This window comes from Pseudothermotoga sp. U03pept (assembly GCF_051235805.1).
Classification (GTDB): Bacteria; Thermotogota; Thermotogae; order Thermotogales; family DSM-5069; genus Pseudothermotoga_B.
In genome coordinates this window covers 575,542-1,036,914 of the sequence record NZ_JBPNXV010000001.1, presented here as the reverse complement: position 1 = coordinate 1,036,914, position 461,373 = coordinate 575,542, and the positions used below count along the sequence as shown (strand labels likewise).

General features: G+C 42.9%; 424 protein-coding genes, 6 tRNA genes, 1 other RNA gene, 6 pseudogenes and 1 riboswitch (1 of these 438 only partly in view). Of the genes and pseudogenes, 242 read left to right on the top strand and 195 right to left on the bottom strand.

What is annotated here, in order from left to right:
- The first annotated feature begins 466 nt into the window (after positions 1-466).
- The 13 genes from ACSFC1_RS05055 to ACSFC1_RS04995 all read left to right on the top strand — a co-directional run bounded on the left by ACSFC1_RS05055 (position 467) and on the right by ACSFC1_RS04995 (position 18,976).
- Positions 467-1,684, top strand: a complete 1,218-nt coding sequence (locus ACSFC1_RS05055) for an extracellular solute-binding protein (protein ID WP_435565031.1) — start codon at positions 467-469, stop codon at positions 1,682-1,684.
- 27 nt (positions 1,685-1,711) lie between these two features.
- Positions 1,712-2,617, top strand: a complete 906-nt coding sequence (locus ACSFC1_RS05050) for a carbohydrate ABC transporter permease (protein ID WP_435565030.1) — start codon at positions 1,712-1,714, stop codon at positions 2,615-2,617.
- Between the two features lies 1 nt (position 2,618).
- Positions 2,619-3,482, top strand: a complete 864-nt coding sequence (locus tag ACSFC1_RS05045; RefSeq protein ID WP_435565029.1) for a carbohydrate ABC transporter permease — start codon at positions 2,619-2,621, stop codon at positions 3,480-3,482.
- Positions 3,483-3,507: 25 nt separating this feature from the next.
- On the top strand, positions 3,508-4,896 hold the full coding sequence (locus ACSFC1_RS05040; protein WP_435565028.1) for an endo-1,4-beta-xylanase: 1,389 nt from the start codon (positions 3,508-3,510) through the stop codon (positions 4,894-4,896).
- Positions 4,893-7,331 carry an alpha-L-arabinofuranosidase C-terminal domain-containing protein gene (locus ACSFC1_RS05035; protein ID WP_435565027.1) on the top strand — a complete coding sequence of 813 codons (2,439 nt, stop codon included), beginning with the start codon at positions 4,893-4,895 and terminating at the stop codon, positions 7,329-7,331. The genes ACSFC1_RS05040 and ACSFC1_RS05035 overlap by 4 nt, the downstream gene beginning before the upstream one ends.
- A gap of 894 nt (positions 7,332-8,225) precedes the next feature.
- Positions 8,226-9,212 carry an ABC transporter ATP-binding protein gene (locus ACSFC1_RS05030; RefSeq protein ID WP_435565026.1) on the top strand — a complete coding sequence of 329 codons (987 nt, stop codon included), beginning with the start codon at positions 8,226-8,228 and terminating at the stop codon, positions 9,210-9,212.
- A gap of 1 nt (position 9,213) precedes the next feature.
- Positions 9,214-11,133: an ABC transporter substrate-binding protein gene (locus tag ACSFC1_RS05025; protein ID WP_435565025.1), complete on the top strand. Its 1,920-nt coding sequence runs from the start codon at positions 9,214-9,216 to the stop codon at positions 11,131-11,133.
- A gap of 77 nt (positions 11,134-11,210) precedes the next feature.
- Positions 11,211-12,239, top strand: a complete 1,029-nt coding sequence (locus tag ACSFC1_RS05020; RefSeq protein ID WP_435565024.1) for an ABC transporter permease — start codon at positions 11,211-11,213, stop codon at positions 12,237-12,239.
- 36 nt (positions 12,240-12,275) lie between these two features.
- Entirely contained in the window at positions 12,276-13,151 is an 876-nt protein-coding gene (locus ACSFC1_RS05015) for an ABC transporter permease (protein ID WP_435565023.1), read from the top strand.
- On the top strand, positions 13,148-14,113 hold the full coding sequence (locus ACSFC1_RS05010; protein WP_435565022.1) for an ABC transporter ATP-binding protein: 966 nt from the start codon (positions 13,148-13,150) through the stop codon (positions 14,111-14,113). Before ACSFC1_RS05015 ends, ACSFC1_RS05010 begins: the two co-directional genes overlap by 4 nt.
- Positions 14,114-14,369: 256 nt before the next feature.
- The gene (locus tag ACSFC1_RS05005) at positions 14,370-15,854 is read left to right on the top strand and encodes an alpha-N-arabinofuranosidase (RefSeq protein ID WP_435565021.1); all 1,485 of its coding nucleotides are present in this window, start codon (positions 14,370-14,372) and stop codon (positions 15,852-15,854) included.
- A 148-nt stretch (positions 15,855-16,002) separates the two neighbouring features.
- Positions 16,003-17,430 carry an L-fucose/L-arabinose isomerase family protein gene (locus tag ACSFC1_RS05000; RefSeq protein ID WP_435565020.1) on the top strand — a complete coding sequence of 476 codons (1,428 nt, stop codon included), beginning with the start codon at positions 16,003-16,005 and terminating at the stop codon, positions 17,428-17,430.
- 25 nt (positions 17,431-17,455) lie between these two features.
- Complete coding sequence (locus ACSFC1_RS04995) at positions 17,456-18,976, top strand: FGGY-family carbohydrate kinase (protein ID WP_435565019.1); 1,521 nt, start codon at positions 17,456-17,458, stop codon at positions 18,974-18,976.
- A gap of 29 nt (positions 18,977-19,005) precedes the next feature.
- On the opposite strand, the gene gndA is transcribed toward ACSFC1_RS04995, so the two are convergent.
- The 6 genes from gndA to ACSFC1_RS04965 all read right to left on the bottom strand — a co-directional run bounded on the left by gndA (position 19,006) and on the right by ACSFC1_RS04965 (position 25,452).
- Complete coding sequence (gndA, locus tag ACSFC1_RS04990) at positions 19,006-20,412, bottom strand: NADP-dependent phosphogluconate dehydrogenase (protein ID WP_435565018.1); 1,407 nt, start codon at positions 20,410-20,412, stop codon at positions 19,006-19,008.
- 503 nt (positions 20,413-20,915) lie between these two features.
- A complete protein-coding gene (locus tag ACSFC1_RS04985; protein WP_435565017.1) occupies positions 20,916-21,620 on the bottom strand; it encodes an ABC transporter ATP-binding protein in 705 nt (234 codons plus the stop codon).
- Positions 21,586-22,341 carry an ABC transporter ATP-binding protein gene (locus tag ACSFC1_RS04980; RefSeq protein WP_435565016.1) on the bottom strand — a complete coding sequence of 252 codons (756 nt, stop codon included), beginning with the start codon at positions 22,339-22,341 and terminating at the stop codon, positions 21,586-21,588. Before ACSFC1_RS04980 ends, ACSFC1_RS04985 begins: the two co-directional genes overlap by 35 nt.
- On the bottom strand, positions 22,322-23,290 hold the full coding sequence (locus ACSFC1_RS04975; protein ID WP_435565015.1) for a branched-chain amino acid ABC transporter permease: 969 nt from the start codon (positions 23,288-23,290) through the stop codon (positions 22,322-22,324). Before ACSFC1_RS04975 ends, ACSFC1_RS04980 begins: the two co-directional genes overlap by 20 nt.
- A gap of 8 nt (positions 23,291-23,298) precedes the next feature.
- Positions 23,299-24,153 (bottom strand): branched-chain amino acid ABC transporter permease, encoded by an 855-nt coding sequence (locus ACSFC1_RS04970; protein ID WP_435565014.1) that lies wholly within the window; start codon positions 24,151-24,153, stop codon positions 23,299-23,301.
- Positions 24,154-24,207: 54 nt separating this feature from the next.
- Positions 24,208-25,452 (bottom strand): ABC transporter substrate-binding protein, encoded by a 1,245-nt coding sequence (locus tag ACSFC1_RS04965; RefSeq protein ID WP_435565013.1) that lies wholly within the window; start codon positions 25,450-25,452, stop codon positions 24,208-24,210.
- Between the two features lie 246 nt (positions 25,453-25,698).
- On the opposite strand from ACSFC1_RS04965, the gene ACSFC1_RS04960 reads away from it, so the two are divergent.
- Positions 25,699-26,388, top strand: coding sequence for a rhomboid family intramembrane serine protease (locus ACSFC1_RS04960; RefSeq protein WP_435565012.1), 690 nt, complete (start codon positions 25,699-25,701; stop codon positions 26,386-26,388).
- A gap of 29 nt (positions 26,389-26,417) precedes the next feature.
- Here the strand turns inward: ACSFC1_RS04960 and ACSFC1_RS04955 are convergent, their stop codons facing one another.
- From ACSFC1_RS04955 to ACSFC1_RS04945, 3 genes are all read right to left on the bottom strand, one after another.
- Positions 26,418-28,136, bottom strand: coding sequence for a hypothetical protein (locus ACSFC1_RS04955; RefSeq protein ID WP_435565011.1), 1,719 nt, complete (start codon positions 28,134-28,136; stop codon positions 26,418-26,420).
- Between the two features lie 128 nt (positions 28,137-28,264).
- Positions 28,265-28,780, bottom strand: coding sequence for a hypothetical protein (locus ACSFC1_RS04950; RefSeq protein WP_435565010.1), 516 nt, complete (start codon positions 28,778-28,780; stop codon positions 28,265-28,267).
- Between the two features lie 13 nt (positions 28,781-28,793).
- Entirely contained in the window at positions 28,794-30,815 is a 2,022-nt protein-coding gene (locus ACSFC1_RS04945; protein WP_435565009.1) for an HD domain-containing phosphohydrolase, read from the bottom strand.
- A gap of 74 nt (positions 30,816-30,889) precedes the next feature.
- Between ACSFC1_RS04945 and mnmA the strand changes: the two genes are divergently transcribed.
- The 11 genes from mnmA to ACSFC1_RS04890 are packed head-to-tail and all read left to right on the top strand — an operon-like array spanning position 30,890 to position 45,881.
- Complete coding sequence (gene mnmA / locus ACSFC1_RS04940) at positions 30,890-31,939, top strand: tRNA 2-thiouridine(34) synthase MnmA (RefSeq protein ID WP_435565007.1); 1,050 nt, start codon at positions 30,890-30,892, stop codon at positions 31,937-31,939.
- Positions 31,940-31,982: 43 nt separating this feature from the next.
- On the top strand, positions 31,983-32,678 hold the full coding sequence (locus ACSFC1_RS04935; RefSeq protein WP_435565989.1) for a rhomboid family intramembrane serine protease: 696 nt from the start codon (positions 31,983-31,985) through the stop codon (positions 32,676-32,678).
- A 27-nt stretch (positions 32,679-32,705) separates the two neighbouring features.
- Positions 32,706-34,100, top strand: coding sequence for an Asp-tRNA(Asn)/Glu-tRNA(Gln) amidotransferase subunit GatA (gene gatA, locus ACSFC1_RS04930; protein ID WP_435565988.1), 1,395 nt, complete (start codon positions 32,706-32,708; stop codon positions 34,098-34,100).
- A complete protein-coding gene (gene gatB, locus ACSFC1_RS04925) occupies positions 34,097-35,536 on the top strand; it encodes an Asp-tRNA(Asn)/Glu-tRNA(Gln) amidotransferase subunit GatB (RefSeq protein ID WP_435565006.1) in 1,440 nt (479 codons plus the stop codon). The genes gatA and gatB overlap by 4 nt, the downstream gene beginning before the upstream one ends.
- A gap of 2 nt (positions 35,537-35,538) precedes the next feature.
- Positions 35,539-36,297, top strand: a complete 759-nt coding sequence (locus ACSFC1_RS04920; protein WP_435565005.1) for a hypothetical protein — start codon at positions 35,539-35,541, stop codon at positions 36,295-36,297.
- A complete protein-coding gene (gene hemW, locus ACSFC1_RS04915; protein WP_435565004.1) occupies positions 36,248-37,405 on the top strand; it encodes a radical SAM family heme chaperone HemW in 1,158 nt (385 codons plus the stop codon). The genes ACSFC1_RS04920 and hemW overlap by 50 nt, the downstream gene beginning before the upstream one ends.
- Position 37,406: 1 nt before the next feature.
- On the top strand, positions 37,407-37,988 hold the full coding sequence (locus ACSFC1_RS04910; RefSeq protein ID WP_435565003.1) for a flavin reductase family protein: 582 nt from the start codon (positions 37,407-37,409) through the stop codon (positions 37,986-37,988).
- Between the two features lie 3 nt (positions 37,989-37,991).
- Positions 37,992-38,981 (top strand): DHH family phosphoesterase, encoded by a 990-nt coding sequence (locus ACSFC1_RS04905; RefSeq protein WP_435565002.1) that lies wholly within the window; start codon positions 37,992-37,994, stop codon positions 38,979-38,981.
- Positions 38,959-43,017: a diguanylate cyclase gene (locus tag ACSFC1_RS04900; RefSeq protein ID WP_435565001.1), complete on the top strand. Its 4,059-nt coding sequence runs from the start codon at positions 38,959-38,961 to the stop codon at positions 43,015-43,017. The genes ACSFC1_RS04905 and ACSFC1_RS04900 overlap by 23 nt, the downstream gene beginning before the upstream one ends.
- A gap of 1 nt (position 43,018) precedes the next feature.
- A complete protein-coding gene (gene rnr, locus ACSFC1_RS04895; RefSeq protein WP_435565987.1) occupies positions 43,019-45,154 on the top strand; it encodes a ribonuclease R in 2,136 nt (711 codons plus the stop codon).
- Entirely contained in the window at positions 45,129-45,881 is a 753-nt protein-coding gene (locus tag ACSFC1_RS04890; protein ID WP_435564999.1) for a lysophospholipase, read from the top strand. The genes rnr and ACSFC1_RS04890 overlap by 26 nt, the downstream gene beginning before the upstream one ends.
- On the opposite strand, the gene ACSFC1_RS04885 is transcribed toward ACSFC1_RS04890, so the two are convergent.
- The 6 genes from ACSFC1_RS04885 to ACSFC1_RS04860 are packed head-to-tail and all read right to left on the bottom strand — an operon-like array spanning position 45,882 to position 50,115.
- Positions 45,882-46,700, bottom strand: a complete 819-nt coding sequence (locus tag ACSFC1_RS04885) for a peptidoglycan DD-metalloendopeptidase family protein (protein ID WP_435564998.1) — start codon at positions 46,698-46,700, stop codon at positions 45,882-45,884.
- A 13-nt stretch (positions 46,701-46,713) separates the two neighbouring features.
- Complete coding sequence (locus ACSFC1_RS04880; protein ID WP_435565986.1) at positions 46,714-47,706, bottom strand: protein-glutamate methylesterase/protein-glutamine glutaminase; 993 nt, start codon at positions 47,704-47,706, stop codon at positions 46,714-46,716.
- Positions 47,707-47,734: 28 nt separating this feature from the next.
- Positions 47,735-48,193: a diacylglycerol kinase family protein gene (locus tag ACSFC1_RS04875; RefSeq protein WP_435564997.1), complete on the bottom strand. Its 459-nt coding sequence runs from the start codon at positions 48,191-48,193 to the stop codon at positions 47,735-47,737.
- Positions 48,180-48,779 carry a 2-oxoacid:acceptor oxidoreductase family protein gene (locus tag ACSFC1_RS04870; protein ID WP_435564996.1) on the bottom strand — a complete coding sequence of 200 codons (600 nt, stop codon included), beginning with the start codon at positions 48,777-48,779 and terminating at the stop codon, positions 48,180-48,182. Before ACSFC1_RS04870 ends, ACSFC1_RS04875 begins: the two co-directional genes overlap by 14 nt.
- A 3-nt stretch (positions 48,780-48,782) precedes the next feature.
- Entirely contained in the window at positions 48,783-49,598 is an 816-nt protein-coding gene (locus ACSFC1_RS04865) for a 2-oxoacid:ferredoxin oxidoreductase subunit beta (RefSeq protein ID WP_435564995.1), read from the bottom strand.
- On the bottom strand, positions 49,588-50,115 hold the full coding sequence (locus ACSFC1_RS04860; RefSeq protein WP_435565985.1) for a deoxycytidylate deaminase: 528 nt from the start codon (positions 50,113-50,115) through the stop codon (positions 49,588-49,590). Before ACSFC1_RS04860 ends, ACSFC1_RS04865 begins: the two co-directional genes overlap by 11 nt.
- Positions 50,116-50,405: 290 nt before the next feature.
- On the opposite strand from ACSFC1_RS04860, the gene ACSFC1_RS04855 reads away from it, so the two are divergent.
- The 10 genes from ACSFC1_RS04855 to hisS are packed head-to-tail and all read left to right on the top strand — an operon-like array spanning position 50,406 to position 58,242.
- Entirely contained in the window at positions 50,406-50,939 is a 534-nt protein-coding gene (locus ACSFC1_RS04855) for a cupin domain-containing protein (protein ID WP_435564994.1), read from the top strand.
- Between the two features lie 16 nt (positions 50,940-50,955).
- Positions 50,956-51,369, top strand: coding sequence for an adenosylmethionine decarboxylase (gene speD / locus ACSFC1_RS04850; RefSeq protein ID WP_435564993.1), 414 nt, complete (start codon positions 50,956-50,958; stop codon positions 51,367-51,369).
- Positions 51,362-52,234 carry a polyamine aminopropyltransferase gene (gene speE / locus ACSFC1_RS04845; RefSeq protein ID WP_435564992.1) on the top strand — a complete coding sequence of 291 codons (873 nt, stop codon included), beginning with the start codon at positions 51,362-51,364 and terminating at the stop codon, positions 52,232-52,234. Before speD ends, speE begins: the two co-directional genes overlap by 8 nt.
- A complete protein-coding gene (locus ACSFC1_RS04840) occupies positions 52,234-53,040 on the top strand; it encodes a 50S ribosomal protein L11 methyltransferase (protein WP_435564991.1) in 807 nt (268 codons plus the stop codon). Before speE ends, ACSFC1_RS04840 begins: the two co-directional genes overlap by 1 nt.
- A gap of 35 nt (positions 53,041-53,075) precedes the next feature.
- Complete coding sequence (locus ACSFC1_RS04835; RefSeq protein WP_435564990.1) at positions 53,076-53,513, top strand: DUF501 domain-containing protein; 438 nt, start codon at positions 53,076-53,078, stop codon at positions 53,511-53,513.
- Positions 53,514-53,553: 40 nt separating this feature from the next.
- Complete coding sequence (locus ACSFC1_RS04830) at positions 53,554-54,108, top strand: RNA polymerase sigma factor (RefSeq protein WP_435564989.1); 555 nt, start codon at positions 53,554-53,556, stop codon at positions 54,106-54,108.
- Positions 54,105-54,458: a hypothetical protein gene (locus ACSFC1_RS04825; protein ID WP_435564988.1), complete on the top strand. Its 354-nt coding sequence runs from the start codon at positions 54,105-54,107 to the stop codon at positions 54,456-54,458. The genes ACSFC1_RS04830 and ACSFC1_RS04825 overlap by 4 nt, the downstream gene beginning before the upstream one ends.
- A 24-nt stretch (positions 54,459-54,482) precedes the next feature.
- On the top strand, positions 54,483-55,295 hold the full coding sequence (locus ACSFC1_RS04820; protein ID WP_435564987.1) for a hypothetical protein: 813 nt from the start codon (positions 54,483-54,485) through the stop codon (positions 55,293-55,295).
- A 3-nt stretch (positions 55,296-55,298) separates the two neighbouring features.
- Positions 55,299-56,945, top strand: a complete 1,647-nt coding sequence (locus tag ACSFC1_RS04815; RefSeq protein WP_435564986.1) for a radical SAM protein — start codon at positions 55,299-55,301, stop codon at positions 56,943-56,945.
- 19 nt (positions 56,946-56,964) lie between these two features.
- Entirely contained in the window at positions 56,965-58,242 is a 1,278-nt protein-coding gene (gene hisS, locus ACSFC1_RS04810) for a histidine--tRNA ligase (RefSeq protein WP_435565984.1), read from the top strand.
- 69 nt (positions 58,243-58,311) lie between these two features.
- Here the strand turns inward: hisS and glyA are convergent, their stop codons facing one another.
- From glyA to ACSFC1_RS04790, 4 genes are read right to left on the bottom strand one after another with little or no spacing between them, the layout of a single operon-like run.
- Positions 58,312-59,577, bottom strand: a complete 1,266-nt coding sequence (gene glyA / locus ACSFC1_RS04805; RefSeq protein WP_435564985.1) for a serine hydroxymethyltransferase — start codon at positions 59,575-59,577, stop codon at positions 58,312-58,314.
- A gap of 3 nt (positions 59,578-59,580) precedes the next feature.
- The gene (gene cysS / locus ACSFC1_RS04800; protein ID WP_435564984.1) at positions 59,581-60,975 is read right to left on the bottom strand and encodes a cysteine--tRNA ligase; all 1,395 of its coding nucleotides are present in this window, start codon (positions 60,973-60,975) and stop codon (positions 59,581-59,583) included.
- Positions 60,976-60,977: 2 nt separating this feature from the next.
- On the bottom strand, positions 60,978-62,393 hold the full coding sequence (gltX, locus tag ACSFC1_RS04795) for a glutamate--tRNA ligase (RefSeq protein ID WP_435564983.1): 1,416 nt from the start codon (positions 62,391-62,393) through the stop codon (positions 60,978-60,980).
- 16 nt (positions 62,394-62,409) lie between these two features.
- Positions 62,410-63,027: an N-glycosylase/DNA lyase gene (locus tag ACSFC1_RS04790; protein ID WP_435565983.1), complete on the bottom strand. Its 618-nt coding sequence runs from the start codon at positions 63,025-63,027 to the stop codon at positions 62,410-62,412.
- A gap of 89 nt (positions 63,028-63,116) precedes the next feature.
- Here ACSFC1_RS04790 and ACSFC1_RS04785 point away from each other — a divergent pair, with 89 nt between their 5' ends.
- On the top strand, positions 63,117-63,527 hold the full coding sequence (locus ACSFC1_RS04785; protein WP_435564982.1) for a Fur family transcriptional regulator: 411 nt from the start codon (positions 63,117-63,119) through the stop codon (positions 63,525-63,527).
- Here the strand turns inward: ACSFC1_RS04785 and infB are convergent.
- Positions 63,524-65,545 carry a translation initiation factor IF-2 gene (infB, locus tag ACSFC1_RS04780; RefSeq protein ID WP_435564981.1) on the bottom strand — a complete coding sequence of 674 codons (2,022 nt, stop codon included), beginning with the start codon at positions 65,543-65,545 and terminating at the stop codon, positions 63,524-63,526. The two genes, ACSFC1_RS04785 and infB, sit on opposite strands and share 4 nt — an antisense overlap.
- Before the next feature lie 124 nt (positions 65,546-65,669).
- Here infB and ACSFC1_RS04775 point away from each other — a divergent pair, with 124 nt between their 5' ends.
- Positions 65,670-66,677 carry an SIS domain-containing protein gene (locus ACSFC1_RS04775; protein WP_435564979.1) on the top strand — a complete coding sequence of 336 codons (1,008 nt, stop codon included), beginning with the start codon at positions 65,670-65,672 and terminating at the stop codon, positions 66,675-66,677.
- 4 nt (positions 66,678-66,681) lie between these two features.
- Here the strand turns inward: ACSFC1_RS04775 and ACSFC1_RS04770 are convergent, their stop codons facing one another.
- Positions 66,682-68,007: a B12-binding domain-containing radical SAM protein gene (locus tag ACSFC1_RS04770; protein ID WP_435564978.1), complete on the bottom strand. Its 1,326-nt coding sequence runs from the start codon at positions 68,005-68,007 to the stop codon at positions 66,682-66,684.
- Positions 67,989-68,756 carry a type III pantothenate kinase gene (locus ACSFC1_RS04765; RefSeq protein WP_435564977.1) on the bottom strand — a complete coding sequence of 256 codons (768 nt, stop codon included), beginning with the start codon at positions 68,754-68,756 and terminating at the stop codon, positions 67,989-67,991. Before ACSFC1_RS04765 ends, ACSFC1_RS04770 begins: the two co-directional genes overlap by 19 nt.
- Positions 68,757-68,794: 38 nt before the next feature.
- Between ACSFC1_RS04765 and ACSFC1_RS04760 the strand changes: the two genes are divergently transcribed.
- The 24 genes from ACSFC1_RS04760 (at position 68,795) to jag (ending at position 93,548) form a co-directional block, all read left to right on the top strand.
- A complete protein-coding gene (locus ACSFC1_RS04760; protein WP_435564976.1) occupies positions 68,795-69,481 on the top strand; it encodes a DUF554 domain-containing protein in 687 nt (228 codons plus the stop codon).
- Positions 69,478-70,386 carry a glycosyltransferase family 4 protein gene (locus ACSFC1_RS04755; protein WP_435564975.1) on the top strand — a complete coding sequence of 303 codons (909 nt, stop codon included), beginning with the start codon at positions 69,478-69,480 and terminating at the stop codon, positions 70,384-70,386. The genes ACSFC1_RS04760 and ACSFC1_RS04755 overlap by 4 nt, the downstream gene beginning before the upstream one ends.
- A complete protein-coding gene (locus tag ACSFC1_RS04750; protein ID WP_435564974.1) occupies positions 70,379-73,483 on the top strand; it encodes an O-antigen ligase family protein in 3,105 nt (1,034 codons plus the stop codon). The genes ACSFC1_RS04755 and ACSFC1_RS04750 overlap by 8 nt, the downstream gene beginning before the upstream one ends.
- An 11-nt stretch (positions 73,484-73,494) precedes the next feature.
- Positions 73,495-74,025 carry an ATP-dependent protease subunit HslV gene (gene hslV, locus ACSFC1_RS04745; protein ID WP_435564973.1) on the top strand — a complete coding sequence of 177 codons (531 nt, stop codon included), beginning with the start codon at positions 73,495-73,497 and terminating at the stop codon, positions 74,023-74,025.
- Between the two features lie 14 nt (positions 74,026-74,039).
- Positions 74,040-75,425: an ATP-dependent protease ATPase subunit HslU gene (gene hslU, locus ACSFC1_RS04740; RefSeq protein ID WP_435564972.1), complete on the top strand. Its 1,386-nt coding sequence runs from the start codon at positions 74,040-74,042 to the stop codon at positions 75,423-75,425.
- Between the two features lie 13 nt (positions 75,426-75,438).
- On the top strand, positions 75,439-76,683 hold the full coding sequence (locus tag ACSFC1_RS04735) for a carbohydrate ABC transporter permease (RefSeq protein WP_435564971.1): 1,245 nt from the start codon (positions 75,439-75,441) through the stop codon (positions 76,681-76,683).
- A 10-nt stretch (positions 76,684-76,693) separates the two neighbouring features.
- Complete coding sequence (locus tag ACSFC1_RS04730; RefSeq protein ID WP_435564970.1) at positions 76,694-78,940, top strand: ABC transporter permease subunit; 2,247 nt, start codon at positions 76,694-76,696, stop codon at positions 78,938-78,940.
- A 261-nt stretch (positions 78,941-79,201) separates the two neighbouring features.
- Positions 79,202-79,972 carry a class I SAM-dependent methyltransferase gene (locus tag ACSFC1_RS04725; RefSeq protein ID WP_435564969.1) on the top strand — a complete coding sequence of 257 codons (771 nt, stop codon included), beginning with the start codon at positions 79,202-79,204 and terminating at the stop codon, positions 79,970-79,972.
- A complete protein-coding gene (miaA, locus tag ACSFC1_RS04720; RefSeq protein ID WP_435564968.1) occupies positions 79,969-80,898 on the top strand; it encodes a tRNA (adenosine(37)-N6)-dimethylallyltransferase MiaA in 930 nt (309 codons plus the stop codon). Before ACSFC1_RS04725 ends, miaA begins: the two co-directional genes overlap by 4 nt.
- Before the next feature lies 1 nt (position 80,899).
- Complete coding sequence (hfq, locus tag ACSFC1_RS04715) at positions 80,900-81,172, top strand: RNA chaperone Hfq (protein ID WP_435564967.1); 273 nt, start codon at positions 80,900-80,902, stop codon at positions 81,170-81,172.
- Complete coding sequence (gene hflX / locus ACSFC1_RS04710) at positions 81,165-82,433, top strand: GTPase HflX (RefSeq protein ID WP_435564966.1); 1,269 nt, start codon at positions 81,165-81,167, stop codon at positions 82,431-82,433. Before hfq ends, hflX begins: the two co-directional genes overlap by 8 nt.
- Positions 82,430-83,407, top strand: a complete 978-nt coding sequence (locus tag ACSFC1_RS04705; RefSeq protein WP_435564965.1) for a M23 family metallopeptidase — start codon at positions 82,430-82,432, stop codon at positions 83,405-83,407. The genes hflX and ACSFC1_RS04705 overlap by 4 nt, the downstream gene beginning before the upstream one ends.
- Positions 83,408-83,412: 5 nt before the next feature.
- Complete coding sequence (locus tag ACSFC1_RS04700; RefSeq protein WP_435564964.1) at positions 83,413-83,754, top strand: hypothetical protein; 342 nt, start codon at positions 83,413-83,415, stop codon at positions 83,752-83,754.
- Positions 83,751-84,941: a methionine adenosyltransferase gene (metK, locus tag ACSFC1_RS04695; RefSeq protein WP_435564963.1), complete on the top strand. Its 1,191-nt coding sequence runs from the start codon at positions 83,751-83,753 to the stop codon at positions 84,939-84,941. Before ACSFC1_RS04700 ends, metK begins: the two co-directional genes overlap by 4 nt.
- Positions 84,942-84,955: 14 nt before the next feature.
- Positions 84,956-85,222 carry a 30S ribosomal protein S20 gene (rpsT, locus tag ACSFC1_RS04690; RefSeq protein WP_435564962.1) on the top strand — a complete coding sequence of 89 codons (267 nt, stop codon included), beginning with the start codon at positions 84,956-84,958 and terminating at the stop codon, positions 85,220-85,222.
- Positions 85,223-85,333: 111 nt separating this feature from the next.
- Positions 85,334-85,912: a lysostaphin resistance A-like protein gene (locus ACSFC1_RS04685; protein WP_435564961.1), complete on the top strand. Its 579-nt coding sequence runs from the start codon at positions 85,334-85,336 to the stop codon at positions 85,910-85,912.
- Between the two features lie 13 nt (positions 85,913-85,925).
- On the top strand, positions 85,926-88,376 hold the full coding sequence (locus tag ACSFC1_RS04680; protein ID WP_435564960.1) for an ATP-dependent Clp protease ATP-binding subunit: 2,451 nt from the start codon (positions 85,926-85,928) through the stop codon (positions 88,374-88,376).
- Complete coding sequence (radA, locus tag ACSFC1_RS04675) at positions 88,373-89,689, top strand: DNA repair protein RadA (protein ID WP_435564959.1); 1,317 nt, start codon at positions 88,373-88,375, stop codon at positions 89,687-89,689. The genes ACSFC1_RS04680 and radA overlap by 4 nt, the downstream gene beginning before the upstream one ends.
- Position 89,690: 1 nt before the next feature.
- On the top strand, positions 89,691-90,743 hold the full coding sequence (gene disA / locus ACSFC1_RS04670; protein WP_435564958.1) for a DNA integrity scanning diadenylate cyclase DisA: 1,053 nt from the start codon (positions 89,691-89,693) through the stop codon (positions 90,741-90,743).
- A gap of 66 nt (positions 90,744-90,809) precedes the next feature.
- Positions 90,810-90,944, top strand: coding sequence for a 50S ribosomal protein L34 (gene rpmH / locus ACSFC1_RS04665; protein WP_435564957.1), 135 nt, complete (start codon positions 90,810-90,812; stop codon positions 90,942-90,944).
- Positions 90,926-91,297 (top strand): ribonuclease P protein component, encoded by a 372-nt coding sequence (rnpA, locus tag ACSFC1_RS04660; RefSeq protein ID WP_435564956.1) that lies wholly within the window; start codon positions 90,926-90,928, stop codon positions 91,295-91,297. Before rpmH ends, rnpA begins: the two co-directional genes overlap by 19 nt.
- Positions 91,294-91,533 carry a membrane protein insertion efficiency factor YidD gene (gene yidD / locus ACSFC1_RS04655; RefSeq protein WP_435564955.1) on the top strand — a complete coding sequence of 80 codons (240 nt, stop codon included), beginning with the start codon at positions 91,294-91,296 and terminating at the stop codon, positions 91,531-91,533. Before rnpA ends, yidD begins: the two co-directional genes overlap by 4 nt.
- A complete protein-coding gene (yidC, locus tag ACSFC1_RS04650; protein ID WP_435565982.1) occupies positions 91,524-92,861 on the top strand; it encodes a membrane protein insertase YidC in 1,338 nt (445 codons plus the stop codon). The genes yidD and yidC overlap by 10 nt, the downstream gene beginning before the upstream one ends.
- A gap of 6 nt (positions 92,862-92,867) precedes the next feature.
- Positions 92,868-93,548: an RNA-binding cell elongation regulator Jag/EloR gene (gene jag / locus ACSFC1_RS04645; protein WP_435564954.1), complete on the top strand. Its 681-nt coding sequence runs from the start codon at positions 92,868-92,870 to the stop codon at positions 93,546-93,548.
- Here jag and ACSFC1_RS04640 read toward each other — a convergent pair.
- Positions 93,495-94,091: a hypothetical protein gene (locus tag ACSFC1_RS04640; protein WP_435564953.1), complete on the bottom strand. Its 597-nt coding sequence runs from the start codon at positions 94,089-94,091 to the stop codon at positions 93,495-93,497. The genes jag and ACSFC1_RS04640 overlap by 54 nt on opposite strands.
- Positions 94,092-94,135: 44 nt before the next feature.
- On the opposite strand from ACSFC1_RS04640, the gene ACSFC1_RS04635 reads away from it, so the two are divergent.
- From ACSFC1_RS04635 to ssrA, 12 genes are all read left to right on the top strand, one after another.
- Positions 94,136-94,804 (top strand): IspD/TarI family cytidylyltransferase, encoded by a 669-nt coding sequence (locus tag ACSFC1_RS04635; RefSeq protein ID WP_435564952.1) that lies wholly within the window; start codon positions 94,136-94,138, stop codon positions 94,802-94,804.
- 821 nt (positions 94,805-95,625) lie between these two features.
- Positions 95,626-96,990, top strand: coding sequence for a CehA/McbA family metallohydrolase (locus ACSFC1_RS04630; RefSeq protein ID WP_435564951.1), 1,365 nt, complete (start codon positions 95,626-95,628; stop codon positions 96,988-96,990).
- A gap of 341 nt (positions 96,991-97,331) precedes the next feature.
- Positions 97,332-98,459 (top strand): ABC transporter substrate-binding protein, encoded by a 1,128-nt coding sequence (locus ACSFC1_RS04625; protein WP_435564950.1) that lies wholly within the window; start codon positions 97,332-97,334, stop codon positions 98,457-98,459.
- Between the two features lie 46 nt (positions 98,460-98,505).
- A complete protein-coding gene (locus tag ACSFC1_RS04620) occupies positions 98,506-99,414 on the top strand; it encodes a branched-chain amino acid ABC transporter permease (RefSeq protein WP_435564949.1) in 909 nt (302 codons plus the stop codon).
- A 4-nt stretch (positions 99,415-99,418) separates the two neighbouring features.
- On the top strand, positions 99,419-100,489 hold the full coding sequence (locus ACSFC1_RS04615; RefSeq protein ID WP_435564948.1) for a branched-chain amino acid ABC transporter permease: 1,071 nt from the start codon (positions 99,419-99,421) through the stop codon (positions 100,487-100,489).
- Positions 100,482-101,261, top strand: coding sequence for an ABC transporter ATP-binding protein (locus tag ACSFC1_RS04610; protein ID WP_435564947.1), 780 nt, complete (start codon positions 100,482-100,484; stop codon positions 101,259-101,261). The genes ACSFC1_RS04615 and ACSFC1_RS04610 overlap by 8 nt, the downstream gene beginning before the upstream one ends.
- On the top strand, positions 101,258-101,983 hold the full coding sequence (locus tag ACSFC1_RS04605; RefSeq protein WP_435564946.1) for an ABC transporter ATP-binding protein: 726 nt from the start codon (positions 101,258-101,260) through the stop codon (positions 101,981-101,983). The genes ACSFC1_RS04610 and ACSFC1_RS04605 overlap by 4 nt, the downstream gene beginning before the upstream one ends.
- Before the next feature lie 14 nt (positions 101,984-101,997).
- A complete protein-coding gene (locus ACSFC1_RS04600) occupies positions 101,998-103,929 on the top strand; it encodes a methyl-accepting chemotaxis protein (protein ID WP_435564945.1) in 1,932 nt (643 codons plus the stop codon).
- A gap of 13 nt (positions 103,930-103,942) precedes the next feature.
- Complete coding sequence (locus ACSFC1_RS04595) at positions 103,943-104,806, top strand: DegV family protein (protein ID WP_435564944.1); 864 nt, start codon at positions 103,943-103,945, stop codon at positions 104,804-104,806.
- A complete protein-coding gene (locus ACSFC1_RS04590; RefSeq protein ID WP_435564943.1) occupies positions 104,803-105,801 on the top strand; it encodes a hypothetical protein in 999 nt (332 codons plus the stop codon). The genes ACSFC1_RS04595 and ACSFC1_RS04590 overlap by 4 nt, the downstream gene beginning before the upstream one ends.
- Complete coding sequence (locus ACSFC1_RS04585; RefSeq protein ID WP_435564942.1) at positions 105,798-107,327, top strand: HD-GYP domain-containing protein; 1,530 nt, start codon at positions 105,798-105,800, stop codon at positions 107,325-107,327. Before ACSFC1_RS04590 ends, ACSFC1_RS04585 begins: the two co-directional genes overlap by 4 nt.
- 39 nt (positions 107,328-107,366) lie before the next feature.
- Positions 107,367-107,720, top strand: a transfer-messenger RNA (tmRNA) gene (gene ssrA / locus ACSFC1_RS04580).
- A gap of 11 nt (positions 107,721-107,731) precedes the next feature.
- On the opposite strand, the gene ACSFC1_RS04575 is transcribed toward ssrA, so the two are convergent.
- From ACSFC1_RS04575 to ACSFC1_RS04535, 9 genes are all read right to left on the bottom strand, one after another.
- Positions 107,732-108,931 (bottom strand): ABC transporter permease, encoded by a 1,200-nt coding sequence (locus ACSFC1_RS04575; RefSeq protein WP_435565981.1) that lies wholly within the window; start codon positions 108,929-108,931, stop codon positions 107,732-107,734.
- Positions 108,924-109,616, bottom strand: coding sequence for an ABC transporter ATP-binding protein (locus ACSFC1_RS04570; protein ID WP_435565980.1), 693 nt, complete (start codon positions 109,614-109,616; stop codon positions 108,924-108,926). Before ACSFC1_RS04570 ends, ACSFC1_RS04575 begins: the two co-directional genes overlap by 8 nt.
- A gap of 25 nt (positions 109,617-109,641) precedes the next feature.
- Positions 109,642-110,763 (bottom strand): efflux RND transporter periplasmic adaptor subunit, encoded by a 1,122-nt coding sequence (locus tag ACSFC1_RS04565; RefSeq protein WP_435564941.1) that lies wholly within the window; start codon positions 110,761-110,763, stop codon positions 109,642-109,644.
- 1 nt (position 110,764) lies between these two features.
- A complete protein-coding gene (locus ACSFC1_RS04560; RefSeq protein ID WP_435564940.1) occupies positions 110,765-112,066 on the bottom strand; it encodes a TolC family protein in 1,302 nt (433 codons plus the stop codon).
- Positions 112,067-112,072: 6 nt separating this feature from the next.
- Positions 112,073-113,080, bottom strand: coding sequence for a TolC family protein (locus tag ACSFC1_RS04555; RefSeq protein ID WP_435564939.1), 1,008 nt, complete (start codon positions 113,078-113,080; stop codon positions 112,073-112,075).
- 95 nt (positions 113,081-113,175) lie between these two features.
- Complete coding sequence (locus tag ACSFC1_RS04550; RefSeq protein WP_435564938.1) at positions 113,176-114,939, bottom strand: DUF2207 family protein; 1,764 nt, start codon at positions 114,937-114,939, stop codon at positions 113,176-113,178.
- A 38-nt stretch (positions 114,940-114,977) separates the two neighbouring features.
- Positions 114,978-115,763: a DUF4097 family beta strand repeat-containing protein gene (locus tag ACSFC1_RS04545; protein WP_435564937.1), complete on the bottom strand. Its 786-nt coding sequence runs from the start codon at positions 115,761-115,763 to the stop codon at positions 114,978-114,980.
- 12 nt (positions 115,764-115,775) lie between these two features.
- Entirely contained in the window at positions 115,776-116,000 is a 225-nt protein-coding gene (locus ACSFC1_RS04540; RefSeq protein WP_435564936.1) for a hypothetical protein, read from the bottom strand.
- A complete protein-coding gene (locus ACSFC1_RS04535; protein WP_435564935.1) occupies positions 115,997-116,371 on the bottom strand; it encodes a DUF2089 domain-containing protein in 375 nt (124 codons plus the stop codon). The genes ACSFC1_RS04540 and ACSFC1_RS04535 overlap by 4 nt, the downstream gene beginning before the upstream one ends.
- Positions 116,372-116,515: 144 nt before the next feature.
- On the opposite strand from ACSFC1_RS04535, the gene pyrH reads away from it, so the two are divergent.
- From pyrH to ACSFC1_RS04495, 8 genes are all read left to right on the top strand, one after another.
- Entirely contained in the window at positions 116,516-117,217 is a 702-nt protein-coding gene (gene pyrH, locus ACSFC1_RS04530; protein WP_435564934.1) for a UMP kinase, read from the top strand.
- 11 nt (positions 117,218-117,228) lie between these two features.
- Positions 117,229-118,515: a phosphopyruvate hydratase gene (gene eno / locus ACSFC1_RS04525; protein WP_435564933.1), complete on the top strand. Its 1,287-nt coding sequence runs from the start codon at positions 117,229-117,231 to the stop codon at positions 118,513-118,515.
- A gap of 87 nt (positions 118,516-118,602) precedes the next feature.
- Positions 118,603-119,532: a cation diffusion facilitator family transporter gene (locus tag ACSFC1_RS04520; protein WP_435564932.1), complete on the top strand. Its 930-nt coding sequence runs from the start codon at positions 118,603-118,605 to the stop codon at positions 119,530-119,532.
- Positions 119,529-120,065, top strand: a complete 537-nt coding sequence (locus ACSFC1_RS04515) for a GNAT family N-acetyltransferase (RefSeq protein ID WP_435564931.1) — start codon at positions 119,529-119,531, stop codon at positions 120,063-120,065. Before ACSFC1_RS04520 ends, ACSFC1_RS04515 begins: the two co-directional genes overlap by 4 nt.
- 59 nt (positions 120,066-120,124) lie before the next feature.
- A complete protein-coding gene (locus tag ACSFC1_RS04510; protein ID WP_435564930.1) occupies positions 120,125-120,892 on the top strand; it encodes an alpha/beta hydrolase in 768 nt (255 codons plus the stop codon).
- Positions 120,893-120,919: 27 nt separating this feature from the next.
- Positions 120,920-121,915 (top strand): threonine ammonia-lyase, encoded by a 996-nt coding sequence (locus ACSFC1_RS04505; protein WP_435564929.1) that lies wholly within the window; start codon positions 120,920-120,922, stop codon positions 121,913-121,915.
- Positions 121,896-122,333: a C-GCAxxG-C-C family protein gene (locus tag ACSFC1_RS04500; protein WP_435564928.1), complete on the top strand. Its 438-nt coding sequence runs from the start codon at positions 121,896-121,898 to the stop codon at positions 122,331-122,333. Before ACSFC1_RS04505 ends, ACSFC1_RS04500 begins: the two co-directional genes overlap by 20 nt.
- Positions 122,334-122,337: 4 nt before the next feature.
- Positions 122,338-122,886 (top strand): GNAT family N-acetyltransferase, encoded by a 549-nt coding sequence (locus ACSFC1_RS04495; RefSeq protein ID WP_435564927.1) that lies wholly within the window; start codon positions 122,338-122,340, stop codon positions 122,884-122,886.
- A gap of 139 nt (positions 122,887-123,025) precedes the next feature.
- On the opposite strand, the gene ACSFC1_RS04490 is transcribed toward ACSFC1_RS04495, so the two are convergent.
- On the bottom strand, positions 123,026-124,102 hold the full coding sequence (locus ACSFC1_RS04490; RefSeq protein WP_435564926.1) for a radical SAM/SPASM domain-containing protein: 1,077 nt from the start codon (positions 124,100-124,102) through the stop codon (positions 123,026-123,028).
- 212 nt (positions 124,103-124,314) lie between these two features.
- On the opposite strand from ACSFC1_RS04490, the gene ACSFC1_RS04485 reads away from it, so the two are divergent.
- The 7 genes from ACSFC1_RS04485 (at position 124,315) to ACSFC1_RS04455 (ending at position 130,515) form a co-directional block, all read left to right on the top strand.
- Positions 124,315-124,467 (top strand): hypothetical protein, encoded by a 153-nt coding sequence (locus ACSFC1_RS04485; protein ID WP_435564925.1) that lies wholly within the window; start codon positions 124,315-124,317, stop codon positions 124,465-124,467.
- Between the two features lie 59 nt (positions 124,468-124,526).
- Positions 124,527-125,252, top strand: a complete 726-nt coding sequence (locus tag ACSFC1_RS04480; RefSeq protein WP_435564924.1) for an SDR family oxidoreductase — start codon at positions 124,527-124,529, stop codon at positions 125,250-125,252.
- A 63-nt stretch (positions 125,253-125,315) separates the two neighbouring features.
- Complete coding sequence (locus ACSFC1_RS04475) at positions 125,316-126,086, top strand: helical backbone metal receptor (protein ID WP_435564923.1); 771 nt, start codon at positions 125,316-125,318, stop codon at positions 126,084-126,086.
- Between the two features lie 230 nt (positions 126,087-126,316).
- Positions 126,317-127,570, top strand: coding sequence for an extracellular solute-binding protein (locus ACSFC1_RS04470; RefSeq protein WP_435564922.1), 1,254 nt, complete (start codon positions 126,317-126,319; stop codon positions 127,568-127,570).
- Positions 127,571-127,627: 57 nt separating this feature from the next.
- Positions 127,628-128,512 carry a carbohydrate ABC transporter permease gene (locus tag ACSFC1_RS04465; RefSeq protein ID WP_435564921.1) on the top strand — a complete coding sequence of 295 codons (885 nt, stop codon included), beginning with the start codon at positions 127,628-127,630 and terminating at the stop codon, positions 128,510-128,512.
- A 2-nt stretch (positions 128,513-128,514) separates the two neighbouring features.
- The gene (locus ACSFC1_RS04460; RefSeq protein ID WP_435564920.1) at positions 128,515-129,363 is read left to right on the top strand and encodes a carbohydrate ABC transporter permease; all 849 of its coding nucleotides are present in this window, start codon (positions 128,515-128,517) and stop codon (positions 129,361-129,363) included.
- A gap of 33 nt (positions 129,364-129,396) precedes the next feature.
- Positions 129,397-130,515 carry an ROK family transcriptional regulator gene (locus ACSFC1_RS04455; protein ID WP_435564919.1) on the top strand — a complete coding sequence of 373 codons (1,119 nt, stop codon included), beginning with the start codon at positions 129,397-129,399 and terminating at the stop codon, positions 130,513-130,515.
- A 235-nt stretch (positions 130,516-130,750) separates the two neighbouring features.
- Here the strand turns inward: ACSFC1_RS04455 and xylB are convergent, their stop codons facing one another.
- The 9 genes from xylB to ACSFC1_RS04410 are packed head-to-tail and all read right to left on the bottom strand — an operon-like array spanning position 130,751 to position 142,458.
- The gene (xylB, locus tag ACSFC1_RS04450; RefSeq protein WP_435564918.1) at positions 130,751-132,235 is read right to left on the bottom strand and encodes a xylulokinase; all 1,485 of its coding nucleotides are present in this window, start codon (positions 132,233-132,235) and stop codon (positions 130,751-130,753) included.
- Positions 132,236-132,245: 10 nt separating this feature from the next.
- A complete protein-coding gene (locus ACSFC1_RS04445) occupies positions 132,246-133,385 on the bottom strand; it encodes an ROK family transcriptional regulator (protein ID WP_435564917.1) in 1,140 nt (379 codons plus the stop codon).
- Between the two features lie 3 nt (positions 133,386-133,388).
- Positions 133,389-134,369, bottom strand: a complete 981-nt coding sequence (locus ACSFC1_RS04440; protein ID WP_435564916.1) for an acetylxylan esterase — start codon at positions 134,367-134,369, stop codon at positions 133,389-133,391.
- Positions 134,370-136,685, bottom strand: a complete 2,316-nt coding sequence (locus tag ACSFC1_RS04435; RefSeq protein WP_435564915.1) for a glycoside hydrolase family 3 N-terminal domain-containing protein — start codon at positions 136,683-136,685, stop codon at positions 134,370-134,372.
- Positions 136,686-136,699: 14 nt separating this feature from the next.
- Positions 136,700-137,659, bottom strand: coding sequence for an ABC transporter ATP-binding protein (locus ACSFC1_RS04430; protein ID WP_435564914.1), 960 nt, complete (start codon positions 137,657-137,659; stop codon positions 136,700-136,702).
- 3 nt (positions 137,660-137,662) lie between these two features.
- Positions 137,663-138,646, bottom strand: a complete 984-nt coding sequence (locus tag ACSFC1_RS04425) for an ABC transporter ATP-binding protein (protein WP_435564913.1) — start codon at positions 138,644-138,646, stop codon at positions 137,663-137,665.
- A gap of 10 nt (positions 138,647-138,656) precedes the next feature.
- Positions 138,657-139,511: an ABC transporter permease gene (locus tag ACSFC1_RS04420; protein WP_435564912.1), complete on the bottom strand. Its 855-nt coding sequence runs from the start codon at positions 139,509-139,511 to the stop codon at positions 138,657-138,659.
- A 10-nt stretch (positions 139,512-139,521) separates the two neighbouring features.
- Entirely contained in the window at positions 139,522-140,529 is a 1,008-nt protein-coding gene (locus ACSFC1_RS04415) for an ABC transporter permease (protein WP_435564911.1), read from the bottom strand.
- Between the two features lie 54 nt (positions 140,530-140,583).
- Positions 140,584-142,458 carry an ABC transporter substrate-binding protein gene (locus tag ACSFC1_RS04410; protein WP_435564910.1) on the bottom strand — a complete coding sequence of 625 codons (1,875 nt, stop codon included), beginning with the start codon at positions 142,456-142,458 and terminating at the stop codon, positions 140,584-140,586.
- A gap of 232 nt (positions 142,459-142,690) precedes the next feature.
- Here ACSFC1_RS04410 and ACSFC1_RS04405 point away from each other — a divergent pair, with 232 nt between their 5' ends.
- From ACSFC1_RS04405 to ACSFC1_RS04320, 18 genes are all read left to right on the top strand, one after another.
- Positions 142,691-143,734 carry an endo-1,4-beta-xylanase gene (locus ACSFC1_RS04405; RefSeq protein WP_435564909.1) on the top strand — a complete coding sequence of 348 codons (1,044 nt, stop codon included), beginning with the start codon at positions 142,691-142,693 and terminating at the stop codon, positions 143,732-143,734.
- A 401-nt stretch (positions 143,735-144,135) separates the two neighbouring features.
- Complete coding sequence (locus ACSFC1_RS04400; RefSeq protein ID WP_435564908.1) at positions 144,136-145,452, top strand: hypothetical protein; 1,317 nt, start codon at positions 144,136-144,138, stop codon at positions 145,450-145,452.
- Positions 145,453-145,530: 78 nt separating this feature from the next.
- Positions 145,531-145,764, top strand: coding sequence for a hypothetical protein (locus tag ACSFC1_RS04395; protein WP_435564907.1), 234 nt, complete (start codon positions 145,531-145,533; stop codon positions 145,762-145,764).
- Between the two features lie 116 nt (positions 145,765-145,880).
- Positions 145,881-146,369, top strand: a complete 489-nt coding sequence (locus ACSFC1_RS04390) for a hypothetical protein (RefSeq protein ID WP_435564906.1) — start codon at positions 145,881-145,883, stop codon at positions 146,367-146,369.
- A gap of 1,072 nt (positions 146,370-147,441) precedes the next feature.
- The gene (locus ACSFC1_RS04385; RefSeq protein ID WP_435564905.1) at positions 147,442-148,677 is read left to right on the top strand and encodes a sugar transferase; all 1,236 of its coding nucleotides are present in this window, start codon (positions 147,442-147,444) and stop codon (positions 148,675-148,677) included.
- A 25-nt stretch (positions 148,678-148,702) separates the two neighbouring features.
- Entirely contained in the window at positions 148,703-149,401 is a 699-nt protein-coding gene (locus ACSFC1_RS04380) for a glycosyltransferase (RefSeq protein ID WP_435564904.1), read from the top strand.
- Positions 149,402-149,508: 107 nt separating this feature from the next.
- On the top strand, positions 149,509-150,420 hold the full coding sequence (locus ACSFC1_RS04375; RefSeq protein WP_435564903.1) for a glycosyltransferase: 912 nt from the start codon (positions 149,509-149,511) through the stop codon (positions 150,418-150,420).
- On the top strand, positions 150,417-151,532 hold the full coding sequence (locus tag ACSFC1_RS04370; protein WP_435564902.1) for a glycosyltransferase: 1,116 nt from the start codon (positions 150,417-150,419) through the stop codon (positions 151,530-151,532). The genes ACSFC1_RS04375 and ACSFC1_RS04370 overlap by 4 nt, the downstream gene beginning before the upstream one ends.
- 2 nt (positions 151,533-151,534) lie before the next feature.
- Positions 151,535-152,707 carry a hypothetical protein gene (locus ACSFC1_RS04365; RefSeq protein WP_435564901.1) on the top strand — a complete coding sequence of 391 codons (1,173 nt, stop codon included), beginning with the start codon at positions 151,535-151,537 and terminating at the stop codon, positions 152,705-152,707.
- 114 nt (positions 152,708-152,821) lie between these two features.
- Positions 152,822-153,838, top strand: coding sequence for a glycosyltransferase family 2 protein (locus ACSFC1_RS04360; RefSeq protein WP_435564900.1), 1,017 nt, complete (start codon positions 152,822-152,824; stop codon positions 153,836-153,838).
- Positions 153,839-154,109: 271 nt separating this feature from the next.
- A complete protein-coding gene (locus ACSFC1_RS04355) occupies positions 154,110-155,153 on the top strand; it encodes a glycosyltransferase family 2 protein (RefSeq protein WP_435564899.1) in 1,044 nt (347 codons plus the stop codon).
- 52 nt (positions 155,154-155,205) lie between these two features.
- A complete protein-coding gene (locus ACSFC1_RS04350; protein ID WP_435564898.1) occupies positions 155,206-157,620 on the top strand; it encodes a polysaccharide pyruvyl transferase family protein in 2,415 nt (804 codons plus the stop codon).
- 7 nt (positions 157,621-157,627) lie between these two features.
- Positions 157,628-159,043 (top strand): lipopolysaccharide biosynthesis protein, encoded by a 1,416-nt coding sequence (locus tag ACSFC1_RS04345; protein ID WP_435564897.1) that lies wholly within the window; start codon positions 157,628-157,630, stop codon positions 159,041-159,043.
- Positions 159,044-159,153: 110 nt separating this feature from the next.
- The gene (locus ACSFC1_RS04340; RefSeq protein WP_435564896.1) at positions 159,154-159,372 is read left to right on the top strand and encodes a hypothetical protein; all 219 of its coding nucleotides are present in this window, start codon (positions 159,154-159,156) and stop codon (positions 159,370-159,372) included.
- Positions 159,373-159,714: 342 nt separating this feature from the next.
- On the top strand, positions 159,715-159,867 hold the full coding sequence (locus tag ACSFC1_RS04335) for a GDP-mannose 4,6-dehydratase (protein WP_435565979.1): 153 nt from the start codon (positions 159,715-159,717) through the stop codon (positions 159,865-159,867).
- A 314-nt stretch (positions 159,868-160,181) separates the two neighbouring features.
- On the top strand, positions 160,182-161,141 hold the full coding sequence (locus ACSFC1_RS04330) for a Fic family protein (RefSeq protein ID WP_435564895.1): 960 nt from the start codon (positions 160,182-160,184) through the stop codon (positions 161,139-161,141).
- A gap of 710 nt (positions 161,142-161,851) precedes the next feature.
- Positions 161,852-162,892, top strand: coding sequence for a glycosyltransferase (locus tag ACSFC1_RS04325; RefSeq protein WP_435564894.1), 1,041 nt, complete (start codon positions 161,852-161,854; stop codon positions 162,890-162,892).
- 219 nt (positions 162,893-163,111) lie between these two features.
- Complete coding sequence (locus ACSFC1_RS04320; protein WP_435564893.1) at positions 163,112-164,206, top strand: glycosyl transferase family 1; 1,095 nt, start codon at positions 163,112-163,114, stop codon at positions 164,204-164,206.
- Between the two features lie 571 nt (positions 164,207-164,777).
- On the opposite strand, the gene ACSFC1_RS04315 is transcribed toward ACSFC1_RS04320, so the two are convergent.
- From ACSFC1_RS04315 to ACSFC1_RS04305, 3 genes are read right to left on the bottom strand one after another with little or no spacing between them, the layout of a single operon-like run.
- Positions 164,778-165,425, bottom strand: coding sequence for an HAD family hydrolase (locus ACSFC1_RS04315; protein WP_435564892.1), 648 nt, complete (start codon positions 165,423-165,425; stop codon positions 164,778-164,780).
- A gap of 6 nt (positions 165,426-165,431) precedes the next feature.
- Positions 165,432-166,310: an ATP-grasp domain-containing protein gene (locus ACSFC1_RS04310; protein ID WP_435564891.1), complete on the bottom strand. Its 879-nt coding sequence runs from the start codon at positions 166,308-166,310 to the stop codon at positions 165,432-165,434.
- On the bottom strand, positions 166,288-166,410 hold the full coding sequence (locus tag ACSFC1_RS04305; RefSeq protein ID WP_435564890.1) for a hypothetical protein: 123 nt from the start codon (positions 166,408-166,410) through the stop codon (positions 166,288-166,290). Before ACSFC1_RS04305 ends, ACSFC1_RS04310 begins: the two co-directional genes overlap by 23 nt.
- A 335-nt stretch (positions 166,411-166,745) precedes the next feature.
- Here ACSFC1_RS04305 and ACSFC1_RS04300 point away from each other — a divergent pair, with 335 nt between their 5' ends.
- Both ACSFC1_RS04300 and ACSFC1_RS04295 read left to right on the top strand, forming a co-directional pair.
- Positions 166,746-167,153, top strand: a complete 408-nt coding sequence (locus ACSFC1_RS04300; protein ID WP_435564889.1) for a HEPN domain-containing protein — start codon at positions 166,746-166,748, stop codon at positions 167,151-167,153.
- Positions 167,128-167,484, top strand: coding sequence for a nucleotidyltransferase domain-containing protein (locus ACSFC1_RS04295; protein WP_435564888.1), 357 nt, complete (start codon positions 167,128-167,130; stop codon positions 167,482-167,484). Before ACSFC1_RS04300 ends, ACSFC1_RS04295 begins: the two co-directional genes overlap by 26 nt.
- Positions 167,485-167,800: 316 nt before the next feature.
- Here ACSFC1_RS04295 and ACSFC1_RS04290 read toward each other — a convergent pair whose 3' ends face one another.
- Positions 167,801-168,535, bottom strand: coding sequence for a tetratricopeptide repeat protein (locus ACSFC1_RS04290; RefSeq protein ID WP_435564887.1), 735 nt, complete (start codon positions 168,533-168,535; stop codon positions 167,801-167,803).
- Between the two features lie 241 nt (positions 168,536-168,776).
- On the opposite strand from ACSFC1_RS04290, the gene ACSFC1_RS04285 reads away from it, so the two are divergent.
- On the top strand, positions 168,777-168,920 hold the full coding sequence (locus ACSFC1_RS04285) for a zinc ribbon domain-containing protein (protein WP_435565978.1): 144 nt from the start codon (positions 168,777-168,779) through the stop codon (positions 168,918-168,920).
- 200 nt (positions 168,921-169,120) lie between these two features.
- Here the strand turns inward: ACSFC1_RS04285 and ACSFC1_RS04280 are convergent, their stop codons facing one another.
- The 4 genes from ACSFC1_RS04280 to ACSFC1_RS04265 are packed head-to-tail and all read right to left on the bottom strand — an operon-like array spanning position 169,121 to position 170,161.
- Positions 169,121-169,462: a sigma factor gene (locus ACSFC1_RS04280; protein ID WP_435564886.1), complete on the bottom strand. Its 342-nt coding sequence runs from the start codon at positions 169,460-169,462 to the stop codon at positions 169,121-169,123.
- A 20-nt stretch (positions 169,463-169,482) separates the two neighbouring features.
- Positions 169,483-169,728 carry a hypothetical protein gene (locus ACSFC1_RS04275; RefSeq protein ID WP_435564885.1) on the bottom strand — a complete coding sequence of 82 codons (246 nt, stop codon included), beginning with the start codon at positions 169,726-169,728 and terminating at the stop codon, positions 169,483-169,485.
- A gap of 11 nt (positions 169,729-169,739) precedes the next feature.
- Positions 169,740-169,949: a DUF2922 domain-containing protein gene (locus tag ACSFC1_RS04270; protein ID WP_435564884.1), complete on the bottom strand. Its 210-nt coding sequence runs from the start codon at positions 169,947-169,949 to the stop codon at positions 169,740-169,742.
- Between the two features lie 17 nt (positions 169,950-169,966).
- On the bottom strand, positions 169,967-170,161 hold the full coding sequence (locus ACSFC1_RS04265) for a hypothetical protein (protein ID WP_435564883.1): 195 nt from the start codon (positions 170,159-170,161) through the stop codon (positions 169,967-169,969).
- Positions 170,162-170,696: 535 nt separating this feature from the next.
- On the opposite strand from ACSFC1_RS04265, the gene ACSFC1_RS04260 reads away from it, so the two are divergent.
- From ACSFC1_RS04260 to ACSFC1_RS04225, 8 genes and pseudogenes are all read left to right on the top strand, one after another.
- Positions 170,697-171,635, top strand: coding sequence for a zinc ribbon domain-containing protein (locus ACSFC1_RS04260; RefSeq protein ID WP_435564882.1), 939 nt, complete (start codon positions 170,697-170,699; stop codon positions 171,633-171,635).
- 192 nt (positions 171,636-171,827) lie between these two features.
- A pseudogene (locus ACSFC1_RS04255) lies at positions 171,828-172,766 on the top strand (alpha-glucosidase AglA); the annotation flags it as partial.
- Between the two features lie 527 nt (positions 172,767-173,293).
- Positions 173,294-174,313, top strand: a complete 1,020-nt coding sequence (locus tag ACSFC1_RS04250; protein ID WP_435564881.1) for an ABC transporter substrate-binding protein — start codon at positions 173,294-173,296, stop codon at positions 174,311-174,313.
- Position 174,314: 1 nt separating this feature from the next.
- The gene (locus ACSFC1_RS04245; protein ID WP_435564880.1) at positions 174,315-175,133 is read left to right on the top strand and encodes an ABC transporter permease; all 819 of its coding nucleotides are present in this window, start codon (positions 174,315-174,317) and stop codon (positions 175,131-175,133) included.
- Positions 175,130-175,909 (top strand): ABC transporter permease, encoded by a 780-nt coding sequence (locus ACSFC1_RS04240; RefSeq protein WP_435564879.1) that lies wholly within the window; start codon positions 175,130-175,132, stop codon positions 175,907-175,909. The genes ACSFC1_RS04245 and ACSFC1_RS04240 overlap by 4 nt, the downstream gene beginning before the upstream one ends.
- Positions 175,910-175,919: 10 nt before the next feature.
- Positions 175,920-176,978 (top strand): ABC transporter ATP-binding protein, encoded by a 1,059-nt coding sequence (locus ACSFC1_RS04235; RefSeq protein WP_435564878.1) that lies wholly within the window; start codon positions 175,920-175,922, stop codon positions 176,976-176,978.
- A gap of 2 nt (positions 176,979-176,980) precedes the next feature.
- On the top strand, positions 176,981-177,742 hold the full coding sequence (locus ACSFC1_RS04230; protein ID WP_435564877.1) for a nucleoside phosphorylase: 762 nt from the start codon (positions 176,981-176,983) through the stop codon (positions 177,740-177,742).
- Positions 177,712-179,361, top strand: a complete 1,650-nt coding sequence (locus ACSFC1_RS04225; protein ID WP_435564876.1) for an adenine deaminase C-terminal domain-containing protein — start codon at positions 177,712-177,714, stop codon at positions 179,359-179,361. Before ACSFC1_RS04230 ends, ACSFC1_RS04225 begins: the two co-directional genes overlap by 31 nt.
- Here the strand turns inward: ACSFC1_RS04225 and ACSFC1_RS04220 are convergent.
- From ACSFC1_RS04220 to ACSFC1_RS04165, 12 genes are all read right to left on the bottom strand, one after another.
- On the bottom strand, positions 179,348-180,562 hold the full coding sequence (locus ACSFC1_RS04220) for a M48 family metallopeptidase (RefSeq protein ID WP_435564875.1): 1,215 nt from the start codon (positions 180,560-180,562) through the stop codon (positions 179,348-179,350). The genes ACSFC1_RS04225 and ACSFC1_RS04220 overlap by 14 nt on opposite strands.
- 124 nt (positions 180,563-180,686) lie before the next feature.
- Positions 180,687-182,852: a glycoside hydrolase family 3 C-terminal domain-containing protein gene (locus tag ACSFC1_RS04215; RefSeq protein WP_435564874.1), complete on the bottom strand. Its 2,166-nt coding sequence runs from the start codon at positions 182,850-182,852 to the stop codon at positions 180,687-180,689.
- Positions 182,836-183,036, bottom strand: a complete 201-nt coding sequence (locus tag ACSFC1_RS04210) for a TM0026 family membrane protein (protein ID WP_435564873.1) — start codon at positions 183,034-183,036, stop codon at positions 182,836-182,838. The genes ACSFC1_RS04215 and ACSFC1_RS04210 overlap by 17 nt, the downstream gene beginning before the upstream one ends.
- Before the next feature lies 1 nt (position 183,037).
- Positions 183,038-183,844, bottom strand: coding sequence for an ABC transporter ATP-binding protein (locus ACSFC1_RS04205; protein WP_435564872.1), 807 nt, complete (start codon positions 183,842-183,844; stop codon positions 183,038-183,040).
- A complete protein-coding gene (locus ACSFC1_RS04200) occupies positions 183,841-184,833 on the bottom strand; it encodes an ABC transporter ATP-binding protein (protein WP_435564871.1) in 993 nt (330 codons plus the stop codon). The genes ACSFC1_RS04205 and ACSFC1_RS04200 overlap by 4 nt, the downstream gene beginning before the upstream one ends.
- A 3-nt stretch (positions 184,834-184,836) precedes the next feature.
- Positions 184,837-185,679: an ABC transporter permease gene (locus ACSFC1_RS04195; protein ID WP_435564870.1), complete on the bottom strand. Its 843-nt coding sequence runs from the start codon at positions 185,677-185,679 to the stop codon at positions 184,837-184,839.
- Between the two features lie 2 nt (positions 185,680-185,681).
- Positions 185,682-186,698: an ABC transporter permease gene (locus ACSFC1_RS04190; protein WP_435564869.1), complete on the bottom strand. Its 1,017-nt coding sequence runs from the start codon at positions 186,696-186,698 to the stop codon at positions 185,682-185,684.
- 63 nt (positions 186,699-186,761) lie between these two features.
- Positions 186,762-188,570: an ABC transporter substrate-binding protein gene (locus ACSFC1_RS04185; protein WP_435564868.1), complete on the bottom strand. Its 1,809-nt coding sequence runs from the start codon at positions 188,568-188,570 to the stop codon at positions 186,762-186,764.
- 32 nt (positions 188,571-188,602) lie between these two features.
- Positions 188,603-189,745 (bottom strand): ROK family transcriptional regulator, encoded by a 1,143-nt coding sequence (locus ACSFC1_RS04180; protein WP_435564867.1) that lies wholly within the window; start codon positions 189,743-189,745, stop codon positions 188,603-188,605.
- 354 nt (positions 189,746-190,099) lie between these two features.
- Complete coding sequence (locus ACSFC1_RS04175; RefSeq protein ID WP_435564866.1) at positions 190,100-191,074, bottom strand: GGDEF domain-containing protein; 975 nt, start codon at positions 191,072-191,074, stop codon at positions 190,100-190,102.
- Between the two features lie 5 nt (positions 191,075-191,079).
- Positions 191,080-192,102: a cobalamin B12-binding domain-containing protein gene (locus tag ACSFC1_RS04170; RefSeq protein WP_435564865.1), complete on the bottom strand. Its 1,023-nt coding sequence runs from the start codon at positions 192,100-192,102 to the stop codon at positions 191,080-191,082.
- Positions 192,103-192,353: 251 nt separating this feature from the next.
- Positions 192,354-193,487: an aldo/keto reductase gene (locus tag ACSFC1_RS04165; protein ID WP_435564864.1), complete on the bottom strand. Its 1,134-nt coding sequence runs from the start codon at positions 193,485-193,487 to the stop codon at positions 192,354-192,356.
- A gap of 459 nt (positions 193,488-193,946) precedes the next feature.
- Here ACSFC1_RS04165 and ACSFC1_RS04160 point away from each other — a divergent pair, with 459 nt between their 5' ends.
- Complete coding sequence (locus ACSFC1_RS04160) at positions 193,947-194,927, top strand: Rieske 2Fe-2S domain-containing protein (RefSeq protein ID WP_435564863.1); 981 nt, start codon at positions 193,947-193,949, stop codon at positions 194,925-194,927.
- Positions 194,928-195,311: 384 nt separating this feature from the next.
- Here ACSFC1_RS04160 and ACSFC1_RS04155 read toward each other — a convergent pair whose 3' ends face one another.
- From ACSFC1_RS04155 to ACSFC1_RS04140, 4 genes are all read right to left on the bottom strand, one after another.
- On the bottom strand, positions 195,312-195,677 hold the full coding sequence (locus ACSFC1_RS04155) for a hypothetical protein (protein ID WP_435564862.1): 366 nt from the start codon (positions 195,675-195,677) through the stop codon (positions 195,312-195,314).
- Complete coding sequence (locus ACSFC1_RS04150) at positions 195,674-196,639, bottom strand: cytochrome b5 domain-containing protein (protein ID WP_435564861.1); 966 nt, start codon at positions 196,637-196,639, stop codon at positions 195,674-195,676. Before ACSFC1_RS04150 ends, ACSFC1_RS04155 begins: the two co-directional genes overlap by 4 nt.
- A 111-nt stretch (positions 196,640-196,750) precedes the next feature.
- The gene (gene rmuC / locus ACSFC1_RS04145) at positions 196,751-197,929 is read right to left on the bottom strand and encodes a DNA recombination protein RmuC (protein WP_435564860.1); all 1,179 of its coding nucleotides are present in this window, start codon (positions 197,927-197,929) and stop codon (positions 196,751-196,753) included.
- Positions 197,930-197,940: 11 nt separating this feature from the next.
- Entirely contained in the window at positions 197,941-198,693 is a 753-nt protein-coding gene (locus ACSFC1_RS04140) for a DapH/DapD/GlmU-related protein (protein WP_435564859.1), read from the bottom strand.
- 271 nt (positions 198,694-198,964) lie between these two features.
- Here ACSFC1_RS04140 and ACSFC1_RS04135 point away from each other — a divergent pair, with 271 nt between their 5' ends.
- The 7 genes from ACSFC1_RS04135 (at position 198,965) to ACSFC1_RS04105 (ending at position 211,314) form a co-directional block, all read left to right on the top strand.
- The gene (locus ACSFC1_RS04135; protein WP_435564858.1) at positions 198,965-199,465 is read left to right on the top strand and encodes a hypothetical protein; all 501 of its coding nucleotides are present in this window, start codon (positions 198,965-198,967) and stop codon (positions 199,463-199,465) included.
- A 224-nt stretch (positions 199,466-199,689) separates the two neighbouring features.
- The gene (locus ACSFC1_RS04130) at positions 199,690-200,655 is read left to right on the top strand and encodes a hypothetical protein (RefSeq protein WP_435564857.1); all 966 of its coding nucleotides are present in this window, start codon (positions 199,690-199,692) and stop codon (positions 200,653-200,655) included.
- Positions 200,656-200,709: 54 nt separating this feature from the next.
- Complete coding sequence (gene pulA, locus ACSFC1_RS04125; protein WP_435564856.1) at positions 200,710-203,244, top strand: type I pullulanase; 2,535 nt, start codon at positions 200,710-200,712, stop codon at positions 203,242-203,244.
- A gap of 85 nt (positions 203,245-203,329) precedes the next feature.
- Positions 203,330-203,941, top strand: a complete 612-nt coding sequence (locus ACSFC1_RS04120; protein WP_435564855.1) for an HAD family hydrolase — start codon at positions 203,330-203,332, stop codon at positions 203,939-203,941.
- A 127-nt stretch (positions 203,942-204,068) separates the two neighbouring features.
- Entirely contained in the window at positions 204,069-206,651 is a 2,583-nt protein-coding gene (locus ACSFC1_RS04115; protein ID WP_435564854.1) for a DEAD/DEAH box helicase, read from the top strand.
- Between the two features lie 320 nt (positions 206,652-206,971).
- Positions 206,972-210,658, top strand: coding sequence for a RecQ family ATP-dependent DNA helicase (locus ACSFC1_RS04110; protein ID WP_435564853.1), 3,687 nt, complete (start codon positions 206,972-206,974; stop codon positions 210,656-210,658).
- Between the two features lie 2 nt (positions 210,659-210,660).
- Positions 210,661-211,314 (top strand): hypothetical protein, encoded by a 654-nt coding sequence (locus tag ACSFC1_RS04105; RefSeq protein WP_435564852.1) that lies wholly within the window; start codon positions 210,661-210,663, stop codon positions 211,312-211,314.
- Between the two features lie 190 nt (positions 211,315-211,504).
- On the opposite strand, the pseudogene ACSFC1_RS04100 reads toward ACSFC1_RS04105, so the two are convergent.
- The 3 genes and pseudogenes from ACSFC1_RS04100 to ACSFC1_RS04090 all read right to left on the bottom strand — a co-directional run.
- Positions 211,505-211,696: pseudogene (locus ACSFC1_RS04100) on the bottom strand (putative immunity protein); the annotation flags it as partial.
- A 228-nt stretch (positions 211,697-211,924) separates the two neighbouring features.
- Positions 211,925-212,605, bottom strand: a complete 681-nt coding sequence (locus tag ACSFC1_RS04095) for an ABC transporter ATP-binding protein (protein ID WP_435564851.1) — start codon at positions 212,603-212,605, stop codon at positions 211,925-211,927.
- Positions 212,606-212,639: 34 nt separating this feature from the next.
- Positions 212,640-215,243, bottom strand: coding sequence for an FtsX-like permease family protein (locus ACSFC1_RS04090; protein WP_435564850.1), 2,604 nt, complete (start codon positions 215,241-215,243; stop codon positions 212,640-212,642).
- A 349-nt stretch (positions 215,244-215,592) separates the two neighbouring features.
- Between ACSFC1_RS04090 and ACSFC1_RS04085 the strand changes: the two genes are divergently transcribed.
- The 13 genes from ACSFC1_RS04085 (at position 215,593) to hisIE (ending at position 224,664) form a co-directional block, all read left to right on the top strand.
- Entirely contained in the window at positions 215,593-215,964 is a 372-nt protein-coding gene (locus tag ACSFC1_RS04085) for a PadR family transcriptional regulator (RefSeq protein WP_435564849.1), read from the top strand.
- A 3-nt stretch (positions 215,965-215,967) separates the two neighbouring features.
- A complete protein-coding gene (locus tag ACSFC1_RS04080; protein WP_435564848.1) occupies positions 215,968-216,186 on the top strand; it encodes a DUF5320 domain-containing protein in 219 nt (72 codons plus the stop codon).
- A 24-nt stretch (positions 216,187-216,210) separates the two neighbouring features.
- Positions 216,211-216,582, top strand: a complete 372-nt coding sequence (locus ACSFC1_RS04075) for a NifB/NifX family molybdenum-iron cluster-binding protein (RefSeq protein WP_435564847.1) — start codon at positions 216,211-216,213, stop codon at positions 216,580-216,582.
- Positions 216,560-217,336: an MBL fold metallo-hydrolase gene (locus ACSFC1_RS04070; RefSeq protein WP_435564846.1), complete on the top strand. Its 777-nt coding sequence runs from the start codon at positions 216,560-216,562 to the stop codon at positions 217,334-217,336. The genes ACSFC1_RS04075 and ACSFC1_RS04070 overlap by 23 nt, the downstream gene beginning before the upstream one ends.
- A 393-nt stretch (positions 217,337-217,729) precedes the next feature.
- Positions 217,730-218,554 carry an ATP phosphoribosyltransferase regulatory subunit gene (locus tag ACSFC1_RS04065; protein ID WP_435564845.1) on the top strand — a complete coding sequence of 275 codons (825 nt, stop codon included), beginning with the start codon at positions 217,730-217,732 and terminating at the stop codon, positions 218,552-218,554.
- A complete protein-coding gene (gene hisG, locus ACSFC1_RS04060; protein ID WP_435564844.1) occupies positions 218,548-219,177 on the top strand; it encodes an ATP phosphoribosyltransferase in 630 nt (209 codons plus the stop codon). The genes ACSFC1_RS04065 and hisG overlap by 7 nt, the downstream gene beginning before the upstream one ends.
- On the top strand, positions 219,146-220,432 hold the full coding sequence (gene hisD, locus ACSFC1_RS04055) for a histidinol dehydrogenase (RefSeq protein ID WP_435564843.1): 1,287 nt from the start codon (positions 219,146-219,148) through the stop codon (positions 220,430-220,432). Before hisG ends, hisD begins: the two co-directional genes overlap by 32 nt.
- Positions 220,429-221,436, top strand: coding sequence for a histidinol-phosphate transaminase (gene hisC, locus ACSFC1_RS04050; RefSeq protein ID WP_435564842.1), 1,008 nt, complete (start codon positions 220,429-220,431; stop codon positions 221,434-221,436). Before hisD ends, hisC begins: the two co-directional genes overlap by 4 nt.
- Complete coding sequence (gene hisB, locus ACSFC1_RS04045) at positions 221,433-222,020, top strand: imidazoleglycerol-phosphate dehydratase (protein ID WP_435564841.1); 588 nt, start codon at positions 221,433-221,435, stop codon at positions 222,018-222,020. The genes hisC and hisB overlap by 4 nt, the downstream gene beginning before the upstream one ends.
- Positions 222,017-222,619: an imidazole glycerol phosphate synthase subunit HisH gene (hisH, locus tag ACSFC1_RS04040; protein ID WP_435564840.1), complete on the top strand. Its 603-nt coding sequence runs from the start codon at positions 222,017-222,019 to the stop codon at positions 222,617-222,619. The genes hisB and hisH overlap by 4 nt, the downstream gene beginning before the upstream one ends.
- Positions 222,598-223,323 carry a 1-(5-phosphoribosyl)-5-((5-phosphoribosylamino)methylideneamino)imidazole-4-carboxamide isomerase gene (gene hisA, locus ACSFC1_RS04035; RefSeq protein ID WP_435564839.1) on the top strand — a complete coding sequence of 242 codons (726 nt, stop codon included), beginning with the start codon at positions 222,598-222,600 and terminating at the stop codon, positions 223,321-223,323. The genes hisH and hisA overlap by 22 nt, the downstream gene beginning before the upstream one ends.
- A complete protein-coding gene (hisF, locus tag ACSFC1_RS04030; protein ID WP_435564838.1) occupies positions 223,313-224,074 on the top strand; it encodes an imidazole glycerol phosphate synthase subunit HisF in 762 nt (253 codons plus the stop codon). Before hisA ends, hisF begins: the two co-directional genes overlap by 11 nt.
- A complete protein-coding gene (gene hisIE / locus ACSFC1_RS04025) occupies positions 224,074-224,664 on the top strand; it encodes a bifunctional phosphoribosyl-AMP cyclohydrolase/phosphoribosyl-ATP diphosphatase HisIE (RefSeq protein WP_435564837.1) in 591 nt (196 codons plus the stop codon). Before hisF ends, hisIE begins: the two co-directional genes overlap by 1 nt.
- Positions 224,665-224,793: 129 nt before the next feature.
- Here hisIE and ACSFC1_RS04020 read toward each other — a convergent pair whose 3' ends face one another.
- From ACSFC1_RS04020 to ACSFC1_RS04010, 3 genes are read right to left on the bottom strand one after another with little or no spacing between them, the layout of a single operon-like run.
- Positions 224,794-225,036 (bottom strand): thioredoxin family protein, encoded by a 243-nt coding sequence (locus ACSFC1_RS04020; protein WP_435564836.1) that lies wholly within the window; start codon positions 225,034-225,036, stop codon positions 224,794-224,796.
- Positions 225,037-225,051: 15 nt separating this feature from the next.
- Positions 225,052-226,146 (bottom strand): permease, encoded by a 1,095-nt coding sequence (locus tag ACSFC1_RS04015; protein ID WP_435564835.1) that lies wholly within the window; start codon positions 226,144-226,146, stop codon positions 225,052-225,054.
- 13 nt (positions 226,147-226,159) lie between these two features.
- Positions 226,160-226,465 (bottom strand): ArsR/SmtB family transcription factor, encoded by a 306-nt coding sequence (locus tag ACSFC1_RS04010; RefSeq protein ID WP_435564834.1) that lies wholly within the window; start codon positions 226,463-226,465, stop codon positions 226,160-226,162.
- 260 nt (positions 226,466-226,725) lie between these two features.
- On the opposite strand from ACSFC1_RS04010, the gene ACSFC1_RS04005 reads away from it, so the two are divergent.
- The 10 genes from ACSFC1_RS04005 to ACSFC1_RS03960 all read left to right on the top strand — a co-directional run bounded on the left by ACSFC1_RS04005 (position 226,726) and on the right by ACSFC1_RS03960 (position 237,685).
- Complete coding sequence (locus tag ACSFC1_RS04005) at positions 226,726-228,099, top strand: S41 family peptidase (protein ID WP_435564833.1); 1,374 nt, start codon at positions 226,726-226,728, stop codon at positions 228,097-228,099.
- Between the two features lie 16 nt (positions 228,100-228,115).
- A complete protein-coding gene (locus ACSFC1_RS04000; RefSeq protein ID WP_435564832.1) occupies positions 228,116-229,723 on the top strand; it encodes a CRISPR-associated DxTHG motif protein in 1,608 nt (535 codons plus the stop codon).
- A 708-nt stretch (positions 229,724-230,431) separates the two neighbouring features.
- Complete coding sequence (locus ACSFC1_RS03995; RefSeq protein ID WP_435564831.1) at positions 230,432-230,674, top strand: hypothetical protein; 243 nt, start codon at positions 230,432-230,434, stop codon at positions 230,672-230,674.
- A gap of 54 nt (positions 230,675-230,728) precedes the next feature.
- Entirely contained in the window at positions 230,729-232,021 is a 1,293-nt protein-coding gene (locus tag ACSFC1_RS03990) for an RNA-guided endonuclease InsQ/TnpB family protein (protein ID WP_435564830.1), read from the top strand.
- 464 nt (positions 232,022-232,485) lie between these two features.
- Positions 232,486-232,866, top strand: coding sequence for a Fur family transcriptional regulator (locus tag ACSFC1_RS03985; protein WP_435564829.1), 381 nt, complete (start codon positions 232,486-232,488; stop codon positions 232,864-232,866).
- Positions 232,863-233,723, top strand: a complete 861-nt coding sequence (locus ACSFC1_RS03980; RefSeq protein ID WP_435564828.1) for a metal ABC transporter substrate-binding protein — start codon at positions 232,863-232,865, stop codon at positions 233,721-233,723. The genes ACSFC1_RS03985 and ACSFC1_RS03980 overlap by 4 nt, the downstream gene beginning before the upstream one ends.
- Positions 233,713-234,450 (top strand): metal ABC transporter ATP-binding protein, encoded by a 738-nt coding sequence (locus ACSFC1_RS03975; protein WP_435564827.1) that lies wholly within the window; start codon positions 233,713-233,715, stop codon positions 234,448-234,450. The genes ACSFC1_RS03980 and ACSFC1_RS03975 overlap by 11 nt, the downstream gene beginning before the upstream one ends.
- Positions 234,434-235,276, top strand: a complete 843-nt coding sequence (locus tag ACSFC1_RS03970; RefSeq protein ID WP_435564826.1) for a metal ABC transporter permease — start codon at positions 234,434-234,436, stop codon at positions 235,274-235,276. The genes ACSFC1_RS03975 and ACSFC1_RS03970 overlap by 17 nt, the downstream gene beginning before the upstream one ends.
- Positions 235,277-235,522: 246 nt before the next feature.
- Positions 235,523-237,148 (top strand): hypothetical protein, encoded by a 1,626-nt coding sequence (locus tag ACSFC1_RS03965; RefSeq protein WP_435564825.1) that lies wholly within the window; start codon positions 235,523-235,525, stop codon positions 237,146-237,148.
- 180 nt (positions 237,149-237,328) lie between these two features.
- Positions 237,329-237,685, top strand: coding sequence for an MscL family protein (locus ACSFC1_RS03960; RefSeq protein WP_435564824.1), 357 nt, complete (start codon positions 237,329-237,331; stop codon positions 237,683-237,685).
- Positions 237,686-237,719: 34 nt separating this feature from the next.
- Here the strand turns inward: ACSFC1_RS03960 and ACSFC1_RS03955 are convergent, their stop codons facing one another.
- A complete protein-coding gene (locus ACSFC1_RS03955) occupies positions 237,720-238,229 on the bottom strand; it encodes a reverse transcriptase-like protein (RefSeq protein ID WP_435564823.1) in 510 nt (169 codons plus the stop codon).
- 516 nt (positions 238,230-238,745) lie between these two features.
- Between ACSFC1_RS03955 and ACSFC1_RS03950 the strand changes: the two genes are divergently transcribed.
- Entirely contained in the window at positions 238,746-238,895 is a 150-nt protein-coding gene (locus ACSFC1_RS03950; RefSeq protein WP_435564822.1) for a hypothetical protein, read from the top strand.
- A 299-nt stretch (positions 238,896-239,194) separates the two neighbouring features.
- Here ACSFC1_RS03950 and ACSFC1_RS03945 read toward each other — a convergent pair whose 3' ends face one another.
- Together ACSFC1_RS03945 and ACSFC1_RS03940 are read right to left on the bottom strand one after the other, a co-directional pair.
- Positions 239,195-240,766 (bottom strand): RNA-binding domain-containing protein, encoded by a 1,572-nt coding sequence (locus ACSFC1_RS03945; RefSeq protein WP_435564821.1) that lies wholly within the window; start codon positions 240,764-240,766, stop codon positions 239,195-239,197.
- A 1,191-nt stretch (positions 240,767-241,957) separates the two neighbouring features.
- A complete protein-coding gene (locus tag ACSFC1_RS03940) occupies positions 241,958-242,419 on the bottom strand; it encodes an AAA family ATPase (protein ID WP_435564820.1) in 462 nt (153 codons plus the stop codon).
- 113 nt (positions 242,420-242,532) lie between these two features.
- On the opposite strand from ACSFC1_RS03940, the gene cmr1 reads away from it, so the two are divergent.
- From cmr1 to ACSFC1_RS03910, 6 genes are read left to right on the top strand one after another with little or no spacing between them, the layout of a single operon-like run.
- Positions 242,533-243,699, top strand: coding sequence for a type III-B CRISPR module RAMP protein Cmr1 (gene cmr1, locus ACSFC1_RS03935; protein WP_435564819.1), 1,167 nt, complete (start codon positions 242,533-242,535; stop codon positions 243,697-243,699).
- Complete coding sequence (locus ACSFC1_RS03930) at positions 243,696-244,787, top strand: RAMP superfamily CRISPR-associated protein (protein WP_435564818.1); 1,092 nt, start codon at positions 243,696-243,698, stop codon at positions 244,785-244,787. The genes cmr1 and ACSFC1_RS03930 overlap by 4 nt, the downstream gene beginning before the upstream one ends.
- Positions 244,774-247,581, top strand: coding sequence for a CRISPR-associated protein Csx11 (locus ACSFC1_RS03925; protein WP_435564817.1), 2,808 nt, complete (start codon positions 244,774-244,776; stop codon positions 247,579-247,581). The genes ACSFC1_RS03930 and ACSFC1_RS03925 overlap by 14 nt, the downstream gene beginning before the upstream one ends.
- Complete coding sequence (gene cmr4, locus ACSFC1_RS03920; protein ID WP_435564816.1) at positions 247,565-248,554, top strand: type III-B CRISPR module RAMP protein Cmr4; 990 nt, start codon at positions 247,565-247,567, stop codon at positions 248,552-248,554. The genes ACSFC1_RS03925 and cmr4 overlap by 17 nt, the downstream gene beginning before the upstream one ends.
- Positions 248,547-248,942 (top strand): hypothetical protein, encoded by a 396-nt coding sequence (locus ACSFC1_RS03915; RefSeq protein WP_435564815.1) that lies wholly within the window; start codon positions 248,547-248,549, stop codon positions 248,940-248,942. Before cmr4 ends, ACSFC1_RS03915 begins: the two co-directional genes overlap by 8 nt.
- Entirely contained in the window at positions 248,942-249,856 is a 915-nt protein-coding gene (locus tag ACSFC1_RS03910; protein ID WP_435564814.1) for an RAMP superfamily CRISPR-associated protein, read from the top strand. Before ACSFC1_RS03915 ends, ACSFC1_RS03910 begins: the two co-directional genes overlap by 1 nt.
- 518 nt (positions 249,857-250,374) lie before the next feature.
- Here the strand turns inward: ACSFC1_RS03910 and ACSFC1_RS03905 are convergent.
- Both ACSFC1_RS03905 and ACSFC1_RS03900 read right to left on the bottom strand, forming a co-directional pair.
- A pseudogene (locus tag ACSFC1_RS03905) lies at positions 250,375-250,644 on the bottom strand (AAA family ATPase); the annotation flags it as partial.
- 13 nt (positions 250,645-250,657) lie between these two features.
- Positions 250,658-250,804: a hypothetical protein gene (locus ACSFC1_RS03900; RefSeq protein ID WP_435564813.1), complete on the bottom strand. Its 147-nt coding sequence runs from the start codon at positions 250,802-250,804 to the stop codon at positions 250,658-250,660.
- 836 nt (positions 250,805-251,640) lie between these two features.
- Here ACSFC1_RS03900 and ACSFC1_RS03895 point away from each other — a divergent pair.
- Positions 251,641-251,906: pseudogene (locus tag ACSFC1_RS03895) on the top strand (N-acetyltransferase); the annotation flags it as partial.
- Between the two features lie 1,665 nt (positions 251,907-253,571).
- The gene (locus ACSFC1_RS03890; protein ID WP_435564812.1) at positions 253,572-253,775 is read left to right on the top strand and encodes a hypothetical protein; all 204 of its coding nucleotides are present in this window, start codon (positions 253,572-253,574) and stop codon (positions 253,773-253,775) included.
- Positions 253,776-253,814: 39 nt separating this feature from the next.
- On the opposite strand, the gene ACSFC1_RS03885 is transcribed toward ACSFC1_RS03890, so the two are convergent.
- The 14 genes from ACSFC1_RS03885 to ACSFC1_RS03820 all read right to left on the bottom strand — a co-directional run bounded on the left by ACSFC1_RS03885 (position 253,815) and on the right by ACSFC1_RS03820 (position 271,638).
- Positions 253,815-255,206: a TRAP transporter large permease gene (locus ACSFC1_RS03885; protein WP_435564811.1), complete on the bottom strand. Its 1,392-nt coding sequence runs from the start codon at positions 255,204-255,206 to the stop codon at positions 253,815-253,817.
- Positions 255,203-255,694: a TRAP transporter small permease gene (locus ACSFC1_RS03880; RefSeq protein ID WP_435564810.1), complete on the bottom strand. Its 492-nt coding sequence runs from the start codon at positions 255,692-255,694 to the stop codon at positions 255,203-255,205. Before ACSFC1_RS03880 ends, ACSFC1_RS03885 begins: the two co-directional genes overlap by 4 nt.
- A gap of 49 nt (positions 255,695-255,743) precedes the next feature.
- A complete protein-coding gene (locus ACSFC1_RS03875) occupies positions 255,744-256,694 on the bottom strand; it encodes a TRAP transporter substrate-binding protein (protein ID WP_435564809.1) in 951 nt (316 codons plus the stop codon).
- A gap of 12 nt (positions 256,695-256,706) precedes the next feature.
- Positions 256,707-257,045, bottom strand: coding sequence for a cupin domain-containing protein (locus ACSFC1_RS03870; RefSeq protein ID WP_435564808.1), 339 nt, complete (start codon positions 257,043-257,045; stop codon positions 256,707-256,709).
- Positions 257,042-257,803, bottom strand: coding sequence for a 2-dehydro-3-deoxy-D-gluconate 5-dehydrogenase KduD (kduD, locus tag ACSFC1_RS03865; protein WP_435565977.1), 762 nt, complete (start codon positions 257,801-257,803; stop codon positions 257,042-257,044). The genes ACSFC1_RS03870 and kduD overlap by 4 nt, the downstream gene beginning before the upstream one ends.
- Before the next feature lie 19 nt (positions 257,804-257,822).
- The gene (iolB, locus tag ACSFC1_RS03860; protein WP_435564807.1) at positions 257,823-258,653 is read right to left on the bottom strand and encodes a 5-deoxy-glucuronate isomerase; all 831 of its coding nucleotides are present in this window, start codon (positions 258,651-258,653) and stop codon (positions 257,823-257,825) included.
- A gap of 895 nt (positions 258,654-259,548) precedes the next feature.
- Positions 259,549-261,576 (bottom strand): hypothetical protein, encoded by a 2,028-nt coding sequence (locus tag ACSFC1_RS03855; RefSeq protein WP_435564806.1) that lies wholly within the window; start codon positions 261,574-261,576, stop codon positions 259,549-259,551.
- A 446-nt stretch (positions 261,577-262,022) separates the two neighbouring features.
- Positions 262,023-262,160 carry a hypothetical protein gene (locus ACSFC1_RS03850; RefSeq protein WP_435564805.1) on the bottom strand — a complete coding sequence of 46 codons (138 nt, stop codon included), beginning with the start codon at positions 262,158-262,160 and terminating at the stop codon, positions 262,023-262,025.
- Between the two features lie 81 nt (positions 262,161-262,241).
- A complete protein-coding gene (locus ACSFC1_RS03845) occupies positions 262,242-262,868 on the bottom strand; it encodes a M48 family metallopeptidase (protein WP_435564804.1) in 627 nt (208 codons plus the stop codon).
- 49 nt (positions 262,869-262,917) lie between these two features.
- Positions 262,918-266,133: a type I restriction endonuclease subunit R gene (locus ACSFC1_RS03840; RefSeq protein WP_435564803.1), complete on the bottom strand. Its 3,216-nt coding sequence runs from the start codon at positions 266,131-266,133 to the stop codon at positions 262,918-262,920.
- Positions 266,134-266,170: 37 nt separating this feature from the next.
- Positions 266,171-266,461 carry a nucleotidyltransferase family protein gene (locus tag ACSFC1_RS03835; protein ID WP_435564802.1) on the bottom strand — a complete coding sequence of 97 codons (291 nt, stop codon included), beginning with the start codon at positions 266,459-266,461 and terminating at the stop codon, positions 266,171-266,173.
- A complete protein-coding gene (locus ACSFC1_RS03830) occupies positions 266,451-267,743 on the bottom strand; it encodes a restriction endonuclease subunit S (RefSeq protein WP_435564801.1) in 1,293 nt (430 codons plus the stop codon). Before ACSFC1_RS03830 ends, ACSFC1_RS03835 begins: the two co-directional genes overlap by 11 nt.
- A complete protein-coding gene (locus tag ACSFC1_RS03825) occupies positions 267,740-270,220 on the bottom strand; it encodes a type I restriction-modification system subunit M (protein WP_435564800.1) in 2,481 nt (826 codons plus the stop codon). The genes ACSFC1_RS03830 and ACSFC1_RS03825 overlap by 4 nt, the downstream gene beginning before the upstream one ends.
- Before the next feature lie 302 nt (positions 270,221-270,522).
- Positions 270,523-271,638: an AAA family ATPase gene (locus ACSFC1_RS03820; protein WP_435564799.1), complete on the bottom strand. Its 1,116-nt coding sequence runs from the start codon at positions 271,636-271,638 to the stop codon at positions 270,523-270,525.
- 256 nt (positions 271,639-271,894) lie between these two features.
- Here ACSFC1_RS03820 and wecB point away from each other — a divergent pair, with 256 nt between their 5' ends.
- Positions 271,895-272,956 (top strand): non-hydrolyzing UDP-N-acetylglucosamine 2-epimerase, encoded by a 1,062-nt coding sequence (gene wecB, locus ACSFC1_RS03815; protein ID WP_435564798.1) that lies wholly within the window; start codon positions 271,895-271,897, stop codon positions 272,954-272,956.
- 6 nt (positions 272,957-272,962) lie between these two features.
- Here wecB and ACSFC1_RS03810 read toward each other — a convergent pair whose 3' ends face one another.
- Positions 272,963-273,103 (bottom strand): hypothetical protein, encoded by a 141-nt coding sequence (locus tag ACSFC1_RS03810; RefSeq protein WP_435564797.1) that lies wholly within the window; start codon positions 273,101-273,103, stop codon positions 272,963-272,965.
- A gap of 447 nt (positions 273,104-273,550) precedes the next feature.
- Positions 273,551-273,754: a hypothetical protein gene (locus ACSFC1_RS03805; RefSeq protein ID WP_435564796.1), complete on the bottom strand. Its 204-nt coding sequence runs from the start codon at positions 273,752-273,754 to the stop codon at positions 273,551-273,553.
- Between the two features lie 423 nt (positions 273,755-274,177).
- Between ACSFC1_RS03805 and ACSFC1_RS03800 the strand changes: the two genes are divergently transcribed.
- Positions 274,178-274,729 (top strand): YkgJ family cysteine cluster protein, encoded by a 552-nt coding sequence (locus tag ACSFC1_RS03800; RefSeq protein ID WP_435564795.1) that lies wholly within the window; start codon positions 274,178-274,180, stop codon positions 274,727-274,729.
- A 6-nt stretch (positions 274,730-274,735) separates the two neighbouring features.
- Here ACSFC1_RS03800 and ACSFC1_RS03795 read toward each other — a convergent pair whose 3' ends face one another.
- A complete protein-coding gene (locus ACSFC1_RS03795; protein ID WP_435564794.1) occupies positions 274,736-274,888 on the bottom strand; it encodes a hypothetical protein in 153 nt (50 codons plus the stop codon).
- Between the two features lie 792 nt (positions 274,889-275,680).
- On the opposite strand from ACSFC1_RS03795, the pseudogene ACSFC1_RS03790 reads away from it, so the two are divergent.
- Positions 275,681-276,322, top strand: a pseudogene (locus ACSFC1_RS03790) (IS256 family transposase); the annotation flags it as partial.
- Here the strand turns inward: ACSFC1_RS03790 and ACSFC1_RS03785 are convergent.
- The 3 genes from ACSFC1_RS03785 to ACSFC1_RS03775 are packed head-to-tail and all read right to left on the bottom strand — an operon-like array spanning position 276,296 to position 277,563.
- Positions 276,296-276,988, bottom strand: coding sequence for a radical SAM protein (locus ACSFC1_RS03785; RefSeq protein WP_435564793.1), 693 nt, complete (start codon positions 276,986-276,988; stop codon positions 276,296-276,298). The pseudogene ACSFC1_RS03790 and the gene ACSFC1_RS03785 overlap by 27 nt on opposite strands.
- An 18-nt stretch (positions 276,989-277,006) precedes the next feature.
- Positions 277,007-277,219 carry a hypothetical protein gene (locus ACSFC1_RS03780; RefSeq protein ID WP_435565976.1) on the bottom strand — a complete coding sequence of 71 codons (213 nt, stop codon included), beginning with the start codon at positions 277,217-277,219 and terminating at the stop codon, positions 277,007-277,009.
- On the bottom strand, positions 277,186-277,563 hold the full coding sequence (locus tag ACSFC1_RS03775) for a B3/B4 domain-containing protein (RefSeq protein ID WP_435564792.1): 378 nt from the start codon (positions 277,561-277,563) through the stop codon (positions 277,186-277,188). Before ACSFC1_RS03775 ends, ACSFC1_RS03780 begins: the two co-directional genes overlap by 34 nt.
- 219 nt (positions 277,564-277,782) lie before the next feature.
- Here ACSFC1_RS03775 and ACSFC1_RS03770 point away from each other — a divergent pair, with 219 nt between their 5' ends.
- Complete coding sequence (locus ACSFC1_RS03770; RefSeq protein ID WP_435564791.1) at positions 277,783-278,358, top strand: pyruvate kinase alpha/beta domain-containing protein; 576 nt, start codon at positions 277,783-277,785, stop codon at positions 278,356-278,358.
- Here the strand turns inward: ACSFC1_RS03770 and ACSFC1_RS03765 are convergent.
- The 11 genes from ACSFC1_RS03765 to ftcD form a co-directional block, all read right to left on the bottom strand.
- Entirely contained in the window at positions 278,344-278,511 is a 168-nt protein-coding gene (locus ACSFC1_RS03765) for a hypothetical protein (RefSeq protein ID WP_435564790.1), read from the bottom strand. The genes ACSFC1_RS03770 and ACSFC1_RS03765 overlap by 15 nt on opposite strands.
- Before the next feature lie 346 nt (positions 278,512-278,857).
- Positions 278,858-279,253, bottom strand: a complete 396-nt coding sequence (locus tag ACSFC1_RS03760) for a glycerol-3-phosphate acyltransferase (RefSeq protein WP_435564789.1) — start codon at positions 279,251-279,253, stop codon at positions 278,858-278,860.
- A gap of 142 nt (positions 279,254-279,395) precedes the next feature.
- The gene (locus tag ACSFC1_RS03755; protein WP_435564788.1) at positions 279,396-279,551 is read right to left on the bottom strand and encodes a hypothetical protein; all 156 of its coding nucleotides are present in this window, start codon (positions 279,549-279,551) and stop codon (positions 279,396-279,398) included.
- A gap of 24 nt (positions 279,552-279,575) precedes the next feature.
- The gene (gene uxaC / locus ACSFC1_RS03750; protein ID WP_435564787.1) at positions 279,576-280,937 is read right to left on the bottom strand and encodes a glucuronate isomerase; all 1,362 of its coding nucleotides are present in this window, start codon (positions 280,935-280,937) and stop codon (positions 279,576-279,578) included.
- Between the two features lie 2 nt (positions 280,938-280,939).
- Complete coding sequence (locus ACSFC1_RS03745) at positions 280,940-282,013, bottom strand: alanine/ornithine racemase family PLP-dependent enzyme (RefSeq protein WP_435564786.1); 1,074 nt, start codon at positions 282,011-282,013, stop codon at positions 280,940-280,942.
- Between the two features lie 2 nt (positions 282,014-282,015).
- Positions 282,016-282,912, bottom strand: coding sequence for a GTPase Era (gene era, locus ACSFC1_RS03740; RefSeq protein ID WP_435564785.1), 897 nt, complete (start codon positions 282,910-282,912; stop codon positions 282,016-282,018).
- 5 nt (positions 282,913-282,917) lie between these two features.
- Positions 282,918-283,316, bottom strand: coding sequence for a cytidine deaminase (locus tag ACSFC1_RS03735; RefSeq protein ID WP_435564784.1), 399 nt, complete (start codon positions 283,314-283,316; stop codon positions 282,918-282,920).
- Entirely contained in the window at positions 283,291-284,583 is a 1,293-nt protein-coding gene (locus ACSFC1_RS03730; protein WP_435564783.1) for a hemolysin family protein, read from the bottom strand. The genes ACSFC1_RS03735 and ACSFC1_RS03730 overlap by 26 nt, the downstream gene beginning before the upstream one ends.
- A 15-nt stretch (positions 284,584-284,598) precedes the next feature.
- Positions 284,599-285,057, bottom strand: a complete 459-nt coding sequence (locus ACSFC1_RS03725) for a 23S rRNA (pseudouridine(1915)-N(3))-methyltransferase RlmH (RefSeq protein ID WP_435564782.1) — start codon at positions 285,055-285,057, stop codon at positions 284,599-284,601.
- Positions 285,047-286,246 carry an imidazolonepropionase gene (hutI, locus tag ACSFC1_RS03720; protein WP_435564781.1) on the bottom strand — a complete coding sequence of 400 codons (1,200 nt, stop codon included), beginning with the start codon at positions 286,244-286,246 and terminating at the stop codon, positions 285,047-285,049. Before hutI ends, ACSFC1_RS03725 begins: the two co-directional genes overlap by 11 nt.
- Positions 286,243-287,166, bottom strand: a complete 924-nt coding sequence (gene ftcD / locus ACSFC1_RS03715; protein WP_435564780.1) for a glutamate formimidoyltransferase — start codon at positions 287,164-287,166, stop codon at positions 286,243-286,245. Before ftcD ends, hutI begins: the two co-directional genes overlap by 4 nt.
- A 111-nt stretch (positions 287,167-287,277) precedes the next feature.
- Here ftcD and ACSFC1_RS03710 point away from each other — a divergent pair, with 111 nt between their 5' ends.
- The 9 genes from ACSFC1_RS03710 (at position 287,278) to ACSFC1_RS03670 (ending at position 295,174) form a co-directional block, all read left to right on the top strand.
- Positions 287,278-287,544, top strand: coding sequence for a type II toxin-antitoxin system Phd/YefM family antitoxin (locus tag ACSFC1_RS03710; protein ID WP_435564779.1), 267 nt, complete (start codon positions 287,278-287,280; stop codon positions 287,542-287,544).
- A 2-nt stretch (positions 287,545-287,546) separates the two neighbouring features.
- Positions 287,547-288,650 (top strand): ABC transporter ATP-binding protein, encoded by a 1,104-nt coding sequence (locus tag ACSFC1_RS03705; RefSeq protein WP_435564778.1) that lies wholly within the window; start codon positions 287,547-287,549, stop codon positions 288,648-288,650.
- 85 nt (positions 288,651-288,735) lie between these two features.
- On the top strand, positions 288,736-289,608 hold the full coding sequence (locus tag ACSFC1_RS03700) for a decaprenyl-phosphate phosphoribosyltransferase (RefSeq protein ID WP_435565975.1): 873 nt from the start codon (positions 288,736-288,738) through the stop codon (positions 289,606-289,608).
- Positions 289,608-289,961: a DMT family transporter gene (locus ACSFC1_RS03695; protein WP_435564777.1), complete on the top strand. Its 354-nt coding sequence runs from the start codon at positions 289,608-289,610 to the stop codon at positions 289,959-289,961. Before ACSFC1_RS03700 ends, ACSFC1_RS03695 begins: the two co-directional genes overlap by 1 nt.
- A 10-nt stretch (positions 289,962-289,971) precedes the next feature.
- On the top strand, positions 289,972-291,057 hold the full coding sequence (locus ACSFC1_RS03690; RefSeq protein ID WP_435564776.1) for a DUF362 domain-containing protein: 1,086 nt from the start codon (positions 289,972-289,974) through the stop codon (positions 291,055-291,057).
- Positions 291,054-292,298 carry a hypothetical protein gene (locus tag ACSFC1_RS03685; protein ID WP_435564775.1) on the top strand — a complete coding sequence of 415 codons (1,245 nt, stop codon included), beginning with the start codon at positions 291,054-291,056 and terminating at the stop codon, positions 292,296-292,298. Before ACSFC1_RS03690 ends, ACSFC1_RS03685 begins: the two co-directional genes overlap by 4 nt.
- A riboswitch (cobalamin riboswitch) is annotated at positions 292,298-292,473 on the top strand. Its footprint overlaps the gene before it by 1 nt.
- Before the next feature lie 53 nt (positions 292,474-292,526).
- Positions 292,527-293,420, top strand: coding sequence for an ABC transporter substrate-binding protein (locus tag ACSFC1_RS03680; protein WP_435564774.1), 894 nt, complete (start codon positions 292,527-292,529; stop codon positions 293,418-293,420).
- 1 nt (position 293,421) lies between these two features.
- Positions 293,422-294,408 (top strand): FecCD family ABC transporter permease, encoded by a 987-nt coding sequence (locus ACSFC1_RS03675; RefSeq protein ID WP_435564773.1) that lies wholly within the window; start codon positions 293,422-293,424, stop codon positions 294,406-294,408.
- Positions 294,401-295,174 (top strand): ABC transporter ATP-binding protein, encoded by a 774-nt coding sequence (locus ACSFC1_RS03670; protein ID WP_435564772.1) that lies wholly within the window; start codon positions 294,401-294,403, stop codon positions 295,172-295,174. Before ACSFC1_RS03675 ends, ACSFC1_RS03670 begins: the two co-directional genes overlap by 8 nt.
- Here ACSFC1_RS03670 and ACSFC1_RS03665 read toward each other — a convergent pair.
- Together ACSFC1_RS03665 and ACSFC1_RS03660 are read right to left on the bottom strand one after the other, a co-directional pair.
- Complete coding sequence (locus ACSFC1_RS03665) at positions 295,171-295,491, bottom strand: hypothetical protein (RefSeq protein WP_435564771.1); 321 nt, start codon at positions 295,489-295,491, stop codon at positions 295,171-295,173. The genes ACSFC1_RS03670 and ACSFC1_RS03665 overlap by 4 nt on opposite strands.
- A gap of 204 nt (positions 295,492-295,695) precedes the next feature.
- Positions 295,696-296,673 (bottom strand): AfsR/SARP family transcriptional regulator, encoded by a 978-nt coding sequence (locus ACSFC1_RS03660; RefSeq protein ID WP_435564770.1) that lies wholly within the window; start codon positions 296,671-296,673, stop codon positions 295,696-295,698.
- Positions 296,674-296,858: 185 nt separating this feature from the next.
- Between ACSFC1_RS03660 and ACSFC1_RS03655 the strand changes: the two genes are divergently transcribed.
- Genes ACSFC1_RS03655 through ACSFC1_RS03630 form a run of 6 tightly spaced genes read left to right on the top strand, consistent with a single transcriptional unit; the run spans position 296,859 to position 303,994 of the window.
- Entirely contained in the window at positions 296,859-298,781 is a 1,923-nt protein-coding gene (locus ACSFC1_RS03655; RefSeq protein WP_435564769.1) for a hypothetical protein, read from the top strand.
- Entirely contained in the window at positions 298,778-299,860 is a 1,083-nt protein-coding gene (locus tag ACSFC1_RS03650) for a BMP family lipoprotein (RefSeq protein WP_435564768.1), read from the top strand. Before ACSFC1_RS03655 ends, ACSFC1_RS03650 begins: the two co-directional genes overlap by 4 nt.
- A 46-nt stretch (positions 299,861-299,906) precedes the next feature.
- Positions 299,907-301,433 carry an ABC transporter ATP-binding protein gene (locus ACSFC1_RS03645; protein WP_435564767.1) on the top strand — a complete coding sequence of 509 codons (1,527 nt, stop codon included), beginning with the start codon at positions 299,907-299,909 and terminating at the stop codon, positions 301,431-301,433.
- Between the two features lie 3 nt (positions 301,434-301,436).
- A complete protein-coding gene (locus tag ACSFC1_RS03640) occupies positions 301,437-302,477 on the top strand; it encodes an ABC transporter permease (protein ID WP_435564766.1) in 1,041 nt (346 codons plus the stop codon).
- Positions 302,474-303,427 carry an ABC transporter permease gene (locus ACSFC1_RS03635; protein ID WP_435564765.1) on the top strand — a complete coding sequence of 318 codons (954 nt, stop codon included), beginning with the start codon at positions 302,474-302,476 and terminating at the stop codon, positions 303,425-303,427. The genes ACSFC1_RS03640 and ACSFC1_RS03635 overlap by 4 nt, the downstream gene beginning before the upstream one ends.
- A 9-nt stretch (positions 303,428-303,436) precedes the next feature.
- The gene (locus ACSFC1_RS03630) at positions 303,437-303,994 is read left to right on the top strand and encodes a hypothetical protein (protein WP_435564764.1); all 558 of its coding nucleotides are present in this window, start codon (positions 303,437-303,439) and stop codon (positions 303,992-303,994) included.
- Here ACSFC1_RS03630 and ACSFC1_RS03625 read toward each other — a convergent pair.
- The 14 genes from ACSFC1_RS03625 to ACSFC1_RS03560 are packed head-to-tail and all read right to left on the bottom strand — an operon-like array spanning position 303,966 to position 320,552.
- A complete protein-coding gene (locus ACSFC1_RS03625; protein WP_435564763.1) occupies positions 303,966-306,035 on the bottom strand; it encodes a cell division protein FtsA in 2,070 nt (689 codons plus the stop codon). The genes ACSFC1_RS03630 and ACSFC1_RS03625 overlap by 29 nt on opposite strands.
- Positions 306,032-308,365, bottom strand: a complete 2,334-nt coding sequence (locus tag ACSFC1_RS03620; RefSeq protein WP_435564762.1) for an endonuclease MutS2 — start codon at positions 308,363-308,365, stop codon at positions 306,032-306,034. Before ACSFC1_RS03620 ends, ACSFC1_RS03625 begins: the two co-directional genes overlap by 4 nt.
- Positions 308,366-308,386: 21 nt before the next feature.
- Positions 308,387-309,586, bottom strand: a complete 1,200-nt coding sequence (locus ACSFC1_RS03615) for a hypothetical protein (RefSeq protein ID WP_435564761.1) — start codon at positions 309,584-309,586, stop codon at positions 308,387-308,389.
- Positions 309,583-311,277: a GspE/PulE family protein gene (locus ACSFC1_RS03610; protein WP_435564760.1), complete on the bottom strand. Its 1,695-nt coding sequence runs from the start codon at positions 311,275-311,277 to the stop codon at positions 309,583-309,585. Before ACSFC1_RS03610 ends, ACSFC1_RS03615 begins: the two co-directional genes overlap by 4 nt.
- Positions 311,267-312,328, bottom strand: a complete 1,062-nt coding sequence (ftsZ, locus tag ACSFC1_RS03605; protein ID WP_435564759.1) for a cell division protein FtsZ — start codon at positions 312,326-312,328, stop codon at positions 311,267-311,269. The genes ACSFC1_RS03610 and ftsZ overlap by 11 nt, the downstream gene beginning before the upstream one ends.
- A 20-nt stretch (positions 312,329-312,348) precedes the next feature.
- The gene (gene ftsA, locus ACSFC1_RS03600; RefSeq protein ID WP_435564758.1) at positions 312,349-313,608 is read right to left on the bottom strand and encodes a cell division protein FtsA; all 1,260 of its coding nucleotides are present in this window, start codon (positions 313,606-313,608) and stop codon (positions 312,349-312,351) included.
- On the bottom strand, positions 313,595-314,101 hold the full coding sequence (locus ACSFC1_RS03595; protein WP_435564757.1) for a DUF4894 domain-containing protein: 507 nt from the start codon (positions 314,099-314,101) through the stop codon (positions 313,595-313,597). Before ACSFC1_RS03595 ends, ftsA begins: the two co-directional genes overlap by 14 nt.
- Positions 314,094-315,989 carry a DNA topoisomerase (ATP-hydrolyzing) subunit B gene (gyrB, locus tag ACSFC1_RS03590; protein ID WP_435564756.1) on the bottom strand — a complete coding sequence of 632 codons (1,896 nt, stop codon included), beginning with the start codon at positions 315,987-315,989 and terminating at the stop codon, positions 314,094-314,096. The genes ACSFC1_RS03595 and gyrB overlap by 8 nt, the downstream gene beginning before the upstream one ends.
- The gene (locus ACSFC1_RS03585; protein ID WP_435564755.1) at positions 315,986-316,273 is read right to left on the bottom strand and encodes a DUF721 domain-containing protein; all 288 of its coding nucleotides are present in this window, start codon (positions 316,271-316,273) and stop codon (positions 315,986-315,988) included. Before ACSFC1_RS03585 ends, gyrB begins: the two co-directional genes overlap by 4 nt.
- Positions 316,270-317,106 carry an aminotransferase class IV gene (locus ACSFC1_RS03580; RefSeq protein WP_435564754.1) on the bottom strand — a complete coding sequence of 279 codons (837 nt, stop codon included), beginning with the start codon at positions 317,104-317,106 and terminating at the stop codon, positions 316,270-316,272. Before ACSFC1_RS03580 ends, ACSFC1_RS03585 begins: the two co-directional genes overlap by 4 nt.
- On the bottom strand, positions 317,069-318,379 hold the full coding sequence (gene mtaB, locus ACSFC1_RS03575; protein ID WP_435564753.1) for a tRNA (N(6)-L-threonylcarbamoyladenosine(37)-C(2))-methylthiotransferase MtaB: 1,311 nt from the start codon (positions 318,377-318,379) through the stop codon (positions 317,069-317,071). Before mtaB ends, ACSFC1_RS03580 begins: the two co-directional genes overlap by 38 nt.
- Positions 318,380-318,826, bottom strand: coding sequence for a CBS domain-containing protein (locus ACSFC1_RS03570; protein ID WP_435564752.1), 447 nt, complete (start codon positions 318,824-318,826; stop codon positions 318,380-318,382). It lies immediately after the preceding gene.
- A 9-nt stretch (positions 318,827-318,835) separates the two neighbouring features.
- Positions 318,836-319,798: a 1-phosphofructokinase family hexose kinase gene (locus ACSFC1_RS03565; RefSeq protein ID WP_435564751.1), complete on the bottom strand. Its 963-nt coding sequence runs from the start codon at positions 319,796-319,798 to the stop codon at positions 318,836-318,838.
- A 4-nt stretch (positions 319,799-319,802) separates the two neighbouring features.
- A complete protein-coding gene (locus tag ACSFC1_RS03560) occupies positions 319,803-320,552 on the bottom strand; it encodes an ATP-binding cassette domain-containing protein (RefSeq protein ID WP_435564750.1) in 750 nt (249 codons plus the stop codon).
- 330 nt (positions 320,553-320,882) lie between these two features.
- On the opposite strand from ACSFC1_RS03560, the gene ACSFC1_RS03555 reads away from it, so the two are divergent.
- The 19 genes from ACSFC1_RS03555 (at position 320,883) to ACSFC1_RS03465 (ending at position 339,830) form a co-directional block, all read left to right on the top strand.
- Positions 320,883-321,290, top strand: a complete 408-nt coding sequence (locus tag ACSFC1_RS03555; protein ID WP_435564749.1) for a MaoC family dehydratase — start codon at positions 320,883-320,885, stop codon at positions 321,288-321,290.
- Positions 321,287-322,033 (top strand): 16S rRNA (adenine(1518)-N(6)/adenine(1519)-N(6))-dimethyltransferase RsmA, encoded by a 747-nt coding sequence (gene rsmA, locus ACSFC1_RS03550; protein ID WP_435564748.1) that lies wholly within the window; start codon positions 321,287-321,289, stop codon positions 322,031-322,033. Before ACSFC1_RS03555 ends, rsmA begins: the two co-directional genes overlap by 4 nt.
- Positions 322,011-323,717 (top strand): sigma 54-interacting transcriptional regulator, encoded by a 1,707-nt coding sequence (locus ACSFC1_RS03545; protein WP_435564747.1) that lies wholly within the window; start codon positions 322,011-322,013, stop codon positions 323,715-323,717. The genes rsmA and ACSFC1_RS03545 overlap by 23 nt, the downstream gene beginning before the upstream one ends.
- A 34-nt stretch (positions 323,718-323,751) precedes the next feature.
- A complete protein-coding gene (locus ACSFC1_RS03540) occupies positions 323,752-324,981 on the top strand; it encodes a TetR/AcrR family transcriptional regulator (protein WP_435564746.1) in 1,230 nt (409 codons plus the stop codon).
- Positions 324,982-325,104: 123 nt separating this feature from the next.
- Complete coding sequence (locus tag ACSFC1_RS03535) at positions 325,105-326,121, top strand: 3-oxoacyl-ACP synthase (protein WP_435564745.1); 1,017 nt, start codon at positions 325,105-325,107, stop codon at positions 326,119-326,121.
- Between the two features lie 22 nt (positions 326,122-326,143).
- Positions 326,144-327,445: an acetyl-CoA hydrolase/transferase family protein gene (locus ACSFC1_RS03530; RefSeq protein WP_435564744.1), complete on the top strand. Its 1,302-nt coding sequence runs from the start codon at positions 326,144-326,146 to the stop codon at positions 327,443-327,445.
- Between the two features lie 21 nt (positions 327,446-327,466).
- The gene (locus ACSFC1_RS03525; protein WP_435564743.1) at positions 327,467-328,696 is read left to right on the top strand and encodes an ABC transporter substrate-binding protein; all 1,230 of its coding nucleotides are present in this window, start codon (positions 327,467-327,469) and stop codon (positions 328,694-328,696) included.
- A 50-nt stretch (positions 328,697-328,746) separates the two neighbouring features.
- Positions 328,747-329,661, top strand: a complete 915-nt coding sequence (locus ACSFC1_RS03520) for a branched-chain amino acid ABC transporter permease (RefSeq protein WP_435564742.1) — start codon at positions 328,747-328,749, stop codon at positions 329,659-329,661.
- Positions 329,658-330,569, top strand: a complete 912-nt coding sequence (locus ACSFC1_RS03515) for a branched-chain amino acid ABC transporter permease (protein ID WP_435564741.1) — start codon at positions 329,658-329,660, stop codon at positions 330,567-330,569. Before ACSFC1_RS03520 ends, ACSFC1_RS03515 begins: the two co-directional genes overlap by 4 nt.
- A 14-nt stretch (positions 330,570-330,583) precedes the next feature.
- Entirely contained in the window at positions 330,584-331,300 is a 717-nt protein-coding gene (locus ACSFC1_RS03510) for an ABC transporter ATP-binding protein (RefSeq protein ID WP_435564740.1), read from the top strand.
- Positions 331,300-332,004, top strand: coding sequence for an ABC transporter ATP-binding protein (locus ACSFC1_RS03505; protein ID WP_435564739.1), 705 nt, complete (start codon positions 331,300-331,302; stop codon positions 332,002-332,004). Before ACSFC1_RS03510 ends, ACSFC1_RS03505 begins: the two co-directional genes overlap by 1 nt.
- 15 nt (positions 332,005-332,019) lie before the next feature.
- Positions 332,020-332,766 carry a 3-oxoacyl-[acyl-carrier-protein] reductase gene (fabG, locus tag ACSFC1_RS03500; protein ID WP_435564738.1) on the top strand — a complete coding sequence of 249 codons (747 nt, stop codon included), beginning with the start codon at positions 332,020-332,022 and terminating at the stop codon, positions 332,764-332,766.
- A gap of 14 nt (positions 332,767-332,780) precedes the next feature.
- Entirely contained in the window at positions 332,781-333,944 is a 1,164-nt protein-coding gene (locus tag ACSFC1_RS03495; protein WP_435564737.1) for an ABC transporter substrate-binding protein, read from the top strand.
- 60 nt (positions 333,945-334,004) lie between these two features.
- The gene (locus ACSFC1_RS03490) at positions 334,005-334,772 is read left to right on the top strand and encodes an ABC transporter ATP-binding protein (protein WP_435564736.1); all 768 of its coding nucleotides are present in this window, start codon (positions 334,005-334,007) and stop codon (positions 334,770-334,772) included.
- On the top strand, positions 334,765-335,463 hold the full coding sequence (locus tag ACSFC1_RS03485) for an ABC transporter ATP-binding protein (RefSeq protein ID WP_435564735.1): 699 nt from the start codon (positions 334,765-334,767) through the stop codon (positions 335,461-335,463). The genes ACSFC1_RS03490 and ACSFC1_RS03485 overlap by 8 nt, the downstream gene beginning before the upstream one ends.
- 2 nt (positions 335,464-335,465) lie before the next feature.
- Positions 335,466-336,344, top strand: a complete 879-nt coding sequence (locus ACSFC1_RS03480; protein ID WP_435564734.1) for a branched-chain amino acid ABC transporter permease — start codon at positions 335,466-335,468, stop codon at positions 336,342-336,344.
- 2 nt (positions 336,345-336,346) lie between these two features.
- Positions 336,347-338,038: an alpha/beta fold hydrolase gene (locus tag ACSFC1_RS03475; protein ID WP_435564733.1), complete on the top strand. Its 1,692-nt coding sequence runs from the start codon at positions 336,347-336,349 to the stop codon at positions 338,036-338,038.
- A gap of 11 nt (positions 338,039-338,049) precedes the next feature.
- Entirely contained in the window at positions 338,050-339,033 is a 984-nt protein-coding gene (locus ACSFC1_RS03470) for a 3-oxoacyl-ACP synthase III family protein (protein ID WP_435564732.1), read from the top strand.
- Positions 339,034-339,035: 2 nt separating this feature from the next.
- Positions 339,036-339,830 carry an alpha/beta fold hydrolase gene (locus ACSFC1_RS03465; RefSeq protein ID WP_435564731.1) on the top strand — a complete coding sequence of 265 codons (795 nt, stop codon included), beginning with the start codon at positions 339,036-339,038 and terminating at the stop codon, positions 339,828-339,830.
- Between the two features lie 45 nt (positions 339,831-339,875).
- Here the strand turns inward: ACSFC1_RS03465 and cutA are convergent, their stop codons facing one another.
- From cutA to ACSFC1_RS03450, 3 genes are read right to left on the bottom strand one after another with little or no spacing between them, the layout of a single operon-like run.
- On the bottom strand, positions 339,876-340,187 hold the full coding sequence (gene cutA, locus ACSFC1_RS03460) for a divalent-cation tolerance protein CutA (protein WP_435564730.1): 312 nt from the start codon (positions 340,185-340,187) through the stop codon (positions 339,876-339,878).
- A 4-nt stretch (positions 340,188-340,191) separates the two neighbouring features.
- Entirely contained in the window at positions 340,192-341,490 is a 1,299-nt protein-coding gene (locus ACSFC1_RS03455; protein ID WP_435564729.1) for a M20/M25/M40 family metallo-hydrolase, read from the bottom strand.
- 12 nt (positions 341,491-341,502) lie between these two features.
- Complete coding sequence (locus ACSFC1_RS03450) at positions 341,503-342,906, bottom strand: hypothetical protein (protein ID WP_435564728.1); 1,404 nt, start codon at positions 342,904-342,906, stop codon at positions 341,503-341,505.
- An 83-nt stretch (positions 342,907-342,989) separates the two neighbouring features.
- Here ACSFC1_RS03450 and ACSFC1_RS03445 point away from each other — a divergent pair, with 83 nt between their 5' ends.
- Positions 342,990-343,409 carry a secondary thiamine-phosphate synthase enzyme YjbQ gene (locus ACSFC1_RS03445; RefSeq protein WP_435564727.1) on the top strand — a complete coding sequence of 140 codons (420 nt, stop codon included), beginning with the start codon at positions 342,990-342,992 and terminating at the stop codon, positions 343,407-343,409.
- Positions 343,410-343,411: 2 nt separating this feature from the next.
- On the opposite strand, the gene ACSFC1_RS03440 is transcribed toward ACSFC1_RS03445, so the two are convergent.
- Genes ACSFC1_RS03440 through ACSFC1_RS03410 form a run of 7 tightly spaced genes read right to left on the bottom strand, consistent with a single transcriptional unit; the run spans position 343,412 to position 348,541 of the window.
- Positions 343,412-344,920, bottom strand: coding sequence for a YifB family Mg chelatase-like AAA ATPase (locus tag ACSFC1_RS03440; protein WP_435564726.1), 1,509 nt, complete (start codon positions 344,918-344,920; stop codon positions 343,412-343,414).
- A gap of 4 nt (positions 344,921-344,924) precedes the next feature.
- Positions 344,925-345,305 carry a divergent PAP2 family protein gene (locus ACSFC1_RS03435; RefSeq protein WP_435564725.1) on the bottom strand — a complete coding sequence of 127 codons (381 nt, stop codon included), beginning with the start codon at positions 345,303-345,305 and terminating at the stop codon, positions 344,925-344,927.
- Positions 345,277-346,362, bottom strand: coding sequence for a redox-regulated ATPase YchF (ychF, locus tag ACSFC1_RS03430; RefSeq protein ID WP_435564724.1), 1,086 nt, complete (start codon positions 346,360-346,362; stop codon positions 345,277-345,279). The genes ACSFC1_RS03435 and ychF overlap by 29 nt, the downstream gene beginning before the upstream one ends.
- Complete coding sequence (locus ACSFC1_RS03425; protein WP_435564723.1) at positions 346,359-346,652, bottom strand: DUF1844 domain-containing protein; 294 nt, start codon at positions 346,650-346,652, stop codon at positions 346,359-346,361. The genes ychF and ACSFC1_RS03425 overlap by 4 nt, the downstream gene beginning before the upstream one ends.
- A gap of 5 nt (positions 346,653-346,657) precedes the next feature.
- Entirely contained in the window at positions 346,658-347,212 is a 555-nt protein-coding gene (locus ACSFC1_RS03420; protein WP_435564722.1) for a macro domain-containing protein, read from the bottom strand.
- Positions 347,213-347,221: 9 nt separating this feature from the next.
- Entirely contained in the window at positions 347,222-347,635 is a 414-nt protein-coding gene (locus ACSFC1_RS03415) for an OsmC family protein (protein ID WP_435564721.1), read from the bottom strand.
- A 39-nt stretch (positions 347,636-347,674) separates the two neighbouring features.
- Positions 347,675-348,541 (bottom strand): histidine phosphatase family protein, encoded by an 867-nt coding sequence (locus tag ACSFC1_RS03410; RefSeq protein ID WP_435564720.1) that lies wholly within the window; start codon positions 348,539-348,541, stop codon positions 347,675-347,677.
- A 107-nt stretch (positions 348,542-348,648) separates the two neighbouring features.
- Here ACSFC1_RS03410 and ACSFC1_RS03405 point away from each other — a divergent pair, with 107 nt between their 5' ends.
- The 3 genes from ACSFC1_RS03405 to ACSFC1_RS03395 are packed head-to-tail and all read left to right on the top strand — an operon-like array spanning position 348,649 to position 351,168.
- Positions 348,649-350,181 (top strand): L-lactate permease, encoded by a 1,533-nt coding sequence (locus ACSFC1_RS03405; RefSeq protein ID WP_435564719.1) that lies wholly within the window; start codon positions 348,649-348,651, stop codon positions 350,179-350,181.
- Between the two features lie 11 nt (positions 350,182-350,192).
- The gene (locus ACSFC1_RS03400) at positions 350,193-350,594 is read left to right on the top strand and encodes an FMN-binding protein (RefSeq protein WP_435564718.1); all 402 of its coding nucleotides are present in this window, start codon (positions 350,193-350,195) and stop codon (positions 350,592-350,594) included.
- A gap of 22 nt (positions 350,595-350,616) precedes the next feature.
- On the top strand, positions 350,617-351,168 hold the full coding sequence (locus ACSFC1_RS03395; protein ID WP_435564717.1) for a VanZ family protein: 552 nt from the start codon (positions 350,617-350,619) through the stop codon (positions 351,166-351,168).
- Here the strand turns inward: ACSFC1_RS03395 and ACSFC1_RS03390 are convergent.
- Complete coding sequence (locus tag ACSFC1_RS03390; protein WP_435564716.1) at positions 351,153-352,529, bottom strand: MATE family efflux transporter; 1,377 nt, start codon at positions 352,527-352,529, stop codon at positions 351,153-351,155. The genes ACSFC1_RS03395 and ACSFC1_RS03390 overlap by 16 nt on opposite strands.
- A gap of 72 nt (positions 352,530-352,601) precedes the next feature.
- Here ACSFC1_RS03390 and ACSFC1_RS03385 point away from each other — a divergent pair, with 72 nt between their 5' ends.
- Positions 352,602-352,730, top strand: a complete 129-nt coding sequence (locus ACSFC1_RS03385; protein ID WP_435564715.1) for a hypothetical protein — start codon at positions 352,602-352,604, stop codon at positions 352,728-352,730.
- Between the two features lie 577 nt (positions 352,731-353,307).
- Here the strand turns inward: ACSFC1_RS03385 and ACSFC1_RS03380 are convergent.
- Positions 353,308-353,379 (bottom strand): 4Fe-4S binding protein, encoded by a 72-nt coding sequence (locus ACSFC1_RS03380; protein WP_435565974.1) that lies wholly within the window; start codon positions 353,377-353,379, stop codon positions 353,308-353,310.
- Between the two features lie 680 nt (positions 353,380-354,059).
- Between ACSFC1_RS03380 and ACSFC1_RS03375 the strand changes: the two genes are divergently transcribed.
- Positions 354,060-356,564, top strand: a complete 2,505-nt coding sequence (locus tag ACSFC1_RS03375; RefSeq protein WP_435564714.1) for a site-specific DNA-methyltransferase — start codon at positions 354,060-354,062, stop codon at positions 356,562-356,564.
- Between the two features lie 4 nt (positions 356,565-356,568).
- Positions 356,569-359,535 carry a DEAD/DEAH box helicase family protein gene (locus ACSFC1_RS03370; RefSeq protein ID WP_435564713.1) on the top strand — a complete coding sequence of 989 codons (2,967 nt, stop codon included), beginning with the start codon at positions 356,569-356,571 and terminating at the stop codon, positions 359,533-359,535.
- A 47-nt stretch (positions 359,536-359,582) separates the two neighbouring features.
- Here ACSFC1_RS03370 and ACSFC1_RS03365 read toward each other — a convergent pair whose 3' ends face one another.
- Positions 359,583-360,284, bottom strand: a complete 702-nt coding sequence (locus tag ACSFC1_RS03365) for a hypothetical protein (protein ID WP_435564712.1) — start codon at positions 360,282-360,284, stop codon at positions 359,583-359,585.
- 978 nt (positions 360,285-361,262) lie between these two features.
- Here ACSFC1_RS03365 and ACSFC1_RS03360 point away from each other — a divergent pair.
- Positions 361,263-361,463 carry a hypothetical protein gene (locus ACSFC1_RS03360; protein WP_435564711.1) on the top strand — a complete coding sequence of 67 codons (201 nt, stop codon included), beginning with the start codon at positions 361,263-361,265 and terminating at the stop codon, positions 361,461-361,463.
- 146 nt (positions 361,464-361,609) lie between these two features.
- Here the strand turns inward: ACSFC1_RS03360 and ACSFC1_RS03355 are convergent, their stop codons facing one another.
- From ACSFC1_RS03355 to ACSFC1_RS03320, 8 genes are all read right to left on the bottom strand, one after another.
- Positions 361,610-362,107 carry a hypothetical protein gene (locus tag ACSFC1_RS03355; protein WP_435564710.1) on the bottom strand — a complete coding sequence of 166 codons (498 nt, stop codon included), beginning with the start codon at positions 362,105-362,107 and terminating at the stop codon, positions 361,610-361,612.
- Positions 362,104-363,279: a hypothetical protein gene (locus ACSFC1_RS03350; RefSeq protein ID WP_435564709.1), complete on the bottom strand. Its 1,176-nt coding sequence runs from the start codon at positions 363,277-363,279 to the stop codon at positions 362,104-362,106. Before ACSFC1_RS03350 ends, ACSFC1_RS03355 begins: the two co-directional genes overlap by 4 nt.
- Positions 363,280-363,514: 235 nt before the next feature.
- Positions 363,515-364,129, bottom strand: a complete 615-nt coding sequence (locus ACSFC1_RS03345) for a TetR/AcrR family transcriptional regulator (RefSeq protein WP_435564708.1) — start codon at positions 364,127-364,129, stop codon at positions 363,515-363,517.
- Positions 364,130-364,141: 12 nt separating this feature from the next.
- Positions 364,142-364,942 carry an ABC transporter permease subunit gene (locus ACSFC1_RS03340; protein ID WP_435564707.1) on the bottom strand — a complete coding sequence of 267 codons (801 nt, stop codon included), beginning with the start codon at positions 364,940-364,942 and terminating at the stop codon, positions 364,142-364,144.
- Positions 364,939-365,820 carry an ABC transporter ATP-binding protein gene (locus tag ACSFC1_RS03335; RefSeq protein ID WP_435564706.1) on the bottom strand — a complete coding sequence of 294 codons (882 nt, stop codon included), beginning with the start codon at positions 365,818-365,820 and terminating at the stop codon, positions 364,939-364,941. The genes ACSFC1_RS03340 and ACSFC1_RS03335 overlap by 4 nt, the downstream gene beginning before the upstream one ends.
- Positions 365,821-365,926: 106 nt before the next feature.
- Positions 365,927-366,310 carry a hypothetical protein gene (locus ACSFC1_RS03330; RefSeq protein ID WP_435564705.1) on the bottom strand — a complete coding sequence of 128 codons (384 nt, stop codon included), beginning with the start codon at positions 366,308-366,310 and terminating at the stop codon, positions 365,927-365,929.
- Entirely contained in the window at positions 366,310-367,992 is a 1,683-nt protein-coding gene (locus ACSFC1_RS03325) for a hypothetical protein (RefSeq protein WP_435564704.1), read from the bottom strand. Before ACSFC1_RS03325 ends, ACSFC1_RS03330 begins: the two co-directional genes overlap by 1 nt.
- A 6-nt stretch (positions 367,993-367,998) precedes the next feature.
- Positions 367,999-368,499: a PulJ/GspJ family protein gene (locus ACSFC1_RS03320; protein WP_435564703.1), complete on the bottom strand. Its 501-nt coding sequence runs from the start codon at positions 368,497-368,499 to the stop codon at positions 367,999-368,001.
- Positions 368,500-368,768: 269 nt separating this feature from the next.
- Between ACSFC1_RS03320 and ACSFC1_RS03315 the strand changes: the two genes are divergently transcribed.
- The gene (locus tag ACSFC1_RS03315; RefSeq protein WP_435564702.1) at positions 368,769-370,109 is read left to right on the top strand and encodes a cyclic 2,3-diphosphoglycerate synthase; all 1,341 of its coding nucleotides are present in this window, start codon (positions 368,769-368,771) and stop codon (positions 370,107-370,109) included.
- Between the two features lie 223 nt (positions 370,110-370,332).
- Here the strand turns inward: ACSFC1_RS03315 and miaB are convergent, their stop codons facing one another.
- Complete coding sequence (miaB, locus tag ACSFC1_RS03310) at positions 370,333-371,643, bottom strand: tRNA (N6-isopentenyl adenosine(37)-C2)-methylthiotransferase MiaB (protein WP_435564701.1); 1,311 nt, start codon at positions 371,641-371,643, stop codon at positions 370,333-370,335.
- A 28-nt stretch (positions 371,644-371,671) separates the two neighbouring features.
- Positions 371,672-372,481: a 30S ribosomal protein S2 gene (rpsB, locus tag ACSFC1_RS03305; protein ID WP_435564700.1), complete on the bottom strand. Its 810-nt coding sequence runs from the start codon at positions 372,479-372,481 to the stop codon at positions 371,672-371,674.
- Positions 372,482-372,649: 168 nt separating this feature from the next.
- On the opposite strand from rpsB, the gene udk reads away from it, so the two are divergent.
- From udk to mnmE, 13 genes are all read left to right on the top strand, one after another.
- A complete protein-coding gene (gene udk / locus ACSFC1_RS03300; RefSeq protein WP_435565973.1) occupies positions 372,650-373,282 on the top strand; it encodes a uridine kinase in 633 nt (210 codons plus the stop codon).
- Positions 373,283-373,287: 5 nt separating this feature from the next.
- A complete protein-coding gene (locus ACSFC1_RS03295; protein WP_435564699.1) occupies positions 373,288-375,750 on the top strand; it encodes a hypothetical protein in 2,463 nt (820 codons plus the stop codon).
- 15 nt (positions 375,751-375,765) lie between these two features.
- On the top strand, positions 375,766-377,226 hold the full coding sequence (locus ACSFC1_RS03290) for a glycogen synthase (protein ID WP_435564698.1): 1,461 nt from the start codon (positions 375,766-375,768) through the stop codon (positions 377,224-377,226).
- 13 nt (positions 377,227-377,239) lie between these two features.
- Complete coding sequence (gene galT / locus ACSFC1_RS03285) at positions 377,240-378,241, top strand: galactose-1-phosphate uridylyltransferase (protein WP_435564697.1); 1,002 nt, start codon at positions 377,240-377,242, stop codon at positions 378,239-378,241.
- Positions 378,242-378,293: 52 nt separating this feature from the next.
- Positions 378,294-378,566, top strand: coding sequence for a stage V sporulation protein S (locus tag ACSFC1_RS03280; RefSeq protein ID WP_435564696.1), 273 nt, complete (start codon positions 378,294-378,296; stop codon positions 378,564-378,566).
- Positions 378,567-378,570: 4 nt separating this feature from the next.
- Positions 378,571-378,819, top strand: coding sequence for a hypothetical protein (locus ACSFC1_RS03275; RefSeq protein ID WP_435564695.1), 249 nt, complete (start codon positions 378,571-378,573; stop codon positions 378,817-378,819).
- A gap of 52 nt (positions 378,820-378,871) precedes the next feature.
- A tRNA-Gly gene (locus ACSFC1_RS03270) sits at positions 378,872-378,946 on the top strand.
- A gap of 68 nt (positions 378,947-379,014) precedes the next feature.
- Positions 379,015-379,278: a 30S ribosomal protein S15 gene (gene rpsO / locus ACSFC1_RS03265; RefSeq protein WP_435564694.1), complete on the top strand. Its 264-nt coding sequence runs from the start codon at positions 379,015-379,017 to the stop codon at positions 379,276-379,278.
- A 68-nt stretch (positions 379,279-379,346) separates the two neighbouring features.
- Entirely contained in the window at positions 379,347-381,476 is a 2,130-nt protein-coding gene (locus ACSFC1_RS03260; RefSeq protein ID WP_435564693.1) for a polyribonucleotide nucleotidyltransferase, read from the top strand.
- Positions 381,477-381,536: 60 nt separating this feature from the next.
- Positions 381,537-382,766 (top strand): M16 family metallopeptidase, encoded by a 1,230-nt coding sequence (locus ACSFC1_RS03255; RefSeq protein ID WP_435564692.1) that lies wholly within the window; start codon positions 381,537-381,539, stop codon positions 382,764-382,766.
- 53 nt (positions 382,767-382,819) lie between these two features.
- A complete protein-coding gene (locus tag ACSFC1_RS03250; RefSeq protein ID WP_435564691.1) occupies positions 382,820-383,809 on the top strand; it encodes an HD-GYP domain-containing protein in 990 nt (329 codons plus the stop codon).
- A 493-nt stretch (positions 383,810-384,302) separates the two neighbouring features.
- Complete coding sequence (locus ACSFC1_RS03245) at positions 384,303-384,749, top strand: GatB/YqeY domain-containing protein (RefSeq protein ID WP_435564690.1); 447 nt, start codon at positions 384,303-384,305, stop codon at positions 384,747-384,749.
- Between the two features lie 4 nt (positions 384,750-384,753).
- On the top strand, positions 384,754-386,106 hold the full coding sequence (gene mnmE, locus ACSFC1_RS03240; RefSeq protein ID WP_435564689.1) for a tRNA uridine-5-carboxymethylaminomethyl(34) synthesis GTPase MnmE: 1,353 nt from the start codon (positions 384,754-384,756) through the stop codon (positions 386,104-386,106).
- A gap of 30 nt (positions 386,107-386,136) precedes the next feature.
- Here the strand turns inward: mnmE and hup are convergent, their stop codons facing one another.
- Positions 386,137-386,409 carry a DNA-binding protein HU gene (hup, locus tag ACSFC1_RS03235; RefSeq protein WP_435564688.1) on the bottom strand — a complete coding sequence of 91 codons (273 nt, stop codon included), beginning with the start codon at positions 386,407-386,409 and terminating at the stop codon, positions 386,137-386,139.
- A 269-nt stretch (positions 386,410-386,678) separates the two neighbouring features.
- Between hup and ACSFC1_RS03230 the strand changes: the two genes are divergently transcribed.
- The 5 genes from ACSFC1_RS03230 to ACSFC1_RS03210 are packed head-to-tail and all read left to right on the top strand — an operon-like array spanning position 386,679 to position 392,645.
- Positions 386,679-387,977 (top strand): hypothetical protein, encoded by a 1,299-nt coding sequence (locus ACSFC1_RS03230; protein WP_435564687.1) that lies wholly within the window; start codon positions 386,679-386,681, stop codon positions 387,975-387,977.
- Between the two features lie 12 nt (positions 387,978-387,989).
- A complete protein-coding gene (gene ppdK / locus ACSFC1_RS03225; protein ID WP_435564686.1) occupies positions 387,990-390,650 on the top strand; it encodes a pyruvate, phosphate dikinase in 2,661 nt (886 codons plus the stop codon).
- A 43-nt stretch (positions 390,651-390,693) separates the two neighbouring features.
- Positions 390,694-391,308 (top strand): class I SAM-dependent methyltransferase, encoded by a 615-nt coding sequence (locus ACSFC1_RS03220; protein ID WP_435564685.1) that lies wholly within the window; start codon positions 390,694-390,696, stop codon positions 391,306-391,308.
- Positions 391,292-391,978: an energy-coupling factor ABC transporter ATP-binding protein gene (locus tag ACSFC1_RS03215; RefSeq protein WP_435564684.1), complete on the top strand. Its 687-nt coding sequence runs from the start codon at positions 391,292-391,294 to the stop codon at positions 391,976-391,978. Before ACSFC1_RS03220 ends, ACSFC1_RS03215 begins: the two co-directional genes overlap by 17 nt.
- Entirely contained in the window at positions 391,965-392,645 is a 681-nt protein-coding gene (locus ACSFC1_RS03210) for an ABC transporter ATP-binding protein (RefSeq protein WP_435564683.1), read from the top strand. Before ACSFC1_RS03215 ends, ACSFC1_RS03210 begins: the two co-directional genes overlap by 14 nt.
- Before the next feature lie 699 nt (positions 392,646-393,344).
- On the opposite strand, the gene ACSFC1_RS03205 is transcribed toward ACSFC1_RS03210, so the two are convergent.
- The 7 genes from ACSFC1_RS03205 to ACSFC1_RS03175 form a co-directional block, all read right to left on the bottom strand.
- The gene (locus ACSFC1_RS03205) at positions 393,345-394,319 is read right to left on the bottom strand and encodes an ABC transporter ATP-binding protein (RefSeq protein ID WP_435564682.1); all 975 of its coding nucleotides are present in this window, start codon (positions 394,317-394,319) and stop codon (positions 393,345-393,347) included.
- 4 nt (positions 394,320-394,323) lie between these two features.
- Entirely contained in the window at positions 394,324-395,307 is a 984-nt protein-coding gene (locus ACSFC1_RS03200; RefSeq protein ID WP_435564681.1) for an ABC transporter ATP-binding protein, read from the bottom strand.
- Between the two features lie 13 nt (positions 395,308-395,320).
- On the bottom strand, positions 395,321-396,451 hold the full coding sequence (locus ACSFC1_RS03195) for an NlpC/P60 family protein (protein WP_435564680.1): 1,131 nt from the start codon (positions 396,449-396,451) through the stop codon (positions 395,321-395,323).
- A gap of 11 nt (positions 396,452-396,462) precedes the next feature.
- The gene (locus tag ACSFC1_RS03190; RefSeq protein WP_435564679.1) at positions 396,463-397,344 is read right to left on the bottom strand and encodes an ABC transporter permease; all 882 of its coding nucleotides are present in this window, start codon (positions 397,342-397,344) and stop codon (positions 396,463-396,465) included.
- Positions 397,345-397,355: 11 nt separating this feature from the next.
- Positions 397,356-398,276, bottom strand: coding sequence for an ABC transporter permease (locus ACSFC1_RS03185; protein WP_435564678.1), 921 nt, complete (start codon positions 398,274-398,276; stop codon positions 397,356-397,358).
- A 45-nt stretch (positions 398,277-398,321) separates the two neighbouring features.
- Positions 398,322-399,875: an ABC transporter substrate-binding protein gene (locus tag ACSFC1_RS03180; RefSeq protein ID WP_435564677.1), complete on the bottom strand. Its 1,554-nt coding sequence runs from the start codon at positions 399,873-399,875 to the stop codon at positions 398,322-398,324.
- 173 nt (positions 399,876-400,048) lie between these two features.
- On the bottom strand, positions 400,049-401,668 hold the full coding sequence (locus tag ACSFC1_RS03175) for a DUF4910 domain-containing protein (RefSeq protein ID WP_435564676.1): 1,620 nt from the start codon (positions 401,666-401,668) through the stop codon (positions 400,049-400,051).
- A 151-nt stretch (positions 401,669-401,819) separates the two neighbouring features.
- On the opposite strand from ACSFC1_RS03175, the gene ACSFC1_RS03170 reads away from it, so the two are divergent.
- Entirely contained in the window at positions 401,820-402,401 is a 582-nt protein-coding gene (locus ACSFC1_RS03170; RefSeq protein ID WP_435564675.1) for a hypothetical protein, read from the top strand.
- Positions 402,402-402,448: 47 nt separating this feature from the next.
- Here the strand turns inward: ACSFC1_RS03170 and ACSFC1_RS03165 are convergent, their stop codons facing one another.
- A complete protein-coding gene (locus ACSFC1_RS03165; RefSeq protein WP_435564674.1) occupies positions 402,449-403,345 on the bottom strand; it encodes a radical SAM protein in 897 nt (298 codons plus the stop codon).
- A 187-nt stretch (positions 403,346-403,532) separates the two neighbouring features.
- Between ACSFC1_RS03165 and ACSFC1_RS03160 the strand changes: the two genes are divergently transcribed.
- The 9 genes from ACSFC1_RS03160 to ispE all read left to right on the top strand — a co-directional run bounded on the left by ACSFC1_RS03160 (position 403,533) and on the right by ispE (position 412,176).
- Positions 403,533-404,294, top strand: a complete 762-nt coding sequence (locus tag ACSFC1_RS03160) for an FMN-binding protein (RefSeq protein WP_435564673.1) — start codon at positions 403,533-403,535, stop codon at positions 404,292-404,294.
- Between the two features lie 130 nt (positions 404,295-404,424).
- Positions 404,425-406,350: a molybdopterin biosynthesis protein gene (locus ACSFC1_RS03155; RefSeq protein ID WP_435564672.1), complete on the top strand. Its 1,926-nt coding sequence runs from the start codon at positions 404,425-404,427 to the stop codon at positions 406,348-406,350.
- Positions 406,343-406,861 (top strand): MogA/MoaB family molybdenum cofactor biosynthesis protein, encoded by a 519-nt coding sequence (locus ACSFC1_RS03150; protein WP_435564671.1) that lies wholly within the window; start codon positions 406,343-406,345, stop codon positions 406,859-406,861. The genes ACSFC1_RS03155 and ACSFC1_RS03150 overlap by 8 nt, the downstream gene beginning before the upstream one ends.
- The gene (locus tag ACSFC1_RS03145; RefSeq protein WP_435564670.1) at positions 406,851-408,083 is read left to right on the top strand and encodes a molybdopterin molybdotransferase MoeA; all 1,233 of its coding nucleotides are present in this window, start codon (positions 406,851-406,853) and stop codon (positions 408,081-408,083) included. Before ACSFC1_RS03150 ends, ACSFC1_RS03145 begins: the two co-directional genes overlap by 11 nt.
- A gap of 19 nt (positions 408,084-408,102) precedes the next feature.
- A complete protein-coding gene (locus ACSFC1_RS03140; protein WP_435564669.1) occupies positions 408,103-409,377 on the top strand; it encodes an SLC13 family permease in 1,275 nt (424 codons plus the stop codon).
- A 4-nt stretch (positions 409,378-409,381) separates the two neighbouring features.
- The gene (gene xerA / locus ACSFC1_RS03135) at positions 409,382-410,245 is read left to right on the top strand and encodes a site-specific tyrosine recombinase/integron integrase (protein WP_435564668.1); all 864 of its coding nucleotides are present in this window, start codon (positions 409,382-409,384) and stop codon (positions 410,243-410,245) included.
- A gap of 2 nt (positions 410,246-410,247) precedes the next feature.
- Positions 410,248-410,808, top strand: a complete 561-nt coding sequence (locus ACSFC1_RS03130) for a thymidine kinase (protein ID WP_435564667.1) — start codon at positions 410,248-410,250, stop codon at positions 410,806-410,808.
- A 13-nt stretch (positions 410,809-410,821) separates the two neighbouring features.
- Positions 410,822-411,412, top strand: coding sequence for an NUDIX domain-containing protein (locus ACSFC1_RS03125; protein WP_435564666.1), 591 nt, complete (start codon positions 410,822-410,824; stop codon positions 411,410-411,412).
- Positions 411,364-412,176, top strand: a complete 813-nt coding sequence (ispE, locus tag ACSFC1_RS03120; RefSeq protein ID WP_435564665.1) for a 4-(cytidine 5'-diphospho)-2-C-methyl-D-erythritol kinase — start codon at positions 411,364-411,366, stop codon at positions 412,174-412,176. Before ACSFC1_RS03125 ends, ispE begins: the two co-directional genes overlap by 49 nt.
- Here the strand turns inward: ispE and ACSFC1_RS03115 are convergent.
- Together ACSFC1_RS03115 and ACSFC1_RS03110 are read right to left on the bottom strand one after the other, a co-directional pair.
- Complete coding sequence (locus ACSFC1_RS03115; RefSeq protein WP_435564664.1) at positions 412,160-413,851, bottom strand: acyl-CoA dehydratase activase; 1,692 nt, start codon at positions 413,849-413,851, stop codon at positions 412,160-412,162. The two genes, ispE and ACSFC1_RS03115, sit on opposite strands and share 17 nt — an antisense overlap.
- Positions 413,848-415,089 carry a 2-hydroxyacyl-CoA dehydratase subunit D gene (locus tag ACSFC1_RS03110; RefSeq protein WP_435564663.1) on the bottom strand — a complete coding sequence of 414 codons (1,242 nt, stop codon included), beginning with the start codon at positions 415,087-415,089 and terminating at the stop codon, positions 413,848-413,850. Before ACSFC1_RS03110 ends, ACSFC1_RS03115 begins: the two co-directional genes overlap by 4 nt.
- Before the next feature lie 68 nt (positions 415,090-415,157).
- Here ACSFC1_RS03110 and glmS point away from each other — a divergent pair, with 68 nt between their 5' ends.
- The 4 genes from glmS (at position 415,158) to ACSFC1_RS03090 (ending at position 420,521) form a co-directional block, all read left to right on the top strand.
- Positions 415,158-416,954, top strand: coding sequence for a glutamine--fructose-6-phosphate transaminase (isomerizing) (gene glmS, locus ACSFC1_RS03105; protein WP_435564662.1), 1,797 nt, complete (start codon positions 415,158-415,160; stop codon positions 416,952-416,954).
- Between the two features lie 33 nt (positions 416,955-416,987).
- On the top strand, positions 416,988-417,857 hold the full coding sequence (locus ACSFC1_RS03100) for a 4Fe-4S binding protein (RefSeq protein WP_435564661.1): 870 nt from the start codon (positions 416,988-416,990) through the stop codon (positions 417,855-417,857).
- A 74-nt stretch (positions 417,858-417,931) separates the two neighbouring features.
- Positions 417,932-418,135, top strand: coding sequence for an FmdB family zinc ribbon protein (locus ACSFC1_RS03095; RefSeq protein ID WP_435564660.1), 204 nt, complete (start codon positions 417,932-417,934; stop codon positions 418,133-418,135).
- Between the two features lie 13 nt (positions 418,136-418,148).
- Positions 418,149-420,521, top strand: a complete 2,373-nt coding sequence (locus tag ACSFC1_RS03090) for a Lon protease family protein (RefSeq protein WP_435564659.1) — start codon at positions 418,149-418,151, stop codon at positions 420,519-420,521.
- A gap of 3 nt (positions 420,522-420,524) precedes the next feature.
- Here ACSFC1_RS03090 and tsaB read toward each other — a convergent pair whose 3' ends face one another.
- The 7 genes from tsaB to ACSFC1_RS03055 all read right to left on the bottom strand — a co-directional run bounded on the left by tsaB (position 420,525) and on the right by ACSFC1_RS03055 (position 427,028).
- The gene (gene tsaB, locus ACSFC1_RS03085) at positions 420,525-421,184 is read right to left on the bottom strand and encodes a tRNA (adenosine(37)-N6)-threonylcarbamoyltransferase complex dimerization subunit type 1 TsaB (RefSeq protein ID WP_435564658.1); all 660 of its coding nucleotides are present in this window, start codon (positions 421,182-421,184) and stop codon (positions 420,525-420,527) included.
- Positions 421,181-422,899, bottom strand: coding sequence for a CehA/McbA family metallohydrolase (locus tag ACSFC1_RS03080; RefSeq protein ID WP_435564657.1), 1,719 nt, complete (start codon positions 422,897-422,899; stop codon positions 421,181-421,183). The genes tsaB and ACSFC1_RS03080 overlap by 4 nt, the downstream gene beginning before the upstream one ends.
- Before the next feature lie 10 nt (positions 422,900-422,909).
- Complete coding sequence (gene uvrA, locus ACSFC1_RS03075; RefSeq protein ID WP_435565972.1) at positions 422,910-425,675, bottom strand: excinuclease ABC subunit UvrA; 2,766 nt, start codon at positions 425,673-425,675, stop codon at positions 422,910-422,912.
- A 52-nt stretch (positions 425,676-425,727) separates the two neighbouring features.
- A tRNA-Gly gene (locus ACSFC1_RS03070) sits at positions 425,728-425,802 on the bottom strand.
- A 4-nt stretch (positions 425,803-425,806) separates the two neighbouring features.
- A tRNA-Leu gene (locus ACSFC1_RS03065) sits at positions 425,807-425,894 on the bottom strand.
- A 2-nt stretch (positions 425,895-425,896) separates the two neighbouring features.
- A tRNA-Lys gene (locus ACSFC1_RS03060) sits at positions 425,897-425,972 on the bottom strand.
- A 63-nt stretch (positions 425,973-426,035) separates the two neighbouring features.
- Positions 426,036-427,028, bottom strand: a complete 993-nt coding sequence (locus ACSFC1_RS03055) for a polysaccharide pyruvyl transferase family protein (protein WP_435564656.1) — start codon at positions 427,026-427,028, stop codon at positions 426,036-426,038.
- 60 nt (positions 427,029-427,088) lie between these two features.
- Here ACSFC1_RS03055 and ACSFC1_RS03050 point away from each other — a divergent pair, with 60 nt between their 5' ends.
- Positions 427,089-427,826, top strand: a complete 738-nt coding sequence (locus ACSFC1_RS03050) for an MBL fold metallo-hydrolase (protein WP_435564655.1) — start codon at positions 427,089-427,091, stop codon at positions 427,824-427,826.
- Here the strand turns inward: ACSFC1_RS03050 and ACSFC1_RS03045 are convergent.
- The 19 genes from ACSFC1_RS03045 to ACSFC1_RS02955 form a co-directional block, all read right to left on the bottom strand.
- On the bottom strand, positions 427,820-428,419 hold the full coding sequence (locus ACSFC1_RS03045) for a hypothetical protein (protein ID WP_435564654.1): 600 nt from the start codon (positions 428,417-428,419) through the stop codon (positions 427,820-427,822). The two genes, ACSFC1_RS03050 and ACSFC1_RS03045, sit on opposite strands and share 7 nt — an antisense overlap.
- On the bottom strand, positions 428,419-429,453 hold the full coding sequence (gene fliN / locus ACSFC1_RS03040; RefSeq protein WP_435564653.1) for a flagellar motor switch protein FliN: 1,035 nt from the start codon (positions 429,451-429,453) through the stop codon (positions 428,419-428,421). The genes ACSFC1_RS03045 and fliN overlap by 1 nt, the downstream gene beginning before the upstream one ends.
- Entirely contained in the window at positions 429,443-430,435 is a 993-nt protein-coding gene (gene fliM / locus ACSFC1_RS03035; protein WP_435564652.1) for a flagellar motor switch protein FliM, read from the bottom strand. Before fliM ends, fliN begins: the two co-directional genes overlap by 11 nt.
- 11 nt (positions 430,436-430,446) lie before the next feature.
- On the bottom strand, positions 430,447-430,941 hold the full coding sequence (locus tag ACSFC1_RS03030) for a flagellar basal body-associated FliL family protein (RefSeq protein ID WP_435564651.1): 495 nt from the start codon (positions 430,939-430,941) through the stop codon (positions 430,447-430,449).
- Positions 430,942-430,949: 8 nt separating this feature from the next.
- Positions 430,950-431,819: a flagellar motor protein MotB gene (locus tag ACSFC1_RS03025; protein ID WP_435564650.1), complete on the bottom strand. Its 870-nt coding sequence runs from the start codon at positions 431,817-431,819 to the stop codon at positions 430,950-430,952.
- Entirely contained in the window at positions 431,819-432,607 is a 789-nt protein-coding gene (locus tag ACSFC1_RS03020) for a motility protein A (RefSeq protein WP_435564649.1), read from the bottom strand. The genes ACSFC1_RS03025 and ACSFC1_RS03020 overlap by 1 nt, the downstream gene beginning before the upstream one ends.
- A 15-nt stretch (positions 432,608-432,622) precedes the next feature.
- On the bottom strand, positions 432,623-432,835 hold the full coding sequence (locus ACSFC1_RS03015) for a flagellar FlbD family protein (protein WP_435564648.1): 213 nt from the start codon (positions 432,833-432,835) through the stop codon (positions 432,623-432,625).
- A gap of 11 nt (positions 432,836-432,846) precedes the next feature.
- Complete coding sequence (locus ACSFC1_RS03010) at positions 432,847-434,736, bottom strand: flagellar hook protein FlgE (RefSeq protein ID WP_435564647.1); 1,890 nt, start codon at positions 434,734-434,736, stop codon at positions 432,847-432,849.
- Positions 434,733-435,401 (bottom strand): flagellar hook assembly protein FlgD, encoded by a 669-nt coding sequence (locus ACSFC1_RS03005; RefSeq protein WP_435564646.1) that lies wholly within the window; start codon positions 435,399-435,401, stop codon positions 434,733-434,735. The genes ACSFC1_RS03010 and ACSFC1_RS03005 overlap by 4 nt, the downstream gene beginning before the upstream one ends.
- Positions 435,385-437,481, bottom strand: coding sequence for a flagellar hook-length control protein FliK (locus ACSFC1_RS03000; RefSeq protein WP_435564645.1), 2,097 nt, complete (start codon positions 437,479-437,481; stop codon positions 435,385-435,387). The genes ACSFC1_RS03005 and ACSFC1_RS03000 overlap by 17 nt, the downstream gene beginning before the upstream one ends.
- A gap of 74 nt (positions 437,482-437,555) precedes the next feature.
- The gene (locus ACSFC1_RS02995) at positions 437,556-438,512 is read right to left on the bottom strand and encodes a hypothetical protein (RefSeq protein ID WP_435564644.1); all 957 of its coding nucleotides are present in this window, start codon (positions 438,510-438,512) and stop codon (positions 437,556-437,558) included.
- Between the two features lie 178 nt (positions 438,513-438,690).
- Positions 438,691-439,167: a pyridoxamine 5'-phosphate oxidase family protein gene (locus ACSFC1_RS02990; RefSeq protein WP_435564643.1), complete on the bottom strand. Its 477-nt coding sequence runs from the start codon at positions 439,165-439,167 to the stop codon at positions 438,691-438,693.
- A 78-nt stretch (positions 439,168-439,245) separates the two neighbouring features.
- Entirely contained in the window at positions 439,246-441,141 is a 1,896-nt protein-coding gene (locus ACSFC1_RS02985; protein ID WP_435564642.1) for a carboxypeptidase-like regulatory domain-containing protein, read from the bottom strand.
- A 255-nt stretch (positions 441,142-441,396) separates the two neighbouring features.
- Entirely contained in the window at positions 441,397-441,951 is a 555-nt protein-coding gene (locus ACSFC1_RS02980) for a hypothetical protein (RefSeq protein ID WP_435564641.1), read from the bottom strand.
- A 9-nt stretch (positions 441,952-441,960) separates the two neighbouring features.
- Positions 441,961-442,866, bottom strand: a complete 906-nt coding sequence (locus ACSFC1_RS02975) for a hypothetical protein (protein ID WP_435564640.1) — start codon at positions 442,864-442,866, stop codon at positions 441,961-441,963.
- An 11-nt stretch (positions 442,867-442,877) separates the two neighbouring features.
- Positions 442,878-445,643, bottom strand: coding sequence for a hypothetical protein (locus tag ACSFC1_RS02970; protein ID WP_435564639.1), 2,766 nt, complete (start codon positions 445,641-445,643; stop codon positions 442,878-442,880).
- Positions 445,644-445,654: 11 nt separating this feature from the next.
- Positions 445,655-446,203, bottom strand: a complete 549-nt coding sequence (locus ACSFC1_RS02965) for a YIP1 family protein (RefSeq protein ID WP_435564638.1) — start codon at positions 446,201-446,203, stop codon at positions 445,655-445,657.
- A gap of 9 nt (positions 446,204-446,212) precedes the next feature.
- Positions 446,213-446,782: a hypothetical protein gene (locus tag ACSFC1_RS02960; protein ID WP_435564637.1), complete on the bottom strand. Its 570-nt coding sequence runs from the start codon at positions 446,780-446,782 to the stop codon at positions 446,213-446,215.
- A gap of 13 nt (positions 446,783-446,795) precedes the next feature.
- Positions 446,796-447,143 (bottom strand): hypothetical protein, encoded by a 348-nt coding sequence (locus ACSFC1_RS02955; protein ID WP_435564636.1) that lies wholly within the window; start codon positions 447,141-447,143, stop codon positions 446,796-446,798.
- Positions 447,144-447,408: 265 nt separating this feature from the next.
- Between ACSFC1_RS02955 and ACSFC1_RS02950 the strand changes: the two genes are divergently transcribed.
- The 3 genes and pseudogenes from ACSFC1_RS02950 to ACSFC1_RS02940 form a co-directional block, all read left to right on the top strand.
- Positions 447,409-448,926 (top strand): helix-turn-helix domain-containing protein, encoded by a 1,518-nt coding sequence (locus ACSFC1_RS02950; RefSeq protein WP_435564635.1) that lies wholly within the window; start codon positions 447,409-447,411, stop codon positions 448,924-448,926.
- Positions 448,926-449,777, top strand: coding sequence for a Ppx/GppA phosphatase family protein (locus tag ACSFC1_RS02945; RefSeq protein WP_435564634.1), 852 nt, complete (start codon positions 448,926-448,928; stop codon positions 449,775-449,777). The genes ACSFC1_RS02950 and ACSFC1_RS02945 overlap by 1 nt, the downstream gene beginning before the upstream one ends.
- A 121-nt stretch (positions 449,778-449,898) precedes the next feature.
- Positions 449,899-450,237, top strand: a pseudogene (locus ACSFC1_RS02940) (ATP-binding protein); the annotation flags it as partial.
- A gap of 76 nt (positions 450,238-450,313) precedes the next feature.
- On the opposite strand, the gene ACSFC1_RS02935 reads toward ACSFC1_RS02940, so the two are convergent.
- From ACSFC1_RS02935 to ACSFC1_RS02925, 3 genes are all read right to left on the bottom strand, one after another.
- A tRNA-Arg gene (locus tag ACSFC1_RS02935) sits at positions 450,314-450,390 on the bottom strand.
- Positions 450,391-450,394: 4 nt separating this feature from the next.
- Positions 450,395-450,486: transfer RNA gene (locus ACSFC1_RS02930), tRNA-Ser, on the bottom strand.
- A 76-nt stretch (positions 450,487-450,562) separates the two neighbouring features.
- Positions 450,563-451,291 (bottom strand): class I SAM-dependent methyltransferase, encoded by a 729-nt coding sequence (locus tag ACSFC1_RS02925; protein WP_435564633.1) that lies wholly within the window; start codon positions 451,289-451,291, stop codon positions 450,563-450,565.
- Positions 451,292-451,579: 288 nt separating this feature from the next.
- Here ACSFC1_RS02925 and crcB point away from each other — a divergent pair, with 288 nt between their 5' ends.
- On the top strand, positions 451,580-451,978 hold the full coding sequence (gene crcB / locus ACSFC1_RS02920; protein ID WP_435564632.1) for a fluoride efflux transporter CrcB: 399 nt from the start codon (positions 451,580-451,582) through the stop codon (positions 451,976-451,978).
- A gap of 42 nt (positions 451,979-452,020) precedes the next feature.
- Entirely contained in the window at positions 452,021-452,356 is a 336-nt protein-coding gene (locus ACSFC1_RS02915) for a DUF190 domain-containing protein (protein ID WP_435564631.1), read from the top strand.
- An 87-nt stretch (positions 452,357-452,443) separates the two neighbouring features.
- Here the strand turns inward: ACSFC1_RS02915 and alaS are convergent, their stop codons facing one another.
- From alaS to ACSFC1_RS02875, 8 genes are all read right to left on the bottom strand, one after another.
- Positions 452,444-455,011 carry an alanine--tRNA ligase gene (gene alaS / locus ACSFC1_RS02910; RefSeq protein WP_435564630.1) on the bottom strand — a complete coding sequence of 856 codons (2,568 nt, stop codon included), beginning with the start codon at positions 455,009-455,011 and terminating at the stop codon, positions 452,444-452,446.
- Between the two features lie 12 nt (positions 455,012-455,023).
- Positions 455,024-455,839, bottom strand: a complete 816-nt coding sequence (locus tag ACSFC1_RS02905) for a phosphatidate cytidylyltransferase (protein ID WP_435564629.1) — start codon at positions 455,837-455,839, stop codon at positions 455,024-455,026.
- Complete coding sequence (gene uppS, locus ACSFC1_RS02900; RefSeq protein WP_435564628.1) at positions 455,839-456,516, bottom strand: polyprenyl diphosphate synthase; 678 nt, start codon at positions 456,514-456,516, stop codon at positions 455,839-455,841. Before uppS ends, ACSFC1_RS02905 begins: the two co-directional genes overlap by 1 nt.
- Positions 456,513-457,070 carry a ribosome recycling factor gene (frr, locus tag ACSFC1_RS02895; protein ID WP_435564627.1) on the bottom strand — a complete coding sequence of 186 codons (558 nt, stop codon included), beginning with the start codon at positions 457,068-457,070 and terminating at the stop codon, positions 456,513-456,515. The genes uppS and frr overlap by 4 nt, the downstream gene beginning before the upstream one ends.
- Positions 457,071-457,115: 45 nt before the next feature.
- Positions 457,116-458,054, bottom strand: a complete 939-nt coding sequence (locus ACSFC1_RS02890) for an ABC transporter ATP-binding protein (RefSeq protein ID WP_435564626.1) — start codon at positions 458,052-458,054, stop codon at positions 457,116-457,118.
- 10 nt (positions 458,055-458,064) lie between these two features.
- Entirely contained in the window at positions 458,065-458,832 is a 768-nt protein-coding gene (locus ACSFC1_RS02885) for an ABC transporter permease (RefSeq protein ID WP_435564625.1), read from the bottom strand.
- A 218-nt stretch (positions 458,833-459,050) separates the two neighbouring features.
- Positions 459,051-460,724, bottom strand: a complete 1,674-nt coding sequence (locus ACSFC1_RS02880) for an Rqc2 family fibronectin-binding protein (protein ID WP_435564624.1) — start codon at positions 460,722-460,724, stop codon at positions 459,051-459,053.
- Positions 460,725-461,373, bottom strand: partial view of a deoxyribonuclease IV gene (locus tag ACSFC1_RS02875; protein ID WP_435564623.1) — the 3' portion only. Its footprint extends 200 nt past the window's final position; the window shows 649 of its 849 coding nt (coding positions 201-849); its start codon lies off the right edge, out of view; its stop codon occupies positions 460,725-460,727.

Here is a 461,373-nt window from a genome sequence, read left to right as displayed (position 1 = left end):
ATCAGAATACTTGTTTCTGTCCACTTGACGCTCGTACATGGTCTTGTAAAAATAATTCAACGTGAAAAACATACAAGTAGCGAGAAATTCAAAGATATACTGAACAAGATCCAGCATTTTGCTGCTAATTGCCTCAGAAGCTTGCGAATAGCCTTCTTCGAGACCTCCTCATAATTTGACAAAAAAGACATTATTCTTGATAATACCAATGTACGTACATATACTGATAGTCTTTGAGTTCGCTGAGCCTTCCATGTCAGTGCAATGTTACCTTCCAGGTTTGGTAAACATTTCTCAAAATATCTGAGCAAAATGGGGGTGATAATGATGAGATGTCTCAAGCAACAAACAGGGTTTACTTGATCTTGCGTTCATTTCACAGATTTTCAAGTGACATTCAGTGGTGAACTACTGTGGGGTTAAAACTCAAGGAGGTGAAATTCATGGGTATGAGAAGGATTCTTTTTTGATTCTTGCGTTGCTATTTGCAGCTTCATTTGTGAATGTGAAGGTTACTTTGACTTTCATGACACCTCTTGCAGGAGAAGACGGCGCATACATGGACAAGATCATTCAAAAATTCAACGCTCAACACCCAGACATTGAGGTTGTGCACCTGGTATTGGTCAATGACCTTGAGTACAAGATGAAGTTGTCCACTGGTGTTGCAACAAAACAAGCACCACAGGTTTTGTTCACAAGAAAATACGTACTGCCAGCATTTAAAGACTTGCTCAAGACATTTACAGTCGAGGAACTCAAGCAATATGGAATCGATGTTGCCGATATCTACCCAGGTTTGATTGAAGGACTTATCGAGGGTGGCAAGGTTTTTGGAATACCTCTCGACTACTGGATATTCTACATGGCTTACAATCGTGGTAATTTCGTGAAAGCTGGTCTTGATCCTGACAGACCACCAACAAACCGAGAAGAGTTTTCCGCGGCATTGGAAGCCTTGAAGAAGGTTACGCCTCAGGGGGTAACACCATACTATGAAAATCCATCCTGGAGTTGGTTGTGGGTACACTACATGTTGCAGTTCGGCGGTGATTTGCTCACATCCGACTTCAAAGAACCAGCCTTCATGGAAGCTGGAGCAAAAGCACTGAGATTCATGATGGAGCTGCAAGAGAAGGGGTATCTGCTAAAAGCCAGTGTTGACCCCGGTCCAGTTTTCCTTGGAGGGCAATCTACCTTCTTGATAACGGGCATCTGGACGGCAGCAGCGTTCAAAGAAGCCTTGGGAGAGAATTTCGGTGCAGCACCTGCCCCACAGCTTGGTACGCACAATGCTGTCTTTGGTGGTTCTCATGTTCTGGCTTTAACAAAGGTTATGGTTGAGGATCCGCAAGTTCTTAAAGCAGCTATGACTTGGGTCAAGTATCTGTGGGACCACGCCATAGAATGGTACGCAGCCGGTCAAACACCTGCGAGAATATCTATTGCGCAGAGTCAAGAATTGAAAGAGAAGCTTCCTCATATATACACCGTTGCACAGCAATTACCGTACGTCAAGACGTTCCAAATGTTTCCAATACTCTCAGAAGTCTTGGATGCTGTGGCAGTGCATCTTGAAGATGTCCTTGTCACTCGAAAGTTGACACCAGAGAAAGCCATGCAGACAGCGGCAGATGAGGTAAGAGATATCTTGGAAGACTACTGGTCTGGTCAGAAGAAATAAAGCAGATTGGGGAGGAGGTGTGAACTCATGGTACGACCACTGTCTAAACGCATCAGAACGGGGGTTGGAGCCTACATCTTCCTCCTCCCCCACATGTTCTTCTTCACACTGTTTGTCGCTGCACCGCTGATTTACGGCTTAATAATGAGTTTCCACGATTGGCGTCTGCTGGGAGAACCAAGATTCATTGGATTTGACAATTTCTCTCGTGTTTGGCGGGATTCACGCTTCTGGGATACAGTGAAAAATACTGTCTTTTTTTCGGCAATAAGCGTTCCCCTGACAGTAGCCTTAGGGGTTGTCTTGGCATTAGTTTTGAATCAGAAGATGTATGGAAAGTTGTGGCCAATGGTCGCTTTTGTTTCTCCGGCATTCTTTGGTTCAATCGGGATCTTGTTCTCTTGGGACTGGATACTTGGTTCACAACCTGCCGCTCTGGCGAACTACTATCTGCAGAAAATCGGTTTTATTAATGACCCAATGTCTTGGTTCAAAAGCGCGACTTTGGCTTGGACTTGGATAATTGCCATAACTGCCTGGTGGATAGTTGGCTTCAGTGTCCTTTTATACATAGGTGCTTTGCAGAGAATTCCACCAGAACAATATGAGGCTGCAAAGATAGATGGTGCTGGACCTTGGAAAAGATTCATACATGTGACACTACCTTGGATAAGAAATGTAATGTTCTTTGATATAGCGAGGCATGTGCTGCTGGCTTTTGGTTTGTTTGATCAGGTTTACATCTTGACTGCAGGAGGACCTGCGGGCAGTACCCGTACGATGGTTTACTATCTGTACATGGTTGGTTTTGAGAGACAACAACTTGGTCGCGCCGCAGCGATCTCTTGGTACATTTTTCTGATCGTGATTGTCTTCGGCTTGATACAATTGGCCCTCTTAACGCAGTCAGTTAGGTCAGCGGAGGTGGAATAGAATGACTCAGCTGAGAAGAATCAAGAGATCTGTTGTGAAGAGAGCAATATACTCGGTACTGATATGGTTGTTGTCTTTCCTGTGGTTTGTGCCAATTTTCTGGATGCTGACCACATCTCTAAAACCAACAACAGTTGCTGTGACAGAGAACCCTCCTCGGTGGATACCAAATCCAATGACTTTTGAAAACTACGCAGCTGTTGCAAGAGCAGCAGGAGGTATCAACGTTGGAAGATCAGTTTGGAACAGTGTGATCGTCGCTGCGATCGCAACAGTCGCCGGCTTATTAGTTGCAGTACCAGCTGCTTATGCACTCGCAAGACTTCGATTTCCTGGGCAGCGAATCATCTTCTGGACATATGTTGCAATATTGGCGTTTCCATCTGTGCTATTCTTGGTGCCAAATTTCTTTATAATCAACCGCTTAGGATTGATGAACAGCTTCGCGGCTTTGATTTTACCGGGTTTGGGTGGTACTTTTGGTGTTTTTATGTTACGTCAGTATATGCTTGGGATTCCCAGAGAACTTGAAGAAGCAGCCTTGATAGATGGTTGCTCGCGCCTACGCATCCTGACAAGAATAGTTGTTCCGTTGATTAGACCAGCGCTCGTAACACTTGGAATAATGACCTTCCTGGGGTCTTGGAACAGCTTTCTCTGGCCGCTAATCGTACTGACTTCATCGAGCAAGTTCACTTTACCAATTGCTTTGGTTCGTTTCAGTGCAGGATGGGGTGATCCATATAGAGGTATAGGTGCATCAATGGCTGCAGCATTCATCTCCGTTGCGCCAGTACTTGTAATTTTCGTAGCATTTCACAAGTATCTAATGCGTGGTGTTTCACTTGGCTCCATTGGGAAGTGATATTACCAACGGGAGTTGATCAGAGATGAGTCAGAAATTCATTTACTTCTTGACTATTATCTTGCTTATCCTTTCTGTTCTCGGTGGTGAAACAAAAGTGTTTGCCCAAACAATTTCTCTCAATGTGAATCTTGAGAAGTATAATGATTTAATTGAAAACAGAAAGATACCTGTGAGGATAACTATCATCAATGAATCTGGCAAACCTCTCAGCGGCGTGAGCGTCAAATGTACACAGCTTTCTCACGAATTTTATTTTGGAAATGCACCCGAGTACTTGTTGTTTGCTTACGCACCGTACAGTTACAGAAGGGGCAATAGATTTGGAACAAGACCACTTAATGAAAGTCAGTTAGAAGAATATAAAAGACTCTACATTGAGCTGTTCAATTATGCGACTGTACCGGCTTTCTACTGGGCGGATTACGAACCGGTAATTGATTTCATACCACTAATTGAGGCAACAAATAAGATTGTACAATGGTTAAATGAGAATAAAATCCCCGTAAAAGGACATACACTAGTATGGGGAAATCCACCGGGTGTCGGTGTACCAGGATGGGTGGTAGCAAAAGGGGCAGTTGGAGAATGGGAAGATGTTCTTAATCTCCTGTATAAGAGAATAAGCCGCGAAGTGAACCAGTTCAAAGGCAAGATACAGATGTGGGATGTTGTGAATGAGCCTGTCGTTCAAAGGTGGTTTGATAACCTTCCAGAAGATTACATTGGCAAGGCTTACCGGTTGGTAAAAGAAATTGATCCAGCTGCAGAGTTGGTTTTGAACGAGTTTGGGGTTCTGATGAATGATGAAACGCGTCACAAGTTCATCGATCTGGCTCGCAGACTGATTGAAGAGAATGTTCCAGTCGACGTAATAGGTGTCGAAGCACATATCTTCGACGCAAGAGATCTGAAAGCCCAACTGGCGAACCTTGAGGGGATTTACAAAGCTCTTGACGAGATTGCAGCTCTTGGAAAACCCATTCACATTACTGAGTTTCAGATTCCTCTTACAGCGGTTTTGGAAGCCTTCAGTGTGGATCTTGAGACAGCTGAAAAACTTCAAGCGGAGATTGCAAAGATCTTTTACACAGTCTTTTTCAGCCATCCTGCTGTTGAGGCGATTGTGTATTGGAATTTCTACCGAGCTTGGCAACAAGGTAGCGGTTTCTTGAGAGATGATCTCACAGTAAAGCCAATCTACTTTGTTCTCAAAGATTTGGTTCATCGACAGTGGAAAACATCTGTGAACCTACGGACAGATGATCAAGGTGAGGTGAATTTTAAGGGATTTGCCGGAATATATCAAGTAATGGTAAAACATCATGGTCAAGAGACGCTGTTCACCATTACGGCTTGCAGGAAAAAGGCGAATGATTTTGCTATTGTCTTCAATGAAGGTGATGATAGATGAACAGACCGTTTCTCATAACGATTTCTTTGATAGTTTTATGCTTATCCAAACACATTGCTGCCGAAAATATCTACAAACTGACTATAGATTTGAGCCGAAAGTTGCACAGTGTTCCCCCAACACTCTTTGGTATTTTTCTCGAAGACATAAACCACACCATAGACGGAGGGTTATACGCCCAGTTAGTGAGAAACGGTTCATTCGAGCATACGAATTCCTTGGAAGGTTGGTCTGTGGATAAAAGCAGTGGTGTGCAGATAGGTGTAGAACAGGTAGATCCACTGAACCAGAACAACAAAAATTACTTGAGAGCTTGTCTGGAGAAACCACAGCACGTTGTGAGAATAGTTAACAAAGGTTATGATGGTATCTATCTGGAAAGAAACAAAGAATATCTTTTCTCGATTTGTGCCAAAGCGAAGCAACAACAAGCACAACTAAACGTTTCCATACAAGACTCGACTGGTCAATCATATTTTACTAAGGCATTGACGATAGCTTCAGCAGACTGGCAAAAACACCAATTTACCATACAGACTTCTGATAATATCTCAAACGGGGCAGTGGTTTTGACAATTCACGGACCAGCCGATGTTGCCTTGGATATGATTTCCTTGATTCCCAATGATTCCTTCATGGGCGTGATGAGAAATGATCTTGTCAAAATGCTGTCAGATCTGCAACCAGGATTTGTTCGATTCCCAGGAGGATGCTTGGTTGAAGGCTACAGCTTAGAAAACGCGTACAGATGGAAAGACACAATCGGATCACCAGAAAACAGGAAAGCCAAGCCGAATCTCTGGGGTTATCATCAGTCATACGGAATAGGATTCGACGAATACTTCTCACTGAGTAGATCTCTGGGAGCAGAACCAGTACCGATATTTAATGCAGGCATTTCGTGTCAAGTGAGAGGTGCGCAGATCGCCTCGCTGGATCAAATGGATTGTTGGATTCAAGACGCAATCGATTTGATAGAGTATGCCAATGGTGATTCAAAAACAACTTGGGGAGCGAAAAGAATTGAAAATGGTTTGATCGATCCAGTAAATTTGAAATACGTTGGAATTGGTAACGAGAATTGGGGTAGTGATTATCGAGAACATTTCAAATTGTTCCAAAGAAAGATCAAGGAAAGGTATCCTCAGATAAAGCTCATCTTCAGCTGTCCTCCCAACTATGAAGGACCTTCCTTTGACGAAGCTTGGCTTTGGGCAAGGAACAACGGTGTAGATATTGTAGACGAACACATCTATGCATCTTACGAATGGTTTCTTGCGAATGCCAATCGTTATGACGAATATGATAGATCTGGACCAAAGGTAATGGTGGGAGAATATGCAGTGCACACCATTGGAAAGAGGAACAATCTTCAAGCAGCTCTGGGTGAAGCTGCATTTATGACAGGTTTAGAGAGAAATAGCGATGTAGTTATCATGGCTGCGTATGCACCTTTGCTTAATCGTGTTGGATGGTCTCAGTGGATACCTGATCTAATCTGGTTCAACGGTTTGCAAGTCTATGTCACGCCGAGTTATTATGTGCAGAAACTCTTCATGAACAACCTACCAGACGTCATCTTGTTCTCAAGTCTTGAAGAGGATGAATTGGACGATAGAATAACTGGCAAGGTTGGTCTGGGAACGTGGAAAACCATTAGTGAATTTGACTATATAAGGGTCTGGGATCGCGATGGGAACGTCCTTTTGTCTGATGATTTCGACGGTAATGCAAAAAGCTGGCAGACGTATCGTGGCAATTGGAGTACGACGAACGGTTTACTCATCCAAACAAGCACCGCTCAGGACAGACGAATTTATCTGGGGCAAGCAGATCGCTCAGATTACACAATCGAAGTAAGAGCAAGAAAGAAGGAAGGATCTGAGGGGTTTCTGATCCTCTTTGGTGTGAAGGACAACAACAACTACTACTGGTGGAATGTTGGCGGCTTTCAAAATACTTCTTCGGTGATTGAGAAAGCACTGAATGGTAATCGAATGCTCATCTGTTCAACGGTCCCAAGAACAGTAATCTCAGGTGAGTGGTACACACTCAAAGTTGAAGTGAGTGGCAAGAGAATCAAATGCTATTTGAACGGTGAACTGGTGCACGATGTGATCGATGAGGCAAATTACAGAGGTTTGTATTACTCAGCTGGTTATGATTTTGAATCAGAAGAAATAGTTCTCAAAGTTGTCAACCCACGGCCTGAAGGCAAGAAAGTGATTGTTGATATTCTAAACGCAGAGTTGGTACATCAAGTGAAAACCACAATATTGACGGCAGAAAGTGTGGATTTGGAGAATTCCTTCACCAATCCATTGAGAGTCTGCCCAGTTGAAGAGAAGCAGTCAATTCAAGATAACCGATTCGAATTTTTCTTCGAAAGGAATTCCTTTACTATCCTGAGAATAAAAAGCAATTCGGTTGAATGATTTCGTGCAGACAGTGATCTATTGGCAAAAGCCTTCCGACAGGGTTACACATTTTACAGAAGATGAAAGGAACACTTCATGAATGGTTCAAATGATTAGCGCAAAGGAATCATTTCCACGTTGCAACCACACTCAACCTGAAAGATGCAAGAAACAATGATATAAAATGAAATATCCGGTGGTTTGATCCACACAATTTATTATGATTTGCTCGGAATAATCCTCAAAAGCGAGAAGAATAAACTCTTACACTCGAGCGTGAGACACTGAATCAGTTAAGAAGTTCTCAGTGTGGCTCTTGTGTGCCCTTCCAAAAGTTTGCATTTGCTTTTCACGCAATCCAGTCATAAACAGATTCTTGAAACTGTCTTCAAGGATTATACTCAAAAGTCTGAAGCATTCTACTCATTTGATGCCCAGAACTATTTCTGTAAGGGCGGAGAACTGTAGAGGTGGGAGTAGAAAAACATGCATGTCCTTGTTGGTATTTGCAAGATGAGGAACAGCGTTGGTGACCAAGCAGTAGTGTTAACAAGAATCCATCACGAAAGCGATAGAAGAGAAAGAGCACTCAGTGCGGTTCAATCTGCAAAACAGCGAGTATACATCTTTGGATCAGCTATTGTTAACTCAATATGAAACAACGAGAAAAATGAAGAAACACAAAGAAAAAAAGATGAAAGGTACTATCAACGGTAGTTCAATGTACTTATATATCTGTAATAACAGTCTTTTGGTTCTTATCAAAGTTGTTGTATAATCCGCTGATGAGTTATGATATTACTGCAGGTGTATATGTACATACATATAATGATCTTTGTGACACTGTGTTTTTTAGAATCATTTTCTGATAATCCTTGTCATTGAATCTTACAGCTTTGGGGGTATAACAAGGTGAAAAACGTTCTGCTGCGTTTCGAAAAAGTACACAAAAGCTTTCGTGTAGGGCATTTCTTTTCAAGAAATGTGATACATGCTGTGTGTGACGCGAACTTTGAGATAGAAGACAGACCCGCTGTCTTCACTCTTGTAGGTGAAAGTGGTAGTGGGAAAACGACGATTGCAAATCTCTTGCTGAGGACTATTAATCCGACAAGCGGTACCATCTGGTTGATGAACAAGAACATAAAAGATTTTCGAAAGGCAGATTTGATAAAGTTAATTCAGCCTATTTTCCAAGATCCTTTTGAGACGTTCAATCCATTGAAAAAAGTAGAAGCGTACTTCCATTTGATGTTAAGAAAAACATCGGTTTCAAAGAGAAAGACCAATGATTATTACGTACTCGAAAGAGTTCTCAATGAAGTCGGTCTGGCAATTGAAGACATAAAAGGTAGGTACCCACACGAGTTGTCAGGTGGACAATTACAAAGGTTGTCGATAGCCAGATCACTACTGGTAAATCCCAAAATCCTCGTCGCTGACGAACCTGTTTCAATGTTGGATGCGTCTTTGCGAATATCTATGTTGAACCTCTTCAGGAAATTGCGCGATGAGAAGGTACTCCATATTTTTTACATAACTCACGACCTTGCAACCGCGTACTACATAAGTGACCACATAGCAGTTATTCTCAAGGGAAACATTGTTGAGACAGGACCAGCAGACAAAGTTTTGATTTGTCCATTGCATCCTTATACACAGCTGTTGAAAGAATCTGTGCCGAAGATCACAGAAGACAAGAAACAGAGAACTCACAAACGAGAAATCTGGAAAAACACAGAATCTGTACCAGGACACTCAGAGTACCTATGCAAGTTTGTCTACAGATGCCCTCACAGAAGAGATGTATGTGAAAAGGAAGCCCCACCTAAATGCACCGTAGATGGTGTCATTGTTAGGTGTTGGCTTTATCATAACCCTTCCGAGGGAGGTGTATAGCATGTCTTTAAGGCATGGTAAGTGGCTTGTTTTAATGGTCCTGGTAGTAGTGGGGATAACGGGTTTTGCAGCAGAAGTCCTTCCGGGTGTACCTCGTGATGAGGTCATCATTATCGAAGATCCATCAGGTCGTTCGCTGAATCCCACCAGATTCAACCTTTGGGGAGGTGGTGTATCGAGTTGGTCTACGGGTATTCAGCAGTTGTGCTTGGGAGCTCTCTGGTATATAGACCCAGATGCGGGAATAGAAGGAGATACCTGGATCAATTTGTTGGCGGCAGATGCTCCCATATATAACAGCAACAATACGGAAATGACCGTGAAGTTGAGAAAAGGAATCTATTGGAGCGATGGGACACCATTCACTGCAGATGATTTGGTCTTTACCGTTGAAACATTGAAGAACCACCCAGAGATGACTTGGGGTGCGTACATGCAGGTGAATGTAAAGGAAGTCAACAAAATCGATGATTACACAGTAGTCTTCAAACTCGTGAAGCCCAACGGGAGATTTCACACTGTTTTCACTGTAAGATGGTCTGCGTGTTACATTATGCCAAAACACATTTTTGAAAAGATTCAAGACCCTGTTGCTTTCGATTTCTATCCTCCTGTTGGAACTGGACCATATGTGCTGAAATCATATGATCCGAATGGTTACTGGTTCTTGTGGGAACTCAGACAAGACTGGGAAAGGTCAGATCTGGGCGTAGCATTTGGTAAAAAACCAGGTCCGAAATATGTTTTGTACAAGGGAGTAGCTTCCCCAGAGAAAAAAGTCATGGACCAGATGGCTCATGAACTTGATATAATTCATGATTTGCCACCTGAGGGAGCAATAACTCTTTCTCAGAACAACCCATACTGTGTTACTTGGTTTGATGGTTGGCCATGGGCGCATCCAGACCCAACACTACCATCCTTGATCATGAACCATGAACAATTCCCGTACAACTTGAAAGAAGTTCGCTGGGCTTTGACGCTATCCATCGATATCGTTCAAGTCGTACTGCAGTCTTACAGTGGATGTGCAACTATATCACCCATTCATGTTCCACCAACAGGAAAAGATCCAGAATGGTATTTTGACAAGGTGGAACAATGGTTGAAGGAATTTACAATAAAGGTTGGTTCTGAGACCTTCAAACCATATGATCCAACTATACCTTCCAAAATCGCTGATGCTGTGAAGTATGCCTATGGTTACAAAGTTCCTGAGGATTTCGATCAAATAAAGAAGATGGTCGGCTATGGTTGGTGGAAGTATTCACCTGATGTAGCTGAAAAACTTTTGAAGAGCGTAGGATTCAAGAAAGAAAGAGGAAAGTGGCTGTTACCTGACGGCAAACCTTGGAAGATATCCATCTTGTGTGAAGCTTCGACCAGATCGGTCATGACAAGAGCAGCAGCCGCTGTTGCCGAACAGTGGAGAAAGTTTGGAATAGATGCCCAGATAGAAGCTGTAGAAGCATCTATGTTGTGGACAAGAATGAACTACGGAGAAGACAAGGACACGGTCTACTGGGCTTGGTGCATCGAAACATGGGGTGGACATCCTGATTTGTTCTGGTTCCTTGAATCCTGGCACTCTGACTATTACAGACCAACTGGACAGACTGTCGTAGCAAAGAATCCCATGAGGTACAAGAGCGAAAAGATCGATAAAATCATCGATGCTCTGAGAGCAACAGATTTCTTCAAAGACACAGAGAAGATGATCGATCTTGGTTTGGAATACGTAAAAACCTGTGTTGAGGACATGCCTATAATCCCGATGTTCTCGTACAACGTGTTCACAGTTTGTGATGGATACTACTGGACGGGTTATCCTACGTCGGACGATCCTTATACAAATCCTGTTCCTAACTGGGGTAACACAAGGTTTATGTTCATAAAACTGCAACCAACAGGTAGGAAGTAACTGTGATGCTCTTTTAGCTGTCGTTTGATAAGGTAGTGCTTTTTCTCGATTTTTCGCAGTTCACGGGAGGAATTCGTGTGAAGGATTTTGTGAGATTTCTTACTAAGTATCTGATAACGAGATTGTTGATCAGTCTACTTGTGATCTTCATAGGTGTTTCGATTATTTTCTTGATACCCAGACTCGTTCCAGGTGCAAATCCAGCAGAGATGGCGATTAGACGACTGCAGATGTCGGGGGCGTACCTGCCTGCAGAAAGTATTGAGAAAATGAGGCAAGCTTTGCTGAAATTGTACGGACTGGAAGGGTCACTTCTCAGACAGTATATTAACTTTTGGAGAGAATTGTTGAAGGGTAACCTTGGACCATCATTTGCATCGTTTCCCACTCCTGTTATAACACTTATATCTCGATCCCTCCCGTGGACTGTTGGATTGCTTGCTTTAACGGCACTGTTATCGTGGATCGTTGGAACAATTCTTGGAGGAATTGCCGGCTACAGAAACAAAGGAATGTGGGTAAGAGTTGTTGAGATCATTTCGAATGCAGTGCGACCTGTCCCATACTATATTCTTGCTCTGCTTTTGTTGATACTGTTTGCCTACGTGTTACACTGGTTCCCAACCGGTGGTGCATACCAAATAGGATTGACCCCAACTTTGAGTTGGGGTTTCATCAGAAGTGTTGTGAAATATGGTTTTCTTCCAGCGATTTCACTAATAATAGTTGGTGTAGGTGCATGGTTCCTAAACATGCGTAATTTGGTATCGAACGTAACAGGTGAGTACTTTGTAAATTTCGCGCGTCAGATGAAACTAAAGGATTCAATAATACTCAGGAGTTATGTTATAAGGTTGGCAATGCCTGCACAACTAACTGGGCTCGGCTTGCAGCTTGGATTCATCTTCAACGGCACGATAATAACCGAAATAGTCTTCAATTATCCAGGATTAGGTACTTTGATCTATACGGCTATAATGCAGTCCGATTACAACCTGGTCATGGGGACCACCGTATTTTCCATTGTGGCTGTCGCAGTTGCAACTTTGCTTGTGGATCTCATGTTGCCCTTTATTGATCCCAGAATTCAATATGTGTCTGGTTAACGATAACTGGTTTCGGCAGGAAGGAGAATCGAGAGGATGAAAACTCTTGCCAACACCGTGAGGAAACTTTTCAGAACCGATATGCGATTCAGATTTGGTCTGATTGTTCTTGGACTTTTACTTCTTTTTGTCGTCCTGTCCTTTTTTTCACCTTATGATCCACGTTCAAGTTATTATGCACCTATCAGTCGTCCACCATCGCTGAAACATATATTTGGAACCAATGGTAGAGGGCAGGATCTTTTTTGGTTGCTGACATTTGCACTGAAGAACTCGTTAGTATTTGGTTTAGAAGTCGCACTTCTGTCACGTATCTTAGCGATAGTCATTGGTGTCATTGCGGGGTACAAAGGTGGTGCCATAATCGATAATGTCTTGATGCTTTTTTGTGATACTTTTGTTGTTCTCCCCATTTTCCCAATTTTGGTTTTTCTACGCCTCATTGCACGTAGTATGAGTTTTTCTACCTTAGCTATTGTCTTGGCATCGTTCGGCTGGCCGTGGGATGCAAGACTTATCAGAGCTCAAGTTCTCAGTTTGAGAGAGCAAAAGTACACTTTGACTGCAGTATTCTCTGGTAGAGGCATTCTTGGTTTGATCTTTTCAGAATATTTTCCACATCTACTGCCTATAATTCTTGCCACAACAATCAACAACATGCTCTGGTCTTTGGGTTTGGAAATAACTTTATCAATTTTAGGGTTAGCACCCTTAGATATTCCGACCATGGGAACGGTGACCTACTGGGCTATACAACAGCAAGCGATGGTTACCGGTGCATGGTGGTGGATATTTTTTCCAATACTTTTCATTGTCCTCCTCTTTACTTCTTTATATTTGCTCTTCACCAGCATAACGTCTTTCATCAACCCAAGATTGAGAAACGTTGGCGCAGGGGAGGTCAGTAGATGATTCTCGTACAGATTGACGGCCTAAAGGCATATTACACTGTTGAACAAGATGGACAGTTCAGGAATATTAGAGCTGTGGATGATGTGTCTCTGGAGATAGAAGAAAACGATTTCCTGGCTATAGTTGGCGAGTCCGGATGCGGTAAGAGCACCTTGGCAAAAGTACTTTATGGTGCTTTGGATCCAGCACTGAAGATTGTTGATGGGAATGTGCGCCTTGCATTTGGTGACTACAAGTATGAGATATCTCCCAAGGGGAATACTTTACCAGAAGCTTGGTGGGAAAGGATTTCTTATATTCCTCAAGGATCACTCAGTGCATTGAACCCTGTGAGAAAGATTGACCAGATCTTTCGTGACTTGTTATTATCACATAATTTGCCTTTTGATATCAAGAGTATAGAAGAGCATTTGAATTTGCTCAATCTATCGAGGCAAGTCTTGAAAATGTATCCCTTTGAACTGTCTGGAGGTATGAAACAAAGAGTTGTGATCGCGTTGGCAACCTTTTTGAATCCTAAGATAATAATCGCAGATGAGCCAACATCCGCTCTTGATGTTGTTACTCAGAATGATATCCTCGAACTTCTTAGTTTACTCCATAATTCAAAGAAGATCTGTTTTGTTTTCATCACTCATGACATCTCTTTGATACCGAATTTGGCAAATATGATGGTTGTGATGTATTGTGGAAACTTTGTTGAATCTGGTACGGTGGATGAATTGTTTTCCAATCCGTTGCATCCGTACACCAGATTTCTACTGTCTTCGATTCCAAAGATAGGTGACAAAACTGAGAAAAAACCGATACCCGGTTCGATTGTTAGTTTGATCAATCCACCGTCTGGTTGCAAATTTCATTCAAGATGCCCGTACAAGAGCGATCTTTGTGGAAATTCCAAACCTCCTATGATTAAAGTTGGCTCCAATAAGCATGAAGTAGCTTGTTGGTTGTACCGATAGATTTCGTTTTTGTGATTATGAGTAGGTATTACTACGAGCGAGTATTCAAAAACCATAGATCAAATCAAGTCAAGTACTTTTTGAGAAAGAACGTTGCACAAATCGTTATTTTGATTACTCTATAAGTAGGTTTCTTCATTAAAGTGGCAGTTATGGAAGAATTAAACATAGAAATGAACTCAGCGCTGACAGTTTAAGCTTGTTCATTTAATCTTTTTAAGAACAAGCCCAAGTGGAAGTTGAGGAGGGAAGGAGAATGGACGGTTATGTAAAGGTATGGAAAGCAAAAGCTGGAAGAATTGACGAGAAAATCTATGGACATTTCATCGAACATTTGGGTAGATGTATCTATGGAGGCATCTATGAAAGAAACTCACCATTGTCAGACCAAAGAGGCTTCAGAAAAGACGTTCTTGCCGCTGTAAAGAAGATCAGATGTCCAATCCTCAGATGGCCAGGTGGAAACTTTGCCTCAGCTTATCATTGGGAAGATGGCATTGGTCCTGTAGAGAAAAGACCGAAATTACTCAACTACATTTGGGGAGGTATTGAAACAAATGAATTTGGAACTGACGAATTCGTTCAATACTGTAAAGATATAGGAACCGAACCATATCTTGCAGTGAGTCTGGGAACAGGTACGCTCGATGAAGCCATTCATTGGTTGGAGTACTGTAACCTTGACACTCCGACCAAATACGCATCTCTCAGAAAACAATTTGGTCATGATCAACCTTACAAGGTCAAGTACTGGGGCATTGGGAATGAGGTGTATGGACCTTGGCAAGTTGGTCACTGCAGTGCGAGTGAATATGCAGAAAAACTCAGACAGTTTGCCCAGTTCATGAAGGCTGTTGACCCATCGATAAAGATCATTGCTGTCGGCGCAGACAACCCTGAATGGGATATGACAGTTCTCAAGCATGCAGGTGCACTCATAGATTACATATCGATTCACCAGTACCATGGTTCGGAAGATCACTACGAGACTATCTCAGCTGCATACTACGTGCAGGAACGACTGAAGTTGCTCGAGAGTGAGATCAAACATCTCAAGCTCGATCACGTGAAGATAGCGTTGGATGAATGGAATGTATGGTATCAAGTCGTTCCGGAAAAGGAGGCAAGTGAAAAGGGTATCGTTCTATTGGAAGAGCCATACACCTTGAAAGACGCACTCTTTGCCGCTGGCATTTTCTTCACTCTGCACAGGATGTCTGAAACAGTACAGATGGCAAATCTGGCACAGATGGTCAACGCATTGGGAATGATTAAGACAAACAAAGAAGGATTGGTCTTGACACCACTATATCATGTTTTTGACATCTTTGTAAACCACACTGGTAGGACACGCCTCGGTATGGACATCAACTCGGACACCTACTCCATAAAGGCTAAGAGCTTTTTTGAAGGCAGATTATCTTTCCAACTCAACGATGTTCCGTACATAGATGGGTCGGCAACTTACGACAACAGCCGAGGTCTTATTTGTTTAGCATTAGCTAATTACTATAAGGACAAAGATGCTGAAGTGGAGGTCGATCTATCGGAGTTTGAGTTTTCAAAAGAGATCGATATTGTTGAACTAAATGCAGACGACGTTCTTGCGGGGAACGACTTTGACAATCCAAATCGTGTTCAGCCAGTGGTCAAGAGGATGTCGGTACCTGGTCCTGTGTCAAGTGTGAAATTACCAGCGCATTCTTTAATTGTTATGAAGATTCCCGTTGAAGAGATCTAATTGGTTGTCCCAAGCTGAACTTCAAACTGCTTGAAAAATTCACAATTATTGAAAGACTCCGAACCGAAAGAACTTTGCATAAATTTGGCTCAGAAGGTGTAGGATTTTAGAGAGAAGCTTATAGACAAAGAGAGGAGGAAAACAAGCGATGAATGCCGACAAGATGGTGATCGGTTTGATTGTAGGCAACAGGGGTTTTTTCCCTGGCTCCCTGGTAGAAGAAGGGCGTAAACGTGTTCTCTCTGTCTTTGAACAAATGGGAATTGAGGTAGTAACACTGTCTACACAGGACACAAAGTATGGAGCAGTTGAAAACCTTGAAGATGCGGAAAAGTGTGCTCGTCTCTTTAAGGAGCACGAAGACAAAATCGATGGTATTGTTGTCACTCTGCCGAACTTTGGCGATGAACGTTCAGCCGCAACTGCGATAAGACTTTCTGGCTTAGATGTGCCAGTTTTGGTTCACGCTTTTTCAGATGATCTGAATAAACTTGGGATTGAAAGCAGAAGAGATTCGTTCTGCGGGAAGATATCTCTTTGCAACAACCTTGTGCAGTACGGTATATTGTTCTCGGATACCACAGAACACGTTGAAGATCCAGAGAGTAATGAATTCAAAGAGGATATACAACGCTTCTTGACTGTCTGCAGAATAGTAAAGGGTCTTAAGAATGTCAAAATCGGAGCTATTGGCGCAAGACCAGCAGCTTTTAACACCGTGCGCTTTAGTGAGAAGATTTTGGAAAAGTATGGAATAACAGTTGAAACGATCGATCTTTCAGAAATAATCGCTCGTGCACGCAGCTTTGATTCAAAGTCATCTGAAGTATCCCAAGAACTTGAGAAGCTCAAGGACACCTTCAAACCACGTGGCATTCCATCTGATGCCCTTGACAGAATGGCTCGTCTGGCTGCTGCAGTCAGAGGATGGATGAAAGAAAACAAAATCAACGCAATGGCATTTCAGTGTTGGACAGCATTGGAAGCTATCTATGGCATCGTACCGTGTGCCGTGATGAGTCTTTTCTCTGAATCGCTCATACCCAGTGCGTGTGAGATGGATGTCATGGGTGCGTTGTCTATGTATGTTCTGCAGCTTGCATCCAACAGCCCATCTGCTCTTATGGACTGGAACAATAATTACGGCAACGATCCAGAAAAGGCTATCATGTTCCACTGCAGCAACTTTCCAAAATCCTTCTTCAAGAGTTGTCAAATGTCCTATCAAGCTATCATCGCCGGCACCGTTGGAAAGGAGAACGCCTATGGCACATGTACCGGGAAGATCGCAGCGGGTCCAGCAACATTCTTAAGGCTTTCCTCTTTCGACAACGAAGGTACCATCGCCGGTGTGATAGCAGAAGGTGAATTCACAAATGACAATCTAAAGACCTTCGGAGGTTATGGTGTGGCTCATATACCACAGCTAAGATCTTTGCTCAGAATCATAACTCAGTACGGTTTTGAGCATCATGTTGCTGTTAGCAAGAGTTTGGTGAAGGACGCAATAATTGAGGCTCTTGAAAAATACAAAGGCTGGGAGATCTTCACAGTGAGTTCCTGTAGTTGTCACTGATTGAAGATCAAGGGAGGCATAAACGATGTATCTGATAGGCAGTGATATTGGTACTCAGGGAACGAAAACTGTGATGGTCGATGAATTTGGCAATGTCATTGGGGAAGCTTCAGTGGAATACGATGTCATCAAACCCAAACCTAATTGGGCTGAACAGTGGCCCGATGTCTGGGTTAAAGCAGTTTTTGAAACCACGAGGCAGATAATTGATAAATCTAAAGTCGACAGGAAGAAGATCGCTGGCATGGCAATCAGTGGATTGTTCGGCGGCGCTGGCATTCCTGTTGACAGAAATGTACAGCCCTTATACCCTTGTCTGATCTGGATGGATCGCCGCGCGGTGGAGGAAACAGAATGGGTTAAGAAAAACATTCCTAAAGAAGAGATCTTTCAGATAACTGGGAATTATGTCGATTCATACTTTGGTTTTCCAAAGATGATGTGGATAAGAAACAATGAACCTGAGATCTGGAAAAAGATCTACAAATTCCTCACTCCAAAAGACTACGTGATCTACCAAATGACCGGACAGCTTGCCATAGACTACTCCTCAGCTGGGAATATCGGAGGTTTGTTCGATATTCGCAAACTCAATTGGTCCGATCACATGTGTAAAGTGCTCGGTATCCCAATTGATTATCTACCTGAGAAAATTGTGAAATCTTCAGAAGTAGTAGGAAGAATCACAAAGCAGGCTGCCTCACTCTGTGGTTTGTTGGAAGGTACACCGATCATCGCAGGAGGCATTGATGCACCGGTTGCACAGTTTTCAGCAGGCGCACTTGAAGAGGGCGAACACGTTGCAATGGTTGGAACATCGACGTGTTGGGGTACTGTTCACGATGGGAGCAAACTTGCCTTTGGTTTGGTGAGCTACCCATATGTAGTTTACGACACAGAACGTATATACACCTTTGGTGGTTCAGCCACGACCGGAGCACTCGCAAGATGGTTCAAAGAACAGTTCGGCGAATCTGAAAATGTAGTTGCTGAGAGAATTAACACATCAGTGTATCAGCTTTTCGATAGAGAAGCAGAACAAGTAGCACCCGGAAGCGAAGGTATTGTGGTTCTTCCATACTTCATGGGCGAGAGATCACCGATCTGGGATCCGTTTGCAAAAGGTGTTGTCTTTGGGCTGAGCCTCTATCACAGCCGAGCCCACGTGTACAGGGCTTTTATGGAAGGAGCTGCCTACGCCCTCAGGCACAACATTGAAGAAGGATTGAAAGCTGGCTTGAAGCTCAACGACGAATGTTGGATCGTCGGTGGTGTAGCGAAATCAAATCTGTGGGTGAGGATCTTTGCTGATGTCACTGGCTTTAAGATGCGTCAAGTTGCGAGTTTGGTAGAAGCACCTTTTGGCGACGCGTTCTTAGCAGGTCTTGGAACCGGTGTGATAGACAAACCCGAGAGAATTAAAAGCTGGGTGAAGTACAAAGAAGCCGTTGAGCCAGACCCAGAGTCGAGAAAAATCTACGACAGGTACTACGAGATCTTCTTAGAACTGTACACAAGCACATCGTCATTGATGAAAAAGCTTTAAAGGTGAGGCAGATGCCTCACCTTTTTTATTCATTCCAATTCTTGCCACTCAACGTGGAAGGTTCCCTCTTTGTCGATCCTCTCGAAGGTATGAGCGCCAAAGAAATCTCTCTGTGCTTGTATGAGATTTGCGGGAAGATTCTCTTCTGTTAGACTGAACAGATAATCAATACAGCTGCTCAGAACAGGCATAGGCAAAGATGCTTCTCTCGCAACTGAACTGACTTTCAAGACAGAAGGAAGTTTTTCTTTGAGAAAGTTCATAGCAGTCTCGCTAGCGAGCAAGTTGACGTTTTGCGGATTTTCTTTCAGAATCCTTCGCAGAAAGTCTAAGAGTTTTGCCCTTATGATGCAGCCACCTTTCCAGATCCGCAGAACTTCTAACAGATCTATGTTGTAGTTGTAAGCGACCGATGCCTCACTGATGAGCCATAAGCCTTGCGAGAAAGAAAGAAAGACGGCAAAGAGCAATGATTTCTCAAGATCCTGCAAAAGTGATTTGTCGGCATTGACTTTGTGCTTTTCCCCGAAAATCTTTGACAACTGTTCTCTTTGCTCTTTGAAATGAGAGATGGTTCTTGCGAAGACAGCAGTACTCAAAGAGGGCGTTGGAACACCAAGATCAAGGGCTGTCTGAGCGGTCCATTTACCAGTTCCTTTCTGCTCTGCTTTATCGAGTATTAACTCAACCAAAGGTTTGTTTGTTTCTTCGTCTATTCTTCTCATAATCTTGTAGGTTATCTCAACGAGAAAAGATGAAAGCTCACCATTATTCCATCGCTCAAAGACCTGTCCGATTTCTTCGCTGTTCATCTTCAAAACTTTTCTCATCAGATCGTAGATCTCAGAGATCGCTTGCATTATCGCATATTCAATGCCGTTGTGCACCATCTTCACAAAATGCCCTGCTGATCGATTACCAACATAAGTGCAACATGGTCCATCCTCTGTTTTCGCGGCGATCTTCAAAAAGACATCTTCCACCAATTTGTAGGCTTGCAAAGTCCCGCCAGGCATTATCGACGGACCATGCAATGCGCCATACTCTCCACCAGAGACACCTGTACCAAGGTAAAGAATACCGTGCTCAGAAAGCTTATCCAATCTTCTGTTGGTATCCGCATAGTGTGAATTTCCGGCATCTATCAGTAGATCTCCTCTCTCCAGAAACGGCAAAAGCTCTTCGATCATTTCGTCGACCGGAGTACCTGCTTTAACCATGAGGATTATCTTTCTTGGCCTTTCGATAGATTGAACAAAGTGTTGAAGATCATAAGAAGGCAATATTTTCTCGGCTTTCACTCTCTCTTCGACGAACTTCTTAGTCCTCTCTGCTGTCCTGTTGTACACAGCCACACTGTAACCATTTCTCGCGATATTCAAAGCCAGATTCTGCCCCATTACGGCAAGCCCTACAACTCCAATCTGAGCCTTCATGTTCATCGCCTCCACCACTCAGTCTACGTTATATTTTACACAGATTCAGCCAGAAAGCATACCCCCTTCAGAAAATTGTGATGAATAGCTGATTTCTATTCCTGTATCATGAATCAGCGGTTGAAAGCAAGGACATCTTTCAAAGTCAATCCAAATACATTCTCTGTCTGTCAGCTTAAAACCAGTCTTAAACCTTAATGTCTGTGTGACCAGACGATTAGTATCCCAACTCAGTACAAGACCAGACTACAACACGCAGAAAATCAACTTAACAGATGCCTACAGAACTTATACAGTCAAGGCAGAGATTTGTACATGTCAAGCCAATAGTAATGCTTATGAGAGAGGAAATTCTGAATACAGAACTTTCTGAAGATAGGCTAAAGCAGATGAGATGTGACTATGAAGACTTTAAAAGAATTAGAAGAAAAGCAGCGCTAATTTGGAAACGACAGATCAAGAAAGGGGATAAAACTTTATCCCCTTCATAGAATTGAGAGAGATCAGATTCCAAGGTATGCCTTCTTGACCAGTTCGTTTTCGAGTAGCTCTCGCCCGGTTCCTTCTGCAATTATCCTCCCAGTTTGAAGAATATAACCTCTATCTGCTATCTCCAAGGCTTCCTGCACCTTTTGTTCAACCATCAATACTGCTACACCTTTTCTGTTTATCTCTTTGAGAACCTCTAAGACTCTGTCAACCATTATGGGCATCAGTCCCAAGGACATCTCATCGACCAAGATAAGCTTTGGTTTCGCCATAAGAGCTCTTCCAATTGCGAGCATCTGTTGTTCACCGCCAGAGAGAGTTTCTGCTTTCTGATACTCTCTTTCTTTCAACCTTGGGAAGAGCTCAAAGACTTCTGCCAGGAATTTTTGCACTTGTGATTGGTCGTTTATCGTGTAAGCTCCCATCAACAGATTGTCCTTCACCGACATCTTGCCAAATACATGCCTACCTTCGGGAACATGTGCGATTCCCATTTTGACGATCTCATGCGCTGGGAGCTGATCGATTCTCTTGCCCATGAACTCAATCTTTCCTGAGAAAGGTTTCAGCAACCCAGATACGGTTTTTAAAATAGTGGATTTACCTGCTCCGTTCGAACCAACTACTGAAACCAGTTCTCCTTCATTTACGCTGAAAGAAACCTCGAAGATAACAGGTACGCTGTCATATCCCACGGTTAGTTTGTCTACTCTTAGCATAATATCTCTCCCCCAGATATGCCTTTATGACCTCTTCGTTGTTTGTAACCTCTTCTGGAGTTCCTTCGGTGATCTTCTTTCCAGCGTTCAGAACAACAACCCTGTTTGAAATGGGCATGATAGCTTCCATAACATGTTCAACTATCAAAAGTGTGATACCACTCTTGTTCAGAGCGACACACAACTCCATCGCTTCCTTAACTTCTGTTCTGTTCAAGCCTGCCATTGTCTCGTCTAACATGATCATCCTTGGTTTCGTAGCAAGGACCTTTGCGATTTCAAGCCTTTTCTTGTCCGCTATCGTCAAACTGCCTGCTGGCATATCTCTCTTCTCCCATAAGTGAGTCATCTGCAAAACTTGCTCGGCAACAAGCTCAGCCTCTTTCTTATTTTGCGCGTGTAAAAAGGCTCCTGTTAATACGTTTTCTTTTACCGTCATCTCCTTCAGAGGTTTGACTATCTGAAAGGTTCTGGTAAGACCCATCAAAGTGATCTCGTGCGTTGTTTTTCCAGTTATGTCCTTCCCGTCGAAGAAGACCTTTCCTGCGAAAGGCTTGTAGAACCCACTTATGCAGCTGAAAAGTGTTGTCTTTCCAGCGCCATTGGGTCCTATCAGGCTCACTATCTCCCCTTCGTTCACGAAAAAAGAAACATTGTCATTTGCAATGAGATTGCCAAACTTCATCGTCAAATTTTGAACCTCAAGCAGCGGTCTTGACATATTGTGCACCTCTCTTTTTGGATCTCTTGAAAAGTCCAAGTATACCTCGTGGTTCAAAGCATGCGACTACAACTATGAGTGCACCGTAAATCATTAGATCTATGCCCTTTCCAGTTCCTCCCAAGAAGGCACGTGTGTATTCTGAAAGTGGTATCAATATACCAGCTCCGACAACAGGTCCATAGACATTGCCAATTCCACCGAGAACTGTTAGCAAGACTATCTTCATCGATATATCGAGTCCGAAAACCATGAATGGGTCTATGTACAAAATGTACTGTGCATACAGTGAGCCAAATAGGGCTGTGATTGCGGAGCTTATCATCATTGCGTACAGTTTGTACCTGGTGGTGTTTATGCCCAACGCCTCGGCAGCTTCATGGCTTTCGCGTATCGCCTTCAGGTAATATCCCATCTTGTTTCTCTCAATGAGGACAGCAACAGTCAGGGCAATCACAAAAAGAATATACGCGATGAGAAAGTAAGGTATCTTCGATTTGTGAAATTGCATGAGCCAGAAACTATCTGGCTTGACGGGTATCGATATTCCTGTAGCACCTTCCACGTAGTCCCAACTCACAAACAGTTGTTTGATGATCTCTGCAACGGCAAGTGTAGCGATGGCGAAGTAATGGCCTTTCAATCTGAAACACGGATAACTCACTACAGCTGCCACAACTGCAGCAAAGATCGCACCTAATATCATACCAAGCCACGGCGATACGCTGAATTTGTAAAAAAAGACCGTTGAGGTATATGCACCGATACCAAAAAAGGCTGCATGACCAAAGGAAGTCTGCCCAGCAAAACCCGTTATGATATTCCAGCTCTCACCAAGCCCGGCGAAGATCAAAAACATTATCAGAACGTGCTGAAAATTCACATTCTGAAAAGCAAATGGAAGAATCAGTATTGCCAACAAGATCCCATAGAGCATACGATTTTTCATCTGTAGGATCACCACCCGAACAAGCCCTTAGGCCTGAACTGAAGAACCAACAGGTATATTAAGAATGCCAAGGCGTACTTGAATTGAGTTCCCAGATAAAAGCCACCCAGCGCTTCTGTCAGACCAATCAAGATGCCCGCGTAGAACGCACCCCAGATGTTTCCGAAGCCACCCAATGCAACTATTACAAAGGCGAGCAATCCGTACATCGCACCAGACTCTGGATAAACGGGGAAGATGCCAGAGAGAAGTGTACCCGCTACACCAACACATATTCCTGACAAGGCAAAGGTTAGCGCATATATCTTTTCTGTGTTAACACCCATTAGCTCCGCTATGTCTCTGCTTTGAGCGGTTGCTTGAATTGCCTTTCCAGTCTTTGTTCTTTTTATAAACAAGGCTATCAAAAGGGTCATGGCAATGCTTCCAAGCGCTGCTACTAACTGTGGAAGCCCTATTACCAGATCAGCCAAGAGAATTCTCTTGCCTGAGAGAATTGATTCCCCAACAAATCTGTAGTTTGGAGACCAAAGAAATTGAGCAAGGTTTCTAATGAACAGACTCAGACCAAAGGTGGCGAGCAACGCCATCAAACCCGGTGCATTAACCACGCGTTTGATCACAAATTTGTAGATCAAGATGCCAAGCAGTGCAGTGAGACCAGCTGCGATCGGTAAAGAAACAAACGGGTCAAAGTTCAGAAGTGTGTACAGCCAGAAGACCGTGTACATTGAGATCATCATCAGATCACCGTGTGCAAAGTTTATGATATCCATAAGTCCCCACACGAGTGTCAGACCAACGGCGACAAGAGAATACACAGAACCTATGAGCACACCTGTCAGAAGAATCTGAAGGAACATAGCTCATCCCCTCTTTGTGCTAAATCTTTAAAGGGGGCTTTCGCCCCCCTTTATTTATCTCTTATTCCACTCTGGAAATTGAGGTGCTGGTTCTTTTGTTTGGTATTGTTCTGGCCAAACAGCTTCATAGACACCGTTAAAGATTTGAGTCATAACAGAGGCAGAGTAAATATTCTGCCCATCGGGACCAAATTTTATTCTTCCCGAAACAAAGTATGGAGCCATGAAGGCTGTGGTCTTTAGAACGTTCAGTATCTTCTGTGGGTCGGTTGATCCAGCCAGGTTGATTGCCTCAGCAATCACGATTGCCGAAGCGAAATCTTCCAAGGTAGGACCGTCGATGTCCACTCCAGATTTTGCTCTGTAAAGCTCGTTGATTTTCGCAAGAATGGGCATCTTCTTGAAGAGCGCAGATGTAGTGGCATTCGGTCCGGCAAAGTAATCTGCATCTTTTCCAAGGTTAACGACAAACTGTGGATCTTGATAACCACCGCAGTACGAGAGAACAACTTTCGGGACAACATTGAACTCTTTGTATTTCTTGACAAACATGGTCATATCACCAATGTAGGATGCGTGGAAAATTGCGTCTGGTTTGGCTCCTTTGATCTTTTGGACCTCGATGTCCACATTCGTCGCATTCGCCGGATATTTCACATCTGCCACCAATGAAAAGCCATCTGCCTGATAGTCCTTTATCTTTTCCTTCACCATCTGTGCTGCGTGAACACCATATTCGTTATCGATGTAGACAACGGCAACTTTCTTTATGTTTGCGTTGTACTTCTGATTGAGATACTTCAAATACTCAAAGAAAAAGACCGTTTCCATACCGTCATGAGGAGCTATTCTGAAAAACCATTGAAGCCCTCTTTCGGTAAGCGCAGCAGAACTCGACGAACCAGCTATGAATGGTATTCCATACTTTTCTGCCACCTGGCTTGCTGGTTTTGTGGCTGACGAGTGATAACAACCTATCAAAGCTACTACACCTTCGTTCCTGATGAGTCTTTCTGCTTCAGCCATCGCAAGTTCTGGGTTTGCTTGATGATCTGCAAAGACAAACTGAATCTTGGCTCCGCCTAAATTCGGCAAACCAGCCGTCTTACCAAGTAATAACTCGATCTCAGGATATTCGTTGTTGATGATTTCCTGGGCTACCTCGACTGCATACTTGATCTTCACACCCGTAGCTGCTGCCGGACCTGTCAGTGGAAATATTGCACCGATTTTGATGACTTGTTGTGCAAAGGCTACAAAGACAAGACATACAAAGAATGCCACCAGCAACTTTTTCACCTGCACCGCCTCCTTCACAAAGGATGGTTGTTGATATTTAGGTAACTAAATCTATCTCTTGGAAACATTTTTCTTACATAATCAGTGAATTTTTTCTCAACTTTTTCAATTATATCATCTGTGTTGCATCATGTCAACAAAACTGGTGCAGGAACTGTCTGACAGGGCTACTTTCAGCTCGGGGTTGCACTTTGGCTTCTGATAACTTGCTCTTCATGTCTTATAATCAAGAAGGAGGTGTGAGGATTGAGATCTCTGAAAGCTACGTATGTGATCTTGGTGATAAACGCAGTAGTTGCAATCTTGATGTTTTTTGTTGAGAGTTTCACAGGTGTTAGAACTCAGGCTTATCTGTTCATTCGATTCGGTGCACAATACGGTCCACTGGTAGCCAATGGTGAATGGTATAGAATGGTCACAGCCATCTTTGTTCACGGTGGACTACTGCATTTGTTGTTCAATTCTTATGCGCTGTTCTACTTCGGGAATATCGTTGAATCCGTATATGGTGTTGAAAAATTCATCTTTGTGTACTTGATCACCGGTGTTGCGGGTAATGTTGCGACACATTTTCTTTACTACAAAGCCATTTCAGTCGGAGCAAGTGGCTCAATCTTTGGACTTGTAGGAGTACTCTTTGCACTTGGCTTTCGACGTGACACACCGTTCTTCATGAGACAGTTCACCGGTTATGCACTTTTGCCCATGATATTGTTCAACATCATCTATGGCTTCATACCTGGGAGTGGCATAAACAACGCAGCACATGTGGGCGGCTTTGCCACTGGCATGTTGCTTGGGTATTTTCTCACACCACGGCCTGCGTATGCCTTCTGGAAGAGATCAGCTACCATTATCTGGAGAACAATTGCCCTTAGTTGTGCTTTGCTGGTAGTACTATCGTTTGTCCTTTTAGCTGGTTTCTCTGCGAAGTAGAGCTCAGCTCAATGTCGAGTGGATTCTTTCTAACTCTGCTCGATCACCTTCAAGAGGGCTTTAGCTGCGAGCATAGTTCCCTCTTTCTCGTATCCCTCAACACCGAGCATTGTTCTTATCTCTCCAACCTTGACGCCTGTTTCAAACATTTTCTTCATGAATTGTTCTGCAATCCTGTGATGTTCCTTCTGCCTCTGTACGGCTCCAAATGGATTGGCAAAATAAGAAGTAGTCAGACCAGTTTCAGAGGTGGTACCCTTACTCATTCTTTTACCCTCTGAAAAGACCTTCAAAGCGTCTTCAATGTTGTCAAAGAAAATTATTCGCTCTTCATCCTTAGTCACTTCGGTGTAGTTGTTGGCATACAAGAAGAAGTCTATATGAGTTGGTGTTATCACTTCACCGTAATTGTTGAAAGGTACGATCACCCGCGCATTGACCTGATCTGGATTCATGAAGATGCTCCTGTCCATTGTGGAATACGCAAAGCCAGGTGGAAGGTCATCCAATCGAACAAAGGCTCCTGTTTCTGTACCCAAGGCAACAACGTGACCGTCCTTTATAGAGAGACTTCCCATGTCATCGATGATCGTATCGATCTGCGAGATTTCTTCAAGTCTGTTGAGTGCATCGAGTGTTTCACTTTTTCCAGCACCGCTGTCACCAACAAACATCGCTACAACACTCTTGCCGCTCTTCAAGGTAATTCTTGCCATCGAACCGTGTATAGGCAGTCTGCCATGATCGATTTTTATCAAATTGTGAATCGTCAAAGTCGTTTTCTTCATGTACCCAAAGTAATCGTTTTCGTCGAGTGCTGGTATCACACCCACGTAAAGTTTCCTGTCTTTGAAGATCACACCGTTACGCCATTTGTCGCTGTAGTTGGGAATTCTGTTTGTCGGAAGACCAAATATGAGCATTCCATCAGGTTCTCTGTGTTTCAAATCCTTTGGAGTAGCAAGTTCAAAGAGATTGGCAAGCCCAGCGCCATGTGCCAAATACTCAGCATGTACAAAGTTGTAGAATAGAAGGTCTCCAACAAGGATCGTAAAACGATACCATTCAGAAGGATCGAGGGTTATTTTATCCAGTATCGTTTCGTCTATTACTGGTAAGACTCCCTTTCTCTTGTTGGATCTTGTGTAGAATATAGCCGGTGGGTCGAAGATGGCACCCCAGACCGTCGGGATCTTCATCATCCATGGATGTTCCTGATATTTTTCACCGTTTGGTTCCTCAACCAAAAACATGACTTGTGCACCACTTGGAAGTTGTCTCATCACTGTGGGAAATGTATTCGAGACGTTCATCATCACTTCTCTGTAAAGATTTTTTATGACAGCTTTGAACTGGTCTCCTACCATCGTCATCGTGTACTCTATACTCGCACGCCTGTTGTGATCTTCGACGTACTTTTCTTGACGAACCATGAATCTGTGTTTGGAACGCCAGAAGGTGTAAAAGGCTTCTACGAATCTCTCCAAATCCTTCGGGTTTACATAGTATATGATATTTGTGATCTCTTTGATGTTTCTCATAGTCAAAAGATGTAGATATTCAGCAAATCTGTGAATGTCATAGTCGCTGTTGACCTTGAAGGCACTTAAGGCGTTCAGTAATGGACTTCCCCTGTCTTTTAGAATGTCCACAAATTCCTTCAGAAGCTGCTCGAATTTCTTTTGTCCCACGATCTGACTGTAGTTTGTGTAGATGATAGAGCCATCTATGATCACGCTTCGACCCACTCGATCGCCTCCTAAGAAATTTCTTTCTACTTTTATATCACGTCAATGAATAGAAAAAAAGAAGCTCTCAGCACAAAAGCTTTGCATGAATGTGAAGAAAAGGTTAGATTCACCAGCAGTACCAGACTCTAAGGTACCAAAGGCTTTGGAAAGATCTTAACCTCATCACCTGCTTTGTATATCACCGAAAGATATATCTTGTCTTTTTCACCTTGAAGTGTTATGAACGGTAAGACAAATGTCTTTTTTGAAATAATGGTGTCCCCTTGAGTTTCGAAAAACAAAACGTCCATTAGATACAAATTCTCAACCGAGTATGGTCTGTCGGTGTAAAGATCAAAGGAGTACACAGGCGTTGAAACCTTTGTCTCGCGTATACCCAAAAACTCTACTTTGTTTCCAAGTGTCAGAAAAGTTTGTTTGAGAGTATCCAAATACTCCTGTTTTTTACTTGCCAGCTGCTGGTCTTGAACCGTTGTCTTAACATAATTTGAAATCGTGCTGAGATCGTTCTTCATCAACTTCTCAACAGCATCTACAAGACCTTTTGCAAGATCTTCGGTTGTTGGTACAGTTGATTGAGTCTCGCTACAAGCAGACAAAACCATCAGAAAAACAATCAAGACGAGCGTAAATCTTTTCACACCTTCACCTCCATCACTCTTTTTCACACAAGAGTATTTCAGTAAAAACCTTAACCACATCGGGGTTGAACTGAGTAGCCGAACAGTTCTCAATCTCTTTGATTGCTTCTTCAACACTCATGGGTGTTTTTCTGTAAGGTCTTGGTGTTGTCATGGCATCAAAACTATCGGCGACGAAGATCACCTGAGATTCGACGGGTATCTCGCCGTCTTTCAAACCTACAGGATAGCCCTTACCATCATATCGCTCGTGGTGATATAAAACGATCTTAGCGATTTTTTCCATACCGTTTATCGAACTGATCAGTTCAAATCCTTTAACTGGGTGTTGTTTCACCAGTTCAAATTCTTCTTTGGTCAAGTGCCCTTCTTTGTTCAGAACACCTTGAGGAATGCAGATCTTGCCAACATCGTGCAAGAGTGCGGCAAGTTCCAGATCAGATTCAGACAATCCCATTCTTTGTGCTATCTTTACGCAGAGTTGTGCAACTCTCTGTGAGTGTCCTTGGGTATATCTGTCATAGTATTCAAGAGCTTTCACAAGCATTGAAACTATCTCTCTGCTCATCCTTTTCTGTAATGTTACGAATCTTCTCACAACGAAAAAGGAGGTAACAATTCTCGCCATTGCGCTGGCTATCATCAAATCGTGTTCTGTGAAGGCGCAATTTGACTCTTGTGTTGTTTCCAGGACTATGGCACCCACAGTCTGTTCACCGACCCTCATCGGCAGTATCATAGTGTTCAAAGGTCTTGGTATGATGCGCTCTATCTCACTGAAAATCTCGCCCGACATTCTCTTTTTATCAAGCTCTCTGATCTCTTTGATTAGAACTGGTTCATTCGGTATGTAGAGCTGGCTCGATGGTATTTTGAGTGCGTTGATTGAATTCTTATCAAACCCCTTGCCTTCGATTACCTTCCAAGTCTGGTTATCAAACAAGGATATGTTTGCAAGGTCGATGTTTGGAAACATATCGATCATCACATCAAAAGCCTTCTTCAGGAATTTTTCACCGTCTTCCTGCAAATCAAAAGCATCGTTGATGAGCTTCAGCGTGTTCACAAACCTCTGATTTGTCTTGTCAAGTTCGTTGATCGTTCTTTCGAGTTCCTCGTTCATCGCTTTGATCTCTTCTGACTGCGCTTCAAGTTCTTCATTATAGCTTTTCAATTGTTCATTGTTGCGTTCTAACTCCGCCGTTGCCCTTTTCACCATCATTTTCAAGATTCTGTTAAACAAAAGCAGAACAAAAATAGAACCAGACAAGATGGCTATGGTCAACCACAGAAATCGCAGGACAGATGGGTCAATACCGGCGGAAGGTATCATAGAATCAACGATCTGGCTGATCTCTTTGGGTGAAATCTTCTGCAGACCATTATCCAAAAGATTGAGTACAGCCTCTTTGCCTTTTGGTACAGCCCAGTGCAGATTGTTTTCTGTGAATGGGGGTGACTTTTTCACTCGATACACCAGATCGTAGCGGTGAAGGTAATACTGTGCCGGAATGTCGTCCATCAAAACAACTTCTACTTCGTGGTTCTCCAAAGCGAGAAACAGTTCACCGTAGGTGTTGTAAAACCTGAACTGTATCTTTGGATTTTCGTTCTTAGCTATTTCATAAAGTGCGTCGCCTTTTTTCACGCCAACAACATAAGGAGTGAGATCTTGGAGATCTTTCAGGGTTGGTAGATTCTCATCGTAGTAAATACTGCTCGTTAATTTGTAAACAGAGATTGAGTAATCTAAGAATTTTCTTCTTTCTTCCGTGACAAAGATTAGATCTATCACGTCGGTCTTTTTCTCTCGAGCCATTTCTATGGCGTCTTGCCAGTTCATTGGAATGAGCTCAACCTCAACACCGGTTCTCTGTGAAAACAGTTCCCAGATCTTGACACTGATCCCAACAAGTTTGCCTTCTTGATCTATGTAAGTAAATGGAGGATAATCTATATCGGTGACTACTGTCAACTTTACCGCAAAAGTAATCAAGGCTGTGAGTAACAAGATCAACGAAGCATTCTTTCTCATCTTTACTCCTCCTTGCGGTAAGAGGTTGGAAACAAAATAATTCTATCATAACATTACAGTTTGGAGGGACGTAATTGAGAATAGCAGTTTTGTTGAGTGGAGGTGTAGACAGTGCTGTTGCACTCTACACACTCAAAGAGCAAGGACACGACGTAGTGGCATACCACATGAAAACGATGTATGATGAGTTTTACGTGCAACGACAGATAAAACGCAAGGTATGTTGTTCGCCTTCAGATACCTATGATGCACAGCTTATAGCCAACCAAATTGGTGTAGAGTTGAGAGTTTTGCATCTCGAAGAACTTTTCAGGAGTTCAGTAATCGAGTATTTCCTAAGGGAATACAAGTGTGGAAAAACACCAAATCCATGTTATAGGTGCAATCGCTTGATAAAATTCGGTTACATGATGGATTTGATGATCAAAGAGGGTGCAGATCTTATCGCAAGCGGACATTATGCGAGAGTTGTGAATGGCAAGTTGTACAAAGCCTTGAGCAAAGAGAAGGATCAATCATATTTTTTGGCATCAATAGAAAGAGAAAGATTGAAAAAAATCGTTTTCCCAAACGGGGATAAAACCAAAGAACAGATAAGAGAGATAGCCAGAAAAGCAGGAATTCACGTGCACAACAAAGACGAATCTCAAGATCTCTGCTTCATACCAGACGGAGATCAAAGATCCTTTTTCAAAGAAAACGGTTTAGTTGCAGAGGAAGGGCCCATTCTTGATCTACAGGGTAATCAGATCGGCAGACACAACGGCTTGACAAATTACACAATTGGCCAGAGGAAGGTAGGGATTTCTACAGGTGAAAAGAAATACGTGGTAAGGATTGATCCAGAAAGGAATGCCATAGTGGTCGGTACACAAAGAGACGTCTATGCAAAGGTTTTTTCGGTGAAAGAACCGAATTGGTTGACAGATGTCGACAAGGTCTTTGAGGCAACGGTGAAAGTGAGAAAGAACTCCCAAGAGGTGAACTGCCAAGTAATGCTCAAAAATGACGCCGTTTACGTAGAAAGTGTAGAACCAATCTTCGCCATAACTCCTGGACAGATAGCTGTTTTCTATAAAGACGAAATGGTTGTAGGTTCTGGAACAATCGACGAAGTTTTGTGATAAAATTAAAAAATAAAAGTATTTATGCAAAGGAAGTGATTCTCTGTTTCCACTACATGATACTATTATGAGCAGAAGAAAACCCTATGTAGTATATTTTTTGATCGCAATAAACGTAGTTATCTTCATATATCAACAGACTCTCTCTAGACGGGAACTCATAGAGTTTTTGTACAACTTTGGCTTTGTTCCTGCTCGCTTTACTTCACAACGCTGGAGTCAGATATGGCAACTCAGAACGAATCTGGATCTGTATTCACCAAAATGGTTGCCACTCTTCAGCCATATGTTCCTTCACGGCGGGTGGTCTCATCTGATTGGAAATATGTGGTTTTTAGGTGTCTTTGGAGATAATGTGGAAGACAGCATGGGACATCTTCTTTTCAGTGTCTTCTACATCTCGAGCGGTTTTCTCGCTGCTATGACACACTTTCTGCTGAGTTTTAACTCACAAGTGCCAATGGTAGGTGCTTCAGGTGCTATCTCAGCTGTTATGGGAGCTTATTTCGTTCTCTTTCCTTATTCGCGTGTGATTTCTTTTGTTCCGCTCTTCTTCGTTCCGCTTTTGGTTGCGATACCGGCTACCGTTTATCTCTTCATGTGGTTCATCTTTCAAATCATCAGCGGATTGCTTGACAGTGTTGTGAGTTCTGGTGTTGCCTATTGGGCACACGCAGGAGGTTTCGTAGTGGGGATGTTGTGGGGATTTATCCTCAGGAGAAAGAGATATCGCTGGTAAAAGGAGGAGTTGCCCTTGTTTGAAAAGATGACGATAGAGGATTGCCTGAACTCTGATAGAGAGAGATTGATTGAGGAATCTCTCGAAAGGATAAAAACCATAGATCCGTTGATCAAAAGCTTTATCACAGTGGCACAAGAAGTAGCGCTAAAAGAAGGTCCCTATAAAGGGATACCGATTGCCGTCAAGGATAACATAACGACCAAAGGTTTGAGAACAACCTGCGCCTCCAAGATACTCGAAAACTACATACCGCCATATGATGCAACATGTGTCAAGAGACTGAAAGACTATGGTTTTGCCATCGTTGGTAAAACCAATATGGATGAGTTCGCAATGGGTTCGAGTACAGAGAGATCGGCCTTCTTCACAACAAGAAATCCTTGGAATACCCAATGCGTGCCAGGTGGAAGTAGCGGGGGTTCTGCTGCAGCAGTTGCTAGTGGTCAGGTCATAGCAGCTCTTGGAAGCGATACGGGTGGCTCTGTAAGGCAACCTGCTTCTTTCTGCGGGGTAGTCGGTTTCAAGCCAACCTATGGTTTGGTGTCAAGATACGGCTTGATTGCCTTTGCATCGTCCTTGGATCAGGTAGGACCGATAACGAAATCTGTCAGAGATGCCGCTTTGATAATGGATATAATTGCGGGAAGAGATCCATTTGATTCAACGACTGTCCGTAGAAAAATCGATTTCCTAAGTCAGTTAGAAGAAGATATAGCTGGAATGAGATTTGCCATTCCTGAAGAAGTCTATGAGTATGAACAGCTCGATGAAGAAGTTGCTCAAAGGTTTGATGAGGCGATAAAACTCGCTGAAAAGCTGGGAGCCATAGTACAGAGAGTGCGTATTCCTACGATGAGATTTGCCGTGGCAACCTACTATGTGATAGCGCCGGCCGAAGCAAGCTCAAATCTTGCAAGGTATGACGGAGTGAAGTACGGCTTGAGGGTGGAGGAAAATGGGCTCAAAGGTACCTATATGAAAACAAGGAACATAGGTTTTGGCGAGGAGGTACGTCGCAGGATAGTCCTTGGTACCTTCACACTGAGCGCAGCTTATTACGAGGCATACTTCAACAAAGCTCAGAAAGTGAGAATGCTTCTCTCGAAAGATGTAAATCAGGTCCTTGAGAAATTCGATGCTATTCTCACACCGACTTCGCCAGTACCGGCATTCAAAATAGGCTCGGTCTCGGATCCGCTCACCTATTATTTGATGGATGTCTTCACGGTACCTGCGAACTTGGTCGGTATTCCTGCAATAAGCATTCCATTTGGATTTGCTCACGATTTACCTGTAGGACTACAGATAATGGGTAAGAGGTTTGAGGATGCAAAGGTACTCAGAATTGCGAGGAGTTTTGAGAAAAAGTCTTCATATAATGAGAATGGGAGAATTCCCATACCGGTGGTGAGAATATGAGTTATAGAACCGTAGTGGGACTTGAAATACACGTTCAACTGATGACCAAAACAAAGGCATTTTGTTCGTGCAGGGCAGATGTCTTCGAATTGCCGCCTAACACGGCAATATGCCCTGTTTGCACCGGACAACCTGGAGCCTTGCCAATTGTGAACTCATCAATGATCGATTATGCCGTAAAGATAGCACTCGCGTTGAACTGTGTGATCCACGAATATTCGAGGTTCGACAGAAAGAACTACTTTTATCCAGATTTGCCGAAAGGCTATCAGATAACACAATATTTTTATCCCGTTGCCACAGATGGTTATCTCAATATTGATGTAGATGGGCAGATAAAGAAAATCAGAATTAGGAGACTTCACATTGAAGAAGATGCAGGCAAGTTGATCCACGAAGGCGACTCGATAACACAGGCTCAGTATTCTCTGGTCGACATGAATCGTTGCGGAATACCGTTAGTGGAAATAGTCACCGAGCCGGATCTCTCATCACCAAGGGAGGCAAGAATCTTCGTTGAAAAACTTCGCTCGATACTCAGATACTTAGATGTGAGCAGTGGAGATATGGAAAAAGGTGCACTCAGATGTGATGCGAATATCTCTGTTGTTGATGAACTGAAAGGAATTCAGAGCAACAGAGTAGAGGTTAAAAACATGAATTCCTTCAGATTCATCGAAAAGGCACTTGAGTATGAAGAACAAAGGATAATAGAGGTTCTGAAAAGCGGTGGTACTGTTGAGAAAGAAACAAGAGGCTGGGATCTTGCGACGAAGACAACCGTTTCTATGCGAGGTAAAGAAGAGGAAAGCGATTATAGATACTTCCCAGAGCCAGATATACCTCCGATAATCATTTCACAAGACAGAATTGATCAGATCAGATCCGCACTCGTAGAACTCCCTGATCAGAAAATAGACAGGTTCGTGACACAGTACAGGATCCCCAAATACGATGCAACTGTCTTGGCGGCAAATAAGGAAATTGCAGATTTTTACGAGGAATGTGTAAAACTCATCGACAAGCCAAAAGAGGTGAGCAACTGGATCATGACTGAGATGCTCAGAGAAATGAAGCAACTCGAAACAGAGCAGATAAACATATCTCCAGCGCATCTGGTTGAACTTTTCTTCCTGATGGAGAAAGGTGAAATCTCTATCAAAATGGCGAAGGAAATCTTTCCAGAGATCTTCAAGACGGGGAAGATGCCAAAGCAGATTATCGAAGAAAAGGGTATGAGGCAAATCAGTGACGAGAAAGTGATAGAAGAAATCATAAAAAAGGCGATGACGCAGAATCCAAAGGCTGTGGAACAATATAAATCTGGAAAGACAAACATCTTAGGATACTTTGTTGGGCAAGTGATGAAGGAGACAAAAGGTTCTGCTAACCCGCAGATTGTGAACGAGATTGCAAGGCGTTTGCTGGAGGGATAGTCTTGAAAAAAACGGCGATGATTTTCATCTTGCTTATAGCATCTATCTGTCTTGCAACGCAGTTGAACCTTTCAAATGATATCTATAACTCAATAGAGGTAGCTAATCTTTTGATAAATCTCAAGAAGGACGATTTGCAGATCGGCTTTCTCTACAAAGACAGCAAATCTACTTATACGAAACTTGGGTTTCTTAGAGTGAAATCGTCAGATGCGGCGATATCTGTTGGTGGAACAGTTGGTCGCTCATGGACAGCCCAGATGAAGATCGAGGCAAATACCTATGGACTTACACCAGGTCATTATTACTTTGATTTTGTCATCAGCCCAGAAAAGAGTTATAGTACTTTCAAGATCAGTCAGAAGGTATTCTTTGGCAACAACGTTTTGAATTTCAGCGATTATGAAAGAATAGGAGATCTTTCAACAGGTTTTACAAGGGTGTACGCACGTTTTCAAAACAGGGAAATAGGCGCATACAGGCTCAATGAAGGCATCTTTGCAGGTTTCTTTCCATACACGATTGGTCAAACAGGTGAGGAAGGCTTTTTCATGGGTGCCGGTTGGATGAATGGCTTCTCGGGCTTCTTCGCTTTCAGAAGTAGATGGGTTTTGGGCAGTTCTTCTGTTTTTGTGGATCCTTTCGTGATCATTAAGACTGATTCAGCCGTCTTTGGAATAAGAGCTGAGATAATAGGTCCTGTTCTCAAAGGTGATCTGCTGTTCACGGGCAGGCAGGTGTTTTTCAGTGTCTCGTTCTGAGGATTTTGGTCTTTACGTACATATACCTTTTTGTAAGAATCGCTGTTCATACTGCGATTTTGTTTCGTTCACAGATTTTTCGCATCTGGATAAGTACTTTGAATGTCTTTGCCGTGAACTGGTTATGTGGTCCAAGTCTCTGAACAAACCGGTTGTAGACACAGTTTACATAGGTGGTGGCACTCCGAGCGATGTGCCCATTGAATATCTTCATAGGTTGTTCGTTGTGATCGAGAAAAGCTTCAACTTAACCAATCCTGAGATAACAATAGAAGTGAATCCAAAGGCTATGCAGTTTAATGAGTTCAGGATTCTTGGAGTAAACAGATTGAGCATAGGATTACAAGCTGCTGACGACGAAGTTTTGAAAACTGTGAACAGAAGACACACCTTTCTGGATTTTCAGAGAACATTTGACGAAGCTTGTTGTTATTTTGAAAACATAAACATTGATTTCATATTAGGCCTGCCAAAAGAAACCGATAAAACTCTGGAAAATGATCTTAGAGTGATCGAGAATTACAAGCCAAAACATGTGTCTGTTTATATTTTGGAGACTGATTCCGAGAAGAATAGGAACCTGAGGATAGATGAAGATCTCACAGCCATGCATCACGAGATTTTTACGAGTGAACTTCAGAAGATGGGTTATGTGAGATATGAAATATCCAATTTCTCTTTGCCCGCTTACAGGTGTAGACACAATGTGAAATACTGGAACAATGAAAACTATATCGGTGTCGGTGCTTCTGCCGGTGGGCATATTGGCTTGAAAAGATACGTGAACAGTTCCAATCTCTTGGAGTACTTTCATCAGATAGAACAGGGTGAGAACCCTTTTGAATACTTTTCAGAAAATACGCCATATGAAGAACTGCGAGAGACACTTTTCATGGGTTTGAGGCTTTGTGAAGGCGTCGAGTTGGAGAAACTGGAGAAACTAAAACCAGGAATAGATTTCAGAACTTTAGTTGAGAAATTTCCAACCGAGCTAATCTTGGAGCACGGTAGATTGAGACTGTCCAAGAAGGGCATGGATTTTTCACATACGCTTTTGTCTGAAATAATGCACGAGAGTGTCCTTTCGGGCGCGACTGGGGGTGAGTGAGATGATTTTTGTGGAAAGCTTGGAGAAGTACAATCTCCACTACCCGGCAAATGTTGCAGTCATTTGCTGTAAACACGAAGAAAGAACCAATCTGATGAGTGCCGCGTGGCACACACAACTTTCTCACGATCCACCGTTGTACGGTGTGTCAATCTCTCCGAAGAGATTTACACACGATTTGGTGCTTGTTTCAAAGGAATTCACTGTGAATTTTCTGAGATTTGATCAGAGCCGTCTGGCTGCATTTGTTGGTAAAACATCAGGGAGAGACATCGACAAGATGAATGTTTTTGAGATAGATCTCTTTGACGGGAGAAATGTCAAAGTACCTGTGTTGAAGAGTGCTTACGCAGCCTACGAATGTAAACTCATCGATTTTCGCAAGACTGGTGATCACACCTTTTTCATCGGTAAGATAGTTGGAGTTCATTACGATCCCAATGCTTTCTCACCTTCTCTGAATGTTTTCCCAACTCTTTATCTGGGGTCTGACCTCTACGTTACCTTTGACCCAACGATGAAACGTATACATGACGAGAAACAAGTTAAGGAATATCTTTCAAGATGGGTTCAGGGTGGGTGAAGAATGAGCAAGATCAAATCAATACTTTCTCAAGTAACTGAATCACAGAATATACTGATACTGGGTCACGTAATGCCAGATGGAGATGACATAAGTAGTGTTGCATCTTTGACTTTGGGTTTGAAACAGCTGGACAAGAATTGCCTTGGTGCAATCGATTCGCCAATTCCGGAGTACTACAAGGTTTTCCATGGTGTTGACCAATTGATTTCTTATGAAGAGTACTCTGATTTTTCGCCTGATCTGGTTGTTGTTTTAGATTGCTCGTCACCTGACAGGGTCGGGCGCTTTGAAAGTATGCTATCACAGTGCAAAACCATTGTGATAGACCATCATGCGACAAATACGTTCTTTGGCGGTACAAATTGGGTTGATAGTTCCTATGCAGCTACCGCTCAGATGGTGTATACTTTGAACAAGGCACTTGGTGTGGTTTATGACTCTCGACTTGCAACTGTCAATTACCTTGGTATGGCAACCGATACAGGTTTCTTCAGGTTTTCGAATACAGATGAAAGAGTTTTCAAAGATGCTGCTGAACTTGTTAAGCTCGGTGCGAAACCACATTTTGTTGCAACGACGATTTTGGAAAACAAGCGTATCGAACAGCTGAAGCTTTTCTGTGTGATGGTCGATCATATGATAGTGGAAGATTCCTTAGCTTACTCTTGGCTGAGTTATGAGAATTATGTCGAAAACGGCTGTGCTGATGATGACAGCACAGGTTTTGTTGGCGAAATGAGATCTTTGAGAAATATCGAAGTAGCGATTTTGGTTACAGAATATCCAAAAGGTGAGGTACACGTCAGTTTGAGGTCAAAGAACTGGTTTGATGTCAGTAAGGTTGCTGCAGTCTTGGGAGGAGGAGGACATGCAAGGGCTGCGGGGTGTTCTTTCAAGAACACAAGACTTGAGAAAGTTCTGAATGAGATTGTTAGTACAGTGAAAGACCATTTGTGGGGGGAACGAAGTGAAACTGGTGAAGTTTCTTAGAGAAACATATGTAGGCGATGAACATCTGATTATCGACAACAATGTCTATAAGAGGTTGAAAATATTAAACCCAGAAGTAATAGGTAGCAAAATGCATGAACTAACTACGTTCTTGGCGCTTTTTTCTCTGCTCAAACATCCATCGATACTTGTTCCAGAAAGATACGATTTAAGAGAGATTCCAAAGATCTATCTCCCATACCTTGAAGGAAGACCCATCAACTTGACAGACAAAGCAGAAAGAGAAAACTTCGCACTGTTTTTGTTTGGTCTGCTCCGCGAGCTCTTGCACCTGGGAATCGCAATACCTGTAATTTCTGTTGAAGATTTTCTCATCTCAGAGAACTTCTTCATGCTTCCACCTTGTTGGTTTAATTCAGAGGTTGTACCAAAAGGGGAATACGTCTTTGTAGCACCAGAGTTCTTGAAAGAAGGAAAGAGTTCCATAGCCTCGACGGTCTATGTTTTTGGGAAGCTCATAGATTCACTAACAGATAGAAAAGAACTCAAGGAACTTGTCATCGGTTTCACAGCGCAGGATCCTGCCAAAAGAAAAACACATTTCCCTGCAGCATTTCATTTGCTCCAAGGGAAAATCTCTCCTACAGGTCTCATGGGATTACGTTTGGCGACAGTTCACAGGCAAGAGGAAGAGGAAGTAATACGAGTTATCAAAAGTAATGAGAAATCTTTGAACACCATTCTCGTCTATGGACCTCAGCGGGTCGGAAAAACTACACTCTTGAGTGTTCTCAGTGATGAACTGCGAAATGAAGGCATACCTGTGATATGGGCAACAGATTTACAAGCTCTGGTTATAGGATTGCTTCAGTTTGTCGATGACAGTCTATTATCTCGACTCGATGAACAAGATCGAAAAAAGATAGAAGATCTAACAAATTCTGGAAAAATAAAGGCTTCCGACGTTGTTTTAACCGTTGGAAAGATCCTGTCAAATCTTGATCCCATAGTGATCATCGTTGATGACGCTCATGAAATGGATCTGTCACTGAAGGCTGTTCTCGAACAATTGCAGAGTTATAAGTTTTCGAAGGGACATACACTTCTTTTAGCATCTTATCAAAGGCAGATCTCCCTTTCTCATGATGTGTCTGTTGAACTGAAACCTTTCGATTTTGAGAAAACTGCAGAAATGATATCAACAATGATAATGGCAAGGCAGGAGAATATCGACGAACTGGTCAAATGGGCTTATGTGGTAACTCAAGGTCTACCGGGACAGATTGTTGAGCTGATGAGAACTTTAGTCAAGAACAATGCATTGAGACTCGACAAAGACAAGATCGGTGTCGAGCAGGAGATTCTCAAGAGAACAGACCTCATAGAAATAGTTAAGCCAACATTGAAACAGATGGCTGAATCGGGTGCACATCTGATAGCCATATGCGGTGAAAGGTTTGAGAAAAGTGAATTTGAAGCTCTCATTTCGATATCATCACTCAGCTCTCAGAGAATGAACGAATATTTGTCGATTCTGATCGACAATGGATTGCTTTATTGGGAAAACGGAAAGTACAGATTCGCATTCTTTGAAATATGGAGATCGCTTTATGATCTCATAGAACCAGAGGTAAGAGTTGAACTACACACCAATCTGTCACTTCACCTACGTGAACCATCAAAGAAAGCATGGCATCTGAAGATGCTCGGGCAAAAAGTCTCTGCGGCAGTTCTTTATCTGTTAACTGCAAAGAAGGAGTTGGAAAACTACCAAGACGTTACCACAGCAGTTTCGATGATTGAAGAAGCGGAGAAACTCTTAGAAAACAGGGGCAGTTACGCGCTCAATTCTTTGAAACTCAGAGCTCTACAGATCAAGCAAGATTCGAATGCGTTAGAGAGGTTTGCACTGAGTTTGAGTAAGAAATATGATTTTCTCATCTACAGTGCGCTTGTTCACGCATCAAAAGCAAATCTTGCCAAAGAAATGGAACAAGAGGAAGATCTCTTCAAAGCGAGGACAGCCTATAGCAGATTGAGAAAGTTGTGCTGCAAGATGAGAAGAATGCTGATTTCAGGAGAGAAAATAAGTCAAGGTCTGATGCAAGAAGTCGAGATTCTCCTTGCGCGTCTTAAGGATATACCACCGCATAGAAAATTGAAGGCTCTAACGTTGCTCTTGATAGCCCAGCACACAAGAATATCGAGAGTCAGAGATCTCGACCTTCTCAACCAAGCCAAACAGATAGCTGAAAGCAATGGTTTTCTCGATATTCTGGCCACAATTCTCAACGAGATGGGCATTAGAATGGCAGCCAGCCACGAGGCAGAAAGATTGTTCGAGAATGTAATCGAAATTGCACACAAGATAGGTTCAGAAGGCCTTGCGATGACTGCCTTATCAAATATGATCTGGACAAATCTTTACCGAGGCAATGTACAGCAGATGTTTCAAGATCTGGGGCGCTTGAGACAATTAGTCAGCTTGACTGGCAACATACAGCTCGAAGCTTACAGTTATTTCGTCGAAGCGAACTTTCACATGTACAACAGAGAACTGAATGAAGCATTAGAAGATCTTTCAAGAGAACTTTCGATCGAAAGATATCTTGGCATAGAGGAACGTGCTTTAAGGGGTCTTGTGTGTGCATATGCCTTGGCAGAAGATGTGGAAAAGGCAAAGCGAGTAATATTAGAGAACATAGAAAACCCAGCTATTAGCAGTCGTACTTTTGCTCCTTTCAGAGATTTATTCTTGGCTGAAAATGATGAAGAGCTCTTGCAAGCTTGGCAGAGATTTCTGAAAAAGGACACCCCTTATTGGAGTGAAGAAGCTTGCCAGATCTTTGCACAAAGGTTGATCAAATGTGACACAGAAGGTTTTATCAAATTCGCAAAAAGACTCGAATTAGATGCGATAAAAAGTGGGGCATTTTTGTCTCTTGCACAGATCTACGAAAGCCTTGCTCTGGGTTACAAAGCTATTGAGTCAACTCCATTAGCCATCAACTATGCCGAAAGGGCAATCTCGATCTACCAAACTAGATCCTTTGTAAACGCCGCAGCTTGGCTCGAAAAGAAGATTGAATTTTCTTCCGATGAAAGCTTGATCGAGCAACTTAACGAGTTGAAACTGAAACTAGAAGAGCCTTTCAGACAGCCCTTGGCAGCAATTCAGGAACAACTCGAAAGAACGATGAGAAACTCTGTTTTCTTGCAACACATAATCGACATCCTGAAGGTCACAAATCCACAAGAAGAGGTACACACTACCTTAGAATTTCTCGTTTCAAAGATGATGAATCTGCTACCTATCTTGTCTGCAGCAATAATAGTCATGGATTCGCGAGGCAAAGTTCTGGAATCTGCCACTCTGAATACCAGAAAAATCCCAAAAGAAACAAAAGTTTCGTACGAACCGTTTGAAATGTGCACTGAGATCGAGATCTACGACGGTTTCAAGGTACTTCTCTATGTCGCTAACCAGTCGCTTTACATGGACCAAATAACTGGGTACCAACTGGTCAAATCTGTCTTAAACTTGCAAGAAGTCATCGTCTACACACTCAAGAATATCATAGCCTACCATCGCAGTGTAACGGATCCACTCACCGGGCTTCACACACGTTGGTACTTCATAACAAGATTGCACGAAGAGTTCGAGAGGTCCAAGAGGTATAACGATAGCTTTTCGGTGATAATGGCTGACATAGATGATTTCAAAAAGATAAACGATACTTATGGACATCGAATAGGTGATGAAGTGCTCAAGTTCATAGCTTCTGTGCTGAGAAGCAGCACAAGAGCGAGTGATATCGTCGGTAGGTATGGTGGTGAGGAATTCATCGTGATACTTCCGAGCACAACTAAGGAAAACGCAGCAAAGGTTGCAGAGAAGATACTATATCAGATCGTTGAGACCAATCCTTTCGAGTTTCGCGTCACGATGAGTTTTGGGGTTTCAGGTTACCCGCAAGATGATGTCTTAGAACCCGAGGATCTAATCGCTCTCGCAGATAAGGCAACCTATGTGTCCAAAGAGAGGGGTAAGGCTTGTGTCACAATCATCAGTTGACATGAAAAGAACCCTTGAGCTTGTCATCTCCAACAACGATAAGTTAACCTTGAAGGAGATCCTCAGACTACTCGAGGTAAAAGGTAAAGCACAGAAGAAATTGATCAAGAATGTCCTCAATGAACTAGTTGAAGCTGGAAAGGTATTTCGAGATGGTAAAGGCAGATACAGGAAATTGTCCGAAGATTTGGCAATAGGTGCGATCGAGTTTACCAGAAGGGGTAACATGGCTTTTGTGGCAACCGAAGATGGCAGAGAGATGGCAGTTCCGCTGGAATACACTAATGGTGCTATTCATGGTGACAAAGTGTTAGTGGAGATCGTGGGTAAGTGGAAGAACTTACCAATGGGTCGAGTGGCGAAGGTATTGAAACGCGGTACAGATAAAATAGTTGGTGTTTTTCAACTGAAGAGAACACACGGATATGTTGTGCCAGACGATTCGAAGATAGTTTATGACTTTTTCGTACCAATCGAATTCATTCGTGGTGCAAAACCAGGTCAAAAGGTCATTGCCAAGATTACGAGATGGCCTTCTCATGGTAATCTCCCACAGGCTGAAATCATCAGCGTGCTTGGTGATATCGACGACCCCAAGGTCGATATCCCGAGTGTGATCGCCAAGCACGGTCTTAGAGAAGATTTCCCACCTGAGGTTCTGGAAGAAATACGAAGGCTCCCAGATGAGATTGACGAGAGAGATTTGAAAGATCGAAAGGACTTCAGAGACCAGATAGTATTCACAATAGATGGAGAGGATGCTAAAGACTTCGACGATGCCGTTTCGATAAAGAAACTCTCAAAGAACAAATATCTTTTGTCCGTTCACATCGCTGATGTTTCTCACTACGTGCGTGAAGGATCAGAGATAGACAAAGAAGCTTACTCAAGAGGTACAAGCGTCTATCTGCTCGATAAGGTAATACCCATGCTACCTTTCAAACTCTCGGATCACTTGTGCAGTTTAGTCGAAGGTGAGGATAGACTCACCTTCACAGTCCAAATGTTGATTGACCGCCAAGGAAACACCTTGGACTACACAGTGACTCCCAGTGTAATAAGAAGCAAGAAACGTCTTACTTACACCTTAGTGAACGAGTATTTATCGGGCGAAGAAAGAGCTCGAAAACTTTTGGGCAAGAAGATATGCCACTCGCTCGATCAGATGCTTGAGCTGTCAAAGATTCTCAGAGAGAACAGAAGGCGTAGAGGCGCGATCCTCGACATAGAGGGAGGAGAAGTTGAGATAACAACCGATCAGCGCGGAAGGGTTGTAGACATAGTACCTCGAAAAAGAGGAGAGGCAGAGATTCTAATCGAAGAATTCATGATCAAGGCAAATGAGACCGTCGCTGAGATTTTTCACAACTCAGGCTTACCTTTTGTCTACAGAGTTCATGAACAGCCAGATCCAGAGTTTTTAGTTCAGCTGCGAGAGTATGTCGAAGCGTTGGGACTGAAAATGAAATTTCCAAAGATGATAAATTCTGGAATTCTTCAAAAGATTCTCGAAGCCGTGAAAGATCATCCACTTAAGTCAAGTGTTGAAAAACTGCTAACTCGATCGATGAAGAGGGCAATTTATTCCGCATCGAATGTAGGACACTTTGGTCTCGCTTCCTTTGCTTACACGCATTTCACGTCGCCTATAAGGCGTTATCCAGATCTGATTGTCCACAGACTTCTGAAAATTTACCTTGAGCAAGGGGGCAAATTCACACCAAAGCAGATCGAATCTTATTCGCAGATATTACCCAAGGTAGCAGAACATTGCAGCAAACGCGAGAGAATCGCAGACGAGGCAGAGTGGGATCTCATCGCTTTGAAGAAAGTAGAATATATAAGCAGATATATTGGAAAGACCTTTGATGTAGTGGTGACCAATGTCACAAGGTTTGGCCTCTTTGTAGAGATACCAGACAAACTCATATCTGGTTTGATCCACATTTCGACTCTTGATGACTATTACATCTACGATGAGAGGAAAAACATCCTGATTGGTGAAAAGACTGGCAGAATCTTCAGAATAGGTGATGTTGTGAAGGCAAAGGTGGTAAATGCCAACAAGATATCAGGAGAGATCGATTTCGAGCTCGTGGAGGGGAAAGATAATGTGGATCAAAGAATTCAAAGGTGAAAAGCCTTTCTTAATATTGGTTCACGGACTTGGCGAACATTCAAAGAGATATTCCTGGCTGTGTGAACTACTACAAAGAGAAGGTTACGGGTTGGTCCTCTTCGACTTACCTGGTCACGGTGAAAGCCCTGGAAAGAGGGGGCACACATCTTTCAAAGAAGTTTTCGAAGTTCTTGATAAGCTGACAGAATCACATCCTAATTCCTTTCTCATGGGCCATAGCCTCGGTGGTTTGATCGCGATTCGCTATGCAGAAACAAGAGATAGAATCCGCGGTTTAATAGTCACGTCACCTGCTTTAAGAATATCAAAGGACAATCTCCTGCTCAGATCTGTTGCCGCAATTTTTTCACTCATTTTTCCAAGATTCAGCTTTGATAACGGCATAAATCCTGAGCACCTTTCGCCGAACGCAGAAGCGGTGAAAAAATATGTCCAAGATCCCTTGGTTCACAGAAAGATCAGTGCAAGGCTTGCTCACGACATGTTGCACAATTCAAGTGCGGCTTTGAAAGATGCCAAAAAGATAAATTTGCCTTGTTTTGTGGCTGTCGGCGAAATGGACAAAATCACGCTCCCGAACGGCGCTGAAGAGTTTTTCAACTCACTTGCCTCCTCTGATAAGATCATGAAAGTATACAAAGGTGGGTATCATGAACTCTTCGAAGACCAGCAAAACTCCAAAGTTTTTATGAACGACTTACTGAATTGGCTGAACAGCCACTGATCATTCCCCACCTGCAGCCTCAACGCCATCTTTCAATACATAGACTTTGTTCGAAGATGGTAGAAGGGCCAGAGGATTCACCGTTTTTGAGTTGACAATTACCTCGAAATGCAGATGAGGTCCTGTGCTAATACCTGTGTTACCCACCCTACCTATGAGAGTACCTCTTTCAACTCCTTGACCTTCGTAAACTGTTATCTTCGAAAGATGTCCATATCTAACGATACTGTTGTTCGATTTCACTTCCACCATCAAACCATAACCTGATTTCTCACCTGCAAAGACAACAACACCGGATGTTGATGAGAAAACAGGAGTGCCCTCGGGTGCGGCTATATCTATTCCTGAATGAAAGGACATCTGTCTTGTAATAGGATGAACTCGTGAACCATAGGGTGAAGAAAGTACACCATAGACTGGCCATATATAACCTTTTTCAGTGTTAAAAGCCTTCCCAACAATCTTCTGAGGAATGAACAACTTCTGGCCGGGTTTAATCAGTTCAGAGTTCAGATCATTTGCAATCAAAATGTCGCTGACACTTGTGAAAAAAGCCCTTGCGATTGAGTAAAGACTGTCTCCTTGTTTAACAACGTAGAGATATCCTTCCGGTTGTGGAACTACAATCTGCTGACCAGCTTTCAATTTCAGCGGATTTGCCAGGTTGTTCCAATCAAGAATAGTCGATGGAGAGATTCTGAATTTCTTGGCAATGTTGTACAGGTTATCCCCTGATTGAACTACATACGATACTGTTAAATACCCCCCAAGGAGCGTTATACAAAACCAAAGAGAAAATGCAATGAACAATCTTTTCACGTCATTTCCCCCTTCAAATCATCTCTACCAATTTCTCAGGAACTGCATATGCGGGTAACACAAAATCAGCGTAACCCTCTTCCACCACAGCCTTTGGCATACCGTAAACAACACAAGTTGATTCATCTTCGGCAATGACTTTCCCCGAATAGTATTTTACCTTAAATGCTCCCTTAGCACCATCTCTGCCCATACCAGTTAGTATAACAGCTATGGTGTTGGCTTTGTAAATCTCTGCAACCTTCATCAGAGTGAAGTCAACCGCTGGTCTAACGTTGTTTATCTTCTCTGATTTGTCCAGGAATATCTTAACAACTCCTCCTTCTGCCTTCACACCCATGTGAAAATCGCCGGGTGCAACGTAGACGGTACCCTTCTTGACGACATCACCGTCTTCAGCCTCTTTAACCTCGAGATTTGACAGTGAGTTCAAGCGCATCGCAAGAGATTTTGTGAACATTGGAGGCATATGCTGAACCAAAAAAATAGGCGCTGGAAAATCTTTTGGCAGCGCCGGGATTATTTGATCAAGCGATCTTGGTCCACCTGTAGATGCACCGATCACAACCGCTTTTTCGAATACAAATAACTTGCGTGTACCTACTGATACCTTTACAGACGAAGGTTTTGTTATCAGTTTTGATGGGTTAACGGACATTGCAGACCTTATTTTCTGAACCAAAACATCTGCTACTTCTCTGAAACTCAGTGAAGTGGAACCAGAAGGTTTGGTCAAGAAGTCAACAGCGCCTATCGAAAGGGCAGTGATTGTGATGTCCGCTCCCTCTTCTGTCAAACTGCTCACCATGATCACACGAGTGGGAAACTTAGCCATTATGTTCTTCAATGTTTCAATACCATTCATCTTCGGCATTTCCACATCCATTGTTACAACATCTGGCTTTTTCGACTGTATGATTTCAAGTGCTTCCATGCCGTCTTTTGCCACACCAACAACTTGCATATCTGGTTGACCGTCAACGATGTCTTTAAGAACCATTCGCATGAAAGCCGAGTCATCCACGATGACTACGTTAATCTTTCCGCCTACCACGCCTACTCAACCCTCCAACGATCAAAAGCAATGGAAAGAGAACAACATACAAAAGTGCAAAGACTCCACCCAAATCTGGCTTCCAATGGAACAAAGCACGTCCTAAAACGATCAATCCTACAACTGTTGCAAATAGAGAATACCACAAAACAATCCCAGCTGCAACATCTTTGACAAATCTGATTCGTGGATCGTGATTTTCACTGTAAATATCCATGATTCCTTCTATCATGGTATTCACAAGTTCCATGCCTATGACAGAAAAGACTGCGAAAACAAGCCACAGAAGCTCACCACTTGAAAGATCAAGAAAATAGGAACTCACCAGTACGCAAATTCCTATTAAAAAGTGTATCTTCAAGTTCTTTTCCTGCTTCAGAGCCTCTGTAAGTCCCACTACTGCGTTCCTAAAGGATTTGAACAAGTTATTCGAAGCCAATCGTACGTATCCTCTGCTCGGTCTTGATTCTGAACTCTCTCTTAACGGCTTCGTAACCATAAGTGATCGCCTCTGTATTCATCTTCACATATTTCTCCGAGATCAATTCATCGACAGCCTTCATCAGTGACTCTATCGTCACAACTTGAGTTGCCTTGACCAAAGCTCCCAAGCCTATCATGTTGCTGACCATAGAAGTCTTGAATTTTTCAAGCGCCATTCTCTCAAGAGGAAGCATCAGAATCTTTTTGGTTCGGTGAAAAGTTGATGGCAGAGTTTCGAGAAAGGTTGAATCGATCAAGAGGACGCCATTTGGTCTGAGAAGTTTCTGATAGGCTTTGAAAGCATCTGAATGCATTATGTACATTATGTCAAAGTGGGATGCCTCTGGAAAATCTATCCAATCATCGCAGATTATCACATCGCAATGGCTGATTCCACCTCTGACTTGTGCTCCGTAAAGTTGAGTTTGAATGACATGTTTACCATCGAAAACTGCCGCTTGTGCAAGCAGCTTACCAGCGAGTATGTTCCCTTGGCCTCCTATTCCGGCAACTCTTACACTCAGAGGTTCTTGAATTCTCAAAGATCATACCCCCTCACTGTGAACAGCACTTTTGTACAAATCATAAAAGGTTGGTCTTTCCTCTCGGTGAAATTCTCCAATGACTATTTTGTTCTTGAGTTCTTCAGCCGACATCTCCTTGGCTTTATCGAGCATAACACTGTTTTTCTTGAAATAATCTATCATCTCTGGAGCATCCCCAATTCTGTTGTATCTACCGTAATATGTGTGACAGTTTGTAACGGCTTCTACAACAGCTGTACCTTTATGGCTCAAAGCATTTGTGATGTACTTTACCAACAAAGGATAGTGATAGACGGTTGCTCTTGCCACATAGGTTGCCCCGGCAGCAATCGCCATCTTCACTGCGTCAAAAGGCATTTCGATATTACCATAAGGTGTTGTAGAAGCGATTTTCTCGAAAGGTGTTGTGGGTGAATTCTGACCACCAGTCATACCGTAAATCATATTGTTGAAGATGATAATCGTGATATCTATATTCCTCCTACAGGCATGAATAAAATGATTACCACCGATAGCAAGAATATCTCCATCTCCACCGAGAACAGCTACTTGGAAATCTGGTTTCGCCAGTTTAACACCTGTCGCAAATGCCACAGCTCTTCCGTGAAGTGTGTGAAGTGTGTTGAAGTCTATATAGCCAGTAGCCCTTGATGAACAACCTATTCCTGAAACGACAGCCATACGCTCCTGTTTGATACCAAGATTGTCAACGGCTTGCAAGAAGGCTTTCAAAATGATACCGTTCCCGCAACCAGGACACCATATGGTGGGCCAGTGATCCTCACGCAGATAAGATGTCAATTTCTCAACTTTCAAAAACTTCACCTCCATTAGAACGAAACAACTCCACTCTGATTTTACACATACTGAAGAAATAATCTGTTAACGAGTCTGGATATTCTTCAAGGTAAACAACTCGGACTATACCGGCATTTATTATGAGCCTTGCACATATTGAGCAAGGTTTTGCTGTTACATAAATTGTCGCCCCATTCGTCGATATTCCAAACCTGGCCGCCTGCATCAAAGCATTCTGTTCTGCATGAAGACCATAGCAGATTTCCTGATTTCTGCCAGACGGTATTCTCAGATCATCTCTTACGCACCCTATCAAATCACAATGTGGGAATCCAGAAGGTGGTTGGTTGTACCCCGTTGCCAATATTCGGTTCTCCCTAACGATAACTGCGCCAACCTTTCTGTGGGTGCAAGTAGATCTTTCACTGACAAGCATACAGATTCTCATGAAATACTCGTCCCATGAGATTCTGCTATCTACAGTCTCTCTCAACTTGATACTTGAAAGATATCTTTTCAGTTCATCCTCATTCATGCCAAAGATAATATACAACAAACCACCCCAGTCAACAAAATGGGAACCTTCAACCAATGACAGTTTCCAAATGTCAACAATAGTTGACACAATGCGATCACTATTCAAGACAACGCCGAAAAGAAGTGTAATTCTGCTTTTGAATGACTATTGTAAACTTTTCTTAATATCCTCTTAGTACTTTTTCGGTTCAAATGTGCCTATAATGACAACGTAAGTTGACCTACTGCGAGCAGTAAACTAAACAAGTGTTCTGAATGTATGTTCAAAAGCGAAGTTGAGGTGTTTTTGTGGATATAGGAGAAAAGATCAAAAGACTCAGAATGTCCAGAGGGTTAACACAAGAAGAGTTGGCTATGCGTACCGATCTTTCAAGGAGTTTCATATCGCAGCTGGAAAGCAACAAAACGTCTATTTCGGTAGACACCTTAGAAAAGATACTGCGTGCTCTGGGTAGTGATTTGAGGGCATTTTTTTCAGAACAAGAAGAGAGCAAAGTTGTTTTCAAAAGGGAAGATAGGATTCCTGTTTACGATGAGCCCGAAGGAGTCACTTCGCAGCTTTTGATGAGCTACGTTGAAACGAAAAAGATGGATCCAATGTTAGTGACTTTGAAGCCCGGTGCACAAACAGAAGAAGAGGATTACCATGAAGGTGATGAATTCGGTTATGTCTTGCAGGGGAAAATTGATTTGTGGCTTGATGATGTCAGATACAGGCTGTCAGAGGGAGATTGTTTTTATTACAGAGCCGACAAGAAACACTTTCTGAAGAATCCGAGCAAAAAGAAAGAGGCAGTTGTTCTTTGGATAGAAATCGACTGACGGGGAGGGATTAACGATGAAAAAGAGTTTGGGAAGACACTTGATCGCGGAGTTCTACGATTGTGATCAACAGATTCTTGACGATGTAGTTCTCGTTGAGCAAAAGATGAAAGACGCCGCTATCATTGCCGGAGCAACGATAGTTGGTAGCTCGTTCCATAGGTTCCTCCCCTACGGAGTGAGCGGTGTAGTTGTGATCTCTGAATCACACCTTACAATTCACACCTGGCCAGAGTATGGCTATGCCGCGATCGATCTCTTTACCTGTGGAGAAGACACCGATCCGTGGAAGGCTTTTGACTACTTAAAGGATGTCTTCAAAGCAAAGAGAACCCAAGTCTTTGAACACACGCGTGGTGATTACAGGACTATAGGCATACCAATGAATGCCCCTCACAAGGCAGTCAAAGGAGGAGTTTGCAATGCATGAAAGGATCATACCAGGAAAACACCTGTGGTTCTTCGACTATTTCTCTGGTGGAGATGTTGGCTTGGTGATGAGAATAAGTCGAATAGTTCACTCAGAACAAACTCCATATCAAAGAATAGATGTTTTCGATAACCCAACACTCGGCAGAGTCTTTGCGTTAGATGGTATCACCATGACAACAGATGTTGACGAGTTCATGTATCACGAAATGCTCGCACATGTTGCATTATTTTCCCATCCAGAGCCGAAATCCGTTCTGGTGATCGGTGGCGGGGATGGTGGAACAGTACGCGAGGTACTGCGGCATCCTCAGATACAGAAGGTCGTACTGTGTGAGATCGATCAGCGCGTTGTGGAAATCTCTAAGCAGTTTCTAAAAACCGGTAGTGCTTTGAGTGACGAGAAGGTGGAATTAGTCTTCCAAAACGGTGCTGATTATATCAAGAATGTCAAGAATCAATTCGATGTGATAATAATTGATTCGACAGATCCAACTGCCGGTGAAGGAGGTCATCTTTTCACTCAGGATTTCTACAAATCATGCTATGATGCGCTCAAAGACAACGGTGTAATGACTGCTGAAGCAGAGAATCCTTTGTACGACTTTGGATGGTTTAAGATAGCCTACAGAAGAACGAGAAATGCTTTTCCACTGGTCAGAGCTTATCAAGGGTTCATGCCAACCTATCCATCAGGATACTGGTTGTACATCTTTGCATCCAAGGGCATAGACCCGGTCACCGATCTTAGAGTTCAAGATGCAAAGCAAATGGAAGAACAGTTAAAGTACTACAATGTTGAGATACACAAAGCATCCTTCATGCTGCCGAATTTCATAAAACGCGAACTTGAAGGAAAATCGTGATGTTCAAAGAGATCATCGAGTGGCATCTGTTGCCGTCTTCCGCTGAATCTCTCGAGAACGAGTTACTCTCGAGAGATTTCTTCAATTATGCCCTTGAGGCGACTGACAATGGAACAAAGCTGATTCTTTACACAGATGACGAAGCTTTCGTCAAAGAGATCTTAGAACTTACCCAAAGTCAGCTACTCGAAAAGAAAAGCTCTCGGGTTGAGCAATGGTTCAAGTACATGAAACTCGAACCATTTGAGATCACCAATGGTGTTTGGATAGATCCAACGGGAAAGTTGAAAAAACCTGGTGCGACAGTTGTCAAGATGAGACCATCGGCTGCCTTTGGCAGTGGCGATCATGCCACCACTGCTTTGGCTGCAAAGCTCTTAGTACATCATATCAAGAGATCTTATTCTGTTTTGGATGTAGGCTGTGGTACAGCCGTACTGTCGATAATCGCAAAGAAGATGGGCGCAAAAAAGGTTCTGGCGATTGACAACGACCCAGTCGCGATAGACGTTGCGAGAGAGTTTGTACGAAAGAACCGCGTTAAGGTAGATGTTATTCTCTCTGATCTATTGGCTGACGTGCATGGTAAGTATGATCTGGTAGTCGCAAATATACTGACACCTGTGATCATCAAGTTGATCGATCAAATCGAAAAGGTGACACACACTGGTTCTACACTCGTTGTATCTGGAATACCAACCAAGGATGACGAAACAATCAAAGCCAAGTTTACCGAGAAAGGTTTTATAATACTCTCTGAGGGTGAGATGCAAAATTGGAAAGCTTATGCAGTGAGGATTTGTTGATACTAAAGCGACAATTGGGTCGTTTACCCAGAGGTGTGAGTAGAATTGTCACAAGGTGTGAGTATGGTTATCCTGTTTTGCTTGAAAGTTGTCCATATGTCGACGGCAAACCTTTTCCAACGCTTTACTGGCTGGTCTGTCCATATTTGGTAAAGCAGATCTCACATCTGGAGTCACAAGGTTGGATACGCAGATTTGAAGAGTTAATAGCGAAAGATGATCTGTTCAGGGAGAGATATATTAAAGCCCACTTTGTAATAAGAGAATTAAGGGCAAAGCTTGTAGAAGATGAAGTTGTAAGGACAAAATTGAATGATGTTGGAACTGGCGGTATCAGAGACCTTCGGAGGGTTAAGTGTTTGCATCTGCACGTTTCAGATTATCTTGCCGGTGTCGATAATCCTATAGGTGAAGCTGTCCTGAAACAGATTGATAGAATCACATGTGAACGAAACAGAGTGCTTTGCAAGTGAACCTTTGAGCTTCTTTCCATGTCAAATTAGGAGGAAAAAGATGCAAGATGAGGAACTTCTAAGAGGACTCAGACATGGCGAAGACTGGGCATATAGACTGCTTTATAGAGAATATGCTGGTAAGATCGGAAGTGTAGCCAGAACGTACCTTGGAGCAGACGATGTTGACGACGTCGTGCAGGAAGTGATGTTGAGGATATTCAAGGGTGTCAAGAGATTCAAAGGCGATTCAAAGCTCTCCACTTGGATATACAGAATAGCGATAAATGTGTGCAAAGACTACCTTACAAAATACAGGAAAAGAAATGAAGTACTCACTGACTTTGCAGAGGATGAAGAGGGTTCAGTGCCACATCCAGTATCAGAAACTGATACAATATTGCAGGCAGCTGGAGAAATCACATATGAAAGAATCATGAGCGCGATAGAAAAATTGTCGGCTGATGACAGGCTGTTGATCAAATTGAGAGATGTAGATGGTCTGAGTTATGAAGAGATCAGCCAGATTGTAGATAAGCCGGTGGGGAGTGTTAAGAGCAGCCTTCATTATGCGAGGAAAAGACTTCAGAAGTTGCTTGAGGAGGCGAAGGAATGAACGAGGAGAGTTTTCAAAAATTCCTCGACGGGGAACTGTCAAAAGAGCAAGTTGACGAAAAGACAAGAGAAAAGGTAAAAGTCTACACAACCGCTCTACAGTTGATGAAAGCGCGATACGAGTACAGACCCAGTGACGCCTTTGAGAAGCGCATATTCACAAAAGTTCGTCGTAAAAAAGAAATGTTCTCCGAGGTGCTCATAGCTGTCTCTGTAGTAGCTGCACTTTTTCTCTTGACTCTCAACGTTATACCAAGCAGAATTCAGTTTACAACGAAGCCACAGCAAGCATCGGTGAGTGAGGTGTTCGATTATCTTAGCTTGGTGAAATTGGTGGGAGATGGTTTCTGAGCCATTTTAGGAGAGATGGATGAAATGAAGAGAATTCTGATACTCTTTTGTATCTCAGCATTTGTTGTAGCTGTTTTTTCGCAATCTTTTCTCGACCTTTTCCTCAGCAACTCCTATTTTGGAAGAAGAGTTGTAACTGAGCGTGGTGCCAGCAGTAAGAGCAGAATTGAACTGGTGTACCGATGGCCCGACGAGAAGATCGTTCAAGTTCTGTCGCCTTTGATGATGATCTGGGCAAAGCACTCAGGATCTTTCTTCATGGGAGAACCAAACAATTTTAGAGTCTCTCCGCTTGAAATACTTGATTTGGAAGACTTGTTCATCAGGCAGTTAAGACAAGTTGGTATATCAAAGACGGAGAGATCGGATGGTAAGTACAAGGTTGTGGTTGACTCTCCATCCGGCCTCTTCACCGCGATAATAACCGACAAGGGATATCCAGAGAGAATTACACGCATCTTGCAGGGTGTCACCACGGAGTTGGTCTACGAAGAAGTCAAGCCTCTCTCGGAGGGATTCGACGAAATTGCGAAAAAGTACAATATCCGTTTGAGTGAAGCACCGATAACTTTCCCTGCCGAAATCAAAGAAGTCTTGCAGACTGTTTCCTGGTACACTATTTCACGTCTCAAGATAGGTGAGGAGCAAGTTGTTCTGATAATGGCTAATCATAAATCTGGCTCGATCCTCAAGATGGTGTACTCTTCGAAAGAAGTCAACATAAACACCGAACAGAATGAGAAGATGCTGCATTGTACTGGCCAAGGTTATCACGTTTATGTCATAACACAGGACGAAGAGGTCCTGAAACAAGTGAAAGAGATGTTAGAAAAATAACAGATGAAAGCGCTCATCCTCGATGGATACGTTGACGAACCAGCAGCTCTTGGAGTACCTCCATATGTGAGCCACTATGTTCGCTATGCAGCCGGTGTCCTGGCGATGAAAGATTTCGACATCACCTATTACTCGATAGACCAAATCCGCAGAGAAAACCTTTGGCATACTCTTTATGAATTTGATCTTGTGCTTGTCATTGGTGGTGTAACTGTTCCGGGAAAATACGTTGGTGGAGAACCAATTTCTTTTGCTGAACTCAAGAGAGTTCTCGAGATATGCAGAAAAAGCATTCGTCTGATCGCTGGACCGTTTGCATCTTTCCAAGCTCGTTTTGGTGGGACGACCGCCTTTAAGTCTGATCTTGAGGTCGACTCGATCATTGGTCCAGATATAACGGTGGAACTCTACAACTATCTGTTTGACTCCAATCAGCACAAAGACAACTGGGACCTTGTTAGAGAGGCTTCAATACTCGGTGCGCCGATTATCAAACAGCACCCCAGATACCCAGATATCATATGTGAAATCGAGCTCTCTCGTGGATGTGAAAGAAGAACACACTGCAGTTTCTGCGCAGAACCAGTTTTCTATTCTTCATTCAAGTCGAGACCAGTCGATCATGTCTTAGACGAAATCTTTGAATTGTACAAGAATGGTTGTACAGCATTCAGATTTGGCAGAGCAGCCAACGTTCTGGCATATTATTTTGACAGAGACAAAAAGCCGTGTCCAGCTGTCTTTGAAGATCTCTACAAAGGCATCTGGCAGAGATGTCCACAGATAATTGTACTGCATCACGACAATGCAAATCCATCATTCATAGTAGATCACGAAGATGAGTGTAAGAAGATCCTCGAATTGATGGCTCAATGGAATACACCTGGTGATGTTCTATCCTTTGGCGTAGAGAGTTTCGATGTGAAGGTTATCAAGAAGAACAACATCATGAACGATCCTGAAAAGGTTCTCAGAGCAGTAGAGTTAATGAACGAAATCGGTGGCAAGAGGACTGACGGCATACCAAAATTGTTACCTGGAATAAATCTACTTTACGGCTTGATCGGAGAGAGTGAAGGGACTTACGAAGAAAACTTCAAGTGGTTAAAATTCATTCTGAACAAGGGACTGTTGCTCAGAAGGATCAACATCAGACAGGTCATTGTGGAGCCTGGGACATGGCTGTACAAATTCACTCAAATCAGAAAACTCAAGTTCAACCGAGAACTCTTCAGGATATATAAAGATAGGATCAGGAACGAGATCGACCTACCCATGATTCAAAAGGTCTTTCCAATTGGATCTGTCTTGCGAAGAGTTTATCCGGAGTACAAGGAGGGAAAGATCACCTTCGCCAGACAGCTGGGTAGCTATCCTGTTCTAGTCGGTGTGGTTGGAGATCTTAAAGAACCAGCTGACGTTGTAATAGTCGATCATGGTCCAAGGTCCATAACTGGATTGCGTCTGCCTTTGAATTTGAACAGAGCTTCATACGATGAACTCATGCACATACCAACGATCGGTGAAAGGAGGGCAAAAAGAATACTCCTTTCAAGACCTTTCAGATCTTTCAATGAAGTAATGGAAGTTTTGGAGAATGATCCAAACTGTCTTCAAGCACTCACACAGATCAACGCTGTGGTATCATGAATTTGAGGAGGGTTGGATTCTGAAGTACGAACGCATCAAAGGTACAAACGATATCTTTGGTCCAGAGATTTCCTACTGGAATTTCATTGAAACAAAAGCCAGAAAGACTTCTGAGCTTTTTGGTTATGGCGAGATAAGAACACCTATCTTTGAGTCAACAGAGTTGTTCATCAGAAGTGTTGGCGAGGAAACAGACATCGTTCAGAAGGAGATGTACACCTTCGTCGACAAGGGTGGTAGAAGCCTCACCTTGAGGCCTGAGGGAACGGCTCCAACCATTAGGGCATTTATAGAGAATTCGATGATCAACAGTGGGTTACCCCAAAGGTTTTATTACATAGGACCCATGTTTCGCTATGAAAGACCTCAAGCGGGAAGACTCAGACAGTTTCACCAGTTTGGCGTAGAGTTAGTGGGCTCTGCAGAACCTTCAGCCGATGCAGAAGTTTTGCAACTCGCAAAAGCCTTTCTCGATTCATTGAATCTGAGAAAGTACAAGATATACGTGAACTCAATAGGATGTCAGAAATGTAGAGCGCATTATAAAAGTGCATTGAAACAGTATTATGCCGAGCACTATGAAGAAATATGCGATGACTGTAAGAGACGTTTCGAGACCAATCTGATGAGATTGCTCGATTGCAAGAAAGACTTCGAGATAGCCCAGAGAGCTCCGAAGACTTTAGAGTATCTGTGCGACGATTGTAAGAGACACTACGATCAATTCAAATCAATCCTCGTTGCTTTGAAAGTTTCCTTTGAAGAGGATGGAAATTTGGTGAGAGGTTTGGACTACTACAACCGCACAGTCTTCGAAGTGAAGCACGAACTACTTGGTGCGCAGAGTACGATTCTCGCGGGTGGGAGATACGATGGTCTTTGCAGAGAGCTTGGTGGTGCAGATATACCAGCTCTTGGTTTTGCATCCGGCATTGAAAGACTCCTACTGGCTATGAAATCAGAGGAGCTTCAAGTTCCACAACAGTCGCAATGCGATGTTTACGCCGTAGTTTTAGAATCAAACGCACTCGTCAGAGCATTTGAGATTGCAACTACACTGAGGAATCACGGTGTGGTAGTTGTTACGGAAATCAACTCAAGACCAGTCAAAGTACAGCTTAAACATGCCAACAGGTTGAAGGCGCTTGTGGCAGTGATCATAGGTGAAGATGAACTTTCAAAAGGAACGGTGCAAGTAAAGGATCTGGTGAATCAGAATCAATCTGAAGTTGAGTTCGAGTATGCTTCAGATTACGTGTTAGATCTGCTGAGAGCAAATGGTCGCAAAAACCAATAATCGTGTAAAAAGGGCGCAGATTGACGCGCCCTTAAAATCATTCCTCACTTTCAAACTCAACGGTTTTTATCAAGCCAAGCGATAAAGTGGAAATCTGTTGCATAATTCTCTGACACTCGCTTGAACTTCTGATTGAACTGTTTGTGGTATCGTTCCTTCTTCATCGAGCACATTTTTCAAAACTTTGACTATGAGAGAGGCTATTTCTCTCATTTCCTTTTCTTTCATTCCCCTGGTTGTGACAGCAGGGGTACCGATTCTGATGCCACTCGCCACGAAGGGTGAACGTGTTTCGTTGGGAATGGTGTTCTTATTGACTGTGATCCCACATCTTTCGAGAGCCTTTTCTGCGGCCTTGCCAGTGACGTTCAACGGATTCAAATCGACCAACATCAGATGGGTATCGGTACCACCTGAGACAATTCTCAAACCCAGTACAGACAATTCTTGAGCGAGAGCCTTTGCATTCGCAACGATCTGCTTTTGGTATTCGACAAAGGCTGGAGTCATCGCTTCCTTGAAACAGACTGCTTTTGCAGCTATGATGTGCATCAAAGGACCACCTTGTGTACCAGGAAAGACAGTTTTATTTATTGCCTTGTAGATTTCTTGATCGTTGGTGAGTATGAGACCTCCACGTGGTCCTCTGAGCGTTTTGTGAGTTGTTGATGTGACTATATGTGCGTACTCGGCTGGATTTGGGTATATGTCAGCAGCAACTAAACCTGCAAAGTGTGCCATGTCGACAACCAAATAGGCACCAACTTCGTCGGCGATCTCGCGAAATCTCTTGAAATCTATCGTTCTCGAATAAGCACTTCCGCCAGCAACTATGATCTTTGGTTTGTACTCAATTGCAAGCTGTCTGACCTGATCGTAGTCTATAACCTCCGTTTTCGGATCCACTCCGTACTGAACAGTTCTGAAAAGTTTTCCAGAGAAATTCACATTTGCACCATGGGTGAGATGCCCACCGTGAGACAAGCTCATTCCCATCAGCACATCTCCTGGTTCAGCGACAGCAAGGTAAGCAGCCATATTTGCTTGTGAACCAGAGTGAGGCTGTACATTGGCATACTGAACTTTGAATAGCTGCTTCGCTCTTTCTCTCGCAAGTTCTTCTACTTTGTCAACCCATTCACAGCCTCCATAGTAACGCTTGGAAGGATAGCCTTCGGCATATTTGTTGGTCAAAACGCTTCCCATTGCTTCCATCACAGCCACGGAGACAAAGTTTTCTGAGGCGATCAGCTCCAAACCATATTCTTCTCTTTTCAGTTCCCCAATTATTGCTTCGTAGATCTCCGGGTCTGTTGACTTGACGTGCTGCCACACAATTCACACCTCCTCAGTGAAGAAGTAATCAGTTCCATCAGGTTTGTCTTTCAATTCGATTCCTCTTTCTTTCAGTTCAAGACGAATCCTGTCTGACAGATCGTACATCTTGAGAGATCTGAGTTGTCTTCTCACATCGATCAAAATCTGCAGCACTTCATCGATCGACTTCTTACCCATCTGAGATGGAACCTCGAAAAGTCCCAAGACAGGGCAGAACTCTCTCCTCAAAAGATGGTATATCTTCAAAGCCTTTTCTTCATCACCATCATCCATCGATCTATTCAAATCGTTCACCAAATCGAAGATCAACGCAACTGCCTTTGGTGTGTTGAAATCATCGTCGAGTGATTCACAGAATTCTGCCCTTCTTTCTTCAAGCCAGTGATCATTTTTCGGTACAGAGATCAATGGATACTTAGACTCAAACCTCATGAAGGCTTCACTGGCTCTTCTAGCCGCTTTTGTCCAACTTGAGACCACCTCATCTGAAAAATCTATAGGACTTCTGTAATGTTTTGAGAGAAAGAAAAGTTTGAGGGCATCTGCACCAAATCTTTTCAGCGCCTCCCGTAATAAAAAGATGTTACCAATCGACTTGCTCATTTTGTCTCCTGAAAACCTGATCATCGCGTTGTGCATCCAGTATTTGACAAAAGGTTCACCGGTGAGAGCCTCACTCTGAGCTTTTTCATTCTCATGATGCGGAAAGATCAAATCTTCTCCGCCTGCGTGTATGTCGAGAGTTGAACCGAGCAACTCCGTTGACATGATGGTGCACTCTATGTGCCAACCAGGTCTGCCGTTACCCCAAGGGCTTGTCCAGAATGGTTCATTTGGTTTCGCAGCCTTCCAAAGTGCAAAATCCAATGGATTACGCTTCTTTTCGTTAATCTCCACTCTTGCCCCCGATATCATCTCGCTGGTCGATCTGTGCGATAACTCCCCATACTTAGGAAAACTTGTAACATCAAAATAGACATCACCATCCACTGCATATGCATATCCCTTTGAAATGAGTTTCTCAACAGATGAAATTATCTGCGGCACAAAATCGGAGGTCTTTGGTGCAAAGTTAGGAGCCCTTACACCGAGTGCAGTTGCATCACGCCAGTACTCCGAAATGAAGGTTTCTGCAACATCTCTGAAGTCAACGCCAAATTCGTTCGCTCGATTTATGATCTTGTCATCTATATCTGTGAAATTCTGAACCATGATGACACGATATCCCTTGTACTCAAGATATCTTCGCAATGCATCGAAGACCACCATTGGTCTTGCATTTCCAATATGAATCAGCCCGTAGACCGTTGGACCACAGACGTACATCCTCACCACACCAGGATCCTTAGGCTGAAACTCCTCCAATTTGCCACTCAGTGTGTTTCGTATGCGCACAGCTATCCCTCCAGACTTTCTCTAATCCTTGCTGCCGTCTCCTGTGCACCCAAAAGATAGACGACATCAACGAGTTCAGGTCCCTCTTTTCTGCCTGTTAATACCTCTCTTAAAACTGTGTAGAACTCTTTGGCATTCACCTTTGTACTCTTCACAACCGTTCTGATCACATTCACAAGCTGACTCTTATCACTTTGAGGTGAACTCTCAAGCTGCTGAGCACATAACAGCAAAGCACTTTTTAGATCTTCATTCACAGATAGACTTACCTTTGGTCTAACGAAGAAAAACTCTGCGGCATTTTGAAAATCCTTCAAAGTATGCATTCTGTCTTTGACAGTCTGTAAGACTTCTTCGAGCCATTGGCTGTCTCTCGGTGTGAAATTCCACTTTGCGAGAAAAGGTTGTACGATTTGTGAGAGTCTTTTCTGATCTATGTTTCTTATGTAATATCCATTCATCCAGTTCAGTTTCACAGGATCAAAGATCGCTGGATTCTTGCTCACTCTGTCAATGGAGAACTTCGAGATCATTTCCTCCATTGACATGATCTCTTTCGCATCTGCCGAAGACCACCCCAAAAGTGCAAGGTAATTCACGACAGCCTCTGGCAAGTATCCCTGGGCTTGATATTCCTCGATCGAAGTGGCTCCATGTCTCTTGCTGAGCTTTTTACCATCTGGTCCAAGGATTGTCGAAACATGGCCTATCTTTGGAGTTGTTGCACCAAAGGCTTCATAGATTGCAAGTTGTTTCACAGTGTTTGGTAAATGATCATCTCCTCGTATGACATGGGTTATCTCCATGAGCATATCGTCAACGACACACGCAAAGTTGTAAGTTGGCACACCATTACTCCTCAATAGTGCGAAATCTCCTACAGAACCCTCTGAAAAGACTACGGTACCCTTCACTAAATCTTCATGGACTATGGTTTTTCGAGGCATTGAAAAGTAAATCGCCGGTCTGAGACCCTTTTCTTCATATTCTCTTTTTCGTTGAGTTGTGCCAAAAGGTTCGAATAGTTCTCTCGTGTAATGTGGCGCTTGATCTTTTGAAAGAAGCTGCTCTCTGATCTGCTCAATTTCCTCTGGGTAGGCATAGACCTCATATGCTTTTCCAAGACGAACTAATCTGTCCGCATACTCTCTGTAAATACTCAGTCTTTCGCTTTGCCTATAAGGTCCATATGGGCCACCAATATCTGGTCCTTCGTCCCAGTTCAAACCTAACCACCGAAGAGTTTTCATAAGGTTTTCTTCGAAGATTTTCTCGGAACGTGCGATATCGGTGTCCTCTATTCTCAGGACAAATTTTCCGTCATGGTGTCTTGCGAAAAGATAATTGAACAAAGCCGTTCGAGCACCTCCAACGTGTAGATAACCTGTGGGACTCGGAGCAAATCGCACTCTGACCAACTCAAAACACCTCCTGTTATTTTTCAACCTTTTTCTTTATGAAGTACCATAAATACAGATCGAACTTTCCGAGAGATTCACCAAAAGTTCTTGCGAGATCTCTCAACAGATTCTCGTAGTTCAGATAGCGTTGTCTCGTTAGTGCTTTTGGAACTTGATTGATGATCTCATACTGCTGCATTAATGAAAGAACATGTCTGTCAAGGATAGCAAGGCTATCAATACCTACATTCCTCAAAAAATGGCTTGCCTCTTTATAACCAATACCGAGTGCATTTTTCACAAGCCATTCTCTTGCAACACATGGATCCAGTTTCAAAATAGAGCGTAAACTACCCACAAGGCTACGGTTTTTGACTATATACGCCGCCCTGGCTTTAGGATATCTGTGCCCTACCTTAGCCAACCATCTTTCAAGCTCGTCTTCAGAAAAAGTCAAAAACCCGTTCTTTCCGATTTCCTGCTGGGCTCTGATGCCTCCTTGTGCACTCCAATTTGCTGTCAAAACACAGAAGGAAAGCTCTGCAAAGAGATCCTCTTCTGTACCGTTCTGACCCAGCAGTACGAATTCTTGAAACCTCTTCTCCACAAGTTCTCTTGCCTGATCTCTTATCTTGTTCAGATCTTCTAACAGCGAAACCTTAATCTCCTCCCACAATGATTATAAATCAACTAATTCGTATCGGTGGTATAATAGTTGTGAGTTAAATTGGAGGTTGAGAGATGTCTGTGAGCCAGATTATGGAACTGTTGAAAAATCATGGCCTGAAGATCACACCACAGAGAGTTGAGATTCTGAGGTTCCTGCAAAGCAACAGAATACACCCAACGGCACAGCAGATCTACGAGCATGTTCTCTCCAAAGTGGGCAGTGTTTCTTTCACTACAGTCTATAACACCTTGCACACCCTTGAGGAGATTGGCTATCTGAAGAAGATATCCATCAACGAAACCACAACGATATACGATGTGGACACATCCAACCACGGTCACTTTGTCTGCAGGATCTGCGGGAACGTCTACGATATAAACTACAGAGCAACAGTTAACGTGGCTGGCATAGTCGAAAGGACTGAACTGATTGTCTATGGTGTGTGCACGCAGTGCAGTGATTATCTTCAGCGCAAGGGCTAAAGTTTCTTTCGAATCTCCCTTTTCTGGTAGAATTCCAACTCGTCGCCTTCTTTGATCTCTGAACTTCCTTTGAGCTTAATCCCGCATTCTTGGGGTGCATCCACTCTATCAGCGTCCTGTTTGTAATGCTTCAAAGTCTCTATTTCATCACTGAACACAAAGGTTCCATTTCTGAAGATCTTCACAGTGCAACTCTTTGTCACATAACCTTCTAAGAGTTGAACCCCTGCAATCGTACCGACTTTCTTTATATCGAAAATCTTTCTAATCTCACCACGTCCTACCAATTCTTCCACGATTTCTGGTTTCAGCATACCTTCAAGGGCGAGCTTCAAGTTGTCGAGCAAGTCATATATGATCTCATAGGTTTTGATTTGCACACCTTCACTTTCTGCTGTCTTTCTCGCTTGCAAATCGACCTTTACTCTGAAACCGATTATGATTCCATTACTCGCAGAGGCGAGCATCACATCACTGTTGTTAATCGCTCCAATCGATGAATGTACTATATTTACCTTTATTTCCTCGCTCTTGATCGAGTTTATAGCATTCTGTAGGGCGCTCAGCGAGCCGAATGTATCGGCTTTGAGCACTATGTTCAGTTCTTTCTTTTCGCTTTCTTCCATCAGTTTGAGGAGTTCTTCCAACTTGATCTTTCTTTTTGTGGCTCTCTCTTTATCGAATCTCTCCTTGAGTTGTTCTGTTACAATCCTTGCAGTTTGAAGATCTGCTACAGCGTACACCATATATCTGATATCTGGTACCTCTTCAAATCCAACTATCATGACTGGTTGTGACGGCTCGGCATTCTTGATCGATCTACCCTTGTCGTCTATGAGTGTTCTGACTTTACAATACACGGGCCCGGAAACCAAGTAATCTCCCACACTCAGTACTCCGTCTTTCACTATCACATTTGCCACCGGTCCAAGTGCCCTGTCCAATCTGGACTCTATGATCACACACCTGGCTGGTCCTTTTGGAAAACACTTTATCTCTTTCATTTCTGCAACTAACAAGATCATCTCGAGTAACTCGTCTATGCCAGCACCAGTTCTTGCAGAGATCGGCACAACGATGGCATCTCCGCCCCAATCTTCAGGGATCAGATTCAAGCTATCCACCAATTGACGCTTGGTTAATTCAACGTTTGCATTTGGTTTGTCTATTTTGTTTATTGCCACAATAACTGGTACACCAGCTGTTTTGGCATGATTGTATGCCTCCACCGTCTGAGGCATAACGCCGTCGTCTGCAGCAACGACAAGCACAACAATATCTGTGGCTTGCACTCCTTTGGCACGCATTTCGGTGAATAGCTCATGCCCTGGGGTGTCTATAAAGGTAATCTTCTTACCATTATGAACTACCTGATAAGCTCCTATGGACTGTGTGATACCACCTATCTCTTGCTCTGCTATTCTTGTCTTTCTGATTCTGTCTAAGAGAGTCGTTTTACCATGGTCGACATGACCCATCACCGTGACAACGGGTGGACGAGTTGTCAATTCATTTCTGTGGACTGTGTAAAGTGTCTCGAAATATCTCTCGAGTTTCTCCAGTTCATTCTCGATGATCTCTTCTTGCTCTACCTTTTCAACGTCTTGCTGGAATCTCACACGATATCCATACATACGAGCTATTTCTTTGGCGAGCTTCTCATCAAGTTGTTGCATCGGCTTTAAAACAATTCCCTTGGCAAACATGTCTTGTATGATTCTGTTCAGCGCAATGCCTATCTTCACGGCAAAGGTGTTCAACTGCATTTCTTCTGGCTTTAGGAGAACCTCTTGTGCAACCTCTTCTTCCTCTTCTTTCTCTTTTTTCGGTTTGGATACCTTTGCTTTTACAGCTGTTTCCTCTTCTTCGAAAATCTCAAGAATGAGACTCACAGTCTCTTCATCTATATAGCTCATATGGTTCTTCACGTCTAAACCGAGTTCTTCAAGTTCTTGAAGAAGCTCCTTCGCCGACATGTTCAACTTCTTGGCGAGTTCGTACACTCTGAGTCTTGGCATGTTTCACACTCCCTTTCAAGTACCCTTTGTGTATTTTACACGATTTGTTTGCCTTTTGTCTGAAGAGTTTTTAAAATCTTATGTTATAAACTTAATCGAGTATACGGTGAGGAGGTTATAGCAGATGAAATCGATGTTCCTGCAAGATGTTCTTGAGCAACCAAAGGCTCTTAGAGAACTTTTGAAGCAAAAAGGCACCTTGGTGAGAATGGCAAAAACACTTCGCCATGATAGTGTACTTTTTCTTGGAATGGGTGCGTCATACTACGCCTCTCTCTACGCGACTATATACCTGCGCTCTCATGGAATAGATGCGCAGTGCAGAGAACTGTCTGAGTTCATATGGTATGACAGTGAGAAGTTGCTTGAAAGATATGAAACGATCTTTCTGGTCAGTCAATCAGGTGAAACAGCAGAATTGACACGTTTTCTTGACTTGTATGCAGGAAAGATTAATAACTGTGTTCTCGTCACAAACAATCCCCAGTCTTCGAACGCGAAGGTTTTCACCGATTCAAGAGTTTTTCCAGTCTTTGCGGGTATCGAAAGAGCCATGGGTTCATCGAAAACCTTTCTGAACACCATAGTCACACTACTCATTGTTGCCTCGGCATGGATTGGTGAAGAACTCAACTACGAAAGATTAATTGAGTACGTTGAGAATGCCTTGACTCTGAAGATTGAACTCTTCACACAGGACTTGCTCAAGAAGGAAAATTCCATTTTAGTTGCAAGAGGTTTTGCAATACCCATTATGAGAATGGCTCAACTCACGCTCGCAGAGATATCAAAGGTCAACTCCGTTGTATACAGCGGTGCAGGCTTTAGACATGGGCCCATGGAATTGATGGTCACCAATCCACTCGTTGTTGTCACTGCGCTTCACGGCAAGACATTTGGACTGACCTTAGATCTTCTTGGAGATCTTTCATCATACGAAAATGTTTGGTGCATAACCGATTACGATAGACCTATAGAAAGATCTATCGTCATAAAGGAAGGGCTTGAAGAACCTTTGTCATCGATACCTGTTATGGTGATCCTTCAAAAAGCCGCTGATGATTTAGCAGTTGCGAAAGGCTATGAACCAGGTGTTGGCATGATCGCTTCAAAGGTCACAAGAAAAGAATAAGCTTTCATCGTCGAGCCAAAGTCTTTAGCATCTGAACAGTCTCAAAACTCATACCGGCTCTGAACCAATATGGTAAAACCGTGTTGTTGAGAAGTGCTGGATCTGTTTCTTCATCCAGCACTCCTCTTTGTACAAGCATGTGCCAGTCTTCAGATCCATAAATTGGTGTGTATTCGTTTACCGATACAGAGATACCTTCATTTTTGCACACCTCTACTGCTTTGAGGACGTCCTCGGCTTTCTGAAAGGGCATGTTTACCATCACGTATGCCTGTATTTCTTCCTTAGTGAAACCGGCTTTACGCAGAATTCTTGCAGCCCTTACCAAGTCCTCATCGTAGACCTTCCCACCAGTGGTTCTCTGCAGATAACCGGATGTTTCATAGCCGAGTTTTATCGTCTTGAAGCCGGCTTCTTTCAAAAGGAATGCAAGCTCCTCGTCGACAAGCCTGGCGTGTATCCCATTTGGCAGATGGTAGTTAACACCAAAGTCTCTCTCGATCAACAGCTTGAGCAGAGGTTTGAAGTGATCTTCTGTGTTGATCAATATCGCATCATCAAAGAATACAACATCTTTCACCTTGAAAAGATCAAGGTATCTCTCAACACTGTTGACAACAGTATGAGGTTTTCTTTGGGTGAATCTCCTCCACAACTTTGGTGAGACACAATAGGTACAACGATATGGGCAACCAAGTGATGTCAGAAAAACCAAATACCCAACCTTTTCATACAGTTCATAGGCTGGGTCTAAGATTTCAAACCAATTCTCAAAGTCAAAGTTCAAGTTTCTTTTAAATAAGTCATTCATCACCTGGTTGATCTGCGATAACTCCCCGCTGAAGACATAATCTGCCTTTGTGTTCTTTACAGCGTGTGCTGGGTACAATCTTGCATACAGGCCTCCGAGCACAACTGGTACAGCTGGCATAATTTCTTTGATAACCCTTATCGTTTCAGCAACACCAGGCCACCAGTATGTCAAAGAGGAACTCACGAACACTGCATCCGGTTTACCCGCATCTTTCAACTGTGTGATGAAATACTCTAAGGGTGCACCGTAACACTTGTACCTGCGTGGAATGTTTTTCAAAAAAGGTGGCTTTTCGACCTCTCTTTCAACAAATTTGCCCGTCCCGAACTTTTTGTCTGGCTTGAGCTTGGCGAACTCTGCCAATTTGGGATCATGTCGATTCAAAAGGTCAATCAATCTGACCTCAAAGCCTACATTTTTGAGAAATGCACCTACATACAATATACCCAAAGGCTTGAGCCAAAAATCGTATGCGGCGAAATCATAGATCCAAGGGTTTACAAGCAAGATGTACATTTTTTCTGCCAGTATCTATACATCCCCTTCAGAGTCAAATCTGGATCTTTAATGTCATACCGAACGAGTTTCTCTAAGATCTTACTCTGTCCTCCTGTGAGAAAGATCTTTGGTTCATCAGAAAAACATCTTTTCACTTCCTCGACTAGCCCATTGAGTGCATGTGCGGTTCCCTTGACAATACCGATTCTTATATTCTCGGCGGTATCCTTGCCGACACAGTTGCCTGGTGTATGCAAGTCCACCTGTGGAAGTTTTGCAGTTTTTTCGAACAATGAATATGCAGCAGTCATCAAACCCGGCAAGATCGCACCACCCTCGTAGGAATTCGACATCAAAACATCTACCGTTATCGCCGTACCTGAATCAACTATTATTGCATCTTCGCAGATATCAGCAGCTCCAATGACGTTGGCGACTCTGTCAGCACCGATCTCTGATGGATTTTTCACATTCCACTTTATGCCAAGTCCATCACAAGCTTCAACCCAAAAGTTCTTGACACCGAGATACTTGCCGCAAAATCTATGGAATATGTAGTTCACCGATGGGACGACCGAGGCGATGACCACCGAGTCAATTTCAGAGGAGGTTATCCCCGTATTGTCAAGCAAGGTTTTGAGCATCACGAAGAGCTCATCTTCCGTTTCAAATCTGTGAGTTGACAACCTCCATTTCATGAAATCTTTCCCATCTTTTGTGATACCGGCTACTGTGTGTGTGTTTCCGACGTCAAAAAGTAAGAGCACAGATTCACCTCCGAATATATAATATAACCTAAAAGGAGGTGTTCAAAATACACGGTTCAGTGATTGTAAACAGTCTGGCAGTTCTCGCCGGTGCAACTTTGGGTTTGATTCTGGGAAAGTCAATACCAGATACCTTGAGGAAGGTTTTGTTTCAAGCCGTAGGCTTGACCACCATCGGAATAGGTATCAAGATGACCCTCGAGACATCAGATTTTATCGTAGTTTTACTCTCAGTTGCTATGGGGGTGATAGTTGGGGAACTTTTGAAGATAGAGGACAGAATAGCCGCCGTCGGAAAGATCTCGAAAGATTCGAGCAGGTTTGCAAAGGGTTTTGTGACCGCCGTAACCCTTTTTCTTGTCGGACCTATGACGATAGTTGGCTCCGTGAGGGCCGGCTTAGTCAAAGATGGTACACTCATCTACATAAAATCGGTGCTTGATTTCATCTCTTCGATAATTCTTGCTTCTCTGTATGGCTTAAGTGTTCTTGTGACATCGATTGTGGTGCTATTGGTTCAGGGGCTGTTGGTTGCTTTCTCTTCACAGCTTGTCTTTTTGACCGACAAGGCTTACTTAGCCAACTTCACCGGTGCCGGTGGGTTGATCGTGATAGCGATAGGTATAAGGTTACTCGAAATCAAAGAGATAAAGGTTGGTAATTTCTTGCCGGCACTTTTCTTCACTCCAGTAGTTGATCTTGTGGCAAGGATGATATCCAAATGATCTCGCATGTTATTCTTTCTTTCGTTATTTCCTTATCGATAACACCGCTTGCCATTTACCTTGGCAAGAACTTTGGAATCGTCGACAGACCAGATGGTAAACTCAAAACACATCAAAAGATCACCCCATATCTCGGAGGATTGGCTATCTACGCGGGTGTCCTACCTTTTGTTGCAAGAGATATCAAAATCTTGATACTGCTGAGTGTTATGTTTCTCCTCGGCCTTCTCGACGACACAAAACAACTTCCGTGGTATTTCAGATTAATCGTGGAGTTCGCAGTTGGGGTTTTTCTTTCTACCACTTTTACAAGCCAGATCTTTCAAGTTTTTCTCTTCACCTTCTTATTTGTTTTGATAGTAAATGCGACAAACATGATCGATGGCATGGATGGGATATGTGCCACACTGACAATTGTTGGAATGATTTTTTCAGCAGAGCCAACCCTTCGCTGGGCACTCTTGGGTTCAGTTGGAGGCTTTTTAGTGTTCAACTTTCCCCCTGCGAAGATCTTCATGGGTGATGCTGGCAGTTATGTGATAGGATTTTCGATAAGCTGTGTGATTTTCTCAAATCTCAGAGACTCTCTTCATCTATCGCCTTTTCTGCCTTTTTGGGTTTTCTTTCTTGACATCTTCGGTACTGTGATAAGAAGACTGCTCGCTCAGCGATCGCCTTTCTATGGTGACAGGGATCACATATACGACAAAATTCCCCGCAGAGTTAGAGGATCCAAACTGGTAAAAGATCGTAAAACGCTCTTGCTCGTCAACATTCTGGCAGTATTCTTCGGCTTGCTTAGATATCTCAGATATGGCATCTTCATAGCACTAATTGCATCTGTTGTGGTACTCTTATTCTTGAGGATCTTTTGGTATGACGAAGGAGGAAAAATAGATGACTAAGGTGGAAGAGATTCTGATTCACATAACAGTTATAGTAGTTGCTCTCTTTGCGAATAAATTTGTGACCTATGAGTTCAGTGTGCCAAAGTACGCAATATTAACTGCATTCGTGCTGATTATTGCAGCGATCTTGAGTTATCGTGTTTACAAAGAAAGAGAATTGAAACTGTATCTTTCAATGGCAAACCTCAGCTGGTTTCTCTTTTCAGTTGCTTCTCTCTTGTCTACGATCACAGTCTACAGAGAGAACCGTATGTATTTCAATTATTCGATAGACATAGCCATCTTCATTCTCTTAACAGCACTCATAGGTTTATACATATCGAACAGATTCACAAACAAAGAGCACATCACAAGAATACTCTTGACATTCGTTGGTACAGGAACCATCGTGGCAATCGACGCCATTCTGAACTTTTACACCGGCAAGAGTATCTTTTTGGGAACAGTCGGTGAACCCTTTTCAAGGGCATCGATCAAGAGTACCATTGGAAACACAATCTTTGTGTCGAATTATATGACGATGCTTTTTATGATCTCCCTCTATTTTATCTTCAGTTTCGACTTTGGTTGGAGAAAATACACTTACAAGAATACTTTCTTGATAAAAACCTTTTCTCTCGTAACTGTACTTTTGGCTTTGATAACCATAATTGTGAGCCAGACGAGATCAGAGTACATATCTTTAATACTTTCGACGATCATTTTGATTTGTTTCTACCTCATTTACTCGAAAAAGACGCAGTTGAATATTGACAACGAACAGGTTCAGAAAGATCTTCCGAGGTTGCGTAAGCTCAACAGGCTGTTGTTGCTGATCTTATGTATAGGTATCGTGGGCATTCTAATCGTTTACAACACCGATAATCCTTTGACAGGCAAAGGACAGTTGTCAATAACGAGCAGGTTTTCAGCGATGGCAAGCGTATCGAGTAGAGATGAACGCTTCTTAGCATGGCTTGGTTCTATATACCAGTGGAAAGACAACAAGATTCTGGGGGACGGCATTGGAACCTACCAGGTGAAAGCCATAGACGCGCTTGAAGAGGCAATGAAAGATCATCCAGAGCTCTTGTATGGCTGGAATAACTTCAAGCGTACACACAACGACTATCTCCAGGTTCTTGGTGAAACAGGGATTCTGGGTTTCGCAAGTGTAGTACTGCTCGCAGTTGTTCTGATCGTCTATGCTTTTAGATATCTCAGTTCTGTTACCAACAGAGACGATCTGTCGTTGTTTTTGATTTTCGCCTGCGCCTTTGTTAGTTTCATGGTTCAGAGTTTTTTCAGTTTCCCAGGACATCTGTTGCCAAATTCCCTGTTAGCGTTGTTCGTCGCGGCAGCGGCAACAGGCAGATATTTCAACGAGAAGAAGATCATGGCTTGGGAGATAAAGTTGAAGGGAATTAGTCTTGCCTTCTGTCTCCTTTTGGTAATGGCAATAACATCTGCTTCAACTTATCTCAAATGGAATTACTTCATCAGTGAGGTCTCCTTCAAAAACGGCAACAACTACTACAACGGTTTGATCAATATATCGAACGACAAAAACCTGTTCCAGCGGTATGAAAAAATGTATGAGCAGAAACTCCAAGAGCTCAACACACTCACAGGTGAATTCACGTATTTAAGACCAGAGAACTACAAGTATTCAAATCTCTCGGGCGCCGACTTAGAAAAACAGAGAATAAAACAAATCGCCACGATCAGAGCGGAACTTGAGAAAAACCTGGCGACTATTCGTAATAACTTGAAAAAGGCAGAAGAACTCGAGAAGACCTATACACAGAAAGCCGAGGAAGCCTTGTTTAAAGCACTAAAGTTGAACCATATCTACGGAAAGGCATACTTCTATCTTGCCTCGCTTTCTTTAAGACCGTTGAGGATCGAAAAACTTGTTAACACGCTCAGCAAAAAAGACTATTCTGTCCTCAGACAGGAGTTCGATCTCTATCAAAAATACATTGCGAGACAATATAAAGCTACAGACCTTTTGTTCGCAACTCAATTGCTCGAGAAAAAGCCTGAGTTGGCTCAAGTGATTGCTACTATGCAGGCAATACTTGATTCCTGTGGACTTTTCAAGACTTCACTGCTGTCTTTCAATGAACGAAATACCTACAAGGGTTTAACAGCCAGATACCATTCTCTCTGCGATGCCATCAATCAGTTGGTTGATGAACTGCAGTCTTCAAAGGACGATCCTGTGGTTCAAAAGGCAATAGATGAGTTGAGAGAACTGAGAGAAAGGTATATTGAGGAGTTCATAAGATACGCAAAGGCTACCGTTGATAAATTACCAGGCGGATGGAACAGATTTCCAGATTGGAAGAACATGAATCTCTACAGGGCAATCTCAGGCGAAGACATTTACAGATTAACAGCAACTCTTGCAGTTTCAATCGATTCTGTAACCAATCCAAAGATCTTCGATTTGATCGAGTACTTGGCACAAAAAGAAAGCTGGGCTTGTGAGGGTATGGCATCCAAGGGTGTCTGGGCTGTGCCGGATGGTGTGGCTGAGTATCTATGGGCAGCTGCCGCTCAATTCGAGAAATCTGACCCAGAAAGGGCTAAAGATCTTTACAGAAAAATGATGCAACTTTACCAATCAGCATACAATAGAATCAGCGAAGAGATCAAGAAACTCGATGTAGAAAAGATCACACAGAAATATCTCGACGGTATAGCAGAAATGCTGACGAATATTCTTCTCGAAAATGGAGTTTCCACAGACAGAATCGAAGCTGCAAGAGGAACTGTTAAGGAATTTACCCCACAGATTCAGAGATATCTCAGAAGCATCGATTGGGAAGCTATAGTGAGAGCTGAGCTCAACTCTGTTGTCTATGACAAGAAGTACAATCAGAAATTCACCTTGTCTAACAGCATACCAAATGCATTGAAAAATGAGGTGCTCAATCTCGTCGCTCTCGTGATCAAAGATCAGGCTAAAGTTTCGCAAGCCTTGGACAAAGTTTCCTCTGGGATAGTCAATTTACCCAACGAACTCCTTCTCTGGGAGAGAGAAAGTCGCTTTTTGGCTTTCTATCAACTGCTTTCCTTGAAGCAAAAAGATTTTGCCATGGTCAAGTAGGAGGTGAAATAATGATTTGGAGAAGCACAACAATACTCGTTGTCTCTAAAGACGGCAAGACGGTAATGGCAGGAGATGGGCAGGTAACCTATGGTAGCACCGTTATGAAACACGGTGCAAGAAAGATCCGAAAGATAGCAGACGGACAAGTCTTGGCAGGTTTTGCAGGTTCCGTTGCAGATGCCATGGCTCTTTTCGATAGATTTGAGTCAAAGCTCAGGGAATGGGGTGGTAATCTGGCAAAGGCGGCTGTTGAGCTTGCAAAAGATTGGAGAACCGATCGTGTCCTTAGAAGGCTTGAAGCACTGTTGCTCGTAGCAGACAAAAACAATGTGTTCATCATATCGGGAACAGGAGAGGTCATCCAACCTGATGACAACGTCGCGGCGATTGGTTCTGGTGCACCTTATGCGATCGCTGCTGCCCGTGCATTGGCGAGAAACACAAACCTCGACGCCAGAACAATCGTTGAAAAGTCTATGGAAATAGCCAGTGAGATATGCATTTACACCAACAAGAACATAACAGTTGAGGAAATTTGAGGGAGTGAAGAGGCATGAACTTCGATGAACTGACACCGAAAGAGATCGTCAAGGAATTGGACAGGTACATAATCGGCCAGCATCAGGCGAAAAGAGCTGTTGCAATAGCTATCAGAAACAGGATTCGCAGGCAGAAATTGCCTGAAAACTGGCAAAAAGAGGTTCTCCCTAAGAACATACTGATGATAGGGCCAACAGGAGTCGGTAAAACAGAGATTGCAAGAAGACTGGCACAACTATCTGGTTCTCCTTTCCTCAAGGTGGAAGCAACGAGATTCACAGAAGTTGGCTACGTCGGTAAGAACGTAGACTCGATGATAAGAGATCTCGTTGAGATCAGCGTCAATATGGTTAAAAGAGAGAGAATCGAGCAAGTAAAGGAAAGGGCAGAGCAGATGGTAGAGGAAAGAATACTCGACGCACTCGTTCCTGAAACCCGAAAGCCCCAAAGCATAGGTATAATGGGCATCTTTGGTGGCGCGCAACAACAGCAACCATCACCAGATGAAAGAAAAACTTTGAGACAAAAAAGGGAAGAGATGCGACAAAAACTCAGAAACGGTGAACTCGAAGAAGAACTCATCGAAGTCGAGATAGAAAAAGAGGCTTCGCCGTTTATGGGAGTGCTCGGCCAGGGAGAGTTGGAAGATCTTGGAATTGACTTGAGTAGCATGCTTGGTAGCCTGATGCCCAAGTCTCGTCAGAGAAAGCGAATGACGATTGCAGAGGCTCGAAAGGTTTTGTTGCCGATTGAGGCGGAGAAGCTCATAGACATGGACAAAGCCACTCAAGAAGCTATAGAAAGGGCACAAAATCGGGGAATCATCTTCATAGACGAGCTGGACAAAATTGCAATGAAATCTTCAGGTGCTGGCCCTGATGTCTCAAGGCAAGGTGTTCAAAGAGATCTACTTCCCATCGTGGAAGGTACTACGATAATGACCAAATATGGTCCAGTGAAAACCGATTACATTCTCTTCATCGGTTCTGGAGCCTTTCACATGAGCAAACCATCTGATTTGATACCGGAGTTGCAAGGTCGTTTTCCAATAAGAGTGGAGCTTTCTTCGCTCACTCGTGAAGACTTTATCAGGATATTAACCGAGCCGGAAAATGCCATAACAAAGCAATATCAAGCACTCCTATCAACCGAAGGAATTGAGCTGATTTTTTCGCGTGAAGGTGTTGAAGAGATCGCAAGAATCGCATATGATTTGAATCAAAAACTCGAGAACATAGGTGCCCGAAGGTTATACACCGTGGTAGAGAAGGTTTTGGAAGACATTTCTTACGAGGCACCAGAGCTTCCTGAGAACAAGGTCATAATAGACGCAAAGTATGTCAGAGAGAAGCTCGGTACAATTGTCGCCGATGAAGATGTGAGTTCATACATACTGTGAGAGGTGTTGCTGGATGAATAGGAAGGTGAGAGAGGCTATCTTGGCATATCTCTTCTTGCTGCCTTCCTTTTTCATCCTTGGTACCTTTGTATTCTGGCCTGTGGGTTTTTCTTTCGTCTTGAGCTTTTTCCGATGGGATTTCAAAAACATGAAAAACCCGGTCTTCGCAGGTTTTGAAAACTACGCTGAAATCTTCCGATTTCACAGCCCGCCAACCCACTCTTTCCTCAGTTCTCTATTTCAGACAGTAGTGGTTGTAACCGTGAGTTTTGCAATAACCATATCGATCTTCCATATAACAAAGAAGCCCAAACTCTCCTTTCTACTCCTTCTGTGCTCTGCGATCTGTGCACTTTTCGCAAGAAATCTTTTGTTTTCTGTAGTTACAACATCTGTATTGCTTATCATGATTTCTTTGCACATCAAAGGCTTACAGAGTTCTTTCAAACCATTCAGAACGATTCTCACCACGGCTTTTCTTTCAGTGCTTTGGATCCTTCTTGACGAGAGATTGTACACAGTTGTGAATTTTTTCCTTGAAAGTCGCGACAAAAATCTCTTCATCAAGGCAATTTACAATACTCTCTATTACGTTGTTCTGAGTGTACCAACTACCGTTGCACTCGCTTTGGTAATAGCTTTGCTCTTGAATACGAACATAAAGCTTAGAGCTTTCTTTAGGACAGCGTATTTCATTCCATTTGTCACCTCAGCAGTGGCAATATCCCTTGTCTGGCGCTGGATCTTTGACGATGCTTATGGTTTGCTGAACTATCTGCTTTCCTTCTTGAAGATCGGGAAGATACTGTGGTTGAAAGACGAACGCTGGACGATTCCGACGATAGCCATCGTGTCCATATGGAAAACGGTTGGCTACGATGCAGTGATCTTGCTCGCAGGACTTCAGAATATCGACAAATCTTATTACGAAGCAGCGGAGGTTGACGGTGCTACAAACTGGCACAAATTCATCTATATAACCTGGCCATTGCTCACACCTACAACCTTTTTCTTACTGGTAGTTTCGTTGATAAGTTCTTTCAAAGTTTTCACCGAGATATATGTCTTATACAGCGGACTTCCAGGTCCTTACAACAACAGCGGTATGACCATGGTCTACTACGTTTTTGACAGATTCTACGTTCAACAGAGGATGGGTATAGCGTGTGCGGCTGCTTACGTACTCTTTGCGGTCATACTGATCATCACAGCCTTGCAGTTCTGGGTTGGTCGCAAGACCGTTGAGTACACTTCCTGAGGTGAGGTATATGAAAAGAGTCATTTTCTCACTGATAATATACATTCTTGTTATCACTGGTGCAGTACTCATGCTCCTTCCCTTTGCTTGGATGGTTTCGACCTCCTTCAAAGCGAGAAGTGAAGTCGAAACATGGCCACCTCAATGGGGCTCGAAGAATTTCTCAAAGTCCTGGAATCTGAAAGTAAAGGTTTCGAGAAGCTCAGCAGGTGGAATCGACTGGAAAGGTTTGACCTTGAGAGAAGCACTGATTTTAAGAGAAAGCCAGCAGTTGAGCAACGTGCTTTCAATTCAAATAGACGGTGATCCAGTCTACAGAGGAACGATAACGATCTCTTTGCCAGATCAGTTCAGTTACTTACCCGGGAGCCTTAGTAGCGAAGAATTTGCGAGTTTTGCAAATCGGCTCAAGACTATCTCACAGAACAAAGATGTTATCGCCTTAATAGATTCATCCAAGAGTGCTGAAGAATTTTTCTCGGGCTTCTTCGTGCTTTACGAACAAGGAATGAATGCACTTCTGGATAGAAGAAACTACATCGCGGCCTTTGAGCAAACAGCAATGAACCTTTTGAATCAACTTGATATCTTCGAAAGATACACCAACAGAATCGATGAAAACTACAGAGAGAAATATCTTTTGATGATATCAAATGCGAAGAGAAAACTGAACGAGACGTCCTCTAACGTGACGATTTTCAAGAAAGGAATCAATCCTCTGCTGCAAGAAGATGAGATCGAAAAGGTAAGTCAGGCGATCAATGAATGCATCGAAGAAGCTTCTTCAAACTCTCTTTTAGAAGAACTGAGAGACAACGCTGTTATCAGACTCTATCTGGCAAGAGTCGTAGAACCTTTGAAAAACGTGGCTAACGTCCTCGAGACCTACACCTTTGTCAAAGACTATTTCAAATCTGTTCAGTTGAGAAACACCGACACCAACAAGATCGTCTTCACTTTCTTATCTGAAGCCGAGAAGAACAAAGAGCTTTTAGAACAGCTCTCACAGATGAACCTGCCTGAGAGGGTTGCAAGAATCGTGAAAGAGGAGATAAAGCATTCCACAAAATCCTTCCCAGAACAAGTTGACAAGAGATTAGACGAGCAACTGTACAGCAGCTTTCAAAGTCTGAATGTGGATAACCTGAGAATCTATCTTCAGCAGTTGAAACAACCGCTCTCAGCTCTCGCTACGCCGATCAAAAGCATAGGGCTAAGAGGCATTTCGGAGTTTCAATCCTTTGACGAAATGATTCAAAAGATGACCGAATTTGGTTCTATGAACCAAGCACTTCAAATCAATCTGGAGAAACTTGAGAGTCTCTCAAAGATAGTGGAAAACCAAGAACTCTTCTGGCAGATGGTGATTCAGATCTATGAAAACATCGAAATCGTCACCCAGTTGAGAAAGATATATAACCAAGTTCAATCTGCGATGAGGATTATCGAGGCTCCAGAGTTCGTCAGCAGAATCAGATTGAACCGAAATCAGAATATAGAGATAGAGCTCAAAGGCGTTCACCCAGTGTATTTGGAGGACGAGAGGTACTCCGTTCGTGTTGATTACTCTGCCGGCGAAGTATTCGCGAATATCTTTCAGAACTATGTCATGTCATGGAAGAGTGCGCCATTTGGCATTTATTATTTGAACACAGCCTTCGTCTCCACGGTGACCACGGCCTTAGAAGTCATTCTCGCCGCAATGGCAGCCTATGCGTTCGCGATGATGAATTTTCCAGGGAAGAATCTCATCTTCGGTTTGTTCCTCGCAACGATGATGATTCCAGGTGAAGTACTGCTCGTGCCGAACTTCATAACCATATCGAAACTCGGCTGGATCGACACATATTATGCGTTGATTATACCCTGGATCGTCAGTGTTTTTGCGATATTCTTGATGCGCCAACATTTCTTAACCCTTCCACTGGAGTTGAAAGACGCAGCGTGGATAGACGGTTGTTCTCACTTCAGGTTTCTCTGGGCCATCGTCGTACCACTCTCAAAACCTGTTATAATCACCAGTGCATTGCTCAAATTCGTTGGCAGCTGGAACGCCTTTCTATGGGTTCTGATCGTCACAAACAAGGATAAATACAGAACATTGCCCGTCGGACTTCAGACCTTCAGCACCGACGTAGGAACGGTGTACAATCAATTGATGGCGGCGGCAACTTTTTCAATCTTGCCAGTTGTCGTGCTCTTTTTGTTCACTCAGAAGTACTTCATACGTGGAGTGGCTCGTACGGGTTTAAAATAATTTGGGGTGAAAATCAATGCGTGGTGCAAGAATCAGATCCCTAAAAGTTCATCGAAGATCAGAACATCAATTCATCCGGTTCTTTGCCTTCTTTGTTCTGGCTTTCGTGTGTTTTACGTTCTTGATCACCTTCATACGATATAGGCAATGCCTTCTGAAAAATCATGAGTTGAAGTCCACCTATGAACAACTGGTGGAAAAGGCGAAGGAACTCGAGTACAGCAAAAGCAGAATTTCTCCAAAAGGAGCGACTGACCAGCAGTGATATTCGTAACCACCTCTCATGATCCAGATGAGAAACAAGTGCAGAGAGCCTTAGAACTTGCCAAAGAATTGAATCTACCATATTTGCCGAGAAAGGACCACCCGAATCTCTCAACAGCAACTTGTGGTGAATATTGCTATGTTGTTGAAAAAGAAAGAATTGTCGTCAAGTACGACAAAGGAGAATTTTTCTTCCACCCATCGATGGCAAAGGTGAGGATGAAGAACATACAAAAGGGCTTAAAGGACCATCTGATAGATTGTCTCAAACTGACCGGCACTGAGATCATTCTCGACACCACCTTTGGACTCGGCACCGAAGCCATCTTGATGGCTGCCTTCCTCAGTTCTGGTAAGGTTGTTGGACTAGAAGCCTCAGCTGAAATCTTTGTTGTTGTGAGAGACGGACTGAGAAATTACCGCGCAAAGGAAAGATGGATAAACGATGCGATGAAGAAGATAGAGCTCTTTCGGGCTGATTTCAGAGAGTTTCTCCATTCTTCTAATCCTGAATCGTATGACGTGGTCTACTGTGATCCTATGTTTGAGAACCCCGTTTTTGAATCATCGTCAATGAACCCACTTAGGCCTTTTGCAGTCTACGGTACGCTCGATGCGAACGATGTCGAACTCATGCTCAAGGTAGCAAAGAAAAAGGTGGTTCTGAAAGCTCATGCGAAAGACACTCTCTTCAAGCGCATACTCGTTGATAAGATCTTTGGCAGTAAAAAGAGCCAAGTGCTTTACGGAGTGATCGAGAAGAAATGATAATCATCGCTGGTCCAACTGCGGTGGGTAAAACAGATCTGGCAATACAGTTGTGCCAGAAGGTTCAGGGTGAGATCATATCAGTCGACTCAAGACAGATCTACAGATACATGGACATTGGGACAGCAAAACCTTCCGTGGAAGAAAGGAAATTGGTGAAGCACCACCTTATTGACATAGTAAATCCCGATGAATACTACAGTGCCTATCAGTTCAAGAACGACGCAAACCAAGTTGTGAGGACAATCACAGAGCAAGGGAAGATTCCAATCTTCGTTGGAGGAACGGGGTTATACATAGATACATTACTTAAGGGGATCTTCGAAGGTGTTCCGAGAGATGAAAAACTTCGTTCAGAATTGCAGAAGATTGAGAAAGAAAATCCGGGTGCTCTGCGAGAGATGCTACAAAGATACGATCCGCAAGCAGCATCAAAGATCCATCGGAACGATTTGAAGAGAACCATCAGAGCCCTTGAAGTTTGTATAAAAAGTGGCAGAAAATTCTCAGAAATGCAAAAACAGATTAAATCTGCTGACAAGTACACTTTAGTGATTCTGCTGCGAGACAGAACTGAACTTTATGATAGAATAAACTCAAGAGTCGATATGATGATAAGAAATGGACTAATTGAAGAAGTGAAGTCACTCCTGCAGAGGGGTTACACAAAGGAATTGAATTCAATGAAGACCATTGGCTATCAGGAGGTAATAGGGTACCTGGAGGGGAGTTTAGGTTACGAAGAGATGGTCGAAGCAATAAAGAGAAATACAAGGCACTTTGCGAGAAGACAGATGATTTGGTTTAGGAGATACAAAGAAGCTTTGATCTTCAATCTTTCCAAAGATGAGGAAATATTGGAAAAGATATCACAAATCGTGCTTGAAAAAACACAGCACGGTTTGTATTCTGATGGGGGGTTATAGAATGGTTGAAAAGTTCAATCTTCAAGACAGATTTTTGAACGCGTTGAGGTTGAACAAGGTAGAAGTGAAGGTATATCTCGTAAATGGTTTTCAGACTAAAGGTATTATTCGTTCCTTTGACAGCTACACAATCTTGCTTGAGAATGAAAACCAGCAGAACTTGATCTACAAACACGCAATAAGTACGATCATGCCATCGAGTTTTGTTGTTCTCATGAAAGCGGAACAGAAAGAAGAACAGAAAGAAGAACAAAAAGAAGAGCAAAATGGTTAAAGCAAAGGTGTCACAGAATACAGTGACTTCTCTCAAAAATGCGATCGTTGTTAGCGCAAGAGATGATTATACAACTGCTGAAGAGCTTCGACAACTTCTTGAGACGCTTGGAATAAGAGTTGTAGAGACCATCTACCAGAGAAGAGACGTACCAGATCAACGTTACTATCTGGGCTATGGTAAGGTGGAGAAACTCAAGGACTTAGTGGAGTTTGCACAAATTGATCTTCTGGCAATCGATGATGAGATAACACCGTTGCAAGCCAAAAATCTTGGAAAGATGCTCACCATCGAGGTGAAAGACAGAACACAAGTGATACTCGAAATCTTTGCTCGCCACGCCACCACAGAAGAGGGGAAATTGCAGGTGGAACTTGCCAAACTGCAGTATGAACTACCCAGATTGATTGGACGGGGGAAAGAACTTTCAAGGCTCGGCGGAGGCATAGGAACACGCGGACCAGGAGAGCAAGAGATAGAAGAGAAAAGGCGTAAGATAAGGGAGCGAATTAACAACCTTAGGCAGAGATTAGACCAGTTGAAAGAAAACAGGCAGCAACAGAGAAAATTGAGATTCAAAAGCGAGCTTCCGATGATTTCGGTGGTGGGCTACACAAATGCCGGAAAATCGAGTTTGATAAGAACGCTGAGTAAGGACGAGATCTTCGTGGCAGACAAGCTGTTTAGCACCCTGTCTCCAGTTATAAGAAGAGTGAAATTGCCGACAAATAGAGTAGCTCTTTTCAAAGATACCGTAGGTTTCATCAGAAATATCCCTCACACATTGGTAGAAGCCTTCAAGTCTACGCTCGAGGAGATACTCTTTTCAGACTTGATCGTCTTGGTGGTAGATATATCCGATGAAAATTTCAACGACAAATTGAACGCTTCTTTGAAAGTCTTGGAGGAACTCGGTGCCCAAGAGATTAAACGCATTCTGGTTTTCAACAAAATTGATCTTCTCGCTCCCGCAATGCTCAGAACACTCTGTAATGCTTATCCGGACGCGCTTTTTGTGAGCGCTGTAAAAGGAACTGGGATACAAGAGTTTTTGAAACGTATTTGCGATGAGATCGAAAAAAATGAATGCGAAGATTTATTTGCAATAAAGGTTGAAAAATTACCGTTGTTGATAAAAGAACAGGAGAGGATAACCATACTCGAACAGGTGTATGAAAACGACCTGGTTACTGTACGCGTCAAAGGACGCCCTAGTGTCCTACGCAGATTGAAAAAAATAACAGGAGGGATGAGTTCGTGAAAAGGTACTTTGCACTGTTCTTGCTTCTTGTGACAGTAATTCTTCAAGCTGTGAATTTCATTTCGCCCGTTGCCGGTACTGCCCTCATCACATCAAGCTTTGGTGAATTCAGAGGTAGTGGCAACAGAGGACCTCACTTTCATATGGGTATTGATCTGTCAACGAATATGAGAAGTGGCGTGCCTATTTTGGCTGCAGCCGACGGTTGGTTGGTCAGAGTTGAAATCGACGATGATGACATATACGGCAATGTTGTTGTACTCGAACACGAAGATACTACTAGAACACTTTATGCACACCTGAGCAAGTTTTCACCGAAGATCGATAGCTTGATCAATTCTGTGATTTCGGAGTTTGGCAAGAAGCGAATAGTTGTGAATTTCCCTGCTAAGACGTTCTTTTTCAAGGCTGGTGAAGCGGTGGGTTACTCGGGCCAAACTGGTGAAGCAGCCCAGCCTCATTGTCACTTCGAAATTCGGAATGCAGATGAAACTTTCTGTTACGATCCAGCGAATTTCATTGAGATTCCCAGACCAAGAGAAGCATCTTTTACAGTTAAATCTCTGGTGATTGATTCAGAGAGATATACATATGTTGAGGGAAAAACATATCCATTCAAAGATCCTTATCCAAAGATAATGTTGAATGTAGCGACGGCGCTTAACAAAAATGTAATTGGTTTGAAGGAATTGAAGATGTATTTCAACGAGATTCTTGTGTATGATATTAACTTTGGTGAGATACCCATCGAGGAGTTCAACAATGTCTGGAGTGTTTATTCAAATGATTCTATTTCAGATGGCTACAGCTATAACGCATGGTACAAACTGTATCCAGACAGGGGAACGTCACTCGTTAAGACGAATAAGTTCCCAGAATTGGGGAGATTACCTGCAAGGGTGAACGTGAAGATCGTCTGCACCGATATGTGGAACGACGAATTTGTGATCAGATTCGTAGTTGAAAGAAGGTAGGGATTATGTGGTTTTTCAAGAGAAAAAGGACCGATCATGACTTACAGACGAATCCATTTTACAAAGAAGGCAATCTGTTAGTTGTTTATCTGAAGTGTGATCGCTGTGGCGAATACTTTAGAAGTCATCTGAGGATAGGCTACGATTTCATAAACGACTACGACAATCCTTCTTCACCCTACAAAATAGATAAAATCTATGTGGGTTCAAAATGCCCAAATAAAATACATCTTTTAGCTTCATTCACAGGGTCGTACAAGGTCAGAACAGTCAGTTTGGAAGGTGGAAGGTTCGTTACAAAAGAAGAATATGAGAAGATGGTTCAGAAGAAGGAGGAGGAGAAATGAAAAAACTCTTCACAAGCGAGAGTGTTACAGAGGGACACCCCGATAAGGTGGCAGATCAAATCTCAGATGCGATTTTGGATGCGATCATCGAACAAGATCCAGATGCGAGAGTTGCCGTTGAAACGCTTGTGACAACCGGCATCGCTGTTGTTGCAGGTGAAGTCACGACCGAGGCTTACGTTGATGTCCAAGACATCGTTAGAAAGACGATCCTTGAGGTTGGATACACTAGAGCGAAATACGGTTTCGACGGCGAAACCTGTGGCGTTCTAACATCGATACACAGTCAATCTCCAGATATCGCTTTAGGAGTCAATAAGGCTCTCGAGGCACGAGAGAAGAACAATGATTCAGATGATTACGATAAAGTCGGCGCAGGAGATCAGGGAATGATGTTTGGTTATGCGACAAACGAGACTCCTGAATTCATGCCACTCCCGATAGTACTCGCTCATAAGCTTGCAATGAGGCTGGCAAAGGTTAGAAAGGAAAAGTTGGTCCCATTCCTCAGACCCGATGGAAAGACACAAGTTACAGTCGAATACGACGATAATGGGAAGCCAATAAGAGTCGACACAATCTTGATATCAGCGCAGCATGATCCCGATGTGACAATCAATGATTTGCGAGAGTCTCTACTGCAGTACGTTATAAAGCCGACCGTACCCGAGCAATATTGGGATGACAATGTCAAAGTGCTGGTGAATCCCACGGGCAGATTTGTGTTGGGTGGACCCTCAGCAGATACAGGTTTGACTGGTAGAAAGATCATTGTAGACACTTATGGCGGTTGGGTTCCACACGGTGGAGGCGCCTTTAGTGGCAAAGATCCAACAAAGGTTGATAGATCTGCTCATTACATGGCTCGCTATGTTGCTAAGAATGTCGTTGCCGCTGGTTTAGCAGATAAATTTATGTTGCAGGTTTCATACGCGATAGGTAAGGCAAGACCAGTCTCATTGATGATAGAAACCTTTGGCACTGCCAAAGTCGATGAAGCAAAGCTAAGCGATGTTATTCTGAAGGTCTTTGATTTCAGACCACTTGCGATAATTAACAAGCTCAACCTGAGAAGACCGATATACAAGAAGACAGCCGCATACGGACATTTCGGTAGAAATGAACCAGAGTTCACCTGGGAAAAACTTGATGCCGTCGCGGAATTGAAACGGGCATTCAATTTGTAAAGGAGGAAGGTCGAATGGCAAAAAAGGTCAGCAAATCAGTGGTGAAGAGGGCTGAGCAAGCTGTCGTGAGAAATCTGAGAAACAAAGCTTGTAAGACGAGAATGAAAAACGCTGTTAGAAAGGTACTCGATGCTGTCAAAACAAAGGAGCCCAAAGAGAACATAGATCAACTGCTCAAAGCAGCAATATCTGCGATAGACAAAGCAGCTACTAAAGGAGTCATTCACAGAAACCAGGCAGCACGAAGAAAATCTCGCCTTCTGAAAACTGTAAGGTCCTAACTGTAAAAGCTCTCGTAAAAAGGTTTAAAGTTTTTTCTGATCTGTTCCAGCGCCTGCGAAAAGGTGCTGGGTTTTGTTATTGTGATAGAATTTTAATGAGGAGATGTCCAAGTGAATAAGTCGATCTTGCGATTCTTGATATTCATCACGATGCTCTGGATAGGTACCTTATTGGCATACTATTTCTCAAGTATGTGGTTTGTAGCAACTTGGTATGCCTCTCTGTTCGCGCTGAGTTTGTACTTCACCTTGAAGACTGGTGAGAGCTTTGCAACTCTTTTTAGATTCAACCGTAGATGGATTTTGAAAAGTATTCTCTGCTTACCCCTTGTGTACCTCTTAGTGGCAGTTGTCAGTTTCCTCTTCCCAACAGTTCAACAGACAACACAACTTACGAAGATTGACACAGCAACCGCGATTGTCGTGGCTTTTTTGGGACCTATCTCTGAGGAAATGGCTTTCAGAGGATACGCACAAGGAATTGTACGCAGAAAGCTGAGCGTGAATTCAACGATAATGATCAGCGCACTCTTTTTCTCATTGTTTCATTCGTTCGAGGTTTTCCCCCAAATCTTTGTGATGTCGCTTGTACTGAGTGCAGTCAGAGAAGTCTCCGGTTCGATTGTGCCTTCTATGATAATACACTGCCTCAACAACACCATTGCTCTATTAGTGAACTTCTTTGTTTGAAAGGGGTGATACGATGTTCGATAGATTTTCCGAAAGATCAGCACAGGTTTTTGTGGAAGCTCAGAATGAAGCGAAAGAAATGGGTCATTCTTATGTTGGCACAGAACACATACTCCTGGCAATATTAAAACAAGATCTGCCAGTTGTAGAAGCGCTTGCCGAAATGGGTATAACCTATGCTCGCACTAAGAATGAAGTGATATCCATGGTTGGTATGGGTATGCGAGGCTTTGCCAGCTCGCCTCAAATGACACCACGTGCCAAGAGAGTTATAGAACTTGCATACGAAGAGGCGAAGTACTTAGGAAGCGATAAGATTCATCCAGAACACATTCTACTCGGAATAATAAGAGAAGGAGAAGGAATAGCAGTACACGTGCTCAGAAAGATGGGAATCGACTTAGGTACTGTCAGAAGGATAATCGTGGAAAACTCCTCACCAAAGAGTGTGGAGTTTGAAGGTGACAGAACTATTGAGAACGCCTCCGTAAGGCACTTGGAAGGATTTGGAATAGATTTGACAGCCCTCGCGACGAAGAATCAGTTGGATCCAGTCATAGGAAGAGAAGAGGAAATCGAAAGAGTGATGCAAGTTCTCGTAAGAAGAAAGAAGAATAACCCTGTGTTGATTGGTGAACCAGGAATCGGTAAAACAGCTATTGTAGAGGGATTGGCACAGAGAATCGTTGCTGGCGAGGTACCAGAACCTTTGAAACGCAAGACAATCTTTTCACTTGATGTGGCAGCTCTTGTTGCGGGCACGAAGTACCGAGGTGAATTCGAAAAGAGGATGAAGAAACTATTACAGGTAGTTACAAAGGATCCAAATATAATCCTCTTCATCGATGAAGTTCACACCATAGTAGGTGCTGGTTCTGCTGAAGGGGCGGTTGATGCAGCGAATATACTGAAACCGGCTCTCGCACGCGGAGAACTCAGGTGTATAGGTGCCACTACACCGGATGAATACAGAAAGTACATCGAAAAGGATGCAGCACTTGAAAGAAGGTTCCAAAAAATATACATCAAAGAGCCTACTACAGAAGAAACTCTTGATATACTCAGAGGCCTCAGATACAAGTATGAATCACACCATAGGGTCAAATACACAGACAGTGCACTTGAAGCTGCTGTTTATCTGTCAAAGAGGTACATAACAGATCATTTTCTGCCAGACAAGGCTATAGATGTCATCGATGAAGCAGCGGCAAGGGCAAGACTGAAGAGTTTTGTCATACCTTCGGAGTTACAGCAGCTGAAAAAACAGCTTGAGGAAATCAAAGCGAACAAAGAACTAGCGGTGTTGAATCAGGACTACGAGAAGGCTGCAGAGCTGAAGGAGAAAGAAAAAACACTGAGCCAGCAGTACACAGATAGATACGAACAATGGCGCAAGTCTGTCGAATCTTCGATAGTGAGTGTTGATGTTGATCAAGTAGCTGAAGTCGTCTCTGGTTGGACTGGAATACCTTTGATGAAATTGGAAGAAAGCGAGAGCATGAAGCTATTGAGCTTGGAAAAAGCACTGCACCAGAGAATCGTGGGACAAGAAGAAGCCATAAAGGCAATAGCAAAAGCAATAAGAAGGGCGAGAAGTGGATTGAAAGACCCCAGACGTCCAATAGGAGTCTTTCTGTTCTTGGGACCCACAGGCGTCGGAAAGACCGAACTCACAAAGGTTCTTGCCGCACACCTCTTTGGTGATGAGAAGGCATTGCTCAGATTTGACATGAGCGAATACATGGAAAGATTCTCTGTTTCAAGGTTGATCGGTGCTCCTCCAGGATATGTTGGTTACGAAGAAGGAGGTACTTTGACCGAAAAGGTCAGGAGAAGACCATTCTCAGTCATTTTGTTCGACGAGATAGAAAAAGCACATCCGGATGTTTTCAACATCCTTCTGCAGATAATGGATGATGGAAGATTAACAGATTCACAGGGAAGAGAAGTTGATTTTAAGAACACGATAGTTGTTATGACGAGCAACATTGGAGGTACTTTGATAAACAAATCCAAGAAAACGATGGGTTTTGTATCTGCTGAAGATGCTCAGAAAGACTATCAAGAGATGAAGAATTTGGTCTTAGAAGAAGTCAAAAAGACCTTCAGGCCGGAGTTTCTCAACAGAATCGATGAGGTAATCGTGTTCCATTCGTTGACACGTGAACATGTTGAAAAGATAATAGATATACTCATCTCAGACGTTCAAGAGAGGTTGCAGAGCAAAGGACTATCTATCAGGCTCACCAAAGAAGCAAAAGATTTCTTGATTGAAAAAGGGTATGACCCAATCTTCGGCGCAAGGCCTCTGAAAAGAGCTATTCAACAATATCTCGAAGACCCACTTGCCGAAGAGATACTCAGAGGCAAATTTGGTCCTTCAGATACTGTGATCTGCAAAGCAACCGAAAATGGTCTGAAGTTTTCGAAGAAAAAGCACAGAACAGGTGTACTGAAAAGATGAAAGAAAAGAGTTATTTCGTCTGTAGCAACTGTGGTTACGAATCCATAAAATGGTTCGGAAAATGTCCTCAGTGCGGCGAATGGAACACCGCAACTGAGTTCAATGTAGGACTTTCAAGTAAAACAAGCCCAACTGTACTCACCTTGAACGAAGCCCTGAAAACTACCAAATTCGATAGATTGAGTACAGGATTCACTGAACTCGATGCTGCCCTTGGTGGAGGAGTTCTACCGGGGCAGGTCATTCTGCTTGGCGGTGAACCCGGTGTCGGGAAAAGTACCTTGGCTTTAGAGATCTGCGAGAGCTTTTCAAGAAACAAACTCAAAACTCTATATGTAGCTGCAGAAGAATCTGCTGACCAGATTGCCCTTAGGGCGCAACGTTTGCTCTGTCAAGGTCTTGATCAGATAATGATCTGTTCTAATAATGAATTGGAACACGTTCTTGAGATCTTGAATGATAATTACTCTCTACTTGTGGTCGATTCCCTACAGACGATGTACTCACCAGAGGTTGGTACCTACCCTGGTAGTATAGTACAAATACGCACCTGTGCCGAGAAGATCATTGAAAGATGTAAGCAACTATCAGTTCCAAGCATTTTGATAGCCCACATAACAAAGAGTGGCGAGATATCTGGGCCTAAGTTAGTCGAACACTTGGTAGATACAGTCGTCTACTTTGAGGGTGAGAGAAATACCGAGCTGAGGATTCTGAGGACGATGAAAAATCGTTTTGGTCCGTCCGGTGAAATTGCAGTCTTCGAGATGGCTGAAAACGGCCTAAAACAAGTGATCAACCCCGCTTTCTACGAAACGCAAGATCAGTTGCCGGGAAATTGCTTAGCCTGTGCTGTTGAAGGATCTCGAACCTTTGTTGTGCAAGTTCAAGCACTTGTTTCAAGAACAAAGAGTACTCTTCCAAGGCGTGTGAGTAATGGTTTTGACATGACAAGACTACTTTTACTCATCGCAGTTATTGGTAGGCATATGCAGTTGCCCATAGAATCGCATGATATTTACGTCAACATCTTGGGAGGGCTGAAGATAACCGACCCAGGTATAGATGCTGCGGTTGTAGGGGCACTTCTTTCATCGATGTTGGACAAACGACTTGGAAAGACTGCTCTAATCGGAGAAGTGAGTTTAGATGGCTCATTGAGACGTGTTCACCGCATGAAATCGAGGATCGAGGCTCTGAGGAAAATAGGGATTGAGAAAATAATTGCACCAAAAGTGGGCGAATTCAAAGAAGAGAACATTCAAGTTATAGACTCGGTAAAAGAACTTGGTAGAATATTCGAGGTGAAATGATTTGATACCAGATGCACTGCTCGAGAAGATAGCGCTTCTTTCTCCTGGTACGTCTTTGAGAAAGGCTTTGGACGACATAATATCGGCAAACCTTGGTGCTTTGCTTTTTTTCGTCGACGATCCGCAGAAGTACGAAGATCTCATCCAAGGTGGATTCGATATAGACTGTGCGTTCAGTGCAGAGAAATTGTATGAACTTGCCAAGATGGACGGTGCGATAGTTGTCTCGAACGATCTATCGAAGATACTCTTTGCAAATGTTCATCTGGTACCTGATCCATTGATACCCACCTTTGAAACAGGCATGCGTCATCGAACAGCAGAAAGAGTTGCAAAGCAGACTGGTCAGATGGTTGTTGCCATATCCAAGAGGAGGAATGTCATTTCTCTTTACTATGGAGAACACAAGTATGTAATGAACGATGTACGTGTTTTGATCTCCAGAGTTTCACAAGCTGTGAACACTCTGGAAAGGTACAGGACGAACTTTGATAAGCTGATCTCTGAGATAGAGGTTAAGGAACTTCATTCTGCTCCTACAATCTACGAAGTCGCTCGGGCAATTGAAAAGGCTTTTGCAATAATCAAGACCTATGAGGAGACATATCCTTATGTGGTCGAACTTGGTGAGGAAGGCAGATTGATGAACATGCAGATCGAAGAGATCATGGAGGACATATACGATATAACCTACTTACTTGTAATGGATTATTCCCAGAAGGACATAGACATAGATCAGGCGCGCGGGATTCTACAAGATCTTAAAGGAGATGAGGAAATCAGCTTGATCAGAATAATTCGAGCCCTTGGAATAGATGTGCAGAACTTAGCTCAAGCTGGTGAATTTGTCTCTTATTCTCGTGGTTACAGAGTTCTCAGATACACTGCCAAAATCCCTATGACAGTCTGCGCAAAGGTTGTCAAGGCTTTCAAGAATCTGAAGACGTTGAGTGAGGCAACTGTAGATTCTCTTCAATCTGTTGATGGTATAGGTGAAAAAAGGGCATTGGCAATTCTTTCGGCAATTGGTATGATTAAGAACAGAGTTCGTTGATCACAAATCGTGTGCTTGTGGTAGAATGACAAAGGCTGAGAAAAGACACAAAAGGAGGATCAGAAAATGAAGAGGACCTATCAACCAAATCGCAGAAAAAGGCAGAAGACTCATGGTTTCTTGGTGAGATCAAGAACGCCATCTGGCAGAAAGGTTCTTGCTCGAAGACGTGCAAGAGGCAGATGGAGAATCGCAGTCTGACAGATCTTTCGCTCCCGCGTCATGAACGTTTGCGGCTGAGAAGAGACTTCGACAGGGTCTTCCGAGATGGAAAGGTTTTTCAGAGTGATCTCTTAACCGTTATGTATGTTAAAAATGGGCTGACCTACAATAGAATTGCGGTGGTCGTGAGGAAAAAATTCGGTAAGGCTCATGATAGGAACAAGATTAGACGCTGGCTTAAAGAAGCATATAGACACATGAAAAGCGATATAGCAAAAGGGTATGATATTGTGATCTTTCCACGGAAAGCCCTGTCGGAGATCTTTAGAAGGATGTCTTATCATTCAATTGGAAGTGAACTTTTGAGTTTATTGAAGAGGATCGAAGCATGAAAAAGGTTTTGATCTCGTTGATTCGTTTTTACCAAAGATATATCTCTCCATTGAAACCACCTTCGTGCAGGTTTACTCCAACTTGTTCAACTTATGCTCTGCAAGCAATAGAGCGCTTTGGAGTTCTAAAGGGTGGATACCTTGTATTGAGAAGAATTATTCGATGCAACCCCCTTAACCCCGGTGGGGACGACCCTGTGCCGGAAAAATTCACACTGAGGAGGAGATCGACTTGAGAAAACTTCTTACCTTTGTTATACTCATCACTTCTGTGATTTTCGCTTTTTCCAAAAATGAGGTCATGGTGACAAACCTCGAAAAAGGGCTGAAGGTCACCACGCGCTTCAGTGAATTTGAACTGAACGACAAAGGTGATCTTATCAACGTTTATCTGATGATGGATAGAAAGATGCATGTCTTTCAAGCCGATGGCGACGGACTGGAACTGTTCTCGCCGGAGGGCTCACCTTTGAATGTAGTCGGTTATTCGCTCAAGGGGACGACAGTGGCACCCAATACGTACTCTGGAGACCTATCCTTGGTGTACGAGTATGAAAACGGCGTGAAGAAAACTATAACATTCAAGAATCTTCCAGAATATGTGACCATAGTCGAGATTCAGTCTGTTAACCCTGTTGTGATAACACTTCCAAGGGTTTGGTACGAAGACAACGACCGTATCATGAAAGATTACTTCATTTCTTTTGCTCCAAAAAATAGGGTAATCTCGCTCTCCAAAACAGGTGAAGGGAAGCTTGTATCTAACAAATTGTACCTTCAGAATTACGGAAAGATAACCGTTCATATGGCTCCTTACAAGAGAATTTTCCTGAAAAAGCTTTTCAGCGACGATTATGCACAACTGCTTTCAACGATCAAGGGCATAAGCGGTAGTTCCGCATGGTATGATCCTGTTTTCTATCCACTCGTTTGGTTCTTCTGGTGGTTGTTTGAAGTGACCAAGAATTTCGGTTGGACGATCATCATCTTCACGATCATCATAAGGTTTGTACTGTACCCACTTTACCATGCACAGACTAAATCGATGATCAGAATGAGAAAGCTTCAACCGAAGATCGAAGAGATAAGAAAGAGATACAAAGATCCCACGAAGCAACAAGAGGAACTTATGAAAGTGTACAAAGAAGAAGGTGTAAATCCAGCAAGTGGCTGTCTGATGTTGCTCGTACAATTACCAATCTTCTTCTTGCTGTACGCCGTGATCAGATACTTTCAGGAAGAATTTGCATTCGGCAGCAGGTTTCTCTTCTGGAATGATCTTTCCGCCGGTGGCTTTGGTCCGAATGCTTTGTTCATCATCATCACAATAGTAGCGAGCTACTACAACACTCTAATCACAAGCCAAGACTCGAGAAGCGCTTGGCAAGGCATACTCATGTCTGTTATCTTTCCATTCCTGTTTGTCGGTTTACCGAGTGGTTTGTTCTTGTACTACACCCTCAACACGGTCATTCAGCTTCTGATAACCTACTACATATACAAACGCTACAAAATAAAAGGCTTAACGACCAGAGAACTGCTTGGATTAAGACCCAAGGGGTGAGATTTGGTGAAGAAGTTTCTCATTAGCGCGAGTACTGTTTCACAAGCCATCGAAAAGGCTAAACAGGAGCATGGCTTGAAGGACGAGGATTTTCAATATTCTGTCGTTGAAAAGGGGTCCAAGGGGTTTTTTGGAATCATGGCTAAGGATGCCGTGATCGAAATTACACTGACCAGTGAGTTCTACAAGCGCAAACTCGAAGAGTTTATGAATCACATTCTCGGCAGTTATGGAGACATAAGCGTCAAAATTCAGTGCCTTGGCAAGAGATTCTTCGTCGAACTCAAAGGTGCAGATCTCGGAAGATTGATCGGTAAGCACGGAAAGACCCTTGCAGCGCTTCAGCATATCTCGATGATCTACCTCAATCGTCTGAGCAACACGAGGTTGTCAGTGATAATCGATGCAGGTGCTTACAGAGAGAGAAGGAGCAAGAAGCTTGAGGAAATGGTAAGACAAGCGATCGAACGCGCTAAGCAGCAGAAATCCAAGGTAGTTCTTGATCCGATGTTCGCCTTTGAAAGGCGCTTAGTACACGAGATTGTAAAAAGGTACGCAAATGTCAAAAGTTATTCTATAGGCGTCGAGCCGTACCGAAAGGTTGTTATCGAGTATTCGCCAAATGGCAAAGATCTACTGAAATCTGACCAAGACTTCAAGAGCGGCATTTGCGGCAGCCAAAAGTGAATCTCTATTGAGCTCCGCACTGCCGATCAAACTGGTTTCCAAGTTGCCGTCAACCTTTGTTATGTGACAGAGCAAAAATTCCTTGCCAGCGAGTGTTATTATGCGAACATCATCAACAGAATAGATGCTGTCACTGAACTCATCGAGTGCATTGATGACTGCATTTGCTGCAGTTTTGAGTTTCTGAATACTGGTCTTTGGACCTTCGGCGACTCCTTCGAACTCCTCGTCGCCGTGTTCGATGTTCACGATCACACGAAGATTCTTACCAAGGTCTTCAGTTCTGAGTGATTTGACAGCATAAGCGAGTTTGCTCTGTACCTCTCCAGTCATCTGAGCGACGCTTATTATCTTTCTGTCTATTCTCAAACCGGTCGAGGCAAGTATCGCAGTCTCCACGTCACGAACTATCTGCTTCGGGTTCTTCGCAGAGTCAGCTATCACATGTATCTCTCTCAAATTATCCCCATCAGGCACAACGCGTGCAGCTGTGACACCGGATATCTGCGAAATGATACTCTCAAGTTTCTTAGCATCTACCACAAAACACTCCCCCTTTTGGTATTCTAACATATGGTGGTGAAAGAATGACAATAGGCATATTAATGGCTGCAGGCAAAAGTACTCGCACTAATACAACTATACCAAAACAATTTCACAAAATTTGTGACCGTCCGATACTGTTGTATTCCTTGACGACCTTTGAAAGATCACAGTTAGTCGATCTATGCCTTTTGATGGTACCTCAGGAATGGAAAACAACTGCCGAACAGATGGTCGGTGATTTCAAAAAGGTGAAGTGGGTTCTGCCAGGAGGCAGTACAAGACATGAAACTTCACTCATAGCAATCGATTTTCTCAGGAACCTGAAGCCTTCATTAGTCGTTTTCCACGATGCAGCAAGACCCTTCTTAAGCTTGAGACTGCTCGAAACGGTTATCAAGGAAGCAAAAGGCTTCGGTGCTGCCACAGCGGCAATACCAGTTACAGACAGCGTCGGTTATTGTGAAGATGGATTTCTGAGCTCGTATGCATCAAGAGAATCTCTCTACAGAATTCAAACACCACAAGCTTTCCACTATGAGATCATCGACGATGCGCTCAGAAAATTTCAAGCTGACGATGGCACCAAACCGGTCTTTCTTCTTGGAAAGAGAGTCAAGATTGTAGAAGGTGATCCATATTGTTTCAAAATCACCACATCGAAGGATCTTGAACTTGCACACCTACTCTGCCGATTTTTTAAGGAAGAATGAGCTCCGTTGGTCTGCAGATTTCAACGCTCTTGAACTTCCGTCAGCACAAAATGTTCTTTTCTGACTCAAAAGATCATCTTTTGCAGTTGTATACAATCTTGTGTGAATTTGTGATCTATTTCACTATCGTATAATATATATTGGAAACAACCAGACAAGCTTGTCGAGACAGATCGCACCATAAATTGGTATAGGTCTAAGCTGTTAGCAAACGAGGCACTTAGCTGCCCAAAAGGGGCATTTTAAAAGAGATTTGTCTGTTGTTCGCAGAATGTGAAACATGAGATCGATGATAAGAAATCCTATCGAGTTTTCAGTCTCAAAGATCTTGGCACCGCACAATGGAAGAAATTGAAAGATCAGTATGGTGCAACCTTCTAATATTCCTAATTCTCTACCCACGCTAAAGAGTCAGCAAATTCCTCATCGATGTTCTACCAGAAGACTGCATCTCAAACAACATGGAAAAAAATCAGCTCATGGCAAGAAGATTGGCGGAATACAAACTCCGCCATCTTGTTTTTACATATGATTTGCAAAGTTCCAACGCCAAGACTGAGCGCACTTTGGGATATCCTGATCATCTTCCAGCAGTTGATCATCGCCTTCGCCATGAGTAGAGAGCAACATAAGCTTCATTTGTCTTCGAAACACTGTAAAACTCCGCCAAAGTTTTGCATTAGCTTGCTTTTGGAAAAAACTCACAAGTTGATCACATATTCTCACGTTCATAAGTACAATTTCTACTTCCTTTCACATATGTCAGAAAGATTCTTAAATCCCGACAAGTAAGATTTCAAACAAAAGGAGGTAGATACCGGATGATGAAAGCTTTTACTACTTTGCTTCTCTTTCTTTGGTGCTTTATTCTTTATGCAGCCGTGATCAGTGGAATAGTGATCGACGAGAGAGATCAACCCCTCGTGACTCGGCTCAGGTTTCTCAGTCCAGAAAGTGCCGTTCTCTTGACAAGTTATACAAACTGGTTTGGGAGGTTTGAACAACAACTGCCAGCAGGAAGATACATCGTTGAGATCAGCAAGGGACCTGAATACGAAATCAAGAGTTTTTCAATCGAACTATCTCAAGACGAGAAAAAAGAGGTCCATGTCACTCTCAAGAGGCTTTATGATCTTGCTAGTATCGGTTGGTTCTCTGGTGATGCCCATCTGCACACCATTTACAGTGATGGAAATCAAGATGTTGAGACAGTTGCACGAGCATGTATAGCCAATGGTCTATCTTGGGCTGTATTAACGGATCACAACACTATCAAAGGCGAAACAGAATGGATGATTGCTTCCAGATACGGATTATTACCCATACTCGGGGAAGAAGTGACAACGCCTCTTGGGCATTTTAATGCAATTGGAGTCAGTGGAATCGTCGATTGGAAAGTCGATGACAAAGATGACTTGGCAAGAATCTTTAGTGACATATCAAAACAGTCAGCAGTGTCCCAGATAAATCACCCATTCGACATGAAAGACTATTTTGTTGACTGGGATATCAAAGGGTTCAACGTCATAGAAATCTGGAACGGTGGTTCTGCACCGAATCTTAACGGGATGGGCAATCAGGAAGCAAAACTCTTTTGGTTTGAGATCTTAAACAACGGCACTCGTATTCATGCAACTGCTAACAGTGACTGTCACGATGTGTACAGTGGTTATTCACTACTTGCTTTCCTGCCAACTGATAAAGTTCTTTCACTGTTACAGAAAGAGTTTCCAGAACCCGCAATGAAAGATTTCATAAAGAATAACGAGAACCTTCTGAGAAACTGGGTCAAATATGGATTACATCCCGGTACACCTCGCACTTACGTGAGATTAGAAGAACTAACATCCTCTGCCGTTTTGAAAGCGCTTGTAGAAGGAAAGAGTTTCATGACAAATGGACCACTGGTACTTGCACAAGTGGATGGTAAAGGACCTGGGGAAACTGTAGATACGCTGAGTAAAGAATCCCTCGTCTTGAGCCTGAAAGTGTTGTCAAATATTGCTCTAGAAAAGGTTGTAGTCATTCAAGCCGGCAGAATTATTCAGCAACTCGATATAACTGGCCAGAGAGAGTGTATTTCGTCTACAAAAATAAATCCAAAAGATGGTTCTTGGATAATTGTGGAAGTGTATGGACCATATCCTGTTTATGCGATCACCAACCCAATCTATCTATCTAACTAATTCGCAATGATCAGAATACGATGCCCAGTTTGTAAAATGACTAACGGCACAATCGAGAGAATTCTTACGATTTTGGTTAAATGAAGAAATTCTTGCAAACCCAAATTTCCTTGATAAGACACTGTATGATCTTCTAAACATCGTGTTTCGAGGGGGCGATAAGCCCCCCTATTTTTTGTTCTATGGTCACTTTGTAGGTGGGATAAAGCTCGAGAGAATTGTACGGTTTTAGAAGATTGAAGATCAGATGTGTACGCCACTTGACGACTCAAAGATTTGGTGTGGTATAATATCGGCAACCTGAGAAGCTCAGGTATTCCTTTCAAAAGGGGGTTTGAAGGATGAAGAAGGTCTACGTGGTCATCGCTTTGGTAATTGCTTTCACCTACGTCTTTGCAGCGGAAATCACAGAGGTGAAAATCGGAGCAGGCTGGGAGATGACTGGTCCCATTGCGGGATTTGGTCAGATGTCGTGGGATGGTGTGAAACTTGCGATGAAACTCAGACCCACTGTGAGAATTGGCGGCAAAGATGTACCAGTTAAAGTGGTCTTGCTCGATAACAAAGGTGACAAAGCCGAGGCAGCCAATGTCGTCAAAAGACTCATCGATGTTGAAAAAGTCGTTGCTATTCTTGGCCCATGCACCAGCTCCTGTGCCTTGGCTGCAGGTGCGATCGCCGAGCAAAAACAGGTGGCAATGGTTGTCAATACAGCCACGAACCCACTCGTTACCCAGAACAGAAGGTTTATCTTCAGAGCTTGCTTCATCGATCCAATGCAGGGAGAGTTGCTCGCGAAATTTGCCTGGGAAAACCTTAAGTCCAAGAACGTCGCCATTATGGTCGATGTGGCACAAGACTACGTCGTCGGTCTTGCGAATTACTTCAAGAAAAAGTTCGCTCAGCTTGGTGGGAAGTTCTTCGAAGAGTATTACAACACCGGCGATCAAGACTTCACTGCACAGTTGACCGATGCCCTCTCACGCAATCCAGACACGATCTTTTTACCTGGCTACTACTCAGAGATCGCTTTGATCTGTAAACAAGCTCGCGAATTGGGATTCAAGGGTAACTTCTTAGCGGGCGATGGAGCAGATGCACCAGAACTTATACAGATAGGTGGTAAGTTTGTTGAAGGCTTGTTCTACACCACATACTTCCATCAAGACGCGGATCTTTCACCGGCAACAAAACCGTTCGTGGAAGCCTATGTGAAGGAATACAACAGAAGACCAGACGCCTTTGGAGCCCTTGCTTTTGACGCCTACAACCTTGTTCTCGACGCCATAGAGAGAGCCCAGTCCCTTGATCCAGTTGCAATAAGAGATGCTATCGCAGCAACAAAGGACTTTCAAGGTGTGGGTGGAGCCATCACCTTCCCAGAAGGTTCCGGCGACCCAATCAAACCTGCTGTCATAAACACCGTCAAGAACGGCCAGTTCACGCTCATGACCGTTGTACGTCCATGAATGAAGCCCCCGAAGAGGGGGCTTTTACAAAAGTGGGGGTGATTCTTTGAACTTTGCAGCCTTCTTGCAGCATCTCATCAACGCGCTTTCCCTTGGAGGTATATACGCCCTAATAGCCATTGGTTATACGATGGTCTATGGCATATTGAGATTGATCAACTTTGCGCACGGCGATGTCTTCACCTATGGTATCTACCTTGCTTTTTATGGCGTGGTGTTGTTCTTAATGCCTTGGTGGATAGCTTTCATCTTTTCAATCTTTGCGACAGCCTTTCTTGGTGCACTCATTGAAAGAATTGCATACAAACCTCTCAGAAATGCCCCAAGAATCTCCGCATTGATAACAGCTATCGGCGTTTCGTTTTTTCTGCAGAATTTTGCAACAGTTGTCTTTGGTGGTAGAGCCAAGTCTTTCAACCCACAGACGGGCATCTATCCTACAAGTTTTCTCGCTATGATTGAGATCGGCGCTGTGAAGATACCCGTTCTTACACTCCTAACACTCTCGATAGCCATCGTGTCAATGATTCTGCTGATGTGGATTGTCTACAAGACTAAAGTTGGCATGGCGATGAGGGCGATATCGAAGGACATTCCAGCGACAAGATTAATGGGTGTTAATGCTGATAGAATCATTACTTTCACCTTTATACTTGGTTCGGGTCTTGCAGCCATAGGAGGAATTCTCTGGGCTATGAAGTATCCACAGGTGTACCCATACACGGGGATGATCCCTGGACTAAAAGCTTTCATAGCTGCAGTTGTTGGTGGTATAGGCAGTATTCAAGGGGCGATGGTTGGCGGTTTCATCTTGGGAGTAAGCGAGATCATGATCGTTGCATTTGTACCTTCCTTAGCCGGCTACAGAGATGCTTTTGCCTACGCGATTTTGTTGTTTGTTTTGCTCGTCAAGCCAACGGGGATATTAGGTGTAGAAGTATCGGAAAAGGTGTGATGATATGGGTAAGATGCTTTCAAATGGTGTGAAGTTTCTACTCACCACTCTCTTAATCATTGCCATGGGTTTTCTTCTTTTTGTAGCGAACAAAACGGCGAGTGAGTATGTGATATTGATACTCAACCTTATGGCGATAAACATAATCTTCGCTGTCTCACTGACCCTTATCAACGGCATAACTGGAATTTTCTCACTCGGTCATGCTGGATTCATCGCTATAGGTGCTTATGTGTCGACACTGTTGACTTTGCCAGTTGCCCAGAAAGAGATGACCTTTCTCATAAAACCTTTGATCTATCCACTCAACCAGATTCAGCTTCCTTTCTTGCCTGCCACGATCATAGCTGGACTCATCGCAGCGGGTTTTGGTTATGTTGTCGCAGCACCTTCACTTAGACTCATAGGTGATTATCTTGCCATTGCCACGTTGGGCTTGGGGGAAACCATACGCATCATAGCGAACAACGCTTGGTCGATAACCAACGGTGCTCTGGGTTTGAAGGCAATTCCACCATACACGAACATATACTGGTCTTGGGGATGGGCATTTGTCACAGTTTTTGTGATAGCGAGTCTGGTTAAGAGTAGTTACGGTAGGGCTCTGAAGGCGATCAGAGAAGACTCGATAGCCGCCAAGGCAATGGGGATAAATGTCTTTTCACACCAAGTCATGAGTTTTGTACTTGGTTCTTTCTTTGCGGGTGTTGGAGGGGCGTTGTGGGCTCATCTGATCACCACGATCGATCCGAAGTCCTTTGCTTTCACCAAGACTTTTGAGATACTTATCATGGTCGTACTTGGTGGCTTGGGCAGTATAAGTGGTGCTATCATAGGAGCTTCGATATACACCGTTGGACTCGAGTTTCTCAGAGTACTCGAAAGCCCATTCAAGTTCGGATTCATAAACTTTCCAGGTATTCCCGGCATGAGAATGGTTGTTCTGTCTGTTTTACTGATAATTCTCATGCTCTTTTGGCAACGCGGCATTATGGGTAGAAATGAGCTTTCTTGGGATTTGCTCTATGGTTTTGTGACAAAGAGACTGAAAAAAAGAGGTGGCAAGAATGACTGAGGTCCTCCGCGTAGAAAACGTCACAAAACGTTTCGGTGGGCTTGTCGCAGTTGATCACTTTGTTGGGTATGCAAGACAAGGTGAACTTTTGGGTCTGATCGGACCCAACGGTGCCGGCAAGACAACGCTTTTCAATGTGATAACGGGGATGTACGCTCCAGATGAGGGTAGAATCGTTTTTCTTGGTAAAGATATCTCTGGCCACAAACCTTATGAAATAACGCGCACTGGCATAGCGAGAACTTTTCAGAATATTAGATTGTTTTCTGACATGACCGTTTTGGAGAATGTAATGGTCTCACAGCATTTGAAGTTGAGAAATTGGTTATGGCTTTTCAGAAGTATAGCCAAAACTCCGGGCAGTATTCGCATGGAGAAGCAGATGCACAAAGAGGCAATCAAACTTCTCGAGAGAGTTGGACTTGAAACCTTCGCCAGTGAAAAGGCTAGTTCACTACCGTATGGTCTCCAGAGAAAACTCGAGATAGCACGAGCACTCGCTACCAATCCCAAGTTGCTGCTACTCGATGAGCCTGCCGCTGGTATGAATCCACAAGAGACTTACGAGCTCATGGGGTTCATAAAGAAGGTGAGAGATGATTTCTCTTTGACGATCATGGTTATCGAGCACGATATGAAGGTGATAATGGGCATCTGTGAGCGTATCTATGTCATGGACTACGGGAAACTCATTGCCGAGGGAAATCCCAGACAGATTCAGTCCAATCCAGCAGTGATCAAGGCTTACCTCGGTGAGGAGGTGCTGTTGTGAGCGAAGAGGTGTTGAAGATAGAGAATCTGCATGTCTACTATGGAAGCATTCACGCACTGAAAGGCATCTCTTTGAAGGTGGAGAAAGGTCAGATTGTCACACTGATTGGAGCCAATGGAGCCGGCAAAACAACCACACTTCAAGCGATTACAAACCTTGTGAGAAAGAGAGAGGGAAGGGTTTTTTTAAACGGTAAGGACATCACGCACATGCCTACTCATGGGATTGTGAACAACGGGGTTGCCCTTGTGCCAGAAGGTAGAAGAATCTTCCCAAATCTCACTGTCTACGAGAATTTGATGATGGGAGCTTATGCGAGGACAGATCAAGATGGTTTGAAAAGTGACCTTGAATGGGTACTGACGCTCTTTCCAAGGCTCAGAGAGAGACTGAAACAACTGGGTGGGACGCTTTCTGGTGGCGAACAACAAATGCTTGCAGTTGCACGTGGATTGATGTCCAAACCAAAATTGCTCATGCTCGATGAACCATCGCTTGGTCTTGCACCGTTGCTTGTTAAAGAAGTTTTCGAGATAATTCAGAAGATACGACAAGAAGGTGTGACAATACTACTTGTAGAACAGAATGCTTTTGCCGCCCTGAAAATAGCTGATTATGGCTATGTCTTAGAAACAGGACGTATTGTGCTTGAAGATGCAGGGTCAAGTCTACTGGGAAATGACAACGTGAGAAAAGCCTATCTCGGCATCGCTACAGAGTGAAGGGAGAAAGTATCATGAGCAAGATTGGAACAAAACTGATCCTCATCTTACTTCCTTTTGTCACCGTTGTCTTGCTCGTGGGAAATCTTGTCACGTACAGTCTGGTCAAAAGAGATCTGCAAGAGATAGTGCTTTCGAATATTCAAAACTTGGCAAGCTCTCATGCTCAGATTCTTTCCTCAGAAATAAATTCCTTCATAAGTTATGCCAAATCACTTGCAAGTACACCCTTGCTGAAACCTGTTCTGAAATTGGACTTCGAAATGGCGGCAAAAACCTTACCGAACATCTTGACAACTGAAAAATCAAAAATGCCTGTTGAGATCACAAAATGTTTCTTAATGATTGCCGATGGACGTTTTGCTACCAACGATTCTGAAGGAGAAACTCACCACTCAGGTGAACTGCTTGAAAGAGTTGATCCCAAGGCTGAGAGAATTTTTGTGGCGCAGATTAGAGACATTGCAGAAAAACCTTCTATCTTAATCACTTCCCCCATTTCTGAACGAGAAACCTTCATCGGCATTGCTGGTATAACTCTCGATCTGAGTTCTTTAGGGACAGTGCTCAGCAAGATACGTGCTGAGAAAATTGATTGCTACATCGTGGATGAAAATGGCACAGTACTTGCAAGCACTGTTGCTCAAAAAACTCTCAAGCCCTTTGAAATGGATCACGACATAAGGGGAATAAGAAAACTCTCTTCAGTGTATTTGATGGGCCAACAAATTCCATCAACTGATTGGACTCTGTTCTTGAGTGTACCTGTGGAATATGTTCAACATCCTGTAAATTCACTGATGATGATTACTTTTTTGACGGCGATAGTGACTTTGATTTCTCTGGCGTTACTGATTTTGTTTGTCGCACGCAATCTTGGCAAGCGTATTCACTCTTTCATACCTGTTATGCAGGCTTTGAAAGAGGGAGATCTGAGAAACAAACTCACCGTTGACCAGAAAGACGAGCTTGCACAAATCTGCGTGTACCTGAACGATGTAATTGATAGCTTAAGAGAGTTGCTCTCGATTACCAAGGAAGCAACAGAGACCGTGCACAACATGTCACAGGTTATCGATGGATACACAGATAACGAGAAGAAGCAGAGTGATGCTCTGCAGGAGAGCTTTGCTAAAATGGACGACAAGATGCGCAATCTTGCGTCGACCTTTGAACAGATCAATGCTTCAGTCGAGAACATCAAGAACTGCATGCATGATGTTGCAGAGAGCTCAAAGAATCTTGGTGATATATCACAAAGAATGAGGAGAAAGATTGTCGAGGGTGAGAGATCAGCTGCGCGCATAAAACAGATCGTGAAAACAGCTATGCAGTTGAGCCAACAAACGGTACAGCTCATAGAGAAGCTCGAACGGTCTTCACAGAACATCTCAAGCATAACTGAGACAATTGAAATGATCTCTGAACAAACAGATCTATTGGCATTAAATGCAGCTATTGAGGCAGCGAGAGCGGGCGAAGCCGGCAGGGGTTTTGCCGTCGTAGCCGATGAAATCAGAAAGCTAGCTACTCAGACCAAAGAATCAGCAAGGCGCATAGAGGAATTACTCAACGAGATTGGCAGTGAGATAACAAATACCGTAGACTCCACCACGAAGGTTGAAGACATAGTTAAGGAGGTCGACTTAGAGCACGAGAAGATCTCCGAATTTCTCACCACCACACTTGTGGATCTGAACAAAATGGTTGACTCTTTCAATGAAATTGTTTCAACAATACAACAACAGAGCCATTCAGTTACTCAAGTCTCCTCAGCAACAGACAATGTCTCCATGACAGCCCTGCAGGCAAGTGAAGAGCTATCAAGTTTATCGAAATTTGTACGGCAACGGTCTGACAAGATCAACGAACTGGCTGAAATCGTTGATGATTTGCTAAAATCTATTGGTGATCTTCAAATGCATATTGACAGATTCAAGACGTGAAGGAGGTGTTCTTGTGAAAAGGTTGAAAATAGTCTTGGACAGTACATCGGATGTTTCTAAAGAGTGGATTAACAAATATGATCTCTCTGTTATACCTTTACACGTCAACTGGCCCGATGGAACACAAGAGGACGACACAAGAGATATTGAACAGATAAGAGATTTCTACAGTAGAGTCTCGAAGGCTTCAGCACTACCAAAGAGCTCACAACCTTCAGTCGGCGAGTTCGTCCAACTCTATCAGAGTCTTCAGAAGGAAGGGTATGAAGAGATCTTGGTTATTTGCATCTCAACAAAGCTTTCTGGCACCTATGACTCGGCACTTGCAGCATCGAAAGAGGTCACGATCCCTGTCTATGTGGTTGATAGTAAACTAGCATCTGCAGCAATGCCATTACCAGCAAGAAGAGCAAGAGAACTTGAGGCGAAAGGTCTGACCACACAGCAAATTTACGAAACGCTTTTGAAAGATGTCGAACAGACAAGATACAAGGCTATCTTCTATGTGTCGAACTTCGATTTCTTGGTCAAAGGTGGAAGGGTATCGCGAATGCAAGGTTTTTTTGGCTCTTTGCTTAACATTCATGTTGGACTGTGGATCGATCCGGAGGGGAAGCTTGTTCCCTTTGAAAAAGCAAGAGGTACTAAGAGAGCTCAAGAAATGCTCATCAAGAAGATTTTGAGTCTTGTTCCAAAAGGTTCAAAGGTTAGGGTGATCATGGTTGATGCAGATGCAAGAGAAAGCACTAAGATCATACTGGAGATGTTGAGACAACAATACAATATTCTCGATGCGTCTTTCACCGAGATGGGAAAAGTAATCACAACACACGTTGGGCCAGGAACCGCTGGCTTTAGCCTGGAGGTCGTTGAATGAAACAGGGTGTCTTAGTGGTTGCACTCATCGCAGTTGTAGCCCTGCTCATGTTGATCGTATCATTCAAGACACCAAAGGCTGTCGTTCTCATTTTAGAGGATGGTCAGGCAGAGTTTCGCGAAGGTGTTGAAAAATACGCTCAACAGAATAATCTGAAAGTCGATTTTGTAACAGTGAGAATTGATCAAGATACCGAGCAAATTGACAAGATATTACGAAGATACAGTGGTAGTTACGCAATTGGACCAAGGTTGAGTTCTGAAGCACTTGCTTTGATCCCTCACCTTGAAAAATATCAAATCTTTTCAATTGCTCCCTTGGTCACCTCACCAAAAGTAGTCGGAAAGAGTAGATACCTGATGACCTTAAGCGTCTCAGATACTGTGCAGGCAAGACAACTGGCAGAGAGAATTCTAAATGACTCGAACAGAGAGATATTTGTGGTGTGTGACAAGGGCAATTTGGTGTACACTGAGACCTTCTTTCAGATCATGAAAGAAACCGTCGCACTTGATCTTGAATGTCGTTACATCGACTCTGTTGATGAACTTCTGGATTTAGATTTTTCGATCTATGACTCGATTGTCTTGATCGTAGATGGAAGAGTTGCTGGGATGATCGCACAGGTCGCGAGGAAGAAAGGATTCAACGGCAAGATCTATGGTTCTGACTATGTTTATACAGATGCTCTGATAACAACTGGTTCTTGGGCAGTCGAAGGAATTTCAATATATGGGCTTTTCGATCTTCCCCAAATGATGAACTATGGTTACACAGAACTTGGACCTGCTGGTGGTTACGATGCCTTGATGGTGGTATGGAATCTAATCAGTGCAAAGGTGAAAACAAACGAAGCATACGACTACCTACAAGGCAAGACCTTCAAAGGTGCGAGTGGCACTTTCACTGTGAGGGATGATCTATCTGTTGAAAGGCTGACCAACTTTGTCACCATCAGGAATGGGAAATTTGTTGTAGATGAGGTGAAAAGATGAAGCTTTCAGCGGCGGTAAGAGGTTTGGCAAGATATGGATTATTCTTGATTTTCACACTTTCGTGCATCTTCATTATCGGCTCTGTGATATTTCTTCGCAATGTCCACAAGTATTACTCTCAAACTTATTTGAAAGCCGAAAAGCAGATTTTGTGGAATACACTCGACAACGCAATGAAGGGAAAGGAACAACTCGATGTCGTTAGAAGAATTCTCACTCGCGATCTTGTGGATTTGCAGACTGGCATCGATCTTTCAAAAGTCCTCGCATATGAGAAGTTGCCCTGGCTCGTTGCTGACTCAAAAGGATTATTCTTTGCTTCAAACACTGCGAAATTCTTGCTTGACAACGGTGATACCCTACTTTTTGTCGAATTGCCACAGACTCTGTTCAACAGTTTTCTCACAAGTGAGTTGGCCGATGTACTTCTTGTCACAGAGAATGGTCAAATCATTCTTTCAACAAGATCTGAGATGTCTGGCATAATCACTAAGAACAAAAGCGGTTTTGCAAAACTCAATGACACAGTTGGCTATTTGCACTTTGAAGATCTTCAAATCTCAAATGCGAGAGCTGGTGTTTTCATACCCATTTACAGCTACCTTGCTATACTCTTTCCTTATCTGCTCATATCTTCAGCGGCTATGATAGGAGTCATAACGTGGATGATCTTCTTTTGGCGATTTGAAACACGACTTATCGGAGCAGTTAAAACTGTTATCGACAGTGTAAGCAGCAGCACAGAGCAGATTACCAAGAGCAAAGATGTGAACTATGTACCGATCAGGACAAACATAGAAGAATTGAACGAACTGCAGGATTCAATTGCCAAACTCCTTGAGATGGAAAAGGCTTCACAGTCAGAAATGCACGCAATGATGAATAGTCTACAAGATACAGTAAACGAACTTGAAGAAATGCAGAGGATCTTACAAGAGAGGAACACACAGATAATAGCAACACTCGCTGAAGCGATCGAGATAAAAGACACCAGCACCTATGGCCATTCTGGCAGAGTAGTTAGTCTTGCACTGGATTTGGCTAAGGAACTGGGCTTAACTGATCCAGCTGACTTAGAAGCGATTAAATTTGGCGCACTTTTACACGATATTGGGAAGATAGGCATACCCGAACACATCTTGAACAAACCTGGTAGACTGACCCTCGACGAATTTGAAATCATGAAGAATCATCCAATATACGGAGAAAAGATTATTCGCAACATCTCGGGCTGGGATCTCGTTGCCGACATCGTTAGACATCATCATGAAAACATAGACGGTTCAGGTTACCCAGATGGTCTCACGGCTGATCAAATAACTCTGAGGGCTCAAATAGTCTCCATCGTTGATGTCTTCACGGCGCTAATAGAGGAAAGACCATACCGTCCCGCACTGAGGATTGATGAAGCACTTAGAATAATGGAAAGAGAGATGGTGGGGACAAAGTTTCATCCAGATCTGTACAGGGCATTTCTGAAAGTCTTGAATAGGCGCATCTCTGAGTTTGACACGCATACACAGTGAGTTGCAAAGTGTAACCTTTTGTGCTAACATTTCAAATAGGGGGGCGAACGGTTTCGACGGGTTTGAGCCTCCCCGGGAAGCGAGTCGAGGTCTCCACCTCCTCGAAAATAAGGTGGAACAACAAATAGGTGCCAACGAAGAACTTGCACTTGCTGCTTAATAGATAAGCAGCCGTTCCTACCGAGTCTGGCTGGTGCTCGGATAGGGGCGTGAGATAGCCAGCCTACCTTTGAGCAGTCCTCCCTTCGCTGCTTGAAGGGAAAGTTAGAAGGGATATAGTTTGCAGAGCGTGCCTGTGGGCGCTGCAAACTGAATATAAAACACAGGCTGCACTCGGAGATGCCCGGGGGTCCTCACTCTCGGACGGGGGTTCAATTCCCCCCGCCTCCACCAGTGAGTTGTTACTACTCGTATCTGAGAGCCTCAACAGGGTTGAGTTTTGCAGCTTTCATCGCAGGAAAAACACCGAAAGTCACGCCGACGGCAATCGACACAGAAACTGCTATTATTATTACCAACGGTGTCACGGCAGTTTGAATCGAGCCGACCAGTGCGATTGTTCTGGAGAGTGCAAAACCCACTCCCACACCGATGATTCCAGCCACAAAGGTTAAGATGATCGACTCGAGCAGAAACTGCGTCAAGATGTGTCTTCTGCTCGCACCAACTGCCTTTCTTACGCCAATTTCTCGGGTTCTTTCGGTCACCGTCACGAGCATGATGTTCATTATGCCGATGCCACCAACCAACAAGGAAATACCGGCAATGCTACCGAGCATAAAACTCAACAATGCCATCGTCTGGTTTATCGTCTGTAGCATTGCATCCTGACTCACTATTCTGTATCTCTCTGTGTCTTGAAATTTGCTGTAGAGCACCGCATCGATCTCGGTAACTGCTTGAGCTGCGAGTTGTTCAGATTGTGCTTGGGCGACGATCGATGAAACATACGATCTTCGAAAGACGCGTTGCTCAGCCGAAGAAAACGGTATGATGATCGATCTGTCTGGGTTCAAGAAGAGCAAGTTTCCACTTTTTTCAAGAACGCCTATGACTTTAAAGTTCTGTCTGGTGTTTTGGCTGGTGATTCTGATCGTTTTTCCCACCGCATCACCATCTGGAAAAAGAGCGTCAGCGATCTCTGTGCCTATTATGGCAACCCTTCTTCTGGCTATCTCATCTTCCTCGGTGAAGTAATCACCATCGAGCAAATTCAGATTCATCATCTTGAATATCGTTGAATAGGCTGCCAAGACCGTTGACATGGTGTTTTGTCTTTCGTACTGAACGATGAAATTCCCCTGCTGTAGGGGTGTCACATAGGCGACTGACGGGCTCATCTGAGCAATTCTTTGTGCGTCATCTTCTGTGAGAAGATCACTCAAGGCTGTTGAGACCCGACCACCACCACCTCTTGTAAAACCAGGACTGATCAAAATCAGATTTGAACCAATCGTAGACAGTTGTTGTTTTATGCTCTGACTTGTACCTTCTGCGACAGAAACCACAGCGATCACGGCAGCAACACCTATGATTATGCCTATCATTGACAGGGCAGTTCTCAACTTATTGGCTGCGATAGATCTGAAAGCTTCTTTAAGCATTTCCAACACTTGCCCTCACCTCTTGAGAAACGATCCTTCCATCTTTCATGTGAATGACGCGTTCTCCCAGTTCTGCAATCTCTGGATCGTGGGTCACCACGATTATCGTCAAACCATTGCTGTGAAGCTCTGAAAAGATTTTCAATACCTCTTGACCGCTCTTGCTGTCAAGGTTGCCGGTAGGTTCGTCAGCCAGAATGATTTGAGGCTCGTTTGCCAGAGCCCGAGCGATGGCAACTCTCTGCATTTGACCACCAGAAAGCTGAGTTGGTCTATGGTGTGTCCTCTCAGCCAGTCCAACCAACGTGAGTAGTTCCTTCGCTCGTTTCTTTCTCACTTCTCTTGGTACTTTTGCGTATATCATCGGTAGTTCTACATTTTCAAGTGCAGTCAGACGGGGCAAAAGATTGAATTGCTGAAAAACAAATCCTATCATCTTGCTTCTCACTCTGGCAAGCTGTGCATCATTCAACTTTGATACTGCTACGTCTCCTATGTAGATCTCACCAGCTGTAGGTTTATCAAGACACCCCATCAAGTGCATCAGTGTGCTTTTGCCACTGCCAGAAGGTCCCATGATCACCAGATACTCGCCTTCAAAGACGTTCAAGTTCACACCATCAACGGCTTTTACAAGATTATCACCCATTTTGTACACCTTCTGAAGATTTTCGGCTCTTATCACCGTCTTCAAGACACACACCTACCTCTCATCGTGGCGGGGCAAAACCAGGTATGTTCATCTGCACTCCACGATTGGTCGAACTGCTTGAAGTCTTATTCACCACTACTACTTCTCCTTCATTCAGTCCACTGATGATCTCGTACCCACCTGATGTCCTCTCCCCAACGGTGACTTCTCTCTTCTCTGTTGTCGTGCCGCTCTTGACGTTCACGTAAGCCTTTCCTCCTTCAAAACTAACAGCAGCCGTTGGAATGATCATAACGTCGTTCTTGGCGAGCACAATTATCTGAACCTCACAAGAAAGTCCAGGAATGATTTTCTTAAGCAGCTCGTTTCTTTGTGCTGCTGATTGCCCGACAAAACCTTGTGCCATACTCTGTGCATCCTCTGATGTACCTTGAGTTCCAGAGGAAGTTCTCGCTGTAGTCATTTGAAGATTTTGCACCACCAGTTTTAGTTTTATCGGAATTGTCACAATACCACTCGAACTCTGTGCTTCGCTTCCAACATACGTAACCTGTGCTGGAAAGTTAACACCTTCGAAGGCATCAAATGCCAAGGTCGCCATCTGTCCAACCTTGACCTTCGAGTAGTCTACTTCTTCGACAGCGGCAGACACGTAAAGATTGTCCAAGCTTATGACCTTTGCAACAACATCAACACTTGTACCTTTTGAAACATAATCACCCACTTTGACATTCAAGGCGGTGACAACACCATCAACTGGCGAAGTGATCTTGCATCTATCAAGATCTCTCTTAGCGATCTCAAGTTCCAACTGACGTTGCTCTACCAAGAGCCTCGAACCAGAGTTTTTCGCCGTCTCATAATTTTGAAGAGCCTTCAGATAAGAAAGTCTGTAATCTGAGTCATCCAGTTCGACTAAGACATCGCCCGCCTTCACCGTGTCACCTTCTTGAACGTTGATCTTCTTCACAACACCACTCACGAGTGCCTTGATCTCGGCAGAACTCTCTGCCATGATCTTTCCAGAGACAGAGACCGTGTCGGTTAGATTGGTTTTTTTCACTGTGTACTCAATCGTGGATGAATTTGTAGTCACGCTTTGCTGCGCCGATCTGTTGCAAGACCAAAACAAAAGCATGATAGACATGATTATCATCGCAAACAGTATGTATTTTCTCATCTCACTTACCTCCTGCGAGTTCAACCAAATCGTAACCACAAGCCTGAAGCAGACTTAATTTTCCAATCAACAGATTGTAAGTGGCCTTTAACAGCTCAGCCTCTGCGTCTTGTAGATCTAACTTTGCACTCTCAAGATCGCTCTGTGAAACAAATGCAGAAGCACTCAGGAGCCTCTCGTACTCCATTTTCTTCAGCTGTAAGTCCAATTCAGCCACTCTCTTGCTCGATTCACCGATTTTTATAGAAAGGTATGCCTTCTGCACCGATTTCTTCATATTGTCAAGTTGTTCATCTGCCAAACGTTGCTGCAAGGTGTAATTGTTCTTTGCATAGTTGTAGTTGTAATCTCTCTCGCCACGATCAACAATGTTGTAACCAAAGGCAAAACCAAGCGAAAGGGAAAAACCTTTGTCTGAGTTCTCATCTTGTTTTACTGAAAAACTGAAAGTCGGATTCGGCAACCATTGCTGGTATGACCTTTCACTTTCACGCCTCGCAATCTCAACACTCATCAATTGTGCCTTCAGATCAAGTCTATTCAGAATGAATTTTTCTGCTTCTTGTTGTGAAAGCAGATTCGAGGTAATGCGTTCAAGACAAGCAAACATTGTGTTCAATGTATCTGTGGAGTATTCCGTCAGAGCGCTCATGAGATTCTGACTGATCTGGTCAAGTTGATTTGTCATCTGATAGATGTTGCTCTGCACCTGCATAATATCTTCTTTCGATGCTGTGCCAGCTTCGTATGCCCTCTGCAAAGACTCGAACTGTTCCTGCAAGATCTCTATCTTGCGTTTGGTGATCTCCAATTTTCTGGTGTAATAATGATAATTGAAGACATCGTTTGCGAGATTCACAAAGACTTTGTTTCGGGCATCGGTTAAGCTCCATATGGCAGAGATATAATCTTTCTCGTTTTCGAGCTCGGTGATATCAAAATTCGAGAAAAGCTGTCTTGAGATCGTCAAAGCCCATCCACTTTCATCCCACTGATCTGTCTTACTCAGATAATTCCAAGTGTTTGAGATGGTCAAATCAAAACCAGCGATATTTTCAAAAGTGATCGACAGCGGAATCGAAAGCGAATAGTTCTCAAAATCTGTTTCCAAGGAGAGTGCTTTCGTACCAACATATGGAATAAAGAAGTTCTTGTTCTTTGCCCTTGTGAATTCGGCACTCTTGTACTTTATCACAGCCGAAAGGTATGAACTGTCTTTTTCAAGTTGTGCTTGCACCAAATCCAGAAAACTCGCATAAGCCAAAAATGGTACAAGCAAGACGAACAGAACGATTCTTCTCATATCAGATCACCCACCAAAGACTTCGGTGAGCAACTGCTGATAATCCCATGCTGCATCGATGTACAAAGAACACAAGTTTTTCAAGAAAGATCTAACATAGCCCAAGAGCGCCTTCTGAGCGGTGAGGTAGGTGTTTCTTGCGCTCAGCAGATCTTTCTCTGAAGCAACTCCCACCTTGTAATTGTTTTCAGCGCTGTCAAGCTGAGCCTTCGCCACACTCACTGTCTCCCTTTGAGCCTGTATGGTCTTTTTCAAATTTTCTGTAGTGAGCAAGAGAGACTGGTAAGACTTCTTCGTGCTGTTCTGCGTGTCTTTCAGGGCATTCTGAGCGATCTTCAATGTTCTTTCGTATTTTTCCTTCGTGTACTGTGATGGATTCACAAGACTTTCATAATCCATTTGCGCAACTTGAACATCGATCTGTGAAATCTGTATTGCAAGCGATTTCTCGAGCAACTCGCTGATGGAAGGAACTCTGACATCGATCTTGATTGCCGATGGGTCTAATGGCTGTACTTCCTTACCCAACAAGATGAGCAAATCTTCTTTTGACTGATCAAGATTCAATTTAGCTTCATCGAGGCTTGCTTGAGATTCAAGTCTTGTCGAACTTGCACTTTGAAGATCTTGTAGCGTTGCAGCACCCGTTTTGTACAGCTCTTGCGTCTGCTTAAAGTCAATTTCAGCTATCTGCAATTTGTTTTGAGCGATCTGAAGCTGAAGCGTGTTTTCCAGAACGCCAATGTAGGTGTCGAAAAACTCGCCGTAGAAACTCTTCATAGACTGGTTGTAGGTCTGCTGAGCACTGAGCCAGCTCTTTTGCGCGACAAGTTGTTGTCTTTTGTTCTTTGCCTCGATCATAGCTTTGTCGTAATCGTTCTTTGCCTGGTCAAAGTTCAGAACAGCCTTCAGATAGGTCACGCTATTTTGTTTTGCGAGTTCAACAACATCAACGATACCAGCATAAACAAAGATGACAAAACAGATAAGGACAACTGCAAGCAATTTTCTCACAACACAACCCTCCATTCTACGTTGATCCTGAACAAATTATAATGCCAAAATCTCAAACAGTTCCTCAACTCTAATTATTTTCTAATATTCTGTGTTCACCGTGCGCCAACGCGGCTTCCGCCACCACCGCCACCAATTCTCGAGCCACCTGAACCAGAGGAACTCGAGCTCACGGTCGAGGCTGCTACAGATCTAAGACTCGAAATCTCGCCGATAACGACGGGGTACCTGTAAACAGTGCCTGTAACCGGTGACGAAGGAGGCTCAGGATACAGCTTCTGCAAGTTTTCGATGACTCGTTTTGCCACGCCCAAAGCCGTTGCGTAGACGATGTACTCATCCCATATCGCGACAGACTGCGGCGGGTAAGTGGAGAGTGCGGAAAAGTCTTGAATGAACTTCTCAAAATTTTTCCACTTCAAATAGTAGAGTAAACCATCTCGATTCCAGCGTGAAAAGACACTCTTTTTCATGAGTAAAACGACCACACCTACACCTGCACAAGCAGCCATTAGCATAGTGCCATATCTGGCTAAGATCGAGTAAGTCGGACCCATGTTGTTTAAAAGAATCATTATCAAAAGCGGGACGAAGAGACCAAAGACTGCAGCAAATACCTTCGCGGCAGTATCTCCAGTTTCATCCAAATAATTCCTCTTTTTCACGTTGTTCAGAACACTTCTTCTCCAGTTGCTGACCTTCTCGAGAAACTCTTGGGCTTTGTTGGTCTTCTTCAATTCCTTTTTCATCGTCTTGAAATCTACTACTCCGTTGGTTGCAAAATCTGCGAAAGCGCTAAAAAGTTCTCTTCTTTCTTCACTCACGTTCAGTATCTTCAAACCAACTATTTCACCTTTCTCGTTTTCTACAAACTGGCACTCACCCTTTCTCACACCATCTAAGACCGCTGCAGCTATCGCATCATCGTCTGGTCTTGAGCAAGATTTCTTTACAACAGAGTTCACAAATTCAGGTAAGTCCTTATACGGTAACTCTCGTTCGTACTCCGCATTGTACTCTATTGACATCTCTCTTCCATACTTTCTGTAAATCTGTATTGGAACAACTAAAACAAAAAGTGTGTAAGCTATTACACCAAGAACAATCAAAGTTGTGCGAATCAAATATCCTCGCTCGGCTTTCTCAATCTCAGACAGTTTCAAATCCTTGTTGAGAAAACGTGTGCCAGTGCCTGTCAAACCCGGAAAGACAAATCTCCCTTCTATGAAACTGCTCGCCGGAATCCTTGCAAAGGAAAATTCATAAGTTCTTCCCAAGATGTTCTTGTCTTTCGTCTGAATTCCCCATGGATGGTGGTAAACCAGTGGCTTTGGAAAACTCTCAGGAAACACAACGTGCACATCCAAATGCTTCGTACCGACATCGTTGTTTTCGCCGATGTACTTGATGAACAACTGTGTGAAGTCAGCACCCTCTTCAAGAACATCAGTCAATTTATACTTGAAGGCAACTTTGACGATCTGCCCACCCTTTGGTACAGGCACATAGACATCCATTGACTGGCTGAAACGAATCTCAACATCGATCTTTCTCTCGGTCTTCTGATTGTAATAGATTCCACCCTGTAAGGGTGGACCTTCGAGAATCTCTATTTCAAAATCCTCGATCGTCGTTGGATAATCAAAATCAATCGCCCAGCTCACCAATCGAAATGGCTTGTTAAGTTTGTAGGTGATCGTTTCAACAACATTTGCTGTGCCATCTTCATTGAGCATCAATGAATACGATCTGTGAGGCAGTTCCAACAACCCAAAAGAACCATAGACAAGCCCAACGATGATACCAAAGGCGACAAAGCTTAAAAAGGTCACAACAAGAACGATCCGAAAGACTTTCATTAGGAGCACACCTCCTGTGTGCTCCATGATACCACAACTCAGCTCAGTTCGTCGAGGATTTGCTTTGCTTGTTCGTAGGTTAACTTGCCACTCGCTACAAGCCTAAGAATCTTCTTTTCTATGCCTTCTGATCTCTCAGCCCTGTTTGTTGCTTTAACCTGCACATCTCCCGAGGTTGTGTTTGCAGTTATTCTCATTCTCCCGTCACCAAAGAGATAATCTCGACCCTGGCGTGTGTAACCTACGTTTGTATTTAAATCTCCACTGGCTGTACGCATTGTTAATCTCATATTCGGTATGCCAACTGTTTCAAAGCTTATATCACCACTGGTAGTTGTGATAATCCATTCGCTGTCGCAAGTTACGAGATTTTTCATTGTCAGATCACCACTAACACTCGAAAAGACCAACTTCTCAATGGCTGGCGAATCAAATGTCATGTCACCAGATACCGTTTTCATCTGACAATCACTACAAACCACATCTTCGAGCAGGACATCGCCAGAAACGGTTCTTACCATCAATCTCTCAGTTCTTATCGAGCGTATCGTCACATCTGAGGAAACACAGCCAACCGATATTTCTTTCATATCAACAGGTATCGCAAGCTCCAATCTTCCTTCTGAGTGTGAAAAACCGAAGTTCAGAAAATGCTGATCTCTTGAACTCACCACCAAGGTGTCATCTTTGTACTCCAAAGATGGTTCTTGAGATTCGTAGGCAACGTAATTCTCTGACGATTGACCGAAGATCTTGATGTTGGCACTGACGACCTTCACCACGAGTTTCTTGATTTTGGCAAAGTCAATCAATTGTTTTTCCATCTTTTTCGCCTCCTAAAAACCCATGAAGATCACAATGACCCATATGACAACCAGTTCACCCGCAAGGTACACGATTATTGGAACTATATTTCCAACGATCAAAAGCAAGGCGTACAGACCAACGAAAAACGAATATACCAAGGTCACAGATTTCACTTTCATCTGCAACAATTTTGAGCCAATATAAATCAACAACAAGGCACCTATCACTCCACTAACCAGCAGGGCAATCTTCATTCTTCTCTCAGCCTCCTGATCTTCTCCAGAGCCTCCTGTGCTGAAATCTCTCCTTTTTCGAGTCTATCCAAGAGTTCGTCAACTTGCTTTTCTTCAGTCACTTCTTGCGCCTCGTAACCCAATGTTTTGACGATTCCTTCAAGCCTCGATCGCGCCGTTGGGTAGGATATGCCCAGTTCCTTTTGCAGGTCACTCAAATTTCCCCTTGCCTTTATGAATACTCTCAAGAAATTGAGTTGATCTGGTGTCAGTCTGAAAAACTCTTCTAACTCAAACCTCCCCTTTATAACAGTTCCACATGATTGACAGCTGAGTTCGGTTACAATCAGATTCGATCCACAGATTGGACATTTCGAGATGACACGAGCCATTTAAATCTCTCCTTTCATATTTTTAAGTTTACCTTTAACATATTGTACTCTTGCTTTCAATTTTTGTCAAGCTCACAAAGGAGTAACACAAAACTTCTTTTCAATGAGATCGACTCTGATAAAATCTGTTGGGAGGGATTTGTCTTGTATCAAAAGGTTCTGATAAAACTGAGCGGCGAGGTGATGTGTGGTGAAGGCTCCAGAGGCTTTGACAGAGAAAACATTGAATATCTTGTAAAACAGATCTCCAAGGTGGTAGACTATGGTGCAAATGTTGGCATCGTCATAGGTGCAGGCAACATATTCAGAGGTGAAGAGCTTTCAGAAGTTCCTCATTCCTTGGCAGATCAAATAGGCATGCTTGGAACTGTGATAAACGGCTTGTACTTGAAGGGTGCACTTCAAAGCCATGGAGTCAAATGTGTTGTTGTTTCACAGATATCGAACCTGCCTTCGATCAGACCCATACACTACGACGACATAAATCTGTATTTTGATGCCGGATATGTGGTTGTCTTTGCCGGCGGCACCAGTAATCCGTTCTTTACGACCGATACCGCAGCAGCGCTGAGGGCTGTTGAGATGGGTGCGAATCTTTTGATAAAGGCGACTAAGGTGGACGGTGTGTACGACTCCGATCCAAAAAGATGCAAAAGTGCTCACAAGTTCGAAAAAATATCTTACCAAGATGCCATCAAGCTGGGTTTGAAAGTAATGGACATGGAAGCTTTTTCCATCTGTGGAAGGTACAAATTGCCGATAGTCGTTTTGAATTTCTTTGAAGATGGTGCTATTTTGAAAGCTGTGCGCGGTGAGCAAATTGGTAGTATTATATTACCTGATTAGGAGGTGAACAGATGTACAACGAGATCATTGACATCAGGGCAAGAGAGGTTCTCGATTCAAGAGGAAATCCAACAGTCGAGGTGGAAGTTTTTCTGGAAGACGGAACTTTCGCTTCAGCAATAGTTCCATCTGGAGCATCCACTGGGAAGTTCGAGGCACTTGAACTTAGGGACAAAGGAAAAAGGTACATGGGTAAAGGCGTTCAAAGTGCAGTGAGAAACGTGAACGAAACGATAGCACCGAAGATCATCGGAATGAATGTCTATGACCAACCAGTGATTGACAGAGTTATGATTGAACTCGATGGAACTGAGAACAAATCGAAACTCGGTGCAAACGCAATTTTGGGAGTTTCAATGGCTGTTGCACGTGCGGCGGCTACAAGTCTGAATCTACCGCTTTACAAATACTTGGGTGGTCCCAATGCAAAGGTTCTACCGGTACCATTCATGAACGTGATAAACGGTGGAAAACATGCAGACAACAGCCTTGATATTCAAGAGTTCATGATAGTTCCAGCCGGTGCACCTTGTTTTGCTGAAGCACTCAGATATGGAGCTGAAGTCTTTCACAGCCTCAAGAAGATTTTGCACGACGCTGGACACGTCACCAGCGTTGGTGACGAAGGTGGTTTTGCTCCAAATCTATCCTCGAACGAGGAAGCAATAAAAGTCTTGATCGAAGCGATAAAGGCAGCAGGGTACGAACCAGGTAAAGATATCTTCATTGCCTTGGACAGCGCCGCATCTTCTTTCTACGACAGTGAAACGAAAACATACCAGATCGATAAAACACAAAAGACTACAAAACAGTTGGTTGAATACTACGTCTCTTTGGTGGAGAAATACCCAATCATAAGCCTGGAAGATCCTTTGGATGAAGAAGATTGGGAAGGCTTTGCTCAGCTCACTGCAAAGATAGGAAACAGAGTTCAGATAGTCGGTGACGATATCTATGTTACAAACATAAACAGGCTCAAGAAAGGTGTAAAAGAAAAGGCATCTAATTCCATCTTGATAAAACTCAACCAGATTGGAACGGTCACCGAGACACTCGACACCATAGAATACGCGAAAGAACACGGCATGACTTGTGTTATATCTCACAGATCTGGTGAAACCGAAGACACCTTCATAGCTGATCTGGCAATTGCGACAAATTGCGGAATGATAAAGACTGGCTCACTTTCCAGAAGCGAAAGGATTGCGAAATACAACAGACTGCTCAGAATCGAAGAAGAACTTGGCACTGCTCCACAGTACAAAGGTGTGGAAGCCTTTTACAGTATCAGTAGATGAAAACAGAGAAATTAGGTGTATAATTTTAGGCAACTCTCAGTGAACTTTGCGCGGCAAACAGCCGCGCTTTCTCTAACTGGTGATAGCATGAACGAAAGAAGCAGCATTTCTTCAAGAGCAGCTTGGATTGGAGTTTTTGCAAACGCAGGCTTGGCACTGGCAAAGATCTTGATAGGATGGATTTTCAAAAGTGCTGCGGTACTTGCAGATGGAATTGACACTGGCACAGACATCTTTACCTCTCTCACAACGGTCGTCTCGAGCAAGATATCGAGCCGTCCACCTGACGAAACCCATCCCTATGGTCACGAGAGGGCAGAAACAGTCGCAGCCAAGGTTGTTTCCTTTGTCATATTTTATGCTGGGGTCAGTCTACTCATCTCTTCACTCAAAAGGATCTTCACAGGTGAACACGTGCTCATCGCAGGTTTTCTGCCGCTCTTGGTGTCAGCAATCTCTGTTGCTGTGAAGAGCTGGCTGTTTGTCTATAAATACAGAGTTGGCAAGAAGATAAACAGCTATGCGTTCATAGCAGACGCTCTGAATATGAGAAACGACATATTTATCTCGTCAACAGTCTTTTTGGGTGTGGTGCTCAACAAAGTGGGACTTCTGTGGATAGATGGTATTGTTGCACTGATCATCTCTGTGATGATCATCAAGACCGCCTTTGAAATCTTCAAAGAGACCACCTACGAGTTGATGGATGGCATGACAGATCTTCAGATATACAACCAGATCTTCAAGGCGATCGAAACGGTCACGAAAGCCAGTAACCCTCATAAGGTTCGTGTACGTCAGGTGGGGTACAAGTACTTCGTCGACATCGATATAGAGGTCGATGGAAAGATCTCGGTGCAAGAAGGTCATGAAGTGGCAACTATGGTAAAGAACGCCATAATAAAACAGAACGACAGAATTGCCGATGTCATGGTTCACGTAGAACCAATTGGGAACATCGAACGTGAAGCCTACGGGCTGAATGAAAAGCAGACGAATGGAGGTGCAAAGAGATGATTCTCAAAGGTGAGAAAACCATTCTCAGACCAGTTGAACTCTCTGATATTGACCAATTGTTGAACATCAACGACTTGGAAGTTCGAGAAAACTTACTTTCGGTTTTCCCGTTGAATCACATCCGCGAAGAAGAATGGGTGAGAAAACTGTATTCCACTCAAAGTGACGTGGTTTTCGCGATCGTCCCGATCGAAGAAGAAAAACTTGTGGGTACAACAGGTTTACATGGCATTGATTGGGTGAACAGAGTTGCAGAGTTTGGAATCGCAGTAACAGACAAACAGTATTGGAACAAAGGCCTCGGAAGCGAAGCGGTTTTACTCACGCTGAAATACGGTTTCGAATACCTCAATTTGCACAGAATAGCTTTGAGAGTCTATGAGTACAACACAAGGGGCATTCACGTTTACGAGAAGTGTGGATTTGTACATGAAGGTAGGTTGAGACAGGCAAGATACATCAAAGGCAAATACCACGATGTTCTCATCATGAGTGTACTCAGCGATGAATACTTTGCAAGATCAAAAGGCTGAGAATCATTAAGAGAGTAATTTCAATTCAAAATTGTTATAATCTTTGCGGGGGTGTTTTCGTGAATCTGAAGATCTACAATGAGAAGATTCGTCTTCTTGATCCCATATGTTTGCCTATCTTTAAAAAGAACGGCAGCACAGGAGTCTTGTTAATCCACGGTTTTACAGGCAGTCCGCACGACATGAACTATTTGGCTGACAGACTTTATCAATCTGGTTTCACCGTTTCTGTACCGCGGCTTCCAGGACACGGCACCAGCCACAAAGACTTTTTGAACAGCAAATGGAAGGACTGGCTACGTCGTTCGATCGACGCGTACATTGATTTGACCATTCACTGTGATAAGATTTACGTTGTGGGACTTTCGATGGGGGCACTGCTTGCGACGATAGTCGCAGCGAGGTTCAAGTCGCCAAAACTGGTGCTCGCAGCTCCTGCCTTCCAAGTGACAGACAAACGATTGCCACTCACCCCATTGATGAGTCTTTTTGTCAGTTATACAAGAAAAGAACCCCCCAACTTTGAAGATGCCTCGCTCAACAAACTTGCACAAGAGTACTGGAACAAGATCTTCATAAAGCCTGCTGCCCAGTTGTACAGACTACAAAGAACTGCTATTGAACACCTTGAAATGGTACAATCTGAAACTCTTGTGATCGTCACTCAGAAAGACAACAGCGTACCCATGTCGGTCTTAGACATCATAAGATCGCGTTTGAAAAACCAGTTCAAAACAGTTGTCTTAGAAAAGAGTGCCCATCCCGTGACCAACGATATAGAGAAAGAACTCGTCGCTGAGAAGATCTTGGAATTCTTTGCTCAGTGACAGTCCAGAGTCAAAGGAGAGTTAAAGATGATAAAACTCACAGACGTAAAGAATGCAATGCAAAAGATATCAAAATGGTCTCATAGAACACCTCTTTTCACTTCTCAAACACTGAATGAACTTTCCAACAACTTCGTCTATTTGAAGGCTGAGAATCTCCAAAAGAGTGGTTCTTTCAAATTCCGTGGAGCTATGAATTTTCTCATGTCTATGAGCGAAGAAGAGCGCAGAAAAGGTGTTGTAACAGGCTCTTCAGGTAACCACGGTCAAGCTCTTGCCTGCGCTGGAAGATTGCTCGGAGTAGATGTCACCGTCGTTGTTCCTGAGGATGTCTCAAAGGCAAAACTCTCTGCGATGCTCAATTATGGAGCAACGATAGAGCGATGTGGCAAGACATCGAAAGAAAGGCTCAAACGTGCAGAAGAGATCTGTGTGCAAACTGGAAAGGTCTTCGTGCCACCCTTTGACCATCCCTGGATCATGGCTGGTCAAGGAACGATAGGTCTTGAGCTTGTAGAAGAATTAGGACACTTCGACGCAGTCTTGGTGCCGTGTGGCGGCTGTGGCTTGATAAGCGGCATCTCGGTTGCAGTGAAAGAACAACTTTCAAATGTGAAGATCTATGGTGTGGAGCCAGAACAGAGCAACAGCACCTATCTTTCCTTCAAAGCAGGTCAGCTGGTTGAACTTCACAAAATCGACACCATAGCCGATGGTTTGAGAACCACATCCCCAGGAAAACTCACCTTTCCATTGGTTCAAAAGTATGTCGAAGACATTTTACTTGTGACCGAAGAAGATATCAAGAGAGCTGTTCTCTTCTTACTCGAACGATTGAAATTGCTTGTAGAACCTTCTGGTGCTGTCACCGTTGCCGCCCTGTTAGCGAACAAAGTACCTCTTAAGAACAAGAGAGTAGTGGCAATACTCTCTGGTGGCAACGTTGATTTGATTGCCTTGTCTGAATGGATCAGAGAGATCAAGAAAAAAGAAGGTGATCAAAGTGAAACAGCGAGCCATTGAGTTGTTTGAAAGCAATTTGAGCTGTGCTCAGTCAGTCTTTGCCGCCTACGCTCCAGAGTTTGGCATAGATGAAAAAACAGCCGCGAAGATCTCGTGTGCCTTCGGTGGTGGAATGGCTCGATTGGCAGATGTATGTGGTGCCGTCACAGGTGCTTTTATGATAATCGGTTTGAGATATGGTGGCTCTGAACCTCAGTCGAAAGAAAAGACGTATCTTTTAGCCAGAGAGTTTGCTTCACATTTCAAATCACTGAATGGCTCGATTTACTGCAAGGAACTTCTTGGATGTGATATAAGCAATGCAGAAGAACTCGAACTGGCAAGAAGAAAGAACTTGTTCAAAACACTCTGCCCAAAGTATGTAAGAGATTCTTGTGAAATTTTGGAGAGTTTATTGCAATCTCAATCACACAGGTGATTCAATGAAGATTATTGAACTTGACAAGGAAAGCTGGAAAGATTTCAAGCTCCATTTCAAATGGTTCAGCAAGACTTACTATGCTTTGAATGTGAGATGCTCTGAAGATAATTGGACCATCGAACTGAAGCGGCACGAAAGCGAAAGGCTGATCTCAAAAGACTATTACGAACCTCTTTGGCAACAGTGGATGGACGATGAGAGCGATGGTACGTCGCAGATCTTTGGTGTCGAGATAGATGGACAGATCATCGCCTGGATGACCATTGCCAAAGAAAGTTGGAACAACAGATTGAGAATACACGAATTGCTCGTACTTGAAGAATACCGCGGCAAAGGTGTTGGCAAGATGCTCGTCGAAAAAGCCAAACAAATTGCACGAGAGCTGAACTGTCGTGCAGTTGTTTTAGAAACACAAACCAACAACAGCGCAATCGAATTCTACAAAAAGCAAGGCTTTGAATTCAACGGTTGTGATTTAACAGCCTATTCAAATGATGACATCGCCAAAGCCGAAGTGAGAATCGACATGGTTTACAAGATAGAGTGCTAAGACCTTGCAAATCAATGCACAAAATCTTGCACAATTCATTGACTAAGATGCGACATCTCATAGACAGCAAAATATGAAAAGTTCTGCAGTCGCCATAGTTGAAGATTTTATTGCTCGGTAAAAGTTTTGCATCTTGTGATCAAGCTTGTGATTTCACTTTTTGTAGGATCTGAAGAACCTCTGCTTGATGAAAAATCAGAGAACATGGACCTTTACCATCTTCAAGCAACCTGTTCTCTCGAATTTCCTTGAGTAATTCACCGCTTAGCGCTTCCTTCAGTGTGGTTCTCTTGAGATTGTGGGTACTGACTGTACTGACAGGACAAGGTGTCAGATCTCCAAACGCATTCACGTGTACGAATCCTCTTCCTGCGGAAACGCATCCACCGAAAGGTTGTTCATCACCTGGAGAATGAACAAAGAAGATTGGTTTTTCCTCTTTGTAACGCAAAACCTTTTCTCTGAAGATCTTGTGTTGTTCATCGCTGAGCATTTTTATATCCTGTTCGGCAGCAATATACTCGATGAAGAAACACAGTTTCACGCCGAGTGTTGTAAGCTTGTCTATATTTTCATCCTTGATCCAGTAAGTGAAGTTATCGCTGGTTATGGTTATGGAAACGCCACTGAGCACGCCTCTTTTCGAGAGCTTCTGTAGAACTCTTATCGCTTTTTCATAAACACCCATACCTCTTCGTTCATCTGTCAATTTTTCGTCTCCTTCCAAGCTCACAACGACAACTGTGTTAGAGGTTGCCTGTAACTGTCTCAAATTCTCATCATCGACAACTGTGGCATTCGTGAAAACAGCAAAGACACGATCTTGGTTAGAATAAATCAGATCGAGCAGACCATCGACTAAGAATGGCTCTCCACCTGCTATGAGAAAGGCAAAGACCCCGAGTTCCTTAGCCTGTGCTACAACGTTATGCCAGTCTGAGATTGTCATTTGTCTGCCGTAGATCCTCTCGACAAAACAGCCGCTGCACTGCAAATTGCAGTCGTTTGTAACACTCAATATCATCACGGGAGGCACTAACAATTTTTCTTTGCGAAGTAGCTGCTCGCGTTTTGAATTACATTCACGGAAGCTTTTGATCAAAACGAGTGACTGACGCAGGTATCTTGGATTTTTTAAGATCCATGGAATGAGAACTCTTGAAAACCTCGGGCTCACCGAGTTCGTAGCATCTGAAAGACCATCAAGAAAACTCAAAAGAATTCCTCCTTTTAGTCTTCTCAGTATAGCATTCGAAATCACAATAATATGAACAATTCTATGACAAGATGCGTAGATAATGTTCTTTCTACAATTACGGAGTCAGGCTTTCACTTTGTTGGATCTAATCTCTGAGATAACAAGCGACACAGCATATGAAATCATAAAACAAAGGCGATACAGCTCTTGCTGCTGGTGTTGCGACAACAGTGTTGATTAAAACCATGTACGAAGATGAAGAGTGCATCTGGACGGTTTCAATAGTGAAAGATGACCTGCAGGCTGGTCTTTCTGCTATTCTTGGAAAAAGTGGTGCTACCATTGAATTGAATGAGCGAGAGGACTTTGAAAGATCGAAGTGAATCATCAACAATTATACAAATATTGTGTGTGAAATTTAAAATAATCGGGGGTGATCTCGATGCAACAAGAAAGAGTGATGGTCATAACCGGTGGAGCAAAGAACATAGGTAAGGGAATCGCTTTAGAGTTTTTAAACAACGGTTGGAAGGTGGGTATCATCGATTTGGACGAGCAAGGGCTGAAAGAGTTTCCTATCAGCGAAGATCTCCTGACTTACTGGGGTGATGTTTCTGACGAATGTGCAGTCAAAGATTTCTATGGAAAGGTGAAATCGAGATTTGGCAGACTCGATGTGCTCATCAACAACGCAGCCATTGGGGGTTTTAAAGATTTTCTTCAACTGAGTGTTGCAGAATGGTCTCGTGTGATTCAGGTCAATCTAACTGGTTATTTTCTCATGGCACGATTTGGTGTTCCACTCATCTTAGAAAACCCGGGCACAGGTGCGATCATAAACATTTCTTCAACAAGAGCTTTGATGTCTGAACCTGGTAACGAAGCCTACAGTGCCTCGAAGGCAGGTATCTTAGGTTTGACTCACGCTTTGGCAAACTCGCTTGGTCCAAAGATCAGAGTGAACGCCGTTTGCCCAGGTTGGATCTTGCATGAAGATGAAATCATAAGTGAAAAAGAACATTCACAGCACTTGGTTGGCAGAGCCGGCACGATAAAAGATATCGCGCAGTTAGTATTCTTCTTGGCAGACGAGGAAAAAAGTGGTTTCATAACCGGGCAGCACTTTGTCATCGATGGTGGTATGACAAAAAAGATGATCTATCTGTAATAATCAGTCTTTCCTCTGCCTGCTTGTGCTCTAAGTTTATCAATGATCTTGGAGGTGTACTCTTTGAGGATAGTCAGTTTAGTTTCTGGTTTTACAGAAACCTTGTTCGAGATAGATGCCAAAGATCAAGTAGTCGGTGTCTCAACTTATTGTTCTCGTTATGTCAAAGATCTTCAAGCTGTAGTTGTGGGAGATTATCTGAGCGTCGACAAGCAACAACTTCGAACTCTTAAGCCAGATCTTGTTTTGCTCACCACCGGTGTCCAAGAAAAGCTTGCAGCTCAACTGAAGAGGGAAGGTTTTACAATCTTTGTCTTACCATTGGCAAAGTCCATCAGCGGCATTTGGGAGAACATCATCACCTTGGGTGGACTGACAGGCAAATTGAAGGAAGCCAAAGAACTCGTTCACAAACAACAAATGAAACTGTGTAACTTACAAGAACAGAATGACTTCAACCACGAACCTATTTATGTTGAACTTTGGCTTGGCAGGTATCTTAGAACCATAGGTGGCTTGAGCTTCATAGACGATCTTGTCTACTTTGCTGGTGGAAAGAACATCTTCTCAGATCTCTGTGAAAGCTACATAACACCAGATCTGAAAGCTGTTGAAATGCTCAAGCCCAAGACGGCGATATTCTTTCAAGAACCTGATTTTCCCATAGATCCTTCAGAAATTCTTCGCTCACGCAAATGGAATTGGTTTCAAAAGATCATACACTCAGGGATAACAAAGGGCAGAAACATCATTCATGACGGTCCTTCCATACTCGACACGATCTTTTGGTTGAGTGAACAACTCCATGAAACTCAAACACAAAGGCTATGTTAAGCAAGAAGCACTGAGTGTTAACTTTGAGTTCAAGAGCACAAAATCAGGAGAAAAAACTCCAACAATGAAGAAAAAGAGACCTGCATGTCTTTTTTTCATCAAATCTCCGCTCGATAGCCGATAATGACTGTTCATTGCGTTTGACAATCTCTAAGAAAGTAGTACGATGAGGTTAGTAATTCACCTTAACTAACCTAAAAGAACCACAATTCCTTTGGGGAGGGGTTGGCATGAAAAAGGTCGTTGCTTCACTGTTTCTGTGCTTTGCAATCGTCACACTCATGGCAAGCACGATCGATCTGAACACCATCTTTGGACCAGAAGACCTTGGCTACTACATTCAGCGAAACCAGATGTTCTACGACAAAACAGGCGTGCGTGTGAACATCACCGTCGTTCCCTATGGAAGAGATCAAAACATCAAACTCATCGCCTCGATGCTTGCCGGCGGCTCACAGTATGACATTTTCATCATCGACTGTGTAGAGGTACCTATGTACGTTGAGTCAGGCTGGGTGTTACCAGTCGACGAATGGCTCACCGAGGACTTGAAAAATGACGCAGTTCCATTTGCGCTCAGCGGCATGGCATACAAAGGTCATTGGTACGGTTTGCCGTGGGTTTCTGAATGGAAATCCTTCGTCTACAACCGAGAGCTCATCAAAAAAGTCGGTTACACGGAGTTCCCGAAAACCTGGGACGGTGTGGTCGAGCTTTCAAAGAAGCTACAGCAAGCAGGGCTTGTGAAGTATGCCACCGCCTGGTCTTGGGCGCAAAAGGAATCACTGATATGTGACTTTGTAGCGATTCTTTCAAGCTTTGGCGGCAAATTCTTCGATGAGAATCTCAATCCTGTATTCAACGATGAGAAGGGCGTTCAGGCAGTGCAGTTCATGGTCGATATGATCTACAAACATCAAATTGTGAATCCAGAATCGCTTGCCTGGACTGAGACAGAAGTGTACAAAGCAATCTACAACAAAGACATCGCCTTTGGCATGATGTGGGGTCTGCCACTCATAGATTTGGATAACCCAGAGATATCGAACGGTCCTGGTGAGTGGGAGATAGGATTAATGCCGTCTGTTGATGGCAAGCACCCATACAGTGTCTCTGGACCAATGGGTTGGGCGATCTCTTACGGCACGAAAAATCCAAAGGAAGCCTTCGAGTACATAAAGTTCCTCGCTGGTCCAGAGGGATCTCTTGATGCGGCGTTAAAGGCTGGAATCGTCCCTGGTTGGAAATCGGTGTGGGAAAATCCAGAGTTTCAAAAGACCGTCAGAGGTTTAGACAAAATGTATGAACAGGCGATGTACATCGTCCACAGACCACAGGTGCCTTGGTACTTAGAATTCTCTTCTGCCCTACAAGAAGAGCTCCACAATGCACTGACTCGCAGAAAGTCTCCTCAAGCTGCTTTAAACGACGCTGCAAAAGCTGCCATCAACATTCGTGACGAGTGGCAAAAAAAGAATAAGTAAGACAAGGCGGGCTAACCCCCGCCTTTCTTAAGCAAGACCAGAGGGGGTTAACAGACTTTGGAAAGAAGAAAAAAAAGACTTGGTTATTTGATAATCCTACCCGCTGTCTTGATATTAATCTTGGTTCTTTTGTTTCCTCTTTCGTATGCCTTTTATCTGAGTCTCTTCGATGTGAGATTTCTTCGCGGAAAGATATCTTTTTCTTTTGTTGGGCTAAGAAATTACCTCGACGTATTCATCGACAAAACGTGGTGGCGTTCTTTCTTGAACACCAGCTATTTTGTGATCGTCGATGTGACTGTGGGCATCTTTCTTGGTTTTGTGGGTGCCTTGATTTTGAACAAAAGACTTCCATTGAAGTCTTTGTGGATCTCCTTGGTTCTTCTGCCTTACGTACTACCTCCAATTGTTCATGCTTTGATATGGAAGTGGGCTTTTAACGCCAGTTATGGTTTTGTAAATCAAACCCTCATTCTACTTGGCATCATCGACAAACCTATCTACTGGCTCACAAACCCAAAGTGGGCTCTGCCTTCTTTGCTCATTGCAAATCTTTGGCAGGGTACTGCCTTTGCAACGATCATATATCTTGGAGGAATGAAATCAATTCCAGATGAGCTTTACGAAGCCGCCAAGATAGATGGTGCGCGCGGCATTCAATCTGTTTGGTATATAACAGTTCCACTGCTCAAGCCGTTTACTCAACTCCTTCTGGTGATGAAAACTATCTTGACTTTTAAACTTTTCGAACTGGTCTATGCAGTGACAGGTGGTGGACCAGCCGGACTCACCAGAGTAGTCTCTTACGAGATCTACAGAACCGCCTTTGAGGCATACAAATTTGGCAGAGCTTCAGCAATGTCTTACATCTTACTTGGCATAGTTTCTCTGCTGGTGATCTTCTATCGAAAGCTACTGTTCACCTACGCTGGGGAGGAATAACTGTGCGCATACTCTACAAGATACTGCTGATCGTCGGCTTGCTCTTATTAGTCATAGCCTCAGTCATTCCAATATATTGGACCTTCGCCACGAGTCTTTCAAAGGATCGTGATCTGTCAAAAACATCGCGCAGCTGGTTTCCTCCACATCCAACATGGGAGAATTACAGGAATGTTTTGGGACTGAAAAAAGATGTCTACAGTGTCGGTTATCAATTCAGAAGAACGATTTTGAACAGCATTGTTGTCTCTGTTTTTGTGACCTTCGTCACACTTTTTCTCGCAATATTGGCTGCGTATGCCATCGAAAGGCTGCAGGTACCGCTGAGAGAGTACATCAGTTTCTTTGTCGTTTTAACACAAATGCTTCCGCCTGCGATCTTGGTGATCCCAATCTACCTGATACTCTCGCGTTTCAATCTTCTTGACAATAAACTCTCTCTATCGATTGTCTATGTTGCATTGAACCTGCCGTTCGCGATGTGGATAGTTGGTTCGTATTTCAGAAGAATTCCTGCCTCCATGGAGGAAGCTGCGATAATAGATGGCTGTAGTTACCTCAAAGCACTCTGGAAGATCCTGCTTCCCATCTCCAAACCTGCTCTTTTCACATCAAGCATCTTTGTCTTTTTGGCGGCTTGGAACGAATTCATCATGGCGTTAGTTCTCACAACAAGCCTGAATGCAAAGACGATGCCCATCAGTGTTGCTGAGTTCATGGGAAGATTCTACACCAGCTACCCGCTCATGACCGCAGCAGGAGTCATATCGATGATTCCACCGATCGTCTTTGCTATCGCCTTCCAACCGTTCTTGGTTGAAGGTCTTGCCAAAGGTGCTGTGAAAGAGTGAAAATTACAATTATTATAGAGGGAGCTGAATAAGTTGAAAAACTCACAGATGCTTGTTCTCAAATTCATAAGAAAAAACTCCTTAGTCTCGCGGGCGAAGATAGCAAAGTCTGTCGGACTGAGCAAGCCGGCTGTGTCTGAGGCAGTGGATCATCTGCTCAAGCTCGGTGTCATCAAGGAAGTGAAGAAGGGTGAAAGCTCAAAACGTGGTGGCAAGAGACCCATACTTTTGGAGTTCAATCCACAGTTCCGCTTTGTAGTCGGCGTAGATCTTGGTGGAACAAATCTGCGCGTTGCATTGACAGATCTCAATGGAAAGATCTTACACAGAAATGATTTTTCTTCCAAAGGTATCTCTTCACCCGAGCTTCTGCTCGATAGAATAGTCGATGCGATCAAATCTTTGAACTTTGAGCCAAAGTCAGTTCTTGGGATTGGTGTTGGAGTACCTGGCACCGTGGATCCAAAGAGTGGTCTGGTCAGGTACATGCCCGCCTTTGGCATCAAAGATTTCCCCTTGAAAGAGGCTCTGCAAAATACATTTAAGAAACCAGTACTTTTGGGTAACGATGTGACTTTGAACGCGCTGGGTGAAATGTGGAAAGGTTCTGCTAAGGGAAAGAAAAATCTCTTACTGGTTTCTCTCGGCACCGGTACAGGCATGGGAATCATCATAAATGGTGAACTGTACGAAGGATCAAACGGAATGGCTGGTGAATTGGGTTACACAATCACAGATTGGAGCAGAGAAAAGGATCACAACTTTCCATTTGGAAGGCTCGAAAGATGGTTCTCTGGATATGCCTTCGAAAAGATCCTGCTGAAAGATTCTGCCCACACTTCTGTCAAAGATTTCTTCGAGTTGGCACAGAAAGATTCAGTCTTGGCGAGTTTCTTAGAAGAAGCCTGTGGACATCTTGCGTTGGCAATCTCTAACGCAGTTTGTCTCTTTGATCCTGAGATCGTTGTTCTCGGTGGAGCAATAGGCTACAACCAGTATGAAATAATCACAAGCAAAGTCATGCCGATTCTCAAGAGTACAGTACCGAATGAAATACTCGAACACATTTCATTTGAAAGAGCATCTCTCGGTGACAGTGGTGTATTACTCGGTGCTGTGAACTTAGTTCAGCGTGAGATCTTTGTCGTTTGAAAAATAATCTACAGCCTTACGTGGAGTGTCAAAGTGCAGATTCTTCACAGACTGGGTTCTGCAGATCCGCTTGTTCAAGCTCCTGTCATACCACACCAAAAACTTGCTGAGAACATTCACCGTTGATATCTTCATTTGCATCAAGGTGGCAACACTGCAGAAAACTTATGCACCTTGAAGAGCATACAAAAGGACAGCAATACATTCATCGACAAGAAAAGGTAAGCCAGCGCCTTCAGTTGTGTCCTTCCCGAAAGGTTTCTTTCAAGACACCATACAGCTTCCTGAATCTGGCATAGACTTTCTCATAGAGTTCTCCATTCTCTTGTCTTGGAATCGTTGTTTCTCTTAGTTTGAACCAATCTCTTGATATCTTTCTCACATCGAGATTGAAATAACCAGAGCACGCCAGCATTGCCGCACCGTAAGATGCTCCTTCATTCACAAGAGGTTTTTGTATCTCAACACCGAGTACATCTGCCAACATCTGATTCCACACCTTACTCTTTGAGCCTCCTCCAGCGATGCGGACTGCCTTCACTTCCAGACCAAGTTCCTTGAGAATCTCAAAGGAATCTTTTATTCCAAAGCTTACCCCCTCGAATATTGCTCTTACAACATCCCACTTCGAATGAAAAGAAGAAAGCCCAAAGAATACTCCTCTTGCGTATGGATCTCTGTGTGGTGTTCTTTCACCGTTCAGATAAGGCAGAAAAAGAATTCCACTTGAACCAATTGGTACCTTCGCCACAGACTCGTTTATTTCATCATACTCTTCATACAAGAACCGCTCTTTAAACCATTCAAGAGAGTACGTAGCAGTGAGCATCACACCCATGTGGTACCTCATCTTGGGAACCGTGTGTGCAAAGAAGTGAACTCTACCTTTCGGATCGTACGAACCAGTGTACGTTGGTGCCACCACCGTCCCTGAGGTGCCAAGACTCACCATCACATCGCCCGGCTCAGTCACATTGACACCGAGCGCCGCACATGCGTTATCGGCACCTCCCGCGACAACTATTACCTCGTCAAAATTAAGCTCTCTTGCGATCTCATCTTTGACCTTCCCCACGATCCCGTTCGACGGCAAGATCTCGGGAAGGATCTCTTTCGACAGCTTCAGTGCTTTGAGAATGTCCTCACTCCAACACATCTTCGAGAGATCGTAGATCGTTGTTCCAGAAGCGTCTGAATGCTCCGTTTTTATGCTGCCTGTGAGCATGTAGTTAATGAAATCCTTTGGAAGCATTATCTTGTAGATCTTTTCGTACACCTCAGGCTCGTTTTTTCTCAACCAAAGCAGCTTTGGCAGTGTGAAACCAGTCAGGATTGGATTACCGACCATCTTCAAGACCTGCTCTTCTTTTCCGAGCAAGTTAGTCGCTTCCTCGCACTCAGTGTAAGTTCTCTGATCACACCAGAGTATTGCATCTCGAAGCACATGACCTTCCTTGTCAATGACCACCAGGCTGTGCATTTGTCCACTCGTCGCAAGAGCTCTTATCGTTCCTCCAATTCTCGTCGCATGGTCTGAAAGTGCTTTCAAAACCTTGAATGCTGCGGTCCACCACTCGTTGGGATCTTGTTCTGCCCAAGCAGGCTTCGGGGTCGACAGAGAAAGCTTTTCGCCGTGCACTGCAAGGAGTTTTCCATTTTGATCAACAAGAATTCCTTTCACTCCAGTTGTTCCGAGGTCTAAACCTACGAGCAGTTCCACAAATATCACCTCACATCACGTTCTCGATGATGTTGTCAACAGCGAGAACAGCAGCACCTACCAGATTTGAACTTATGGTTCTGAAGATCGAAGGTCTTATCTTCAATCCACTTGCGGCATCCTTCAATGCCCTCTGTTTGACCTCTTCTTCTATGATCTGGTAGAAGTACTCCCCAAGATCTTGAACCTCTCCGCCCAGTATCACTATCTCTGGATTTAGGATATTCACGACGTTCACAATACCGATTGCGATGTTCTGTGCCAATTTCTCTAAGACCTTTCTACTGTCCTTCTTCTTTTTCAAGGCTGCAAACTTCTCTATCGCGTTCTTGCCTTCCAGTTTGCCATCGTAGTGTTCTATTGCCCAGTTAATTGAAGCATAGAATTCCCAGCAACCTTTGTTCAAACAATGACAGCGCCTGTCGGAGTTCATGTCCACCGTCATGTGTCCAGCCTCACCGGCTGTGTACGTTGGACCTCGGTACAGCTTTCCATCGATGAGAACACCCGTGCCAACACCTTCTCTCACTACGATGAAAACTGCCTCTTTCACTTCTTTCATGTCCGCCGAGTGATATTTTTCTGCGAAGACCGAAAGATTGGCTTCGTTGTCTGCGAGTATCGGAACATCCAAATGCAGAAACTCACCTATGGACACATCACGCCAGCCCAGGTTCGGTGCCATCAATATTCGATTTTCTTCCATGTTCACCATACCTGGTACGGAAAAAGAAACGCGACTGATTTTATTGTTGGCAGAATACTTTTCATAGATCTCTCTCACCTTTGCGAAAAATTCTTCAGGCACTTTGGGCGTGCCGAACGAGCCACCGAGTACCACTATGCCATCGAAGTACCCCAGCCCGTAAGTAGTGACGTTCACACCAACGTCGAAGACAAGACTGAGGAACGCTTCGTTCTTTATGTCGAGCAAGATTCGGCGCCGTCCCGGAGAATTCTTTCCCTCTGAACCTATCTCCTGTACGAAACCTTCGTCGATCAGTTCTTTTGTGATCCGTGTTACACTGCTCGGTGTCAATCCAGTGATTTCAGAGATCTCCGAGCGTGACAAAGGTCGACTCTCGTGTACGATCTTCAAAATATTTCTCTTGTTCAGCACTTTGATCCACGGTGAGTTGTATTTTTTCAAAATTCATACCTCCCGCGATGAAAAAATCTCTTGCAGAAATTTTATCTTGTTTTGGATGTGATACGACCCTCCTCCTTCGTGACCCGCGAAAGGATAAACTTCGATTTGCTTCGCTCCAGCGTAATGATTGTATGCGGCGAAGACCGTAGAAGGTGGACATATGTCGTCCATCAGTGCCACAGAGAACAAGGCAGAAGCTCTTGCTCTCGCGGCAAAGTTCACCCCATCGAAGTAAGACAAAGTCCTGAAGACTGTTTCGGTCTGATCTGGATGAATCTTACAATATCTACTGATCTCAGCGTACGGCGTGCTGTCCACCAGTTCCACTGCGCGCTCAAAATGGCACAAAAAGGGTACATCACAGATCAAAGCTTTCACTTTTCTTGAAAGAGCCGCGGTGGCGATCGCAATACCACCACCTTGGCTCGTTCCCCCCACGGCCATTCTCTCTGCGTCGACGTAGGGAAGATGCATGACAGACTCAACAGCCATAACCGCGTCGGTGAAGACTCTTCTATAGTAATAAGTTTGTGGATCAAGTATGCCCCTCGTCATGAAGCCAGGATACTGTGGTCCTTGAGAAGATTCGTAGTCTGGAGTGTCGCCCTTGAGCCAACTGCTGCCTTGACCGCGTGTGTCCATGACAAAGTGTGCATAGTTTGCACAAGCGTATATCAACCAGTCGTGTGGAAAACCTCTGCCTCCACCGTAACCAACGAACTCGACCACACACGGTAGATTCTCTTTAGTACCTTTCGGAACGATGAACCACGCCTTGATCTTCTGCCCCATGTATCCACTGAAGGTCACATCATAAGTTCTCAGCACCTTCAAACCAACGTCCACTTCATTGAAGATTGGTGGTTCAAATCTCTCTAAACTCTGTTGTATCGTTTCACGCCAAAACTCGCCAAAGTCTGGCTCTTCTCTTCTCTCGGGAAGATACTGCCTCAGCTGTTCCAGCGGCAGATCGTACTGTGCCACTCAGAATACCTCCGTTTCACTGAAGAATCTTCTCGAGGTTGGAACTTTTCTTTCTTCACCAACCAGTTCCACCTCTTCACAGAACTTGATATCGGCAGATGAAGCACCCACCATGAACTTGTAGATGCCCGGCTCAACGACAAGCTCCATCCTCCGATTGTAATAAGCCAGAACATCGGTGTGTACTCTGAACTGTACTGTTCTGCTTTGACCTGGCTCGAGCTGCACTCTCACAAACCCTTTCAGTTCCTTCACAGGTCTTGTCACCGAACCATTCTCTCGACCGACATAAAGCTGAACAACTTCTTCTCCTGCCACCTCTCCAACGTTCTTCAGATCAACCTTCACGATGATCTCACCGGCTGTTGGAACTTGCTTAGATTCTATACAAAAGTTCGAATACTCAAACTTTGTGTAAGAAAGACCATGCCCAAATGGATAGAGTGGTTCGACAGGTTCATCCACGTAGTCCTTGTGCCAGTGTGATCTTCCACCAGAAGGTTTCACATAATGGAAAACAGGAAGCTGTCCAGCGCTCCTTGGAAAACTGATCGGAAGTTTTCCAGATGGATTGACCTTGCCAAGCAGTACATCGACAATCGCTTGTCCACCAGCCTCTGCTGGCAACCATGCCTCCACGATTGCGTTCATCTTGTCCTCAACAATCTCTAAGGCATATGGTCTACCTGTCACAAGCACCAACACGATGGGCTTTTTCACCTTTGCGAGTTCCAAGAGCAGTTTCTCTTGAAGACCTGGTAGTCTCAAATTCGCACTGTCTCTTGATTCACCAGAGGTGCAATCTTTCGTTAAACCAGATCTATCACCCATCACTGCTATGATCACATCACACTTCTCTGCCAAAGTCACTGCTTCACGTATAGCTTGTTCATCTCCTTCGAGCACACCACAGCCTTCAGCCCATTCAAGATCAATACCTTCATTTTTCAGAAGATCGTACACATCTCTAACGTGCTGCAGTTCGTTGTTGACGACCTCCTCCACCTTTTTCAAATTGAAGGTTGGTGCGTTGACCGCTGCCAAGTTGACAGTATCAAGTAGAGCCTTTATGTGAGTGTAGTAAGAGTAGTCACCAAACATATTTCGCACGTTCCTTGAGTTTGGTCCAACCAGCGCTACTTTTAGCCCTTTCTTCAAAGGCAGTATTCCATCGTTCTTCAAAAGAACGATCGATTTTCTTGCAACTTCCAGTGCGAGATCGCCGTGCTTTGGCAGTTGCTCACACTCTTCAACGTACGGTCTTTCAAAGAGTCCAAGCTTGAACTTCATCAGTAACACTCTGAAGACCGCTTCATCCAGAACACTCTCGGAAAGTTGACCGCTCTCAACAAGCTTCTTCAACTCGTAGTAGCAATCCATCTTGGGAAGTTCTATGTCTATGCCTGCCTCAAGTGCCAGCTTTGCCGCCTGAGCTTTGTCTTTTGCGATCTTGTGATAGCTCCTCAAATTGTCGACAGCGAAATAATCAGAAACAACAATGCCCTTGAATCCCCATTCTTTTCTGAGCATTCTGTCCAAGAGTTCCTCTGAACAAGCACATGGAACACCATCGATCTCGCTGTAGGAGTTCATTACCGATAGAACATTTGCGCACTTCACAGCAGCCTCAAAAGGAAACATGAAAACTTCTCGCAACTCTCTTGGTGCGACGTTGCTCGGTGCCCAGTTCTTACCGCCTTCAGCAGCTCCGTACGCCACGTAGTGTTTCGTTGTCGCTATGACTCCGTTTTTCTGAATCCCTTCGATGTATCTAACTCCCATGCGCGCCACAAGATAAGGCGATTCACCAAAGCTTTCTTCGGTCCTTCCCCATCTGGGATCTCTGACCACATCCACCACGGGTGCAAGTCCTTGGTGCGCACCTATTTTTTTCATATCGCTTCCAATAGCACGTCCAACGCGATGGATAAGATCTGGATCCCACGTACTCGCCATCGCTATGGGTTGTGGAAAATTCGTTGCACCCAAGCCCATATATCCAGCAAGGCATTCTTCGTGAATGAGCGCTGGAATGCCGAGTCTGGTCTTCTCAATCAGATATTTTTGAATCTGGTTTACGAACTTGACCACCTCAGCTGGTTCCAAATTCGTTGCGCCACCTGGTCGCGTTATCTGTCCCATACCGTGTTTTAACAACTCATTGGCTTTCTTTTCAAGGAATCGCCCTTCTTCATCGAGCAGTTCATATCCCCACACTGAACCCAGTTGTGATATCTTCTCATCTAAAGTCATCTTCGAGAGCAAATCCTTTGCCCTGATCTCTGCAGATACCTTTGAATTCTTGTAAAGTTCCACATTATCAACCTCCTTTATTTGTACAGAAAGCACCTCACTTTTACCCCATCGACCTCGTAATAATCTGGCGATTCTCTCTTGCAGATTTCCATAGCAGTTGGGCATCTCCCAGCGAACTTGCATCCTGTCCTCAAATATTCCTCGTGTTCCTGTTCTGCGAGTACTACCTTTGAGGTCCAGCGTTTGGAAGGATCGGGCTCCGGCACAGATTCTCTGAGCAATCGAGTGTACGGATGCTTAGGTTCTTGAAGAACCTTATCGGCACGACCGAGTTCGACGATCTCACCGCGGAACATTACTGCCATTCGGTCGCTAACATAGTACGCCGTGGCAAGATCGTGCGTTATGTACAAAACACTGACACCAAACTTGTCGCGCAGATCTTTGAAAAGGTTCACGATGGACATTCTGAGCGAAGCATCAACCATCGACACCGGCTCGTCTGCGATGATCAAAGTTGGATTGGTCAGCAGCGCCCGAGCTATGGAGATTCGCTGAAGCTGTCCTCCAGAGAACTCACCCGGATACTTCTCACAAAACTCCTCATATGCCACGCCAACGGCATCAAGTTTTTCTTTTATGATTCTCACAACATCACTTTCTTGCTCGGTGATTTCGAAATTTCGAAGTGCTTCAAAGAAGTACCTGTCTACCTTTCTCAATGGATTGAAGGTGGAAAAAGGATTCTGAAAGATCGTTTGAATCTCTTTTCTGAGTTTGAATCTCTCTTTTGGCTTAATGTTATCTATCCTACGACCATTGTATTCGATGATTCCTTCCGTAGGATGCTCAAAGCCAAGCAAAATCTTTGCGATCGTCGTCTTGCCACAACCACTCTCGCCTGCAAGCGTGAAGACTTCTGCTCTGTTCACACCAAACGATACGTTATTCACGGCGACGATTTTAGTCCTAGAAAAAATACTGCCAATCGTGAATATCTTCGTTAGGTTCGAAACTCTCAGTATCTCAGTCAACTGTCATCCCTCCGCGAGCCAACATGCAACCTTGTGTGATTCGCTCACTTTAAAGGTGGTAGGTTGTTCCTTTTCACACTTTTGCATCTTGAACGGGCATCGCGGATGAAACGCGCACCCGCTCGGCAGATTCAAGAGCGATGGCGGACTGCCCGGAGGACTCTCCCTTTTTGATCTGTCACCGAATCTTGGCAACGACTTGATGAGGTATTGAGTGTAGGGATGTTTGGGATTGTCGAATAACTCTTCAGTCCTTCCTTCTTCTATTACTTTTCCTGCGTACATGACGCTCAACAAGTTCGTAATGTTAGCGTGCACACCCATGTCGTGGGTGACTAAAACAAGGGCACTGTGCTGCCACGTTTGTATGTCCTTCAACAGCTGAATGACAGCTCGCTGTGTCACCACATCCAGTGCGGTGGTGGCTTCATCGGCAATGATCACCTTGGGCTTCAAGACCGTCGCAAGCGCTATGGTCACTCTTTGTCTCATACCGCCAGAAAGCTGGTGCGGGTAAGCATCCAAAATCTTGAATGGCAGCCCCAGCTCCTTGAGGTGCTCTTTCGCCATCTCGTACGCTTCGTTCTTATTCTTTCCTTTTAGATGGCTTGAGATGAAGTCTCTGAAAGTGTCCTTTATCTTCAGCACTGGGTTGAGTACACTCATCGAGCCTTGGGGCACATATGAAGCAAAGGACCATCTAAACCTCTTTCTTTCAGATTCCTCAACCGAGTACAGATCGATCGCTTTAGTGCCATCCACGTAGTACACTTTTCCATCGACCATTCTCAAAGGTGGTTCAACAGCTGCGAAGAGAACCTTAAGAAAGGTGGTTTTGCCACAACCACTCTCACCAGCGATTCCGTGTATTGAGCCTTCCAGAACATCCAGATCAACTTCGTCTACCGCCCTGACGGTCCTCTGCTTACCAAAGATTTCAAGAACATAGTACGCTTTGACCTTCTTCGCTTCGATCAACGTCTTCATCGGCAACACCTCAAGCTCTACCTACTCTTTGAATTCTCATTCTCGGATCGAGGTATTCACTAATGCTCACAGACATCAGATACAGAGCGATGAACAAGAAGACACTCGTCGTCACTGGCGTGAGGATCCACCACCAATAACCTAAGAGAATCGATTGATAGTTGATTGCCCAGTATAGCATTGTGCCGATCATCGGTGTTTCAAGATTCAAAACACCAAGGATCGCCAGGACGATCTCCATCCCGATTGCCCAAGACATATTACCAATGAGTGTTGCAAAGATCAAAGGAATCAAGAATGGCATATACTCTTTAAAGACTATTGAGAGCGTGGAAGAACCCGAAAGAACGGCAGTGTAAATGAAATCTCTTTCACGCAGGCTCAGCACCTGAGATCTTATCACTCTGGCGTCCCAAGCCCAACCGAACATACCAAGCAACAACCCAAGCCCAGCCAAGTTCATCCTTCCTTTAACCATCACAGCAAACATGATTATGATCAAGAGCAAAGGGATGATCAAAAAAGAATCACTGAGGAACATGAGAATCTTATCGACCTTGCCCCCCTTGTGACCAGCCGTCAGACCGATAATGATAGCTATGACGCGCGATATCATACTGGCGATCAAAGACATAGTCAGAGAGTTACGCACGGCAAAGGTGAGCAGCCAAAAGATGTCTTGGCCTGTGGAAGTCGTGCCCAGTACGTGTGGCCACTGGGGTGGAAGATCACGCTGCACAACGTTCCATCTGTAGGGATCGTAAGGCGAAAAGAAGCTCAGCACAGACAAAATCAAAAGAACCAAACACACCGCGAAAGCGAACTTGAATCTACCATCTCTCAGAAGATCTCTCAGTGTTTTCATCGCATCCACCTCATCTGTATCTGACTCTCGGGTCGAAGATCGGATAGAGCAAATCTATCACAAGGATGCTCGTCGTTATGACGAAGATTGACATGCTCATTATGCCCATGAGCAGGTTGTAATCGCCCGTGAAGATCGCATTGTAAAGCAGTGTGCCCAGCCCCGGGTAAGAGAAGACGATCTCTGTGATCAATGCACCACTGAAGATCTGACCCAATGAGAGTGCTAACCCCGTGATCTGTGGCAGCATCGCATTTCTCATAACATACCTTCTCACGATCTTCGACTGGCTCAAACCTCCAAGTTTCGCGTAAGAAACGAAATCTTCATTTTTAACACTCTGAACAACGAGTTTCATGGCTTGAAACCACAGAAAGACACCTAAGAGTATCAAGGACATAGCCGGCAGAAAAGCATGCTTCAGCAGTATCAAAATACTGCGAAGATCAAAGCCTATCCTTCCACCTATGAGAAACCCTCCACCCAAAGGAAAGATCGGGATGAAATATGCAAAAAGCAAGAGCAACGACAGAGCCAGAACATAATATGGCATCGGTCTTATCACCATGGAAAGAACATCCAGAATCTTTGCCCAACTTTTTTGAGGAAAGTAACCTCCCAACGCTCCCAAGACGTTACCAAAGATCCAAGAAACCAATGTCGTTGTGAGCAAAAGCCCGAGTGTCCACGGCAAAGACTGTCTTATCAAAGACATGACCGGTACAGGGAACTGAAAGTATGACGGTCCAAAATCACCTCTGAACAATCTTTTCCAAAAAGCCCAGTACTGCTCCCAGAGAGAACCCTTCAAGCCGTACAACTCTTTGAGCGTCTCGATCATATAATTCATTGCCTTTGGGTCCAGATAAGCTCCAGTTGATGTTATCTGTCCTATCATTTGTTGAATGGGGTCCATCGGAAGCAATCTTGGAATTACAAAAACGATAGTGACTCCAACAACAATTACAAGAAGGTAGATAAGGATCCTGGGGAGAAAGTAAGTCCTAAAGAATCTCAAAGCTTCGACCTCCTTTGAAAAATATGCCGGGGCGCGTAAACGCCCCAGCTTGCATCATTTCTTACCTGTTGGTTTCAAGAATGGCAGCATGTACTTAAGGTTTGGCCAGTGGTGATACGGTTGAGAGTACATGTTCTCGGCACCTGGATAGTTCGTCCAGTAGTATTCATCCCATGCCACAACACCTGGATAGTTGAAGGTTGGAATACCGGCCATCTCCTTGATCAACAATTTGAGTCCTTCCAAGCCAACAGTGACGATGCCTTCAGTGTCGTTCCAATCAGTTTCCTTGAGTTTGGCGATGACAGCATCCATCTCTGGGTTAGTCCATCGTCCATAGTTCCCCCACGGTGCATTTTCTCCAATGGGTACCAGATACTGTGAGTTGTACGGATCAAAGACTCTGAAGAGATCTGGGTGACCTCCCCACGGCTCTGCGGCGGGCCAGTCCGTAGTGATCTCGAACTCTCCGCGCTGCCCCAGTGTTGCCAGAGCATCGCTGGTCATGACGGTAACATCGATTCCAAACTTCTTCCATGCTTGTGATGCAGCAAAACCGTTTCTATAACTTGGGTGTGCTGGGTTCGTAGTCGTCAAAATCGTGATCGTCCATGGCTTACCATCTGGTAGCAGCCACTTACCCGTCTTGGGATCTCTCTTGAATCCGTTCTTGATCAGCAGTTTTTCTGCTACATCTGGTGCGTACTTGTACCAACCTGGTCCGAAGACCTTCTTGATCTCCTCTGGATCGGTTGGAACTTTGTAACCTCTCTTCTTGGCATACTCAGCGAGCCTTTCACCTGCAGTTGGATCGTATGGTTTGAACTTCTGTCCATCACCAAGATCAAGTTCAAAGGATTTGAGCCATTCTTCGATGCGTGTGAAGTACCAATTGTAATAGGCGCTCGTAAGCGGTAAGTGAATTGGGCTGAGCGTCACGGCACCATCGAATGCGTTTCCTGCGTATTCAACAATGTCTATAGCCAGTGTCAGAGCCCATCTTACCTCTGGATTGTTGTACGGTTCGATCGCGGTGTTCAGATGCAATCCTGTGACACATGGGTCTATGTTGACGCTCCATGGAAAGTCTCTTCTCCATGCCCTTGCGGTGTTAACTCTCTGAAGTACTGCTCTGAGACCTTCCATCGTCAAGTCTGCTGCATCCAGTTCATGTCTTGCCATTGCGAGCACTTGTTGTTCTGCGGTGCCGAAGGTTTGAATCAAAACGTACTTTGGTGCAGGTTTGCCGTAGAGCATTCCCGTGGGTGTTCTCTGCCAATCTTCTCTGAGCTCCCACAAAGTCCAGTATCCACCTGGATCGTACCCTTTCAGTACGTAAGGTCCTGTACCGACTGGTGGATTGAACTCGAAGGTCATCGGGTCTGCGGCTTTCTCAAAGACATGTTTTGGAAGAATTCTGAGCGCGCCCCATCTGTCAAGGAAATGCGTGTGGAATCTCGAGTTTGGTTCGGTGAGTTTCACCACGACGGTGTAATCATCGAGCTTTTTCACCTCTGCGACTTGTTGCAGCTGGGCGTTGTAGCTCATACCCGGCACACTCTTGCACAACTCGATCGTGTACACCACGTCGTCAGCGGTGAACGGCACACCGTCGCTCCAGTAGACGCCCTTTCTCAGTTTGATCGTCAGTTCTGTAAAATCAGAGTTGTAGATTGGTGGTTCTGCCGCCAAGGCGTTGATGATCTCACCAGTAGCGTACTCTACACACCACACCGACTCGAGCAACAGGTTCTGAATGCCTCTGTCTTGCCAGCGCCAACCTGCCCAGAGGTTGAAATTCCCTGGTGTTCCTACGCGTCCCGTGAGTTGGTTTGCAATGAATGTTTCGTTCCTCGGAACATCGGCTGCGAGCTGTGCCATGACTAAGCAGGCGAAGAGTAGTGAAACTACTAACAGCACTTTCCTCATAGATACACCCCCTTACATTGATTGCTTGCTGGAAAAATTATAATCTACACGCATTACCAAGTTCAAACGTCATTTGAGCTGGTCTGTCTGGAGAAATCCCAAGCTGTTTCTAATTTTTTCTCTCCAGCTTCTATTTTCATTCGTTATCTCGTTTTTTCTCCTTTTGCCTCTCTCATACTTGCGAAGCTATAATTAGCTGCGGGAAATTTGAAGCTTGCACGGAGGTGGCACCATGAAGAGGTTGTTCATTATGACGGCACTGTTGCTTTCTGTAAGTTGTTTTACATCGACTGAGTGTGGAGAAGAATCTTTAAGATCAATAGCCGACAAAGTAGGAATCTACATTGGCTATGCCTCTGCGAACAGTTTTTGGTTTCTACCTGATGCCAGCAAATACACAGAGGTGGCAAAAAGAGAGTTCAACATACTCACACCGGAAAACCAAATGAAATGGGACAGCATTCATCCAGAGCGTGACAGATATAACTTCAGTTACGCAGACCGTCATGTCCAGTTCGCTTTGGAGAACAACATGCTCGTTCACGGTCATACTCTGGTCTGGCACAATCAACTTCCGTTCTGGCTGAGCACTCAATGGACCAAAGATGAACTTCTTAAAGTCCTCGAGGACCACATCAAAACGGTTGTCAGTCATTTCAAAGGTAAAGTTAAAATCTGGGACGTGGTGAACGAGGCAGTCAGCGATACAGGCACTTACAGACAAACCATCTGGTACAAGACAATAGGACCAGAGTACATCGAAAAGGCTTTCATTTGGGCAAGAGAAGCAGACCCAGAAGCGATACTAATATACAATGATTACAACATAGAAACGATCAATCCCAAATCGAATTTCACCTACCAGTTGATCAAAGAACTGAAAGAAAATGATGTACCGATCGACGGTGTTGGCTTTCAAATGCACATAGATATCAATGGAGTAAACTATGAGAGCTTCAGAAACAATCTTAAGAGATTCGCCGATCTTGGATTGAAGATCTACATCACAGAGATGGATGTAAGAATACCCAAAAATGCGACTCACCAAGATCTGCAGAAGCAAGCCGAAATCTACGCAAAGATCTTCGAAATCTGTCTGGAAAATCCCGCAGTCCAAGCCATACAGCTCTGGGGTTTTACTGACAAGTACTCTTGGGTGCCTGGTTTTTTCACTGGTTATGATCATCCCCTGATCTTTGACAGAGATTACAACCCCAAACCTGCATATTTCGCGATAAAAGAAGTACTCAAAAAGAGAATAACCCAGGGTAATTGATCGCTCAGGTTTTGCAGTGTTCACAGCTATTTTCAATCTATTCTCTTCAAAGTGAAAAACTCAAAGGAAAGCTCTTGAGATTGCTGAAAGACAACGCAACTGCTGAGAAGTTGCCAAAAAATATGTATCAACTTTCACGGTGCTTGCAAAAATTCTCATCTTCGTTAGAGATTTCTTCGAGGCTGCAGAGAGATCATCTTTCGACCCAGTACCCTCTCATTCATTTTTAATTTTTTTTAACAACTCTCTGGCAGGGTTTGAAAGTAGACGCGTCATTTCACTGTTCTCTAAGATCACCAACTTAAATCTTTAAGTGCTGCAAAGAGATGTGAGGTTCTTTCTCTTTGTGATTTTTCAGCTGAAGGTTTTAGAACTGGTTCACACGAATGGGGGGATATGGCATGTTCAAAAGATTTCTGTTTATCGCCATTGTGTTGATCTCAATCGCTCTGAACGCTGAGCAGTTCAGAAGAATCATCGAAGAGCGCATAGAAGTCAACTACGATGGTTCAGCGATTATCACCAGAACCGAATCAATTGAAGGACCAGCGTTCTCAAAGCTTTACAACATTTATTTTCAGCAGTTTCAGAAAGACAAGACGCTCTTTAAGAATCTTTACTATGAACTGACGAAAGAGTATTACTTCCTTTATGGCACAACACCTTCCTTCACAGCCAATGATTTTGAAATCTCCTTTGGCGACCACTTCAAATGGACTGTGAAGATGAAAGCCGACGGTTTCTTGAGCTACGAAAACAAGCAATTTGTCTTGAGACGGAAGGGATTCAACGGCGATGAAAAGCTGGCTGCATTACTCTTACCTAAGTACTTTGAAAATGAGCTGGATGAAAAACTCTTTATCTCAGCATTTCTTGGTTCTGAGAAGAACTATTTGGAAACTACAAGAGTAACAGAGGTAATCCTGCCCGAAGGCTCTAATATTGAGAAACTAGCCCCTGCACTCCCAACGCAAAAAGAAACTGGAAACACATGGCGTGTAGATTTTGGTGGGCAAAACAGCTACAAAGCCACTCTGGAAAAGACAAGCAGAGGTTATGTGTTGAAACAGATCATTTACATAACCGGTGGTGCACCAAAGAATTTGCTAGATCAAAAACAGAGCATTAATGTACTCAGTGAGCTTCGAGATTATGCAGCTTTTCAATGTGTTTTTTTCAACGAAAAGATCAAACCTGATACTTTGACCAAACCGCTGGAGCATAAAGTGAAGAATGACTTTTCTGGTAGCTGGGGCTTCAGTGTTTCCTCAGGTGAGCTTTTCTCATACACCTTCACCTATGGAACGCTCTCTGTGACACCAAAGACAACCGTTACACTCACCTTCAATGTTTCACTTCTTTGGGAACACGAGTGGGTTAAGACAGGATGGTTCAGCTGGAGCTATAGGTTCAAAAAATTCGAAACGGTTGTATCATTCTCACCTTCTCTGAAACCTTCACTGGAGGTTTCTTCAGGTGGCTCAATAGAAAAAAGCTGGTCCAAGAACCTTGCCACCAAAACAAAGACCGTCACCCTTTGGGTTAGTGGTGTTCCAGTAGTACTGGTCTTGGAAGCAAAGCTTGATGCCGAAGCGATGGCAAAGATCTATGGTTCGATAGGCTTCAACCTCTCGGCAACTTATACCTTCAACACTTCTTTAGGGGTCACATACGAAAACGGCAGCTGGAGACAAACACCATCTTACAGCACAAAGTAGTCAGGTGTCAGCTTTCAAGCCAATGCCAAGGTTGGAGCTCAAGCAACCGGCAAACTGCCGTTCACACTGAGTGCGTACGTGTATTACGTCGCCGGACCATTTGTCAGACTCACACCTTGGATAGAAGCTCAAACAAGTGCCTCTGTTGGATCTTCAAACCAAGTTGGTTATTCGATAACAGGTGGTCTAACAGCATCTGGTGGAGTTCAGACGGCTGGATGGCTCCAAGGTCTGTGCGGTGGTATTCCATCGATTAGCTATGATTTCTGGAGTTGGCAAAAGACACTTGCAAGTGGTACGTATACCTTTTAAGTTTGTCATTTCAAAATCTTCTTCACAGAGCTTTTAATGAATTTCTAATACCGAGATTTTACTCTTTAGACAAACGCCCATCTCAGTGAATGGGCTGTCGTAAGGGGGGATTGAAGATGGTCAAGAAACTGATCCTGATCGCAGTGATAGTTTTCGCAGTACTTTTCACAGGCGGTGCTACCTTCAAAAACAAAGAATGGGGGACAGACTTCCCCTACATCGGCGCGTTCTTCCAACACAACGATGACTATGTACGATTCACCTGCACCGAGGATATGCATCGCTTCTACTACATGACAGCAAAGAATGCAGATGCATACGTGGAGTTCTACATCGATGGGAAAAGGCAAGGAGTAGTGAACGTACTGCCAAAGAACCAATGGAATTCGAGGCACTTTTCCATCGCAAACTGGGCATACTTTGATTTAGGAGGAGGTTTCATCGGACATGAAGTCGAGATTCACTTTAGAGAAAACACTACAGTTAACGGCAAATACTGTCCAGAGAATGACATAATGATCAAGCTACAAGAAAACAGTTTTGCAATTAAGTGGAAAGGTGTTGATTCAACAACCTACTGCGACTTAGATCTCTTTGCAAAATGAAAAAGGCTGCCCTAAGGCAGCCTTTTTCACAGTCTTCAAGTCATACAATCAAGCTGAAAGCTTTCTCATATCCAAATTTGTACAACAAAAATCTGCGTGCCTTTCTCAAAGCTTTCGCAGATACTTTGAGTAACATCGTTGAACTGTAAGCCTTTCTGACCATTCAACTGTGAAGTTCAACCATCCCAGGTGATGAAAAATTCTCTTTAAACTGATATCTTTTCCTGTTCTTGACCCTCGCCAGCAAGAATCGCTGCGTTTGTATTAGTTCACCGAATCTATCACTCGCATCTAAATTTGATCCAGATACAGTTTTTACCCCGTGTTTTTGTTTTCATCTGCACACACGAACCTTTGCCTGAAACAATTTGCACCGCCAATCACAGATCATCTGAGTTATTAACATTAGCTCGTTTTGAGAGAGTTTTGATCACTCCGTTAACTGTTTCTCACTCAAGAGAACATTTAGCTGTGCATCTCTTAAATTCCTCAGCTTTTGGACTACTTTTGAGCACTATTTTTTGCATGAACGCTGTATCCACAGAAGATGTCTAAGATTATGAAGTCTACAAAAGAGCAAGCTGGCTTCAAGATGCAAAGTAACCAGCACAGGCAAAATGAGGTAAAGTCCCCAAAAAGACGCTCTTTGCGTTGTACTGTGCTATAGTTAGCATTTTCTATTAGAAAGAAGATCTACAGATTCCCTTAAGATCGCATATCTCTCTTGCTAAGACTCTCACACTTCTAAACATAGTACCGCTTGTACACAAGCCATGAGCTAAAAAATCTATTTATTGAAAATAGATTCGCAGCTAAGAAGTTGCAGGTGAATCAAACTCTTGTTAGAGATATCAATTTCTTGTTAAAACGACAGAGTCAGACCTTGGTTAGTCTTGATTTACGTTATAATAATATAATAGTCTGGGCGATTGCAGAAGTGATGGAAATCAGAACGCAAAAGTGTATATTCAAAACAGACATGATTTAAGAACATTGAAAAGTTCACAGTCAGAGATTCAAAAAAGAACGCTCTAAACCTGTGAACACCTAAGATGAACAATGGGGGCATTTGGTGAGTTTTTTAACGTTTCTGGATTATGTGATTGTAGTAGTTCCAAGTATTTTTTTAACAAGCAGAATATCAGAGTCTTTGATCTATTCAGCAGTCATAATCTGTGCTCTGTACGCATTCAGGTTATACGACTACACTGAAAATCTTATCAATTCACTGACAAGATCTCTTTTCGGAGTAGCCTTTGGCTCAATTTTTCTGTTTGTTATCTGCAAGTTGTTTAGAAGTTCTTTCTTTTCCATCAAGGTATTCTTTATGTTCCTTGCACTGGTTTTTGTCTTTCCCATCGTTAATTACGCACTGGGCAAGCTGGTTTCAAAAAACATTAAAACCATCAGGTACTTAGTCATCGGCAGGGACGATGAGTTATCTAAAGTACTGAAAGAAATCGAAGAAAAGTCGAACAAAAGGTATCGCTTTGTCGAGTATATGAACCCTTCACCTGTTGTTCTACGTCAAAAAATCTCACATTACGATCGTCTTCTGATAGCCGATCCACAGCTTGAGAAGAGTATAGAAGAAGAACTCATAAATATTAAGCAAAACCACAAAGTTGAATACCTACCAAATTTGGCAGAAAGAGTACTCAAAAGAATACCAATCGAGGTGGTCGAAAAATTTGAAGATTACTACAAAGTCTGCTTTGATAACATAAAAGAATCACCAGCAAAGAGAATTCTCGACGTTGTATTGGCATTGGTAGGGCTAATTCTCTACTCACCCTTTATACTTCTTTCTTCATTCTTCATTCTGCTGGAAGATGGAAGACCTGTTGTCTTCAAACAGCTCCGAGTTGGAAAAGACAAAAAAGAATACTTAATGCTGAAACTGAGAAGCATGAAAGAACAACTTCGCGAAACTGTGAAATTCGCAGATGACGAAAATCACAGAATACTGAAGATAGGAAGAATCATACGCGCAACACGAATAGACGAATCACTCCAATTCATAAACGTACTCAAAGGCGATATGAGCATCGTTGGTCCAAGACCAGAACAAGCACCTTTTTCAAGATTCTTCGAAGACACCATCCCCTGTTACTCTCTTCGGTACAAAGTAAAACCTGGCATAACTGGCTGGGCACAGATATGCTACAAATATTCATCAACGGTTGAAGAAACGAAAGTGAAACTCAGCTATGACTTGTACTACGTAAAAAACAGAAACATACTTTTAGATTTCAAAATACTTCTGCTCACCTTGGAAACAATAATATTCGGGAAAGGGGCAAAATGAGAATTTGCAAAAGGAAAACGGTAAAATGAGCAAAAAGAAGATCTTGCAAATCATAACTCGCTCCGATTGGGCAGGCGGACAGAAGGTTCTTTTTGCCTTGGTTTATGGATTGAAACAGTATTATTCTGAAGAATATGACGTAGAAGTTGCCTGTGGAAAATTTGACGGACAGCTGATACCAGAACTTGAAAAGATAGGTATAAAGGTTCACCTAATCGAGAACCTCATTAGGGAGATATCGCCTCTGAAGGACATTAAAGCGTTTTTCGAGATCAAGAAACTTATAATAAATGGTCATTACGATGTAGTGCATCTCCACTCTTCGAAAGCTGGTTTTTTGGGCAGAATAGCTGCGAAGATGTTGAAAGTTCCCCTCGTTGTTTACACAGTCCACGGCTGGTGGCCAATAGAACAATACAAAGGCTTGAAGCGCAAGTTTATAATCCTCATAGAAAGATTCGCTGCAAGATACTGCGACAAGATAGTTCTTCTGTGTCAAAGAGATCTTCAGAAAGCAAAAAGCTGGAAAATAGGAAAGGAAGATCAGTATGTCATCATTCCTAATGCTATAATACCAGAACCACCCGCAGAGAAAGGAACACTGAGAAAAGAACTTGGAATATCCGACAATGTAAAAATCGTTGGTAACGTTGCAAGGCTTGATCCACGAGATGTTATCTTTCTGTTTTCACGTTATATGAGCATTGCTTCGAGGACAACATAGTATAAATTAGATTAGAAAGATAACCTGAAAAACTTGGATCACCGCAGCGATGCATTATGATCTCTTGAGGTAACGGTTGCATCGGTGATCGAGGAGGTACATCAAATATGGAAAAGAAAAAGGAATGCGGAGCCCTGAATGACGTGAAAGCGAGTTCTCCACAACTTCTAATTGAAGGCACAAGGGTAAAGAACTTTACTGTATTGATGTCTGTGTATCATAAGGAAAAGCCACAATATCTTAAGGAAGCAGTTTTGAGCGTGATGAAAAATACAATTTTGCCAAATGAGGTAATAATCGTTGAAGATGGTCCGCTCACGAATGAGCTTTATTCCATTTTAGACGAAATGCAAAGAAATTTCTCTTGCATAAAACGCATCAAGTTATCGGAAAACGTAGGACTTGCGAAAGCTCTCAACACAGGAATTAACGTAGCCTCCAACGAACTTATTGCTAGGATGGATACAGATGACATATGTGTTCCTGACAGATTTGAACGACAGCTAAAGTTCTTGTCAATGAACAGCAATGTGGACGTACTCGGTGGTCAAATAATAGAATTCGACGAGTCTATGAGCAAAGGCATTACTCGCCGGTTCGTGCCTAAGTCTCATGAAGAAATCGTCTCTTTTGCGGAGAGAAGGAATCCAATTAATCATATGACAGTGGTGTATAAAAAATCAGTAATTGAGTCTGTCGGTGGCTACAGGCCTATCCATTATTTCGAGGACTATGATCTATGGGTTAGACTCATCTTGCATGGAGCTACTTTTGCAAACTTGCCTGATGTGCTTGTACACGTAAGGGCAGGCGATAGTCTGTTCAGTAGACGTGGCGGACTCAAATACGCGCGTTGCGAAATCAATTTTCTGATCGAGTTGTATCGTCTTGGTTTTCTGTCATTTGCGGACCTCTTTGTAGGTATACTTTCCAGAACTGCAATAAGACTTATGCCAAACCGCGTAAGGAAATTGTTCTACAAAACATTCTTGCGGAAGAAGGAGAATATTGTGGTATGAAGAGGATAAAGCTTCTTTACTTAATCTCGAATCTAAGGAGAACGGGACCTGTACTTCAGTTGTACAATATAGTTAAGTATCTTGACAGAAGCATTTTTGATCCGATGGTTTTGACTATAAGCCCAGAGGAAGAAAGCAGTTTAATCAATGAGTTCCTCGAGCTCAACCTTCCCGTTATGTCACTTAACTGGCAGAAGGGTTCACTCCCTCCAAGGAAGCTTTATGTTGAGAGGATTAATGAGCTATCCCCGGACATAGTACACAGTCATGGCATACGGGCTGATGTCATAGCTAAATCTCTCCGTGAGACCGGATATGTAAGGTTCTCGACTATTCATTGCGACCCCCTTGAAGACTATCCGAGATTGTACAGATTAAAAGGGGTACTTGCAGCGATTGCTCATATATTCACGCTGAGAGGCATCGATAATCTGGTAGCTTGCTCCGGTTCTCTTGCAGAAGGGATTTATCATAAGTACGGCCTTCGTGCATGTGTTATACTGAATTCGGCAGATATTAGTGATAGACTATACAGCACAGTTGTTTCCGAGCAAATTAGGACGCTGAAGCGGAAACCGGACGATTTTATATTTATCTACGTTGGTGAGTTAATAAAGCGAAAGAATCTAAATTTACTTGTGAATGGCTTTAAGAGGGTACCAGAAAATCTAAAGCTTGTCATTGCTGGAGATGGACCTGAGAGAAAAAATTTGGAAGTCGACGCTCCTTCAAATGTAACTTTCGTTGGCAGACAAAAGGACGTTGTCTCGTTTCTATTTGGTGCTGATGCTTACGTTTCGGCGAGCCTGTCCGAGGGATTACCAACAGCCGTCTTAGAAGCACTTGCTATGGGTTTGCCTGTGTTGCTATCCGATATACCTTCGCATGTAGAAATATTTTCACTTGCCAGAAAAGCTGGTGCTAGCATCGGGAGTTTGTTTAAAAACCGTGACCTCAATGATTTTGTTCAAAAAATACTATCATTCCCGAATTTAACTTTTGACAAGGCAGAGATAATTAAGTTCTTTAATATCTTCTTCTCACCTGAAAAGATGAGTAAAGAGTATCAAGAGCTATACCTTCAGAAAATCAAGGGAAGGTCGGTGAGGTAGCATTGTTATCCGAAGCAAGCAGCGTATCTGTTAGGAAAATTCTATTCGACGGTTTCTTCTTTTTTTCCTCTCTCTATCTAGTTGGTATAAGACCACCTGTGCTTAAAGAATATGGCTTAAATGCTAGTCCAATATACTTCTGGGCTGTTTTCGGAGCGGTTGGATTGCTTTTGTATATAATAGCTTCCGCTGGTCGGATTCGCCTGAACAGGGTTTCCATATCTTCCTTGAGCATGTTGATTTATTTGCTCTTCACACAACCCTTGCTGAGACCTCAGATCAATGCTTTTGTTCATTTGTTAATGACATACTTTTTTACCTTTGTCGCTTCTATTCTGATCAAAGAAGAACCAGGTGATGGTGAGAAATTAGCTAAGATATATCTGTATACCAACACAATACTTCTAACAGCTGATTCGATTTATCGGCTTGGTTCGTTTGAAAAGTTACAAGTTGCTTTCTTATCTTTGATCACTGGAAGTCTTGAATTCTATAAAGCGAAGATAGGCAGCTTGATTTTCGGAGACAGTAACGCGGTGGGTTTCTTAGCAGCATCTCTGTATGTATTCACTGGATACCTCAATTCCAAAAATGGGTTCAAAAAAATATTCTTCAAAGTGGTGTTTTTCGTCTTCGCATTACTTTCTTTCTCAAGGGCGATTTATGTGGCTGTGTTTATAATTCTGATGGTAGATATTCTTTCACGATCTGCAAAGAGAACCGCTCAACTTGTCGGTTGGCTTTCCTTCATCTTTTTGCTTACATTTACACTCGCACCAGAATGGTTCAACAACATCTTTAGCGATGGAAGCTTCCAAACTAAGATTTATATAGCCCAACGTACCAGGGATTTTATGCTAAAGTGGAATTCGTACATTTCGCTATTCGGATTGGGTGCAGGAAACGCCATGATTTCACCTGAGTTCGGGATTGGGACACATAATCTTCTTTCTACCTATATTGTAGAGACTGGATATATTGGTTTCTGTCTTTTCTTGTGGTTCCTTTGGTCAATTTTCAAGCACACAAGAGCTCAGTTTGCTAAATTCTTTATCCTTTTGTTCACATCAGGGGCTTCCTTTGTTCCACACGGAGTTCCCTACTTTTATTTTATGATGATGTATCTAAATTCGCCTACTAAAAGTAAGGAAGCTATGGAACTCGTCAAACAGTGAGAGATAGGAAAGTCTGGATGCTTAAACTACTAAACTAGCGAAACTGTCTTTCTATAGCACATAATTATTGCGTGCCTCGTGGTTGTGTAGCATCATTGACTGAGAGGTGACAACATGCGACTTGCAGTTGGTATTCCAACTCTTAATAGACCGGAGGATCTAAAGAGAACAATAATGAGCATTTTAAAGAATAGTGTTCTACCCGATGCAATATTCGTGGCTGATCAGAGTGACGATGATACAACAATGAGGGTTTGTGAGCAATTGGAAAAAGAAGCACAAGGTGTAAAACTTGTTTACTTAAGAATGGATAGAAAGGGATTAACCCGCGCACGGAATAAGATCTTGGACGAAACCATCCCAAAGTACGACATTATAGCCTTCTTAGATGACGATGTAGTACTTGATAAGGAGTATATTTCAGAAATCAGAAAAACATTTCTTCATGATGATGACGTAACAGGTGTGACTGGCAGAATGATCCAGAAGGTGAGAAAGTTCGGTCTGAAGCTTGATTACAACATTTACCTCTTTTTGAGCTACCTTAGAGCGTTTCTACGCGGTTATTTTTCAGTAGCAGCAGGTATCTTTCTTCCACCGAGGGTTAACGAATATCTTGTCAACACTTTTCCGGTAGTAAACCCTCTGCGTAGGAATTTGATTGAAAACGCACAGTGGTTATATGGTGGTCTCATGAGCTATCGTACCAGAGATCTGAGATACAAGAGATTTGACGAACAACTCATACTTTATGGCTTTGCCGAGGATCTAATTTTTTCGTATAGCCTATGGTTGGAAGGTAAAAAACTTGTTGTTAACCCTAGGGCATTGGTACAGCATGTAGAATCACCAGCGTCGAGGTTGAACCAAGACGCGAGAACTCTTATGATGATAGGTTATAGACTCTATGCGTTGGCAAAGTTTAGACCAAAAAGTGTGGTAGAGAAGCTTTCGACAAAACTGGTGAATTTTTACTTACCTATTATGAAATTGAGCAAAGAACAAAAAGAGGAAATCCTAAGGGTGATTGAGAAACACAAAGACGAAATTTTTTCAGGTAACTTGGAGAACCTGAATGCAGAAATTATACGCAGATTAACTCGCGGAACCCGTATCGATCAGTTGTATTAGCATAACGTGTGAAAGTCGAGAATTGAAGATGAAAATGTATTTAGGTTAGGTTCTCAGTGAATTGCCACTGAAAGTTTTGATTCTCTACTGTAGGTTAAAGAGAAGACAAGACTGAGAAAGTTCCATTGGGAACCAACTCTACTTTCTTAGAACGTTGGCCTTCAAATTATTCGTTTAGTCACCTTGTGAAGATTTGCAAAGCTTGTAGGAAGGGTATAGTTATCTCTGAAATATGTGGCTGAGAGAAATAATATCTTGAGGAGGTACACTCATGCAACCGGCAATTTCGATAGTGATACCTGCGTACAACGTCGAAGATTACATTCGCTCAACTTTGGAATCGGTAAAAAGACAGACTTACAAGAACATAGAGGTCATAGTTGTGAACGATGGATCTAAAGACAACACATCAGAAGTTGCAAGACAAAAACTTGCAGATGCCGAATTTCCATGGATGGTGATAGACCAAGAAAACCAAGGTGTGAGTGTTGCAAGAAATGTTGGACTATCAAAAGCATCTGGTGAGTATGTTCTTTTCCTGGATGGTGATGACAGAATATCTGAACTCTATGTGGAGAAGATGTACAAAAAGGCGAAAGAATTGGATTGTGATATTGTTTTCTGTAAGTTCAGTAGAATTTCAGACCAGGGTAATGGAATTAGGACAATAGAGGCTTACGACGATCTTTACAGTCCCAAAGTTCATACAAAATTCGAGAATGGTGGAAGCGGTTTGCAAGTCCTGGGAGATGCGTTGAGGTTGAGAGTTTGGGTATGGACAGCTAGTGCTATTTATAGACGTAGTTTTCTAATTAACAATTGTTTACTCTTTTCTCCAAAGTACTGGGTAGCTGAGGATATTGACTTTGAATTCAAGGCTCTGTTTGCAGCCAAAGCAGTCGCGTCGGTTAGTGACACTCTGGCATTTTACCTTGAGAGACCAGGATCTGTGACGCAACAAAAAAATCGATTGTGGGAAAAGATGTTGATGGTAAAAGAAGTATTTGAGGGTTTAGCGAAATTCTTCGATGAAGCAGGTGCTGATGAAAAAACAAAGTCATTGTTTGAAAATTATTCAAGAATCCACTTGTGGGGGTATGTTAGGCAGGTTTACGCGCTTAATTCCATTAAGGACGTTAACATGTTCGGAGAGATGTTTGCATACGCAAAGAAATTCAAGCCTGTGTCAATTTTCAAGTGGAGAGTTCTGTTTGCTGAACGAATCTTGTTGGGCTTGCTTCCTGGTGAATTGTCGTTGAAATGCATCAGTTTTTTGATTTCTATTAAGGAGAATATGAAGTTAAGGAAAGTCTAAGAAGCCTACGTCACCATATTGCGATGCGATCATATACGGTTTATAATTTTTTATGACAGGAGGGCTTAATGTGAAGATTTCGCTCATAACACTTTTGGGTCGCAGATATAACGATAACTATGGTGCTGTTTTGCAATGCTTGGCTCTTCAGGAGTTCCTCAGAAAGCATGGTTATGATATACAAGTCCTTGATTTTGATCCGACTCGGATTCAGTCACAATCTCCTTTTTTGGTAAGAGTCCTTAAATTCTTAAAGAAAGAGCATGTCTTCAGGAGAAGCTTGGCATATCTTAAGCAGTTTTATCATAGTAGGTTATTCTCCAACCAAAATCGGCAACGTTCTGAAGTGTTTAATCAGTTTAGAAACGAATACATTAGATTTACAGACCAGTCGTGCCACTCATTTGAGCAGGTTTTCAGAGATTGGCAGAGTTTACACAAAAGGTATGAATTATTTCTTGTAGGATCCGATCAAGTATGGAACAGTAGATTTCATAATACTAATTCACTGAAAGTTTACCTTCTCAACTTTGTAAACTACGGTGTGAAGATCTCATATGCATCGAGTGTTGCTGCAAACATTCCGGACGAACTTGTGAGTTTGTACAGAAACAGCTTATCAAGTTTTTTTAGAATCTCCGTTAGGGAAGAAGGAAGCGCAGTTGAACTCTCGAAAATACTTGGCTCTAAACCAACCGTTGTTTTAGATCCAACTTTTCTGTTATCCGCAGAAGACTGGGCAAGCTATGCTGAATCTCCTGCAAAAAGCGTTAATCCTCAATTCGTTTTCGTCTATGATCTTTATAGAAGCAAAAACATTATCCCGGTTGTCGAGCGGATAACTAATAGGTATGGCATCAAGTACGTGAATTATGATCCAGCTATTCTTCTTCTTCGGAAATACAAAGGCAGCAACCTTTTGCTTAATTTTTATACATATGGACCAAAGGAATTCTTGTGGTTGATTAAAAATTCAAAGTTTGTTGTAACTTCGTCCTTTCATGGTATGGTTTTCGCGATTATATTTGGTAAACCATTCTATGTGATTTTGTGGGACGATAAAGGAAAGATCAAGCAAAATGACAGAGTCACAGACGTTTTGTCAAAACTCGGACTCCAAGACAGAGCTTTCACTGACCCCAAAGAGATTTTGAGACGTGGGCTGGATGAAAGCATAGACTGGGAGCAAGTTTATGAGAAACTCGAAAAGTTGAAACAAGAGTCAGCTGAATGGCTACTGAATGCCATCTCTGAAGCACTAAAGGAGAGGGAAAACCCAAGAAAATACGAGAACGTTTCAACTGTGCACGATTGCTACGGCTGTTTTGCGTGCTACAACGTTTGTCCGCATGGAGCAGTAGAGATGGTTTTCAACGAAGAGGGATTTTACTTCCCAAAGGTTGATAACGATCTTTGCACAAAGTGTGGCCTATGTGTACAAGTCTGTCCTGCGCTTAAGTTCCCAGAGAACGAAAACCTTGAAAAGCCGCGAACGTATGTTGCATGGTCGCTGGACGAACCGACAAGGCTGGCGTCTGCATCTGGTGGAATCTATCCGGAATTGGCAAAGGCGATAATAGAAAAAGGAGGCACTGTATTTGCAGTAGGTTGGAATAAAGAGTGGCTTCCAGAACACATGGAGATAAGCACTACTAACGATATTTCCAAAACAGTGAGCTCTAAGTATCTGCAAAGTTACGTCGGAAAGTCGTATGAAAAAATCCTTAAGGATGCTAAAGAAGGAAGAAAAGTATTATTCGTCGGAACCCCATGCCAAGTTGCCGGCTTAAAGAATATTATCCGTAAAACGCTCGAACCGGAGGAAATGAGGAATGTTCTTTTGATTGATCTTGTGTGCCACGGTGTGAATTCCTCACTGCTTTTCAAAAAGTATCTGGGCGAAGTCTTTCGTGCCGAGGAAATTTCAGAGATAAACTTCAGAAGTAAGGACACTGGCTGGAGCAGATTCTCATTCAAGGTTCTCAAAAAGAATGGAAAATCAGTATTGAAACCCCATTACAAGGACGCATTTTTCTACGGTTTTCTTAAAAACTTGTACCTTCGCAGAAGTTGCTACGAATGCCCATTTAGCACTCTTCCAAGGCAGGGCGACTTAACACTGGGAGACTTTTGGGGTGTGCCAGAAAAGTACAAAGATGAGGGAGGTGTATCGGTGGTTCTTGTAAACAATGAAAAAGGTATGGATGCATTTCAAGAACTCATCAAAGACAGCAGAATATTTGCCGAGGAAGTACCGCTTGAAATGGCTACGAAAAGCAACCCCAGAATTTACTCTGGTTATATGGAAGTACCATTGGAACGCGAGAAAATCTTAAAAGAATACAGACACAAAAGCTGGAGGTATATCGAGAAAAACTACATAAAGCCACCCAAGGGTATCAGAGGTCTTGCACGAAGAGCGATGAGCTTATCAAAACGTGTAGTACGCAAGTTGTTGAAGAGGTGAACTCGTCTTGAATCAGTACAAAAAGTTGGCTTTCAATACAGTTATCTTTGCAGTAGGAAACACTGCTTCTAAAAGTATTTCCTTCTTGCTGCTTCCTGTTTTTACAAGGTACATGGCGCCGTCGGATTTTGGAAAGCTCGATGTCATAAATACAACAATTTCTTTACTCTTACCAATATTATCTCTTCAACTGATAGAAGCAGTTTTTAGATACGCAGTGGATTTTCGAGACGAAGAACACAGTAGAAAGGTTTTGTCAAGTATCGCAACATTCACTTTTTTCTCGCTTCTCTTTGCATTGGCTTTGTATCCTTTGTTGAATAGAATTGATGTTTTTTCACAGTACTGCATTTATTTCTACAGTCTGTACTTTGTTACCGTACTAAACGGAGTAATAAAACAATTCGTTCGTGGCCTTGGTTTGGTTAAGTTGTATGCAGTAAGTGATATACTCTTCTCAGCTGCTTTTGCGGTTTCAAACGTTATCCTTTTAGTAGGTTTTGGTCTAGGTATCAAGGCGTACTTGCTCTCCAATGTTTTTGCTCAGATAATGTCCATAATGTTTCTCTTTTTTACAGCTTCTCTTTGGAAGTATTTGATGTTCAAAGTCGATATACAGCTGCTCAAAAGCATGCTAGCCTATTCGATTCCTCTGATTCCTAATGGAGTTATGTGGTGGTTAATTACGGCGGCTGACCGGTATTTCTTGAGCTACTTTCTCAGTTATGAAGCGACTGGTATTTACGCGGTTGCAGCAAGGTTTCCAGCATTGTTGACAACTGTTCTAACCATTTTCTTTCAAGCATGGCAATTATCTGCTGCAGAGGAGTACGGCAAAGAAGGTTACAGTCGGTTTTTTAAGAACATCTTTGGCATCTTTTCAGGCGTAGTGTTTTTGGTATCCTCGGTATTGTTTCTTGTAATAAAGCCATTCATGCAATTCTATGTAGGAGAAAGCTTTCACGAAAGTTGGAGGTACACGGTGCTACTTTTCTTGGGAGCAGTATTTCACTCTTTCTCAAGCTTCTATGGGGTTAATTACACCGCATCAAAGAAAACCATAGGAGCTTTTAGTACTTCAGTCTTTGCAGCAACAACAAAAATTACAGTGCTGTTGTTATCGATACAAACAATGAAGATACAAGCTGCAAGTTTATCATCGTTCCTTGCGTACTTAACGATGTGGGTTGCGAGAATTTTTCACACGAGAAGATTAGTGCACGTGGAGTTGGATAAAAAACACATTGTTTACTCGACGATCATGGTGCTTGCTCAAGCAGTTTTGTTGCTCACATTGGAAGGTGGCATGTTGCTTTATCTTGCTCAGCTCTTTCTTGTAGGCACTGTTTTCTCTCTTCAATGGAAGTATCTGTCACGTGGGATGAAGTTTGCTAAGGAGTTTATTGGTGTACGGAAGCTATAGGTTCTGGGAACTCATCTTGATTATCGTACAAAGGTAGAGTCAAGAAGATGCTTTGTAGAAAAACTGAATGACACTTCTATACACATCCCTTCTTGGAGAAGACCGTTTCCGTGAAGCTCTATCCAGTGAAGTACAAGTTCAAAAGAGCGTATCTTTCTATTGTTATTTTTTCAATTGTCGCTGCAATGAACAGTTTCATCAAAAGAGTAAGTGTAGGTGTTTTGAGCAGTGTTATTGGCTTGGTGATAGTGATTATTCTTTACAAAGATGTGTTCAAACAACTGGTGAAGGATTTTTTGGAACTGTGGATTTTGGTTGCTCGCAGATAAACCTTCCAACATTACGACAGTCTAACATTGGGTTACTCAATGACTGAGACAAACTGACGTGGTTCAAAGCGTTAATGTTCTACTTTGAGCAAAACATACAAGTAGCCATCTTTGGTTACTCTTCTCACTTCTATTCTTCCTTTCTTCAACTTCATCTGCTTCGAGTATGATCATATGGCGTTTTCTGATACGCTGACCTTTATAATATGTCTGGATGAACCACAAAACTGTGATTCCCATCTACAATATTTGACGAGAGAAGCAGCAGTTTTGAATGAAAGTTGCCATAATTACTGCAAGATGCTGACATCTCGTTGAAACAGGGTTACACGGAAATTAGGTATTCATCACAGGCAAGATGGTTCAAATTTCTCAAGATGTTCTCACAGAGATCATCTACAAGTCCAATCAGACGAGATATACAACCTCGGCGCACAGTCGCACGTCAAAGTCCCTTTCGATAAGCCCAAGTATAGAAACAACATAACTGGGTAGAATCGAATATTCAAATCAAAGTTTTCTCAAGCTTCTTCGTTAGGGATCTTTGGTTCTGCACCAACGAAAGAATGCCTTTTTATCCAAGGAGTTGTGATAGCATAATCATAACTGGAGTGCTCGTAGCTCGAATCAGTCAGTTTCATTAACCGAATCTTGCTATCTTATTGCTTGCAGGCAACTATTCGTCCAGATATGGGTTTTCATAGCGAAACAGGACAAATCGGGTATTGATGTAAATGACTCAGCAAGGGAGTTTTTAGATGTTAGCGCAGTTGATCTTGTGAAAGCAGGACAGATTAGGGGATATAATTATGAATAAAATGTTAACCAAACTAATTGAATGGAGAAGGACTGTTTTTAAGCCAGCTTTTATTCAAATACCAAATAAAGAATGGTTGTACATGTTGAAAGAAGAAACCAGGAATTCTCTGATGATAGAAGGTATTTTCACTGATGAAGATGAACTGGATAAGGTAATGAGTGGTACATATAAATCAGGGAATGAGGTCGTGAATTATTTTAGAACAGCGAAGTTTTTCTACAGTTTGGCTTTTGAATACGCAAAGACACAGGAAAAGCTCCAGAGCCTTGCTTTGGTAAGAACATGCCACAGAATGCTGTTTGAAGGTATTATCCAAAATGAAAGCAAGCTTGGGAATTTCAGATATGGACCAATAAAAATAACTGGTGCCAAAATTAAACCACCTGAATATGATGTTTCCGATTGGGTCAAATTGTGGCTGAAGTATGTAGAGTATGCTTATCAAAATCATCCAGTGCAAGAAGCCACAGCAAGAGCACATGTGCTTTTTGAAAGTATTCATCCTTTCGAAGATGGTAATGGCAGAATAGGGCGAATCTTGATGAATACGTTCTTGATCTATTTTGGATATTTGAATATAGTAATCAAAGGTGTTGAAGATGAAGAGCGTAAGGAATATATTAAAGCATTAGAAAGTGCAGAAAGAGGAATTAGGAAATTGTTTGAAGAAGATGTTCAAGAACAATCTTTAGAGAAGATAGATGGTATGTTTTCAGGAAAAGACACTGAAGCACTTTCAAATTTGATAGGGTACAGACTGATCGAAGCTTTCGATAGGCAAATTTGTTTTGTGAATAAAGATAAGCTTGTTCGTGCAGATGAATTTGCGAAACAGATTGGAAAGAGTACAGATGCTGTAAGGAAGATGATAGAGCGCAAACAGCTCATTGCGATAAAACCAGAAGGTAGATGGTTAGTCTATCCGCAAATGTGCCCGCAGTCTCTTTAAGAATAATCTGTACTCTTGGTCCTATCTGGTGGGGTTGGTTAAGTTTTTCATGTGATGTTTGAAGTATTCATTGATGCAAAATAAACGAACTCCAATGGTAATCATAAATGTTGTTGTAAGAGTGTTACTGTACGTATATGCATTTGGTTTCCTGAAAACAGGACAAAAATTGAGGCGAAAACACAAATATTAGATTAACAAAACTGATTGAATAGCACAGATGGATCTTTCAAGTACCCATCTGACTGAATATGTCAATGACAGACTTGAACGAATTTTAATGAACTCTTGCTCGATCTGCTGTGGCGAACATGACAATCTAAGGGATAGAAGATAAGGATCAGATTGAGTATATCAGTTTATTTGGAAAGGGTGGAAAAATGAACCAGAGCTATCTTGAAGGAGTCACCACGAGAACCTTCTACAGAAAAGTAGGTAATATGTTTTCAAAACTGGTAATCTGTACGAGCAAGGTATGGTATATGGACTAATAGATGATGATTTGACACTTAGAAAGTTGGTGAAAGTGGTTGAAAGTACTCATCCTTACCTATTTCTTTCCATACAAGAGTAATCCATACAGGGGCATATTCATCACAAAACGTTTGGAAAAATACGCAGAGTTGGGTATGAAATACACCGCCGTTTCGGTTGGTTTTTTGGAAGACTCTTTTCTGCGAATTTTTAGAAGATTGCTGGGTAAACCGTCGATGCAACCTTTGGAAAAATATTTGGGTGCAGAATATACTGTGGTTAAATGCAATATCTCTGGTATTGCCTGGTTACTGTGGCAGATTTCGAGAAGAATTACTAGAGCACTTGAGAATGACGTAGCAAAGTGGTATGGCGAACACTTGGCAAGATGTATTGAGAATAGCATTGATGTTGCATCGTATGATTTGATACACGCACATGGGATGTTCACCCCAGCAGCCGGTCAGGTTGCAGCAATTTTAGCACAAAAATATGGCAAGCCCTATGTGATTACTGTGCATGGCAGCGATGTTAATTCAATAATGAGTAAAAGACCATGGTATCTCAAAATTCTCGAGTCAGCCAATGCAGTCTTGTTTGTAAGTAACGCACTTTTTGATAAAGCAAAATCGTATGGTTATTCTGGTAGAAACGGGGTAGTTATTCCAAATGGATACGACTCTAATATCTTCAGACCACTGGACAAAGAACTGATTCGAAAAGAACTAAAACTCTGCACAGATAAATGCAGATATATAGGTTTTGTTGGAGGATTACAATATGTCAAACGAGCAGACAAATTGATTGAGATTTTTGAAAGAATAGCAAGAAATGCTGACAATGTAAGATTCATAGTTGTAGGAGATGGAGAACTGAGAAAAGATATTCAGAAGGAAGCTGTTCAGAAAAAACTTAACGTTTCCTTCACTGGAAGAGTCCCTCAACATGTTGTGGCAAAGTACATGAACGCCATGGATGTAATGATTTTGCCAAGTAGAGATGAAGGCTTTGGGTGTGTAGCGTTAGAAGCTCAAGCATGTGGAACATGTGTTATAGGTAGTAACAATGGGGGCATCCCAGAAGCAATAGGGTTTAAAGAGTATGTAGTTGAAGAGGGGGAAGATTTTGAAGAAAGGTTTACTCAGAAGGTAGCAGAAGTTTTGGAAAATGGTTATGACAAGAATCTCTTGATTGAACGTGTCAGAAATTACACCTGGCAGAAAATAGTTAACTTGGAAAAGCAGATTTACATGCAGGTAACTGGAGAAACGAAATAACACCGATAGGAATGTTTCAGCTGCTATTATCGCGAAAAACTCGTTGCTGTAAAGGAATTGGTCACTCTTGGCGTAATCGTGTCCAAGCATATGGGATGAAATGCGAATTTCGGTCTTCAGGCGGTGGCAACAAGATGTGAAGTCGAATTTTGAATCCTGGAAACGCACTTATCGATCGTAAAATAAAACTATATGGCAAATGACGTAGGAGGCAAATCCATGAAAATCTTGGTAGTCGGTTACATGCATCGTAAGAATGATAAACGTGTATACAGAACAGTGAAAGCACTTTCCAAATATGCCAAAGTCATATACCAGTACATGACAGATACGAAAGAGAGTGAATACGAAGAAGGAAATATACGTTATCTTCCAATTGAGTGGCGCGAAGATATCAACACAAATGCTTTGCTAAAATTTTGGAAGAGAAGAAAGCTCGATAAGATAATAATGGATTTGATTCAAAGAACGGATTTTGATATTCTTTACATGCACCACTTTCTTCCGTCAAAACCTCTTGAACCATTTCGATATGCAAAAAGAATGGGTAAAAAGATTGTATTCGATATTCATGAATATCATCCAGAGAACTTTCTTTCGAATCTTAAAGCACTGTTGTATGAATTGAAGACATCTGTTATGAAGAAGATTTTCGAAAAGCAGATCGAGTTGGCTGATAAACTTATCTTTGTTTCACCAGAACAGATGAGATATTCACTTGGTGAAAAGAGAAAAGAAGCTTTAGTTGTTCCAAATTATGCGAATATGTCTGTTAGAAGTGATGAAAAGAGAGAAGAAATTGTCTTTGTTGGAAAATCTGCCAGAGCAGTTGAAGATGAATTATTGATAATTGAAGAACTCACTAAGAGGGGATTTACCTTCAAAATAATAGGTATGGATTCAGCATTGTTCAAAGATCTTAAGCATGTTCATATGGGTTTTCTTCCGTACGGTGAGATGATGATGGAATTAGCAACTGCAAGATTTTCGCTTATTTCCTACATCCCATCTGGTTCGGAGCCGTTGAACTATGCTTTCTCGCTTCCCAATAAATTCTACGACTCCATCGCAGCGGGAACACCCGTGATTGTAAAAGATACTTTCGTTTCGATGGCAAGAATAGTGCAAGAGCTCGGTATAGGTGTCGTGATCAATACGGAAGATATCAATGGTTCTGTGCGAAAAATTCTCAAGGCGTACGAAAGCTACGATAAACTGATTCAAAATGTTGACAAGTACAAAGATAGATTCGTCTGGGACGAAAAAAAGGAAAAGGAATTTGTTGATTTTGTGCTCGATCGCAAGACGAGTTAAAGTTGAAGCTTTAGAATTTTTCAGGGGAGGAATCTCTCGAGAGAGCCTTCCTGGAACTAAATAGTCATTAGAAAATGCATTCTGTCGATGATTATCCATAGAAGTACATCATGGGCTAACTCATAGAACGATGCTGCGTAGAGAAGAGAATCGTCGACAAAGATCTATAACAAATCTCGCTCCTGTGTCAGTGAAAATAGGAAGGCTGTCTCTCTGCGCCATCGAAGCTCCACAGAAGAAAACCCTTTTCGTGAAGGTTTTTAGTTCATCAAAGTACGACTGACCTTTTCAGGAAGAAGAGAGTTCATACTTTGGCTCGAATTGCACACCCAGAGAGTCTGAATCAGCTAAAGTCGATGCAGAGTTGTTTCAGGAAAAAGAGAGATCAGAGTCTCAAATCAGTCACGTTTGTTGAAAGTCATCTTGCATTAAGATCTCGAACGTGCGAAACACAGCAGTTATGATTTCAGCGGCGATTGTGTAGTTGTGTGCAAGTTTTGAAAGCTTGCTACACTATCGGATGTAGCATATCCAATTCTAAGTGCAAACAATGTTCTGAACTAAGAGAATATCACTCGTTCATCTTCAACAATGCAAACAAATCGTTCACCGTTTCTAAAACCCTCACGGGTGAGGTGAGCTGATCTTTGTACTCTTCTATCAATCTATAGGGGTCTCTCAGACCGGTCTTGACCAAGTAGGTTTCTACCTGTCCCATCATGCCGACTAAAAGGTCAGTTTCTGAATCACCAACCGTGGTTATCTTCTCGTCGCAATCGGAAAGGGTACTGATGTTTTCCAAGACCCAGCGGTACTTCACTAATCTGTCGGCAGGCTGGAGCACTACGGTTTTTTCGATCAGAAAATCCAGTCCTCTTCTTTTAAATTCGCTGTACAAGTTTGGAGCATTTTGGCGAACCGTCAGGATGAGAAAGCGATGCAGACTTTTTAGCGTGGTAACATTTACTATGAGCTCGTCAAGTTTCAAAAATTCAGGATTTTCTAAGTTCTTTCTCTTGTATTCTTGATAGAGTACTATCTGTGTTTCATCAATGTGTGGGTAAAACGATCTGACAATTTTCTCGTCTTTGACGAGGTCCCGCTTGAGGGAAACAAAGGTGGAGATATCCAAACCTTCTATCTTCCACCAGCTGTTGAATACCGCATAGTACCTTTTCCAGACACCCAAAAGCGTTCCATCAAGGTCAAATATGCCCATCTCCGCCTACAGCTCCTCAAATATCTCTTCAAAGTAGCGATACATGATTCTCTTCTTCCTATCGCTCTGGTATTTGTTGGGATCATACTTGTAACCTAAAAGTTCCAAGATCAGCAGTTCAACAATATTGGCTCCAGACTCCACAGTCAAGGGTAATCCACCCGAAGCAAATCTCAAATTTATGTCTGTGAATACAACTTCGCTTTCGGGAGTGTGAAAAAACTGAAAGTTAGCGGGACCATTGATTTTGTACGCTGAGCTGATTCTTTCGATTTGGTTTTTCACATCTACTGCAAAATCGTTTTGAGTTATTACAGCCGCTCCGCCAAGTGTCTTCAGCCTGATTCTTTGATTGTACGTGACTAATTTCCCTTCGGAATTGAAAAATGCATCGACTGTGTATTCGCTTCCAGTTATGTATTCCACAAAAAGAGCGTCTCTGTTCTCTTTCTGGAACTGAAGAAACTCATCTCTATTACTGATTTTCACAAAGCCCTTGCTACCACTTCCAATCTTCGGCTTACCAACTATTGGAAACGAGGTGATCTCTTCTGATTTTTCAAAGATCTTGGGAGTCCTGACTCCGATTTTTGACAATGCTTGATAGGCATTGCTCTTGTCATCGAGAACTTGAAACGTCCTACTGGGTGAGATCATGAAGCGAATCTTCGTTTCTCTTCTAAGTTCCTTTTCTCTTTTTGCAACGACCCTGCATTCTTCAGAATGTACAGGTATGTAGATATCTATGTCCGTGTCATTCAACAGATCTATCAGGTCTTCCAAGAAACCATCTTTGTCTGAGGCTTTTCTCACGTTGAACAGCCTATCAACGAAGAATTTCGTTGGTATGTTCTCAGTGGTGTCAAACCCAAAAAATCTCAACACGCTCAAAACCTGGAATGTTGAGTTTCCTTATCAACTTGGAAAGATAGACACCTGTTAATCCACCACATGAACCTATCAAAATCCTCAGCGTCTTCTGCATGCTGTTGATCCTCCAAAATAATTATATAATAGTGCACGAAATCTTCGACTTAACACTCCACGTGCCTGTCCTAATTCATTTCAATATGAGCCCTCTTCTCTTACCGAAATCACTTAAGTCAATATCGCCTACGTGGAGACAGAACGTGGAAAAAATCTTGGTGTTGTCTTCGCTGGTAAAGTATCATGAATGTGCTTCTGGAAAAGTCGAAACATGATCACTTTTTCGATGTTTGTATGCAGTACAAGCAGCACGAAGCGAAAGTTGACAGCATACTTTGAGTATGAGGATTTCGGATTGCGAATTTTGTGATATCATCAATGCGAGGTTGGATTATGAGCAAGAACGTAGAATTCCTGAAAGAGAAAAGTAGTAGGTTCTACTCCAACAGTCTTTACCTTTTTCAAAAGGGGGATTACGATCTTTGTGCCTTCAACTTGGAGCAATCCTGCCAGCTCTTGATCAAGTATTTGATCGCCAAACGAGTTGGAGAATGGCCGAAAACTCACTATCTGGAGATTCTTATGAAGAGCCTGAGTGAGGCTTACGATAGAGTTGAGATTTACAATTATTACCTTGAGAACGAATTGTTTTTCAGTGACCTGTCTGATGCTTACTTCACGAGTAGGTATTTTCCGAAACCTTTCACAAAGAGCCTAAGCGAGACGTTGATGAGAGAGTACAAAAAGTTTATAAGCTTTCTGGAGGCCACTTTGGATGAAAAGCTTGACTTCGATAAGTAAAGAAATTTGGGAAGCGAGGAAAAAGTACTTCGAAGACTACCTTCGCTGGGGCAAGAGCATCAAAAAGATCGCAAGCGAAATGCTTGGTGAGGATGTAAGGGTGATCATCTTTGGCTCGACAGTCAGAGGCGATTGGACGCCGAGCAGCGACATAGATATCTTGATCGTCTCTGAAAAGCTGTCTTCGAACTGGGAAGAGAACAGGTGGATCAGAACACAGATCAAGAGATCGATTGGTCCTTTGTCGCCGTTTCAGTTCCACCTGGCCAACGTTGAAGAGTATCAGTCCTGGTGGAAAGATTTTATAAAGAATGAGTGTGTTGAAGTTTGAGTTGGTGTTCCGTGTTGGCCAAACGAATCTTTCGTAGTGAAATACACTTACAGACGCGCAGATTCGCTCCTCTTGGCTAAAAGATCTCCATTGATTGTACTGCGTTCGTGCATGACAATTCCTTTTCATTAGGTGCCGCATCTTGGTTTAATCATACACAACTTCTTACAGTAACACTGCTGAGCGAGATCGCACAACAATACACAGTCATTGATCTCTCAACTGAGATGGTCTCACAACATAGCCTGTGAGGAAGGTTTTGCAACAAACATCTACTTCAGCAACGATCCCAATGCACTCGGAATTGTCCGAAGTATCACTTCATCTTCTCAAGCTCTTCTTGTGCAGTTTTGACTGCGTTGGCGTGCGCTCCTACGAGTAGTGGATGTGGCTCCATCTGGATGACCTTTTGGAACATCTCTTTTGCCTTCTGTTTGTTGTTTGTCTTCAAGTACAAAAGACCCAGCTCGAGGTAGATGTTTGAATAATTCGGTGTCAATTCTAAAGCTTGAAAGAGCAGTTGTTCAGATTTCTTGTAATCGTACAGTGGCCATGGGACATCTCTGTACCTCATGCCTGAGGCTATCAAAGCAAATGTCTTGTAGAGCCTTTCTTTCTCATCGTTTTCGTTCAAAAGCGTTATCGCCTTGTTTATGTACTTGTCGAAATCTCCAAGCATGAACAAGCTCTGAATGATGCCTTTGTACTGGGCAAGCCTTCCTATAGAAGCACCTGCGATGTAATGTGCTCTGCCGTTCTGGCTGTCTAACTTTACTGCAGCCTCTGCGTATTTTCTTGCTTGTTCAAGCGTCTTTTCTTTCAATTCTTTTGCAACACCCCAATCTCCATATTCAAGATAGCAGTCGGCAAGAATCGTGAGCAAAACGCTGTTTTCGTTCAGATCGCTCTGCGATTCGAGTCTTTGAATCACCTGCAAGATCTTTTCCGTACTTCTGTCAGATCGTGCTTGGTAGAAAAGTGCATCGAACTCTTCAAACGCTAAACTGATAACTGAAAGACACGCCAAAACCAGCAAGAAGATCTTTCTCACAAAACCCCCTCCTTTTTCGATTTTCCTCTTGAATATCACGGAATCATTGCCAGAAAGCACATCCCATTTATGGGATCTGCTGTTCATTGCTCAGTGATATGTTAGCACATTAGTAAGATGATATATGCTTGACAAAATCAGAGAGAATTAGGCAGGTACTCGAAGAAACTAAGCAAAGAAGACAGAATCAAATTCAAGTAGTGTACGAGCTGAAAGTGAATGTGAGCTTCTTTGTGCCTCAATACGCACGACGAAAACCAGCAGCAACTGTGGAAACACACGAGAAATAAGACTGCCAGAAAGAGAGTATGAATATCCTGGTTGTTGGTACAGAATGAACAGGGATTTGAACTCAACGATTAATATGTTAAGGTTTGTAGGTTAAACCCGTGGAGTGGAAGACCGCTGCTAAAGTGTTTGGGAATAATCCCAATATCTTGGTAAGTTTCCTACGATGAAGCGGGAAGATCATCCTCTTCAGGGGATGAGAGGAGTAAGCCACCAACTCTTCAACCACAGTCACCGCAGCGTTGAAGATTGCACCGTGTGATACCAAAAGAAAAAGCCCCCAACTGGGGGCTGACTTCAACAGATGTACATATCAAAAAACTCATCTTCGAGTAAGTTCGTTTCACAGTTTCCACTCTTACGGACTACATCTTTCAGAAAGGTAAAAGGCTTACCATCATGCCAGGGAGCGTATTCACCTTTCAACATGGATTTCAATTTGAACGACAAGACCCTTTTCAGGTGACTTGCAAAATTACCCTTTTCAGGCTGCCAAGTGTGGTATGCATAGATGAAAAGATAGCAGGCAGTTTGGTAGAGATCTTGATAGCTGTCGATCTTGGGAAAGTGTTTGTTCCAAAACTCTTTGCACACGCTCTTCAAGATCGGGTTGTACTGCTTGAAGAGCTCTTCACACAAAGAGGAGGGACGAGCCCTCCTCAAGCTGCCTGCTTTTTCCATAGTGTGTTGTTCAGAAACTCTACCAAATTGTCTATCATGAAGTCGAGCACGTAGTCAAGTACAACATCGGGAATAGGCAGCCTAATGTTGAAATCACTCAAGAAATCGAAAACCATCCTCTTGACTTCTTCCTTTTTCTTAGCTCCGTCCTTTGGCCTTTCTACCAGAAAAACACCCAACGAAACTATTCTGCCTATGATGTAGAAAGCTTCAAACGGGTTCACAGTATCACTTCCTAAAGAAGATTGAAGAACTCGTTGGTGGTGGTTTCAACTATTGCAGCTCTGTCCTTTACATAACCGCTTGGTATAGCACCCAAGGTGATGAGTTGATCCATTGCCTGTGAGACCTCTTCGCTGGTTAGATCTTCCTTAGGCGCTTGAACGGTGATTCTCCTTCTTTTACCATCCGCAGGGTTTACAAAGTCGAGAAACAATCTCTTCATGATCTAACCTCCTTTCATCAATAGAGTTGTGTTGTGGTGATCAAATAGGCTTCCTGAAGTGTGTAGTCTGTCAAAGAGTCGATGATCTGGGCAATCTGTAACGCCGCTTGTGAAGTGATAGAGTCCTCCACATCGATCAGGTTTCTGCGCAGCACAGGTCTGCCGGCTTCAGAAAGCTCTCCGGTGTTGTAAACAATCCTCAGCTGTTTCACACCAACACCTCCCTCTTTTTCTTGGGAGTACCCGGGTACTTGTCCCACTATATAGTATACGATAGTATACTATTACAAGAATGTTGGAAAGACAGTCCTACAAAGAAAAAGATGGCAAAAACTCTACTGAACTGGCTCTAAAGCTGTGAATTGGAACTTAGACATGGCTAAGTGGTTGTTGAAGGTAAAAATATCTTTCTGATGCGAGTTTCTTGCTTTTGTGAGAGTATACAAAAATATCTTGCAACACAACACGTGAAGATTGTCTTTGTTTAGTCAGTGCCATCAAAAAACAGATTTAGGACCATTCTAAAAAAAGAAAGATTCCATATTGTTTGTCTGAAAACTCACCCTGACACAAAAATTGGGCAGGGTAAAGTCAACTTCTTGCAATCTAAAGTTATAATAAAAATGAGAGTTCAATCAAATCTGTGTGGGGTTGCTTTGTAAGATTTCTTAGTCAATTTCAGAGATATTCTTGGCTGTCTTAAGCCAGATATCGGTAAGAGCAAAGTAATATTAAGGGGGGTCTTTTGTGAAGGTAAGATGCCCTAACTGCGGTTTCGAGGATGAAGGTAAATTCTGCAGCAACTGTGGTGCACCACTGCCAGAACCACCAAAAAACCCATCTTCGAGAGAGAAAGAGATCAATGAAAATCTTCTTTATATGGATAAATGTCCTGTGTGCAAGGAATTGAAGCTTTATCCTGTTGAAAAAAAGACAGTTTTTGGACTTCTGACGATCAGACAGATCAAATGCGCTTACTGTGGAGCAGTCTTTGTGGAGAAACGGGGCAAATATGAACTGGCTGAGGTTCAAGATACTTCCAACCTTGTTTGGAAAGAGTACGGTCACAAAGTCTTGAGTGCGAGAGAATGGAAGAGGATCGCCGATGGGGGAGTCTCAGACGAGAAACAACAAAAGATTGACAGGCAAAGGTGGCTGGACGAACTGCGAAAAGGAAAGATCCAAATCCAGTTTCAGATCAAGGAAAAGCCACCGCTATTCTTGAAAAAAGATGAAAGATTGGTCTTGAGTCTGCAGAACATCTCATTCTTAGAGTCGAGAACTGTGACAGAGTCATACGGTGGTTATGTTGGTCCCAGCTTTCGAATAGCCAAAGATCTCAGTATCAACCTTGGTGAGTTCGACGCAACGAGTGCTTCAACAGAAGAACTCCAAACGATTGATAGTGGGCTGTTGGCAATCACAGATAAAAGGATCGTTTTCTTTGGCAAAAAGAGAACTTTGAACATTGAGCTTTCGAAGATTATTTCAATGCAAGCGTACAAGGACGCAATTGGTCTGGGCGTTGAAAATGTTAAGAAGACTCAATACTTCAGCGGTGTGGACAAATCGGGAGCGCAACTCAATGTGACTGTAGAAGAAAGAAGTTACACAGAGAATCTTTCTGGTGAGACCTTGATGTACATCATTGAAGGGTTGCTGAATCGATTGAAAGAAGAACGGTAAACTTTCTTGCTTACAGACCAAACAAAAGATAAGCCTTTCTCTTTTCAAAGTCTCTGCGTGCTTTTCATTATCAACAAGATTTTATTTCACCTGGTCAATGAGTCCGATGTAGAATCTCAACAAATTACTTTGCAACTGGGGGGGTTGAGAGTGAAGATCTCAGTGACTGGTGCTGGAAGTGCGGTGTTCTCGATGAATATAGTCAACGACCTTTGCAAAATCTCTACACTTCAAGGAACGACGGTTGCTTTGATGGACGTGGATGAAGAAAGATTGGATGCAGTTCATGCTCTGGCAGGAAGGTACGTTCAAGAACTTGGTGCGAGGCTGTCTTTTGAAAAAACAACACGGCTTGAACAAGCCTTAGATGGGGCTGATTTTGTCATCAACACCGCACAGGTGGGTGGAAGTGCTTATTTGGAGCAGGTCAGAAAGATTTCAGAAAAGTACGGCTACTACAGAGGCATAGACGCACAGGAACTGAACATGGTCTCGAATTATTACACTTTGAGCAATTTCAACTAGTTGAAGTTCTTCGTTGATCTGGCGCGTTCCATGGAAAGACTCTGTCCACGTGCGTATCTGCTTTTAGTAGCAAACCCTGTTTTCGAAGGGGTAAACCTTATATCGCGGTGTAGCAACACCAAGGTTGTAGGCTTCTGTCATGGTTATCGCGGTGTTTTCGATTTGGCACAAAAGCTTGGGTTAGATGCTGAGAAACTCGATTGGCAGGTGGCAGGGTTCAACCATGCTATATGGCTCAACAGGTTTATATATGATGGCAAAAACGCCTATGAGGTTTTAGATGATTGGATTGAAAAGCATTCATGCGAAGTGAAACCAACCAATCCATTTGATTTACAGTTATCCCCTGCTGCCATTGAGATGTACAAATTCTACGGCTTAATGCCCATCGGCGACACTCCAAGGAACACACCGTGGGTTTACCATTTCGATCTTCAGACCAAAAAACGCTGGTATGGAGAACCATGGGGTGGACCAGATTCAGAAGTTGGAAGAGATTGGTTCTACAGAGAACTTGGAACTGCTGTTGATATGATAAAAAGTTTTGCCAAGGACAGTTCTCTTAAATTCAAGGACTTGAAGAAGATTTTAAACACACCACTTTCTCGTGATATTCCTTCTTTCAGACGCTGAGCATCTGTTAGACCTGCTTTTGGAAGACAAAGATGTTAAATATCCTTGTGATTTGTATGGGAATGGCAACTCTGCTGAGAGGATCGTTGGAATAGTCTCATCGTTCAACTTTTGATGTCTCTCATTGACCTTTAGACCTGAGCTTTTCTATTTCTTTTTTGATCTCTTCGAAGATCTCATGATTATGCACTCTTTCTTCACTTGAGAAGATTACGAAGACTTTGGCATTGAATTTTTTCTCAAACTCTTCGTGCGCTTTGCTATGCTGTTCATTCCATTTGTGTAGCTTGCTTGTAGGACAAGGGCTTTATCTGAAGACCAGTGTATTTTCTTGAGACTTCTATATCATCTGGGGCAAGTGGTTCCGTTGGTGAGAAAAAAGAAATCTTGATTTTTCAAAGGGATGAAACAGCTCAAAGAGAAAGAATTGCGAGACAATTCTTGAAAGGAAGAAGATAGCTGTAGTATAATTTCACTAAACCCAAGTGGGAGGGATTGGTATGAAAAAATTAGTGGTTTTGCTCTGTTTGGCTCTTCTATCGATAGGTTTTGCCAGCAAACTCAACGTCTCTACCTGGGGTTTCAACCTCGATCTCTTGGACAAAAATATCAGCAAGCCGTTCTTAGAGAAATACGGCATCGAGATCGTTCGAGAGGTTGGAAACAACTCAGTCAGATTGACAAAATTGATCTCTCAGAAAGACAACCCTGTGATCGATGTTGTTCACTTCGCAGATTATTTTGCTGCTCTTGCGGTGAAAAATGGTATACTGCAACCTATCGATGTGACAAAGCTCAGCAACTACAACGACATTTACGATTTTGCAAAAGACCCGATCAAGGGTAATTATGGCGTTGGCTATACCGTGTACAGCCTTGGGATCGTCTACCGCACAGACAAGATCAAAAGGCCTGTTACTTCTTGGAAAGACTTCTGGGCAAAAGACGTGGCGAACCACATAAGTCTCCCAGACATTACCACCACGCAAGGACCTGTAATGATGATGCACTTCAACAAGATCTTCGGAGCAGACCCATATGATCCTGAACTGAAGGTTGCTTACGAGAAAGTGCGTGAACTCTCAAAGAACGTCGTCACATTCTACAAGACCTCTTCGGAACTCATAAATCTTTTCAAGATGGGTGAGGTCTGGATGGCACCTGTGACCAGGTTCTCGTGGGGGCAGTTTCTTGACACAGGCTTGCCGCTGGCTTGGGTAATTCCAGAAGACGGAATGCTTGGTTTCTTGAATGTAATAAGTATTGTGAAGGGTACCAAGAACTTGGATGCAGCTTACAAGTACATCGATTTTCTGATCAGTGAGCAAGTGCAGTACAATGAGGCGATGGATCTTGTTGATTCACCTGTGAACACAAAAGTAGTAGTACCACCCGAAATAGCAGAGAAACTGACGTATGGTATCGAGCATATTAAATCCTTAGTATTTTACGATACAAACTTCATCGTTGAAAACTACGACAAGTGGATTGATAAATGGAACAAGTTGATAGCCCAGTGATATGAAGAGATATCTTTTGTTGGTACCGGCTTTGATCTTTCTTTTTATTTTCTTTGTACTACCACTTTTGGCAGTACTTGCAGAGAGTGTCTACCAGCCCGGCAAGGGCTGGGTTTTTGGTAAGTACTTGCAGTTCTTCACACAGCGTGTCTCGAGGGTTGCCTATTTTCGCAGTCTTTGGATGGGACTCTTGGTTGTAGCGGCATCGGTTGCGATAGGATATCCAGCGGCAACGGCAATTGTGAATGTCAAGAGTGATTCATTAAAAAGCCTTCTTTTGACATTGGTTGTCTTTCCACAGATGACCAACCCTGTTGCAAGGACCTTCTCGTGGCTCGCTGTACTGGGCAGAGAGGGTATGGTGAACAATCTCTTGACTTCACTGAAAATCACCAGCGAGCCAGTTAGACTATTGTACACACCGGGTGCAGTTTTCTTGGGGCTTCTTCAACTCTTTCTCCCACTGATGATAATCTCTTTGACCAGCGCACTGGAGAATATGCCAAAAGATGTTCCGTTGGCTGCGAAAAGCTTGGGCGCGAGTGGTTTTCATCTTTTTACGAAGATCTATCTGCCTTTGACGAGCGAGGGCATCGTGAGTGGATGCACACTGGTCTTCACTGGTTGCATCACTGCTTATGTGACTCCGGCAGTCTTGGGTGGTAGTCGCGTTTTAATGTTGAGCACTTTACTCTTTCAGAAAGCCTCTGTGACATTGGATTGGAACATGGCAACTGTAATAGCCGTTGTGATGTTTTTAACGACGCTTGCCGTCAACTACGGTTCAAGGATTGTGACCAAGGCTGGTGTTAAGAAATGAAAACAAATAAGTGGTTGATTTTCATGCTATTTGTTGCGCTTTTGATCCTGCTTGGACCGTTCTTGGTGATCTTCTTTGCGTCATTCGAGCCAACATCGACTTTGAGATTCCCAACAACGGGTTTCACACTCTTTTGGTTCAAGAAGGTCATCGCGATGCCCATGTTTCAAAAAAGTTTCATACTGAGTTTGAGGCTGGCAATGCTCTCTTCACTGCTGGCGCTTCTATTTGGAGTACCTGTGGGGTATGTGACGGCAAGATACGACTTCAGAATGAAGGCTTTTGTCGAACTCGTAACAACGCTTCCTGTGATAATACCTGGTATGGTTGCAGGTCTTGCTTTGCTCAGATTTTTTGTACTGCTCAATATTTTTAAGATTGAAACAACACTGCTCATAGGTCATACGGCGATTGTCTTACCTTACGTTGTGAGATCGACTATTTCAAGTCTTGTGAACTTCCCAGTCTCAATAGAAGAGGCTGCAAGGAGTTTAGGTGCAACACCACTGAGAAATTTCTTTCTGATCGTTCTGCCAAACATAAGAGTTGGCATAGTTTCAGCTTTTATTTTGACCTTTATCACTTCTTTCAACAACGTTCCTATCTCTCTTTTTCTCACAGGTCCGGGTGTAAGCACATTACCGATCGTTATGATGACCTACATGGAGTACTACTACAACCCAAGCATAGCAGCTCTGTCAACACTATTGATTGGTGCGACTCTTGCTGTGGTTTTGCTGGCACAGAAAGCCTTTGGCATCTCGAAACTCTTGTGAGGGGATGAAGATGAGTTTTCTACAATTGGTTGATATCAGCGTAGGTTACCAAAAAGACACAGCTGTTCTGAAGAATTTTAATCTTTCGGTCGAAAAAGGGCAGTTCCTCTCGCTGCTTGGTCCTTCTGGATGTGGTAAGACTACGACTCTAAGATTGATCGCAGGTTTCCTAACACCGACTGAAGGCAAAATCATCGTCAACAAAGCTGATTACACACATTTACCGGCGCACAAGAGAAAGATGGGTATAGTTTTTCAAAATTATGCACTCTTTCCGCATATGAACGTTTTTCAAAACATTGCCTTTGGTTTGAAGATGAGAAAACTTGAAAGAACTGAGATCGAAAGGCGAGTCAAGCGCGCGATCGCGATGGTTGGGTTGCAGGGTTTGGAAGACAGACTCCCAGCCCAGCTCTCTGGCGGGCAGCAACAAAGGGTTGGTATCGCTCGCGCTATTGTCATAGAACCAGATCTCTTACTCATGGATGAACCTCTTTCTAATCTCGATGCCAATCTGAGACTGGAAATGCGCAACGAGATAAGACGCATTCAACAAGAGTTAGGTATCACTACGGTCTATGTAACTCACGATCAATCTGAGGCTATCGCCTTGTCAGATAGAGTGGCTGTGATGAACCAAGGAAAGATAGAACAACTCGATAGCCCCCAGGAGATCTTTTTCAACCCGAAGAGCAAGTTCGTCGCCAGATTCATGGGTTTTCAGGAAATCGCCTCCGGTGTTGTCAAGAAGGTCTTTGAGAACCATGCATTTGTGCTCGTTCAAGGCAGGCTAATTCGCGCAAGATTTACCACTAAGCTTGAAGTCGAAGATAATGTGACCTTGATGGCAAGATCGAGAAAGATAGGAATAGAAACACAAGATGGCGAGAACAGACTGCCTGGCATCATTACCGCAAAGCTCTTTCAGGGAGAAAATCTTGCCGTCATGGTTTCAGTCGAAGACAAGCAGTTTGTTGTTGAAGTGAGTGAAGAAAAAGCTTTTTCAGATACTAACCGGGTCTTTGTTCACATTGCATCCGATCATCTGATTGCTCTGAAGGAGGAATGATTGTGGATCTACAAAAACACATACGCTGTAAGCCAGGAGACGTGGGTGAGTATGTCTTGGTACCTGGTGATGAAGCGCGCGCAGAAAAGATTGCCCAAAGACTTGAAAAGGCTCAGCTGATCTCCAAGAACCGTGCTTATCATGTTTACACTGGAACTGTTAATGGTGTGAAGGTGAGCGTTTGCTCCACTGGTATTGGAGGACCTTCGGCATCGATTGCGATTGAAGAATTGATAAGAGTTGGTGCAAAGACCTTTATAAGGGTGGGCTCTGCGGGCTCACGTCAACCAGAGATGCCCATTGGGTCTCTTGTTGTGGCAACTGCTGCTTATCGCGGGGAAGGTACCTCACACGCTTACGCACCAGCACCTTTTCCTGCTGTTGCGGACATCGATGTAACTCTGAGCATTATAGAAGCTTTTAAAGAACTTGGTTATCCATTCTATCACGGCATCGTCTATACACGCGATGCTTATTACGTCCAAGATGAATCTTTAAACAGATTTCTCACAGATTGTGGAATCGTTGCTTCAGAGCAAGAATGTGCAATTCTCTTCATCCTGGGGAGTATGAGGCGCGTTAGAACCGGAGCAATCTTGGCGACTGATTCCAACATATGGCTCAAACCACAACCAACCTTGGAGGAAAAAGAGAGATTGTTCAGAGTGGCAGAGCAAAAGGCAATAGACGTTGCGATAAGGGCAGTCCAGATATTGATCGAGGAGGATAAGAGTTGCAGAGAAAGATCTTCAAAGATGGTTTAATCGTCGATGTTTGCAGACAGAGGATCTTCAAGGGATGGTTCTCAGTCTTAGGTGGAAGATTTGAATTGGTTGAGGAAGATGACATAACAACAAACGAACCCTGCGAGATTATCGATCTGGGCGGCAAGTACGTTGTGCCTGGTTTGATAGATGCACACATGCACGTAGAAAGCAGTCTTGTGAACTGCAGAAGTTTTGCAAGAGCCGCCCTCAGAGAGGGTACTGTTGCTGTTCTTCAAGATCCACACGAGATGGCAAATGTCTTTGGAAGATTGGGAGTTCAATTCATGATAGAAGATGCAGAAAGACAGCCACTGAGCTTCTACTGTGCCATCCCAAGCTGTGTACCAACCACGCGGAAAAACTTAGAAACGGCGAATGCGGTGATTGAACCAGAAGATGTTGAAGAACTCGCAAGATATAAAAATGTAATAGCTCTCGGAGAGGTCATGGACTATCGAGGACTTTTGAACGGCGATGAAAAGCTTTTGAAGATACTTCAGGTGGCAAAAGAAAAGAATTTGTTGATCGAGGGACATTGTCCAACCCTCTCTGGTGAAGAACTTTCAAAGTACATCTTTCTGGGTGTAGGCTCAGACCACACATTGATGAACAAGAAGAAGATTGCCGAAGAACTCTCAAAAGGTATGTGTGTGATGATGCAAGAAAAATCCCTGAGTGAAGAGAATATCACAGCAATAATGAGCTTGCCAGACAGATCACGTGTGCTCTTGGTCACAGACGATGTGCCACCAACGAAGTTAGTCGATGGGCACCTAAACAAAGTGGTCGTGGAGGCGGTGAGAAATGGTTGGGATAAGCTTGACGCCATTGCCTCAGCAACGATAAGGGCTGCAAGCTATCTTCGTTTGAAAGATCTTGGTGCCATTTCCCCGGGCAAGAGAGCAAGCTTCTTTTTGTGTGAGGATCTCGAAAGCTTACAACCAACAGAGATCTACTGCGATGGGGTGCCCTTTTCTCAGTTGAGATTCCAAGCTGTGAAGAGTTACCTTGAGAAGTTTTTCATCTCAAAGCTTCTTTCAGAAGAAGATTTCAAATTGACAGATGTTGACGATGGTGTGAGAAAGCTGAATGTGGTTGTTATGAATCAAAACAATACCTTTACCGATCTTGTGAAAGAAGAGGTTAAGATAAAGAGTGGTTTTGCTTTGGGCAATTATGTAAACGTCGGTGTTTTTCACAGAAAAACATTGAAAGGACACGTGGGTTTGTTGAAAGGACTTGGTATGCAAAAAGGAGCTTTTGCCTCAAGTTTTGCCCACGATTCACACAACTTACTCGTCGTAGGTAAGTGCAGCTGGTGCATGAAAAGAGCAGTTGAAGAACTCTTCAAGATGGGCGGTGGCATGGTTTACTGCGATCGAGACAATCTTGTAAGGTTGCCACTCGAGATAGGTGGAATCATAAGCGATAGAGAGGTTGAAGATGTTGCAAAAGATCTTACGAAGATCGAAGAACTGCTCAAAGAGAGCGGTGCGAGCCACAAAAACCTTCTTACTTTTCTAACTGTTCTTTCTCTCACGGTCAGTCCTCGCTACAAGTTTTCAGACCTTGGCATTGTAGATGTCGAGTCTTGCAGACTTCTCAGGAACCTTTGATCAACAGTCTTGCTATTCTTTCCTGCGGCGCTGGATGTGTGTAGTACCATACCTTGTATAACGGCAATGGGTTTGGATTTGAAAGATTTCCTTTGATCAGTCTTTTCAGTGCACTTATCATCGGAATTGGGCTTTCAAGCAGCTGAGCGGAGTATCTGTCTGCTTCAAACTCCATTTTTCTTGATATGTAGTTTAAGACAGGCTGCAAGAGATAGTGTACGAAGGAAACGAACAAGAGTGAGTACAAAAAGACGGTGTGAGGCTCTTGGATCTGAAAAGTTCTTGTTTGCAATAGGTATTGGTACACAGCATTTGCCAAGTACAACATAACAGTTGCGTAGATAGAAAACAGTAGAATGTCCTTCTGAATGTGTTTTTTCACATGGTGCCCAAGTTCATGCCCGACGATTGCAAGGATTTCATCCTCAGGGTAATTCAAGACTGTGTCGTAAAGCACCAGTCTGCGTGATCTTCCAATACCAGTGAGGTATGCATTTTGCTTTTTGGTTCTTTTTGAGGCGTTCACCTTGTAGATATTGGGAATCTTTATATCTGTCTTTACAAGCAGTTTTCTGATTTCATTTTCGAGTTCTTCGTCTTCGAGTTTGGAGAACTTATAGAACAGAGGTGCTATCAAAATGGGCTGGATGAACCAGAAGAACAAGAGAAGACAAAAGGCAAGAATCGATCCTTGCCACCACCAAATCTGGCGACTCAAAAGCCTTAACAGAACGAATACAGCCAGCAAGCCAAAGCCAATGAAAAGCATGATTGTCAAGATCTGATCTAAAACGAAGGTTTTCTTGCTGCTCGTGTTGAACCCGTACTTGGCTTCAATCACAAAGGTTGAATAGATCTTGAAGATCAAGTTCAGCAAGTAGAATATCAAACCAGTTGTACCAAAAAAGAACAGCGCTTGTAAGAAAGGCGAGTATTTAGAAAAGAACACTTCAAGATGCGTAAACCCGTGTAAAACCAAATAGAGCACGACGAAAAATTGGGTTGCTTCTGCGATAATCTTGAGAGTGACTTTTTCTTTCAGATATCTTTTGGATCTGTCGAAATCTGATTGGTCAAAGCAATCTTTCAGCAACTCAGGAATTTCACTGCTGTTTGTTGAATGGAAAAGGTTCACAACTTCAAGCAGTATTTCCCAGAGTACTCTTGAAAGAAGTAAACTCAGAAAGATCCATTTGAACATCTTCAAACCTCCGATATGCCTCCTATAGCCTTTATCTTAGGTCTAAAAGGCTGGCTGAGCACTACAAGAACGGTAAACTTTCGATCTCATGGTTCTAAAAGGGCAAATACTTTCATAGCGCCCCTCACGGCAAGAACCTTCTTTCTTTGTTAAGTACGAACGTTGCTTTCAGTCTGATATCTTTAGAAGAAGCCCCCACCCTTACTTCATACTCACCTTTTTCTAAGACCCATTCCTCTTTATCGAAACTGGCAAGATCTCTCAATGGGACTTCGATGAGAATTTCTTCGCGATCTTGTGGGTTCAAGAGCTTCGTCTTGTGGAAGGCTTTGAGTTCCTGTAAGGGTTTGCCGATCTTACCCTTTGGTGATTTTACGTAAACTTGCGAAATCTCTTTCCCTGATCTTTCACCTATGTTCGTGATCGAGTAGGAAATCTTGACCGATTCACCGTCGAGAGAGACTTTCAAATCGCTGTACTGGAACTTCGTGTAAAAAAGACCGTATCCAAATTCGTAAGCTGGCTCTACTCCGAAGGTGTCGTAGTATCTGTAGCCGATATAAATATCTTCTTCGTAGATCACCGTATCTGGATTGTCTTTTGGTTCTCCTGGAAAATTCCAAGAAGGTACATCTGAATAATCTTTCGGGAAGGTAGTGGGTAGTTTTCCAGATGGATTAACCTCTCCAGTCAGAAGATCGGCAGCGATTCTACCGGTCTCTTGACCTGCTTGCCATATTAAAAGAATTCCATCTACAAAATCGCGCCAACTTATCATTTCGATCGGGCTGCCGATGTTCAGCAACACGACGACCTTCTTTCCGGCTTTGTGGAACTCTTCAGCGATCTTTTGAATGAGTTTCAATTCATCATCGGAGAGGTAGAAATCTCCTTTGACTGCTTTTCTGTCGTCTCCTTCCCCTGAGATTCTGCTGATCACGATGACTGCAAGATCATTCCTCTGAGCGAGTTTCTTGATTTCTTGCTCGGAGAGAAAATCTTCTGAAAGTTTTGGATACACCAAAAATCCCCATGGATGCTGAACTGGTTTGTAATCTTCTGTTTCTCTCATTCTCTTGATGTAGTTTTCGTACGAAGCGGCGAGTTCTTCGTCTACCTTCAAACCCAGCTTTCTCATAGCTTCAAGGATAAAGATCGTGTACCTTGGGTGTGTGTCTCCACTTCCGGTTCCACCTTTTATGGTCTCTATCTGTCCTGTCCCAAAGACGGCGATCTTTGCACCTTTATCGATAGGCAGGACTTTTTCGTTCTTCAAAAGTACGGCTCCTTCCACGCCGGCTTTGTAAGCGATCTTAGCGTGAGCCTCAAGATCAGGTGTGTTCGAGTACTTGTAGTTTTGGAAGGAGGGAGAATTCACAAGCACCTTCAAAATGTTTCTCACGCACTCGTTCAAAACTTCCTCGCTGAGTTTCCCTTCTTTCACAGCCTCGGTGATCTCACCTATCTCGTCTTTTCTGAAAGGATTCACCTGATTCACCTTGCCAGGCATGATGAGATCGTTTCCTGCTTTGAGTTGCTCGACCGGATCAATACCAGCGTACCAGTCTGTCATTACGAAACCCTCAAAGCCCCATTCTTCTCTCAGAACCTTCGTCAAGAGCCATCTGTTTTGGGAGCAGTAAGTTCCGTTCAATTTGTTGTAAGCGCTCATAATGGTCCAAGGTTTTGACTTTTTCACAGCAATCTCAAAACCTCTAAGGTATATCTCTCTCAAGGCTCTCTCAGAGACGATCGTGTCTACACTCATCCTATTTGTCTCTTGGTTATTAGCCGCGAAGTGTTTTGGGCACGCACCGACTCTCTGTGATTGGACACCTTTCACGAAAGCAGCAGCCATCTCTCCAGAGAGTAGGGGATCTTCAGAATAGTACTCGAAATTTCTTCCGCACAGGGGATTTCTGTGAATGTTCATCGCAGGTGCCAAGAGGATGTCCACACCGTACTCTCTGACCTCCTCACCCATCGCCTTACCGACTTCTTCCAAAAGCTCTCTGTTCCAAGTAGACGCGAGCATGACTGCAACAGGAAACGCTGTTACGTAGTAAGTGTTCTTATCGTTTTCACGCACCGGATTTATGCGTAAGCCTGCTGGACCATCTGCAAGTATGGCACTTTGTAAACCCAAACGTGGTACAGGATGAGTTTCACCTGCCACTCCAGCCACTCTCGATTGAGGATTTGAGAGTAAGCCCGGCATCCCCACACCAACAACAATCTTTATCTTTTCCTCCAGAGTGAGTTTTGAAAGGATCTCATCTACGTTTATCATCTTCATCCCTCCTCTTTCGTTCTCTCAAAATGAAAAAGATCAAAAAGAAGACCGTGAAAGCCATTAAGCCAAGGTTTATGTAGAATTCCACAGGCTTTGTGCCTCGCCAAATGTAATATGTTAAAACTAAAAACTCAAGTACCAAAGCCCAAGCAAAAATAACTAAAAGGGAGCGTACAAACATATCATAAATCCTCCAATTTACTGTACAACTTTGGAATGCTTTCTACCAAAAGTTTTGAGTACTCATGCGTTGGTTCAAGCACTACTTTGTCTGGATGCCCCCTCTCCACGATCTTGCCGTCTTTCATGACAAAGATATTGTCGGACACGTAATAGGCAAGTCCAAGATCGTGGGTTATGAAGATGATTGATGTTCCCTGTTCTTCTCTCAGTTCCTCGAGCAGTTGAATGATTCCTCCTCTGCAGGAAGCATCTATCATGGAGGTTGGTTCATCTGCCACTATCAAAAGAGGTCTTAAGATCCAGCATCTTGCTATCATGATTCTCTGTTTTTGACCACCCGATATCTGGTGAGGATATTTTCCAAGGATATCTTTTGGATCTATTCCCACTTTGACAAGGGATTCTTTTATCAGTTCGAGTGCTTCTTTCTTGTTAGAGATCTTTTTTTCCAACAGTCTCACCGCTTGCCACAGAGTTCTTTCCACCGGGTAAAATGGGTTGTAACTTGCGAAGGGATCTTGAAAGACTGCATGTACCTTTCTGCGAAACTCTTTGATCGCTTCATGGTCTTTTAGATCTTTCCAGATGTCTTTGCCTTCGAAGAGTATCCTTCCTTTGGTAGGAGGAATGAGCCTGAGTATCATCTTAGCGGTGGTGGTTTTGCCAGAGCCACTCTCGCCAACAAGGGATACGATTTCTCTTTCTTCTATCTTGAAAGACAGATTTTTCACTGCTTCTATATATTTTCTCGAGAAAAATCCTAAGGAGAATATTTTCGTAAGATCCTCAACGATGAGTCTGCTCATAGTTTTCCCTCCGAGTACAGAAAGCACGCTACTTTTCTGCCTTCTTCGATTTCTTCCAAGGGTGGTTCTTTCTCCTTGCAAATCTCCATCACGTGAGGACACCTTGGATGGAATCTGCATCCACCCGGTGGGTTTATGAGATTTGGTGGTGTACCAGGTATCACACTGATCTCTCTTTTTCTGATCTCAGGTTCAGGGGTCAACACCGAGTTGAACAAACCTTGTGCGTATGGATGAAGCGGTCTCACCAACATTCTCTCCATATCGGAGAACTCAACTATCTTCCCTGCGTACATCACGATCATTCTGTCTGCAATCTGCCTAATCGTAGCAATATCGTGTGTTATGAAAACGATACTTCTCACTACACTCATCTTCTTAAGCTGCATCAAGACTTTGAGAAAAACCTTTTGATTGACCACATCGAGCGCAGAGGTTGGTTCATCTGCTATTAACAGTTTTGGATTCAAAATGGTCGCTATGGCTATCACCGCCCTTTGCCTCATTCCTCCACTGAGTTCAAAAGGATATCTTCGCAGCCAAAGTGGATCCAACCCAACTTCATTAAATCTTTCCTTTGCCTTCTCTAAAAGATCTCGAACATCAATTTCATGTGATTGTGCAAGGTGTTCAATGTACTTCGACATTCTGATCGTCGGCATCAAAGCATTCATGGCACTCTGTGGTACCATCGTTATCTGTGTTCCCCAAAACCTCTTTTTCACTTCTTCTCTTGGCAGAGATGAGATTTGCTCGAATTTCCCATTGATTTTGAAAAGTACCTTTCCTTCAACTAAGGTGAGAGGTTTCAACATATTCATAAAGATGAGATTTGAAAGAGTAGTTTTACCACAACCAGATTCACCAACAACACCAACGACTTCATCTTCGAATATTTCAAAGGAGACATCATCGACAGCTCTGACTGAAGCTTTTTCCAGTTTATAATAAGCCTTTGCATTTTCTACTTTAAGCAGTACTTCTTTCATTCTTTATTCCTCCCTCAATCGCGGGTTGAACACCTCATCCATTGTTGTGCTGATTACCATCAGCGATGCTGTTAATGCAACGATGGCAACTCCTGGTGGAATGAACCACCACCACAGTCCTCTTCTAACAGCTTCCATGAGCACTGCCCACTGCAACATCAGTCCCAAGGAAATACCTCGAGTTGGACCAAGTCCTATCAAACTCAACCCAGCTTCACCCATTATTCCTCCATTTATGAAAAGCACGAAGGACATGAAAGCATAGGTGGCGATCGTTGGGAGGAGATCTTCTATCACGAGTCTTATGTCTGAATAGCCAGCCATGATCGAAAGGTAAACATATTCTCTGGACATAACACTCATCAATTGAGCCCTGATTGCTCTCGCAAACCAAGGCCATTGGAAGAGTCCCAAAATGACAGCCACGATCTCCATACTTCTTATTCTCAAATAGCTTGCGATGAGTATGGCGATCAGAATTGATGGTGTTGTCAAAACGATGTTTGTCATAGCCATAAGTGTATCGTCAACTATGCCTCTTTTCACTGCAGACAAACTGCCGACCACTGTCCCGATGATCAACGAAATAATAGCAGCGAGAAAACCAATGTACAGTGAAGATCTAATACCGTGAAAAAGTTGTGCCAAAACATCTCTGCCGTAGGTGTCCGTACCCAACAGATGCTTAGCTGAAGGTGGCTGTTCGTAATCCCAGCTCATTTCTGAAGGATCAGTTTTATAGAAGATTGGTCCCAAGATACCTAACAATAAGAAGAAAAGAAATATGGAAATGCCGATAATGAATTTTCTATTCTTAAAAAGTGGTCTTATCATTATCGAGAACATAGTCATTCCTCCTGTCCCAGTCTTATTCTTGGGTCTATCAGCGCATACAGAAAGTCCACGATGAAATTTGCCAAATAGATCGAAGCAATGAGAATGACGAATATTCCTTGTATCATGGGATAATCAAGCGTTGTCAGTGCTTTGAAAAGCAGAAAACCCGTTCCTGGGTAGTTGAAAACAATCTCGGTAATCAAGGCACCTCCAAGAATTCCTCCCAAGCTCAAGGCAAGTCCCGTTATCTGGGGCAAGAGTGAATTTCTGAAGGCATATCTGAAGATTCTCTTGTCTTTCATGCCAGAGTATTCTGAAAACAATGCGTAATCGCTTCCAAGCTCATAGACAACCATCACTCTCATGCCAATAGCCCAGCCACCCATGGCAGAGATCACGATCGATGAGAAGGGCATCACATAGTGTTTCAAAGCATTCAAGAAAAATCCCCAACTCAGATTGGGTATGGTTCCCAAAGAGTACGCACCCTGAGTGGGAAGCCATCCAAGTCTCACACCGAACAAAAATATGAATATCATTCCAAGCCAATAGTAAGGTATCTGAGAAGCGACCAGGGAAGTCGTCAAAACACCTTTATCTATCCACGTATTTCTCTTGTAAGCAGCCAATGCCCCAAGGCTGTTACCGAGTATCCATGCAACCAGTGTGGCGGGCAGAAGGAGAAGCAACGTCCAGGGTATCACCGGAACAACAAGATCGATCACCTTTCGAGGGTAGTATGTTATAGAAGTTCCAAGATCACCCCGCAGCGCTTTCAAAACAAATGTTCCATATTGAACAAGTATGGGTTTGTCTACACCAAATTCTTTCATCAAAGTTCTTTCAGCAGCCCTTATCGTCTCTGGGTTTGCCTGAGCAACTCGAGAAAGATTCGAAAGAATCTGAGCAAGTGGGTTTCCCGGGATTGCTCTGGGAAGTATGAAAACTATAGTGGTCGCCACTATGTAAGTTACAAGAAGAAAGATAAAACGCCTTAGAAGAAATTTGAACAACGGTTTAGAAGTCATTTCACTTTTCACTCCTTGTAGGGATTTGTAAAACCCCGGTCCCCAAATGGGGACCGGGACCGATCACTTCGCCGCAGATTGAAGGTCTGAGAACACCTTTGAAGTGGGTATACCGAGTCCACCCTTGCTGGTGGTCTCTATCCATTTTGGAATGGGTTGTGGATTGTTCTTAGCAGAAATGGAGAACAGCGTTGGCAATGTGTCTGCATGCCATGGAGATGGTCTGAACCAGAATGGATTATCTTGATTGGGCCAGTTGATCCAGTACTTCGTTGAATATTCGTACCAGTGTGCAGTGAAGAATGCAGGAACACTTGGCATATCTCTGTAGATGATCTCTTGGATTCTAAAGTAAGCGTTCTTCCTAACCTCTGGATCGAGCGTCGAAACAGTCTTGTCCAAGAGTTCAGCGATTTCATCATTGTCGTATCTTTCCCAGTCTCCCGCCCAGGTCACTTCACCCACTGGTGCAGAAAGTCTCTTGTCGAGCACGAATCTGTAGATGTTGAACGGGTGGTCAAAGCTTGGACCAACACTCCAAGAGATGATCAGATCAAAGGTTCCTTTGGTCATTCTGTCTGCCCAGACTGAGTAATCTGGAAATTCTGTGACAACATCGATGCCTATGTTCTTCAAGTTCTTGGCGATCATCTCACACATCATCATCCAGTCTGTCCATCCGTAAGGAACCGATATAGTGTATGGACCAAGTTTCTTACCGTCTGAACCAACCCTGATTCCATCTTTTCCAAGTTTGTATCCTGCATCTTCGAGAATCTTCTTTGCTTTTTCAAGATCAAGCGGTATTCTTCCGTCGCTCGTACCCCAAGTCTTCTTGGCGAGATCGTAATTTATGTATTGTTTGTTGGGTTCAAAGAGATCTATCACCAACGAAGGATGTGCTTGGCTGCCGTAACCGAAATACGCCTTTACCAGCATCTCATCGTATGGTATTGCATGAGCGATAGCTTTTCTAACAGCAGGATCAGAGAGCCCTGGCTTGGTGTTGTTCACATAGACAAATCCAACACCGTCAGGCAGGTAGTAAGGTTTTTCCTTGTACCAAGTGCCGATGGGCAGCTTCCTCTTTTCCCAAAGTTCCCAAACACTCGGAATGAACAATCCAGCCCAGTCTACGTCTCCTTGCTCCACTGCCAAGCTTGCACTCGGATTGTCTTTGTAGATCACGTGTGCGATGTACTTAGGTCTCGGTAGTCCGAAGATGTCCTTACCCCACCAGTTGTCAATTCTCTGGTAGATCACGATATTTGGATCGTAGTAGTAGAGTTTGTAAGGACCTGAAACAACCTGCTCTGCAGGCACGTCGTTGATCCAGTCCTTGATAGCTCCTATCTCAAATTTTGAGTAGACATGCTTTGGCATCGGTTGAGCCCCGAGCGAGTAAGAGAGAAATTGGTAGTAGTTCAGTGCGTCCACTCTTGCTTTGAATTCGACAACCTTTGTTTCCACAGCCTTCACGTACTCGACGTAATTATCCCATCCAACACCTGGTCCTATGCTCAGTTTCTTCGACAGTTCCAAAGCGTACACAAAGTCTTCCGCTGTGATCGGTTGACCATCACTCCACTTTGCCTCAGCCCTGATGTGAATCCTCACGGTCTTGTCGTCGATGAATTCATATTTTTGTGCGATGAACGGAATCCATGCGTCTCTTCCAAGGTCGTACTGGAACGCAGGTATGAAGAGGAACTGGTCAGTACCCCAGGTGGATTGTGGTGCATAGAGGTTCCATGTCGTTGCCGGTCCCCAAAGAGCACCCGCGATGTACACCGTTTCTTCTCTTGGGATGGTTGCCTGCGCGATCAAAGAGATGGCTAAAGCCAAAACCAGAAACACAAACAATCGCCTCATAACAGCACCTCCCTATGGTTATGGTGAAGCCCCTATAGAGTTCTTAGAAAATCCTCAATGACCAAAATATTCCCTCCTACGAGAGATGGTGGAACTTCTTTGAAGATAGAATCTCTTATTAGAATCTCTGCCATTATTTCTTTTTGCATGTTCATCTCCAGCTCTCTCGTTATGTGTGAACCAAAGGTCTCGTATATATCGTTTATCAATCCTCCTAAGACGATAACGTCAGGGTTCAAAAGATAAATTATGTTTCTCAGAACAATCGCAACATGGTGCAGATAATCTTGCAGTACCTTTCTTACATCGTCTTGTCCACTGAACCAGAGACGCCTCAGGTGCTGGAATTTTTCACGAAGGGAGTTCTCTCCACTTCCAACCCAAATCCGTGCTTTGTCAACGAGCCTCACAACAGAAAGAAATCTTTCTACTTCGCTGTTGTTTCCATCCAATGTAACATGTCCTATTTCACCTGCAGCAGAGTTTTTTCCTCTGACGATGCTTCCGTTCACGGAAATTGCTCCACCTATTCCTTCCCCGAAGTAGAGAAAAAATGCAACTTTTGATCTCTTCACATCCCTTGAGAAAAACTGTTCAGCCATCAACGAAAGATTGGCATCGTTTTCCACGAAGACTTCTAACTTGAGATCTTCAAAGGTCTTTTTAAAATCTATGTTCTTCCATTTCAAATTTGGAGCGTAGATCAAGATCTTTTTTTCATAATTGACCATACCTGGTAGCGAAAAGACGACCTTTGTGATGTTTTCTCTAAAAGTGTGGTTCATCGCGATGTTTTCAAAAGATTTCATCACCTTTTCTTTGAATAGTTCAAAGCCGGAAGGTGTTGGAAATCTTTCAATGAGCTTCCATGATCCATCCAAAAAACCTACCGCAACAAGGGTTTCCAAGACTTCGACGTTGTATATCACTGAAGTGATGAAAGATCTTGCAGGAGCATATATAACGGGTTTTCTTCTCTTTCCAGTGGAAAAGCCTCTGTTTTCTATTAGACCATCGCTCGTGAGTTCGCCTATTATTCTCCATATTGCGCTCTGGGCAAGCTTTGTGTGTTGAGCAATCTCTACTCTGCTACTCTGTCCTTTTTCTACCAGGTACCTTAGAATCATTCTCTTGTTTTCTCTTTTCATAGACACAGGATTTAATTTGCTGTGCACCAAGAACGCCCCCAACATAAAATATCTTTCTCAGAAATAAATCATACATTACTGAAACTATCAGTTCAAGTTCAAATTACCAAAAATTTTACTGATAAAACAAGATTATTGACAATCAGGAAGCTATTATGTGGCGAAATCTCACTGTTTCTGTGAGAAACATAGATTTACACCATATTACAAAGAATTACAATTCTGGTGCATATGTGTATTCTGTTTATCAAAGATTTGACCAAAAGGGCTGTTTGCCAGAAATTCGAACACAGATGCGATGGGTTCTCTTTTCACATGACAGGTATTTCAGAATACCTGAGCTAAGATGGCCTTAATTTTCCCCTGTGCATCACATTCAATTCAACTTTTCATTTTTTTCTTGTTTTCATACATCAGTCGATCTGCTTTTTCGATCAGTTCCTCTATTAGAAGCTGATTTTCCGTGTGAACTTCGACAATTCCATACGCGGCAGTAACTATATCGTTCAATTCTTCGACTTTTTCGTTTATTCTCTGCATGATTTTTTCTGCATCTTTTGCGTTAGAACCAACGAGTAGCAGTATAAACTCGTCACCACCGAATCTGAAGACATAGTCTACGTTTGCCCGTGTGTTCGCCAGAAGGAGTTCGGAAAAATTAATCAGCAATTTGTCCCCTGCTTCGTGACCCTGCGCATCGTTGATCAATTTAAAGTTGTTCAAGTCCATGAAGACCAACGTCAGAGGAATGTCAAATCTTTTTGCTTTTGCATATTCTCTCGAGATAATGTCATTGAATGCCCTTCTGTTGTAGAGTTTGGTTAGTTCATCTCTAATCACCATTTCTTCTAACTTTCTCTTTAACTGTTCCAATTCTGTGTTTTTCTTAGAGAGTTCACGTTGAACATTGATAAGTTCGTTGTTGAGCTTAGCCATTTCATCCAGAAGCTGTAGATACAAATTCTCATTGCTTCTTCTATCTTGGAAGTACTTCTTCATAATGTCTCTGAGCTGGTTGATTTGTTCGTTGTCTATTCTGAGCAATTCTTCGTATATTCTGCTCAACTCAGTGAGCGCTTGAGTTACAATCAGCACAAAAACATCATCGTTACGCACCTTCACACCAGTCATCACGAACTCCGCAGGATAGTTGTTGATGAGAAGATTTATATCCCAGTTGACCTCGATTTCGTTCTTTCTCAGATCTGCCAGAAACTTGAAAAATCTTGTTAAGGAATTCGGCTCCACAACAGATGCTATCTTTCCATCTTTAATCAATGGGAAAAGCTCAAAATCGTCCGCAATGACGTTCAATAACAATCCTTCTGAGGTTATCGAAAATATGCTTTTTCTCACGATCATCACCCTGACAGTACAATTCGTTTAACCTCATCTACTTCCGATGCACATTCGTCTGCCTCAACAGCCCTGTAGATCGTCCTGTCTATAGAAAAGGGTCTTCCACCAACTATGATTTTCACACCTTTCAGATTCAGATCGCTTCTGATGATATTTATCATCTCCTTCAACGTGCCAAGGTGGTAGGTCACCGTAACTGAGAGTAATATAGCATGCGCTTTGTTCTGCTCTGCAAACTTTACAATACTCTCTGCTGGTGTGTTTGCACCCAGATAGTGCGTGTCGAAGCCTTCCATTTCCAGCAGATCGCAGATCATTCTTATACCTATCTCGTGTAGTTCACCACTTGCGCAAGCAGCCACTACAACCGGACCACCTTGGGACTTCTTGCTGAAAACATAAGGATACAATTGTGACATTATCAACTGAGTGGACGCAGTGAAGAAATGTTCGTGAGCTACAGTTATTTTTCCAAACTGCCAAAGCAGCCCCACCTTGTAAAGGGCTTCCCGAAAAATCCATATGTATATGTCTCTAACATCTGTTCCACTCGAGAGCAATTTTCTTATTAGATTCAGTGCCTCCACTCTTCTTCCATTAAGCAGATGATCAACGTATTCATCTACATAGCTCTTCAAAGGATTGACAGTGTCTTGTGTTGTCTCTATTTTCTGTAGCATCTGAATTCCAGATTCTAAATATTCTCTCGCCTTGTTTGCAACTTCTTTGCCAAGCACCGTGTCGATCGCTTCAACAATACAGTTCAAGCTGTCCACAAAGCTGTCGATTGAAACGCCTATGTTCAGAAACAAATCTCTCACCCATTTACAGTAATCCATGAAAAGTGGCTTCGAGTTGAGTGAGAGGGAGCTGAGCAGAAAAAGAGTGTGATACTCAAGATCTTGCCTACATTTTTCAACGCCTTTTTCAGAAAGATTGTGAAAGTACCGGGTGAAGTTGTTCTGTAGTTCAGTGAGAGCACGTTCAGATATTTCAGGGACGTATGAACCCCATTTGTTGAACAATATCACCTACCCCCCTATCAACAAATTTTTGCTGCCATATGTATTGGTACATAGACTCAGCGAATGTAAGATTCTTAATTGAAGATCTTCAACTGTATCATAACAGATATCTTCATCTTGCCAGATAACTCACAGAGAAGAAATCGAATGTGCTTTTGAAAGATTCAGTTTAACCTTACAGTCATTCTTCTGCGCAGGTTCTACTTTCACCACATCTGCTTTGAGCTGTCCACTTTAGATGTCTATAGAGGTTAACCCAACGTACCGTTGACCTTTTTTAGAAGATCTGGAATCTGCAGCTTCTGCGGACACTTACTCAAACATTGACCACACTCTGTGCAGAAGTTTGCTGACATTCTTTGACTTTTGTACCAGTTGTATTCCCCCTTCATTAGCTGTAAGTTTTCAAACATGATAGTCTCGTTGTACAGTCTGAAGTTGCCTGGAATGTTCACGCCGTGTGGGCAAGGCATGCAGTAACCACACTCTGTACAGTTGATCACCGCGAAGGATTCCAAACTGGTTCTCAGCTGTTCTATTAGTTCTAAATCAGTTTTTGAAAGATTGTTCGGTGTCATGCGATCTGCTATCTCGATGTTCTCTTTCACCTGTTCAAAGGTGCTCATTCCGCTCAGTATCACCGAAACCTGTGGAAAGTGTGAAAGCCATCTGAAACTCCATTCCACCGCAGACCAATTCTTTTCATTCTTTGAAAGAATCTTCATCGCCCTGTCTGGCAGCTTTGCAAGTTTTCCGCCCTTGAGTGGTTCCATTATCACGACGGCAAGACCTTTCGAAGAAGCATATTCTAAGCCCCTCAATCCTGCTTGGTAGTTTATGTCCATGTAGTTGAGCTGAATCTGGCAGAAGTCCCATTCATTGTATTCGTCTACGATTTTCTTGAAGGTGGGGTAACTGTCATGAAAGGAAAAACCAGCAAATCTGACCTTTCCACTTGTTTTGGCTTTGTCAAAAAAATCAAAGAATTTCAAAGACTTTATCTTTTCCCATCTTTCTTTGTTCAAGGCGTGCATGAGATACATGTCGATGTGATCGGTTTGAAGCTTTTCCAGTTGTTCATCGAGAAATCTTTCAAAGTCTTCGTGCTTCTCAACATGCCACACAGGAGATTTCGTTGCAAGAAAAACATTGTCTCGGTAACCGTCTTTCAACGCTTTGCCGACTAATACTTCACTCATTCCCCTGTGGTATGGATAAGCAGTGTCAACGTAGTTAACCCCGTGGTCTATTGAGTATCTGATCATTTCCACAGCCATCTCTTCATCGATCTGAGAATCATCGTTGTTCATCACAGGCAGTCTCATCGCACCAAAGCCCAGCACTGAGGTACTTATTTGGGTCTTTCCAAATTTTCTGTATTGCATTAACTCACCTCCCAGGACAGATCCGTCTTTGATTTTACCAAATTCAGCCAGTTAAGATGAACAATAATCTTTGTAAGAAAGCCCGTTGTGTGCAACTCATAGAAAACAAAAGCAGAATTTCTTAGAATCATTGCTCAGTTGTGAAAGATGGATGATAGCTCATTTATGAGGTATAAATTCTTGGCAATCTCTTGTTTTATTTCATTCTTGAGCAATACTAACATTTGAAGCTGCTTGTGCATGATAGAATAGACTTATCGACGTAGGATCACGGAAACAGAGGTGTATTTGTGAGAAGAGTCCTCAGCCTACAAAGACATGGGATCTTGAGGAGTTGGTCTGCAGGCTAACCCACACAGCTCTGGATGTTGGGCAGGATCGTTGAGACTTTTGGTCTATCATTTGAATTATTTTATCAAATGAAAAAGCAAATACTAAGCACCCGTTAGGAGGGAAACTGTGTGGTTGGCGGTTGCTTCGTCTAAGGAGGTTTCGGCAAGACCGGTAGGTGTTGTTCGATTGGGTAAGGAAATTGTGTTTTGGCGAGATACAACTGGGAAGTTAAACGCAGTAAAAGATCTGTGTGTACACAGGAAAGCCAGGCTCTCGGCTGGAGAAGTGGTGAACGGCAGGATTCAGTGTCCTTTTCATGGTTTTGAGTACGATGGGACAGGCAGAGTGAAACTCATACCTGCTTTGGGAAGAAACCACCAGGTTGAAGAGCGTTTTGCCATAGAGGCTTACACCGTCACCGAAAAAGCAGGAATGATATGGCTTTGGGTTGGAGAGAACAATCTGCAAGGTGAACCAAGGTTCTTCGACGATATTGATGAAAACTTTGCTTACGCAGAGTTTAAAGAGCTTTGGAGGGTTCCTTACCCAAGGGCGGTAGAGAATCAACTCGACGTCATGCACCTTCCCTTTATTCACAAAACAACCATAGGAAGAGGCAACAGAACACTCGTAAACGGTCCCGTTGTGAAGTGGATAGATGAGAATGAGTTTTTCTTCTATGTTTTCAACGAGATCGACAATGGACAAAAAGTTAAGAAACCTGAAGAACTAAACATTGATCTTTCGAGGGTCTATCTTGAGTTTATCTTCCCAAACACGTGGCAGAACCACATAACAAACTCTATAAGAGTTGTCGCTTTCTTTGTTCCTGTTGATGAATCAAAGACCATGATATACCTACGCTTTTATGTGCGTGCAACAAAGATAAAATGGCTTGACAAGCTAATCGCCACGACGGGTATGCCTTTCAACAAGAAAGTGCTGCACCAAGACAAAAGGGTTGTCGAAACACAAGAACACGACATAAGAAGAGACATGTTAGTACAAGGAGATCTTCCGATAACAGAATTCAGGAAAAGGTTCTTCAAAGAGAAGAACTTTGCTGAGTTTTTCTACGGTAGGTCATCGGTAACGAAGGAAAGATAGTTTCCGCCAGCTTTTTTCACTTTGTCCACGCAATACTCATAATGATGTTGAACAACTTATGGGAACCTGGAATTTGTAAACTTTGCTGAAAGTACGCCGAATCTTCTAACATTCAACAAGAAACTGCTCAGCGTGAAAATCGTGTCGCTGATAACAGTGTTTTTTCCACATTCTTAGCTCGCCGGTGTTCTTATGTGGTAATATCTGCAATTTTGAAGTTTTCTTTGCTCTGTGTCTCTTGGTTGTGTGAGGAAGTGTACTGAACAAAACTGGGCGAACTTTTTCGCTCGGTTTGCAATACAAAAGCCTCAGAAGACGAGTAAGTTGTCTCTGCAAGTAGGGCAAAGCTTTGTAGCGGCACTTCAGCAGAGAAGTTTCTTTAAATCAAAGCAGCCATGGAAAGAAAAAGTGTACGAAAAACCAGCCTACTACGAAGAAATCTGTGAATCTGTGGAGCAATATCCATTTCTTCTTTAAATACTTTCTGAGCAGATAGTAGACAGAGAGCAAAAGCACACCGGTCCAGAGCAACCAGCCGGTGTGCAGAGCTATTTGCCCGAGTACAAGATAACCATGTAATGCACCTGTGATTAACAGAGCAAAACCTGTAAATCGATGCAGCTTAGATCCAAAGATAAGAAACTTTTGGGCAGCTTTGTACCGTTTCAAAATTCTGCGCAGTGGAAAGAGTGAAAAATTGTAAAACAACAAGGCAACGCTTATCCAAGCAAATACTTTGTACATGTTCATTTTACCAACTCAAAACCAACTATATCGAAGGATTTCAATACATCTGAATCTGGGTGATCGTGAGTACAGCTGCCTTCAAGTTCGCATTCAAACTGAAAGGTGTAATCCCTACCAGGTAAAGCACTCTCTTCCAGATTAAGTTTTTCTCTCCAATCTGGTTTGTCTGTCACGTCATAAACGATGCTGCCAACCTTAATGAAGGCTTTGAAAAGATCTTTGCCAAAAGTCTTGAAAGTCTTTCCATCAAACTTCACGAGACTGTCTTCGGTGAAGACCAAGAGTCCTATAGCGTAGACTCTCGAAAGCATCGTTGTGTGGTTGGGCATCTGTAAGATTTCAAAAGTAAGTTCATTGCCCATAGGATAGTTGTAGTGAACGCCGTTTGAAACCCTCTTCGAATAGCTCATATCGTAAACGACACCAAAAACAGACGCATACGACTTTGCTCCGCTTCTGCCGTTGTATTTGGCGAGTTGCTCCGGTGTGAAGACGAGAACTCCATACGGCTTGACATTGCCAAGCTTTCTAACCCCGTGTGGAGAGTCTTTTAAAAGTTCATACGTGAGTTCTTCACCAGCGTTGTGCAGATTTCTGTGTTTACCACCAGACCACTGCTTCGAAGCAGAGACATCGTAGACAACCCCGTTTGCGGCAACGAGTGCAGGTTTATCCTTTCCTGTGAAGGTTGCCAGTTCATCGATAGTTATGGCAAGAACTCCAACAAAGTTCTGCTCAACCAGTAATTTCTGATCTACCTCTTTGCTCGTCAGGAATTTCTTCGGTGCACTTATTCTGTAGACGACTCCATCAACAGAAACAAACTCATCTGTCTGCAAAAGTTTTTGTAAACTTATCAGCGGGAACTCGCCTTTGAAACTATTAAGATCAAAGCTTGCAAGATCTAAGCCGAATATTGCGATCGCAAACAATGATAAGATAACCAGAAATGAAATTCTTGTCATAGATGCACCTCCTGAATTTTATTTTACAAGATGTGAACACGTCAGTACATCAAAGATACGTAACAGTTATGCAAAATACGAACCAAAAAGCTGCGCAATTGAACTTTCATCTCATTTCTGTTCAGATACTTCTCTTTCCTGTTGCGTACCTGCAGATATTCTTGCTTGAGCTACCAAAGTTCTGATTTCACTATTGGCATTCGTCATTTGTTTGACTGCTCGTTCGAGGGAGTTAGATTTCTGCTCGATCTGCTCGAATATATTCAGCAACGTTTGAACCAGATGCTTGTATCTGCCCGCTTCGTCTTGCTGCGTTGTGATGTGTCTTGCCTCCAAGTAATGAGCGACAGCAAAGATCTCTTTATGAGTGCACAAAAAGACATTCTGTTTTTTTGCAAAGGCTGCCAGTTCTGGTGCCATTTCTAACACCGCAGAGGGGACTACCATTATGCAACAATCAATTGTGTTGGGCTGGTTTTGATATTTCTTCACATTCTCAACTTCGCGCTGAATCTTTTGAATTATCTCTTTTTTCTTTTGCTCACGATCTTTTTGCTCTAAGGATTCCTCAAATTCTTGTAAGAGACTTGAGAGATCTGGCAGTTTCGAGTCTATGGGAATATACCTTCCATCGCCCAACTTCCAAGCAAACTCCACAACCATCGAGCCAATTGGAAGGTCTTTCACAACTGTACCGACCTTGATCGACTCACTCAGTGCCTCACTTAGGAGCATTTCACCCACTTGCCCACGACTTTTTGTGCCAGAGACCGTGTGTACAAAGCCTTCGATGATTCGTCTCATATCTTTCAGCTCTGCATCTCTTTTTCTTTCGATCTCTTCTCTTGTTTGTCCCTGTTGCAGGAGAAATCTCTCGATCGTGGCTTGTTGTTCGTCGGAAAAACGTTTCATCTGTTCAACCAGTTCTACAATTCTCTTTTCCTTCTCTTCGTCGATTTTCAAAGTCTTGTTTGACACTTCTTCGAAGATCTTTCTCATGTTTTCGACGAACTCTTCGAGCCTTCTGTCTCTTTCCAGGCTTAACTTTTTCTCGGCTTCCTTCATTTCCTCGTATCTCGCTTTGAGTTCGCTCACCAAATTTGAAAGTCCGCTCAGAGTTCCAAGTGATGAAGACAGAGCGCCTTGCTGTGAAACAAGGTAGTTGATCCTTTCGTTCAGATTTTTGATCGACTCATCAATGCTCGTTCGGTCACCGCGAAATCTCATAACACCCATGTAGTAACCAACAATTACGCCAACAAACAAGCCAGTCAGAAACAGCACAAGCACCTCGATTCCCCCTAACCTCTGTAATAACTTTGATTCTCTAAGAGTTGTTCAGCTGGAACATCTTTCAGCTCCTTTGCAGGAACTCCGGCGTATATCTTCCTTGGTGGGATCTCTTTTGTAACGACCGCGCCAGCTGCCACAAGTGCATCTTCACCGATTTCTACACCAGGTAGAATCGTCGCATTCGCACCTATTCTGGCACCTTTTCTGATCGTGGGACCTTTGAAATACCTTTTCCTTTCCTCAGTTCTGCCCAAGAAATTGTCGTTTGTGAAGGTGACCTCTGGGGCGACGAAGCAATAATCTTCTATTGTAGAGAGAGCCGTTATGTATGCCTCGGTTTCTATCTTGACATACCTTCCTATGGTTGTCTTGTTCTCAATGGTTACACCTCTTCCTATGACGGTGTATTCACCCACAGTTACGTCTTCTCTTATGCTCGCCAAGTCTCCGACGAAAACGTAATCTTTCAAAACAGCACCGCGGTAGATCACACAGTTGGCACCTACTGTCACATTTGTTGCGATGATCAAAGCTGGCAATTCTCTCTTTTCAGTTGTAGCAGAGATAGCAGCTTTGAAAGGTTCTTTACCCAGAACAGTGTTGTCACCAATCACACAACCTTCTTTTATAACTGTATCTCTTCTTATCACTACGTTGTGACCGATCGAGACATTGTCTGCTATAGTTACACCGTCTTCAACAATCACGTTATAACCAAATTTCACATTGGAACCAACCTTCGCCTTTTTAGAAATATACATCCTTTCACCTCCCGATGAAGATCTTAACATTAAGTGAGCTTTCGAATCTTTCTGACCTACCTTTGCCAATCAAACGACCTTGTAAGATTTGAGAGATTCCAGAACCTGCGTGCATAGCATCTCATCGATATTAGAAACTCAGAAGGTGAAAACTAACTGTGTGATTTGCATGAGTACAGTTTACAGAGTCATCAGGTACGTTCTCCATTGAAAATATCATTAGTTACTGTGCCGAGCAAAGAAATTCAAATTTGCAAGAGTATCGAGGAATTTGTTATACTTAGTATTACAGATCAAGTTACACTCAAGAAGTGGGGAACTTCTTTCTCCCACACCGCAAAGTCAAGCTGAGGATCTGGCGACAAGAATCAAAACTTTGGTAACATCTTCTTCCGAACGAACCTATGGCGACCTGCGCAAGATCATCTATGTGAGATCGAGCGATGTGAATGACTCTGACGTTGAGGAATTGGTAGAAGACTCTGTTTTTGCTCTTCTTCCTTTTGTGCCGGCCGGAACGCCAACACAAATCACAGTAGCTGGTGTGACCGAGCCGAAACAATGGATCATAACTGACAAACCAAGTTTTGTGGACAAGATCTATTCAGTCACTTATGTCTGTACCACAGCAGATAGTACAAAAACAGTTGTAGATCTTCCAATGATAACTATAACAGGTACAACAACTTCATATCTTTTAACAGTTTACATTGAAGGAACCGACGATGCAACTAATGTAGATACATATCCTCATATATCATTTGGTCCGTGAATACAAAATTCTGACAAAACAAGAGCAGTCCGACAAGGACTGCTCTTGTGTTTAACTGAGTTAGCAGGTTTAATGTAGTCATCCTATGTGCATTTATAGATTAACTTGCTGTCATATCTTGAGGATTTTCTGCTCAACTTGGTAGACACCATATCTTTCTCGAAGCGGCGACAGATCGTTTTGTTGCTGTGCTAAAATACCTCTGTGAGAAGGGGGGACAGTACATGAGAAGACTGGTACCAATTTTGCTGTTGATGGCTTCAACTGTTTTTTGCTGGTCTGCTCACGAGGTTTTGACTTACCTTGTAGTAAAAGATTTTTTACCCAACGCAGAGAAGCTGATCCAGATAACACCGTACACATACCAAGAGAATCGTGTTTATAATACTGATTATCTAAGGCTTGAAGATTACTGTGGAGAGTTCATCCAGCAGTTTGTACCAAAGACAGCGACCTTTTACCCACCAGATCCTGAACCTATCGATAACAAAGTTTATCTGTGGCAAGTTCTGACGATTTATTCAGTTGAACCTGATCTTGGCATGGACGAAGGACTGAATCTTTCACCGCTTCAATCGATCATTGGAAACAGCCAAGGCGTTAGACACATGAAGTACAGATTGTTGTTCTTAGATTTCTTTGAAGGCAGTGATAGTTTTCGTTATTTCGTAAAGATGTCAAGAGAAGCCTTCAAAAAGGGTGATGAGTACTGGGGCTATAGGTTCTTAGCAAGGGCATTGCATCACCTTGAAGATCTCTCGATGCCCTTTCACAACACGCCGGGTACTTTTTTTGACACAATGAAGGCGCTCTTTGACAAGCAGACGGCGACATACTTATCCAATCTTCACTATTCCTATGACGACTACTTGGCTTATCTGCTCTACAATGCAGATGAAGACATTGTGAAAGCCATCGCCAGCGCCCAGCCAAAGGACAGCAGACACATCAGGCAACTCATTCAAAGGGTGAGATTACTCGGGCTGAACAACGTTGGTATTGTGTCAAAGATCTTCAACGAAAGTTTTTCACAAGAACTACAGACTCGTACAGTTGGCTTTGAAGATTTCAAAGCAAAAGAATCACAACTGAACGAGCTGAAGAAGGTAACGATCCAAATTATTGCAGAATTTTCTTCGCTCGCAAGAGCTTTCTTGATGGATTTCCTAAAAGAGGTAGGACAACTGTGATTCTGATTGTGTACACCCCGCAAAAATATAATTAATCTTTATGGAGGTGTACTTGTGAGAAGGCATCTTTTTCTTGCCCTGATACTTATTTGTGCTGCGGTTTTTGCTTCAACGACGATCGTTGTTCACTACCACAGGTTCGACGGCAAATACGATGGATGGAATCTTTGGATATGGCCCGTTGAACCTATCGGTCAAGAAGGTAAGGCTTATAATTTCACTGAGAGCGACGATTTTGGCTTAAAGGCTTTTATCACCATACCTATGGATCTCACAAAGGTTGGTATAATCGTGAGGCTGAGAGAGTGGGAGGAAAAGGATGTGGCAAAAGACAGATTTGTAGAGATAAAAGACGGCAGGGCTGAAGTATGGATTCTGCAAAATGTTGAAGAGATATACACCAGCAAACCCGACACAAGTCCAAGAATCTTCTTTGCAAAGTTGACAGATTTTTCAACCATAGAAGTCTACGCGACCAACGCCATAGATTTGAACGCACATCTTGACAAAGTAACAGTCACTCTTGATGAAAAACCCTTACCAGTGAGTGCTCTACAAAAAGCCGACCCAACGGACATAACGAGGACCAATTACTTCAGAGTGAAACTTTCAGAACCTCTGAGAGAAGAAGATCTTTCAAAAGATATCTTTTTGCAGATAGAAGGTTTCAAGAAATCAAGGGTCTACGCTGTAGAAGTCCTTGACCAGCTGTATTACGATGGTCCTTTGGGGGCGTTGTACACGAAAGAACACACAGAGTTTTACGTTTGGACACCTGTGAGCAGGTCTGTCAAAGTGTTGTTGTACCAGAGAAGCGAACAAGGTGAGCCAGATGTCGTTCTCGAAATGAAAAGAAGGGAAAGAGGCGTTTGGTATGCAAAGATCGATCAAGACTTGGAAGGATGGTTTTACAAATACCAGTATGAAAACTACGGCAAGATCAGAGAAGGAGTAGATCCATACGCAAAAGCACTATCTTTGCAAGGCAAACTTGGTGCCATTGTCGATATGAAACAAACAAATCCTGAGAATTGGCAAGAGGACAGTTATGTTAAGCTCGAATCTTACGTAGATGCGATAATCTACGAAATACACATCGCAGATATGACGGGTTCTCAGACGAGTAACGTGAAAGACAAATCATCTTACCTTGGCTTGATCGAGGAAGGCACGACAGGCCCAAACGGTGTCACAACGGGGCTTGAACACATAAAAGAACTTGGTGTCACACATGTGCACATTCTCCCAATATATGATTTCTACACAGGCGATGAACTGAAAAGAGATTTTGAAAAACAGTACAACTGGGGTTACGATCCATACCACTACATGGTGCCAGAAGGTTGTTACAGCCTCGATCCAAAAGCCCCAAAGACGAGGATATTTGAAGTGAAAAAGATGGTCCAGACCTTCCACAAGAACAACATTGGAGTGATCATAGATGTCGTCTTTCCACACACCTATGGTGTTGGAGAACTCTCTGTTTTTGATCAAGCCGTCCCGTATTACTATTACAGAATTGGTAGAATGGGACAGCATTTGAACGAAAGTGGTTGTGGAAACACAACAAACAGCGAAAGACTGATGATGCGAAGATACATTCTCGATGCTGTTGTTCACTGGGTGAGGGAATATCATGTGGACGGCTTCAGGTTTGACCAGATGGGCTTGATAGACAGAGAAACGATGTTGTTGGTCGAAAAAACCTTGAGGCAGATCAATCCAAATGTGATAATCTACGGAGAACCTTGGGGAGGGTGGGGTGTGCAACCAAGGTTTGGTAAGGCACAGCTGCTCGATGTGAGAATAGCTGTTTTCAATGACGGTATAAGAGATGCTATTAGAGGCTCAGTCTTCGATGCAAAAGCAAAGGGCTTTGTCATGGGTGCAGTTGCAAGAGAAACGAGAATTAAAAGAGGTGTGGTTGGCAGCATCAACTACGACAACAAATTGATCGTTGATTTTGCACACAGTCCAGAGCAGACCATAAATTACGCTGCATGCCACGACAATCATACACTTTGGGACAAAAATCTCTTGGCAGCAAAGTCGGACAAAAGAGAGTGGAGCGAAGAGGAATTAAAATCAGCGCAGAAGCTTGCGGCGGCGATATTACTCACATCCCAAGGTGTGCCGTTCTTCCACGCAGGGCAAGACTTTTGCAGAACGAAGCAGTTCAACGAGAATTCATACAATGCACCTCTCTCAATAAACGCTCTTGATTACGAAAGAAAGGCGCAGTTCATCGATGTTTTCAACTATCACAAAGGGCTGATAAAACTGAGAAAGGAACACCCTGCTTTCAGACTCAAAACGGCAGATGAAATAAGAAAACATATAAGCTTCCTCGACTCACCGAAGAAGACCGTCGCATTCGTGATAACTGATCACGCCAACAACGATCCTTGGAAAGAGATCTTGGTGATATACAACGGAGATATCAAAGCACAAGAGATCACCTTGCCTGACGGAGAGTGGAATGTCGTCGTTGACAAAGAAAGAGCAGGAACAGAAACTCTTTACAAAATAACCGGAACGATAAATGTCCCTGCAATATCAGCGATGGTGATGTACAAGAATACCCATTAGATCTTTGGCAAGTCACGTGAAGGCATCTGATTTTTCAATTTTCAGTAAAGTAATCTTGGTACTCTCCTAAACGGGAGAGAGTATTTTGGTAGAAAATATCGTTTTCGATCTTGGACGTGTTTTGATACAATGGGATCCATATGGCTACATGTTGAAGGTCTTCGGCGAGCCAGTTGCCACCTTTTTGAATAAGAATGTCTTTGAAACAAAAGAATGGAACTTGCTCGACAAAGGTGAAATCGAAGAAGAGCAGCTGTGGCAAATGATGGTTGAGAGATTTCCTCATTATGCTGAATACATCGAGCATATGAAAGAGAATGTTCTGCGGCTGCTCTTGCCCATAGAAGAAAACATAAGATTTCTTCCTCAGTTGAAGGCGATGGGTTACAAGCTCTACGTGCTTTCCAACTTTGGGAAGAACGGCTTTAATTACATTCACAAGACTTATGATTTTTTCAAGTACTTCAACGGCATGGTGATCTCTTCTCACGTGAACCAGATCAAACCAGATCCTCAGATATTCACCACTTTGATAGATAAATACAACGTAGAGCCAACAAAGACTCTATTTATAGATGACAAAGCCGAAAATATTCGAACTGCTCAAGAACTTGGTTTCAAAGTCATTCATCTTGAAGATAACTCAAACCTGAAAGATCAGCTCGAAAGACTGCTTGGAAAGAAGTTCTCATGCTGAGATGAAAATCTTTTAAAGCACTTTGATATATCTTTGTCTTTTCAACAAATGTTGCAAAGTTTGTCAGAAACTCACCAGCTTTGGCGTCACTATTTGTGAAAAGCGTGTGTCGAAGGCTGGTGAGAGAATGAAAGATTTCCTTGAAAGATTAGGTTGGCAACATATCAGAACCTTAGAAATTCCTCCAAGGGGTGCTGAATATCTTCCTGTAGATAAAGTACCTGTGAGTTCACCGACAAGAAGACTTCTGAAAGGATTTCCAAATGGGTTATACGTTCACCAACTCTTGGCTCTGGAGGAATACTTGAGCGGTAAAAATCTGTGCATCTCGACAGCAACAGCATCAGGCAAGACTTTGATCTTTCACGCTGCAGCCTGTGAGGAGTTTTCAAAATATCCGAACTGTAAAGTTCTGGTGATCTACCCTCTGAAGGCTTTGATAGCTCAACAATTTGAAAGATGGCAAAAGGCTTTAGGAGAAGCGGAATGCGAAGCAAAGATCAGCATCTTGACAGGTGATACTGATATGGAAGACCGCTTAAGGATACTGGTTCAGTCAAACATCGTGCTTATGACACCAGATGTAATTCATTCTTGGCTGATGTACAAGATTGGTGACTCAGCAGTTAAGTGCTTCCTTTCGAAACTAAAACTCTTGATAGTAGATGAAGTCCACACGTACACCGGTGTCTTTGGAAGCAACGCCGCCTTTCTTTTTAGAAGACTGTTCCACGCAACCTCCTGCTACGGTTCCTCTTACAAAATAATCGCTGCATCGGCAACGATATCCAATCCGAACGAACACCTTCACCAGCTTTTTGGTTGTGATTTTGCAGTAGTAGATGAAGCTCTCAACACGTCTCCTCGCAACCTTTTGAGGATACACTTTGTGGATCATCCAGAAGGTGCAAAGATCGACGTATTGAAAACTCTTCTCGAAAATATCTTGCACAGAACGCAGGAATCTTTCATGATGTTCGTCGACAGCAGGAAACAAGTTGAACTGCTGGCTACATCGGTCAATCGAGGTAAAGAAAATGAGGTCACTGAGAGTGATAATCCTTATGACGATTTCTTTGAACCTTTCAGGAAGTATGATATATTGCCATTTCGCTCTGGCTATGAAGAGGAAGATAGAAAATCGATACAAGACCGCCTTGAAAGAGGTACACTCAGAGGTGTCATATGTACCAGCGCCATGGAACTGGGATTGGATATTCCACATGTGAGTCTGGGTATACTTGTTGGTGTACCCAAATCGTCTACAAGCTTTTTGCAGAGAATTGGCAGAATAGGACGCAAAAAAGATGGAACGATCATTGTCATCAAGACATCAAGTCCAAACGACAATTTAGTTTTTCTTGAACCTGAAAGAATTCTGCATTTGCCACCTGTCGAAACAACATTGTACCTTCAGAACCATAGATTGCAGTACGTACATGCCCTATGCCTTGCAAGATCTGGAGGTGAGTACGACCAGATCTGCGAAAGATTGGGACAAGACCCAGAGCCATTCAGCTCACCCATCAACTGGCCCAGCGGCTTCCTTGAATTGTGTAAGCGAGAAAGGGAAGGAGACATTTCAGGAGAACTTGGACTTATGAAGGCTGAGTCTCAAGACGATCCAAACCACTACTACCCTTTGAGAGACATTGGTATTCAGTTTGAAATGTCGCTCAAAGTGGCTGGTGATGAGATTCCAAGAGGTCAAATCTCGTACGATCAACTCATGCGTGAAGCCTATCCAGGAGCAGTGTACTATTACGCCACACAGCCTTACAGAGTTTGTTATGTAGATCTGAGAAATCATAAAGTGATACTCAAGAAAGAAAGATACTACACTACTAAACCAATATCTCTACCAAGCGTTGCATTTCCGAACTTTTCAAGACCCATTCAGGTTTTGAAAAGAGGAAATATGATTCTGGCAGAAGTAGAACTGCAGATCAAAACCATCATTCAGGGGTTTACTGAAAAACGTGGTCCAAGCGAAATAAGAAGGACGTATCCCATCAAAGAAGACAAAATAACATTTCATCAATCGAGTTTCACGAGATTCTTTTTTACCACTGGTGTGTTGATCTACCATCCCTCTTTCTGCAATGCCCATATTCAAGAACTGGCACAGTTGATCCATTCGGCTTTCCACACTTGCACTGGTCTTGAAGTGAATGACACGAACTTTACAACAGGAAAAACTCGACAACCCAACGGTGTCTTTCCCGATAAAGAGACACGCTATGTTGTGATATATGATGAAACCTATGGAAGTCTCAGAATCACCTCAAAGTTGCTTGAAGACGATGTAATAATCAACGTACTCGAGGATGCCATAAAGCTGTGTGGAAAAAGCCTACAAGATGAGAGAGAAAAAGGCGAAGTTCTTAAAGTTCTAAGATCAACGATTGAAGATGCCAAAAGTCCACCGCAGTTGGTCAATGTGAAGATCGAAGAAGAAACTTTTAAACCCAGCGAAAATTGTGTAAAAATCATCAAACCTGGATCGATAGGAATCAGAATCATCGATAACCAAGAGGTGAAGATCAAAAGGGTCTTCTACTCGACGAAGGGGCTGATGTATGAGATAGAGCCTCTCGATTCTGATAGAACTCCTCTTAAGATCTCTGCAGAATATGTTCAACCATTAGAAGGTGAGTCTATCACAGCGTACTATGATCTGGAAAACGGAAACGTGGTGGAGATGCCTTAGTAATCTTCATTTTCTTTTCTCTCGAACTTGAGACTCTCTTTCTCAATTTCCACTATACTCTTTCATTTTGGATTTTCCTCACATCACAACTTTTTGTCGAATAATTGTTTTGGTGCAATATTGCATTCTGTGCTATGTTGCGTTCAACTTTTCCAACTGAGAAACCTGTTGTTGACATTTTGCTTCTTTTCGCTGTATAATTTTGTTAAAGATATCAGTATTTGAACAAAGAATGACACCGTTTGTGACACAAGAATTGATCTGATTGAAATACTGGCAAAGAGTTTTCGCAAGAATCATTTCAGAACCAGTCTGATGGAATGGAGCTTAAAATGGAAGAAGTCAGGTGCCCTAAGTGTGGCTCTCCGATGGTATTGCGTGTAGCAAAAAGAGGTCCGAATGCCGGGGGAATGTTCTACGGGTGTTCCCGTTATCCAGATTGCACGGCAACTGTGCCTTATGTGCCGTCACTGAAGGAAACAACTTCGAATGAGAAAGGTTCCACAACATCAGAATCTTCGTTTCCTCGCAATTTGCTTGCCAGAGAGAGGTTTGCTGGGTATCAGGCTCGATTTCTTGAATCTGTGGCAGTCCCTGTAGGTTTACTCGATGAAATCACCTCAGAAGATCTTGATGACTTAGACAAGGAAATCTTGACGGCTTTCTGCCAATGGAGGATTGATTTTCCATCCAAGGATGATCGATCTCCATTGGATGGTAAGAAAAGACAGATCATATCGGTCTTGGAAAAGATCTTGACCAGAGGACGAATCACTTTACTGTCTCCCCAGCTGGAAGCGGAGTTTGAAAAACTCTTTGATGTGCAAGGGGCAGAAATTTCTTTCTCATCGGTCAAAGATTCTCTGATTCAGAGTTATAGAAAAGTGGCGGGATCTTTTTGGTTTGACAGCAAAGAGGAGAAGATATTCTACTATGAGATCTTGCCAAGAGTTCTTGGGGAAAACTTTGATCAATTTGTGCTGCCCCAAGTCGATCTTTCGAGCCTCATACCCTTTGAACCAGACACAGATCTGCCATTGTACGGAAGGGTTGATTTTGCCATATTCGCTCCTTGGTTGGAAGAAAAGATCGTTGTTGAAATCGACGGAGAACAGCACAAGAATCAGATTGTATCAGACAGGGAACGAGACAATCTCTTGAACACACATGGCTATAAAGTTGTTCGAATCACTGCGCAAGAGATACGCCAAAGAGCTGGCAGCAAACTGTCGTTGTTGAGCTCAGAACTTTCGAGGGTTAAAAGTGCAGTCTCAGAAAACTCATCAGCCGTGCCTCAGAAGTTCGTCAAGTTTACAAACGCTGTCAAAATCGCTCATCAAATTCAAGTGGTTCTTGCACAAGCTCTTCAATCTGGCTTCCTTGAATTCGACGAGAACGTTTCATGGCAGATCATCGCCGATTTGGATGAACTGGGTCTATTCGATAAAGAAGAAGCTTTGGCAATACTGAAAAAGACCGTAGCTGACTTCGAAGAGTTATTACAGCGACTCAGCGATCTTTACTCTTTTAGTTTCAAAATACAGAATTCTGTGTGCGAGCTGCTTTTTGAATTTTCTGGCAGGAAGTGTACAAATGTACTTTGTATCTCTTTCTCAAACAAGAGCTCAGCCGAGATACCAACGTTTTTCGTGCAAAACATCTATGTGCCATTTCACATAGCAAATTCCTCATTGTCGGTTGCCCCAGTGATTGGAGGATTGAAGGAAATCAAAGAGGAAGATTTGCAGTATTTTCTAAGATATCTGTTTCGTAAGACTCACTTTTGGGAAGGACAGTACGAAGGCGTTTTGCGCGTACTTAGGGGCAAAGATGTCTTACTCTTGCTCCCCACCGGTGGTGGAAAGTCGTTGGTGTACCAACTTGCATCGATGCTCTTGCCAGGTAGGACAGTGGTAATCGACCCGCTCATTTCCCTAATGGAAGATCAAATAGACAATCTGACGAAGATGGGTATCGACCGCTGCATCGCCATTACAAGTCAGATCACAGATCCAAAAGATAGATCGAGAGCAATGCAACTGTTTGGTCAAGGTGAATATCTTTTTGCGTACATTGCTCCGGAACGATTTCAAACCACTGAATTCAGAGAATCACTACGTACGCTCACCGTACACACTCCTATCTCTTTGATAGTTGTAGATGAAACTCACTGTGTCTCTGAGTGGGGTCATGATTTTAGAACTGCGTACCTCAACATTGGAAGGGTGAGCCGCGAGTACTGTGAATCACAGGGTCATGTCCCACCAATGGTTGCATTGACAGGAACCGCTTCACGAGCCGTTTTGAAAGACATTCAGCGAGAGTTACAGATAGAGGACTTCGATGCCATTATCACACCAAAGACCTTTGACAGAAAGGAATTGAAGTTTCAGATAGTCTATTCGAAGTCTCAAGAAAAGCTCGCAAGGCTCAAGGGCTGTTTTGACCAACTGCCAAGCCTTTTCAACAGTTCCTTTTCTTCTTTCTATCAACCAAGAGGCAATGATACCTATTCAGGTCTCGTCTTTTGTCCTCATGTTGGTGGCGATTTTGGGATCACAAAAGTGAAGGAAGAGATCGACAAAGAATTGCGTATCCCAAATGACATCTACAGCGGAAAAGAACCTAAGTTTTGGGGCACAGACCAATACCGATCTCACAAACGTCGTGCCACAAAGCTCTTCAAAAGAAACAAGATACCACTCTTGGTGTGTACAAAGGCATTTGGGATGGGAATAGATAAGCCAAATATTCGATACACCATTCATTTCGGCTTGCCAGCATCGATAGAGTCCTTCTATCAAGAGGCTGGGCGTGCCGGAAGAGACAGAAGGACTGCTCATTGTTGCATAGTCGTTTCTGTTGATGATCCTGAGCGAGCGAAGAAGCTGCTAAATCCCAACACGAAAATAGAGGAAATCGAGCAAATCATCAGAGATCTGAGGATGGAAGACAGTGATGATATAACAAGGATTTTCTACTTCCACATAAACACATTTCGTGGAATTGATAGAGAAAAGGAAGATATCAAGCAGGTTCTTTCCAAGATTCCAGACACATCAGCGAGAGGTAATGTAACCATCGGTGCTACCGAATGTTTTGGCGAAAATGAAGATAACGATCGCTCAGTAAGAGAGATTACAGAAAAGGCATTGCATCGACTCCTTGTCATCGGGGTGATTTCCGATTACACAGTAAACTACGCACGTGACGAGTTCACCGTGGCGGTATCAGGTGCGACCAAGGAGGAAATCATAGAGGCGTACGGCAGATATGTTGCAAGTTATCTCTACAGCAGGAAACAGGTTGAAGTAGAGAAAGCATCGAGATTTCTTTCACTTCCTCATAAGCAGTTTGTTTTAGAAATGGTCAACCTTCTACTTCATTTCATCTACGATGTTATCGAGCGAGGAAGGCGCCGGGCTTTTTATGAAATGGTGCTCGCATGCTCCGACTCTCCAACTGATGAGATCTTCCGCCAGCGAATCTTGCGATACTTAGAATCAACTGAGTACTCGGAAACATTGGAAGAAGTGATCAACGATTACAGAACAGGTTTGGAAAAGTGCAAAGATCTCTTTGGAATGGTCTGTTCACCGAACGAAGCTGCTGAACTAAGAGGTCAAGTTTCTCGTTATCTTGAAAGTTATCCAGATCATCCAGCATTGCTTATGTTACGCGCCCTCTCTGAGATCTTCTGTAAGGACAAAAGCTTAGAGGTAACAGAGCAGAACTTCATCGCGTCGATTTTTTCGGCTTTGGAAAACTACGGTCTGAGCGGGGAAGTCGTTTATGAATTTTCGGCATGGGCACTCTCAATTATCGCAACTCGAGATAGCGACTTTGCAAAAACCCTTGTTGTTGAACTTCTCCAAAAACGACCTGAACGTTCACTGGCAAGGAAGCTTGTCGAAGCCTTACCTGATGAACTTTCTGAAATACCAGCATGGTTCCTGCTGGCAAAACTTCAAAAAAGTTGCGAAATTCTGATAACGAAAGGGGAATGAAGATGGAAAAATTCCTGGAAGCGGAAGAAGCAGCCTTTAAGTTGGTGGAGACCTTGAAGCAACTTCACAGTGAAGCAACTTCCTACCAAAAGGCAAGAGAAGAGCTCGAAGCAGTCCGAGAGCAATTAACAAAATTCATTGCTGTAGCGCAAGAAACTGCAAGTGGGAGCCATGATGTGATCAAAACCCTCAAAGAGATAGGAACTCCTGAGATCCTCAGCAAACTCTCACAGCTTCTGAATGAATCAGCACAGATTGGTGAAAAGTCAAATCGTATCCTCGATTCTATAACACTACTACAGAGTACACTTCAACAGATGCAAAACACTCTATTGAATGAATCAGCGCAGATCGGTGAAAAATCTAATCGTATCTTGGAATCCACAACATTACTGCACAGTACACTTCAAGAGATTCAAAATACTCTATCAAGGATCGAAAAGGAATCAAATCAGTTTTTCAACGAAATATCAAAAAAGATAGAAGGCAAATCAGCTCATCTTCAAACCAGTCTTTCAACGATGGAAAACAGAGTTTTTGAACAGTTTAAGAATCAATTACAATTTGCAAAGAAACTTAAGAATTTGATAATTACAACACTGACAGTTTCAATCACTTCGCTCGTCGTGGGAGTAATCTCTCTGATAATGAGATGATCTAACTGCGGGAATCGTTTTTTCATACTGGAGTTTTTAAAAGTACTATTTCAAAAATCCTGCCCAGCTGATCTTTTGTTTTTCAGCATTTTCCTACCAGTAGAGTAGCCGCTCAAGGTAGTAATTTATCTTCTCACGCGCAGATTTTTCAAAGTTCTCAATACTACATTTCAGCACCAAAGCAGTAAGTTCATAGAGCGTGTGTCTTGGCATGAACAGTGGCACCAGTATGTGCAGTTGCACGACACAGCAGACTGTGGTATCGGTCTTCAACGACCTGTCTTTCAAATGCATGAAGATTCAAAACAGCGCACTTGGCAATTAGCATCTTGACTTGTCCCTTAGCCCAAGCTTCGCACAACTCAAGACATTTTCCGCATCTACATTCGTTTGAATATCATGCTTCCAATTCACCCAACGGCACTTTTGTACAGTCTAAAGCCCAAATAACAACTGTCCTGTGTTCTTGAAGAGTTATCAGTTTTGCTAAGTCTTGCAAGCATAAACTATTGCGAGAAAGGAACATTTTGTTTTTCTTTTTCCATCTTCTTCATCTGCGAAGTTATTGATCACTCTTCTTGCCATCCCTCGTTCTGGTCAGAGGAGTTCTTTAGCTTTGTCTTTCTTCTTTCACGATCTTTCCATCTCTTATCGTTAAAACACGGTCAGCACGCTTTGCTATGCGCTCATCGTGGGTGACAACTACTAAAGTCGTTCTGTGCTCGAATCTCATTTCCTCGAGTACTTTTATGACCCCTTCCCCTGTCTCCGAGTCGAGATTTCCCGTAGGTTCATCTGCCCACACTATCTTTGGATTGTGCACTAAGGCTCTGGCTATGGCAACTCTTTGTTGTTCACCACCAGAAAGCTCAGATGGAAATCTGTGAAGTTTGTCTGCCAGACCAATTCTCTCAAGTATTCTCTTTGCTCTTTCAGTAGCCTCGCCATGATTGATTCTTAGAATCTTCAGCGGCAGCAAAACATTCTCCATCGCCGTCAACACTGGGATCAAATTGAAAAACTGAAAAACAAAGCCCATGTATCGTGCCCTAAATTGAGTTTTTTTCTCTTCGCTCAGTGAGTGAAAGACTAAGCCATCGAAAAAGATCTCTCCCCGTGATGGTGAATCGATACCAGAGAGACAGTTCAACAATGTGGTCTTTCCAGAACCAGATGGACCAAGTATTGCAATGAATTCACCGTCCTCTATCTTCAGAGTTACTCCTCTGAGTGCTTCGACTTGTTTTGCACCTGTACCGTAGATCTTCCAAAGGTCTTTGACCTCGATCATCTCAAACCTCCTTGTGCAAGAACGATTATTCTCATCACTCTTGAGTTCTCAGAGCCTCTGCGATGATCTTTCGCTTCAAGATGACAGGCAGAGCAATTACCACGATCACAACTGCGTAGACCGCAAAAACTAAACCAAGAAGTTGCCAGACTGGAAAGACAAATCTTCCCGAGCCAAAGAGCGTGAAGATCAATTCGATCACGTCCTTCGATGCCAGCGAACCTGCGAAGACACCGATCACTATGCCCAGCGATGCAACGATTATGTTCTCCAGTATAAAAGCGGCTCCGATCTCCCTGCTTGACATGCCTACAGCCGTTAACACCCCTGATAGATGTCTTCTGAGCACTATGCTTCGCACCGTGTGAAAGGCTATACCACTAAAACCGCTGATCAGACCAAAGTAGAGTAGCGTCACGGCAGTTTGTACCAGAAGATCTATGCCACCGAACAATCGATTGAGCTCTTCGGTAACGTAGAGTGGAAAGTCAAATCTCTTGCTGTAAAACTCTTTCACTTGCGCAACCTTATCCTTATCCACTCTCCCCAGCAGTACAGGCACCAACCTGACTCTCTTTGGCAGACTGTTGGTCGATGCCACATACTTAACTGGCACCATGAGCTGGCGCATGTCAAAGGAATCTATCACGGTGAAAACCATCGATTCAGAATCACCAAAACCAAAAAGTGATCTAACATTTCCTTCTATTTTTTGTGGTCGAGTGCGATCATTGAAGTAACCTAAGACTAATGCACCAGTGTCGAGTAGATCTTTTCTCCACTGGGTGTTTTTCTCTACAGGAACAAGTGCACTCTCTAAAAATGATGAGTCTGTAAAAGCAATGATATCATCGTTCATCTGCCCTACGTAGACTCTTGCAGGATCTTTCAAGCCCTCGGCTACTTCGATCTCACCTCTTGCAAAAATCAACTTCAAAGGGTTATAAACGACCATGAAATCATACCCAAAAAGCCCCGTTTGAAGTCTCTCTTTCACAAACCTTTGCATGTTGTACGGTATACACAGAACAAGAACCATCACGAAAAGCAATAGACTGAACATAGAACTGATCACCAGAGTATTTCTCCTGTGGCGTTCAACATAGGACACAGCGATGAAGGCAGAAACAGAAGACCTTGACAACGATTTTGAGAAGAGTTTTCTCAAAGGATTCAGAAGCGAGAAAAAGATCAACCAACCTGCTACGAAGAACACAGAAGCCCTCTGCAAGATATCCCACGCTGTCACAGTTTCATCGGGTTGAATGAATGAAACCACAAAGATCAAGAGGACACCAAATGCTAAGCTCAGATGTATTGAAGGCAAGATCAACAGAATACCAAAGACCGCAAGCAAAAGCAGAGCCAACCAGAATCTTGAGTATAAAAAGATCAGAATCACAGCAACGCCGAGCACTAAGATGCCCATGTAACGTCTTATGCCGAAAGCAGAGTTGCTCTCTTGTTCAATTCTGAGTAATTGCGCAGGTGGTTTATGTGTCGAGCTCCAAATCCTCCACATCAAGATCGTCAAGGGGACTGCCAGACCACCGAGCACACCCAACATCAATGTCAATGGTGAGATCTGCAGAGACAATTGAGGCACGATGAAAGAACTTCCTTGGCTCAAAGCAATAGAAATTTTCAGCAATCTCTTGAGCAAAAAGCCACCCACGAATAATCCAAAGATTCCACCAATGAGATTGGCAGCGATCAAATAGAAAAGACCTTCGATCAAGAGTGTCGCAAAAATATCTGTGGCTTTAAATCCAATCGTTCTCAATGTAATAGTAGTCGTTTTTCTCTCATCTAAAAAACTCTGAGTGAAGATGTAAACCAATATCAGAGCCGCGATCAACGAAAAGCCACTGAAAGAGATCGTCAAGTAACCCAATGCCTTGTTTGCCGGCGAATTTAGAAGACGGGCTTTCATTGCAACAGCGTTGAGTTTGAGTTCTCTTTGAAGTTGCGTTGTGATCTCTTCATGTTTTTCAAAACTGCCAGCCAGGTGTAGATATACTCTTGTTGGAAAGCCAAAAGGTGGCTGTAAATCGCTCAAGTTAACAAAGATCGCCCCGCTGTACTGCAGATGATCGCCGCGGAAATTCAGAAAACCATCTTCGCCAATCTGTGAAACGAGAAGTTCTACGGTTTCTTTTGCTGTGTTGATGACGACCTTCTCACTTTCTTTTATCTTCAAAACTTGTGCGAGATCCTTTGAGATGATCACACCCTTCTCAGGTAGATGAAGCCCTGAACCGACAAACTCGCTCAGGTCTTGAGCAATAACACCAACGGCAAGACAGTCGATCATTCTGCCATCGTACTCAAGGCGCACCATCGTCTCAAAGACAGGAAGGACCGAAAAGATTTCTTCACGTTCTCTGAGTGAAGACACAGCCTGCTGGTCTACTGGTAATCTGAAAAAGATATTGCTTCTTGGATTCTCAACATATGCGTCTGCTACACCAAAGTTTTTGTCAAGGCTTCTCTTCAGCCAATTTGAGATCGTATCGTTGAGTGAAAGACCTCCAACAAGAAGCATCGATGGAACGCTCAAACCGATTATCAAAGCGAAGATGGATCTAAAATGCATCAGAAAGTTTCTGAAAGATATCTTCAAGATCGTTCTAAACACTTCAAAGACCACCTCAACATTCCAGTCTTCATTTTACACCTGGTTGAAGAGCGAAAAGACCTCGGTTGTATGCTTCTTGCAAGGGTGAGCTACACGCACGGAGGTGAAAGAATTCTTCGGTATTTCACTCACACCAAAGAGTGAAAGAAAGGCTCTCTTGAGAGAGAATATTCGAGCCGGATAAATTCTGAAAAGCTTTCCTACAGTGAGTTTACAGGATTTAGAAGCAGTTGAATGAAAGCGTGAGGATTTACGCTGTCTCTCGAATTTCTGGTTTTTTCAAAGCTGCTCTTGACTTTTTCGGAGTTTTGTTATATATATTAAAGTAGCATATATATGGAGGTGTATGATGAAGGGTTTTCAACACGGAAGATTCAGAGGTGCAGGAGCGAACTTTTGGATAACAACCTTTGTACTGTGCATCCTTTCCAAGAAAGAAACACACGGCTATGAGCTTTTTGAAATGCTGGCAGAGCATTTTCCCAATCTTTGCCCATGCAGAGGACCATCGTGGATGGGTGCTGGTTACAGAATCTTGAGAGAGCTTGAGCTTCAAGGGCTGATAACCTCCCGCTGGGAGACCGGTGAAGGTCCTGCGAAAAGAACCTATTCGCTAACACCAAAAGGGAAGGTCTTGAAAGAGCAGTTGCTCGATCAGATGAAAGATTTGCGGAATCAAATAAACAGATTTCTTCAACTTGTTGAGGGAGAGGAGGTGTGAAGGATGAGATACTTACCTGGATGGCATCTCCGCAGAGGTGGCTTAGGTGGTTTTGGTTGGAGAGGAGCTTGTTGCCCTCGACACCTTGCAAGGGATTACTGGGCTTGCTATCCTTCTCGTGTACCAACAAAGGAGGAAGAAAAACAATTCTTAGAATTCTTGAAAAAAGATTTGGAAGAAGAACTTCAAGAGATCAACAAACGCCTTGAGGAAGTGAAGTAGAATTTATAAGAAGGAGAGAAGAAAATGAAGATCGCAATAGCGTCAGACGATGGAGTAACAATTTCAAGTCACTTTGGAAGGACCAAGGGTTTTGTGATAGCAGAGATTGAAAACAAACAGCTGAAAGACAAAAAGTACCTTCCAAACACCTTCACAGGTCATGCCATGGGGCTTCATCACGACGAACAAAGACACGGTCATGGCAATCACGCAGGCATCATTTCGGCTCTCTCAGATTGCGTAGCAGTTATCTCACACGGTATGGGAAAAAGACTCTATGATGATCTCACTCAGGCAGGTAAAGAGGTGTATGTAACAGACGAAGTAGAAGTCGACAAAGCGATCGAACAATATTTGAATGGAAGGTTGAAGAATGTCTCAGAGTTGCTGCACTGAACTCACCGTGCTCTGCAACGATGAACTTGAAAGACCACTCTTTGCAGAGCACGGTTTCTCGCTCCTCATTGAAAAACCAGGTGAGCCCGCAACACTCTTTGACACAGCAAGCACCGATCTCTTCATAAAGAACGCAAAGCTTTTGGGCAAAGATCTTTCAAAGGTTGAAAACGTAGTCATAAGCCACGGGCATTACGATCATGCAGGTGGTTTGAAGCACCTTTCAGCCTTTGCCAAGAACTTCAAAGTCTTTGTCAGAGAAGAGATATTTCTGCCCAAGTACAGTGATGAAAGGTTTGCTGGTGTAGAGTGGTCGACTGTCAGAGATCTCTTTGATTTTGTCACAGTAACTGAAAGAGTAGTGCAGATATCCAGTTCTGTCTATCTATTTGGACCGGTAGAGATGAAAAATGATTTTGAAGAACCAGACTCACATTTCTACATCCTCAAGGATGGCAGAAAAGTCAGAGACTTTTTTGATGAAGAGCTCAATTTGGTCATAGACGAAGAAGATGGAATAATTCTGATAACAGGTTGTGCACATAGAGGCATCGTCAATATAGTCGAAGAAGCCTTGCAAATCTTTGACAAAAAGATCAAGCTCTTGCTTGGAGGTTTTCACCTTTACAAGGCTCCGCCAGAGAAGATAGAAAAAGTCGTAGAAAAGCTCAGCAGTTACAAGATAGATAGAATTTTGCCTTATCACTGCACAGGTCAATTAGCAAGCGAAAGGATTTCAGCCCTGAACAGATAAAAGCAGACCTTTCGCGAATCACAGTTAGTTGACCAAATGCTATTCGGTTCATTTGATGCTGTACTTCTTACTATCAAGACCATCGCAAAAGCCATAACCTAAAGTCACACACATAGTATGCCAAGAGTTGACTTGCTCATCGGTTGAGGTATAATAAATTCAAAGTCTAGATCTCTGAGCTTTCACTTTCAATCGAAGATGTAAGTTCTTAGAAACTATGATGTCTAAAAGGGTGAGTGTATTGTTCACAGTAGAGATGATCATTATAATTCTGCAAAACCATCATAGTTACAGAGGTCCCACGGTTTCTCCACCGTGAGTTTGTTCATGCCAAAACCGTAGGGGCCACGTTAGAGATAACGTGGCTCTTTTTTTTTTAGGAGGTGGTCGTCTTTGAACTTTGAAAAGGTTGTCTCCTTCTACCATAAGGCTTTGAAACATGGGTACAGTCCATTCTTTAGCCCTGCTCTTGAAAAAGTGCAAGCAGTTCAAGATGAATCGAAGTTTTTGCTCGACAGGCGTGGCAATCTCTATTCAGTTCGTGATGATTTCACAAAATCTGTCTTAAATCACCTAAAGAGATATTCACCTGACCTACCAATCAAGGTTTGGTATGCTGATTTCGTTTACAGATACTCCGACGGTGACTTAGTAGCCGAGTATCAAATTGGTTTGGAGAAAATTCCGAGGCAAAAGATTGCCGATACCCTACAGATAGTGGATATCATATTAGAAAGCACTTCAGAGTCATTCACAGGCCCTCTCATCGTGGAGATAGGACACACCAATCTATATGAAGATTTGCTCAAAAAGATACCAAAGTCTCTCCAAGAAAGGGTTTTGAATATAATAGACACAAAAAACCTTGCAGAGATGGACTTTCTGTCCAAGATGGAGCAGATAGATCTTTCGCAAGCTGAAAGAATAATCGAAGCAAGTATCTACCGACGAGCTTTGAAAGACCTCCAAGAGATGGAGATCCCTTTCTCTGTTAAAACTGAACTCCTCACGGTTGCGACTCACATCGAGAAAAACTTTCAGCAAATCACAGTCGAAATAGATTTGGCTTTGGCAAGAACAATTGAAGAATACAGTGGGATCATCTTTACCGTCTACGATATACCTTCTTCCAAGATCGTGGCTGCAGGAGGAGAATACCTGGTCAGCGGCGAAAAAGGAGTGGGGGCTTGCATATATTTGGAGGGAAGACCATGTTGAGGATCGTTGTACCAAAAGGGAGACTCGAGGAAAAGCTGACTGAGTTTTTGCAGAGAGCAGGTTATTTTCTTCAAGGAGATTCTTCTATTCTGAAACAAAGTAAGGATTTAAGATGTTTCATGACCAGACCATTTGATGTTCCAACCTATCTGGTTCAAGGCGCGGCAGACATAGGTTTTTGCGGTACTGACGTTCTTCTCGAAAGAGAGATAAATCTCATTCAACCCTTTTTTATTCCCACCAGCTCGAGCAAGATGGTACTCGCAGGACCAATAGGTAAGGATCTTCCGAGAGGCGAAAAGAGTATCGCAACTAAGTTCCCTAACATCACCCGAAGATACTGCGAATCAAAAGGCTGGCACTACAGAATCATTTCACTCAAAGGTTCTGTAGAACTTGCGCCTATTGCTGGGCTATCGGATCTCATCGTTGACATAACCGAAACGGGAAGAACTTTGAGGGAGAACAATTTGCAAGTACTCGATGAGATCTTGACGATAAGAATACACACCGTTGTCAACACGGTAAGCTATAGGACCAAGAGAGGAGAAGTTATAGACTTTCTCGAAAGACTTAGGAAGGTGGTGGAGGATGCTGAAGCTCAAAAACCCGAACGACGATGAACTTCTAAGTCTTCTCGAAAAAAGGCGCCAATCCTTTTCTCAGCTCGAATCTATTGTTGAGGAAGTGGTTGAAAGAATCAGAGTCGAAAAAGATAAGGCACTGAATGAATTCATTAAAAGGTATGAAAAGTATCAACTGGAGACGAATAACTTACGCGTCACAGAGGCAGAGATGAAAGGAGCTGTTGTAGAAGAAGACTTTCTCAGAACGGTGAACGAAGTCATAGAAGATCTGAAAGAGTTTCACCTCAGACAGAGAGAAAACTCTTTTTTCTTTACAACAAACAATGGAAGTTTTCTCGGTGAGATGGTAGTTCCTCTCGAAAGTGTTGGAATATACGTTCCGGGAGGAAAGGCGCCTTATTTTTCGACACTCATGATGTGTGCAGTACCCGCCATCATCGCCGGTGTAGAGAGAATAGTCGTTGCAACACCACCAGACAAAGATGGAAAGATATCACCTTACATTTTGAAGGTTTGTCAAAGACTTGGCTTAAAAGAAATCTACAAAATGGGTGGAGCACATGCAATTGCCGCACTCGCTTATGGCACAGAGACTGTGAAGCCCGTTGTCAAGATAGTGGGACCTGGTGGAATCTTTGTTTCTCTTGCCAAGAAGAAGGTCTACGGTGATGTTGGAATCGATTCATTCGCAGGTCCAAGCGAAATTGCCATAGTTGCCGATAAAACAGCACCTTCAGAATATGTAGCAGCTGATTTTCTTTCTCAAGCCGAGCACGATGCCTATGCAATGAGTGTTGTAGTAACTACCTCAGAAGAACTCTTTGAGAGATTACCAAAACTCATAGAGACACAAATTCACAATCTACCAGAAGAGAGCAAGAAAACGGCTCAGCTTTCTGTAAAGAACTTTGGAACCATCGTATTGGTCAGCGATCTAAAAAGAGCTTTTGAGATATCGAATATCATAGCTCCAGAGCACTTAGAGATAATCGTGGAAAGTCCTTTTGAAACCCTTGGTTATATAAAGAACGCTGGCTCTGTCTTTCTTGGAAAGTACACATGTGAATCGATAGGTGACTACGGCATAGGTCCAAACCATGTTCTTCCGACGTTGAGAGCAAGTAGGTTCTCTTCAGGTTTGAGAGTGTCTGATTTCACCAAGAAGGTCTTTGTCACTCAGATGTCAAAAGAAGATTTCGAAAAAAGAAGCACTCGTTACTCAAAGATGGCAAGGTGGGAAGGCTTTGAAGCACATGCACGTGCAATAGATGTGAGGAGGGAAACTACATGAATCCGATCGATCTTGTCACTAAGAGAGTATCTCCGTATGCAGCAGAAAAAAGAAGCACGACGTACCTTGCATTGAATGAAAACCCATTCCCCTTTCCAGAAGAGCTCTTGCAAGAAGCCCTGAAAAGAATGCAGATCGATAATTTGAGAATTTATTATGACTCGCCGAGTGAAGAACTCGTTGAAGCAATACTCCAGTACGTCGGTGCTGATTTTATAACAGAGCGAAATGTCTCGATTGGAAATGGGGCAGACGAGATCATATACGTTATGATGACGATCTTTGACCGTGTATTTTTCTTTCCTCCCACATACAGTTGCTACAAAATTTTCGCACAGGCACTCAACGTGAAATATATAGAACTTCCCCTTGAAGAAGATCTTCACATACCAGAGGTTGACCTCAAGGAAGGTGACTTGGTCTTTATACCAAATCCGAACAATCCAACAGGACACCTCTTTGAAAGAGAGGAGATCGAATACATACTGAAGAAAGGTGCATTTCTCGCTTTAGATGAAGCTTATTATGAGTTCTCTAAAGTCACATACTTAGAGTTGTTGAAGAAATACGACAATATAGCAATTTTGAGAACTTTCTCAAAAGCATTCTCTCTTGCAGCACAGAGGATAGGATACATCATTTCATCTGAAAAGTTCATCGACACCTACAACAGGGTAAGACTTCCATATAACGTAAGCTATCTCTCCCAGCTTCTTGCTAAGACTGCGTTAGACCACGTGAAAATCTTTCAAGAAAGAACAGAGTTCATCGTCCAAGAAAGGGAGAGAATGAAAGACTCTCTCAAAGCAATGGGCTACTCTCTGACAGATTCTTTCGCCAATTTTGTATTTGTTTTCATCGAAAAGAAGAAAAGAGACAGATTGATAAAGGATCTTTCAAAAAAGGGAATTACGATTCGCTCTTTCGATGAAGGTGTGAGAATCAGTGTCGGAACCGAGGAACAGAACAACATGATACTGAAAGAACTGGAGGTGTTCAGATGAAAACAGAGAGGATCGAAGATGGTGTATCAGGCGAGAGAATCACGAAAGAAGTCGAGATTTCTATAGTGCTTTATCCAGTTTCTGGTAGGCTCGAGGGAACCACCAAGATAGCCTTCTTTGATCACCTATTGAACAGTTTTTGCCATTATTCGGGGTTGAGCGTGAAGATAAACGGTTGTGAAAGCAAAGACAAAATAGTGCACCACTTGGTAGAAGATTTCGGCATTCTGCTTGGGCAAGCTTTCAGGAGTCTCTTTGACTACACAAAAGTCCACAGGTTTGGAGAAGCCACAGTTCCCATGAACGAAGCATTGGTCGGGACTTACATTGATCTTTCCGGAAGACCGTTTTTTCAAAAGAACTTCGAGTTTTTTTCAGACAAAATAGAAGACATGCCTTCAGAGACCTTTGAAGAGTTCATGCTTGGCTTCGTGAACCACGCAAGAATAACCGTCCACATCTTTAAATTCTCTGGCAAGAATGACCACCACATCTGTGAAGCCGCAATGAAATCATTTGGGTTGGCGGTTGCACGAGCCATAAAGAGTGGTGAAACTATGACTACGAAGGGGATGATAGATTGAGAATAGGAATTCTTTCGGTTGGACCAGGGAATATCATGAACCTGTACCGTGGAATAAAGACAGCACTGCAGGGTTATGAAAAACTATCAGTTGAACTTGTCGATAAGACCAGCGAAATATACGATCTTTTGTTCATACCTGGTGTGGGGCACTTCGGTGAAGGAATGAAAAGACTGAGAGAAAACAAATTAACCGGTTTCATAAACAAGCACGTGGAAGATAACAGATTTGTTGTGGGAATCTGTTTGGGAATGCAACTGCTTTTTGAGCAAAGTGAAGAGGCTCCCAAGGTGGAGGGCTTGTCACTGATAGAAGGCTGTACCGTGAAGCTGAAGAGCCGAAGGGTTCCTCACATGGGATGGAACGAAGTGATTTTCAAAGAAGCTTTTCCAAGTGGATACTATTACTTTGTCCATTCCTACAGGGTTTTGTGCGATGAAAAATACATCATCGGTACCACAGACTATGACGGTGAAAGATTCCCAGCCTCTGTCAGAAAAGGTAATGTGCTTGGATTTCAGTTTCATCCCGAGAAGAGTTCGAAGACAGGCAAAAGGCTCATTCAGAAGGTGGTAGAATGCACGTTATACCAGCGATAGATTTGTACAAAGGCAGAGTAGTCAGAATGATAAATGGTGTGAAAGAAAAGACCATAATCTATGAAAAAAACGTTCTTGACCTTGTGAAAGAACTTCTTGACAACAGCTTCACACTGATCCATTTGATAGATCTATCAAAGGCAATAGAAGAAAGAAGGGATAATTTAGAGATTCTCAGAGAGCTTTCTTCGTATGCAGATTTCTTTCAAATTGGTGGCGGTATAAGAACGATTGAGTATGCAAGAGAGCTCTTTGAGATGGGCTTCACAAGACAGATCATTAGCTCAAAGGTGATACAAGAGCCAACCTTTCTGTTGAAGTTGCAAGAACTTGGTATTCATCCAATCTTCAGCCTTGATACAAGGAACAACAGCGTATTGTACAAAGGATGGTTAAGCGAAAAGAGCGCTGAGATTCTGCCGTTGGTTGAGGAACTGAAAAAATATGGAGTTGCTGAGATTATTCACACCGAAGTGGAAAAAGATGGCACGCTTCAAGAACACGACTTTTTGTTGGATGAAGCACTTGTCACTGAAACAGGTCTTCAGGTTATAGCCGCAGGTGGAATCTCTTCTGAAAGATCTTTGAGAAGGGCTCAAGGACTTTACATCAAGACAGCAGGTCGCTTTAAGGGCGTGATCGTGGGACGCGCCTTCTTGGAAGGAGTTCTCAGTATCGAGGTGATGAAAAGCTATGCTCACTAAGAGAATAATAGCTTGTTTGGATGTGGAAAACGGGCGTGTAGTGAAGGGGACAAACTTTGAAAATCTTCAAGACAGTGGAGATCCTGTAGAACTTGGAAAACTTTACAGTGAAATTGGCATCGACGAGCTTGTCTTTCTTGACATCACTGCATCGATTGAAAAACGAAGAACAGTTGTCGATTTGGTTGAAAGAGTTGCAGAACAGATAGATATCCCATTCACAGTTGGCGGAGGAATTCACGATTTTGAGACAGCTTCACAGCTCATTCTCTGTGGAGCAGACAAAATCAGCTTGAACACGGCGGCAGTTGAACAACCAAGACTGATCACTAAGCTTTCACAAACCTTTGGAAGCCAAGCTGTTGTTGTTGCGATAGATTCAAAGAGAGTGGATGGGAAGTTCTTTGTTTTCACCCATTCAGGAAAGAATAACACAGGCGTACTCTTGCAAGATTGGGTGCGTGAAGTTGAAAAACTTGGAGCAGGCGAGATTTTGCTCACAAGTATCGATAGAGATGGCACAAAGGCAGGTTATGACACAGAGATGATATCTTTTGTAAGAGATCTCACTAACCTTCCAATAATAGCTTCTGGCGGCGCAGGAAAGATTGAAGACTTTCTAATTGTTTTTCGGGCAGGTGCAGATGCTGCTCTGGCAGCGTCTGTATTTCACTTCAGAGAGATCGATCTGAGGGAGCTGAAGAATTTTTTGAAGGCTCAGGGAGTCAGCGTAAGAATGGAGGGACTGTGATGGAACTCTATCCAGTGGTGGTTCAAGAATGGACGACTGCAGAAGTATTAATGCTCGCCTATGCGAACCAAGAGGCTTTGCGGCTCACCAAAGAAACTGGTTATGCGCACTTCTTCTCGCGAGAAAGGCAGAAGATATGGAAAAAGGGTGAAAGCTCTGGAAATGAAATGAAGGTACTTGAGATAAGAAAGGATTGTGATGAAGATGCATATCTTTACATAGTAGACTTTCCAGAAGAAAAAGTTGCCTGTCACACTGGAAGAAGAAGTTGTTTCTTCAAAACCGAGTACAGCTGTGAAGGAAGATCGTCGACCAATCTTTGGCTGGAGCTTTACAGATTGGTGAAACAAAGAAAAGAACAGATGCCCGAGGGATCTTACACAGCAAAGCTCCTCAGGGAAGGCAGGCAAAAGATTGCGAAGAAATTAGGTGAAGAATCAACTGAGGTGATCATCGGCTATCTTCAAGACAACAGAGAAAATCTCATTTGGGAGATAGCTGATCTTCTGTATCACTTAACAGTGTTGATGGTGGAGGCTGAAATTACCATTCAAGACGTAATGAAGGAACTTGAAAGAAGAAAAAAGTGACCTATGCAAGTGGCGAGTTTCTCAGCAAGAAATTAAGCAAAGCACCCCCTTAGTGTGGTCTGTTCTAAGGGGGTGCTTTTTCAACCTTTTAGTTGACAGTGCGAAACTTTAACTTCAACGCTCATTCTTTCAAGATTTGCTCAAGAGCGCTTTTGCTTCTTCCAACGATGGTATTTTGCCAGAAAAGACTATCTTTCCGTTGATTGCCACTGCGGGTGTTGCCATGACTCCGCGGTTGACAATCTCGTTGATGTCTTCAACCTTCTCAACTACCGCATCGATTCCAAGTTCTTTGACTGCCATTTCCATAACCTTCGTGGTCTGTTTACACCTTGCGCAACCACTCCCAAGCACTTCGATCTTCTTCGTCACGTTCTTACCTCCTCTTCAGGCTATTGCGCCATAAATCATGCCAAAGATAGTTGAAAAAATTACTACAAGTGAGAAATATGTGAATGCCTTTTTCTTACCCAGCAGTTTTGTTATGACTATCATACTCGGTAGGCTCAGCGTGTTTCCAGCCATGAGCAGAGCCAGTGTCGGTCCCTTTGCCATGCCCAGGTTGATCAGAGCTTGCACTATCGGTACCTCGGTGAGCGTTGCAAAGTACATCAAAGAACCAAAGACAGAACCTATCAATGTGGAGATCAAGTTGTTCTTCCCAAGTAATGCAACCACAGCATTTTGTGGTAAAGCCTTTGTAATGACTCCTGCAAGAAAGACTCCCACAAAAAGATAAGGCAGAATCTTCTTTGCAAAGTCCCAAGTCTCCATCAGCCAAACCTTCGTCTCGTCCTTAGAAAAGCCAAAAACAGCCATACCTGCCACAGAAAGACCAATAACACCAAGCGAAAGATTTTTTACAGGCTGAGCAAGTCTCAAACCACTCACGATCAAAAACAAAAGCTGTATCGCAAAAAAGATCGCACCCTTGAAACCATCTTTCGTTTCTGTTTGAGCTACAAGAGAATCTCTTGACCTTTCTCTCTGTCCGTACAACAATTCCATAACAACTCCCACAACGATAGCAGCTGTTATCGTTGCTATGAGCCTTGCCAAACCAAGTTCCCAGCCAAGCACTCGTGCAGTCAGAAAGATTGCCGCTACATTTATTGCAGGACCAGCGAACAAGAAAGTTGTGGCAGGACCAATTCCTGCTCCCTTCTTATAGATACCACCAAAGATTGGCAGAATGGTGCATGAACAAACAGCCAGTATTCCTCCAGACACGGCTGCAACAGGATAAGAAACGATCTTCTTTGCTGTGGGTCCAAGTAACTTCAACACTGCTTCCTTTTTAAGCATCACGGTGATCGTTCCGGCTATGAAAAAGGCTGGTACAAGACACAACAAAACGTGCTCTCTTGCATACTCTTGAAGCAGATAAAAACCGTTGAGAATACTTTGATCTACCATTGAAGAACCAAACGGTATGAAATAGAAGATCAAGAAAACCAGCGCTATCAACAAGAGTTCTCTCATCTTCGATCTCCTTTCAGTTTATCTTGCAAGCCTTCAGTGGCTTGGAGTATTCTTTTCGTGCATTCTGTAAGATCGATTCCAAGAACGGGTATTCCTGTAATGATCGTTTCTTGACTGAATAATATACAAAGGCTCCTTCTTTCCTGACATCAACGAGTTTGAATTGCCTGAGTATATTCAGATGCTGAGAGATATTCGGCTGCGATGTACCAACAGTCGCATATATTTGACATACACATAATTCACCTTCAAGCAGAAGTGAAAGAATCTGCAGTCGAGTTGGGTTTGAAAGAATTCTGAGCAACTCGTGAACCTTCATACAGCCACCTCGTATATAAGCGTTCACTTATATAATAGATAAGGCTCATTAACTCTGTGTGATGCTATCTTTTCCCATAAATACTTGTCAGTGAAGAAATAGTAAAGACGAGTGAAGATTCTTCGTTAGTGGTTGATTATTTGCACAGCAAACTCTTTCTGGCCGTACCTTTGCCGTTGCGTTGAGAATCTGTCTCAACTAACTAACTGAGTTCTTTTCCGTAGTTGATCGTTTATACTGTTGAAGAGGTGGCAAATCAAATGAAAGATGTAGTTTTACTTTTTCTTCTCCTCAGCGTCTGTGTAATCGCCCAGATGTTCTCTGCACAAGAAGTTCTCCAAGATGCCGAATTCATTTTCGATAAACTGAAGGATGTTCATCCAAATATATTCCATGCGCTTTCTGAAACTCAAGCGCAAAATGAATTTTCAAAGCTTAAAGCACACCTCCAGATGAAAGGGCAGTGGGAGATCAGAGAGATCTTCAAATTGCTATCTGAGTTCGTTGCAAAGTTCAAAGATGGGCACACATACCTATCTATTACAGATCAGTTCTCTGAGCATCTCAATGCGAATGGCAAAGTAGTGCCTATCTTTGTGTTCTTCAACGATGAAGAGATAATCATTTTGGCAGACGTTGAAGGTAAGATTGAAGAACCAGGTGTGTTGGTATCTTTGAACGGTTTGTCTTCTGAAAAGCTGAGAGAAGAGATCTTGAAGACGATCAGTTATGAGAGAACTCCTTTTGCTTATGTCAAAGCCTCCCAGTTGTTCCATCTCTACTGCTGGGTGATCTTCAAAGAGCAAGAAAGCTTTCAAGTTGAGTACTTAACAAAACAGGGTACACTGCAGAAAACAGAACTCAAATCGGTGAACTTTGAAGAGTACAAAGCTCGCAGAGAGCAGATGAATATCTCGAATGAAAAATTGTGGGACTTTTCTGCGATCGAGCAAACAGCAATCTTGAGAATCAACACATTCGGCTCAGCGTATGAGAAAGATCTTAAAGAGTTCATCAGGCAATCTTTTGAACACATGAAACAGGAGAATATTAAGAACCTAATGATAGACATCAGAAAAAACGGAGGTGGAAGTTCAGAACTCGCTGAATATCTTTATTCCTTCATAAGTGATAAACCTTATAGGGTTTATGCAGAAGTTCATGTCAAGTATTCAGACGACGCGATCAGGAAATTAAGAATCTTTGATCCTATATTGCTATTCAGAGTAAAGGTACTCAACCAAAAGATTATCGTGAACAAAAGTAGCTTTAAAAAACCAAAGAAAAACGACCTCTTGTTCAACGGCAGCGTCTTTGTACTGGTTGGACCTCAGACCTTTTCGGCAGCAGCTGACTTTGCTGCGATGGTGAAAGATTTAAAGGTTGCCACGATAGTGGGTGAAGAAACTGGAGGGCTTGCTTCTTGTTATGGCGATGTTTTGCCATTCACTTTGCCAAACACAAGATTACAGCTTGGAGTATCGTTCAAGTACTTTGTTCGCTGTGGTGGTTTTGATGATAAAAGAGGGGTGCTACCAGATATAATTGTTGAAGAAGATCCGCAGTCCAAGGCAAAAGGTATAGATCGAACAATTCAGGTTGTACTGGAGATGCTAAGCAATTCAAAACGATGAAATGGGAGAAAGAGAAATGATCAGGTTGATAAGCTTTCTTGGAACGTCAAGGTATTCTGAAAGCACTGTACGTATTGTAGATTTTGAAACTAAACAGAAGATTTTTCCATTGGCTCTGATCGAGTATCACCTCAAAGAGAGACCTTCTGAGACAATCGAGGTGATCTTCTTTCTCACTGAAAGATCTAAGCAAAACTGGGAAGACAATGTTAAGCCTTTTCTGCAAGATAGAGCGATCAAGTACAGCTGTGTCGATATAGATGAAAACCTAAGCCCAACAGGAATGATCTCAGATCTTGTCAAGAAGATGACAGCTCGAGTGAACAATGGTGATGAGGTGTTATTAGACATTACGCACAGTTTCAGGATGATCCCATTAATGGCAGTCGTTATCGCTTTGTTTCTCAAAGAGACAAAAGACGTGGAAGTAAGAATAGTCTACGGCAAGTACGACGAAGTCACAAAAACAACAGAGTGCGTTGATATAACTGGGCTTACCGAAATAGTCGAATGGATCTACGGAGCGAAGCTTTTCAGAGAATACGGCTATTCTAAAACTTTGGCTAAGTTGATCACAGGCAAGAACAGCGAGTCTTACAAGAAACAAGATCAAGAAAAACCGAAGAGGCTTAGTTCCCTTGCATCTGCGCTGGAACAACTTTCTCTCTCTGTCAGGCTTGGATCGATCAGGTTGTTGAGACAACACTTGGCTAAGTTCTTAGAGTTGTTCAAAGACACCACCGACACGAGAGAAGAAATACAAAGGTGCTTGCCACAACTCGATCTTTTGATCGATTCAATCATCGAAAGGTACAAAAAGCTTGACGCAAATTCTGGAGATATTCTTCTAAACGAAGAAGAATTGGTTGCAGAAAGAGAGCTTGTTAAGTTCTACCTACGGACCGATGATCTGGGAATGGCTTTACGCGTTTGCACAGAGTATCTGATAAATATTCTATTCTTCTACCAAGGCAAAGCAGATCCTGACAAAGTGCTGGACATAAAACAAAGAGAGTCTGCAAACCCGTATATCTTAGGAAAAGAAGCTAAGACAATCAAACAAGCGAGAAATCACATAGCCCATTTTGGTTTCAACAAAGATGAACTCGCAGGAATTGGGAAATTGAGAGAAGCCATCGAGAAAATAAGTGAAACACAGCTCGAAGATTTCTCACTGAAAGCAAAAGAAACCTCTAAACTAAGAGCCGTTCTGACTCCTCTTGGAACCACAGAAGGAGCTCTTTATACAGTCCTAAACCATTTTTCACCAGATTTGTTAGTTGTTGTGACCTCTGAACAAGGAAAAGGGATTCTTCCGAATATTTTGGAAAAAGCATGTTATAATCGAGAACACCGCGTGATCATTGTGAAGAATCCATTCACCGGTATCGAAGAAACAGAACAGATTGTGAACCAAGCAAAAGAATATCTTAAAGAAGCGACTGAAGTTGTCATAAACCTCACTGGCGGCACGACATTCCTGAGCTATGTGATAGAAAGAATAAGAGACGAAATCAGACATGGAAGAACCATAAAATCGGTTTTAGCCGCAGATGAAAGACCCTACGAAGAACAAAAGAAAAACCCATACGTCGTTGGAAAGATTCTGGAGTTACCAAGATGACACACTTTGCACAAAATCCTCCAGCCTGAAGATATCAAGATTGGAGGCGGTGACAAAGAGAACAAGCCTGCAAGCTACTCTTCTTTAGGGGAGTAGTAAGGGCTTGCGATTTGGATGAGTTTCGTGCATAATTATATTGCAAGGCTATCTTCGCCTTGGAAAAGAGATGGAGAACAGGTATCTTGGCTACGGCCAAGTAGTAGTGGGATTGGCACCCGTCAGAGGTGTAAGGTACAGACCACACCTCTGTAGCCATGGAGTTAAAACAGCTCCATGGAAGGTGGCCTCCAGCCACTAAGAATCCCATCCCCTTTAGGGGATTGGGAGTGTCAATTGAGAATAAACATCTTTTTATTTCTCGTACTATTGTGCTTTTTTGTCCTTCTAACCTCTTCATGCGCCACTCTTCTTAACTACCCACCAACTACACCGAGCAATCCAAGTCCAGCTGACGGTGCGGTTGGTGTCTCACCGTACAACTTGTTGCTCAGCTGGAACTGCAGTGATCCAGATGGTGATCTTCTCTTCTATGATCTGTACTTTGGCACACAGAATAACCCACCTCTTTTTTATGTAAGCAATTTAATGTCATCGAGTTTTTATATTGGCAATCTTTCTGAGAACACGACTTACTTTTGAAGAATAGTTGCTAAAGATTCGAACAGCAGTACTAAAGAAGGTCCCATTTGGTCTTTTACAACAGTAGCTTTGAGCGAGCTCACAATCACTGTTCTTCCAAAAACTGTGACCATAGGCAGAGTCAACTACGTCAAGGCAATTGTTTTGAGTGAAAACGGCAGTCCGTTGCGAGACGTTGACGTGACCTTTGAATACCTTGATGGAACTTGGAAATCACTTTCTACAATCAAAACAGATTCAAATGGAATAGCCTCTCAGGAATTTCCTTACAGAACCCCCACCAGAAAGTACATCTCTTTCAGGGGATTGTGATGAATGGTGGTAAACTTGTGGTGTAATTGCTAATGTAGAATAGGTGGTATTTGAGTGGTAAACACGGCAAAAGCAGAAAAGATTAAAAGGGCTCGGATTGAAACTAAACAGAGAAGAGAAAATCAACTACCCATAGTGTACGAACTTAAAATTTGTTTGAACAACCTTTCTGAAATAACAAAACAAAGGCTGTTCAACCTATTCAACGAAGCCAAATGGCTGTACAACTACGTTGTGGCTGATGTTAAGAACAGGCTCAAGTATGAAACATACAAGCTCAAAGAAGTTGAGATAAAAGTTGGAGATGAATTTCAGAAAAGGCAAGTCACAAACCTCTCTTCACAGATGAGACAAGCAATACTCGAACGAATTAACCAAAGCCTGTATGCACTACACAAAAGCAAGTCTAACGGCAATAGAGTTGGTGAGCTAAAGTTTAAGCGATACATTAACTCTATCCAGCTCAAACAGTACGGTTGTACATTCAAGTTTCTCAACAGCCAAAAGACGAAAGTCAAAATACAAGGCTTTAAGAAACCATTTCGAGTCTTAGGTGGACATCAGATTCCAAAAGACTGTGAAATAGCAAAGGCAGAACTCATCAAGAAACCATCTGGTGTGTACCTATTCGTGACCTGCTATGTAGACAAAGATAGGTATGTTGAAGTTTGGCAAGAGAGAATTGACAAGAACGGAGCAGTAAAACCACGAGAATGGAACAGCTTCGATACTCCAATAGGAATAGATCTCAAACCAAACGGAGTGGTATTGTCAAATGGGCTAAAGCTTGAATGGCGGATAGAAGAAAGCAAAAGACTTAAGAGATTGCAAAGAACTCTTGCAAAAAAACAAAAAGGCTCAAAGCGATGGAATGAGGTTAAGCATCAAATTCAAAGAGAACATGAAAGGTTAACGAACATCAAGACAGATGTGATTAACAAGATATGCTCGTTGATATACAGATATAAGGCTGTATACCTTCAGGACGACAGTGTGAAGGGTTGGCAAAAGGGACAATTTTCAAAATCGGTTCACTATAGTGCAGTAGGGATAATTAAGAGAAGACTGAGCTACAGTCTTCGAATCTCTACTGTGCTTTTGGATAAGTACCAGCCGACAAGTAAAACCTGTTCTGTTTGTGGACACAAGAACGAAGACTTGACTCTGTATGACAGGACTTTCAACTGTCCTAAGTGTGAAAGCGAGATTGATAGGGACTTAAACAGTGCAATGAACATGTTGAAATTCGTAGGGCTGGACCGGTCCGAAGTCAAGCCTGCGGAGCAGGAAACCGCTGTCAGGATATTGGGGAGCAATCCCTATATTCTGATAAGCTTCTTGCGATGAAGCAGGAAGCCCATCCCCTTTAGGGGATTGGAAGGAGGTCAAAATCGCACGTGCCCCGGCATTGATGCAACGATCAGCATTTTCTTTCCAACATCATCAAACCAATGGAACGAGTACAGCAATGATCTATCAACACTGCTCTTTAACACAGATTGTCCAGGATGGATAGAGTTTCTCGTAGAGTTTATCAACTAAATACCCTGTGCATAAAGTACAGATGAACTTGTCAATCTTCACACGGTCTATTTACAGAGAAGGCAATGCCATTTTCTCGAGAATTGTTCATCTTATTGCTTGAGTATTTGCATCCTTCAAGAACAATTCATTGAGATCACTAAATGAACTTCGATCTTCAAAGTTCTCAACACTGTAGCGTGAAGCACAAAAAGAAGTTGAAAGAAATTGCGTAGATTCTGTTATAATAAGAACGATAATGATTATCATTTTCACAAAGAGGTGGTAGTATGTTGAAAATGACGAAGAACAGGGAAAACATACTCCAACTCATAGAAGATTCATCTGTACCACTGAGTGCGTACGATGTAGAAAAGCTTTCTAAAACCAGTCTTCCGACGGTTTACCGAGCTCTCGATTTTCTGTTGAAAACTGGACAGATCAAATCTTTCTCGCTTCATCAGTGCAACTACTATTATTCTGCTTCTAAGCACAAGCATTTTTTCATATGTTCAAAGTGCAAGCAGTTTTTCCCAATCGATGACTGTTCCATGGAAGAGTATGAAAAAGCTCTTCAGAGAAAGATGAAGATCGAAATACACGAACACTTTGTTCTCTTCACGGGTCTGTGCACGAGCTGTTTGAAAGAGAGGGAGTGTGAGGTAAAATGAAGTCGCTATCGTTGACCTTCATATTCATCGCAGCAACCATATTCGCATCTTCGTTGAGCGTGGTTGTCACAATCAATCCTTACTATCTATTGCTCAAAGAGATTGCAGGTGATAGGGTCGATCTGACGCTCTTGATCAAACCAGGCAGTGATCCGCACACCTTCAGCCCGACTGTAAGCGATGTTAAGAAACTTGCAAAGGCTGACTTGATCATCGCAAATGGCTTGGGTTTAGACGATGCGTATTTGAGGAATTACAGGAATGTGCTCTATCTTGGAAAACACATACCACAAGATCTGCTCGCTTCAGACGAGTCTCATCATGAAGATGAAAAAGACGAGGAATCTGAAAGTGTAAACCCACACATTTGGCTTTCACCAGACTTTCTGAGTGATTACATAACACCAGTCTTAGCAGAAGAACTAGCAAAAAGAGATCCAGATAACGCCGAACTTTACCTATCACGTGCAACCAAACTTTCATTGTCCTTGAAGAATCTTTCGGCTGAATTTGATCAACTTCTCTCAAATCACGCAAATTCCGTGGTGATTCTCGAACATCCATCTTATTTCTACTTGTTCAGCAAATACGGCATAAAGATTTTCTCAGTTGAAGAGGTTCATGGAAGGCAACCAACCATTTCACATATAAAAGAAATAATTCAGCAAGCAAGAACTTCCAAACTTTTGGGCATTTTCGTAGGACCACAGTTCAATGTATCAGCGATTGAAACCATATCGAAAGAACTGAAGAAGAAATACAGAATTCTCGATCCACTCGGATTGAATGCGAAGAATGTACTCGATCTCTTCGAAGACGCTTACAGGACTTTGAAGGAGGCAATCGATGAAAAGTGATATAGCCATAGCCGTAAAAGATCTATCTGTTAGGTTCAACGATGTAGAGATACTCAAAAACGTCTCCTTTGAGATCAAGAAAGGCACCTTCACTGGGCTCATCGGTCCAAACGGTGCCGGTAAATCTACCTTGGTGAAAGCCATCTTAGGTTTCGTAGAACACACAGGTACGGTGCTACTGAACGGTAGAGTAGGATATGTACCACAACTTTCTTCTTTCAGCCGCGAATTCCCCATGACTGTCTATGATTTTGTGAAGCTTCCAGTTAGAAGTCAACCTAACTGGAAGGAAAAAGCCAACGAAGTTCTAAAAGAAGTCGGCCTTGGTGGCTTTGGTCCCAAGCTAATCGGCACTCTCTCTGGAGGAGAGTTTCAACGTGTCTCACTCGCACGTGCGCTCATTTTGGAACCAGAGATACTCATACTCGATGAGCCAGAATCTGGGGTAGACGAGATGGGCAAGGCAAAGTTCTATACCTTGCTCAACGATCTTAAAGATAGAAAACAGATAACAGTCTTCATGGTGAGCCACGATATAGGCTTGATATTCGAAAAGTGCGACAACATAATGTGTTTGAACAAGACACTGCACTGCCATGGTCCAAGACAGAATGTGAATCTGGAAGAGGTCAAAAGGATGTTCGGGCAATTCGATATTTGGATCAGAGGCCTTCATCATTATGAGACCGAGCACAAAGGAAGTGAAAGAGATGAACATACTCAGTGATATTGTTAACTTTGAATTCTTGAGATATGCCCTTCTTGCCACGTTAATAGTTTCCATATCGACCGCCACCATTTCGCCGATCATTGTTTATAGAGGTATGGAATTCATAGGTGATGGCTTAGCCCACGCCATATTTGCCGGTGTTGCACTGGCTGTGATTGCAAGATTCAATATCTTCATAGGCGCGGTAATTGCAACGGCTTTTTTTGCCTATCTCATCTACAAGTTGAACAACACCCAGATTTTTCGAGAAAGTACAGCCATTGGCATACTCTTGCCAGTATTCATGTCCGTTGGTGTGATCATTTTCTCGAAATCACCTCGCTACACCACGGATGTGACTTCCTATCTTTTTGGAAACATACTCATGGTCGCAAAGCAAGACATCTACTTTTTGTCTGTAATTGCCGTGGTGACGATCGTTGTGGTTTTCACAAAACTTTACGATATATCCTATTGGATCTTCGATGAAACGATGGCAAAGTTCTACGGCATGAACGTGAACTTGATCAAGCTATTGATTCTCTTTATCACATCTTTTGTCGTGGTATCTGCTTTGAAGATAGCCGGTGTCATTGTGATGGGCGCCTTCTTGGTCCTCCCCGGCGTCTTTGCGAAGGTTCTTGCTAAGTCCTTGAAAGAGGCGATCATCAAAGCCATCTACTTCAACTTATCCATATCTTTTATCGGTTTCACAATCGCTTATTACTTTGATCTTCCACCAGGTCCAACCTTAGTGCTGCTTGGTTTTGGTGTTTTGGTTGTTTTTCTGTTCAAAGAATCGAGAAAACGTGGGCAAAAGAGATCGTTTTTCAAAAACTCTTGATTTGCATTGCCTTACCAACTTCATTCTCTTGCCAAACCACAGATTAAATGAATTGCAGTCTGTGGCATTACCATGCAGCAGAAAACCTACTTAGGCAGTCAAGTAAGTTCTTCTGATTTCTGAACTGAACCGCAGCTGAACTAACCTTAATCAATTCAAGCGCAATTGATTTCCATGAAGCTTTCTAATTACATTCTAATCTTTTCGTGTGATAATTGAATATCCCAGAAAAGGAGGGGGTCGCAGATGGCCCGCAAGCTTATTTTAATACTCTTGGTCGTTTTTTCACTCCTTGTGAGTGCCGCCGAGTACAGAAAAACCATCGAAGAAAGGATCGAAGTCCAACAAGACGGCTCTGCATTGATAACAAGAAAAGAATACGTACCAGCCTCTGAACTGTCAAAGATCTACGTGACTCACTATCAAGAAATGAGCGCACCTGTCAGTTTGGCTGCCAGAGTTTCGGCTCTTCAGCAGGAATACATCGACGAAATAGTCAAGGGGTACTACTTTTTGTACAACACGGCCCCCACGCTTTTGCCAAACGGCATGAATGTCACGATAGACAGTGCGGGTAACTATACATCTGTCTTGCAAATGAAAGCCACTGGCTTTGTAACTTCTAAGGGGAATGGCTTTCTCGTTTCCAGGAAAGCCTTCGACAGCGAAAAGATGGCAGAGAAATACCTTGAATATGAAATAGATGCCAGAATCTTTGAATCACTCTTTGCAAAATCAGCACGCGACACGATCGTTACGCAGAAGACCACCACAGTGATCTTACCGAGTGGCTCACAGATACAGCAAATAAATCCAGTCTTTGAAAAGGCTTTTTCAGGAAGCTGGTCTGTAGACTTCGGCGGTGGTAGTTATTACAAGGCGTCTTTTGAAAAACGAGCAGATGGCTTCGTACTAAACGAAACTATTGTCACCAGTGGAGCAGATCCATCGAACCTTGCAGATGAAAAACTCAGCGAAACTGTTCTCGAAAAACTCAGAGATTACACAGCCTTTCAAATCCTTTTCACCAACAGCAAGATCACTGCCCTCACAAAAGCCGCGCCACATCCAGTAAAAGATGATTTTTCCAAGAGCTGGAACTACGATGTGTGTAATCAAAGGGAGTACTCTGCCACCTTCACAGAACAAAATTCAACGGTTACCGCCAAGATTGTCATTACATTCTCTGTGAACACCAAAATAGTTTGGGAGCACCACTGGGTCAAGACAGGGACATTCAAGTGGAGTTACAAGTTGAAGAAGTTTGAAGCCTCGTTGACTTTGTCACCATCATTTGCACCTTCTGTTCAGCTTCGCGCGAATGGCACCTTTGACAAAAGCTGGTCAAAAGAACTTTTTTCAGTAAGTCAGACCAAGAGTTTCACTGTGGCTGGCATTCCCGTGGTGATCGTTCTCAAGGCACGACTTGATGCGAAGAGTAATGCAAAAGCTTCTGGGGTTGTCAACGCCAACGCCTCAACAACCTTTGGCACTACGGCATCGGTCACAGTCAGATACCAAAACGGCTGGGGTTTCACACCCACTTACAACGTGAACTACTCTGGGATAAACTTCAATGCAAATGCGAAGGTAACTCTTGAGGATAAAGGTGAGCTTCCCGTGACTTTCAGCGCTTACATATACAACGCTGCAGGACCATTCTTGAGAATAACACCGTGGATAAAGTCAGAGACTAATGTCTCCGTTGGCGGAACAAACCAGGTGGGCTACAAAGTTACAGGTGGTGTGAAAGCTTCAGGAGGTGTAGAGATGGCAGGCTGGCTGAAGAAGTTGTGTGGTAACATACCCTCTATCGAGTACACTTTCTGGGACTGGAGTAAAACATTGGCAGAGGGCACTCGCGCCTTCTGATAGAGAAGCTCATATTCAAAAACTATACCCCCACTACTGGTGGGGGTTGTTTTTGTTGAAAGGTTTTCATAGCATTTAGGCTTCAAAGTTCCCTGACTCTGTAAGTTGAAAAGACTGAAGTCTTTTCAAAAGAATGAACTTGCATGAACTGGGTGTATTATCTGCATAGGAGGGATTCTGATGAAAAAGCTACTGAAAGAGTTTTCCGATTTTCTGAAGCAGTATAACGTTATAGGTTTAGCGGTTGCGATTATCATCGGCGGCAAACTCAACCAATTTGTCACGGCATTTGTGAATGACTTGCTCATGCCTGCTATCTTCCAGCCAGTGCTTACAAGTATGAGGCTGGGGAAGATAGAAGAAATTCAATGGTACGGGATTTTTTGGGGAAAGGTTATTTCAGCGGGAATTGACTTTCTGATTGTTGCGTTGATTGTATTTTTGCTTGTAAGATCTTTCAACAAAGCTGCGGCAAAGGCAAAGGCTGCGGCTGAGTTGGCAGCAAAGAGGCTCGAGGAAAAAACTAAAAAGGATTAGCCTAAAAAGGCAAAGAATGAGGACTAACAAGGTTCTAAACTTTGAAGACCATCTCCTCCATATCGTCTGTTGGGACATTGAGTAGCGCATCAAATGCGTACAAATCGCCCCTGGCGAGTGAGTCAGCGATGCGGTTCATCTTGTCGTGTTTGTCAACCTTGGTGAAGGTGACTTGGAGTCCTTCTCTGATCGCGTCGTTGTAAATAGATATGTACAACTTTGAGGTTAAAGAAGATGGCTTGCTCCGACCTGTTGCAAGTTTGAATATGCCATCGTAGTCGTAACATATTTCAATTGCCCTGACACCCTTAGAGATCGCGTAAATTAAGGCTTTGGTTGCAGCCATGAGTTCTCCGTCAGTACTTGAGACCCTCTTTCCTTGCACGATACCAGACGAGTAATACCTTACAGTTCCACCATCAGAGAGATCAAGGTATGCCCAGCGTGCCACATCTTCACCAGGACGTTGACTGCCATCAACGTAGACCTTGATCTTCCTGAAATCGACCTTTGACGAAACGTAATCACTTGTGTCCGAACACACATCTTTCACCTCCCGCGATCAAGAAGAAGCGCAGATTTTCACCTGCGCCCGAAAGGTTGTTCACAACTCTACAGAGAGATCAGATCTTTGAAAGAGATCGTCGCACTTTTAACCTTAACGTATGTGAAAATGCAGTCTGAAAAATATCTTACTCAAGATAGTGTAAGAGTGCTGTTATGAGCTGCTGGCATTTGGCTAAATCTCATGAAGTCATTCTCTTGGGCAGATCTTGTTTTCAAAGACCTTTTGAAAATCTCTGCATTATTTAAGACCTGTTCGAATGAGAGTTTCTGACAGATGATTTTTCACAAAAATCTTCGCTGGTGACACTGGATTTTGAAAAGAGTTGCTCAAATCTTTGATCTTGTTCAAAAAGATGATGGCTTGCACGAACTTAGAGCAACTTTTTCTTAAGGTATTCAATGGTTCTTAGGAAACACCTTATGTGCTGTTAAGATCGAGATGTAAAACATACATAAAAAAGAGAATGAAGAAAAAACAGGTGGGTGATCGAGAATGCTTAGAGATATTTTAGAAGAGAAGATGAGTTTGACAGATTTTCTTGAACACTTGGAGATACCAGCCTACATCGTTGATGAACACAAAAACATTGCTTTTGGAATCAAGCAGCCACAAAACTCACCGGTTACACCGAAGATAGGGTGACTGAAAAGACCCGTGCAAAACAAATTCTAGACCATGTTGAGAGAAACCAAGCCTTGTTTGTACCACGGAGCTGTGTTCGCTAAGAAAGGCATAGCTGTGCAGGCACCGTTTGCTGTCTATGGTTTGACAAAATCAGACTATGAATTCTGTACAAAAAAGGGAGAAGCCTTTTGACATTGACCTCAAGGGAAAGAAAGTAGTCATACTTGCCCCCATCTTTCAGAACTGGATACCGAGACGCTCAGGGTTTTTGTGAAGCAACATTTTATTTATTTATAAGCAATTTCTTGAAAAGTTCACTAGTTTAATACGTACTTTGCGCCGCCTCTTGTTCCAATACGCCTTACTGTGCCTTTTTGTACGAGTTTCTGTAGCATTCTCAATGCTGTAGATGGACTGATGTTGAGCAGTTGAGCGACTTCCGAGCGTGTTATAGAACCTTTGGATTTTATATGTTCGATTACCATTTCTTCCTGGCTTCTTGCTACAACCTTGAACTTTTCCTTTCCAAAGACATTTTCGTTTGTCCTTTGAACAAATCCGCGATCTTCCAAACGCCAGACGAAGTACATAACTTCTTCTTTTCTTCGTTGGACTGCCTTTGAAAGCTCGTCGAGTGTTGTCTTTCCATCATTGTTGTATAGATGGTACATTATAAGCAATTCTTCGGGTGTGAAATCTTCTCCGAGGAGTCTTTCAGCGATTTCACGTTTCCACTTGCTCCCTATCAGTATGAGTGAAACGTGTTTGCTATTAACATCCCAGATGGGAAGTGATTTTCCGTATTTTGCTTGACCAACGAATATCTTATCGACTCCACGTCCTGTTTTTTCCACGATGCCTGTGCGTCTGAAGAGTTCTGAGAGCAGCGGGTTTCTTGGATATGGTGTTATCGATAAAATGTTCTCTACTGTTACACCTTCAACAAATCCTCCCGGGTTTGAGATAACCAATCTGCCATCTTCATACCAATTTATCGAGACGGAACCTGCAATCGAGAAATCCCTGTGTATGAGTGCGTTCGAAACAGCTTCTCTGTATGATTCGTTGTCGATAAGAGGGATTTCATATCGTATTCCATCCTTAATTACTTCGCCGATTCCTTTGTTATAGATTTTGTATATGCTCATCAGATCGAAAAATATATTTGTCAAATTGGTGTGGTATACTTTTTGTTCCTTTAGTTCAGTTCCATCAAAATAATTCAGTATGACTTCGTGAAACGGCATGAACTCATGAAGAATAGTATCTTTACCACACACGAGTAATCCAGCCAATGTAATGTTTTCTTCACTTGTCACTATCCCGAGAATTCTAAGTATCTCATCGACGGAAAGGTTTCGAAGTTCCGCTTGATTTTGCTTTGTGATTTTCAGAAGGAGTTCAACAGCTGACTCGTCCAAGGCTTCTTTCCCGATACTGAGCTTCTCAGCTGTCATGTCTTTTTGACCAGTGAAAGTAAGTACGGAAAGTATTTCGTGGGGTTCGAGTGGTAGGCAAGAAGGTCTGTTATCGCCTTCCACACCACGTCTTAAGTATTTTCCATCAGCTGTTGCTGTTAATACCTGCTTGGGGATCTCGATGATTATAACATCCTTTTCTTCGTACTTTTCAGCCCATATTTTTACCCATGTGTGCGGTCTTGTTTTTGCATATATCTTTGCTCTTAGTTCTTCGACTGTTTCGGTCTTTGATCTCGGAGTGCCGCTAACAGAACCGTCATCTTCCACACCTATTACCAAGTATCCTCCTTTGTGATTTGCAAGGCACACAACTGCTTCAATTATAGTATCCAACTTCAGTTGTCCCTTTCTGTCTGACTTGAATTCAACCCGCTCATTTTCGCCCATTCTAAGCAGTTCATGAAGCATCTTTCCACCTTCTTGAAGAGCAGATTAGTATCCAATTGATGCATCAGCGTTCACAACTGATGCATCACAGTATTCAGATGATGCATCATAATCCACATATGATGCATCACTATTATACTATGATGCATCAAATCTTAGTCATGACTTTGTGGGTTCTCTGAGAGACTTGATATCTATGGAGCAAATGTCACAATGGAAATCTTTATCGGTTTTTATCCAACCTATTGGACAATCTTGGCCGAATTTGTCCAGCGAAATGGATGAATTCTGCCACAAAGTCATTCTGTCGATTGAAGCTAGAACGCGCAAACAGTTCAGAGTTACTTTGAGGACAATGTAAAATCTTTCGTTAATGCCGTCTGTGGCTCATAGTCGATGCAGTCATTTTCTCACAGCCAAATTAATTTGTATGGAAGAACCTTCTCTGGTGAAGAAAAAACCATTGAGAACGCCGAAGACTCCTCAATGGAATTTGTGAAACAATACCTTCAACGGATTGTAATTGATTGTTTCTTGAGCATCTTCATCTTTGGTATTCCACCTATGTTCACAATGCTTGTCATGGTTGCAGTTTGTTGTAGGATCGGCGTGAGTGACATTATGAGAGCTGTTCACTTTCAAGTTTTATTTCATTTGGCAGATCCATTGAAGATGAAAAATGTATCATATCTTTCTCAATGTGTTTTTAAGTTTAGCTTTGATTAACAAGAAAAGTGATTTTTAGTTTATAGATCTTAGAGCAATTCTTCAACAATATCTCTTTTTACGAATTTGACGCTACCACCTTTGCAATATTTCAAGGTGCAGGGTAATCTTGATAATTCCATAACTGTACTTCCAAGATTGGTATGAAGACAGTAGAAATAAGGTACTGTATGCTTTGCCTTTCAAATTCAACTGCAACGTACTGTGGAAAATCTCCTTTATGTTCTTCAAAACACTCTCATATTCGTTGATATCAACATATTCTTTGTATGGGAACATGTATCTGTACTAGAATTCGAATAGCTCGTCTTCAATTTCATGTCTAAAGCTTTTTTATGGGGATTTTTCAATAACGCAGGCGTGGCGTGTTTGATCGATTTAAGTGTCATAAGAGATTTCAGGTATGGATGCTGTTTTCTTGAATCTTTTTCACCGATGCTATTTCATTAAGCAATTGGTGATAATCGTACTGTGGAATGAAGATCTTTACATGTTCAATAGAAATAGGATTCGGTTTGACAACGGCTGTCTTTCTGCCAAACAGTTAATTTTGTTGTAATGTATACCTTCCATAAAGCTTATGCTTGAACCACAAGGGATTAATTTCATTTTTGAATCTTCGCATTCATCAAGCAAAATCTGTAGGACAGATAGTATTTCTTCGTTGCTCTCGGCAAGATACTGAAATTCATCTAGAACCCCAACGAAGTTGTTCTTTTTGGACAAATTGAACGATAGCCTTAAACCATCTTCCCAGCTTTCAAAAGATACGTTCCCAAGATCTAAGAAGTTGCCAAGCTTTTTGGAAAGACTCTCGAGTTGCTCGGCTTTCGAAGCTTTACGTGCTGTGTAGAAAGTGGAGTACTCTTTGATGCAGATAAAGAAGATTGCATATTCATAATTAGCAAAAACAGAAGGTCCAACATGACCTATTCGGAATTTGAGCACTTGAAATCGCTCATCCATTCGATGTGATCTATTCTATCTATACAACTTATTCACTTTGTTGACAAAGCAGAGATTTTTGTTTTATAATAAATTAAAGGAGACTGATCTAAGCCGTGGGGGACAGAGAAATAAGCATTAGAGTCAATATAAAGACTCCTATCTGGACGGGTGACATTGATGCAAAGAGCTATACCATCCAAACAACTGGGATGGTTGGCTCACTTCGCTGGTGGACTGAAACTCTCATCAGAGCACTTGGCAAGTTCGCTTGTGATCCCACCGGTGATAGTAGGTGCCCCAAAGAAGAAAAAACTGACAAAGTACAGAAAAAAGAAAAGTACTGTCCTGCCTGCTTGATTTTCGGTGCCACTGGAAGAAGAAGGATTTTCAGACTTGACATCACTGGAGGAATGAAAGTTCCTTTCGATGTACCTATCAATATAAGACCTTCTAGCCGAACTCATGGTTGGTACTTTGGACCCGGAGTCATTGGAACACTCAATATGAAGATAATCCCACTCGATGAGAATTTCGATGAGAACTTGATTCTGTTTCCGCTGCTCATCGCCTCAAAGCTGGGAGCCATTGGCGCTAAAACACAGCATGGATATGGCGTCGTTGAATTGGAAGATCTGCCAAAAAATCTCAGTTTGAACAATTTCAAGACAGCTCTAGAGAAACTATCAGAGGTAAGTATCAAACGTGATGAATCAAACAACCCCGTGTTCCCAAGCCTCAAGGATATGTTCTTTGCAAAAGTACAGTTTAGTTCGAAAGACGACGACTGGTGGCAAGAAGTGGATGGGTTGAAAAATAATCGCCAGAATGAAGAGAAGATAAGAAATCGCCAGAATGAAGAGAAGATAAGAAAGTGTCTTCAACATGGTTTTGTACCGATTGGTCCAGTAATAAGAAACTGGTTAAGGTATAGCAAAGAAGGAAAGAAAATATGGGGTGGCAATGACACGAAGTTGGAAGAATGGCTCTTTGGTACAGCGAAGAAACAAGCTACCAAAATAAACATCTCCTGCGCTTACAAAGTTGGTCAGGATTTATGGGAAGTGAGAATCTGGGGATGGCTTCCAGAAAAGCGGCCAGACTCGTTTGATAGAATAAGTTTTCTCAGTACACTTAAGAACGCACTTGAGAGGGACGATTCTGGTTTCCGTAGTCTCTTCGGAACAAAATTAGAAAAGTCACAACTCGTTACCTGGATATTAAAGGCAAACACAAGTATCGAGCAGTTCATCGATGATATGCTAAGGGGGGCCGAAAAGTGATTCACGATTTTTATGCTTACTATCGGTTGGTAACGCAAAGTGACATCGACAACATTTCCAATAGTTCAGTGAAGCATGCCGACATAGCCAACGCAATGGATACATATCAAAAACTCCTATTATTGATGACAGCCCGCACTGACAACAAAGAAGAAAAAAAAGACGCAATTTCTTGTCTCAAGGAAATGTTACATCCCAAGAGATCTGATAGTCAACACATTTGCTGCAAACTCAGAGAGATTAATGAGCTCGGAATAGATACAGATATTATGACCGATGCCTTACCCAACGGAAGTTGGGTTATAAAGTTTCAAATAGAACTAGAGAAACAATTTCTGTCCAAAGATGATGTGCCTTTCTATATTATCGACAATCCTGTGAGGAAAGACATAGTCTTTGGAGTACCTTTCACTTCTGCTGCGAGTTGGAAGGGAAACCTTCGTTGGGCGATGATGAAGAAATTCATTGAGGTGTATAAAGATGAGCCTGAGAAATTCGCTGAAATGAGATTTCGCCACACTTTGCTTTTCGGAAGCGAGGAGGGCTTTGAGGTAGAGCCTAGAGGTTGGACAGACTATCTGGATAGACTTTGCTCAGGCGCTAAGAAACTTTACCGAGACAAATTGGTGGAACTCTTTGGAAATGGTGAAGCTGAGACAGGGAATGTGCGCATAGAAGGAATGCTACACTTTTACCCCACGTTCTGGGACAGGATCGATCTGATGGTGATAAATCCGCACGATAGGGAAACAAAAGTCGGCAGAAATCCAATTTACTTCGAAGTGGTCCCAGCAGATGCGAAAGGAATGTTCAGACTGCTCTATGTACCTTACTACTGGCTTACTTGTGATGAGAAAGAACTGAAAGAAAAGGTGTTGGAAGACCTGTGCCAAGTTGTAACGGGCCTTAAAGCAATGATGCTCGAGTATGGTTTTTCCGCCAAGAAGACTGATGGGTTTGGGAAAACAAAAGCCAGCTGGGACAAAAGTACCAGCCAGGTTGACGTAAAATCCCTCTTTTGCATCAAATTCTCTGATTTTGCAGAACTACAAAAGGAATTGGGGTGTGACGCAAATGGGAATCCTTGAGACCCTGGAGAAAAACAGAGTTCCCATACTGCTCGCAGAGATAGGTGCGTATTTGCACGATCTTGGGAAGGCAACAGCAGAATTCATCAAGAATAAGGCGAAGGATTCTGGGAAAGGAGACAAGCATGCTAGTTCCGAATGGTTACCCAAAGAGATTCCAGATCTTTTGGGAAACATCAAAATAAATTTCGCGGGCAGAGAGGATACGCTTTGGAATTTTATTTGTGGTCATCACAATAAAGAGAATAAAGGCAAAGATGAAGGCGCGAGTAAAGAGGACGAAGGTATGAATAAGGGTGATGATTACAGAGATGATGAAAACTGTCTCAACGTGCGCGAGATAGTCCAGTTGCTCTGTGCAAGTAGGAACGGTTTCGATGGAATAGATTCTGGGACCGACAAAGGATCAGTAAGTCCCAAGTGGGCACAAAGAATTGATCATATCTTCATTGCCAATGCTTTTGGATTTGAGTATTATAAAATTAATCTTGACAAGGCAGAAGATCTTAAACACCAAATTTGCGAATCCATCAAGAAAGTTGTGAATTGTTTTCAGCAATTTCAGGACAAATCCCAGGGCATTGTACATTTTCGAAAGAATATTTTTGATGAGACGAGAGATCCTTACTCGATTTTTCTCGGCGAAACAAGACGTTCTGCGAATGATGTGACCTTATGGGATCACTCGTACTCTGTGGCAACCATGATGAAATGCGCAATGGCGTATCTAGCTCTCAATCCTGACAAACCATTTGATCCTCTTTGCACAGATTTGCAGGTTCTATGTGTAGGCGTGGATGTTTTAGGTATGTTGGCTAAGGGTATAAGAATCGCCGACACAATTGGTTACTGGAAAAAGATTGAAGAAGCCTTCAGTGCTATCAAAGAAATGGTGGAGGTTACATATCCCATGGGAAATGAGATCTATCGTGATACAACGGGGATTTATTTCCTTGTGGCAACTGTAGATCTGGAGGCATTAAAATGTGAAATTATGCAAAAGACAAAAGAAATTGAACCGGAATTGATCCCCGTAACAGTTAACAGGCAGTTACAGGTCGATAAAAAACTTCAATGTAGAACAAAGCTCGAAGAAAGTTGGAAAGACGCACTGAAAAAGGCTATTCCGGAAATGCGAAAGTCGATTCTCGAGAAGGTGGTCTTTCCTGTCTCTTCCCAAAGATTTGACCCAGGTGAGTTCTCAAAGGATATCGAAGAAAACAGGGACGTCTGTCCAGTATGCCGACTGAGAACGGTGAATGAGAACAAGGATATATGTAATGTCTGCACCGAGAGACGCGAAAAAAGGTTTGAAACGTGGTTGCAATTCCCTTCGAATACGATTTGGATTGATGAGGTTTGTGATCACAACGACAAAATCGCACTTTTAGTTGGAATGTTCAAGCTCGACGATTGGTTAAACGGGGAGCTTATTCGGACACTGACGTTTATAGATCCTCCACCTCAAAATCCTGGTATAAAAAAGGAATTCAAGAAGTACCCTTCCCCTTCACGCATCAGAAGGATTTGGGAGACGACACAAAAATTCATCGAATCGGCGATAAAATCTACGATACCGAAGGAATTAGAACAGCGTTTTGTAAGTGATGCATTGAGACTCAAACGGCTTCAGTTCAAAATATCTCCAAATCCTTGTGTTCCAAATCATTCAACCCTTGAAGTGAACGTCGATGGTGTCAAATTCACCTTGGTTTGTGTCGATAAAGATCAAGAACTCTTTGTGAGTGTTGTCAACCTTCAGACTTTGGCCAAGTTTGGTAAAACAGTTGAGGAGATAGCAAAAAGCTTGGAAGGAAAGAAGGTCAAGATAAAACGTGAGTCAGACAGAAGGTGGTTGGAAGCAAAGCTTTCTGAAGTGAAGCCAGCGGAGAGAAAACACCAAAATTATTCGCCCTGTATTGAAATCTTCAGATTCCCGGAACAGTTCATGGTACTCGTTCCTGCCTCTGAAGCTCTCGACATCGCAGAAAAGATTGTAAAAGAGTACGAGATCCAGTTCTCAAAAGTGATGGACAGATTGCCTTTTCATCTTGGAATAATCGCCTTTCATAACAGGATGCCGCTCTATGTCGTGATGGATACGGCAAGGAGATTGTTGGACAAGTTCGGTTCCTCAAAATCGATAAAAGTCATCGTGGAAGAAGTTTCAGATGCTACTCAGCCAGAGTTGGGAAATTCCAAGAAACTGACAATGAGGGTTGAAAACAAACGCGAAGAAATACTCGAATGGTTTTTCTCTGTTGTCACAAAGGATCCGGAAGTGAAAGACATCTGGTATCCATACTTGAGAATAGATGGAAAACCTTCTGATAGAAAACTTTGTTTTGACTACACCAATGCTGGCGATTATGTGGTCCATGTCGAAGAGATCAAAAAAGGTGATGTCCTGAAGATAGAACCTTCATACTTCAAACTCTATTACATAGAGAATGCCGCCGACAGATTCCGTGTCGATGAAGATTTGAGATTTCTGAACGATCTGCACAGAATCCAAGAAATCCGAAATAGGTTGGAAAGTGGCATTTGGTCCGTTTCGCAGTTGTATGCCTTCTGGGAAGTGCTGAGAAAGATCAGAGAGTATCAAGGTGAGGTCTTCGAGAAGTTTTTGGATTCGAGCATCAAAAACATTCTGGATGTGTCTCAGAATTCGGAAAGATTCAACGAGATCAAGGAAGCAGTGAAAAATGGTTTGTTTGAACTTTGCTTGCACTGGAACTTCCAAGTGAGGAAAATCAAGGTCGGAAAGGGGAATCAAGATGAATCAAAAAACTGATGAACTGGAGTTGTACGAATTGAAGACTTACTACGCTGTAACGATCGACCCCATACATGTTGGAATAGGTGGAACAAGGCTTGAGAGAGTGGATCTCCCCATCTTGAGAGATCCCGCAACTAGATTACCCAAGATACCTGGAACCAGCATCAGTGGAGCTGCGAGGGCTAACACTGCTTTGGTTACGGGAAAATACAGTTGGAAGGACGGCAACAAGGAGTTTTCATGCGCAGGAAAAGGAGGAGAAGCTGGGGAAAAACACTGTGGGAGCGTTGATCCTGCTTGCCCTGTCTGTGTTCCTTATGGTTTTTCGAAAGGTACAGGTTTTGGTATGCAGGGTCTTGCTCAATTCTTCGATGCTCATATTTTCCTTTTCCCAGTCTACTCCATGATTGGGCCTGTTTGGGTTACATCACCGATCATGCTTGGAGATATGTGTACAAAAACAAACATCCTGAATAATGAATTTTGTCCACTGGGTGAAAAAGTGGAAAGCAAAGAAAAATTGAACTTCGGTTGGATCATGTTGGAAAAGATTAATAAAGATATTGATAAAGAACCCATACTTCAGCTCATTCCTAGTTGCATCCCAACACTTATCAAGCAGAGGATTGTGCTCATATCTGATGCAATTTTCATAAAAATCGTCAACAGCAACCTTGAGGTGAGAACGTCTGTCAGTATAGACCCAAGCACCGGTGCCGCGGAGGACGGAGCCCTTTTCACGTACGAAGCGATTCCACGGGGAACTATTTTGAGATTCGACGTCGTGTACAATTCTGGAATAAATCTCGAGATCAATGGTAAGAAACTGAGAGTAAAAGATGGCGTGCCTGTCACCATAGACTGGGTGAAAAAGCATGTCGAAAATGGATTCAAACTTTTCGAAATTCTTGGAATCGGTGGGATGAACACGCGCGGCATGGGAAGGATGAAGTTGCTGAGCCTCGAAAGAGGTGAGAAAGATGAGTGATCAAGTCGAGAACGTCGATAAGATTTGTGCAAAGTATAGCTTAAAAATTGCTGAAGAATTCGAACAAAATCCGAAAGAGGGACAGAGCCTTATCACTAAAGCTTTGGCTGTGTTGCAACAACAAGGTCTTTATGCTTTCGGTTTGTTCTGCAAGGCTGAAACAAAAGCATATAGTATTCTACAAAAGGCTTTGGAACTATTCAAAGATGAGAACTTGAAATTCATACAAAACTCGCAACTAGATGATCTTTCGCAGTTGATTGAGCTTTCAAAAAATTTAGATGATTTGATTTTTGCCATCGAAGTTCTTGAAAAAACGTTGATATATGCCAGGTACCACGCGAAAGCCATGGTCAAAGGTTCTGGAAGCCGAGGTGGAGAGAAATAATGAGTTGGAATCTTTATTCGCTGACCTTTCGTCTTGAGTCACCTTTACACATCGGTTATCCAAAGATATTGCATCTTGTGAGAACGAGACTCTATGTTCCAGCAAGGTCTGTCTGGGGTGCTTTGACTGTTAGACTTGTTCAATGTACGAGGACAAGTGATTACAAAAAGGCTGGAAACTTTCTGAAGCTTCATTTCAGGTTTGGGTATCTGTACCTTTCTGCCGACGAAAAACTCTATATCCCCCAGTACACAACAGATGGGTTGAAATACGGTGAGTGCAGTCGGTACGAATTCGAGAAAAAGTTTATCTTCTCCATGACGACCACGGCGATAAGCGCATCTTCCATCTGTGCAGACGAGGAAACTCTTCACCATATCGAGTATGTAAATCCTTACACTATGGACGGAGGTTCTCCCGTTTTTCTCAAGGGTTTGATTTGGGTTGAAAGTGTTGATGGTAATTTCCATCCTGAGGAAAATGATTTTTCTCTGGAGTACGAAGGAATCTCGCTGAGACTTTCCAAACTGCTAGAATTTCTGCAGGTCGGTGGCGAGAGAAAGTATGGATTTGGAAGAATGAAGCTGGAAAGCTCAAAACTAAGACTAGTCAGCGAATCAGATCTAGCATCAGAAGGATTTCCGGGTAGTTGGAGAGCACAAAATGGATTGGTGCTTGTTGAAATACACCGTGGAGAAAGCGTCTGGGCACATGTTGAGTACGATCCGAATCTGAAGATGAATGGTGAAATAGAGGTCTACACTGGAAGGGATTGGGATGCCAAGAAAGGAGCAGGTAGGAACATTGCTAGCTACGGTATTTCCTGGCTACCTGGTTCAGTGATGGAGACCGATACCACTTTTGAATTAAAAGCCTCTGGGGTGTGGTGTTACAAACAGAGAATTGATAACTGACTTCGAGGGTTAGAATTGTTGTGATATTAGCATCCTCTGGTCAGATTTGTTGATTCGCTCAATGTTTTGTATTCAAGAGTTCTCAGGAATGTAAAAACTGTACCAAACTCAGGGTGGCGGATTTCTATTATTTTTTCGATGCTCTTCAATAATGGAGTCGTGTTTCCCTTGGTAGAACTCAGCGAAGAAAGACATGTGTACAGCATCACGACAAACTCGATAGATGTTGTTTTGTTTATCAAATACAGATCGAATTGTAATAAGATCAGAAAATGGGACTAAAAAAACTTAAGATTCATCCTGCAGATCTTTGAGATGTGTCATAGGTAGAAATGGCTGAATTTTTTCTGCGATCTTCATATTCCATCATGAATCTCTAAGGTCACTTATGTCGACCTCTTTGAGAATGTCCAACGCCTTTTGATGGATTTCTGAGCTGAATATGGAATCGAACTTCGGCAAGAGTTTGCCTGTTTCAAAATAGGTGTATTCTCTCAGAGACATTATAGGGAGTCTGATCAATACGAACCTTGTTGAAAGATCGGCAATGTTTTTCTGAGGATCACGGAACAGCTGTCACTGAGCCAGATCTTCTTGTTCGGGAATGAATTGTACAAGTTCTTCACGATGATTGGCCAATCTCTGAGAGCGTGTACCTCGTCAATAATGATACCCGAATAGTTCTGTAACACTTCGTTGGCAAGATCGTAGAAAGAACATTGATAGAGTGAAAGATCATCAGCTGAAATGTAGAGTAGATCATTCTGCTTTGCATTCGATAAAAGAAATGTCGTTTTACCATTATCCCCTCGAGCTGTACAGCAAGATGGCCCTGTTGATCAACAATCTTTTGAGTTGTTCAATGTAAGATCTTCTCTTTTCTGGCAACCAAGCAATGAGTCTCTGCATGCGAATTTCGAGTTTTTCAATTATTTCTTCCAACGCCATTCTGTTACTCTATTTCGTTTCATTTGAAATGCTTATACCAGAGAAACGTATCAATACGAACGATCTACACGAATTATTTGGAAAGTCGTTCTTTCTTTATTGAAACGTCTTTTAGCTGAAATCGTTTCAGAGCAAAACGACACTTCGTGCTTGGAAACTACATTCACTATTCCCTTAAAAACTCGGTATGAAATAGGATTGTTCTTCATTACGACATCACCATCGATTATGCTCTCAGCTCAGCTTTCCGGTGTTAAGATGTCGAGCAACTGAGGACCAGAGGTGAAAACACACTGACACAATGCTAGACAAACCCGGAAGATGTGGTCTTCTTCACGAAGTACAGATCGGATTGCAACCAAAACAGAAAGAAAGACTACAAGAACTGAATCTTTCTCCTTACAGAAGTCCAAACTAGTATAACGTAATCAGGTACTTCTACGTCGTTTCTGATTGAAAGCACCATCTCTTTTCTTTTTCTACTTTGAGTGTCTTCTGCTTGAACAGAAACTAGTTTTTCGTTTCATTGGCAGAGGCCAAAAGTCTCTTCCTTTCAGCATAGAAACTAAGGACTTCTCTGAAATTGCCGATCTCTACTTTGCGATCAAAAGAAGTGCCGTTCTGCCAGCGCCAAAGAATTGTCGAAACTGTTCAAGGTTGCTGACAAAGTTTCAGAATTTTACAAGGAGGGATTGATGGTGATATCGAAAGGTGCAACGGTGGGTAACAATGTGGTGTTTGGAGAGAATGTGGTAGCAGAAGACAACGTCTTGATTGATGATAATGTAGTGATAGGTGATAGGCCATAACGTCGTGATAAAGAAAGACACGCAAAGACGATTGAGGACTACTGTTTCATAGCACCAGAGGTTACGTTTACCAACGACAATTTCTTGAGTAGAACGAAGGGAAGAAAAAAGGCGCGTGAATAGGGGCGAATGTCACTATACTTCCAGGTGTTGAGATTGCAGAAGACTGTTTCATAACGGCTGGCTCTGTTGTGACGAAAAACGCAGTCGCAAGAAAGATATACCTTGGCGTTCCAGCAAAAGAGTGCAGAGATGTTCCAAAAGAGCAGCTCTTGGAGAATCAGAGTTACTAGAAAAATAGACTGATGACCCTTGGTTGGGCGACTGAGTGTTTTTCATGGTAACAAAGGGCGTATAGATTATCACTTTGAACGTGACCGTAGTATGAAAGATGGTCAGGTTTTCAGGAGTTTTTGTCAGAAACCTCAGAGCTACTCAGAGTGATGATTGAATCAAATACGTGGAGGTGTTGCTGTGAAGATCGCGGTGATCGGCGCTGGAAGTGCTGTTTTCTCTATGAACTTTTCAAGAAACTGCTTATAAATGAAAGGTTGCTTCACAAAAACCCTGAGCGTCTCGGTATCCAGTTCTGAAAGATGGGGGCAAGTATGACTACTTTCTTTCCCTTGAGGTCAATGTCAAAAGGCTTTTCACTTCTTTGTGCAGAATTCTATGTGAACGGTTTTTTACACAAATTGTGCTCACAACCATGTACAGAAAATAGTACCTTTTCTTTAGCGGCCATTTCAGTACATCTCATTTCGCCAGAAGTTTCTGGATCAATCCCCTTGATCTTACAGTTTTGTGTCTTCCATTCTTCAAAGACTCGAAGATGAGTACTGAATCCTCACCATCCAATGCGCTTTGAATAAATAGCACGATTAAAGTGTAGATCGAAGATCATCCTCACTGTTGAATCAAAACGAACGCAAAATCGCGGCTAAAGTTAGAATTCCGTTTCACAGTTCCTTCCAAACACCATCAAGGCATGCAGTGTGAAATTGCTAATTGCTAATTTGGCAAGTACTGCATCAATAACTCTCAAAACTGGGTGTTAAGGATATCACAGTCTTCAAAGATCTGCAGCAGTATCACTTGAGCAAAAATCACAACCAACAAAAGAACTATTGCTTTAAATCTATCTTCACTTTACTAAATTGCTCGTGTGAAAGCCCCTTCATACTTTCTCATCCCTAAGAGCTGAAAATTGTAAGTATTTATGGCTCGTTAAGAGTATGCCACACGACCAACTAAGTACTGACGATACTCACTACTAACTTTTTATCAGTCAAAAAGCTCTGCTGTTGGAAAATACTCCGAGCATCACCGCTCTGAATTTCCCCACTATAGGCTTATTGGTTTCACTTCTTGAAATCTCTTCCCCTATGTAATCCATAATGTTATTAATATGAGCTGGATTACATTCAGCAAGTTATTCTCTATTCTAATGGACCCACCAAGAGGCCAGTTATGATCAATTATATATATCCGCCTGCGCCTATCACGCAAGTACCTCAAAGGCTGTGAATCATCCTTCCTAAGCGCATTTCTACACATCTTACCCCACTGCTACCGCAGAACGGCATACTCGAAAGACCTTCATAATATGTAGTGCAATTTTCTTTTAGAACACGTGATCTATAAGCCGATCTATTGGCAACTATAACTGTCTAATTACTTGGAAAATAATTAACTTGAGGTTTTTTCGCTACAAAAGAGCAAAGGTGTAAAATTGCAGTTTGCCCGTAAAACCGTCTAACTCTAACTGCGACGGTCTTTTACCTGTACTGCACCCTTCTTTTTTACCTATAGACGAACCCAAAAGACAGACATAGTCGGTCTCTTTTTCACGCCTTGTTGATTCTACCGCAACATTCAATTCAAAATGCCTTTCACTCCAAAGATATGATTTTGGCTTTTCAATCGTGCACGTACGACATTAGGATAAGAGGTGTTTCATGATATTCATCGATGAAGCAGATATTTCTATCCGACGAAGATTCACTCACACAGTCATCATCTCACAAACAGGCGGTGGCTATCAGCAAGGTCTATTTCAAGTGCTGGTATGTGCTTACTGGGTTAAGATCTCAAAGTTTGCGATCAATCTGAACCATTCAAAAGATTTGTATTTGTTCTTCTCTCACGAACTGAACGTCTAAGCCTAACCACAAGCGACACTTGAAACAAAGCGGGCAAACTCAGCGAACGAATCTGCCACCTAAGAACATTGTGAACCACGGTACATATGTGACGAGTAATAAGATCAAGATCATCGATATGTACAATGGCATGGATGCTTTCGCAACTTTTTCCATCGTGCTCTTTCCAATGGCACATCCAACGAAGAGTGTCGTGCCGACCGGTGGCGTGCACAATCCTATACCAAGGTTTATCATCATGATGATTCCAAACTGGATCGGTGAAACCCCGAGTGAGCGAACCAGAGGTAAAAGGATCGGAGTCGTTATGAGTATGAGTGGAGCCATGTCCATGATCATTCCCAAGAAGAGAAGCATCAAATTTATGAGAAGTAGCAACACGTACTTGTTTGTGGAGATACTCATTAAAGTGCTGGCAACAAGAGCCGGCACCTTCAAGTAAGCCAAGAGATAACCAAAGGCTGAAGAGCTCGCTATGATGAACAAAACCATCGCAATGACGATCGCTGTGTTCTGAAAGGTTCTCAAAAGTTTTTTGAATTTCAGAGTCTTGTACACAAATACGGTGATGATCATCGCGTAGACGGCTGCTACGACAGAAGCTTCAGTTGCCGTGAAGACACCGAATATGATACCCGCAATGATGATGACGCCCACCAGCAAGCCAAGAATAGAATCTCTCGTTATGATGAGAGCCTCCTTAAATCCCACTTTACCTGACACAGGATACTTTCTCCTCCTGGAGATGATATAAGCCACGACCATCTGTGCCACGCCAACCATGATTCCAGGAATGTAACCAGCCATGAAGAGTGCCCCAACCGAAACACCACCCGCTGCGAGAGAATAGATGATCATGTTGTGGCTTGGCGGAATGATAATGCCCAGTGTGGAAGAAGTTATCGTAACCGCAATAGAAAAATCTCTATCGTAGCCTTGATCAACCATCATAGGTATCAGAAACGCACCTATCGAAGAGGTGTCTGCCACCGAGGAGCCGCTCACACCTCCAAAGAACATGCTTGCGAGTATGTTTACCATCGCAAGCCCTCCACGAACCCTACCGATGAGAATATTTGAAAACTCCACTATCTTCTGGGCAATTCCACCTTCCGCCATAACCTGTCCAGCCAGTATAAAGAAAGGAATGGCTATCAAAGAAAAGGCGTTTATCCCTGCACCCATCCTTTGGAAGATCACCATCGTTGGAAGATTCAGATAAATCGCAGTGAGGAAAGCTGGGATGCTCAAACAAAAAGCTATAGGTACTCTGAGCATCATCAAGAGCACGAAAGATGTGAACAGTACTATCCTTCCACCTTCTTCACGGGAGAAATTCTCTACGATGGGAAGTCTAAAGATGAATGCAAGAAGCACACCAAGAAGAAAGATCATGAAAGCACCGAAGATGTATGAAAGTACTTTCTTCATCGCTTTCTCACATCCTTTAAGCTTGCTATCTGGTTCAGAATCTTGAGAACAGCACACATAACCACCAGGACTCCACAGATTGCTATCGGCACGTACATCCACGCCACCGATATACCCGTCGCAGCAAGTCGGTTCGGAAGCCTTTGGACCATCATCAGCGTGTAGCGAGTCATCTGAATTCCGAAATAACCAATCAGCACCATTATTACAATCTCGGCAACCTTTTGAATCTTCATCGGAAAAACCGAGAGAAACACTTCGACGCGCATGTGTATGTCGTTCTTTAAGCCTATTCCTGCACTGAGCATGGCGATCCATATCATCGTCACCAGTGCGATCTCTTCGGTCCACTTTGGAGGTTTGTTGAAAAAGTATCTTGCAACGACCTGGTAAAAAACGATCGCAACCATGAACACAATACCCAATATGGAAAAACCAACCACTGCATTTTCAACCCATTTGAGGATTTTCTCCAAGATTTTCTTCACCGATACCCACCCCAAGGTAGGCCGGGCGCAGGGCGCGCCCAGCAAAAAGTCATTTGACCTCTTGAATTCTCTTGATCAAATCTTTGTACTGCGGGAACTTATCGTAAACAGGTTGAACGAGCTTCTGGAAAGCTGTGATGTCTGGTTGGAAGACCTTAGCTCCGCCGTTTTGAACCGCTTCGAGTGCACTCTCTTCCATCTGTTTCCACAGATATTTTTCGTACTGTGCCGACGCTATGGCTGCAGTTTTGAAGATGAGTTTTTCTTCTGCTGTCAGTTTATCCCAGAATGCTTTGGAGATCAGCAAAATCTCAGGAATCCTTGTGTGTGCATCAAGGCAATAATAGGGTGCAACCTCAAAATGTCTTGCGGTGTAGTAAGATGGCGGGTTATTCTCAGCACCGTCTACAACGCCTGTCTGTAGAGCGGTGTAAACTTCAGCATAAGCCATGGGCACACCCGTGGCACCAAGTGCTTGCATCAACGCTACCATGACTTCGTTCATCTGAACCCTTATCTTCATGCCTTTCAAGTCTTCTGGCTTTTGAACAGGTTTTCTTGTGTAGAAATTTCTCGCGCCAGCGTCGTAGTAGCAAAGACCAACCAAGCCTATTTTTTCCAGACCTTTGAGCAGTTCTTCCCCTATGGGTCCCTCGAGTACCTTCCAGAAATGGTCTTCATCTCTGAACAAGTAAGGCATCGTGAAAACTCCTATAGGATCGTAGAATGGTTGCAGTGGTGCAACAGAGACACGCGTCATCTGGATTGCGTTCATGATCGTCTGTTCGATTGTTTCTTTCTCGTCTCCAAGTTGCCCACTCACGTACACTTCGATCTTGTACTTTCCATTGGTCATGACTTCGATGATCCTACCCATCATTTTGACGCCTTCTACAGTTGGATAACCATGTGGGTGCACATCTGACGATTTGATTACAATCGGAGCAGCGAAGCTGACCAAAACCATTGACACGACAAGCAAAACCAAGAACCTTCTCATACGAACACCTCCTCACGTAGGATGTGGCAGATAATCCTCTCTTATGGGAGTAAAAACATCCAGCAGAACCGCATCGGCAAGCGCCTCAACTTGGTGTTTCACATTGCTCGGCACGTAAACCACCGAACCTGCCTTCATGTGATACTTCTCTTCTCCAACGGTGTAAGTTAATTCTCCTTCTACCACGTAGCTGATTTGTTCGTGAGGATGGCTGTGAAGATCTCCAACAGCACCTTTTTTGAAACTCACCTGCGTCATCATCAGTTTTCCAGACCAGACCAAAACTTTCATTTCAATACCTTCTTTGATCTTCCTTGCAGCTACTTGATCTGCATTTGAGAAAGTTCTCATCTGCTCAACCAACCCCCATCCACAACGATCACAGAACCGGTCACATAATTAGATGCCTCGCTTGCCAAAAAAACCACTGCACCTTTGAGATCTTCGGGCATCCCCCACCTGCCCATGGGAATTCTTGAGAGTATCTCGTTGTATCTTTTTTCGTCCTTTCTGAGTGCCTCGGTGTTGTCGGTGACCATGTAACCAGGAGCGATCGCATTCACGTTGATGCCATACTTTGCAAGTTCGTTCGCAAGCACTCTTGTTAAACCGAGTATACCATGTTTCGAAACTGTGTATGCTGTGGTATAAATACCTCCTTGGAAAGAAAGCATCGAAGCGATGTTAATGATCTTGCCCTTCTTTTGTTTTTCTATCAAATATCTTGCAAACCTTTGAGAGAGCAGAAAGACTGATTTCAAGTTCACATCCAACACTTCATCCCAATCTTCTTCACTGTACTCGCTGACTGGTGCTCTCTTTATTATGCCTGCGTTGTTTATCAGTATATCCACCGTGCCGAATTGCTCTATCGTAACATCAACGATCGTTCCAATTTTATTTAATTCACGCAGGTCAACTTCGATTCCCAAATATCTTCTGCCTAAAGCTTCAACACTCCTCTTGGTCTGTTCTTGTTGCTCGATCGTTCTGCTCACCCCAACGACATCTGCGCCAGCTTCAGCCAAACCGATTGCCATGGCTTGTCCCAAGCCCTTTGAAGCACCGGTCACGATCGCAACCTTGCCTGCCAAAGAGAAACTCTCCATTACACCCACCCTTACCACCTCACAGAGAGAGGTTGTCTTCGATGTTCTTGATCATCTTTGTCGCTTGGTCCACAAATCTCATCTCTGGATCAACATAAGGCATCTGAACCCTCTCTTCGCCAGCCAAGAACCAAAGATAATAAACCATGAATCCAGGTGCTGCAACTGCTGTGTGGTAACCTTTCGAGATGAGGTGCAGGGTATCATCTCTTATGACACCAGCAAAATCTATGGATTTGTCATCGCTGTAGTGTCGAGCCAATCCCCAGCCCTTGGGGTGATCGACTCTGTAGTAGTAGATCTCCTCAAGAAAGACCTCCTCAGGTGGGTTGTGGTGCTCGTGCCTGTGGGGTGGGTAAGTAGACCAGTTGCCAGAAGGTGTGAAGGTCTCACCTACCATCAACTTCACTGCAGGATGCTTTTCATCCACAGCTATTTGGTGGAATGTTCTCGAATAGTTCGAAATGCCCCACTTGCCGCTGTTGACTTGAGACGGGGCTATCAGGTAAGGTTCAATGTCAACAGATTCACCGATGAAAGCTTTCGTGAGAGCAACTTCACAGCCAAAATCAAGTGCTTCGATCGAAAACTCAGTTCTTGGGGGCAGATAGACTGCATACGGTTTGCCCGAAAAGACATTTCTTCGCTCCCCGATCTTTTCAAAGATTTTGTTCCTTGCCTTCACCGTACACTTCCCACCCAGCACAACGAGAAAGATCTCAAAATCTTTGCTGCTTGCTGTGTGAGAAGATCCTGAAGGAAGAACAAGTCTTTCAAAGCCCAAATACTTCATGCCATTCGCAGGCGGTTCACTTATAAAATGATTGACATTCTCTATCTTGAGGAACACGGTATCACCCCCAAACGATTTTACCAAGGACTTCAACGATTGTTTAGAAAAATGTCATTGAACTTTGTATAAACTGTGTTTACAGATTAACTGTATGGAAATAAACATTTCTGTTCTGGCTCTCCTGACCAACAATTACAGATTCATCTTGCAGAGTGTTGGAATTCGATACCAGATAAAGAAACTGAGTTGCAAACAAATTCTCTTCTTAGACTGACTCATGACAGCTTTGTGCGCAATTGAGATCATCGACAGAAGGTCGTATCTCAAAGCCTTCTTAATGATTTTGTTTTGGGTATGGTATTGCTCAATAGTATAACTGGCAGCTCTTTAACTCTGCCAATTGCCACAGAAAACTCGTGATGAGTCTTGACTGAGTAGAATCTTTTCATTTGAAGTCTCTTTGCCGGCATGATAACCTTTCTAAGATTGCTGTGATCTTCCCACCATGTATCAAGAAAGATGCACTGAGATCGCACCACCTTGTATCAAATAGTAGATTACTTCTTTCTTCCAGAAATCCATCGATCTATCGCAGAACTGTCCACTTCAACGTTGAGGCGTCTATCAGTTTCGTTCATATAAACAAGATCGTCTTCGTTGCTCCTATCTTCAAGTGGGTTTCTCTTTTCGTCAATTAAGTTAAATGCACCCAAGCAACTATGAGAACAAAGAACACGACCACAATCGATCTTGAAAATATCGCTGTCGAAAGATTATCAAGCTTCTGCAGATCTCTGACCATACTTCAGAAGCTCATATTTACCCAACAACTCGAACATGAGTGCAAAATTACCTTCAAGTACCTTCTGTTCATGAGAGTCTCAACCGCAATTCATCTCCACCTATCGGAAGTTGGAGACCTTTTGCAGTGAATTTGTCAAAAAGCCTTGGATCACTGCGTCCTCTTAACTTGGAAGGTGCCAGCGACATTGCTGCCCTGTATCGTGTAGGTACCCTGTATCACGTTACCTTGTACTGTACCGTTGAAGATGACAACATAGGTCGTTTCGTACATGTAAGACTCGATCTTGGCTGTGATTTTCACAGTGTTTCCCGACAATGACCCTGTGAACTCTCCAAAGTCTTCATCCGCCCACACCGTTCCACTCAGATTGTTGCCAGACTGATTTATGTTGAATTCAAGCTCTCCCTGTTGGCCCGTAGCATTGTTCCTGTAATTTCCTGTGAAGGTACCTGTCAAATTCACAGTTGTTGTAGTCGTTCGACCTCCAGAACCAGCCGAACCGCCAGATGTGGTACCTGTTCCCCCAGTCGCGGTACCTGTTCCTCCTGTTGTGGTACCTGTTCCTCCTGTTGTGGTACCTGTTCCTCCTGTTGCCTTCGGCAGTGAATAGCCCCAATCCTTGATCACAGTTGAAGGAAGTTGCGGCAGCTCCGGTGGCAAGACACCGTTTTTCTGCATCTCGGAAACGTCCACAATGAAGAATTTACCGAGTTGAAGCTTTCCGAGCGTTTCTTCTGCGCTGTGTACAGCTTGCTCAAAGGAAGCGCTCTTACCCACAGCGGCTCCTCCAAGCCCGGTAGCCTCAATCGGAAGAATGTCTCCTGAAGGAAGCAATATAACCGGAAACGCATGTCCCGGTATGACGACTATGAAGCTTTTTAGATTAACTGCCTGGCAGACCGCTGCAAACAAGATCGCCAAATCCAAGCACGTACCTGCCTTGTCTCTGAGCACGTCTCTGGGATACTTCACATCCTGTCCCAAGGAAGCGTACTCTACCAAGAAACCTGAAGGCGTCTGGTAAGAAATACCGTTGTAAGCAGCCAAATCGTACAGAGCTTTGCAGAAAGTAATAGCATCTTGGTCGTTGGCTGCCGCTGCAACACCACCTGAGTACTGACTCACCAAACCAGCAAAACTTTTCACAACATCGTCCAAATGTGTCACAAAAGCGGCAACAAGAGGTGAGTTCGAGAAGTAGTCGATCCATGCGCCTGTTCTTTCTTCCTCTGGGACATTTGAAAACTCGAACTGGTTCACACCCATCATCTGAATGCGTTTTGTGAGCGTGTCAGAGTATGTCTTGCCTGAACGGTCTTTGTAGCTGTACTTTATTTGGAGGTCAACGGGCGTTTGTGACTTGAGCTGAGTGACGTTGGAAGATATTATAGGATAGTACAGATCGACCACAGCACCGTTCGGTGCAACCACATCGTAGACACTTTCAGGAGACCAAGAAGTGTAATCACCCAATTTGTAAGAAATCCTCAGATCGACGATGTCACCTTTACCCTTGTTGGTCAGTATGAACTTTGCCACCCAGTAAGCTCCGTCTTCCACATCTGGCATACCGTAGACTTTGTAAAGCGCGGACATGATTCGAGGCTTCACCTTCACGTTGACGTCTGCACTCACTGTACCAGACACGTTCTTACGTTTCATGGCATAGGAGAAAATGCCAGAGGAAGGATCATACTTCAGCTCAGAACAGTTGCTTGGAAGCGTCAACTTCATGGTCATGAAGACTACTTCATCGGCTGACTGTGTGTTCACGATCACGAAGATAACCATATCATTCGTCGAGTGTATCATCTCTGCACCTTTGCCAAGGTTGAATTCCCATCTGCCTTTTCTGCAAGCCGCAGCACCGAGAACGTCTGCTTCGACCAATATCGAATTCTTTGAGTCTTCATAGTTGACCTTCGTGTTCGTCAGCTCAAATATGCTGCTGAAGGTCGTAAGATTTCTCACCAGTACATAGGGATTTGGAAAAGCACTCTTCACCTGCATGTAGAGTGCGTTCGTCGGAAAGACCCATTTGAGAGAAAGTTTCATGTTTCCTTGTGCGTCGAAGGTAGCATCGGCGTAAATCTTTATCGTGTTCAAGCGCACGAACTGCCCAAACACCGAGATTAGAAGAAGCATCAGCAGGAGCGATAAGAACAGCCTCTTCATCTTTTACACCTCCCCTTGGAGCTTAAAAGGATGTTCCATTGCTTTTACTTTTTGAGTATATCACAAGAATCTTTCTCATATCTTAACATCCTTTTTGGTGCTCTTTGCCTTTCATGAATCTGTCTTTGCAACATTCGTGAAGCACGATCGACATGAGGTTCTCTTAGAAATTATCCCTTGAACACCGTGAAAAATTGGAAAGGTACCAGCTTGCGGATCTGTCCTTGCTATGTAATCGATGACATTCAACGGTTTTTCTAAGGGGTGAACGAATCATCAATGAGCAACAGGATCAAGATGGACTTTGAGAGTTTATCAACTTCTGTCTGATTAATGATTGACACAAAATTAATTCGTCTATCCAGGATTTGTAATGTCGCAGTTCTATCTTTGGACTTGGAGTTTAAAACCTTTCTGACATTATTGATTTGTTTCAACCACTGCGATCAATCAATTTTCAGAATCGCTCTCTCAACTATTGGATCTGGGATCGCATAATACTTTGAGCCGTCTTCAAAACGTTCTTCGAGGTAGGAGTACTTCACCAAAGATTTCAGCATGTTCGTGAGGGTCCTGTCGTTCATGGGTGTGGACCTCATCGCGGAATATACTTTTATCCTCGAAAACGTGTTTTTACGCAACACAAAAAGCAATGACTTAAGACATCACACGTTTAGCAGATGCCCATTCTTTTTCAACCAATTCTCATACTTTATGTAGTCAGTCATAAGCATTTTTACTTTCGTCCAAAATGCTTCGTTGTGCCTTTTTTCTTCGAGATGCACAAGTTCATGGACAACAACGTAATCAATGACAGAGAGAGGGGCCATGATGAGACGCCAAGAGAAGTTCAAAATCCCCTTAGAGCAGCAAGAAGCCCATCGTTTTTGGGCATTCGTTATATTCACCTTGTTGTATTTAAAACCTCTCTTTTGAGCCCACCAACTTACTCGCTCAGTAATTTTCTCGTAAGCAGCTTTCTTGTACCACTCAATAAATAATTTTTTCGCTTCTGGCAAAGCACTCCTCAAGAGATAAAACCCATTTTCAAATTTGAGTGGCGTATCTTGGCTTTCAACTATGTGCAGTTTATAATATCTGCCAAGGTATAGAAACCCCTCTCCGTCCACAAATTCTTTCGGCAGCGCTCGTGTATCTCTTGATTCTATTTCTCTCATTCGTTTTTCAATCCAGTCCCTGTGCTTTTGGATGATGTTCCATATCACTTTTTCATCTACATCTATTGGAGCTTTAACCACGAGCGTGGCGTTCTCCGTTATTTGCAAAGCCACGGTTTTTCTATTCGAACGCACGATTTTCTCGATACTGATGTCTACCACGCTACCACTTCCTAAAATGATGATAGGCAAGTTCCAAAAGTCTTTGCGCTATTTCGTTTCTCTTGCTGATCACATTTTTAATGTAAGCACTATGATAATATACTTCAGGCTTACTTCTAAGTACAAAACTTTCATCGTTTTTGTTCATCGCAGGTGATGTTTTTTCAAGCAGATGCGATATTATAAACGATTTCAGCCTTTTCTGCTTTTGCGAGCTCTCCCAAAAGTCAACTACCTCAACCTCTCTGCTGATTATTTCCACTAAATCCTTTGTTGTGCTAACAAGAAAATCGATTTCACTACGAGAGAGTTCGCTCAAGGGTTTTTTTCCAAATATCTGGTCTTTCAGTAATCCAAAAAATGGCATTTCTTTCTTAGGATCCAGACCAAATGTGGGTTCCGCCTCTCTTCCCTTTCTTATGTCATCTCGTAACTTCTCCAGCTCAATGGCCAAAACTTCCCAGTTTTCTTTGTAATCCTCGAGCAGACGCTTAAGCCTGTCTGAAAACCTTTCATACAGTTCCGGGTCTTCTTCCCAATGATCTTCAATGTACTCAGTTATTGCATGACGAAGTTCTTGAACTCTCGCCTTACCCGATGTTTTGTGAAGCTTTTCAAGGAATTCGTCTTCAAGGAGAGGGGTAGGTGGTATTTTGGGATTTACTCCCTGAGAAATCAAGTATTCTTCCACAATTTGCCTCACTTTATTGCTTGCGTCTTTCATGCTCAACTTGTCATCTCTGTACCTGTTTCGAGCAGACTCCTTTATGAAGGCGAGGATCTTCAAGTCAGTAACGTACTTCAACGCCACCGGATCAGGAAGAACCTCATCCATCGCTCGATTAAATCGTCTTACAAGGGCTATAAATTCGTTTCTGATTCCCTCATCGACAAGGATATCAATGGCGGCTTCGTAATCTTCGCGCCAGTTCTCGATACCGTGCTTTTTAAAAAACTCTTCAATACGATCGTGAACATACTTTAGCTCGTCGATGCTCCTAGCTTTGTTCTTTACAACCTCTGAAATTTCCTCAATATCTTCATCTGCATAGATTGCGAGTGCCTCTTTTAGATGCTTCAAAACACCTACATAGTCTACAACAAAGCCGCAAGACTTGTTCTTGTACACTCTATTTACCCTCGCAATGGCCTGTAGCAAGTTATGCCCCTTAATCACATTGTCAAGATACATTACTTGTTCAACAGGTGCGTCGAAACCGGTTATCAGCATATTTTGAACAACCAAAATACCAACGCTACCACTGATACCACTTTCGCCCGCTTTATCGAACGGAAGTTTAAAGCTCTTAATTACCCTTTCATGGTAAATTGGATCAGTATACGGATGATAATCAGGAGGATCGTTTTGGTCAGCCGAAATGACCACCGCAATTTCCAATCTTTTTAGTGTTTCTAAATCTAGCTTTGAATCACCTCGTTTTTCCAACTCGGCAATCTTTTCTTTAAGAGCCTCTTCAAGTGCCTTTTTGTATCTTATTGCGGCAAGACGCGACACAGCAACAACCTGGGCTTTGAATCCGTTCGGGAATATGTGAGTTACGTAGTGCTCTATCATATCTCTTGCTTTGTCACGAATAACCTCCTCGGCTTCGAGGTATGCCCTCCATGTAAACTTCCCCATTATCATTCTCTTGGTATCTTCGTCAGCCTCTTTAAAGACGTCCTCAAACTTTGCATTTGCTGCCTCTTCATCCGAGAGCTCAGCGCTGTGTACCCTTCCCTCGTACACGATTTCAACGGTCACTCCATCTTCAACTGCCTGCTTTATGCTGTACTTGTCGATATAATCACCGAACGTTATCTCAGTCTTTTCTATAGGTGTGCCCGTGAATGCCACTTTTGTTGCGTTTGGAAGGGCTTTCCTCAAATTTGCACCCAGCAACTTGTATTGGGTCCTGTGTGCCTCATCTATCATGATCAGGATGTTAGGAGAAGTATTGAGAACGGGAAACTCTCTTTCCAATTCCCTTTCCTGAAACTTATGAACCATAGCCATAACAAGTTCGGGAGTGTTGGTTTTTAGAAGCTCCTTGAGCTCTTGAATGCTTCTTGCCAACTTAACTGTGAATCCTACGCTCCTTGACGTGTCATTCAACTGCTTTTCAAGGTCCTTTCTATCCGTGACGAACACGACTTTGTAGTTTCCAAACTCAGGATTGTGGTAAAGTTCTCGAACCATAAACATCATCGTCAAAGATTTACCAGAACCTTGTGTATGCCAAACAATTCCTCCTCTTTCTTCCGGTGTCTTACCCTCTTTCAACCTTTTGATCATCTTCTTTACTGCTCTAAACTGCTGGTATCTCGCAACAGCCTTTATCATTTTGCCCTTCGGATCTTCCTTAAAAATCGTGAACGTGTGAAGCAAGTCGAGGAGGTTTTGTTTTGAAAGCATGCCATGGACCAAAACTTGTTGACTCGTTACATTCCCATCTGGATTCACATCGGAGAGTGAAAAAGGATAGGGATCTTTCCACTCAACAAAGTGCTCAAAGTCCGAAGTTATTGTGCCGTACTTCGCAACTTGATTGCATGTAGCTATCATAAAGAGGTTGTACCAAAACAGCCTTTCATTTCCCTCAGCCGCACCGCGCCTGTTGCTGTAGCGCATAAGTTGGGTAATTGCTTCAGAGATTGGGTCAGAAATGGCTGGAGATTTGCATTCAACGACGACGAGAGGCAAACCATTTACAAAGAGAACTATATCGGGAACAATGTGTCTCTCAGTCCCCGGGATATTTACCTTAAACTGCGATATGGCAATGAACGAGTTGTTTTCTGGATTTCTGAAGTCAATAAATCTAACCGTTGGGCTTCTTTCCCCTGTCTTCCTATTTTCTGAAACCGAAGTATTTTCCAAAAGCAGGTCGTGGATTTCTCTATTTATTTCCAAGAGGGAGTTACACTGTGGTGTTGTGATTCTTCGAACAACTTCATCTATTTGGTCATCATCCATCCATGGGTTTATTCTCTTCAAAGACTTTCTTAAAACCTGTTCGAGAATTACCTCTCTAAAGCTTTCTCTGAATTTTTTACTCTCACCATATTCAGGTTCCAAAGAAGAAGAGAAGGATACTATCTCTTTCGTATCCTCAGGATCATCTTTGTTTTGCCTGTAGATTTTCCATCCAAGTCTTTGAAGGTGAGCGAGGAACGGATTTTCAACATAATGCTCCTCGTCGAGTTTGTAAACCATTTTCAGCTCTCCTCTTCAAGGAGAAATTTTACGCTTTTTAGACATATACAGCTTCCTCCATTATAAACAGCTTTATGCGTGGATTTATGGCTGACTTGATCACAAGGTCAACCCTTTTACCGAGAAGCTCTTCGAGGTAGAATTTTAAATCCATGTAGTTGTCAAAAGTTTTATAGCCCTCTTTGAAATCCACAATGACATCTACATCGCTATCACTTCTCTGTTCTCCCCTTGCATGCGAGCCGAAGAGAGCTATTTCAATCACCCCGAACCTATTCACCAAATAATTCTTATGCGTTTTCAAGGTTTCTCGAATATCAGCGTTCATTTTCTTCCCTCTCAACGAGGTGTTTTACCCTCACCTTGCCTGTTAGAAGATCTTCCATTAAGCCTTTTTTGATTCTTTCAAGCTTTTCCTTGTATGCTTGCTCTTTTTCTATCACTTCGTCTATTTGGGATAAAATGGAAGCTATGCGTTGCTGTTCATAGAGAGGTGGAAGAGGAATCAACACCTTCTTAAAGGTTTCTCTTGTGATTGTGTTAAATACATTTCCATATGCTAGTGATAAAAACGAGGTAATGAAAAGTTTTAAAGCATAGTACAGAAAGTCATTTGAGAGTTTCGCTTTATCCTTAGCATCAAGGCCATAGCAAGACTGATTGAATGCCATATCAGTTCCAAGCTGTGCTAACACACCTACTGTACCGCGTGCTGATATTATCAACATTCCCCTTTTCAGCAAATTTGTTGTACTTTTTTTTAAAGCCAGTTCTGTTATGTATTTTGAGCTAGAAAAAACCCATCTCTTTCCTATGTTAAAATCTTCTACAGATAGCCAAGGTATGGTTCCGTTCCAAAACTCGGGTCTTGCTGTGCTTGGAGTTCCTCCGTTGATTATGTTGACATGTGAGTAAATGTCAACAACTTCCCACTCCTCCGGAATCCTTCCAACCGGTGACTCCTTGAATTTATGAGTTCTCTCGTCTCGTATTCTCCCGTTTTCATCAATACCCTTTGTGAGCAAATCCCTCATTAACCCTTCTTTTATGCGCTTGTACTTTTCTATAATAGCATCGGTTTTTTCAATTGCGTTATCAACTGTTTCAAGTATTTCAGCAATCTTGCGTTGCTCTGGGAGAGGGGGAAGGGCTATTTTAAAGCTGGAGATATGCGACTTACTGATTGCTTGAAATGTTGATCCCTCTCCGAGTATTTCAAGATTTGACTTACGAAAGGTCAGCACATAATACAGGAAGAGTGATGCAATTTCCTTTTTGGCATTTAGTGAAGCCAATCCTCTCCCGATGCAGTAAGTCCTGTCAGCAATATTAACATTGCCTACAGGTGCTCTAACGGAAAGGAGTATAGAACCCTCAACACCTATCTTTAAAGGTTCGCTCGTGTATTTAGCAGCCACAGGATACCTAGTTCCAAATTCTTGCTTACCCTGTAAGAAAGGTATTCCTATTTCTTCCATATTGTATGATTCACTTGGAGGGGATTGTCCCATAGTTATCTGGCATACTTCTCCCAATGTTTTAATCTCCCACTCCTCCGGAATCCTTCCAACTGGTGAATTCTTGAACTTCTCGTTAGAGTTGGCTTTCATTTCACAAACTCCTCCATATAACCCAGTTGCTTCAAGAACGTGTTCAATTTACCAACTTGCTCCTCACGTTCCATCAAAAGCTGGTTGAGTGAAACATGGTACTTATCCCAAAGCTTTTCAAAGAACTTAATAAGTTCCTTCTTCTCCGCGTTTAAGTACCTTTCGAGTTGATTACTAATCACGTCATAGAACTTTTCCAGTAATATTTGTTTTACTTCTTCATCGGTAAGAACTTCCATCTTTTCCTCAATTTTATTTTCGATTGCTTTCTCTTTTGCACTTATTTTACGTTTTACCTTTCTAGATTCCTTTTCTCCCTGCTTGATGCTTTCTAACAGTTCTTCCAGCTTTCTTGCTTCTTTTCTTGCAACTTCGCTATTCCTGAGATTCAATTCTGCAATTAAGTTTTGTAGAAAATCCTTGGTTTTCTTTATGCTTTTTTTACTTTCTTCCTCCTTTTTCTCTTCCTGCTCTTCATCATTTTCTTCATCCCAGTCTTCAACTTGTTCCAAAAGCTCATTTAAGTCTGCCTCGATTTCCGCGAGCTTGCTTTCAAGATCCTCGAGTTCTTTAAGTTCTTCCTTAAAGTATTTTTCCTTAATCTTCTCTCTTTCAACCAAACTCTTATTCCAACCGGCTGAGGCTATGCTTTTAAAGTCGTAAATAAGCTCTTCCCACCAGTTTGCAAATACGCCTGCAACTTTGAATTCATCAAGTGTTCCAATTGGTAAGAGATTCTCTTTCAACTTTTCCAATGCTTCATTTCTGAACTTCCAAAGACTGTTCTTTCCATAGAACTGTTCAATTTCAGTTCTTACAAGCTGCCACCATTCTTGAAGCTTTTCTCTGTGTTTTGTTATCGTGACATTCACTTCTTCGGAATTCTCAATCAATTCTCTGATCTGATTCTTATCACTTATGGCTTCATTGAATTCTAAATAGTCTTCACCTTTTTCTGATAGTAGGATTCCGTAGTTCAACTTAAATCTTGCGAGTTGTTCTGCGTAGGTTAATACTTCTCTTTTGGGCACACCACCAAATAAATGCGCTCGTACATCTTCAATTTCAGGATCAGGGGAGTTATCTACATAACGTCGGATATTTAGATTAAAATCGTTTTCTTCTATCTCTTTTATATTGACCAATCGAGAGTATTTGGGTATTTCCTTTTTCTGTTCGAACACTGTGACTATTTTCTCTATGTCCTCTGGCCTCAGGAAGTTCTGGTTTCTGCCCTCTCCGTATTCCCTATCTGCGTTGATGAACAATATCTTGTTCTTCAAATGCTCTGGCTTCTTTTTGTTGATCACAATAACACAAGCTGGTATTCCGGTGTTGTAGAAGAGTTTCGGTGGTAGTCCTATTATTGCCTCAATTAGATCGTCCCTCACGATTCCTTCCCTTATAACCTTTTCCTGGCCACCCCTGAACAAAACTCCGTGAGGCATAACTGTTGCCATTATGCCGTCATCTTTCAGACTGGCAATCATGTGTTGAAGGAACATAAGGTCTGCTTTTTTGCCGTTTTCTGGAGTGAAGCCATATTTAAACCTCTCTGGGAATAGCATGTTTGAGCGGGTATAGTTCTCGGAAAAAGGTGGGTTAGCTAATATCCTGTCAAACCTTTTTATGTATCCATTCTCCACAAACATAGGGTTTGTCAGCACATCTTCATTTTCTATATGCGCATCGCTAATGCCGTGCAAAATCATATTCATTTTGCATATAGACCACGTCAGTCCATTGAGTTCCTGACCATAGAGCGCTAGGTTTCTCGGGTTTTGCCCTTGTTCCTCAACATAGTGATACGCCTCAATCAAGAAACCACCAGACCCAACAGTAGGGTCGTAAATTGACATACCCTCGCGGGGTTTGACTAACCTTACCATCAGTTTTTTGACATGTGCAGGTGTGTAAAATTCTCCTCCCTTTTTGCCAGCCGAATCGGCAAACTCCTTTAGCAGATACTCGTAAGCAGCGCCGAGTAGGTCGGGAAATTCAAAGTGTGAAGGAGTGAGTGTATACTTGTTGAAGTGGTTAATAAGGTCTACGAGTTGCTGGTCTTTCAGCCTGGTTTTTCCCTTTACTGCGTTGAAGTCTATGTGCTTCAAGACACCTTCGAGCCCCGGATTTGCCTCTTCTAAGGCACTCAAGGCTTTATTCAACTGATTTCCAACGTCTTCCTTCAACTTCAAAATGTTTTCCCATCTCGCTCTTTCGGGAACAAAAAAGGTATCGCCATAAAGGTTTGGATCCTCTATCAATTCTTGCAACTGGTCGCCCGTATATCCCATCTTCTCGAAGTTTCTCTTTAGCTCCTGCCTTTTCTCCTCGAAAACATCGGAAGCGTATTTTAAGAAGAGCATACCAAAAATGTATTCCTTGTACTCAGAAGCGTCCATCTTGCCTCTGAGTATATCGGCTGCTTTAAAAAGATGTGTTTCAAGTTGCCTTAGAGTTATCTTTTCGTTAGCCACTCTAACCCCTCCAAAAAAATCATACACTATACACTCACTTCGGTTTCCTGCCTTGCGTCTCTCGAAGTTTTCAAAATGCAAGACCCTAACGTTCAACCCTTCACCTTTCGTTTACTATGACCTCTGTTGACTTCTGGCAGTTCAGCTACCATCACTTGAAGCCGTTTTTTGAGTCTGTATTCACTCAAGTATCTCGCGTCCAATTCACTCAACGGCACTCTTGCACAGTTTGAAACTAATTCGCTGAGAGTTGCAAGCACAAACTATCGCGAGATCAGTTTCGAGCTTGTCAAACGTTGCGATCAATCGATTTTCAGAATCGCTCTCTCAACTATTGGATCTGGGATCGCATAATACTTTGAGCCACTTTCGAAGCGTTCTTCGAGGTAGGAGTACTTCACCAAAGACTTCAGCACGTTTGTGAGAGTTCTGTCGTTCATGGGTGTGGACTTCATCATGGAGTATTCTTTTATCTTCGAAAACGTGTTCATCCTGTGAGCGATCGCTTCCAGTACAATTTTGTAGTTTTCGGATCTTTCAAACAGTTCCTGTAGTTCTTTCTTGATGATCTGCACGGCGCTCTGAAGTGTTTCTGAAAGCGCTTCGTCGTAACTCTTCTTCTGCCACACGGTGTAGCCGTACATGACCAGATATCCCACCAAACCGTCCAAAGCATCCACGGCTTCTTCTATCTTTTGAATATTACTTTCCAACTTCAGCTGCTCGAAACCTTTGACCAGAAAATCGATGGAAGCTGCTTGCGAGAATCTCTCCACTTGAATCTCATTCAAGTACCTTCCAAAGAGCGGGGATTCGGCATCGTCTAACCTCAGAAAGTCGTGTAGCACACCAACCTCAGAGCCAGTCAGAATGAACTCTATGTTCGAGAGATGATCGTACGCGTACGCGAGGATGTTCAAAAATTCCAAACCACCGCTGCCGTCCAATCTCATGTTCTGCACCTCGTCCATCGCCACGATCAACTTACGCTTCGATCTTTCCAACCTCGAGTTGACCTCGTCCAGAACGCGGGCAAGAGAACTTTGAAGGCTTTCCTTTCCCTTCAAATCAACCTCCAACCAAGGGGTTTTGATGTTCGAAATCGATTTTGCAGCTCTCTTCAAGATGCTCTTTTCAAGAATTTTTTGAATCTCAGCGACTATGTGGCTGTTGAGTGCTCTCTTGTCGAGCAAATTTCCCCGCCTGATGAAGGCTCGACAGTCTATGAATACGTGTTCCACACCGCTTTGCTTTTTCTCGTTTAGAAATACCTTCAGAATGGAGGTCTTCCCGATCCTCCTCACACCTGTGAGCAAGACGATCCTTCCGTTTTCAACGGCTTTTTCCAGTTCGTTCAGTTCATTTTCTCTGTCGTAAAGGTCTTCTCTCCTCATTTTGGGTTCCAAAGAAAAGAACATTGAGATTCCTCCTTTTGGGTTCTCAACTGAACATGGGTTCAGTAACTGAAGGTGGGTTCAGTAATATACTACCACAGAACCAAGATGATGTTGAAGCTATGTTCATTCACCCGCAGAGGGCGTGCGATTAATCAACTTCGAAAGCGTTCTTTCAACTATGGGATCTGAGATCGAGAACGTTGAGGCGTTTTGATGGAGGGTAAAAACCTCTTCTTAAAGAGCTCTGTGGTATATTTAAGCACGGGAGGGTGACTTTTTGAGAGTTCTTTCATTAGTTGGAGCAAGACCGCAGATCATAAAAGAAGCAGTGTTGCATGAACAGTTCGCTCGGCACGGTGTGGAAGAGATCTTAGTTCACTCTGGTCAACACTACGACTACAACATGTCGGACGTCTTCTTTGAGGTTCTAAAGATCAGAAAACCTGATTACAACCTCAACGTTGGCTCAGGCAAACATGGAGAAATGACTGGAAAGATCATGATTGAGTTCGAGAAGGTCGTTGAGAAGGAAAAACCAGAGCTGATACTTGTCTATGGAGACACGAACACCACCATGGCAGGGGCGATCGTTGGCGCAAAGCTCAAGATACCTGTAGCACACGTTGAAGCAGGCATCAGACAGCATCCAAAGGACATGCCCGAAGAGATAAACAGAGTTTTGACAGACCATGTTTCAAATTTATTATTCTGCCCAAGCAGACTGGCGGTCGAGAATCTGAGAAAAGAAGGCATAACAGAGGGTGTCTATTTTGTCGGTGATGTCATGTACGATCTCTACAAAAAGATGGAGAATACCTTCAGTTATGAAGTTTTCGAAAGCTTGGGGCTCAAAGAAAGTCAGTACATAATTTTGACTCTGCACAGAGATTTCAATGTTGATCAGCGAGAAGTTCTTGAGAAAATTCTCTCTTCTTTGGCAGAGGTTTCAAAGAGGTTTCAAATAATCTTCCCAATTCATCCAAGAACCAAGAGCAGAGTGAGGGACTTCGGCTTGCAGAGCTATCTGGAAAATGTTACGGTGATAGAACCTGTTGACTATCTGAACTTAATGGGGCTTGTGAAAAGATGCTGGAAAGTCATAACGGACAGCGGTGGGTTGCAGAAGGAAGCTTACTTTGCAGGCAAGCGAGCGATCGTTTTAATGCCAGACACAGGTTGGATAGAGCTCGTTAAAGAGGGGTGGAACAAACTTTCAGACGCTGAGCATCTGTTAGACCTGCTTTTGGAAGACAAAGATGTTAAATATCCTTGTGATTTGTATGGGAATGGCAACTCTGCTGAGAGGATCGTTGAAATAGTCTCATCGTTCAACTTTTGATGTCTCTCACTGAGCTTTAGACCTGAGCTTTTCTATTTCTTTTTTGATCTCTTCGAAGAACTGAGGATTGTGCGCCTTTTTTTCGCGTTTTTCACCGCTTGAGAAGATTAAGAAAATTCTTTGAGCGTCTTTCTTTAAGAGTTTCATCAGAAGACCAGCGTATTCGCTTGAGATTTTTATACAGTAGTCAAAGTTATATTTCCTGTCCGATTGATCTGGGGCTGATTGGACTGAAAGTGTACCATATTCCGCGGACTGTCTCAATTTCTCGTTGATGTCCCTCAAAGGTTTTGTTGATGACAAAATCTTTGATGTAGTTTACGCACTTTTTGGGCACATACAGTTGAGTTCGGAGTGCACCAGAGTTGTTGTTTTTCTTCCCTTTAAGAACTCGCTTAGTTTTTGTAGATAAAATTCTTCCCACCGTTTGACAGATTTTGGCTCACAGCGGCTAATCCACTGACCGTTCTTTCCTGAAGATTCGTTGCTACTTCTTCATGGTGGATGAACTTTCTTTTGAAACGATGATCTGTGTTTGTGTCGGTGACAATCAGTTCGGATTTGATCAGGTAGAGATTGATGAATACTCGGTTTTTAGTTGACTGCGTCGATCACTTTGCCACCCAAAAACCTCAAATTTAACCTATATTGTCCGTTCATCGACGATCTCAACTGCTTTGTGCAGATTTGTTCTGTCAAACCTTGCTGGGATTTACCAGCAGCAGGTATCTTTGCTGGATCTTTCAAACAATTCTTGGTAATCTGCCCGGCACTCTTTCGTGACTCTTCTTCTGCCATACGGTGTAACCATAGATGAACAGATATTACATCAGCTTACTGAAAGCATCGACGGCTTTTTCTACCCTTAGTGCAATATAATCTACATTATATTGCACCCACTGTAAGGGTGACTCACGAACAATTGTGATGAGCCGCTTCTTTTCAGAAAATGAAGGCTTGTGCGCGCAAATAGAAGTGCTCCGATCAGCAACCATAAAAGACGGTTTACGAACTTAGCCCATCTGTGTGTTGTAACCCTCGATCTGATTTACTCATTTAATCATCCCCATTAAGGTCTATTTGATCTGATATAGATGCAAAGACTGCGGAAAACTCTTTTTTAATGAGATTTTCTTCACAGTTCACCAGTTCAAAAAGCTCTTTTAACAGACATACAGTATTTGTAGAATTATGAACTCAAGCGCGCAGAGAATACTATCTTTGGCAGAACAAGTTGTGAAACTTTACAGCGATCTTGAGAAAGATCAATCAGCCCTCAGCTTGTGTCCAAGCGGGTGTAGAAACTGCTGCGATACACCTGCTAAGAACATCGAGGCAACCATCCTTGAGTTTTTACCTCTGGCGATTCAGATCATCAGCTATCAATACAAATACTTGGAGCTTCTTGAAAAGCTTGAAAAAGTGGATGAAGAAGATCGATGTGTTTTGTTCGAGCCAAATGTAGCTGTCAAGCCGGAAGGTGGTTGTTCAATTCACCGGCATCGTCCGCTGGTCTGCAGACTCTTCGGTGCGAGTTGTGTTGTGAGAAAGAATCAAAGACAACCACTTGCGTGTCATGTCCTACACCAATCGCTTGGCGAACAACTTCACTTACTACCAGATGCACAACAGTATAACACCCGTCTTATTGCCATTGATTTCTTTCTCAGTCAAGAGCGTTATGACATCAACACGGCACTCCGCAAAGCTTTACAGTATGTTGGGCTCTACTTAGAGCCATCATACCCGCATTCAGACAGAAGATCTGCCTGACAGTCATCAAGTTCGAGAAAGAAAATGGAATTCCTTAAGCATTTCTTTATATTTTTCTTCATCTTTTATAGAATTATCGATATCATGACAGATTACAACTCCTATTTTAGCATTAGGAAACAGGCTCCAAAAATCATCTTCAATAACAAACTTTTTCATTTGAATCCTCCTTAATATTTATAAACTTTTTAAAAGCATTAATAATTACATATTAATTAACTGATAGGAACTGTCATTTCGGGGTTTTTGTGGTTTTGCGTCGAAATTCGGTTTTTTTCCCCCCGAACTACAACTATTTTCTAGCCCGAACAACTGAACCAATCAAAAACTTTCAGCAACGCCGACCTTGTGAAGTATAATTCCAGTCTATTTCTGCCGTCAAGCCCTGATTCGCACCACGGTGAGAAAGCTCAAAGATATAACTCTCCCACCAAGCCGTATAAACTCCGATTTAAATATTGTTCAAGTAAAGCAAGTGATCGGAGTTTAGAAGCCGGTTCGAATATCCTTATTGCTACCAAATCATTCAGCAACGCTGGTAATCCGTCCAACCCAATTTGTCTCTGGATGGTCCTTATCTGCTTGTAAAACAAATGATATTTTACGCCTATAAATGAGCTGTGATTGGTATGTAAAACACTATTGGGATTTGAATCAGAAAAAATAGAAAGTTGACCTGTGTAATCCTTTATCCACTCATTGGCCAGCATCATTAGCTCCTTTAACGCTTCATCGGTATGAGCAGAACCAATGTGCTTATGAATAACTCTTTTATTATTTTGATAACTAACCACTTGAACAGCTTTCGCATTAGAATTCGTTTTTACAACCCGTATTCTCATTTTTAAATTAGTGCCTTAGTGCGGTAAAAATACTACTTTTTTTAAACATATAACCTGATAATCAATCAATTAAAACCGCACTAAATTTTTTAGGGACAAGTCAGGGGGCGTCCAGGATATTTTGATAGCAGCCATCAATGGTTTAAGCGGCTTCACTGAAGCGATTACCACGGTATTCCCCAAAACAGAAGTCCAACTCTGTATGGTCCACATGGTGCGTAACTCGTTGAAATACGTGCCCTATAAAGACCGGAAAGCAGTAGCTGCGGACCTTAAAAAAATTTACACTGCCGCAAGTGAATCTGCACCAGAAGAAGAACTCACTCAATTTGCCCAGCGGTGGGATGCTAAGTACCCCATGATTTCTCGATCATGGAAGCTGCGTTGGGCAGAAGTAGTGTCCTTTTTTAAATACCCGGAACCAATACGCAAAGTGATCTACACCACGAATGCGATTGAATCGTTAAATTACTCAATCCGAAGAATCACTAAAAACAGGTTGAGCTTTCCCACGACCGATGCAGCGCTAAAGCTGGTATTTATGGGATTACAACATATCTCTAAAAAATGGACCATGCCTATCCGAGACTGGGGGTATGGCAATGCATCAATTCAGCATCTTTTATGGCGATCGGGTATCGCTATGACAATTACCGTTTACACAAAATTAGGGATAGGCTCGATTTCATTCCTTTTTATAAAGATTATTATTTTTATACAAGCATTACTTAATATTAAGCAATGCATTTGAAATTTCAATAAATCTTTCATCAGTAATACCAAATTTTTTCTTAAATCTTTCATCCTCCATTCGTGCAATAATTATCTTGTCGGGAGATATTTCCTTAATAATATTTTTCATCTTGTTAATTGAATCTGCATCATCGTTATACCCTTTAAGAATAGTAATTTCTAATATAAATTTTCCTTTATATTGTTTATTAAAAAAAACCATGTTTGAAATATATTCTTTTAGTGTATATCCTTCAATGGGCCTTTGGATTTTTTGAAAATCTTCTTCTGTTATTACTTTTATTTCTCCAACAACCTCATCACATTTATTAGCAATTTTTATATATTCATCTCTGCCTAATAAATAACCATTAGAAAATAACCTTACTTTTGCTCCTTTGCTTTTTATTTTATCAATAATACTATCAATTTTGTTATTTACCAAAGCTTCTCCTTTTGAGTTAATAAAAACTAAATCTATAATATTATTTTCTATTATAGTTTCTAATTCGTTTATTGAACTATCCATATCATCAAAGGACTGAGGTGTATCTACCTTATTATAGGATCTTCCAATAGGGCAGAATATGCAATCAAAGTTACAATACTTTTCTGGGAGTATGTTCACTTCTAAAACCCTTTTTCCATCTTCAATATAAATATCTTTATAACTGAAAATACCCATCACATTCTCCTCCTCAAACTATATTATTATTTCTCTATTTTTAATATCAAGAATCGAAATCTTACATATCCCACCTAAATTATCCTGTACTGTTTTTGCTAAATCTTTTAAAGCATTTTCAAAATCTTCTGTTCTTTTTTCGTCAACTAATTCAATGCATAAAAAAGCATTCTTTGTATTTTCAGTAAGCATAGTTCTTACAGATTCACGCCAATTCCAGCACCTGCAAATTGCTCCTTCATTATCTTTATATAATATACTATTTCACCTTCATAGGGTGGTTCACTTTTTTCTGTCCCTAATGTAACAAAATTTTCATTTCCAACTGCTTTAGTCAGCCGTATATCTCCAACAAATTTATCAATATCCTCCCCTCCACAGGGCAATGCATATCTTAATGAAATACAGTTATAAATATCAACTAATGGATTAATTGTCCCTAAATGGTTCCCATTATTCACTCTCTTTAGTAATGCCTCGATAGATGCCCTTGCGCCCTTTTTTGTTTTAAATTTTTGAAATGCCTCTCTCCATACTTTTATTACTTCGTTAGAACTGAACTTTTCATTTTTCAAATATTTTAAGGCTTCTTTTTCTGCTTCTAATTGGCATACTATAATACGAACAACGCTATAAAATAATTATAGATAATAGAAATCCTTTTTTACTTTATAGATGTCTATTGGTTATTTTCAATCCTAACTACATATAATTATCTGTATTTACTTGTATCATCCACAAAGACATTACAAAATCTCCAAACCATCGTGTAGAATTTATGTGAGGTGAGTAGAATGGTACTCTTCCCACAGAAGGGTGAGGCAAATACAGCTGAAACTCTGAAAATAGCATTTGCGGAACTCAAGGCTGCTGGATTGAAAAAGATGATCATATCATCAACAAGGGGAGAAAGTGCGAAAGCAGCTCTTGAAATGGTTCCAGATAACGTTAAATTGATCGTTGTAACACACCATGTTGGGTTCAAAGAACCAAACCAAGATGAGTTTTCCCAGCAGGTGAGAGAACAACTTCTTGCAAGGGGACATTTCGTTCACAGCGCTACACATGTTTTATCGGGAGTAGAAAGGGCTTTTCGCAGAGAGTACAACGGCATACACACAGCAGAGATCATAGCCAACACACTGAGATTGTTCAGCCAGGGTGTTAAGGTCTGCGTTGAAATAACCCTCATGGCTGCTGATGCAGGCTTGGTTCGCTGCGATGAATGGGTTGTTGCGTGTGGTGGATCGAGTAAAGGCTTAGACACTGCAATGGTGATAAAGCCGGCAAATTCCTCAAGAATGCTTGATTTGAAAATAGGAAAGATTTTGTGCATGCCATCGGAATACCAAGGTTCACAGCAATCTTGATAAACTCATCACCAAGGCAGAAAGAAGTGGAACCGAGAGATTGTCGTTGACGTCTATTGGCAAAAGTTCGCTGACTGTGGCGGCAACGGCACCAATCAAGCCAGTGTGAAAGTCAACGATTCTGAGCGTGCCAAATAGATATGCAGCATACAACAGATTACAAAATCTGTGAGTGATCCTTTAACTGTTTTGTTGAACAACCTTAAAGAGATGAAGATTCCCAGTAGAAAGAACGACATGGAAGAGATCTTTCCTTTTTCACTTTCTCTATAAAGCCGGGTGTGTAAACTCTTAGGAAAGTGACGATTAGCCAACAAGCGCGCGACATCTACTGTGAGAAAAATCAACAAAACAGTCCCCGTTAAAGTCAGAAAGCCTCTGCGTGTGGTGATTAGACTTAGGGAAAGCAGTATCATCGAAAAAGGCCTAATGTAGACTCTCCAAGGGCGAGTATCTTCTCTAAGTGTGAATAGTTTTTCCTGAGAAATATTCTTGAGATTTATGAAAGTATACCTATCAACGTGTCTGTGAACCAACTTTGCGAAAAATTGATTCTGATGGCTATCAAGAGTGCCAAAGCTGGTAAAACGAAAAGTCCAATTATATCGCCTTTCTTTGTACAAAAATAGAAAACCAATACTATCGAAAGCAATATGAGAAAGTCTGAAAGGAGTGTACTCAATTGAACCATTGTGGCAATCTTCCACAGCATGAACAACAACAGTCCAACGCTCGTTGCGGCTCCATTTCCTCCGCGAAAACCAAGATAAAAGGGAAAAACATGGCCTGCAACCGCACAAAGACCGCTCAGATGAGAAATCGTCTCATGATAGCCAAAAGAACTTGACATAGACACTGCAAGAATACCCTTGAGTACATCGTAAGTGCCAGTCAATAAAGCGGGCGTGAAGCGTGCTTATCTGTATATATTTGTGGTACCGGTATGATGCGTATGTCCACACCTATGATCCATTTCGTTAGAAAATAAGCGGGTAAGAAGCTACCGAGCAGATAGCCAATAACCAGTGGAAACCATATCATACCTTTTTCTTAGAAAGCTTCACCGCCACATATTGTTCGTTCTTTTGAAAGATCGCATACCTGTCTTTGTTTTTCTCGACAATTTCTACCAGCTCATAACCTTCTTTCAACTTTTTCTCGATCTTCTTTTTGTCTGCCTCGGTGTATTCCACCACCGTTCACCTCTTTTGAAAAGATCAACCAAAGAAAAACTCCTTTGGCCTTGTGTAGGAAAGCTCAACACACAATTCAAGTGCTTCTTTCAGTGGCACTTGTCCTCTTTCAACCATCTCTCCAACTACATTGCAAAGAATGCGTCTGAACATCTCTGTTCTTGAGCCATAAGACATGAGCTTTCTTGAATCTGTAACCATCCCAACAAAGTTGCTGAGCAAATCCACTGATGCTATGTATTGCAACTGTAGCTGCATTCCAAAAGGACTGTCGTTGAACCACCACGGCGCTCCCAGAAAAACATTCTCAAAAGCCCTCGCGATCGTTGCCATGACTGAAAGATAACTCATGTCCAAACAATAGAGTACAAAGCTGGTCTTTCCATCAAAGGCATTGAAAAACTCTCTCATACCAGTTGCAACATCCACATACCCAGCACTGATATCTCCACCGCTATCTGGTCCAAGTCTTTCGAAGAGCTTGTCTCTGTAATCTCTCAGTGCTCCTATGTGTAGTTGCATCTTCCAGTTCTTCTCAAAATCAAGTTGTGCAAAAAAGTAAAGCATATAAGATTGGAAATCGAGAAACTCTTCTTTTGTGATCTCTTGCTTAAGTGCCCTGTTGAATATCTCTTGTGCGCGATCCTCTTTCACGTATCTCGCTACAGGATATAGCAATGCATGATCACTGCAGACACAACCAAGTTCATCGAAATAATCGTGAGTCCTTTTCAGCGCATCGAGGAAACCTTTGAAAGTATTAGCGTCGATATTTGTAGCCTGAGAAAGATCGACAAGAAACTTTTTCCAATCGCTTCTGTCTATTCTGCAAGCTCTGTCTGGACGCCAGGTTGGAAGTATTCTTATACCCTCGATTGATTCAGATGCCATCTTGTGATAGCGCAAATCAGAGGTTGGATCATCTGTAGTGCACATCACCTGTACACCCATTTCTTTCAAGAGTGCTTGCGGTTTCATTCTTGGTTCTTTCAGAATATCCTTGGTCTTCTGCCAGATCAAATCGGCTGTTTCTTTTGAAATAACTTCTTCTATACCAAAACGCCTTTTCAGATCAAGATGAATCCATTCGTAGGTTGGATTGCCGATGAATTTGGGGAAAACTTCAGACAAAGCAAGCCATTTTTCGCAATTTGAAGCAGTGCCAGTTATCTTCTCCTCTGATACACCCCTACGCCTCATCAATTCCCACACATAATGGTCGGTGGCTGCTTCCACCTCCCATATATCATTCCAACCCTTGTTTTCAACGATCTCCTTTACATCTCCATGATTGTGGGCATCGACTATTGGAAGATCTTTCACCGCTTCGTACAATTCCACAGCGCTTTCATTTGTGAGTAGATACCTTTCGCCCAGAAAAGCCATGTTCACTCCCCCTGTTGATAGAGTTTTTGCACATGCGGGCATGTCATCGCCCTGAGCAGAGCACCGTAACTCAAAGAAAAGGTGATGGTATCACCGATGGCGATCTCTCTATTTGCATCGGTGATGTCAACTATAGTGTGGTCACTTGAAGCGTGTATCACCTCAATACCAGATTCAAGTGGTTTCAAACCTGTCGAAGCAACATCTTGTTCTCCGAGGGCTAATATTGCCCGTCTGCGCAAGCCTTTGTTCTTGAAGGTTGGTTTTCTGCCAAAGGCATCTTGACCGATCTCACCTTCTGGAACTGAAGGTTTTGTCTTCACCTCTATGACTTGAGCCTCTAAAAGTACGGTATCTTGTCTCAACCAATCGATAACTCTGTTATTTGTGACATCACTCCCCAAGAAAATTGCCTCACCTATTCTGTATTGGTTCACACCGAAAGGCAAAGAGTTGTCTTCGAGCAATCTGAGTGCAGATGTGTTACCACCAGAAACAACTGTCAACTGATAGGAAACTTTTTTCTCAACTAAATCTTTGATTTCAACGAGCGTACTCATGTTCTTCACTGAGGGAATTACACCACCGTAACAACCTAAGTTGGTCCCGATGCCGATGATCTTTGCCTTTTTGGTGAGTCTAATAGCTTGAACGATCTCTTCAACTGCCTCTTTGTACCAAACACCTTCTCTGAGATCACCGACATCTACCATGTATATCAAAGAGACAGACTTGTTCAGCTTGCCTGAGATCTCTTCTATCCATTGAACTGTTTTCAACTCTGAAACGAGAACGTATTCACACAATTTCACTATCTTTTGCAACTCTTCCCTTGGGGGAATTCGAAGCATCATGAAAGGACCATCTATACCAGCTTGTAGCATCCTTTCGATGTTCTCAACTCTCGAATCGCCTATGATTTTGACCCCAGCTTCTCTCATGACCTTTGCTATCTGTGGATCTCCCAAGCTTACCTTCGTGACCCCTACGAGTTCTACACTTGATCGATGACATCTTTCAAAGATTCTCTGAGTGTTCTCTTTTATAGACTCGAGGTTTATGTACAGCTTTGGCATCTCTACCCTCCTTGATCTATCTCGTCTTTCATTCCTATCTCGTTCAAAATGATGAAATCTTTGTCTCGCCAATTCTTTTTCACCTTCACGTGAAGATCGAGATAGACTTTCCTATCAGCAATTGACTCGATCTCCATTCGAGCAAGCGTACCTATCTGCTTGATCATAGAACCGTTCTTGCCTATTAATATACCCTTTTGAGAATCTCTCTCGACATATATGGTTGCGGCGATGTAGAGCAAGTTCTCCTTCTCTGTTACCTCGTCGACGATAACTGCAACACAGTGTGGAACTTCATCTCTCGTGAGTAATAAAACCTTCTCGCGTATCAACTCGGCAGCCTGAAAGGAGATCGGTCTATCGGTGAGCATCTCTTTTGGAAAGTACATAGGTCCTTCAGGCATTGCCGCTTTGATGGCCTCGAAAAGTTCAACTACTCCTTGGTTTTGTACAACGCTTGTGAAAAAACTCTTGCTGAAAAGATTGCACTCATTGTGAACTATCCTTTCGATCTCTTTTGAATCCTTAACAAGATCGATCTTGTTCACAACCAAGAATGTGTTGGTATTAGACCTGCGAAGTAAATCGCAGATTCTCTTCTCTGGTTCAGAATACCCCTTCGATGCATCTACAACGAAGAGAATTAGATCACAGCCTTTCATAGCTTGAATCGCTACCTTGACCATGAACTCACCGAGCCTGTGAATTGGTTTGTGTATACCAGGAGTATCTGTGAAAACTATTTGACAATCATCGTCTGTGTAAATACAACTGATTTTGTTGCGTGTAGTCTGAGGTTTGTCAGAGACTATCAGTACCTTTCTGCCGAAAAAGGCGTTGACGAGACTCGATTTACCGACATTCGGTCTCCCAACAAGAGTGACGAATCCAGATCTCAAAACTCTCACCTCTGGAGCTTGAAAGCATGAGGAAGCAGTTCGCTGACCTTTGTCACTTTGAATGTTCCTTTGAGATTGGCGAGGATCACTTGAAAGTCACCAAACTCACTCATGACCTGGCGACAAGCGCCACATGGACTGACTGGTTCTGGTGTGTCTGCCACGACAACGAGTTTTTCTATTTCGCGCTCGCCTGCTGCCACAGCTTTAAAGATGGCAACCCTCTCTGCACAGATCGTTAGACCATATGAGGAGTTTTCTACGTTGCAACCAGTGAAAAGCTCCCCACTTTTTGTAAGGACAACAGCTCCTACTCGAAAACCAGAATATGGAACATAGGCGTTCTTCATGGCTTCGATTGCCAATTCGATGAGTTCTTCATCTCTCTTGAACAGTGTTATCACCTCGTTTGATAGTCATCAAGACTCGTTCGATTCTGTTCTTCGTTGCCGCAACGATTCTGAAATGAAATTGCCCTACGTCTATTTCTTCACCCACTGTGGGTATCCTCTGAAAGAGTTCCAATAGATAACCTGCCAGTGTCTCGTGTTCTGTCTCTTCAAAATATACACCAAGCTCTCGTTCGAGATCGTTTATGGGCGTAGTTGCGTTGACAAGATAACTGTTTTCACTCATCTTTCTGATACCACTCATCTCATCGTAATCGTACTCGTCCATGATTTCACCGATCAGTTCCTCGAGGATGTCCTCTAAGGTCACTATGCCAGCCGTTCCACCGAATTCATCCACAACGATAGCAATGTGCACCTTTTTCTCTTTGAAGATTTTGAGCAAAGTGCCGACTCTCATCGTTTCGGGAACGAAGATTGGTTCTCTCATAATTTCCTTTACTTTTTTCTCTTGAAGCTTCTCTGCACTGTTTTCCTGGATGTAACCAACCACGTCCTTTGCATAGCACACACCTACGATGTTGTCGATGTCTTCACGATAGACAGGTATGCGCGAATAGCCTTCTTCGTTGACGACTTTCATCAATTCATACAAAGAGGCATTTTCTTCCACCGCAACGACCTCAACCCTTGGTGTCATTATTTCTTTTATTGCGGTCTCGTTCATCTGAAAGGTTCTCTGAACAATCATCCCTTCCTGATGGTCTATCGTGCCGTCTTCTTTTCCTATGTTCACAGCCTCGATTATGTCTTCAGAGGTGATGAAGGGTGCATCCTCCATAGCTTCACCACCGAAGATCCTCACGATCTTATTGCTCAAAAACAGCAAGAACTTGATCACAGGGCTGAGTAATCTTTCAAAGAACGTCAAGATTTTCTCCGTCATTCCATAGACTTTTTCCGAATACTCTCTGGCGTAGATCTTTGGTGTGATCTCACCAAACAACAGAATAACAACTGTAGTGCACACGGTACCCAATAACGCTATCACCCCATTGCTTACACCTTTGAGTAATCGAACGAGTAAAAGAGTGGCTATTGAGGAAATCAAAAGATTTACAAAGTTGTTCATAACCAAAGTAGCAGTCAAAAGTCTGTTCACTCTGTGGATTTTTTCCTTTTCATCCTTTTTTAAGAGTTTCAGCCTACTCACAGAAGTGAGAGCTGTTTCCGATGCCGAAAAGATTCCAGAGAGAAATATCAATACAACTATTGAGATGAAATAGAAAAAGATCGACATACTACTCGCTGGATCATCCACTTTGACACCACCTCCTCAATAATGATACCTTTCACCGTGGATGATCTTGAAAGCTCTGAAAAGTTGTTCAAGCAAAACAACTGTAGCAAGTTGGTGTGTCATGGTTAACTTTGAGAGTGAAAACAAACGATCTGCCCTTTCTTTAACAGAGTTGTCCACACCAAAAGGACCACCAACAATGAAGATCACCTTTGAGTGTTGCAAGATCAAAGATTCAAGAGTTCTAGCAAAACCAAATGAATCACATTCTTCACCCTTCTCATCGAGTAAGATGACGTAATCAGATTCTTTCAAACGAGAGAACAAACGTTGGCTGTCTTGCTTCACAGTGCTCTGATCTTCATCTGAGATCTTGGTATGCTTGAGCTCTAAAACTTTTACATCGGCATACTTTGAAAGCATTTTTATGTACTCTTGTGCACCAATCTTTGCAAAGTCTTTCAATTTACCCACGACATAGATTTCAATTCTCAAAGATCTGTCCCCTTTTGATAACTACATCTGGAATGATGCCAATCAAGTAGGTCAAGGTTTCCAAATCAGCATCGTTGTAAAGCAACATGTCTGCTTGCTTTCCAACCTCTATGGTTCCAACCTTCTTTTCCAACTTCAACACACTGGCTGAGTTGAGCGTAAAAGCAGTCAAAACCTCCCTTGGTGACATCTTCAGTTGCTTGACTGCTAAATGCATCACGAAAGATGGTTCAATCACCGCACTCGAGCCAGGATTGAAATCGCTCCCCAAAGCCACGATTGCGTTTGAATCTATCAATTCACGGGCAGGAGCGTAGCTATCAGAAAGATAGAAACTCGTTGCGGGCATCAAAACAGCAATCGTATTGCTCTCAGAGATAGCCCGCACGTCCTCTTCAGTGATCTTCAGCAGATGATCTGCCGAAACTGCTCCAAGACTGACTGCCAACTGAGTTGCGCCTGTTCTTTCGATTTCATCTGCATGAAGGCGAAATTGGAAACCTTTTTCTTTAGCGATCTTCAAATATCTTTCAGTGTTTTCTATGTCGAAAGCACCTACATCGCAAAAGACATCCACAAAATCACATTCTTCTTTCACCACATCAAGCATCTCGACGAGCATCTGCAAGTACTCACTCTGAGACTTTCCCTTCGCTATCGCATGTGCTCCCATAAAGGTGAAGACCAGATCAACTGGCGTCATCTTTGAAAGCACCTTCAAAACTTGAAGTTGTTTCAGTTCGTTTTCTCTGTCTAAACCATAACCCGACTTACCCTCAAGTGTTGTTACTCCTTTTCTGAACAACCTCTCGACCAACTTCAAATTGAAACATATGAGTTCACTCAGTGAAGCCTCTCTGAGCTTTTCAACACTTTCGTGAATACCTCCGCCGCTGGTGTGGATCTCAAGATAACTGAAGCCACCAGTTCTTCTGAGAAAATCAAATTCTCTGTAGCCGTAAAAAGGTATGTGAGTGTGACAGTCTACAAAGCCAGGAACAACTAGATCTGCACTGAGATATCTTATGGCTGAAGATGGTCTTTGGTGTGTTATTTCACTGATTATGCCATCATCGATGCAGATGTAGACATCTTGTAATCTTTCGATTTGCGAAAGCTCTCGTCCTCTTTTTGGCTTATCGCCTGTTGGTGTGTATAGTTTTTTTGCATGTACCACTAAGTTGCTCAAGGTTGTTTCTCACCTTCCTTTGTCAAGATTTCGATGATACGGTTTTCAATGACTCTGCTCATGCCAAAGTCATCAAGTTGCAAATAATACTCAGCAACTTCCAGCATCGATTGCATCGGAACCATCCCAATGATCTCGGTACCGACTACTGGAACTCCATATCTCTGTGCCTCTCGTTTTATAGTTTCGAAGACTCTGAAAAGAGGACTCTTTTTATAGTTTGTCATGTTCATCGAAACTTGGACTATACCTTTGTCTTTGAGTTCAACACCTATAGCTTTCACATACCTATAGCCACCGCTGATGTGCCTTACCGCCTTGGCAATCTTCTCTGCTATCTCCAATCTGTTTGTACCCAAATTCACGTTGAAGGCGATTAGATACTCCCTCGCTCCAACAGCCATCACACCTGCCGTTGGATGAACTCTCTGAGGACCAAAATCCGGTTTCCAGTTTGGATCCTTTATCTTTTCAAAGAATCCTTCAAACTCACCTTTTCTTATCTCGGAGAGATTTTCTCGATGAGGTGCGCTGGCAGATTTTTCATAGAGATAAACTGGTATTTGGAGTTCTTCACCGATTCTCTTAGCCAATACCTTTGAAAGCTCAACACACTCTGCCATCTCTGTACCCATAACTGGAACCAGTGGTATCACATCTGTCGCTCCCATTCGTGGATGTTCACCCTTGTGAGTCCTCAAATCTATGAGTTCTGTTGCCTTCTGAGCCATGTTGAACAAAACCTCAAGCAGTGGTTCTGGAGTACCAACGAGCGTGACAACAGATCTGTTGTGGTCAACGTCCATCGACCAATCTAAAACCCAGACTCCTTTAACATTTTCCGCCTTAGAAACTATTTCTCTGACTATTTCCTCCCGTCTGCCCTCACTGAAGTTCGGTGCTGACTCTATGATCTTCACAAGGTTCACCTCCTGTTTTCACAAGCAGATTATATCATCTGTGAGCTGTTGAAGATTGCAACTTGACTTTGAGTGATAATATGACTATAATTGTGGTCAGGAGGATCCAAATTGCGCAAAAACAACGAGATTTTCTACAGCCTTGCTGAAGCAAAGGCAAAGTTTTCAGAGGTTGTGAAGATGGTGCGCAGTAGCGATGTTTTGATAACGAAAAATGGAAAACCTTGTGTTGTTATGATCGACTACGAGAGGTACAAGAGAATGACAAAGTTGATCGATGATTTGTACGATTTGTATTTACTCGAAGTCGGTGATCCATCGAAGTTTGATGAAGTGAATAGAGACAATCTGCTGGAAGAAGACGTTGAGGAGGTGTAGCAATGGCGCAAGTAGATCTTGAGAAGGTCACGAAAGTCTACGACAACAAAGTGACAGCAGTGAAAGAGGCAACCTTCACGATCAACGACAAGGAGTTTGTGGTCTTGCTTGGACCATCTGGCTGTGGAAAGACAACTACTCTGAGAATGATCGCGGGGCTTGAAGAGATCACCTCAGGAACTATCAAGATCGATGGTAAGGTTGTCAACGATGTCGAACCAAAGGACAGAGACATCGCGATGGTCTTCCAGAACTACGCACTGTATCCACATATGACAGTCTACGAGAACATGGCGTTTGGTTTGAAACTGAGAAAGTTTCCAAAAGCAGAGATCGACAAGAGAGTCAAAGAAGCCGCAAAGATACTTGGAATTGAAGAACTACTCGATCGCAAACCAAGACAGCTTTCAGGTGGTCAGAGACAGCGTGTGGCAGTCGGAAGGGCAATTGTGAGAAACCCAAAGGTCTTTTTGTTCGATGAGCCACTGTCAAACCTCGATGCGAAACTTAGAGTCCAGATGAGAAGTGAACTGAAAAAACTCCACCACAGACTTGAAGCCACTATAGTTTACGTCACTCACGACCAGGTTGAAGCAATGACGATGGCAGACAAAATCGTGGTTATGAAAGACGGTTTAATACAGCAGATTGGTTCACCTTACGATATCTACAACAAACCTGCGAACATCTTTGTTGCCGGGTTTATCGGAAGTCCAGCGATGAACTTTGTGGACGCAACAATAGTGGCAGAAAAAGGTGGTATTTGGATACAAACTTCTGGCTTCAAAGTCAAAGCAGTGAAAGAACACGAGCCAATCTTAGAAAGCTGGGTAGGAAAGCAAGTCATTTTTGGCATAAGACCTGAGAACATCTTCGACAAGCTATTTGCTTTGGCGCCACAACCTGAGAACACCATCCAAGGTATGGTCGATGTTGTGGAACCACTCGGTAGCGAAACACTCTTGCATGTCACAACTGGAGAAGATTCAATTGTGGCAAGAGTAGACCCGAGAACAAAAGCCAAGGATGGCGAGAAAATAGATTTGGTCTTCGACATGAACACGATTCACATCTTCGACAAGGACACGCAGCAGGCGATAATCTGATTGAGCAATTCATTACTGCGGGGGCAACGGCCCCCGTTTTTCTTTGGTATAATGCTCGTGAAGGAGCTCTCTTGGGGGTTTTTCTCTGGACCTTATTAGATTACTCAGACCAAAGCATTGGATCAAAAATCTCTTTGTCGTAGTTCCCATAGTCTTTGCTGGAAGGCTCTTCGAGACGAAGCATTTGTATGCTACGATGATCGCCCTTTTGTCTTTTTGTGCACTTTCGAGTGGTGTATACATTTTGAACGACATTAAAGACGCACCTTTTGATAGATTTCACCCAACCAAGAAAAATAGACCAATCGCTTCAGGTTCAGTCAAAATCGGTGTGGCATTTTTCATTGTAATTTTACTGGTTGCAATTTCTTTTGTGCTCGGGTTTTTGCTGAACTGGCAAGTAGTTGTATGTCTCTTGTGCTATTTGATCTTGAATCTCTTTTACACCTTCAAAGGCAAAGAAATGATTTTGATCGACATCTTTTGTATTGCGGCAGGCTTTGGTCTAAGGGTCATCTGTGGAAGTTATGCAATTGGCGTTTCACCCTCCGGCTGGCTTGTGACATGCACCTTTTTCTTGGCGCTGTTTCTTGGCTTTGGAAAGCGAAGAGGAGAGCTAAACTCCTTGAACAAAAACAGAGAAGATTACAGAAAGATCTTGAAGTACTACGATGTGAACTTGCTTGGGAACATCATGATATCTACTGGTACAGCTACGATGGTTTGTTATACGTTGTACACACTCGATGCAAGAACGATCCAACAATTCAAAACAGACAAATTGTATTACACAATACCTTTTGTGGTCTATGGCATCTTCAGATATATCTTCCTGCTCTTGAAAAATGGCGAAGGTGAACCAACAGAAGTCCTTTTGAGAGACAAAGGTATGGTGCTCTCTGTCTTGCTTTGGTTTATAAGCTGCGTTCTCATTGTCTACGCAAAAGGAGGCATTTGATGAGAGAAATTCTTTTACTCATAACGGCAATAATTGCAAATGCACTCGCCAACGTCTTTGTGAAAGTAGGCGCACCCTCTCTTGAAACCAAAGGATTTAAACAACTGCTGTTGAGCACAGTCAAGAACGTCTACATTTGGTTGGGACTATTCTGTTTTGGATTAGCTTTCATCTTTTACACGATGGTATTGACCAAAGCCAAGTTGAGCGTTGCTTATCCAGTCATGACAAGTGCTGGTTTTGTCATTGTCTCACTCTTTTCGTACTTTCTTTTCAAAGAGACTTTCTCTCTTTGGAAAATACTCGGCATTCTGATAATTGCGATTGGTATTTGGATAATTTCAACCACATGAGGTGATGGTGTTGAAAAAGTCAAAGGTAGCCGTTTTGAAAACAAAGCCTGAGTCAATCTTACAGGACTATGTGAAACTACTTGAGATGGCAGAGATTGAAAGTGCCCTTGATAAGAACGCAGAAACGATTTTGAAAGACAATATTTCCTGGCATTTACCAATGCCGTCGGCAAACACGACACCCTGGCAACTTGAAGGGACTATTCTCGGTCTGAAAAAACATGGATTTGAAAGGATCGTCGCAGTCGAAAACAAGACTGTTGTAACGCGCCCTAAGCATGGTGAGAAACTGAACAAATTCGACGTGGTCTATTCGAAATATAAAGTGCCGATCTTGTACAACTTTGAACCAGAACACATGAAGTGGATTGAATACAAACCAAAATCAAAACTCAGTGCCTTGGACAAGATCTTTCCTGAAGGAATTCGATTGCCCGATTTTTTCTTCGGCAAAAACATAGTGCACCTTCCAACAATGAAATGTCACATTTACACGACTACAACGGGAGCTATGAAGAACGCCTTTGGAGGGCTTTTGAACACCAAGAGACATTACGCACACAGCTGGATTCACGAAACATTAGTCGATCTTTTGAAGATTCAAAAGGAAATACATACAGGTATCTTCGCCGTTATGGATGGTACTACAGCTGGGAATGGTCCTGGACCAAGAACACTCAAACCTGTTCAAACCGATCTGATCTTGGCAAGTTCTGATCAGGTTGCCATAGATGCTGTTGCTGCTAAGATAATGGGTTTTGATCCTATGGAGATAGACTATATAAGAATGGCAGACGAAGAAGGTCTTGGAAATGGAAGACTTGAGAAGATTGAAATAGTTGGCTTTGATATTTCACAACTGAACTACAAATTCACAGTCGGTGACAATCTGGCGAGTAGAGTTGGAGATTTTATATGGTTTGGACCGTTGAAAAGACTTCAGAAACTATTTTTCAGAACACCTTTGGTATACATCTTCGTTCTGGCTTCAGAGATCTACCACGACAGATTCTGGTGGAATGCGAAGGGAAGGAAAATCTTCAATGAATGGAAGCAGAAAACTCCCTGGGGTAAACTGTGGGAGGCATACCGATGAAGAGACAAACACTTTTGATTTTTCTGACTGTCTTAGTACTTGCCTACATCACAACATCGATTGGATTTTGGTTGGCTGAAGACAGCTTCAGTACAGTAGGGAGAATTTTTCTGTATGAAACACATAAAAAGATGTTGAGAGGCGTAGGTGTAGCACCAAATCAGTACAGATATCTTCCTTACCCTTTGGTAGAGTATTTTTTCAAACACATCCCAATTCGATGGTACAGCAGTACGTACACAAAGCTGGAACGCTGGCTTGGATTTGACACACGTGAATTCGCATTGAAATCGTATCGCAGGAACATAGATGCGTTCTTTCCTCCAGAAGAGAGAGAGAAATTTGCTGAAGATCTTGAAAAATTCCTATCAGCTGAACTTCTGAAACTTACGAAAAATCCCGTGGTGTCTAATCTGATTCTTTCTATTGCGAACAACTTTGGCTGGAAGAATATCATCATCGATCCAGTTCAAAGCCTACGTGATCTCGCTAAAGAATATCCAACTGTCATTGTTGATCTTTTCGACAACAGGAGCGACTTGAACAAGGTTGTGAATGGTTATGCAACAATGAGATTTGCATTCACATTTCTACTGCTGTTGATTCTTTATCTTTGGATGAAACTCTTTGTTAGCGACTTCACTGCATATGTCTCACTCTTTGCGTACTCTGTTTTTCTAACATTTGGCTATGGTGACTTTGCCCAGTACGAATTTCTTCTTTCTGTCTTCCTCTTTCTCGTGGGTTTGATCGTCATTCACCAAAGAAAGCCGTGGCCGATAATACTGATGCTCGTCATAGTTCAGTCCTTTGCTAGAACAGATCATGCGTTCTTTACAGCGGTCATTTACAGCTTGTACAACCTGCCGTTGAGCAGATCGAAGTTTTTAAAACAGAGTGTGCTGGTTTTTATTCCTATTCTCATAACCTTTGTTTTATCAAAGATCGTCTTTTCAAACGCAACCTATTATGTTGAGCCAAATCATATTGTGGAAAACATTCATGATCCCTGGGCATTCGTTTACCCAATGATCTTTCTTTCATTGCCTTTGTCTTTTGCTAAAAAGATCGGTGAATCGTACTTCTTCAAAAAGACCTGGTTGTGGATGATCTTGTTTGGTGTTGTGAATTTTTTTGCTGCTATGACCAGAGAGATTCGTCTCTTTTTACCAGTGATGGCATATCTTTTCCCCATATTTTGGTGCGGGGTGGAATCGTTGTATAATAAAAATGAAAAGTGAATAAAGAGGCGTCAGAGGGTACCAAGAGGTTTAAAAGGGAAGCCGGTGCAAGTCCGGCACGGGGACGCCACCGTAACTGGGGACGAAACCCACAAGAGCCACTGGCAAAGCCGGGAAGGCGTGGGGAGTAGGATGATCCAGAAGTCGGGAGACCTGCCCTTTGGCAGACACCACCACTTTCTTCGAAACCAAGAAGGTGGTGGAAAATTTTGCAAAGGAGGTATTGAAATGAGGAAGGTTCTCAGTCTTATTCTGATCGTCTTGATGGTTTTTCTTGCCATTGCGTACCCACTCACGATCTTTGACGACGCCGCCAGAGTTGTCACGATCAATTCAGAACCAAAGAGGATAGTCTGCGCCGCACCATCTACGACAAAATTTCTGCAGTATTTGAGGATGGAAAACAGAGTAGTTGGCGTCACAAATCAAGATGACTTTCAGGCAGAAAGAATAGGAGACTTAGTGCCCTTGAACGTTGAAAAAGTGCTGAGTTTAAAGCCTGATTTAGTACTCATCTTCGGAGGTTTTCAGTTAACGGAAGTCTCGAAGTTAGAACAACAGAAGTTGACTACTGTTGTGTTGAACGCCAATACTATACAGCAGATCCTCAATGACTTGATCTTAGTCGGAACCATCTTGGGCAAATCAGATGAAGCAAAAAAACTGGTAGAGCAACTTGAAAACAAATATCTATCTATCGCCAAAAAAGCGTATAACATACCTTTAGAAAAAAGGGTCAAAGTGGCTTATCTGCTCGATGTACCTGGTCCTGAAGTGAGAGAGATTTGGACGTGTGGTCAAGGTTCTTACCTCAACGACATGATCACTTTAGCTGGTGGGGTTAACATAGCAGGAAACTACGCAGGACCGAATGGGTGGTTACCGATTTCGACAGAGTTTATCGTCGCACAGAATCCAGATGTGCTGATGATCGCAAACTACCTTCCAGGCGCCGAGCAACAAATTGTAGAAAAGATCAAACAATATTCGGCTTTCAAGAATCTCAAGGCGGTGGTAAATAATCGAATCTATATTTATGACGGATATCTTCTGTCTTTACCTGTGCCGCAGATCATAGAGTTTGTAGAGAAGTTCTACAACGATTTTTACGGGGGTAAATGACGTGAAACCCTTACGCCTCTTCTTGATGGCCCTTTTGCTTTCCTGCACTGTGATAATCTGTAGTGGCTTTGGAGGAACAAAGATACCATTCACAGAGGTACTCAGAACTATCTTCACCCTCAAAGGCGAACGGCTGCAGATCATTTGGAACATAAGACTACCACGCGTCATTATGTCAGTGATAGCCGGTGCAGGCTTAGCCATCGTTGGAGGCGTTTTTCAAGGATTACTCAGAAACCCTCTTGTCGATCCATACCTCCTTGGTGTCTCCTCTGGCGCCTCTTTTGGTGCAGTTGTTTCGCTTTTGCTTGCAGATGTGTATGGTTTTTCTCTACTCTACAGAATGCCTTTGATAAGCTTTGGTTTTGCTATCTTGGCTGCACTCATGACAGTCGTTTTGGCAAGAAGAAATGGAACGATGCCTCTGACAGAATTGATACTCAGTGGAGTACTGGTGAGTATACTCTTCAGTTCTGGCACAATAATGGTCTTGATGTTACTCAGAAAGAACATCACCCACGCCTATGTGTGGCTCTTTGGAACCCTTTCTGGCATTGAGTGGAAGGATCTGCCTACTGCGTTGATTTCAATCGTTGGGTTTGTGATGATATCGGTGGGATTGGCACAACAACTGAATGCGATTTCCTTAGGTGAAACACAGGCAAAGATCTCAGGGGTGAATGTGGAATTTGTGAAACTCTTGATCTACTCAGTTGGCAGTTTCACCACGGCTACGATAGTTTCTGTAACTGGCGTAATAGGCTTCGTTGGGTTGATTACACCACATATGGCACGGAGGTTATTCGGAAACGATTACAGATTGTTGAGCATATCAAGTGCGATGGTTGGAGGCATCTTTCTGTGCATCTGTGATACGATAGCAAGGACTGTAGTCAGCCCTTCTGAGTTGCCGATAGGTGTCATTACTGCCTTTGTAGGTGCTCCCTTGATGTTTGTGCTTCTGAAAAGGGGTGAGCGAAATGCTTGAGATAGTCTTGAGAGACGTGAAGTTCAGGTACAACAATGCAAGGTTTGCACTCGATGGGATAAACCTCTCTGTTAAAGAAGGAGAGTTTGTTGGAATACTTGGGCCTAATGGCTGCGGAAAGACGACATTGCTGAAAGTCATATCAGGTCTTCTGCCTGTTTACAGTGGGATTGTCAGGATAAATGGTTTAGATCCATACAGAATGAAAAGAAAACAGCTGGCGAAGATCTTGGGGTTTGTCACACAAGATTTTGCGCCTATTTATAACTACACGGTGAAGCAGATCGTTCTAACGGGAAGATTACCATACGCAAGGGACTTTTTCGCAACTTGGACAAGCGAAGATCTAGAATGTGTGAGAAAATCCCTTGAGAAGGTGGATGCCGTTCAGTTCATCGACAAACCATTTCACAATCTGAGCTCCGGTGAACAAAAAAGGGTTGCCATCGCAAGAATACTTGCTCAAGAAACAGATCTTTTATTGCTCGATGAACCAACTGCCTATTTGGACCCAGGGCATGTGGTGAAGATAAGAGAACTCTTGAGAACTTTGCATGAAGATGGGAAAACCTTGATTGCGACCTTTCACGATATAAACATTGCCGTTGAAGTATGCGATAAATTGGTACTGATGAAAGATGGAAAAATACTCTTCTGCGGTTCTCCTGATGAGACAATCAACACAGATATTCTTGAGAGAATATATGATGTTCATCTCTCAATACTGACAGATGAAAAGACAAGCAGGCCTGTATTCCTCTATTAATGTGTTATACCACTGAGCATCTCCTGCTGTATCTTTAGAGCTTTCTCAAGGTCAAGTTGGTTCACAAGTTGTAGTCTCAGCAAGATCTTCCCAATTGTTGCTTTTGTCAACATACGTCTTTGTATCGCGAGGGCTTCGTTGAGTTCCTCTTGAGTTACGGCTTCAAGCTGAAGCAGAATCTCTCCTAATCGCATCGGGGGATAGACCTGTATTATCTTGCCACCACAGTTTTGACAGCTCTTGTTTTTCTGATATTCTAATGGCGCCGCTGAATAAGTTATCTCCCCACAATTGAGACACTTGAATTTGTATGCCATCTGAATCCCCACCTAAGAGTTTAAGGATGACAACGAATACTGACAAATGTAATTGTGGCATTTCATTCTGAAAATCTGTTTAATAAATCCTGAAAAGACATTGAAAATATCTCTCTGTGAGGCACGACAAATTGTGAGTAGTACTGTCTTTCATTTCACCTGTTCTGGGAGAAGACTGCGAAGCAATATTTCCTGCCGAGTAGTTCAGCGCGCCTTCCTCAAATACACCTTCACGTCAGTCAGGTTACCGTCCAGTGAACCTTTAACTCTCTGATAAATGTTATCTGCCACCTGCTGTGCAACATCGTTGATCAAGATGCCAATCTTGTCCATAGAGAGCACCTGGATTTCATCTCTTTCTCTGACTAAACGCTCGAGCTCTTGTATCACAAGCTCTCTTTTTGAAGAACAACTTGGGCCTTCGACAATAATCAACCATTTGTCCTCCAAATCACCTCTTAGAATTGATTCATAAAACTGCACCAGTTCCTTGGATGGCTTGATTTGAAGTTCCTTGTTCAACATCTCAGAGAATCTCAAATAGGTCTTGATAGCCTCTGATGAACATCCTTTTCTCGCATAGGCCCTCATGAGGTTGAAAACTGCTCTTTCCTCAAATGGATCATCGTACAAGGCGGTTCTTAGAATCTCTATAGCTCTGTCTGTTGAGTCTTCTTCAATCAAAATTTGTGCTAATTCTATCAAAGTCTGCACGTGTAGATCTTTGTAGTACTCACGAGACTGTGTTGACCAATCTTGGTAGAGGTCTTCCAGCAAGAACTCTCCTTTGTATAACATTATTGCATCCTCGAGGAACTTCTTTTTTTGGGATTTGTCCTGGGTAGATCTGGCTGATCGGATAAGAGTTTCAAATTTGTCGGCATCGATTTCTACAACATCACATGGATCAAAGCAATAACTTCCGTTCTGAAATGCTATTTTGTCCTTGCCAAGAGATTTTCTCAGCATATGAACGGTACTTTGCAGGTTCATCTTGGCATATTTTTCGTCCATGTCCTGCCAAAAGATTTCACACAGAATATCGCTGGGAATATATTTGCGACGAAATACCACAAAATATCTCAACAGATCTCTTGCCTTGCGAGATTTGATCTTTGATAAGTCAATTTTTTCGCCATCTGATGCGACCGTGAAGACACCGAAAGTTGTGATGCTTAGCATATCAATCCCCCTATTGATTATATCACAAGTATTATTTATTGTCTATAGTTATATTATATGCAGAAGTGAGACATGGGTAACCAGTTTTGATAAATCGTAACAACTTAGACATTTCTTGTGATTTGTACGTCAGAATGAAGTTCGTGTATTATATCCTATGGAATCTCGAGGCAGGGAGGTCTCTGATGAGAAAACTGTTGTTAGTATTCTCGCTATCTTTGGCACTTGGAGTATTTGCACTGAACATGGAAAACTCCTTGCGAATATACAGACAACTGGTCGATCAGTACAACCGTGGGGAGACTGACGATCCATTTTTGAGTTTGGTCGAAAGAGAACTACACAATCTCTCTCTGTACAGATATTACAGAATTCTGATAGCCGGCTCATCAGACAAACGCGAGGCGATGCCAGATGTTGGTGACTATCTTGGGACAATCTATGATGTAGCGCAGCCAAATAGCGAAGATGAACAGCTTGCGTACAGTTTGTTTCTTTCTTACTTAGTTGCAAAGATGAACAGAACCAACCTGAGTACCGACAGTATCATGAAAAACAGTGCCTTTGTGAAGTTCTTCAGTTCATATCGCGATACCCTTAGTAAAGAAGCCCGAACATTCTTCGCATGGATAATGAGCTATCAACTCGGACTTTGTCAAGAAAAACCCCCAGTTGATGTGGAAAGAATAGCGCAACTGGAAATTGATTATACTTTTGTGCCACCTTCAAATTTACAACATCTGAATGATCTGGGTATCTTTTATTCAGATCCATATGTGAAGCAGATATTGAGTGAAGCACTGCAAAGAACTCTTGAAAACCTCAATAAGGACCCAACACGTGCAGCGGCACATATCAACAGAGAATCAGCATTTGTGGCTCGAGACATATCGAAACCCATCACCACCTTTCAAGCCCAGGTGGCACAAAAAGCAGTGACTCTTACCTCGAAACTTTCAAAGGCATGGTGGTTGAGGTTTCTCGTATACCTTTTCTTGATCTTTCTGACTATCAGGAACCACAAAGTTTTGAAGATTGTTTTGTCTCTTGTGATAGCCTTCGAGATCTTCTATTTGCTCTATCTTTTTGATTTTCTCTCACAAGCTGAATCTCTGCTGTATGGTCTTGTGGCAGTCTCGAGCTTCCTGTTTGCGCTGCTGTTGGTGCTCAGAGAGAATCTGAAGAAAAGAGGTTTTGTCCAGTTGACGATTGGCTGTGTGGCTATTGTCGTTTTCTTCATACCTTTCGTTTTTAGCTGCGATGCTCTCTCAATGAACAACTTTGAGCAGTTGAAAGAGTCGATATACTATTCTGCGTTGAAAAAAGAACTCTTTCAAGACGAGCTTTCGAAACTTTCATACCTCACCCGTTCCATGTCTTCAACACTTTACGTGAGTATGGATGAAACCAAGAAGGTTTTAACTGAATTCGCAGACACTTTGAGTAGAGCACAGAAGATGAAGGCATTTGAAGAACTGACAATCTCGTCAGTGTACATTGATTTTTCACCATCTTTTGACTTCTATAACAGCGACGGTTTTGAGAAGAGACTCACACTTTTTTCAGGTCCATCAAAAGATCTTCAATCATATTTGCTCGATGAAAAGAGCAGAAACTCTGACTTTCAATCGAGCTACAAGAAGTTTCAGCGTTATGTTGATAGAGTTATGACCTACTCAGCTGATTATTTGAGAAAGGACTTTGAACTGTATTTGAAAGAACTCTTCAACGCTAAGTACCCTATCCTGTCAAACCTGTTTTCGAAGATACCTTTTGATCATTACAATGGTCTTGAAGCTGGGAAGCCTGACATACCACTCAGTAGAGAGAGAACCACATTATCGATCATGCTGTGTTTCATGATAGTCTATCTGTGCTCTATCATTTTCAAAGAAAAAATCTTCGCTTTGCCTTCAATTGTGTTGGGAGTTTGCACTGTTATGAAATGGTTTTCCATAAAGAACTTTGAGGTTTTTGTGGAACAGGGGATACCCACACTGAGATTCGATGCATCTGGTTGGGTTAACCCTGGTATATTTATTGTGGTGATAGTTCTGGTGATCTTCAATCTTTACAAACTCTTCAGAAAGGGGGAGAAAGCGGTATGAAAAGGCTTGTAGTGTTTTCTCTGTTGGTAGCGGTTGCCGTTTTCGCAATGGGTTTCAAAGTGATCATGGTTACAGACGTCGGTGGACTCGGTGATAAGTCCTTCAACGATGGCACATGGGAAGGTGCTCTGAGGGCGGCTAAGGAAATCGGTGCAGAAGCACAAGTTATTCAGTCTTACGAACAGGCTGATTATGTTCCAAACTTGACCAAAGCAGCACAGCAAGCTGATGTTGTTTTTGCAGTTGGCTTCATGATGACCGATGCGCTCTTCAAGGTTGCAAAACAGTTCCCAAACACCTACTTCATCGGAATAGACATCACTCCACCCGAAGGACAGAACCTTCCGAACGTGATCTGCTACATCTTCAAAGAAGAACAAGCTGGCTTCTATGCCGGATACATAGGAGCTGCTATGACTGCCACCGGAAAGATTGGGTTTGTTGGTGGCATCGCTATTCCACCGGTTGAAAGATTCCGCTATGGTTTCGAGGCTGGTGCAAAGATCTATTCAACCCTGCACAAGAAAAAAGTTGAAGTGCTCAAAGGATACACCAATGACTTTGAAGATCCGAAGAAAGGTAAAGACCTCACACTCGCGCAGTACGCACAGGGCGCAGATATAGTCTTCTTGGCTGCAGGTGCTTGTGGTAATGGTGGTATAGAAGCCGCAAGAGAAAAGATGGCTGCCCTTGTTGGTTCTGACAAACTCGTGGACATCATCGATTACTACATGAAGAACAAGAAAGGTTTCTTCGCAATTGGCGTTGATGTCGATCAGGACTATATGGCACCTGGTGTCGTGCTCTGTAGTGCCACAAAAGGTATCTCTGCTGCTGCATATTACGGTGTCAAAGCGGCGTGGGAAGGTACCTTTGAAGGTGGCTTGAAGGTGTTGGGTATAAAAGAAGATGGCGCCGGGGTAAGCCCGATGAAGTACACCAAAGGTATGGTACCAAACTCAGTTATCGCAGAACTTGAATATCTCACAAAACTGATCAAGGATGGAAAGATCACCATACCAGACACAGAAGACGCACTGAAGGCTTTCCAAGTACCTTCGATAACCTTCCCATTCTGAAAAGATTGAGGGGGCGTATGCCCCCTCTGACTTTGGAGGATCTGACGTGGAAAAGGCCGTTGAAATGATTCAGATTGTCAAACAGTTCCCGGGAGTACTCGCAAATGATCATGTAGACTTAACTGTTTTCAAAGGAGAAATTCATGCAATAGTTGGTGAAAATGGTGCTGGGAAAACCACTTTGATGAACCAGCTCTATGGTTTGTTGAAACCAGACTCTGGTGAAATAAGAATCTTTGAACAAAAGGTCTCTTTCAAAGGACCTCGTGACGCTATAGCTAAAGGAATAGGTATGGTACATCAGCACTTCATGTTGGTGAACAATCTCACAGTTGCAGAAAATGTCGTACTCGGTTCAGAAACAACTAAGGGTATTGTCTTCGATGCAAGAGAGGCTCGCACAAAAGTTGAACAACTTTCTAAATCCTATGGTTTGTACGTTGATCCAACGGCAAAGATAGAAGATTTACCGGTTGGCATGCAGCAGCGTGTAGAGATAATCAAAACGCTTTACAGAGGTGCAGAGGTTTTAATACTCGATGAACCAACGGCTGTACTGACACCACAGGAGACTCAAGAGCTGTTTTACATACTGAGAAAACTCAAAGACGATGGGAAGACCATAATATTCATTTCACATAAACTGAATGAAGTCATGGAAATAAGCGACAGAATAACCGTTATGAGACAAGGAAGAGTCACAGGGGTACTGAATAAGAACCAAACAGATGTCAGGCAAATCGCAAGGCTCATGGTGGGCAGAGAGATAGTCTTCACTGTTCAGAAACCTCCAGCAACACCTTCCGAAGTGGTACTCAAGGTTGAAAATCTGTGGGTGAAAGATTACAGAAAACTTGATGCTGTGAAAGGTGTGAGTTTTCAAGTTAGAAAAGGAGAGATATATGGAATAGCTGGAGTGGCGGGGAATGGACAGTCAGAGTTGGTCGAAGCCCTCACTGGCTTGAGAAAGCCTGAAAAAGGCAAGATAGTTCTCTTAGGTGAGGACGTCACAAACAAGAGTGTTAGAGAGCTTCGTGAAAGAGGTATGGCTCATATCCCGGAAGACAGACACAAATATGGTTTGATTCTACAGTACCCAGCTTATTACAACATGATCTTGGGGCGACATTACGTAAAACCCTTTGCAAGGGATGATTTTCTCGATCATAAGAGTATATACGACTTCACAACTAAGGTTTTCTCGCAATTTGATGTCAGACCAAAGGACATCAAGATGCTGGGAATGAATTTTTCTGGTGGCAACCAGCAAAAACTTGTTGTTGCCCGCGAAATGAGTGCACAGCCGAAGTTGATCGTCGTTTCTCAGCCAACCCGTGGACTCGATGTCGGTGCAATCGAGTTCATTCACAAAACTCTTATAGAGTTGCGCGATTCAGGGGTTGCGATACTGCTCGTTTCGATGGAGCTCGATGAAATAATGTCACTCAGCGATCGAATTGCCGTCATGTACAGTGGACAGATCATGGGGGAGGTCAACCCACAGGAGGTAACTGTTGAAGAAATAGGTTTGATGATGGCTGGACATAAATTCGAAGAAATCAGGAGGGTGTAAAGATTGAATAGTAGGCTCTGGGCTTTTATCGTACCAGTTGTTTCGGTCATAATAGCTTTACTGATATCTTCTGTAGTGATACTTCTGATCGGGCAAAACCCACTTGTGGCTTATGCTGCGCTCTTCAGAGGCGCCTTTGGTTCAAAGTTGGCAGTAGCTTCAACGATAATAAAAACGACACCTTTGATACTCACAGGTCTTGCGGTTGGCTTTGGCTTCAGAGCAGGATTGTTCAACATAGGTGCCGAAGGTCAGATGGTCATGGGTGCAATGATTGCAACCGCATTTGCGATAAACATCTCTTGGATGCCAGCAGCCTTAGCCATTCCACTCACGATGATTGTGGGAATGACTGCTGGAGCAGGTTACGCGGCAATCGCTGGGGTTCTGAAGGCGAAGACCGGTGCACACGAAGTTGTCACTACAATCATGTTGAACTGGATTGCCGAACATCTATCGAGTTACGTTGTAGCGGTGCCAATGGGTGTTGGCTTTGGAACACCGAAAAGTCCTGAAATAGCCAATTCTGCAAAACTCCCTCCTTTGATGACCGTTCAAGCTACCGAGCTGACCTCTGGAATCATTATTGCTGTGATAGCCGCCGTCGTCATCTATGTATTACTGGAAAAAACTACAAAAGGCTATGAACTCAAAGGAACAGGCTTTAACCCTTATGCCGCTGAGTACGGCGGAATCAAGATATCACAGAACATAGTGCTCGCGATGGCGATAAGCGGTGCACTTGCAGGATTGGCAGGAACCTTAGAAGTTACTGGAGTACATCACCGTTTCCTCGGGACACTCTCTGGCGGTAAGGGATTTGATGGGATTTCGATCGCTCTGATTGGACAGAATAATCCCATAGGTATAATCTTTGCGGCACTCTTGATGGGAGCTCTGAGGACAGGATCTAACGAGATGCAGTTCGTTGGGGTACCAAAGCATATAATTCTGATAGTACAGGCAATTGTCATATTCCTGGTTGCTGCAGACAGAATAGTCAGAACGATACTGATAAGAAAAAAGAAGGTGAAAGCCTCATGAGAGTCCTCACAGCCGTTTTGGAGATCTTCACTAACCCAGCTTTTTACAAATTGACTTTGACGGCAGCAACACCCTTTATCTTCGCATCGCTCGGAGGTGTTTTCAGCGAGACAACAGGTGTTGTTAACATAGCGCTTGAGGGAATTATGTTGATGGGAGCCTTTGTTTCAATCGTCTTCACCTGGATTACTGGAAACCCGTGGATCGGTCTTTTCTTTGCAGTCATAACTGGACTCGGTATGGCTTGGTTGCACGCATGGGCGAGTATAAAGTGGAGGGGAAATCAGATAGTTTCAGGCACTGCGTTGATCTTACTCGCTCAGGGTGTGACAGGCTTTTTGATGGAACCGATCTTTGGCAGACCTGGACAAACAGATATAGTTGGAAAGATACCTGAGCTGCGCATACCGTTCTTGATGAAAAACAAATTCCTCGCTCAGTCGATAGGTGAACTCAGTCCGATGATATACATGGCATTCGGTTGTGTCGTCTTGGCTTGGTTCATCATTTATAAAACAAAGCTCGGTTTGAGAATGCGAGCGGTCGGAGAAAACCCTGAAGCTGCTGACACATTAGGTGTGAACGTGTACATGATAAGGTATTTTGGCGTCTTGATGAGCGGAGTCATGGCTTCTCTTGGAGGAGCCTTTTTGAGTGTGGGAGAGGTAGGGAACTTCAGAGAATTGATGACCGGTGGTCGTGGGTTCATCGCCTTGGCAGCGATGATCTTGGGAAATTGGAATCCTGTGGGAGCAATGTGGGCAAGCCTGCTCTTTGGTTTTTCAGAAGCCTTTGCCAACCAACTTCAGAGTAGTTCTACACTACACGTAGCCTCTTCGACTAAACCGTTGTTCAACATGTTTCCTTTCGTAGTCACATTGATAGTCATTGCCGGGTTCATAGGTAGAACTCGTCCACCAGCTGCAGATGGTATACCATATGAAAAGTGAGGTGATTTCATGAAAAAGGTGTTGATACTTCTTGGTATAGCTGTGGTCTGCACCGCTTTTGCAACTGAATGGATCATCGGTGGTGGTGTGACCTTTCTGAACATAAGCGGTTGGAACATATCAACGGGATTACTTGACAGTTCTTATTCGATCGAAGCAGGCTTCGACTTTGACATTGGCAGAACTATCGAAGGAACTACGACAAATCTGTATAATCTTGAAATGCTCGGGAAAGTACCTCTTTACAGAATAGAAGGCCTGGCATTTGGTCCTGCTCTTTCCCTGATGTACGGAAACTTTCCCATAAACTCTGCCACTGATACAAGCTGGAAAACCACTTTCTCCGCTGGTATATTTGGACAATATGAATTTGAGAACATCTCTTTCTCTTTCGGATTTCTTTACCCATTTGTGGATGATTTCGACTTCACGAGGGCGATCTACGCAGCCGCGAAATTCTTCATACAACCTCCTGAAGGCAGAAAGTTCATCGACAAACTCTTCGTTGGAGTTGATTTCTTGAGTGGCAGGATAAGACTCATGATTGGTTTGGCTGAGCCTTTCTGATTCCTTCGAATCGGATTTTGTCTTTGGGATTTACCTTTTCAACAAAACTCACTTGCTTCTCGTTGAGGAAGATCTTGTAGTCCAAGAGATCCTTTGTGTTCAGATTAACCTTTGCAAGAACATCTGCTATTATTGGTTGCCAAGATGTGTACTCGATCTTCATCTCTTCTGAAAGTTCTGTTTCACTGGAAAGATACTGTTCGTTCACAAAGACCAAGTTGTTCATCGGTTTCAAAACGATTTCTTGATCGTTGAAAAAAACAGTGATCGGTTCAGATTTCGGCAAAACGTGTTTTATCTTAGTACTCTCACCTTCGAAGACATATTTTTTCTTTTGATCATCTTCAACGATCTTTACAAAATGGAGAGAAATCTTCTGAGCAATCTTTTTTTCTCCGTTGATGAAATAACTGATCTGTCCGGTTTTTTCCTCGACAGTCTTTTTGATCTCATCGGGTTCTGGATACTTGATGATTATTTTATCGCCGTCTGCTATCTGCCGATCAAGATCCTTCACCAACTCGTTGTTTACAAAAACTTCTGGCAAAAGTTCGAAGAACTCTTCACCGTTCACTTCAACAGAGAGCTTTTTCACAAAATCTGAGAGTTTGGGGATCAAAGGTTCTTCTGAGTCGTTTTTTTCTACAACGATCTCGTCGCCATCTCTGATGACATGATGTAATGGTACTTGTGTTCCGTTTACAAAGGCTTTCATGCCACCAAGAATCTTGCCAGAGATGGTGTGTTCTTTGCCGTTGATCTGGAAGGTGATAGAAGGTTGCGGTGTTCCTAAAATCTCTGTGAATTTGAAACCTTTTTGAATCAGAAGCCTCAAAATAGTCTGGTTTTGGCCCACTTTGAGTAACTGAATCCTTTCACCGTTCAAGGTGATCGTGTCGTATATGCTTCCAGAGCTATAGGCACTGGCATATGCTATGCCGGTAAGAGTGACAAATTCGCTGCCAGTGAAATCTTCTCTGAGGCTTTTGATCTTTGGCAGATCTTCGACGTTCTTCAACGTAACTCTCTCTATTGGGAGCTCAAGAGCACGTGCGAGTTCACCGCGCAAACACTCGAGCTTAGCACCTCCACCAACGAGGAAAAGTGCACTGGGCTTCCCGAGATTCAACTGCTTGATCTTCTCGGCGATGTTGTTCGCAATGAGTTCAATGGTGGGTGAGATTGCCTTTAGAACAGATGAACTTTGCACAGTTGTCTTTCTACCCGTCACATCGGCTACCTCAATGGTCACATTATCATCAATTGATCTTTTCACCCTTTCGGCTGCAAGAAAATCGAGTAGATATGTTTGGGCTATTACCTCGGTGATCTCGTCTCCAGCCATTGGAACCATCTCATACCCGACGATAACTCCACCCTTGGCAAGTGCGATATCACTCGTTCCGGCTCCGATATCCACAACTCCAATATTGAGAATTCTCAGATCCTCTGGTATCGCTACCTGCAAGACTGCCATCGGTTCGAGAGTTAGAAAAGATGGCCTTAGACCAGCTCTGTGTAGTGAAGCAATCATCGCATTGACCACCTGCACCGGCAAGAGTGCGGCGACCAAACGAACGTATAACTTTCTCCCTCTGTGCCCGATGAGATTCTTCATCCAGAAGCCATCAAGCTTGTATTCGATCACCGAATAACCAGCGCAGTGGAGTTCTGAACCACCTTCATCGCTCAGCGGGATCTGAGAAATAGCCTTCATCTCGAGTTCTTTCACGGTTCTCTCATCGATCACATCTCCTGAAAACTCTGTCTCTGCTTCGAGAACAACTGTTTTGAGAAATCTACCAGCTACTGCAACCGCAACTTCGTTCAGTTTCAGTTCATTTCTTTCTTCGAGTCTCTTTTTCACTTCTTCTACAACCAAAGCCACACTTTTTATATCGTGTATTTGACCATCGAGCATACTGCGCACAGGGTGTTCGATCATTTCAAAATCGACTACGTTCAACAGATCGTTATCGATATAGCCTATCAAACCTGCAACTTTTCTTGTGCCAACATCAAGTGCGAAGATCAAATTCACACCTCCACGACGGTTACGCCGGTGCCCCCTTCATTCGAAGTGCCGAATCGATATTTCTTGACTCTGCTATCACGTCTGAGTATCTCCCAAATTCCAACAGCCAATCTGCCAGTTCCCTTACCGTGGATCACGTAACCTATTTTGAAATCAGACAAAACTAATTTGTCGATGAAATCTTCTATGAGTGGCTCAGCCTCATCGACAGTAAGCCCACGTACATCTATCTCTGGTTTGCCTAAGGTGCTGTACACCGTGTGGAAATCAACCTGCGGTTGTTCTTTCTTCTCTACAGAGACTTTTATCAAAGTGCGTGGTTCTGCTTCTAACTTAATCCCACTGAAATCCACGATAAATCTCGTTCCTTTGGTAGCAACTATTCTGCCAACGGCTTCTCCATTTCTCAGTCTGACTGTGTCTCCCACTTCGAGTATTTGAGCAGGCAGAGATGATTCGTCGTTCATTTTGATTTCACGAACTGTTTTAGATTGTCTCTCAAAGACCTTTGCAGCCGCCTTGAGTGTTTCTAAGTCTTGGCTTCTTTTCTTCACACTACTAATCGTTTCATCGATCTGTTTCTTCATTTCCTTGATTTCGGCGTACATCTTTTTCAATTCATCATCGAGTTCTTCGATTCTCTTTCTCTTGAGTTCTTCGTATTTGTGTTCGTATTCTGCTCTGATCTGCGCTATCTTTTTCCTTTCATTTTCAAGTTCTTCGATCTTTTCTCGCAAAAGAGCACTTTGCTCTTGATACCTCTGAATTGTTTTTTCCACATCCACGTATTCTTGACCTATGAACCTTTGAGCGGTTTCTAATACTGATTCGTCCATTCCAAGTTTTCTCGCTATCTCGAAGGCATGAGAAGCACCTGGTACACCCATCAAAATACGGAAAGTTGGTTTGAGCGTCTGAGGATCGAATTCTACAGAAGCAGTAGCCAGTTTCTCATCACTTGCAGCATGAATCTTTATCGGTGTGAGATGGGTGGTCACAACGAACTTGCAACAAGAATCTTTAAGTTTTTGTATCACCGCAAGAGCCAAAGCAGCACCTTCGACTGGATCAGTACCTGAACCAAGTTCATCGAGTAGAACAAGGGTTTTTTCGTCAGCCAGTTCTAAGGCTTTCACTATATTGGTCACATGTGAAGAAAAGGTGCTCAGACTCTGTCTGATATCTTGCTCATCACCAACATCGATTACTATCTTCGAAAAAGAAGGTAGCACGGAATTTTCATCGCACGGCAAAGGAAAACCAGCCATCATCATACAGCAGAAAAGTCCGACGGTCTTCAGTGATACAGTTTTACCACCGGTGTTGGGACCGGTGAGTACTAAGCCGAACTTATCCTTTGGCAGAAAGATATCGACTGGCACAACCTTTTCCTTGTCTATTAAAGGATGTCGAGCCACCATCAACTTTATCTCCATTTCTTCCGAAGGATAAATCACATGCGCGTTATAGCGACGTGCAAAAATACCCCTGGCATGCAGAGTATCAAGATGAGCCAAGATCTGTATATCCTGCTCGATCTTTTCAAGGCGTTCAAATACTTTGAACGTAAGGGCTCTCAGAATTCTGTTGATCTCTTCTTGTTCTTGCTCCCTCAACTCTCTCAAAGTGTTGTTCACTGGAACAAACTCCTCTGGTTCAATGAAATAAGTCGCAGCTGAAGAAGAAACCGAATGGACAATACCCTTGACCTGTGATCTGTGTGTTGCCTTTACTGGAAAGACTTGTCTGCCGTCTCTTAAGGTTGCAACCGGTTCTTGAAGGTATACTCTGTTCAAGTTGACAAAACTCTCAGCCTTTCTTCTGAGTTGTTCCAAAGTGTGCCTGTACTCTATTCTCAACTGCTTCAGTCTCTCCGAAGCGCTGTCTCTCACTGAGCCATCCTCACCAATACATCTGTGTATATCACTGACGATCTCATCGTAGACAGAAAGTGGTTTAACGAGTTCTTTAATTGATGGACTCTGCTCGAGGCCTGCCACGTTCTTTTTGATTGTTTTGATTGTTAAAAGTGCACTTGAGACCTTCAAGAGTTCTTCTGCGTCAAGAACTTTGCCATCTCTTATTTTCTGCAGTATCTCTTCAACATCGATCGAGGAAAAATTCGATGGAATAATCTCTTGCCCACTCTCGAGCACCCTGATAATCTCATCGAGCATCTCGAGTTCACGATGAGGGTTATCTGTGGGCAGAAGTTTTCTCAGAAAACTCTTCCCAGTTGAACTGAAAACAAATTGCTGAACTAAACCGACAACTTTATCAAAATCAAGCCTTTCAAGAGTATAAACCTCTATTTTCGAGACACCTCCAACTACCATTTTATAGGATAAACCAAAGGATCATTCGATTACCTGCATTGAACTCTCGAAGTCTTTGGAATCAGAACCAGAATACACTCTCACCGTCAACTTGTAAACCCCTGCTTGCGTAATTGCTGGACTATTCCACGGAAGAAACTTGAATATCTCATACTGTGAGTAAGGATCAAGCCACATTCTAACAGATTTCTTTTGATAACTCAGCGAGGATGGTGGTAAGGCTACATCTATCTGGTCTATGAAAAAAAACAGATCTTTGTTCGTGGTGTTCTGTAGATATACTGAAAAAGCCGGCAGATTCCTGATATTCACCTGTTTTGGAAGATCTGAGTAAATCTTCACCTTTTTTAAATCCTTTTCGTATTCATTGGTACAGATGACTGGAAGAGAAAGGGAAACCAACGAATTGTTCACAGAACATTGAACAGTGAGCACAAAACGCCCTTGATTCTGAAAAGAATGATTTATCTGATCTGCGATTTTCACATCTTTGCCTATACCGACCTCCGAATATTTCAACTGTACAGGAAGTTCCTGCTGCCAAACGGTTTTATCACTCTCTTTCAAGGACAATTTCAGAGACTGTATGTTCAAATCTCTAACAGTTGCGGTGTTGTTCACAAGGTATATCACTAAGTTCATGGTCTCACCTGGGAGATAGAAATCGAGCAGTCCATCGACTACGAGTTGGTATTTCTCAACACTGGTGAATGATTTTTGCGCAAAGATTTCCTCATTGTCGACCTTTAACTTGACGATTACCGTGTATTCACCAGATTTCAAAGAGGTCAACTCAGCTTCCTTTCGCAGATCGAAGAGAAGCCGACTCGAAAACGAATCTAATGTTGCTCTAACGGTATCTTTCTGAAAAAAACTGTAAACGACACCTTCGCTTCCAGAAATTTGCAGGCTGAAATCTGAAAGAACAACTTCTCTGGATTTGTTTCGATTGCTGTAAAGTCGAACTTTGACATCCAACGGCACACCGGAGGTATAAGGGCTTTCAACCTGAATGATGAGTTGGTTCATCTCTGATTTCTGTGAAGGAAACTGCGAATAGTACATCCTTAAGCCGAAAAAGAATATCAGCACAATAGCTATGTTCAAAAGCAAAAAATACATTCCTTGTCTTCTGTGTGATCGAGTCTTTTCCCGCTCGCGTTGCAAGAAGTTTTCTTCCTTTTTCTTCCATTCTTCTGGATCCTTTGAAAGATATTTCATAGTCCAGTGGTCACCCTGAGGACTTCATCAAAGGAAGTAATGCCTTTGAGTACCTTCTCAAAACCATCTATGAACATAGGGCGCATGCCCTTTTGCAGGGCTAAATCGTAGATCTCTCTCTCCCCGCCACCTGCAACTATCAATTCTCTTATATCGCGGTTCACTATAAGAACTTCTCCGACCGCTACACGCCCTTTGTAACCACTGCCTCCACACTCTTGACAACCATTACCAGCGGTGTACTCAACAGGGTCAATCTCAGGAAAGGCAGATTTCCATAGTTCCGAATACTCTTTTCTCAATTCTGCTTTGACTCTGCAGTTTTCACACAGTTTTCTGACAAGTCTTTGACTTATCACACCTATCAGTGATGTACTGATCATATGTCTGTCTATTCCCATGTTCACCATTCTATCTATCGCGGCTGCAGCACTGTTGGTGTGCAAAGTGCTCAAAACAAGATGTCCTGTAAGAGAGGCTTCTATGGCAAGACTTGCTGTTTCTTTGTCCCTCATCTCGCCAATCATTATTACATCTGGGTCTTGTCTTAAGAAAGACCTCAAATACCTGGCGAAGGTCAGACCTATCTCTGGATTGACCTGGCACTGAGTAATGCCATCGACTGTGTATTCCACTGGGTCTTCAGCCGTTATTATGTTTATCGTTATATCCTTTAATTTGTTTATCATGGCGACCAAGGTTGTAGACTTTCCACTACCAGTTGGCCCCGTTATGAGAATGATTCCATTTGGTCTTCTCAAAAGATCTGAAATTCTCTTGTAGTTGAAATCACTGAAACCGAGTTCCTCGAGTTGCTTGTATGCACCTGAAACTTTGAGAATTCTCAGCACAATCTTTTCACCGTGTACCGATGGCATTGTAGAAACACGAAAATCGTATTGTTCACCTTGAATATTCATGTAAAACTTGCCGTCTTGAGGCAGTCTTTTCTCTGAAATATCAAGGCTTGACATGATCTTTATTCTTGTGACAACAGCACTGTGTTGCGTCTTAGAATAATCTGTGATCTTTCTGAGCAGACCATCCACTCTGTAGCGTACGCGCACGTAATTCCTAAAAGGTTCGATGTGAATATCGCTCGCTTCCATCTGCACAGCTCGTTGGATTATCGCATTAACCATTCTCACAACCGGTGCCTCTACCTCGGCGAGAACCTCTTCCGTTTCCTCTTCTGAAATTGGTTCGATTTGTTCTACAGGCATTTCTTCAGCTAATGCCATTGGTGCACCCTGAATGTGTTGTGCGTACATGAATGCAAAGGTAGTTGGTGTAACAAGAAAAATCTGAGGGTCTTTTCCAGTGAGAAACTTGATTTCACTCGTTATACGGGAAAGATTGTAAACACTGTCTGTTATCACAACGAGTTTGTCGTCTCGTCTGTCAATTGGTATAACTCTTAGTTCTTCGATCATCGCCTTTGGAATACTCCTGAGCACATCAACCGGTACTGTTCTGGGCAAATCTTTCAGGACGGGAACATTGTACTGTTCGCTCAAAGCTTCAGTAATCTGCTCCCAAGTGATCAAACCCATTTCGACCAAAATCTCACCTAAGGCTTTTCTGTCCTTTCGCTGTTGCTCTAAAGCCTTTGTCAATTCATCTTGGGTCACAAGACCCTTTTCGATCAAAATCTCACCGAGTCTTCGATAACGAGGCTTCTCAAACACCACTTATATCCTCCAAGCCCAACCTGTAGACGGCAGGAATCTCACTCTCTGGGAACAGATAACTGTCTTCTTCATCAAAACCTGTTGCTATCAGTGTCACGCGCATCTCATCTTGAGCAAGCTCTTCATCGATTATCAAGCCAAATTTGACATCGGCGTCTTCGCTACAACTCTGTCGAATTATGGCGGCAGCCGCATGCATCTCGCGGAGTTGAACGGTCCTTGGAGCAGAGATATTCAGGATGATTGCCCCGGCGTTCTCCACAGGGCGGTCCATCAGTTTGCTTTCCATTGCTTTCTTCGCTGCCTCGATTGCCCTGTTGGCACCCTTACCTATGCCTATACCGAGCATCGCTGCTCCGGCATTCCTCATAACTGATTCAACATCCGCAAAGTCAAGGTTGATATATCCTCTTTTAGTGATCAGCTCTGATATACCTTTGACACCCTGATGTAGTGTTTCATCTGCCTTCAGAAAAGCATTCACTACCGTCACATCTGGTGGAAGTTCCTCAAGCAATTTGTTGTTCGATATCCTTATGAGTGTGTCAACACTCTTTCTGAGCTTCTTCAAACCTTCTATTGCGGCATTCCATCTTTCTTTTCCCTCGAAGTAAAATGGGGTGGTTATGACTGCAACCGTTAAAACTCCCATACTCTTTGCGATCTCGGCGATCACCGGCGTAGCGCCAGTACCTGTGCCACCCCCAAAACCTGCCGTTATGAATAACATATCGGTGTCCTGCAACATCTGTTCGAGCTCTTCACGACTCTCTTGAGCTGCTTCTTCACCAGTTTTTGGATCTCCTCCAGCCCCAAGGCCTCTTGTCCTCTTTTCACCAATCTGTATCTTGATGTCCGCTTTATTCTCTTCCAAAACCTGTACATCTGTGTTGACCGCAATAAAGGTGACATCTCTTATACCCATCTCTACCATTCTATTTATGGCGTTATTACCAGCACCGCCTACACCTACAACCTTTATCACAGGCACTCTCTTTTTCGTGAATTTCTCTTGATTGTTAGTTCTTGATTTTCCAAGTTCGAAAGGCATCATCATCTACCTCCCTGGAGCTACCAGAGATTCTTGAACAATTCAACAAGTCGCTTGAAGAAACCTTCATTTGATTCACGTTGTATTCTTTGCTCCATTTTTGAGCCACTTTCGAGCAAAGAAATAAAACCCCCAAGTGCTGGAGCATACACTGGATCGTCTAAAACATCATCTGAATCTTTTATGGGAACATTAGCAGAAGTATTATAGGTTCCCACTCGGACAGGACTCTTGAAAACATCTAAAGCCAGGTCAAGCAATCTCAAAACCTTGGCACCACCACCTATGAGTACTATACCACCAGGTAGTCCTCTTGGAGAAAACTCGGGCATTGTTGAACAAAATTCTCTATAAAAGCGTTTTACCTTGTTCAAAATCTCTCTCAGGCGTGCATGTATAACCTTTGCCAGATCGTCCTTTGTAATACTCTTAGCAGATCTTCCATCGAGTCCTTTGAAATCTATAGACTGCTGCACATAACTCGACTCACCGTAGACGGCACTTCCATGGGTTACCAAGAGCCTTTCTGCCTCTTCAAGTGACGTGCTGAAGACTATTGAAATATCTTTGATCACGTGCTTCATACCCAGAGGTATTGTCTCAAGTCTCACAGGAACACCCATTGAATAGATTACAACCGCTGTACTGGAATAACCAAGTTCGACGACACAAACTCCGTTTTCCTTCTCTGTATCAGTCAGAACACTCTCTGCACCAAGAACAGTCGACGATGCGAAGTCAAAATCTTCGGGGAGAACATCTTGCAAGAACTCTAAAAGAGAGCTCGTAGATCTATCGAATGCAACAACTGCTAACTCAACCTCAAGGTGATTCGCCGGCATTCCAATGGGGTTAAAAACAGCCTTTGTTCTGTCTATCGTGTACTTCTTTGGATAGATGTGCAACGCTTGACAATTGCTTCCAAGACTGTCGACAGCAGATTGCTTCAGATTTTCAACGGTCGCTTCGTCAACTGGCTTTCTTTCGCCTTCTGACACAGTTAGGTCTTTTTTCAACTCTTGGAGGATGAACTTTCCACAACTTGAAGACACAACAATATTAGAACGCCCGACGTTGACGGTCTCAGACATCTGCTCCATCACCTGGTTCAAAACTTCTCTCAACGAAATTGCATCTTTCACATCTCCGCCGTCTATTCCACGCGTTCTCAGTTCAGAACGTTCGAGTAACTCATAACCCTCGGCAGTTTTAGAGACAACCAAACTCTTGATTGAATGAGAACCAATGTCAATCGCGATATAAGTTTCACCTTTCCTCACCGCCACCACCTCTGATCTTATAGACGAGTCCAACAGACGTCAGAAAATACTCTGCCTTAGGTTCCATTGTGAAGATCAAATTCTCAAGTTTTGAGACATGCCTGACCAGATCCTTCCAGTCACTGAGATATAACAAAATACCCTTCAACAAAATTGCACATCTTTCATTCAATCTTACCTCTGCCACGTATGGATTGTCTAATACATCTTTCAATTGGTGAAGAGCTTCAAGGGATTCTCTACTCAGCGATAAACTTTCAGCCTTCACTCCACTGACAACTGCCTTTTTTAAAATATCACTCGATGTCGCTACAGACAGAAACTTGCCATTCTCTGATACCCACCACACCCTCCCTTTGTAGGATACAAGATAAAATGGAACAAGGTCTTCGTGTTTATCAGAAAACTTTGGCAGATACTCAAGCACACTGAACGAGAAAAATAGAATCAGAAATGCCCCCACGAAAATTATAGCTTTACTCGAATTATACATCCAAATATGTCACCTTCAGAGCATGTTTTTCTATGAATGTTCTTCTCTCCGATGGGCTTTCTCCCATCAGTATGCTGAAAAGTCTGTCTGCCTCTTCGGCATTTTCTATGTTAACTTGTATTAACTTTCTCGTCTGTGGGTTCATAGTAGTTTCCCAAAGCTGTTCGGGATTCATTTCACCAAGCCCTTTGTATCTTTGAACCTCTATCTTTCTCGTTTCACCGAGCTCTTTTCTCAAAGCTTTGAAATCATCCTCAGTGTACAAATAGACTGAATTGGAAGAAAAATCTACTTTGTATAGAGGAGGCATGGCGATATATATCTTGCCATCTTCTATCAGCTCTTTCATATATCTGAAGAAAAACGTCAAAAGCAAAGTTCTGATATGGGCTCCGTCTACATCGGCATCAGTCATGATTATGATCTTTCCATAACGCAACTTGGAAAGATCGAAGTGTTCACCAATACCAGTGCCTATTGCCACTACGATGTTCTTGATTTCCTCGTTGGACAACAGTTTCTGGATCGAAGATTTTTCAACATTCAAAATCTTTCCCCTCAATGGCAGAATTGCTTGATATTCCCTGTCGCGTGCCTGTTTCGCAGAACCTCCTGCAGAGTCACCTTCAACAATGAAAAGTTCACACTTATCAACATCTGAAGAGACGCAGTCAGCAAGTTTTCCGGGTAAGGATGAGTTCTCCATGGCGTTCTTTCTTCGAACTAATTCTCTCGCCTTTCTTGCAGCTTCACGAGATTGCATCGTTTTTAAGACTTTATCCAGAATGATCTTCAAGGTAGATTTGTTCAGTTCGAAATACTCAGAAAGTTTGTCGCGAAGTATTTTAGAGACAGCACTACCTGCGTTCTCGCTTCCGAGTTTTGATTTTGTCTGTCCCTCAAATTCAGGATCTTTCATAAAGACGCTGATTACAGCGATCAGACCCTCACGAACATCCTCACCTTGGAATGACTCATCCTTTTTCAGAACGCCGAGCGTCCTACCGTACTCGTTCAACATCTTTGTGATAGTGTTTTTGAAAGCAGTCACATGCGTGCCATGATCTATAGTTCTGATATTGTTTGCGTATGAGTAGATTCTCTCTTCAGTGTAGGAGTCTGTGTACAAAATGGCTATTCTGACAATGATCTCTTCCCATTCTCCAGACACTTCAATGACTTCATGTAAGACTTTGTCTGCCTTCGCGAGAAACTTGGCATATTCGCGCAGTCCTCCACTGTATTGAAAGATGCTCGAGTACTCGTTTATCTTATCTTCAAAGATGATCTTCAAACCAGGGTTTAGAAAAGCAAGTTCTCTGAGTTTACTCTCGATTATGTCAGGATCGAACTCCAATGAGGAGAATATCTCTCCATCTGGTCTAAAACGCGTGACCGTACCGGTTTTATTCGTCTCACCAACGATCATTACCTCACACTGGGGCGTTCCTCTCGAATAACTCTGGTAGTACACTTTCCCTTCTCTGTGGACCCAAACTTCGAGCTTTTCAGACAGCGCGTTGACTACCGAAGCTCCAACTCCATGTAAGCCTCCACTGACTTTGTAAACATTCTTGGAAAACTTTCCACCAGCGTGTAGTGTGGTCATAACTACCTCAAGAGCGCTCTTTCCTGTCTCGGGGTGCACATCGGTTGGTATACCCCTACCGTTGTCTTCTACTTCAACAGAACCATCTTCAAAGAGTGTGACTCGTATTGTATCGCAGAATCCAGCCATTGCTTCGTCTATACTGTTATCGACAATCTCATACACAAGGTGGTGTAACCCACTCTTTCCAGTGGAACCTATGTACATTCCAGGCCTCATTCTGACTGCTTCAAGGCCCTTGAGAATTTGAATATTTTCTGCACCGTATTCAATGGTCATTGCTTACACCTCCTGAAAACAACATCTCTGATCTCTTGATCACGAAGAATTTCATTGATTCTGTCCTTGAGTTTTCTGCGCATGAAGTTTGCCTGGGTCAACCACATTTGATCATCACATTCGAAGTACAAAGTGCCATCGCGCAACTCTAAAAACCTACAATGTCTCGCAAGCGACTCACCCAGAAAGGGTTTCAAATCTGACAAGACAACTCTCAAACGCAGTTGCTCAAAGGTACTGTTTTGTCTGGACAGTGAATCAAAAATCTCGCCTATTTTTCTCATATCCAATTTTCCTCTACGGAGTTTATATATTCTTCGAATCTTTGCGATAAAAACTCACCAAGAGATTTTGAAAACATTTTCCATCCATCGAGTTCGTCAACTGGAACAATTCCCCTGCTCGTATGAGTTAGAAAAACTTCATCTGCACCATACAGTTCAGAAGGTTCAACCCAGCGTTCTTCAATGTTTATTGACAAAGAGTGGCACAAACCTATGACATTTTTTCTCGTGATTCCAGGCAGTATACCGCTGTCAAGACTGGGTGTTACAACATGGTTGCCTTTGACGATGAAAACGTTTGTAAAAGTCCCTTCGCACAACTGCCCTTTACTGCCAAGCATTAGAACATCGTAAGCGTCGCCCTTCGTTGCTTTTGCAAGCAAAATATCTGTTCTGCCAACGGCTTTCAAATCTGCTGGTGTAGCAGCTGGGTCTATCTTCCTGATTTTGCTCAGCTTCACTTTGACTTTCCCAGGTATGGGAGAAACCTTCAACTGATCCATGTAGACAACCAACTCACAGAAATCGAGCTGATAACTAAAAGCACTTATCTTCCCACGAGGCAGGAGCAACACTCTTATCGAAACATCGCTGTCGAATTGCTTCAAACCCTCCAGGATAATCTGATGGAACTGTTCATAGTTCATTGGTATCTCCATACCAAGATACTTCGCCGATACAGTTAATCTATCATAATGATACTTTCCGGCGAACAATCTGTGCTGGTATGTTCTCAGCGTCTCGTACGGTACGCCTCCATACAGCAAACCCGGTTCATCAATGGATAGAGTTGCCTCAGGCTTCTCGAGCCATTTGCCTTTCCAGACAAGCAAGTGTTGACACCACCCCTGCACCGTTTGCATACTTCGAGACAACTGTTTCGAGATTTCCAACGCGGCCGCCTGTGAACTCGTGTCTGATGTAATACTCATCGTAACCAGAGGAAATACCAGATCTATTCTGTTCAACCAAAACCTTCCTCAGTTTTCCAACGCTTTGCTCTCGATATCTCTTAGAACTTTCTTCTGCTATTAACGAGAGTTCCTTGCTTCTTCGCTCCTTCTCATCTGCTGGTATCTGATAACCCAACTTCGAGGCAGCCGTTCCTGGTCTGGTGGAGTACTTAAAGATATGTACCTTAGAGAACAATACTTTGCCGACTAACTCGAGAGTCTGTTTGAAATCACCTATTGTTTCACCAGGAAAACCGACGATGATATCCGTTGAGATTGAAAAATCTGAGTTCAGTTCTCTCAACTTAGCAAACAATCTGTAAGCGTCTTCCACAGTGTACTTTCTGTTCATCCTCTTGAGGACAGCATCTGAACCGCTTTGAAGTGGAATGTGTAGATGAGGACAAATTCTGTCAGTGTAACCAACAAGGTCTATCAGTTCATCTGTCACATCTTGAACGTTTATCGAACTCAACCTGATTCTGAAATCACCAGAAAGCTCATCTATCAAAACGCTCAACAATTTGCTTAGGCTGAATCCATTTTCAGCACCGTACTTACCTAAATTAACACCAGTTAAAACAATTTCCTTATAACCATTCTCCAAAAGTGTTCTCATCTCTGCAAGAATAGTCTCGACAGCTTTGGATCTTATCTTGAATCCCCTTGCCACAGGCACTATGCAATAAGAACAAAACTCGTTACATCCATCTTCGATCTTCACGTAAGCCCTTGTTCTGTCAGAGAGAAAACTTTCAACTGTTTCATCAACCTGGTAATTTGATTCTGAGACACTGATGAACTTCTTTTTCTCTCGAAAGTATCTTTCAGCGTGGGTTAGAAGGTCTTTTTTCTCACAGTTCCCAAGAACCAAATCTGCACCTATCTGCAGAAGACCTTCTTGTTCCAAATGTGCATAACATCCTGTGGCGATTATGAGAGCATCTGGGTTCAACTTTCTCAACCTTCGAAGAATCTGCCGTGATTTTCTTGAAGCTTCAGAGGTAACCATACAGGTGTTCAAAATACACATATCTGCCTTCGTGGGATGCGGTGAAACAACATAACCGTTTTTCTCGAGTTTCTCAATGATGTACTCAGATTCATACTGATTGACCTTGCAACCAAGGAATGTCACGTAGACCTTTTTCACTCAAAGAACTCCTTCCATTGCAGTCTTGAGAATATTCGTTCGGCTGACTATCCCGACAAGCCTACCTTGGTCGTCCACAACGGGTATGGTCTTTGCATCATGTCTGATCATCATATCTGCCACGTGGATGAGCATTGCGTTTTCATTCACTACAACAGGGGGACGTGTCATGTACTCTGAAATAGGTTTGTCCTTTATGAGAACGGCGTTTCTCAAAAATTGATTCATATCTGGTATGAACGAAGTAGATTGCAGAAGTGAAAAATAACTTGGCACAACTGCTTTGATGATATCACTTTCACTTACAAAACCAATCACGTACATGTCCTCTGTGACAACAGGTACTCCCGAGAGAAGCTGACTTGCCATTATCTTCAAGACATTTCCAACTGTCTCGTCCTTTGTCACCGCTGTGACATCGCGTGTCATCACATCGTAGACGCGCACCTATACCACCTACCGGAGTCTCTCAATTCGACATTCTTGCAAGGAACTTCTTATATCTTCATAATCGGGCATCTCCTTAGGGGGTTTCTTAGTTTTAGCCAGAGCAGCAACATATCCAAACTTTGCTACTTCGATCAACTCACAAGTTGGTTCAGAAAGTTTTTTGTAAACCATCGCTGCTACATATGCATCGCCAGCACCCAAAAGGTTTGAAATATCCACCTCGCTGGGTGTTGTTATCAACCAAACACCTTCTTTGGTTGCCACGACATTGTTCTTGACCTGATAGGAAATCACCGACAACTTGCAACCCATCTTGATCAATTCAAGTGCTGCCTGAACATAATCATCAAGCGTGAGAAGCTCTCTACCGAGAATCACGCTTTTCTCTCTGACATCGGGTCTGATCACATCAGGCGGTTGTATCTGAAGAGCCAATTTGATGTATTCATCGGTAACCTCCATAAAGACGTGCTTGTTCCTTTGTTTTGCAATCTTCGCAAATTGGCCATAGACATCTCCTTGCAGGTTCGGAGGAAGACTTCCCGAAAGAACTACAGCCTCAGCACGAGACAAATAGATCTCATATCTCTTTAAGAGAAGGTCCAAAGCGTGCTTTTCAACAATGGGACCAGGGGAGTTGATCTCCGTCAGGGTATGGTTTTTCGGGTCGATAATGGAGATATTCTCACGGGTTTCTTGATCTATATGAACAAAGCTCGTACTGATGAGTGGACTGATCTTGCTCAATTCCATCAGAAGAACACGTCCAATGTATCCCCCAAGAATACCGATGGCAGTCGACTGAACTCGCAGCTTTGCCAAAGCGACTGAAACGTTTATTCCTTTACCCCCCGGAGTCATCACTATATCTTTGTAATGTGCAACCCTGTGAAGCGCATTAACGGTGAAATCCTCGACAATAAACTCCCTATCTAAAGCCGGGTTGATAGTGACCGTAATTACCTTCAAGTTGTCACCTCTTCAAAATCAATTCTCTTGGTGCTCCTTTATACTCTATTTTACCATCTTTCATAGCAACGAAGATATCGGCAAGAGGTAAGAAGCGATTCTTATGCCTCGTACTCAGTATTACAACCCTGTCTTCTCTGAGATTGGAGAGTTCTTTGATCACGGGAACAAGTGTTTCATCGTCAACGTGGTCAAGGATGCAATCGAGTACGATTATAGAAGACTTTCTCACTATCGCAGCAAATAGGAGGATCATGATTTTTTCCATCGTGTAGAACTCTCTCAGTGGTGTTTGCATCTCTCTTCTGAGTAGTTTCAAAATACCTAATCTATCGAGTTCAGAGGAAAATTCATCCAAACTCACAGGTCTTTCTGACAAAACCAAATTTATGAACTCACGGAATCTCAAGTGGTCCAATGCTTCAACGAAGGAAGGCTCGATATAGGTTATCAGCCTTCTCAAGGTTTTCTTATCGTACATCGTTATCGATTTTCCATTTACTCTTAATTCCCCACTCCAATCTACATTGTCGTATATCTCTCTGTTCAGTCTCAAAAGAGACCTCAGAAGTGCAGATTTTCCTGCGCCTCTTGGTCCATAGACTATTGTCAGTTCACCTGCCTTGACCACAAGGTCTATGTTCTTGAGGACACTCACACCATCTATGGACATTGAAAAATCGTAGAACTCAACAGAACTACGATTCTCTATTGGGTTTACCGGGCTTTGTGTTGTCTGATCGTTCTGCGTCAAGGAGAGTCATCCTCCTTCGCATCTCTTCTTGTGCGCCTTTTTCTCCATCCTTCAACATACGAAGGAGTTCGTATTGCGACACTGTTTTTGGATTCTTCTGAATCTTTGCCATCTTCTCACTCCTTGTGTACGTTTCAGTTTTATTTTATGGTTTTTCAATTACTCTAAGTTGTAGTTAGTATTACAGGAAGTATCAATCGCGTCATCATTTGTTAAAGTATTTCAGATCAGCGATGGTATCTTTCTCGCGTTTGCCAAGGACCACTCGTAAGAGTTTCACCCACGGGGTTGAAACTTTTGTGTGATAATTGAAATGGTGGAGGTGGGAAAATGACATTTTCCGATCTTTACGTTGGTCTATCTCATGCTGAAAGGTTCGTCATAACTGAGGAAATGGTCAAAGCCTTTGCCGAGTTGACGAAAGACAAAAATCCCATTCATCTTGATGAAGATTATGCAAGATCAACCCGTTTTGGAAAGAGAATCTGCCACGGCATGCTCGTGGCATCTTTGATCTCAAAGGTACTGGGGATGGATTTTCCAGGTCCTGGAACGGTACTTATAAAACAACAGTTGAAATATCGCGCACCTGTGTACTTGGGAGAAGAAGTTGAAGTAAAGGTCAAAGTCAATGAGGTGATACCCGATAAACGTAGGTTGATACTCGACACCAACGTTGTAAAGAGCGATGGTGTAGTGGCAATTGAGGGGCTTGCAGAGGTACTTTTCGAACTATGATGCCCTATGGCCAACATTTCTTGACAGATGAAAGACCTGTGCACAAACTGCTCGATCTACTGAACGGTGCAAAGGTCAATTCAATAGTTGAGATAGGTCCAGGCAGAGGGTTCATAACCAAATTTCTCCTCAGCAGAGGGTATAAGGTTTTCGCTTATGAGATCGACGAGAGAATCGCTGACGAACTCATCAAAACCGTGAATGACGAGAAACTCCAAGTCTGTGTGAAGGATTTCTTAAAGGTGAGTCGTGAAGAACTACCAACTTTAGAATGTTGTGTGGGAAGCATACCTTATCAAATTTCATCGAAGATCGTTCAAAAACTGATCATCCTTGATTTTCAAAAAGCTATATTGATAGTTCAGAAAGAATTTGCAGACAAACTCATGGCAAAACCATCCTTGAAAAAGTACACTTTTATCTCTGCTTTGGCTCAAAGTTTCTTTGACATTGAGAGAATTTGCTTGATCTCTAAGAATTCCTTTTCCCCTGCACCAAAGGTTGATTCTGCAATGATAGTTCTCAACAGAAAAGAACAAACACCTTCAGAAACTGAATACATAACCTTTCTGCGGAGAGTTTTCAGTTCACCCAATAAAAAGATAGAAAAGGTTCTCAAGAAACTATCTCTTTTCAAAGGAAAAGTGCCAGACAAACACGTTCGTGATCTTTCAGTAGCAGAGTTGATCAAAGTGTATAAATCTTGTAGGGAGTGGTTGAATGACCAAAGCCGAACTTTTTGAAAACATTCTGAATTCAATCGTAGAAGGCATAATAATGATAGACAGTGAGGCACGAATAGTCTTTATGAACAAACAAGCTTCTCTAATTCTTGGCACCCCCCTCTCACAAGCAGTCGGCAGATATGTCGTTGATGCCATTCCCAACACACGTTTGCACATAGTCTTGAAAACTGGAGTCCCCGAAACAGATAGAATTCAACAACTTGGACACACTCAGATAATAACCAGCCGTGTCCCCATAAGGGACAGTTCGGGCAAAGTAATAGGTGCAGTAGCGATCTTCAGAGACATAACGAGTGCACAGAAGATGGCTGAAGAAGTCACTAATCTCAGGCAAATGGAAGCTCTCTTAAAAGCGATCATAGAATCAACAAGTGATGCGATATCAGTTGCCGATGAAAACGGAATCATAGTTATTGTGAACAAAGCCTATACGAAGATAACCGGCTACAGCGCGAATGAAGTGATAGGTAAACCAGCGACTGTTGACATCGCCCAAGGTGAGAGTATGCACATAAAAGTCGCAAAGACTAAACAACCTATCTATGGTGTGAGAATGCTCGTTGGTCCTGGGAAAAGAGAAGTAATAGTCGATGTCACACCTCTGTTTGTAAAAGGCGAGTTCAAGGGAAGTGTCGGAGTAATTCACGATGTCTCGGAGATAGTCAGGTTGAACCGTGAGCTCGATGAAGTCAAAAGACTGATCAGAAAAATCGGTGCACGTTACACCTTTGATGATGTCGTTGCGGAAAGCCCAAAGATGAAGATCGCTTTGACGCAAGCAATGAAGGTCGCACAAACACCTGCGACTGTTCTGTTGAGGGGTGAGAGCGGAACAGGAAAAGAACTCTTTGCACACGCAATCCACAACGCAAGTGATAGAAGAGACAGACCTTTTGTGAGTGTCAACTGCGCCGCAATACCTGAATCAATATTGGAGTCTGAGTTGTTCGGTTACACCTCTGGAGCCTTCACAGGGGCAAAGAAAGAAGGCAAGAAGGGTCTGCTCGAAGAAGCCCAACATGGTACAGTTTTTTTCGATGAAATAGGGAAGATGCCTCTTACACTGCAACCCAAATTACTCAGGTTTCTGGAAAACAGGGAGATAGTACCGGTCGGTGAGACCAAAGTGGTGAAAATCGATGCGAGGATAATAGCCGCGACGAACATGGATCTTGAGAAAATGGTTCAACAAGGCACCTTTCTGCCAGATCTCTATTTCAGGCTGAATGTATTTCCTATATTCCTTCCGCCTCTTCGAGAGAGAAAAGAGGATATACCGACATTGGTTTTGTACATAATAAAGAAATTGAATCAAGAGTACGGTAGAACCGTTGAGGGAATCTCGCCTGAAGCTCTGAGCAAGTTGATGGGTTATGACTGGCCAGGCAACGTTAGAGAACTCGAAAATGTAATAGGGCGAGCCATGATAAACATGGATCCTGAGGAAAAGGTTGTAAGAGCTCATCATCTCCCGCCTTTGAAGATCACGTACCACCCGGTGGAACTGACAGTTTCAGGCAACCTTAGAGACATGGTTTACAACTACGAAAGGAGTGTAATACTAAAAGTACTGAGTGAAAACAACTGGAATGTTCAGAAAACAGCCAAATCGCTTGGCATGAGTCTTAGAACACTGTATTATCGAATGAGAATTCTTGGCATCAGAAGACAAGGTATATAATTGAACACGACAGATCAGATGGGGGAATTCATCGATGCGACGGAAACCAAAAAGATCTGACGGCAGGAAGACTCATCAAAATCTTTTGAAATCAGCCATGCAACTCTTTGCCGATTACGGTTATTATGGTGTTTCAATCCCGATGATCGCACACAAAGCAGGTGTAAAGAACGCGACATTTTACCAGTATTTTGGCGATAAAGAGGCAATTTATCAGAAGATCCTGGACGATTCTTTCGATAAATTTCAAAATCTCATGGCAAAGGTTGAGGGTGAAAACAGTCAGGAGATAATCAGGTCCTTCGTTGAAAGATATTTCGAGTTCTTCACGGAGAATAGATACTGTTACAAAGTCTTACATGAAGCTGTCTATCTGCGTAAAACGGTCTTTCGGAAGGTTGAGAAGACTCTCAACAGAATTCTGATGAAGATGATACCCGATTGCGACGACGAAAAAGCAATGGTGCTCAGGTGGTTTGTCACGGGACCGACGAGATTCGTTTCGATATACAAATCTCTTCACAGCGATTACAGTGTGGACGAAAAACTGGAAGATGATTTGGTCGATTTTGCTGTTAGTGGACTCGATGCTGATGATCATAAACTCGACGAGCATGTCTTTCAAATAGATGTAAAACCACTCAACATAGAAGTGACATCCACCAGAATGAAACTCCTACAAGCTGCTGAGAAGTTGTTTGGTTCGAGAGGTTACAGAAACACGATGATAAGTGACATCGCTCGGTTGGCAAATGTGGCGAGCGGCACTTTTTACGTGCATTTTGATAGCAAAGAAAAGATTCTGCAAGAACTGGTATTGATGACCAACAGAAATATGAGAATAACCATCTCTACCGCAATAAAGAGATTTCCTGACAGAAGAGATGCAGAGATAGCGGGTTTCTTAGCATTCTTGAAATTCTTCATGCTGCACCACAACATGTACTTAATAGTCAGGCAAGCAGAGTTTTTCAACCCTGCAATCTCGAAAAGTTACTACGAAAAGATACTGGGTAGCTACCTTCCGCCTTTAGAAAAGGCTATGAGAGAAGGGCAATTCAGAAAGTTTTCGCCCCAGAACATTGCACTCGCACTGATGGGTATAGGACATTTTATGGGTGAAGATTTGGTTGTACAGAAATATGGAAATATAGAGCGTCTGAATGATTATTTGGCTCTCCTTAGCACCCTCATCTTCAAGGGCACATTTGCTTTGTTAACTCACAGCGATAAAGAGAGAAACCCTGAGAAAAAACAAGCTTAGCAGAGAAAGAGCAGAAAATTTCTTGGAAACTGTACAAGATCGTGCTTAGACAAAGTTGTAGAATACATGATTCAGATGTTATGATTCATCATGAATCACCTGTCATACTGTGGGGGTGGCACTTTGCAGGAACATGTTGGAATAGCCGGAATAGGTACTTATTTGCCCAGAAAATACCTGCAAGCTGAGGAATTGGAGAAATTGACATCGATACCTGCTGATGTGCTCGTCGAGAAGTTTGGTATAAAGAGAAAATATATTCCAAGCGAAAGTGAAACAACCAGTTTCATGGGAATCATGGCGGCAAAAGAGGCAATCGACAATGCGAAGATCAACCCTGAAGAGATCGACGTTGTCATCTGGAATGGAGCACAGCACAAAGACTATCCATGCTGGCTTGCTTGCACAAAAGTGGCACACGAAATTGGTGCCAAGAGGGCTTGGGCTTTTGATATGGAAGCAATGTGTGGTTCGATGATCGTTGGTTTACAAGTAGCACGCGCATTAATGCTCGCAGAAAAAGACATAAATACCGTTTTACTCGTCAGTGGCTATAGAAATGTAGATCTTGTCAATCACAAATGTAAACACACATCATTCATGTTGGACATCGGTGCTAGTGGCTCAGCGGTGGTTCTCAAGAAAAACCTTGGCAAGAATGTGTTGTTCGGTGTTTCAAGTATTGTAGATGGGTCTTTCTCGGAAGATTGCGTAGTGCCAGTCGGTGGTACAAAGAGGTGGCCCATACAGGCTGAGGATCTCACAGAGTATTACTTTCAAATACCACAGCCAGAGAGTTTCAAAAGTAGATTGAACGAAGTCACACTCAAGAACTTCTATTTTGTGATTGACGATGCTCTCAGAAGGAGCAATTTGAGTAGAAAGGACATTTCTTATCTTGCAATATTGCACTTCAAGAGATCTGCCCACCTCGAAGTACTCAAAGAACTCGGTCTGCGGGAAGATCAGACGACCTATTTGGAGAATTACGGACACATGGGTCAGAACGACCAAGTTTTTTCCATTAAAGAAGGACTTCTCAGTGGAAAGATAAAAGATGGGGACAACATAGTTCTCGTTGGTGCGGGAGTTGGCTGGACTTGGAATGCGGCGGTAGTCCGTTGGGGCAAGTTGTACTGAGAGTTTCTTAGGAGGGATTCTCATGGACTGGCAAGGTGTTTACAAATCTAAACTCAGAGAAATAGATTGGATACTAAAGCTTGTTGAATCAAACCAAACGATAGTCGTTGGAATGACACCCTCAGAACCAAAGATCTTTCTCAGAAATCTTCACAAGGTTGCCGACAGAGTTAGAAACATCACCGTTTTCACATGTCTAAACACAGAGAATTACCCATTTTACATGAGTGAAGCGTTCAATGAAATCTTTCTGAATGCCTCTTGGTATTTTGGACAGTCGAACAGGGAAGCAGTCAAATCTGGTTTCGGTACGGTGAGCTATGTTCCAAACAATCTGCATCAAGCAGGGACCAATCTTCTTGAGAGTCGGCCTGTGGACATCTTTGTTGGTATAGCCTCACCGATGGACAAAAACGGTTTTCTAACCTTGTCTACTTCTGTGGTTTATGAAAAAGACATCGTTGAAAGGGCGAAGGTCGTTGTACTCGAGGTGAACCCAAACGCACCGAGAACACACGGCGATACACACATTCATATAAAAGACGTTCATTACATAATCGAAGCAGATTATGAACTGCCACAGGTCGAACTGGTAGAACCAACAGAAACTGAGGCTTTAATCGCTCAGCATATAAGTGATTTGATTGAAAACGGTTCTACAATTCAGTTGGGCATAGGTGGTATACCAAATGCCGTTGCAAAGTTTCTGACCAACAAAAGAGATCTCGGCGTTCATACCGAGATGTTCACAGAGTCGATGATAGATCTCTTTGAGGTTGGTGTGATCACCAACAAGAAAAAGAGTATTTGGCGAGACAAATTCATCTGTACCTTTGCCTTTGGAACTAAGAGAATGTATCAGTTCGTAGATGACAATCCATCCATTTTCTTTCTGCGAGGCAGGTACGTGAATGACCCTTATGTTGTGGCTCAGAATGAAAAAATGGTCAGCATAAACACCGCGCTGATGGTTGACCTGACCGGAAATGTTTGTTCTGAAGCTCTGGGCACTCAACATTACAGCGGTACAGGTGGTCAACTTGACACACACAGGGGTGCAGTTAAGAGCGAAGGTGGGAAAGGAATAATAGCACTCAGATCCACAGCGAAGAACGGAACTGTTTCGACCATAGTTCCTCTTCTACCAGCCGGTTCACCGATAACAGTACCCAGACAAGAGGTTGATTACATCGTCACAGAGTGGGGAATAGCTTGGCTCAGAGGCAAAACTGTCAAAGAAAGGGCTAAAGCTCTGATCGAAGTTGCACATCCAGATTTTCGAGAGTCTCTGAGAAATGAAGCGTGCAAACTGCAAATTCTATAAAAACGAGGGGAGGTGTTTTCTGTGAGAAAGGTTTCAGTTTTCTTGATGTTGTTGGTCGCTCTCTTTGTTCTTGCACAAAAGCCGATAAAGATCGGCGCGATCTTGCCACTCTCTGACATCACAGGCAGGCAAGCGGCGAATGCGATGAAGTTAGCTGTGAAAGAAATCAACGAGGCAGGCGGTATTCTTGGTAGGCCCATTGAATTGGTCATAGTCGATGACGAGCTGAAGCCCGAAAAAGGAGCTGCAGCAATAGACAAACTTGCGACCGTTGACAAGGTGGATTTCTTCGTTGGAGGTATGGCAAGTGGTGTACACCTTGCACAGATTCCAATTCTGAAAAAGTACAAAAAGATAACGGTGTGGATCGGTGCTGCATCCTACAAATGTGAAGAAGCCATTGGTGCAGACGCAGATTGGTACTTCCACCTGCATCCATGGGATTACTTGCAGGGTGAAAGTTATGCGATAGGTTGGAGAGCCATAACGGAGAAGTACACCCAAGTGAAGATCGAGAAGATCTTCTTGGCTTACGAAGAAGGCGCCTTTGGCACGGCATCTTTCCAGTCGTACCAAGCTGAATTCGAACTCGCCAAAAAAGGCACAGGTGTCTGGACAGGGCTCATGAAAGACTTGAAAGGTGCACCGTTCAAGAGTGCATCACTCGGTGGTGGAGATTACAGGGCAATGCTCCTACAAGCAAAACAGTACAACCCTGATCTCTTCATCTGGGCAGGGTATGACGCAGATGCAATACCTATGCTGACTCAAGCCAAGGAAATCGATTTTGCACCCAAGCTATTCGTTGGGGCACCTCCAGGATGGCCAGCAGATTTCGGTAAAAACCCATTATCTCACGGAGTAGTCTTGTACGGCATGTGGGCTCCAGCTCTCAAAGATGTCAGTCCCATTGCAAGACATTTCTGGGATGCTTATGTGAAAGAGTTCAACGAAGAACCCGCAACATATTTTGCACCACTCGGCTACACGAATATATATTTCTTGGTTGAAGCGATCAAGAAAGCAGGCACACTCGATGATAAAGCTGTAATTCAGGCTTTAAGAGAAATTGAGTACGACTCTCCTGTTGGTGGTATTTTGAAGATTTCACCGAGCAGAATCATAAAGAATCAAGGTTTCAGGGCACAGAAGATCCTCCAATGGCAAAATGGTGTTCAGCACGTGATCTGGCCCTTTGAGTATGCTACAGCTGAACTGATCTATCCATTCCCAGGTTGGTCAGGCAAGTGAGTAAAAGGCTGGGCAGCAGCCCAGCCTTTTGTCTACAGAGAGGTGAAAGGATGAGAAGATTTTTCAACTGGAAGACACTCTTTTTGTTGATGCTTGCTATAGTCGCCATCTTTCGTCCCTATGCTTTCTTCTATGGACTTCAGAGAGGAAGTCTTTACTCTCTGGTTGCCCTACCACTGGCTTTGATCCTTGGAATAGTTGGATTGTTAAACCTTGCACACGGTGATTTTCTGACTGTTGGACTGTACATGGGCTATGTGCTTTTCAACCAATTCCATTTCGACCCAATCTTTTCGATGGTTCTCGTAGGACCATTTCTCTTTCTCATTGGATTTGCCGTTTACAAATCAACAGTTGAGAGAGTGCTCAAGTCACACCATTTGAATCTTTTGCTCATAACCTTCGGAATATCGATTACCCTTGTAGAATTGGTGAACGCGCTGTGGACCTCAAGACCAAGGAATGTTTACGTATCTTATGCTGCTCGATCTGTGAACATCTTAGGAATAAGCGTAGGTGCATATGAATTTCTGTACGTTGCCGCAGCTGTTCTGGTTCTGCTCACGATAATGTTCATCTTGAAGAAAACGCGATTTGGACAGGCGGCTTTTGCCGTGGGACAGAATCCAAAGGGGGCAGCCATAGTAGGTATAAATGTGAGATTGGTCTACACGATCACCTTTAGCCTGGCAACTGCCATGATAGCCGTTTCTGCGGCACTAATGATTCCAAGAGTTTCCATCTTTCCTCATGTGGGTGGACCCTTCACGATGAAATCTTTCTGTCTTACTGCAATGGCTGGTCTTGGAAACCTTCCAGGCATTTTGGTCTCTGGTATCACACTTGGAATAGCAGAGGCGATAGTGCAATCGATCCCCGGTTACAGCGGGTGGTCCGATCTTGTGTTTTTTGGTGTCTTGATCTTGGTGATCTCACTCAGGGCTTATCGGAGGGCTGAAAGATGAGAAAGACTCTTCTCGTTGTTGGAATAATCATCTTTGTTACCCTACTACCGATCTTTGCAGACACTTACTTGCTTCACGTTGCCAGCTCGATAATGTTGTTCATGTGCCTTTCGCTCAGCTGGGATATGATGCTGAGAACCGGTCAACTTTCCTTTGGTACAGCCGGTTTCTTTGGACTTGGTGCTTATGCTGCAGTGATAGCCGTCGATGACTTTTCTGTATCTCCTCTGATGAGTATATTCGTTGGGGCAATATTTGCCGCGATCATCGCATTTGGTGTGGGAGTTGCAGTTCTAAAACTCAGAGAGATGTACTTTGCCATCACGACACTCGCACTCGCCAGTGTCTTTTTGGTGCTTGCTCGAAATCTCTCCGATCTCACTGGTGGAGCAGCAGGTAAAGTGCTCTTCAACGCGATATTCGATGGTGAACCAAAGAAGACCTATTGGCTGATACTCAGTTTTGCTTTGTTGGTCATAGGTATTTCTGAAATCTTTCAAAGGACAAGGATAAGGTATGCTATAAATTCGATAAGAAACGATGAGCTTGTTGCAAAATCCAGTGGAATAAACATATTCAAGTACCTTCTGCTGGTTTTTATTTTGACCTCTGCCATACAAGGTGCGACTGGTGCGATATACGCCCAACAGTATGCCTTCGTTGAGCCAGAGAGTACCTTCTCGGCAAATTTCCTTCTTCTACCCATAGCTATGGCATTAGTCGGTGGCATCTACTCAACTTTGGGTCCAATAGTGGGAGCGGTGATTCTCGGTTTCACTTCTGAGTATTTGAAACTTCTCATGCCGTATGGACACTTGATAATATACGGAATCATAATCATTCTGGTTGTAATCTTCTTGCGCAAAGGAGTTTATGGCACGATAATGGACAAAATCAGATCAAGGTGATCGGAGGTTTTTCTATGGAACTACTGCGCGTTGAAGGTGTGACAAAGTCCTTTGGTGGACTTGTGGCAGTAAACAACATCACCTTTGAAGTTCGAGCTAATGAAATCTTGGGTATAATAGGTCCGAATGGTGCCGGTAAGACTACTCTCACCAGTTTGGTGGCAGGAACACTTCAACCCTCCAGTGGAAAGATCTTTTTTGATGGAAAAGACATCACCGAAGTGCCGGCACACACCAAAGCCAAATTGGGTATCTCGAGGACCTTTCAAACCGTCAGGCCATTGAGGGATTTCACAGCACTTGAAAACCTAGTAGTGGGAGCACTCTTTGCAAAAGGTGAAAAACTCGGCAAAGCAGTTGAAAGTGCGAAAGAGATTTGTGAGTTTCTCAACTTTGGACGAAAAGATCTCTACCCAGACAAACTCACTGTCTTCGAACTGAAAAAACTTGAGATAGCAAGAGCAGTGGTTTCCAATCCGAGGATACTCTTCCTTGACGAAGTGATGGCTGGACTGAACCATGAAGAGATGAAAGAAATGATAAAGATAGTCAAAATCATGAGAGATAGAGGTATGACAATCTGTGTCATAGAACACGTTATGAGTGTCATAAGCGAATTGACTGACAGGGTAATAGTTCTCGACAGAGGCGAGATAATAGCTCAGGGACCATACCAAGTGGTTTCTCAAAACAAACGCGTTATAACAGCATACTTGGGGGAGGAAGATTAATGCTTGAAATAAAAGATCTCAATGTTGCCTATGGTAAGATTCCAGTCATCTGGGATCTTTCTCTCAAGATAGGTTCAGAGGCCGTTGGATTGTTTGGACCAAACGGTGCTGGCAAAACCACTTTGATAAACTGTATTGTTGGCATGATTAAACCAACGAGTGGTGGCATATTTTTCGAGGGGCAAAATATTGTAGGCATGGAGACTCACAAAATCGTGCGTCTTGGCATAGCCTTAGTACCGCAGGAAAGAGAACTCTTTCCATTGATGAGTGTTGAAGAAAACCTCAGAGCCGGTGCAGCATACATTCCACACGCAAGAGAACGTATGATAGACAGTATGAACTTTGTTTTCACAATTTTTCCGGTTCTCAGAGAAAGGCTTTCTCAGAAAGCTGGCACAATGAGTGGAGGAGAACAAAGAATGCTTGCAGTAGGCAGAGCTTTGATGGCTCGTCCGAAGTTGTTGATACTCGATGAACCTTCCGTCGGACTTCAGCCATCTATAGTGATGGAGATGTTCTCAAAACTCAGACAGATAAGAAAAGAGGGAGTGGCAATACTTTTGACTGAACAGAACGTCAAACAAGGTTTGAAGGTAATTGATAGAGGCTATGTAATAGAAAACGGTAGAATAGTACTCGAGGATGAATCGAAAAATCTCGCTCAAAACGAGCACGTGAAAAAGGCGTATCTCGGCGTATGAAAGGGGAGTGAAGCTATGAGGCTTAAGGAAAAGGTTTGTATCATCACCGGAGCGGCGAGTGGTATAGGCAGAGCGGCGGCGTTGCTATTCGCAAAAGAAGGAGCAACAGTTTGTGCATGTGATCTTTCAAAAGAACAACTGAACAAACTGGCTGAGGATGCGAACGATTTGGAAGGAAAGATCGATCCATATCTTCTGAATGTCACAAACAGAGAAGAGGTCTTCAAGGTTGTCGAGCAGATTGCGACGAAATACGGCAAGATCGATGTCTTAGTGAACAACGCAGGTATAACAAGAGATGCCTTGTTGATCAAAATGACTGAAGAAGAATGGGACGCTGTGATCAACGTGAACCTCAAGGGTGTTTTCAACATGACTCAGGCAGTTGCTCCTCATATGATTAGAGCTCAAAAGGGTTCAATCATAAATACATCCTCCGTTGTCGGCATATATGGAAATGTTGGCCAGACAAACTACGCCGCCACAAAGGGTGGTGTGATAGCCATGACTAAGACTTGGGCAAAAGAACTTGCACGTAAAGGTGCTCAAATAAGAGTCAATGCAGTCGCACCTGGTTTTATCAAAACGCCGATGACAGAAAAGGTACCTGAAAAGATCATCGAAGCTGTCGCGACCCGAACGGCTTTAGCAAGAATGGGAGAACCAGAGGAGGTTGCAAATGTTTATCTTTTCTTGGCAAGCGACGAATCTTCCTTCGTAACAGGCCAAGTAATCGGCGTTGATGGAGGTCTACAACTCTGAAAGGGGGAGTTGGCATGAAGAAATTTGTCGTTATACTGTTTGTCTTGATCTCTATTTTGGCACTGGCAGAGGTAGGAGTTTACAAAGATAAGGTGGTTGTTGGTAGCTTTCAAGCACTTTCAGGACCTTACGCAGTCATAGGTCAAGAGATGTCAAAAGGAATGAATGCCTATTTCAACTGGATCAACAAGAACGGAGGAGTCTACGGAAGAAAGATCGAACTGATAATTGCCGATGACCAGTTAGATCCATCAAAAACCGTTGTCGAAGTCAAAAGATTGGTAGAATCAGACAAAGTTTTTGCAATCGTCGGTGGACTTGGATCTTACGGTTGTCTTGCGGTGATGGATTACTTGGAGAAAAACGGCGTCCCCTTTGTTTATCAAGGCGCTGGGACAAGTTTACTCGTAGTACCACCGAAGAAGTACATCTTCGGAGTTCAACCAGATTACACACTCGAAGGACAACTGATCGCTAAATTTCTGGTCGAGAATCTCGGCAAGAAGAGGGTTGCAGTCATATACATGGCTAACGACGTCGGTAAAGAAGGACAAGCAGCCGTGAAGATGAGATTGGAAAAATACAATCTCAAACCCACTCTTGAGGTTGCGTACAATCCAGCTGAAACAGATTACAGCGCGCTTGCCATCAATGTTCTGAATGCCAATCCCGATTCCATAGTGATCTATGGCTTCATCGTGGATACGATACGCTGGATAAAGACATTGAGAGATTACGGAATAACTGTTCCTGTTGTGACTACCTATGCTAATGCAGATCCGAGTTTTATTGCTCTGGGTGGAAAACATGTCGAAGGAGTCTATTTGACTGGCTGGGTGCCACTTGCAACACCAGATCGACCAGAGTTTCTCAGAGATTACGAAAGAGCTGTGGCGATCTTCCAAGAGACATACCCAAAGCAAATTCCATCTTCTTATGCCGTAGCTGGTTTCATCGCAGCTGAAGTATTCACCCAAGGATTACTCCAAGCAGGTCCAGATCTAACACGCGAGGGACTTGTCCAAGCACTGGAGAGCTTCAAAAACTGGAATGGTATACTGACAAAAGATATCACCTGGGGACCCAATCTCAGACGCGGTAAATCGAGCATGTATTTTATGAAAATCGACAAGGGCATCTTCAGCGCTGTGACTGATCTCATAACATTGGAGAATTGATCTTGCACCAATTGATACCCAGAGGGGGCTTTGCCCCCTCTATTAATGGAGGAATTACAATTGGCTTTGCTTGAGATAAAAAATCTCACAGTGAAGTTCGGCGGGCTTACTGCCGTTGACAATCTCGATATGACCGTAAGTGAAGGCACAATACACTCACTCATTGGACCCAATGGTGCCGGAAAAACAACGGTTTTCAATGCCATCACTGGTGTTGTAAGACCTCACTCAGGGAGCATCTCGCTCAACGGAGTAGATTTGACACATGTAAAACCTCACAGAATAATCGAATTTGGTGTGAGTAGAACCTTTCAAAGTGTGGTTGTCTTCAAGTACCTCACCGTTCTCGAGAATCTGTACATCGGATATCACAGAGCTGTCAAACTCAATCTCTTTGAGGAGTTTCTGCCAGAAAAGAGAAAAGCTGCCACTTGGGAAATGTACCTCAAAGCTCTACAAATTGCCGATTTTCTTGGTTTGAAGAGTAGGCTTTTGAGCTATGCGGGATCTATACCGTACATGGCACAGAAGCTCGTAGAGATTGGCAGAGCTCTGATGAGTGAACCAAAGATAGTGCTTCTCGATGAACCTGCGGCAGGTTTGACCGATACCGAGACAGAACAGATGAAGGAAATCATAAGGCACATAAAAGAGGAAATGAAGATCACAGTCTTACTCGTTGAGCACGACATGGAAGTCGTGATGAATCTATCAGACACTGTGACTGTCATGGACTTTGGTAAGAAGATCAGCGAGGGCAGACCAGAGGTCGTCAAAAACGACAAAGAGGTCATCAAGGCATACCTGGGAGAGAATGAAGATGCTTGAAGTGAAAGATATCACCGTTACATATGGCCCCGTTGTTGCCGTCAAAAATCTATCGCTGAAAGTTCAGGAAAAAAGTATCACCGTCTTATTGGGTGCGAATGGCTCAGGGAAAACTTCCACACTTTTGGCGATTGCTGGTTTGAACAAAATCTCATCTGGCGAAATATTCCTCAGTGGCGAGAGAATAGACACTCTTAATGCATATGAGATCGTCAAGCGAGGTTTAACCCTATGCCCTGACAGCAAACTGATCTTTCAGAAGATGACGGTTTTAGAAAATTTGAAGGCAGGTGCCTATGCAAGAAAGGGCGATATCAAAGAAGATTTGGAAGAAATCTTCAAACTCTTTCCAAGGCTCAAAGAAAGAACGAAACAATTGGCTGGCACACTTTCAGGTGGTGAGAGACAGATGCTCGCCATCGCAAGAGCTTTGATGTCAAAACCAAGGTTTTTGATGCTTGATGAGCCATCGATGGGACTTGCGCCAAATCTTGTGAAAGAAATCATGAAAGTGATTCAAGCGATTAGAGATGCAGGCGTGACGATCCTCTTAGTAGAGCAGAACGCTTACTCTGCCTTGAAAATCTCCGACTTTGCCTACGTCATTCAGACAGGAAAAATCGTTCTACAAGGAAGATCAGGAGATCTTTTGAAGGACAGGAGAATAATAGAAGGATATTTGGGAGGATAAAGATGTTTCTGAACAGATTGATTCTCGGTCTTTCCACAGGTGCCTTTTACTCACTTGCGGCTTTGGGGATCGTTATGATATACAAAATAACAAATGTCATGAACTTCGCCTTTGGGAATATGGCTATGTTCATGGCTTATGTGGCGTACACCTTTTTGACCATTGAACTTGGCCCAGTTATTGCACTGCTTTTGGTATTGCCGCTGGCTGCTCTCTTTGGGTTTATCGTCGAAAGATATACCTTGAGACCAGTCAGACACCTATCACACAGTTCTATGCTCATAATCACACTTGGCATCCTTATGATTCTCGAGGGTCTTTCAACCCAGATATGGGGTACACAGTACAAAGGGTTTCCAGAACTCATAACAGGAAGACCATTCATCATCAGAGGGTTTTCAACTTTACTCGTCATTCGCAGACAGGATTTATTGGTCTTTGTGATCTTAGGGGTTGTTTCAATGCTGATAGCCTTACTCATGAAATACACGAAGATAGGAATAGCGATCAAGGCTGTTTCTGAAGATGAAAGAACATCTCAACTTATGGGGATCAACCCAGGAAAGGTCTTCAGTTGGTCTTGGATGATGGGGACTATGCTTGGCACTACCGTTGCGATACTCGGTGCACCGAAGACTTACATCTCTCCGACAATGATGCTGTTTTACCAGATTCAAGGTTTTACCGCGGCAGTCTTGGGAGGCTTTGACAGTTTTGCAGGCGCTCTGGTTGGTGGCTTAGCGCTCGGTGTTGTTGAAAATCTCATAGGAGGCTATATAAGCAATGAACTGAAGACTACCTTCTCGTTGATCTTGATAATCATCGTTTTGTTGATAAAGCCCCAAGGATTGTTTGGGAGCCGTGAGATCAGGAGAGTGTGAGGATGCGTTGGTTTTTCTTGTTCTTGATGGTTGCCTTGGTGCCTTTCTTTTTCAAGATGAGCACTTTCATACTCACCATAATAAACTTGACGATGATATACACCTTGGCTGCGATGGGTTTGAATCTGATAATGGGCTACACAGGACAAGTTTCGATAGGTCATGCTGCCTTTATGAGTATAGGTGCTTACAGTTCGGCGATTTTAGTTCAAAGGTTTTCAATGCCACTTCCTTTCGGGTTACTCGCTGGCATGGTGCTCGGTGGTGCCTTCGGATTGGTGTTGGGTTTTCCTGCTTTGAGACTCACTGGTTTCTATTTGGCTATAACAACAATGGGATTTGCTGTAGCTGTAGAACAGCTGATAGGAGCGTGGGAAAAAGTTACAGGAGGACACATAGGAATGAGAAATATACCAAAACTTGGCAACGAACTTCAAAGTTACTACATCATAGTTGCCATCTTGTTGATCTGTATCTACGTTTTCCAGGTCATAACCTCTCACAAAACTGGTAGAGCTTTGAAAGCGATCAGGGAGAATCCAATGGTTGCAGCGACCTTCGGTGTGAACATCACGTACTTCAAAGTCTTAGCCTTCGTGATAGGCTCTGCTTACGCTGGTCTTGCCGGTGCCATTTACGCACACACGATCGGCTACATTGCACCACACAACTTCGGATTGGGTAGATCTCTCGAACTCTTAGCCATTGTTGTGATAGGTGGTATGGGAATAACCATGGGACCCATCTTCGGTTCAGCACTCTACACAATCTTACCTTTCTTTTTCAGCAGAGTTGGTTTCTCAACTTCAATAATCTTTGGATCAATTCTCGTGTTGGTAGTCCTCTTCATGCCTCGTGGAATTGGTTATTACTTCTACAACTTCTGGTTAAGATGGGCTGAACTACCAATAGTTTTACTCAAGAGAAGAAAGAAATCAAAAGAAGGAAAAGATCTTCAGCTCTCATTCGGTAAGATGCACTATATTGAGAGTGGAAAAAGCGAAGAGGTTGTGTTGTGTATTCATGGGAATTTTGGTTCCTGTAGTTGGTTCAAACCCCTGATGGAAAAACTCACAGATAAGAGAGTGATAGCAATTGACTTGCCGAATTTTGGAGATTCTTCAAGGGCTGAAAGTTCACTACAGTTCTATGCCAAAGCGATCTATGAGTTCATCGAGAAGATGCAGATAAAACCAGCAATTATAGCACATTCACTTGGTGGAGCTGTGGGCATGCTTGTAGCAATCGATCATCCTGAGTCTCTGAGATCTCTTGTTTTGGTAGATCCGTGCCCAGTAGATGGTTTGGTCACACCGACAGAAAACATGCCATACCTTGAGTTGTACAAGAGAAACAGATCTTTACTAAGAAAGTCCATCATGGGACTTCTGAGGACTGTCAAAAACAAAAAACTCGTAGAACAGTTAGTCGATGATGCCTTGAAGATGAACCCTGAAAGTGTCTATCCACATGCCATTGAACTTGGAAAGTTTAACATCGTCGAAAGGACTAATCAGATCACTATGCCAGTCTTGGTTCTTTGGGGAGAGTTGGATGCGTTGTTGAGTAGAAAGCAGATGGAAAGAACAGCACAACTGCTGAACGGTGAGTTCAGAGTGTTGAAAAACATTGGGCACTCTGCCTTTGTTGAAAATCCTGATCTCTTCATAGATGTGGCGAAAAAATACCTTTGAGGAGGGAGAAAATGAAATACGCAAAGATCATCTCATCTGGAATCTACGTTCCACAAAAGATCATGACGAACAAAGAGTTCGAACAGATCACCAATATGACCATCGATCCATATTTCACCGAGCAGATAGGAATCGACCACAGACATTTGTCACAGCCTCACGAAACACCGACCTTCATGGCTGCCGAGGCGGCAAGAACTGCGTTGAGACGAATCGATATGAATCCAGAAGATCTGGACTTGATCATAGTGGGCACGGATACACCAGAGGCTGTTTCTCCACCAGATGCCGCACGTATTCAGTATTTGGTTGGTGCAAGTAAGGCAGAACCACTGGCTTTCAACGTGAACGCATCATGTGCAAACGGTGCTTTATTGCTCGATATAGCGTCTCGCTACATTGCACTGGGTGATTACAAAAACGTCATGGTGATAGGAGTCTACGCGATGACGAAGTTTCTCAGCTGGAAGTATTCATGGGAGGCGTTGTTCTCCGATGGTGCTGGTGCCTTGATACTAACGTCAGATGACAAGCCAGGTTATCTTGGCAGTGTTTCAAGATGTGATGGCAGTTGGTGGTACAACTGGGGTATTTACATGGGGGCTGGAACTATGAATATCGAGGGCATCGACAGAGGCCTTCACAAACTCGATCTGAGAGCAGCTTACCCAGCCACAGTCAATGAAGAAGGTTGGCCCATGCTCGCCAACAAATTGATGGAAAAATGCGGCTTTTCAAAAGAAGAAATTGGAATGATATTCTTCACGCAGGTGCGAAAGAAAACCATACTGAAGGTTATGGAAATTTTGGGTCTGGGTGAAAACAAAACTCACATGATAATGCACAAATACGGCTATACAGGTTCTGCCTGTGTTTACATGGCTTATGACGATGCCTTTGACGAAGGAAAGATGAAAGATATGCAAGGAAAGGTCGTTATATTCTTGACCTCTGGTGTGGGATTTCAGCAGGTTGCAGTTGCTTTCAGGTGGTGATTATGTTCAAGACAAGTGATGGTATTGCTATAGATTACCAAGTTCGTGGAGAATCAGAAGAGGTAGTGGTCTTTCTCAACGGTATCTTCATGCACTACAACAGCTGGCTTTTTATCGCAGAACAACTGAAGAATGAGTACAGGATAGTCCTCCACAACCTCAGATCTCAGTGGACTTCAGAGAATGGTACTTGCAGTTTTGACAGACATGTTGAAGATCTCAGAGAACTTCTCGATCATCTGAGGATAGAAAGAGTACATTTGGTTGGTACATCTTATGGCGCAGAAGTTGGAATGTTCTTTGCCGCGAAATACCCACAGTTGGTGAAATCTATGGCGATTATAACCGCAACTGCTCGCATAACACCTTCGATGAAATACAAGGCTTTGAAATGGAAAGATGGTGCATTGAGCAAAGACAAAAAGATATTCGTCAGAAGTTGGATCAACGATGTCTACAGTGAGCAGTTTATCAACAGGTATCCAGGTCTTTTGGAAACTATCATTCAAAGAATGAATGGATTCAACTACGAAGGGGCAGTGAGGTTGTTGGATGCGTTTTTGGAATTGGAACAAAAGCCTTTGCTCAACGAACTGTCAAAGATACACATACCAGTACTTGTTGTCTCAGCAGAGGAAGACAACATAAAACCTCCTTGTTTTTCACAGGAAATAGCACAGCAAATAGCCAATGCTACTCACGTGTGCATCCCAGATTGCGGACATGCCGCAGTGGTTGAAAAACCGAGGGAAGTACTCTTTTTGACAAAGGCACACTTACTCCTCGCATCTGTATAAACTCTGTGCAAAGGTTTTTGAAAAACTGTTGAGCTCACTGAGAGCTCACGTTTTTTTCATCGTTTCTTCAAGCCACTGCTTGTAGTCTTTGTCAACCTCTCGAACCTCAATACTGAATATGGCTGGGACAAAATATGGGTGAAGTTCTCTGATCCTCTGAAAGACCTCCTTCTCTTTGAGTTTAGTCGTTTTCAAAATCACCGAGAATTCATTGTCTTCAGCTATCTTTCCCTGCCACCAATACCCCGAATTAACTGGAAAAACATTGAAGCAAGCGATCAACTTTTCTTCCAAGAGTTTTCTGCACACATCGAGTGCTTGTTCTTTACTTGGAAAGGTGCTGTAGACGATTATCATGTGATCACCCCTTTGACAGAAGGTTGTAATAGAAATCTATCATCTTCATATATCCTTCTATCGATATTCTTTCATTCTTGCCGTGTACTAAACTCATCTCTTGACTGTTCATCTTTATCGGAGCGAATCTGTAGATATTAGAACAGATAGATTTGTAATGCCTTGAATCTGTGCCGCCAATCGTTAGGAATGGTGTGACGACGGACTCTGGAAAGATTTCGTTTATCGTAGTGGTGAGTTCGTTGAAAAAGGCTCCCTGCAAACTTGAACACATTACAGGGTCGGAGATCTCCCATTTCTCGTTTTTCACGACCTCTATCTGCAGATCTTTGACAAGTTCACCTAATCTTTGAAAAACTTGGTCGGCTGTTTCTCCAGGTATTATTCTCGTGTTAACTGTTGCAACTACAGTATCGGGTATAACGTTGTCTGCCATACCAGCATTCAAAATAGTCACACACATTGTTGTTCTGAGCATGGCATTCGCCGAAGGAATATCTTCGAAGGCTCTTTCGATGAATGGTAGGAAAAGCTTCGGATTCTTGAGTACGATATTCGAAGGAAAAGTCATAAATCTACTGCAAACTCTGAAAAATTCTTCCACCGCTTTGGTCAAATGCACCTTACTTCGGTGCCGCGAAATGCGTTGGATAGCCTTTGCCATTCTTTCTATTGGAGAATTTCTCTTCGGTGCTGAAGAGTGGCCACCATCGCCTTTGGCTATCAAATCATAACTTGCAAGCCCTTTTTCGGCAACACCGATGAGGGCAAGTGGAGGATCGATCTGTGGCAGAATTCCTTGAATGATCGCCGCACCTTCATCGAGAATGGCGTCTATCTTGATATTGTGTTGTGCAAAGTACTGTGCCGTTGCTCGAGCACCAAGATAGCCCTTTGTCTCTTCGTCAAAACCAAAGGCTATGTATACGGTTCTCTTAGGTTCAAAGCCCTCGCTGATCAGTTTCTCGACGGCTTCGAGTATGGACATGACACAACATTTGTCATCGAGAGTGCCTCTGCCCCAAACAAAGCCATCCTTTATCACACCAGAAAATGGAGGAACCTCCCATTCCTTTTCATTGGCTGGTACGACGTCCATGTGTGCCAAAAGCAATATCGATTCATCGGTTTTTCCTTCCCATTGATACAGTAGAGAATAATTGTTGATCTTCACTACCTTTAGGCGCTTGTGAATCAATGGAAAAGACTCGTACAGAAACTGGTGAAATTTGAGAAATTCATCCCAGTTGCCAGCCGAAGTCTTGAACTTGATAGATTCAGAGAATCTTGTTATTTGATCCACAATCTCCCCTCCTCAGAAAGGTCCATACTTTGTCAAAACAGCAAGAACCACGAAAACAACAGTGATGGCAAAGACGATCAACTGCAAAAAGATCGTCTTGCGAAACCAACGCGTGTAACTCATCGAAGCAAGCGAGAGAGATATCAAAAGCACGGGGTTTGTTGGAAAAATCATGTTCGAAAAACCGTCTCCAAAAGACCAAGCAAGGATCATAGTCTGTCTCGAAAGTCCTGTGAACTGTGAAAATGGAACAAGAATTGGTATGAGCAAAAATGCCTTTGCAGAAGCAGATGGAATGAAGAAGTTCAAGATCAGAACTACGATATAGATCAACATTGCACATTGAACAGCCCCGACGTCTTTGAGACCTTCCACGGAATACTTGAGAATCGTATCGATGACCATGCCTTCGGTGATTATGTGTTTAACACTTGCGGCAAAAAGAATGAGCAAGACAGAAGGCGATATTGTAGCAACGCCTTTGAAGAAAACCTTCAGTGTTTCAGACCATCCCATCTCTGCAAATAAACCACAGCCAAGACCTGTGATGAGATAGATCAACGCAATGAGAGGAACCGAAAATTGTTGAAGATTTTGGATAAACAACGACGCTATCACCAAAAGGAAGATCCCAACGACACAGATAACGAAAAACAACGCGCTCCTCTTCGTTCGATCATCAAAGAGCTTCTGTTCATCTGAGATCTCAACTCTTGCAGAGTTGCGGTCAATTCTCTTTGCGTAGGCAATGAGAAAGACACAGAGAACGATGTAGATCACAGCGAAAACCAGCAATCTGAAAGCCAATCCCGAAAACAGAGGAACAGATGCAAGTTTCTGGGCAAGTACCACGGTGAATGGGTTCAAGGTTGCGGAAGCAAAACCAAAACCAGCAGAGAGAATACTCAAGCCAAGACCTACGAACTCATCCCATCCTAATCTCAAAGACAGTTCCACCACGATCGGCACCAAAGGCACGATTTCTTCGAAAAGTCCAAGAACAGAACCAAAGACCATGAAACACAGACTCAAGATCGCTATCAGTGAATACCTTCTTTGTCTGAAAGTGCCAGCGATTTTGTGAACGACCAGTTTTAGAACCTCTGCTCTTTCGAGTACGTAAAAAGTACCCCCGACGATTAAAAGCAAGAGTATGAGCATCGATATTCTCAATCCATCAGGACCAAGGAAGACTTCCAGTGGTGCGGTGAACCATCGGTAGATGGGTAGTCTTTCTGAGTGTAGCGGAACATAGGAGTTGAGGTCCAAAACCTCGTTGCCATCGACAAACTTTCTCTCGAACTGTCCCATGGGCAAAAGTAAGGTCAGAATACCAGAGAAGATCATCAAACTCAGAAGTATAGCGGTGGAAGAAACAAAGGTTTTTCTGTTTATCGAGAGTGTTTTTTCACCCACCAGAGAAGATCACTCCTTCACAAACTTTAGATTATCACAAGATATTGTGATATGATCTGCACAGAAAGAAAGGAGAGATCTTTGTGAAAACATATCGCAAAGAACTTTGGTTCAACACCAAGAAAAGAAGAGAGTTCATAAATATAACAGAACAGCTTGAAAAAGCCGTGAAAGAAAGTGGTGTCAAGGAAGGGCTTTTGTTGTGCAATGCGATGCACATAACTGCGAGTGTCTTCATAAACGATGATGAACCCGGTCTTCATCAAGACTTTGAAGACTGGCTTGAGAAACTGGCTCCAGAAAAACCGTACTCTCAGTACAGACACAACGACACCTTTGAAGATAACGCCGATGCACATTTGAAAAGAACCATCATGGGTAGAGAGGTAGTGATTGCCATCACCAATGGAAAACTCGACCTTGGTCCATGGGAACAGGTTTTCTACGGCGAATTCGATGGAATGAGAAACAAAAGGGTGTTGATCAAGATAATCGGCGAGTAAACTCAGTCTATCTGTTGTGTCTTGTACTGTATCGCTTCTGCCACGTGGTTGAGTTTAATCTGCTGACTCTGTTCCAAATCTGCTATTGTTCTGGACAACTTGAGGATCTTATCGATCGATCTACCTGAAAGGTTGAATCTGCTCACCGCTCGTTTGAGCAGATCTTCACTCTTTTCGTCGAGTTGTACAAACTTTTTGAGCAACTTCGAAGGCAATCGGCTGTTCACCAGAAAACCAAATTCAGCATATCTTTTCCTCTGAAACTCTCTTGCCATTAGAACTCTTTCTCTTATCTTAGCACTGCTTTCTGCATTGCTTTTTGAGAAATATTCGTCAAATTCCACTTTCTGAACTTGAACGACTATGTCAATTCTGTCGAGGATGGGACCTGAGACCTTTTTGTTGTACCTGATGATATCGTATGGTGAGCAGTTACACACCGCTTTCGGATCACCGTAATTTCCACACGGACATGGATTCATAGCTGCTATGAGCATAAACCTCGCAGGATAGGTGATCGTTGCCTTCGCTCTCGCAACCGTTACAACCCCTTCTTCCAGAGGCTGCCTGAGAGCCTCTATCACATCTCTTCTGAACTCTGGAAACTCGTCTAAGAAGAGGATGCCGTTGTGTGCTAAGGTGACCTCACCAGGTCTTGCGTCGTTACCGCCACCAACTATTGCGACGTTTGAAGCAGTATGATGAGGTGAACGAAATGGTCTAAAAACCTTTCTTTCGTTGACAAGTCCGACTGCACTGTATATTCTCAGGACCTCAATGGCCTCTTCGTCACTCAGCGGCGGCATGATCGAGGAAACTCTCTTGGCAAGCATGGTCTTACCCGCGCCAGGGCTGCCTTTCATCAGCACGTTATGAGAACCTGCAGTTGCGATTTCAAGTGCCCTCTTTGCAAAAGCCTGACCTTTCACATCGGCAAAGTCCAAATCGGTATCATACGTGAAAGGTGGAAAGCCTTGAAAAGAAACAGGCGTGAAATCAACAAGGCCATTTACAAACTGAGCAACTTCCTTTAGGTCTTCAAAGGCATAGATTTTCAAACCTTTGATCATTTGGGCTTCTTCGAGGTTTTCCTTTGGAAGAATCACGATGCCCTCGTAGTTTTGCTGGGAGAGTGAAAGAAGGCTTGTCAAAACACCTCTTACCCTTCTAATCTTGCCTTCCAAAGAAAGTTCTCCAAAGGCAAGAAGATCCAATTTCTGTAAAGCACCAGAGGCTTGGAGTATTCCAATCGCGATGGGTAAATCCAGCAGTGAGCCTTCTTTTTTCAAATCAGCCGGTGCAAGGTTCACCACAATTCTTCCTTGAGGAAAGTCAAAGCCAGAGTTTTTCAAAGCGCTCTTAATCCTTTTTTTGCTCTCCTTTACAGCCGTATCTCCTAAACCTACTATATCCACATCGTGGATAACACTCTTTCTGTCGATATCGACTTCAACGGTTATAACATTGACATCAAGACCTAAGACTGTAACAGAATTGAGTTTTGCAGGCATCTAATCACCACAGCGGAATTCTCGCCGGTAACAGGTGTGCGACCACAAAGCCTACCCCTATGCCGGCGAATGCCTGTGGCCAAGTGTGACCCAGGTCTTCACGGACATAGGGCCTCAAATTCACCGCATCGGCAACCACAACCATGAGAAGTGCAGTGGCAACAGCTGTTACAGGAGAATCATAACCTGTGCATCTCGCCAAAGAAAAAGCGAGTCCAGACATAGCAGCTGCATGACCACTTGGCATACCACCGTATTTCTTGAAAGTAGAAAGCCTTTTCGAAGTGAAGACCTTTATCAACTGGGCAACTAAGAAAGACAAAACAGTCGCCACAAGGGCGGTATTTTTGAAAAGATCAAGCATGGAATAGAAAGTGGACAACATCTCCCTCCTTGATTATGTAATCCTTTCCGTGTGCCTTTACTGCCCCCGCTTCTTTCGCATCTTTCAAAGAGGGGTATCTCAAAAGCTCTTCAAAAGCAATAACCTCCGCTTTGACAAAACCTTTTTGTATATCTGTGTGTATCAAGCCTGCAGCCTCATAGGCGTTTATACCTTCTTGCGCGACCCAGCTTCTTGCCTCGTTTTTGGTGGCAGTTAGAAAGCATATAAGCCTAAGAGTTCTTTTGATCTCTCGAAAGAATCTTTCTTTCAGTGGTTCTTCAAATCCATAAGCCATCAAAAGATCTTTGGCATCTTCTGGTTGCAGCTGCGATACTTCGTATTCGACCTCTGCATTCGCAAGAATGAGTCCTGAGTTCTTTTTCTTCGCGATCTTTGCAACTTTTTCGTAGATGTGGTCTTCCATACCCCACTCATCAACGTTAGCAACGTAGATAACAGGTTTCTCAGTCAGCAGAAAGAGCGTATCTATGATCTTTTGTTCATTCTCATTTCTTTCAAAACTCAGAGACAGATTTCCTTTCTCAAGATGATCCTTGAGCCTCTGAAGCAAGGCAAGTTCACTTCTCGCCTCAGCATCTCCAGCTTTGGCTTGTTTGGATATCTTTTCAATCCTCTTGTTTATGGTTTCAAGATCTTTCAAAATCAATTCTATCTCGACAATCTCTATATCTCTCTCTGGATCAACACTTCCCATTGGATGTGATACATCTGTTATCTTAAAACATCTGACGACATGAAAGATCATGTCAACCTTGCTTATGTGATCGAGAAATTGATTGCCAAGTCCCTCTCCCTTACTCGCTCCTTTCACCAAACCTGCTATATCGACTATATTGAAAAAAGGATGAATCAGCTGCTGTGATCCTTCCATCTGGCCGAGTTTTACAAGCCTGTGGTCTTCGGTCACCAAAACTCCAATGTTCGGATCTATCGTGCAGAATGGGTATTTCTCTGCAGGTACATTTTGATCTGTCAACGCATTGAACAGCGTAGATTTGCCGCTGTTTGGTAACCCAACGATCCCTGCTTTTTTCATCTTTGAGCCTCTTTTGACTTTTTGTATTGGTTTACGTAGTTCAACTTCAGGTTTGTCACAACTGCTTCCAATTCTTTGTGGATCTCCTGATCTATATCTTGAGCAATGGTTTTAAGCACTGAATCGAGGACATCTATACCAAGTCTTGCCTCGTTCAAATCTTGACGCATTTCGCCGTATTCATCTTTTGTCAAGCCAAGTCTTGCCCAGCAACGCGCTGCAAGGGTGTCGAAAAAGAGTACTATCAGATCCTTCATCGAAAGTTTTGGCATCTTTCCTTCTTCTTGCACAAAGATCACCCCCAACTTTGGCTGAAGGTTTCTAAAAAGATCTGACTCGTCTCTTTGTCTATATTACAAAGCCTTATGGTCTTCAAAGAGGTCGAAGGGTGTTTCACAAGATAATCTCTAATCGCTCTGAGAAAAACATGAGCACATTCCTTCTTAGGAAATCCAAAGATGCCACTACTTATGGCTGGAATACTTATCGATTCTATCATGAGTTCATCAGCCTTTGAAAGAATGTTTATAACACAGTCATACAGTTTCTCGTGTTCTTTGCCTTCACCCCAAACAGGACCCACGGCATGAAAGATATACTTTGCCTTCAACTTTCCAGCATTAGTCACAGCCACAGCCGAGACAGGTACAAGTCCAAATCTCTTCACGTATTCGTTGCTTTCCATTTGAACTTCAACACCGGCTGCCCTCACAATTGCCGCAGCAACTCCGCCACCATGCTGCAAGCGAGAGTTCGCTGCATTGACTATAACCTGGGTTTCCTGTTTGGTTATATCGTCTTGAACTACCTCCACGATGGTCTTGTCATATTTGAAAGTTGCTAAGAGCAAGCAATCACCTCACAGATAGACTATTTCATGGGTGATCTGTGCAGATTTCTTGAGCATGCCAGCTACACTGCAGTACTTTTCTTGAGACAGTTGAACCGCCTTTTGAACTTGCTCCACCGCAGGTTGGTTTTTGAATTTGAAGATGTACTTCAAGTGTATCTTGGTGTACACCTTAGGATGATCCTCAGATCTTTCTGTGCTCACTTCGATGTTGAACAGTTCTACGTCGTCCAAGACTTTCATCTTGCCAAGTATCGATACAACATCCATGCCTGTACAACCAGTCAATCCCGCCAAGACCAGTTCCATAGGGCTTGGAGCACTACTTAGTCCGCCGTTCTCTTTCTTCGCATCCATCAAAACCTGCCTGCCTGAATCTGTATGTGCTATAAAACTCATCTTACCAAGCCATTCTGTTTTCATTTGTCTCCCTCCAATTATAATGATACAACAAAGAATAACTTATTCTCCAAGGTGGCACGTATCATTCAAATAGATTATGCGCGGTTTACTCGAAAAATCAACGGCAGTCACTGAGGCGTTGTCGAGCCGGAAATTTTTGTGAAAAGGTATGGGAAGCTGAAGTATCCAACAGATGAGCATTCTAATCGCAATGGCATGGGAAACTACCACCACATCCTTCTCCACAGGATTGTTGATGATATCCGAAATGGCTCGTACAACACGTGTTTGAACTGCCGCGAGTGATTCAACACCATCGATTCTTGCCTCGGGGTTTGTAGACCATTCTTTGTACGCTTCACCGTGTCTTTCGAGTGTCTCTTTCATTGTCAAGCCATTCCACAGAGAGATCTCACACTCTCTCAAATTCTGATCCGCAACAGGTGAAAGCGCAAATCGGTCAGCTATCCTTTGTGCAGTTTGATAGCTCCTCGACAGGGGACTTGTGTAAACTGCGCCAATTGAAAGCTTAGAAAACCTCTGCGCCAACCTTTCTGCTTGTGCAAGACCTCCTTCGTTCAAAGGTATATCGACATTGCCCTGCCATATTTCTTTGTCATTCCATTCTGTTTTCGCATGCCTCACAAGGTATATCCTCAAATTCATCACCAAATTCAATAGTAACATGCTGTTGTTGAGACACCAATACTTTCTAATAGTATTTACAACTTGCTGTGAATTTCTTTTCACAGGAGATTGGTGCACAACAACTCTCAAAAGAAAGGAGGTATGCAAGATGAGACGATTCTCAACTTTGACCTGTTCCGCCTCACTTTGCCATCTTTTCTGTCGCTTGCCCACACAAGACATTTGAATGCTTCTTAAGATAACAAAATCTTCTGCCATCTGTTGGCATTTTTCGTACATTTCCAGCTCAGCTGCTTACCACAATCTCACAGGCTTGTGGATAATCATAGAAATCATTCCTGATTCTCTCGCATAGGAAGTGTTAACATAGGATGGAGGGGTTTCTCTTGAATGGATTGATAGCCTTTTTGCCGGTATTTGTGATCTTGGTCATGCTCTTGGTGGGGAAGAGTTCCGTCGGTAGAGCAGGTTTCCTTGGACTCTTAACGACGTTGATTCTCTCTGGAACGTACTTTCACACACCTCTCGAGGTCATTTGTCGATCTGTGCTGGCTGGCTTAGTTGCTTCATTACCAGTTTCGGTGATCGTTGTTGCCTCTCTTTTGCAGCTGAGTATCATGGAAGTGAGTGGGGCGATGAAAAGAATTATTTCGTTCTCAAGGCAGCTGTGTTGTAAGGATGAGGTTTCACAGTTTTTGACATTGGTGATCGGTTTTGGCACGGTTCTTTCGGCTGCTGGTGCCGTTCCTGTAACCGTCATAACTCCCATCCTTGTGGCAATGGGATATTCCTCGGTGATGTCAATCTCTCTTTCGGCACTCGGTTACGATTCACTGTGCACTTACACAATTCTTGGTGTACCGCTTGTGGTCTTTTCAGACATAGTTGGCGTTGATCTGATCTTTGCGGCAAAGCACTTTGTACCATTCATCTCTGTGGTGTCTTTTAGCATCTCAGTGGCAGTGCTTTACATTGCTGGTGGTTTAAAGTACATCAAACGCGGTTTTGTACCATCGCTGATGATTGGCCTGCTTTCCTTTCTTGGTGCGGAGCTTGCCATCTTTCTGAAAGCACCGATCATCACCGGTCTGATAGCTGGCTTTCTCATCATCGCTGTACTCTTGATCTTATATCGATTGAGGAATGGCAAAGACCTTATGGTTTCTCCAAAAGATGAAATGAGCTTGATAAAGGCATTCATGCCGTGGTTAATTCTGATCTTCTTCATCGTTTGTATTAATCTTTTTGAACCTCTCAGGAACCTCTTTTACAAAACCCTCTCTGTGCCGATCGACTTACTCAAAGGAAGACCTGTATACACACGACCATTTTGGCAAGCCTACACATGGATCTTTGCGAGTGGTGTGATCAGTCTCTTCATCTACAGATTGAATAATCAGCAACTTCGAGAGATCTTTCGAAAAACCAAGAAACGTGTGGCACAACCTTTCTGGTCTGCAACGGTTTTCTTTCTAATCGCATATGTGATGATGAATTCAGGTTTTGAAAAGACGCAAAATGGCTTTGAGCTGTTAAGGGTTGAAAACAACATGATACACGCAATGGCAGTCTTTTCTGCGAAGCTTTTCAAAGACTTTTATCCATTTTTCACTCCATACCTTGGTGTGCTCGGGGGCTTTGTCACTGGTACACAGACTTCTGCAACTGCCATGTTCGCAAACTACACTATGGAGACCTCAAAGCTTCTGGGTTTTTCGCCAATCTTTATGACTGCAGCTGTCGCCTTTGGCAGTGGTCTTGCATCGGCGATCTCACCCTCAAAGTTGCAGAACGCAGCAGCCTCGATTGACAGAATAGGTGAAGAGAAGAAGGTATTTCCAAAAACAATCTTGATAGTTCTACTCATGGCACTTTTCACATCAGTAATAAGCTATTCTGTGAGAAAATACAGTTTGTGAGGTGAGAAACCATGAAAAGGTTCTTCAAGGTATTGTTAATCGCATTTGCTTGCATTGCTGGCGCAATAGCGATCTTTTTTATAATCTTCAACTGGGGTATGAACGAAGTAAAGAAGATACAGATCAAAGATATATCCATCTCTCAAATCGCAGACGGTGAATATCTTGGTGAGTATAAAAACGGTAGGTGGCAGTATGTGGTAAAGGTAGTTGTAAGAGACAAGAGAATTGAGGATATACAAATTCTGAATCAAAAATCTGGATTCATAGACATGAATCTTTACAGAGAGGTGAATGAGTCGATCATCTCCAGAGTGTTGAAAAATCAATCTCTTAAGGTGGATGTAGTGACAGGTGCAACCGTCACGAGCAAGGCTTTATTGAAAGCCATTGAAACTGCGTTGGAAAGATGATCAAAGAACAGGGTGTGGTGTTTTGAAGCAGAGATTTGCGGTTATCTTTTTCTTCATAACCATCTTGTGGATAGGAATGTTGTTCTACTTTTCGACGAGATTTCCCAATGAATCTGCAAGACAGGCAACTTTTGTCTACAATCTTCTCAAGAAGCTCGATCGAATCTTTGATTTTTCTGAGACAACACTCTTTGTCAAACTGAGAATGACTTTGAACAGACTTTGGTTTGGTGCTCACAGGGCAACTGGGATTGAATTCATCAGAAAGAGCGCGCATTTTGGACTTTACATGTTTCTCGGTTGCTTTTCTTTTCTCTTTGGAATCTTCTATACGCAGAAGATCTTCGGTGCCATTCTAATTGGTCTTTCTTTCCCCGCATTGATCGCTTCTTTGGACGAATACAGCCAGCAGTTTTTCCAAAGGGGTGCTTCGCTGAACGACGTGATAATAGACATAAGCGGGGCAGCCTTCGGTGTTTTGATTTCAACCACCACCTATTTTGTGGTGATTACGATTGTAAAGTCGATCAAAAAAAGATCGAAGAGATGTCATGAGTCTCAGCCAAGGTTTTGAAACTGGACCTTCAGATCTTTTATCACAAACCTACTCCAAGTGAAAGCCACCACAGCGTTGGTCAGATTGCCTATGACAATTCCCCACCAAACACCACTCAAGCCAACTTGAAAGACATTGACCAAAAGCCAACAGAAAAAGACCTGCATAACAATCGTTCTGAAAATGGTTATAGCCAGGCTCTTTCCACCGTGTCCAATCCCCTGAAACATCGCAGAGGTGAACATGCCAAAGGGTGTACCGGGTAGAAAAAGACTTAACACCATCAAAGCGTCCACGAGATCTTTGAAGATGATCTGCCCTCTTTGTGAGTAAGTGAAGATGAAGGCTATTTGCTTTGCAAACAGCAGTATGAGTGTCATGATACAAAGCCCTAAGAAAAAGCCGAACCTTATGGCAAAGAGGTGGGCTGTTTCGAGTTTTTTCGCATCTCTCGCTCCATAGGCAGCTCCAACGACCGATGTGACAGCCGTCGAGGCACCTATCATTGGAATGGTTCCAAGATTGATCACACGCCATGCACTCGTGAAGACAGCCACTCCAAGTTGCCCACCAGCCCTTGTCGCAAAGCTGTTCAGTATGAAGATCGCTACAGACATGGACAGCTGGGCAAAAGATGCTGGAATGCCTATGCTGAGTATGTCTTTGAGTGCAGGCAGGTTTATTCTAAAGTTGCGTAGATCGATCGAAAGATAAGTGCTTTTCTTGATGAAAAACCAGTAGAATATGAGAAAACACCCAACTGCTGCAGAAATGATCGTTGCATATGCAGCACCTTTTACACCGAGTTTGAAGGTGTATATGAAGACAGGGTCGAGAAAGATGTTCAGAATCGATCCAATCGATATCGCGTACATAGCCCTTTTGGCATCGCCCTCGCCTCTGAGAATCGCGTTGCCCACGTTGCCGAACATGAAAACGATGATGAAGTACAGTATGATGTTGGAATAATCGAGAGAAAGTTGTAGCACATCATCTCGCGCACCCATTAACCTCAATGTAGGCTTTATAAGCAGCAACGATGAGATTGTAAGAATCAAACTCAGGACCAGAACCAAAAAGATAGCTGTCTTTGCCGCTTCGTCAGCAGAATTTTTGTCTTTCATCCCTATTTTTTGTGAGATCACCGCGTTGACACCTATGCCTATACCTGCGGCAAAGGAGAGTATTATCATGAAGATCGGAAAAAACATACCTATGGCTGCCAATGCCTCTGGTCCCAAGCCTGCAACCCATATGCCGTCTGCCAAGTTGTAGAGTGTTTGTACGAACATCGCTGTCATCATCGGAATGGCAAGCTTTATTATCGCCCGTCTGGGATCTCCGAGCAAAAGCTCTACGCCCTTCGTTTTCTGACTCATAGGATCACCTCTGCTAAAGTTAGTACCAAAAACTATTCTAACACGCTGACAGCGAGTTTGTCTGAATCGGTGATGAAACAGTGGCTTGGTGCTGCAAAAAATGTCAAAGAGATAAGGAATGTTCCTTACCCTTTCTTGATGGTTTATGGAATGAGATTTAGGATCATTCTGTCAACAAAGACATTGATGTTCGTGAAATAGGCAAAGCTGTCACTTTCGATTGAAACGAAGGGGAAGCCGTAGATGGTCCCGTTGTGGCAAACGCCTTACCCTTGTTGTCCACGAACGGGTGTAGTTGGATGAAGCTCACCGGCAGATGTTCTAATGCCTTCCTGGCGTGCAAGATCCCAATACTCACACTCAATAGAACCAGACTCTCTTCGTATACAGGCCTTGGTGAACGGTAATAGATCACTGCCCTATCTTTCAACACGTAGAGGCCCCAACCACGATCGTGCGGCGCGTTCTTGCCAAACCACGCCATGTTTTATAGATTACGGAAAAGATCCTTCACTTCTCGCCTCGTTTCGAACGAGAAAACAACCATCCTGCACATCGTGCGATCACGCCCATGCACCATCGAACCTTCTGTACAATATTTTAAAGCCCACGCTCCGCTTCTCAACTGTTCTGTATTGGCTCCTTGATCGCTTTGTCAGATCGCATTCTGCCAGGTAGAACTTCTTTATCTGCTCGTTCTAGAAACTTCTTAGTATGATTTTCACCCTCATCGGTTAGGTCAAGGAGTTGAACCTCCAGAACTTTTGACAATCTTTCTTTAACTGCGTGAGATTCCGTTTGGACAAAAATTAACGCATGCGAGGCATCCTGTGCATTCGAATATATGCATTTACCTCGTTTATCTCCTCCTCAATCCAACAGACCTCGAATGGAAGTTACATCGTAATGGATTTCGATTGTGTAGTCGTTCGAATCCGAATGAACGGGGTTCCAATTGAAACCACAATAAGAAAGTAAGTTCATCCTCATTGATCCAGCATCAAGCGCAGGCTTGACGGTTTTGATGTGGACAATCGTCGCATTCGATGAAAGTGAGGCAATGGATTTCCGGAAAGAGGTAAAGAACAACGTGTTAACATGTGCAAATGGCGGAATGACGTATCAGAATGCTTGAAAATAGTGTAGCTGACATCACGGTCAGCTACGCAACGGATAAGGCTTACATACGGTATGTACCGCTCATAATTGCTTGTAAGAAAATCCGTCGCTGCCAATCGAGCTTAATTTTTCAGCGCTATCCTAATTTTCACGACGAAAGTTTGGTATGATTGAAGTGAATAAAGACTTTCAAAGTACATCGCCTCAGTTGCGATTTGTCTTCTAGGAAAAGCGATGGTGGGGATAAAGAACAGAAATCACCGGGGCATGTACTCGTCTTTGAGGAATATGTAAACATGGGTGCTGACGAACTATATAGTCTACTTCAAGATTTCTTCGAGGAATTAGAACTCCGTCAAGAGGCATATGATAACCTCGAGTTTAGCTACTTCGAACAGGAGGAATTAGACTATGGAAATCACCAAGTTTGAAGCGGACTTCTATAAAGCACTTGAGGATCTATTCATTGGTGCGGAAATCGAAGGTAAGTCAGGATACATCAATCTCATGAAATTCAAGAGCGCATATTACAATAATGTTGTTAAGCCCAAGCTTGCAGAGCTGATAACGCAAGAACTTAAAACAAAATGCATTGAAGATTTCAGAGAAGAACTCTTTGAGAAACTTTATACGTTCTTCAAACGATACTTCTCTGAGAGCGGTTCGATTTACTTTACATACACTTCTTGGAGTGAGAAGATATATGAACGTGTATATGATCCAGAAAACGACGTTGCTCTTTTCTGGAAGACACGGATGCTTTATTACGTTAAAACGGAAAAAAGATACCAGAGCATGGAAGTAAAAATCAAAGGGATTAACGGTACTGATATTGTATTCTGGTTCGATGTCAGTAACCTGGAGCACAAAAAGGCTAATGAGAAAAAAGAGATGAACTTCACATTCAAGGGAATAGATGAAAAAGGCAGAATAGTACTTGAAGGTTACTACAAAGAGGGTAATAAGCAAACAAATGTTGAGGACATAGTCAGGCAGGTAAGAGCACAATCTAAGCAGATTCAGTCACATGAGATTGCAGAGATGCTTGAGAGAGTAACTACGGATGATGTGGAGAAGGCTATAAGCATATTCAATAAGCAGTCTGAAGTGGATTACTTCATAAACAAGGATGCCGAAAAGTTTCTCAAAGAACAACTTGATATGTTTGTATATCAATACATGTTTGATTCAGAGAATATTTGGACACCTAAAAGGGTAATGGAAATACAAACCTTTAAGCATGTAGCGGAAAAAATCATTGAATTCATAGCTCAATTTGAAAATGAGTTAGTAAAGATTTGGAACAAGCCAAAGTTTGTCTTCAACAGTAACTATGTTATCACAATAGATAGGCTCCCCAATGAGATTATTAACAAAATTGCGAATCACCCGAACTTAGGGCTGCAAGTAAAAGAATGGGTCGAACTTGGCATCGTAGAAGAAGGATTTACGTTTGGAGATGTTCTGAACACGGATCTTTTCGAAACAAAGAACAAAAAGTACAAATATTTGCCTATAGATACAAGATACTTTAAAGACTTAGAACCTGAAATTCTATCCCTTTTTGATAATTTAGACGAAGCTCTTGACGGAATACTCATACACAGCGAAAACTACCAAGCACTGAAAACAATTTTGCCGAAGTTCAAAGAAAAAGTTCAAACAATATATATTGATCCTCCATTTAACAAAGAACAAGATGCTGATTACTTGTATAACGTTAAGTACAAAGACGCCACATGGGCTACCATGCTTGAGAACAGGTTAACGTTAGCTCGCGAGTTCTTAAAGGATAGTGGTAGTATTTTCGTAAGATGTGATTACAACGGTAATTGGATACTGAGAGGAGTTATGAATGAGATCTTCGACGATGAAAATTTTAGAAACGAGATTATAATAAGTCGAACGAAGGCAAAACAGCAAGTAGAAAATCGTTTTGTACAACAAACTGAAAGTCTGTTTTTCTATTCCAAAACTGAAAATTTGCTGTTGAAAGAAGTTGAAAGGCCAAGAAATCCTGAATGGCATTTACTACTTCATTTTCCAAGAGAAAATTGCACTCCGAGAATTGTTTTGGGCAAGGAATATTATCCGCCGAAAGGGCGAAGGTGGGCTTTGTCTCAAGAAAAAATCTCAAAATTCGAAAAGGAAGGCAAGGTAAGAATTAATGAGAATTTAAGCTATTTGGATTGCAGAGGAGTAAAAATCGAAGGTGTACCAGAATTATTGTACGATTCTGAGACTGTAGGCAATGAGTGGATCGATATACCTGGTTACGGTCAAACTCAGCATTTTCCCACCGAAAATTCCGAAATTCTTTTAAAACGCGTCATAGAATCCACATCCAACGAAGGAGACCTCGTAATGGACTTCTTCCTTGGTTCTGGAACAACAATAGCGGTTGCCCACAAGCTTAAGAGAAAGTGGATAGGAATAGAAATGGGAGAGCATTTCTATACGGTTATACTACCAAGAATAAAGAAGGTATTAGCATACGATAAGTCCGGTATTTCGAAAGAACAGGATGTTAAGGATAAGTATAACGAAAAGAATGCAGGTGGATTTTTCAAATATTACGAACTCGAACAATATGAAGACGTGCTAAGAAATACAAAATACGAACACGCTGATATATACTTGCGACCTTCAGCTGGAAAAGATGAATTTAGCGAGTATATCTTTATGAGAGCACCTAAATTTGTGGAAGATGTTGTCAAAAAAGAAAACAACGAATTTAAGATATCCTTCGAAAAGCTGTATCCAGACAAAACCATTGACATCGCCGAGACTTTATCAAACGTTTTAGGAGAGAAAATAATCAAGATTTCAGAGAATTACGTTGTTTTAGAGAAAACAGGCAGGATAGATTTCGATAAAATCCCTGTAGAGTACATAAGCAACTTGATATGGTGGTGATAAGATGCCAGCTTCAGTGACAAGAAGAAAAACAAAGAATAGAAATGACGAGGTAAAAATAACACCTTTACTTAGAGAATTCATAGACGAATACGCACCAAGCTATGAAGAACTTTCAAGAGAGTGGAAAGATATAGACATTGAAGGCTTCTCTAAAGAGAAAAGGCTTTGGGATTTCCAAGTGGAAGCAATAAAATTTGCAATTCGCGCGCTGTATTATTACTATGCGGTCAAAAATGCCGATAAATTTTCGTTTTGGGAAGAGTTCAAATATTATTGCTTAGAAAGGTATGATTTAGACATTGATGAATTGTTGAGTATTAAAGCCTCAGACCGAGAAGTGTTTAGCATCTTAAGCAGTTTTTTCCCCAGTATTGAGGACAAAATATCATTTGGCAACTTCTGTAACAGAATGGGATTTTGGATGGCAACTGGTAGTGGTAAGACGCTATTGATAGTAAAACTAATTGACATCTTGGCAACATACATGGAACGTGGACTAATACCAAAAAAGGATATCCTGTTCTTGACCTACAGGGACGACCTGATTGAGCAATTTGAGAGACACTTTGCGGAATACAAATTCAGCATTAGTAGGACACCTAAATTGTTCGAATTGAAAGACTTTGGCAAAGCAAAAGAATTAAACGACTTTCTGGTTTTCCCAGTTTTCTACTATCGCTCGAATAACATTAAAGACAGACAAGGGGACAAGACACTTGACTTTAAGGACTACGACAACAAAGGAAATTGGTACATCATACTCGACGAAGCTCACAAAGGTGATAAGGAATCCAGCAAAAGTCAGCAATACTTTTCCATATTATCAAGGAATGGACTTCTATTTAACTTCTCTGCCACATTTACTGACGTTCGAGATATTTTAACAACAGTATATGAGTTCAACCTTAGTTCATACATTCGAGAGGGTTATGGAAAAGTTTTGAGAATATTCGATGAAAACATTAAGTTATCTGGCAAGATTTCTGAAGACAGCCCAGATTTCGATAGAGAAGAGAAAGAGATGATATTTCTAAAAATACTCATACTTCTAACGTACTTGAAGAAGAAGTCGCGGGAATTGCGAGCGAACAAAGAGTTGATGGTTGAATATCATTCACCTCTTGCCGTGTTTCTCGGAAACTCGGTAAATATTGACGATTCAGATGTCAAGCTAATCTTTGAAAGGCTAAGGTTTTTGTCCTCGAAAAAAGGTTTTGAAAACTACTTCAATGGAAACGATTTCCTCAAAGCCAAAGAATCGTTAATCAATTCCATTCCGATTCATCCACTTGATGAAGACAATGATCCAAGATTTGACAAAAACGAGCTCTACACGGTAACACCTGATGATGTGCTACGGGAAGTTTTTAACGCGGATACTCCTGGAGAGATCGAAATAATTACATCCAATTCCGGAAAAGAATTTGCAGTCAAGCTAATGACAAGCGACAAACCATTTGCTCTTGTCAAAGTTGGGGAAGCGAAGAGACTCGCTGAAATGCTCGTTCGAGAATTCGGACTGAGGGTGCAGGAACGTTTTGAAAACATCGAATATTTCGCAAATTTGGATGAGCACGATTATGTAAACATGTTGATAGGTTCAAGGGCTTTCTATGAAGGTTGGGACTCAAACAGACCGAATATCATAGTCTTTGTCAACATTGGAACCGGAGAAGACGCGAAGAAATTTGTGCTTCAATCCATAGGAAGGGGATTGAGGATTCAACCAACCAAAAATGGTAACAGAAAAAGATTGGAAATGGATAAAAGATTCAGGAGGTACATTGACATAATAAAGCCAATTGAAACACTTTTTGTTTGGGGAACCAAGAAAGACGTAATACAGAAAATTGTTGAGGGTGTTAAGACGCTTAAGGAAAGTTCAGGGACTCAAGTGAGTTTGTACAAAAATGAGCCCAGAATCGCTAACAACAGGATTTTCATACCCGTACTTGTGAAGGTTCCTGCACAAAACGACCTTGACACGATACAACGTTTTCATCCGATAACGCTCTCTGAAAACGATTATACAGATGCCAGAAACGTTGTTATGAGCATGTCAGATGAAATGCTTTACTTTATGTTCTTCCTTAAGAGTAAAAATGCAGTCAGGAAGGTAGGACTGCTAAGAGAAATTTTTGATGAGGCAAACAAAGAGAAGTATTTCATCATTGAAAGGAACACAAACAAGCACATTGGGTGGTATAGCGCGATCCGTGCGGTTGTCAAGGCGATTGAAAGAGAAGTTGGTTACAAATATGAACTTGCATTGTCTTCAGAAGATGAAGAGCACATTCAGCACTATAAAAGAATCCTGATCAAGCTTCCAGAAAAGACGACAGAACGGATCAGTGAGTCGATAAAAAAAGTATATCACGGTCAAAGGAGACAATCATTTGAGCCAGTAGTTGGGGAAAACCGTAATGATTTACTGATAAGGTTCTTGGAGGAGCATTACTATGTTCCAGTTTTAGAAGCTCTGAATAGAGAAGCGGTAGGTGACAAAATATTGGATATAGTTAAAGAGAAAAGCGAGATTGATTTTATTGAGGAACTCATTACCGTTTCTGATAAATTCACCGTAGATTGGTGGCTTTTCAGCAAGATAGTCGAGAGAAAGGACAAAGTCTTTGTCCCTTATCGTACCAAGGAAGGTGAGGAAGCTTACTTTTATCCGGATTTCATTTTTTGGTTTAGGAAAGGGAGTAAGTACCTTGTTGCCTTTGTCGATCCAAAAGGGACAGAGCATGCCGATGCCGAAAGAAAGATAGATGGATTCGAGGAACTTTTCGTTGAAAATAATACTCCTAAGAAGCTCAAAACTGAAGAGTACGAAGTTAAAGTCAGGCTGTTTCTTTACAAATCCAATAAAAGCATACAAACCCCGAAGAAATATGCCGATTACTGGCTTAACAGCATTGACGATTTTGTAAAACGCGTCAATCAAGAATTTGAAGCTGATTGGTAATGGTCCCCAACGAAACTCACCCGTTTTGAACCCTAGCTATTCATATATCAGAGGTTGTTCCCAACTATGCTGCATAAAATCTTATGCAAATCATCTAGTTTAAGCCATATTAAATCATTCTTTTCCTCAATGTGCCCCAGAACCAGTGTCACTGGGTCTTCTCGTCTTTCTCCTTTAAAGTTTTTAACCTCGTTGTTTTCCCAGATATTTCCTTGAAAGTTAAAATTCAAGCCTTTGGCCTGTCTCTTTAAGTCATCAATTCGCTTGTCGACTTTATCCTGATCTGCCAAATTATGGTTTAGTGCTTTTACTATAGTCTCAGATTTGACTATGCATAAGTGTTCTAGATTGCAGCTCCCTTTAATGTATAACCTGATCCTTCCATCATTCTTTGGTACAAATGTTGTACTCTTGTCAAACAACTGGTTAAATTCTTCTATTGATCTTATACTACGATTGACTTTCAGGTACTCTTCCAGTGCCCAAGCGTTGCCTACAAAATACTTTATTTTCCTAATGGGCATAGTAAATAATTTGCTTGGGTAAAGAGGTTTTTCAGATGAACTTGGCCAACTGCGACAACTGGTTTCTTCTATTTCCGCTAAAATACATATACCCTCTGCGAACCTTATTATAATGTATATATCATATTTATCATAATTTTTTTCAGCGCTCATTCCCTTAGCCTTTAGTAACTCGATTATTTTCCTTTCCTGCTCTTCCCCACGTTCATAGCTATCACGAACCATAGGTTTTCACCTTCTTTTCTACCAGTCCCACCCTTGAAGCAGGATCCCTATTTTTATTCTATCGTATCTTACGCTCCGGAGATAGCGTCCCAACGACTTTCTTAGGGATAAACTGTCCACATCCAAAAATAGCCATTCTTCGTGTTCTCTTCGTTCAGTGGAGTGGCGAACGCCGTTCATTTCTCATCCCTTGAGTGGCGGTAAATAGAATCACGCTGAAAAGGAATCTCTTCCCTTGTGTTCTCACCATTAAGGATTTGTTTAGTATAATTTCATTCTTGAAATTCACTTTTCCAAAAATCTCACTTATCACTTTTCTTATAATCCTATTACCATCATAATCGCATCTTTACTTTTTCATTTTTCGTTCAACGATTCTTTTCCTAGTCTTAATCTACCGTCCCCAAAATTCATTACTACTGTTGGAACTACTAGGTCCCACATACCTGATTGCATTATTGTGTCAGTCGAAGCATGTCCCTATTAAAACGATATCGGAATATATTGATGAGGATTCATAATCGTGGTTTCTGAAAACTCCTCTTCTTCTGGTATTCGGGAGTTTGGAAACTGTTGTCGTTTAACTCCACTAAACTTCCTTCGCTATCCATTCGAGTGCTGTTAAATAAAAGTACTGAAGAATTCCAGAAACCGTATTATCCTCTAAGAAAGGAAACAACTCCTCGATAACCTTTCACAACGAGGGATCAACTATGCGAAATTGAATTTTTGCTTGGAGGATGAGAGGGTATATTCAATACTAAGTGTTTGTCGATTTCTAAACATTGTATGTATCGTTCTTAACAATTCGTGCACTACTGCCGTTATCGCCTTCTTGTACGGTAATCCTTGCGACCTTTTTCGTTCATAGTACTCTCTGAACTACGTTGACCGACATTAGCCAAACTGTTCGTCTCAAATCTATGTGGTGATCACGAAAACATGCTAACAGTCGACTCGATCCAGGGAAATGTTTTCATGGATCGGGCTTTGAAACTCTCGTATTCTTCGTTTTCGTGGTTTTTCCGATGTGTCTATGCACTCAGTCCACGAGTCCTGCGAGTGTGGTTTGGCAAAGAACGTATGGATGACGCACGATTCACTGGACAGACGAGCGAAGGAAGATACATCATAAAAACAGATCGCTACGGTGAAACAGGAGCGTACTTGAATCAGTGACGTAACAGTGGCTCGATAAAGCAACAAAACCTCAAAGAGATAAGGAATGTTCCTTACCCCTTTTTGTACAAACTTTATTCACGTTGACAGCATCAATTTTGTGAGTTAGTAAGTGAAAGTCAGAAATGTTTATTGTGAGCAGAAGTTTATTCTATGAACATCAACATCTGCTTTGCACTATAAATCAGCATTCTTAGATCGTCATACGATTCGTCTGGCGCGGCGCAAATTATCATGTAGAAACCTCTGTTGGGCACCTCGAAAATTGTGAACTCAACGCGTACAGCTGTGCCTTCTTGCACAGACGAAGTTTCAAGAGTCGTTGCGCTGTATTTTTGAAAGTCTCTTTCGTCTGTCGATAGAATCTTAAAGCCAGATTTCTCCAAGTTCTTTGCGATTTCCTGTACCAGTGTCGCTAATTCCAATCCTTTGACTGGCTCACTCAGTTTCATGATGTTCACAAACAGATTCAACTTCTCATTGATCACACTGAGACTTTGGTCTGTCTCGTCGTAGACCGCTTCGAAACCTTCCAAGGTTGCATAGACATACTCATTGTTTGGATCTAAGAAATACTCCGTTGCGAGTGCAAAACAACTCAAAAGAACTATCGAAAGAAAGATTATCTTTTTCGTAAGATTCACCTCCTGGCTATCGAGATCGATCTGGGTGTTCCGCTTTCTTCAACGGTGCCGTAAACGATCTTCTTGACGACCAAACCATCTGATGAATCGTTGTAAACAACATACCACGGATAAAGCGTACCTGAGTAATAATCGCGGCTGTCTTCTATCGACAAGATCACCGTAGCCATCACACCACCTTTGGAAGCTATGTAGTTGGACAGTTCAGGATACCGCAGATAGTAGTCTATGAGGTTGGCACCGTAAAACTCAAACTGCAATCTTATAGTCTTTCCTTCGATACCTCCATAAACATTGATAATACCTGCAGGTGTCTGCATCTTACCTATGACTGTCGTAAAATCAATGTGATCGAGTGTCATAGTACCGTTGAACCTACCAGCGCTGTCGTTTACAGTCCAAGTTCCAGAAAGATTGACTTGGGTCTGCTCTGCGATCTTTTTTGCAGTTTCGTACAATGTGCTGATCGCATCGTCGTAAGGTCTGATGATCTGGGCGATGTGTTTGTTCTTGTTTACCCTAAGTTCGAGGATGAACTCGGCATACTTCTCAGCCTTGTAACGTTCTTCCATGGCTTGCATGAGAAGCTTGTTGACCTCTGAGTCTGGTAAATTCTTGTACTGTTCAGAAGAGCGTATCACGTAGAAAGCCTTCCTGTTGATCTCTTCATCGTAGGCTGTGTACATATCGTTACCTGCATCACGGCTTTGTTTGTAACTCTGATAAGCTGATTCTTTCAAAGCCCTTTCAAGGATGTCTGCTTTTAAGGCAGAAAAGACTTCTTTAGTGTCACTGATGAAACTGATCCACTTCGGTGTGACCACGTCGAGCAGCCAATTCAGTGGATTGAGCTTCTCTTTGATGAGTTCTTTGAATTTTCTGAATTCATTCACGTTGTTGAAATTAGATGGTACTGGTGTGTTTGCCAGTTCTTCAAATTCGTTGACTTTCTTGGTCATTTCGATCAGCCTCATCAACGTTTTGGTTCCTTTCAAACTGTCCAAGGCTGCTCTGTAGGCTTCGTCTGGCACTGTTCTTACAGTCGCTGAACGCTGTTTGACAACTTCAATTATTTGTTCCTGGCTGATCTTCGCTGCAAAGGACTCTGTGCTGAAGAACAACATCACGGCTGTGAGCAGGGCAAGCACCGAAAGAGTTAACTTTGCTTTCACACACAATCACCCCTGTGAAACCTGCTGCCTTAGGAAATCGTAGGCGGAAAAGCAAGTAGAGTAAATTCATTATATCACAAAACTCTAAACTCTTTTGAAGTTATGCTAAGGTAATGCAGAATCTCTACAAGAGCAATTTGACTCCTCTGAGCAGGGAGGCACTTTGCATTGAGGTTGTCTACTATTGAGATACTTGCTACTGAAGAATCATCTTGACAAAGCCTGCCAAGTCTTACTAAGAACCTTTCTTCGGCAGAAGACCAAATTTGATCATGTCCAGAAACTTGTCTGCGTCTGAAAGTATCTTTTCTGTGTTATTTAGCAGCTCTTCAGGTTTGTCACGGTACTGATTCAGGTACAAGTTACCCAAACCCTCGAAAACCGACATGATGAACTTTAGAGCATCTTCATGACTGATGCCTTCTCTCAAACCAACTGACTTGATCTTCTCATAGAGTATACCCGTTGAACCAAGCAGGTTTGCCTTTATCATGTCAAGTACTGTGCTTTGAAGCCTCAGCGGCAGATTGGTCACTGTGAGCAAGAATCTTGAATAAACTGGATTCTGTGCTGCAAGTGTGATCTTGTTCAAGCTCCACTTTTTCAAAAAGAGAAAAAACTCTTCATCTGCATTCTTGAGGGCAAATTCTTCAAATTTCTCTTTACTCCATTTTAAAACACGTTTGTAAGATTCAATGTAGAGTTTCTCTTTGTTCTTGAAGTAGTGAAACAACAATCCCTTGGCGACCTTGGCTCTTTCTTTGATCTTGTTGGTTGAAGCTGCTTCATAACCTTTTTCTGCAAATTCGATTATGGCAGCCTCCAAAATCTTCTCGACCACTTTGTTCATCGGTTCACCTTCTCACACATAGATATCCTTTTTCGAATAGAAAACAACTGAAAAACAGACCAGTGCGGTGTTTAGTAAGAGGTATATCACCAGAAATGTGAGTTCTATTCTTCCCTCTTTCACTACTCTAATTCCATCTGAGTAGTAGAAGGGCGTTAAATATCTCAAGAAAGAAAAGTTTTCTGCAAGCTTACTTGCCATCGCTATTATATAAAGAACAAAGGTCATGCCGATGCTGAAAGAAAGAGTGTTCTCTTGGCGCTTTGCAAAGACAATAAGGAGAAAGACCAAGTTTGTGACTGTGAGGTGCAGAAGAATCTGCGAAAGCCAGAGCAACCAGAATTTCGCGTAATTGATGGGCGATTGTCTGAAAAACTCCATCATCAAAAGTGATGAGAAACAAACAGCAAGATCAAAGATCAAAATCAGGCTCAGTGCGCTTAAGATCTTCTGCTGAAGAACAGTGATTCTTCTAACTGGTTTTGACAGCAGAAACTCGGCTGTTTTTTCACTCTCCTCTCTTGCAAGTATTCTGCAAGTCAAGAGAACTGCGAAGATGCTTCCAACCAAGGTCACGTAGATGCTCGAAATGGTCGCAAAATAATTGAGAACATTAGAAAAATCGATCTCTTCCAAGCCAAAGATTCTCAAGAAAGCTTTGGGCATGAGCCTGAGCATTCTCGAAAGCAGCTCTGCGTCTCTGGACATAGATGGATAGATCGACATGTACATCAGTTGTACGAGGACAAGTACAACTGTCCAGATGGCTGTTGCCTTTAGATTTCTCTTCATCTCCCATTTGTACACGTTCATCTTTCTTCCTCCCCATACATAGACAAGAATATCTCTTCAACAGATGGATCTTCGATCCAGATGTTCTCAATCTGTATCTGGGAAAGTTTATTCATCAACTCGTTGAAGTCTTTGTTATACCTGAAAGTGATAACTGAACCGTTGATTCTACCTTCCGAGAGCTTCAGTATCTCTTTGAGCCTTTCTGTCTGTCTCGATTGGACTGTTATAATCTTGTAGTTAACCTGTGCAATTTGGTCTACTTTCCCCACTTTCACAACTCTGCCATCCTTGATCATCGCAAATCTGTCACACAGTCTTTGAACTTCGCTCAGAACATGAGAGGAAAAGAAGATCGTTCTGCCCTGTTTTTTTAGTTCTTTGAGTATTGCGAAGAACCTGTTCTGCATGACTGGATCAAGTCCATTTGTTGGTTCATCACAGATGAGCAGCTTTGGTTTGTGCAAAAGGGCTTGAACTATCGCAACCTTTTTCTTGTTTCCAGTTGAAAGTTCGCGAAACTTCTTTTTCATATCCAGCTCGAAGATTTCACAGAGTTCTTTGATGTACCTTTCATCGATCTCGGTGTAAAAACTTGCAGAATACCTTAGTAACTCATCGACAGAGACATCTGGATAGTAATTGACTTCTCCTGGTATGTAACCTACATCTTCTCTTACTCTATCTCCCTCTTTTGTACAGTCTTTTCCAAAGATCTTCGCACTGCCAGAGGTTGGAAAGAGCAGACCGAGTAGTATCCTTATCGTTGTAGTCTTTCCAGCACCGTTAGGACCTATAAAACCAAAGATCTCACCATCTTCAACAGCAAAACTGACGTCGATTATTCCCCTGTGTTTACCATAGTATTTGCTCAGTTTCTCGAGTTCAATGACGGTCATCAAAACACCTCCTTGACCATGTGGTCAAAAGGAGTATATCACAAATTGACCGCATGGTCAACTACTTGGTAAGAGAAAATGGTGCTTGATCTCTACTTTTGCTTTGTCACATTCCAAAGATGAGGATGTGGTTTGTAATCTTACCTGGGTTTCTCTCTATTTGCAGATCCACTCTACGATACTTTATCTGCTTACCAGACACAGTCTTCTCCACTATCTGTGCGTTCAAAGATAGAACCTTTGGATACTGAGGAGTTCCGTTCCAGTACGCTGTATTGATATGTTCAGGCGTTATGTTACTTATATCGTGTTTTAGCTCGTACTTTGACAGGTATCCGTAAACGAAGTTCAAAAGAGAGATCCTTTCACTTTCAAATTCAATCTTGTTGGTTTGATTTAAAGAAGTCGCTGCAGACTCAAATGTGAAAACAAGAAGAATCGATATTATCAACAAACTAAAGATGGTCTCTGTGAGAAAACTACCCTTCATCAATAAACACCTCTGAGTGTTAGTATCAAGATCTCCTCTCTTTTCGCAGGTGTACCAATCGAACCAAAGCCTTCGAGGATCTTAGAATCATATATGTAGTTCTTGTAATAACCGGTCACAATACTTTCACCTCGGAACGTACCAACTGGTCCGCGATAGTTCTGCATCAAAGAACCAAAGATCGTGAGCTGACCTTTGGGCGAACCTGAATTGTAATCTTCAACAAAGAAACGTTCCTCGAAAGCGTAGATGCTCATGGTCAGCTTTAGATTTTGCTCCTTTTCTTTGACTATCACAGACTTTCTTGCAACGATGTTCAAGAAATCTGTACGGTCGGCTTCTTTCATCCGCTGAGCCATCTGTTCTGTTACAACGATATTATCAATACTTTGGTGCGGAAATATATCTCTGAAATCTTCGTAGATCACGTGGTCGTATATTTCAACGTTTTGTTCAGAAAAAAGTGTGTATCTTCCGTCTACATACATTGGCTTGTCATTGTTAGATTTGTTTTGCAAAGCGATCGTCAGGTTTGATTTAAGAACACCGTTGAAATTAACATTCCTTGTCTCATCACCGCCAGAGCCCTGCAGACCCAACCAGTCTCGACTCTTCTCCCCATGAATGATCATATGATACCCATTCCCATCAGGTCGCGGTTTCATGGTAAAGAGCAGATCCTTTCCGTCAGGGCCATTGTGCTCCACATATACCTTCATGAAATGATCGTTCCCCGCTCCTTCAGCACTCTTGAATTCAACTATGAGTTTTTCTGCTGTCAAGGTTCTATTGCCTCGTCGAATTGAGGTCAATTTAAGATTTATGCCGCTTTCTTCTGAACTGTTTATGAAATCTTGTGGACTTTTCACTAAAGCATTCAGATCGGCTGAGTAATTCGTAGCAATCTTGTTCATGTTGTACTCTTCAATGTCCTGCTGTGTCAGTATCTTTGGAGAAAAGGGATCTTCGTAGATCGGATTACCAGTTCCAAGAACACCTTTCACTTCTACCGAAGATTTGAATCTTGGACTTCCACTGATGTTTATGTAGTCATTCGATCTCATCGGACCATCAATTACATCACGACTGATGAAGTATATCGTCTCACCATTCGGTCTTTTTTCACGCTCGGTGAAGTAAGCATACTTGTTGAGAAAGTCAATGGCGATCACTGCTACAGAATATGCCTCGATCTTGCCGTTGACCCCCCTGCTCACCAAAAGTGCAGAGTATGGATTGCCAGAAACTTGATACGATGCACTCACAGGGACAACAACAGAAGAACCTGAAAGTGTAAAGGTGCGCAGATCTTGATTGAACTCGCTTATGGATGAAAGATCAAAGTACTTATTTTCGTTGAGGCGTTGGAAAAATCCTTCCCAGAAACCACCGTCTGACTGTGAAAATAAAAACTCTTTGAAACTGTTCCACCAAGTGGCATTTGTCGCTATATTTTCGTTTCTCCAAGAGAGCGTTATCCCACGAAGACCACTCATGTACGGCTTTAAGTAAGGAAACGAAAGCTGCAAGATGTTTTGAGAAACAAGGTATGCCTCGTTTCTGCTCAATTCAACCGCATTCGTTCTGACATAGGCTGCGACATTTGTAAAAAGCGCGACAGAGAGAATCGAGGCTACAGCAACTATGATCAATGTATAAACCAAAATATATGCCTTTCTCATATCACATCACCTTACATTCGAAAGGACCACCGACGAGGTGATCTTGTAATCACGATTTGCTGTCCTTTTTACCAGAGTGTAGCGAATGATACGATTATCCAAGCTGCTGAACTGACAATCTGTGAGCTGACCAAGTTCCACAGTCTTGGTGTAAGATGAATCGAAGTTGCGTATCTGAACATAAAGCCTACCGTTTGAAAAAATCACACTGTAAATGAGTCTTGTTGAAGAACCGTAGGTTCCATACTGTGACTGTGAAAATGGTACAAATGCCGTAAAGGTAAGAGAATTGTTTTGAACATCAATTCCAGCTGCCGTTGGTCCAGCCTTCAAAAGTTCTCGCCGCAAAGCAGAACTGATCCTTGCAAGCTCATCGTAAGCGTTAATTCTGTTGAGCACTATCTCAGAGTTTCTCATATTCTGACTGAGCAACAGAACACAGATACCTGTCACGATAAACAAAAGTATCATCGAGATGGTTAATTCAACAAAGGTAAAACCACGCATATTCAGCCCCCTTCTAATTATACATCGGAAATCATACGAGATTATTTACGTATGAAAGTTTTATTCACTTGGTTAAAGATCTCGGCAGAGCATACTTCAGTATACCCGAGCATACTGGCGCATAACTGAGCATAATCCCAGCTGAGTCTCTCTTTTAAGAAAAGATCGGTTTTGGTGAGCTTTCAGTACTCAGTTTTGGCTGATGACTTTTCTTAGATCGGTTGGTATACTACCAAAGGAGTCTTGAAAGGATTTTGGAGGTGAAGTTCATGAAAAGAAGAGTTATCATCATGGGTGCAGCAGGTAGAGACTTTCACAACTTCAACACCTACTTTAGAGACAACGAAGATTACGAAGTCGTAGCATTCACAGCCACACAGATACCGGATATTGAAGGCAGAGTTTACCCACCAGAACTCGCTGGAAAACTTTATCCAAAGGGTATACCAATTGAACCTGAGTCTAAGCTCGTCGAGTTGATAAAAGAATTCGATGTCGACGAAGTCATTTTGTCTTACAGCGACCTACCCCATCAGTATGTGATGGAAAAAGCAGCAATCGTCACCTCAGCCGGTGCAGATTTCAAGCTCATGGGACCAAAACACACAATGGTGAAATCTACAAAACCTGTTGTTGCAGTTTGCGCAGTCAGGACTGGCTGCGGAAAGAGCCAGACCACAAGACGTGTTTTGGACATTTTACGCTCGAAGGGTCTCAAAGTGGTCTCGATCAGACACCCAATGCCATATGGAAATCTCGTTGAGCAAAAGGTACAGAGATTTGCCAATTACGAAGATCTGGACAAATACAGATGCACGATAGAGGAAAGAGAGGAATATGAACCACACATCGACAGGAAATCTGTGATCTATGCCGGCGTTGACTATGAAGCGATTCTCAGAAGTGCAGAATCAGAAAACCCAGATGTAATTCTTTGGGACGGAGGAAACAACGACTTTCCATTTTACAAACCAGATCTGTTGATAGTGGTTGCAGACCCACACAGACCAGGGCACGAAGTGACATACTATCCTGGAATGACCAACCTACTCATGGCAGACGTCGTAGTGATAAACAAGGAAGAAACCGCTTCACCGGAAGGCATAGAAACTGTTCGAAGAAACGTTGAAAAATGGAATCCAAGGGCGATAGTTATAGACGCTTCTTCTCCGATATTCGTAGAAGACTATTCGAAGATCAAGGGAAAGAAGGTACTAGTCGTCGAGGATGGTCCCACACTAACACATGGTGAAATGAGATATGGAGCAGGCTTCGTAGCAGCGAAAAAATTCGGAGCATCACAAATTATAGATCCAAGACCCTTTGCCGTTGGTTCAATAATCGAAACCTACAAAAAATACAACCACCTTGATCTGATCCTGCCTGCCATGGGTTATGGAGAGAAACAGATCAAAGAACTCGAAAAAACTATTAATTCTTCAGACGCAGAGCTTGTCATCATAGGTACACCAATCGATTTAAGAAGAGTTATGAGATTAAACAAAGATGCAGTGAGAGTAAAATACGAGTTGCAAGAAATTGGAAAACCCGATCTTGAGGACGTACTGAACAATTTTGTCAGTAAAGCCAAACTTAATGTGGCAAAGTGAATCACTTTTCATTTTGTTTGAACCACTTTGAGACGTACGCTGTCTATAAGTATGGAAAGAAAATTAGACAAAATTCGTCGTAGTATGGTGTTAACAGAAACGTTGTTACATAGGAACTCAAACTGATAGCATTTGTAACTTGAAGCCATTACAATTTAGTTGGAAAGTGAAGAGAAACCCCCCTATCCCCCTTGAGATACACCCCCCACGGCTTTTGCGGGCTTTAGAGCCCGCGTTTTTTTTGCAATTCTCCATATAAGGGGCCTGCTGTTATCTTAGAGATCTTGACTTGCACTGTTTCTCCCAAGGAGATCTGTGAGCCTCGAAAAACGATGATTTTGTTTCTGATATCTCTGCCGTAGTAAAGACCGTCCTTTGTGATACCTTCTACGATTACCTCGACTGAGGCACCAAGGTACTTAGAATTCAACTCTTTGTTTATTTCCTTTTGAAGCTCCAGCAATTCATTCAATCTCTTAATCTTTTCACTTCTGCTCACATCATCTTTGAAGTACTTACTCGCAACGGTACCCTCTCTGGGAGAGTAGATGGCAAGATTGAGTCTTTCGAACTTCACCCTCTTGACAAGATCAACGGTCTGAAGATGATCTTCCTCAGTCTCGGTTGGAAAGCCAACTATGATATCGCTGCTTATAGAAACTCCTTCGACTCTGCTGCGAATTCTCTCAACGAGTGACAGATAATAATCTCGTGCATAACGTCGGTTCATCAAACGTAAGATGCGATCACTGCCTGACTGAACTGGTATGTGGAATGACTTTGCAGCCTTTGGGTTATTCGCAACAACCTCTATGAGTTCATCGGTGATGTCTGTAGGATAGGAAGTGAGAAACCAGATTCGCTCTATATTCTGAAATTGACTGGCTTTCTCGATGAGTTTTGCCAAGCTAATGTTGTTTTTCAAATCCTTTCCGTAGGCGTCTACGTTCTGACCAAGAAAGGTTATTTCTTTGACACCCATTTCAACTAATCTTGCAATCTCTGAAAGCACGTCGTCCATCGGCCTACTCTTCTCGCGACCTCTTGTGTATGGTACAACACAATAGGTACAAAACCTGTTACACCCATGGATGATCGTCACCCAGGCATGATGTCCTGAAGTTCTCAGCCTTGGAGTGGACGAACCAACTGAGCAAATTGTGTCTTCTAAGTATACTACCTTCTCTCCATCGATTGCTCTTTTCAGGACATTGGCTATTTCACTTACAGATCTTGAACCGATGACAAAATCAGCTCCACTTTCTATAAGCCTTTGTCCTTCGAGATTTGATCCACAGCCAGCTATTCCAATTAATTTCAGTTTTCCCTGCCTCTTTAGCTTAAGCAACTGCCCTAAAGTGGAATGATACTTGTCCTGTGACTTCTGTCTCACGACACAGGTATTCAAGATAACAACATCTGCACCTTCAAGTGAACTAACTAATTCATAGCCATTTTGTTGCAAGATGCCAGACATTATTTCGGTGTCGCTCACGTTCATCTGGCAACCGTAGGTCTTGAAGAAAACCTTCATAAGAAAAAAGGGGCTTTCGGCCCCCTTCTCATTCCTCCTCCTCAAGTTCACCTTCTTCAAATAGATCGGACAGGTCTAAGGAGTCTTCTTCCTTTACGGTGGATTGCTCTTCAGGCTTCTCAACAGGTTGTTCAACAGATTCTTCAGCGAAGGAAACACCTTCTTTTCCTTCAAGGTAAGCTTCAGCAATCTTGGATGTAATGAGCTTTATTGATCTGATCGCATCATCATTGGCAGGAATTACATAATCTACCGGTTCTGGATCACAGTTCGTGTCGACTATACCTATTACAGGTATACCAAGGGCATTTGCCTCTTCGACAGCTATTCTTTCCTTTCTGGGATCGATGACATAGATTATGTCTACCGGCCTGTCCATGCCTTTCAGACCGCCAAGGTTCTTTCTGAGTTTTTCAAGAACCTTTCTGAGCCTGCTCTGTTCCTTCTTTGGAAGCTTGGCAAGCTCACCGCTTTCTTCCATCTGTTCAAGTTCGATGAGCCTGTCGATTCTGGGCTTGATCGTCTTGAAGTTAGTCAGAAGTCCGCCAAGCCATCTGTTGTTCACGTAGAAACAACCACATCTTTCGGCTTCTTCCTTGACGACGTGTTGTGCTTGCTTCTTGGTACCAACGAGGATCATTGTTGCACCTTCGCTGGCTTTCGTACGAACGAATTCACAAGCTTCTTCGACCAACTTCAACGTTTTCTGTAGATCGATGATGTAGATACCCTTTCGTGCTCCGTAGATGTAGGGACCCATCTTTGGATTCCACCTTCTGGTCCGATGACCAAAGTGTACTCCAGCCTCGAGTAGCTGTTTCATGGTTATAACTGGCATCAAAACACCTCCTGATTTGGTTTAGTCTTCCGTTCTCGTCATCTCCTTCACCGACCCATCTTGGGCACCGAGGCTCTGGATCAGAGAACGTGCTTTTTGCAAAGCGTCTATATTATACTCTCAATTGTTAAGTTATGTGTCAAAACAGTGTAAAGATAGAAATCTGATATCATCTACCCAGGAGGTGAACTTCTGCTCTTAATAGGCATAGGTGGTGGAACAGGTTCGGGCAAGACTACTGTGGCACGCAGAATCATTCAAAAAGTTGGAAATGAAAGGTGTGCACTTCTGCCAATGGACAACTACTACAAAGACATGAGCCACCTCCCCTTAGAAGAGAGAAAAAAGGTCAACTACGATCATCCAGATGTGATCGAATACGATCTTCTGAGAGAACACCTCCAACTTTTGATCGATGGCAAGTCTGCTGAGATACCAACCTATGATTTCGTCAGTTATGTTCGCAAAGAGGAAATCATTCATTTTCCACCCAAGGATGTGATCATCGTAGAAGGCATCTTTGCTCTTTACTACGACGAGATTTATAGATTATACGGCTTGTCGATCTACGTAGATGCAGAGAGTGATATTAGATTCATCAGAAGATTGCACAGAGATGTTCGAGAAAGAGGAAGGACAATGGAATCTGTGATAGAGCAATATCTGCAAACTGTGAAGCCGATGCACGATGCCTACGTGGAACCAACAAAGAGGAGGGCAGACATAATAGTCCCAAAAGGCGGTCACAACGATAAAGCGATAGAGGTCGTCGTGAATTACATATTCAAGAAACTGGAGTGACTCTGATGAGAAAAGCTGCCTCGAGCTTTCTGCTATTTCTTTCTGCAATCATCATAGCTCGTGGTTTCAATTTGATAAGTACAGAGTTTGTCGACATCGCATATGAAGATGGATTAGACAAACACGCCTTGATACTTTTCATCGAAGCTGACAACATATATAAAAGAATCAGCAGCGAATTTGGTTTTCAATTGACGAAAAAGCCAATAGTCTATTTGCTCAACAAAACAGATATCGCCAACGGTTATGCAAACCCCGTCAACAACGTTATAGTCATATATCCAAACGAGATCGATCCTTACGTCTTCACTCCCAACTATGGAAACTGGGTGAGCTTTTGCTTCGCTCATGAATTGACACACCTATTTCTCGCGAACGCCTTTGCACCAGCTCTGTCTTACCTATCTATCTTTGGTCATGCGGTTCCGGCAGCAATTCAATCCGTTCTCACTCCCATGTACCTTCACGAAGGAGTGGCTATTTATTACGAAACTCAAATCTCTGGAGCAGGTAGAGGGAAAGATAGGCTCTTTGAAGAGTTTTTAGCAGCGGGCAAAAACAGTGATGTTGGTCTAAGGTATGCTTCTTCGTTGAACAGTCGAAGATGGCTTGCAGGAGGCACCGCCTATGTGCAGGGATACTCTTTTCTGAAATACACAGAGCAAAAACACGGTCACGAGAAAATCATGGGGTTGATTAAGCATTTCACACAAAATCCACTGGGTGGTTTCTATCAAGCTGTGAAGAAAACTCAACTGACAGAAGATCTCAAAAACTGGCTTGATGAAGAAACACCTGGCACTGAAGGAGAAAAGATCTCTCCAACGCTTCTTTCTGCCAGTAAGTTAGATTTGAACGCTTGGAGAGTCTATTACATCTCAAGGCAGTACAACGGAGAAGAGGCAATCTATTATTATGACAGTTTCACCGGAGAAAATATCAAGTTGATCGAGGCAGATAACATCATCACCTTTGCAGTGAGCGATCGCAGGCAGGTTGCAATCGCAAGGTATACAGACAATGGCTATGGAGCGATCTCGCGACTGTATCTGTACGACGGTACTGTGAAAGATCTTGATATCGACAAAGTAGTAGATCTTGCCTGGAAAAACAACTATGAAATCGTCATGATCAGGCAGACAAATAGCGGCGAGAGATTCATAGATCTCTACAACGTAGTCGAAGGAAAACAAAGAAGAATCTTTGGACCAGACAAAGAGATAGTTCCCTTGCAGATAACGGCTTCAAAAGATAAGATAGTCTTCAGTGCTAAATATGAAGGTCAGATAGATCTTTTCATGATTCGCGATGAATCGATAGTTCGACTGACAAATGATAGTGCTGTAAAACTGTCACCAAAACTTCTCTCAGGAGAACTGTACTTTTGTGCAGATTATGCTGGTCAGTTCAACACATATATGCTCGATCTGAACTTGAGAACTATCAAGGAAGTTCATGTGAACGGTTCTATAAGTGTTCTGGCGTTTCAAGACTGGATTTACACCTTTAAGGTCGTTCCGGGTGGCTTCTCACTCTTCAAGGAAAAACCCTTGACCATGGCTCAGTCAAAGGTTACTTTTTCTGAGGCCGTGCCATTGCAAGGTGATATCACAAGGTTAAGCCATGCAACAAAGCATCATGACTTGATGAAATTGAGATTCGTCTTACCATTCCCTTACATATCGTTTGATGAAAAGAAGATTGACGTTGGCATAGGAGCCGTAGCAGGTCTATGGAACGATCTTATGAATAACTACGCCGTTCTGGGAGTAGCTTGGTCTAAGGCGGGTTGGATGGCAAAGGGCTTGTTCAACTCACAAGAGAATGCCTTTCTCTCACTTCAGTTTGATCTGAAAGATGAGTTCTTGACTCTTTCAACACAAATCGATATACCTTTTTATTTGAACAGAGGGCTTAAAGACGAAAGAATTGATCTTTTGTCGGCGATCAGCATAAACCAGGATTTAGTCTTAACTCCACAGGTAGGAATCATCTATAGAGTTGGCTCCGTTGGGGGAAGAAACCATCAAGTCAGTTTCCCAGATTTCGCTTTACGGTGCGATTTGATACCAACCTTTGAGGTTGGTATAGCAAAGGCATTTCTCTTGAGAGATTGGGTCTTTCAAATCTTTGGTACAATAAGTAGCGAAAACATCTGGTATGGTGCCAAAGCCATAATTTCTGGACCTTCTCTGAATATAGGTGGATTAGATGGTTTCTGGGCAATCGATAGCATTAATTTCTCCACAGGGTTTTCGTCGATGATTTTTGACATTGAAAGGACATTGGATATCTGGTTCAAAACGACAATCAATGCTCATTTGATCTATCAAGTACCAGTACCTATCTCGATAACAGTTGGTGTTAGAAAACAAGGTGGGTACATAAAGGTCACCATAGAAGACATTGTCAGCACATTCTTAGGAAATTGGAACAATGGAAATTTCAACAAATGGTATAATTTGTGAAAAAGGAGTGATGGTATGAAGATAGCGATGGTCGCATATGAGGTCTATCCATTTGCCAAAGTAGGTGGACTCGCAGATGTTGTGGGTGCGCTTCCCAAGGTCATAGAAAAACAAGGAGCGAAAGTTACTCTTTTTATGCCTTTTCACAGAGTGGTGCAGAAAAACTGCTCAAAACTTGGTTTGACAGTCGAAAGTGTAGCAAAGTCCATACCAGTGCCCAGCCTTCAGACTTTAGAGAAGTTCGACCTGTACAAGAGTCATTTGCCAGGTTCCAACACCACGGTATACTTCGTGGCTAATGAATACTATTTCTCAGCAGAGAATGTCTACGAAGGACCAGATTTGGCTGAACAGGCGATATTTTTCTCTAATGCCTCCTTAGAGGCGATGAAGTATCTCTCAGAAACATTCGATCTGGTTCATGCCCACGACTGGCAAACCGCATTGGTACCAGTTTATCTTAGAACCTTGTACAGAACAGACCCATTCTTTTCTAAGACTGCAACGGTTTTCACAATACACAATCTTGGATATCAAGGCATCTTCAGCCCTCAGTACATAAAGTTCGCTGGACTGCCCTCGTATCTCTTTAACATCGATGGACTCGAATTTTATGGACAGATGAACTTGTTAAAAGGTGGTATCCTTTTCAGCGACGTCGTCACCACGGTCAGTCCTACTTATGCTCAGGAGATACAGACCGAGCAGTTTGGTGAAAAGCTTGATGGCGTGTTGAGATTGAAGGCAGAAGACCTCTATGGAATACTCAACGGCATTGATTATTCAGAATACGATCCAGCAACTGACAAAAGAATCTTTGCAAATTACGATATCGAACACATCGAAAATAAAAAGGTGAACAAGAGAGAATTGCAAAAACAGTTGGGTTTGCAATTGAGAGAAGAAGCAGCACTCATAGGGATGATTAACAGGCTTGTGGACCAGAAAGGGCTCGATTTGGTTGAGAAAGTTGCCGATCTGATGATGATGTTTGATGTGCAGTTCGTTGTGCTTGGGACAGGCGACAAGAAATACGAAGAGTTCTTTATGAGATTGAAAGAGAAATACCCAGACAGAGTTTCGAGCAACATAAAGTTTGACATCGATCTTGCACAGAAAATCTATGCTGCCAGTGATATGTTTCTGATGCCATCGAGGTATGAACCCTGCGGTCTGGGGCAGATGTACAGTTTGAGATACGGTACAATACCCATAGTTCGTTACACTGGAGGTCTTGCTGACAGTGTTAGAGAGTATGATCCAAAGACAAGAGAGGGTAATGGTTTTGGATTCCGCGAGTACGACACAGCACATCTTTTGGAATCCATAGCAAAAGCTGTGTACTTTTACAAGCACGAAAAGGCTCATTGGGTGCAGATAGTGAAGAATGCCATGAGTAGCGATGTGTCTTGGGAAAGATCGGCAAAGCAGTACATGAGAGTCTACCAAGAGGCTCTGAAAAAGAGAAAGTTCTAAGGAGGACTGAGCAATGCCTGAATTTAGAAAAGATCCTGTTTTGAAGCGATGGGTCATCATAGCGACTGAAAGGGCAAAAAGACCGCACGATTTCGTGAAACCAAAAGTTGAAGAAAAGCCAGCCTTCTGTCCTTTTGACTACGGCAACGAGCACACGACGCCTCCTGAGATTCTCGCCTTTAGACCTGCTGACACTGCACCAAACTCACCAGGTTGGTGGGTTAGAGTTGTTCCAAACAAGTTCGGTGCGGTTAACCCAGAGCTCAAAGCAAAGAAATATGGCCTTGGCATGTTCGACGCTATGGAAGGTTTTGGATACCACGAAGTAATAATCGAGACGCCAGATCACAATACTCATCTCGCGCTGATGGATTACAAGCAAGTAGAGGAGATAATCTGGGCATACAAACAGAGGTATGAAACGATTGCAAAGGATTCGAAAATTCAGTACATTCTTATCTTCAAAAACCACGGTAGAGATGCCGGTGCTTCTTTACAGCATCCTCATAGCCAGTTGATCGCAATACCTATAGTTCCCAAGAGAGTTCAAGAAGAACTGAACGGTTCTCAAGAATACTACGGGTATAAAGAACGTTGTGTGTTCTGCGATATAATAGATCAAGAGATGCAGAGACAAGAAAGAATAGTTGAGGAGAATGACTCTTTCATTTCAATCGAACCTTTTGCAGCTCGTTTCCCGTGTGAAACTTGGATTCTTCCAAAGAGGCATATGAATTGCTTCAACGACATAACCGAGAAGGAAGTGAAAGCTTTTGCGATGGTTCTGAAAAACACTCTCTACAGAATATACAAGGCACTCGACAATCCACCTTACAACTTCATGCTGCACACCGCACCGGTGACAGGTGAAGGAAAAACTTACTATCACTGGCATTTGGAGATCGTCCCTCGCCTCACCAATGTGGCAGGTTTTGAGTGGGGCTCGGGTTTTTACATAAATCCTATGCCTCCAGAAGAGGCGACAAAATATTTACGAGCAGTTGAAATGCCGTGAAATTGTGGTAAAATTACCATGTAGAACTCTCACTCCAAGGAGGATTGGTAGGATGGAGATTTTGAAGGTCAGCTCAAGTTCGAATCCCAACAAGGTGGCGGGGGCTATCGCAGGAGCTTTGTCCAAGGCAGACAAAGTGGAGATCCAGGCAATCGGTGCTGGTGCTGTTAACCAGGCTGTGAAAGCCATAGCAGTGGCAAGAAGATTTCTAAATGAGGGTGGGAAGGATATTTACATGATTCCCGGATTCATTGAAGCTTTGATCGACAACGAAACACGAACGGGAATGTCCTTCAAGGTCTTTGTAACAGCGAAACAATCTTGAACAGATGCAAGATGTCCTACGAGAGATAGCAAATGCCTGCAAACAAGATCGAAGAATCTTCGAGATTGTTCAGGCTGTTGCAGCGATGACGCCAGAAGAAAAGGAATCTTTTGAGTCAAAGGTGAAGGCGTACTTTCTGAGTAGGACAGAAGATGTTGATTTACAAGCTTATGAATTCTACACTCTGATACTGAATGACTCAAACGCACAGAGAGTTTTGGAAATTGTTTCATCAAATGAAATGTGTGTTTAAGTGTTTTTGTGTTTTGAAGCACTTCTCCTGTTGTGTGGTATAAATGTTTTGTGCGGGCGTAGCTCAGTGGTAGAGCATCAGCTTCCCAAGCTGAGGGCCGCGGGTTCGAGACCCGTCGCCCGCTCCAGACCTCAACTCGGACTAGGGCAAAGACCCTGCCTGGGTTGAAGGAATAGATCAACAGGAGGTGTAGTCGTGGATCAAAGAGAAAAGCAACAGATCATCGAGCAGTTCAGAATCAACGAAAAAGACACCGGCTCAGTAGAGGTTCAGGTGGCGATACTGACAGCGAGGATCAGGCACCTGACAGAGCATCTGAAGAATCATCCAAAGGATTTTCACTCAAGACGTGGTCTGATGAAGATGGTCGGAAGACGGCGAAAGTTTCTCAAGTACCTGAGAAAAGCAAATCCCGATTCCTACAGGGTTTTGATCGAAAAGTTGAATTTGAGAAAATGAAAAAGTGAAGAGATGTTGAGGGCGGGCATCTGCCCGCTTTTAGTTTCTCAGAAGTAGAGGTGATTTACTTGAGGATTTGGAAACGTGAGATCTTAGGCAGAGAATTTTACGTAGAACACGGAAGGATCGCAAAGCAGGCAAATGGAGCCATTTTAGCTCGAATGGGCGAGACATCTGTATTGGCAACCGCAGTGATTTCTGATTCAGCAACCGAAGGAATCGACTTTGTGCCATTGACAGTAGAATTTCAAGAGAGATTCTACGCCGCCGGAAAGATACCCGGAGGTTTTGTCAAACGTGAAGGTAAACCATCAGAAACAGCAATTTTGTCTGCGAGAACTATTGACAGGCCAATCAGACCATTGTTCCCAAAAGATCTTCGCAATGAGGTGCAGATCGTAGTCACCGTGATCTCTGCAGATGCAACGAACCCACCTGATATCGTGGGAGTCATGGCAACATCGCTGGCATTGAACATCTCAGATATCCCATTCAACGGTGTAGTTGCGGCTGTGAGAGTTGGGCTTGTTGATGGTGAGGTCGTCTTCTTCCCCACAGATGTTCAACTCGAAAAGAGTTTGTTAGACATAGTCGTGGCAGGGACCGAAGACGCAATAACCATGGTCGAGGGTGAAGCCAAAGAAGTGAGCGAATCTCAGATGATAGAAGTGCTCTTCAAAGCTCATGACGCTATAAAACAAATCATTGAGTTCGAAAAGGAAATCCTCTCAGAGTTCGATATCAAGAAAATCCAAGTTGAAGAGAAATCTCTACCTGAAGAGATCGCAGCTGATTTTACTTCATTGATAAACGAAGGTGAACTAAGAAACAGGCTTCTAACCCAGGGCAAAAAGGCGAGAAGTGCTGCGCTGGATGAATATTACCAGTCAATAAACAAAAAGCTTGAAGAAAAGTACGGCACAGAAAAGATTGAAGAGCTGTCGGTTCTGTTGAAAGAAGCCTATGAAGAAAAGCTGAAACACAAAATGAGAAGAATCATAGTCGAAGAAGGAATAAGACTTGATCTGAGAAATCCAAAACAGATACGTCCAATAAGCTGCGAGATAGGACTATTGCCAAGAGTTCATGGTTCGGCACTCTTCACACGAGGCGAAACACAGAGCCTTGGAATAGTAACACTTGGTGCTCCAATGGACGAACAGATCATAGACTCTTTGCTCGAGGAAGGCACTAAAAGATTCATGCTTCATTACAACTTTCCTCCGTTTTCAACTGGTGAAGTAAAGCCACTTAGAGGACCGAGCAGAAGAGAGATAGGACATGGCTATCTTGCAGAAAGGGCTCTGAAATTCGCGCTTCCTAAGGAAGATGAATTTCCATACACCATAAGGGTTGTTTCAGAGATACTCGAATCAAACGGTTCATCGTCCATGGCAACGGTCTGTTCTGGTTCGCTCGCTTTGATGGACGCAGGTGTGCCAATCAGCAAACACGTAGCAGGTGTCGCCATGGGTTTGATACTTGAAAAAGATGCCGAAATAGTTCTCACAGACATACTCGGTGCAGAAGACCACTGGGGTGACATGGACTTCAAAGTCGCTGGTACTAAGGACGGAATCACAGCTTTCCAGATGGACTGCAAGGTCTCTGGAGTATCTCGAGAACTCTTGGAAAGAGCCCTTAATCAAGCAAAAGAAGCGAGGTTGTTCGTCCTTGAGAAACTCTATGGCGCTATAGACAAACCAAGAGAGAAACTGTCTAAATACGCACCGATCATCAAGGTCACCAGCGTTGATCCATCAAAGGTCGCAGAGATAATAGGACCTGGTGGTAGAGTAATCAAAGCCATAATAAAGGATTTCGATGTACAGATATCTGTGGATGACCTAACTGGCAAGGTGAGTGTGATCGGTGAGGATGATTCAAAGGTGCAGGCTGCTCTGAATCAGATAAATGCCATTGTGAAGGAAATAGCGGTTGGTGATATCTTCGACGGAAAGATCACACGTATTGAACCATTTGGTGTCTTCGTCGAGATCGCACCTGGGAAGGTCGGCTTGCTGCATCAAAGTAAACTCACGAGAAACTTGAAATCACTCAAAATGGGAGAGGTTCTCAAAGTGAGAGTTAGTAACATAGACAACATTGGAAGACTTCAGCTTGAGGAGTTTCCCACCGACGAGGACCAAAGGCAGAGGAAAAAACCGTACAGAAGAGATAACCAAGAGGATAATTGATCAAAAAAATCGTAAACAAAGTCGGCATGTTGAATGCCGACTTTCTTGGAGGTAAGTTCTGTGAAAATAGAGAAAAGAGAGATCGGTTCCAGTATCATCTATTCACTACCTGTAAGAGGTGTAAAAACTCTGTCGCTTGCCTTTGCTATTCCTGCAGGCTCAGCCCATGAGCCCAAAGATCTTGCTGGTGCAGCTCACCTTCTGGAGCACGTCGTTTTCAAGGGTACAAAGAATTACGAGGAATATGCTTTGAAATACGAACTTGAGGTTGTTGGAGGTAGTGTTAACGCGTTCACCACCAAAGATTTCACCGTCTATTACACGCGTGTGCCCTACTCACATTATGAGAAAGCAATTGAGATTCTCTGTGAACTGGTCTTCAACCCACTCATTGAAGAATCAAAGGTAGAATTGGAAAAATCTGTTGTCATCGAGGAAATAAAATCCTTCAACGAAGACTACATCAGCAGAGTTCATGATCTGTTCAGTGAAACTCTGTTGGAAGAACCATACAACAGACCCGTGAGTGGATACGAAAAAACAGTTGCAAAACTGAACTCAAAGATCTTGAGAAATTTCCATTCTCAGAACTACGGCAATCTAAGAGTAGTTGCCGTCGGGAAGGTTACAAAATCATTTTTCGAAAAGCTTGAGAAAAGCTTGAGGCAATTTGATAAAGCTGTAGAAGAAAAGGACAGGGTAATTTCCTTCAAACCTGTCTCTCGTGTCTTTGAAGAGAAAAATGATCTAACGCAAATACACACAGTCGTCGGTCTACCCATTGATCTGGGAGTAGAGAGTAAACAGTACTCTGCCTTTCTGGTTTTGAACACTCTGCTCGGCAGCGGCATGAGTTCACTGCTGTTCAACAGGATTAGAGAAAAGCACGGACTCGTCTATGATATAGATCTGGTGAGCAACGCATGGAAGGACAGATCCCTAATCGGTATTTATGCCTCAACGAGCACTGAGAAATTCGAAAGGTACACCCAGGAGATAAACAAGATTTTCAACGAAGCATCGATATCCAAAGATTACTTTGAGTACGGAAAGAAAAGACTGATAGGAAAACTTCAGATGGTCACAGAAAGCATCCCAGCGATATTTTCATACATCTTGGAGTTCTTGATAACCAAAGTTGAACCATTCGAATTGAACACCCTATTAAAAGCGGTAGAATCAGTTTCCCACAAAGATGTCCAAAGCCTTTGGCATCAGCTTTGCACAAGTAAATGGCACTGGTCATGCCTGATTCCCAAAGGGAGTGAAGAACTCGTAAAAGGCTTATGACAGGACAGCTCATTTGGAAAAGAACAGAAACTTTGGTTGCTGGCGAGGTATCGATGGAAACTGTGAAACTGAGTAATAATGAAGCTCCCATAGTTCGTCTGGGTCAGCCTTTGACTGATGAAATCATTGAGAAGCTGATAGAAAACGGCGTGAAATATCTATGGGTTCAGATCTCACCGGTCAGTCCTCCCGTTGTAAATGCAGAGAAGATAGAAGAATTAAAGCACGGGGTGAAGGAGATCTTCACAGATGCCGCCCAAAAGATGAAAATTGACAAGAGAGAGATACAAGATCTTTCAAATCAAGTTGTGAACGATATTGTGAAGAACTTTGGTGATAAGCTATCTCTGATCTTCTTAATCCAACAGAATGATGAAGAATACACCTATGTTCATGAAGTGCACGTAGGGATGATATCGTCTTTAATAGGCCTTGAACTTGGAATGCCGGTGAACCAGCTATCGCGCTTGGCTTTTTCTGCAATGATTCATGATATTGGTAAAATCTTGGTACCCAAAGACATACTCTATGCACCAAGAAGACTGAGCGAAAAAGAATTTGAGATGGTTAAGAAGCACGTTGAATTCGGCGGTAGAATCTGTAAAAACTCTGGAATAGAAGATCAAGGCGTGCTCAGCGGCGTCACAGATCACCATGAAAAGCTCGATGGTACAGGTTATCTGAAGCGTCTGACAGATCCAGAGATTACCCTGTTTGCCAGAATTATAGGTACCGCAGATATATACGATGCACTGATCTCAAATCGTTCCTATAAATCTTCGTGGTCTCCCTACAAGGCAATCTCAGAACTCATCAAGCTGGCGGCTTTTCGTAAATTAGACAAGAAGGTCGTTCAAGCTTTTGTATCAGTAGTCGGATTATACCCTGTCGGAACAACGGTAATACTCAGTTCTGGTGAGAAAGGTGTGGTAGTCGGTAACACAATAAACAGAGCCACACAGCCAATCGTACTACTCGAATCGGGCGAACATGTTGATCTCGCAGAAGAAAGAAATCTCACTATATTAGAAGTTTTAGATTAAGACCAAAGATCGCACTCATCTGAGGATTTCCCCAAGCTTGCCTCAGTGTTTTTCTCTTAGGAATTGACTTTGGATTAATTCAGAGGCTCAAACTAACAAAGGATGAACTTTCTTGATGAAAGATGTGAGCAAGACTTTGCAAAACGTTGCTCGAACAGAACCTCAAAAACATGAAAAGCTCAGTCTTTCTTGCGTAGATGGTTTTGTTACTCTCCTTCGAGAATCTTTGCTTTAGACACAGTCTGGAAATTTCTGAAAAACCCACAGCCGTCTTTACTCTAAGCTTCTATCGGTTCAGCGATTGGAACATGAGGACAGAGAGGTTAAAACGTGTCGAAATAGATTCTGCAGTTATTTATTATGCTTTTTGATCAATTCAAAGTGTACAAAACGATCTTTTGTGTGTTCTTTTACAAAATCATAATATCTGTCATGCTTCTTGATTAATATAATGCCACTATCATTAGAGTGAGTAGAAAGGAGCGTAGAAAAGATGACTTTGAAGGAGAAATTAATGGAAGATCTGAAGACTTCAATGAAAAGCAAAGATGAGGCAAAGGTGCGAACGATCAGATTGATCTTGGCTGCGGTTAAGAACTTCGAAGTGCAAAAAATGGGACAAGCGACAGACGACGAAATCTGCCAGTTGCTCTCAAAAGAGATCAAGAAAAGAGTTGAAGCTATTGAGATGTACAGGCAAGGAAAGCGAGAAGATTTGGCGTCAGAAGAGGAAAAAGAACTTGAGATAATCAAAAGCTATTTGCCACAGCAGATGAGTGAAGAGGAAATAAGAGAAGTCGCCAAGAAGATTTTGTTACAGAACAATCTTTCGTCACCAAAAGATCTCGGAACAGCGATGAAATTGATCATGCCTCATGTCAAAGGAAAGGCAGACGGGAAAGTCGTTAACAAGATAGTTCAGGAGCTCTTAGGAGGTTGAGTCCTTGTCAGACACGATAGCTGCGATTTCTACTCCAAAAGGGTTAGGTGCAATAGCCGTCTTGAGAATGAGCGGGGGCAACTCGTGGCAGATCTGCCAAAAGATACTACAAAGAGAGATACAAATTGAGCCAAGAAAGGTTTTTCACAACTTTGTGAAAGATCCTGATGGAACTTTGCTCGACGAGATAACAGTAGTCTTTTACAAGGCTCCGAATTCTTACACCGGTGAAGACATGGTTGAAATAACCTGCCATGGAGGTCCTGTTGTGAGTCAATCGATCTTGGATCTCTTGCTTTTGAATGGCGCGAGATTGGCTGAACCTGGAGAATTCACGAAAAGGGCATTCCTCAATGGAAAAATAGATCTCACGAAGGCAGAAGCAGTCAAACAGATCATAGAAGCACCATCGAGAACGGCTGTGAAAGTAGCAGTGAACAACCTGTCTGGTAAATTGTCAACGGCTATTGAGAGACTCAGAGAGATGCTTCTGGGCTTACTGGCTCAAATAGAAGTGGATTTCGATTATCCAGATGAAGTTTTCGCTGAATACAGTCTCATAAGGCAACAACTCGAAGAAGCCTCAAAGTTCTTAGACGAACTTCTGAAAAACGCTCAGAACAGGTTGGCTTTGTCTAATGGTATAAAGATCGTGATCGTTGGAAAACCAAACGTAGGTAAGTCTTCTCTTTTGAATGCACTTGTGAGGGAAGAACGTGCGATTGTCACCGAAATACCAGGAACTACGAGAGATTTGATTCAGGTGCCCACCACCATTCAAGGTGTCTTTTTCACAATAACCGATACAGCGGGTATAAGAGAATCGCAAGACAGAATAGAGAAAATAGGTATAGAAAGAACCATCAAAGCTGTCTCTGAAGCCGATTTGATACTCTTCGTTCTCGACGCAACTACTCCCATAGACGAAGACGATATGAAGATTCTCAGATTGATCAAAGACAAAAGATACCTTGTGGTAATCAACAAGATAGACGCAAATGATCTTATCGATCGAGATCTGCTCAAAGAGATACTGAAAACAGACCTTCACGTCATCACTGCCTCAGCGCTTCAAAGGGATGGCATCGAGGAGATCGAAAGAGAGATAGTGAGATCGGTTGCAGACATCACACAAACTACAGAAGGGTATGTGGCAACCCAAAGACAGTACGAACATCTATCCAATTGCAAGGCAGAACTCTCAAAGGCTTTGAAAGGGATTGAAGAAGATATACCAAAAGATCTTGTTGCACAAAATGTCAAGAACGCGCTCTTAGATCTTGATATATTACTTGGAAGAGATTATTCCACAGAGGTACTCGATAAAATCTTCAAAGACTTCTGTGTTGGAAAATGAAAGAGGGGGAAAATCCCCCTCCTTGCAGAATTACTTCACCTTTTCCTTCAGAGCTTTGCCAGGTTTGAATTTGGGGACTTTTCTTGCAGGAATTGTGATGGCTTTCTTGGTCTGTGGATTGACGCCTTTTCTGGAAGCGGCTTTCCTGACCTCGAAGCTTCCAAAGCCGACGAGTTGGACCTTTTCTCCCTTAGCAAGTGCGTCTGTGACTGTTTCGAAGATCATGTCGACGACCTTTTTCACATCCTTCTTTTTGAGCCCGGCTTTCTTTGTCACTTTGTCAACGAGTTCTTTCTTGTTCATCCGTTATCCCCCTCCTTTTATAGGGTTTTGGGAGTTATGACCTCCCTCTTTGTAGAATAATAGCACTTTTCAATGGGTCATTTCAAGTCCCCCTGATCAGAGGTGAAAAAACATCGTCTGTCATCTGGAAAACCATGATGAAAACGAGGAATTCGATGCGAAATAACGAGAAAAACTTTGTATGGTGGTGATTTCGAAAGTAAATGCCTTCTTTCTCCGGTTTTCATGGTATTATTGAATGATAAAACGAATATCCGGGAGGGCTTGTTGTGAAAAAGTTGTGTGTGTTCTTAGTACTGTTGTTGAGCTTTTCCTTGCTGGCAGTGACGCAGTTTGTACCTGCCAATTACGATCAACTGCTGATAGCTAAAAACAACGGCGATCATTACACGGCCGCGAAAAAAATTCAGTTGCTTGACATCGTCATGAATGGTCTTGGGATCGAGCCGATGGTTCAAGGCTTACTGGCAAGTTCTGTGGTTCAGTATGGTGCTACTGTCGAACAGCTGAACGATCTTCTGAGCAAGGATACGCTTGTAATCTTTTCAGGTCAAGATTTCACTGCAGTACTTGGTCCTTCGAAGTACGCATCAAAACTCATCAAAGCAATCTCTGGAATACTTGGCTCTGGAAGTTATGTAGCACAAAATGGCGATTATTTGCTGATTTCATCGAGCCCTGATCTTCTTCAAAAATGCCAAAAAGGTGGGGGTAAGATACCAGAGGAAGTCATGAAACAGTTCGACGATTCCTCGATATGGGCAGTCATCTTTTCACCGAAGCTTACTGTAGAAGATGCAACCTTCTCGATGAAGGGTACCATTAGAGTTCTTAAGGACAGATTGTCTGGAGAATCAACAATCTACGCTGAAAACGAAAAAGCCAAAGCACTTCTTAAAGATATGAGACCGTCTAAGAATTTTGATCTTTACAAAGACAAAAACATCGGTGGCGAGATATTCGTTTTTGGAAATGTCTCGAATTTTGTCTCACTCAACAATGTGTATCAAACACTGAATCTGTCTGATCTTCTTTCAAAGGTTCCTGCAACCTTGAGTGCAACGGAAACTCAAGCATTCGAAAAACAATTCGAAGGACTGATGGAACTTTCAAGCAAGTTGACAGGCCAATTGGCTTTTTCTGTAAAAGTCAGCAATCTTCTTGAAGGGCTTTTAGCACCTCAGCAAGAGCAGGCAGGACAAGCAATGAACCCTGTCTTCTATGGTGTTGTTGGTGGAGAGATAAAACTCGAAGAACTCCAAAAATCTCTCGCAGGTCAGATTAAAACCTCTAAGAACCTGCGCTATCTTGATCTCGATGGAGTTTATGTCACCAGTGAAAATGGCAAGATCAAGTTCTACTCTTCTGTACCGACTGAGTTCTCGAACGAAAAAGGCTCTCTTGACAAGGTGTTGAAGCTCTATGATCCAGAAAAAATGCCAATATTCCTTTGTGTAGACTTTGCCCCGATTCTTGAGAAACTTCTTGGAATGAATGTAGAATCTCTTTTTGTTTTAACAAGCTCAGTGGATGATAAGGCTTTCACGGTAAACTGGTATCTTAAATGAGGAGGTGCTGTGATGACAAAAAAGTTGGTTTATTTCTTCGCAAATGGGTCGGCCGAAGGTAGCGCCGGGATGAAGGATATCCTCGGTGGTAAAGGTGCAAATCTCGCTGAAATGACAAACCTTGGTATACCCGTTCCGCCTGGTTTCACCATTTCTGCAGAAGTCTGCAGATATTTTTATCAAAATGGACGGACTTATCCACAAGGTTTGAAAGAAGAGGTCTCGAAAGCAATGAAGAGACTTGAAGAGGTCACTCAAAAAGGCTTTGGAGACCCTGAGAAACCTTTGCTTGTCTCTGTGAGATCTGGTGCAGCTATATCGATGCCAGGTATGATGGATACCATTCTCAACCTTGGTTTGAACGACAAGACCGTGGAGGGGCTTGCCAAACTGACAAACAATCCAAGATTTGCTTACGATGCTTACAGAAGGTTTCTCCAGATGTTCGGTGACACAGCCTTAGGCATGCCAAAGAACAAATTTGAAAATGCCCTTGAAGAAATGAAAAAAGCAAAGGGAGTCAAACTTGACGTTGAACTCGACGAAAAAGATCTACGAAAGCTCGTTGAAGTATTCAAGGAGATCTACAAAGAAGAGAAGAAGGAATTCCCGCAGGATGTCGAGAAACAGCTTTGGCTTGCCATCGACGCAGTTTTTGGAAGCTGGATGAGTGAAAGAGCTATCAAATACAGAGAGATAAACAACATCAGAGAAGATCAAATGCTTGGAACAGCAGTGAATGTTGTAGCAATGGTCTTTGGCAATATGGGTGAGAAATCTGGAACCGGTGTGGCATTCACAAGAGATCCAAACACAGGCGAGAACGAGATATACGGAGAATTCTTGCAGAATGCTCAAGGTGAAGATGTCGTTGCGGGTATCAGAACGCCGCTACCACTCGCTGAGTTGAAGAGACTCATGCCATCTGTCTACGATGAACTGATCCAGATCATGAAGAAACTGGAAAAACACTACAAAGACATGCAAGATATAGAGTTCACAATCGAAGAAGGAAAGCTCTACATGCTTCAGACCAGAAGTGGAAAGAGGACTTCAAAAGCAGCGATCAAGATCGCAGTTGACATGGTTCATGAAGGACTTATCGGCAAAGAAGACGCTGTAATGCGTGTCAAGACAGAAGATGTTGAACGAGTTCTTCATCCGCGCTTTGATGACAAAGCCAGAAAATCTGTGCCCGTGATAGCAAAAGGTCTCCCAGCTTCTCCAGGAGCAGCAACCGGAAAGGTCATTTTCTATGCAGCAAAAGCTGAAGAAATGGGTCGCAACGGTGAACAGGTGATCTTGGTTAGACCGGAAACAAGCCCGGAGGATGTCGGTGGAATGGCATTTGCACAGGGAATACTCACCTCAAGGGGTGGAATGACTTCCCATGCAGCGGTTGTGGCTCGCGGTATGGGTAAGCCTGCAGTTGTCGGCGCAGAAACGATAGAGGTCAAGGAAGAGGAAGGATTCTTCAGGGTAAACAAGACAATCGTGAAAGAAGGAGAATGGATTTCGATAGATGGATCAACTGGAGAAATACTGCTCGGTAAAGTGCCAACGATCAAACCTGTTGGTCTGGAAGGCGAAGTTGCTGAATTGCTGAAGTGGGCAGATGAAATAAGAAGGCTCGGTGTTAGAGCAAATGCAGATATACCGAGAGATGCTGAAGTAGCCAGAAAATTCGGAGCCGAAGGTATTGGTTTGTGCCGAACTGAGCACATGTTCTTTGAAAAAGACAGAATACCAAAGGTCAGAAAAATGATAGTGGCAAAGACCAAGGAAGAGAGAGAAAAAGCCCTTGACGAGCTTCTGCCATTGCAAATGAGTGACTTCAAAGGCTTGTTCAAGGCAATGGCTGGTTTCCCAGTAACAATAAGACTCATAGATCCCCCGTTGCATGAGTTCTTACCACACGACGATGAACAGATCAAGGTTACCGCAAAGGAACTTGGAATATCTGAAAAAGAGTTGAAAGATGTCGTCGAATCGCTGAACGAGTTGAACCCAATGCTTGGTCACAGAGGTTGTCGTCTCACGATCACCTATCCAGAGATCGCCGTAATGCAGACAAAAGCCATCATCGGAGCTGCGATCGAACTGAAGAAAGAATCAAATCTTGACGTAATTCCAGAGATTATGATTCCGTTGGTCGGTCATGTGAATGAACTTATTTTCCTGAAAAAGATAGTCAAAGAAGTTGCAGATCAGATGATAAAGAACTCTGGTGTGCATATCGAGTACAAGATTGGTACGATGATCGAGGTTCCAAGGGCTTGCGTCACCGCAGAAGAGATTGCAAAAGAAGCAGAGTTCTTCAGCTTTGGAACCAACGATCTGACTCAGATGACCTTTGCCTTCAGCCGTGACGATGTTGGCAAGTTCTTACCAGAGTACCTACAGAAGGGTATTCTCGAGCATGATCCGTTCAAATCAATCGACCAAGACGGTGTGGGCGCACTCGTGGAAATGGGCACCAAGAAGGGAAAATCAGCAAGATCAAACCTAAAGGTTGGGGTGTGTGGAGAACACGGTGGAGATCCTCGCTCGATTCACTTCTTCCACAGAGCTGGTCTTGATTATGTGAGTTGTTCTCCTTACAGAGTTCCCGTCGCAAGATTAGCAGCAGCCCAAGCCAATCTCGCTGGGAAATCTAAGAAGCATGAAGACTGAGAAAGATTAAGGGGCGCTTTAGCGCCCCTTTTGGTGTGATGCTATGGAACATTACTATGTTGAAAGACCAGCTGGTGAACTGCGCGTCAAATCAGCAGTCTTGAAACTCAAGAACGGCAGAGTCTTTCACTTTCAAACACCCTCAGGTGTGTTCAGCTTTGGTGAGATCGACAAAGCCACGAAAATACTCATAGAACATGCCATCATCGGCGATGGAAGCCTGCTCGACCTTGGTTGTGGTTACGGTGTGATCGGAATAGTACTCAAAGCGGAACACCCAAACCTCGAGGTTTTCATGAGCGACATCAATTCCAGAGCGGTAGAGTTTGCCAAGATAAACGCAAAGAACAACAATGTTGATGTTACGATAAAGAATGGACCCTTCTACGAACCTTGGCAAGATTGCAGATTCGATATGATCTTGATGAATCCTCCCATGGCAGCAGGTAAGAAGGTTGTGTTGAAGATGGTTTATGAATCTATTGATCGTCTGAACGAAAATGGTTCTCTACAGGTTGTTGCCTACCACAACAAAGGCGGAACTTATATAAAGAAGGCGATGTTCGAAACCTTCAAGAACGTTGATGACATATACAAAGAAGGCGGTATAAGGGTATATCGCTCTATCAAGAAAAAGGAAAATGTTGCGAGTAGTTGATCTGAGCTTTTCTTACAGAGAAGTGAGAGTACTCGAAGATCTCAACTTTTCAGTGAACGAAAGAGAATTTGTCTTACTGACAGGTGCGAATGGCTCCGGAAAGACTACGCTTCTCAAACTCCTCGCTGGTCTATTGCCTGTGCAGAAAGGAAAAATCTTACTGGATGGCAAACAACTTTCTCGGCAAGATCTGAGAATTCTGTGCGGTTATGTGTTTCACAACCCGATCAACCAGATCGTTGGTTCAACGGTGGAAGAAGACATAGCATTTGGTTTAGAAAACACAGGTGTGCCGAGAGAAACAATGGTAGAACTCGTTCAAGAAGTGCTCAATTTCTTTGACTTGAATTTCTTGAAAGATGAAGACCCATTGAATCTATCGGCTGGTCAGGCACAAAAGCTCGCAATAGCTTCAATAGTGGCTCTCAAACCAAGATACCTCCTGCTGGACGAACCGACAACCATGCTTGACCATAAAGGCTACACACAGGTCAAGGAGATCCTCGAGAAACTGAATGGATTAGGCACGACGATAATTCTCTCAACCCATGAAGTTCATCAGTTTTACGATCTGGCAAAGAGAGTGATCCATCTAAAAGGTGGCAGAATAGACTTCGATGGATCTGTTGAAGAATTCCTTGCTTCAACGATAGACGATGTGGAAAAGTGAGTGCTGTGGCATGAAGGACTTTCAAATAGAACTGGAAGATCTGAGTTTTAGCTATGATAATTCAAGACTGATTCTCAAAAAGATAGATCTGGTAATAAAACCAAAGGATTTCATTCTCATAATGGGGGAAAATGGCTCTGGCAAATCAACGTTGCTCAAGTTGATAGCCGGTCTCTTAAAGCCAAGCTCAGGAACCATCAAAATGAACGAGCAACCCATTTACCAAGTTAAAGACTATTTCAAAATGATAGGTTTTGTCATGCAGTATGCAGAAGACTCCTTTTGTTGTGACACTGTCTTTGAAGAAATCGCATTCGCTTCCAAAAACTTCGGTTTAGACGGTATAGAAGAACGCGTTAGAGTCACATCAAAGCTCGTGGGGTTGAACGACGCTTACCTTTTGAAAAGCCCTTATGAGCTTTCGAGTGGAGATGCACGCAAGGTTGCTATCGCTTCGGTATTAGCACACGATCCTTCTGTTTTGATTTTGGACGAACCTTTTGTTGGACTTGACAAAGAAGGCAAGAGGTCTGTCGTAAAGATCTTTGAAGAGTACAAAACTCTTGATAGAGCCATAGTTATCGTCTCTCACCAGCTTTCGTATCTTAGAGATCTCATCAGTCATGGTTTCATCCTCGAGAATGGATCTCTGTTACCTATGAAATAGAATCGCATAAAAAACAAGAAAGGAAGCTTTTTTCCAAAGCTTCCTCTTTCAGAGAAACGATCATCATTCTGCTTCAGTGATCGAAATTGTCGCTTGCGTTTTACCATAAATTTTGATCTGTGAAACACCATTTTGAATAATCTAAAACCTACCTATTTTGGAAGACTTATCGCATTGTCTCGCTTGTACAGTTTTTCAGAAAAAAAGAAGCATTCTTGACAGCTCTTACATTCTCTCTGTGGGGCTTTCTGTCTTTCGGTGAAAATCGTTTCTTTGAATTTGATTCTGCGCTTTTCGAATTTCTTAGCGGAAAAGTCTCTGCATACTATAAAATCAACTGCCAGATTGATCTCGCGTGGGAATGAATTAAATAATGTGTATACGTTCGACAGAGTAGACCTATCCCACTGTACAAAGTTGACTTTTTCACCGAGTACCCGGTAGGCGCCTTTTCTGTTCCACTATATATTATATGATAGTGAAAAAAGGAACAACGTGCGAAAGAACCTTCTGCTGGCTGATCAAAATCACTTTTTAACTGGAAAATGTCTCAGAGAAAGCATCTTAGAACTTAGTTTACACTAAATTCAAGCGTTCCTGAAAGCCCAATTCAGAAAGTCTAAGAGTCCCTAAGCGAAGTATTTTGTACTCAATAAGCGGGTATCATGAAATAAGTCAACTTACTTGCTCTTGCTGAGTTCACTGATTCAAGTACAAATGACAAGCAACCCAATGTTCTGTCCCAACCTCTCTGAGTTGTGGTTCGATTTCACCGCAGATTTTCATCGAGTATGGGCACCTTGTCACAAATCTACAACCTTGCGGAGGGTTGATTGGGCTTGGTACGTCTCCGACAAGAATGATCTTCTGCCTTCTCAACTTTGGATTTGGCACAGGAACAGCAGAAATAAGAGCCTTTGTATAAGGATGAAGTGGATTGAGGTACAACTCTTCACTTTGGGCTATCTCGACGATCTTTCCAAGATACATGACTCCAATACGGTGAGATATGTACTTCACGACATTCAAAGCGTGTGAAATGAACAGATAGGTGACACCAAGTCTTTGCTGAAGTTCTTCAAGAAGTTTCAGTATTTGACTCTGTATCGAGACGTCTAAGGCAGAGACAGCTTCATCGCAGACTATCAGGTCAGGTTCCGTTGAAAGAGCCCTGGCTATACAGATTCTCTGTCTTTGACCCCCAGAGAACTCATGAGGGTATCTGTTTATGTGTTCCTCCGAAAGTCCCACCAACTGCAGTAGTTCTTTCACCCTCTTTGTAGCATCTCTTGAAGAAACTATGCCATGATAGACCATTGCCTCACCAATGATATCTTTTATAGTGAGTCTTGGGTTCAAGGAACTATATGGATCTTGAAAGATTATCTGCATCTTAGGACGAAGTCTTCTGAGTTCCTTGTCTTTCATGTTCGTTATGTCTGTTCCTTTGAAGATGATCTTGCCTTTGGTTGGTTCTACAAGCCTTAAGACACACCTGCCAACGGTGGTCTTTCCACAGCCACTCTCGCCCACCAAGCCAAAGGTCTCGCCTTTATTCATGTGAAAACTCACGCCATCCACCGCTTTAACGTTAGCAATGGTCTTTTGAAAGATTCCTCCTTTTATCGGAAAGTACTTGACCAGATCCTTTACCTCAATCACCACGTTACTCATTCTTTCACTCCTCTGGGCAAGAACCTCGAAGAAAACATCTCACCTTTCTGTTCATTGCAAGATCGATCAACTTAGGAGTCTTCTCTCTACATATCTCAACAGCTTCATGACATCTTGGATGAAATCTACAACCAGAAGGCAGTTCGATCGCATTTGGCACGGTACCCTCTATGGTATGGAGTGGAGATCTGCCCGGTTCGAGCTTCGGTATCGACTTCAGCAACCCTAAGGTATATGGATGAAGAGGATTGTCGAAAAGTTCTACACATGGTGCTTCCTCAACGATTTGCCCTGCGTACATGACCAGAACTCTGTCGCACATCTCTGCAATGACACCGAGATCGTGGGTTATGAGAAGAACACTCATACCAAATCTGCTTTTTAACTGCATCATGAGATCCAAGATTTGAGCTTGGACTGTGACATCCAAAGCCGTTGTAGGCTCATCGGCAATGAGAAGTTTGGGATTACATGAAAGAGCCATGGCGATCATAGCCCTTTGTCTCATTCCACCAGACATTTGATGTGGATAATCGTTATAGCGCTTCTCTGGGTTTGGAATGCCCACGACTTTCAACATCTCAATGGCTCTCTTCCTTGCCTCTTCCTTGCCGACATTCTGGTGAACAACAATGGCTTCAGTTATCTGCTTGCCAACAGTTATCACTGGGTTCAGCGATGTCATTGGTTCTTGAAAAATCATCGACACTGCATTTCCCCTGATCTGTCTCATCTCAACTTCAGTTTTGCTCAAGAGATCTTCGTTGTTGAAAATGATCTTACCAGATGTTATCTTCGCTGGGGGCATCGGCAACAGTCTCATTATCGCAAGAGATGTCACGGACTTTCCACAACCGGACTCACCAACTAAACCCAGCACCTCCTCTTTGTCTATCGAGAAGGTGACATCTTCAACAGCATTTACAACACCATCACTTGTAAAGAACTTCACAGAAAGATTGTTAATCTGAAGGATTGCATTACCCATCGATTCACCACCGCTATGGAATTATCCTTCTTGCTCCTATGTACTTTTTGTCCAGATCGGCTGAATAATCAGGACTATTTGGATCAAAGCTGTTGATCGCAACACCTTTGCTGCCCGAATGGATGTATTTCATATTACCTATGTAAATCCCCACATGAGAAGGACCTGGTTTGTATGTCTGGAAAAAGACTAAATCACCGGCTTTGAGTTCTTCTCTGTTGTTCACTATCTGACCTTGCTGAAACTGCATGTCAGCATCTCTTCTGAGAAAGTACCCAGCCATCTTAAAGCAGAACTGCGTGAAACCAGAACAGTCGAAACCATACGATGTGGTGCCAGCCCAAAGATAAGGAAGACCCAAATGCATCTTCGCTACCTCGATTATGTACTCGGCACCTTTCTGAATGAAGAAGACTTTCTCTCTCGAATCGTAGAGCTCGACGTCCTCTTTCAAAACAAGAGCCTGATCACCTGAAGGAAGTTCGATGACTACCCACTGATCTTCTGTATGAAGATACGGCAATGTTGTGCCTTGCACGAGTTTTTTCTCCAAACTGCCTTTGTCTTTTATGTTGTAGAGATCTGCAAATTTTGAAGTAACCAGAACAAACTTTTTGGAAAGATATTCATCGAGCTCTGCTCTATCGACAATCCAAAGTGCGTTTCTCTCAACCCAGCCAAGGTAAGAATCTTCCATCTGCACCAGATACCAATCGCCATTCTGCTTGAGTAGTTTGACGATCTCACCCATTCTTGCCTGCGTTACTGCGTTCTTTTGAGCAGTCCTTCTGGGCGCGTCCATGAGATTTACATACGGCAGATTCACCACTGCGTATACTCTGTCACCAAGCGAGTGTTCTGGTAACAAAAGGATTCTGTCATCGATTGACATGTTGAATTTCTCTGACAAACTCTTGACGAGTTGATCCCTTAGAGTTTGGTCACTCATCTCTCCGACGAGTACAATCTTCGATTCAGTCACTTCGGTTCTGATTGAAAAAACTGTTTCGCGTTGATCAATCTTCAACAGATCTTTGAATTCCTGGATCTGTTCGTTCACCCTTTGCAAAAGCTCCATTGCACCATCACTCCCAAAGACATATATTGTCAAGAGTAACAGGATAGAGATAATCCTTCCCTTCATAGACACACTCCTCATTGTTTTAACCTCGGGTCCAACGCGTCTCTTAGTCCATCGCCTAACAGGTTGAAAGCAAAGGTCGTCAGCATGAGTACAATGCCTGGCCAGACGGCATACCAAGGTTGAATTCTCAAGTACGAACTTGCAGCTCTTATCATGTTACCCCAACTGGGTGTTGGTGGAAGTATACCAAGACCCAAGAAAGAGAGTCCCGCTTCAGCTAATATCGAACCTGGTATACCTATCGACACCGAAACGATTATTGGACCCATGCAGTTCGGAAGAATGTGTTTCACTATGATTCTGAAATCAGAAAGTCCCTGCGCCTTTGCAGCCTCAACGAACTCTGTTTCTTTCAGATAGATTACCTGACTGCGAACCAATCTCGCTTTACCAGCCCATCCTATAACGGAGAGCGCGATGAACATGTTCACAATCCCTGGTCCCAAAGCGAACATCATGCCTATGTAGAACAACAGATCTGGAAAGGCAAACAGCATATCTGCTACTCTCATCGTCACCATATCGATAGCGCCGCCGTAATAACCAGCTAAAGCACCTATGATGATTCCTATAACTGTCGTGATGAGCTGTGTAGTAACACCTATTATCAGCGACACCCGTGCACCATATATCAACCTCGAGAGGATATCTCTTCCGAATTCATCAGACCCGAGCAGATAGACTCCATTCTTGCACACCCTTGATGGTGCTCCCATCGGCTTCAATCGATTTGGTAGATCTATCTTGTTCGGATCGGCAGGAGCCAAGAGTGGTGCAAAAACGGCTATGAAAACCACAATTATTATGAAAACCAAGCCAAAAATAGCCGGCTTGTTTCTTTTCAATCTCCTGTACGCATCTCTGTAGATAGAACTTGCCTTTCTTTCTTTCACCGTGTTACCTCCTACTGCAGACGGATCCTCGGGTTGAGAAAAGCATAGGAAATATCGACTATCAAATTGCCTAAGATGTAGATGACAGCCGTGAACAACACCACACCTTGCACGAGCGGATAATCTCTCTCCGAAAGAGCCCAGACAGACAATCTTCCAAGACCAGGTATTGCAAAGACACTTTCGGTGAGTATCGATCCAGTCAACAAACCACTCAGCTGCATGCCAAGTATTGTTACAACAGGAATCATCGCATTTTTCAATGCGTGAATGAATATGACCGCTCTTTCGCTTAATCCTTTTGCACGTGCCGTTCTGATGTAATCTTGTCGAATGACATCGAGCAAGGCACTTCTTGTGTAACGGGCGATCGAAGCGGCAAATCTCGTGCCCAAGACTATTGCGGGAAGTACCATGTACTTCGCGCTGTAATAACCGGATATGGGAAACCAACCGAGTTTCAAGCCAAAGATGAGTTGAGCAATGATTGCAACCCAGAAGACCGGGGCACTTATACCGGCAAGGGCAACTATCATCATCGAGTGATCGAAAAGAGAATACTGTTTCACAGCTGAGATAATACCAACCGATACTCCTAAAACAATCGCAACAAGATAAGCAGAAAGTGCAAGTTTCAGAGTGGTGGGAAAGGTGTCCGCAATCATCTTCGAAACTGGCAACCCCGTTTTAAAAGACCTTCCAAGATCTCCACGTGCAGCATTCACGACAAATTTCAAGTACTGGATAATTAATGGATCGTTCAAACCCAATTGCTCTCTGATCTGTTTCACCGTCTCTGGATCTGCATACTTGCCAACCATCTCCAAGACGGGATCTCCGGGAACAACGTTCAGAAGTATAAAGGTTATCAAAGTGACACCGATCAGAACAGGTATGGAGAAAATCAGCCTTCGAATGATGTACTGAATCACCTTATATCCTCCTGAAAAGGGTGGGGATAACCCCCACCCGAATTGTCATTGCTTGTAAGCGTACAAGTACATCGTTATACCAGTTGGATGAGCTATAACACCATGTACATTCTTCTGGGTAGCGAGTAAGTATTTCAGATGGAACAACGGTATGACAGCGACATCTTCCCTTACTATCTTGTACTCTATTTCTCTGTACATCTGGTTTCTCTTTTCAGGATTCACTTCGATAGCTGCCTTCTTGATCAGCTCTTGAATTTCTTTGTTGTCGTAACCTGAGGACATCTGGTTACCCTCTCCGAAGAAGACACCTATGTAGTTGTCAGCATCGGGAATGTCAGCCCACCAGTTGCCATAGCTTGCAGGTATCTTTCCTTCATTCCTCGCTTGGCGGAACGCAGCTCTTTCGGTGGGGATTATCTCCAAATCTATTCCCACTTCTTTTGCCATAGCTTGAATGATCACATTTGCATCGCTGAGTGTATCTCCACCTGATTGCCATGCGGTCACTTTGCCTATATTTCCAAGTTGTGCAACGATCTTCTTAGCTTCTTGTGGGTTGTATTCATAGGCAGGACCTTCTCCAAGTGGGTAAGAGCCTGGTATACCCGGTGTCACAAAACTGGTTGCAACCGTAGCTCGAGGTCCAAAGAGTGATTTTGCAAGTTCTTCTTTGTTGATAGCCAGAGCCATTGCCTTCCTGAGCAATGGATTTGACCACTTTGGATCTTTGAGGTTCATTATGAAATAGTAAGTGTTGAGTGCCTCTTTTTCGATAATGTTGTACTTGCCTGTCTTCTTAATCCTTTCATATTCCAGAACCGGTATGGTCACAACATCGAGTGTGCCAGCTTCAAATTCCATCAACGCTACGGCAGAGTCTGGTATAACTCTGTAGACGATACCATCGAGGTATGGTAAACCTTCTTCAAAGTAGTATGGATTCCTCTCGAAGACCATTTCTGTGTTTGGTGTGTGCATTTTTAACCTGAACGGACCTGTTCCGACAGGTTTCAGCTTCCAGCTATCTCCAGCAGCAGTTACGAGTTTTTGAGAGAAGATGCTCGCCGCTGGGACGGCAAGATTTTGCAGGAAAGGAGCATATGGTTTTTCAAGAACGATCTGGAACTTGTAATCGTCGATCTTCTTAAAGCCCTCGAGTGATGTGCTTTCACCTTTCATGAAAGCCTTTGCACCAAGGATTGGTTCAAACAACCATTTGCTCGCACCTCTGCCCTTTGGATTGAGCATTCTTTCGATAGTGAACTTGACATCATCGGTTGTCAGCTCTGTCTTTCCGTCGTGAAACTTGATTCCCTTCTTCAGTTCAAATGTGTAGACAAGGCCATCTTGAGAAACTTCTGGCATCTTTGCGAGTAGTTCTGGTTCCAGTTCAAGTGTCTCGCCTTTGTACCTCACGAGCGTGCTGAAGAGCAATCGAGCCATCGCATAAGTCTGCAAGTAGGTGTCTTCTTGTGGATCAAAGATCATTCGATCAGTAGTCCAGTAGTCGTAAAGTACACCGCCTCTTTTTGGAGTTTGTGCAAAAACAAAGAGCGATGCGACTATCGCGGCAAAGACCAGTAGAAACTTCCTCATAAACACACCCCCTTGAGTTATTTTGGTAACTAACCACACCAAATAATTTACCACAAGTTCACGTGGATAGTCAATTGTTCATAAAGGTCATCTGATATTAGCTTTGTAATGACAAAAGTATAACAATTGATGATTATATGGTTATACATCGAGTGCACAAAGATCGTCACAGCTCAAACGGTATGTATGAAATCATTCTTGATCAGAATATCGAGAATATCTTTGGTCTCCTTTTTGTCTGCTCCAATGTAATTTGCCGCAAAGGATATCGAAGCATCGTAATCTTGTAAATAGCGTGCACCCAAGTTGAGAATTTCACCCAAGTCCACCACATATCTCTTCTCCGACAACTCGCCTGCTTTGTCAAGCCATTCATAACCAAGAGGACCTTCTTTGGAAGGCACTATTTTTTTCTTAGATTTCAGATCTTTCGAAGGCTTAGTCTTTTTTTCCATCATAACAGTTCTTATGAGGTCAAACCCAGGCTGGTTTTCCAGCTTAATCAAGAATGCTTTTGCCTGTGCCTGCGCAACTTCTAAAATGTGTCTTGGCGGATCTTCTGACAGTTCAAGTGTTCTCAACACAGCCTGACCAACCCACTTGAACATAACTGGGTCGCATTTATCCGGTGTGTCTTCGTTGGTGTGATAGTACTTATCTGGCCACTGACCTATGAAAGGCGATGGCACACCGTAATTCTCAAAAACAACGTGGTCCGAACCACTTTTGAATCTCGATCTGAAAAATCTTCTTGCTGGTGACTCCGAACTAAATGGTGCATAGATCATGAGAGATTCAAACAAAAGCTCATCGTAATAATTCAAAAGCAAAGGAGGTGTTTCGTGCAAAGATAGAGTGGAACCTGTTTTTTGTTGATCTTCTCCCACCATATCGAGATTGATCACACAGTCATATGAATTCTCTGCCGCATAAGGCAAGCTACCGTAGAACTCCGGTAAGAGAATGATATCCACACCGACAGCCGTCTTCATGCCCAAGAGTTCTCTGCAAAGATGTAATGCCAAAGCAGATCCTGAGGCGTTGTCATTGGCACCGGGGTTTGGATGACACAAATGAGCGACAACACCAATCTTTTTCATGCCGCGATTGGAAAATCTCACGCGAAGAACCTGCAAATTACCCGCTTCCAGCTCACTATCGACAAAAAGTCGTACTTTGTTACCTCTGTTTGCAAACTTTTTGAGAAATTTGAACTGGTCAAAACTCACCGAAAAACCAAAGGCACCCTCTTTACTGTCTTCAAGTGTGTGTGGTAACGACAGATAATTAACTGTCTGAGGCATCTTTTCGGGGGTTCTACCAATGGATTCATCTTGAGCCCTCATGTAATAGACGATCAAGCACTTAGCTCCAAGCTGTTTTACATACTTTTTGAAGGCTTTAGAAGGATTTTCATTGACAAGGACTGCTTTGTTAGAAAAGTCTCCTCTGTATTCTTCGTCAACCAGTTCTAAGGACTGCCAGCCATTGGTCGGGTTGCTTCCAAAGAGCACACTGGTCTTGCACGCTCCAAAGGAATTGATAAAGATTCTAGGATCTTCAAGCCACAGCTCAGCGTCTCTTATGTTCCACACCATTGTCGAATCGAAGTTACCGTACTTGATTCCACCAGTGGGGTACTCGATGACCTCGATCTGTTCTCTCTTGATACCCCATCCAAGAAGCATTTCGATTAGCCTATCCAAAAGTCTTTTGTATTCATCGCTTCCCCTTACTCTGTGAAAGGACGAAATGAATCTGACCGTTTCAAAGACTTCGTATTCGTTTATCACCATCTCACCCTCCTTATGAGAATTGTACTCTTTTTGAGAAATATCTTGCGAAAAACCGTGGCATTATTAGAGTTTTCTTAAAAAGTAGAACATACGACTTTCAAAATCAGACAATTATAGTGAACACAAAAAACTACACGGAGGTGAAGGTATGAAAAAGGCAGTACTTTTAGTCATGAGTTTGGTTTTGGTCGCAACGTTTACTCTTGCAGCAGGATTTGGAAAGGGCTATGGAAACATGCTGCAACTGAACAAACAACTTTCCTGCACTGAGATCATCAAGGCATTAGATCTTTCGAAAGAACAAGCACAACAGTTGCTCAATGTGATCGATGAAACAAAAGAACAACTTGCACAACTTGAGAGTGATTACAAAGATCTGCTTGGAAATTCCAAATCAATGACACTCAATGAATTTGCATCAAAGAGGAGAGAACTGAATCAAAAGCGTGCAGAGATCTTGCAAACCGCTGAAAAGAAGATCGCCGACATAATAAAGGTTTCACAGCTTCAGAATCTACAACAGCACTACATGAACAGATTTAGAGAGTTCGCACAGCAATACAATCAGAGAAAATCTATGCCACAGAGCCCCTTTGAAAGAGATGCAGTGAAACCTTTGAGAGAAAAGATGATGAACAGGCAGTTCCAAGCAGTTGAAAGACCAGGTTTTGGATTGGGAATACTCTTGGACGACGATTTTGAAGAAGCGTTGAGAGCATACCTCCAATAACCCCCCACCCCCTCGAGGACGCCGGCGAAAGCCGGCGCTCTTTATTTTCATCTAACTATCCTCAGTCCAAGATCCCTTGCTGCAGAGATAGCCTTTTCAAACTCACTTGGATAGATTCTTCTTGAGAGCTCTTCGTATTCATAAGCTCTGTGCGCTGGGTAATATTGATTCATCACGTTCACAGGGATTTCTTTGCTTATCGATGCGATGGTTTGAAAAACCTTCTGACTCTTTGTAAGATCCTTTGGAAGCACAAGATGGCGCACAAAAACACCGCGCACAGCGATGCCTGTTTCTACTGTGAGCGGACCAACCTGCTGATACATCTCTTTTAGGGCGCTTGTTGAAATCTCTACATAATCAGGAACACCAGAGTAAAGAAGAGCTGACTCATTGTCACCATACTTGAAATCTGGCATGTAGATATCGACTATGCCATCGAGCAATCTGAGAGTTTCAGAAGATTCATAACCTCCACAGTTGTATAAAACAGGTAAAGTGAAGCCCTTTTGCACAGCGATCACCAGGGCTTTGAGTATCATCGCTATTTGGTGTGTAGGAGTCACCAGGTTCAGATTGTGACAACCGAAGGATTGTATTTTCAACATGATCGTGGCAAGTTCTTCAATCGTTATTTTTCTACCCTCACGAGCCTGACTTATCTCCCAGTTCTGGCAAAAAACACAAGCAAGATTGCACCCACTGAAAAATATCGTACCAGAGCCATTAGTTCCGACCAGAAAACTTTCCTCGCCAAAATGAGGTCCATAGCTTGCAACAAACGGAATATCTGCAACACCACAGAAACCAGTTTCTCCGCTCAGTCTGTCTACATGACACCTTCTTGGACACAACTCGCAATTTCTCATCTTTGAATAAAGAAGATCTGCCCTTCTTGACAGTTGATCTATGCCAATCTCCAAATAACTGGGCTTCACCTTCATCACCCAATGAGTATAATACCTTTGCTGAATGAAGAAGAATGGTAGACACTACAAATTGTAACTTGACATATCAGGCAGAGCAAGTAACATAAAAGTGTGATAGATTCCATCTTATTCTAATTCGACGATACCCTTTTGATTTTTCATTAATTCGTTAGCATTTAAACCCTCTAAGGAGGTGAGTCATTTGGTAAAGCAGATCTTGGTCTATACTGTCTACGCGCTTGCTGTTGTTGGTGCTCTGTTATTGATAGCCGCGACCAGTACGGTGAAAACCTACAGAGCTGGAACCTTTCAAGCTGTCTCTCAAGGCGACAAATATGGTTACGTACAAGTCTTTGTAACGCTCAAAGACGAGAAGATCACCAACGTGACGATCAAAGAATTCGATGGTCTTGGAGTGGAAAAGCTCTACAATGTCTATGGTTTGAGATTTCCTTTGTTAGAAGAGATGCACAAAGAAATGGCAAAAAGATTTGTTGAGAAGAACACCTGGAACGTAGACACCTTCACGGGTGCAACGAGTTCTTCCAAGAAAGCGATAGAGGCAGTCAAGTTCGCACTCGAAAAAGCCAGAAACGACAAGGCTGACACTGAGTACTTCAATGGCACTTTCATGGGTGTTTCAGATCAAGGAGGATTTGGCTACGGCTTGGCTTGGGTTACGATCGAAAACGACAAAATAATAAAAGTAGAACTCAACGAGGCAACCCCACAACTCAAAGATGGCAAACCCGTCTACGATGAGGCAAATAGACAGATCTTTACGCTCAAACCAAGTGAGTACCCTTACCCTCCATACCACCAAGCCAGGGAGGAAATTGCCAAGAGAGTGGTCGAAAAACAAAGCTTACAGGTAGATGCCTATACCGGAGCCACAGTGAGTTCCAAGCAGTGGCTTCAAGCAATTCAAAGGGCTCTTGATTCTGCAAAGACAAGAGAAGATTAGAGTGGGAGAGTTATCTCCCACTTTCTTCTATTTATTTTGCCACAGTGAAAATTCTTCCTTCCTCGCAACTGCTTTGATTCTTCTCAAACCAGCATACTGGTATAAAATCTTTCTTGTGGAGGTATAACACTTGGAGAGAAAGATATATCTGAAAAAACTCAACCTGTCTGACGCTTTGGGAGAGTACATCAAAAGACTCCAAGATTGTGGCTTTTTCACACCTCAGGGGGAGACCATACCTACAACGCAAGCTTTGGGTAGAGTTCTCGCTAAACCCGTGTACGCAAACAGAAGTGTGCCTACCTACAACAGCGCAGCGATGGATGGAATAATGGTTAGAAGCGTTGATACAATTGGTGCCTGCAAAACAAACCCTAAGATCCTTTCTAAAAACCAGTTCAAGTTTGTCAACACAGGCAATCCACTTGAGCCACCTTTCGATGCTGTGATAATGATCGAAAACATTCACATAATAGACGATGATCACATTCAGATCTTTGAATCTGTGCCCGCTTTTCACAACGTACGCTTGATCGGTGAAGATCTATCTGAGAAAGACATGATCTTCACACGTTATCATCACCTAAAACCGTATGATCTGTCACTTCTATTAGCCGCAGGTGTCTTTGAAGTTGAAGTCTTGAAGAAACTGAAGGTGATTGTCATTCCGACAGGCACTGAAATTGTGAGTCCAGAAAGCGAATTGAAAGAAGGCTTTATACCAGAAACCAATTCAACACTCATTAAAAGCCATTTAAGTCAAATCGATCCAGCTGTAGATGTAGAAATACACCCAGTTGTTGAGGACAAATATGAATCTGTACTGTCCACCCTTTTTGAAGCGATTTCATCTTATGACATGATCTTGCTGAACGCCGGCTCATCTGCTGGTAGTTTTGATTACTCATACCACGTTCTTGAAGAACTTGGACAGGTCATAGCCCATGGTTTGAACATAAGACCTGGCAAACCCACGATTTTAGCAACGGTCAACGGCAAGCCAGTGATAGGGTTACCTGGTTATCCAGGTTCTTGTTATGTTGTACTCGAGCAGATAGTAAAACCCATAGCTCTACAGAAACTCAGGATTACCCCAGTCAATGAAACTGTTGTAGAAGCTATTTCAACGCGCAGAATCTTCTCTTCAATAAGCGAAGATGAATACATAAGAGTGAGTCTCTCGAAGGTCAAAGACAGGTACGTTTTCGTTCCCTTGAAAAGAGGAGCAGCATCGATGGACGCCCTGGCAAGAATGGATGGAACGATCGTTGTACCGAAAGGGGTGGAGGTGCTTGACGAAGGTCAAAAAGCGATTGTGAAAACGTGTAAGTCAATCGAAGAGATCGATAAAAACATACTTTTCATTGGGAGTCATGATCCACTCTTGTCGATCTTAGCAGACATGGTCAAAGAGAAAGATTTCACCACAACCATTGCCATAACGAATGTCGGTAGCATGGGTGGACTGATTGCCATCGCGAAAGAATACGCGCACATCGGTGGTCTTCATCTCTTTGACCCACAGTCTGGTACTTACAACCTTCCTTATTTGAAAAAATACCTGAAGGATTTCGTGCTTGTGAAATTTCTGAAGCGCAATCAAGGTTTGATCGTTCAAAGATCAAACCCAAAAGGCATTAAAGATCTCTTTGATCTTGTGAGAAAGGATGTAAGGTTCGTCAACAGACAAAAGGCGTCAGGCACGAGAATCTTGCTCGACTATCATCTGTCGGTACTCGGTATAGACCCAATGCAGATAAATGGGTACGATGATGAGGAGTTCACACATATAAGTCTTGCACTGAAAATAAAAAAAGGCTTGGCAGACGTAGGACTTGGTGTTGCTTCAGCGGCTCAGATAATGGACCTCGACTTCATACCACTCTACTGGGAAGAATATGATCTGCTCATCTTAACTGAATTCAGCAAAGATGATCGATTTGAATTGATTATGAACATACTTCTTTCACAAGAATTTCGCAACAATGCGTTGACATGGCAGGGGTATGATCTTTCAAATGTAGGTCAGATCATCAGAGGTGACCAGAATGATTAAAGTGGCTGTGCTTACCATGAGTGACAAGGGCTTTAAGGGGCAGAGAGAGGACGAGAGTGGTAAGTTGATCATCCAAATGCTCAAGAAGATAGATGCCGTTGTGGAGTCTTATAAAATTCTGCCCGACGAATTCGAGTTGATAAGAGATGAGCTTTTGAATCTCTGCGAGAACAAATATGACTTGATCATCACAACTGGTGGTACAGGGCTTTCTCCAAGAGATGTCACACCCGAAGCCACTCTTGCAGTTGTGGAAAAGAGAATTCACGGCATGGAGATAGCCATGATCAACGAATCACTTAAATATACACCACTTGGCATGCTCTCTCGTGCGGTTGTGGGAATTAGGGATCAGACTCTTATAATCAATCTTCCTGGCAGTCCGAAGGCTGTGAGTGAAAATCTTGAAGCGATCTTGCCAGTGATACCTCATGCACTCGAGAAAATAAAGGGATCTATGAGTGATTGTGCCGAGCAAAGAGAAAAACTGGTGAGAGATCATGAAAATTGAATTTCTCAGATTTGCCAGTGTTCAAGAGATCTACGAAAACTTCATTTCAAAGATCAAACCTATAGATCAAAAACATACGATCGAAACAACAGCTTCATTGGGTTCAGTTTGCGCTCAAAACATTTTCGCAAAGGAAGATCTACCAGGTTTCAACAAGTCCTTAGTAGACGGTTATGCCGTGAAAGCATCGGATACAAAGGGTGCATCGGCAAATCTGCCTGCCATTTTGAAAAACGCCTTTGAAGTTCGTATTGGGGAAAAACCAGACCGTTCTTTGCAGAGTGGTGAAGCTGCCTGGATACCAACTGGCGGTGCTCTGCCAGCGGGAGCAGATGCCGTTGTAATGGTCGAGCACACGCAGAGCTTCGGCGAATTCGTTGAAGTTACAAAACCTGTTGGCATCTGGGAGAATGTGATGAAATACGATGAAGATATCAAAAAGAATGAAATAGTTTTGACAGCCAGTACAAGGGTGAGAATAGGACACATTCAGCTTTTGCTTCAACTCGGAATAACTGAAATCAACGTATACAGACGTGCAAGAATAGCGGTTATCTCTACAGGAGATGAGATAGTCGAACCGTGGCAGGACTGTACATTCACTCAAGTCAGAGACAGCAACACCTATTCATTGGTCACTTGGTTGAAAGCCTTGGGATTTTCTGCCCATAGGGTTGGACACGTCAGAGACAACGAAGAATCTCTTTACAATGTTATGAAGGCTTGCATTGATGATTACGACATCATCGTGATAGCAGGTGGTAGTTCTATTGGGACAAGAGATTACACAGCAAAAGCCATAGAAAGACTTGGGAACTCTGGCATAGTATATCATGGTGTTATGGTACAGCCTGGAAAACCGACGATCTTTGCTTTGGCTGGTACAAAACCTATCTTGGGACTGCCTGGAAACCCTGTTTCTTTCTATGTGAGCAGTAGATTTTTCCTGTTGCCAACTCTGAGAAAACTTGAAAACGAAAGTGAGTTCATACCAAAACCCATTGGCATGGTACGAATAACTAAGAATGTACCTTCAATACAGGGCAGAGAGCATTTCGTTAGGGTGAAACTAAGATATGAAAAAGATGAGATCTTGGCAGATCCACTTTTCAGCGAGACTGCTCATGTTTCAAACATCGCTATGGCAGACGGGGTTGTGAGAATACCAGCACAAGTGGAAGGAATTTACACTGGCCAGCTGGTTGAACTGTACTCTCTCTGATCTGAAGAGGTGATCTCAAATGTTCAGTCAGATTTTTATGATCGTGCTTTTCTGTGTGACATACTACTTCATTCTGAGCAGCAAATTCAAAACATCTGTGATGGTCTTTTTGATGGCATTGCTGGTCAGTTTTACCGGGATTTCGAAAACCATGAATCTTGAGAACCTTTCAAGATTCATAGACTTCAACACAATAGGACTTCTCATGGGGATGATGATAATAGTTGGTATGCTCAAAGCAGCCGGATTTTTCCAGTTTGTCGCAGTCTATGCAGTGAGATTGGGAAAAGGAGATATTAGAAGAACGCTTTCAATAATCATGATCGTTGTTGCTTTATTATCTGCCTTCTTGGACAACGTGACAACAGTCTTGATATTTGCACCAATACTGCTCTTCATATGCGATGTCGTTGATCTCGATCCGGTGAATTTGATGACCATAGCGATAGTCGCCTCCAACATCGGAGGTGCATCTACGATGATCGGTGATCCACCGAACATCATCATCGGTTCTGTGAGCAAACTCAGTTTTACAAGTTTTATAGTGCACCTTGCGCCTGTAGCCATCATCATACTCATGCTTCAAGTCTACGCTTGGTTTGGGGGGGTCTCTAAAGATGAAGAGATACAACAAAAGTTGAGACAACTCGCAGCTACAGACCCAAAGGCAGCTATAATAGACAAAAAGAAAACAGCAGCATTGCTCATCGTCTTTCTCTCGGTGATAACCGCATTCACCCTTCACAAAGTGTTAGGCTACGAGATGTCATTGATCTCCATGGCTGGCGCAACTATCTCACTGCTCATATTTGGAAAATCTTTTGAAGACGCTGCAAAAGAGGTTGAGTGGGATACTCTCTTTTTCCTCATAGGCCTGTTCATGATAACTTATGTCATGAGAGAAGTGGGAGTAATTGGCTATCTGGCGAACGCTTTTGCCTCCATTCGATCACAATACCTTCTCTTGACGGCATTAGTATGGTTTTCTGGGTTCGCAGCGATGTTTCTGAGTGCTGTCCCGGCAACGGTTGTTTTGGTGCCTGTTGTTCAATCACTTGTTGCAGCATACTCAAACACCAATTTCTGGTGGGCACTCTCACTTGGTGCATCATTAGGTGCCAACGGGACAACGATTGGTGCTGCTGTGAATATCGTCGGCGTCTCCTTGGTGAAAAAGTACACCAACAAGACTATTAGTTTTGCAGATTTCTCCAAGAAAATGATGCCAAAGAGTATCTTGATGCTCGCTGTGGTGAACTTGTATGTGATAGTGATGAACGCGATTGGATGGTGAGAGATTGCAAGAGATCGTAAGAGATTTTTCTGAGTACTTATCACACATAAGAAGACTCTCTGACCACACAGTCATAGCCTATATGGGTGATGTAAATCAGTTCATCGATTTTTTGACAAAAAAAGGGCTGCAGCTAAAAGATCTTTCAAGAGAGGTAGCAGAAGAATATGTCAAATTCCTTTCGAAATCCAAAGACAGAAGGCTCACATCGAGTTCTTTGGCTAGAAAACTCTGTTCACTCAGAAGTTTTGCAAACTACCTCGTTTTAAAAGGAACCTGCAGCACTAATCCTTGGCAGAGTATAAAAAACCCAAAATCATACAGGAGAATGCCAGACTTCTTAACGCTCCATGAAGTACAAAGACTGCTCGAAGTTTCAAAGGCCAACGACCGAGATCATCTGATTTTGTCTCTACTCTATCTCTGCGGTTTGAGAGTGAGCGAACTGTGTAATCTGAAGGTTGAAGATCTATCCTTTTCACCGGCTTGTGTGAGGATCAACATGGGTAAGGGCAAGAAAGACAGAATCGTTCCACTGAATGGCCAACTCACCACAGAGTTGAGAGAATATCTCAGCAAAAGTGAGAGAACTTCCTCAGACTTCCTCTTTGGCAGAACGATGAGAATACATCCAAGCACGGTTTTCAGAATCATAAGGCGGTATGCTAAGGCATGTGGGATAACAAAAAGAATCCATCCCCACACGCTGAGGCATTCTTTTGCAACACATCTTCTTCAAAGAGGCGTGAACATAAGAGTTGTTCAAGATCTCTTGGGTCATTCCAATCTGTCTACAACCAGTGTGTATCTGCACGTCGTGGACCAAGAAAAAGTCGATGCGGTGAACAAACTTCTTCAGGAGGGTTGAAGATGGCGGGAAAATTGACATTGATCGTAGGACCTATGTATTCAGGAAAGACTACCGAACTGCTCTCTTACGTGGAGATATACAAATTGGGTAAAAAGAGAGTGATTATCTTCAAACCAGCACTCGACAACAGGTACGGCACAACTGCCGTCAAAACACATGCAGGTCTCGAAGTAGAAGCCATTGCCGTTGAGAAAGCCAGTGATATTTTGCGCTATATGAACCACCCAGTGGAAGCTATTTTTTTCGATGAAGTGCAGTTCTTTGATAAAGATTTAGTCAGAATAGTGAGAGATCTTTTGGACAAGAATGTGAATGTCTTCTGCGCGGGGCTCGATATGACCTTCAAACAAAACCCCTTTGAAACAACGGCACTTTTGATGTCACTTGCCACGGAGATCATCAAGAAGCGGGCTGTCTGCAATCTCTGCGGTGAGTACAATGCAACACTTACATACAAGTTGGTCAAGGATGACTCAGAGATAGACGTTGGAGGAAAAGAAAAGTACATAGCTGTCTGCAGAGACTGTTACAATCAACTCATATCTTCCGCAAAAGAGTAAAGGAGGCTTTATCTTGCAAGAAAAAGTCTTGGTCATTCCGACTCATGAAGTCGAAAGATTGACAAATGGGGAAAAGGGTGTTATCGAAGTGAAGATCGATCATATCAAGAAGATCATCGAAGAACAAGGCAGATTCATCACAAGGGACTTTGCAGAATACGACGAAGAGCTTAGACAGGTCATACCCTATGTGGTGATGAAAACCGATCAAGGCATTCTCTTACTTCGAAGAACTGACAAACAAGGTGAAAAAAGACTTCACAACAAATACTCGGTCGGCGTCGGCGGTCACATAAGATTTGAAGACAGCCCAGATCCATGGCAGGCGTTCGTGAATGGTATGACAAGAGAGATAAATGAAGAGGTAAAGGTGCAGCTCCTCGATTTGAAATACATCGGTCTGATAAACGATACGGCATCTTCTGTCAGCCGCGTGCACGTGGGTCTTTTGTATCTCGCAACCGTCATCTTCTATGGTTTGAATGAACCAGATATGTTTGAACACGCATTCAGATCACTCGATTCATTTGATGAGCTCGAAAAGAACTTGGAGGGATGGTCATATCTGACCGTTGTGAAGTTGAAAGAGCTTATGCAAAGCTGAACTTGTACTTAGATGTACTTTCAAAGCGTGAAGATGGGTTTCACAACATCGTTGGAATCTTTCAAACAATAGATCTGTGTGATTTGCTTGAGTTTAGGCTGACAGACAATCTCGGTATCGAGATAGAGTCCACTGTGGCAATCGAAGGTCAAAACTTGATTGAAAAAGCCTTCGAGACTGTTTGTCGGTATTACAGAATGGACTTTGGTATGAAGGTGAGATTGACCAAGAAGATACCGATAGGTTCTGGGCTCGGTGGCGGTAGCTCAGATGCTGCCGCGACGCTCAGATTCCTTTCGAGAAAGTTGAAGATTCCCAAAGACGAGATCGTCTTCATGGCACAGAAGGTTGGTTCTGATGTACCTTTTCTAATAGATGGAGGCACTGCCTTAGTCGAAGGAAGGGGTGAAAGAATAACTCACCTCGAACCACTCATTGGTTACACCGTCAATCTCTTCTGCTCGAAGATCAAGATTTCAACCAAAGATGCCTACTCAATGCTCACACCAGATAACTTTGACAGAGGACCAAAACCAATTGAAAAACTCTACGATGCCTATAGAAATCACGACACACAGTCTATAAAATCTCTTTCTTACAACGTCTTTCAAAAGCCCATTTGTTCTCTATATCCTGAGATATCCACCAATCTCAACAACGCATGGTTGGAAAACCCCATTGTTGCCATGATGACAGGCACAGGATCTTGTATCTTTGCGGTTCACAGTCACGGTGGTGAGTATGCCTTTAACGCCGGTTTTTGAGAAGCCCAATGACCGCTGCGCCCAGCGCACCAGTGATCACAGGCTGAGTCGGAACTTCAGTTGGAACCTTTAACAATGCCTCGAGTGCTGCTTTTAAGCCCTCGTTGAGTGCCACTCCACCTGTCAGGATCACAGGCGGTGCACCCTTGATTCTGTCGTACATAGAACCAATGCGCCTTGCAATCGCTCTGTGAATTGCGTATAGTATATCTTCTCTTGTATGTCCCATGGCTCTGAGTGATACAACTTCTGATTCTGCAAAAACTGTACACACGCTGCTGATGTCTATTTCATTTCTGTGGTTCAAAGACAATCTTCCTATCTTCTGTAAAGGAACATCCAAAACATTCGCCATTACCTCGAGAAATCTTCCCGTTCCAGCGGCACACTTGTCATTCATGACGAACTCAACAACCTGACCATTGTCAACCTTTATCACCTTGCTGTCTTGTCCACCTATGTCGATGATCGTTCTCACAGATGGAAAAAAGTACTGCACACCCTTTGCATGACAGGTGATCTCCGTTACCTGTTCGTTAGCGAAGTTCAATGAAGCCCTTCCATATCCAGTAGCCACAAGATAGACCTTTTCTGCAGGAATTTTCGAATCTTTGAGCATCTCTTCGTACAGTCTCTTCGCTGTCAGTGCCGGGTAAGCGCCTGTTTTAGTCACCTTTTGATACAGCAACACTGCCTTTTGATCGATTACAGCAATCTTTGTTGTAGTCGATCCACTGTCGATCCCGGCAAAAAGTTCGTATTCACCGTTATTGTTGCTCTTGTGGTCTTTTGCCAGTTCCATCAAAGCTTGTATACGAGTCTCGATCTGAGCGTTCGAAGAGCTGGTCAGATCGTTCTCGATGGCGACGAACGGCACACCCAATTGCTTCAACTCTCTCTCGTCAAAACTGTAAAAATCGCAGAATTTGACGGTGTGCAAGACGATCAAATCTGGCTTTAGCGTCTCAATCAAAGTTGAAAGCCTTCTTTGATTTGCTGCTCTCATACACATCAAATCCCTGTGGAGTATTCTGTGTGCTATATTTTTGAAAGGATCACCTGTGTCAACAATCTCTGAAAGAAGTGCGAATGGTCCAGAGCAGGTCGCATTCAGCACAAAACCATTGTTTTTTTCGATGATCTTACAGATCTTTTCATCAACAGGTGCTCCTATAACCAAAACCTTTGTGTTGGAACCTTGGATCGATGCAACCCACTTTTCATTCGTAATCCTTTCATATACCTGAACTGCTTCTTTCAGATCTTCATCCATGAACTTCCCAAGCAGTTGAAGGTCTCTTTGAATCTCTCTGTGAGTTTGGGTCAGCTTCTCATACGATCTCTCACCATAAATTGAGTTCAAGAATTGCCAAAGTGCTCTCAGTTCATCTGCCAACTTCAAGACAGCGCCTTCGTCTGAAACCACTGGAATATGCAGTTCGAAGACTTTGTTGGTTTTTTTCAAGAAATCTGCCGCTCTCCTCGAAGAGTCGCAAGAATCTACCCATACGAGTACATCGTCTTTGTCGATCAACGAAATAGATCTCTTACAGAAAGAACACAGATTTGGACTGAGCCTGTCAAATTCACATCCACTCTCTTTGATTCTTCTGTATGGAACTTCAAGTGTTTTGAAAAACTCAAACGGCATCATAGGGCAGTTGTAAACGATCATCTAATCATCTCCAAGAAAGCCTCTATGCGCGTTTTGTATTGTCCAATCGATTGATTGGTGTGATCGACACAATCTCCATCTAATGCCAGAAAAGGTATGCCCTGTTCTTCAAAGACTTCCTTGAGAAGGAATACAGAACCAGAAGATTGCTTACAACCCCAGTGGTTGAAGTGAATCACACCATTTACTTTGAAGTCTTGAGCTAACTTCGTTACGAACTGTGCCCTCCTTTGAAGATCTCCAATCTCTGGGTTTTTCAAAACTTTCTGCGCCAGAGAGATGAACGGTTTTTCTGGATCTGGGTACCAATACAACCAGTCCCATTCAAACTCGCTCGTCACAACAGCATAAGGTGAGTTCTTAGAGAAAATCTTGTACAGCTCGTTGTCGTAGTACGGTATCATGTGAAGCCAAAGCAATCTTATCTTTTTGTCGAGCACAGCCTTCGTTTCCGTCAGAGATCTCACAGCCTTCACAAGCTGATTAGGCCTCATGTGAAACGCATACAAAACATTGACATGTTGGTACAGTTCCATGGACAGTGGACTTTCACAAAGCCTTGGATAGAACTCTCTGAGTATTTCGAAGCTCTCTTTTTCCCTCCTCAAGGCATCAACTAATTTTGAATAATCAAATCTTCTACCCAAGTGATTCTCGAGGTTATAGACTAAGTTTTCAAGTTGTTTTGAAAGATAACTCTCATTCTGGCTACTTTCATACCTAGGAACATCTATCACATAGATGGGAATGTTGTTCAAAACCGAATAGGTGTTGAAGGTTGGCATGTTGCCATCGCACAGTATATTTGTCGTCGCGACAAAGATAGGCTTTGGCAAAACCTTAAGAAGCGATATACCGACACCCGTTCTGTGAAAGGTACACAGATTTCTGGAGATTCCAAAACTTTCTGCTCTGCTGATCGGTATATCCTCCAAATACATCGCTGCAAACATCCCGGCAAGTCCTTCAGCAGAAACACAGTTCACGCCAAAAGAGAGCAAGATCTCCACCGGAAAGAACAGATTCACCCAAGCTGTCTTAACGCCGCTGAGTGCACCGTTGACTGCGTGCAGTGCATGATAATCCATCCAGCTCACGAAGTCATTGCGTACACCGGCAACAACCTTTCTCCTTGCCAGTTCTGCTGAAATAGCAACAGACAAAATTCTTCTTGCCACATTGGGCTTGTTCATGTATTTTCTCAAAACTTTCCCAAATCCAACGCTCTTTTTACTCATGAATACCTCCGTTGCCGAAAAACAGTATACTATACTCTGTGAAAAAACTCTTGAATGGGGTGAAAAATGTGTGTGGAGTCTTTGGGATAATCTACAAAGAAGAAAAGGAAAATCTGGGCAAGATCTTAACAGAAGCTGCGCAGAGACTGGTCTACAGAGGGTATGACTCAGTTGGGATATCTGCCATAACCATTGATGGAAAGGTTGAACTTCGCAAAGATGTCGGTATCGTTGACGAAGTGAGTGAAAGATTGAAATTCAACGAACTCAAGGGATTTAAGGGCATCGCTCAATTGAGATGGGCAACCTTTGGCACGCCTTCTCAAAAAAACTCACAACCACATTATGACTGTGACAAAGATATGGTTGGTGCCCACAATGGAAACATAATCAACATGGTACAACTCAGAAAGAGTTTCTTAGAGGAGAACCACACTATCAGAAGTGAAAACGATGGTGAGATAGTCGTCCACGCCATAGAAAAATTCTACGATCAGTACAGAGAAATGAATGTAGCAATCCAGAAAGCCGCAGAATTGCTGAAGGGTGACTTCGCTTGTGTGATAACTCGCATCGACGATGACAAGATGTATTGTGTTAAGCGCGGCTCTTCGCTCTATCTCGGTGTTGGAAATGATTTCATCTGTGCCTCTTCAGATCTGCCATCTATCATCCCTTTGACCAGAAGAATAGTACCTTTGAAAGATGGTGAGTACGTCGAATTCACCCACAACAGATTCACAATTCGTGATATCAAAACAGGTCAGCCAATAGAGAGAGAACCTCAAGTCATGGACATATCTGCTGAAGCTACATCAAAGCTTGGCTATGATCATTACATGATAAAGGAAATCTACGAACAACCCGAGAAGGTCTCCGCACTCCTTGAATTTCTCAGATTCGATATGGACCTTTCCCGATACACGAACATTCTCTCACGCTCAAGACACATCTTTTTGGTTGGAGCAGGCAGTTCTTACCATGCGGCACTGGTTGGAAGCTATCTTTTTAACAAACTATCGAGGAAAGTTGCAATCGCCGTCGAGGCTGGTAGGTTTCTTGAAAACTACTCAGACTCCGTTTCAAAGGAAGATGTCGTCATACTCATCTCTCAGAGTGGTGAAACAAAGGACGTGATAAACGTACTGAACGCCATCGAGGACAAAACCACGGTTTTGTCGATTGTGAACGTAATGGGATCAACGGTCATGATGAGAAGTCTTTTGAATATACCGTTGTGCTGTGAGCTTGAGATCTCCGTGCCTGCCACCAAGACCTTTATGAATGAACTCGTAGTTCTTTACTATTTGGCATCAAAGATGAGTTTCGATGACGTGTACATGAAAGACATAAAAACACTGCCAACTCTTCTCAAAGACGCCCTGCAGACGAGCTTGCCACAGGTGCAAGAGCTTCTAAACTCTGAGATAGACTTCTCGAACTCCTACATGCTTGGGTATGGTATCAGTCATGGAATCGCACTCGAGGGAGCTTTGAAGATAAAGGAAGTTGTGTACAATCATATAGAAGGTGTTTATTCTTCAGAGTTCAAGCATGGTCCTTTGTCTTCGGTCTGTGAAAACTACCCAGTTTTCTTTATCACACACAGTTCTCAGGCAAACATGATCATATCGCATATAAACGAGGTAACTTGTAGAAAGGGCACTGCGGTAGTTTTGAGCAACAAATCAGATGAGATATTCGCAAATGCAACAAAGATCATCGAATACCCAGACTGCCCATGGTATCTGTCACCGTTTCTTTCGGTTGTACCTCTTCAACTCTTTGCATACCATCTTTCGGTCAAAAATGGTGTGAATCCCGATCTTCCAAGAAATCTTTCAAAAACGGTGACGGTGGACTGAAAGGACAACAGTCTGGTTCAGTGTTGAACAGCTTTGAAAACAATCATAGAGTTTCTTGATCGTGAGGTGAAGAATCTGAGAAGATATAAAATACCCATATACATGCTTTTGATCTTTGTCAGTGTGTCGATAGGTTTATGGATTTGGTCTGATAATATCTTCTACCTTTTCAATTTCATGTACATAGGTCTTGTTGTATCTTTTGGCATCTTCTTAATGATCAAAAAATACAGATACTCAAGACAGTTCGTACAGTTTGGCGTAGGATTTTACATGCTTGTTTATCTTGGGCTTATATGCCGCGAGAATATGCAGTTAGAAGGTTTCTGGTACTATTTGTTCATGGGGGTATTTCAAGCGGCGGTGATACACTACGCTGTGGCAAAGATCTTTGGTCCACTGCTGTTTGGAAGAGGATGGTGTGGATATGCCTGCTGGACTGCCGCGGTCTTGGATTTGTTGCCTTACAGGATGCCTGAAAATCCTCGAATAAAGGGACTATCCATCATGCGGTACGTCTTATTCTTTCTCTCGCTTTTGTTTGTGATCACACTGTTCTTATTGAAAATTCGTGACATTGAGACCGTGATGTTCTGGAGTTTTGTCGTGGGAAATATAATATACTATGTAGTTGGAGTAGTATTGGCTTTCGCATTGAAAGATAACAGGGCATTTTGTAAATATATCTGTCCTGTAACTGTTTTCTTGAAGCCAGCAAGTTATTTTTCTCTACTTAGGATAAAAACAGACAGTGAAAAGTGTGTCTCCTGCAAAAGATGCAAGAAAGTATGCCCGATGAACGTAGATATTTTAGACACAAGAAGAAGCAGAGAGAACGGAACAGAATGCATTTTGTGCATGGAATGCGTGAAAAGCTGTCCTAAGGGTGCTCTTCACCTTTGAGGGAAAAAATGATGCATCAAGAGGCGACAGAACAAGGCAAGGTCTCAAACTGCCTATAGTAAGGAGTGAGTGTGATGCCAATTTACAGATATTTCTGTGAGAAATGCCAAAAGGAACACAAGATGTTGATGAAGATGAACGATCAAGACCCAGATTGCCCAGAGTGCGGAGAAAGGATGAAAAAACAGCTTCCGCATATACAGATAAAGGGCAAAGGGAGTTCCTCATGTTCTTCCAATAATTGTAGTGGATGCTCTGGCTGTTCATCAAGCCATTGAGGAGGAATACACAATGAAGGTTGAATACCAGAACCTGGTGTACAGATGTCCTTACCTACCAAATTTCCAAACGAGTGTGGAGATTGAACCGATCGAAGGATTCATAGGCCAAGAAAAGGCAAGAAAGGCTGTAGAAGATGCCTTGAGTATAAATGAAAAAGGTTTCAACGTTTTTGTAGTGGGTATGCCAGGGACTGGTAGAAGGAGCTTCATAACCTCATTCCTTGAAAAGGAAGCCTTAAGGATGTCACCGCCGAAGGACTGGGTCTATGTGTACAACTTTTCAAATCCTTCTGAGCCGAAGGCGATCTCACTCGAACATGGTAAGGGTGCTCAGTTCAAGTCCGATATGCAGAAGCTTTCAGAAGAAGTAATTGAGTCGATTGAGAAGATCTTTGAGAGCGAAGATTATGCAGCCAAAAAGTCGGAGCTCGAAGATGAATACATGAGCAAAAGAACAAAGCTCTGGGAAGAGCTTCAAGAGAAAGCAAAAGAACTCGGTTTTTCGGTTCAGCTGACTCCAACCGGTGTTGTCAGTGTCCCAATCTTTGAAGGAAAGCCGGTTACACCAGAAATACTTGAATCTCTACCTGAGGAAGTGAAACAAAGCATCGGTGAGAATGGCAGAAAGTTAAAGCACGTGATAGAGGGAACATTGTACAAATCGAGAAAACTCGATCGGGAATACAAAGAAAAACTCAGAGAACTGGACAAATACGCGGCACTATTCACAGTTGGAGCTCTTTTCGACGAGATGCGTAAACAGTACGAATTCAGCTATGACATAACTCAGTACCTGACAGATGTTGAAAACGATGTTCTGAACAATCTGAGCGATCTGAGAAGCGAAGATCCTGAAGTAAGACAGCTTTACAAGAAAAGGTACTCTGTAAACTTAATTGTCGACAACTCTCACATCACAGGTGCACCAGTGATCTTCGAAAGAAATCCAACTTATTCAAATCTGGCTGGCAAAGTAGAATACTACAGCAGGGCTGGAATGCTCTTCACCGATTTCACCTTCATAAAGGCTGGTGCACTGCACAGGGCAAATGGGGGCTTTTTGATACTCGAAGCTGAAAGTCTGTTGAGAAACCCATATGCATGGGAATATCTCAAAAGAGCACTTCTCTCTGAAGAGATAACCATAGAAAATCTTGAAAGCGCTCTTGGCTTTTCGAATATTGTTTCTCTTAGACCACAGCCAATACCGTTGAATGTCAAGATCTTTTTGATCGCCTCGCCAAGGATCTACTATCTGATGTACACCTACGATGAAGATGTCAGAAAACTCTTCAGAGTGAAAAGTGAGTTCGACTGGGAACTGGATGTGAATGAGGAGAATGTCAAGAAATATCTTGGTTTCATCTCTTCTTCATGCTGCAGACATGAACTGCCCCATCTCGACACAAAAGCGGTCGAGAGAATTCTTTGGTACTCATCGAGGCTCGCGGCAGACAGAGAAAAATTATCTGTTCGCTTCGGCGAGATAAGTGGTTTGATAAGGGAATCTTGCAGTATAGCTACTCGATGCGGTGACAAGACTGTACGAGAAGAACATGTCAAGACGGCGATATCTCAAATGGAAGACAGAGTGAATCTCATTCAGACGAAATACGATTCTCAGATAAAGTCGCACGATCTTATGGTCGAAACAACCGGCACAAGGATAGGTCAGGTCAATGGATTGACGGTTTATGACCTTTCTGATCACAGCTTTGGAATCCCGGTGAAGATAACGGCAAAGGTACACCTCGGTAAACCCGGGGTTGTTGATATACAAAGAGAGGCAAATCTGAGTGGCAAGATTCACAGCAAGGCCGTACTGACACTCGAAGGCTTTTTCGGTGAACGGTATGCACAACTGCTCCCACTCTCGATAAGCGCCTCGTTGAACTTCGAACAGGTCTATGGAGTAGTTGAAGGAGACAGCGCATCGATCGCCGAAGCCATAGCACTCATAAGTGCGATCTCTAAGGTACCGATCAAGCAGGAAATAGCTGTAACAGGGTCTATGAACCAGCACGGCGAAGTACAGCCAGTCGGTGGAGTCACAGAGAAGGTGGAAGGATTTCACAGGGCTTGTAAGCTTCATGGACTTACGGGAAATCAAGGCGTGATTCTGCCAAAGGCAAACTTGAAAAATCTTCTTCTGAAAGATGAAGTTCTCGAAGACATAAAGAAGGGTTTGTTCCACATCTGGGCGATCGAACACATAGATGAGGCAATAGAGATACTGACAGGCATAAAGGCTGGAAAGCTCACCAAAACAGGTAATTACGAGAAAGGCTCGGTTAACGACTTGGTTGTAAAGGCTTTGAAAAAGGCAAAAGAGAATGTAAAAGAGAAGAAAACATCGCAAAAAAGAGACCGCAAGAGAAAATGAGTCTCAGCCTTGCCTTTTTTCGAAGTTCATTTCCGCTATTGATTTTTGAAGGTAAAGTGGCTCAAGTTCATAGGGTTTTACCAAGAGACCTTCTTGGGCTTTTCTGAGAACCTCTTTTGCGAGTATCTCACCTCTGATCTTCTCAGCTTCGTCAGATGAGATTTTGGCAATCTCTTTGAAAAACTCCTTGGCATCGCCTGCCACGATAGGGTTTTTAAGAGCCTTCACAAACTCTTTGGCAGTCTGAAGTTCCATCACAGTCGGTGCAAGTTTCTGCGCTCTTTCCTCATAGCAGGCAAGATAGACATAACCCTCTCTTGCCCTTTTTGCTATGACCACTTCTTTGTTGTGATGAGAGAAATTCAAAGCCACGATCTCAGAAGAGACTACCTCAACGACGTCTTTTGAGAGTGCACAAGCCATTCCTTGTACAAAGGCTATACCAATCCTCAGTCCTGTAAGACTTCCTGGTCCTATTCCACAACCAAGATAATCAAGAGATTCAACGGGCTGATCTACCATATCGAGAAACTGTTTTGCAAGAGGTGCGATCTTTATCGCATGTCTTTCAATTCCTTCGTATGAGAGACTCAAAATATTCTGTTCATCTGCATAAACCATGACAAGAGTCTCAGTCGAACTGTCAATGGCAAATATTCTCATAGCGCCTCCCTCAAGAGTTCTACCAATTCTTGTGGTTGTTCACAGTATATGAAGAAAATGAAGCCTTCAGCATATCGATTCAGTAGCTTTTCTTCCACCTTTGCGAAGGTTCTGCCTTCTCGTTGCACCAAATTCATCTCGCTTGCCAACCTCTCAAGCAATTTGTTGTAGGAAGGTTCCACAACCGAATCTCTAAAAGCCACGAAGACGACCTTTCCGCCATTTCCAACAAAAGAGACTAAATTCTCTATTTCAAAATCGTTCAGTGCCATCGTTTCGGCAAAAGCGCCTTTGTTCGGTAGTCCAATTACAACACACGAAGCAGATGGAACTCTTTTGAAAAATGTCATGTTGTACGCGACTTGAAAACCTTCTTTTTCCAATTGATTCTTGAGTGGATCGTAGAAAGATCGATAGGCATTCTCGTGTGATTGATCTATCAATACAACGGCTTTCTTGATTTCAACGAAGCCCGTTTGGGCTATCTTGCCATTCAGAAGAACGGTCACTCGGTGTGTACCAACTGGCAAATCTTTCAGCTGAAAGGCTATCTCCTTCTTTGTCCTCGGTGCAACTTCCACTTGCGTCTGCTGTGATTTGCCTGTAGCAATCACCTGAAGATCACAAGGAGTTTGTTCATAGGAACTGTTTATGAGATCAAAATACACTTCGAGATCTGTACCCTGTGGTTTTGTTCTTAGGTTTACGACGTATAGATCACCGTGCTGAACCCATATGGGTGCCGTGATGATCTCATCCCAGTCATTTTGAATGACGTACAAGAAATACCATTCGTAGCCATCGGTGGGTTCACAGGTATACTGCGCTTTAAAACGATTCGAATTTATGCGCCAGTTTTTCACATCACCACTCTGAGAGACAATCACAGCCTCGTAAAAAGGTTCATCATCTACCAGCTCAACATCAAATGTCAATTGAGTTGCATCTTTCAATATTGAGCCCATCCATTGATCGTTGCATTTGAAGGTCACGCGAACGTTTTTATCTTCGCTGGCATATGTGCGTTTGTTTTTGAGCGCTTCCATAATCGATTCATAACTCAGCGATTCTGCTACTATCACCGTTCTGGTGTCGTTTGCAGAGCCCCAATTAGCCCTATGGTTGTCCTGATTTGCCGTCGCACCAACGTGCCACCCTTTGTCCAACGCTAATCTATAATTTGAATACATCTCCTTCGTGATAGTCCTTCTGGAGGTGTTTCCGTTTCCAACTTCAATCAAGTTGATATATTCATCGGCTTCGAGATCGTACTCGAAATCGTAGAAGTTGCCATAGGTGACACCGGGGTGGTTGAACTGGGCAAGTGCTTTCTGATCGACGATCCACTTGTACAGAGCCTTCAAATCGGATTCGTTTCTGTCTGTCCAGATCGATGTTCCATAGACGTTTATGTGTCCTACACCACCAGTCCACTCAAAACCCCACAGTCCCAGAAAACTGTCTGCAGTAGCCTGCTGTGCGGCAATCTTTGTCATAATCAATTTATCTTGACCGTCTATCTTTTGTCTGAAATAGTAAGCATGGTCTGTTACAGCCAAAATGTCGACGTAATCTTTTGCATATTGATAAGCCTCAGATGGTGTCCCTTGACCGTCTGAAAAACTCGTATGAGAGTGAAGATTTGCAAAATAAAAGTTGTACGCAGCAGCCACCAAAGACAAGAACAAGAAAGACAAAATGAGCGATCTTTTCACTGCACACACCTCATTTCCCTAAGATTTTTCCCAAGAACTTACCAGTGTGTGATGATTCGACCTTTGCGACTTCCTCAGGCGTGCCACAAGCAATCAAATATCCTCCATCGTCTCCACCCTCTGGTCCCAAGTCGATCACATAATCTGCATTTTTGACGACGTCTAAATTGTGTTCAATCACTATAACCGTGTTGCCTTTGTCCACCAATCTGTGCAATACATCGATGAGTTTGTTCACATCTTCGAAGTGTAATCCCACCGTTGGCTCATCGAGTATGTAGAGTGTTCGTCCTGTTGCAACTTTTTTCAGCTCCGAAGCCAACTTTACCCTTTGAGACTCTCCACCCGAAAGCGTGGTGGCTGGTTGACCCAGTCTGATGTAACCAAGTCCCACCTCGGACAGCAGATTCAAGGTACGAAAGATGTGTGGGACATTTTTGAAAAACTCAAGGGCTTCATCGACAGACATCTCGAGTACCTCGTGTATGTTCTTACCTTTGTATCTTACTTGAAGAGTCTCTTCATTGTACCTTCTACCTTTACACACATCGCATTCAACATAGACATCTGGCAAAAAGAGCATCTCTATTCTGACAAAACCGTGTCCTTGGCATGCCTCACATCTTCCACCCTTCAGATTAAAACTGAATCTACTCTTGTCATAACCTCTTGCCTTTGCTTCTGGTGTCATGGCAAAGAGTTCTCTTATGTCATCGAAGACCTTCGTGTAAGTGGCAGGGTTACTCCTCGGTGTTCTGCCTATGGGAGATTGATCGATCGCTATGATCTTGTCGATATTCTCTATGCCTTCTATTCGATCGTGTGCACCGACTGGCAACCTCGTTCTGTAGATCTCGTTCATCAAAGCAGGATAGAGTGTGTCAATTATCAAAGAGGACTTTCCAGAACCCGAAACACCTGTCACACAGATGAAAGTGCCAAGCGGAATTTGAACTGTTATGTTCTTCAGATTGTTGTGTTTTGCACCCACTATCGTTATAGAGTTTCCATTGCCCTTCCTACGCACCTGCGGACTTTTTATTCTTCTGATACCTGCAAGGTACTGACCAGTGAGAGAACCATCTGGGTTGTTGATCAAACCATCAATACTCCCCGAGTAAACAACCCTTCCACCGTTCTCTCCTCCAAAGGGTCCAAGATCGACTATGTAATCTGAACTCCTTATGACCTCTTCATCGTGTTCCACCACTATCACCGTGTTTCCCAGATCTCTGAGCTTTTTCAGAGTGTTGATCAATCTTATATTGTCTCTTTGGTGTAAACCTATCGTCGGCTCGTCTAAGACATAGGTAACTCCAGTCAAACCTGAGCCTATCTGTGTCGCAAGTCTGATTCTTTGAGCTTCACCACCAGAGAGAGTGACAACTGTTCTCGAAAGAGTCAAATACCCAAGGCCAACGTCGAGCAAGAACTGAAAACGCCTTTTGATCTCATCAACCAGCTCTCCAACTATTCTCTGTTCTCTGTCACCGAAAGATCTCTGTAGATCTAAGATAAACTCATGTGCTTTTTCGATCGTCATCTGAGTGAAGTCGATTATGTTCAGCCCCTTTATCGTCACCGCAAGTGCTTCGGGCTTGAGCTTCTTTCCACCGCAGACAGGACAGGTTCTTTGTACGATGAACTTTCTCTCTATCCACTCTTTGATCTCTTCTGATTCTGTCTCTCTGTAGCGTCTTTCCAGATTGTTGACTATTCCTTCAAAGTCGCCATAGCCGTACAAAACCGCCTCTTGAACGTGTTGAGATAATTCGCCAAAGGGTACACTGGTTGAACCACCAAGTGAATGGACCAAACGTTTTATGTGAGAGAGATAATATCCATCGGTGTGATAGGGAATTATTGCACCTTCATCAATGCTGAGTCTCTCATCGACAACTAATTGCGGATCTACCTGAAGGTTGTATCCAAGTCCATGACAGTTGGGACAAGCACCATAGGGATTGTTGAACGAAAAGAGCTTAGGGTTTATCTCAGGAAGCCCTATATTGCAGATAGGGCACATCATGTGCTGGCTGAAGATCAATTCCTCGCTTGTATCAAGATTTTTGATATGCACAAAGCCTGAACTCTCCCTGAAGGCTATCTCGATGTCATCGGCAATTCTGTGCCTTTCGTCTTCTTCGAGTACAATTCTATCGACGAGCAGTTTGATCGTGTGCCTTTTGTTCTTATCAAGCTCACCTATTTCTTCGAGTCTAAATATCTGTCCATCGACTTCCGCTCTCACAAAGCCTTTCGCAAGGTAGTCTGCAAATTCTTTTTTAAAGGTTCCCTTCTTGTCTGTGGCAACTGGTGAGAGTATGTAGAGCCTTGTGCCAATCTTGAACTTCGAGAAGAGATCTTTGACTATTTGATCGATATCCTTTTTTTCCACAGGCCTACCGCAGGAAGGACAGTGTGGCTGTCCTATCTTTGAAAAAAGTACTCTCAAATAGTCGTAGATCTCTGTGGTAGTACCAACGGTAGATCGAGGGTTGTGTGAGACACTTCTCTGGTCTATGGCAATGGCTGGAGACAAGCCATCAATGGAATCTACGTCGGGCTTTTTCAGTTCTCCAAGAAATTGACGTGCGTAGGTGGAAAGTGATTCAAGGTATCTCCTTTGACCTTCTGCATATATCGTGTCCATGGCAAGGGTTGATTTTCCAGAACCAGACAGACCGGTTATGACCGTTATCTTGTTTTTTGGGATTTCAACAGAGATGTTCTTGAGGTTGTGAACGCGTGCTCCTTTGATCTTTATGCTGTTCAGCATCTGACACCTCACTGAGAAAAAACCCCCTGCGCCGCAGGGGGGTATCTACTGGAGCGGGCGACGGGTTTCGAACCCGCGACCTTCTGCTTGGCAAGCAGACGCTCTACCGCTGAGCTACGCCCGCAATCTGGTGCGAGAGGTGGGACTTGAACCCACACGGATTCATCACCCACTGGATTCTAAGTCCAGCGCGTCTGCCAGTTCCGCCACTCTCGCACTGGTGACCCGCCCGGGACTCGAACCCGGGACCCCCTGATTAAAAGTCAGGTGCTCTTCCGGCTGAGCTAGCGGGTCAGCCAGACGACAGTGCATTTTGATCATATCACACCGCTTTGTATTTTTCAAGTACCAAATCTATCAAAGGCGTATGCCTTTCAGCAGCTTTATAAAATTCTGCTCCATGGCTTTCGCGTCTTCGAGAAGTTTTTCTCTGATTTTCACTGGTTTGTTCATCGCCTTTGCGATGGCAATGGCTATATCGGTCGGATTTTCATCGGCATAGCCCGGATAATCAGGAAGGTACTTTCTCATGAATCGCGTGGCTTTTGAGTTATTGACTGCCACAAAAGGTATTCCAAAATATGCAGAGATCAAACAGCCATGCATTCTCTGCGAGATCACCAAAGAAGAAGAAGCTATACTCTTTATCGGATCATCTGAAACTTCAAAGTTCCTGTACTGTTTCAGTAAACTCAACGAGACTTCTCTATCTTGGGGGCTTAGAGGGACAAAGATGAATTTCTCAAAACCCATTTCTTTCAAACAGGTGACGATCTCTGATAGTTCCAACGGCTCTTTCAAGCAGAAAGATACACACCGCTCTTTTTGAGAATCGATCTGCATCTTTTCCAATTCCAAAACCGCGAGGTCTGTTCCACCAAAGACATTCTTGCTGAACCTCTTTGCATATCTTTCACTCACCGCATCTCTTGCTATCAAAAAGACTTTCTTTCTCGAAAGCAGATATCTCAAAATCATTCTTGAGAGCTTTCTTTTCACCGGTCCAAGACTGTTTGCAACCAGGAAAACAGGCTTTCCAAAAGTTCTTGAAAGTACGACCAAAGATGAGTAGTAAAGAAAACTTCTCAGGCTTGTCTGATCTTGAAATATGCCGCCACCGCCACAGACCACAACCTCACTGTGAAGTATGGCATTCATCACAGAAATAGGATCAAATCTGTTCACTGGAATGACATTGCTCCATTTGTAATCTTTTTTCCTGCCCTTTGGTACAAGGAGATATATCTCTTTGAAAAAGGCTTTTCTGAGTATATCAATGGTGGCACGGCACAAGAGTTCGTCGCCAAGGTTATCATAGCCGTAGTATCCGAAGACCAAAGCACTTTTCAAGGAATAGCATCCCTCTCTAAAGAATGATACATTGAGATTATATCAGATGGGAGGTCTCGCATGATTCAAAGAATTACCGACAAAGTCTTTGTCGTGGGCATGGAGGGTTCTGCGAATGTGGTCATCATATCGATACCAAAGGGTGTCATCGTCGTTGACACCTCGTTGTTCCCAGAGAAAGCACAGAAGATTCGTGAGTTCATCGAATCAGTCCTAAGGAAAGAGATTCTCTTTGTGGTGAACACACATTATCATCCAGATCACACCTTTGGAAATGTGGTTTTCGAGGACGTGCAGATCATCTCATCAAACCTCACCAGTGAAAAGATGAGGATGATGGACGAAGAATATCTCAAAGAGCTTCCATCAAATGGCAAGGTGGTGACTGCCTCGAAAACCTTCGAAGAGGAGTACAGAGAAGGTCCAGTAACCTTGAAGAAAGTTGGAGGGCACACACCAGATTCATCTGTGGTGATCTTCGAACAAGAAAGGGTTTTGGTTGCAGGGGATCTCGTTTTCAACGATCTTCATCCGGAGATCGTGCAGGACAGCAAAATAACCGAATGGCTCGAAGTGTTGGAGAATCTCAAGAAGCTCAAGATCGATTGGGTTATACCAGGTCACGGTAATCACTCGGACAAAGTCTGCTTGGATTTGATGATAAAATACCTTGCCAAGATTCAAAGGCTCCTCGACGGTACGATCACCTATGCGGAGATACTGTCAGATGAGAACTTCTCAAAAAGGAAATTCCCCGAACTCTTTTCTTGGGGGCTGGAAAACTTGATAGCTCATTGAACAAAGTGAAAATAATGATCCACTTTGGCGTTCAGGACTAAGTTTTTGACCTTTATCTTTATATATTCATCGCCACTCTTGTTGGTTACAAGAAATTCTTCGATCAAACCTTCCTTCACCTTCATCTTGAAGACAACAGGGTCATTTGACTTACCAGCGATGAGAACGGTGGGGGTTATTGTCAAGGTATCACCGTCGAACTTCGTGACCACAACAGGAGTTTGTATCATTTTCAAGACAGCGAGAAAAACCTCTACGATGTTCGTCAACGGCAGTTCAACGTTTTCCATGTCGGTATACCCGGGAAAGGAAGAATAAAGGCGTTTTGTTCTCGATATGTAAGCAAAAGAAAGCTGTGAGACGACGGATGGCTCTTTTATGAGCAAATAGAAATCTTCGAGGTTTCTCACAGCAATATCACCACTCACTGTAGACTCTTGGTACTGCTCTTGACTTTTCACGCGCATCACAAGTTCGAACTCAAGATAGAAATCCCTAACACCGGCTAAACTCTCGACAAGATCGAGCAATGGATTTGCAAGAACAGTCAAACTGAAAGTCAATGTTAGAAGCGCAAAGCAGATCTTTTTCATCACACGCCATTTGTCTCCCTTATTGAATATATCCTCTGTTTTGGACTCACGATCTCCGTTATTCTAACACCAAAGTTCTCGTCCACTACAACGACCTCTCCCCTCGCTATCAGCCTGCCGTTCACCAAGATGTCAACTGGTTCTCCAGTGAGTTTGTCAAGCTCTATCAACGAACCGACATTCATCTCAAGCACCTGTTTTAAGGTCATCTTTGCACGTCCAAGCTCAACTACCACCTTCAATGGAACATCTAAGAGCAATTCGAGTTTGTCAGAGAATTCAGATGAAGATGTCACAGTGGCTTCTTCTGGTTGCTTGGAAAACTCCTGAAATTGCACAGGCTGTACCTTCACCTTCTCCTCCTTCTTCTCTTTCTTCTTTTCTGCTGGTGCACTCTTTTGAGGGTAGATCATGTTGAAGATATCTTTGAAGAAGAGAATCGATGAGAGCATTATCAGCCATGAAGTCTTAGAGTTCTCCAGATCAACGTCGTAGAGAGCGTACGCCAAAATCTCTGCTGGATTGAAGGTAAACCATGGTTCTGCATCCTTTTTCAAGAGATCCACCTTCAAATTCGCGATCGATATCTTCTTCTTGGTCTTTTCTGAAAGCGAGGTTATGGCAGCACCTATCATCTGATTCATTGTTTCTGTTATTGCACTGAGTCTAACCTCGTCGAGCTCCAAGCTCTCTGGTTCACCGGAACCTCCCATCATCATGTCTGCTATGCGTGCGCCCAAAGATTGAGGTATCAAGAACAAAAGATTGCCCTTTATGCCTTCAGCAAACTCTATCTGGACACCCACCATCTCTTCCTCAGCTGACTGAATCACATCTTTCAAGGCTTTGTTTGCCACTTCTTTCAAGGTGAGTTTTGCCTCTCTTCCAATGACTATTCCCAATGCAGCAGAAGAAGAACCGGCAATCAAATCGCATATTTCAGTTATCGCCTTCTTGTCTTCATCTGTCAGAGTTTCGCTGAGTCCTTTTAGAAGTTCGTTGAGTTCATCTTGAGTGAGAAAATCACTGTTCATCTTCTTCCACCTCCGGCTTCAAGATCCGGGTAACCTTCACGGCTTTATGTCCTTTGAAGACACCCGGTTGAGCCATGAACTTTGGCTTACCATGAACTTCGATTGTAATTTCATCATCTTTGTGGGTTTTCAACCTGATCACGTCGCCAACTTCCAGATCAAGAACTTCTTTGACGGTCAAAACACTTTCACCCAGAATTGCTGAAAGTTTCACATTCATCGTCCTGATGTTCTGCCTGAGATCATCGAGCATCTTTTCAGAAAGCTGCTCGCGTTTTGTAGTGAACCAACTTCTTGAAGTGAGTCTATCCATAAATGGCTCTGTTAGTGAAGAGGGCCAACATACGTTCAAGAATCCTTCGGTCTTGCCTATAGTTATGAACAACGAAACCAAGAGAACCATTTCGTTCGGAGGTGCGATCTGAACAAATTGAGGATTGTTTTCGATACTCTCTATGCTTGGTACGAAATGGTAGATTTCATTCCATGCCTGAGCGAGATTGGTCAATATGTTCAGAATCTCTTTTCTCATTATCGATATTTCTATGTCCGATGGAGTACGCTTCACATGAGGGATACCTGGCCCACCGAGTATCAAGTCTAATATGGTGTAAAAGATCTCAAGGTTCATTTCTAATATCGCGTTCCCCACAAATTCCGGTGCTGTGAATATCACTATGAAAGATGGAGTAGGAAGCGATCTCACAAACTCCTCGTAAGATATCTGGTCTATGCTTGCAAGATTGATATTAGTGAAGGTGCGAACCCTTCCTGAAAGGTATGTCGAGACAGACCTTGCGAAGTTTTCATGAATCATGTCAAAGACCCTTATGTGCTCTTTTGAAAACTTGCTGGGCCTTCTGAAATCGTAAGGTTTTACCTTTTTAGTTTCTTCCTTCTTGATCTCTTCGATTGAAACCTCGCCGGTGCTTACGGCTTGTAAAAGCCTGTCTATTTCGTCTTGACTGAGTACATCAGCCACGCCATCACCCCTCATTCCACGGAACTGATGGCTTTTATGTACAGATAGACCCCTACAACACCCAATCTTTCCCTATCTCCAGTAAAGCCTGTTATTTCATTCACCATTGACCTTATCTGCTTTTTCAAAAGTTCTATGCCAGCAGCTGTGTTCAATTCTGACTTCTCCTTGCTCAGGAAGATCAACATAAGACCATCCATTATCTCATCGTTCTTACTCGCTATAGCAGCTCTACAAGAATCACTCGCCACAGTAAAGCTCAACGAATCTATAACCGCTACTTCCTTTCCGCCTTTGAGCATGAAGGTTGTGTAGGTGCCGGACTGTATGACAACTGCCTTTATCTCAACTGGAGTTACCACGGTAGGTTCTTGCTTCTTCGGACTCAAGTTCGTCCCAAGTAGCATCACCGTAGCTACGGTCGCACCAACCGCAACTACGGCAGGTACCAAGATCATCATCAACAGACCACTGATACCTTTTTTCTTTTTTTCTTCGTCTGCCATTGAATCACCTACTTTGCTCTCTCTCTCTTTATGAGTATATCAATTCTTCTGAACTGATTTCTCAGGGCTACTATTCGTGAGTTATATTCGTTGTTCAGTCGATTTACCACAGAGTTGTAAGTCGCTTGGTCTATCTCGTTCTGTTGGTACTTCAAAGTTGCCAGTTGTTTTTCTGAATCTATGTATTTCTGAAGTGCGTCTATTTCTTTTCTTATCGTCCAATCTCCCATTCCTATTGGGTAGAATCTCTGTTGATCGTAGAAATACTCTGGATCAAATCTGCCTGCTCTTATATCTGCCAGTCTTTCTATCGATCTGCGCTTTTTTAGTTCTTCTGTGAAAAACTGTACAACACTCGAAGCCCTCGCCGCACTCAAATGCCAGTTTGATGCATAGATAGAATCTTCTAAGACAGGCTGGTCGTCTGCGTAGCCATAGACTTGGAGCACATTGGTCGTGTGCTCAATCACGATCGAACCTATCCTTCCAAGCAGTTCTTTCGCTTCTACGGTTAGTTTCGCGCTCCCAGGAACGAAAAAAGCCATATCTTGCATTATGATGACAGTTCCTTCGTCTCTTTCCTCTATCGTTATCTTGCCTTTGTATTCCTCTGCGATCTTCATCAATTCTTGGTAAACACCACGTCGAGATGTTATCAAAGGCTCCTCTGCCAAACTTTTACCACCTGTTAGAATACTCGGTGGCATTCCCGTCAAAGCAGATCTCAACCCAACAACCACTTGCTGAAACTTCCCAGGGCTTATGGTAGACATTGCAAACAGCAAGACAAAGAAAGTGAGCAGCAATGTCACCATATCACCGTAGGTTGTCAGCCAGCTTCCCTTCGGTGCCTCAGGTTGCTTCTTCTTCCTGGGCATTAAGCCTTTGCCTCCGCGACAGCTGCTTCATAAGCAGTCTTCTCTTGGATGTTGAGGAAGGACTTGAGCTTTTCTTCCAAGACCCTTGGGTTTTCACCAGCTTGGATTGAAAGCACACCTTCGAGGATCATCTGTTTCTGCCTCAGGATCTTTGTAGCCCTTCGACCTATCTTCTCTCCCATTGGCAGAAAGACACTGTTAGAGAGTATTGAACCGTAGAAGGTCGTGATCAGAGCCACAGACATACCAGGTCCGAGTGTCTCTGGGTTGTTCAAAGTCTTCAGCATCGCTATCAACCCAATTAGAGTTCCGATCATCCCGTAAGCCGGTGCAAAGGCTCCTGCAGAGTCCATCAAGGCTTTTTCTGATGCAATGTCTTCCTCGATCAAATCCATCTCTGTCTCCATCATGTTTTTCAAAAGATCAGGATCGGTTCCATCGATCACAAGCTGAACAGCCTTTTTCATGAATGGATCGTCGATGTCGTTCAAATTCTCTTCCAAAGACAATAAGCCTTCGCGCCTTGCCTTCTCAGAGAAGGACACAAGTGTTCGTACAAGTCCTATGTTGTCGACCTTAGGTTCCTTGATCGTTGATAACATAACCTGAACGATCTTGAAACTCTTTTCCTTCGGGTGAGATGCTATGGTTGAAGCCAATGCACCTCCAACTGTTATGAACAGCGATGGCAAATTGTAGTAAGTCATCAACGACGATTGGTTTGAGATAATACCAAAGGCGATCATGCCGAAAGCCAAACCAATTCCAAGGATTGTCGATATGTCCATCCAATCACCTACCTGCTATCGAGGCAAGTATTTCAAAATATCTAACACAGGATATGCCTGCTTTTTGTATTCTATCACCTTTGAGACTACCTCCTCGACCTTCTCTTGAACGATGTACTTTCTGCCGTTGAAGAGTGTGATCGTCGTGTCAGGCAAAGCTTCTATTGATTCAATCATTTCAGCGTTCAAAACAAACTGTTTACCCCGCAGGTGCGTCAACCAGATCATTCACCCTCACCTTATCTTCTCAGAGCAACAAGTTCGCCAAGAATGGTGTCTGCCGTTGTTATGACCCTTGCGTTTGCCTGAAAGCCACGCTGTGCAATGATCATCTTGGTGAACTCCTCTGCCAAATCGACATTTGACATCTCAAGTGCTCCTGGTATCAATGTACCTCTTCCACCACTTCCTGCAGTTCCTATTTGGGCAAGTCCACTGTTTGGAGATACCACGTACAGAGAGTTGCCAAGATCGTTCAAGCCAGCCGGGTTATTGAAGACAGCCAAGGCTAACTGCCCTAAGATATCTGTTAAACCGTTGGTGAAGGTGCCGATGATTTCTCCGTTTTCATTTATCGCAAAAGACTGCAATGTTCCGAGTGCATTGCCGTTTTGATAGTTGAAAGCCGCTGAATTACTGCCTGAAAACTGAGTCAAAGAGGTGAAATCGATCGTCGCTTGAACGGTGCTGTCGCCCATGTGTGTTGCGTCAAACTTGATAGTTCTAAGCTCGGTATTACTTACTGAAAGCTTAGAACCATTCCAGGTAACACCGTACATCCCACTGATCCTACCAGACTCGTTGAAGTTTATAATTCCACCAACATATGAACCGGTCACATCGTTGTCATTTCCATTCGCGTCGATATAACTTATTGGTTCACCACTTGATGTATAAGCTCTCCAAAGCCATGCGTTTTGCATATTTCCGAACTGCCCAATTCTGGTGAACTCAAAGTACACCGAGTAGGGATTGCCCAGTGAATCGTACATCTGAATGGCTGTCACGTACTTTGGGCTTTCGTACTGCAAAGTTGAGAAATTCGAAGGATTGTCTGATTCATAGAAACGTGGTTCACCTGCCGTTGGTATCGAGATCGTGGCATCACCAGCAATTGTGATTTCATCACCTGCACTTGCGTTGCCAAAGATGACGAAATATCTTTGTCCTTGATCTATGTTTGTATTAGTTATTGTAAAATTTCCACCAGCTATTGTAACATTGCCTTCATGAACCACGTTCCCGTTCTCATCCTTCACAATCGTGTAGTAGGTGCCATCGGTTGGAACAGTGCTGAAATCTTCTTGAGTTAACTGATCATCATTAGCAGTCAGGTTTGATCTAAAGGCAGTTCCTGAACTTTCCACCCTACCAAACTCGTTGATCACTATGAAACCAGCCGCCTTCACCTTTCCATCCTCACCGTAGACATCCCAGGTGTAGCTCTGCGACTTTGAGAATGGATCAGCCTGCCTTACAAGATCACCTGATGTCTTGGAAAAGACAAACCTCACATCGTAATCGGTGTTGCTTGTAGTGTCTGTGATGTTCATCGAGAAGGGTATTGGACCAACCCTCGAATTGAGGTTTCCAGCGATTGATGCTGCAGTGGTTGCATTCGCCGGCATCGTCATACCCGCACTTATCGTTATATCGCCTATGGGTTGGTTTGAATCCACATACCGTGTCCCAGTGGTTGGATCTTGTATCGCTCTCCAGCCTTGAACCTTAAGACCTGTGGAACTCTGAATAAGAGTACCGTTAGAATCTACCGTCAAGGCACCGGCACGCGTGTAGAAATACTGGCTACCGTTACTCAGTACAAAGAAACCATCCCCTTCGATGGCAAGATCTGTTCCATTCCCGGTGTTTTGGAAAGAACCTTGGGTCATGATCTTGTCGATCGTTGCGAGCTGTGAACCAAGCCCAATTTGAATTGCATTCGTTCCACCTATGTTGTTCTGTGCGCTTCTTGAAGCCTTCAGAGTCTGAGACAACGCCGTTTGAAAGGTTACGCGAGAACCTTTGAAACCAATTGTGTTCACGTTGGCGATGTTGTTGCCGACTACATCGATCTCATACTGGAAATTTCTCATTCCAGCAACGCCGCTGAACATCGAGCGCATCATGTATTATCACCCTCCTCCATAATTTCAACGATCGAAGCGAGCGGGTATTCTCTGCCATTCACGTAGACGTAGATCTGATTGCCTCTGAACTTCACAGACTCTATCTTTCCTCCTTCAACACCACCTATCTCTGTTTCACTGCCATCGGAGTTTATCTTCGACACCGTGTAGGTGTAAGTGCCATCTGAAACAGGCAGACCACTGCTGTCTCTTGCATCCCACACATAGGCGTGCGCACCTGCATCAAGAGAGCTCGAGGTAGCTTCCCTTACAAGATTTCCGTTTGAATCGTAGATCCTCACAACAACAGGAGCCGCTTCGTCCAGCTCGAAAACAATGCTTTCTGCTGTTCCGCTCTTCACGGTTATTTGATTGACTTGCACAACGGCATATTTCCCTATCAAAGATGCCGCCTGAGCCTGAAGTGCACCTTCTTGAAGTGTGAGAAAGTCTTGGATCGATTTCGTCATGTTTGTTATCTGTTCAAGTGTAGAAAACTGCGTGAGCTGTGCTATGAAATCTTTGTTGTCCATTGGTTCGAGTGGGTTTTGGTTCTTCAACTGCGTGATGAGCAACAACAAGAAGGCGTCTTTGTCGAGTGTGTTGCTCGCCTTTCTTTGGGTTGTCGAATAAGTGGTGTAAGAATAGTCAATCGTGCTTATCATCTTCTTTCACCTCCTCTTGTTGCTTTTTGTGTCTTTTCTCTTGATTTTGTTCTTGCTCTTGCTGATCTCTGCTCAAATAGTCTTCTTCGGTTTTTGGCAAGGTCTTGACCTCAACCTGCTCGACCTTGAAACCGATTGTGTTCAGCCTAGAAATCAAATCTTTCGAGCTCTTTTCAAGCATCTCTTTTGCCTCGTCTGTGACAACCTTGAAAGTAATGACCAATTTTTCTTGTTGCTTGACCAACTCTATTTCAAGCTTTCCGAGATTCGGTGGCGACAGATCGACTACAGCCTTCTCAGTTGTTGTGTTGTGCATCTGTCTTATAGTGTCGACGATCGTCTGAAGATTTGAAGCTCTCTCTTGTTGCTCAACTCGAACCACGATTGAGTCTATGTCCTTTCTGAATTCTTGTTGTGTCTGAGTTACTTGCTGGTGCTCTGTTTCATAAGTCTTTCGAGCACTTCTGTTGTTGAGCAATTCTCTGACGTGCTCTGTTTGTTCGAGTCTTTCAGCTCGCGGCTGTTCGAATACCTGCGGTGTTTCCTTTTTCAAATCTCTTGCGATCTCAAGCTTGAAGTTCTCTATCTTGATGGGCTGTGAGGTCTTGAGTTGATCTGGGATCTCTCTTTTTATCTGTTTGAACTGGCTGAACTCACTGGTGCTGTCTTGAATCTGTAAGATTGCATTTTTCACAATCACCTGAGCCTGTTTGAAGGTGAGCCCGCCTTGTTGAGTCTGTTCAATTGATCGTTCATAAGACTGTTTGTTCGAAACTATGTTCTGTGCGAGTATTCCACTCTGCTTCACAGCTGAAGATACTTTTTCTTTTGTGTTCTGAATTGCTTGCGAAGCATTTTGTGGTTGGCTCATCAGATACTCGATGATCTCTCTGCTCAGCACAAGTCTTTGTTGACCTTGCAGAGATGCATCGATTGTTTTCTGTACGTTAGTAGTGTTTTTGGCGGTGCTTTGTGTGGCTATTTCTTTATCTGAGGTTGTGTTCAAAGTCTTCTTAAAGTCAGGCTTTTTAATCTCCCCTTGATACTGCTCTATGTTGATCGCTTTTGGTACATCTGTTTTCTCAGAGTTCTCAAGGTTAACTATCTGTGGCTCTGCCTTCACGAAGTCTTCTTGAACGATCTTTTGTGTGCTACTCTCAGGCATCTTGGATGATTGGGCGGTATTTTTCACACCTTTCACCGGTTCTGTTTTCTTGATATCTTCCTTTACAAGAGCGGTGTGCTGCACATTTGATCTTCCCACATTCACTGAGTTGTTCCAAGATGCTTTTTCTTGAACAGCACTCATTTGATCATTCTGAGACGACTTTTCTTGAACAATTCTTGCTTCCTTCACCGATAAACTCTGTGTGCTTGAACTGCTCTGAGTCGTCTTTTGATCTGTCGTTTTTGCGGTATTCAAGACACTTTTTGAGATCACATCAGTTTTGCTGTTCTGATCAACGATCTTTTCTTGCTCAACCTTTTGAAAAGCCGCCGAGGTGTTCTTCTCAGACTGAACTGTTTTAGGTGCTTTTATTTGCACAGCGGCTTGAAAGGATCTGCCGGTAACTGTTTCACCAACAGTCTTTTGTTGAGTCTGTGTGGTCTCTATAACAGGAATACTGAGCTTTTTGGATTCAGCCTGCGTGCTCTGTGATGGATTCTTTTGTACCAAACTCTGATCTTTGTTTTCACCTTCGCTCACTTTGACAAACTCTTTTTTCGCCGTGGGTAACTCGATAACTTGCTTTTGCAGCTCTTGTGGTCTTTGATCTTGTTGCTTCACTACTCTATCGACAAGTGCTTCTTTGCCTAAAGGTTCAGCAGACTCTTCATCGCTTTTTTCTTTGTTTATAAAGTTCACAGTCATTTGATCTGAAAGATTCTTCTGCTGGCTTTGAAAGGTTTCTGCAGCTTTTTGTTTTATATCGCTGTTTATCTCAATGTTTTTGTTTCCCTTTTCTTGAGCCGAGTTAGGCTGAGTTTGTTGTTGATTCGAGGTGTTTTCAACCTTCACGAAGTTGGCAGGCGGCAGTTGCCCATTCTGAGCCTTTGATTTCACGAGTTGAAGAATCACGGCAAAAGGCACACTCGAAGATGATTTAACTGCTTTCTTTTCAGCGAAATCACTGTTTGAAACCGGTTGGGTTGTTATAGGCTCACCCCCTTGAGCACGAGTTTTTGAAAGAGTAAAGGTTTCTGCTCTTTGATCTGTTTCAAGATCTCCTTGGATCTTTCTGAATCGAGAAAAGAGAGCATTACCATAACAGAATTTTCATCCAGTGAAAGCGAGTCGATCATCTGAAGGATTTCATCATTGGTGAATTCTTTCAGAGATTGAACTGAAAGCTCTCTTATCAAACCCGCATCGATCAAAGAAGACAGTTCATTAGTGAGCTGCTTTTGTCTTTGATCGAGCTGTTTTTCCTTTTCTCTCAAGTCGCCGATGATATTCTCTACAGATGCTATTTTGTTCATCACCTGTGCTGCTTTCGCTGTGTTGACCTTTCCAAGTTCGGTTAGCAGATCAGCTCTCAAATCAGATGAAAGATAAACAAGTGCAGCGGCAATCGAATCAACAGAGTACTCATCGCTGGCGAGCACTGGAGCTATCGCCGCAGGATCTGCGTTAGAAATTGTTTCGCTTATCTTCTTTATATCGTCTGGACTTTGAAGTCTTTTCAGCGCCGCTTCCACTTGAAGCATTTTATCTTCCCATTCCTTTCTCATCTTCAATACTGTCTGCCTCTCTGCTTCGACTACCTTCAATTGGTCTTGCGCTTGAACCATGGTCTTTCTCGCTTCATCAAGTATCTGCTGAGCCCTCAAAGCTGCGCTCCTTGATATCTCTTGGAAGTATTCTTGCGCGGTGAGTATCTGCAACGGTTCATACTTCACATACCTGTTCACAAAGGGGATCTTCGACATGAGAAAAGATATATAACTTCTCCAATCCTGTACGGGATTGAAAGAGAAACCTTTCAATCTGTTGTATTCGAACGCAAAATAACCATAGATGAGCACAGTAACGCCCACAAGGCTGGCTATCAATAAAATCTTCAAGAAGGCTTTCAGTCTGCCTTTCTTTTTTTCCTTCTTTTCTGCCAAAGATTATCCTCCTGCCTAATTTTTCTTCATCACCGTTAAATACTCCTAATCGATAGATTCTTTCTAACGACTGAACATGAGCGGCGAGAGAAAACGCGTAATAGGTAGTGAATTTGCCTTGAGATCTTGCCAGAAACAAAGAATGTCCAGAACAATCAACCACTTTTGCTGTTTTGGGTTAAAAAGAGAGATTTGCTTTACCTTGAAGGTGCTTTATCTGTATCTGTATTATCACCACTTGGTCTAAATATTTTTCAATGATCTTCTCTGCCTCGTCAAGATGCTGTGGACTGTATTTTCTTACTATCTTTCTCAGCGGCTCAACAGCTTGCTGACCGCACAGTATCCTTGCCATACCAAAGACAACTACACTCTTGTAAGCAGTTGAGAACTCCTTTGGTACCACGTGTGAACTGCCAACGACGGTGAAGCAGACTCTGTTAAAAGAATTTATACTTTCGATCTTGTGTCCTTCTTTCGCTGAATGAATGTAGATGAAACCATCTTCATAGACGTAGTTCACAGGCACACCGTATGGATAGTCACCGTCGAAGACGCAGAGAACCCCATACTCTGATTTTGACAGTATCTCCAGAGCTTTATCTTCACTCAGTGCCCGATCTTTCCTGCGTAGGGGTTTGAAGTTTTCATTCACTCAGCTCACCTCGAGATAAACTGTACCAAAAAAACAAGCCGCTGGAACATCCCTCCAGCGGCTTTTGAAAGCGCCACTTTACAATTCGTCTTCCCAGCTCAAATAAGGATAACCATCGTTCTTGCTTGCATTGATCTTCCATACATCTGTGAAATCCCAGTTTGTGTAAGTACTCTGATTCTTCATCTGGCTGGTCGTCTTTCCTTGTGCCGTTGACTCGTCACTACTTGTTTGTGCCAAATCTGTGTCCCAGAAACAATCTGTGACTTGAAGCGGTGTATCAGAGGAAAAATTGAACACAAATCCATAATCTGTCACCGCAACGGCTGCATAGCTGTACTTGATATCTGGCACAGAATCTGTTGTGTTCATCCAAACGAACCCAGCGGACTGAGTAGTAGTTCCCACTCTAACACCAGGTATCGTACCTTTCGCATAGCAATCCTTAATAGCCACTCTGTCTCCATGCGTCATGGTTAAAAAACCTGCCATCTCGGCTCCCAAGAGATTTTGAGCGATAGAGAATTTCGTATAGCACTGTTCTATCGTCATTTCATCGTTTATACCTGAAGTGTTTTCAGCAAAGCCACCGAACCCACCTATGGTTGGAGACTCCTCGTTGTCACCTGTGATAGAGCCTTCGAAACCACACTGGTAAAATCTGTGCAACGTCAAAGCTTCACCGAAGAAGCCTCCCGCTGTGAAACCGTTCTGCGGAATCTCTATGTCCGCTCCAACTACGCAGTTGACAAAGGAGATTCTGTTTGAATCAGCTATGTAACCAGCAAAGCCACCTATTCTGAGCATAGTCATGACCAATGTGTCTCTCTGTGCACTCAAAGAACCTGAGACAGAACAACTCTCGAAAGCATATTCAGCCAGATTCTCATCTTGTTCAGCCCAGCCAACGAAACCACCGACGTACGTTGCCGTGGCATTTTCTATCGTGCCTTCAAAGTGACAGTTTTGGAAGATGTTCGTGTCCGACTCTCCAGTAAAACCACCTAATTTTTCGGACTTACCAGTTATTTTGCTTGCCTCAACTCGACAGTTTTCAAATCTCGAAGTATTTGCTTCACCAACAAATCCTCCAACGCTGAAAGAAGGATTATCCTGCGGTGAATTCACGATCGCTTGAACAGAGCAATTTGTAAAGGTCGAAAATTCTGTAAATCCAACCAAACCACCTATGTATGAACCTTGAGATACTCTTGAATTGACTATCCCCACGTTGTCCACAAAGCTGTAATCGATCCTTCCAGCCAAGATGCCTGCGTCGGAGGCATCCGGACAGTCAACTTGTGCATTCTCCAACACAAGGTTGGTGATCGTTGCTTCGTTGACGTAGCCGAAAAGACCGGAAGTTTTCTCAGTAGACCCAGTGCTCGTCAAAACGACCATGTTCTTTATCGAAAAACCCATGCCGTTGTAGCTTCCATGGAACGGGATCGTTTCTGAACCTATGGGCTCCCAGTTTGCTTCGCTTGTACTGACCTTCGATTTCAAATCGTTCAAGTCCAAGTCTCTGATTTGTTTGTAGTACCTCGGTGTGGAATCACTGATGTAGTGTCTTACTTCGTCCAGCTGCCGCACGTTCACGATGATCCACGGATCGGTTGCAGTCCCGCTTCCACCAGCGAACTCTTCGTTCTCGGCGTACGCTGTGAAATCGATCGTCGAAGCACTCGAGACGCTCTTTGAAGGATTCACAGTTCCAGCAACCACGATGTAGTAATCTTTCTTCTGGGCTCTCACCGTGACTGAGCCAGTCAAACCACTGATCGTCCAGTTACCATTAGGATCGCTCGTTGCTGTCTTTGTTCCTGCGGTGATGGTGACTTCTTCAAGCGGTGTGCCGCTTGAAAGTTTCACCGTGCCTTGGATATCGTAAGGTGTTTCTACAAGAGGTGGGGAACAGTTGAACAAGAAAAATGAAACTGCTGCCAAAATCAACCATGTGCGCCATTTTCTCATGGCTCTTGCCTCCTCTCAGATTCGATGAACCTATTAACTTTTCACCTGCTGAACGAAGTTGAATAGATTGAACAGAAGAAGGCTGAGAGGGGAAGAGCTGACCTCGCAGTCGGCAGCTGTCCAACCTATAAAGATCTTACCATCTTTTCAGAACCTTCGAACGGCATCTTCACTGTCTCAATTACTTAGCAGATGAACTGTGATCTATATAAAATAGCTAACAACCAAGCAGACCTATGGCTTTCTCTGATAAATTCAAGTCTTGAAAAAGTTCGTCAAAAACAGATGCAAAAGCCTTATGCCACCTTCGGCGTAGATAGGTAGTTTCGCTGCAAAGGCAGAGTAATAGACCCACAAGGTTGCAAAAATTGAGCCAACCAAGAAACCAACAACCACATTCGCAACACGCGGTTTTTCCTTGAGCATGTTCACAGAGTTTGCTGCCGCGAAAGCACACACCACTAAGGCACTTGAAAGCAAAGGTGTCACCAAAGACCAACCAAGGACAAATCTCGAGATTAGCGAAACTGCTGCGAATGGAAAAAGATAAGCCATGCCAGTCTGAGCAGCTCTTTTGACAGCCTTCTTGCCATATTTGTCTCTCAGATCTCTGTTGAAAGGCTTCATAAAACTGCAGAGAAAGAAATGATACAAACCTCCAAAGAACAAACCAATAGAGACGCTCAAAACTACATTCAAAAGATCTATCTCTCTTGCAGGCTTAGAAAAGGCAACCAGCCCAAAGATTGCAAAAGACAGTGCTCTGATAAACCCTTTTGACCTACTGAACTTCAAGATGCTCTCTTTCAAAAAGATCACCTACCTCGGGGTGATATCTGGACATTTCATAGCCATTTCCAACTCCTGAATTTGATCTCTCACTGAGACAGCACTCACGAGAACTTCTTTCTCCAGGAACTGGAATCTGAGTACATCGTGAACAGAACAGTTCAGAAAGACAAGACTCAAAACTGCGAGGGTGTTTTCTTTCAGATTGAAAACTTCAGCGAGCGCTATTGACCGAACCAAAAGCATGTTGCGAGCTATGAGCTGTGCGGGTTGGGAAAGTTGTATCGAATCTTTCATCTCTATCAAGCCCTTCTCCTGAAGCTTAGAGAGCGGTTGTTTCAAATCAAAAGGTGCAACCTGCTTGTAATTGCTTTTGAGGATCTGAACGAAATCTGTCTTCAGAGGTTTCTCTATCTGGTCGGTTATCTTTTCAATTGTGAAGGCTTCAGTGGCAGAACTTTCTTTCAGATAGAGCTGTAAGGTGTCTTTTCTGTAAAGATCAACGAGCGCGAAGAAGGTGAAGAGTTCTTCCTTTGAAAAGGATTGTGCGAAATTGGTGATCTTCAGATTGGAACCACCGAACAGATCGATGAATTGGTATGTCAGCTTTTTCATATCCTCTGGAAAGCTGAAAAGAACCTCACCGGCATCGTTCTCTGCCAGCACCAGCTTTCCTTCTCTCCAATAGCTGTACTTCTCAACGAATAAATACCCACTCTGAATCAAAACCCTGCAACATCTTTCTGGCTCTGAGATCATGCGCAGGAACTCTTCTATGCCCGGCGCGAAGTTCCCGTTTTCAAAAAAGCCTTTTTTTGTCAGCGTAGATTGTTCATCGCCCTTAGGCTCAACCTTGATGTTCGCCAGAAGTCCTATCGCATTCTTTTTCTGAAAAATCTTTGAAAGATATCCTATTTCGTTCAAAGTCAATTTCATCTTTTCACCTCTCAATCACCCAAGATCACTGGCTTAACGGCAAATTCGCTCGTCAATGCCCCAGCAGTCTTCGCAGTCGTCTGTGCCGTCTCTCGAGCAAGTTTTCCAGCCACAAGGCGAGAGATATCCCTTCCGGTTGAAGATGTGAGTATCTTTGCGTTGCTCGGATTAGTCGGTATCTTGAGGTATGAAAGCTCTGGGTTCCACCAACTTCCACGGGTTGCCGTCACATCGTTGCCGTAACCTTTGAAGGCTGTTTTTGCAAGTGCTTCGAAGCTGTTGTCTATCGCTGATTCTACGAAGCTTTTTTTCGCACCTTCGAGACCCTCATCCACTAACCCCCCAAGGGTCGAACCAGCTGTCTTGAAGATGGCTTCTTTGAAAGGTGACATCTCTACAAAGTCGCTCGCGATATCTGTGCCTGTTTTGATCAAAGTACCAAAACCCAGATTCCCCTCTGCCGAAGCACTCGCAACACCTTTGGCTCCTTTGTAAACAGCTCTGACCATCTTTCCAGGAAAACCTGTGCAGTTCGCAAGACCGTCGATTGCATTGTCTGCAACGATCTGAGTCACCGTTGCCACTTTTTCAGCCGAATCGTACCAATCGGCATCCTTCATGTGCCTTTGATAATCTTCGCTCGAGTGATCCATCGTCTGGCCGATCTTGTCCTTCAGTTGGTCTCTGCTCACACCGTACTTTCGTTCCAAGCGTCTAATGTACGCCTCTTGTTTATCTTTTTTAGATTCTCCTGGCAGCTCTATCTTCGTTGGTTGCTGCATCTTTTCTCTCTGCGCCTCGACAAAGGCTTTATCTTTTGCCAAATTCGGCAAGACTACGTTGTTGTACAACTCAGCGTTGAAGATGTTGCCCGTTTCGGTGTTGTACCATTCATCGGTTTCTGGGTCATAGACTATCTGAACCTTTCTGCCGTAGATGTCCACGGGAACCTCCATCGTTACCTGTTCAGGCACTGGAGCCGGTGTTTCAGCTTGCGATTGATCTTGTGTGGGTTGTGGCTCGTATTCTGGTTCCGAAACTTCCTCGGTGTACTCTGGCTCGTACTCTGATTCTTCAACGGCTTCAACTTCTTGCTCACCCTCTGCGGCTCCTTCAGGCTGTGAAGCTTCGGCAGCTTCCTTTGCTGCAGCCCTTCTCGCGGCGCCTCTGCTCGCTCTCGTGTAATCTTGGAAAACTTCAGCAACTCCACCTGGCTTTGGCTTCAAAAGCTCTTGCAGTGCATAACCGATCACAGCCGCAAGCGGTGGAAACAAAAGCCCTGTTGCGGCTTGCTCTGCTGAGGAAGGCCCTGGAATGTTTCCTGCGCTACCAAATTTCTTGCTCATCGCGTAAGTGACGAAGTATGGAAGTTGTTCATAGATTCTCACTCCATCTCCGTTTATCACATAGTCGTTGACATCTGTTCCGAGATGGGGATCGTCTATTCTCACATACCTTGCGCTCCCGGAGATCGTCACACCTGGTGTCAAGCCAGGTCTCGTCTTGAAGGTCAAGAAAACCGTTGCATTAGTCACACCCACTATGAACTTGTTCACAACGGGCATCTTTGTGAAATCAAAACTCAAGTTAAAGGTGCAAGTCAGACTGTCTTTTTTTCTTTCCGTTATCTGACACAACTGAGAAAAAGGAAAGACCTCCGTGTACTCTGCTTGAACCTTTCTACCGGTTTGCTCCTCAAGCAGTTCAACAACCTGTCTTAGATCTATCCTTCCAACCAACTCTACGTAGTCCGTATGGTCGATCAAAGCAACTTCAAAGTTTTTCACGTCTAAGGCTTTTTTCTCGGAAGCACCCATCAACGTTCTGACCCTCGTCACAAAAAAGTTGATCTTGTAGGTTCCTGTAAAATCAAAAGGTGGATCGTAAGGAAAGAGTTTCAGGGCAAAGATTGGTTTTCCATCGGATTTGTAATTCAAGGCAGATTCGTCTGAAATCTTTATCGTGTAAGTTCCTGCAGGTAGAACAACGTTGGGGCTGAAAAAGATCACACCGTTTTCTTTGTCCAAATCACTCACAAAATATGGTCCAAAGGCTTTCGAGGCTTTATCGACTATCACTATGTTCGTCTGTGGGAGGTCTTTTGGATAATCTACCAAATCTATAGCAACCTTCTCGACAAAAGAAGACTCGTTCAACGTGAACTCAATGGGTTTGGGTTGAGTGACCTTTGACTGTTGTGTGGTGCTTGTTTGAGCACTCTGTTTGTCCAAAAGTGCTGGTTCGCCCTGAACCTGGGCAGATTGATCTTTGAGCTCTTCTGCTTTGGCTTCTTTCCAAGCTTCGTAGTCATAGCCGGTCAAGAGCACCACAGGTTCAGAACTCAGAAGATCTCTCTCTAAACTCTGCGGATTTGAAAATCTCAAGGTGTACTTTCCCTTTTTCAGCACAACTTCACCAGGTGGCAAAAAGACAAAGTGGTCTTTTTCCACCGATTGTGATTGAGTTATCTCATAAGATCTGCCCTTTGCGTCTATTATAGAGACCTTTTGAGTTGAACTACAGATCACGTGGATCGATTTGAGAACAACATCGGATGAAAGATCGAAAGAAACGCTGTCCTTGATTGGTTGATCTTGCTTGATAAACGTCCTCAGAAGATCGGTTGTCCCCTCATAGCCGACGATCAAAAGTTGCCTGTCCTCTACTTCTTCTTGGCAAACAGTCCAACTGCCACTCTTGAAAATGACTTTTTCATAAGATTTTGCGGCAAGGATCATCACAGTTATCATCAAAAGAACTACAGTCAAGTTTCTCAAGATCTCACCCCTTAAAGATTACCCAGATAGTACCAACTGAGAAGAACGATCACACCAAAGATCGTTGCCAGAAAAACAGAGAGTGCGGTCTTGCCTCCACTTAGCTGACGAATCGTCCCCATCAGGGTGCCCATAGACCAAACCACACCAGAAGTCCCAAATACCACAGAAGTCCTCCAGTTTAAAAGCACAGAAAAGATCATTCCAAAAAGCGTATAGACAAGCAGACTACTGTATGATAGACACATCGCGCTTATAGTCTCTTTGAAAGAAACCTTCGATCGAGCGATCTTCAAGAATATCCAGACAAGAGCACCCAGAAGAGGTACAAACAACGCGCCGTACAGAACACCTGCACCAGTGATGGTGTAGACAAAGTTCATTGGCTTTTGCCCCGTTTTGAAGAGATCCAAGCCAGTTTGCATGAAGAAAAGTCCAAAGCCAAGAGCTGGGATGAGCAGCGAAAAGAACAAGCTTGCATCCTTCAGACGAGTTTCTATGAAAGCACTGGGATTGAACATCATCGGTAAGATGGAACTGAAAGCCGCACGATTTTTCATTCGCCTCACCTACTTCAGAAGAGGGACTTTACATCTCTTGCAAAAATCATTGTGGATATCATTGAGGGTAAGACATGCTATACACAAAATCTTTGAATCTTTTGATTTGTCGTACTTCTCGTAATAGGAAAAGCCCTTGTGATGTCTAACTCTTTCACCAACTTGGTAATAATCGTAGATGGTGCTGTTATCTCGCATTCTGTGTGTGAAAGTCTTCCCATCATCCCTCATGATCTTGAGTGTGTAAAGCATGTACTGTCTGCGCCTGATCTTGTTTCCAGATCGCACGTTCTCCACCTTTTGCTCTGCCTTCTTGTCTAACACAACGCCATCCCAAGTGGTGTCTTTTCTCCTTTTGAGATCTTGTGCAAAGGCTATAAGAAGGAACATTCCACCGATGCCAAGACCGTATAAAAAGCCTTGTAGAAGAGTCAATTCTCTGGTACTTTGAGCGTAGATCACAAAGCCTATCACAGCGACGACTGCGAGTATAGACGCAAAGATATAAGCCCACTTAGCCGAAGCTTTTCTGTACTTCTCATACGCTGGATCGCTGATCTTTTCTGAAAATCCTACCATACTATTCCCCCTCTCAAGAATGGATTTGAACGAAGTTGACGCCAAAAACCTGCCTGAGGATCTCGATGGCTCTGTGTGCAATTCCTGTTGTTCTGAAGTTTCCAAAGATAACTCTGTTGTTGGTGCATATCTCAACCTCTCGTGGTGGATTACCATAAACGGAAACACTTCTTATCTGATCTAAAGGTATGGAAAAACTCTGATCTTCTTGTTCAAGACATTTGAATTGAATCTCACTGCTCTTTATGTTCACTTGGTAAAGTTGATTCTTGAAAAAGCTCAGCCGTAAAGACACCCTGAAAGATTTGCGAACTGTCGACAAATCGCCACCTTCTTGCCAATACTGTAAGGCATTTTTCAAAGATATTTCCTGTCTAAAACACTTTGTCATTGACAAAATCTGTCACGATGTCGTGAAAAAGAAATTGTCGGTCCTTCGTAAATCACCTTTCGAGAGCGAGAACAAGTCATTCTGTAATATTGCCAAGAAAATCAAAGAAGCTGTGTGGAAGTGCTCGAGGTACTGTAGTGAATGTGATCGGCTCGAACGCAGAAAGTTTTTAAGGCATCGAAAGGTCGATGAACAAATCAGATTTGTGATATATAATGAATTAATGGGGGTAACGATGGAGTTTTCACAACGACTCAGTCTTTTGATGAATGTTCTCGGTGTGTCTAATGCGGCTCTTGCGAAGGCTCTTTCGGTTGATCCTTCGCTTGTCAGTCGTTGGAGAAACGGCACCAGAACGCCCACGAGGGAAAGCCATCACATAGATCAAATAGCTTTGTTTTTTGCAGAACGTGCCAAAAGGGATTATCAAAAACTCGCCATTTGTGAAGTAACAGGAGTGCCGGTACAAAGCCTTGAGAAAGAGACCCTTGAGAATATAATCAAAAGCTGGCTTAGTTCTGCCACGATGCCAGACACGAATCTGATAGACGGCTTTCTGAACAAAATAGGTATGTTCAAAACACCATCTGTTCAAATTCAAGGAGAGATGGTGCTACCCGGTGGGCAAAAGGTTGAATGCGAAATCTTCTACGGTGTTGAGGGTAAACAAAGGGGTGTGTTGAAATTTCTGTCTTTTGCCCTTCGAAACTCACAACCATCTGAATTGCTGCTGTACAGTGATGAGGCAATAGATTGGTTTGCCTATGACAAGGCTTATCTTTCACGCCTTGGTGGCACGTTGATCACCCTCGCCATGAAAGGTTGGAAGGTAAAGATGGTCCACACGGTGACTCGTGATATCACAGAAATGCTTGCTGCAATAGATTTTTGGCTTCCACTTTACATGACGGGCTCTGTGATGCCTTATTACAATCCAAAGTACAGAGAGCATTACTTCAGAAGAACACTTTTTGTCATACCAAAGATCGCCGCTTTCACCTGTACAACGCTTGAAAAATCCGAGCAGCAAACGGTGAATTTCTTGATCACAGAAAAACAGATCGTGGAATTACTCGCCCAGGAGTACGAAAGATTTTTGAGCACCTGCAGACCACTCATGGAAATACCACAAATAGGTTCTGATGAGTTGTTCTCACTCCTTGAAGACTTTGAAGAACAGCCATTCAGTGGGTTCACGATAAGCTACGCACCATCGATCACAACTATGCCGGGGGAGTTGCTCGAGAAGATCTTGAGTCGTCACGGAGTGGAAATGAAAGAAAAGATCATGGCTCATTGGAGAAAGAGATCGAGTCTCTTCGAGAGAAATTTGAGAAAGTCTAAGATGACCCATGTCTTAGTCTTGCCATCTTTAGATTCACTGCTGGCAGGAGAGACACCGATCGAACTACCAGAGGCTGGAATCGAGCTATTCTACACACCTCAAGAGTATGTCGAACACTTAGAGAGTGTGATCTTCTTTTTGGAGAAGTATGATAACTATAATCTTTATCTTGCACCAAAGACGGTGAGTGAAGGAGTTTCTGTCGCCGTTAAAGATCAGGTTGGCGTTGTGGTTTTCAAGAAAGATCGACCGGTTAGGATGTTCGCGATAAACCACCCAGATATGACGAATGCTTTTTACTGTTATGCTGAAGAATTCATAAACAAATTGCCTCTGCACGGCAAACAGAGAGAGCAAGTTATAAAGACAATTGAGAACTTGATCGATTCAGTACGAGGTAATACATAATGACAGCAGTTTTGGATCTTGGATCTAATTCCTTTATCATTCTGATTTACGACAAGGGCAATGTACTGGTTGAAAAGGTCTACGAAGTTGGTCTGAAGGCTGTCAAAGAAGAACAAGAAGCTTTTGCAAGGGCAAGTCGTGTACTTGAAGAGATCACAAAAGAATTGACTGTCAAGGTTCCCATCTACGCTTTTGGCACCGCCGTCTTTCGTGAAAGGCAAGATCTTTTTCAGAAACTGGTGAAAACTTTTGGTTTGAAGGGCTTTATTCTATCAGAAGAAGAAGAGGCATATTTCACCTACATGTGTGTAGATCCAAATTTCGAAAAGGATCTCACTGTTTTTGATCTGGGTGGGGGAAGTCTTGAGATAGTGAAAAAGAACTGGTTTGTAAGCCTACCTTTGGGCACACATGCTCTCAACTCTCTTTTTGATCTTTCCTTGCCTGGTGCGAGAGAGTTTGAAAAGGCATTGGACTATGTGAGCGAAAGATTACCTGACTTTCATAATCCAGTTGGTATCGGAGGGTCCTTTGTCTCATTGGCTGCGTTAAAGGCTGGCAAATGGGATCTTGGCATGCTCGATGGTGTTATGCTCAGTGTAGAAGAGATCGAAAGAGCAAGAGAGTTTTTGAAATCAAAAACATATGAAGAAATAAGACAGTTGAAGATCATCCCGCCCGGCAGGGAAAGAACGATCGTTGCAGGTTCTGTGGTGGCAACAGCGGTGGCAAAGAAAGAAGAGATAAGGGTATCTACAAAAGGTTTTAGACACACCTTGGCGAAGATGATAGAAAATGGGGCAATCACTAAGCCTTGGATCAACAGTGAAAATTCTGTTGTTCGCTTCTGATAGAAACTTTGAAAATCTTGCAGTTGACTTATTATAGAAGATGCAAGCAGATGATTTTCGTGATATAATGGACTCAAACTGGTTTGAGTTACTCAATGGGGGTTGAGCAACGTACTTTTCCTTGGCGCCAAAGTCTTCAAGAGCAGAACTCTATGACAGAGAAAAGGAGCTTGAAGATCTCACCAATTACGTTCAAACGGGCAGAATTGTTCTCATAAACGGCATCAGGCGCGTTGGCAAGACTTCACTTGTGAAGGTATTCTTAGAACAGATGAAGCAGAAAAGATACCACACAGTGATGATAGATTGCAGAGTCTACGACAAGATAACCACCTTAGACAGAAATGGTTTCGAGAGAAAACTCATTTCGGAATTTGACACAATTCTGAAAGTGAATATGAGTGTTTTGAAGGTTCTCTCAAAGATTAACGTCGCAGGAGTAGAGCTGAACTTTGAAAAACTCAGAGAGAAACGAAATCTACCAACTTCCAGATCCTATGCTTCAGCGAGCGCTCTTGAACTGAAATCGCAGGCTCTGGCGTGCCCGGGGAGATTTGAACTCCCGGCCTCCAGATCCGCAGTCTGGCGCTCTATCCAGCTGAGCTACGGGCACAACCTGGCGGAGAGGGAGGGATTCGAACCCTCGGTTGGGTAAATCCCCAACACTTGCTTAGCAGGCAAGCGCCTTCGACCACTCGGCCACCTCTCCGATCCAAACTAATTCTCATTATAATACAACTGGCTGAAAATTCAAGCTTGTTTTCGGTGAACCTTTTCAAAAAGCGTTACTGAGCTAAAACAACCAATCTTCTGGCGTTTAGATCATAGGGATCTTTGTCCAGCGATCTATACGCAGCAATATCGTTAAAGCCGCACATTTGAAGCATCATCTTCAGTTTCTGTGCGGAATAAAGATAGTGCTCTAATCTGTAGACTCTGTACTTACCATCTTTGAGAATTATCCAGTCGTTTATCATCCTTGCCATCCCAGGCTCGAAACTGCGTTTCTCGATGAGCATACTCTCACCACGTTCGGTGATCATTGAATCTCTGTAGTTTTTCAAAACTATCTCCTTTGAAGCCATCTCCATCAACAACTTGCCACCATCTTTCAAGCTCTTTCTGATGTTCCTCAGGACTTGCATATTATCGTTGTGGTCTTTGAAATAGCCAAAGGAAGTATAGATGTTGACTACCAGGTCGAAGTGATTCGGTTCAACAAAATCTTTCATATCAGCTTGAACAAAGCACACGTTAGTCAATCCAGAACAAAGCTCTTTCCCTTTGTTCAAAAGAAACTCTGAGGCATCAACTGCCGTGACAGAAAAACCACGTTTCGCAAATTCGTGAGTGTGCCTCGCTGGTCCGCAGCAAAGATCAAGTACACTGCCGCCTTGAAGCCCTGTGATCTGGATAATCTTTTCTACTTGTTTGCTGGCAAGCTCAAAACTCTCTGGTGGAAACAACCAATCATACAGATCTTTCCAGAAGTTCTCATCAAGAAACCACGTCACCCTACCACCCCTTGTTCTTCTTTACGAAGTATTACCATTACTTGTAAGATTGACAACGAAAAAACATCATCTTTCTCAATTGTTCCTCTTGCATACTATATTATTGCATAGCAAAGACTATCAGGCTGTGACGACACAAGTCGAGAAACAAACCTTTGCTGCTGAGTGCTACCTTTCAGTGGTTTTGTTCAATGCGGAATGTGTGTGATTTCCCATACTGAAAGTATCACTTTTGAGACTCTTTGTTGTTTGAAATGCGCGAGAACATTCAAAGAGGAGGATACTGAATTGAGTTCATCGAATTTGATGAAAATCCTCGCTGTTGGGTTTGGTGGCTTCTTAGGCTCAGTTGCAAGATACTTGATCTCACTGTGGTTGAGTGAAAAATATCCAAATTCCTATGTGCCTTACGGTACACTTGTTGCGAATGTTCTTGGAAGTTTCCTGCTCGGAGTAGTGATGGAAATCGCAACTTACGTACCAATGAGTGTTTCAAAAAGACTTCTGTTGACAACAGGTATCATGGGCGGACTTACAACATTCTCGACATTGAGTTATGAAACGATGGCACTTTTTTACAGCGGAGTCTATTCAGCAGCGGTGCTGAACGAAGCAATTAATGTGGTTTTAGGATTAGCTGGAGCCTTCGGCGGGAAGAAACTCGTTGATTTGATTATCAGAGTCTAATGATTTCTTCACTAAGATTTCAGCCAATGAGGGGGATGAGTTATGCAGCAGGTTGTTGGAACATTTCTACGCATATATGTGAAGGAAAATCAAAAGTGTGAGGCATTCAGGAAAAAGCCATTGAACCAGGTGATTGCAGAGATGGCACTCAAGATGGAGATCACAGATTTCGTTGAGTACAAAGCGTTCGAAGGCTACATATTCGACCGAAGGATACACACGATGGCAAGAGAAATTATCGATCACGAATTACCCATAATCATCGAACTTTTCACAACCAACGAAAAGGCGCAAAGATTTCTTGAGACGATCGCTCCGCATCTGAAGAACACAATCGTGCTTGTGTTCAGAGACACATTGGGTTACCTTTTTGAATGACAAACAAAGGTGCAATGAAAGATGAACTCAGTTACGAGCACTCGATGATCTCTACGTTAAAACCACATCAGAAAGGGACTGTCTTATTTAGCCTTGTTGGAGTAACTTTCTGGCGTACTCTATAACTTGGTTCACCTTTGCAGTGTTTTTGCCACCAGCTTGTGCGAACTCTGGTCTTCCTCCACCGCCACCTTCAAGAATCTGAGCGGCTTGCTTGGCTATATCTCCCGCCTTGATCTTCTTAGTGAGATCTTGAGTGACACGTACTATCAAATTGACCTTGTCTTTGCCAACAGAGAACAAAAGTACCACCAACGAACTTTCGCCAGAAACAGCTACATCTGAAAGATTTCGCAATTCGTTTGGCTCGATCTCCTCAAAGACGCAGTGCAAGAATTTGATGTTGTTGATCTGTTCAGAGGGAGTCTGTCTCAACTGAGAGATGAGTAGCTTCGATCTGAGTTGTTGTAGCTCTTTGTTTAGATTGTTATTCTTTTCGATGAGACCATCGATTTTCAGCAAAATATCGTTTCCAGAGGCATCGAGTCTTTCATAGATCTTTTCCATTAAGTTTTCGTTGTCTCTCAGATAGTTCAGCGAGTTGAAACCTGTTATTGCCTCTATTCGCCTTGTACCTGCAGAGATTGCAAACTCAGAGATTATCTTGAACAAACCTATGTTGCCCGTATTTTCAACGTGAGTACCACCACACAGCTCTTCGCTGAACTGTGGCACCTTCACTACTCTGACGACTTCACCGTACTTTTCGTTGAAGAGCGCTATTGCCCCTTCAGAGATGGCTTCTTTGTAAGACTTTTCCTCGATTATCACCGGCAGAGAGTTCAAGATGACTTCGTTCACTAAGTCTTCGATTTTTTCTAATTGCTCTTTCGTGAGTGACTGATGGTGAGTGAAGTCAAACCTCAGTCGATCTGGTGCCACCAATGAACCAGCTTGTTTTACATGTTCACCCAAGACTTTTTTCAAAGCAGCGTGCAAAAGATGTGTCGCCGTGTGATTTCTTGCCGTCGCTTTGCGTCTTTTTTCATCGACTGTCAGCTTGACCTTCATACCCTTTTGCAGTTGACCACTTTTGATTCTCAAAACATGTGCTACGATCCCTTCAACCGGAATGTAGACATGCTCGACAACGGCAGAACCATCATTCCAGTGAACTTCGCCTACATCAGAAACCTGTCCACCACGTTCGGCATAGAAGGGGGTCTTGTCGAAAACCACCTCAGGTGTTGAACTATCGTCTTTTACGAAGATGACCTCTGCTTCGCAATCGAGGGTTTGGTAACCCACAAAGATCGTTTTGAAGCTCTTTGCGAGCTCGTTGTAAAGATCGGTCCTCTTGGCGTATTCTATATCACTTCTCGCACTGCGAGCCTTCTGCCTTTGTTCTTCCATGAGTCTTTCAAAATCTTTCAAATCAACCTCTAAGCCATTTTCTCTCGCAACATCTACCACGATATCTGGCGGGAAACCGTAGGTATCATACAGTTTAAAGACGCTTTCACCGTCTATCTTTTTGTTGGACTTTGCCATTATCTCTTTGAGCATCTCGTTGCCTTGAACGATTGTTTTGAAAAATCTCTCTTCCTCTGCTTGTGTAACACTCATTATGAGTTCTCTTCGCTCAGAGAGTTCTGGGTAGACCTTTTTCATCCTCTCTATAACTGCGTCGTTCACGGTGTGCAGAAATGGTTTTTGTGCGCCGAGCAATACACCGTGTCTCACAGCACGTCTGAGTATTCTTCTTAAGACATAACCTCGCTCTTCATTGGATGGAAAGACACCGTCGGCTATCAGAAAGCTCACAGCCCTTGAATGGTCTGCAATAACCCTTATCGAGATGTCTTTTCTTTCATCTAAACCATATCTGACACCCAAAACTTCCTCTATACGAGAGATCACAGGTTTGAAGAGATCTGTTTCAAAGTTACTCTTCACATTCTGAATGGCAGAGGCAATTCTTTCAAGACCCGCTCCGGTGTCTATGTTCTTCTTAGGAAGTGGGTGTAGTCTTCCCTCTTCATCTTGATTGAATTCGGTGAAGACCAAGTTCCAAATCTCCAAAAATTGCTCTTCGCAGCTCTCTGGTGTGCAATCATCAGATGGTTTTGATCCTGTGAAGTAATGAATCTCACTGCATGGACCACAAGGACCTGTGGGTCCTGCAGGTCCCCAGAAATTTGTCTCTTTGCCCATGCGTATTATTTTCTTCTCTTCTATTCCAACGAGATCTTTCCATATCCTGAAGGCTTCATCGTCGTCTCTGTATATAGTCACCCACAATCTTTCTTCGGGAAGCTTCAAGATTTTTGTGACGAACTCCCAAGCCCACGTAATAGCCTCTTTCTTAAAATAATCACCAAAGGAGAAGTTTCCAAGCATCTCAAAAAAGGTTTGATGCCTTGGAGTTCTACCAACATTGTCTATGTCATTTGTCCTCAAGCATTTTTGACAGGTAGCAACACGGGTGTAAACAGGCTTGACCTTGCCCCAGAAGATCGGCTTGAAAGGCACCATACCTGCCACAGTAAAAAGCAACTGAGGATCGTTCGGAATCAAAGAAGCACTTGGGAGCACCTTGTGACCTTTCGATTCAAAAAATATCAAAAACTCTTCTCTCAGTTCATCTGAATTCATAACCAAACCTCCTCAAAGTACTCCTATCGAAAATAGTAAATAAGTGATAGGCGTCACAAAGAGTAAACCGTCTATTCTATCAAGCATACCACCATGACCTGGCAAAACATTTCCTGAATCTTTCAGTTTGAAATATCGCTTCAAAGCAGATTCGAAAAGATCGCCAAAGGTGTCGAAGAGCGCCACAACAATAGAGAAGATGATCAAAGACTTAAAGGGCATTACATTCGCTTTGAAGATTCCTTGAAAGATCGCTTTGTAGACAACACAAAATGCAAGAGTTGTCAAAAACCCACCAAAGATTCCCTCAAGACTCTTTGAAGGACTTATCTGTGTTGCGATCTTGATTCTCCCAAATCTTATTCCCACAAAGTAAGCACCGGTGTCGTACAACCACACCGCGGTCAGATTCAGTAAAGCGTTTGCAGCTCCAAATTCCAGATAGATCGGGAAAAAGAAAGAAAGACAACCGGCTATGTACAGAAGCGACAGAACAGAAGCAAGTACCGTGCTGAAAACTTCAGAAATTTCTCTGAGTGTTATCACAAAAAAGATGCTGTTCAAGATAAAGGCGCTTGCTAACAACAACAAACCATTTGAAGCTTTCAGTATTCCATAAGTTGTTGTGAAGCCAACGCTCAGTGCCACACCAAAATAGAGAAATACCCTTTGTTCGTAACTTCTCACGGTCATGTTAAGCAATTCGTAAGAAGCGAGCAGTACAACGGCTGAAACCAAACCTATCAGGCTCTTGTAATTTATGAAGCACAAAACAACAAATGGAGCAACTATAGAAGCTGTTATCAATCTGATCTTAGTCTCTGACATCATAACCCCCCGAATCTTCTTTGACGTTTTTCAAAATCTTCAATGGCTTTCAGAAGATCTTCCTTTGAAAAATCAGGCCAAAGAGTTTCTGTGAAATACAACTCGCTGTAAGCGATCTGCCACAGCAAAAAGTTGCTGATTCTCATCTCTCCAGAGGTTCTTATGACTAAATCAGGATCTGGCAGATCTGGAAGATAGAGGAATTTTCGTAAATCGTCCTCGTTGAAGGTCCTCAAACCATTCTTGATACCATTGTTGATAGCATCTATTATCTCGCGCCTTCCACCGTAGTTGAAAGCCAAGATAGCCTGAATTCTTTCGTTGCTCTTGGTTTTTTCTTCGAAATCTCTACAAACTTGAACTACCTCTTGGGGTAATTGCTCCATCGTTCCACAGAATCTAATTCTCACATTTTGCTCCATCATTCGATTGAACTTTTCGTAAAGCATCTGCCTCAACAGGGCAAAAAGGAAGTTCACCTCTTCTGGAGGTCTCCTCCAGTTTTCGGTGGAAAAGGTATAGAGGGTGACGTACTTAATACCAAGTTCAGCACACCACTCAATTATTTGTTCAGCTTTTTGTGCGCCTCTTCTGTGACCCTCGATCCTCGGCAGGCCCCTTTTTTTCGCCCACCTTCCGTTACCATCCATTATGACTGCAAGGTGTGTAAGACTCAAACTTCCATTATCTCCTTTTCTTTCTTTTCGAAGAGTTTATCCATCTCTTCGACTTTCTTGTCTGTGATCTCTTGAATTTCCTTTTCAAGTCTTTTCTCGTCGTCTTCCGAGATCTTACCGTCCTTCTCCATGTCTTTTAGATCTTTGAGTACATCTCTTCTGACATTTCTGATCGCTACCTTACCTTGCTCGATGATTTCTTTCACCTTTTTAACCCATTTCTGTTTCTGCTCAGTTGTTGGAGTGGGGAAAACAAGTCTTATCACGTTACCGTCGTTCAGTGGTGTTAACCCAATTCCAGATGTGAAGATCGCTTTTTCGATGGCAGAGAGTACCGATTTGTCCCAGGGCTTTATTATCAAAGCCCTGTCCTCGGAGATACTGACTGTGGCAAGTTGATTGATCGGAGTCGCAGCACCATAATAATCTACCTTTATTTCTTCAAGAATCGCAGGTGTTGGCCTTCCTGTCCTCATCTTTCTGAGCTCGTCAGATATCTTTTCAATGGCTTTGTTCATTCTGTCCTCTGCACTCTTCACCAACGGGTGCTTCACATGACTCCCTCCTCGATCTAATACCTTACACTTTTACTGATTATATCACGACTTTGCACTGCCGTTGGTGTATGATATGAAGATCTTCTCAAAGTTGACGAGTTCTTTCTCTATACTCTCAACTTCAATCTGATTGACTCTGAATTTCTCCATGATCTCATAGAGCTCCTTAGAGGAAGACAGATTGAGATGAAGCTCTATGGCATTCCCATCCTTGTTCCATTCAGTAAAACCAAGTCTTGCGAGCTTCTCTTCAGTTGAACCATTGGATTCAATCACCACTTTGTAGCCACGGGCGGTGAAAAGATCTATGAGCTTTCTCTTTTCCTCACAGACGACGATCTTTGCGTTGTTCATTATGGCGACCCTGTCTGCTACGGCTTCGACCAAACCCATGTCGTGTGTCGAAAGCAAGATGGTCTTGCCCTGTACTTGAAGATTCTTGAGTAAACTGCGAAATTCAACGGCAGAGTTCACGTCCAAACCCAAGGTTGGTTCGTCCAAGAGCAGAATATCGGTTCCAGCCGCAAGACAGACCGCTATCGCCGCCTTCTGCTGCATACCACGCGACAGTTTGTGAACAAGTTCATCTTTCTTTTCATAGAGCCCCAATGTTTCCAATATTCTGAGTGCTTCGGTCCTTTTCAACGTCTTTCCCCTGATACCGCAGAAATATTTCATATTCTCGATGGGTGTCATTCTCCAGTAAAGATTTCTGTTGCCCTCTAACACCGCACTGATCTGTTCGAGAGCCTTTTTCCTTTCTTTGAGCACATCGTATCCCTTAATCCTTATATCGCCACTATCAGGCACTATCAAGCCACAGATCGACTTGATGGTGGTTGTCTTGCCAGCACCGTTTGGTCCAAGCAACGCGAAGATTTCGCCGTCTCTCACTTCAAAAGAGGCGTTGTCAACAGCTTTCAACCTTTCTTTAGAACCTCGTTTTGGATAACTTTTCACCAAGTTCTTTACCGTTATCATCGCGACCACCTCAATACTGAGAGAGTGTTCCAGAAATCATCGCATGTCTCTCGAAGATTCGAAAGATCAAAATGCCTACAAAGAGGTAGAGCGTTGCGGCGAGCCATAGGAGCAAATGATCTGAAAAAGGAAATTGATAAAGCCGAGTGCCGGTTGTCGCCATCTTCTTCATCATCTGTGCGGCTTGAGACATTGGTAAGAGTCTGTACCACAGTTGTGAACTATCAAACATCGTGAAGGCAAGTGATCCAAATGTGACTATCTGTATGAATGAAGAGATTCTCTTGAAAACCAACGCTATGCCACCCAAAACCATACCAACCCCCAAAGCCGAGATAGTACCGACAATGAGTAGATAGAGTAATGTTGGCAAATCGAAGCTGAGTTGCCTCTTGGTTGTGAATGCCACAAAGTACATCAAAGGAACTGCAAGCCAAACGTTGAAGATAAAGTCACTAACCATCCTGAAGAGCATCTGGTATTCAAAAGCGATTGGCGACATGAAAACCTGTTCGAGTGTACCACGTTGTGCCTCTTCTATAATGCCCCATGCAACGCCTTGAAAGGAAAAGATGAACATCGTCCACATGAAATAGCCAACGATCATGCCTTCAAGAGTATCGCCCGAGGAGATATTCGCTCCACCAATCGCCTTGATGCCGAAAAACATGAAGTAGAAAAAGATCAAAAGCGTCGCAACTCCTGAGATCGTGTTGAAGTAGTACCTTTTAAATTCCAACCAAAATTTTACGATATTTGCCATAAGAGCATTAAACATTTTGATACCTCCTTTATTCGGCTAAAAATATTTTAGGTTATACTTTAGAAATTGTCAAGATCTAAATACAAATATTGAAGTTCGATGAAAAACACGCGGCAAAGAGCTCTTGATGCTGTTCACTGTGTGAAAAGAGAGACGAAGTGTAAGAGAGTACAGAGCTGGCGATCTGTAACTAACGCTCTGTGATTTGGGAAAATCGAACAAGAGATATAGTTCTACGATCTTTGCTGTTCGAGTGAATCTACGAGTTGTGGATTTACAAAGATCGTTTCATAGTTTGTGTAGACCACTAAACCTGGTGGAGAGCCTTTGGGTTTGTGGACGTATTTGACGAGAGTGTAATCAACAGGAACCTTTGATGAAAAACGTGCCTTAGAGTGATATGCGGCAAGTGCAGCAGCACATTCAAGAACTCTGTGAGGCACAGTCTTACCTTCAGTCTTTATTACCACATGCGCACCAGGAGATTCGTGAACATGCAACCAAAGATCTTTATCGTTCGATTCTCTGACGAGCTTTTCATTCTGCTTGTTGTTCTTGCCGATGAGGATCTTGAAGCCTTCGTACTCTATTTTCTTGAAATCACTTTCCTTCGGTGGTTGATGTCTTTTCGCCTTTATCAGGCCTTGCTGAATCATTTCTTCTTTTATCTCGGCAATTGTATCGAGATCTTGCGCAGACTCTATCGTGTGTGCGAGTTGTTCAAGATAAGAGAGGAACTGTCGTGAACTTTCAACTCTCGTCTGCAACACTCTACTTTTTTCCTTCAACTTCTTGTACAAGCCAAAATAATGTTGTGAACTCTCTTTGATGTCTTTGCCTTCGACCAAAGGAACAGACACCAGTTGCCCCGTTTCGTAGTCCAAGACATTTGCAATATTCCCCAAGCGGCTTTCTGCAGATGCATACTTCAAAAGCTCTCCATAACGAAGGAAACTGTCTGCCTTTGAACATTCAGATAACTCTTCTTCCAGTAAATCAAGTGTTCTTTTCTCCTTTTTCATGCGCTCACGAACATTTTTCAAAAGTTCTGATTGCATCTGCCTTAAGGTATGGCGCAAAAACATGAGGTTGTAAGCATATTCAATCGCTTCTGATGGACTTTCAAATCTCTTTGGTTCTGCCAGAATATGTTTGAGTGGTAATGCACTCACTGTGAAAGTTTCTCCGCTTCTGTACACGTAGGTGTAAGGTTTTTCAAAATCGCTGATGATTGAGAAAAACGCATGCTTGAGTTTGTTTTTCTCTTGAAGGTTTAAATCTTTAAGAACTTTGTCTGTCAACTGTGCCCTATTAAGGAGTTCTTGTACGATCAACTTTGAAAAGCCATAGAATTTCTTCGACAAGAACTGTGATATGGTTTGCATCTCGTTGATCTGATCAAAGAAATCATATGAAATCTCAAATGGGTCAACCTTCTCGGCTGGTAGTTCGTAAGGAAAGTTCTTCTTTATCAAACGCAAGGAGGTGTTAGATTCTTTGAAGGAATCAACAATGATTCCATCTTCGGTCAAAACAGCATTACAATGAGTTCCCAAGAACTCAAGGCACAATTTGTAGAGATGTCTGTCTCCAACTTCATCGATTTTGTCAAAATCAAGACAGAGTATTCTGTCTAAACCGACTTGTTCAACAGCTTTCAGTCTTGCATTTCTCAACCTCGTTCTCAAAAACATCACAAAGTTTGAAGGATGATGATCAGAAAAATCTTCTTTCTGAGTGAAACAGATATGAGAAAAGATTGGGTCAAGAGAGATGCGAAGAACCTTCTGCTGAAAATAGAGGTAGATCGTAGATCTATCAAACTGATAGATCTGTCTCAAACTCGAATCGATGATCGAGCGAAGTTCCAAAACGAGTTTTTTCAGAACAAAACTGTCTAAGAGCATTCAGATCAACCCAACCAATGACTTCACATGGGCGATCTCCTTGGTGTAGAGATCTTCTTCATTTGGTGTTTCCAAAACCCACGGTATCTTCTGTATTTGTTCAAAACTCAGGAAATTGATGAACCCTTTGTCACCGATAAAACCCTTGCCTATGTTTTCATGCCTATCGAGAGGTTTCCCAAGTGGCGCTTTCGTGTCGTTCAAATGAATCATCTTGACCCTCCATAAACCTAAAGCCCTCTCTATCTGCTCGAGCAATCTCTCAACACCATCTTTTGTTGTGATGTCATAACCCGCATCAAAACCATGGCACGTGTCATAGGTGATGCCTATCCTCTTTGGATCACAACTCATCTTTATTATCTGAGCCAACTGGTCTATCTCATAACCTATGTTCCCACCCTTGGGCGAGACATTTTCAAGCAATAGCATGACACCGTCCACAGAGGCTAAGAATCTATCTATCGCCTTTAGAATTCTGTCGATTCCCACCTTTTCGCCAGCACCTGTGTGACTGCCTGGATGAACATTCAAATAGGGTATTCCAAGGAATTGGCAGATCTTACCCTCAACTATCAAAAGCTCAACAGACCTCTGCCATATATCGTCTTTCGGACTTGCGAGGTTTATCAGGTAACCGCTGTGGCAA

Coding starts and splice junctions, on each gene's coding strand:
- ACSFC1_RS05050 (WP_435565030.1), top strand. CDS start 1,712: ATGGTACGACCACTGTCTAAACGCATCAGAACGGGGGTTGGAGCCTAC.
- ACSFC1_RS05045 (WP_435565029.1), top strand. CDS start 2,619: ATGACTCAGCTGAGAAGAATCAAGAGATCTGTTGTGAAGAGAGCAATA.
- ACSFC1_RS05040 (WP_435565028.1), top strand. CDS start 3,508: ATGAGTCAGAAATTCATTTACTTCTTGACTATTATCTTGCTTATCCTT.
- ACSFC1_RS05035 (WP_435565027.1), top strand. CDS start 4,893: ATGAACAGACCGTTTCTCATAACGATTTCTTTGATAGTTTTATGCTTA.
- ACSFC1_RS05025 (WP_435565025.1), top strand. CDS start 9,214: ATGTCTTTAAGGCATGGTAAGTGGCTTGTTTTAATGGTCCTGGTAGTA.
- ACSFC1_RS05015 (WP_435565023.1), top strand. CDS start 12,276: ATGAAAACTCTTGCCAACACCGTGAGGAAACTTTTCAGAACCGATATG.
- ACSFC1_RS05010 (WP_435565022.1), top strand. CDS start 13,148: ATGATTCTCGTACAGATTGACGGCCTAAAGGCATATTACACTGTTGAA.
- ACSFC1_RS05005 (WP_435565021.1), top strand. CDS start 14,370: ATGGACGGTTATGTAAAGGTATGGAAAGCAAAAGCTGGAAGAATTGAC.
- ACSFC1_RS05000 (WP_435565020.1), top strand. CDS start 16,003: ATGAATGCCGACAAGATGGTGATCGGTTTGATTGTAGGCAACAGGGGT.
- ACSFC1_RS04995 (WP_435565019.1), top strand. CDS start 17,456: ATGTATCTGATAGGCAGTGATATTGGTACTCAGGGAACGAAAACTGTG.
- gndA (WP_435565018.1), bottom strand. CDS start 20,412: ATGAAGGCTCAGATTGGAGTTGTAGGGCTTGCCGTAATGGGGCAGAAT.
- ACSFC1_RS04985 (WP_435565017.1), bottom strand. CDS start 21,620: ATGCTAAGAGTAGACAAACTAACCGTGGGATATGACAGCGTACCTGTT.
- ACSFC1_RS04980 (WP_435565016.1), bottom strand. CDS start 22,341: ATGTCAAGACCGCTGCTTGAGGTTCAAAATTTGACGATGAAGTTTGGC.
- ACSFC1_RS04975 (WP_435565015.1), bottom strand. CDS start 23,290: ATGAAAAATCGTATGCTCTATGGGATCTTGTTGGCAATACTGATTCTT.
- ACSFC1_RS04970 (WP_435565014.1), bottom strand. CDS start 24,153: ATGTTCCTTCAGATTCTTCTGACAGGTGTGCTCATAGGTTCTGTGTAT.
- ACSFC1_RS04945 (WP_435565009.1), bottom strand. CDS start 30,815: ATGAGAAAGAATGCTTCGTTGATCTTGTTACTCACAGCCTTGATTACT.
- gatA (WP_435565988.1), top strand. CDS start 32,706: ATGACGATAGAGGATTGCCTGAACTCTGATAGAGAGAGATTGATTGAG.
- gatB (WP_435565006.1), top strand. CDS start 34,097: ATGAGTTATAGAACCGTAGTGGGACTTGAAATACACGTTCAACTGATG.
- ACSFC1_RS04910 (WP_435565003.1), top strand. CDS start 37,407: ATGATTTTTGTGGAAAGCTTGGAGAAGTACAATCTCCACTACCCGGCA.
- ACSFC1_RS04905 (WP_435565002.1), top strand. CDS start 37,992: ATGAGCAAGATCAAATCAATACTTTCTCAAGTAACTGAATCACAGAAT.
- rnr (WP_435565987.1), top strand. CDS start 43,019: ATGAAAAGAACCCTTGAGCTTGTCATCTCCAACAACGATAAGTTAACC.
- ACSFC1_RS04890 (WP_435564999.1), top strand. CDS start 45,129: ATGTGGATCAAAGAATTCAAAGGTGAAAAGCCTTTCTTAATATTGGTT.
- ACSFC1_RS04880 (WP_435565986.1), bottom strand. CDS start 47,706: ATGCGAATGGTTCTTAAAGACATCGTTGACGGTCAACCAGATATGCAA.
- ACSFC1_RS04860 (WP_435565985.1), bottom strand. CDS start 50,115: ATGAATGAGGATGAACTGAAAAGATATCTTTCAAGTATCAAGTTGAGA.
- speD (WP_435564993.1), top strand. CDS start 50,956: ATGAAAAAGAGTTTGGGAAGACACTTGATCGCGGAGTTCTACGATTGT.
- speE (WP_435564992.1), top strand. CDS start 51,362: ATGCATGAAAGGATCATACCAGGAAAACACCTGTGGTTCTTCGACTAT.
- ACSFC1_RS04840 (WP_435564991.1), top strand. CDS start 52,234: ATGTTCAAAGAGATCATCGAGTGGCATCTGTTGCCGTCTTCCGCTGAA.
- ACSFC1_RS04830 (WP_435564989.1), top strand. CDS start 53,554: ATGCAAGATGAGGAACTTCTAAGAGGACTCAGACATGGCGAAGACTGG.
- ACSFC1_RS04825 (WP_435564988.1), top strand. CDS start 54,105: ATGAACGAGGAGAGTTTTCAAAAATTCCTCGACGGGGAACTGTCAAAA.
- ACSFC1_RS04820 (WP_435564987.1), top strand. CDS start 54,483: ATGAAGAGAATTCTGATACTCTTTTGTATCTCAGCATTTGTTGTAGCT.
- ACSFC1_RS04815 (WP_435564986.1), top strand. CDS start 55,299: ATGAAAGCGCTCATCCTCGATGGATACGTTGACGAACCAGCAGCTCTT.
- ACSFC1_RS04785 (WP_435564982.1), top strand. CDS start 63,117: ATGTCTGTGAGCCAGATTATGGAACTGTTGAAAAATCATGGCCTGAAG.
- infB (WP_435564981.1), bottom strand. CDS start 65,545: ATGCCAAGACTCAGAGTGTACGAACTCGCCAAGAAGTTGAACATGTCG.
- ACSFC1_RS04775 (WP_435564979.1), top strand. CDS start 65,670: ATGAAATCGATGTTCCTGCAAGATGTTCTTGAGCAACCAAAGGCTCTT.
- ACSFC1_RS04770 (WP_435564978.1), bottom strand. CDS start 68,007: ATGTACATCTTGCTTGTAAACCCTTGGATCTATGATTTCGCCGCATAC.
- ACSFC1_RS04755 (WP_435564975.1), top strand. CDS start 69,478: ATGATCTCGCATGTTATTCTTTCTTTCGTTATTTCCTTATCGATAACA.
- ACSFC1_RS04750 (WP_435564974.1), top strand. CDS start 70,379: ATGACTAAGGTGGAAGAGATTCTGATTCACATAACAGTTATAGTAGTT.
- hslV (WP_435564973.1), top strand. CDS start 73,495: ATGATTTGGAGAAGCACAACAATACTCGTTGTCTCTAAAGACGGCAAG.
- hslU (WP_435564972.1), top strand. CDS start 74,040: ATGAACTTCGATGAACTGACACCGAAAGAGATCGTCAAGGAATTGGAC.
- ACSFC1_RS04735 (WP_435564971.1), top strand. CDS start 75,439: ATGAATAGGAAGGTGAGAGAGGCTATCTTGGCATATCTCTTCTTGCTG.
- ACSFC1_RS04730 (WP_435564970.1), top strand. CDS start 76,694: ATGAAAAGAGTCATTTTCTCACTGATAATATACATTCTTGTTATCACT.
- miaA (WP_435564968.1), top strand. CDS start 79,969: ATGATAATCATCGCTGGTCCAACTGCGGTGGGTAAAACAGATCTGGCA.
- hfq (WP_435564967.1), top strand. CDS start 80,900: ATGGTTGAAAAGTTCAATCTTCAAGACAGATTTTTGAACGCGTTGAGG.
- hflX (WP_435564966.1), top strand. CDS start 81,165: ATGGTTAAAGCAAAGGTGTCACAGAATACAGTGACTTCTCTCAAAAAT.
- ACSFC1_RS04700 (WP_435564964.1), top strand. CDS start 83,413: ATGTGGTTTTTCAAGAGAAAAAGGACCGATCATGACTTACAGACGAAT.
- metK (WP_435564963.1), top strand. CDS start 83,751: ATGAAAAAACTCTTCACAAGCGAGAGTGTTACAGAGGGACACCCCGAT.
- rpsT (WP_435564962.1), top strand. CDS start 84,956: ATGGCAAAAAAGGTCAGCAAATCAGTGGTGAAGAGGGCTGAGCAAGCT.
- ACSFC1_RS04680 (WP_435564960.1), top strand. CDS start 85,926: ATGTTCGATAGATTTTCCGAAAGATCAGCACAGGTTTTTGTGGAAGCT.
- radA (WP_435564959.1), top strand. CDS start 88,373: ATGAAAGAAAAGAGTTATTTCGTCTGTAGCAACTGTGGTTACGAATCC.
- rpmH (WP_435564957.1), top strand. CDS start 90,810: ATGAAGAGGACCTATCAACCAAATCGCAGAAAAAGGCAGAAGACTCAT.
- rnpA (WP_435564956.1), top strand. CDS start 90,926: ATGGAGAATCGCAGTCTGACAGATCTTTCGCTCCCGCGTCATGAACGT.
- yidD (WP_435564955.1), top strand. CDS start 91,294: ATGAAAAAGGTTTTGATCTCGTTGATTCGTTTTTACCAAAGATATATC.
- ACSFC1_RS04635 (WP_435564952.1), top strand. CDS start 94,136: ATGACAATAGGCATATTAATGGCTGCAGGCAAAAGTACTCGCACTAAT.
- ACSFC1_RS04630 (WP_435564951.1), top strand. CDS start 95,626: ATGATGAAAGCTTTTACTACTTTGCTTCTCTTTCTTTGGTGCTTTATT.
- ACSFC1_RS04625 (WP_435564950.1), top strand. CDS start 97,332: ATGAAGAAGGTCTACGTGGTCATCGCTTTGGTAATTGCTTTCACCTAC.
- ACSFC1_RS04615 (WP_435564948.1), top strand. CDS start 99,419: ATGGGTAAGATGCTTTCAAATGGTGTGAAGTTTCTACTCACCACTCTC.
- ACSFC1_RS04610 (WP_435564947.1), top strand. CDS start 100,482: ATGACTGAGGTCCTCCGCGTAGAAAACGTCACAAAACGTTTCGGTGGG.
- ACSFC1_RS04600 (WP_435564945.1), top strand. CDS start 101,998: ATGAGCAAGATTGGAACAAAACTGATCCTCATCTTACTTCCTTTTGTC.
- ACSFC1_RS04590 (WP_435564943.1), top strand. CDS start 104,803: ATGAAACAGGGTGTCTTAGTGGTTGCACTCATCGCAGTTGTAGCCCTG.
- ACSFC1_RS04585 (WP_435564942.1), top strand. CDS start 105,798: ATGAAGCTTTCAGCGGCGGTAAGAGGTTTGGCAAGATATGGATTATTC.
- ACSFC1_RS04575 (WP_435565981.1), bottom strand. CDS start 108,931: ATGCTTAAAGAAGCTTTCAGATCTATCGCAGCCAATAAGTTGAGAACT.
- ACSFC1_RS04565 (WP_435564941.1), bottom strand. CDS start 110,763: ATGAGAAAATACATACTGTTTGCGATGATAATCATGTCTATCATGCTT.
- ACSFC1_RS04560 (WP_435564940.1), bottom strand. CDS start 112,066: ATGAGAAGAATCGTTCTGTTCGTCTTGCTTGTACCATTTTTGGCTTAT.
- ACSFC1_RS04550 (WP_435564938.1), bottom strand. CDS start 114,939: ATGAAAGTCTTTCGGATCGTTCTTGTTGTGACCTTTTTAAGCTTTGTC.
- ACSFC1_RS04545 (WP_435564937.1), bottom strand. CDS start 115,763: ATGGAAAAACAATTGATTGACTTTGCCAAAATCAAGAAACTCGTGGTG.
- ACSFC1_RS04540 (WP_435564936.1), bottom strand. CDS start 116,000: ATGAAGATTGCCCTGCTGGTTAGTGGAGTGATAGGTGCCTTGTTGTTG.
- ACSFC1_RS04535 (WP_435564935.1), bottom strand. CDS start 116,371: ATGGCTCGTGTCATCTCGAAATGTCCAATCTGTGGATCGAATCTGATT.
- eno (WP_435564933.1), top strand. CDS start 117,229: ATGTACAACGAGATCATTGACATCAGGGCAAGAGAGGTTCTCGATTCA.
- ACSFC1_RS04520 (WP_435564932.1), top strand. CDS start 118,603: ATGAACGAAAGAAGCAGCATTTCTTCAAGAGCAGCTTGGATTGGAGTT.
- ACSFC1_RS04515 (WP_435564931.1), top strand. CDS start 119,529: ATGATTCTCAAAGGTGAGAAAACCATTCTCAGACCAGTTGAACTCTCT.
- ACSFC1_RS04505 (WP_435564929.1), top strand. CDS start 120,920: ATGATAAAACTCACAGACGTAAAGAATGCAATGCAAAAGATATCAAAA.
- ACSFC1_RS04495 (WP_435564927.1), top strand. CDS start 122,338: ATGAAGATTATTGAACTTGACAAGGAAAGCTGGAAAGATTTCAAGCTC.
- ACSFC1_RS04480 (WP_435564924.1), top strand. CDS start 124,527: ATGCAACAAGAAAGAGTGATGGTCATAACCGGTGGAGCAAAGAACATA.
- ACSFC1_RS04470 (WP_435564922.1), top strand. CDS start 126,317: ATGAAAAAGGTCGTTGCTTCACTGTTTCTGTGCTTTGCAATCGTCACA.
- ACSFC1_RS04425 (WP_435564913.1), bottom strand. CDS start 138,646: ATGAAGACGTTGATCGAAGCGAAGAAGGTCAAAGCGTACTATGTTCTT.
- ACSFC1_RS04420 (WP_435564912.1), bottom strand. CDS start 139,511: ATGAAAACACTGAGAGATCTTCTGAGAGATGGTAGATTCAAGTTCGCT.
- ACSFC1_RS04410 (WP_435564910.1), bottom strand. CDS start 142,458: ATGAGGAAAGTGCTGTTAGTAGTTTCACTACTCTTCGCCTGCTTAGTC.
- ACSFC1_RS04405 (WP_435564909.1), top strand. CDS start 142,691: ATGAAGAGGTTGTTCATTATGACGGCACTGTTGCTTTCTGTAAGTTGT.
- ACSFC1_RS04400 (WP_435564908.1), top strand. CDS start 144,136: ATGTTCAAAAGATTTCTGTTTATCGCCATTGTGTTGATCTCAATCGCT.
- ACSFC1_RS04390 (WP_435564906.1), top strand. CDS start 145,881: ATGGTCAAGAAACTGATCCTGATCGCAGTGATAGTTTTCGCAGTACTT.
- ACSFC1_RS04380 (WP_435564904.1), top strand. CDS start 148,703: ATGAGCAAAAAGAAGATCTTGCAAATCATAACTCGCTCCGATTGGGCA.
- ACSFC1_RS04375 (WP_435564903.1), top strand. CDS start 149,509: ATGGAAAAGAAAAAGGAATGCGGAGCCCTGAATGACGTGAAAGCGAGT.
- ACSFC1_RS04370 (WP_435564902.1), top strand. CDS start 150,417: ATGAAGAGGATAAAGCTTCTTTACTTAATCTCGAATCTAAGGAGAACG.
- ACSFC1_RS04360 (WP_435564900.1), top strand. CDS start 152,822: ATGCGACTTGCAGTTGGTATTCCAACTCTTAATAGACCGGAGGATCTA.
- ACSFC1_RS04355 (WP_435564899.1), top strand. CDS start 154,110: ATGCAACCGGCAATTTCGATAGTGATACCTGCGTACAACGTCGAAGAT.
- ACSFC1_RS04350 (WP_435564898.1), top strand. CDS start 155,206: ATGACAGGAGGGCTTAATGTGAAGATTTCGCTCATAACACTTTTGGGT.
- ACSFC1_RS04330 (WP_435564895.1), top strand. CDS start 160,182: ATGAATAAAATGTTAACCAAACTAATTGAATGGAGAAGGACTGTTTTT.
- ACSFC1_RS04325 (WP_435564894.1), top strand. CDS start 161,852: ATGCAACCTTTGGAAAAATATTTGGGTGCAGAATATACTGTGGTTAAA.
- ACSFC1_RS04320 (WP_435564893.1), top strand. CDS start 163,112: ATGAAAATCTTGGTAGTCGGTTACATGCATCGTAAGAATGATAAACGT.
- ACSFC1_RS04315 (WP_435564892.1), bottom strand. CDS start 165,425: ATGGGCATATTTGACCTTGATGGAACGCTTTTGGGTGTCTGGAAAAGG.
- ACSFC1_RS04305 (WP_435564890.1), bottom strand. CDS start 166,410: ATGCAGAAGACGCTGAGGATTTTGATAGGTTCATGTGGTGGATTAACA.
- ACSFC1_RS04300 (WP_435564889.1), top strand. CDS start 166,746: ATGAGCAAGAACGTAGAATTCCTGAAAGAGAAAAGTAGTAGGTTCTAC.
- ACSFC1_RS04295 (WP_435564888.1), top strand. CDS start 167,128: ATGAAAAGCTTGACTTCGATAAGTAAAGAAATTTGGGAAGCGAGGAAA.
- ACSFC1_RS04270 (WP_435564884.1), bottom strand. CDS start 169,949: ATGAAGAGATTGTTTCTCGACTTTGTAAACCCTGCGGATGGTAAAAGA.
- ACSFC1_RS04250 (WP_435564881.1), top strand. CDS start 173,294: ATGAAAAAATTAGTGGTTTTGCTCTGTTTGGCTCTTCTATCGATAGGT.
- ACSFC1_RS04245 (WP_435564880.1), top strand. CDS start 174,315: ATGAAGAGATATCTTTTGTTGGTACCGGCTTTGATCTTTCTTTTTATT.
- ACSFC1_RS04240 (WP_435564879.1), top strand. CDS start 175,130: ATGAAAACAAATAAGTGGTTGATTTTCATGCTATTTGTTGCGCTTTTG.
- ACSFC1_RS04235 (WP_435564878.1), top strand. CDS start 175,920: ATGAGTTTTCTACAATTGGTTGATATCAGCGTAGGTTACCAAAAAGAC.
- ACSFC1_RS04220 (WP_435564875.1), bottom strand. CDS start 180,562: ATGTTCAAATGGATCTTTCTGAGTTTACTTCTTTCAAGAGTACTCTGG.
- ACSFC1_RS04215 (WP_435564874.1), bottom strand. CDS start 182,852: ATGATAAACGTAGATGAGATCCTTTCAAAACTCACTCTGGAGGAAAAG.
- ACSFC1_RS04210 (WP_435564873.1), bottom strand. CDS start 183,036: ATGTTTGTACGCTCCCTTTTAGTTATTTTTGCTTGGGCTTTGGTACTT.
- ACSFC1_RS04205 (WP_435564872.1), bottom strand. CDS start 183,844: ATGAGCAGACTCATCGTTGAGGATCTTACGAAAATATTCTCCTTAGGA.
- ACSFC1_RS04200 (WP_435564871.1), bottom strand. CDS start 184,833: ATGAAAGAAGTACTGCTTAAAGTAGAAAATGCAAAGGCTTATTATAAA.
- ACSFC1_RS04195 (WP_435564870.1), bottom strand. CDS start 185,679: ATGTTCTCGATAATGATAAGACCACTTTTTAAGAATAGAAAATTCATT.
- ACSFC1_RS04190 (WP_435564869.1), bottom strand. CDS start 186,698: ATGACTTCTAAACCGTTGTTCAAATTTCTTCTAAGGCGTTTTATCTTT.
- ACSFC1_RS04185 (WP_435564868.1), bottom strand. CDS start 188,570: ATGAGGCGATTGTTTGTGTTTCTGGTTTTGGCTTTAGCCATCTCTTTG.
- ACSFC1_RS04165 (WP_435564864.1), bottom strand. CDS start 193,487: ATGCAATACAGAAAATTTGGAAAGACCCAAATAAGTACCTCAGTGCTG.
- ACSFC1_RS04155 (WP_435564862.1), bottom strand. CDS start 195,677: ATGAACATGTACAAAGTATTTGCTTGGATAAGCGTTGCCTTGTTGTTT.
- ACSFC1_RS04150 (WP_435564861.1), bottom strand. CDS start 196,639: ATGACAAGAATTTCATTTCTGGTTATCTTATCATTGTTTGCGATCGCA.
- ACSFC1_RS04140 (WP_435564859.1), bottom strand. CDS start 198,693: ATGTATATTTCTAAAAAGGCGAAGGTTGGTTCCAATGTGAAATTTGGT.
- ACSFC1_RS04130 (WP_435564857.1), top strand. CDS start 199,690: ATGAGAAGACTGGTACCAATTTTGCTGTTGATGGCTTCAACTGTTTTT.
- ACSFC1_RS04115 (WP_435564854.1), top strand. CDS start 204,069: ATGAAAGATTTCCTTGAAAGATTAGGTTGGCAACATATCAGAACCTTA.
- ACSFC1_RS04110 (WP_435564853.1), top strand. CDS start 206,972: ATGGAGCTTAAAATGGAAGAAGTCAGGTGCCCTAAGTGTGGCTCTCCG.
- ACSFC1_RS04105 (WP_435564852.1), top strand. CDS start 210,661: ATGGAAAAATTCCTGGAAGCGGAAGAAGCAGCCTTTAAGTTGGTGGAG.
- ACSFC1_RS04095 (WP_435564851.1), bottom strand. CDS start 212,605: ATGATCGAGGTCAAAGACCTTTGGAAGATCTACGGTACAGGTGCAAAA.
- ACSFC1_RS04085 (WP_435564849.1), top strand. CDS start 215,593: ATGAAGGGTTTTCAACACGGAAGATTCAGAGGTGCAGGAGCGAACTTT.
- ACSFC1_RS04080 (WP_435564848.1), top strand. CDS start 215,968: ATGAGATACTTACCTGGATGGCATCTCCGCAGAGGTGGCTTAGGTGGT.
- ACSFC1_RS04075 (WP_435564847.1), top strand. CDS start 216,211: ATGAAGATCGCAATAGCGTCAGACGATGGAGTAACAATTTCAAGTCAC.
- ACSFC1_RS04070 (WP_435564846.1), top strand. CDS start 216,560: ATGTCTCAGAGTTGCTGCACTGAACTCACCGTGCTCTGCAACGATGAA.
- hisG (WP_435564844.1), top strand. CDS start 218,548: ATGTTGAGGATCGTTGTACCAAAAGGGAGACTCGAGGAAAAGCTGACT.
- hisD (WP_435564843.1), top strand. CDS start 219,146: ATGCTGAAGCTCAAAAACCCGAACGACGATGAACTTCTAAGTCTTCTC.
- hisC (WP_435564842.1), top strand. CDS start 220,429: ATGAATCCGATCGATCTTGTCACTAAGAGAGTATCTCCGTATGCAGCA.
- hisB (WP_435564841.1), top strand. CDS start 221,433: ATGAAAACAGAGAGGATCGAAGATGGTGTATCAGGCGAGAGAATCACG.
- hisA (WP_435564839.1), top strand. CDS start 222,598: ATGCACGTTATACCAGCGATAGATTTGTACAAAGGCAGAGTAGTCAGA.
- hisF (WP_435564838.1), top strand. CDS start 223,313: ATGCTCACTAAGAGAATAATAGCTTGTTTGGATGTGGAAAACGGGCGT.
- hisIE (WP_435564837.1), top strand. CDS start 224,074: ATGGAACTCTATCCAGTGGTGGTTCAAGAATGGACGACTGCAGAAGTA.
- ACSFC1_RS04015 (WP_435564835.1), bottom strand. CDS start 226,146: ATGAGAGAACTCTTGTTGATAGCGCTGGTTTTCTTGATCTTCTATTTC.
- ACSFC1_RS04010 (WP_435564834.1), bottom strand. CDS start 226,465: ATGAAGGTTCACGAGTTGCTCAGAATTCTTTCAAACCCAACTCGACTG.
- ACSFC1_RS04005 (WP_435564833.1), top strand. CDS start 226,726: ATGAAAGATGTAGTTTTACTTTTTCTTCTCCTCAGCGTCTGTGTAATC.
- ACSFC1_RS04000 (WP_435564832.1), top strand. CDS start 228,116: ATGATCAGGTTGATAAGCTTTCTTGGAACGTCAAGGTATTCTGAAAGC.
- ACSFC1_RS03985 (WP_435564829.1), top strand. CDS start 232,486: ATGTTGAAAATGACGAAGAACAGGGAAAACATACTCCAACTCATAGAA.
- ACSFC1_RS03980 (WP_435564828.1), top strand. CDS start 232,863: ATGAAGTCGCTATCGTTGACCTTCATATTCATCGCAGCAACCATATTC.
- ACSFC1_RS03975 (WP_435564827.1), top strand. CDS start 233,713: ATGAAAAGTGATATAGCCATAGCCGTAAAAGATCTATCTGTTAGGTTC.
- ACSFC1_RS03970 (WP_435564826.1), top strand. CDS start 234,434: ATGAACATACTCAGTGATATTGTTAACTTTGAATTCTTGAGATATGCC.
- ACSFC1_RS03965 (WP_435564825.1), top strand. CDS start 235,523: ATGGCCCGCAAGCTTATTTTAATACTCTTGGTCGTTTTTTCACTCCTT.
- ACSFC1_RS03960 (WP_435564824.1), top strand. CDS start 237,329: ATGAAAAAGCTACTGAAAGAGTTTTCCGATTTTCTGAAGCAGTATAAC.
- ACSFC1_RS03950 (WP_435564822.1), top strand. CDS start 238,746: ATGCTTAGAGATATTTTAGAAGAGAAGATGAGTTTGACAGATTTTCTT.
- ACSFC1_RS03945 (WP_435564821.1), bottom strand. CDS start 240,766: ATGCTTCATGAACTGCTTAGAATGGGCGAAAATGAGCGGGTTGAATTC.
- ACSFC1_RS03925 (WP_435564817.1), top strand. CDS start 244,774: ATGGGAATCCTTGAGACCCTGGAGAAAAACAGAGTTCCCATACTGCTC.
- cmr4 (WP_435564816.1), top strand. CDS start 247,565: ATGAATCAAAAAACTGATGAACTGGAGTTGTACGAATTGAAGACTTAC.
- ACSFC1_RS03915 (WP_435564815.1), top strand. CDS start 248,547: ATGAGTGATCAAGTCGAGAACGTCGATAAGATTTGTGCAAAGTATAGC.
- ACSFC1_RS03910 (WP_435564814.1), top strand. CDS start 248,942: ATGAGTTGGAATCTTTATTCGCTGACCTTTCGTCTTGAGTCACCTTTA.
- ACSFC1_RS03900 (WP_435564813.1), bottom strand. CDS start 250,804: ATGGCGTTGGAAGAAATAATTGAAAAACTCGAAATTCGCATGCAGAGA.
- ACSFC1_RS03890 (WP_435564812.1), top strand. CDS start 253,572: ATGATATTCATCGATGAAGCAGATATTTCTATCCGACGAAGATTCACT.
- ACSFC1_RS03885 (WP_435564811.1), bottom strand. CDS start 255,206: ATGAAGAAAGTACTTTCATACATCTTCGGTGCTTTCATGATCTTTCTT.
- ACSFC1_RS03875 (WP_435564809.1), bottom strand. CDS start 256,694: ATGAGAAGGTTCTTGGTTTTGCTTGTCGTGTCAATGGTTTTGGTCAGC.
- ACSFC1_RS03870 (WP_435564808.1), bottom strand. CDS start 257,045: ATGAGAACTTTCTCAAATGCAGATCAAGTAGCTGCAAGGAAGATCAAA.
- kduD (WP_435565977.1), bottom strand. CDS start 257,803: ATGGAGAGTTTCTCTTTGGCAGGCAAGGTTGCGATCGTGACCGGTGCT.
- ACSFC1_RS03855 (WP_435564806.1), bottom strand. CDS start 261,576: ATGAAGAGGCTGTTCTTATCGCTCCTGCTGATGCTTCTTCTAATCTCG.
- ACSFC1_RS03850 (WP_435564805.1), bottom strand. CDS start 262,160: ATGAACGACAGGACCCTCACGAACATGCTGAAATCTTTGGTGAAGTAC.
- ACSFC1_RS03840 (WP_435564803.1), bottom strand. CDS start 266,133: ATGGTTTACAAACTCGACGAGGAGCATTATGTTGAAAATCCGTTCCTC.
- ACSFC1_RS03835 (WP_435564802.1), bottom strand. CDS start 266,461: ATGAACGCTGATATTCGAGAAACCTTGAAAACGCATAAGAATTATTTG.
- ACSFC1_RS03830 (WP_435564801.1), bottom strand. CDS start 267,743: ATGAAAGCCAACTCTAACGAGAAGTTCAAGAATTCACCAGTTGGAAGG.
- ACSFC1_RS03820 (WP_435564799.1), bottom strand. CDS start 271,638: ATGTTCTTTTCTTTGGAACCCAAAATGAGGAGAGAAGACCTTTACGAC.
- ACSFC1_RS03810 (WP_435564797.1), bottom strand. CDS start 273,103: ATGAAACTCTTAAAGAAAGACGCTCAAAGAATTTTCTTAATCTTCTCA.
- ACSFC1_RS03805 (WP_435564796.1), bottom strand. CDS start 273,754: ATGGCAGAAGAAGAGTCACGAAAGAGTGCCGGGCAGATTACCAAGAAT.
- ACSFC1_RS03795 (WP_435564794.1), bottom strand. CDS start 274,888: ATGAAAAAGTTTGTTATTGAAGATGATTTTTGGAGCCTGTTTCCTAAT.
- ACSFC1_RS03785 (WP_435564793.1), bottom strand. CDS start 276,988: ATGGGTATTTTCAGTTATAAAGATATTTATATTGAAGATGGAAAAAGG.
- ACSFC1_RS03770 (WP_435564791.1), top strand. CDS start 277,783: ATGGTACTCTTCCCACAGAAGGGTGAGGCAAATACAGCTGAAACTCTG.
- uxaC (WP_435564787.1), bottom strand. CDS start 280,937: ATGGCTTTTCTGGGCGAAAGGTATCTACTCACAAATGAAAGCGCTGTG.
- ACSFC1_RS03745 (WP_435564786.1), bottom strand. CDS start 282,013: ATGCCAAAGCTGTACATAAACCTCGAGTCTATAAAAGAGAACACTCAG.
- ACSFC1_RS03705 (WP_435564778.1), top strand. CDS start 287,547: ATGGCGCAAGTAGATCTTGAGAAGGTCACGAAAGTCTACGACAACAAA.
- ACSFC1_RS03695 (WP_435564777.1), top strand. CDS start 289,608: ATGAGAGAAATTCTTTTACTCATAACGGCAATAATTGCAAATGCACTC.
- ACSFC1_RS03685 (WP_435564775.1), top strand. CDS start 291,054: ATGAAGAGACAAACACTTTTGATTTTTCTGACTGTCTTAGTACTTGCC.
- ACSFC1_RS03680 (WP_435564774.1), top strand. CDS start 292,527: ATGAGGAAGGTTCTCAGTCTTATTCTGATCGTCTTGATGGTTTTTCTT.
- ACSFC1_RS03670 (WP_435564772.1), top strand. CDS start 294,401: ATGCTTGAGATAGTCTTGAGAGACGTGAAGTTCAGGTACAACAATGCA.
- ACSFC1_RS03665 (WP_435564771.1), bottom strand. CDS start 295,491: ATGGCATACAAATTCAAGTGTCTCAATTGTGGGGAGATAACTTATTCA.
- ACSFC1_RS03660 (WP_435564770.1), bottom strand. CDS start 296,673: ATGCTAAGCATCACAACTTTCGGTGTCTTCACGGTCGCATCAGATGGC.
- ACSFC1_RS03655 (WP_435564769.1), top strand. CDS start 296,859: ATGAGAAAACTGTTGTTAGTATTCTCGCTATCTTTGGCACTTGGAGTA.
- ACSFC1_RS03650 (WP_435564768.1), top strand. CDS start 298,778: ATGAAAAGGCTTGTAGTGTTTTCTCTGTTGGTAGCGGTTGCCGTTTTC.
- ACSFC1_RS03635 (WP_435564765.1), top strand. CDS start 302,474: ATGAGAGTCCTCACAGCCGTTTTGGAGATCTTCACTAACCCAGCTTTT.
- ACSFC1_RS03630 (WP_435564764.1), top strand. CDS start 303,437: ATGAAAAAGGTGTTGATACTTCTTGGTATAGCTGTGGTCTGCACCGCT.
- ACSFC1_RS03620 (WP_435564762.1), bottom strand. CDS start 308,365: ATGGTAGTTGGAGGTGTCTCGAAAATAGAGGTTTATACTCTTGAAAGG.
- ACSFC1_RS03615 (WP_435564761.1), bottom strand. CDS start 309,586: ATGAAATATCTTTCAAAGGATCCAGAAGAATGGAAGAAAAAGGAAGAA.
- ftsZ (WP_435564759.1), bottom strand. CDS start 312,328: ATGCCTTTCGAACTTGGAAAATCAAGAACTAACAATCAAGAGAAATTC.
- ACSFC1_RS03595 (WP_435564757.1), bottom strand. CDS start 314,101: ATGTATAATTCGAGTAAAGCTATAATTTTCGTGGGGGCATTTCTGATT.
- gyrB (WP_435564756.1), bottom strand. CDS start 315,989: ATGACCATTGAATACGGTGCAGAAAATATTCAAATTCTCAAGGGCCTT.
- ACSFC1_RS03585 (WP_435564755.1), bottom strand. CDS start 316,273: ATGAGAAAAATAGGCGAGATTTTTGATTCACTGTCCAGACAAAACAGT.
- ACSFC1_RS03555 (WP_435564749.1), top strand. CDS start 320,883: ATGACATTTTCCGATCTTTACGTTGGTCTATCTCATGCTGAAAGGTTC.
- rsmA (WP_435564748.1), top strand. CDS start 321,287: ATGATGCCCTATGGCCAACATTTCTTGACAGATGAAAGACCTGTGCAC.
- ACSFC1_RS03545 (WP_435564747.1), top strand. CDS start 322,011: ATGACCAAAGCCGAACTTTTTGAAAACATTCTGAATTCAATCGTAGAA.
- ACSFC1_RS03540 (WP_435564746.1), top strand. CDS start 323,752: ATGCGACGGAAACCAAAAAGATCTGACGGCAGGAAGACTCATCAAAAT.
- ACSFC1_RS03530 (WP_435564744.1), top strand. CDS start 326,144: ATGGACTGGCAAGGTGTTTACAAATCTAAACTCAGAGAAATAGATTGG.
- ACSFC1_RS03520 (WP_435564742.1), top strand. CDS start 328,747: ATGAGAAGATTTTTCAACTGGAAGACACTCTTTTTGTTGATGCTTGCT.
- ACSFC1_RS03515 (WP_435564741.1), top strand. CDS start 329,658: ATGAGAAAGACTCTTCTCGTTGTTGGAATAATCATCTTTGTTACCCTA.
- ACSFC1_RS03510 (WP_435564740.1), top strand. CDS start 330,584: ATGGAACTACTGCGCGTTGAAGGTGTGACAAAGTCCTTTGGTGGACTT.
- ACSFC1_RS03505 (WP_435564739.1), top strand. CDS start 331,300: ATGCTTGAAATAAAAGATCTCAATGTTGCCTATGGTAAGATTCCAGTC.
- fabG (WP_435564738.1), top strand. CDS start 332,020: ATGAGGCTTAAGGAAAAGGTTTGTATCATCACCGGAGCGGCGAGTGGT.
- ACSFC1_RS03495 (WP_435564737.1), top strand. CDS start 332,781: ATGAAGAAATTTGTCGTTATACTGTTTGTCTTGATCTCTATTTTGGCA.
- ACSFC1_RS03485 (WP_435564735.1), top strand. CDS start 334,765: ATGCTTGAAGTGAAAGATATCACCGTTACATATGGCCCCGTTGTTGCC.
- ACSFC1_RS03480 (WP_435564734.1), top strand. CDS start 335,466: ATGTTTCTGAACAGATTGATTCTCGGTCTTTCCACAGGTGCCTTTTAC.
- ACSFC1_RS03475 (WP_435564733.1), top strand. CDS start 336,347: ATGCGTTGGTTTTTCTTGTTCTTGATGGTTGCCTTGGTGCCTTTCTTT.
- ACSFC1_RS03470 (WP_435564732.1), top strand. CDS start 338,050: ATGAAATACGCAAAGATCATCTCATCTGGAATCTACGTTCCACAAAAG.
- ACSFC1_RS03465 (WP_435564731.1), top strand. CDS start 339,036: ATGTTCAAGACAAGTGATGGTATTGCTATAGATTACCAAGTTCGTGGA.
- cutA (WP_435564730.1), bottom strand. CDS start 340,187: ATGATAATCGTCTACAGCACCTTTCCAAGTAAAGAACAAGCACTCGAT.
- ACSFC1_RS03440 (WP_435564726.1), bottom strand. CDS start 344,920: ATGCCTGCAAAACTCAATTCTGTTACAGTCTTAGGTCTTGATGTCAAT.
- ACSFC1_RS03435 (WP_435564725.1), bottom strand. CDS start 345,305: ATGTTGTCCACTTTCTATTCCATGCTTGATCTTTTCAAAAATACCGCC.
- ychF (WP_435564724.1), bottom strand. CDS start 346,362: ATGAAAAAAGCAGGGATCGTTGGGTTACCAAACAGCGGCAAATCTACG.
- ACSFC1_RS03415 (WP_435564721.1), bottom strand. CDS start 347,635: ATGAAAACAGAATGGCTTGGTAAGATGAGTTTTATAGCACATACAGAT.
- ACSFC1_RS03410 (WP_435564720.1), bottom strand. CDS start 348,541: ATGTACGAAAAATGCCAACAGATGGCAGAAGATTTTGTTATCTTAAGA.
- ACSFC1_RS03400 (WP_435564718.1), top strand. CDS start 350,193: ATGAAAAGGTTCTTCAAGGTATTGTTAATCGCATTTGCTTGCATTGCT.
- ACSFC1_RS03390 (WP_435564716.1), bottom strand. CDS start 352,529: ATGAGTCAGAAAACGAAGGGCGTAGAGCTTTTGCTCGGAGATCCCAGA.
- ACSFC1_RS03385 (WP_435564715.1), top strand. CDS start 352,602: ATGAAACAGTGGCTTGGTGCTGCAAAAAATGTCAAAGAGATAAGGAAT.
- ACSFC1_RS03375 (WP_435564714.1), top strand. CDS start 354,060: ATGGAAATCACCAAGTTTGAAGCGGACTTCTATAAAGCACTTGAGGAT.
- ACSFC1_RS03370 (WP_435564713.1), top strand. CDS start 356,569: ATGCCAGCTTCAGTGACAAGAAGAAAAACAAAGAATAGAAATGACGAG.
- ACSFC1_RS03365 (WP_435564712.1), bottom strand. CDS start 360,284: ATGGTTCGTGATAGCTATGAACGTGGGGAAGAGCAGGAAAGGAAAATA.
- ACSFC1_RS03360 (WP_435564711.1), top strand. CDS start 361,263: ATGGATCGGGCTTTGAAACTCTCGTATTCTTCGTTTTCGTGGTTTTTC.
- ACSFC1_RS03345 (WP_435564708.1), bottom strand. CDS start 364,129: ATGAACAAAGTGGTCGAGAAGATTTTGGAGGCTGCCATAATCGAATTT.
- ACSFC1_RS03340 (WP_435564707.1), bottom strand. CDS start 364,942: ATGAACGTGTACAAATGGGAGATGAAGAGAAATCTAAAGGCAACAGCC.
- ACSFC1_RS03335 (WP_435564706.1), bottom strand. CDS start 365,820: ATGACCGTCATTGAACTCGAGAAACTGAGCAAATACTATGGTAAACAC.
- ACSFC1_RS03330 (WP_435564705.1), bottom strand. CDS start 366,310: ATGAAGGGTAGTTTTCTCACAGAGACCATCTTTAGTTTGTTGATAATA.
- ACSFC1_RS03325 (WP_435564704.1), bottom strand. CDS start 367,992: ATGAGAAAGGCATATATTTTGGTTTATACATTGATCATAGTTGCTGTA.
- ACSFC1_RS03320 (WP_435564703.1), bottom strand. CDS start 368,499: ATGCGTGGTTTTACCTTTGTTGAATTAACCATCTCGATGATACTTTTG.
- ACSFC1_RS03315 (WP_435564702.1), top strand. CDS start 368,769: ATGAAAAGAAGAGTTATCATCATGGGTGCAGCAGGTAGAGACTTTCAC.
- miaB (WP_435564701.1), bottom strand. CDS start 371,643: ATGAAGGTTTTCTTCAAGACCTACGGTTGCCAGATGAACGTGAGCGAC.
- rpsB (WP_435564700.1), bottom strand. CDS start 372,481: ATGCCAGTTATAACCATGAAACAGCTACTCGAGGCTGGAGTACACTTT.
- ACSFC1_RS03295 (WP_435564699.1), top strand. CDS start 373,288: ATGAGAAAAGCTGCCTCGAGCTTTCTGCTATTTCTTTCTGCAATCATC.
- ACSFC1_RS03290 (WP_435564698.1), top strand. CDS start 375,766: ATGAAGATAGCGATGGTCGCATATGAGGTCTATCCATTTGCCAAAGTA.
- galT (WP_435564697.1), top strand. CDS start 377,240: ATGCCTGAATTTAGAAAAGATCCTGTTTTGAAGCGATGGGTCATCATA.
- ACSFC1_RS03280 (WP_435564696.1), top strand. CDS start 378,294: ATGGAGATTTTGAAGGTCAGCTCAAGTTCGAATCCCAACAAGGTGGCG.
- ACSFC1_RS03275 (WP_435564695.1), top strand. CDS start 378,571: ATGCAAGATGTCCTACGAGAGATAGCAAATGCCTGCAAACAAGATCGA.
- ACSFC1_RS03250 (WP_435564691.1), top strand. CDS start 382,820: ATGGAAACTGTGAAACTGAGTAATAATGAAGCTCCCATAGTTCGTCTG.
- ACSFC1_RS03245 (WP_435564690.1), top strand. CDS start 384,303: ATGACTTTGAAGGAGAAATTAATGGAAGATCTGAAGACTTCAATGAAA.
- hup (WP_435564688.1), bottom strand. CDS start 386,409: ATGAACAAGAAAGAACTCGTTGACAAAGTGACAAAGAAAGCCGGGCTC.
- ppdK (WP_435564686.1), top strand. CDS start 387,990: ATGACAAAAAAGTTGGTTTATTTCTTCGCAAATGGGTCGGCCGAAGGT.
- ACSFC1_RS03220 (WP_435564685.1), top strand. CDS start 390,694: ATGGAACATTACTATGTTGAAAGACCAGCTGGTGAACTGCGCGTCAAA.
- ACSFC1_RS03215 (WP_435564684.1), top strand. CDS start 391,292: ATGTTGCGAGTAGTTGATCTGAGCTTTTCTTACAGAGAAGTGAGAGTA.
- ACSFC1_RS03210 (WP_435564683.1), top strand. CDS start 391,965: ATGTGGAAAAGTGAGTGCTGTGGCATGAAGGACTTTCAAATAGAACTG.
- ACSFC1_RS03205 (WP_435564682.1), bottom strand. CDS start 394,319: ATGAGTAACGTGGTGATTGAGGTAAAGGATCTGGTCAAGTACTTTCCG.
- ACSFC1_RS03200 (WP_435564681.1), bottom strand. CDS start 395,307: ATGGGTAATGCAATCCTTCAGATTAACAATCTTTCTGTGAAGTTCTTT.
- ACSFC1_RS03195 (WP_435564680.1), bottom strand. CDS start 396,451: ATGAAGGGAAGGATTATCTCTATCCTGTTACTCTTGACAATATATGTC.
- ACSFC1_RS03180 (WP_435564677.1), bottom strand. CDS start 399,875: ATGAGGAAGTTTCTACTGGTCTTTGCCGCGATAGTCGCATCGCTCTTT.
- ACSFC1_RS03170 (WP_435564675.1), top strand. CDS start 401,820: ATGAAAAAGGCAGTACTTTTAGTCATGAGTTTGGTTTTGGTCGCAACG.
- ACSFC1_RS03165 (WP_435564674.1), bottom strand. CDS start 403,345: ATGAAGGTGAAGCCCAGTTATTTGGAGATTGGCATAGATCAACTGTCA.
- ACSFC1_RS03150 (WP_435564671.1), top strand. CDS start 406,343: ATGATTAAAGTGGCTGTGCTTACCATGAGTGACAAGGGCTTTAAGGGG.
- ACSFC1_RS03145 (WP_435564670.1), top strand. CDS start 406,851: ATGAAAATTGAATTTCTCAGATTTGCCAGTGTTCAAGAGATCTACGAA.
- ACSFC1_RS03140 (WP_435564669.1), top strand. CDS start 408,103: ATGTTCAGTCAGATTTTTATGATCGTGCTTTTCTGTGTGACATACTAC.
- ACSFC1_RS03130 (WP_435564667.1), top strand. CDS start 410,248: ATGGCGGGAAAATTGACATTGATCGTAGGACCTATGTATTCAGGAAAG.
- ispE (WP_435564665.1), top strand. CDS start 411,364: ATGGTCATATCTGACCGTTGTGAAGTTGAAAGAGCTTATGCAAAGCTG.
- ACSFC1_RS03115 (WP_435564664.1), bottom strand. CDS start 413,851: ATGATCGTTTACAACTGCCCTATGATGCCGTTTGAGTTTTTCAAAACA.
- ACSFC1_RS03110 (WP_435564663.1), bottom strand. CDS start 415,089: ATGAGTAAAAAGAGCGTTGGATTTGGGAAAGTTTTGAGAAAATACATG.
- ACSFC1_RS03095 (WP_435564660.1), top strand. CDS start 417,932: ATGCCAATTTACAGATATTTCTGTGAGAAATGCCAAAAGGAACACAAG.
- ACSFC1_RS03090 (WP_435564659.1), top strand. CDS start 418,149: ATGAAGGTTGAATACCAGAACCTGGTGTACAGATGTCCTTACCTACCA.
- tsaB (WP_435564658.1), bottom strand. CDS start 421,184: ATGAGAATATTTGCCATTGACAGTTCGACTGAGACTCTTGTCATGGTT.
- ACSFC1_RS03050 (WP_435564655.1), top strand. CDS start 427,089: ATGATTCAAAGAATTACCGACAAAGTCTTTGTCGTGGGCATGGAGGGT.
- ACSFC1_RS03045 (WP_435564654.1), bottom strand. CDS start 428,419: ATGAAAAAGATCTGCTTTGCGCTTCTAACATTGACTTTCAGTTTGACT.
- fliN (WP_435564653.1), bottom strand. CDS start 429,453: ATGAACAGTGATTTTCTCACTCAAGATGAACTCAACGAACTTCTAAAA.
- ACSFC1_RS03030 (WP_435564651.1), bottom strand. CDS start 430,941: ATGGCAGACGAAGAAAAAAAGAAAAAAGGTATCAGTGGTCTGTTGATG.
- ACSFC1_RS03025 (WP_435564650.1), bottom strand. CDS start 431,819: ATGCCCAGGAAGAAGAAGCAACCTGAGGCACCGAAGGGAAGCTGGCTG.
- ACSFC1_RS03020 (WP_435564649.1), bottom strand. CDS start 432,607: ATGGACATATCGACAATCCTTGGAATTGGTTTGGCTTTCGGCATGATC.
- ACSFC1_RS03015 (WP_435564648.1), bottom strand. CDS start 432,835: ATGATCTGGTTGACGCACCTGCGGGGTAAACAGTTTGTTTTGAACGCT.
- ACSFC1_RS03010 (WP_435564647.1), bottom strand. CDS start 434,736: ATGATGCGCTCGATGTTCAGCGGCGTTGCTGGAATGAGAAATTTCCAG.
- ACSFC1_RS03005 (WP_435564646.1), bottom strand. CDS start 435,401: ATGATAAGCACGATTGACTATTCTTACACCACTTATTCGACAACCCAA.
- ACSFC1_RS02985 (WP_435564642.1), bottom strand. CDS start 441,141: ATGAGAAAATGGCGCACATGGTTGATTTTGGCAGCAGTTTCATTTTTC.
- ACSFC1_RS02975 (WP_435564640.1), bottom strand. CDS start 442,866: ATGAAATTGACTTTGAACGAAATAGGATATCTTTCAAAGATTTTTCAG.
- ACSFC1_RS02965 (WP_435564638.1), bottom strand. CDS start 446,203: ATGAAAAATCGTGCGGCTTTCAGTTCCATCTTACCGATGATGTTCAAT.
- ACSFC1_RS02960 (WP_435564637.1), bottom strand. CDS start 446,782: ATGGTAGGATTTTCAGAAAAGATCAGCGATCCAGCGTATGAGAAGTAC.
- ACSFC1_RS02950 (WP_435564635.1), top strand. CDS start 447,409: ATGGAGTTTTCACAACGACTCAGTCTTTTGATGAATGTTCTCGGTGTG.
- ACSFC1_RS02945 (WP_435564634.1), top strand. CDS start 448,926: ATGACAGCAGTTTTGGATCTTGGATCTAATTCCTTTATCATTCTGATT.
- ACSFC1_RS02915 (WP_435564631.1), top strand. CDS start 452,021: ATGCAGCAGGTTGTTGGAACATTTCTACGCATATATGTGAAGGAAAAT.
- alaS (WP_435564630.1), bottom strand. CDS start 455,011: ATGAATTCAGATGAACTGAGAGAAGAGTTTTTGATATTTTTTGAATCG.
- ACSFC1_RS02905 (WP_435564629.1), bottom strand. CDS start 455,839: ATGTCAGAGACTAAGATCAGATTGATAACAGCTTCTATAGTTGCTCCA.
- ACSFC1_RS02890 (WP_435564626.1), bottom strand. CDS start 458,054: ATGATAACGGTAAAGAACTTGGTGAAAAGTTATCCAAAACGAGGTTCT.
- ACSFC1_RS02885 (WP_435564625.1), bottom strand. CDS start 458,832: ATGTTTAATGCTCTTATGGCAAATATCGTAAAATTTTGGTTGGAATTT.
- ACSFC1_RS02880 (WP_435564624.1), bottom strand. CDS start 460,724: ATGCTCTTAGACAGTTTTGTTCTGAAAAAACTCGTTTTGGAACTTCGC.